The sequence below is a fragment of the Streptomyces sp. NPDC097129 genome, from assembly GCF_055668065.1.
Window position 1 is genome coordinate 563,587 of sequence record NZ_JBVOQE010000001.1, and the last position, 459,837, is coordinate 1,023,423.

Below are 459,837 nucleotides of genomic sequence, written 5' to 3' on the forward strand. Positions count from 1 at the left end.
CTCCTTCATCGCCGCGAACCACTTGGCGACCTCGCGGATCTCCTCGCCGTTCTGGTCGAGGGCCACGACCTGGGCGCCGCGCCGGTAACACTCGAAGGCGTGCCGGCCGGCCCCGCAGCCGAGGTCCAGGACACGGTCGCCCGGGGCGAGCGGGAACCGGGAGAAGTCGACGGTCAGCACGTGGCCCTGCTTTCGGAGTGACTTTCGGAGTGAACGGCTGCTGGTGCGGTCGCGGTACGGCCCGGCCGGTGGCCCGGGAAGGCGTCGATCGCCTCGCGGTAGCGGGCCACGGTCCCCTCGGCGGCCCGCGCCCAGGTGAAGTGGCGCAGCACGCGCTCGCGGCCGGCGCGCCCGAGGCGGGTGCGCAGCTCCGGGTCGCCCAGCAGCCGGCCGAGCGCTGCGGCCAGCGCCCCGGCGTCGCCGGGCGGCACCGCGAGGCAGGTCTCCCCGTCCCGGCCGGCGACCTCGGGGATCGCGCCGCCGGTGGTGGCGACCAGCGGGGTGCCGGTGGCCATGGCCTCGGCGGCCGGCAGCGAGAATCCCTCGTACAGCGACGGCACGCACGCGACCTCGGCCGAGCGGACCAGGTCGACGAGTTCGGCGTCGGAGATGCCCTTGACGAAGTCGACGGCGCCCTCGAGGCCGTAGCGCTCGATCGCCTGCGCGACGGGGCCCTCGGCGGGCCGCTTGCCGACGACGACGAGGTGGGCGTCGGCGTGCTCGGTGCGGACCTTGGCCAGCGCCTCGACGAGGAAGACCAGGCCCTTGAGCGGGACGTCGGCGCTGGAGGTGGTGACGATCCGGCCGGGCACCTTGGCCACGGACGCGTCGGGCGAGAACAGCCCGGTGTCCGCGCCGATGTGGACGACGTGAATACGGCCGGCGCGGACGCCGAGGTGGTCGGCGATCTCCTGGCGGGAGGTGCCGGAGACGGTGAGCACGGACGGCAGGCGGCGGGCGACGCGCTTCTGCATGCGGGTGAACGCGTACCAGCGGCGCACGGAGTAGCGGCGCTGCCAGGTCTCGGCGGCGTCCAGCTCCAACTGCCGGTCGACGGTGATGGGGTGGTGGATGGTCGTCACGAGCGGTGCGCCGAGGTCGCCCAACAGGCCGTATCCGAGCGTCTGGTTGTCGTGGACGACGTCGAACTCGCCGCGCCGGGCGCGCAGATGGCGGCGGGCGCGCAGGGAGAACGTCAGCGGCTCGGGGAAGCCGCCGGTCCACATGGTGCCGACCTCCAGGGCGTCGATCCAGTCCCGGTACTCGTCCTTCTTCGGGGTGCGGAAGGGGTCGGGCTGGCGGTAGAGGTCCAGGCTGGGCAGCTCGGTGAGGGTCAGCCGGCCGGCGAGGTCGTCGCCCTCGTCGAGGACGGGGTACGGCTGCGCGCCGATGACCTCCACGCGGTGGCCGAGGCGGGCCAGTTCGCGGGACAGGTGGCGGACGTAGACGCCCTGGCCGCCGCAGAACGGGTTCCCTTTGTAGGTCAGGAGCGCGATGTCGAGCGGTCGCCCGCCGTCCGCGGCGAGGTCCTCACGGGACCCCGTCCGACTGGCCTCAGCGGTCACTCCGGGCCCCTCTCTGCCTGCTCCGTCCCGCGAGATTACGCCGGGACGCTAATCTAGAACAAGTTTCAGACTTGATCGCTCAGGAGGCTCTGAATCTACCGGCAGGTAGCGACGCTGTGAGCAGTGGATCAGGTGATTCACACCACGGGCGCACGGCTGCCATGCTGTCCGAACGCACGCCCTCACCGACTGTCACGGACGGACCCATGCCCGCGCACGCCAGCACCTCGCGCCCCGACATCTCGCCCCTCACGGAGCGGCAGGAGGAACGGCGCCGCCGCATCCTGCGCGCGAGCGCGCAGCTGGCCGGCCGGGGCGGTTTCGACGCGGTGCAGATGCGGGAGGTCGCGGAGGCCTCACAGGTGGCGCTGGGCACGTTGTACCGCTACTTCCCGTCCAAGATCCATCTGCTGGTCGCCACCATGCAGGACCAGTTGGAGCACATGCACGGCACGCTGCGCAAGAGGCCGCCGGCCGGAGAGACGGCGTCACAGAGGGTGGCGGAGACCCTGATGCGCGCCTTCCGCGGCCTGCAGCGCGAGCCGCACCTGGCGGAGGCGATGGTCCGCGCCCTGACCTTCGCCGACCGCAGCGTCTCCCCCGAGGTCGACCAGGTCTCCCGCCAGACGACAGCGATCATCCTGGACGCGATCGGCACCGCCGACCCGAGCCCGGCCCAGCTGTCGGCGGTCCGCGTCATCGAACACACCTGGCACTCGGCCCTGATCACCTGGCTCTCCGGCCGCGCCTCCATCGCCCAGGTCAAGATCGACATCGAGACGGTGTGCCGGCTGATCGACCTGACGGAGGGCGAGTTCATCCCGGCGGAGGGCAGGGGGAGGCGGTGACCGGGGCTTTCCCGGCCCCGGGCGCACAGCCGCCCCTCGGTGCCTTTCCTACGGCCCGGTAAAGTGGCCGCGTCGTCATCACACCCGTACAGGGGGAAGCCGGTGCACATCCGGCGCTGATCCTTTCCCCGAGCTCTCGGCTGCGCTCGAGCAGGGGAGCCCCCTGTCCGTGAGCCGCCGTCGAGGCGGCGAGCCGGACGCCCGGTGCGGGCGTGAACGGCTCACGCACCGTCGAGGTCTACGGAGCCGAGCCCCCGGGTCCGCCCGGGCCGCCCGGCTCCTCCGTACAGGGAGAGGCAGCCGCCGATCATGAACATTCGTCGCAGCGCCGCGGTCGTGGCCGCCGTCACCGTGCTGGGCGGCGCCGCCGCGCCCGCCGTGGCCGCGTCGCCCGCCCCGTCCCCGTCGCAGGCGCTGCCCTCCGGCCTGTACGGCACCGCCGACCCGACGTACGACGGCGTGTGGCGGCAGTCGCTCGCCCTGCTCGCGCAGCACACGGCCGGCGTGAAGCCCGCGGACAAGGCCGTGGACTGGCTGAGCGGACAGCAGTGCGCGAGCGGCGCGTTCGCCCCGTTCCGCGCCGAGCCGGCCAAGCCGTGCGACGCGAAGACGATGATCGACACCAACCAGACCGCCGCCGCCGTGCAGGCCCTCACCGCGCTCGGCGGCCACGACGCCGTCGTCACCAAGGCGGTCGCCTGGCTGAAGTCCGTGCAGAACAAGGACGGCGGCTGGCCCTACGCCGTGGGCTGGCCCAGCGACGCCAACTCGACCTCCGTCGTCGTCGGCGCGCTCACCGCGGCCGGCGAGAAGGCCGGAAACGTCGTCAAGGACGGCAAGTCGCCCTATGACGCCCTGCTGAAGCTCACCCTGCCCTGCTCCGAGGGCGGCGCCTTCGCCTCCCAGCCCGACAAGTCCGGCAAGCTCACCGCCAACGCGGACGCGACCGCCGCCGGTGTCGTCGGGCTGCTGGGCAAGGGCCTGGTGACCGGCGCGGGCGCGCAGACCGACGCGGTGTGCAAGGACGAGCGCACCCCGGCGCAGGCCGCCGCCAACGGGGCCGCCTACCTGGCGAAGGCGATGGCCAAGGACGGCCACCTGACCTCGACCACCCCGGGCGCCGCCCCGCAGCCCGACTACGGCAACACCGCCGACGCCGTCGTCGCGCTCGCCGCGCAGGGCGGTGCCGCGCGGGCCGCGAAGCCGCTGGCGTGGCTGGAGAAGAACAGCGCCGGCTGGGCGAAGCAGAGCGGCCCCGCCGCCTACGCCCAGCTGATCTTCGCCGCGCACACCGCGGGCGCCGACCCGCGCCACTTCGGCGGCCAGGACCTGGTCGCCGGGCTGAACGCGACGGGTGCCGCCCCGCAAGCCGCCGAGAACAAGGACGAGAAGAAGGACGACGGCTCGCCCTTCGGCGTGTGGTGGTTCGTCGGCGTCTGCCTGGTCGCCGGTATCGGCGCCGGCTTCCTCATCAGCGGCCGCAAGGGCCGCACCAAGTGATCCGCCGCGCCGCCCTGCTGTGCCTGGCCCTGCTGCTGCCGCTGGTGGCGGCGGGCCAGGCGCGGGCCGTCGGCTACCGGTACTGGTCGTTCTGGGAGCGCGACGGCTCCGCGTGGACGTACGCCACGCAGGGACCGTCGACGGCCCGGCCGGCCGACGGCGCCGTGGAGGGCTTCCGGTTCGCGGTGAGCGCGGACTCCGCCGACGCCGAGAAGCCGCGCGGCAGCGCCGACTTCGCGGCGATCTGCGCACGCACCCCGCGCCAGGACGGCACCAAGCGGGTGGCGCTGGTCATCGACTTCGGTACGGCCGCCGACGCCCCCTCCGGCGAGAGGCCGCCCGCCGCCCGCACCGCGTGCGCCCGGGTGCCCGCGGACGCGACGACCGCCGAGGCCCTGGCGTCGGTGGCGAAACCGCTGCGGTACGACACCAACGCCCTGCTGTGCGCGATCGCCGGGTATCCGCAGCGGGGCTGCGGGGAGCAGGTCTCCGGCAAGGCCACGGGCACCGCGCAGGCGGCCCCGAAGGCGGCGAACGACGACGGCGGCCCGTCGGTGGGCCTGATCGCGGGCGGCGCGGCCGTCGTCGTCCTGGGCGCCGCGGCGGTGTGGCAGGCGCGGCGGCGGCGTGCGTAGTCATCACCGGGGCCCCGCCACCGTGCACCCCGGCGCGTGGTGGCTGTGGGCCCTCGGACTCGGCACCGCCGCCACCCGCACCACCAACCCGCTGCTGCTCGCGCTGCTCGTCGCGGTCTCCGCGTACGTCGTGTCGGCCTGCCGGCCGAGCGCGCCCTGGGCCCGCTCCTACTCCGCGTTCCTGAAGCTGGCCCTGGCCGTGCTCGTCGTCCGTCTCTTCTTCGCGGTCGTCCTCGGCTCCCCGATCCCCGGCACGCACGTCGTCGTCACCCTGCCCGAAGTGCCGCTGCCCCACTGGGCGCAGGGCATCCGGCTCGGCGGCCGGGTCACCGCCGAGGGCCTGCTGTTCGCGCTGTACGACGGGCTGCGGCTGGCGGCGCTGCTGGTCTGCGTCGGCGCGGCGAACGCGCTCGCCAACCCGCACCGGCTGCTGAAGTCCCTGCCGGGCGCGCTGTACGAGACGGGTGTCGCCGTCGTCGTCGCGCTGACCTTCGCCCCGCATCTGATCGCCGACGCGCAGCGGCTGCGGGCCGCCCGCCGGCTCCGCGGCCGCCCGGACCGGGGTCTGCGCGGGCTGCTCCAGGTGGCCCTGCCGGTGCTGGAGGGCGCGCTGGAGCGGTCGGTGGCGCTGGCCGCCGCGATGGACGCGCGCGGTTACGGCCGCAGCGCCGACGTGCCCGCGCCGGTGCGCCGTACGACGGCCGCGCTCACCCTCGGCGGGCTGCTCGGGGTGTGCGCCGGCACGTACGGGCTGCTCACCGCCGACGGCGACCGCTACGGGCTGCCGGTGCTGCTCGGCGGGCTCGCCGCCGCGCTGGCCGGCCTGTGGCTCGGCGGCCGCCGCACCCCGCGTACCCGCTACCGCCCCGATCCGTGGGACGCCCGTGCCCTGACGGTCGCCGCGAGCGGCGTCGCCGTGGCCGCGGTGCTCGTCCTCGCCGGCTCCCCCGCCCTGAACCCCGGCGTGGTCCCGCTCACCGCGCCGGCGCTGCCGCTGTGGCCGGCGGCGGCCGTACTGCTCGGCCTGGTGCCGGCGTTCGTGGCGCCCGCGCCGCGGGAACCGTCCCCCGAGCGAGCCGAGACGAAGCACGAGGAGCCGTCGTGATCCGCTTCGAGAACGTCTCCGTGACCTACGACGGTGCGGGCGAACCCACCGTCCGGGACGTCGACCTCACCGTGCCCGAAGGGGAACTGGTGCTGCTCGTCGGCCCCTCCGGCGTCGGCAAGTCCACGATCCTGGGTGCGGTCAGCGGGCTCGTCCCGCACTTCACGGGCGGCACCCTGCGCGGCCGCGTCACCGTCGCCGGCCGTGACACCCGCACCCACAAGCCGCGCGAACTCGCCGACGTCGTCGGCACGGTGGGCCAGGACCCGCTCGCCCACTTCGTCACCGACACCGTCGAGGACGAACTCGCCTACGGCATGGAGTCCCTGGGCCTGAGCCCTCAGGTCATGCGGCGCCGGGTGGAGGAGACGCTGGACCTGCTCGGCCTCGCCGACCTGCGCGACCGCCCGATCGCCACGCTCTCCGGCGGCCAGCGGCAGCGCGTCGCGATCGGCTCGGTCCTCACCGCGCACCCGCGGGTCCTCGTCCTCGACGAGCCGACCTCCGCACTCGACCCGGCCGCCGCCGAGGAGGTCCTCGCCGTCGTCCAGCGCCTGGTCCACGACCTCGGTACGACGGTGCTGATGGCGGAGCACCGGCTGGAACGCGTCGTCCAGTACGCCGACCGCGTCGCCCTGCTGCCGGGCCCGGGCGAGGCGCCCGTGGTCGGCACCCCGGCCGACGTCATGGCCGTGTCGCCGGTGTACCCGCCGGTCGTGGACCTGGGCCGGCTCGCGGGCTGGACGCCGCTGCCGCTGACGGTCCGCGACGCGCGGCGCCGGGCGGACGGCCTGCGGGACCGGCTGACGGACCGGGACACCGCCCCGGCAGCCGCGGCCCACGCACTCCCGGCCGCTCCGGCGCCCGCGCCCCCGGTCCCACGGCCCGTCCCTTCCCGCCTCGCCCGGCTGCTGCGCCGGTCCCCCGCCGACGCCCCCGGACCGCAGGCGTACGCCGCCGAGGTGCGCTCGCTCGCCGTGCGGCGGGGCCGCGTGCAGGCGCTGCACCGCGTCGACCTGACCGTCCGCCCCGGTGAGACGGTCGCCCTGATGGGGCGCAACGGCGCCGGGAAGTCGACGCTGCTGAACACGCTCGTCGGGCTGGTCCGGCCGGACTCCGGCACCGTGCTGACCGGTGGCGCCGCCCCGTACGGCGCACCGCCGCGCGAGCTGGTGCGCCGGGTCGGGCTGGTCCCGCAGGAGCCGCGCGACCTGCTGTACGCCGACACGGTCGCCGCCGAGTGCGCGGCCGCCGACGAGGACGCGGGCGCCGAGCCGGGCGCCTGCCGTGCCCTCGTGAGCGAGCTGCTGCCCGGGGTGACGGACGGCACCCATCCCCGGGATCTGTCCGAGGGCCAGCGCCTCGCGCTCGCCCTGGCCGTGGTGCTCACCGCCCGGCCGCCGCTGGTCCTGCTGGACGAGCCGACCCGCGGTCTGGACTACGCGGCGAAGTCCCGCCTGGTCGCGATCCTGCGCGAGCTGACGGCCGCGGGGCACGCGGTGGTGCTGGCCACGCACGACGTGGAGCTGGCCGCCGAGCTGGCTCACCGGGTGGTCCTGCTCGCCGAGGGCGAGGTGATCGCCGACGGGCCCACGGCGGACGTCGTGGTGTCCTCCCCGTCCTTCGCCCCGCAGGTGACGAAGATCCTCGCGCCGCAGCAGTGGCTGACGGTCGCGCAGGTGCGGAAGGCCCTCGCATGAGCCCCTCCCCCGGCGCCGACCGCCCCGCCCCGACACGCCCCGCCCGGAAACGCCCGGCCGGGACACGCCCCGCCCGGATACGCGCCGTCCGTCTCGGCCCCCGCTCGGTCGCCGCGCTCGTGCTGGTCGGCGCGGTCGGGGTGGCCGGGCTGCTGTGGCCGTTCCTCGCCCCGCCCGGCTCCCAGGTGCTCGCGCACGCCCAGGACGCCCCGTGGCTGTTCGCGGGACTGCTGGTGCTGCTGGTCGCGGTGGCCGCGGCGACGATCGCCGAGTCCGGGCTCGGCCCGAAGGCGGTCGCGATGCTGGGGGTGCTGGCGGCGACCGGCGCGGCGCTGCGGCCCGTCGGCGCGGGCACGGCCGGCATCGAGCCGATGTTCTTCCTGATGGTGCTCAGCGGGCGGGTCCTCGGCCCCGGTTTCGGGTTCGTGCTGGGCGGGGTGACGATGTTCGCGTCCGCGCTGCTGACGGGCGGGGTCGGCCCGTGGCTGCCGTTCCAGATGCTGTCGATGGGCTGGTTCACGATGGGCGCGGGCCTGCTGCCCGGCCCCGAGCGGCTGCGCGGCCGTGGCGAACTCGTCCTGCTCGCCGGGTACGGCTTCCTGGCGGCCTTCGCCTACGGCACGGTCATGAACCTCGCCGGCTGGCCCTTCATGGGCGGCAACGCCTCGAACATCGCCTTCGACCCGCACGCGGGCCCCGGCGCCAACCTGGCCCGCTTCGTCGCGTACTGCCTGGCCACGTCGCTCGGCTGGGACCTGGGCCGGGCGCTCGTCACGGTCGCCCTCACCCTCACCCTCGGCCCGGCGATCCTCAGGGCGCTGCGCCGGGCCACCCGGCGGGCGGCGTTCGAGACGCCGGTCACGTTCGATCCGGCCGGTGAGTGAGGGGCCGTACGCCGAGCGTGTGCGGGCGGGGCTCGCGGCGGTGAAGCACCCCACATGACCCAGGTCACCTACGAGGCGGGGCCGTAGATCCATTCGCCTGTCATGCCCGCGTCGCCATGGGGGCTGACCTGGGGTTTGAGAGCCACATCACATACTCGGGCTTTCTTCTCGATGCGACCACAACTAGTAAAAGGGGTCATTGCGGACGCCTGCCGGGCCTGCTTCTCTGGATGACGTCGCACGGCGCCGACGTGCCCTTCAGGGCCGCGGCGCCTCCGCATGCCACGGCCGCAGCAGGCGGCCTCGCGCATCTCGTGCTCAACGGCGTGCCGGCGACGCCACTGTCCCCGACGAAAGGCTTCCCGTGTCCGCCGTTTCCCTCTTCCGTCGCGTCTCCGCCCCCAAGAAGGCCCTCGCCGGCGCCGCCCTGGCCGCCGCCGCGTGCGGTTCCCTGATCGCCGCCGCGCCCGCCCAGGCCGCGACGACGCAGGCCTCCTCGGCCCAGGCGGTCGCGAAGAAGATGATCGGCAGCTCGGCGCAGTACCAGTGCTTCTCGAACATCGTCGAGCGCGAGAGCGGCTGGAACCCGAACGCCACCAACTCCTCCAGCGGCGCCTACGGCCTGGTCCAGGCCCTGCCCGGCTCCAAGATGTCCTCGGCCGGCTCCGACTGGAAGACCAACCCCGCGACCCAGATCAAGTGGGGCATGAACTACATGAACGAGCGCTACGGCAGCCCGTGCGGTGCCTGGAACTTCTGGCAGGCCCACAACTGGTACTGATGGCGCCGGTACGGACCCGTTTTTCCGTACCCCGGCAGACGCGAAGGCGGCGGCCCCCGATCCCCTGGGCCGCCGCCTTCGCCATGTCCGAGGGGACCCGCGATTCCTTCTCGCGCCACACCGGACCGGTCGACGCCACCGGACCGGTCGACGCCACCGGACCGGTACCGGATCAGCTCGCGGCGCGCTCCCTCTCCGGCTCCTTCGGCAGGCTGCCGACCCGCACGGCCGGGGCCGTGAGCACGGTGGTGCGGGGGCCCTGGAGCAGGTACGTCAGTGCGAACCCCGCCCCGACCACGGCCGCGCCGCCGACCGCGTCCAGCACCCAGTGGTTGCCGGTCGCGACGATCGCGGAGACCGTGAACAGCGGGTGCAGCAGGCCGAGCGCCTTCATCCACCACCTCCGCGCCAGGATCACGATCACCAGACCGCACCACAGCGCCCAGCCGAAGTGCAGTGAGGGCATCGCCGCGTACTGGTTGGTCAGCTCGGTGAGCGTGCCGTAGTCCGGCCTGGCGAAGTTCTGCGGGCCGTTGACGGTGTCGACGATGCCGAGGCCCGGCATCAGGCGCGGCGGGGCGAGCGGGTAGAGCCAGAAGCCGGCGAGGGCGAGCACGGTGGCGAAGCCGAGCGCGGAGCGGGCCCAGCGGTAGTCCACGGGGCGGCGCCAGTACAGGACGCCGAGGATCGCCAGCGGAATGCCGAAGTGGAACGACTCGTAGTAGAAGCTGAAGAACCTCGCCGGCCAGCCGGCGGAGACGACCGCGTGGTTGACCCAGTGCTCGACGTCGATGCGCAGAAGAGTCTCCAGGCCGTGGAGCTGGTGGCCGTGCCGCTCGGCCAGGGCCCGGCCGCCGCTGTTGGTGCCCCCGGTCGCGGCGAGCCGGACCTGCGCGTACGCCCAGTACGTGAGGCGCATCAGCAGCAGCTCGAACAGCAGGTTCGGGCGGCTGAGGACGCGGCGCAGGGCGGGCAGCCGCGGAAGGCGCCGCAATCGGGGTGCGGGGGCGGCGTACCGGGTGGGCAGGGGGCGGTCGAAGTACGCCGAGGAGCGGACCAGGAAGGGGACGGCGGTGGCCGCGGCGAGTGCGGCGAGCAGGACGAGGTTGTCCAGCAGCGGCTGGAACAGCGGCTTGTCCGGGAGCATCGTCCTGGCCGGCAGCGTCATCACCAGCACGACGGCGGCCGGCCACACATACCGGTCGGCGGTCCGCCTGCCGACCCTGCCGACGACGGCGAGCAGCACCCACAGCAGCTGGTGCTGCCAGGCGGTGGGCGCTACGGCGAGGGCGGCGCAGCCGGTGACGGCGACCGCGAGGAGCAGCTGCCCGTCGCGGGCGTAGCGCACCGCACGGCGTACGCCGAGGACGGCGACGACCGCACCGAGGGTGAGGAACAGGGCGATCTCCAGCGGGCCGCTGAGGCCGGAGCGGAGCAGGGCGCCGTGCAGGGACTGGTTGCCGAGGGCGTCGGCCCGCCCGCCGAGGCCCACGCCGGCCATGTGGTGCAGCCAGTAGACCGTCGAGTCGTGCGCCATCGCGGCCCAGGCCAGCGCGGTGCACGCGGCGAAGGCGACACCGGCGGACCGGGCGGCCCGGCGGCGGCCGGTGCACCACAGCAGCGGCGCGAACAGCAGCAGCGCCGGCTGCAGCGCGGCGGCCACACCGATCAGTACGCCGCTCGCCCGCTGCCCGCGTGCGACGAAGAAGCCGAGCAGGACCAGCAGCACCGGCAGGATGCTGCTCTGGCCGAGCCACAGGGTGCTGCGCACCGGCAGTGACAGCATGAGCAGGCTGATCGCGACGGGCGCCGCCGGCAGCGCGGTACGTCTGCCCGCCGAGCCGGCCCTCGGCTGCGGCAGGGCACGGGCGGCGACGACGCCCAGAGCTGCGACCAGCAACAGCGTGGACAAGGTCCAGCCCCAGCCGAGGGCCTGCTCGGCCGCCCCGGTGAGCGGCTTGAGGACGAGTCCCCCGAAAGGGGTACCGCTGAAGCGGGTGGAGTCGTACAGGGAGCCGTTGACGTGCAGCACGCCGTGCGGGCCGACCCAGGTCTCCAGGTCGGTCAGCCGCTCCCCGCGCGGGGTGGTCAGGACCGTGGCGACCTCGCGGGCGGCGAGAAGGGCCGCGAGCAGCCAGACGCCCAGCCCGAGGACGTGCGGGCGCGCCCGGGCCGCGCCTGCGGCCGTCGCTGCGCCGGCTGCCGCCGGTTGCCCGCTGTGCTCAGCATTCGCCACGCCTGGTCGGCCCTCCCGCCCGGACGTCCTGCCGCCCTTTTGTCCCGAAGACGATAGACCGCCCGAGTTGTCACTGCTTGCGTGTGGCGCGAGAAGGATCACACCGGGGCGGTGGATGTTCGCCGCGCGATCGGGCAGATGCCCCTGCACAACCGACGTTTAGCTGCATCATGCAACGAGGTGCGTACGGCCCGTAATGGGACCAACGGCGCCTATGGTCGGTTTTCGGTCCGCCGTCACCGCCGCCGCGTGGGCCCTTGTCCCTGTCCCCGTCGAAAGGCAGGCGAGCGAAACGTTGTCGGCTGCGACCGTCGCTGCTCATCCCGTCAGGCCCGTCACTCTGAAGAAGACCCAGGACGACGTCACCGTCACCGACCCGGCGCTCGTCAGGCGCGCGGTCAAGGCGGCGGCACTGGGCAACGCCATGGAGTGGTTCGACTTCGGTGTCTACAGCTACATCGCGGTCACCCTCGGCAAGGTCTTCTTCCCCTCGGGCAATCCGACCGCCCAGCTGCTGTCCACCTTCGGCGCCTTCGCCGCGGCCTTCCTGGTCCGGCCGCTCGGCGGCATGGTCTTCGGACCGCTCGGCGACCGCGTCGGCCGCCAGAAGGTGCTCGCGGTCACCATGATCATGATGGCGGCGGGCACGTTCGCGATCGGCCTGATCCCCTCGTACGCCTCGATCGGCGTCGGCGCGCCGCTGCTGCTGCTCGCCGCGCGGCTGGTGCAGGGCTTCTCCACCGGCGGCGAGTACGCCGGCGCGTCCACCTTCATCGCCGAGTACGCCCCCGACAAGCGGCGCGGTTTCCTCGGCAGCTGGCTGGAGTTCGGCACCCTGGCCGGTTACATCGGCGGCGCGGGGCTGGTCACGCTGATGACGGCGCTGCTGTCCACCGACGACCTGACCTCCTGGGGCTGGCGCATCCCGTTCCTGATCGCGGGCCCGATGGGCATCATCGGCCTGTACCTGCGGATGAAGCTGGAGGAGACCCCGGCGTTCGCGGCGGAGGTCGAGAAGGCGGAGTCGGCGCGGCGGAAGGTGCCGCTGCGGGAGATGATCACCGGGCAGTGGAAGGCGCTGCTGCTGTGCATGGGCCTGGTGCTCGTCTTCAACGTCACGGACTACATGCTGCTGTCCTACATGCCGAGCTACCTCACCAGTGAGCTGAAGTACGACGAGACGCACGGGCTGCTCGTGGTGCTCGGTGTGATGGCCGTGATGATGATCGTCCAGCCGTTCGCGGGTGCGCTGACCGACCGGGTCGGGCGTCGTCCGGTGATCGCGGCGGGGTGCGTGGGGTTCCTGCTGCTGTCCGTTCCGGCGCTGCTGCTGATCCGGCAGGGCAGCCTGGTCGCCGTCGCGCTCGGTATGGGCGCGCTGGGGCTGCTGCTGGTGTGCTTCACCGCCGCGATGCCCTCCGCGCTGCCGGCGCTGTTCCCGACGCGGGTGCGGTACGGGTCGCTGTCCGTCGGCTTCAACGTCTCCGTGTCGCTGTTCGGCGGTACGACGCCGCTGGTCGTCACGGCGCTGATCGGGGCGACGGGGAACATGATGATGCCCGCGTACTACATGATGGCCGCGGCGGTCGTGGGCGGCGTGGCCGTCTGGTACATGGCGGAGTCGGCGGGGCGGCCGCTGCCGGGCTCTGCGCCGGCGGTTTCACGGGCGGCGTAGCGGGGTCTTTGGGGCGCGGTCTTCGGGGCGGTCTTTGGCTGCGGGTGCGTGGTGGCTGGTCGCGCAGTTCCCCGCGCCCCTTGGATGCCTGCGGCGGCCCGTTGCGGTCCGGTGGGTGGTTGCTGTCGCGCGTGCGGTTCGTTGTGGGTCGGGGCCGGGGTGGGGGGTGTCCGTCCTCGGTCCGGCCGCCCGTTTCCGACGCGCTCGCTGTTGGTCGGTGCCGGCCGCTGCGGGCGGACACCCCCCACCCCGGCCCCTTCCCGCCGCGCGCGGGTGCCGGCCGTCATCTGGCAGAGCTGCGGGCAGTCGTGCCGCTGGGGCGGCACGGGTGAGCAGGGGGAACCATTGGGTCCGGGAGGTCGTCCATACGTGACGTGCGCACAACACCCCGGGTCCTCACCCTCGTCCTCACCCTGCTCGGCATCCAGCTCGCCTGGCTCGCCGCGCCGGCGTACGCCTGTGGCTGTGGTGCGATGATCCCCGGCGGGCACACGCAGGTCAGGGTCGACCGCGAGGTCTCCGTCGTGCGGTGGGACGGCCGGCAGGAGCAGATCGTGATGAGCCTGACCGTCGCCGGCACCGCCGACCACGCCGCCTGGATCATGCCCGTCCCGCACCGCGCCACCGTCCGCCTCGGCGACGGCCGCCTCTTCGAGCAGCTGCGGGAGCAGACCGCCCCCGAGCAGCGCACCCGGTACTACTTCTGGCCCCGCTCCGGCGACTGGCCGTTCGCCTCCGGGGACGGCGTCTCCGCGGCCGCCCCGCCGCCGGGCGGCGCGGGCGTCGGCGTCGTCGGCCGCGAGCGGCTCGGCCCGTTCGACGTGGCCCGCCTCACCGCCGACGACCCCGCCGCGCTCAGCGACTGGCTGCACCGCAACGGCTTCGCGCTTCCCACCCGCCTGGCGCAGGCCCTCCAGCCGTATGTCGACCGGCACTGGGAGTACGTGGCGATCCGGCTCGCCCCGCAGAGCGAGCACATCCCGCTGTACGGCGCCCTCGACCCGCTGCACCTCACCTTCGCCGCCGACGCCCCGGTCTACCCGATGCGGCTGTCCCGGCTGGCCGCCACCCCGCAGTCGCTCGGCCTGTACCTGCTCGCCGCGCACCGGATGGAGCCGCGCACGGCCATCGGCGGCGACCAGCCGAAGGTCACCTTCGCCGGACGCGTCCGGGACGCCTCGGGCCCGCTGGGCGAGCTCAGCCACGGCACGGACTACCTCACGGCCCTCGACCAGGAGTTCCCCGTGCCGTCCCGCATCTCCGGCGACCACGAGCTGCGGCGCGCCGCGACCGACGACCCGTATCGCGAGGTGGTCTACGACTACCGGCTGCGTGAGATCGCGGGCCTGCCGGCCTGGCTGGCGGCCATCGGCGGGGGCCTGGCGGTACTGGTGGCGGTGGTCGCCGTGTGCACCGTACGCGCCACACGCCGCCGCACCTCCCGGGCACCCGTGCCCAACCTCTGAAATGCTGTGCCCTGGGACGTGGGATTCGCATGGAAGGTACGGACGCATGAGCGGCTCGCAGCTCTGGGACGACGTCGACGACTACTTCTCCACCCACCTCGCGCCGGACGACGAGGCGCTGCTCGCCGCGCTCCGCGACAGCGAGGCCGCCCAGCTGCCGAGGATCAGCGTCACTCCGGCCCAGGGCAAGTTCCTCCAGTTGCTCGCCCAGGTCCACGGCGCCCGCACCGTCCTGGAGATCGGCACCCTGGCCGGCTACAGCACGATCTGGCTGGGCCGGGCGCTGCCCGCCGACGGGCGGCTGATCTCGCTGGAGTACAACCCGAAGCACGCCGAGATCGCCACCCGCAACATCGCCCGCGCGGGCCTGGACAAGCTGGTCGAGGTGCGCGTCGGCCCGGCCCTGGAGTCGCTGCCCCAGCTCGCCGACGAGAACCCGGCGCCCTTCGACCTGGTCTTCATCGACGCCGACAAGGCCAACAACGCCCACTACGTCGAGTGGGCGCTGCGGCTCACCAGCGCGGGCAGCCTGATCGTCGTCGACAACGTGGTCCGCGGCGGCCGGGTCGCCGACGCGGGCAGCGAGGACCCCGACGTGCGCGGCACCCGCGCCGCCATCGAACTGATCGGCTCCCACCCCCGGCTGAGCGGCACCGCGATCCAGACGGTCGGCAGCAAGGGCTACGACGGTTTCGCCCTCGCCCTCGTCCTCTGAGCCCGGGGCACGCCCGAGGGCTCAGAGTTCGTGGTAGAAGCCGACGTTCACGCTGCGCGGGCCGGTGCGGTCCTGGATGACGATCTCGCCGGAGCCGCCCCGCGGCAGCCCGACCGTGCCGCCGTACACGAGGGGCTGGGCGTACTCGCCGACGATCATCCGCACCTCGGAGGACGGGTCCGGCTGCGAGCCGCGCAGCCAGGTCAGCTGCCAGCCGCCGTCGGGGCCGCAGACGAACTCCAGGTGGACGCGCGAGACGAACAGCCAGTCCTCGGGCGTGACGAGCCGGCAGGTGGCGGCGTCGCGCCCGACCCTCAGCACCGCACCCGGTTCGCTGGGCGCGTCGGCCATGGCCATCCCGGCCGTGGCGCCCTCGTCTCCCCCGGAGACAGAGGCCATGGTGAGTTCGAGCACGTGCGCTCCCCTTTGCGACGTCGCGGTGCGGCGGCCTGGTTGGCCTGCCGCCGCCGCATGATAGATCGGCGGGCCCGGCCGCGTCCGGCACAATGGGTACATGACCGAGCGAAAGCCACCCGGGGTGCCGTTCGAGTCCTGGGTCGACAAACAGATCCGTGACGCGCAGGCCCGCGGTGACTTCGACCGGCTGACCGGCGCGGGGGAACCGCTGCCGCCCGAGGTCGAGTCGGCGTACGACGAACTGTGGTGGGTCAAACGCAAGTTGCACCGCGAGGGGCTGTCCGTGCTGCCGCCCGCGCTGGCGTTGCGCAAGGAGGCCGACGACGCGCTCACGGCGGCGTACGCGGCGCCGTCGGAGTCGCTGGTGCGGCGGATCATCACCGAGATCAACGTCAAGATCCGCGACATGATGTTCAAACCGCCGCCCGGCCCGCCGCTGGGCCGCAAGCCGTACGACGTCGAGGAGGTCGTACGGCAGTGGCGTGAGCGGCGGACCGCTGCGGGCGGCGGTCCGGTGAGCTGACCGGCCCCTCGGGGGGGCCGGTGCGCTGCGTCAGAGGTGCAGCAGGCGGCGGGACAGCTCGCGGTAGTCGCGCAGGGTCAGCCGCAGCTCCTCGGTGTCCGTGCCGGTGACGGGCTTTTCCTCGCCGGCCTCGCCGCCCTGCCAGGACATCCGCAGAGTACGGCGGCGCCGGGAGACGGCGTCATTGACGTGCGCGGCGATCTCCTGCAGCAGGCGGTCGGCCTCCTCCACCGCGTCACGCGGTGCGTCGACGAAGCCGGCCAGCGCGTGCGAGAGCCGCTGATGGAACTCGTCCACCTCCTCGTGCGGCATGAGGGAGCCGCCACTGGGGCTGTCGGCCGCGGTCGCCTCGGCGCCGGCCGGCGTGGTGCCGGTCATCGCCGTGCCGGTCGGCGTGGTCGCCTCGGCGCCGGTCGGCGTGGTGCCGGCCGTCGCCGTGCCGGTCGTTGCGGTCGTTCCTCCCGTCGTGGTCGTACCCCCTGTCGTGGTGGTGGCGCCCGTCGCGGTCGTGCCGGCGCCGTGGCTGGTGCCGGTGGCGGTTTCGCCGCGCGCGTCCGGGTCGGCGGGGAGGGGCGACCGGCCGGAACCGGGGCCGGGGCCGGTCACGGACCTCTCGCCCAGCCCGGGCACGGTGTGCCCCTGCCCCGCGGGCGTCACGGTGTGACCTCCGGCGTGCTCGGCGGGTGCCACCGGAGCGCGCTCCTCCGTTGTCGGGGCGTGGCGCATGCCTTGACGGCTGTCGTCGGTCATGGCGGTCAACTCCCCTTGGCGTCGCCGCGGGTCAGGCCCCACGGCAGGTGGGTGCGATGGGTGGGCCGGGGCGCGGCTAGCTGCTCGCGTTCGGCCTTCGCGGAGCGGTCCGCGCGGTGCCGCCCGCTGTCGTGGGACGTCGCGGCGATGAGCTCCGCGAACAGCCCGCGTGCCTCGACGAGTGCCTCGCGCAGCTCCTCCGTACCGAACCCGTCGCTGTCCGCGGCCAGCGGCGCATGGGCGACGCGGTGCATGTGGCGGTAGCCCTGCACGTGGTGGGCGTGGTGTACGGAGAGCGCTTCAAGATGCTCCTCGTACTGCCCGCCGTCGGGGTAGCCGCGGGCGGCCGCCACCTCGGCGAGCAGCCGGTCCGCCTCGACGACCGCCTCGTGCGGCGCGTCGACGAAGTGTTCCTGCAGGGCCGTCCAGCGCGCCTCGTACTCTTCGCGCCGGGCCGGTTCCAACGGCTGCTCGCGCAGCTCTCCGTGCTTTTCGACGCGCCGGGCGAGATCCCGCTCGGCGGCCTTGACGTCCCCGTCGTGCCGGGCGACGGCACGGTCGTACTCGGGTCCGAAGCGCCGCTTCAGACTCCGGCCGCCGCCCGAGCCGCGGGCACGCAGGATCAGGGCCGCCGCGACAAGGACGACGGCGGCCACGATGACTATCACAGCGATGAGCACGCCTGTGGACATGAATGCCTTCCGGGTGCCTTCCGATTCTGACCGGCCCGTCCGACCGGTTTCCCCTCATCGGGTTGCCCGCGCCCCGCCCGGCAAACGGTCCGTGCACGGGGGTGTGCGGACCGGGGTCGTTTATCGGGTTGCGGCGCGCCCGGGTCGCCTTCCCACAATGACGCCCATGACCTGGACTTTCGCCCCCGAGCCGTACGACTCCCCGAACGCCCGCGCCCTGTGGCGGGCGTACTACACGGAGGTCAGCGACCGCTGGTACCTGCTGCACGAGGGGCGCCGCACCGACCCGGACGAGCTGGAACGGGAGATCGCCGCGGCCGACGGCTCCGAACTGGCGCCGCCGCGCGGCCGGTTGCTGATGGCGAGGTACGGCGGTGAGCCGGCCGGAAGCGCGGGCGTACGGCTGCTGGACGCGGCGACGGCCGAGCTGACACGGGTGTTCCTGCTGCCCGGGATGCGCGGCCGGGGCGGAGCGGGGCCGCTGGTGGCGGCAGCCGAGGACGCCGCCCGGGACCTGGGCGCCGCCGAGCTGATCCTGGACACCCGCAGCGACCTGGTGGAGGCCCGCGCCCTGTACACCCGCCTCGGCTACACGGAAACCACCCGCCACAACGACGCCCCCTACGCCGACCACTGGTTCCGCAAGAAGCTCGCCTGAGCCGGGGCGGGCTGCGGCCGCGCTGCCTGCCGGGCCCCGGCGGGGCGAGGTGCCCGGCCCCGGGGGCCCGGAAGCTCGCCTGAGACGGGCGGGCTGCCGCCGCGCTCCTTGGCCGGGGCCTCGCCCCGGACCTCTTGCCCGAGGCGAGGGGCTCCGCCCGGGGCCCGGCCCTGGCCTCTCAGGCCCCGGCGAGACACCCGGTCCGGGCACTGGCCGGTTGGCCCCGGCAGGGCGAGTTACCCGGCCCGGGGCCCCGGAAGCTCGCCTGAGACGGGGCCGGCTGCCGCCGCGCTCCATGACCGGGGTGGCGCCCCAGGCCTCTCGCCCGAGGCGAGGGGCTCCGCCCGAGGCCCGGCCTGTCCCGGCCCCGGGCAGAACCCCTCTGACCTGGCCTCTCAGGCCGCAGCGAGACACCCGGTCCGAGGACGGACCGGTCGGCCCCAGCGGGGCGAATTGCCCGGCCCCAGGGCCCCGGAAGCTCGCCTGAGACGGGGCCGGCTGCCGCCGCGCTCCATGGCCCGGGTGGTGCCCCGGGCCCCTCTCGCCGAGGCGAGGGGCTCCGCCCGAGGCCCGGCCTGTCCTGGCCCCGGGCGGACCCACTCTGACCTGGCCTCTCAGGCCGCTGCGAGACACCCGGGCCGGGGACGGGCCGGTTGGCCCCGGCGGGCGAGGTGCCCAGCCCCGCGGGCCGCCGGGGGCGGCGGCAGGCCGGGGGTGTGATGCGTCCGGTGCCGGCCGGTCCCCTTTCCGCCTGGCGGCGCGAGACGGTTCGCTCCGGCCGCCGGTCAGCCGGGGGTCGCGGCTCGGCCCGGGGCGCCGGGCTGTTCGCGGGTGGAGCCGCAGAGCTCCTCGTTGAGGAGTTTGACCAGTTGCGTCAGGTCGGTGGGGCGGTCCGGCCCCCACCAGTCGCCGAGGAGGTGGGCCAGCGACTCCTCCCGGGCCTGCGCGAGCCGCGCGGCGACCGCGCTCCCTGCGTCCGTCAGCACCAGGTCGACCCCCTCCCGGCGGGCGAGCTGCCGCTCTTCGACCTGCCGGGCGGCCTCGAGGATCACCTGCAGCGGCACGGGGCTGCGCTCGGCCAGCGCACCCGGCTCCACCCGGCCGTACCGCTTGATCCGCAGCAGCAGCCAGCTCGCGGCCGGCAGCAGGTCGTAGCCGGCCCGTTCGGTGATCTTCCGGTAGACCTCGCGCCGCCCCTCCCGGGTACCGAGCGCGGACAGCGCCCGGCACACCTCGTCGTACGAGGAACGCTCGACGGGGTTGCTGGCGAGGGTCTCGGTGACGTCCGGCGCGGTGACGGAGGCCCGCAGCCGGTCCTCCTTCAGCAGCCACGCCAGCAGGAACCCCAGGAAGGCGACCGGCGCGGCGTACAGGAAGACGTCCGTGATGGAGGAGGCGTACGCGTGCAGCGCCGCCGGGCGCAGCGCGGGCGGCAGGGCGCCGATGCCACGCGGGTCGGCCTTCAGCGCGTCCGGGGACGCCCCGCCCGGCAGCCGTACGCCCCGGAAGGCGTCGGCGAGTTTGTCGCTGAGGCGGCTGGCGAAAACCGTGCCGAAGATGGCGACGCCGAAGGACGCGCCGATGGAGCGGAAGAACGTGGCGCCGGAGGTGGCGACGCCCAGATCCTCGTACGACACGGCGTTCTGCACGATGAGGACGAGGACCTGCATGACCAGGCCCAGTCCGAGGCCGAACACGAAGAAGTACACGCTCATCCGGGCCGTCGAACTGTGCTCGTCGAGCCGGTGGAGCAGCAGCAGGCCGATGGCGGTGACGCCCGTACCGGCGACGGGGAACACCTTCCAGCGGCCGGTACGGCTCACGATCTGCCCGGACAGCGTCGAGGACAGCAGCATGCCGAACACCATCGGCAGCATGTGCACCCCGGACAGCGTGGGGCTCACACCCTGCACGACCTGCAGGAACGTCGGCAGATAGGTCATCGCGCCGAACATCGCGAAGCCGACGATGAAGCTGATGACCGCGGAGAGGGTGAAGGTGCGGATGCGGAACAGTTTCAGCGGCAGGACGGGTTCGGCGGCCCGGCGCTCCACGGCGACGAACACACCGGCCAGCGCCACGCCGAGCACCGCCAGGCCGATGATCTGCGGCGACCCCCAGCCCCACGTCGTACCGCCGAGGGAGGCGACCAGGATCAGGCAGGTGGCGACGGACGCGACGAGGACGGTGCCGAGGTAGTCGATGACGTGCCGGGTCGAGCGGCGCGGGATGTGCAGCGCGGTCGCGATCACGGCGAGGGCGACGACGCCGACGGGGAGGTTGATGTAGAACACCCAGCGCCAGCTGAGGTGTTCGGTGAACAGTCCGCCCAGCAGCGGTCCGAGCACGCTCGTCGCGCCGAACACGGCCCCGAACAGCCCCTGGTAGCGGCCGCGTTCGCGGGGCGAGACGATGTCCCCGACGATCGCCATCGACAGCACCATCAGGCCGCCGCCGCCGAGCCCCTGCACGGCACGGTAGGCGATCAGCTGCGGCATGTTCTGCGCCATGCCGCACAGCGCGGAGCCGATGAGGAAGATGACGATCGCGGCCTGGAAGAGCTTCTTGCGCCCGTACTGGTCGCCGAGCTTGCCCCACAGCGGGGTCGCGGCGGTGGAGGCCAGCAGGTACGCGGTGACCACCCACGACAGGTGCTCGAGGCCACCGAGGTCGCTGACGATGGTGGGCAGCGCGGTCGACACGATGGTCTGATCGAGAGCCGCCAGCAGCATGCCGAGCAGCAGGGCGCCGATCGACACGAGCACGTTGCCGGACACATGCTCCTGCTGCGCACTTCCCGTCCTGGCGTGCGCGTCCACGGTCATGGAGACCTCCCCAGCTGTCGTGAGACATCCATCCTGTTCGGTGTGACCGGTTATGGCCTGTTGAGTCCTGTTGGAGCCCAGTATTCCGGGGGGAGCCGCCTTCGCCCGAGTGGAGGAACCGCATAATCTCCGGAGTTCCTATGGGGGTCCTATGGGGGAGGGCGAACACATGGACGAACGCGGGGGTGGGGCGGAGGCCGGGGCGGGGCCCGGGGCCGGGGCGGGGCCCGGGGCCGGGGCCTCGGCGCGGGTGCACCGCTGCCCGGAGTGCGGTGCGCCTCGGGCGGCCGACAACACTCCGTCGTGCGGCTGCACCCGACGGGCGTCCGACGCCCTGGCCGCCACGCGGTCCGCTGCGGCGGCCGCGGCGGAGGACTTCGATCCGTTGCGGATCCGGCCGTATGTGGAGCTGGAGCCGGAGGGGGCGGGGGCGGGGGGCGGCGCGGGGGGTGGTGCGGGGGGCGGTGCGGAGGGTGGCGCGGAGGGTGGCGCTGCTCTGGAGGAGACGGTGCCGTTGCGGGCGGTGTCTGCGGAGCGTGCGGATCTTTTGCCCTCGGCGCCCAGCGCGGCGGATCTGAGTCTGTTCGCGGCGGCGGAATCGACGCGCCTCGGTGACGGCGGCGCGGTGACACAGCCCGACGGCGGCCCTTCCGACGGGCAGCGGCGCAGGCGCCGGCGCACTGCCGCGCTGCTGGCCGGGGGCGTCGTGGGGGTGGTGGCGGCGGCCGGGCTGGCCAGCGGCCTGCTGTCGTACGACACGCCGACGCGGGACGGTGCCGCGCCCGAGGGACCCCGTGCGGCGGTGCCGGACGGGGTGACGGACGGGGTGACGGACTCGGTGACGACTACGGCCGAGCGGTCGGCGTCTCCTGGGTCGTCGCCCTCGCCGTCGCTGTCCTCGCCGGGGCCGAGCCCGTCGCGGACGAGCGCGAGCCCGTCCGCTACGTCGTCGCCCTCGGCGTCCACCTCCGCGCCGAGCCGCCCGACGCCGACGTCGTCGCCCACTGTGACGGCGACGGCGACGGCGTCCGCGGGGGGTGTCTCGTCCGCCCCGGCTGACGGTGACCAGGACGCCCGGGTGCTGCGGCGCGGTGACCGGGGGCCGGCGGTCACGGAACTCCAGCTGCGCCTTCGCCAGCTGAATCTGTACAACGGCGAGGCCAACGGCAACTTCAACAGCCAGGTCGAGGACGCGCTGCGCAACTACCAGTGGGCGAGAGGCGTCACGGACGACGGGCTGGGGGTGTACGGGGCGCAGACGCGGGCGATGCTGGAGTCGGAGACGGAGGCGCCGTGAGCCTGCGGCGCCGGGTCGCATGTCGGGTGCGGGTGCGTGGTGGCTGGTCGCGCAGTTCCCCGCGCCCCTTATATGCCTGCGGCGGCCCGTTGCGGTCGCGTTGTGGCTGGTGTAGCGCCTTCTGCGGGTGGGTGAGTCGGGGCCGGGGTGGGGGGTGTCCGTCCTCGGTCCGGCCGCCCGTCCCCGACGACGGCACCGTTGCCCGGTGCCGGCCGCTGCGGGCGGACACCCCCCACCCCGTCCCCTCCCCGCCGTACGCGGCTGCGGGCCGTCGTCGCTTCCACCGGGGGTGCGGACCGCCACCCGTGCGTCGCGGGGTGTGGACCGCCGCGCCGTCCGCGGGTGCGCGCCGCCTCCCGTGTGCTGCGGTTGTGACCCGCGGCGCGTGCGTGCGCAGCCGCGGACCGCCGTCCCGCGCATTTGCGGTCCGGCACGCCGGGGCGGCCGTCAAGCCGCCAAGCAGCGGGCGGCTGTGTCGCCATAGCTGGGGACCACCCCGCCCGCCGTAGCTGCGGACCACCCCGCCTAGCTACGGACCGCCGTCCCGCGTAGCTGCGGGCAGTCGTCCCGCGTAGCCACGGACCGCCGCGCGTCTCTAGCCAGGGACCGCCGCGCCGCCCGCGGGGGCGCACCGCCACCCCTGCGCCGCGGGTGTGAACCGCCGCGCGTGCCTGAGTAGCCGCGGACCGGCACGCCGGGGCGGCTGCCAAGCCGCCAAGCAGCGGGCGGCTGTGTCGCCGTGGCTACGGACCGCCGTCCCGCCTAGCTGCGGGCAGTCGTCCCGCGTAGCTGCGGGCAGTCGTCCCGCGTAGCTGCGGGCAGTCGTCCCGCGGAACTGCGGGCAGTCGTGCCGCCGGGGCGGCGCGGGTGGGCGCTGGGGGTACCCCCTGCTCGAAGAGCTTGGGGGAGGCACCCCGTCGCGCCGGGTTGCGCAACCCACCCCCGGCCAGCCACCACGCGGGTGCACTCGTTCAACGCGGGGTGCGCAACCCACCCCGGCCTACCCCACGCCGGGCGCAGCCCAGCCTGGTGGACGCAACGCCGGGCGCAGCCCACCCCGGCCACCGCAACGCCGGGCGCAGCCCCGTCGGGTTATCGCCCGGCGTGCAGGCGGAACAGTCCGGAGCCGGTGTTTTCGAGGCGCAGGGCCGTGAGGTCGGGGATCCATGCGTCAGGGCCGTGCGCGGCGGCGCGGGGGCCGATGCCCACCACCCTCATCCCCGCGGAGCGCCCCGCCGCTATCCCAGCGCCGGAGTCCTCGAAGACCACACATTCCTCGGCCGGCACCCCCAGCTCCGCCGCCCCCTTCAGGAAGCCCTCGGGGTCCGGCTTGCTCGCCCCCACGCTCTCCGCCGTGATCCGTACCGCCGGCAGCGCCAGCCCCGCCGCCGTCATCCGCGCGCTGGACAGCGCGACGTCCGCCGAGGTCACCAACGCGTGCGGCACCCCCAGGGCGGTCAGCGAGGCAAGGAACTCCGGCGCCCCCGGCACCGGCACCACGCCGTCCATGTCCGCCGTCTCCTCGGCGAGCATCCGCGCGTTGTCCGCGAGGTTGTGCTCCATGGGGCGGTCGGGCAGCAGGACCGCCTCGACGCGTGTCCCTGGCGGCCGTGGACGACTTTCATCACGTTGTCGCCGTCGAGCCCGTGCCGTTCGGCCCAGCGCCGCCAGACGCGTTCCACGACGGCGTCGGAGTTGACGAGTGTGCCGTCCATGTCGAGCAGCAGCGCACGGGCGGTGAAGACGGTGGCCGGCATCGGCGACTCCCGGGAAGTGAGCGAACATGCCCCCGCAGGGACAAGGTGGTCCCGCCCGCCGGTCAGGGAAAACGGGCGGGAACCACTTTGTTCCTCCACGGTACAAAATGAGGACGGCATCCCGCCACCACCCCCGCGACAGTTCACCGGGCGTTCAGCGGGGCGGCCGCGTCATCCGGCCACCGCCTCCCACAGACTCCACACCCCGAGCGCCAGCATCAGCAGCGCCGCGATCTTGGTGATGAGCGCCAGCGGCACCCGCTTCATCAGGGCCTTTCCGCCGACGATGCCGAGACCGGCGACCGCCCACAGGCCCAGCACCGCACCGAGACCGACGGACAACGGGTCGTCGTAGCGCGCCGCGAGGTTCGCCGTCATGATCTGCGTCAGGTCACCGAACTCGGCGACGAGGATGAGCATGAAGCCCGTACCGGCGACCTTCCAGAAGGTCTGGTCCTCGGGCCGGCGCACCTCCTCCTCTTCCTCACCCTGCTTCAGCAGCAGCACCGCGGCGCCGCCCAGGAAGAGCACACCGGTGAGCGCGTGCACGATCTGCTGCGGCAGCAGGGTCAGCACACTGCCGGCCGCGACGGCGAGCACGACGTGCAGGGTGAAGGCGGCGGCGACTCCGGCGAAGACGTACGAGGCTCGATAGCGCGTGCCGAGGACGAGGCCGGCGAGCGCGGTCTTGTCCGGCAGCTCGGCGAGGAAGATGACGCCGAAGACGAGCGCCGTCACGGTGATGCTGATCAAGGTTCCTCAATCGGTCGGGGCTGCCCCACCGAGAGTGCGGTACGTCCACGCGCAAGACACCTCGGCACGGCAGCACTCGGGCACCCGTGCCGTACGGCACGGGCAAGCACTGCGTTGCCGAAGGTCTCGCTGGCGCGACCACCACGGGTCCGCCTCCGGGCGCCGGCTCGGAATGACCGAGCAGTATGTCGACGACACCGGCGAAGAGCTACTCCCCTTCTGCGCCATCCATCGTACGGGAAGAGCGCGACCTCGTACGGCGCGGAAAGTTCGACCGTGAACCTTGTCGTGTCATGAGCACGTCACTAATCTCTCACCGCGCGCACATCTCCCCGCAACACGGCACCGCGAGCATTCTCGCGCCCGCGCTCCAACACCCCCACCCCTCAAGGGAGTTCGTATGCCCAGGTTCTACGCGCGTCGACGGACGAGCATACTCGCGGCGCTCACCGCACTGACAGCCTCCGTCGCGCTGTTCAACTCCCCCACCGCCTCCGCCGCCCTGCCCACCCCGGTCAGCGCCGCCACCGCCCGCAGCTACCTCTCCCAGCTCACCGTCGCCACCGAGAACCGCACCGGCTACAGCCGCGACCTCTTCCCGCACTGGATCACCATCAGCGGCGCCTGCAACACCCGCGAAACCGTCCTCAAGCGCGACGGCACGAACGTCGCCACCGACTCCTCCTGCGCCGCCACGAGCGGCAGCTGGTACTCCCCGTACGACGGTGCCACCTGGACCGCCGCCTCCGACCTCGACATCGACCACCTCGTGCCGCTCGCCGAGGCCTGGGACTCCGGCGCGAGCAAGTGGACCACCGCCCAGCGCCAGGCGTTCGCCAACGACCTCACCCGCCCGCAGCTGATCGCCGTGACGGACAACGTCAACCAGGCCAAGGGCGACCAGGACCCGGCCACCTGGATGCCCTCGCGCACCGACTACCGCTGCACCTACGTCCGCGCCTGGGTGCAGGTGAAGTACTACTACGACCTCTCCGTCGACACCGCCGAGAAGAACGCGCTCACGAACTACCTCGCGAGCTGCTGACGGCGACGTCCACAGCCCGGCCGGCCGGCGCCCCGCGACCACGTCGCGGGGCGCCGCGTCGTATGGGGGGCGGCGTCGCGTGGGGCGCGCGTCGCGCGGGGCGTCAGAATGTTGAACTTGCAAGCATTCATTAGGTCTGCCTAACCTGTGGCCCACCCGGTGCCGCCGTCCCCCACGACCGGTCCACCGGGGCCGTTCCGCTGACCCCGAAGGAGCCCCCACATGACCGCACGCCTGAACGGCACGCAGCCGTACGCGCTCGGACTGTTCCGCATCGTCGTCGGCCTGCTCTTCGCCTGCCACGGCGCCGCCTCGCTCTTCGGCGTCCTGGGCGGCGCGCCCGGCGGCAACGGCGGCACGATCGCGGCCGGCACCTGGCCCGGCTGGTACGCGGCCGTGATCCAGCTGGTCTGCGGCGGTCTGGTCCTGCTGGGGCTCGGCACCCGCGCGGCGGCCCTGGTGGCCTCCGGCTCGATGGCGTACGCCTACTTCGACGTGCACCAGGGCATGGCGCTGTGGCCGATCCAGAACGGCGGCGAGGCATCGGCGATGTTCTGCTGGGCGTTCCTGCTGCTGGTCTTCACCGGCTCCGGCGCGTTCGGCCTGGACCGGATGCTCCTCCGGCGCGGCGAGAGCGCGGACGACCGGCCGGCGCCGGAGCGGACGCCGGTGGCCGCCGCCTGACGGCCTCCCGTACGGCGGCCCGTGCGCAACTTCCGACACACGAGCCCCCGGCGAATCTCCCGTCCCACCTCAGGCGTACGCTGTATGGCTGTCATCGGCCGGTCACTGCCGCTCCCCGCTCTCGCGCGGCAAACGGTACGGCCCAGGGGGGAACACGGGGAGTAGCAGTGCTGGAGAGTGTCGGGTTGCTGACCGGCAGCCCATGGATCTACGCGGTCGTCGCGGCCTCCGTGCTGCTGGACGTGTTCCTGCCGATCCTGCCCAGTGGCGTCCTCGTCATCACGGCGGCGACCGCGGCCGCCGCGGGCACCGGAGCGGCCGGCGCCGCGGGCCCGGCCAAGGTCCCCGACCTGCTCTTCCTCATCCTCTCCGCGGCGACCGCCTCCGTCCTCGGCGACCTCGTCGCCTACCGGCTGGCCTGGCGCGGCGTGGCCCGTCTGGACAGCGCGATCGCCCGCTCCCGCCGCCTGACCCGCGCGCAGGAACGTCTCGGCGCCGCGCTCGCCCGGGGCGGCGGCCCCCTCGTCGTCCTCGCCCGCTTCGCCCCGGCCGGCCGCTCGGTCGTCTCCCTCGGCGCCGGCGCCGCCCACCACCGCGCCCGCGACTTCCTCCCCTGGTCCGCCCTGGCCGGCCTGTCCTGGGCCGGCTACAGCGCCGCCCTCGGCTACTACGGCGCCCACTGGCTCGGCGCGACCTGGCTGGCCACGGGCGTGTCGGTGGCGGCCCTCTTCGGCGCGGGCGCCGCAGCCGTGTACGTGATGCGACGCCGGCCGGCGGCGCAGGGGGCGGCCGTCCAGCAGTAGCCCCCACGGGCCGACGACGCCGGCCCGGCCCCGGTCCCGGTCCCGCCGGTGACCCATCGGGCGCTCACCGGGAGATGACGCCGATCCCCGGTCTCTGTCCTGCCGGTAGCTTCTCGGGCGGTGACGCCGATCCCCGTCCTGCGGGCAGCGCCTCGGGCGCGACGGCTCGGACCGCCGTCCGTGCCGGCAGCCCAACGGCGGTGACGGGGACCGCCGCCCGGCAGCCCACCGGCGGTGACGGGGACCATCGGCCCGGCAGCCCACCGGCGGTGACGCCGGGCCGCAGTCGGGCGACCCGTCGGTCGACGCCCGGTCGGCGGCGTCGGCCGTCCCGGCCGGGGGCCGGCCCTCCGGTCCTAGTCCGGCGGGGGCGGCAATCTCCTCCTCCCCTACCCCGCCCGCCGCGCCGGGGCGCCCCGGACCTCCAGTTCGCCGAGGAGGCGGGCCGTGGCCGTGGCGATCTCCTCCACCGCCCGGTCGAACACCTCCTGGTTGTGCGCGGCGGGCGCCCGGAACCCGGACACCTTCCGTACGTACTGCAGAGCGGCGGCCCGGATGTCGTCCTCGGTGGCCTCACCGGGGAGCACGGGCGGACGCAGGGTCTTGATACTCCGGCACATGCCTCAAGTCTGGCCCCGCGTACGGCCGATCCGCAGCAGCTGCGATGATCTGCGCCAGGCGGCCACCGTCCACGGGGCCGACCGACGAGAGGACACACCCGATGACCCTCACGACCCCCGGCAAGCTCACCGTGGCCGTCCTCGGCCCCGGCGGCGTCGGCGGCCTGCTCGCCGCGCTGCTGGCCCGGGCCGGCCACCGTGTGATCTGCCTGGCAGGCGACACCACCGCCGACACCCTGCGCATCACCGGCATCAGCGTCCGCAGCGGTGGGTTCGGCGACTTCACGGTCGCCGTGGAGGCGGACACCGAGCTGCGCGAGCCGGTCGACGTCTGCCTGGTCGCCGTCAAGCACACCGCGCTGGACGGCGCCCTCATCCGCGTCCCGCCCGCCGTGCTCGGCGACGGACTGCTGGTCCCGCTGCTCAACGGTGTCGACCACCCGGCGCACCTGCGCGAGCGCTACCGGCCCGACCGCGTCGCCCCGGCCGTCATCCGCGTCGAGTCGACCCGGACCGCACCCGGTGTGATCGAACACGGCACCGCCTTCGCCGAGGTCGACCTCACCGGCGACCCGGTCCCGCAGGACCGCCTGAGCGCACTCGCCCGGGCCCTGTCCGACGCCGGTGTCACCGCCCGTGTCCTGGCCGACGAGGCCGCCGCCCTGTGGGCGAAGATGGCGTTCCTCGCCCCCATGGCCCTGCTCACCACCCGCCACGGCGTGCCCATCGGCGAGCTGCGCACCCGCCACCGCGACGAGCTGACCGCCCTGGCGGAGGAGACGGCGGCCGTCAGCCAGGCCAGCGGCGGCCCCGGTGACGCGGCCGCCGCCCTCGCCCGTTACGGCACCTTCCCGGCCGCCACGAAGTCCTCCATGCAGCGCGACGCCGAAGCGGGCCGCGCGCTCGAACTCGACGCGATCGGCGGCGCGTTGCTGCGGGCGGCGGAACGGCACGGGGTGCCCGTCCCGGTGGCGGCACGGGTGGTGCGGGAGCTGCGGGAAGCGGGGTACTGAGCACGGCGGCCGGAGGGGAACGGCCGTACCAGCGCCTCGTGCACTCATTCGAGTGAAGCCACGGAAGCAGCTCGCTGCCTCAATTCGAACAGGCGTAGCATTGCCGCGTGGCTACGACCTATGAATTCCCCAGTGACCTCCTCGCCGGCCAGGAGGAGCTGCATCAGGTCCGGTCCGAACTGTCGGCCCTGCTCAAGCGGCTCCCCTGGTCGGTGGAGCCGCTGGACGGCTTCAGCGACGACAACGGCTGGCGCAAGCTGGAACGCCCCGCCTCGCCCGGCTGGACGGCCGACGAACAGGCCGAGGTGGAGAAGCTCCGGCGCCGCGAGCACGAGCTGGCGGTGTTCGTGACCACGCACCGCTTCTGGTCCGAGGTAGCGCCCGAGAGCCGGATGGAGGCCCGCTCGCGCCTCAAGCACGCGCACGAGACTCTCCCCAGCGAGACCGGCGGCCAGGCCGAGGGTTAGCCGAGCAGCCGCTTCATCTCCGCGATCTCGGGCATCCCGGACGCCCCCGAGTGCGACGAGTGGTTCTCCATCCCGGGCATGTCCGAGCCGCCGTCCTGGGGTACGTCCTCACCCCAGGCCGTCAGCCAGCCGCTCATGGTCCGGATCTCCGGGTCCTGCGCCTTCTCGATGCGCGCGGCAAGACTCTTGACCTGCGCGGACGAACCCCGCTGGGCGGCCAGCCGCGCCATCTGCAGCGCCTGGCGGTGGTGCGCGGGACCATGCCCTGCGCGAAGGCCACGTCCTGCGCGTTGTGCGCGCTCACGCCCGCCGAGGCGGAGGCAGAGGTGACGGAGGACGGGGCGGCGGCCCCGCCGTCCGCCGCTGCCGCCCCCGCAGGCGGCAAGAAGGAAGGCGGCACTCACCCCCGCCGCGACCAGAGCGGAACAGCGCGCGAGGGTACGGGTGGTGTGGCTCATGGCTGAACTCCTGCTCGAAGAGAGGGAATCTCGAGGACACGCGGACGCACCGCGCCGGTCGGAACGACCGACGGCACGGCACGGGCGGTGTCTAGATCCGCAGGAGCTGGAGTTCGGCCAGTGTGGGCGGCGCACAGGCCCCGTCGGGCGCGGCACCGACGTACGCGCAACCGGTCCGGGCCGGTACGACGACGGGCCCCGGGCCGGCGACCGGCACGGGCGCCTCGGGCCCGCCGCTCACCGCCGCGGAGGCACAGGTGGCGTCGGCATGCCGCGCATGCCCACCGCCGCAGTGCCCGTCCCCGTCCGCGCACCCGTCACCGGCGACCACGCCGACGGCGGCCGGGGCGCTCATGTGTCCATGCCGCTCCGGCACGACCCCACCGGGCGCCAGCGCATGCATGCCCAGCAACCCGGTCAGCAGTCCGAGCACGGCAACCACCCGCCACCACCGCACACGCGGCTGCGGGAGAATCCCCACCTCGAACCGACTCACGCGCCACATCGTGGGCAACCCGCCCCCCCGGACACGCGAAAGGACCCCCGGGTTTCCCCGAAGGCCCTCCACCGAGTGGGCGCGGACGGTTTCGAACCGCCGACATCCTGCTTGTAAGGCAGGCGCTCTACCACTGAGCTACGCACCCGGGACAAGCCGACAGCCTACATTGTCCCGGGCCGCGCCCTGCAAACCAGCAGAAGGTGAGCAGGCGTAGCCGTTTCCTGAGAGATCGAGCGGTTCTGCGTCCTACGGAGAGGGCGCAGGCTCGACCGCGTGCCCCGAGTGGTGTTGGGCACGCTGCTCCCCCGCTTTCGCACCGGCTCCGGCAGCACGGGGCGTGCCCGTGATCCTTGGGAGGCGGGGGCGGGGTTCCTCGTACCCCCGGCTCTCCGGCCCGGTCTGGACGGTCCGATGCCCCGCACGATCTCTCCGGTCGGGTGGGGGCGGTGCCGTCCGACGCCGGATCGGATGACCGAGGGCACGCCGTCCGATCGCCACGGCGGCGGCGTCATGGCGAGTGATCTCTCGTCGGGCAGTGGACAGTGGCTGCTGCCAGTACCGGGCACCCCACCGAGAGGTGTACGCCGGGTCGACCGCGACGATCACCAGGCCCTGCTCGGCGGCCATCGACACGAGCCGGTTCCTGAGCCGTGCCGTGGGAAAGCGGGAGACAAGTCGGCGGAAGCTCTTGCTCCGGCCATGCTGCTCGCGGCTTGTCCCGTCGGTGAAGTCCAGGTCCTCGATCGCCACCGCGCCGACTCCGCAGCGCCGGGCGTGGTGCAGCAACCGGGTCAGCGCGTGCCGGATCTGGGCGTCCCTGTGCGAGGCGCTGCCCGAGAGGTCGTAGAAGTACCGCCGGGGTGCACCGACCGGGTTGCCGTGCACACCGAGGCTCCAGGCGGCGAGATGGTCGTCATTCATGTCGACCGCGAGCACGCCTCGGGCCAGCGCCACGCGAAGCGGCAGCACCGGGGTGGCCCTGCGCTGCCAGGAGGCGGTCACGTACCAGCGGCCGCGTCCGACGTCGTGATGGATGCGGTACGCGACCGCCCGGTCCCCGGCGATGCGGTCCCGCCACTCCTCGGCCCGGTACCCGAACGCCACCGTCGCCTCGAGCACGTACCGGCCGTGCGGGGCGTTGGCCAGGTGCATCAAGGCCGCCGGCAGTCTGATCGAGAGTTCTCCGGTATCGCTGACACGGATGGTCTCATTGCCGTTGCGCTTCCCGGACTCGCCGTCGGCGGCCAGGAACCTCCGGGCGGCACGCCATCGCTCCCGCCGGGTCCGCCCGTCGAGTCCGGCGTCGTTCGGACGGTGGCACAGGCTTGCCGGCTTCTTGCCGCCACCGCGCACCACATGCACCCGGCCCGCTGCCCAGTCGGACTCCACGGCGGCCGACCGGTCCCGCAGGGCGTGCAGGCGGCGGGACTTGGCGTGCCACTCCGACCGGGTGGCGTAGCCGCGCGGGAGCCCGGCCCGCTTGTCGGCGTTGGCGCCCAGGGGGCGGGCCAGCCTCGCCTCGATCCGTGCCGTCTCGGCGCGCAGCCATGCCTTCTCGGCTGCCTGACCACGCCGGGCCGACGCCCACTGATCGTGGGTCGCCTAGGTGATGCTGCCGGCCCACCGCGCCGACGACGTAGCGGTCAGCGCCCGCTTGCGCGCCGCCCAGGAGGTGGCGTCGTGAGACGTCCCCTGCCGGGACCGCACGGCGAGATCCCGCGACGCGAGCGAGCCGAGGAAGGCACCGACCTCGGTCAGCACCGCCTCGTCCACCGGTGACAGCCGCAGCCGAGTCCTGACCGACACGCCCACGGGTCCGGGCACCACGAACGGCGCGGCCACCTGTCGCGATCCACCCATCCGCTGCCCCCCGTCGACGCCGAAGATCCTTTCGTCGTATGCAACGACCATCACCCGGGAAGGTCACCCGTTCGACCGTGGGACGCGGTCAGCACCGGGACCGGCCACCGGTCCGTGGACGTGCGGCTGAGTGCCGCAGCGAACCGGCTCCGGGCCGTCAGCCGGGACGGGTCCGTGACCCCGTGCCGTCGTCGGCGCGTCACAACGTCTCCGCCCTGTGTCCGTCCGTGGCGGTGGGGGGAAAATCACGTGTGTACGGCGAACTGACCGGCCCGTGTGTTCGTCTTCAACCGGTGGGAGAATGGCACCGGGCAGGGCCGAACGCAGCACGGGAGAGGGATGTGACGGCGACACCAGCGCAGCCGTACTCGTCGCCGTCGGTGTCGTACGCGCGCGCCCTACGGGACACGCTCACTTTGATGGGGCTGCCGCTCGTCGCGGTGCTGGCGGTGCCCGCGGCCTTCGCGGGCGGTGGCACGCGGCGGTGGTTCGGCGGGCGGGCGGAGAGTCAGCGGGCCGAGGCGCAGGCCGCGAAGGACGCTGCTGCCGCCGCCTTCTACGAACTGGACACCGCGCAGCGGGACCTGCGGATCTCCGTCGAGACGATCATGGCCGTGGACGACTCCCCGGCCGCCCGGCGCGCGGTCTCCGACTTCGAGGCGCTGGGGCGGCGCATCGACGAGGTCTCGCAGCAGTACATCGCGGCCGTGGACGCCCACGATCTGGACCGGGACGACCTGGAGGCGTCGGCCGCCGCGCGGGCGCGTACCGAGCTGAGCGGGGCCAAGGAGGAGCTGGAGCGGGTCAAACGGGAGCTGGAACGGTTCGGCGAGGGGCTCGGGCCGCTGCTCGGCAAGGCGGAGACGCAGCTGGCGCGGGTGGCGCCGGCCGTGGAGCGGGCCCGGCAGGCGCTGCTGGCGGCGACGGGCGCGCTGGACGCCGTACGACGGTCGGGGCTGAAGGCGGATGATCTCGCGGCGCGGCTCGCCGCGCTGTCGCCGGAGCTGACGAAGCTCAATCAGGGGGCCGGGCAGCACGGGGTGGCGCCGACGCTGGAGCGGGCCGAGCGGGTGGCGCGGGAGGCCGAGGCGGTCCGGGCGGAGGCCGAGCGGCTGCCGGAGCGGGCGGCCGAGATCGACCACCGGCTGGTGTCGCTGCGGACCCGCGCGCAGGCGCTGACGACCCGGGCCGGGCAGGTCGAGCCGGTGCTGAGCGAGCTGCGGCGGCGGTTCACGGCGGCCTGCTGGCAGGACTTGCAGCGGGTGCCGGAGCAGGCCGGGGAGAACGTGCGGCAGGCGGAAGGGAAGCTGCGGGAGGCGCAGGGCGCGCGGGACGGGCAGCGGTGGGCGGACGCGACGGCGCTGCTGTCGACGGTGCGGGCGCTGCTGAACGCGACGGACGAGGCCGTGTCGGCCGCCGGTGACCGGCTGCGGCGGCTGAACGCGGTGCAGAAGGATCCGCGGCAGGAGGTCGAGCGCACCCGGTTCGCGATCCGGGACGCGCAGCGGCTGGCCATGACGGGCCGTGCGACGCCGGATCCGCGGCACGCCCGGCCGCTGGACGACGCGGTGGCGCGGCTGGACCGGGCGGTCGCCGGTCTGGAGGGCCGGCATCCCGACTACTGGCGCTTTTTGTCCGAGACGGAGGCGGTGCGGCAGTCGGTGGCCGGGGTGGTGGCGCAGATCCGTGAGGAGCGGGGCCATCATGCCGGTTAGTCTTTCGGCATGCCTCGCTATGAGTTTCGGTGCCGTACCTGTGGTGACACCTTCGAGCTGAGCCGGCCTATGGCGGAGTCGTCCGCGCCGGCGGCGTGCCCTGCCGGGCATGACGACACGGTGAAGTTGTTGTCGACGGTGGCGGTGGGCGGTTCGGCCTCGGCGCCGGCGCCCGCCCCTCGCGCGGGGGGCGGGGGCGGTTGCTGCGGCGGAGGGTGCTGCGGCTGAGCGGGCGGTGCATGGCCGTCCGCGGCCGCGTGGGGGTTGATCGCGCAGCTCCGCGCTCCCCTCAGGGGCGCGTTGCCGTGCGCGTCGCCTTCAGGAACTCCCGCAGGATGCGCTCCCCCGCGAGTACCCCCCGCTCCGGCAGTGCCGTGATCTGCGGGGCCGTCCAGCCGTCGTCGGCCAGTTCGCCGTGGCCGGGGCGCCAGCCCCGGTCGGCGGCCAGCAGGAGGTCGGCGTCCAGCAGGGAGTCGCCGGCGGCCAGGGTGAGGTCGGCGCCGGTGCGGCGGGCGACCTCGCGTACCGCCGCGCTCTTGGTCAGCGGCCCCGGGACGGCGTAGATCTTGCGGCCCTGCAGGGACACCGTCCAGCCGCGGGGTTCGGCCCAGGCGGCGAGTTCCTTCACCCACTCCTCGGGCAGCAGCTCGCGCTCCACGACGAGGTAGGCGAAGAGGTCCTCGGCACTGCGGTGCTTGCGTACCCACACCGGGTCCGCGGTGCGCATCAGGTGGTCCTGGATCTCGGCGAGCGGCGCGCACTCGTCGGTGAGCCGTGCCTGCACGGCCGCGTGCCAGTCCGCGTCGCTCACGCCGTCGACCAGCAGATGGCCGCCGTTGGCGCAGATCGCGTAGGCCGGGGGCGGTCCGGGCAGGTTGATGCGCTGGTACTGCTTGCGGGTGCGGGTGGTCGTCGGGACGAAGACGGCCGTGTCGCCGAGTTCGGTCAGCATCCGGGCCGCCGTCTCCGTCAGGTACGACAGCGGCTTGCTCTCGTGCACCTCCACGCACAGCAGGCGGGGCGCCCGCGCGTCGGGCATGGTCAGGGCGAGGGCGGCCGCGGAGTAGATCAGCGTGCGGTCGAGGTCGCTCGCCACCAGGACCGGCATCACCGGGTCACCGCCTTGCCGTCGGCGCCGGTCGCGCCGCGCGTGTACTGGGGGTGGATCAGGCCGACGCAGGTGTAGGGGAGTTCGGCGGCCTCCTCGACGGGGACGCCGCGCTGCTGGGCGAGCAGCCGGACGTGGTCGAGGTCGGCGCCCGCTCCGGCGCGGGCGAGGATCTTCCACGGCACCCGGCGCAGCAGCACCCGGGTGGTCTCGCCGACGCCGGGCTTGACGAGGTTGACGTCGTGGATGCCGTACTCCTCACTGATGCGTTCGACGGCGGCCCACCCCGCCCAGGTGGGGGTGCGGTCGGCGGCGAGCAGTTCCTTGACGGCCGCGTCGACGGGGTCGGCGACTTCGGGGAAGCGGGCGGCGACGGCGTCGAGGAAGGCGTTCGAGAGGTCGACGCCGGCGAGTTCGCGGTAGAACTTCGCGCCGTGGAAGTCGTGCGGGCCGACCAGGTCGGCGCGCAGCACGGTGCGGGAGATCAGGCCGGAGACGGTGGAGTTGAGGCAGGCGGAGGGGATGAGGAAGTCCTCGCGGGTGCCGTAGGTGCGCACGCAGGAGCCGGGGTCGGCGAGGACGGCGATCTCCGGGTCGAAGCCGGTGGTTCCCTCCTGCTCCTCGAACTGGGCGACGGCCTGGGCGAGTTCGCGGGTGATGGCGCCCTTGCCGGTCCAGCCGTCGACGAAGACGACGTCGGCGGGGTCGTGGTGGGCGGCCAGCCAGCGCAGGGCGTTGGCGTCGATGCCGCGGCCGCGCACGATGGACACGGCGTAGTGCGGCAGGTCGAGGCCGTGCCGGTACTGGGCCCAGCGGCGCATGAGGATGCCGACGGGGGTGCCGGCGCGGGCGAGGGAGACCAGGACGGGGCGGGGGGACCGTTCGGCGATGACCGTTTCGGTGACGACGCCGGCGGCGTGCGCGATGCGGGCCGCGGAGACGTCGAGGGCCTGGTGGAAGAGGTCCTGGTACTGCTCGCTGGGCTGGTACTCCACCGGCAGCGACTCGGCGTAGTGGGCGCCGCCGCTCTGGATGGCCTCCTCGCGCTCCTCGGTGGGCGCCTCCAGCGTGACGTCCGAGAGGTCCTGCAGCAGCCAGCCGACCTCTTCGGGCGCATAGGAGGAGAAGGCGGGGCCACGGAGTGGCTCGGGCAGCATGGCGGGCCTTTCGGGGGCGGGCGCGGGCGCGGGGACGTACGACGGTACGGCCGTGAGGATCACGTGCGGGGTGTGCGCGGCGAGCCGGTCGAGCAGTCCGCCGGGGGCGTGCAGCGCGTCGGTGTCGCCGGCGGAGTCGACGACGGCGACGACGGCGTCGAAGCCGGCGCCGGCCACGTTGTAGGCGTAGCGCTCGCCGGGGCCGTCGGCGGGGTCGTCGTGGGCGGGGAAGACCAGGCGGGTGCGGATGGCGTAGCCGGGGTCGTCGACGGCGAGGACGGGTGAGCGGGTGGTGGTCGAGAAGCGGAGCTGCGCCGAGGGCAGCAGCTGTTCCAGTGCGCGGGCGAGCCTGAGCGGGGCGTACATCAGCTCTTCGGTGCCGAGGACGAGGACGCGGTGCGCATCGGGGGGCAGTGCTTCGGCCAGGCGGGCGGCCATCGCCGGCAGTGCGGCTTCCAGGCGGGCTCGGTGGGCGGGGGTGAAGCCGTGGCGGCCGCCGTCCGGGAGGCCCCGGGGCCAGTGCAGATCGACGCGGGTGGTTCGGTCGTCGTCAGGATGCGGGTGCGGGGTGGCTGGTCGCGCCCCCGCGGCGGAGCCGCATGGGTCACCGCCCCGCGCCCCCGGGGCGGCGTCCTCGTACGTCGCTACAAGGTCCCGTCCCTTTTCCAGCACGCCCTCCGGCAGCCTTACGGTGCCCGAGGCCGCCGCCACCAGGTCCACCCTCGCGTCGATCTCCCGCGCGAAGTCCTCCAGCCGCCCGGTGTCCTCCGGGGAGCGCATGTCCACCAGGGCGACGACGACGTATCGCCGTCTCGGGTAGCGCGCGTGGAGATCGCGGATCGTGTTCAGGACCGTGTTGCCCGTGGAGAACTCGTCGTCCACCAGGACCAGTGGGCCCTCGCCCGCGAGCAGGGCCGGGTTCTCGGGGAGCAGGAGGTGGGTGGTGGCGTGGGAGTGGGACTCCTCGAAGCCGCCGGCCGGGGCGACGCCGGGTACCGGGCGGCGGGTGGAGTGCAGATAGGGGGCGGTGCCGAGGCCGTCGGCGACGCAGTGGCCGAGTCCGGTGGCCGTCTCGGCGTAGCCGAGGACGGCCGCGCGGGCCGCCTCCTCGGCTCCGAGCAGTTCCCGGACCCTGCGGCCGAGCGCCAGGCCGTAGCCGTGGACGACGGACGGTGACTGCGGGACGTGCTTGCCGAGCACGTGGGACACGAGCAGGTGCGCGCGTTTGGGGTTGCGGCGCAGCGCGAGTCCCAGCAGCTCGGTGAGCTCGTCGTCGCCGGCGAGTTCGACGCCGAGCCGCTCGGCGACCCAGGTGCCGGTCCAGACCCCGTTGTTCACTGCGTTCCTCATCCGTCCGTGTGTCCTCAGCCGGGTATGCCGGCGGCGAGCAGTTCCACGAAGCTGACGCCCTCGTCGGCGACGCCGAAGACCTCGGCGCGCAGCAGGGTCCGCTCGGCCCAGGCGCGGTGCGGCTTCACTTCGTTCATCTTGTTGGTGTACGCCGACCTCAGGACGCCGCCGCCGCCGCGTTCGGGCTTCAGGATGTCCTGGGCGTCGCTGTACTCCTCGTGGCTGACGACGGACAGCGCGTGTACGGGCAGCACGTGGGAGGGGTGGATGCAGGTCTTGCCGAGCAGGCCGTTGGCCTGGTCCAGGGAGATCTCCCGCAGCAGTCCGTCCATGGCGTGCTCGATCAGTCTCTCGCGCAGTTCGACGGCCTGCCCCTCCAGGAAGGGGCTGGTGCGCAGCATCGGCTTGAACATGCGTTCGGAGACGCGGAAGTACTCCCAGACGGGGCCGGTGACGGTGAAGCCGGTGCCGTCGGCGCGGCCCAGCATGTTCACGACGTCGCCGATGACGGAGGCGACGATCTGGACGTCGTAGGCGGTCATGTCGGGGGCGCGGCGCAGGCCGTAGGAGGAGCAGAAGTCGGTGACGCCGAGGCGCACGGCGAGGACGCGGTCGCGGAACTTGTCGACGGCGCGGAAGATGCCCTCGAGGGTCTGGACGCGCGACTCGCGGTACAGCAGCTCGGGGGATTCCAGGACCGGCATGGCGAACAGGCGGCGGCCGCAGTCGGCCTCGGCGGTGGTGAGGGCCTCCAGGAAGGGGACGCCGCGTTCCTCGGTGAACTTGGGCAGCACGAATCCGGACAGCAGGCGCGCGGTTTCGCCGAGGCGGCGCACCAGGTCGGGGATCTGCCGGGGGGTGCGGACCCGGATGAACAGCAGGGGCCGGTCGGTGTGCGGGAGGGAGGCGAGGCCGGCGAACTGGCGGACGAGGTTGTCCTCGCCGTGGGCGACGTCCTCGTCGCCGATGGAGTCCTCCAGGCACAGCACCATCGACACGACTCCGCGCGCGGCCTGCTTGACGATGTCGTCGGCCAGGTGGGGGCGGGTCGCCGGGCTGTACAGGGTGGCGCCGAGGGCCACGGAGAGCAGCCGGGCCGGGGAGTCGGTGGTGAACTCGCAGGGCTGGCGGTGGAAGAGGCGCTCTCGCACCTGAGGGGCGATGTGCCCGAAATGACGCATGTATCTCCCCCGGGGCGCAAGGTCTGGCCTGTGGTTGCGGTAAAAGGTGGCCGGTAATAGTACGTACGGGCCCATGTCCGGGGTTCCCGCGGGGCATGAATTTCCGGTAACGCGCCCGAGGCAGCGCTGTGTCGGCGCGGGAGAGCCCCGCTGGGGCACGGGGTGCCCCCGCATTGTCGTGGACAGGACCCAGAAGGCAGGATGACGGCATGACGCACGCGATGCTGAAGGGGTCGAACGTCCCGGTCGAGGCCACGACGGTCCGTGCCGTGCTGCGCTGGTCGCCGGGGCAGGACGTGCCGGACGTGGACGCCTCGGCGCTGCTGCTGGGCTCCGGCGGCCGGGTGCGCTCGGACGAGGACTTCGTGTTCTACAACCAGCCCCGGCATCCGTCGGGGGCGGTGTGGCGGCTGGGCAAGAAGCGGCTGGCCGAGGGCCTGACGGACACGATCCAGACGGACCTCACGGGGGTGGAGGCGGCGGTTTCGCGCATCGTGCTGGTCGCCTCGGCGGACGGGGTCGCCTTCGACCGTGTGCGGGATCTGAGCATCCTGCTGTACGACGCCGCCGCGGCGGACGGCCAGGCGCTTGCGTCCTTCACGATCCGGCCGGAGACCGGTGAGGAGACGGCGCTGATCTGCGGGGAGCTGTACCGGCGGGGCGACGGCTGGAAGTTCCGCGCTCTCGGCGAGGGCTACTCCAACGGTCTGAAGGGCCTGGCGACGGACTTCGGCATCTCGGTGGACGAGTCGGAGGAGCCGGCCGGGGACCAGCCGGCGGCCACCGCGCCGTCCGCCCAGCCCCTGCCTCCGGAAACGCCGTCGGCGGTGCCGACCCAGCCGGGCTACGGCTATCCCCAGCAGATGCCGCCCACGGCCCCGCTGCAGCCGGCGTACGGCTTTCCGCACGCGGGGACCGGGCCGGCGTACGGCTATCCCCAGGCGGTGGACGGCTACGGCTACCCGCAGCCGGTGACCGCCGCCCCGGACCCGGACTTCCGTCTGCCGCCGATGGGCCCGCAGTTCATCGGGCGGTGACGTCGCCGGGCTACCGTTCGGCCTTGGCCTTGTAGCCCCTGCCCCACTGCAGCCCCCAGCCGTACAGCCGGTCGATCTCGCCCTGGAAGCCGTACACGAACTTCACCTCGCGCCGGACGACCAGCTCCCCCTTCACGTTCTCGATCATCACCACCGCGCAGGAGCGGGCCTGCGGGTGCCGTTCGTCGAGCCCGATCTCGATCCGCGGCCCGTTGCTGGGGTACAGCGTGACGATGGCGTGCGTACGGTCGAACGCCGGCGTCTGGTCGTAGATGTAGACGAAGACCAGCAGCCGTTTGATGTTCTCCCGGTGGTCGAGGTTGACGTACATCGTCTCCCCCGATCCGGACCCGAACCGGTCGTCGCCGCTGAGTTTGACGTACGGCGGTGCGTTGACGTCGCCGAGATAGCCGCCCAGCGGCTGCACGACCCCCTTCGTGCCGTCGGTCAGCTCGTACAGGCAGCCCAGGTCGAGGTCGACGTTGACCATGGACTGGCTGTGTTCGAGCACCTCCGGCGGCTTGAGCGCCCGGAAGGGATGGCGCAGCAGGCTTTCGCGCTGTGAGCCGCCGATGTCGGAGGTGCGCATCCGCCAGGCCAGGTTGATCCGCAGGTTGCCGGTGGCCGCGCCCTGCTTGGTGAGGGAGACCTGGCGGTGCCGTTTGGTCAGCTCGATGGAGTTGGTCGCGGCGTTGCCGGAGTCGAAGTCGGCGGCACGTCCGCCGAGCAGCCCGTCGAAGAGTCCCATTTCCCGCCCCCAGGTGTCACAGCACAGACCGGCGGGACGGCTGCGCGCAGGAGTCGTCCTGCGCAGCCGCCCCGCCGTGAAGCGTTCCCTCGCCGGGGAGGTGGTCACACCCCGGAGGGGACCTGCGTCTTGTCGTCGGAGCCCGCGTCTCCCCCGGCCGCCGCGAGCGCCTTGTTGCGGCGCACGGAGGACCAGAACGACCAGGCGATCAGGACGACGCCGACGAGACCGGTGATGACCTCGTTGATCTCGTACTGGATGGTGACCATGAGGATCACGGCGAGGGCGCCGATCGCGTAGTGGGCGCCGTGCTCCAGGTAGACGTAGTCGTCGAGGGTGCCCTGGCGGACCAGGTAGACGGTGAGCGAGCGGACGTACATCGCGCCGATGCCGAGACCGAGGGCCATCAGGACGATGTCGTTGGTGATGGCGAACGCGCCGATCACGCCGTCGAAGGAGAAGGACGCGTCCAGGACCTCGAGGTAGAGGAACATGAAGAACGCGGCCTGACCGGCCAGTTTCACCGCGTTGCGCGGCTTGCCGGTGCGTTCGGCCTCTTCCTCCTCCTCGTGCTCGCGTTCCTCGTCCGCTTCCAGTTTGTCCTCGAAGTAGCCGGACAGACCGCCGACGATCATGTAGGTGATCAGGCCGGCGATACCGGCGATCAGGACCGTCTGCCCCTTGTCGGCGTGGGCGCCGCCGTGCTGGTGGGCGTGGCTGGCGAAGGTGAAGGAGGTGATCAGCAGGACGATCAGGGAGATGCAGACCGACAGCATGTCGACCTTGCCGAGCTTGGCCAGCGGCCGCTCGATCCAGCGCAGCCACTGGATGTCCCGGTCCTCGAAGATGAAGTCGAGGAAGATCATCAGCAGGAACATGCCACCGAACGCGGCGATCGCCGGGTGGGCGTCGGTGACCAGCTGCTGGTAGCGGTCCTTGTTGTTGAGCGCGAGGTCGACCGCCTCGATCGGGCCCATCTTGGCGGTGATCGCGACGATCACGACCGGGAAGACCAGGCGCATGCCGAAGACCGCGATGAGGACGCCGACGGTGAGGAAGATCTTCTGCCAGAAGGCGGACATCTTCTTCAGGATGCCCGCGTTCACCACCGCGTTGTCGAAGGACAGCGAGATCTCCAGGACGGCCAGGATCGCCACGATGCCGAAGGCGGTCCACCCCCCGTAGAACGCCGCCGCGACCAGGCCGAGCGCGGTGACCGCGAACGACCAGCCGAAGGTTTTCAGAAGCACTGGCTACCCAATCCTGTGTCCGGGGGTCCCCCCGAGCGAGGCGAAGGGGGGAGCATCAGCTCCCCGCGCCGCACTCGGCTTTACGAAACGTTGACCCCGAAGTCTAGAGCGATGCCGCGCAGTCCCGACGCGTACCCCTGCCCCACGGCCCGGAACTTCCATTCGCCCTGGTAGCGATAGAGCTCGCCGAAGATCATGGCCGTCTCGGTGGAGGCGTCCTCGCTCAGGTCGTAGCGGGCGAGCTCCTGGCCGTCGGCCTGGTTGACGACGCGGATGAAGGCGTTGGCGACCTGGCCGAAGGTCTGGCCGCGCTCGTCGGCCATGTGGATGGAGACCGGGAAGACGATCTTCTCGCAGTGCGCCGGCACCTTCGACAGGTCGACCAGGACCGACTCGTCGTCGCCCTCGCCCTCACCGGTGAGGTTGTCGCCGGTGTGCTCCACCGAGCCGTCCGGGCTCTTGAGCTGGTTGTAGAAGACGAACCACTCGTCGCCCAGGACCCGGTTGCCGGCGCCGCACAGCAGGGCGCTGGCGTCGAGGTCGAACGGTGCGCCGGTGGTGGAGCGCGCGTCCCAGCCGAGCCCGACCATGATGTGGGTGAGGTTCGGTGCGGCCTTGGACAGGGAGACGTTGCCCCCCTTGGCGAGCGTGACGCCCATGATGCTGGTCCTCCCCTGGTGAAGCCTGTGTGGTTGTCCTGCGCGTCCGGCGCCGCGCGTCGCGCGGCGCCGGACGGTGACGTTCAGGCGGTGGGCCCGCGGCTCAGACGTTCACGCCGAAGTCCTGCGCGATGCCGCGCAGACCCGAGGCGTAGCCCTGGCCGATGGCACGGAACTTCCACTCCGCGCCGTGCCGGTAGAGCTCGCCGAAGACCATCGCCGTCTCGGTGGAGGCGTCCTCGCTCAGGTCGTAACGGGCGATCTCCTGCTCGCCCGCCTGGTTGACGACGCGGATGAAGGCGTTGCGGACCTGGCCGAAGGACTGCTGGCGGTTCTCGGCGTCGTAGATCGAGACCGGGAAGACGATCTTCTCGACGTCCGCCGGGACGGCGGCGAGGTTGATCTTGATCTGTTCGTCGTCACCCTCGCCCTCACCGGTGATGTTGTCGCCCGTGTGCTCCACGGAGCCGTCCGGGCTCTTGAGGTTGTTGAAGAAGACGAAGTGCTGGTCGCTGGCGACCTTGCCCGAGTTGTTCAGCAGCAGCGCGCTGGCGTCGAGGTCGAAGTCGGTGCCGGTGGTGGTGCGCACGTCCCAGCCCAGACCGACGATGACCGCGGTCAGGCCCGGGGCCTCCTTCGTCAGCGATACGTTGCCGCCCTTGCTGAGGCTGACTCCCACGAGTCCTCCATTGGTGTCCGGGGGCGGGGAGCCCCGTAGTGCTGTGTCATCGGATCAACGAACCGATCCTAGTAACGGGTTCCCGCACCCCGCAGGCCCTGGAGCGCAACAATCGCCGGGTGTCGGCCCGGATCAGAGGGTGTCGAGGGCCTTGACGTACTCGTTCAGGTCCCGGGCGTCGGGCAGGGCGTTGACGACGCTCCAGCGCACGACGCCCTCCTGGTCGATGACGAAGGTGCCGCGCACCGCGCAGCCCTTGTCCTCGGCGAAGACGCCGTAGGCGCGGGAGACCTCGCCGTGCGGCCAGAAGTCGCTGAGCAGCGGGTACTCCAGGCCTTCCTGCTCGGCGAAGACGCGCAGGGTGTGGATGGAGTCGTTGGAGACGGCGAGCACCTGGGTGTCGCGGCCGGAGAACTGCGGCAGATGGTCGCGGACCTCGCACAGCTCACCCGTGCACACGCCGGTGAAGGCGAACGGGTAGAAGATCAGGACGACGTTCTTGGTGCCGCGGAAGTCGGACAGCTTCACGGTCCGGCCGTGGTTGTCCTTCAGCTCGAAATCGGGGGCCTTGTCGCCGACCTGGATCGCCATCGTCGTTACGTCCCTTTCGGTGCGCTGTTCGGGTGAGAACGCTCGGTACCACCCTACGAGGCGATCACCGGGGGACGACGGCAGGCCTGCGGACGGCGGCAGGCCGACGGGCGGGCCGGCGTCGGCCGGCCCGCCCGGGCATCTGGGTCACCGCTTCGACTTGGCCGCCTTCGGCGTCGCCAGCCGGCTGCCGCTCCAGTCCTTGCCCACGCTGACGCTCTTGGACGCCGTCAGCCCCGCCGTGGTGGCGGCCTCCGAGATGTCGCTGGGTTCGACGTATCCCGAACGGCCGGTCTTCGGCGTGAGGAGCAGGATCGCCCCGCCCTCCTCGATGTACGTGGTGGCATCCACCAGCGCATCCGTCAGGTCGCCGTCGTCGTCACGGAACCACAGCACAACGGCGTCGGCCACGTCGTCGTAGTCCTCGTCCATCAGGTCGCCCTCGATGGCTTCCTCGATGGCCTCGCGGAGCTCCTGGTCGACATCGTCGTCGTAGCCGATCTCCTGGACCACCTGCCCGGGCTGGAACCCCAGCCTGCCGGCAGGGTTCGTCCGCTCCTCCGCGTGGTCCGCGGTCGCGCTCACGGGTTGCCTCCTGATCATGTCTTGGATGGGGTGCCCCCTGCTCCTCAAGAGCTCGGGGGATTCTCAGCCACGCGCGTGCGCGAAGCATTGGCCGTAGTCCACACGGGCGGGACGGATCGCGCAAGTACCCGGCGGTTCGGACCGCCGAAACGGTGACGTTCCTGGCCGTGTCGCCGCAACTTACGGCACAGGATCTCAGACCGGGGTGATGCACACCACACCTTTCTGCCCCCTTTGGGCGTTTGGGAACCACGTGTGGGTACGAGACTCGAATGAGTTTCCCACCCCGGCCGGCCTGTGGATTACCTCGCGGTAGTGACAGCGCCGGAGATGACGTGCGCCCCACCCGGGGTGGACGATGGGGTCGGCGGCAACACGGCCCTTTGGACAGGTCCTTTTCGACAGGTCCCCTCGACAGGTAAGGATCAGCGTGGCTTCCGGATCCGATCGCACCCCGATCATCATTGGCGGCCTTCCGAGTCAGGTCCCCGACTTCGACCCCGAAGAGACGCAGGAGTGGCTCGACTCGCTCGACGCCGCCATCGACGAGCGCGGCCGGGAGCGGGCGCGCTATCTGATGCTGCGGCTCATCGAGCGGGCCCGCGAGAAGCGCGTGTCCGTGCCCGAGATGCGCAGCACGGACTACGTCAACACGATCGCCACCAAGGACGAGCCGTTCTTCCCGGGCAACGAGGAGATCGAGCGCAAGGTCCTCAACGCCACCCGGTGGAACGCGGCCGTGATGGTCTCGCGCGCCCAGCGCCCGGGCATCGGCGTCGGCGGGCACATCGCCACGTTCGCCTCCTCCGCCTCGCTGTACGACGTGGGCTTCAACCACTTCTTCCGCGGCAAGGACGAGGGCGACGGCGGCGACCAGGTCTTCTTCCAGGGGCACGCCTCGCCGGGCATCTACGCGCGCGCCTACCTGCTCGACCGGCTCACCGCGGACCAGCTGGACGGCTTCCGCCAGGAGAAGTCGAAGTACCCGAACGCCCTGTCCAGCTACCCGCACCCGCGCTCGATGCCGGACTTCTGGGAGTTCCCGACGGTCTCCATGGGCCTCGGCCCGATCGGCGCGATCTACCAGGCGCGGATGAACCGCTACATGGAGGCGCGCGGCATCGCCGACACCTCCAAGTCGCACGTGTGGGCGTTCCTCGGCGACGGCGAGATGGACGAGCCGGAGTCGCTGGGCCAGCTGTCCATCGCCGCGCGTGAGGGCCTGGACAACCTGACCTTCGTGGTGAACTGCAACCTGCAGCGCCTGGACGGTCCCGTGCGCGGCAACGGCAAGATCATCCAGGAGCTGGAGTCGGTCTTCCGGGGCGCGGGCTGGAACGTGATCAAGCTGATCTGGGACCGCACCTGGGACCCGCTGCTCGCCCAGGACCGCGACGGCGTGCTGGTCAACCGGATGAACACGACCCCGGACGGGCAGTTCCAGACGTACGCCACCGAGTCGGGCGCGTACATCCGCGACCACTTCTTCGGTGACGACCACCGGCTGCGCGCCATGGTCGAGAACATGACCGACGACCAGATCCTGCACCTGGGCCGCGGCGGCCACGACCACCGCAAGATCTACGCGGCGTTCAAGGCGGCCAAGGAGCACAAGGGCCAGCCGACGGTCATCCTGGCCAAGACGGTCAAGGGCTGGACGCTGGGCCCGAACTTCGAGGGCCGCAACGCCACGCACCAGATGAAGAAGCTCACGGTCGACGACCTCAAGGGCTTCCGCGACCGGCTGCACCTGCCGATCTCCGACAAGGAACTGGAGAGCGGTCTCCCGCCGTACTACCACCCGGGGCGGGACACCGAGGAGATCCAGTACATGCACGACCGGCGCAAGTCGCTCGGCGGGTACGTCCCGACCCGGGTCGTACGCTCCGAGCCGCTCGCACTGCCGGACGACAAGACGTACGCGACCGTGAAGAAGGGTTCGGGTCAGCAGTCGATCGCCACGACCATGGCGTTCGTACGACTGCTCAAGGACCTCATGCGGGACAAGGAGCTCGGCAAGCGGTTCGTGCTGATCGCGCCGGACGAGTACCGCACGTTCGGCATGGACTCCTTCTTCCCGAGTGCGAAGATCTACAACCCGCTCGGCCAGCAGTACGAGTCGGTGGACCGCGAGCTGCTGCTCGCCTACAAGGAGTCGCCGACCGGCCAGATGCTGCACGACGGCATCTCGGAGGCGGGCTGCACGGCGTCGCTGATCGCGGCGGGCTCGGCGTACGCCACGCACGGCGAGCCGCTGATCCCGGTCTACGTCTTCTACTCGATGTTCGGTTTCCAGCGCACCGGCGACCAGTTCTGGCAGATGGCCGACCAGCTGGCGCGCGGTTTCGTCCTGGGCGCGACCGCGGGACGGACGACCCTCACCGGTGAGGGTCTGCAGCACGCGGACGGCCACTCCCAGCTGCTCGCCTCGACGAACCCGGCGTGCGTGGCGTACGACCCGGCCTTCGGGTTCGAGATCGCGCACATCGTCAAGGACGGGCTGCGCCGGATGTACGGCGCCTCCGAGGAGCACCCGCACGGCGAGGACGTCTTCTACTACCTCACCGTCTACAACGAGCCCATCCGGCATCCGGCCGAGCCGGAGAACGTGGACGCCGAGGGCATCGTCAAGGGCATCCACCGGTTCGCCGAGGGGACGGCCGGCTCGATCCCGGCGCAGATCATGGCCTCCGGTGTGGCGGTGCCGTGGGCGATCGAGGCGCAGAAGATCCTCGGCGAGCAGTGGGACGTCAAGGCCGACGTGTGGTCGGCTACCTCCTGGAACGAGCTGCGGCGTGAGGCGGTGGCCTGCGAGGAGCACAACCTGCTGCACCCGGAGGAGGAGCAGCGCGTGCCGTACGTGACGCGCAAGCTGTCCGGGGCGCAGGGTCCGTTCGTGGCCGTCTCCGACTGGATGCGGTCGGTGCCGGACCAGATCGCGCGGTGGGTGCCGGGCACCTACCAGTCGCTCGGCGCGGACGGGTTCGGCTTCGCGGACACCCGGGGCGCGGCCCGGCGGTTCTTCCACATCGACGCGCAGTCGATCGTGGTGGCCGTGCTGACCGAACTGGCGCGTGAGGGCAAGATCGACCGGTCGGTGCTCAAGCAAGCCGTCGACCGGTACCAGCTGCTCGACGTCACGGCGGCGGACCCGGGCGCGGCGGGCGGCGACGCGTAACCTCGCGGGCCCCAAGAGGGCCTGCCGGGTCCTGAGGACGGTTTCCGGGGCGGTGGAGCTCGAGTCTCCACCGCCCCGGTCCGTTCTTTACGATGCGGTGCATGGACGCACAATCGGCGCAGGTCCGCCGGGCCCGCCAGGCCCACTGGGAGCAGCGCACCCAGCGGCCGCTGCTGGCGCTCGCCGTGCTGTTCGCCGTCGCCTACGCCGTGCCCATCGTGGACAGTTCGGCCGAGCGGCCGGTGATCGTCGCCTGCACGGTGGCCGAGTGGGTGGTGTGGGGGGCGTTCGCCACGGACTATCTCGTCCGGCTGGCGCTCGCCCCGGCCCGGCTGCCGTTCGTGCGCAGGCACTGGCTGGATCTGTGCGCGGTGGTGGTGCCGGTGCTGCAGCCGCTGCGGCTGCTGCGGATCGTGGCGACGCTGCTGCTGGTGGGGCGGCGGGCGCGGATGGCGAACCAGATCCGGCTCACGACGTATGTCGTCGGGGCGGTCGTCGGGCTGCTGATGTTCGGGTCGCTTGCGGTGCTGTCGGTGGAGCGGTCGGCTCCGCACGGGAACATCCGGACGCTGGGTGACGCGCTGTGGTGGTCGTTCACGACGATGACGACCGTGGGGTACGGCGACCACGCGCCGACGACCGGGCTCGGCAGGCTGATCGCGGTCGGGCTGATGCTGTCCGGGATCGCGCTGCTGGGTGTGGTGACGGCGAACATCGCGGCGTGGTTCATCGCCCGGTTCGAGAAGGACGACGTGGAGGAGCGGCGCCAGACGGAGGCGATCGAGTCCCTGACCCGGGAGGTCCGCGCACTGCGGGCCGAGGTCGCGCAGCTGCGGGCGCCGTCGGGGCGGGGATGACCATGTGACCGTGGCCGTGCCCCGTGCCCGTGCGCGTGCGCGTGCGCGTGCGCGCAAGGGTGGGCCCCCGGCCGGCGCCAGGGGTCCTTCCCTGTTTACGACCGGTTTTCTTCCCGGTCTCCTCCCCGGACTTCCGCCCTGCTACAGCAGGCCGTTGCCGGGGGTCGCCGCTCCGGCCAGCCAGAGGACGGCCAGCAGCGTGTCGATGGCGCCCAGGACGAAGGCGACCAGGGCCGGCGTCCGGCGGGAGGCGCCCGACCAGGTGCGGCCCAGGGAGAGCCAGCCGCAGAGCATCGCCGCGGGACCGAGGACGATCCCCAGGGTGAAGAAACCGGCGACCGCGCAGATGGCTCCGATGATTCCGAGCGTCGCGCGGTCCGGCCCGGTCCGTGACCACATCCGGCCACGTGACCGGGGGTACCCGCGCGTTCCGTTGCCGAAGCCCGACATCATCAACTCCCAGAACCCCGGGGTCAGTTGAGGTGCGTCGGGGTTCTGTCGCTTCGGGTAACCCGGCTTGGCACGGTCATGCCGCCGGGAGTTGGGATTTCAAGAAAAAACCCGGGCGCCGGCGCGCTGTCCCCCTCCGGCAGCGCGGCGACGCCCGGGCCGCCTCCCGGCGCCGACGCACATGCCGGGCACAGATGCCCGGCGCATGTGCCGTACCGGAAGGCTTGACCCACTGTGACGTGTGCCCGGCGCCGCAGGGGCGGGATCCTTCGCACTGTCACCCTGATGAGCGAACTTTCCTGACGTTGCGTCAGATGTGTGCCGCTCCCGCGCCCGCGTCGGCGTTCTCACCGCGCTTGGTGAGGAAGGCGACGAAGACCGCGACCACGGCCACGCCGGCGGCGACCAGCGACGCCAGGCTCATGCCGGAGATGAAGGTGTCGTGCGCGACGCCGGCGATCTTCTCGCCGATCTGCGCAGGGGTACCCGGCGGGACCGGGGCCACGCCCACCTGGACGGCCTCGGAGGCCTGCCCGAGCTGCTGGTCGGTGAGCGGCGGCAGACCGGCGTCCGTCCAGTTGGCGGGCAGGTCGCTGTCGACCTTGGAGGCCATCACGGCGCCCAGCACGGCCGTGCCGAGGCTGCCGCCGATCTGCATCGCGGCCTGCTGGAGACCGCCGGCGACACCGGACAGCTCCATGGGCGCGTTGCCGACGATGACCTCGGTGGCGCCGACCATGACCGGCGCGAGGCCGAGGCCGAGCAGGGCGAACCACAGCGACATCAGACCGCTGCCGGTGTCCGCCTTCAGCGTCGACATGCCGTACATGGCGATCGCGGTGACGGCCATGCCGCCCGCGAGCGGGACGCGCGGGCCCAGCTTGGTGATCAGCGCGCCGGCCAGCGGCGAGCCGACGATCATCATGCCGGTGAGCGGCAGCAGGTGCAGGCCGGCGTCGATGGGGCTCATGCCGTGCACGTTCTGCAGATAGAAGGTGACGAAGAACAGGCCGCCCATGAAGGCGATGGCCATGAGGACCATCAGCACCACACCCGCGGACAGCGGCACCGAGCGGAACAGCTTCAGCGGGATCAGCGGTTCGGCGACCTTCGTCTCCCACAGGGCGAAGAGGGCGAAGCCGAGTGCGGACGCGCCGATGAACAGCCACGTCTTCCCGGCGCCCCAGCCCCACTCCGGGGCCTTGATCAGCGCCCAGACCAGGCAGAACATCGCGCCGGACAGCAGCGCGATGCCGAGCAGGTCGAAGGAGCGCGGGGCGTTCGCGGCGCGGTGGTCGAGCAGGATCAGCAGGCCGAGGAGCAGGGCGAGGGCACCGACCGGCACGTTGATGAAGAACACCGACTGCCAGCTGACGTGCTCGACCAGCACCCCGCCGAGGATCGGGCCGCCGGCGGTGGAGGCGCCGATGACCATGCCCCAGATGCCGATGGCCATGTTGAGCTTCTCGGCCGGGAAGGTCGCCCGCAGCAGGCCCAGCGCGGCCGGCATCAGCAGCGCGCCGAACAGGCCCTGCAGGACGCGGAAGGTCACGACGAGCGCGATGGAGTCGGACAGGCCGATCGCGCCCGAGGCGGCGGCGAAGCCGACGACACCGATCAGGAAGGTCTGCCGGTGACCGAAGCGGTCACCGAGCTTGCCCGCCGTGATCAGCGAGACGGCGAGGGCCAGGAAGTAGCCGTTGGTGATCCACTGCACCTGCTGGAAGGTGGCGCCGAGGTCCTTCTGGATCGCCGGGTTGGCGATGGCGACGATCGTGCCGTCGAGGGCCACCATCATGACGCCGACGGCGACGGTTATGAGGGTGAGCCACGGATGGCCGCGCAGGCCGCTGGCGCCCGGCGCCCGCCCCGACGAGTCCGACGGGCCGCCGCCCCCCGGTCCCGTCTTGTCGAGGGTGATCTGACTAGTCATGTGTTCGAGGCTAGTGACAGCCACTGACAATTGACAAACCAATTCACAAGTCGGTAACTGACACGACACTGACGGATAGCCTGAACTGGGGCAACCGTCGCGAAGGAGGAATGTGGACACGCTCGGGACCCCGCGCACACCACCACAGCCGGGGCTGCGCGAGATCAAGAAGCAGCGCACCCGGGACGCGCTGGTGCGGGCCGCCCTGGAGCTGTTCACCAGCCAGGGCTACGAACGGACGACGGTCGACGAGATCGCCGAGGCCGTCGACGTCTCGCAGCGCACCTTCTTCCGCTACTTCGCGAGCAAGGAGGACGCGGCCCTCGCCGTGCAGGCCATGACGGAGGCGTACTTCCTGGAGGCGGTGCGCGGCCGCCCGCCGCACGAGACGCCGATGCAGGCGTTGCGGCAGGCCGTCGTGGAGGGCTGGGACGGGATCGGCGAGGCCGTCGAGGCGGTCGTCCCGGTGGAGCTGTACCTGCGCATGTACCGGATGATCGAGTCGACGCCGGTGCTGCTCGCCGCGCATCTGCGCCGCTCCGCCGAGACGGAGGAGAAGATCGCACGGGTGCTGGCCGACCGCGAGGGCATCGACGTGGACGCCGATCCGCGGCCCCGGCTCGTGGTGGCCGTCTTCGGCGGGGTGATAAGGGTCACCGAGCGTCAGTGGAGCGTGGGCGAGGACGGCAGCGTGGAGGCGATGCGCGAGCTCACCGCCCGGTACCTCGATCAGGTGGGCCCGGCCATCAGGGGCAACTGGCGCACCACCTGAACCCCGCACCGGGTTTACGAAACGTGATCCCCGTCACTCGATTCACGCGAGACCCTCTCGTTCTCCTAGTGTGTCCTCCCAGTGACTTCCTTCGACACCTCCCCACACCTGAACGTCTCGCGCATGCTGCTCGCGCTGGCCGTCGTCTTCGTGATGCTGGCGACCACCGGCTGGACGGCACTGCGTCACGGCCCGGAGAGCACCGCGCTGCAGGCCTCGCTCTCGGACTGGGAGCACGGCCGGATGGGCGGCCACCGGCTGCCCGACCCGGCCGCCGGCCCCGCCCGCCTCACCCGGTTCTTCACCTCGCTGACCGCGCAGCAGCGGGCATCGCTCGCCCGCCGCTACCCGCTCGCCGTCGGCAACATGAACGGCGCCCCGGCCCAGCTGCGCTACCACGCCAACCGGGTCGCCCTCGCCCAGGCCGCGCACAGCGAGCGCGACCGCATGCACGACACCCGGCTCAGCCGGGCCGGGCAGCAGGCGGCGGGCAAGCGGATGCACCGCTACGAGTCGATGCTGAGCGGCAAGCGGCAGATCCTCGCCTTCGACCCGGACGGCTCCGGCCGCGTCGCCGAGGTCTTCGGCGACCTCGACAAGGCCGAGCGGATCTCGGTGATCGTCCCCGGCGTCGACACCGACCTGCTCACCTTCCAGCGCACCTACCGCAAGTACTCGGCGCCCGCCGGCATGGCCGATTCGCTGTACGCCGCCGAGCGGGCGGCGAGCCCCTCGACCCGTACGGCCGTCATCGCCTGGGCCGACTACACCGCGCCCGCCGGCCTCGGCATCGACTCGGCGACCGCCAGGCGCGCACAGGACGGCGCCGTACGCCTGAACGCGCTGGTGCGCGCGCTGCCCGGGCGCGCACCGGTCTCGCTGTTCTGCCACAGCTACGGCTCCGTGGTGTGCGGGGTCGCCGCGCACACGCTGCCCGGCCGGGTGTCCGACATCGCGGTGGCGGGCAGCCCCGGCATGCGGGTGACGAAGGCGGCGCACCTGGGCACCTCCGCCCGGGTGTGGGCGATGCGGGACGCCACCGACTGGATCCAGGACGTGCCGTATCTGGAGTTCGGCGGCTTTGGTCACGGCGCGGATCCGGTGTCGCCGGCGTTCGGCGCGCGGGTGCTGTCGGCGCGGAAGGCCGACGGGCACGCGGGCTACTTCGAGCCCGGCACGGACAGCGTGCGCAACTTCGCCGACATCGGCGTCGGCGCCTATGACGCGGTGAGCTGCGGTGACGACGACGGCGCCTGCCGGGTGGGTTTGTCCGGCGCCTCGATGGCCGGACGCGCGTAGAGACAGCAGGAAGTGCGGTCTGCGGGGGGATGGGCCGAAGAAGCGGAGCCGCTTACGATGAGCCGCATGGGTGACGTACTGGCCGGATTTCATGCCGCCTGGGAGTTCGAGTCCGACTCCGTGCTCATCCGTTACGAACGGGGGATTCGAACACCGAAGCTGTTCCAGGCGCTCGGTGAGCGGCGCGTCCCGCTCACGGCGCTGGAGTCGGTGACGCTCACGCCCGGCAAACGGGGCACGGTCGTGCTGCGCGCGGTGCCGCGGCCGGGGGCCGATCCGCTGCTGGAGGCGGCCGACGGCCAGCTGAAGGAGGCCTGCGACCCCTACCGGCTGGTGCTGCCGGCCGACAAGGAGACGCTCGCCGAGTTCTACGCCGACGAACTGCGGGGCCTGCTGACCGAGACCGGTCCCGCCGAACGGTTCCTGATCGGGGCGCCCGGCTCGCCTCGGTCGTTCAAGGCGTACGACGCGAAGGCGTCCTTCGACGGATCGGCGGTCCGTTTCCGCTGGTCGTGGACGGGTGCGTCGTCGGCGAAGTGGAAGGCCGGCGACCAGAACTTCCCGGTCGACGGCCTCAGCGGGGTGGAGTGGCGCTCCCCCGAGGTCTTCGAGGGGCATCTGCGGCTGATACCGCGCGACGCCGACTCCGCCGCGCCGGTCCAGCCGGACCAGGACCCGGCCGCGGTCGTCTTCGGGCTCGGGTACGGGCCGGTGCACGAGTCGCTGCCGTTCGCGGCGGCGGTGCTCGCCGCGGTGCGGCACTCCCGGCCGGCCGTGTCGGTGCCCGCCGCGCGGCGGGACCCCGCGGACATCGCCGAGCGGATCCGGCACCTGGGGGAGCTCCATCAGGCCGGGCTGGTGACGGACGAGGAGTTCTCCGTGAAGAAGGCGGAGCTGCTCTCCGAGCTGTAGCGGCTGCCGTCCGCTCGTCCGCCGGGTTCCCCCTTCGGCGGCGTTGCCGGGCCCGGCGTGGTCAGGGCCTGGCGGCCTCGGCGTAGAAACTGATCTTGCGGTCGAGCACGGCGAGGGTGTCGTGCAGTTCGGCGATCCTGGCCAGGACGTCCCGGCGGGTCGTCTCGAGCAGCTCCTGGCGCTCGGCGTACGTGCTGTCCCCCTCGCGCACGAGCTGTGCGTAGCGGACCATGTCGGCGACCGGCATGCCGGTCAGCCGCAGCTTGCCGACGAGGTCGAGCCAGTCCAGGTCGCGGTTGCTGTAGCGGCGCTGGCCGGTGTGCGAGCGGTCGATGTGGTCCATCAGCCCGATCCGCTCGTACCAGCGCAGGGTGTGGGCGGTCAGGCCGGTGAAGGCGACGACCTCGCTGATCGTGTAGCGGTCCTGTCCGTCGGGGCGGGGATGGCGCCGCGGCGGGGCGGAGCAGATGTCCCTTCGGGCGGCTGTGTCCTCGGTCCCCTGAAGGCGGGTCGTGGCCGTGGTCTGCATCACCGTCATGGTCCCCACGCTAAGACCTTGGAGTGCACTCCAAGCAAGCGGATTCCGGATCGACGCCGTGCGCTCCGGGCGGGCCGCCGACCGGCACGCCGAGTCGCTGCCCGGGCTGCGGGCGCGGCCGGCGGACCCGGACGGGGACTTCGCCGCGTTCGTCGGCCGGGTTCGTCTTCAGCGCGGCGACCGGCCCGGACATGAGCGCGGCGCCGGTTACGTGCATCTGACCGCGTCGGCCGAGGCGGAGCCGCTGTACGCGTCGATGGGCCTCGTCCGCAAGCCCGACCCCTTGATGGAGCTGACGCTGTGAGCGCATAGGCTCGTCGGCATGTCGCTGAACAGCCTCGCGTTGATCGAGAACTGGCCGGTCCCCACCGCCGCGGCGGGCGTCGTACGGGCCGACGGGACCGTGCTCGGCACCCAGGGGCCGGCCGACCGGCGCTTCCCGCTCGCCTCGGTGACCAAGCCGCTCGCGGCGTACGCCGTGCTCGTCGCCTACGAGGAGGGCGCGATCGAGCTGGACGAGCCGGCCGGGCCCGCCGGGTCGACGGTGCGGCATCTGCTGGCGCACACCTCCGGACTCGCCTTCGACGAGCACCGGGTGACGGCCGCGCCCGGGGAGCGGCGGCTGTACTCCAACGCCGGGTTCGAGCAGCTCGGCGACCATGTGGCCAAGGCGACGGACATCCCCTTCGCCGAGTACCTGCGGCAGGCGGTGCTCGAGCCGCTCGGCATGACGGCCACGTCGCTGGAGGGCTCCCCCGCCAAGGACGGCGTCTCGACGGTCGCGGACCTGCTGCGCTTCGCCGCCGAGGTGCAGGCGCCGCGGCTGCTGGACCCGCGCACGGTCGCCGAGGCGATGACCGTGCAGTACCCGGGCACCAAGGGCGTCCTGCCGGGCTACGGCCACCAGAACCCGAACGACTGGGGTCTCGGCTTCGAGATCCGCGACGGCAAGTCGCCGCACTGGACGGGCGCCTCCTCCTCGCCGCGCACCTTCGGGCACTTCGGCCAGTCGGGGACGTTCGTGTGGATCGACCCGGACGTGAACGCCGCGTGCGTGGCGCTGACGGACCGCGCCTTCGGACCGTGGGCGATCGAGGCCTGGCCGGCGTTCACGGACGCGGTACGGGCGGAGCTGCGCTAGCCATCTCGCCCGGCCCGGCCGCCATCCCCAGCCGGTCGCCATCCCCGGCCGGGCACCTCACGCTGGTGGTCGTCCGGCGCTGGTCACCCAGCGCCGGTCGTCTCACGCCGGTCATCTCACGCTGGTCATTTCCCACAGCAGCACCTCTGCGGCCGACTCGGCCGGCAGCTCCAGGTCCTTCGCGTCCGTGACACGTGCCGCGTCGCCCGGGCCCAGCCGCTCCTGCCCGAGCCGGATGTGCCCGCGCACCACGTGGACGTAGACGTGCGCCGCGTCCGGCACCGCGGTCCGGTCCCCCGCCGCGAGCCGCCGCACATGCAGCAGCGCGCCCGCCTCCGGTACGGCGTACGGGGTGGAGTCGGCGATGCCGCGCACGATCTCGTACGACGGCTCGCCGCCCGGCTCCAGCGGGGCCAGCCACATCTGCACGAAGGTCAGGGGCGCGGTGCCGTCGTTGCGCTCCACGTGCCGTACGCCCGCCGCGGAGCTGAGGCGCTGTACGTCGCCGGGGCGCACCCGGGTCTCGTGGCCGGTGGAGTCGCGGTGGGTCAGCTCGCCCTCGACGACCCACGTGACGATCTCGGTGTGGCTGTGCGGGTGCTCGTCGAAGCCGGCTCCGGGCGCGAGGCGCTCCTCGTTGCAGGCGATCAGCGCGCCGAAGCGGAGGTTGTCCGGGTCGTAGTGCGGCCCGAAGGAGAAGGAGTGCCAGGACTCGATCCCGGCCGCCGGTTCCCCACCGGGGTAGCGCGCGCCCGCGCGCCGTACGTCCACCATCACGGCCCCCACGGTAGCCCTGCCGGGCGACACCGGATCACACCCTGCGCGGCGCCGGCGGACGCGCGCGTGCCTGGAGGGGCGGTCGCGCGCCCCGGCCGGCGCAGGGCTCGCCGACGGACACCTGTGCCGGGGCCGGGGCTGATCAGACCCGGCGGCACATGCCGTCGGCCCGATAAGGCAGTCTTGTCCCCGTGCCCGAACCCGAATCCCGTCATCCCGGCCCCGTAGCGCACCCCGCCCATCCGCACACCGCGACGCTGAAGCGGCTGGAGAAGTCCTCCGGTTCGCTCGCCGCGCAGGCGATCGCGCGGATGGACGAGACGCTGCCCTGGTACCGGGCGATGCCCCCGGAGAACCGTTCCTGGATCGGGCTGGTCGCCCAGGCGGGCATCGCCGCCTTCACGGAGTGGTTCCGGCACCCCGACGCCCCGCAGGCGATCTCCACCGACGTCTTCGGCACCGCGCCGCGCGAGCTGACCCGGGCGATCACGCTGCGGCAGACCGTTGAGATGGTGCGCACCACCATCGAGGTCATGGAGTCGGCCATCGACGAGGTGGCCGCCCCGGGCGACGAGAGCGTGCTGCGCGAGGCGCTGCTGGTGTACGCCCGCGAGATCGCCTTCGCGACGGCCCAGGTGTACGCGCAGGCCGCGGAGGCACGCGGTGCCTGGGACGCCCGCCTGGAGTCGCTCGTCGTCAACGCCGTGCTGAGCGGGGAGGCCGACGAGGGCGCCGTCAGCCGGGCCGCCGCGCTCGGCTGGAACGCGCCGGAGCACGTGTGCGTGGTGCTGGGCACCGCCCCCGACGGGGACAGCGAGCTGACTGTGGAGGCGATCCGGCGGGCGGCCCGGCACGCCAAGCTGCAGGTGCTCACCGGGGTGCTGGGCAGCCGGCTGGTGGTCGTCGCGGGCGGCAGCGACAACCCGCTGGCGGTTGCCAGGTCGCTGATCGGCCCGTTCGCGGCGGGGCCGGTGGTGGCCGGCCCGATCGTGCCGGACCTGCTGGCGGCGACCCGGTCCGCGCAGGCCGCGGCGGCGGGCCTGAAGGCCTGCTCGGCCTGGCAGGACGCGCCGCGGCCGGTGCTGGCGGACGATCTGCTGCCGGAGCGCGCGATGGCCGGTGATCCGATGGCGCGCGAGCAGCTGGTGGAGGAGATCTACAGACCGCTGGAGGAGGCGGGCTCCGCGCTGCTGGAGACGCTCGCCGTCTACCTGGAACAGGCGAGCAGCCTGGAGGGCGCGGCCCGGATGCTGTTCGTTCACCCCAACACCGTGCGCTACCGGCTTCGACGTGTGACGGACGTCACCGGTTGGTCGCCTTCCGATGTACGCTCTGCGTTCACCTTGCGCATCGCACTGATTCTGGGGCGTCTGGCCGACGGTGATCCCCAGACCTAGTCTTTTGTCGGGGGCCCACAAAACCCCCTCGTGTTCTTCGTCCTTGTCCCCACGGGCGGCCACGGCCGTCCCCAAGAGAGAGTGTGAGAGTGCTCGTACTCGTCGCTCCCGGCCAGGGCGCTCAGACGCCCGGCTTCCTGACTCCCTGGCTCGACCTGCCCGGCGCGGCCGACCGCGTCGCGGCCTGGTCCGAGGCCATCGGACTGGACCTCGCCCACTACGGCACGAAGGCCGACGCGGAGGAGATCCGCGACACCGCGGTGGCCCAGCCGCTGCTGGTGGCGGCCGGCATCCTGTCCGCCGCGGCACTGGGCTCCCCGGCGTCAGCCGCTGACGCGGCGGGGACCCCCGGCGCGGTCGCCGGGCACAGCGTCGGTGAGATCACCGCGGCCGTCTTCGCGGGCGTCCTGGACGACACCGCCGCCCTGACCCTGGTGCGCACCCGGGGTCTCGCGATGGCCGAGGCCGCCACGATCGCCGAGACCGGCATGTCGGCGCTGCTCGGCGGCGACCCGGAGGTGTCCGTCGCGCACCTGAAGAAGCTGGGTCTGACCCCGGCGAACATCAACGGCGCCGGCCAGATCGTGGCCGCCGGCACGCTGGAGCAGCTCGCCGCGCTGAACGAGGACAAGCCCGAGGGTGTCCGCAAGGTCGTCCCGCTGAAGGTGGCCGGCGCCTTCCACACGCACCACATGGCCCCCGCGGTCGACAAGCTGGCCGAGGCCGCCAAGGCCCTCACGCCCGCCGACCCCACCGTGCCGTACGTCTCCAACAAGGACGGGCAGGCCGTCGCCACCGGCGCGGACGTGCTGGAGCGCCTGGTCGGCCAGGTAGCCAACCCGGTCCGCTGGGACCTGTGCATGGAGACGTTCCAGCAGCTCGGCGTCACCGCCCTGCTGGAGGTGTGCCCCGGTGGCACCCTGACCGGCCTGGCCAAGCGTGCCCTGCCGGGCGTGAAGACGCTGGCGCTCAAGACCCCCGACGACCTCGACGCGGCCCGCGAGCTCCTCGCCGAGCACGCCTGAGACGCCCAAGGAGCCGAATCGAACATGGCGAAGATCAAGGCCAGCAAGGGCGCCCCGTACGCGCGCATCGTCGGCGTGGGCGGCTACCGCCCGACCCGCGTGGTGCCCAACGAGGTCATCCTCGAGACGATCGACTCGTCCGACGAGTGGATCCGCTCGCGCTCCGGCATCCAGACCCGGCACTGGGCGAACGACGAGGAGACCGTCGCCGCGATGTCCGTCGAGGCGTCCGGCAAGGCGATCGCGGACGCCGGGATCTCCGCCGAGCAGATCGGCGCGGTGATCGTCTCCACCGTCTCGCACTTCAAGCAGACCCCGGCCGTGGCCACGGAGATCGCCGACAAGCTCGGCACGAACAAGGCCGCCGCCTTCGACATCTCCGCGGGCTGCGCCGGCTTCGGCTACGGCCTCACCCTCGCCAAGGGCATGATCGTCGAGGGTTCGGCCGAGTACGTCCTGGTCATCGGCGTGGAGCGGCTGAGCGACCTGACCGATCTGACGGACCGCGCGACGGCCTTCCTGTTCGGTGACGGCGCCGGCGCGGTCGTGGTGGGCCCCTCGCAGGAGCCGCACATCGGCCCGACGGTCTGGGGCTCGGAGGGCGACAAGTCCGAGACCATCAAGCAGACCGTGCCGTGGACGGACTACCGCGAGGGCACGGTCGAGAAGTTCCCGGCCATCACGCAGGAGGGCCAGGCGGTCTTCCGCTGGGCCGTGTTCGAGATGGCGAAGGTCGCCCAGCAGGCGCTGGACGCGGCCGGCATCACCGCCCACGAGCTGGACGTCTTCATCCCGCACCAGGCCAACGAGCGGATCATCGACTCGATGGTGAAGACCCTGAAGCTGCCGGAGACCGTCATGGTCGCCCGTGACGTGCGCACCACCGGCAACACCTCGGCCGCCTCGATCCCGCTCGCGATGGAGCGGCTCCTGGCGACCGGGGAGGCGAAGAGCGGCGACACCGCGCTCGTCATCGGATTCGGGGCGGGTCTCGTCTACGCCGCGACGGTCGTTACTCTCCCCTAGGCACTCCGTGCCGGATCATCGTCTCCGGCACGGCGCAGCACCACCCCGCCGCTCCCGCGGCGGGCGCCACACCCTGAAGAACACAGCAGAAGGAGCGCCATCATGGCCGCCACTCAGGAAGAGATCGTCGCCGGTCTCGCGGAGATCGTGAACGAGATCGCCGGGATCCCGGTTGAGGACGTCCAGCTGGACAAGTCCTTCACCGACGACCTGGACGTCGACTCGCTGTCCATGGTCGAGGTCGTCGTCGCCGCCGAAGAGCGTTTCGACGTGAAGATCCCGGACGACGACGTCAAGAACCTCAAGACGGTCGGCGACGCGACCGACTACATCCTCAAGCACCAGGCCTGAGTCCCGCTCGGGCCGGGGAGCCCCGGCCCCGCCACCCGGCGGTGGCGCCGAGACGAATCCTCGTTCGATCGTTGGAGAAAGAATTCCCGTGAGCTCGACCAATCGCACCGTGGTCGTCACCGGTATCGGCGCAACCACACCGCTGGGTGGCGACGCGGCCTCGACCTGGGAGGGTCTGGTCGCCGGACGTTCCGGCGTCAAGCCCCTGGAGCAGAACTGGGCGGCCGACCAGGCCGTCAAGATCGCGGCCTCGATCGCCGTGGAGCCCACCGAGGTCATCCCGCGGCCGCAGGCCCGCAAGCTGGACCGCTCGGCGCAGTTCGCGCTGATCGCGGCTCAGGAGGCGTGGAAGGACGCCGGCTTCGAGGCGAAGGCCGGCGAGGACCCGAACATCGACCCCGACCGGCTCGGCGCGGTCATCGCCTCCGGCATCGGCGGCGTGACGACCCTGCTGGACCAGTACGACGTGCTGAAGGAGAAGGGCGTCCGCCGCGTCTCCCCGCACACCGTGCCCATGCTGATGCCGAACAGCCCCTCGGCGAACGTGGGTCTGGCCGTGGGCGCCCGGGCGGGCGTGCACACGCCGGTCTCCGCGTGCGCCTCCGGCGCCGAGGCCATCGGCTACGCCATCGAGATGATCCGCACCGGCCGTGCCGACGTCGTCGTCGCCGGCGGTACGGAGGCGGCGATCCACCCGCTGCCGATCGCCGCGTTCGGCAACATGATGGCGATGTCCAAGAACAACGACGACCCGCAGGGCGCCTCGCGTCCCTACGACGTCGCCCGGGACGGTTTCGTCCTCGGCGAGGGCGCCGGTGTGCTGGTCCTGGAGTCCGCCGAGCACGCCGCCAAGCGCGGTGCGCGCGTGTACGCGGAGGCGGTCGGCCAGGGCATCTCCGCCGACAGCCACGACATCGTGCAGCCGGAGCCGGAGGGCCGCGGCATCGCGCACGCCCTGCAGAACCTGCTGGACCGCACCGACCTGGACCCCGCCGAGATCGTGCACGTCAACGCGCACGCGACCTCGACGCCGGCCGGTGACATCGCGGAGCTGAAGGCGCTGCGCAAGGTCTTCGGTGACGACGCGGACCACATGGCGGTCTCGGCGACCAAGTCGATGACCGGTCACCTGCTCGGCGGCGCCGGCGGTGTCGAGTCGGTCGCGTGCGTGCTCGCCCTGTACCACCGGGTGGCGCCGCCGACCATCAACGTCGACAACATCGACCCCGAGGCCGAGGCCAACGCGGACGTGGTCCGCGGGGAGGCGCGCAAGCTGCCCGTGGAGGGCCGTCTGGCCGCGCTGAACGACTCGTTCGGCTTCGGCGGTCACAACGTGGTGCTGGCGTTCCGGACGGTCTGACAGCCGCCCGTACGTGCGTGAGGGGCCCCCACCCGGTGAGGTGGGGGCCCCTCGTGCTGTACGCCGGGTTCAGACGACCTGGTGCAGCCAGCGGACCGGGGCTCCCTCTCCCGCGTAGCGGAAGGGCTCCAGTTCGTCGTCCCAGGGTTTGCCGAGGAGCCGGGCGATCTCGGCCTCGAGGTCGGTCTCGTCGCGCTGGGAGCGCAGCAGGGCGGCGCGCAGGCGGTCCTCGGGGATGAGGATGTCGCCGTGGATGCCGGTGACGGCGTGGAAGATGCCGAGGTCGGGGGTGCAGGAGTAGCGCTCGCCCTCGGTGCTGGCGCAGGGCTCGGCGGTCACCTCGAAGCGCAGCAGTTGCCAGCCGCGCAGGGCGGAGGCGAGTTTGGAGGCGGTGCCGGCCTCGCCCTGCCAGGAGAACTCCGAGCGCCAGGTGCCGGGCGCGGCGGGCTGCCGGATCCAGTCGAGGTTGACGCGCGTGCCGAGCACCCCGGCGACGGCCCACTCGACGTGCGGGCACAGCGCGCGCGGCGCGGAGTGCACGTACAGAACTCCACGTGTCGTCACCGGGACCTCCGGGCAGGCGGGTCGTCTTGCGGGCGGGGCGGCGGCCGTCAGGCCACGTTGATGGCGAGGCTACCGTGCGACGGCGCAAGGAGTGTGACGTACCGTCGGTCCCGGGGGCGTGAAACTTCCGCCATTCACCCGGCAGGACGCTTGGGGCGGCCCGTCGGACCGGCCGCCGGGCCGGCTCGCGCGGGCGTGCCGTGGCTGCGACGATGCCGGGACGGGTCCGAACGGCGGGTGTGAGCCGTTGCACGGCACGGTGGGGAACTCCCGCGCGTTGTCGTGGTGGGAGGAGTCCGCCGGACGAGGTGAGGGGATCTGCTGCGCATGCGCAAGCGAAGCCACCGGGCGCGGGCCGTCGCGGCGGCCGTGGCGGCCGTCGTGCTGGGCGCCGCGGGCTGTGACGCGGTCGGCGGGGACTCCTCGGCCGGTCAGGCGCGCCCGGCGCGTCCGTCGCCCACGCCGTCGTGGAACACCGGACCGGACTCGGTCGCGGCGGTGGGCGACTCCATCACGCGCGGTTTCGACGCCTGCTCGGTGCTGTCGGACTGCCCGGAGGTGTCCTGGGCGACCGGCAGCAGTCCGGACGTGGACTCGCTGGCGGTGCGGCTGCTCGGCCGCGAGCGGGCGGCCACGCACAGCTGGAACTTCGCGGTGACGGGGGCGCGGATGGCCGACCTGCCGGCCCAGATGGCGCAGGCGGCGGCGCACCGGCCCCAGTTGGTGACGGTGATGGCGGGCGCCAACGACGCCTGCCGGGACAGTACGGCGGCGATGACGTCCGTGACGGACTTCCGCGCCCGGTTCGAGGAGGCCCTGCGCACGCTGCGCGAGAGCCTGCCCAGGGCCCAGGTGTATGTGGCGAGCGTGCCCGATCTGAAGCGGCTGTGGTCGCAGGGGCGGACCAGCGCGCTCGGCAAGCAGATCTGGAAGCTCGGCATCTGCCCGTCGATGCTGGGGGACGCGGACTCCTTCAGCACGGCGGCGATCCTGCGCCGGGACGCCGTGCAGGACCGGGTGGAGTCGTACAACGCGGTGCTGAAGGACGTGTGCGCCAAGGACCGGTACTGCCGCTTCGACGGCAACGCGGTGCACGACTTCCGGTTCGGCACGGCGCAGCTGAGTCACTGGGACTGGTTCCACCCCAGCGCCGACGGCCAGGCCCGGCTGGCGGAGATCGCGTACCGCACGGTGACCGCGAAGGAGCCGGTGACCTAGGGTTTCCCACATGAGCGAACTTTTCGGCACACTTTCCGACGGTACGCCGGTGCACCGGTGGACCCTGGAGCGCGCGGGCGTGCGGGTGCGGGTGCTGTCGTACGGCGGGATCGTGCAGTCGCTGGAGGTGCCGGACCGTCACGGGCGGGCCGGGAACGTGGTGCTGGGGTTCGACGACCTGGAGGGCCATCTCGCCCACCCCGAGCCGTATCTCGGCGCGCTGGTCGGGCGGTACGCCAACCGGATAGCGGACGCCCGCTTCACCCTGGAGGGGCGGACGTACGCGCTCGCGGCGAACGGCGGCCGCCACTCGCTGCACGGCGGTGAGCGCGGCTTCGACAAGCGCGTGTGGGACGTCGAGCCGGTGGAGCACGGGCTGCGGCTGACCCGGGTCAGCCCGGACGGCGAGGAGGGCTTCCCGGGCCGTCTGCGGGTCACGGCGACGTACACGCTGGACGCCTCCGGGGCGCTGCGCCTGGCCTACGAGGCGGTCACGGACGCGCCGACCGTGGTGAACCTGACCAACCACAGCTACTTCGACCTGGCCGGCTCGGGTCACCCGGGCGGGCACGAACTGCGCCTCGCGGCCTCCCGCTACACCCCGGTCGACGCCGGTCTGATCCCGACGGGCGAGCTCGCGGACGTCACCGGCACCCGCTTCGACTTCCGCACGCCGCGCACGACGGGCTCCGGCTACGACCACAACTTCGTGCTGGACAAGGGCGTCACGCCGGCCCCCGTGGAGGTGGCCGAGCTGTACGACCCGGCGTCGGGGCGGGTGCTGACGGTGGCGACGACCGAGCCGGGCCTGCAGCTGTACACCGCCGACCACCTGGGCGAGCCGTTCGCCCCCGGGGGCGGCATCGCGCTGGAGACCCAGCACTTCCCGGACTCGCCGAACCGGCCGGAGTTCCCGAGCACGGTCCTCAGGCCGGGCGGGGTGTACCGCTCGGAGACGGTGTACGGCTTCTCCGCGCGCTGAACGGCGTGAGCCCCGGTCCAGGGGTCAGGTCCCGGACCGGGGCTGCTGGTGGGGGGCCGTCCCCGTCAGGTGGGGCGGCGTCCCGGATCAGACGGTAATCGTGGCGGCGATGCGACGGTCCGCGATCGAGCGTCCGGCCTGGATTTCGTACGAACCCTTCACAAACGACCATGAGTTGGTCGTCTCGTCCCAGATCTCGAAGGCGCGGCGCGGCAGCTCGACGACCGCCTCGGCGACCTCGCCCGGCCCGGCCTCGACGCCCGCGAAGCCGGCCAGCCACCGCGCCGGGCGGCCGGCGCCGGGCTCGAGGGGCGCGAGGTAGACCTGCACGACCTCGCGCCCGGCGCGGGCACCGGAGTTGCGTACACGCACGGTCACCGTCGTCCCGTCGGTCTCCACAGCCTCGTAGGTCCAGTCGGTGTAGCCGAGGCCGTGGCCGAAGGGGTAGGCCGGGGTGCGGCCCTCCTTCTCCCAGGCGCGGTAGCCGATGAACACGTCCTCGTCGTAGTCGAGGCGGCCGTCGGTGGGCACGACCCGGGTGACGGGCGCGTCCGCCAGTGAGCCCCAGGTGGTGGGCAGCCGGCCGCCCGGCTCGTACGCGCCGGTGAGCACGTCGGCCAGGGCGGCGCCGCCCTCCTGGCCGGGGAACCAGCTCAGCAGGACGGCGGCGACCTGCTCGCGCCAGGGCAGTTCCACCGGGGAGCCGGAGTTGACGATCACCACGGTGTCCGGGTTGGCGGCGGCGACCGCGCGCACCAGGTCGTCCTGGCGGCCGGGCAGCTTCAGGTCCCCCCGGTCGAAGCCCTCGGACTCCACGCGCTCGGTGGTGGCGACCACGACGACGGCGGTGTCGGCGGCGCGGGCGGCCTCGACGGCCTCGGCGATCAGCTCCTCGGGGTCGCGCTGCGGCGCCTGGTGGGCGAGCGCGAACAGAACGGCCTTGAGCGGCCGGTCCTCCGGCTGCTCGACGACATGGGTCAGGGAGACCTCGACGGGCTCCCCGGCGGCCAGTTCGGCCTGGGCGCGGGGCACCGGGGAGCCGAAGAAGGCCTCGAAGGGGTCGCTGTCGGCGGCCGGGGGCTGGACGTCGTCGAAGTACGTCGTGCCGTCGACGCGCAGCGTGAAGGTGCCGGTGCCGCGGATGCCGAAGGTGTGCGGGCCGCTCTCGCGCGGAGTGAAGGTGCCGGTCAGTTCGACGGAGTGCAGCGTGTCGTGGGTGACGCCTTCGGGCAGGTCGGCGCCGAGCCACTGGAGCTGGCCGTTCGGCGCGGACGCGGTGCCGATGACCTGGCCGTCGGCGTCGCGGCAGACGGCACGCAGGGTGAAGCCCCGGTCGGCGAGGGAGAGTTCGGTGGCCGGGTCGGCGCCGAGGGCGTAGCGGACGGCGCCCTCGGGCAGGGCGGCGGTGAGGCCGTCGAGCGGGGAGACGACGTGGGCCGGGAAGACGGTGGCGGAGCCGCCGCCGAGGACGCGGGCGTCGCGGGCGGCGGCGCCGATGAGGGCGACGGTGCGGCCGGGCTTCAGCGGCAGGGCGGCGCCCTCGTTGCGGACCAGGACGAAGGAGCGGCGGGCGATCTCGCGGGCCAGGGCGTCACCGTCGACGGTGTCCGCGGTCGCGGTGACGGCCGGTTCGGCGCCGGCGAGGACGCCGACGCGCGCGGCGAGCCGCAGGACACGGCGTACGGCCTCGTCGACGGCGCCCTCGGTGACCTCGCCGGCGCGCACGGCCCGGGCGAGGGCCTCGCCGTAGACGGTCTGCGGGCCGGGCATGGCCACGTCGAGGCCGCCGGTGAGGGCGCCGGTGGTGTCGCGGGCGGCGAACCAGTCGGAGACGTTGAAGCCGTCGAAGCCCCATTCGCCGCGCAGCACCTCGTTCACCAGGTGGTGGTGCTCGGTCATGGTGGTGCCGTTGACCGTGTTGTAGGCGGTCATGATGCCCCAGGGGCGGGCGTTCGCCACGATCGCCTCGAACGGCGCGAGGTACAGCTCGCGCAGGGCGCGCTCGGAGACGCGGTTGTCGACGGTGAAGCGGTCGGTCTCGGCGTCGTTGGCGACGAAGTGCTTGACGGTGGTGCCGACGCCGCCGGACTGCACGCCCTGGACGTAACCGGCGCCGATGCGGCCGGTGAGGTAGGGGTCCTCGCTGTAGGCCTCGAAGTGGCGGCCGCCGAGCGGGGAGCGGTGCAGGTTGACGGTGGGCGCGAGCAGGACGTGGACGCCCTTGCGGCGGGCCTCCTGGGCGAGCAGCACGCCGGCCCGGCGGGCGAGTCCCGGTTCCCAGGTCGCGGCGAGCGCGGTCGGGGAGGGCAGGGCGACGGAGGGGTCGTCGGCGCTCCAGCGCACGCCGCGCACACCGATCGGCCCGTCGGACATGACGAGGGACGCCAGACCGATCTCGGGCAGTGCGGGCAGGGACCACATGTCCTGGCCGGCCAGCAGCCGGGACTTGGCGTCCAGGTCGAGTTTGCCGAGTGCCGACTCGACGACCGCCTCGCGGGCCTCGTCGTCCGGGGTGCGCTGGGTTCCCGCCATCGCGGTGCCTCCTCGTTGCCTCCGTGCAGGTGGCTCCATCGTGCACCGGTTACCTGTAGAGCGGTAGGTTTCGTTATCTTCCCGTTATTCTCGACGCGGGTCATGCCGTACGGTGACGCCATGAACGCAAGGGTCAGGAGCGAGGAGCGGCGGGCGGAGATCGTGCGGGCGGCACTGGAGGTGATCGCCGAGCGCGGGTACCGGGGGGCGAGCCTGGGCGCGGTGGCGGAGCGGGTGGGGCTCACCCAGCAGGGGCTGCTGCACTACTTCCCGACCAAGGACGCGCTACTGGTCGCGGTGCTCAAGGAGCGGGACCAGTGGGACGCGGTGCCGGACAGCCAGTGGCGCCTGGACCTGCTCGCCTCGCTGGTCGAGTACAACGCGATGCGGCCCGGCATCATCCAGACCTTCTCGGCCCTGCTCGGCGAGAGCGTCACGGAGGATCACCCGGCGCGCGCCTACTTCACCGACCGCTACCGCCGGGTCCGCGAGAACATGGCGGCCGTCCTGCGCACCGAGTACGGCGACCGCCTGCCCAACGGCCTCTCCCCCGAGCGCACGGCCCCGCTCCTGGTCGCGGTGATGGACGGCCTCCAGTACCAGTGGCTGCTGGACCCGGAGACCGTGGACATGCCGGGGGCGTTCCGCGACTTCCTGCACCTGCTGGGCGAGCCGGCCGCCTGAGGGCGCCGCCGGGGGGCGCGGGCCGCTTGCAGAGTCGCCGCCCGAGACCGACGCTCCTTCGGAGACCGTGGTGTCCCCGGTGCGCTGGCGGGACTTCGTGCAGGGGGCGGTGGAGCGGGCGCTGCGGCCGTACCTGCCGCGGGTGGACCTGTTCACGACGGTGAGCCAGGGCCGCGTCGGGCGCTTCGCCCTGCGGCGAGATCGCCTACCGGGTGACGCTGCTGCGCGACCGGCTCGGAATGCACGGCACGCTGCCCGGCGGGCATGTGCACGCGCCGGTTTCAGTTCGGCGCCGACCCGGTGACGGGCGCGGTCACCGACCCGGAGTTCGTCCGCGACCGGCTGGACGTCATCGCCCAGGTGCGGGCGATCCTGTCGGTGGCTGCGGCAACGGTGCAGCGGCCTCGTCGCCGCCGTCGCGTCCGCCCTCCTCGATCTCCTCGCCCCGCAGGTCGCGCGCCAGCAGTGTGGCGCCCGCGACCGCGCCCGGCATCAGGAACACGGCGACGAAGGGGACGAGGAAGGCCAGGCCCAGGGGGGTGCCGAAGCCCCACACGAGGAACTTGCGCGAGCGCAGCAGGGCGAGACGCTCGCGCAGGGCGACACCGCGCCGCTCCAGGGCGACGGCGGCCAGTTCCTCGGTGAGGAAGAAGCCGGTGACGAAGAAGCCGATCACCGGGATCGCGGTCTGGCCGACGACCGGCACGAACCCCAGGGCGAAGAGCGCCACGCCCCAGACCGCGGCCCGGACCAGGATGCGCAGGCTGTCACGGGCGGAGACCCACAGCTCGCGCCACAGCGGCCGGCCGGACTCGGGAGCGGTGCCGTCGGGGGACACGTCGCGGTCGACCTTCTCGGAGAGGTTCTCGTAGAAGGGCTGGCCGAGCAGCAGGGTGACGGCGGTGAAGGACAGGACGGCGAGGAGCAGTCCCAGCGCGAAGAGCACGGCGGTGAGGAAGCCGCGGAACAGGCCCTGCCAGGGGCTGGACCAGTCGTCGGCGAAGGGGGTCGTCCACGCGACGAAGTCCTCGCCCCACAGCGCCAGGGCCACGAGCGCCGCGGCGTACAGCACGAGCGTCACCAGGCCGGGCAGCAGACCGAAGCCGTAACTCCTGCCGTGCCTGGCCACCCATCGCTGGCCTTTGAGCAGATAGCCGAAGCCCACCCCGAGATCACGCATGACAGCACTCTAGCGAGCACCGCTCGCGAGCCTCCCCGGCACCAGTACCAGTACCGGCACCGGCACCGGCCACGAGATCCCCCGCGTCAGTCCGTGAGCATCCTGCGCAGCAGGTCCCGCAGGGACTCGCGTTCCGCGTCGGACAGGGCGGCCAGGGGCTCGCGGGCGAAGCGCAGGCCGTCGCGCAGGTCGCCGGCGACCCGGCGGCCGTCGTCGGTGGCGGCCGCCAGCTTGACCCGGCGGTCGGCGGGGTCCGGGCGGCGCTCGACCAGGCCGCGCGCCTCCAGCCGGTCCACGATCCCGGTGACGTTGGACGGCTCGCACTTCAGCTTCTGCGCCAGCCTGCGCATCGGCAGCGGCTCCAGGGACAGCAGGCTGAGCAGGCGCGCCTGGGCGCCGGTCAGCGCGTGCTCGCCCGCCGCCTCCTCGTAGTCCGCGTAGAAGCGGGCCACGACGTCCCCGATGAGCTCGACGACCTCGAGGGTCAGCGGGTCGGGGCGGCGGGTGGTGTGTGGGGTGGACATGACTTCCAGGGTACCCGGTTACTTGACAACCTGAAATATCCAGGAGCATCGTTGTTTCAGGTACTGAAGTAAATCTCCCGCACCACAGCGAAAGGCCCAGTCATGATCAACCGCGAATGGCACCTGCTCAGCCGCCCCGTCGGCTGGCCGAAGCCCGAGGACTTCGCCCTGGTCGAGGCGGAGGTGCCGCAGCCGGGTGAGGGCCAGGTCCTGGTACGGAACAAGTACCTCTCCGTGGACCCGTACATGCGCGGCCGGATGAGTGCCGCCAAGTCCTACGCCGCCCCCTTCGAGCTGGGCAAGGCCATGCAGGGCGGCGCGGTCGGCGAGGTGATCACCTCCAACGCCGAGGGCATCGCGGCCGGCGACCACGTCCTGCACTTCTTCGGCTGGCGCGAGTACGCCGTCCTGGACGCCCGGCACGCGGTCAAGGTGGGCCCGACCGCCGTCCCGTCCGTCAAGGTCGACCCCGAGGGCGTGCCCCTGTCGGCCTACCTCGGCGTCCTCGGCATGACCGGCCTGACCGCCTACGCCGGCCTGCTGCGCACCGCGTCCTTCAAGGAGGGCGACGCCGTCTTCGTCTCCGGCGCGGCCGGCGCGGTCGGCAGCCAGGTCGGGCAGATCGCCAAGCTGAAGGGCGCCTCCCGGGTCATCGGCTCGGCCGGCTCCGACGAGAAGGTCAAGCTGCTGGTCGAGGAGTACGGCTTCGACGCCGCGTTCAACTACAAGAACGGCCCCGTGAGCGAGCAGCTGCGCGCCGCCGCCCCCGACGGTGTCGACGTGTACTTCGACAACGTCGGCGGGGACCACCTGGAGGCCGCGATCGGCTCCCTGAACGAGGGCGGCCGGATCGCGGTCTGCGGGATGATCTCGGTGTACAACAACACCGAGCCCGCCCCCGGCCCGCGCAACCTCGCCCGCCTCATCCAGACCCGCGGCCGCATCGAGGGTTTCCTGGTCGGCGACCACTACGACCTGCAGCCGCAGTTCGTCCAGGAGGTCGGCCCGTGGGTCGCCTCGGGCGCGCTGAAGTACCGCGAGACCGTGGTCGAGGGCATCGACAACACCCTGGAGGCGTTCCTCGGCGTCCTGCGCGGCGACAACATCGGAAAGATGGTCGTCAAGCTCTAGACCCGCAGCCCAGCAGACCAGCAGACCCGCGGACCCGCGGACCCGGGGACCCTCAGCCTTTCGGCGCTTTCCGGTATGCGGTAACTTCTTTCCGAAAATCCGTCGTCGATCGTGGGCGCGAGTCGCGGCGGACCGAGGAGGAGGAAGACAACCCCATGTCCATCCAGCAGTCCGACGTCCTGTACACCGCCGTCGCCACCGCCGAGAACGGCCGCGACGGCCGGGTCGCCACCGACGACGGCAAGCTCGACGTCGTCGTCAACCCGCCGGTCGAGATGGGCGGCAGCGGCGCCGGCACCAACCCGGAGCAGCTGTTCGCCGCCGGCTACAGCGCCTGCTTCCAGGGCGCGCTCGGCGTCGTCGCCCGTCAGGAGAGCGCCGACATCTCCGGCTCGACCGTCACCGCGAAGGTCGGCATCGGCAAGAACGAGGACGGCTTCGGCATCATCGTCGAGATCTCCGCGAACATCCCGAACGTGGACGCGGAGACGGCCGCCGGCCTGGTCAAGAAGGCGCACGAGGTCTGCCCGTACTCCAAGGCGACCCGCGGCAACATCACGGTGACGCTCGTCTGAGTCCGGGGTCCCGTCTGCCGGGTGCGGTCATCTGCCGGATGCGGGTCGTGGGGGCTGCTCGCGCAGTTCCCCGCGCCCCTTCCGGTGGGTCACCGCGCCCGGCATTGCCACGTCCGCGTCAGTTCGCCTCCAGCACCGCCCGGTGTACGGCCCTGATCAGGGGCTCGTTCTCCGGGGCCGCGCCTCCCGGGTACGCCATCCGGCGGCGGGTGTAGCCGTAGGCGAGGCCGCTGCGGGGGTCGGCGAAGGCCTGGGAGCCGGCCGCCCCGGAGTGACCGAAGGCGCCGGCGCCCAGGAACGGGTACCAGGGGTCCGAGCTCGCGTGGAAGCCGAGGCCGAAGGCCTTGTGGGTGCGGGACACCAGGTCGTAGCCCACGGAGTGGATCTGGCCGACCTCGGCGACCGTGTCCGGCTTCAGCAGCGGCGGCCGGTCGTCCACCTCGCTGATCGCGGCGGCGTACATCTTCGCCAGGCCGCGCGCGGAGGCCACCCCGCCCGCCGACGCCGGTCCCTTGGCGCGCACCAGCCGGGAGTTGGCGTGTTCCTCCAGGGTCACCGGCTCCGCCGCATGGGTGTTGAAGGCGATCGAGGCCAGTGTGTGCGGCCCGGACGGCTGGGCGTCCAGCAGCGCCTGCTGCTCCGGCGTCGGGGTCATCGGCTGCACGGACCGGAAGCGCGGCTCCTCGGACTCCGGCAGCCCCAGGTAGAAGTCCAGCCCGTACGGCGCGCGCACCCGCTCCTCGTACACCTCCTGCAGGGTGTGGCCCGTCGCCCGGCGGACCACCTCGCCGGCCAGGGCGCCGATGACGTAGGCGTGGTAGCCGAACGCGGTGCCGGGCCGCCAGTACGGCTTCTGGTCGGCGAGCCGTTCGGCGATCGCCCGGTCGTCGGCCAGCTCCTGCGCGGAGAACCCGGCGTCGATCCCGATGAGGCCGGCCCGGTGGGCGAGCAGGTCCCGCAGGGTCACCGCGCCCTTGCCCTCGGCGCCGAACTCGGGCCAGTAGTACGTCACCTTGCGGTCCAGTTCGAGGGTGCCGTCCTGGACCAGGAGCGCGGCCACGAGGTGGGCGGCGCCCTTGGTGGACGAGAACACGCCGTACAGGGAGTCGGCCGCGTTGCCCGTCCACAGGTCGACGACCCGGCGCCCGTGCACATACGCGCACACCTGGCCCTCGTAGTCGGGCCGTTCGCTGGCGACGAAGGCCGCGAACTCCTCGCGCACGGCCTCGAAGCCGTCCGCCACGGCGCCGTGAATCTCCTGACCCATCCGCTCTCCTCCCCTGGACTCCGCCTCCCATGGTGCCCGACGGAGATCATGCCGGTGGTGCTCCACGCCGGTGATGCGTCAACGGGTACGGCGCCGGCCGCCCGTTCGACTCAACGGCGGCCCTCGCTCAGGCGCACCACCACAGGAACCGGTTGCAGGTCTTCGACGGTTCGGGTTCCGGGGCGGGAGGCCGGGTGCTCGGCGCGGGCGGACGGGAGGTGGCCGGGGCCGGGCCTTGCGTCCGGGACGCCGAGGGGGCCGGGCGGGGGGTGCCGGAGGCGGCCGGGGCGCCGCTCGTCGCGCTCGCGTCGGGGCTCGGGGTGGGCGCGCTTGCGGACGGGGACGGCGAGGCGGACGCGGAGGAGTCCGGGGAGGGGGACGCGGAGCGGCTGTCCGAGGCCGGGACCTGGTGCGGGCGGGACGTCTCGTCCGCGCCGGGCTGCGCGTCACCGCCGGCCGAGCCGTCCGGCGACTGGTCACCGGCCGCCGCCGGGTCGGGGGCGGAGAAGCCCGGCGCGTCGGTGCCGAGTTCGGCGAGGCTCAGACCACCGGCGGCCAGGACGAACCCGGCGGCGATGAGCAGGGTGCGGCGGCGGCGCCTGCGGTGCGCGGCCGCCTTGCGGTCCCGGCGGCTCCCGCCGTCCCCGCCGCGTCGTGCGGCGCGCCCTCCGGCGGCGCGTTCCGCGGCCGAGGCGTTACGGAGCCGGCGGCCGGCGGGGGCGTCCAGCGGGGTGTCCGGCACGTCCTGGTCCGCCGGACCCGCCGCGCCCTGCTCGCCGTAGTCGTACGCCTCGTAGGCGTGCTGGTCCCCCGTGGGGTCCTCGGCGCGGGTGTGCAGCTGGTCCACCGGCACGCCGCAACCCGGGCAGGCGAGGGCGCCGTTGAGATGGCGGTGGCAGGAGTGGCAGAAGTCCATGACGCGGGAAGACTAGGTGCGGCCTGGGTAACGTTCCTAGGCACCACTGTGAATGTTGTGTGGGAAGGCAAGCGTCCGCTCACCGAAAGTCTCGAAACCGTTACCCGTCGGACCCCTTGACGCTGCCGCCACCCCGTCCTTACTGTCACGCCAGCATTTCGAACGTGTGACGAAATCTCGAACAGCGGAGGGCAACTGCCGTGCGCATCACCGGAATCAGCACGCACGTGGTCGGGACGCCGTGGCGCAACCTGACCTACGTCCAGGTGCACACCGACGAGGGGCTGACCGGAGTCGGAGAGACCCGGATGCTGGGCCACACCGACGCCCTCCTCGGCTATCTGAAGGAGGCCGAGGCCAACCACATCCTGGGCTCCGACCCGTTCGCCGTCGAGGACCTCGTCAAGCGGATGAAGTACGGCGACTACGGGCGGGCCGGCGAGATCGTGATGTCCGGCATCGCCGTCGTCGAGATGGCCTGCTGGGACATCAAGGGCAAGGCGCTCGGCGTGCCGGTGTGGCAGCTGCTGGGGGGCAAGGTCACCGACCGGGTCAAGGCGTACGCCAACGGCTGGTACACCACCGAGCGCACCCCGGAGGCGTACCACAAGGCCGCGCAGGGCGTCGTGGAGCGCGGCTACCAGGCGCTGAAGATCGACCCGTTCGGCACCGGGCACTTCGAGCTCGACCACGAGCAGACCCTGTACGCGGTCTCGCTGATCGAGGCGGTGCGGGACGCGATCGGCCCGGAGACCGAGCTGATGCTGGAGATGCACGGCCGCTTCTCCCCCGCCACCGCGGTCCGCCTCGCCCGGGAGATGGCGCCCTTCCAGCCGGCCTGGCTGGAGGAGCCGGTGCCGCCGGAGAACCTGAAGGCGCTGGAGAAGGTGGCCGCGAAGGTGGACATCCCGGTGGCCACGGGTGAGCGCATCCACGACCGGATCGAGTTCCGGGAGCTGTTCGACAGCCAGGCCGTGGACATCATCCAGCCGGACCTCGGGCACATCGGCGGCATCTGGGAGACGCGCAAGCTCGCCGCGACCGCCGAGACCCACTACATGCTCATCGCCCCGCACAACGTGGGCGGTTCGGTGCTCACCGCGGCCTCCCTCCAGGTCGGTTTCACCTCGCCGAACTTCAAGATCCTCGAGCACTTCAACGACTTCGCCGACGCGGAGATCAAGAAGGTGGTCAAGGGCGCGCCCGAGGTCGTCGACGGCTACTTCCACCTGTCCGACGCGCCGGGGCTCGGCGTCGAGCTGGACGTGGACGCGGCCGCCGAGTTCCCGCAGCAGCAGGCCCGGTTCGACCTGTGGGCCGAGGGCTGGGAGAAGCGGCAGCCGAAGGGCGCGCAGTGACCGTCCACGTCGTCATCGAGGCGCCCGGCGAGCACCGGCTCGCCGCGCACACCCCGCGCGCGCCGGAGGCCGGCGAGGCGCTGGTGCGGGTGCACTCGGTCGGCATCTGCGGCAGCGACCGCGAGGTGTACCAGGGCAACCGGCCCGAGGGGTACGTCCGTTACCCGCTGACGCCGGGCCACGAGTGGTCCGGGACCGTCGAGGCGGTGGGTCCGGGCGTCCCGGCGGGCCTGACCGGCCGCAAGGTGGTCGGCGAGGGCTTTCGCAACTGCCAGGTGTGCGACCGCTGTCACGCCGGTGAGACCACGCTGTGCACCGACGGCTACGAGGAGACCGGGTTCACCCAGCCCGGCGCGATGGCGCCGACGCTGACCCTGCCCGCCCGGCTGCTGCATGTGCTGCCCGACGACGCCGACCTGACGGCGGCCGCCCTGCTGGAGCCGGCCGCCTGCGTCGCGGCCGCCGCGCTGAAGGCGAACGCCCGGCCCGGTGAGCGGGTCGCGGTGGTCGGCACCGGCACGCTCGGCATGTTCGCGGTGCAGTTCCTGCGGGCCGCCTCCCCGGCCGAGCTGCTGGTCGTGGGCACCAGGAGGGACCGGGAGGAGCTGGCGCGGCAGTTCGGCGCCACGGACTTCCGGACCAGGGACGAGCGGGTGCCGGGCGACTTCGACGTCGTCATCGAGACCGCCGGGTCCGCCGAGGCGGCCCGCACGGCCGCCGCCCTGCTGCGGCGCGGCGGGCGGCTGGTGCTGACCGGCATCCCGGCGCCGGGCGCCGACGGGCTCGACCCGACCGATCTCGTCGTACGGCAGCTGGAGGTGCACACCGTCTTCGGGGCGCCGCCGGACGCCTGGTCGCACACCGTGCGGGTGTTCGCCGCCGGGCTGCTGGATCCGGTGCCGCTGGTGACGCACGAGCTGTCGCTCGCCGAGTTCCCGCGGGCCATGGAGCTGGTGGGGCCCGGCGATCCGAAGGTGGGCAAGGTTCTTCTGCACCCGTAGCCCACCGCCCCGCTGAAGACGTACGCCGGTACGGGGGCGACCTGACGGCCTCCGTACCGGCGTACCACCAGCCCCGCACGCCATGAGCCGCGAACCTTGTCCGACATATCGAACGTCCAGGTTACTGGACACCAGGACTTTAAGGACAACCTGTGACCGACCCTTCCGCCACGGCAGTCCGCCGCCCCGGTGAGCCCGCGCTCACCGCGCTCGGCCTGGGCGCGCCCGCCCCCGACCCCGCCGACGCCTCGCCGTACACCTTCCCCGGCGGCGGCCGCTGGCGCACCGAGATCCCCTCGTGCGAGGGTCCCGAGGCGCTCGCGGTGGTGCTGAAGGAGGCCTCGCGGCTGGACGTGCCGATCCACCGCATCAGCCAGGGCAGCGGCGTGTGGATGCTCAGCGACGCCGAGATCACCGAGATGGTGGAGGCCACCGCCGAACGCGACATCGAGCTGTGCCTGTTCACCGGGCCGCGCGGCACCTGGGACATCGGCGGCTCGACCCGTACCGACTCGCGCGGGGCGGGGCTGCGCGCCCGTGGCCACGACGCCGTCGCCGGCTGCGTCGAGGACGCGGTCCGCGCCACCGAACTGGGCGTCAGGTGCCTGCTGGTGGCCGACGAGGGCGTGCTGTGGACGCTGCACCGGGCGCGCGTGGAGGGCGTCGTCCCGGCCGACACGACCCTGAAGGTCTCGGCGCTCATCGGCCCCGTCAACCCGGCAGCGTACGCGGTATACGAGCGGCTGGGCGCCGACTCGGTCAATGTGCCGAGCGATCTGACGCTGGCGCATCTCACCGAGATCCGTCAGGCGTCGGCGGCGCCGATGGACATGTACATCGAGGCGCCGGACGACCTCGGCGGCTACATCCGGATGTACGAGGTGGCCGAGCTGATCCGGCGGGGGGCGCCCCTGTATCTGAAGTTCGGGCTGTCCAAGGCGCCCGGGATCTACCCCTACGGCCACCACCTGCGGGAGGTCACGCTGGCCACGGCGAAGGAGCGGGTGCGGCGCGGACGGCTGGCGCTGGACCTGCTCGCCCGGCACGGGGCCGGTGACGACATGGCTCCGCTGGGGTCCCGGCTGCCCGGTGAGCTCCAGCGGTTCGAAACACGTTCATAAATTTTCGCAACTCCCTCTTCACAGAAGGCGACGGAGCCGAACACAATCCCACACGTCTGTTCGTCTGTTCGCTGGTTCCCCCGCACCACCGTTCGCCGGTTCTCCCGTACCACCCCCTCCTGACAGCGTTGCCGCACAGCCGCAGTCGGCCGTGCTCGACATCAAGGAAGACGACATGCGCAACCGCAGAGCCGCACTGACCGCGATAGCCGCAGCCGCCTCGCTCTCCCTCACCCTGACCGCCTGCGGCCAGAGCGGTGAGGGCGGCAGCAAGGACAGCTCGGGGTCCGCCAAGGGAGGCACGGTCGGCATCGCGATGCCGACGAAGTCCTCCGAGCGGTGGATCGCCGACGGCAACAACGTCAAGAAGGACCTGGAGTCCAAGGGCTACCAGGCCAAGCTGGTCTACGGGGAGGACGACCCCGACCAGCAGGTCTCCCAGATCGAGAACCTGATCACGCAGGGCGTGAAGGCCCTCATCGTCGCCGCCATCGACAACAAGTCGCTGGGCAACGTGCTGCAGCAGGCCAAGGACGCCAACATCCCGGTCATCGCCTACGACCGGCTCATCCTCGGCACGCCCAACGTCGACTACTACGCCTCCTTCGACAACGAGAAGGTCGGCGAGCTCCAGGCGAACTACATCGCCGACAAGCTGGGCCTGAAGAGCGGCAAGGGCCCCTTCAACATCGAGCTGTTCGCCGGCTCCAACGACGACAACAACACCAAGTACTTCTTCAACGGCGCGATGAGCGTCCTGAAGCCGTACATCGACAGCAAGAAGCTCGTCGTGCGCTCCGGCCAGACCTCGCTCAACCAGGTCACCACCCTGCGCTGGGACGGTGCGACCGCCCAGCGGCGCATGGACGACATCCTGACCAAGTCCTACAAGAGCGCCCGCGTCGACGCCGTCCTGTCGCCCTACGACGGCATCTCCATCGGCATCCTGTCGGCGCTGAAGTCCGACGGCTACGGCTCCGCCGGCAAGCCGCTGCCGGTCCTGACCGGTCAGGACGCCGAGCTGGCCTCGGTGAAGTCCATCATCGCCGGGCAGCAGACGCAGACCGTCTACAAGGACACCCGCCAGCTGGCCAAGGTCGCCTCCGGCATGGTCGACGCCGTGCTGAACGGCAAGAAGCCCGAGGTCAACGACAGCAAGACCTACGACAACGGTGCCAAGGTCGTGCCCGCCTATCTGCTGCAGCCGGTGAGCGTCGACAAGAGCAACTACGACAAGGTCCTGATCGCGGGCGGCTACTACACCGCCGGCCAGCTCAAGTAACCGGGTACCGAGAAGGATTGGAAGGCACGACCATGGCGGGACCCGTCCTGGAAATGCGCTCGATCGTCAAGACCTTCCCCGGTGTCAAGGCGCTGTCCGACGTCACGCTGACCGTCCGCCAGGGCGAGGTCCACGCCATCTGCGGGGAGAACGGCGCCGGGAAGTCCACCCTGATGAAGGTGCTCTCCGGCGTGCATCCGTACGGCAGTTACGAGGGGGACGTCCTCTTCGAGGGGGAGGTCTGCCGGTTCAAGGACATCCGGGCGAGCGAGCAGCACGGCATCGTCATCATCCACCAGGAGCTGGCGCTGGTGCCGTATCTGTCCATCGCCGAGAACATCTTCCTCGGCAACGAGCACGCCCGGCGCGGCCTCATCAACTGGAACGACACCCTCAGGCACGCCACCGAGCTGCTGCGCCGGGTGGGTCTGGACGAGCACCCCGAGACGCGCGTCGCCGACATCGGCGTCGGCAAGCAGCAGCTGGTGGAGATCGCCAAGGCGCTGTCGAAGAAGGTGAAGCTGCTCATCCTGGACGAGCCGACGGCGGCGCTCAACGACGAGGACAGCGGCAAACTGCTGGACCTGATCCTGCAGTTGCGGGACCAGGGCATCACCTCGATCATCATCTCGCACAAGCTGAACGAGATCCGCACGGTCGCCGACTCGGTCACCATCATCCGCGACGGGCGCTCCATCGAGACCCTGGACGTGAAGGCCGCGGAGACGACCGAGGACCGGATCATCAGCGGCATGGTCGGCCGTGACCTCGACAACCGTTTCCCCGAGCGCACCCCGCACGAGCCGGAGGCCGGCGCGGCTCCCGCGCTGGAGATCCGCAACTGGAGCGTGCACCACCCGATCGACCAGCAGCGCAAGGTCGTCGACGACGTGTCGCTGACCGTGCGCCGCGGGGAGATCGTCGGGATCGCCGGACTGATGGGCGCGGGCCGCACCGAGCTGGCGATGAGCGTCTTCGGCCGCTCCTACGGCCGCTACGCCGGCGGCACGGTCCTCAAGGACGGCCGGGAGATCCGCACCAAGACCGTCGCGGAGGCGGTCGAGCACGGCATCGCGTACGTCACCGAGGACCGCAAGCACTACGGCCTGAACCTGATCGACACGATCAACCGCAACATCTCGCTGACCGCGCTGAAGAAGGTCGCCAGGCGGGGCGTGGTCGACGAGCACGAGGAGCGGCAGGTCGCCGAGGGCTTCCGCAAGTCCATGAACATCAAGGCGCCGACCGTGTTCGAACCGGTGGGCAAGCTGTCCGGCGGCAACCAGCAGAAGGTCGTCCTCAGCAAGTGGATCTTCGCGGGTCCGGACGTGCTGATCCTGGACGAGCCCACGCGCGGTATCGACGTGGGCGCCAAGTACGAGATCTACACGGTCATCGACCAGCTGGCGGCGCAGGGCAAGGCGGTCGTCTTCATCTCCTCCGAGCTGCCCGAGCTGCTCGGCATGTGCGACCGGATCTACACCATGGCCGCCGGACGGCTCACCGGCGAGGTCCCGCGGGCCGAGGCCACGCAGGAAGTGCTGATGCGCCGGATGACGAAGGACACGAAGGACGAAGAGGTGACGCGATGAGCACCGAAGTGACCAAGAGCCCGGTGGCCGCCCCGCCGGGCGGCCGCCCGGGCCGCGGCGCGGCGGGCGAGAACCTGCTGCAGCTGGTGGCGGGCGGCCTGCGCCGCAACATGCGGCAGTACGGCATGCTGCTCGCGCTCGGCCTGATCGTCGCCGTGTTCGCGGTGTGGACCGACGGCGACCTGCTGCTGCCGCGCAACGTCTCCAACCTGGTGCTGCAGAACAGCTATGTGCTGGTCCTCGCGATCGGCATGATGCTGGTGATCATCGCGGGTCACATCGACCTGTCGGTGGGTTCGGTCACCGCGTTCGTGGGCGCCTTCGCGGCCGTGCTGACGGTGGAACACCATGTGGCGTGGCCGGTCGCCGTGGTGCTGTGCCTGCTGGCGGGCGCGGTGGCCGGCGCGGTGCAGGGCTACTTCATCGCCTACCTCGGCATACCGTCGTTCATCGTCACCCTCGCGGGCATGCTGATCTTCCGCGGCTTCACGGAGATCCTGCTGCAGGGGCAGACCCTCGGCCCCTTCCCGAACGGCCTGCAGAAGATCGGCAACGGTTTCCTGCCGGAGGCCGGCCCGCACACGAACTACCACAACATCACGCTGCTGCTGGGCTTCGCGCTGATCGTCTTCTCGGTGGTCCAGGAGGTCCGGGACCGCAAGCGGCAGCGGGAGTTCTCGCTCGACGTGGTGCCGCGCAGCCTGTTCCTGCTGAAGCTGGTCGCCATCGTCGCCGCGATCCTCGTCGTCACGATGCTGCTCGCCAGCTACAAGGGCGCGCCGATCGTGCTGCTGATCCTGGGCGCCCTGGTCGTCGGCTACGGCTATGTGATGCGCAACTCGGTGTTCGGCCGGCACATCTACGCCATCGGCGGCAACCTGCCCGCGGCGAAGCTGTCCGGCGTGAAGGACAGGAAGGTCACCTTCTTCGTCTTCCTGAACATGGGCGCGCTCGCGGCCCTGGCGGGGCTGGCGATCGCAGCCCGGCTGAACGCGGCGTCCCCGAAGGCGGGCCTGAACTACGAACTCGAGGCGATCGCCTCGGCGTTCATCGGCGGCGCGTCCATGAGCGGCGGTGTGGGCACCGTCCTCGGCGCGATCATCGGCGGTCTCGTCCTCGGCGTGCTGAACAACGGCATGAACCTGCTCAGCGTCGGCACCGACTGGCAGCAGGTCATCAAGGGCTTCGCCCTGCTGGCGGCGGTCGGGTTCGACGTGTGGAACAAGCGCAAGTCCGGTTCGTGAGTCACCGGGGCCCCGCCGGCCGGGCGGGGCCCCTCCTTTGACGTCGTGTGAGGAGCCGTACCCATGGAACTGAACAGACGCACGGTCATCGCCTCGGCAGCGGCGGCGGGCATCGCCGCCACGGCCCTCGGCGGCACGGCCGAGGCCGCCCCGGGATCCGCCCCGGGTGGCCGCAGGCCGGTGAAGGAACACTTCGGCACGCTCGCCGACGGCACCAGGGTGTACCGCTGGACACTGGAGAACGGCGGCACCCGCCTGAAGGTCCTCTCCTACGGCGGTGTCGTCCAGTCGCTGGAGATACCCGACCGGCACGGCCGCTGGACCAACGTCTCCCTCGGCTTCGACAACCTCGACGACTACGTGGCGTCCAGCCCGTACTTCGGCGCCCTGATCGGCCGTTACGGCAACCGCATCGCCAAGGGCCGCTTCACCCTGGACGGCACGAGCCACCAGCTGTCGGTGAACGACGGCGAGAACAGCCTGCACGGCGGCGCCAAGGGCTTCGACAAGCGGGTGTGGGACGTGGAGCCCTTCTCCTCCGGCTCCGACGTCGGGCTGCGCCTGCACCGCACCAGTGACGACGGCGAGATGGGCTACCCGGGCACCCTGCGGGCGACCGTGACGTACACCCTCACCCGGGGCGGCGACTGGATCATCGACTACGCGGCCACCACCGACAAGGCCACCGTCGTCAACCTCACCAGCCACATGTACTGGAACCTGGCGGGCGAGGGCAGCGGCAGCATCGAGGACCACGAACTGCAGATCGCCGCCTCCCGCTTCACGCCCACCGACGCGGGCCTGATCCCCACCGGCGAACTGGCGAGGGTCGCCGGCACTCCCTTCGACTTCCGCCGCGCCAAGCCGGTCGGCCGGGACATCCGGGCCGGCCATCCGCAGCAGGTCCTCGCCAAGGGCTACGACCACAACTGGGTGCTGGACAAGGGGATCACCGCCGAGCCCGAGCACGTCGCGACGCTGCGCGACCCCGCCTCCGGCCGCACCCTGAGGATCGCCACCGACCAGCCGGGCCTGCAGTTCTACTCCGGCAACTTCCTCGACTCCACCCTCACCGGCACGTCCGGCCGCACCTACCGGCAGGGCGACGCGCTGTGCCTGGAGACACAGCACTTCCCGGACTCCCCCAACCACCCGGCGTTCCCGTCGACGGTGCTGCGCCCGGGCGAGACGTACCGCACGCGGACGGTCCACCGCTTCTCCGCGTGAAGTCGGTGACACGCCGGGCGTGTTGAACGGCGCCCCACCGGCCCGCGTACACAAGGGCGGCCCGTGCTCCTCCGGCACGGGCCGCCCTTGGACACGGAGGCCGCCTTGGCAGACAACGTCACCTCGCTGTTCCGTGAGCACGCCGCGCACACTCCCTCGATGGCGGCGCTGACGCGGGAGAGCGACGGGGCGGGACCACTGGACTTCTGCATCCCCTGCAACCCGTACTTCCCCACCCCCGCGATGTTCGAGGAGCTGGCGGCCCGGCTCCCCGAGATCCTCACGTACTACCCGAGCAGCGCGCAGACGGTCACCGCCGAGCTGTGCGAGCTGCTGCGCCTGCCGCCGAGTTGCGTGGCGATGGGCAACGGCTCCACGGAACTGATCACCTGGATCGACCATCTGCTGGTCCGCGAGTCGCTCGCCGTGCCCGTGCCCACCTTCGGCCGCTGGACCGACCAGCCGATGGAGACCGGCAAGAGGGTCGACATGTTCCCGCTGCAGGAGGCGAACGGCTTCGCCCTCGACCTGTCCCGGTACGCCGACTTCCTCCGCGCCCGCGGCAGCCGCGTGGCGGTCGTCTGCAACCCGAACAACCCCGACGGCGGCTACCGGCACAAACAGGCGCTGGTGGCGTTCCTGGACGCGATGGCGGACCTGGACCTGGTGATCGTGGACGAGTCGTTCCTGGAGTTCGCGGACGCGGAGGCGGACCCCTCCGTGGTCCAGGAGGCCGTGCTCCGCCCGAACGTGATCGTCCTGCGCAGCCTGGGCAAGAACTTCGGGCTGCACGGCGTCCGCTTCGGCTACCTGGTGGCCAACCCGGCCCTGGCCGGGCGGGTCAGGTCGATGCTGCCGAAGTGGAACCTCAACTCCTTCGCCGAGCACGTGGTGTTCATGCTGCGCGACCACGGCGCGGAGTACGCCCGCAGCGTCCAGCAGGTCCGCCGCGACCGCCTGGAGATGACGGCCGCGCTGTCGGCCCTGCCGGGCCTGACCGTCTATCCCTCGCAGGCCAACTTCCTCTTCGTGCGTCTGCCCGTGGGCGCCGAGGGCCCCGTGGTGCGCGACCGGCTGCTCACCGGGCACCGGATCCTGGTCCGCGAGTGCGGCAACAAGATCGGTTCCTCCAGCCGCTTCCTGCGGCTCGTGGTGCGCCCCCAGGGGGACGTGCGTCGCCTGGTGTCCGGCCTGGAAGCGGTCCTCTACGGGACGTCCAGGAGGGACGCCGCCGTGCCCGGGCCGGCCACCGGCACAAGCAACGGCTACAGCTCGGGCACGGCGGCGGTGGACCGGCTGGTCGGCCAGACCAACGGCACGGGGGTGCCGCTCCCACCGGCCCAGCCGTGGCCCCAGCCGCTGCCTCCGGCGGGGGCCCCGGCCCAGGGCGGCCTCACGGCGGCCCAGGTGCGGGGCACGACGGGCCTGCCGGACGGCCTGACGGCGGCCCCGGCGGCGGGCTGGCCGAACGCGGCGGGGATGGGCCGGGCGGGGTGAGCCGGGTGGGGTGAGCCGGGTGAGGTGAGCCGGGTGAGGTGAACCGGGGGCTGCGTCGTGGGCGCCTCAGTGGGCGACGGGCCAGCCGCTGCTCCAGTCCAGCAGGTTGATGCCGAGCTTCGGGGTGCCGTTGTCGTTGCCGTCGTAGTAGTGGTAGACGATCAGGTCCCCGTCGACGTCGTTCATGACGGACTGCCCGCCGGGCCCGATGACGCTGCCGTGCGACTCCAGCACCGGCGTCCCCCCGTTGTTCATGAGGGCGACCCCGTTCCTGTCGTAGTACGGCCCGGTGACGGAGGTGGCCCGGCCGGCCTTGACCTTGTAGGTGGAGCTGGTGCCGGCGCAGCAGGTGTCGTAGGAGGCGAAGAGGTAGTAGTACCCGTTGCGCTTGACGACGAAGGGCGCTTCGACGGCCTTGGTCCCGGTGGGCCGGGAGGCGAGGGAGTACCGGGTGGTGTCGCCGGCGTACTGCTTCCCGGTGGACGGATCGATGCGGATCATCTTGAGCCCCGTCCACCAGCTCCCGAACGACAGCCACCACTTCCCGTCGTCGTCGACGAAGAGGTTCGGGTCGATGGCGTTGTAGTCGCTGGAGGTGGTGGAGGTGTGGACGACGCCGTAGTCGCTCCAGGAGCCCGGCAGGCCGGTTGCCGAACCGGCCAGCCCGATGGCCGACTTGTTGGAGCCGAAGGTGGAGACGGCGTAGTACATGAGGTACCTGCCGCCGTGGTACGAGATGTCCGGCGCCCACGCCTCCGACGCGTACGACGACCACCAGCCGGGCTTGGTGGTGAAGGCGTCGGCCCCGGCCGTGAACGCGGTCCGGTCGGTGGAGGTGCGGTAGGCGAGCCCGCCGCCGGTGGCGTAGAGCAGATAGCGCCCGCCGGACGTGCGGACCATCGACGGGTCGTGCACGACGGTGCTGCCGGTGACGGTACCGGGGTTGGGGTAGGCGGAGGCGGTCTGCGGGACGAGGGCCAGCAGGATCGCGGCGGGGACGGCGAGGAGGGCGGCTCTCCGGGACGTGCGGCTCATGGGGACGCTCCTTCGGTGGGGTCCGCCGTTCGACATGGCGAACGACGATCGCGTCATCGGACGGGACCGTAGAGTCGAAGGCGTTGCGCGTCAATGGTTCACGCGGCAACGGAAGTTCGTCACCAGGACCGTCACGGAAGGCAGCGGCGCAAGCGAAGGGAGGCGCGGAGGCGTTCACCGAACTCCTCCGCGCCACCCGTGGTGCCTCAGGAGGCCGGGCACTCCTTCCACGCCAAGTGGTAGACCGTGCTGATGTCGCCGTCCGTGGAGTCCATCGTCATGAAGCTGACCTTGCCGGGCGCCGAGGTGCCGGCGGTCAGCCGCAGCTCGGTGTTGATGTTGAAGTTGCGCTGGACCCCGCAGGGCGCCCAGACCAGCTGGGCCCAGTCCGTGGCGTCGGTGGCCTGCCAGTTGTCGTCGTAGGGGCCGGCCAGCGGGTGGTTGCGGTACACGGTCTGCGGTGACCCCTGGAAGTAGTACGAGGCCCTCTGCGCCCCGCTCGCACCCTGCTGGAGGGAGGCGAAGCCGCGGTAGTCGGCGCTGGCGACGGCGTAGGTGAAGCCCTGGGGGACGTGCACGACGAGGTTCAGCTGGCAGTTCTTGCGGAACGCCGTCGGGTCGGAGTTGCCGCCCACCTGGGCCAGGTAGGCGCTGTAGGTCACGGTGAACGCCGTGTTGTCCTCGGAGACGGCGACCGCGGTGGTGCCCTGGGGGCAGCCGGAGCCGTTCACCGTGGCGACCTTGATGACGATCTTGTCCGGCGGCGGGTCGGTGAACCCGGAGGACGGGTGCTGTGCCGGTAGTGCGGCGCCGAGCAGAGCGGCGACGACGCCGCTCAGGAGGAGTCCACCAGCCATGGTCTGTCCGTCCGTTCGGTGGGGGGTGAGTGTGTCGCACCGACTGTCGGGGATGTGTGAGGGAGCCGTGAAGGCGGCCACCGGCCATTCGTGGCCCCCTCCTGTGACACGGCTGTGACCGGAGTTATGGCTTCCACCACAGCCGGGGCCCGCGGCGGCCTCCAAGATCAACGGATGCGCAGATCCCGCTCGTCCTCTTCCTCCGTGGCAGGTGTCCTCGTCGCCGCCCTGGCCGCCGCCGGGGTGGTCGGTGGGGTGCTCGTCGGGTGGGGCGGCGTCGACACCGTCAACGGGTGCGGGTATCCGGACAACCCCTATCCGTCCGAGACCGCGCGGGACTGGGTGACGTACGCCGACGTCGTGGTCGTCGGACAGGTCGTGGGCGAGCGGGAGAGCGGGCGGCGGGAGCTGGCCCTGGGCCCCTATCGGTACGCCGTCGAGCGGACGGTGCGGATACGCGCCGAGTCCGTGCCGTACGAGTCGCGGGCGCGGTCCCATCCGGCGGTCGGCGCGGCCCTCGACTACGTGGCGCCCGGCTGGAAGATCACCCGCGGCAGCCGGGACCGGGTCGACGTGCTGACCGGGGACGCGCCCCGCGTCGTGCCCGGCCACACCTACATCCTCGCCCTGCGCCACCGCGAGGGGCGGTGGGTGGCCCTCGGCGAGGGCGCCGTCGTGCCGTTCGACGGGCATGTGGCGGGGCGCGGGGAGTGGTGCGGGCAGGTCGTCGACACGGACGGGTTCGCGCACGGTGAGCGGCTCGACCGGGGCGACGACCACAGCCTGGAGAAGGCCCTGCTCGGGCAGGGGGATCAGGCGCTCGTCCGTGCCCTGCGGGACGCCCGGCGGGGCTAGCTCAGGGGCTCAGGTGCCCTGCGGGACGCCCCGGCGGGGCTGACTCAGGGGCTCAGGGGTTCTCACGTGTCCTGCGGGACGCCCGGCGGGGCCGGCTCACGGGTTCTCCCAGGCCGCCGGTTCCGCCGCCAGCTGCCGTACCGGTTCCGGGAGGGCGCCGGCCGCGATGTCGGCGAGGGTGACGCCCTCCAGGATCCTGCGGACGTTGGCGCGCAGGGCGATCCACAGCGGGAGCAGGGGCTCGGCGCTGCCGGTGTACGTCAGGCCCGTGGGGCGTTCGCCGCGTACCGAGACGATCGGGCCGTCCACGGCGCGGATCACGTCCGCCACCGTGACCGCGGACGCCTCCCGGGCCAGCCGGTAGCCGCCGCCCCCGCCGCGCCGGCTGTCCACGATGCCGGCGCGGCGCAGGTCGCCGAGGATCCCCTCCAGGAACTTGTGCGGGATGGCCTGGGCCGCGGCGATCGTCTCCGCCTTCAGCGGGTCGTCGCCCTGCTGCCGTACGGCCAGCTCCAGCACCGCCCGCACCGCGTAGTCCGCCCGCGCCGAGATCCTCATGGGTTCATTGTGCGGCTCAGGCCGCCGGCACCACCGCCCGGCCCAGGTGGCGGGTGAAGAAACGGACCGCGCTGTCGGTCTGGAAGCGGGGCAGCTCCTTGTGCCGGCCCGCGTTGGCGTACAGGGTCTTCTCCTGCGAGCCGAAGGCGTCGAACAGAGCGAGTCCGGCCTCGCGCGGGATGTGCTCGTCGTCCCACTGGAGCGCGAACTCGACCGGGACGGTGATCCGCTGCGCCGTCTCCGCCAGGGTGTCCGGCCAGAACAGGCCGAAGACCGCCGCGGTGATCCGGGGCTCGGCGGCCACCAGCGGTACGCCGATCGCCGTGCCCATGTTGAGGCCGTAGTAGCCGACGGGGCCCTCGGGACCGATCTCCGGCAGCCGCTGGAGCGCGTCGAGAGCCGCCTGCCACTCGGGTACGGCGCGCTCGGCCAGGTGGGCGTTGTAGCGGGTCACGACCGGGCCGACGGGCTCGCCCGCGGCCATCGCCCGCTGCATGACGGCGATCTCCCGCTCGTCGTGCGCGGTGCGCGGCCGGTCGCCGTGACCGGGCGCGTCGATGACGGCGACGTGGAAGCCGCCGTCGGTGACGAGGCGCCGGGCGCGGCCGAGCATCGCCGGCCACTTCTTGTGCGTGCCGCCGCCGTGACCCATCAGCACCAGCGGCGCACGGTCGGGGCCGGTCTGCGGCGACCAGAGGACGCCGGGGATGCCGCCTACGGTGAAGTCGCGTTCGAGCATGCCGTGCGACGAGGAACGGGCGGTGAAATCAAAGGAGTTCATGATGTGCTGCCTTCCGGGAGTGCCTTGGTGTCCAGGCGCTCCCGGTGACGGCTATGTCACTTGCCCGACCGTGTCGCAGAGGGGAGCACCCACATCGTTACCGCCGTCATGGGTCTCACCTCCTCGGTCCGTCTCACGGTCGACCGCAAGCTATCAGCGCCGGCGCGGGCCCGCACAACTCCTTTTCTACGCCAGCCTGATCACGTTCCACGACAGCGGCTCCAGCACGGCCGACAGCCGGCCGTCGGCGAGGGTCGTGCCGTCGACCTGGTGCAGGACGACGCGATCGGGCTCGGTGAGCGTGTTGCGGGCGTCCGGGTCGGCGTCGGCGAGGGCGCTGTGCTCGACGACCCGGGTGAGGTCCAGGCCGCTCAGGGCGACCTGGAGCGGCAGCGGCTCGGTGCGGCCGCGGTTGACCGCGAAGACGGTGACGGTCCCGTCCTCGGCGCGCACCGCGGTGGCGTGCAGCAGGTCGGTCTCGCCGTACTTCGCCGTCGCGTACGCCGGTGAGTCGACGCGGACGTCCAGCACCTGCCCGCGGCCGTACTTCGACGCCTGTGCGAAGGGGAAGTACGTCGTCTGCCGCCAGGCCGGGCCGCCCGGCTCGGTCATGATCGGGGCGATGACGTTGACCAGCTGGGCGAGGCAGGCGACGGTCACCCGGTCCGCGTGCCGCAGCAGGGCGATGAGCAGGGAGCCGAAGACGACGGCGTCGGTGACGCTGTAGTTGTCCTCCAGCAGGCGGGGGGCCTCCGGCCAGTCGTCCGGCGCGAAGGTCTTGGCCCGCTCTTCCCAGCGGGTCAGGTACCAGACGTTCCACTCGTCGAAGGACAGGTTGATCTTCTTCTTCGACTTGAGCTTGGCGCCGATGTGGTCGGCCGTCGCGACGACGTTCTCGATGAAGGACTCCATGTCGACCGCGGAGGCCAGGAAGGAGTCCACGTCGCCGTCGATGGGCTCGTAGTAGGCGTGCAGGGAGATGTGGTCGACCAGGTCGTACGTCTCCTCCAGCACCGTCGCCTCCCAGGCGGCGAAGGTGGGCATGGCCTGGCTGGAGGAGCCGCAGGCGACGAGTTCGACGGACGGGTCGATCTGGCGCATGGCGCGGGCGGTCTCGGCGGCGAGGCGGCCGTACTCGGCGGCGGTCTTGTGGCCGGTCTGCCAGGGGCCGTCCATCTCGTTGCCGAGGCACCACAGCTTGATGCCGTAGGGCTCCTTGTCGCCGTGGGCGGCACGCAGGTCGCTGAGCGCGGTGCCGGAGGGGTGGTTGGCGTACTCCTGGAGCTGCAGTGCCTCGGCGACGCCGCGGGTGCCGAGGTTGACGGCCATCATCGGCTCGGCCTGCGGGCCGATCTTCTTCAGGAAGGCGATGTACTCGGACAGGCCGAAGCGGTTCGACTCCGTCGAGTGCCAGGCGAGGTCGAGGCGGCGGGGGCGGTCCTCGACGGGGCCGACGGAGTCCTCCCAGCGGTAACCGGAGACGAAGTTGCCGCCGGGGTAGCGGATGGCGGTGACGCCGAGTTCGCGGACGAGGTCGAGGACGTCTTGGCGGAGGCCGGCCTCGTCGGCGGTGGGGTGGCCGGGTTCGTAGATACCGGTGTAGACGCAGCGGCCGAGGTGTTCGACGAAGGAGCCGAAGACACGGGGGTTGACTTCGCCGATGGTGAAGGCGGGGTCCAGGGTGAATCGGGCGGGGTGCAATGTTCGCCTTTCCAAGTGGGTGGTTGTGTCGCTCGGGCGACTACCGGTTCGTCGTGGCTGCTCGCGCCCACGCGGCGGAGCCGCATGTTCGAGGCAGCCCCGCGCCCCTTCAGGTCAGTTCAGGCCAGCCCGATTTCCAGCTGAGCTTGTTGAGGCCGAGCTTCGGGGTGCCGTTGTCCGTCGCGTCGTAGTAGTGGTAGGCCAGCCAGTCCTGGCCGCGGTCGTTGAAGACCGACTCGCCGCCCGTACCCACGTAGCGGCCGTGGCCGGCGAGGAGGAGATCGCCGCCGCCCTCCAGCAGGGGCGTGCCGGTGCTGTCGACGTACGGGCCGGTGACGGACGTGGAGCGGCCGACGCGGATCTTGTAGGTGGAGTTCACGCCGGCGCAGCAGGCGTCGTAGGAGGCGAAGAGGTAGTAGTAGCGGCCGTGGTGGACGATGTACGGGCCTTCGACGGCGTATGGGGCGTCGGGGCGGGTGGCGAGGTGGCGGACCTCGGCGCCGGGGATCGCCTTGCCGGTCTTCGGATCGAGCTGGACCATGCGGATGCCGGTCCAGTAGGAGCCGAAGGTCATCCACAGCTTGCCGTCGGCCTTGAGGACCGCGGGGTCGATGGCGTTCCAGGCGTCGGTCTTCTCGGAGCTGAAGACCTTGCCGTGGTCGGTCCAGGTGCCGGGCAGGCCGGTGGGTGAGGTGGCGACGCCGATCGCGGAGTGGTTGGTGCCCCAGGAGGAGACGGCGTAGTAGAGCCAGTAGCGGCCGTCGCGGAAGGAGATGTCGGGGGCCCAGGGGTCGCCGGTGTCGTTGTACTCGTACCACCAGCTCGGCGGGGTGGCGAAGGCGTTGCCCGCGTCGTCCCACTGTTTGCGGTCCTCGGAGACGCGGGCGCCGATGACGCCGCCGGTGGAGTAGGCGACGTAGCCGCCGGACTTCAGGCGGATGACGGTGGGGTCGTGGATGATCTGCTGACCTGTGACGGGCTGGGGGTCGGGGTAGGTGGTGTCCGCCTGCGCCGTGGCCGGGATCAGGGCGATGACGGCGGCGGCGACGGCCGTCGCGAGTCGCGTGCGCTTCAACTCAGGTGCTCCTCGGGAGTTCTCACTGTCCGGCGAGGCCGGTGTGCGCGACACCCGCCACGATCTGGCGCTGGAAGAAGACGAAGACGACGATGAGCGGCAGGCCGGCCATCAGGCCGCCGGCCATGAGCTGGGCCCACTGGATGCCGTAGGAGTTCATGACGGTGGCGATGCCGTTCGGCATGGTCATGAGGTCGGGGTTGTTGGTCACCATGTAGGGCCACAGGAAGTTGTTCCACGAGGCGATGAAGGTGAAGATGCCGACCGCGGCGAGCGAGGAGCGCGACAGGGGCAGGACGACGGTGAAGAAGACCCGCCAGCGGCCGGCGCCGTCGATGAAGGCGGCCTCTTCGAGTTCGCGCGGGATGCCCTGGAAGAACTTGTAGAGGATGTAGACCATCGCGGCGGGCGCGCACTGCGGCAGGATCATGCCCCAGTAGGTGTCGACCATCCCCATCTGCTGGACCGTGGTGAACAGGGGCACCCCGAGGACGGCCGGGGAGACCATCAGGCCCGCCATCACGACACCCATCAGGACGGCCTTGCCCTTGAACTCCGTGCGGGCGAAGCCGTATCCGGCGAGCGCGCTCACCAGAAGCACGATGGCGGTGACGCAGACGGAGACGACGAGCGAGTTCACCAGCCAGTCGGTGATGTTGCCGGTGTCGAAGAGGGCCTTCCAGGCCTGGCCGGTGACGTGCTTCGGCAGCCAGTGCGGCGGTATCTCGGCGGCTTCCGCCTCGGACTTCAGGGAGGTGAGCAGGGCCGCGACGATCGGTGCCACGAAGACGGCGGAGACGGCGACGCCGAGCAGGGTGAGGACGATCTGGCTGGGGGTCCAGCGCTTGCGGGGCCTGGTGCGTACGGTCGTCGTGGCGGTGGTCATCGGCCGCCCTCCTCACGGTTGCGCAGCAGCCACATCCGCGCCAGGGCGACGACTGCGATGATCACGAAGAAGATGATGGAGATCGCGGAGGCATAGCCCACGCGGTAGCTGGTGAAGCCCTGTTCGAGGGTGTACTGCACGAAGGAGCGGGTGCTGAGCTCCGGTCCGGGGCCGAAGTCCATCATCACGACGGCCTGGTCGAAGAGTTGCAGCGAGGCGAGGATCTGGAGCGCGACGACCAGGCCGGTGATGTGGCGCAGCATCGGCAGGGTGATGTGGACCATGCGGTGCCAGGCGTTCGCGCCGTCGAGCTTCGCGGCCTCGTAGAGGTGGGCGGGGATGCCCTGGAGCGCGGCGAGGTAGAGCAGGAAGGAGAAGCCGACCGTCCACCACAGGGTCTCGATGACGATGGCGAGCATGGCGTACGACTTGTCGGTGAGCCAGGGCGTGTCGATGCCGAGGGTCTGGTTGAACAGGCCGATGCCCTGGGTGAACAGCCACTGCCACATGTTTCCGGCGACGGTGGAGGGCAGCAGGAACGGGGCGAAGAAGCACATCCGCCACAGCCATTTCCCGCGTTCGATGTGGTGGGCGAGCATCGCCAGCCCGAAGGCGAGGACGGTGATGCAGGGGACGACGAGGAGGGTGAAGTACGCGCTGTGTCCGAGCGCGTCCCACATGGCCGCGTCGTTGAGGGCCTCGCGGTAGTTGCCGAGGCCGATGAAGTTCGCGCTCTCGCCGGAGACGTTGGCGTCCGTGAAGCTGAGGTAGATGCCGCGCAGCAGCGGCCAGATCACGAAGAGCGCGAAGAGCGCGAGGAACGGGGCGACGAACCAGGCCCCGTGCTGGAAGCCCTGCTTGCGGCGGGCGGTCGCGCCGGCGGTGGCGGTCTTCGTCCGCACCGGTGCGACGACGGTCTGAGCGCTGGTCGTCATGCGACCGCACCTCCCTGCGCGGCGGTGTGGCCGTCCATCGGGTTCTTCGAGGCGAGGAGCTTCACGAGTCCGGTCCTCATCCGCCGGGCGACCGTGTCCGGTTTGGCGGAGCCCATGGTGGAGGAGACGACCATCGGGCCGAGGTCCTGGGCGAGGATGCCGGTGGAGCCCGCGAACCACACCTTCGGCTCGGTGGCCTGGTGGTCCATGGCGCTGACGTACTCGTGCTGCGGGGTGAGCCTCTGGTACGCGGCCGTGGACAGCGTCGGCGTGTACGCGGGGATGTGGCCGCCGGCCGCCCATTGCAGGGCGTGCTTGACGACGTACGCGGCGAGCCGGTGGGCGCCCTCGTTGGTGGCGCCGCCGCGGCCGGACTGGTGGGGCAGCACGAAGGAGTGGGACTCGGCGTGGGTGGCCCGTCTGCCGAAGACGGGCGGCAGCGGGGTCGCCCCGTAGTCGAGTTTCGCGCCGGAGAACACCGGCACCGACCAGTTGCCCTCCCAGGTGAAGGGGGCGCCGTTGACGAACTGCTCGCCGGTGGGGGCGCCGGGGATGACGTAGCCGTCGGTGACGTGGCGGCGGAGGAACTCCAGGACCTCGGTGGCCTTGTCGGCGTCGAAGGTGACCTCGGTGTTCGCGGCGTTGAACCAGGTGCCGCCGAGCTGGGTGTAGAAGGCGACGAAGAACCACCACTGGAAGTTCTGGTCGTTGGTCCACAGGCCGATGGTCTGCAGGCCGCTCTTGGTGACCTTCTTCGCCTTCTTCAGGACGTCGAACCACTCGCCGGTGGACGTGACGGGGACGAGATGGCCGTCGTCGCCGATCAGGTCCGCCTTCTTCAGCACGTCCCTGCGGTAGAAGCAGAGCTGGACGTGGATGTCGAGCGGGAGGGCGTAGAGCTTGCCGTCGACGACGGCGCGCTTCCACAGGGCGGGGTTGAAGTCCTTCTCGTGGACCCCGTACTTGGCGAGCAGACCGACGTCCCAGGGGTCGAGCAGACGGCCCGGTGAGAAGCCGGGTACGCGGCCGAGGTGCATGACGCCGAGTTCCGGTGCGCGGTTGCCGGCGGCCGCCATGGCGAGCTTGGTGTAGAAGGGGTTGCCCCACTGGAGGGTGGAGTCCTTGACCGCGACGTCGGGGTTCTCCTCACGGAAGGCGTCCAGCATGGCGATCATGTTGGAGCCGTCGCCGCCGCTGAAGAGGTTCCAGTAGCGCACGCGGGTGCGCGCGCCGGCGGCGAGCGCGTCGGCGCCCGTGCCGAGGGCCGCGAAGCCGAAGCTTCCCGCGACGGCGAGGCCGCCCGCGGTGGCCAGAAGGTGCCTGCGATTCAGGCCAGGTCGTCCCATTGCCTGCCCTTACGTTTCGAGGGCTTCGTGCCCTTGTGCCCGCAGCGCCATCCCCATATGTTCGGTATTTCGAATGGCGCTCGTAACTTCGAACGGGAACGTAAGGTCGTCGCGCCGGGACGTCAATGGTTCGGACACGACTTCGACCCGGGTTGTCGAAACGTAATCAACCCGCCCCGCGCTCCCGGCCGGTGGTTCGCGTGACGCGGACACGCCCGGCCACGTAGGCTCGAACAACCCTGGAAGCGGCGGCGGAAGGAGGGCGGGATGGGCATCACGGCGCTGCCGGGACGCCTTCGGCACCGCTCGTCCATGCGCGCGCTCGCCGCCTCCCTCACCACCGCCGTACGCCGGTCCGGTGAACCCCCCGCCGATGTGCGGGAGCTGTGCCGTGCGCTGTGCGCGGCCATGGCGCGCCGGCGCGGGGGACGGCCCGTCGAGCTGCGCTTCGAGAAGTTCCCGGACGGCATCGGGGTGACCGGACTGTGGGTGGAGTTCGCGGACTTCGACCTCGTCATCGTCGAGGAACGCGCCGAGGAGGTGCAGCAACTGGTCGTCCTCGGGCACGAGTTGTGGCATCTGCACGCCGGGCACCGGCACCAGGTCGCCACCCCCGCCGCGGCCCGTGCGCTGGCCGGGCGGCCCGGCTGGCAGGGCCTCGCGCTCGGCGCCGCCGCCCGAGGTGGCTCCCGCTCCCGCGACGAGGCCGAGGCCGACGACTTCGGTCACCGGCTCGCCGCACTGTGCCGGGACCTCGTCACCGGCCCCGCCGGCGGGCGCCCGGCCGACCCGCTGCAGCGCTCCCTCGGCTACCACCGGCGCGGACGGGCCCCACGATGACGTTACGGCTGGCGCTCACCCCGTCGGCGTTCGTGACCGACTTCTACACCTCGTTCTGGTGGATCCCGACGCTGGTGCTCGCCTCCGCGCTGGCCGTCAAACTGCCCACCATCGTGCGGCTGTGGAAGGACCCGCTGCTGCGCGCGGTCGGCGGCCTGCTCCTGCTGGCCTGCTCGGTGTTCGTGTTCGTCGCGCCGTCCACCATCGCCTGGACCAACCGGGTCACCGGCGTGCCCAACATCGCCGCGCCGCTGGTCTACTCGCTGCTCACCGCGTTCTGCGGGTCCTGCCTGCTGCTGATCATCGCCTGGCGCAACGGCCTGCCCCAGCACTCGCCGACCACCCGCCGCGCCCGGCGCCTGGTCCTCACCTCCTACGGCGCGGTGATCGTCGCCCTGTGGGCGCTGTTCGCCCTCGCCGACGTGCCCGTGGAGCGGCTGCGCGACCTCGACACCTACTACGCCACCACGCCGTTCATGCGCGAGGAGATCCTGCTCTACCTCCTCGCGCACTGCGTGGCCGTCCTGATCACCTCGCGGCTGCTGTGGAACTGGGTGCGCGCCGACGGCCTCGACGGCTGGCTGCGCTGGGGGCTGGTCTTCCTCGGCGGCGGCTACGCCATGAACCTCGTCTTCGACGCCGCGAAGCTGACCGCCGTCGCCGCCCGCTGGACCGGGCACGACCTGGACCGGCTCTCCACCGAGGCGGCGCCGCCGGTCGCCGGTCTGTCCGCCGTGCTGATCGCCGTCGGCTTCATCCTGCCGCACATCGGGCAGTACCTGCAGGACCGCTGGCGGATGCGGCTCGCCCACCGCGAACTCGCCCCGCTGTACCAGCTGTTGCGGTCCCTGCACGGCGGTGGTGTGCCGCGCGTGCTGCGCGCCGCGCCCGAGCTGCGGCTCATCCGGCGCGAGACGTACATCCGCGACGTCCTGCTGCCGCTGGCCCGCCACCTCGACGAGGACCTGCGGCGCCGGGCCGAGGACGCCGCCGTCGCCCTCGGGCACCCGCCGGACGGGGCGCGGGCGCTCGCCGCCGCGGTGGCCCTGGTGGACGCCGTCGAGGCGGGGCGCGGCAGCCAGGGAGGCGAGGAGGCGGGGGCCGACGGTGTGGACACGGCGCGGCTGCTGAGGGAGATCGGCGCCGTCTCGCGGGCGCTGCGCCGCCGGGACGCGCTGGAGGAGGTGCGCGCCCGCGCCGCCGGCCTCGGCTCCGCGCAGGGCACGAGGTAGCTGAGGAGGCGCGGGGGTTGGCATAGTGCACGGCGGGGGCTTGCAAGGTGCACGACGACCGTACGAGCACACCGGGACGGTGCCGAGAACAGTGCGTATCTGGCGTACGAGCAAGGAGATGCGTCGGCTCGCCGACGCCCTCATCGACCCCATGCGGGTGCCCCTGCCCACGGACGCCGAGACGCTGTTCGCCGCACTCGTCGACTCCGTGAGCGCCTGGCGGGGCCGCGAGGTCACCGTCCACCGCGAGGTCTTCCCGCCGCACACGGCGAGCGGGCTGTGGCTGGAGCGGGAGGGGCAGGACATCGTGGTCGTCGACCGGCGGGCCGCGGTGTGGCACCAGATCGTGATCTTCTGCCACGAGGTGTGGCACATGAACCGGCGGGACGACGAGCCCGAGACGCTCGGCGCACTGCCCCGGCCGGTCGCCGCCCGCACCGACTTCAGCCTCGACGAGGAACAGGAGGCGGACCGTTTCGGCATGCTGATGGGCCGCCGGCTGCGGGCCTGGCTCGAGGCCTCCCCCGACTCGGTGTTCGCCGCCGGCAGCGCCGACACCGGCGGCCCCCAGGACCTCGCCGGCCGGATCGGGGCGGCGCTCAACTACCGCGGGACACGCAGATGAACGGCCTGACCAACTACCTCAGCTGCGGTGTCCTGTGGCTCGGACTCGCCCTGAAGGCGCCCGACCTGGTGCGGCACCGCCACGACCCCTATCTGCGGGCCATCTGCGCGGTGCTGGGCCTGGCCGGGCTGTGCTTCCTCCTCGGCGCGCCGCCCACCGTGGGCGCGGTCAACCGCCTCAGCGGCGTCGCCAACCTCGCCGCGCCGCTGACGTACGCGGCGATCACCGCGTACGGCGCCGCGTCCCAGGTGCTGATCGTGCGGTGGCGGGGCGGTCCCGGCGTACGCCGCACCGCGCGGCGCTGGATCACCGCGTACACCGGCGTGACCCTCGGCATCGGGCTGACGTTCGCGCTGGGCGACGCGCCCGTGGAGCGCCGCACCGACCTGGACACCTACTACGCGACGACGCCGTTCATCGCCGAGATGATCGTGCTGTACCTGGTGGCGCACCTCGTCGCCGCCACCGTCACCATGGTCTCGGCGCTCTCCTGGGCCCGGCGGGTGACCGGCTGGCTGCGCGCCGGGCTGCTCGTGCTGGGCGTGGGCACGCTGTCCGGGGCCGGCTACAGCGCCGCCAAGCTCGTGGCGGTGGGCGCCCGCTGGACGGGGCACGACTGGTCGCCGCTGGACACGGCCGTCTCGCCGGCCGCGGCGGGGCTCGGCGCCCTGCTCACCTCGGCCGGCATCCTGGTACCGCTGGCCGGCCCCCGGCTCGCTCAGTGGCGTCGCGCGCGGCGGGAGTACGCGCGGCTCGCCCCGCTGGAGCGGGAGCTGGACGGCGTCCTCACCCGCCGCGCCCTGCGCCTGCCCCGGCCGCGCTGGGCCACCCCGCCCACCCGCCTGATCTGGCGCCAGACCAGCATCCACAACGCCCTCGGCCACCTGGACAGCGCCTACGACCCCCTCCTGTACGCCCGCACCCACGAGGCCGCCCTCGCCGCCACCGGCGACCCCGCCCGGGCGAGCGCGACGGCCTGGGCGACGGTGATCGCGGCGGCCGCGGAACGGGACCGGGCGGCGGCCGCGTCGCCGGCGGACCCGCGGACGGCGGAGGTGACCGCGGGGGCCCCGGCGGCCGCGGTCCGCGTCGGCGGCGCGCTGTCCACCGCGACCGGGGCGCCCGGCACCGGGGCCGGCGGGCCGCTGATGGTCGCGGTGGCCGGTGACCGGACCGCCCTTCCGCCGGGCGGCCCCGTCGACCTGGCCCGCATCGCCGACGCGCTCGGCGCAGGGGTGCGGGGCGTGGACGGGGTGCGTGCGCGATGAGCCTCGTCGTGTATCTGGCGGCCTGTGTGTTCGGACTGTCCTCCGTGCTGCTCTTCCGCCGCCCCCGCACCGCCCTGCGCGACCCGCTGACCGTGTCCACCTGCGCGGCGATCGTCCTCGGCGCGCTCGTCTTCGTGTGCGCCGCCCCGCTGACGCTCGCCGCGGTCAACGACCTGACCGGCATCTCCAACTTCGGCGCCCCGCTCACCTACGGCATGCTCTCCGCGTACAGCTGCTCCCTGCTGATCCTGCTGATCAACTGGCGCGGCGGCTCCCGGGAGCGCGTGCGGCGGCTGGTGCTGCGCTGCGTCGCCGCGTACGGGGCGGTCGTCGTCGCCATCGTCGTGCTGTTCGCCGTCGCCGGCGCCCGCACCGAGCGGCTCACCGACCTGGACACCTACTACGCGACGACGCCCGGCCTGCGCGAGATGATCCTGCTGTACCTGCTGGGGCACAGCGCGGCCATGCTCGCCATGTGCGCGGTGTGCCTGAAGTGGGGCCGTGAGGTCACCGGCCTGCTGCGCGCCGGGCTGCGGCTGATCCTGGCCGGCGCGCTGCTGGACCTGCTGGGCTTCCAGGCCACCAAGTACGCCGCGGTTGCGGCCCGTTGGTGCGGCCGGGACCTGGACTTCCTGTCCACGACCGTCGCCCCGCCCATGGCGTCCCTCGCCGCGCTGATCTGCTCCGCCGGCTTCGTGCTGCCCAGGCTGCTGCCGGCGATCGTGGCGCAGTGGCGCGGTTACGGCGAGAACCGCACGCTGCGTCCGCTGTGGTCCGCGGTGCGCTTCGCCTCCACCGCGCCGAAGCCGGAGGCCTGCTGGTGGTGGCTGCCGCAGGAACGGCTGCGCTGGCGGGAGGTGTCCATCCACGACGCGCTGCTCGCGCTGGCCCCGTACTTCGACGAGCGGGTCCGCGTCCGCGCGCTGGACGAGGCGCTGCGGGCCGGCCGCTGCGCGCACCGGGCCCGCATCGAGGCGGAGGCCGCCATGCTGGCCGCCGCCACCCGCCGGGCCGCCGCGCAGGAGCCGCCGCTGGACGCGCCGAGCCCCTACCGGCTGCACGCCACGGAGGTCCCCGGCACCAGCGGCCTGGTGGAACTGGCGCGGGCGCTGTCCCGTTCCCCTCTCGACGCGGGCGGGCGCGCCGGTACGGTAAGGGCCGCCTCCCCCCGCTGAACTCCCGTCCGCCGAACCCTAGGAGCCCCATGCCGCACAGAGCTGTCGTCATCGGAGCCGGCCTCGCCGGGATGCTGGCCGCGGCGGCGTTGTCGGCCACCGTGGACGAGGTGGTCGTGGTGGAGCGGGACGACCTGCCCGAGGGCCCCGACCACCGCAAGGGGCTCCCGCAGGGCCGGCACGCCCATCTGCTCATGCCGGGCGGCCTGGCCGCGATGGAGGAGCTGATACCGCGGGCGAGTGTGCGTCAGGCGCTGCTCGCGGCCGGCGCGCACGAGGTGCCGCTCGGCTCCGGCATGCTGGCGCTCACCCCGGAGGGCTGGCTGCGGCGCTGGCGCGACGGCGGGCCCCGCATGATCACGTGCAGCCGGGCGCTGCTGGACTGGGTGGTGCGGGACCTGGTGCTGGCGCACACCGGTGTCCGCATCGAGCGCGGCCGGGCGCTGGAACTCACCGGCTCCCGCGGCCGGGTGAGCGGCGTACGGGTCGAAACGGCCGCCGGGCAGGAGGAGTTCACGGCGGACCTGGTGGTCGAGGCGGGCGGGCGCGGCTCCCGGGTCGTCGAGCGGCTGGAGCGGCTCGGGGTGTCCGGGATACGGGAGAAGACGGTGGACGCCGGGCTCGTCAACGCCACGCGCCTGTACCGCACGCCCGAGGGCGCCGAGGACTTCCCGCTGACCGTCGTCCAGGCCGACCCGTACGTGTCCCGGCCGGGCCGCAGCGGCATGGTGCTGCCCATCGAGGGCGGCCGCTGGATGGTCAGCCTCGCCGGCACCCGGGGCGGTGAGCCGCCGGCCGACCCGGAGGGCTTCCTGCGGTACACGCTCGACCTGCCGCACCCGATCGTCGGCCGGCTCATCTCCGGCGCCGAACCGCTGGGCGACGTGCACGTCAGCCGCAGTACGAAGAACTCCCGCCGCTATCTGGAGCGGTCGCGGGAGTGGCCGGAGGGCTTCGTGGTGCTCGGGGACGCGGTGGCGACGTTCAACCCGGCCTATGGGCAGGGCATGTCGGTGGCCGCGCTGGGCGCCGCGGGGCTGCGCCGGGAGCTGGAACGCGGCGGCCCCACCGCGCCCGGCCTGGCCCGCCGGGTGCAGCGCAGGGCGGCCCGCGCGGTGGAGGCGGCCTGGGCGTCGGCGGTCGGCCAGGACATCTGGTTCCCCGACGTGCGCGGCGGCCGGCCCGGCGTCGCCGACCGCCTCGTCACCCGCTACTCCCGCCGACTGACGGGCGCGGCGACCTCCTCCTACGGCGCGGCGCGCGCCCTGTGGGACGTGACGAGCCTGCGCACCGGGCCGACCCGCCTGCTGCGTCCCGACGCGGTCCTGGCCGCGGTGACGGGCCCCCTGCTCCCGGCCCTGTCGGGGCCGCCGCTGACCCCGGCGGAACGCAAGATCCTCACGGAACTGGACCGCAGGGGACGGGAGGAGCGGGGGCGCGGCCAGGAGACCGGCCGGCGGGTGGAAAACAGCCGGGGCGCGTGAGGGGACGGGGGGTGTAGAAGGGACCGGGGGCGTGGGAAGGGCGGCCTCGGGGTGTGCAGGGCGGCCCGGGCGCGACAGGGACCGGGGCGTGTGAGGACGGCCCGGCGTGTACAGGGCGGCCCGGGCGCGACAGGGACCGGCGCGTGTGAGGGCGGCCCCGGCGTGTGCAGGGACCCGGGCGCGTGCAGGGCGGTCCCGGCATGTACAGGGACCCGGGTGGGTGCAGGGGCCCGGCGGGTGCAGGGGCCCGGTGTCGTCCCGGTTTCAGCCCGCGAACGCCCGCTGCGGCAGGCCCTTGCCCGCGTTCGGGACGACCAGCAGGGAACCGGCCGCCGGATGCGGCGCGGTCAGGCCCACCCGGGCGGTCGTGACGTACAGGTCCGTCAGGTCCGGGCCGCCGAAGGCGCACGCCGTCACCCTCGGCGTGGGCAGCGGGATCACCCGGTCCAACCGGCCGCCGGGGGTGTAGCGGCGCACCGCCGCCCCGTCCCACAGCGCCACCCACACGCAGCCGTCGGCGTCGACCGTGAGGCCGTCCGGGAACCCGGCGCCCTCCTCGATCTGCGCGAACGGCCGCCGGTCCGCCACGCGCCCCCCGGCGTGGGAGAAGACGTCGACGCGGCGGGTCGGGGAGTCGACGTAGTACATCAGGCGGCCGTCCGGGCTCCAGCCGGTGCCGTTGCTGACCGCCACGTCGTCCAGGACCACTTCGGCCGCGCCGTCGCCGGTGATCCGGGACAGGGTGCCGCCGCCCGGCGCCTCGTCGTAGCGCATGGTGCCCGCCCACAGCGCGCCGTCGGGGGCCACGGCGGCGTCGTTGGCGCGGCGGCCCGGCACCGGCTCGTGGCGCAGCCAGCGGAACGCGCCGTCGGCGTCGAGGAGGCCGACGCCGTCGCGCAGGTTCAGCACCAGGCCGCCGCCGGCGCGGGGCTTGGCCGCGCCGACGTGCTGCCCGGTGGTGCGCACCGTGCGGCGGCCGGTGACGGGGTCGTAGGTGTGGACGCGGCAGCCGAGGATGTCCAGCCAGATCAGCCGGCCGGCGGCCGCGTCCCAGGTCGGTCCCTCACCGAGGGCCGCCTCGGCCCGAACCGCGACCTCGTACGCCGGTCCGCTCATGCCGCGCTCCGGTGGCCGAGGTTCTCCGACAGCTCGGCGGCGCCCTTGGCGGCGAGCTGCTCCAGCTCGGCCTGGCGCTCCTCGCTCCAGCGGATCATGGGCACGGAGATGGACAGCGCGGCCACGACCCGCCCGGTGCGGTCGCGGACCGGCGCGGCCACGCAGGACACGTCCGGGTTGGACTCGCGGGACTCCACCGCGATGCCGCGGGCGCGGATCCCCGCCAGGGCCTCGCGCAGGGCGGCCGGATCGGTGATGCTGTTCGGGGTCATCGCGACCAGCTCGGCGTCGTCGGGGACGCGGGCGGCGAGCTCGTGCTCGGGGAGGGAGGCCAGCAGCATCTTGCCCACCGAGGTGCAGTGCGCGGGCAGCCGGCGGCCGGCCGCGGAGACCATGCGCACCGCGTGGGTGGAGTCCACCTTGGCGATGTAGATGACGTCGGTGCCCTCCAGGATCGCCACATGCACGGTCTCGTCGCAGGTCTCGGCGACGGCGCGGGCCACCAGCTGTCCCTCGGCGGCGAGGTCGAGCTGCTCGGCGTAGCGGCTGCCGAGCTGGTACGGGCGCACGCCGAGCCGGTAGCGTCCGGGCTGGCCGGGGACGGTGACCAGGTACTGGCGCGCGGCGAGCGTGGTGACCAGCTCGTGCACGGTCGTGCGCGGCAGTTGCAGCTTGCGCACGATGTCGGGGGCGGAGAGCGTGCCGTCCCCGTCGAGGAAGAGCTCCAGAATGTCCAGAGCCCGGGTCACGGCAGGTACGAGGCGTCCCACGACCGGCCCCCTCCCTTGTGTCGGAAAGCCTGCGTTCGATATTTCAACAGGCGGTCGGCATGACGAACACAGGCTAGTCATATCCGGATCGCGCGGGCAATGGTGCGGACGCACGCGTGTGGACTGGGGAACGATGGAGGACGTGCCGCCCTCTTCCCAGCGCCCCTCGTCCCCGCGCCCCGCCGCACCCTTCACCCGCCGTGACTTCCAGCTGGTCCTGCTGCGCCGCATGGCCGACCACAACCCCGAGCTGGTGGACGACGCCCGCCGCACCCTGGGCGCCTCCCTGGCCGAGATGCGCGAGGCGAACAAGCGCTGGCAGGCGATGATCCGCTCCCCCCGAGCCCGAGCGGCGGCCTCCCGGTATCGATCGGTCCTCGGCCCGCCGCAGTACGAGGCGAAACGCACGATCGGCGACCTGGAGTGCCCCGCCTGGCAGTGGCCGCTCCCCCTCTGGCCCGACCTGCGCTTCGAGGTGCTCGTCGGCCCGCACGGCGCGGTCTGGAACGAGTGGCTGGTCCGCGCCCCGGACGCCCCCGCCACCGGCCTGCGCACCTTGGAGGACCTGACCCCCTGGTGCTGCACGGTCGACGAGGCGGCCCGCGCCTTCGCCCCGGCCCGCCCCCTGGAGGGCACGGCCCCCACCCGCTGGGGCCTGGCCTTCACGGCCCCGGACACACAGGGCGTACGCCACGAGGTGGTCGCGGAGTTCACCTGGGGCCTGCTCCAACGCACGGCGGTCACTTCACCGCGAAGGTGACGGCAGCCCCCTCAGGGGCGCGGGGCTGTATTCATCTGCGGCGTCGCCGCGTGGGCGCGACCAGCCACACGACCACCCGTACCCGCACGACGACCAAAACCCGGCAGACGAGACCGCGCCCTGGGGTAGGAAGGACGCCGAGCCCCCCGAGAAAAGGAGCCCCGTGCCCTCCCTCTTCCCCACCCTCACCGACAACCCCGGCGAGCAGGAAGCCCTCCGCTTCGGCGACCGTCGGCTGACGTACGCGGAACTCGCCGCCGCGGCCGGCGCCGTCGGGGACCGGGTGCGCGACCGCGGCCGGGTCGCCGTATGGGCAACCCCCGCACTGGAAACCGCCGTCGGCGTTCTCGGCACGCTCCTCGCCGGCGCGGCAGCCGTCCCCCTCAACCCGAAGTCGGGCGAGAAGGAACTGCGGCACATCCTCACCGACAGCGCGCCCGCCCTCGTCCTCGCCGCCCCCGGCGACGACCTCCCGGCGGCCCTGGACGGATACGAGCGCGTGGACGTCGACGTGCGCGCCGCCGGTCCCGTCCCCGACGACCGGGACGCCGACGCGGGCGACCCCGCACTGGTCGTCTACACGTCCGGGACCACGGGCCCGCCCAAGGGAGCCGTCATCCCGCGCCGGGCGATCGCCGCGACCCTGGACGCGCTCGCCGACGCCTGGCAGTGGACCGGCGCGGACGTGCTGGTGCACGGGCTGCCGCTGTTCCATGTGCACGGGCTGGTGCTGGGCGTCCTCGGCCCGCTGCGCCACGGCGGCTCGGTGCGCCACCTCGGCAGGTTCACGGCCGAGGGCGTGGCGAGGGAGCTGGGCGCGGGCGCCACCATGCTCTTCGGCGTGCCGACCATGTACCACCGCCTCGCCGAGGCCCTGCCCGACGACCCGGGGCTGGTGAAGGCGCTGGCCGGGGCGCGGCTGCTGGTGTCGGGCTCGGCCGCGCTGCCGGTGCACGACCACGAGCGGATCGCGGCGGCGACCGGGCGGCGGGTGATCGAGCGGTACGGCATGACGGAGACGCTGATGAACACCAGCGTCCGCGCCGACGGCGAGGCCCGCGCGGGCACGGTGGGCGTGCCGCTGCCGGGCGTGGAGCTGCGGCTCGTGCAGGAGGACGGCTCCCCGGTCGCCGCGTACGACGGGGAGACCATCGGCGAGATCCAGGTGCGCGGCCCGAACCTGTTCACCGCGTACCTGAACCGGCCCGACGCCACCGCCGCCGCGTTCACCGAGGACGGCTGGTTCCGCACCGGGGACGTGGCGGTGCGGGATCCGGACGGCTATGTGCGGATCGTCGGGCGCAAGGCCACCGACCTCATCAAGAGCGGCGGGTACAAGATCGGCGCCGGGGAGATCGAGAACGCGCTGCTGGAGCACCCGGGGGTGCGGGAGGCGGCCGTCACCGGGGAGCCGGATCCGGACCTGGGCGAGCGGGTGGTGGCGTGGATCGTCCCGGCGGACCCCGCGGCGCCGCCGTCCGCCGAGGACCTGGCCGCCCATGTCGCGGACCGGCTCGCCCCGCACAAGCGTCCCCGCGTGGTCCGCTGTCTCGACGCCCTTCCCCGCAACGACATGGGCAAGATCATGAAGCGGGCGCTGGCCCATGACTGACCGCCCGTCCGCCCGGGCGGCCCTCGCCCTGGTCACCGACGACTTCACCGAACTGCCCGCCCCCGAGCGGCGGTCCCGGCCCGACGGCCCGCTCGGCTGGCAGGGCTACGACGACGCCCGGGCCCGCGCCGCCGAACGCACCGGTGAGGAGGAGTCCGTCGTCTGCGGCACCGGCACCGTCGAGGGCACCCGGGCGGTGCTGATCTCCTTCGAGTTCGGCTTCCTCGGCGGCTCCCTGGGCGAGCGCACCGGCGACCGGCTGGAGCAGGCGTACACCCACGCCCGCGCCCACCGGCTGCCGGTCGTGCCGCTGGTCGCCACCGGCGGCAGCCGGATGCAGGAGGGCATGCTCGCGCTCACCCAGCTCCAGCGGGTGGCGCGGCAGTCGGCGCTGACCAGGGAGGCGGGGCTGGCGCAGATCGCGGTCCTGCGGGACCCGACGACCGGGGGCGGCTGGGCGACGCTCGGCGCGGGCGCCGACGTGATCCTCGCGCTGCCCGGCGCACAGGTCGGCTTCGCGGGCTCGCGGGTGCGGCCGCCGGACGCCGACCCGGCCGCGTACACGGCCGAGGCGCAGGTGGCGGCGGGGTCGGCGGACGCGGTGGTGGAGCCGGGTGAGCTGCGGGCGGTGCTGGGGCGGTGGCTGCGGCTGCTGACGCGCCCGTCCGGGGCGCCGGCGCCGGTCCCGGAGGCGCTCGGGGCGCGGGACATGCCGGCCTCGGGCTGGGAAGCCGTCCGGCGGGCCCGGGACCCGCGGCGTCCGCGCGCACAGGCCTACTTGGACGCCTGCTTCGGCGAGCGTGCGGCGATCTCCGGCGACCGCTGCGGCGGCACCGACCCCGGCGGCATGCTCTGCGGGTTCGGCGAGCACGAGGGGCGGACGGTCGCCTACGCCGCCCAGACCGGCACGGCGACCCGGCCGGCCGGCTACCGCACCGCGGCCCGGCTGATCCGGCTCGCGGACCGGCTCGGCATCCCCGTGCTGACGCTGGTGGACACGCCGGGCGCGGCCAACGACGCGGAGGCCGAGCGGCAGGGCGCGGGCCCGGCCATCGCGGAGGTGTTCGCGGCACTGGCGTCGGCGCGCACACCGGTGACGACGCTGGTGATCGGCGAAGGCGGTTCGGGCGGCGCGCTGGCGCTCGCGGCCCCCGGCAACACGTGGGCCACCGCGGACAGTTACTTCTCCGTCATCGCGCCGGAGCTCGCGGCGGCCATCCTCAAGCGCCCGCCGGAGGAGGTGGAGGCGACGGCCGACCAACTCCGCATCCGGCCGCAGGACTTGACGGAGCTGGGCGTGATCCGAACAGGCGATCAGTTGTTCCCTGGAACAGGTGATCGTCACTCGTGAGGGCGACTGCGGCGGGTGGGACCAGTGATACTTACGGTGTGCAAGCGACGGGCTGCAGACCGTAGTTGACGCACAGGTCCCACAACCATGCATGACCGCAAGGAGAAGCACCACCATGAACCTGCTCACCAACGTCCTCGCCGGCCTCGTCCACTTCATCGGCTGGCTGGTCTGAGGGCGAAGGCCCGAAGCAGCAACAGCGGCGCCGTCTCCCCGTCCCAGGGAGACGGCGCCGCCGTCCGTGTATCCGTACCGGGTTACCTCACACCCACCGCCCGCAGGATCTCCTGGCGCACCGAGCCGCCGCGGTCGTCACGGGCGAAGGCCCGCAGCGAGAGGGACGCAGGGCCGCGCGGCACGGTGAGCGTGCCGCGCCAGGACGCGCCGGAGCCGTCGAGGCGCACCTGACGCCAGGTCCTGCCGTCGTCGTACGACACCTCGAGCCGGCCGCCGCCGAGCGTGCCGGTGCCGGGCGCGCCCTCGACGTGGGAGGCGCTCAGCCCCACCGGGACGCGGCTGCCGCCCCGGACGCCGCCGGCGAGGTCGGTGCCGATGTCGTAGGAGAGGTTGATCAGCGGCAGGAAGGTCTGCCGGTCCCCGGGGGTCGCGGCCGAGCGGAAGGTCCACTCGGAGCGGCCCCGGGTGGCCCTGCCCCAGCGGGCGGCGTCGAGGGCCGTCTCGGTGACGACGGTGTACTCGTGCTCGTCGGCGGGCGCGTCCCACACGTACGCGGCGGAGCTGCGGCCCGTGTCGACCAGTGTCCCGTCGAGGTAGACGGAGGTGGTCTGGCTCATGCCGCTGTCCTCGCTCCACACGTCGCCGAAGCCGGTGTGGTCGGGCCCGGAGTCGCCCCAGCCGGGCGTGTTGAACTGGAGCTGGTTGCCGGTGCGCTGCTGTCCCCAGCCGAGCCCGGTGCCGAGCCAGGGGTGCCACACCGGCCGGAACCAGTTCAGCCCGGGCCGGGTGCCGCCCCGGTAGGCGACGAGCCCGCTGCGCTCCTCCAGCGCCCCGTCGGCGGCCGTCACCGACTCGTGCCAGAGCTGGCCGGGGCCGGTGGAGACGTAGTCGGTGCGCTCGGCCGGGAAGTCGGCGCGTTCCTGGAAGCCGATGCCGATGGGGAAGGTGCCGGTGATCGAGTACCGGAACTCTCCGCCGGAGACGGGCTTCGCCGCGTGGAACCTCACACCGACGGAGGCGAGTTGCCGGGTGCCGGGCGCGTAGGTGAGGTCACGGTCCGGGATCGCGCCCGGGTGCCCTTCGGACAGGTCGTACACATACGGCGTGTCGCGCGTGATCGTGAGGTCGGCGCGGCCCGTTCGGCGCAGCCGCCCGGCGTCGGCGGTGTTCAGCGTGGCGATCGGGAAGGGCCGGTCACTGCCGTCGTCGGCGCCCCACCAGGCGTTCAGGCGGCCGGGGGTGGAGTCCGTGACGAACAGCGCCTTCACGCCCGCGTCCTGCGCGGCCTGCGCGAGGGCGGCCGGGTCGGTGCCCTCGGTGAGCCGCACCAGGACGGCCTTGCCCGCGACGCCGGTCAGCGGGCCGTCGCCGGCGTCGACGAGCGGCAGCCGCAGCCGTCCGTCGGTGAGAGCCCCGCCGGGCTGCGCGACGGCCTCGCCGGCCCCGCGCACCTCCATGAGCGGCTTGCCGAGCCGCCACACGGTCCGGTACTCGAAGATGCCCCGCGCGACCTTCCGGGTGGGCGCCGCGAACACGCTGTCGTACGTCACCGGCACCTGGACCGCGCCGAACAGGTCGGAGCCGCCCGCGGCACGGTCGTACTCCATGAGCAGCTGCCGGGTCTCGGTGCGCCGCCCGGTCTCGGCCCGCACCTCACGCAGGGTGCGGCCGTCCAGGGTGACCTCACGGTCGCGGTCCAGGGCGATCTCGGGGGCGGCGAGGAAGCCCAGGCCGAGGGAGTCGGCGCCGTGGCTGCCGCGCACGTCGAGGAAGGAGGTCAGGCTGTACGTCCCCGGCTTCAGCCGCAGCGTCAGGGTGCCGGAGCCGCCGACCTGCGCGGGGAACGGGTCCACGCCGGCCGCGAGTTGCTGCACAGCGAGGTCCGCGGCCGCGGGCGCGCCGTCGCGGTCCTTGACGTGCACGGTGAGCGTGTACCGCTCCTCCTCCTTGACCAGCCCGAACGCGGTGTGCGCGACGGGCGTGCCGGCCGCGTCGGCGGCCACGACCTGCCCGCTGGTGGTACCGACGGGAGCCTTGGCGCCGTCGCCGGTGACGGTGGTGGAGGCGGTGCCGTGCGCGGGGACGGTCAGCGCGGTGTCGGCGAGGGCGGCGACACCGTCCGGCGCACCGGTGACGGAGAGCTTCAACTCGGTCGGTGCATCACCGGAGTTGGTGTAGGTGAGCGTGCGGGTCACCGGCTTGTCCGCGTCGTACGGCCAGCGGTAGAAGCCGAGTTCGGCGCTGCCGGTGGCGGTGACGGTCGCGCCGATCGCGTCCGGCACGCTGACCCGCCCGCTGCCCAGCTGGTAGGCGGACGCGTCCAGTTGCCTGGACGTGGACATCAGCGCGTCCTTGAGCCGGGCGCCGCTCCAGTCCGGGTGGAGCTGTGCGAGCAGCGCGGCGACACCGGCGACGTGCGGCGTCGCCATCGACGTCCCGCTCATCGAGGTGTACGGCCCGCTGCCCGCGGTGAGCTGGGAGCGGGCGGCGAGGATGTCCACGCCCGGCGCGGAGATGTCGGGCTTGAGCGCGTTGTCGCCGTACCGGGGTCCGGCGCTGGTGAAGTACGCGGCCCGGTCGGCGGAGTCGACGGCGCCGACGGTGAGCGCGGCGTCGGCGGCGCCGGGCGAGCCGATGGAGGAGGGCGCGCCGGTGTTGCCCGCGGCGATCACGAACAGGGCGCCGGTCTCGCGGGTGAGGGTGTTCACGGCCTGGGCCATGGGGTCGGTGCCGTCGCTGGGCTCGGTCGAGCCCAGACTCATCGAGACGACCTTGGCGTGGACGTCCTTCGCGGCCCACTCCATACCGGCGATGATCTGCGACTCGCTGCCCGAGCCCTGGTCGCTGAGCACCTTGCCGACCGCGAGCGTGGCGTCCGGCGCGACGCCCCTCTCCCGGCCGTCGGAAGCGGCGCCGCTGCCGCCGACGGTGGAGGTGACATGCGTGCCGTGGCCGTTGCGGTCGGCGACCTCCTCCCCCTCGATGAAGCTCTTCGACGCGGTGACCCGGCCCGCGAGGTCGGGGTGGGTGACGTCGACGCCGGTGTCGAGGACGGCGACGGTGACGCCCTTGCCGGTCAGCCCGGCCTCCCACGCCTGCGGCGTGCCGATCTGGCCGTTGCTTTCGGCCATGTCGGCCGTGACCCGCGCGTCGAGCCACACCTTCTCCACGCCGCCCTGCCGGGTGACCGCCTGCCAGAAGGCGCGCCCATTGGGCGCCCGCACGGCGTCCCCGCGCACGCTGGGCAGCGCCCGCACCCGCTCGGCGCCCCGCGGCAGCGCCGCGCGCACACCCGTGCCGTAGGTGACGATCAGCGGCAGCGCGCCGGCCTTGTCGTCGGTGAGCCCCTGCCCGATCAGCGCGCTGACGTCGAACAGCCGCCGGTCGAGCGTGCCCGCCCGCAGATACGGCAGCGCCTCGTCCGGTACGACGCTGATCTCGCCGTTCGCGCTCTGTGTGCGCACGGCGCCGCTCGCGCCCCGGGGCCGCTGCACGGTGACCGTCCGCTTGCCGCCGCCGAGGCCGGTGACGGTCACCCGGTCGCCGGTGACGAGGGTGACGGTACGGGCCGCGTCCGCGGTGCGGGCCGCGTCCGCGGTGCGGGCGGCGCTCACGGTGGGTGCGCCGGTGGCCGTGCCGCTGCCGGCCGCCGCGCCCGCACCCGCCGGCAGCAGGGCGATCACGAGCCCGGCCGACAGGAGACTCGCCCCGCGTCCGACTGGTCCTCTGCTCATCCACGCCTCATTTCGTCGTGTGTCCGACGAGTGTCACGGGGCTTGTGTGGCCCGGGAGTTGACGGTAGGCGGCGGGAAGCTGCCCTGGCGGGTTCCCGCCAGGCGCCCGGCCACCACGGGTGTAACCGGCTGCACCGCCCCGGCGCCGTCAGCGACAATGAGGACCGACAAGGTCACCACGCAACGGGGGAGTTGGCGCGCGATGGAGCAACTGGTGGAGTTCACGACCGCGGAGGGCGCCCACGTCGTCGTGGAGGGCGTCGACGACGAGGCCGGCGCCCGGCTCGTCTCCCGCGGCGGAACCGCGCAGGCCACCCGCACTTTCGAGGACTCCCTGGCGGGCGTGCGCACGGCGGCCGAGTCCGCGCTGCGGGTGCTGCGCGGCGGCGCGCTCAGACCGGACGCGGTGGAGCTGGAGTTCGGCGTGAAGATGAGCGCGGAGGCGGGAGCCGTCATCGCCAAGGGCGCGGCGGAGGCCCATCTGGTGGTCAAGCTGAGCTGGTCGCCGGGCGGCGCGGCGCCGGACCCGCAGACCCCCGCATGAGCGCCACCGCCTGGCACGCCCGCGTCGTCTGCGGCAACGAGGTGGGCGCCGGCTTCCTGGTCTCCGCACGCCATGTCCTCACCTGCGCGCACGTCGTGCGGCACGCCGGCACCGACCCCGTCGGCGTGAGCTTCCCCAACTCCCGTCAGCTGGGCGAGTTACCGGCCGCCGTGGCAGTGCGCGGCGGCTGGCAGGGCGGCGCCGCCGACCCCGGCGACCTCGCGGTGCTGGAGCTGCCCGAGGAGGTGCCCCTCGCCCCGGCCCGTTTCGCGCCGCCCGGCGCCGAGCGCGGCGGCCGGCAGCTGGTCGCCTACGGCTTCCCGCGCGGCTACGACGAGGGCATGCTCGCCTCCTACCGGGCGCTGCCCGGCCCGCGGATCTCCGACGAGTGGGTGCAGCTGGAGGCGCTGACCGGGCACGGGCAGCCGCTGGCGGCCGGGTTCAGCGGGGCCGCGGTGACGCTGGAGGACGGTGCGGTCGTCGGCATGGTCACGGCGGTCGCGGGCGGCCGGGACGTACGGGTGGGCCGGATGCTGCCCACCGAGGTCATGGCCCGGTACTGGCCGGGCCTGGGCGAGCTGGTGCCGACCGGTCACCGGCCCGAGGCGCTGCGCCGGCTGTACGCGCTGGTGCGGCGGGCCGAGGCGCAGGGCGGGGCGTGCGACGCGAACCGGCTGTACGGGGACGCGGTGGGCGCGTTCGGGCCGCCGCTGCCCCCGGGCGGCTTCACCTCGCTGTCCGCGGCGGCGGCGTACGTGCAGTGGGAGGTGCCCGAGGCGGAGGCCGCGTCCCGGCTGGCCGACCGGCTGGAGGAACTCCTGGACGGGGCGCCTCCCGTGCAGCCGGCCGCGGTCTGGTCGCCGGTCGTGGTGGAGATCGACCACAGCGGCGAAGGGCCCGACCAGGTCACCGTCGAGGTGTCCGCGTACCGCGACGGCCGGCGCCGGCCCGTCGGAACCCGCCGGCTGCCGAGGAACGCGGTGCGCGCCTACGTGCAGCAGCGCCTCGACGAGGCCGCGGACCAGCTCGCGCCGGACGCCGAGGAGCTGGTGACGTTCGTCCTGCCGCGCGAGTGGCTGAACGAGCCGGTGGCGCAGTGGGAGTGCAGCGAGTACGACAGCACGCCGCTGGGCTGCGCCTATCCGCTGGTGGTGACGGACCTGGCGCGGCACCGCAGCGGACGGCTGCGTCACCAGCTGCGCAAGAAGTGGCAGAAGCTGGACGCCTCGCCGGGCGCGGCCGTGCACCGCGTGGAGTGCGGCACCCGGGAACGCCCCGGCGGGCTGCGCAAGCGGCTGTGGGACGGCGACGCGCACCTCGCGGGCTTCGCCGCGCCGCCCACGGCCGCCGCCGAGCACTTCGCGGTCTCGCTCACCGTCCCGGTGCCGGTCCTGCTGTGGCGGCGCACAGGCTGCCCCGCCGCCGGGCACGACGGCCCGTGCTCGGGCACGGTGTTCCTGGACGAGCTGACGGCGTCCCTCACCGGCGTACCCCCCACCGAACTGCCCCGGTACGTGCAGAAGCTGCGGCTGACCGCGGACGCCGAGGACCCGGACGGGCACTGGGCGCGCGAACTGCAGCTGCTGTGGGACGACCCGCGCTGCTTCCCGGAGCCCGCCGCGAGCCTGCACACCCCGGTCGCCCGATAACCCCCTGGAGCAACGAACCCATGCCTCTGTGGCCCGTCTACACCGGCACCAGCGCGCCGCACGACGGCGTCGACCGGCTGCCGCCGCCCCCGCCCTGGCGGGACTTCGACGGCGGCCCGGTGCTGCCGGTGCCGGACGAGCGCGCCGACGCCGCCGCCGTCTCCCCCGACCGCGCCCACCGCGCCGCCACCTACCAGGCCACCGGGGACACCGTCCAGCTGGTCAACGCGGCGCTCTACCTGCGCCGCCCGCTGCTGGTCACCGGCCCGCCCGGCACCGGCAAGTCGTCGCTGGCGTACGCGGTGGCGCGGGAGCTGCGCCTCGGCCCGGTGCTGCGCTGGAACATCACCAGCCGCTCCACCCTGCACGACGGCCTGTACCAGTACGACCCGCTGTCGCGGCTGTACGCGGCCCGGCAGGGGCCGCAGACGGCGGACGCCGGGATCGAGCACCATCTGCGCCTCGGCCCGCTCGGCACCGCCCTGCTGCCCTACGCCCGTCCCCGCGCCCTGCTCATCGACGAGATCGACAAGAGCGACCTGGACCTGCCCAACGACCTGCTGAACGTGCTGGAGGAGGGCCAGTACGAGATTCCCGAACTGGTGCGCTCCGCCCGGCACTCGCCCGAGGGCCGCGCCCAGGTGATGATCGACGGCACCGACGAGCGGGTGCCGGTGGAGCGCGGCCGGGTGCGCTGCCGGGCGTTCCCGTTCGTGGTGCTGACCAGCAACGGCGAGCGCGAGTTCCCGCCCGCGTTCCTGCGCCGCTGTGTCACCCTGCGGCTGCGGCAGCCCGACGACGGGCATCTCGCCGAGATCGTGCGGGCGCACCTGGGCGAGCCGGACGAGCGGGCGCGGCGGCTGATCGACCGGTTCCTGTCCCGGGCGGGCGCCGGCGACCTGGCCACCGACCAGCTGCTGAACGCGATCTACCTGGCCCGCTCAGCCGACCTGGACGTCACGTCCCTGGACGAGCTGGCGGAGCGGCTGATGCCGTACCTGGGCCAGGGCGCGCAGACCGATGTCTTCTGACCGCCCGCCCGCCCCGCCGGCCCTGCCGGCCGCGCTGGGCCGACTGGCCGGTGTGCTGGCCGAGGCGGCGGGCGGTCCCCGGCCGACCGCGCTGCAGCTGGCGGAACTGCTGTGGCTGGCCCGGCAGATGGAGGACGACGGCGGGGAGCGGCCGCGGACGCAACAGCCGCCGGCGGCCGACGCGCCGCCGCTGCCGGAACCCGAGGTCCGGCCGCACCGGGCGCCCCCGCCCGCGGCCCCGGCGGAGCCCGCGCCCGCCCCGCCCCGCGCCCCGCTGCACCTGCCCGTCCCCGAACCGGCGCCCGGCGCCGCTGCCGCCCCGCACGCCTCGCTGCTGGCGCCCGCGCCGCCGATGCTGCCCCACCCGCTGGCCCTGCAGCGCGCCCTGCGCCCGCTGGGCCGCCGCGTCGACGCCCCCGCCGGGCACGAACTGGACGAGCGGGCGACCGCCGAGCGCATCGCCCGCCTGGGCGCCGGCCCGCAGTGGTGGCTGCCGGTGCTGCGCCCGGCACGCGAGCGCTGGCTGCGCCTGCACCTGGTGCACGACGCCGGGCCGACGATGCCGGTGTGGCGGCCCCTGGTGCGCGAACTGCACGCCACGCTGGCCCAGTCGGGGCTCTTCCGCACCGTCACCCTGTACCGCGCGGACCCGGAGGGCACGGTGCACGGCCCGGCCGCGCCCGCCGACGGCCGTACGGTCCTGCTGCTGGTCAGCGACTGCATGGGCCCGCAGTGGCGGGAGGGGCCGGCGGGCAGCCGCTGGTACGCCACCCTGCGCCGCTGGGCCGGCCGGATGCCGCTGGCGGTCGTCCAGCCGCTGCCGGAGCACCTGTGGCGGGACACGGCCCTGCCGGCGGTCCCGGGCCGTCTGTCGGCCCCCCACCCGGCGGCCCCGGCGGCCGCCCTGACCTTCACGCCGTACGAGCCGCCCGACCCGTACGAGGCGGACGCCTCACCCGTCCTGCCGGTGCTGGAGCCGGGGCCGCGCTGGCTGGCGAACTGGGCGGCGCTGCTGGCCGCGCCCGGCCGCACCGAGGTCCCGGCGGCCGGCGCCGCCCTGCGCGGGCCGCTGCCCGCCGACGCGGGCGAGCGCACCGACGTCTCCCGGCTGTCCGCCGAGGAGCTGGTGCTGCGTTTTCGCGCGACGGCGTCGCCGGAGGCGTTCCGGCTGGCCGGGCACCTCGCGGTCGGCCGGCCGGACCTGCCGGTGATGCGGCTGGTGCAGCGGGCCGTTGAGGCCGAGCCGCGGCCGCAGCACCTGGCCGAGGTCATCCTCAGCGGCATGCTCACCGCGCTGCCGGGCCCGGCGGGCTCGTACGCCTTCCGGCCCGGCGTACGGGAGCTGCTGCTGCGCGGCCTGCCCCGCTCGGCGCACGGCCGCACGACCGAACTGCTGGAGCAGGTCGGCGGCCTGATCGACACGGCGGCGGGCCGGACACCGGGCGAGTTCCGCGCCTCGACCCCGGCGCCTGCGGGCCGCCCGACGGGCGTGGACAGCGAACCGTTCGCCCAGGTGAGCCGGGACAGCGTACGGCGGCTGGCGGAGGGCGGCGGCGAGGAGGAGCTGTTCGCCGGGCGGTACCGGCTGCTGCGGCGGCTCGGCGTCGCGGGCGCGAGCTGGCTCGCCGAGGACACCCGGGACGGCGACGCGAGCGTCGTGGTGCGCCGGCACAGCGCGCTGATGTGGCCGGACGGCGGCTTCACCGACGTGGCCCGGCGGCTCGCGGCGGTCCGCCACCCGGGGATCGCGGCGGTCCGCGACTACGGCACGGCCGGCGGACTCACCTACCTGGTGCGCGAGCACGTCGACGGGCGGCCGCTGCCGGAGCTCCTGGAGCGCGGGGGGCCGGGCCTCTCCCCCGGCGAGCTGACCGAGGTGGTCCCGCCGCTCGTGGACGCGGTGAACGCCCTGCACGCGCACGGCCGCCCGCACGGCCGGCTGGACCCGTCGTACGTCCTGATCACTCCGACCGGACCGGTGCTGACCTGCCTGGACGGCCTCGCCGTCGGCACCGGGAGCCGGGCGGAGGACCTGCGGGCGCTGGGCGCCATCGTGTCCGCGCTGTACCGGGAGGACCAGTTGCCCCCGCGGCTGGCCGGGGACCTGGCCGAGGCGGTCGTGGACCTCCGCTCCCACCTCGCCGACGAGCAGGAGCGCGGCGCCGAACGGCTGTGCCACCTGACGCTGCCGCAGGAGCGGCTGCGCTACTCCCTGCTGGGTCCGGTGCGGGTCACGCGGGCCGGGCGGGAGGTCCCGGTCGGCGGGCCCTCGGCCGGGGCGGTGCTGTGCATGCTGCTGCTGAACGGCGGCGGCGTCACCCGCGCCGGACTGGCCGCCGGGCTGGGGACGGCCGCACACGTGGACCGGCGGATCAGGGACCTGCGGGCCGTGCTGCGGCCGGACGCGGAGATCACCGTCGAGGGTGACACCGTCCGCCTGCGTCCCTTCCCCGCGGAGGACGACGTCGACGCCCTGCTCGCCCGCGCTCTCGGCTCCGGGCTCGACGCCGACGACGATCCGGAGCGACGCCGAGAGCGGGCGCGGTCGGCGCTCGCCCTGTGGCGCGGCACTCCCCTGGACGGCATCCCCGGCCCGGCCGCCGGGGCCGCCCGCGCCGAACTCGACTCCCTGCACCGCACGCTCACCGCCGCGGCCGACCCGGCGTCGGCGTGGCCCGCGGTCACCTTCCTCACCGACGATCTCACCGGCAGCCCCGAGGCCCGCATCACCCTCGAAGCGGCCGTGCACGACATCCTGTCCCGGTCGCTGGCCCCGCAGCACTACGAGACGACCGTGCGGCGGGACGGCTACCTCGTGCGCGTGGACCCCGGCGCCTCCCTGCTACCCCTCCTGGTCGCGCTGGTGCGCACGTTCCCCGGCGTGCTCCCCGACCGGCCCCGCCTGCGGGTGACGTTCTCGCCGGCCGCCCTGCCCGAGGAGCCGGACACCGGCCGCGGTATCGCCGTACCGGCCGCCCTGTACGAGGAGTTCGCCGCCAGTTCGGCCGCCGCGTGGTCCCCGGGTTTCAGGCCGCTGTGGGGCGCCTCGCCCCACGATCCGCCCCGCGCCTGGTACTGCCCGCTGTCGCCGTCGGGGGGCGGGCGGGGGCCGCAGGGGCCGGACCTGGTGCGCGGGCCCTTCATCACCCACGATCTGCGCGGCCTGGGCATCCCCGCCCCCGGCCGCACCGCGATCGTCCACCTGCACGCCGACGGCCCGCTCACCCTCCTCGACCCCGCCCGCCCGTACCGCACCCCGCGGCCCGCGACGTACTACGAGGTCGACCTGACACCCCGGCAGGCCCGGCACGAGATGGCGCTGCCCAGCTCCGGCAGGGGGGACTTCACCGCCGTCGTCGAACTGTCCTGGCGGGTCGAGGACCCCGTCGCCTACGTGCACGCCCAGCCGGCGGACGTCGCCAAACTGCTGGCGGCACACGTCCAGGAGCGGGCGGCGCGGATCACCGGCCGGCACCCGCTGCGCCGGGCGGCCGGCGCCGAGCGGGCGGTGCACCACGAGCTGGGCCGCTGGCCGGTGCCGGGGCTGGCGGTGACGGGCCGGGTGCGGCTGGCCCCGGAGTGGGCGCCCGCGCCGCAGCCGCAGTCCCCGGCGGCCACGGACGCACCGCTGGCCCAGGTGCTGGCGGACGCGGGGACCGTGCTCGTCGGGTTCGAGGGGCCCGTGGCGCGTCTGTTCTCGTCGGCGACGGCCCGTGCCGCCGCGCTCGACCTGCTCGCGCTGGTCAGCGAGCACCGTGACCCCGAGGACGCGCTGACCGGCCGTCCGCTGGCCGTGGAGGCGGTGCGGGAGGCGTCGGTGCACCCGCTGGACGTGCTGCGCGCCTTCGCCCGCGACCGGCTCGGGCCGCCGCTGCGGGCACGCCTGGACGAACTGGAGCTGCGGGCGGTGCCGGACGCGCCGACGACCCACCACTGCGCCGCGCTGATCCGCGCCCTGCACGGCTCCGGACGCCGGGTCCATGTGGTCACGGACGTCTCGGAGCAGGCCGTCAACCGGTATCTGGAGCCGTACCGGCTGCCGCTGGACGGCGTCCACGGCCGCGGCGACGACCTCACCCGGCTGATGCCCGACCCGGACTGCCTGCTGCGGGCGCTGGGCAGCGCTCCCGGGTCGGCCGCGGTGCTGGTCGGGTCCTCGCCGGCGGAACTGGCGGCGGCGCGGCGACTGGGACTGCCGTTCGTGGGGCTGGCCCGCACCGCGACCCTTCAGCGGCAGCTGCGGGAGGCGGGCTGCGAGATCACCGTCGGGTCGCTGGACCCGCTGCTGGAGGCGGCGCGCGCCCTGCCGCCGCGCTGACGCTCCGTCTCCTCCCAGCGGGGGACGGCACTTGGGGCGGCCGTCGGGAAAACACCCGTTCAGCGGCACCCCGCCCGGCCCCCTTCAGCGAGCGGCGTCCGCCCCGCGCCCGCAGGATGCGAAGCAGGCCCGCCATTTACGGGAGGAACCGCCAGCCATGACCGCCAGTCTGGAGCAGCTGCGCCGCTGCCACTTCGCCGTCGACCTGGGGGCGGCCCGCACCCGCGTCTACGTCAAAGGCGCGGGGCTCGTCGTCGACCAGCCGTCCGCCGCCGCCGTCAACACCCGCACCGGCGCGCTGATCGCGGTCGGCGAGTTCGCCGAGAAGATGACGGGCCGCACCCCCCACTACATCCGGGTCGTGCGCCCGGTCTCGGGTGGCACGGTCGTCGACATCGAGATGGCGCAGCGGATGCTGCGGCACCTGCTGGGCGACAAGATCCGCCGCCAGCTGCGCCGCAAGCCGCGGCTGCGGGCCGCCGCCTGCACCCCGCACGACGCCGACCCGCTCGCGCAGCGCGCCGCGATCGAGACGCTGGTCGGGCTCGGCGCGCGGCGCGTGGAGCTGGTCGACACGCTCATCGCCGCCGCGGTCGGCTGCGGGCTGCCCGTGGAGCGGCCCGAGGCCACCATGATCATGGTGTGCGGGGCGGCGGCCACCCAGGTGGCGGTGCTCTCCCTCGGCTCCATCGTCACCGCCGAACGCATCCCGGTGGGCGGCGAGGCCGTGGACCACGCGATCGTGCAGCACCTGCGCCACGAGCACGAGCTGATGCTGCCGAGCCAGTCCGTACGGCCGCTGCAGCTCGCCCTGTCCGGCAACGGGCTCACCCCGCACGGCCCGGCATCCACCGAGATCCACGGCCGGGACGTGGCCACCGGGCTCGCCCGCAGCGTCCGCATCGACACCGCGGCCGTGCGGGACGCCATCCAGACGCCGCTGACCGCCGTGCTCGACGGCATCGGCAAGGTGCTGCGGGACTGCCCGCCCGACCTGGTCGCCGACCTCGCCGACCGGGGGATCATGATGGTCGGCGGCTCCGCCCTGCTCCCCGGCTTCGACCAGATGCTGCGTCAGGCCACGGGGATGCCGGTGCACATCGCCGACCGTCCCGACATCTGCGCCGCGCAGGGCCTGGGCGCCATGCTGGAGGGCCGCATCGAACCACTGCACCTGGACCCACTGGCCCCCTGAACCGCACGAGGACACACCCCAGGGCCACCGCCCTTGCGGCGGGGCCCTGCCTTTGTCCGCACGGCGGCGCATCCCGGGGCCGTCGCCCTTCCCCCGGGGCCCCGCCGTGAGCCGCACGGCGGCGTGCACCGGGGGCCCCTTCCCGCCGGGCCCTGCCCTGAGCCGCACGGCGGCGGCGCATCCCGAGGCCGTCGGTCCCTTGCCGCCCGGCCCTGCCCTGAGCCGCACGGCGGCGTGCACCGGGGGCCGTCGGTCCCTTGCCGCCGGGCCCTGCCATGAGCCGCACGGCGGCATGCACCGGGGGCCGCCGGTCCCTTGCCGCCGAGCCCTGCCGTGAGCAGCCGCACCCGGCGGGCGTCGTCGCCCAGCTCCGAGCGGATCAGGTTCGCACGGCGGCGCATGCCGGGGGCCGCCAGCCCCTTGCCGCCGCGCCCCGCCCTGAGCCGCACGGCGGCGTGCACCGGGGCCCGGCCGGTCTCTTCCGCCGGGCCCGGGGTCCGGGTCCGGCCTCGGCGCGCCGCCGGGCACGCCCGCGCGCAGCGCGGCACTCGGTACGGGAGTGACCCCCTCCCGGGACGCGCACGGCGACGGATGCCGAGGGCGCTCCGGCGCGGGGGGCCGGCCGGGCCCTAGCAGGCCAGGTAGGCGCGGACGGTGGTGCCGTCCTCCCCCGTGTGCAACCGCACCAGGTCGCTGACCAGGTTCACCAGCAGCAGTCCGCGGCCGCCGCGCTGGTCGCGCGGGACGGGCCGGCGGCCGGCCAGCGGGTCGGCGAGCCGCCCGGCGTCCCGCACCTCGCACACCACGTGCCCGTTGTCGGCCCACACCCGCAGGGCGCCGTTGCCGCCTCCGTGCACCACACTGTTCGTCGTCAACTCGGCCGCGACCAACGTGAGATCGTCCAGCCGCACGCCCTCCAGGCCGAGCCGGGCGCCCTCGCCGACCGCGTGATGCCGGGCCGCCGACAGCGTAGACCGGTCGAAGTCGAACGCCGTGACGTCGGGGGCGGGCGGCAGCGGCTCGTTGTAGCGGGCGACGACGTCGCCGGGGGCGTAGGCGTGGCTGAGGCGTTCGTCGACGGCCCCGGTCGGGATGACCGTGGGGTGCGTGGCGTAGGCGTCGGCGACCATCCGCTCCGGAAGCCGGACGACGTCGTACGGGCACAGGATCGTCACCTCGCGGCCCTGGAACGCCGCGTTGATGAGCGCCTCGTGCTGCACGCACGCCGGGTATTCGGTGGCGCTGCGCCCGGCCCAGATCGGCTCGCCGATGATCCGCACCCGGCGCCCGGCCGGCTGGGCGTCGGCGAAGGCGCGCAGCACGCCGGGGATGATGCGGCCGGGGTTGCGTCCGGCCTCTCGCATGTCGAGGAGCCGCACCCGGCGGGCGTCGTCGCCCAGCTCCGAGCGGATCAGGTTCAGGTTGTCGCCGGGGACGGCGACGGCGACCGGCTCACCGGCCTCGAGGCCCGCGCGGACGAAGGGCAGGGTGCCGTCGACGTACTCCTGTGCGTCGCGGTAGAACAGCGCCGGGTGGACGAACGGGTCGGCGGAGGTGAACGCCTCGCTCGTACTCATGACATCGACACCTCGATCGCCGGAATCCCGGGCCAGAACAACTCCAGCACCCTGCTCACCACGGGTGGCGGCTGGTGCAGCACAATACGCCGCCCCTCCGGCAGCCGCTGAGCCGCCGCCGCCAGCACCCCCACCCCGGCGACGTCGGCGAACGTCACCGCGGACAGCTCCAGGTAGTACACATCATCGTCCTCGCACAACACGACTTCCAAGGCGCGCTCCCAGTCCCCGCGCGTCCCCAGACTGATCTCCCCCGCCGCCCGCAGACCGGGCCGCCCGGACAGCGGGGCCAGCGTCAGCGCCGGCACCGCCCCGACGGACGCGGCCGGCACCCCCTCAGGGCTGTCCACACCCGCCACCTCCTCGACGATCACCATCTACCCGCCCGGCACCCGGCCATGCCCGTCCCGGACCGGGACGGGCACGTGTAGGAGACAGTACGCCGGGCAGGCGCACTTTGGCGACGAGAGGCACAGCGCCTCGAACGCACGCGGGAGACCGCGGACAGTACAGAGCACCGAAAGGCACAGGGGGCCAACGACGCCGTGAGGACCGTCGGGAACCACCGGGACGCAGACCGCAGCGCCCCGATCCGGACGCCGCTGGCCGGGCGGCTGGACACGCTGGTCGTCGAGGCCCGCGTGACCGACGGACGGGCGGAGCTGCGACCACGCGGGGAGCTCGTGCACGGCTGTGCCCGGACCCTGGCGGACACGCTGCGGGAACTGCCGGGCGGGGTGCGGGAGATCGTGCTGGACATGTCCGCAGTGCACTTCATGGACACGGCCGGGCTGGGCTTCCTGGACCTGCTCGACGACCACCGACACCGGCACGGGGTCACGGTGAGGACCGCGCACTGGCAGGGCCAGCCGCGCCGCGTCCTGGAGCTGGCCGGCCTGGACCCCGAGGAGCCGCTGCGCGGCGGCGCGCACGGCGGTGCGGGGCCGGCCGCCGCGCCGCCGCGCACCACCTCGGCGGTGGCACTGGAGCGGGCGGAGCGGCTGCGGACGCTGCAGGAGGAGATCGCGCAGCTGCGGCACGCGATCGCCTCCCGGCCGGTGATCGACCAGGCGCGCGGCATGCTGATGGCCACGCACGGCTGCACGACCCAGGAGGCGTGGACGATCCTGCGGGAGACCTCCCAGCTGTCCAACACCAAGCTGCGCGAGGTGGCCGCGTCGCTCACGGCGGGCGCCGGCCCCCGGGGCGCCCCTCTCCCGGAGCAGATCCGCACAGCCCTGCGCACGGCCCTGTCCCACCACCGGCCGTGACCCAGGGTGTACGGCCCCGACCAGGCCGTGAGCCCGTGCCGAGGTGTGTGGCCCGGTGATCCCCCGGGGTACTCGGGCCGGCGACCGACGGACCCGGGAGGAAGCCATGACCACCGAACCCACCCCGTCCCAGGCCGAGGGAGAGCCGGAGACCGCAGGCGACACCTCCGACCCGACCGACGAGCCGACCTCCGCGCAGACGACGCCGTCCCAGGCCGAGGGCGAACGCGACGACGACACCGAGGACACGGCGACGGCCGACACCCCCCAGTGACACCCGAACACCCGCCCGGCCGCCGTACCGGATCGCGGACGGCGGCCGGCGGCAGCCCGCGCGGCGGTGAGCGCGCTCTTCCGGCACAACGCGCACCGGGTCTTGGCGCCACCCGCGCGGCCGGCGGCCCCCACCACCCGGGCCCGGCCGACGTCAGCCGTCAGCCGGTCAGCCGGCCACGAGTACGCACCCGTGGCCGGTGATGCGGCCCGACTCGTCCTGTTGCTGCACGCGTCGGCAGGCCCCTGAGCGCGTCATACATCGCCCTTTCATGAGCGGCGGCTCCCTGGCTAGCGGTCGTCGCCGATTTCCTGGTGCATCTGGGGCTGGCGGTCCTGGTCGTGGGTGATGGCGTACTTGACGATCTCGTTGTAGCCCTTGGCGGCGACGCCGACGGCCTCGTCGTACGGGTTGACGCCCGTGGCCTTCTTGGCGGTGCCGCCGAGGAGGCCGCCGCCCAGCCCGCTGACGACCTTGTGTCCTTCCGCGACGGCCTTGGCGCCGAAGTCGATGGGGCTCTTGGGCAGACCGGCCATGTCGGCGTACCTGTCGCCGAGCCCGACCCGGGCCACCGCGAGGAAGGCGTCGCTGACCCCGGGCTTGAGCAGGTCCCGGTAGAACTTGACGGCCTGCTCGGTCAGGAAGACGCAGTCGTCGGTCCGCTTCCACTCCCTCTCCCGCTCGATGCGCCAGATCCGGTCGACGAGTTCGACGTCCTTGGGCATCAGCCACTTGTCCGGGGTGCCGAGGTAGTGGTTGACGTAGTGCCAGGCGCACATGAACCCGTGGGCGTCCTCCTTGGACACGGTGATGCCCAGGTTCCGCATCGCCTCCAGCACCTGGACGCTGAAGACGGCGATGGCGCCGCTGGTGTACTTCTGCGAGACCGGCTCGCCCCACGTGCCGTAGTCCCACTTCCCGCTCTTCTTGTGCAGCTGGCGGACCGAGGCGTGGACCAGGCGGACCTTGGTGACGTTGGCCGCGAGGGTGCCGTTGCTCAGGGCACGGCGATCGCCCATGTCGATGAACAGGCGGGAGGACTGCGACAGGCGCCGTCCGGGCCCCTCCACGTTGCCCAGGCGGCCGGTGGAGCGCAGCGTGAAGGCACCCGTGGGTGAGAGGTAGGTGCCGATCAGGCCGACGGTGCCCTGCAGCATCGACGCCACGCCGTGGTGGTGGTCGAAGAAGCCCTCGGCGGCCTTCACGTCCGCCTCGCTCCAGTCCGGCGGTTCGGGGGCGGCCTCGTGCAGGAACTCCGCCAGCCGCTCGGGCAGGGCCGAGAAGTCCATGCCCGGCTTGAGGGTTCCGATGGTCCGGAACAAGCCGTTGACCCCGTCGACCTCCTGGTTGTCGATGAGGTCGGAGACGAGCGCGTCGGCGGCCGGGTCGCCTTCCTGGCTCGCCGCTTCCATTTCCGCTTCCACTGTTTGCACGGTCAAAGGCACAGCGGCACTCCCTTTCTGCGGTGGGGCGCGCGAAGGCCGGCAGGGCCTGGCGCGGGGGCTCGGGAAGGGAGCGCCGACCGGACGAACCGTGTATCCGCGCTCCCACACCGACGATCCTGCCCGTTACCGTGCGTGATCGTGACCACCCGGAAGAGTGAGGGAGTCGTGCGCCCCGGGGCGAAAAGGGAGCGCACGGAGAGTGATCGTTCCTGCTCGGAGGGGTGGAACAGGCGCGGGTCGCGCGCTGTCACGGCCGGTGGACACGCCGGCCCAAGGCGCTTGTGCACTCTGGCCGCACTTCCCGCGCGGACGGCTTCCTCCGTCCCGGAGTGCGGAACGGGATTCCGTGCAAGGGCTCCCCGGAGCCTCCCCCTCAACTCCTGGAGGACTGATGTCCGTTCACTTCCCACGTCGAGCGACGGCCGCTGCCGCCGTCCTCGCCTCCGCGCTGTCCCTGGCGGCCGTGCTGCCCGCGCAAGCCACCCCCGCCGACTCCGGCCAGAAGGACCCCGTCGTGAAGAACGGCGACTTCGGCAACCCGCACGTCAATGGCGCCTGGAGGACCATCGGCAAGGGCGGGGACCTCGGGGGCTGGTCGGTGGAGTACGGCAACGTCGACCTGTTGAGCCAGTCGTACTCCGGCGCGCCGGGCGGCTCACAGGCCCTCAGCGTCATCGGCGGCGCGCCCGGCGCGATCAGCCAGACCCTGCGCACACAGAAGAACACCACCTACACCGTCACGTTCCTGTACGGCACCGACGTCTGGGGCGGATGCGACAGGAACGTGCCGGAGAAGCTGTCGGTGTCGGCCGGGGACGACCCGGGCCGGGTGTTCAACGCCGGTTATCCCGACGGCCGTTCAGCGCACTGGAAGGACGGGGAGTTCACCTTCACCGCCACCGGGACGACCACGCGGCTGACGTTCGAGTCCGTCAACACACCCGGACTGTGCGGCGCCCTCGTGACGGACGTCGCTCTCTCCGGCTCCACGCCGCCTCCCCCCGACCGCGACTTCCGCGCGACCGTCGAGGAACGCGGGCAGACCTGGGCCCGGCCCGGGGACCGGTGGGTGTACCCCTCGGCGCTGGTGACGAACACCGGCTGGGAGAACCTCGGCCGGCAGAAGCTGATCGTGACCGCTCCCGCCGGCCTGCGGTTCGAGGAGGACGCGGTGACCACCTGGCAGGAGCGCACGGACGAGGTCAGGCACCGCTGCTCCCGGTCCTCGGACCAGCGAACCCTCACCTGCAACGCCGTCGACTTCGGCCTCGCCACCGGGGAGAGCGCCGCGGTGTACCCGGCGATGGCCGTGTCGTCGTCGGCCGCCCCGGGCGGGAAGGAGGTCCGCTTCCGGGTCGGCGACCCGGAGTTCGCCTCCGGCAGCACCACGGTCCACGTCCGGTGAGTGGGCGCTGAGTGAGTGAGGGGTCCTGACGCGCCGAAGCGGGGCGGGCCCCCCACGCGCCCTCTGCTCCACCCGTCCACACCGACCTGTACTCCCCCGGTCAGCCATACGATCAGCTCACCCCCACCCCAATACGACCTGCTCGCCGCCACCCCCACGCGACCTGCTCGCCCCACCCCCACGCGACCTGCTCGCCCCACCCCCACGCGACCTGCCGCACCCAGCGCACGCGACCTGTCCCGCACAGGTCGCGTGCGGACGCGCGTGCAGGGCCGGACCGGCTCGGGTCACAGCCGTCGTCCGCCTCAGGCGTGCGGCCGGGGCCGGTCCGGGAGCTGGAGTGGCGCGCCCGGGGACGCGCCGCCGGGCCGGTTGGTCAGCAGCAGCAGTGCCAGTTCCGCCTGGAGCCGGTGCAGTGGCTGGTCGAGGTCGAGACCGGTGAGCGTGCGGATGCAGCGCAGCCGGTAGGTGAGCGTGTGCCGGTGGACGTACAGGCTGCGGGCGGCGGGCGCGGAGCGCAGCCCGTGCGCGAGGTAGGCGCGCAGCGTCTGCAGGAGGTGGCCGTACTGGTCGTCGGTGTACAGCGGCCCCAGGCATGCCGCCAGGAATTCCTCCTGGACCACGGGCCGTTGGTCGAGGACCGCGATGAGCGGGCGAATCTGCAGCGCGTCCACGAGCGGATGGCCGTAGTCCCGGGCCAGCTGGGCGCAGATGCCGGCGTAGCGGGCGGCCTGCGCCGGGGAGTTCTCCACGGCGGCGAGGCCGCTGGGCGGGAAGCCGTCCACCAGGGCGGGCCGGTCGTGGCTGTAGGCGACGAGTGTCCGGCCGAGGGCGGCGGCCAGGGCGCCGGGGTTCGCGGCCCGGAACCGCCGGCAGGCGTCCTCCGCCTGCGGCGCCGAGTCCCGGCGGGCCACCAGGCACCAGTGCAGGGGCGTACGGACCTGGGCCGGGAGCCGCACGGTGGCGCCGCCGTCGTCCTGGCCGGACAGCGCCCGTACGGCGTGGGCGACGGTGTCGGGACCGTCGGCGACCGGTGCGGCGCGGGCGCGCGTGCGTGCGGCGCGGTAGGCGGCGGCGATCGCGGTGATGGCCGGCCCCAGGGAGCGGTGCACCACCGCGTCGAAGGCGCGGACGGCGGCCGCCGCCTCCTGCGGCGGCCGCTCCTGGTGCGCCCGGTCCGCGACGGCCTGGCGCAGCACGGCCACACAGGTGTGCTGGAGCACGATGGCGTCCTCGGGAAGGGTGTCCCGGTGGGCGTGCTCCCGGCCCGCCGCGCCGAAGCGGCAACTCACGTCGCCGGCCGGGACGTTCCCGGCGAGGACGTCGAGCCACAGCAGGACGTCGGTCACGGCGGCGGAGGGCGGCAGTGCTCCACCGGGGGGCGCACCGCCGTACCGGGTGATCCGGTCGGCGAGGTCGGCGCACTGGCGTCCCAGGTCGACGGCGATCTGGCGGAGCAGCGCCGGGGCGGGGTCGGCGGCCGTGCGCTGGGACTGTGGAGGGATGGTCATACGAGTCCTTGTCCAGAGGTCGGCGACGAGTGCGGCGGACAGGGGCGTGCGGGTCGGCAGCCGAGCAGGCCGGTGACGCACCGGCAAACGCACGGGGACCCGCGGAAAAGCCACTTCCGTGACGATGGCACTTGCCACTGTAAAAACCCAGCAAATACCCGGTCAGGGCTATAAGGGTGAACCGGTTAAGTACGACGAGATGTCCGCCGCCTGAAATTCGGGCGGGCCCGCCCCAAGACTCCGTGATCTCCCGGGCTCTTCGCAATCGACGAGATGTCCAAGGTGAGGGAGGTGGATCAGGTCGCTGTGTCGACACGCCTCCAGGGCAGGGCGGCGTAACTTCCCTTTCTCACCTGCGGAAACGGCCCGCCGTAGGCACAAGTGGCCCAAATTCCAGGGAAGTCCGCGGCCACTTTGCATATGGGACGGCTGACCACGGCCGGTCAGTCTGGAATGGCGCCGCTCTTCCGGCGTCTCCCGACCCGACCGAAAAGGAAGCAATCATGCGCCGTTCACCGCTCACCCGTGCCCCGCATCGCCGCTCCGCCGGCCGCCGGCGTCCGCTCGTCGCCGGACTGCTCGCGCTCGTCGCCGCCGGATCCCTCGGCGCGGCGGTGGCGCCGGCCGCCACCGCGGCCGACGGCAAGGCCGCGAACATTCGCCAGGGCAAGCCGGTCGACGCCCAGCCGGGCCAGGACTACATCTACCCGGCCATGGTCATCAAGAACACCGGCACCCGTCCGCTCGGCGAGGAAAAGCTGGTCGTCACCGCCGACGCCAGGACCCACTTCCTCAGCGACGAGCTGGGCATCTCGCGGCGCGACGGGCAGGAGGAGCACCTGAAGTGCGACCTGGTCTCGGACGACCGGGTCCTGATCTGCGACCACCTCAGCCTCGGCCTCGACCCCCAGCGGTACCTGGTCGTGTACCCGGAGATGGGCGTGGACTCCGATGTCCAGGCGCCCGACACCGCGCAGGTGAAGTTCTCCCTGGGCTCGCCGGGGTTCGCCTCCGGCAAGGCGCGCGTGGACATCCACGACTGACCGGCCCGACCCGAGCGGCGGAGACGACCGGTCACCACCCGGGTGCGTGACCCCACCCACGCCGTCGTGCGGCGTGTCCATCGCCCCCCGTCGCCGCACGGCGGCAACCGCCGCTCCTCCTCCCGTGCGCCGGGCCGGCCGCCCACCGGCCCGGCGCGCTCCCGGACGCCAGCCGAGGGACGCCCCGTCGTCCATGCCCGAGAGGCCCCCTACGTGAGTACCGCACCCACCACCCGCTCCGGTCCGCGGCACGCCCTGCCGACGCGGACCGGCCCGGAGATCGTGGCGCTGATCCCCGCCCACGACGAACAGACGCGCATCGCGGCCGCGATCACCGCCCTGCGCCACCAGACCCGCCGCCCGGACACCGTCGTCGTCATCGCGGACAACTGCACCGACCGCACTGCCGAGATCGCCGCCGACGCCGGCGCCCTGGTCCTGCGCACCAGCGGCAACACCCAGAAGAAGGCCGGCGCCCTCAACCAGGGCCTGGACTTCCTCATGCCGGCCCTGCGCGATCAGGACCTCGTCCTCGTCCAGGACGCCGACACCGTCATCGAGGCCGCCTTCCTCGAACACGCCATCGCCGCGCTGAGCCCCGGAGTCGGCGCCGTGGGCGGCATCTTCTACGGCGACGAGGGCGGCGGACTGCTCGGCACCCTGCAACGCATCGAGTTCCACCGCTACGCCCGCGAAATCGCCCGCCGCGACTACCGGGCGGACGTCCTCACCGGCACCGCCACCCTCTTCCGTGTGGCGACGCTGCGCCGCCTTCGGCAGGCCCGCCGCGACGGCCGCCTGCCCGGCGGCACCTCCTACTACTCCCCCGCGTCCCTGACCGAGGACGACGAAATCACCAAAGCGGTACGGACGTTGGGCTACCGCACGGTCTCTCCGGCCGGCTGCGCGGTGACCACCGAGGTCATGCCCACCCTCCGCAAGCTCTGGCACCAGCGGGTGCGCTGGCAGCGCGGCGCTCTGGAGAACCTGCGTCACTACGGGCTGACGCCGATCACCCTGCCGTACTTCCTGCGTCAGGCCGCCATGGGCCTGTCCGTCCTCGCCCTGCTGCTGTATCTGCTGTTCACCGCCTGGATGCTGATCCGCGGCGTCTCCGCGATCTCCCCGCTGTGGATCGCCGTCGGCGCGCTGTTCGTCGCCGAGAAGACCGTCACCGCCCGCCGCGCGGGCCGGCGCTGCCAGGCGCTGGCCGCCGTCCTCGTCGTCGAGCTGGTCTACGACCTGTTCCAGCACGCCGTCTACCTGCGCTGTCTGTACGACTTCTCCCGCCGGCGCCGGGAGCGCTGGCCGCTCACGTGAGGCCGCCTGGCCTTCCACCGCTGTCCTCAAGGAACACCGACATGTACTCACCCCTGGCCGCCCCGCACGCCGCGGGCCTCGGCGGCGCCTCACTCATGGCGACGGGCTTCGACACCCTCGCCGCCGTCGTCGCCGCGACGACGCTCCTCATGGCCTTCGTCTCCGTGACGAAGCTGCTGCCCCGCACACCCCGTTGAGGAAAGGAACACCACCATGTCCGCACTACGCCCAGCACCCTGCCGCTCGATCGCGCCGGCCGTCGCCGTCCTGGCCGCACTCTCCGGCGCCGCCGTGTCCGCCCACCCCGCCACCGCCGCCGCGGCCGTGACGTCGGTGCGCGCCGACGTCCCCGACCCGGTGGACTGCCCGTCCGCCGGCTGCCGCCAGGTGAGGACGCACGCGGCGACGCCGAGCGACCCGGCCGGCCCGAAGCAGCCGTACAGCATCACCGACGACGGGCAGGGCCACCTCTACGTGGCCGACGGGCCCTCGGGCAGCCTCCTCGCGGTCGGCCTGGCCGACGGGGAGACGCACATCGTCACCAGCGGCCTCGGCCGCACGTACGGTGTGGCGCTCGACGGGCAGGGCAACGCCTACGTCACTTCCGGCGACCAGGGCAAGGTGTACCGGGTCGACCTCGACCGCGGCACCAGGACGGTCGTCTCCTCCGGCCTCGACCACCCGCACAGCATCGCCCTGGACGACCAGGGACACGCCTACGTCACCCTCTACTGGGCCGACCAGCTGGTCGAGCTGGACCTCGGCAACGGGGACACGGCCCACAACTCCTCCCTCGTCACCGCCGGCATGGACAACCCGCACGGCGTCGCCCTGGACGGCCGGGGACACGCCTACGTGGCCGCGTACAACGACGCCAAGCTCTACGAGGTCGACCTGAACCGGGGCACCAGGAAGGTCGTGGCGGACGGCCTGGCGCAGGCCAACGGCGTGACGCTCGACGGACACGGCCGGGCCTACACCGCCACCGAGGAAGGAAAGCTCTACGAGATCGGCCTGGAGGGAGAGGACCGGGGCGGCAAGCGCCTCGTCGCCCGGGCCGAGAGCATGCACGGCGTCACGCTTGACGCCGACGGCGGTGCCCATGTCGCCGCCGTGAACCAGGGCAAGCTCTGGCACGTACGCGACCTCGGCACCGGCGCCTCGAACGGACGTCTGCGCGCCGGCATCGAGCAGCGCCGGCGCGTGTCCGCGGCCCCCGGGGACCGGTGGGTCTACCCCTCCGTCCTCGTGGAGAACACCGGCGACCGCCGCATCGGCACGCAGAAGGTCACGGTCACCGCTCCCGCCGGGATGCGTTTCGAGGAGAACCGGCTGACGCTCTCCCGCGACGACGAGGAGGAGACCACCACCTGCTCCCGGTCCTCCGACCACCGCACCCTGACCTGCGCCACCGTCAGGGTCGGGATCGAGCCCGGCCAGGAGGTCGTCCTGTACCCGCGCATGAGCGTCGACGAGGACGCGCGCAGCGGCCCCGCGGACGTCCGCTTCGCCCTCGGCAGCCCGGCGTTCGCGACCGGCGACGCCACCGTCACGATCCGCCGCTGAACACCCCGCTGAAAAACCACGAAAGGACTCCGCCCAAATGAACACCACCCCCACCACCCCCCGTCACCGCCGCCTGCTCCTCGCCGCCGCCCTCGTCGCCGCGACAGCCGTCACCGGTGTCACGGCGGCCACCGCCACCGCCGCTCCGGCGAGCGTCCCCAGCGTGCGCAAGGCCGCCGTCGAGGACACCCTGAACTGCCCGTCCGCGGCCTGCCGGCGGGTCTCCCAGGACGTCGGTTATGCCAACAACGTGGCCCTGGACGGCCGGGGCAGCGCCTACGTCACCGACTACGACGGCGGCAAGCTGTGGAAGGTCGACCTGGCCACCGGCAGCTCGACCATGGTGGCCGACGGCATGGGTTACGTGGAGGGCGTGGCCGTCGCCGGCGACACCGTCTACGTCGCCGACCGCAACGCCCGCCTCATCTGGGCCGTGGAGCCCGGCGGCGCGAAGCACGAGGTCGCCACCGACATCGACGACACCCTCGCCGGCCTCGCCTTCGACGGCGACCACACCCTGTACGTCGCCTCCAAGAACAGCGGGACCCTGTGGGCGGTGGACATGCGCAACGGACGCAAGTCGGAGGTCGCCACGGGGCTCGGAGGCGCGGACGGGGTCGCCCTGAAGACGTCGACCGGAACGGCCTACGTCACCGACGACACCGACGACAGGCTGTGGGAGGTGAACCTGGACAACGGGGTGAAGCGCGAGGTGACCCGCGACCTGGGCGCGACGCAGAGCGTGGCGCTCGACGACGCCGGCGACGCCGCCTACGCCGTCGACTACGGCAGCGGCGAACTGATCCGGATCGACCTGTCCGACGGGGCGAAGTCGGTCGTCGCCACGGGACTGGGCAAGCCGGACGGCGTCGCGATCGACAGCGACGGCACCGCCTATGTCGCCGACTACAACGGCACCCTCTGGCGGGTGAACGAGGCCGGCCTGCCGCAGTCCCCCGGAACCCTCCAGGCGAGCGTGGAACAACGCAAGCGCGCCACCGGCAGCCCCGGGGACCAGTGGGTCTATCCCTCTGTCCTGGTGACGAACACCGGCCAGAAGCACATCGGCAGGCAGAAGGTGCGGATCACCGCTCCGGACGGCCTGCGCTTCGAGGACAGCACGCTCACCCAGTGGCACGACGGCGCGGAACGGCCGGTGAACTGCACCCGCTCGGCCAACCGGCGCGTCCTCACCTGCAACGGCGTCGGCCTGGACCTCGACGCCGGTGACAGCACCGTCCTCTACCCGCGCATGGGCATCGCCGCCGACGCCCGGCCCGGCGCCGACCACGCGGTGACCTTCGACATCGGCTCACCGGTCTTCGCCTCCGGCGACGCGCACGTCGTCGTCCGCGCCGGCTGAGGGACCGTGGTCCGCAACAGGGTGGGGGCGGGCGTCGCTCTCCTGGTGCTCGTCTCCGCCCTCTGCTGCCCCGCGCTCCCCACCGCCGCGGCCCCCGCCGGACAACGCCCGGCCGAGGCGCACCGCGTCACCCAGCAGGGCCGGCTCATCCAGCAGACCAACCGGCTCCGCCGCCGCGCCCACTGCCCGCCCCTGACCCCGGACGCACGGCTCGGCCGGGCCGCCGAGCAGCACGCCGCGTACATGGCGGAGCGGCACCTGCTCACCCACCGGGGCCACGGCGGCACGAGCGGCGCGGCACGCGTCCGCGGCCACGGATACGACTGGTCCCGGTTCGGCGAGAACATCGCCCGCGGGCAGCCCGACGCCCCGGCCGTACTGGCCGCGTGGCTGGCCAGCCCACCCCACCGGCGCAACCTCCTCACGTGCGCCTACCGGCACATCGGCGTCAGCGCCGTCGTCCGGGACGGCGAGACCTGGTGGGCCCTGGAGCTGGCGGCCCCGCAGCCGGGCCCCCACTGAGACCGCGGCCCGTCGCCGCACACACCTGCACCCCTCCACCGAAAGGACGCCCCTGATGGCACGCACCCCCGCCCCCCACCGCTCCCCCCTTCTGGCCGCCGCCCTGATCGCCGCGGCCTCGCTGACCGGCACGGCCGCGGCAGCCGCCGCTCCGGCAGCCGCCGCCCCCGCCCACACCGCCGCGGCGCCTGCCGCGAACGCCCCCGTCAACTGCCCCTCGGCAGGCTGTCGCAGGGTGACGACGGCCCTCACCAGCCCGCACAGCGTCGCCCTCGACGGCGAGGGCCACGTCTACGTCGCCGACGGATCCAGCGGGGTCCTGCGCGCGGTCGACCGCACCACGGGGAGGCCGTACGAGGTGGCCACCGGCCTGGACAACCCGCTGGGGGTCGCCCTCGACGGCCAGGGCCACGCCTATGTCACCGAGTTCTACAGCGGCCGCGTCACCAGGGTCGACCTGGCCACCGGCAGCACCAAGAAGATCACCGAGGGCCTGGGCCAAGCCCACAGCATCGCCCTGGACCCCGCCACGGGCATGGCGTACGTGACGGACAGCGAGCGGGACACCCTGTGGGCGGTGAACCTGAACACCGGTGACCACTGGGAGGTCGCCACCGGCGTGGGCGGGGCCCGGGGCGTCGCGCTCGACGGCAGCGGCAGCGCCTACGTCTCCGCCGTCGACCAGGGGAAGGTCTACGCCGTCGACCTGCGGACCGGCGCGAAGGCGACCGTGGCCGACGGCATCGGACGGCCGGAGGGCCTCGCCGTCGCCCCGTCCGGGACGCTGTACGTCAGCGGGGGCAGCGACGGGAAGCTGTGGGAGGTCGATCCGGCGCAGCACACCAAGCGGGAGGTGGCGTCGGGGATGTCGTACCCCGTCGGCGTCGCCCTCGACGAGAACGGCGGCGCCTACGTCGCCGACCGGGACAGCCACACCCTGTGGCGCGTCCCCGACGCCGCACAGGCCCACTCCGCCCTCCACGCCAGCGTCGAACAGCGCAAGCGGGCCAAGGGCGGTCCCGGTGACCTCTGGGTCTATCCCTCGGTCGTGGTCACCGACACCGGCGAGAAGTCCATCGGCCGGCAACAGGTCACGGTCACGGCCCCTGCGGGCCTGCGGTTCGAGGAGGACCGGCTCACCCTGTCCCGCGACGATCGCGAGGAGCGCTACCCCTGCGCCCGCTCCGCCGACCGTCGCCGGCTCACCTGCACCGGCGTGAACCTCGGCATCGCGCAGGACGAGAGCGTGGTCCTCTATCCGCGCATGAGCATCCGCGGCGACGCCCGCCCCGGCACCGACGCGGAGGTGACGTTCGCGGTGGGCTCCCCCGCCTTCGCCGCGGGTGACGCCACCGTGGAGATCGTCTGAGCACGTGAGCCGAACGAACGAAGGAGGGCCGTCACGCGCGCGTGGCGGCCCTCGTCCTTGCGTTCCCACAGATAGAAACGCTTCTGCACCGCTTGGATGGTGGGGCGGGTGGGACTCGAACCCACGGCCGACGGATTATGAGTCCGCTGCTCTAACCGGCTGAGCTACCGCCCCATCGCGGCGTGTCGCGTACATGTGTACGCGCCGTGTGCCGCAGCATAGCCGCTCATACGATCTCCTGCCCCGCAGGGCCGACCCTCGCATGCCCGCCTCGGCCACGTCACGACCATGAGGACCGCGCCGCCGTGCGCACGGTTCCCGCCCCAATGAAAAAGGACCCCATCGGGGTCCTCGTTCAGCATGCTCCCCCGACTGGACTCGAACCAGTAACCTGCCGGTTAACAGCCGGCTGCTCTGCCAATTGAGCTACGGAGGACCGAGCTCCCCCGACTGGACTCGAACCAGTAACCTGCCGGTTAACAGCCGGCTGCTCTGCCAATTGAGCTACGGAGGAATGCCTCGTTCGCATCGAACGGACCTCCTGGGGTATTCGCCAGGGGGCGCTCGCTCGCTGCGACACATACATTAGCGCAAGCAGGGGGGTGCTCCGCCAATCGGTTCCCCCCGGCGCCGACGCCGCACCGCAGGACCGTCACGAAGAAGGGTTGCCGCCATGCGCTACCGGCTCACGTTCGTCGCCGGACTCGCCCTGGGTTACGTGCTGGGCACGAAGGCCGGGCGCGAACGCTACGAGCAGCTGAAGAAGTCCGCTCGCCAGGTCGCACAGAACCCGGCGGTGCGCAACACCGCCGAGACGGCCGCCATGCAGGGCCGTCAGTTCGCGGGCAAGGCCTACCACGTCGTCAGCGACAAGGTCGGCGACCGCGTCCACGTCCCCGACTCGGTGGCCCACCGCGTCAAGGCCCTCCGCGAACGCAGCGCCCACAACGGAGGCGCGGCGGACGACTGGGGCACGAGCAACACATAAGGCGCCTTGTCAGCGCCGGCGGGGGCAGCGCCGCCAAGGGGCGCGGGGAACTGCGCGACCAGCCACCCACGACCCGCACCCGCCGGCCGACACGAGCACCCCACGACGAAACCGCGCCCCCCGCCCAAGCCGGCGCGGCCCTACGGCACAATCGGTCGCCATGGGGATAGTCGCCGGCTTGGACAGCTCACCGGACTTCACGCGCATCGTGGTGTGCGACACGGACACCGGTGCCGTACTACGCCAGGGTTATGCCCCGCATCCCCTGGAGGGACGTCCGAGCGACGTCGACCCGCAGGCCTGGCTGCTCTCCCTCGGGGAGGCGGCCGGCGGCGGGCTGCTGGAGGGCGTGCAGGCCATCGGCGTCTCCGCGCAGCAGAACGCGCTGATCCCGCTGGACGGGCAGGGCGCCACCGTGCGCCCCGCGCTGGCCGGCGGCGACAAGCGGGCGCAGGTCGCGGCGGCCGACCTCATCGACACGCTCGGCGGGCGGGAGGCGTGGGCGCAGGCCGTGGGGTGCGTGCCGCAGGCCGCGCAGCCGGTGACCAAGCTGCGCTGGCTGGCCCGCAGCGAACCCGACAACGCGCGGCGCACCGCGATGCTGATGCAGGCCCACGACTGGCTGGTGTGGCAGCTGCTGGGGCGTCCGGTGCGCCGGACCACCGACCGCGGCGGCGCCTCCGGCACCGGGTACTGGTCGGCGGCCACCGGCGCCTACCGGCCCGATCTGGTCGAGCTGGCGCTCGGCCACCAGGCGATGCTGCCGGAGGTCATCGGCCCCGCCGAGGCGGCCGGTACGACACCGGAGGGGCTGCTGATCTCGGCGGGGACCGGCGAGACGATGGCCGCCGCGTTCGGGCTCGGGATCGGGCTCGGGGACGCCGTCGTCTCGCTGGGCGCGTCGGGGTCGGTGATGGCCGTCCATCCCGAGGCGCTCGTCGACAGCACCGGGATGATCACCTCGCTGGCCGACGCGACCGGCATGCACCTGCCCGTCGTCACCACCCTCAACGCCGTACGGGCCCTGCGCGGCGCCGCCGAACTCCTCGGGGTGGCGGACCTGGAGGGCCTGTCGGAGCTGGCGATGAAGTCGACGCCGGGTGCGCACGGGCTGGTGCTGCTGCCGTATCTGGAAGGTGAGCGGACGCCTCATCTGCCGCACACCGCGGGCACGCTCGCCGGGCTGCGGCGGGAGTCGATGAAGCCGGAACACCTGGCGCGGGCCGCGTTCGAGGGGATGCTGTGCGGGCTCGCGGACGCGCTGGACGTGCTGCGCGGCCGGGGCGTGGAGGTGCGGCGGATCTTCCTGCTGGGCGCGGCGGCCGAGCTGCCGGCCGTGCAGGCGGCGGCTCCGGCGCTGTTCGGCGTGCAGGTCGTCGTACCGCAGCCCGCGGACTACGCGGCGATCGGCGCGGCGCGGCAGGCGGCGTGGGCGCTCGGCGTCTCGCAGGGCACCCTCGATCCGCGCGATCCCCCGGCCTGGCAGGGGGCGGCGGCGCAGGTGCTGGAGCCCGGTGAGGAGCTGGCGGTGGGCCAGGCCGTGCGCCAGCAGTACGTTTCGGTGCGCGAGCAGACCCATCCGGGGGCCATGCGTCCGTGAAGGACCGCCGGTTCGGATTAATCGGTTGGGGTAACGCGGGTGGAGTGTTCGACGATAGGGGCCACGGGCAACCGAACCGCCCCGTCGCCGACGACCGAGAGAACCCAGCGTGCTCATACGACTCCTGCGGACCTATCTCAGGCCCTACAAGAAACCGATCGCCCTGCTGGTGGGGCTGCAGTTCCTGCAGACCTGCGCCACCCTGTACCTGCCCACCCTCAACGCGGACATCATCGACAACGGTGTCGTCAACGGCGACACCGGTTACATCATCGGCCACGGCGGCCTGATGATCGCCATCTCGCTGGCACAGGTCGTGTGCAACATCGGCGCCGTGTACTTCGGCGCGCGCACCGCCTCCTCGCTCGGCCGGGACGTGCGGGGCGCCGTCTTCGACCGCGTGCAGTCCTTCTCCGCGCGTGAGGTCGGTCACTTCGGCGCGCCCTCGCTCATCACCCGTACGACGAACGACGTGCAGCAGGTCCAGATGCTGGCCCTGATGACGTTCACCCTGATGGTGTCGGCGCCCATCATGTGCGTGGGCGGCATCGTCCTGGCGCTCGGTCTGGACGTGCCGCTGTCCGGGGTGCTGGTCGCGGTGGTCCCGGTGCTGGCGATCTGCGTCACGCTGATCGTGCGCCGGCTGCGGCCGCTGTTCCGCGCCATGCAGGTGCGGCTGGACACGGTGAACCGGGTGCTGCGCGAGCAGATCACCGGCAACCGCGTCATCCGCGCCTTCGTGCGCGACGAGTACGAGCAGGAGCGCTTCCGCAAGGCGAACACGGACCTGACGCAGATGGCGCTGGGCACCGGCAACCTGCTCGCGCTGATGTTCCCGATGGTCATGACGGTGGTGAACCTGTCGTCCATCGCGGTGGTGTGGTTCGGCGCGCACCGCATCGACAGCGGTGAGATGCAGATCGGCGACCTGACGGCGTTCCTCGCCTATCTGATGCAGATCGTGATGTCCGTGATGATGGCCACCTTCATGTTCATGATGGTGCCGCGCGCGGAGGTGTGCGCCGAGCGCATCGAGGAGGTCCTGGACACCGAGTCGAGCGTGGTGCCGCCGTCCGCGCCGGTCAGCGAGCTGCGCCGGCACGGCCATCTGGAGATCCGCGCCGCCGGCTTCCGTTACCCGGGGGCCGAGGAGCCGGTGCTGAAGGCGATCGACCTGGTCGCCCGGCCCGGTGAGGTGACCGCCGTGATCGGCTCGACGGGCAGCGGCAAGTCGACGCTGCTCGGTCTGGTGCCGCGCCTGTTCGACGCCACGGACGGGGAGGTGCTCGTCGACGGCGTGGACGTCCGCGAGGTCGAGCCGCGGCTGCTGGCCCGCACGGTCGGCATGGTGCCGCAGAAGCCGTATCTGTTCGCCGGCACCGTCGCCTCCAACCTGCGGTACGGCAATCCGGACGCCACCGACGAGGAGCTGTGGCACGCGCTGGAGGTGGCGCAGGCCAAGGGCTTCGTCACCAAGCTGGAGGGCGGTCTTCAGGCTCCGATCGCGCAGGGCGGGACCAATGTCTCCGGCGGTCAGCGCCAGCGCCTGGCGATCGCGCGGACGCTGGTGCAGCGGCCGGAGATCTACCTCTTCGACGACTCCTTCTCCGCGCTCGACTACGCCACCGACGCCGCCCTGCGCGCCGCGCTGGGCCGGGAGACCGCGGAGGCGACCGTGGTGATCGTCGCCCAGCGGGTGGCGACCATCCGCGACGCCGACCGGATCATCGTCCTCGACGAGGGCCGGGTCGTCGGCAGCGGCACCCACCACGAACTGATGGCGGACAACGAGACCTACCGGGAGATCGTGCTCTCCCAGCTCACGGAAGCGGAGGCTGCCTGATGGCCGGGCCCATGGGGCGGATGATGGCCGGGGGCGGCCCCGACAGCCGTTCGCTGGACTTCAAGAACTCGGGCAAACGGCTCGTCTCCCACTTCCGGCCGGAGCGGGTCACCATCTACGCGCTGCTGGCGTGCGTGGTGGTCAGCGTCGGGCTGAACGTGGTCGGCCCGAAGATCCTCGGCAGGGCCACCGACCTGGTCTTCGCCGGGATCATCGGCCGGCGCATGCCGGCCGGGGCGACCAAGGAACAGGTCCTCGACTCCATGCGGGCACGGGGGCAGGGCGGAATCGCCGACATGCTGAGCGGCACCGACTTCACACCCGGCAAGGGCATCGACTTCGGCGCGGTCGGCGACGTCCTGCTGCTCGCGCTCGGCACGTTCCTGATCGCCGGTCTGCTGATGGCGGTGGCGACGCGCCTGGTCAACCGGGCCGTGAACCGCACCATGTTCCGGCTGCGCGAGGACGTGCAGACGAAGCTGTCGCGGCTTCCGCTGTCGTACTTCGACAAGCGGCAGCGCGGTGAGGTGCTGTCCCGGGCGACCAACGACATCGACAACATCGGGCAGACGCTCCAGCAGTCGATGGGCCAGCTCATCAACTCGCTGCTGACGATCATCGGCGTGCTGGCGATGATGTTCTACGTCTCCTGGATCCTGGCGCTGGTCGCGCTGGTGACCGTGCCGCTGTCGTTCGTGGTCGCCACCCGCGTCGGCAAGCGCTCGCAGCCGCACTTCGTGCAGCAGTGGCGCACCACGGGCAAGCTGAACGCGCACATCGAGGAGATGTACACCGGGCACACCCTGGTGAAGGTGTTCGGCCGGCAGCAGGAGTCGGCGCAGCAGTTCGCCGAGCAGAACGAGGCGCTGTACGAGGCCGGGTTCAAGGCGCAGTTCAACAGCGGGATCATGCAGCCGCTGATGATGTGCGTGTCGAACATGAACTATGTGCTGGTCGCCGTGGTCGGTGGTCTGCGGGTCGCCTCGGGTGCGCTGTCCATCGGTGATGTGCAGGCGTTCATCCAGTACTCCCGCCAGTTCTCCATGCCGCTGACGCAGGTCGCGTCGATGGCGAACCTGGTGCAGTCGGGCGTGGCCTCGGCGGAGCGGGTCTTCGAGCTGCTGGACGCGGAGGAACAGCAGAGCGACCCGGCACCGGCGGAGACCCCCGCCGAGCTGCGCGGGCGGGTGGAGCTGGAGCATGTGCAGTTCCGCTACGACCCCGACAAGCCGCTCATCGAGGACCTGTCGCTGAAGGTGGAGCCCGGCCAGACCGTCGCCATCGTCGGCCCGACCGGCGCCGGCAAGACCACGCTGGTCAACCTGCTGATGCGGTTCTACGAGGTGACCGGCGGGCGCATCTCCCTGGACGGCGTCGACATCGCGCGGATGTCGCGGGACGAGCTGCGCGCCGGGATCGGCATGGTGCTGCAGGACACGTGGCTGTTCGGCGGCACGATCGCGGAGAACATCGCCTACGGCGCGGCGCGCGAGGTCACCCGCGGGGAGATCGAGGAGGCGGCGCGGGCGGCGCACGCCGACCGGTTCGTGCGCACGCTGCCCGACGGCTACGACACCGTCATCGACGACGAGGGCACGGGCGTGAGCGCCGGTGAGAAGCAGCTGATCACCATCGCGCGGGCGTTCCTGTCCGACCCGGTGATCCTGGTCCTCGACGAGGCGACCAGCTCCGTCGACACCCGTACGGAGGTGCTGATCCAGAAGGCGATGGCCAAGCTCCAGCACGGCCGGACGTCGTTCGTGATCGCGCACCGGCTCTCCACGATCCGGGACGCGGACACGATCCTGGTGATGGAGAACGGCTCCATCGTCGAGCAGGGCTCGCACGGGGAGCTGCTCGCGGCCGGCGGGGCGTACGCGCGGCTGTACCAGGCGCAGTTCGCGCAGGCGGTCGCGGAGGTCGACTGACCGCCCGGCGGGTCGCCCGGCGCCGGGCGACCCGCCGCTCAGTCCAGGTAGCCCCTGAGCTGGTCGGCGAAGGCGTGGTCGCGGAGCTTGCCGAGGGTCTTGGACTCGATCTGCCGGATGCGCTCGCGGGTCACGCCGAAGAGGCGGCCGATCTCCTCCAGGGTGCGCGGGCGGCCGTCGATGAGCCCGTACCGCAGCTGGACGACCTTGCGCTCGCGCTCCCCCAGCGTCGACAGCACCACCTCCAGGTGCTCCCTGAGCAGCAGGAACGCGGCCGACTCCACGGGGGAGGCCGCGTCGCCGTCCTCGATGAGGTCGCCGAGGGCGACGTCCTCCTCCTCGCCCACCGGCGCGTGCAGGGACACCGGCTCCTGCGCGAGCCGCAGCACCTCGCCGACCCGCTCCGGCGCCAGCTCCAGCTCGGCGGCGACCTCCTCGGGGGTGGGCTCGTAGCCGCGTTCCTGGAGCATGCGGCGCTGCACCCGCACGACCCGGTTGATGAGTTCGACGACGTGGACGGGCACCCGGATGGTGCGGGCCTGGTCGGCGAGCGCCCGGGACATGGCCTGGCGGATCCACCAGGTGGCGTAGGTGGAGAACTTGTAGCCGCGCGCGTAGTCGAACTTCTCCACCGCGCGGATCAGCCCGAGGTTGCCCTCCTGTACGAGGTCGAGCATGGTCAGCCCGCGGCCGACGTAGCGTTTGGCGACGGACACGACGAGGCGCAGGTTGGCCTCGATGAGCCGCCGTTTGGCGAGGCGGCCGAGGACGACGAGCCGGTCCAGGTCGTAGGCCAGCCGGCTGTCCAGGTCGGGGGTGTTCGCGAGCTTCTCCTCGGCGAACAGGCCGGCCTCCACGCGCCGGGCGAGGTCGACCTCCTCGGCTGCGGTGAGCAGCGGGATGCGGCCGATCTCCCGCAGGTACTGGCGGAACAGGTCGGCGGAGGGCCCGGTGGTCTCGGCCCGGGCGGGCGCCACCGCCTCGACGGGCTCCACCGCGGTCTCGTACCCGGCTTCCGCTTCGGCTTCCGCTTCGGCCTTCGTTTCCGCCTCTGCCTCGGCTCCGGCTTCGTGTCCGGTGAGGGCCTCGGCCGGCGGTTCGACGGGCTCGGGCACGGCCTCGGGGTGGTGCGCGGCGGGGTTCTGCGGCCGCACGGCGGCCAGCAGGGCGGCCTCCGTGTCCGCTTCCGCGCCGTCGGTACTGTCGCTCTGTACGAGGGTCTGGGTCTGCACGGGGGCGACCTCCAGGGCTGATCGCTGCTGAGGTGAGCGGACCGCGCGGGTGTGGGACCCGTGGGGGACGGATCGGCCGCGCTCCGGGGACTCAGGCACCGGACCCAGTGTGGAGTACGACACATCGCGGAAACGAGGGGCGTGCGATGACTTTTTGCGTCCGCTCCGTGACCGCGTGGTGATCCCGGCGGCCGGTCCGGGTCAGAGCGCCGCTGCTCCCTGCGCGCGAAGTGCCTGGTCGTACTGCTGGAGGACCCACAGCTCGTTCTGTACGGCGGCCAGGGCGGCCGGGTCGCCGGCCGCGCCGAGGCGGGTCAGCTGGGACTGGATCTCGGTGATGCGGCGTTCCACGGCCCGGCGGCGGACGCTGACCAGGACCGTGCCGGCGTAGGTCTCGTCGACCGTGCGGCGCAGGATCGCCTCGACGGCGAGCTCGGTCACCATGGCGCGGACCCGGTCGTCGGGGGCGGCCTCACGCACCCGGACCACGTACTCCTGCCCGTCCGCGACGCCCTGTTCGGCGCCGCCCGCGTCCATGATCGCCTGGCGTACGGCGGCGTACGGCGGGGCGGTGAACTCGTCGATGCCGTAGGCGTCGAAGGCCGGGGAGACCAGTTCGGGGCGTTGCAGGGCGAGTTTGAGCAGTTCGCGTTCGGTGGCGTAGACGGGGTTGCGCAGGGTGAGGGCGGGGCCGGAGAACGCCGGGCCGGCGGTGGCCGCCCACGGCTGCGGGGAGGACTGCGTGGCGGACGGCGCGGGGCCCTTGCCACCGCGGTCGCGGGCCCAGCGGGCGAGCTGGGCGACCCGCTTGACGACGAACTGCGTGTCGAGGATGCCGAGCATCCCGGCGAACTGCACGGCGACCTCGTGCTGGGCGCCGCTGTTCTTGATGCGGGCGACGACCGGGGCCGCCTCGTCGAGGGCCGCGGCGCGGCCGGCCGGGGTGTCCAGGTCGTAGCGGGCGACCATCTGGCGCAGCGCGAACTCGAACAGCGGGGTGCGCGGTTCGACCAGGTCCGCGACCGCCTCGTCGCCCTTGGCCAGGCGCAGTTCGCACGGGTCCATGCCGTCGGGGGCGATCGCGATGTAGGTCTCGGCGGCGAACTTCTGGTCGTCCTCGAAGGCGCGCAGGGCCGCCTTCTGCCCGGCCGCGTCACCGTCGAAGGTGAAGATCACCCGCGCGCTGCCGTTGTCCATCAGCAGCCGGCGCAGGATCTTGATGTGGTCGGCGCCGAAGGCCGTGCCGCAGGTCGCGATGGCGGTGGGGACGCCGGCGAGATGGCAGGCCATGACGTCGGTGTAGCCCTCGACGACGACCGCGCGGGAGGACTTGGCGATCTCCTTCTTCGCCAGGTCGATGCCGTACAGCACCTGGCTCTTGCGGTAGATCGCCGTGTCGGGGGTGTTGAGGTACTTCGGGCCGTTGTCCGCCTCGTACAGCTTGCGGGCGCCGAAGCCGACGACGTCGCCGCCGATGTCGCGGATCGGCCACATCAGCCGGCCGCGGAAGCGGTCGATGGGGCCGCGGCGGCCCTCCTGGGCGAGGCCGGAGAGCAGCAGCTCCTTGTCGCTGAAGCCCTTGCCGCGCAAGTGGCGCACGAGGTGGTCCCAGCCCTGGGGGCTGTAACCCACGCCGAAGTGCAGGGCCGCGTTCTGGTCGAAGCCGCGCTCGGCGAGGAAGATCCGGCCGGTGTCGGCCTCGGGGCTGGTGGCGAGCTGCTCGGCGTACCACTCGGCGGCGGCCTTGTGCGCCTCGACCAGGCGGATGCGTTCGCCGCGCTGGTGGGCGGGGTTGTAGCCGCCCTCCTCGTAGCGCAGGGTGATGCCGGCCTGGCCGGCGAGGCGCTCGACGGCCTCGGAGAAGGTCAGATGGTCGACCTTCATCACGAAGGCGATGGTGTCGCCGCCCTCCTGGCAGCCGAAGCAGTGGAAGAGACCCTTGCTCGGGCTGACCTGGAAGGACGGCGACTTCTCGTCGTGGAAGGGGCACAGGCCCTTGAGGTTGCCGCCGCCCGCGTTGCGCAGCTGGAGGTACTCGGAGACGACGGCGTCGATCGGGACAGCGTCCCGAACAGCCTTCACGTCCTCGTCTCTGATCCGTCCTGCCACGTGGCGATTCTACGGGGCAGGACCGGCACTCCCGATGCTCAGGAAGCCAGGCTGTCCAGCGGGACGTGCGGGTCGGCCAGGGCCTCCGGGTCCACCGGCCTGCCGGAGCGGATCAGTTTCTGGATGGGCTCTGTGACATCCCACACGTTCACGTTCATCCCGGCCAGTACGCGGCCCTCCTTCACCCAGAACGCGATGAACTCCCGCTTCGACGCGTCCCCGCGGATCACCACCTCGTCGTACGTCCCCGGCGGCGCCCACCCGCTGTACTCCATGCCGAGGTCGTACTGGTCGGTGAAGAAGTAGGGCACCCGGTCGTAGACGAGTTCCTTGCCGAGCATCGCGCGCGCGGCCGCGGGGCCGCCGTTCAGGGCGTTCGCCCAGTGCTCCACCCGCAGCCGGGTGGAATACAGGGCGAGCGGGAAGGACGCCACGTCACCGGCCGCGTAGATGTCCGGGTCGGAGGTGCGCAGCCGCTCGTCCACCACGATCCCGCCGCCGTGCGCCCGGTCGGCGATCTCCAGTCCGGCCGCCTCCGCGAGGCTCGTCCGCGGCGCCGCCCCGATCGCCGCGAGCACGTCGTGCGCCGGGTGCTCCTCGCCGTCGTCGGTGCGGGCCGCGAGGACCACGCCGTCCTGGCCGACGATCTCGGTGAGCCGCACACCGAAGCGGAAGCGGACGCCGTGCTCACGGTGCAGCTGGGCGAAGACGTTGCCCAGTTCGGGCCCGAGGGCGCCGTACAGCGGGGTCTGCGACGGTTCGATCACGGTGACCTCGGCGCCGTACTCGCGGGCCGCCGCGGCGACCTCCAGGCCGATCCAGCCGGCGCCGGCGATCACGATGTGGCCGTTGTCCCGGCCGAGCGCGCTGAGCACGCCCTTGAGCCGCTCGGCGTGGGCGAGGCGGCGCAGGTGGTGCACGCCGGCCAGGTCGGTGCCGGGGATGTCCAGCCGGCGCGGCTCCGCGCCGGTCGCCAGCAGCAGCTTGTCGTAGTGGACGAGGGTGCCGTCGTCCCCGAAGCGGACCGTCTTCGCGGCGCGGTCGATCGCGTCGACGGTCTGCCCGAGGTGCAGCTCGATGTCGTTCTGCGCGTACCAGGCGGGTTCGTGCACGAAGACGCTGTCGCGCTCTTCCTTGCCGAGGAGGTAGCCCTTGGACAGGGGCGGGCGCTCGTAGGGGTGGTCGCGCTCGTCGCAGATCAGTATCACGCGCCCGTTGAAGCCCTCCGCCCGGAGCGTCTCGGCCGCCTTGGCGCCGGCCAGGCCGCCTCCGACGATGACGAATGTCTGGTCCGCGTCGACCACTTGATGCCTCCTCGTAAGGGTGCCGCCACAGGGGAGCGTCCCGCACGGAGCGTGATGGGGGAAGAGGGTGTGGCCCGATCAGGCCACGGAGGGTCACATCTGGTTGCGTCCGGAGGGGTGTCTACGGCACATGCGCCTCCAGTGTCACGCCTGTCTCGTCAGCCTGGCGTGAAGGGAACGCGCCGATGCGTCGGTGAGGGAGGCGATCTGGTCGACGATCACCCGTTTGCGTGACCGGTCGTCGCCGGCCTTGTCGAACAGGGCGCGGAACTGCGGGTCCAGTCCTTCGGGGACGCGGGCGGTGAGCGCGGCGGACAGTTCCAGGACGACGATGCGCTGGTCGGCGCGCAGCCGCTCCTGCTCGTCCCGCTGCATCACGTACCGGTCGGCGACCGCCTTCAGCACCGCACACTCCAGCCGGGTCTCCCACGGCACGACCAGCTCGGCGGCGTACCGGGTGAGCCGTCCGCCGCCGTACGCCTCCCGGGTGGCGGCCTCGGCGGCCAGGCAGAACCGGCCGATGAGCTGGCTGGTGGCGTCCTTGAGGCGGGCCTGCGCGACCGCCGAGCCGTCGTAGCCGTGCGGCCACCACTGAGCGTCCTGGAGCCGGTCGAGGGCGGCGGCCAGCTCCTCGGGGTCGGTGTCCTCGGGCACGTACCGGCCGATCGCGACCTGGAAGACGTCCTGCCGTTCGGGCTCGGCGTGCAGGCAGACGGGGTCGATGTGGCCGGCGTGCAGTCCGTCCTCCACGTCGTGCACCGAGTAGGCGACGTCGTCGGACCAGTCCATGACCTGCGCCTCGAAGCACGTGCGCGTGCCGGGGGCCTCCTTGCGGACCCAGTCGAAGACCGGGCGGTCGTCCTCGTACACGCCGAACTTCCCCGACGAGGGGTCGGTGGGGTGGGCGCCGCGCGGCCAGGGGTACTTGGTGGCGGCGTCCAGGGCGGCGCGGGTGAGGTTGAGGCCTACGGAGCCCTCCTCGGTGAAGCGCTTGGGTTCGATGCGGGTGAGCAGCCGCAGCGACTGGGCGTTGCCCTCGAATCCGCCGCAGTCCCGCGCGAACTCGTTCAGCGCCTGTTCGCCGTTGTGACCGAAGGGCGGGTGGCCGAGGTCGTGCGAGAGGCAGGCCGCCTCGACGAGGTCCGGGTCGCAGCCGAGGGCCGCGCCGAGTTCCCGGCCCACCTGTGCGCACTCCAGGGAGTGGGTGAGGCGGGTGCGGGGGCTGGCGTCCCACGCGGACGCGCTGCGCTCGCCGGGGGTGACGACCTGGGTCTTGCCGGCGAGCCGTCGCAGGGCCGCGCTGTGCAGGACGCGGGCCCGGTCGCGTTGGAATGCGGTGCGGCCGGGGCGTTTCTCGGGTTCCGTGACCCAGCGTTCGGTGTCCTGCGCGTCGTACGGCATGTCTCGACAGTAAGCGGGGGGTGTGACATTTGGGTGCGTACTCGTCTGCCGAGTTCCGTGGTCCCGCGGGTGGGGATCGACGAGAGCGGCTGCGGCCCGCCACCAGAGCGTGGGGCGGACCGCAGCCGGCGGTGACACAGCCGCCACCGTCGTGGCCTAGGCCTCCTCTTCTCCCGCCGAGCCCGCCGAGGGCAGCCGCTCGCGGATCTCGTCCATCACGGTGGAGTCCGTGAGCGTCGTGACGTCGCCGAGCGTGCGGTTCTCGGCCACGTCCCGCAGCAGGCGGCGCATGATCTTGCCGGAGCGGGTCTTGGGGAGTTCGGCGACGACCATGATCTGCCGGGGCCGGGCGATCGGGCCGATCTCCTTGGCGACGTGGGCGCGCAGTTCCGTGGCCACCTCTTCCGCACCGGCCGTCCCGCCGGCTCCCGGCTCCTGCGCGTCGCCGCGCAGGATGACGAAGGCCACGACGCCCTGCCCGGTCGTCGGGTCGGTCGCGCCGACCACGGCGGCCTCCGCGACCATCGGGTGCGAGACGAGGGCGGATTCGACCTCCGTGGTGGAGATGCGGTGGCCGGCGACGTTCATGACGTCGTCGACCCGGCCGAGCAGCCAGATGTCGCCGTCCTCGTCCTTCTTGGCGCCGTCTCCCGCGAAGTACATGCCGGGAAAGCGCGACCAGTACGTGTCGAGGTAGCGCTGCTCGTCGCCCCAGATGGTGCGCAGCATCCCGGGCCACGGCTCGGTCAGGACGAGGTAGCCGCCGGAGCCGTCGGGCACGGGCTTGCCGGTGTCGTCGACGACGTCGGCCGCGACGCCGGGCAGGGGGCGAAGGGCCGAGCCCGGCTTGCAGACGCTCACCCCGGGCAGCGGGCTGATCATCTGGGCGCCGGTCTCCGTCTGCCACCAGGTGTCGACGACCGGGCAGCGGTCGGAGCCGATGTGCTTGCGGTACCAGATCCATGCCTCCGGGTTGATCGGCTCACCGACCGAACCCAGCAGGCGCAGCGACGACAGGTCGAACTCGGCCGGGATGCCGCCGCCCCACTTCATGAAGGTGCGGATCGCGGTCGGGGCGCAGTAGAGGATCGTCACCCGGTACTTCTCGACGATCTCCCACCAGCGTCCCTTGTGCGGGGTGTCGGGTGTGCCCTCGTACATCACGGACGTGACGCCGTTGGCCAGCGGGCCGTAGACGATGTACGAGTGGCCGGTGACCCAGCCGATGTCCGCCGCCGTCCAGAACACGTCCCGTTCCGGCTTGACGTCGAACACCGCCCAGTGCGACCAGGCGACCTGGGTGAGATAGCCGCCGGTGGTGTGCAGGATGCCCTTGGGGCGGGCCGTCGTACCGGAGGTGTACATGATGTACAGCGGGTGTTCGCTGTCGAACGCCTCGGCCTCGTGCTCCGAGGGCTGGGCGTCCACCAGGTCGTGCCACCACACGTCCCGGCCGTCGCTCCAGTCGACCTCCTGTCCGGTGCGCCGCACGACGAGCACGCTGCGGACGTCGGGGCACTCGCGCACCGCCTCGTCGACCGCGGGTTTCAGCGCCGAGGGCTTGCCCCTGCGGTAGCCGCCGTCGGCGGTGATCACCACGCGCGCGTCGCAGTCGAGGATCCGGCCGCGCAGCGCCTCGGCGGAGAAGCCGCCGAAGACCACGGTGTGCGGTGCGCCGATGCGGGCGCAGGCCAGCATGGCCACCACCGTCTCCGGGATCATCGGCATGTAGATCGCGACCCGGTCGCCGGTCCGCACGCCGAGCGACGTGAGGGCGTTGGCGGCCCGGCAGACCTCGGCCGTCAGGTCGGCGTAGGTGATCGTGCGGGTGTCGCCGGGCTCGCCCTCCCAGTGGAAGGCGACCCGCTCCCCGAGGCCGGCCGCGACGTGCCGGTCCAGGCAGTTGTACGCCGCGTTCAGGCGCCCGCCGGTGAACCAGCGGGCGAACGGGGCACGGCTCCAGTCCAGGACCTGGTCCCAGGGCCGTGCCCAGTCCAGCCGGCCGGCCGCTTCGGCCCAGAAGGCGAGGCGGTCGGTGCCGGCGCGTTCGTAGTCCGCCGCGGTGGCGTTCGCCGCGTCGGCCAGCTCCGGGGGTGGCGGGAACCGCCGTTCCTCGTGCAGCAGGTTGGAGAGTGTCTCGCCACCGGAGGCGGTCATGCGTGGGCTCCGAAGGGACCGCGATGGTGCGTACGGTGCGGCCGCAGGTGCTCACCGAGGTTCGGGAAGACCGGCAGGACGGCGCGCTTGTACGTGGAGTTGGTGACGCCGGCGAAGGACGCGTACCAGGCGCACACGGCGGTGACCAGGCCCAGCCAGCCGCCGGCCTTGGCGGTGTTCGGGGACTGCGCGAATTCGGCGATGCACAGGACGATGAACGTCGCGGACAGCGTCACGAACACGGCGAGGATCGCCCCCGTCGTGCGGGTCGCGGCGACGGTCATGTAGACCGTGAAGACCGCCCACACCAGCAGGAACAGCCCGGTGGCCTGGTGCGCGGTGGACACGGGCAGGCCGGGTGCGACGAACTTCGCGTAGGCGGCGTACGACAGCCAGAAGGCGCCGAAGGAGCCGAACGCGGTGGCGCCGAAGGTGTTGCCCTTGCGGAACTCCCACATGCTCGCCAGGAGTTGGGCGAGGCCGCCGTAGAACAGTGCCAGCGGCAGGACGACGGCGACCAGCGTCTTGTCGGTGATGAGGTTCGCGTTGAAGGTGCTGAGGACGAAGGTCGTCGCGGCGAAGGCGGCGAGGCCGAGCGGGCCGGGGTCCGCGATGGTTCCTTGTTCGGTGGTCGGGGTGCTCATCTGCGCCTCCTCCTGTGATCCAGATCACAAGAATCTGAGATCCATTGTAGGCGCCACCGATGCGGATCGACGCCCCGCGCGCAGCCTGCGCGGGTTCCCGGGAGTGGATCTCAGGCGGCTGTCGCCGCCGGCGTCCGCAGCGCCTGGTCGTACCTCTGCAGCACCAGCCGCGCCATCGCCGGGTGGGCGCCCAGGGGCCGGGTCGCCATCCAGGGGGCCCGCGCCGCGCACTGGGCCGCGAAACGCCCCGGGGCCGTGAAGCAGGAGGCCACCGCGATCCGGTGCCGGCCCCGCGCCGTGAGCGCCCGGATCGCCGCCTCCACCGTGGGGGTCGCCGCCGAGGCGTACGCCGGGACGACCGGGACGCCCAGGCGGTCGGCGAGGAGGTGGGCCGTGCGGCGGGTGCCGGCCGCGGAGTCCGGGTCACGGGAGCCGGCGGCGGCCAGGACCACGGCGCTCGCGCGGCGCTCGGCCTCCGTCATCCGCACGGGCCAGCCGGCCTCCGTAAGGCGGGCGTACAGGGTCTCCACGAGGAGCGGGTGCGGGCCGAGGGGTGCGGCCACGCGCGCGCGTACCGGGGAGGCGGCCGCCAGGTCGGGGATGTCCCGCTTGACGTGGTAGCCGCGGGTGAGCAGCAGCGGGACCAGCACCGCCTCGGTGTCGCCCAGGGCGGTGAGGGTGTCGGAGAGCAGGGGGGCGTTGAGCTCGATGTGGCCGAGGTGCACGGGCAGCGCGGGGCGCAGTTCGCGGACGCGCTCGAGGAGGGTGCGGACGGTGCTCAGGGCGCGCGGGTCGCGGCTGCCGTGGGCGACGACGACGAGGGCGGCGGGGGCGGGGCGGCGCCGGCCGTCCGGGCGCACCAGGCGGAGCCGGCCGGTCAGCTCGGTGCTGATCGCGGTCAGCAGGTGCGCGGTGCTGTCGAGGGGGGCTGCGGTGCTGTCGAGGGGGGCTTCGCCACGGGGAGGGTTCGACGCCGTCATGGAAGGATCCTGGCCGCGCCAGGTTGCGCCTTGGTTGCGCGACCGTGACGGCTGTCTTTTCCTGCCGCTCACCGCGGGCCCGTGCGCGGTGTGAGCGAACCGGATCGGCCGCCGGCGCGTCCTGAGGGATCGGGACCGAACAGGCGGGACCGATCAGGAGGGGGCCGAGGAAACGATGCGCCGCTGGAGACTGCCCCGCACGCGTACCGGACAGCGCCGGCTGGTGCAGGCGGTGATGGCCGTGTGCGTGCTGGCGCTGTCCCCCGCGACCTGGATGTACGCCGTCACGGGCGACCGGCTGCGCGGCACGGACGACGTGCCGCACACCGAGGTCGCCGTCGTCTTCGGCGCGGGCCTGTGGGACGGGGAGCCGTCGCCGTACCTGGCGCACCGGCTGGACGCGGCGGCCGCGCTGTACCGGGCGGGGCGCATCGAGGCCGTGCTGGTGACCGGGGACAACAGCCGCGTGGACTACGACGAGCCGGACGCCATGCGGACGTATCTGCGCAAGCACGGCGTGCCGACGGAGCGGATCGTCAGCGACTACGCGGGCTTCGACACCTGGGACTCCTGTGTGCGGGCCAGGAAGATCTTCGGGGTGGACCGGGCCGTGCTGATCAGCCAGGGCTTCCACATCCGGCGGGCGGTGGCGCTGTGCGAGGCGGCGGGGGTGACGTCGTACGGCGTCGGCGTGGACGAGCGGCACGACGTGACCTGGTACTACGGCGGGACCCGGGAGGTCTTCGCGGCCGGCAAGGCGGCGCTGGACGCCCTCTTCCGGCCCGATCCGCGCTTCCTCGGCCCCAAGGAGCCGGGCGTGGCGCGGGCACTGGCGAGCAGGCGCTGACCGCCGCCTCACCGTGCCCGGCCGGCCGCGGGGAGGTCGCCGTCCCGGCCGTGTAACACCACGTCGTGGGGGCCGTAACACGGCCGGCGCAGGCTGAGGGGCATGCAGAACACCGCGACGCCCACGCACTGCCCGTACTGCGCGTTGCAGTGCGGGATGAATCTGACGCCCGCCCCGCAGGGGACGGTGGAGGTGACGGAGCGCGCGGACTTCCCGGTGAACCGGGGCGCGCTGTGCGGCAAGGGCCGCACCGCGCCGGCCGTGCTGTCCTCCCGGGTGCGCCTGACCTCGCCGCTGGTGCGCTCCGCCGCGGGGACGCTGGAGCCCGCGTCGTGGACCGAGGCGCTGGACCGGATCGCCGGGGCGCTGCGCCACGCGCGCGTGGAGAGCGGTCCGGACGCGGTGGGCGTGTTCGGCGGGGGCGGCCTGACGAACGAGAAGGCGTACTCGCTCGGCAAGTTCGCGCGGGTGGTGCTCGGCACGTCCCAGATCGACTACAACGGTCGTTTTTGCATGTCGTCGGCCGCGGCGGCGGGCACGAAGGCGTTCGGTGTGGACCGGGGGCTGCCGTTCCCGCTGGAGGACGTGCCCCGGACCGGCTGTGTGATCCTCGTCGGCTCCAACCTCGCCGAGACCATGCCGCCGGCGCTGCGCTACTTCCAGGAGCTGCGGGAGAACGGCGGGAAGCTGATCGTCGTCGACCCGCGGCGGACGCGGACGGCGGAGCAGGCCGACCTGCATCTGGCGCCCCGGCCGGGCACCGACCTGGCGCTGGCGCTGGGCCTGCTGCACCTGGTCGTCGCCGAGGGCCGCGTCGACGAGGACTACGTGCGGGAGCGCACCTCCGGCTGGGAGGAGGCGCGGGCGGCGGCGATGGCGCACTGGCCGGAGTACGTGGAGCGGATCACGGGCGTGTCCGTGCCCGAACTGCGTGAGACAGTGCGGATGTTCTGCGAGCCGGAGGCGGCGATGGTGCTCACCGCGCGCGGTCCGGAGCAGCAGTCCAAGGGCACCGACACGGTGGGCGCGTGGATCAACCTGTGCCTGGCGACCGGGCGGGCGGGGCGGCCGCTGTCCGGGTACGGCTGCCTGACCGGGCAGGGCAACGGGCAGGGCGGGCGCGAACACGGGCAGAAAGCCGACCAGTTGCCGGGCTACCGCAAGCTGGACGATCCGGCGGCGCGACGGCACGTGGCCGGAGTGTGGGGCGTGGACCCCGATGCGCTGCCGGGGCCGGGGCGCAGCGCCTACGAGCTGCTGGACGCGCTCGGCTCCGACATCCGCGCCCTGCTGCTGATGGGCTCCAACCCGGTGGTGTCGGCGCCGCGTGCCGCACACATCGAGGAGCGGCTGCGGTCCCTGGACTTCCTCGCCGTGTGCGACGTCGTGCTGTCGGAGACGGCGGCCCTCGCGGACGTCGTGCTGCCGGTGACGCAGTGGGCGGAGGAGACGGGCACGACCACCAACCTGGAGGGCAGGGTGCTGCTGCGCAGGCAGGCGCTCACCGCGCCCGAGGGGGTGCGCAGCGACCTGGACGTGCTGCACGGACTCGCCGCGCGCTTCGGGGTGGAGAAGGGGTTCCCGACCGACCCGGAGGAGGTCTTCGAGGAGCTGCGCCGGGCGAGCGCGGGCGGGCCCGCCGACTACTCCGGGATCACCTACGCGCGACTGGCCGAGGGCGACGGCGTGTTCTGGCCGTGCCCGGCGCCGGACGGGAGCGGAGCGGACCCGCAGGAGGGTGAGGACGCCGTCCTGGACGCGCCGGTGGCGGACGACGACCCGGCGCGTGAGGCGCCCGGTCCGCACCCGGGCACGCCCCGGCTGTTCCTCGACCGGTTCGCGACGCCGGACGGCCGGGCCCGGTTCGTGCCGGTGTCGCACCGGCCGGCGGCGGAGGAGCCGGACGCCGAGTACCCGGTGCTGCTGACCACGGGCCGGGTGGTCTCCCAGTACCAGTCGGGCGCGCAGACCCGGCGCGTGGAGGAGCTGAACCGGGCGGCGCCGGGGCCGTTCGTGGAGCTGCATCCGCGTCTGGCGGCCCGGCTGGGCGCGGCGGAGGGCGACCTGCTGGCCGTGGTCTCGCGGCGCGGGCGGGCGGTGGCACCGGCCCGGATCACGACCGCGATCCGCTCGGACACGGTGTTCATGCCGTTCCACTGGCCGGGCGAGGGCCGCGCCAACACGCTGACCAACCCGGCCCTCGACCCGACGTCGCGGATGCCGGAGTTCAAGGTGTGCGCGGTACGGCTGGAGGCCGTCGCCTCCGCGTAGGTCACCGCCGGGCGGGCCAGTCCCCGCCCTCGATCGGCGTTCCCCGCGCCCGCAGTCGTGCCGCGACGGCGGGCGCGGCCACGTACACCCACGCCCGGACCGGCGTGCCGTCGCCGTCCCGGACGGCCTCGCGGGCCACGCGGTCGTACAGGCTGCGCGGGTCGCCGGGGACGCACTCCTCCAACCGGTCGAGGACGACGAGCAGTTCGCCGTACGCCTCCGGCCGCGCCGTCACCAGTTCGCCGCTCACCACTTCCCCGGGCTCCTCGACGGCGTAGGGGTAGCCGGGTCCGGCGTACAGCTTCAGGCCGGGCATCCGGGCCGGTTCCTCGCTCGCCGTGCGGCCGCGCAGGAACAGGTCGTGGTTGGGCCGGCCGGGGCGCAGGGTGCCGTAGACGAAGAACGGGAGGTGCGGCGGGGGCGGGAGGGTCACAGAAACGATTCTGACCCCACACACACCTCCTCGTACGCGCTATGGACATGACATGTCATGGCCTCTTAAATCTGGGTCAGCATCTGCGCCGCCCCCACGCGCCCCGAGGCGCCTTTCCGAGGAGAACGATGAGTCGGATACGGCAGCACGACCCGGAGTCCCGCACCCACCGCAGCTCCCGCAGATCCCGTCTCGCCACCGCCGGCGTGGCCGCCACCACCGCGGCCCTGCTGGCCGCCGCCCTCTCCCCCGCCGCGCAGGCGGCCGACCGGCCGAGCCGGGCCACCGCGATCGCCCACGCCACGGACGTGCTGCGCTCCCACGCCACCGCGCTGGGTCTGACCGGCGACGTCAGGACCACGGTCCGCGACGTGATCGTGGACAAGGACGGCACCCAGCACGTGCGGTACGACCGCACCTACCACGGACTGCCCGTGCTGGGCGGGGACTTCGTGGTCCACCTGGCCCCCGACGGCAGCTACCGCAGCGCCTCCCGGGCGACGAGGTCCACGCTCTCCTTGCCGAGCGTCACCCCGAAGGTCGCCGGGGACAGGGCCGCCGGCCTGGCCGCGAACGCGCTGCGCGCGGTCAACCTCGGCCAGACCCTGCGCCGGCTGACCGCCAAGCCCGAGCTGGTCGTCGACGCCCTGCACGGCGCGCCCAAGCTGGCCTGGCGCACCAACGCCGTCGCCCAGGACGCCCAGGGCAACCCGGTGGCCCGCACGGTCCTGACCGACGCCGCCAGCGGCGCCCAGATCGACGCCTGGGACAGCCTGGAGCACGTGAGCGGCGACGGAAAGTCGCTCTACAGCGGCACGGTCGCGCTGGAGACGACGCAGTCGGGCTCGTCGTACCAGCTCAAGGACCCCACCCGCGGCAACACCTACACCGGTGACGCGGCGAACAAGACCGACGTGTGCTTCCTGAACATCTGCTTCAGCCGCGCCCCCGCGACCCTCTTCACGGACGCCGACAACCACTGGGGCACCGGCGCCACCACCGACCGCGCCTCGGCCGCCGTCGACGCCCAGTACGGCACCGACGAGACCTGGGACTACTACAAGAACGTGCTCGGCCGCAACGGCATCGGCGGCGACGGCAAGGGCTCCTACAACCGCGTCCACTACGGCAACGCCTACAACAACGCCTTCTGGGACGACAGCTGCTTCTGCATGACGTACGGCGACGGCGACGGGACCACTTTCGGCCCGCTGGTCGCCCTGGACGTCGCCGGGCACGAGATGACCCACGGCGTCACCTCCAAGACGGCCGCGCTGACCTACTCCGGCGAGTCCGGCGGGCTCAACGAGGCCACCTCCGACATCCTCGGCACGATGGTGGAGTGGTACGCGAACAACCCCACGGACACCGGTGACTACCTCATCGGCGAGAAGATCGTGAAGCCCGGCTTCGGCAAGGCCGCCCTCAGGTTCATGGACAAGCCGTCCAAGGACGGCAACTCCGCGGACTACTGGAGCAGCACGGTCGGCAACCTCGACGTGCACTACTCCTCCGGCGTCGCCAACCACTTCGCGTACCTGCTCGCCGAGGGCAGCGGCGCGAAGACCATCAACGGCGTCAGCTACGACTCGCCGACGTCCAACGGCTCGACGGTCACCGGGATCGGGCGGGACAAGGTCGGCAAGATCTGGTACCGCGCGCTGACGGTCTACATGACCTCCTCGACGAACTACGCGGGCGCGCGCACGGCGACCCTGAACGCCGCGAAGGACCTCTACGGCGCGGGCAGCACGGAGTACAACGCGGTGGCGGCGGCGTGGAGCGCCGTCAACGTGAACTGACAAAGGAACGGACGGCGCCGTACCGGCGGGGAGACCTCTCCTCACCGGTACGGCGTTCGCGTGCCGTCTCCGGCTCAGGACACGGTCGTCGCGCAGGAGCTGAGCAGGTCGAAGTTCTGGCAGCTTCGCCATGCTCATGACTGTGAGGTGAAGCGACGGGCCCGCCTGGCCAGGGGGTGAGGCCGGCGGCGCCGGGAGCGGACCTGTCCCAGCCGGGCCGGAGCGCGGGCGCCGGCCCGTTCACACCGGTGGGTCACGCCCATCCGGTGCACTTCGCCCCTGCGTCCCCTCGGTACCTCTGACCTGCTGAAACGGCCTCGGGAAGGCGCCGTTTCGCCCGCCCGGGGCACCCGTTCGCCGCACTTTTGACGCACCCTCAGGAAGCGGCCGCGGCGTGCGGGCCCTTACCTCGGAAGAGCAGGGGCAACCGACCGCTCGAAGGAGCACCGATGCGACGCACCGTCCGCGTGCTGACCGCTGCCGCGCTCGCCGCCACCGCTCTGGGCGCACTCGCCGCGCCCGGGTACGCGGCGGACGCCGGCGGCCTCGAGGTGTACCCGGCCACCGTGTCACCCGGCGCCGACGTCACCGTGAACACCGCGGCGTGCGGCGACGGCGGCGCGGCGACCGGCGACGCCGGCGCGGTCGGCGCCGGCCGGTTCACCCTGGCGCCGAGCACGCACGAGGGCGACGCGATCGGGCAGTTCCGGGTGCCGCCGAGCGCGCAGCCCGGGACGTACGAGATCGTCGCCACGTGTGCGGAGGGCGGCCGCGTGGTCCGCGGCGACCTGGTGGTGGCGCTGACCGCCGAGCGCGGGCAGCTGCAACCGCACGGAAGTGTGAAGACGGGGGTCGGCGGAGCCCTGGGCCCCGACCCCGTGCAGACCGCGGCAGGCGTGGCGGCTCTCGCCGTCGCCGCCGCGGGCGGTACCTGGCTCCTGCATCGCCGGGCGAGAGGCGACGGGATCTGACGGACACCCTCCGCTGTCCGTCCGCCGGTACCGCAGGTCCCCTCCCCCTCCGGGTCCGACGCCCCTCGCGGCCCGGAGGGGGCACGGGGCGACGGCCCCTCGGGGAGCCCCGGCTTCTCCGGGGAGGCCGTGACCTGACCCGCCGCAGTCCACGGGTCGTCGTTTGCCGGTTCGCTCCACGGCCGTCGATCGTCGCGAGGCCGTACCGTCGAGAGGGGTTCCCATGCGCCGGGTCGGCAACACCGCGATAGCGGCGGTCACCGCCGCCGCCCTGTGCACCGGCGCCTGGCTTTTGCACAGCGGCACCGCCGGACACGCCCCGCCGCAGCCGTCGGCCGCCGAGGCGTCGGCCGGCCCGGGCGCCGGCGGCTCGGCCGCACCCGCGCTGCCGCCGTCCCCGCCCGACCGGATCCGCATACCGTCGATCCGCGTGAACGCCCCGCTGATGGGCCTGTCACTGACCCCGGCCGGCAGCCTGGACGTCCCGCCCGCCGGCCGCAAGAACCTCGCCGGCTGGTACGAGGCCGGCACCAGCCCCGGCGAGCGCGGCACCGCGATCGTCGCCGGGCACGTCGACAACGCCGACGGCCCCGCCGTCTTCTACGACCTCGGCGCGCTGAAGAAGGGCGCCGCCATCGAGGTGGACCGGCGCGACGGCAGCACCGCCGTGTTCACCGTGGACGCCGTCGAGGTCTACCGCGCCGAGGACTTCCCCGACCAGAAGGTCTACGGCGCCGCCCACCGCCCCGAGCTACGGGTGATCACCTGCGGCGGCGGCTACTCCCGCGCGACCGGCTACCAGGGCAACGTGGTCGTCTTCGCCCACCTGAGCGGCAGCCGGCGCTGAGCCCGGCGCGTGTCCGGGGCGGGATCAGCCGGACGGGCTGCTGGATGCGGTGCGTCCAGCCTCCCGCCCGGAGGCGTCCCGCACGAGGGTGCTGCCACGGAAGCGGGGGGTCCGGGGTTCACCCCACTCCCTCGCTCACGCAGGATCGCGGGCCGTGGGTCAGCGGGCGCGGACCTCGTACGCCGTCACCCGGACCGTCTCGTCGTCCAGGCACTCCCCCGTCGCCAGGTCGAAGCGCTGCTTGAGCAGCGGGGAGGCGACGAACGGGCGGCCCTGGTGGGTGCCGGTCAGGCCCCGGGAGAGGACCGCCGCGCCGGTGAACGGGTCGCGGTTGTCGACGGCGTACAGCGTGCCGGAGCGGTCCTGGAAGACGGCCACCTGCCGGCCGTCCGGCAGCAGCGCCGCCACCCCGCGGCCGGGGCTCAGGACGCTCAGATCGCACACCGTGAACCAGTCGTCGGCGAGCTGGAGCTGGACCTTCAGGTCGGTGGTCTCGAGTGCCAGGGTCATCGCTGGGCGCTTCCTTCCAGGACGTCTGCCGGGTCTGCGGTGGGCCGCATGCCGAGGGTCAGCAGCGGCAGGTCGGGCTTGATCTGGTCGCGTTCGGGGACGAAGGCGACCACCGGGTCGGGGGTGTCGGGGGCGTTCACGAAGGACACGAACCGGGCGAGCTTCTCCGGGTCGTTGACCGTCTCGGCCCACTCGTCGCGGTAGTGGGCGACGTGCGCCCGCATCAGCGCCTCCAGCTCGTCGCAGATGCCGAGCGAGTCGTGCACGACCACGTCCCGTACGTGGTCGAGGCCGCCCGGGATCCGCTCCAGCCAGGTGCTCGTGCGCTCCAGGCGGTCGGCGGTGCGGATGTAGAACATCAGGAACCGGTCGATCAGACGCACCAGTTCGGCGTCGGACAGGTCCTGCGCGAGCAGGTCGGCGTGGCGCGGGGTGGCGCCGCCGTTGCCGCCGACGTACAGGTTCCAGCCGCCCGCGGTGGCGATGACGCCGAAGTCCTTCGACTGGGCCTCGGCGCACTCGCGCTGGCAGCCGGAGACCGCCGACTTCAGCTTGTGCGGGGAGCGCAGGCCCCGGTAGCGCAGCTCCAGGTCGATCGCCATGCGCACCGAGTCCTGCACGCCGTAGCGGCACCAGGTCGAGCCGACGCAGGACTTCACCGTACGCAGCGCCTTGCCGTAGGCGTGCCCGGACTCGAAGCCGGCGTCCACCAGCCGGGTCCAGATCAGCGGGAGTTGCTCGACGCGGGCGCCGAACATGTCGATCCGCTGCCCGCCGGTGATCTTCGTGTAGAGCCCGAAGTCCCGGGCGATCTCCCCGATCACGATGAGCTTCTCCGGGGTGATCTCCCCGCCGGGGATGCGGGGGACGACGGAGTAGGAGCCGTTCTTCTGGAGGTTGGCGAGGAAGTGGTCGTTGCTGTCCTGCAGCGCGGCCTGTTCGCCGTCGAGGACGTATCCGCTGGCGCCGATCGCCGGGGCGAGGGAGGCGATGATCGAGCCGACGGCGGGCTTGCAGACCTCGCAGCCGTCGCCGCCGCGGGCGCCGTCGCGGCCGTACCGGTCGAGCAGGTCCTGGTAGGAGGCGATGCGCAGGGCGCGGACGATCTCGTACAGCTCCTCGCGGGTCTGGGAGAAGCAGCCGCACAGTCCCTTGTCGACCTCGACGCCGGACGCCTCCAGTTCGGCGGTGACCAGCTGGCCGAGCACCTTGACGCAACTGCCGCAGCCGGTACCGGCCTTGGTGCACTTCTTCACCTCGGGCACGGTGGTGCACCGGTGCTCGGTGACCGCGCCGCGGATGACGCCCTTGGTCACGTTGTGGCAGGAGCAGATGATCGCGTCGTCGGGCAGGGCGGAGGGCCCGAGCTGGGCGCCCGAGTCGGCGCCGGCGGGCAGGACGAGGGACTCCGGAGCGATGGGCGGGACGGAGCCGGTCAGGGCCCGCAGGGTGCCGTAGGCCTCCGCGTCGCCGACCAGGATGCCGCCGCGCAGGGTGCCGTCGCGGCCGATGACCAGCTTCTTGTACAGGCCGGCGCGGGAGTCGGAGTAGACGACGTCCAGGCAGTCGCCGGCGGCGCCGTGCGCGTCGCCGAAGGAGGCCACGTCGACGCCGAGCAGCTTGAGCTTGGTGGACAGGTCGGCGCCGGTGAAGGCGGCCTCGTCGTCGGCGATCGTGGCGGCCGCGGTCGCGGCCTGCTCGTACCCCGGCGCGACCAGCCCGTACACCCGCCCGTCCACCGCCTGCGCGCACTCGCCGATGGCGAAGACGAACGGGTCGGTGACGGTACGGCACTGCGCGTCGACGGTGATGCCGCCGCGCTCCCCGACGGCCAGACCGCAGTCGCGGGCGAGCTGGTCGCGGGGGCGGACACCGGCGGAGAAGATCACCATGTCGGTGGCGATCTCGGAGCCGTCGGACAGCTTCATGCCGGTGACCGCGCCGTCGTCGCCGGCGAGGATCTCCTGCGTGCCCACGCCGGTGTGCACGGACAGCCCCATGTCCTCGATGGTGCGCAGCAGGGCCGCGCCGCCGCCCTCGTCCACCTGCACGGGCATCAGCCGCGGCGCGAACTCCACGATGTGCGTGTCGACGCCGAGCCCCTTGAGCGCACCGGCGGCCTCGAGCCCGAGCAGCCCGCCACCGACGACGGCGCCCGTGGACGCCTTCTGGCCCGCGTACTCCTCGATGGCGAGGAGGTCCTCGATGGTGCGGTAGACGAAACAGCCGGTGGCGTCCTTGCCGGGGACCGGCGGGACGAAGGGGTAGGAGCCGGTGGCGAGGACGAGGGTGTCGTAGGGGAAGACCTGCCCGGACTTCGCCGTGACCTTCTTGGCCGTGCGGTCGACGCTCTCGGCGGGGTCCCCGATGTGCAGCTCGATCCCGTGGTCCTTGATGAACTCCATGTCCGTCATGGACAGGTCCTCGGGCGTCCTGCCCGAGAAGTACGAGGTGAGGGCGACGCGGTCGTAGGCGGGGCGCGGCTCCTCGCACAGCACGACCACACGGTGCGTGGCGGTCAGCCCGCGCTCGGCGAGCGCTTCGAGGAAGCGCTGACCGACCATGCCGTGGCCGACGAGCACGATCGTGGGGGTGCCCGTGGCGGTGTCCGCGGGGACGGCCGTGGGGGTGCCCGTGGCGGTGTCCGCGGGGACGGCCGTGGGGGTGTCCGGGGTGGTGTCCGGGGACATCAGGAGCCTCCGTCATGGGTGAGCAGGTGGAGCAGGGGGCCGCCGTTCGTCGGGAGCGGCTCTGCTCCCTCCCAGGCGCGGGCGAGCGCGCCGACGGTGCCGAGTTCGCCGACGAGGACCCCGCCGACCAGGCGGTCGTCGCGGACGACGACCTTGCGATAGGTGCCGCGGGTGGCGTCGGTGAGCTGCACGACGTCGTCGCCGGGCAGCGCGACGGTCTCGCCGAACGCGGCGAGATCGAGACCGGCGAGATCGAGTCCGGCGAGGGTGAGCCGGGTGAGGGAACGGGTGCCGGTGTACCGGAGGCCTCCGCCTCCCTCTCTCCCCCCTTCTCTCTTCCCGGCGATCAACTCGGCGAGGAGGTCGGCCTGTTCGAGGGCGGGCGCGGCGAGGCCGTAGACGATGTCGTCGTGCTGCGCGCAGTCCCCGATGGCGTGGATGCGGGGATCGGACGTGGTGAGCCGGTCGTCGACGAGGACGCCCTTGTCCACGGCGAGTCCGGCGTCCTTGGCGAGCCCGGCGCGCGGGTGCACCCCGCAGGCGAGGACGACGAGTTCGGCGTCGAGGGCGAATCCGTCGGCCATCTCCACACAGCGCACCGCGCCGCCGACGCAGCGCACGTCGCGCACCCGGCACTCGGTGTGCACCTCGACGCCGAGTCCGGTCAGGTGCCGGTGGACCAGCGCGGACGCGTTGGGGTCGAGCTGGCGCTCCATGAGCCGTTCGGCCTGCTGGGCGAGGACGACCTGGGCGCCGCGGACGGCGAGCGCGCGGGCGGCGGACACGCCGAGGAGGCCGCCCCCGATGACGACGGCCTTGACGCCGGGCCGTACGGCCTTGGACAGCCCGAGGCAGTCGTCCAGCGTACGGAAGGCGTGGACGCCGTAGGGGAGTTCGCGATCCGGCGTGAACAGCCCGCGCAGGGGCGGCAGTACGGAGTTGGAGCCGGTGGCCAGCACCAGCGTGTCGTAGGCGATCCCGGTGCCGTCGGCGCAGCGCACGGTGCGCTCGGCGCGGTCGATGCCGGTGACGCGGGCACGGACAAGGCCGGCGGGCGCCGGGAGCGCGATCACGTCCGGGCTGTAGCGCCCGGCCAGCACCTCGGCGAGCAGCACCCGGTTGTACGGCTGGTGCTCCTCCTCGCCGACCAGCGTGACGGCCACGCCCAGCTCACCGAGCCGCCGGGCGAGTCGTACGCCCGCGAGCCCGGCGCCGATCACCACCACACGCGTTTTCGAGGTCATGCCGTCGAGCGTGCGGGCCGGGTGTTTCCCGGTGGGTTCACCTCTGTTTCCCGGGAGGAACGCTGCGCTCAGCGGGGGCGGGGGGTGGGTGTGAGGGAACCGAGGGGCTCTGCGGGGGCGGTGTGAGGGCGCCCCGGACGCCACCCCCGCCCCCACGCCCCGCCCCCCTCGCACACCTCCACCCCACCCCCCTCTCATCACAAAACGGCCACAACGCCTTCACACGCGGCGGTGCGGCCATAGTTTCGTCAAACGATCAACTGCCACCTCGGAGAGCACCCGCATGACGAACCCGTACACCGCTCCCTCCTCGTCCCGCCCCCGTTGGGCGCGCAAGCGCTACGCCGTCCCGGCCCTGCTGCTGGCTCTCTTCGTCGGCGTGGGAATCGGCGCGAGCGACGAGCAGGGCGGCACGGCGCAGGACGCGAAACCCGCGGCGGCGAGCCCCACCCCCACGGCCACGGTGACCGCCACTTCGACAGTGACGGCGACGGCGACGCCCGCGGCGAAGCCCGAGCCGGCGGTGACGGTCACGGAGACGGTGAAGGTGACGACGACGAAAACGGTCACGGCGGAACCGGCGGACGACCCGTACGCGGACGACGGCTCGGGCGGGGGCTCGGGCGGAGGCAGCGTCTACTACGCCAACTGCAGCGAGGCCCGAGCAGCCGGCGCGGCCCCACTGCACACGGGCGACCCCGGCTACGACTCCCACCTCGACCGGGACGGGGACGGGGTGGCGTGCGAGTGACTCGGGTACCGGGGTCTCAGTCCCGCCGGATCAACTCGGGGTCGATCCTCCGCCCGATGAGCGGCAACGACCCGAGCGCGGCGACGACCACGGCCCCGAGGGCGGACCCGATCAGCAACGGCACCCCGTCCCCGTCCCAGAAGACGTCCCCGCCCCCGGTGACGAGATAGCTCGACTCGGCGGCCTTCCCGGCGACGACGGCCAGCACCAGCCCGACAGCCAACGGCACGACGACCTGCGCCACCTGCACACCCCGCAGGGTCCAGGGCCTCGCCCCGAGCAGCGCCAAGGCAGTAACCTGAGAACGCCGCTCAACGGCCCGGTCGGCGGAGGCGACGAGGTAGGCGGATACGCCGATGACGAGGCCTAGGACCATGCCTACGGCTAGGAGGGTTTTGACGATGGCGATCTGCTGGAGGGCGGTGACGTTGATACCGAAAGGGTCCACCTCGATCGTCGGATCGACGCCGCCGACGTTGTCCAGTACCTTCCGCACCGTTGTGGGATCCGAGTCACTGAGCAGCGTCAGTGACCCGCTCACCGGGCGATAGCCGGCTGGAAGGAGCGAGGGCGGTACCAGAACGTCGGCGTCAACCGCGCCGATTTCCGGCCAGTCGCTGTACCGGATGGCGACCTCGGGCACCTTCACCTGCACATACCGTTTCTCGGCTTGCTTGCGGACCTCGAACGAATAGGTCTCCCCGGGCTTGCCGAAGCTCTCGTCGACGCCGGCGTATTCCTCCCGCAGGCGAACGACACGGTTGTCCTCGCAAGGACTGATCTTCGGCACAAGGGCGCGTAGCTGACCGCACGTCGCCACCAGCGCGCTGATGCGGCTGTCATTCCCCCCACCGATGGAATCCGCGGACATCATCTGGACGGCGTGCGTACGCACCCCCGCCACCCTCTCCAACCCTTCCTGATCGTCGAGGGGCAGGCGGTCCAGCATGACGCCGTAAATCTGCACGGGAGAGTTGTGCTTGGATACCTGGTCCAGCTCGATCAAAACCCCTTGCACGAGCGAAGCGGCATACACGAGGAGAACCAGCCCCGTGGCCACGCGCAGGGCGCCGCCCGGTTCCACCTCGTTGCGGCGCATGGCGATGCCGAGGGGCAAAGAGTTACTGAAACGGGCCATCCGACGGGCCAAGAGGCGCGAGAGATGCGGCAATGCCAATACCAGGCCGACACCGACGAGTACGACGGCAATCGGCATGAGAAGCGAGGACAAGGCGGTGTCGCGGGGAGCGTGACCCGTGGCACCCGCAACGCAGTATCCGGCGACGATACCCAGTCCAGGCACCAGCGGGAGCAGTCCCCACTTGCCCGGTGGCTTCTCCACCGCGCTGCGTCGCACGGCCAGCGGGTTCGCGGCTGCCTTGCGGGCGCCGGCCCGGCCCACGAACCAGGCAAGGGCCGGACAGCCGATCAGGCAGACGAGTGCTGTCAGCAGGCTGAGGCTTCCGTCGGACGGATACCAGGTGAAGCCGGGGAGTCCGACTCGGCTGATCAGTTGATTGAGGAGCCAGTAGGCACAGAGGCCGATGACTGCTCCGAGCAGGGCGGCAGCAACCGTTTCGGCGGCGTTGACCCGCTGCACCCCCTTCTTACTCATCCCGAGCAGCCGCAGCGCCGCCAGCCGGCGTGACCGTGCGGCGGCAGAGAGCCTGGCACACACGGACAGGAAGACGGCCAGGGGCAGCAGGACGACCCCGGCCAGAGTGAAGCGCACGATGTCGAGCGTTGAGGACTCGACCGTGGGGTCGGGCGAGTAGGACATACCGAAGCGGGTGATCGGGCCCCCGTCCCGAAGCTGGTCACGACCCACGCCGACGTAGGCGATGAGCTCGTCCGGGCGGGCCAGCCCTTGTGCGCCCACCAACCCGCTCTCCCGCCCGGGAAGGAGCTGAGCGAGTTGACGGTGTGCGTGCAACGCGTCGTGCAGACGGGGCGACAGAAAGACCTCACCCGCCTCCGGGAACTTCCGCAACCCCGGCGGTGGTTCGATGCGGCGAGTACCCGGCGCGAGAAAAACACGGGTCATCGGGCGGGCGCCGAGCGCGTCCGTCCTGGTCAGCTCCAGAGGTGCACCGTCGCCATGGATGCATCGAGCCTGCATGTCCAGGTCACAGGTGGGCTGGCGCTGCGCGACACGCGCATCCTGGGCCGCGAGGACGCCGGGAATGGCCAGGACAGCCGCAAGGCAGCACACTCCGACCGCGCTCCCGAAGCTCATGAGGAAGAAACGCACACGATTGCCCCGGCCACTGCCCAGCAGCAGGCGGAGGCCCAGGAGGAGTTCGGTCATGTTGCCTCCTTCGTCCGAGCCGTCAGCACTCCGTCGCGCATGGTGTACTGCCGGTCCGCGCGTTCGGCCACCTGCGGGTCATGCGTGACAAGCACCACTGCCGCGCCCTGTGACCGAGCGAGAGTGAGGAACTCGTCCAGAACGGACTTCGCGTTGGCGCTGTCCAGCGAGCCGGTCGGCTCGTCAGCGAAAACCACGGCGGGCTGGTGAACCAACGCCCGGGCCACCGCGACACGTTGACTCTGTCCACCCGAGACCTGCGAAGGCCGCCGCTTGCGCAGATCCCCCAGACCGAGCCGGTCGAGGACCTCCCCCGCGGCGACGAGCGCCTCGCGCTTGCGTTGTCCTGCCAGCCGAAGCGGCAGAGCCGCGTTCTCCTCGATGGTCAATTCGGGCAGCAACTCGCCGTACTGGAAGACGAAACCGAAGCGCTCGCGGCGCAGCGTGCCGAGATCCTCATCATCCAGCTCACCGAGGGCACGCCCTTCGAAGCGCACCTCACCCCGGGCCACAGGCAGTACACCGGCGAGGCAGTACAGCAGCGATGACTTACCCGAGCCGCTCTGCCCTGTGATCGCCGCGACCTCCCCGCGGCTCAGCGCGATATCCGCGCCCCGCACGGCTGCCGTAGCGCCGTAGCGCAGCTCGATTCCCGTGGCAGCCAGGACTTCTGACGTATTGATGGTGTTCCCCTCTGCCGAGCCGTGAGCCCAGACGGCGTGCGTCTGGGCTCGGTTGGCCGATCAGGACCTAGCGCGCCTTCTTGTTCAGGAAGTCGACGGTCTTCGAACAGTTGTCGGGGCGCAGGCTGCCCCGGTCACGGCAAGCTCGCAGGTGAGCGTGGTGGGTGTAGAGCTGGGCGCCGTCCCAGTTGGACTTGTGCAGCTTGACCATGGAGTTCTGCTTGCCGTTGTAACGGACCCAGCCGTGCCCTTCGACACGCGCTTGCATGTAGACGTTGTGGCCGTCCTCATCGCTCGTGTCGTCGAGCAACCCCTGCCATTCGAAGGCGCCATGGTTGGTGTGCGCGGGATTGAACTTGTACCGCCCCTCGGTGAATTCGACGCCGCCGGACTTGAGCTTCTCGATCGGCGCGCCCCAACTGTCAGCGAAGGCGGCGCCCGCAGTCGTCAGGAACAGTCCGGCGACCGCCCAACCCACCAACAGCTTCTTCATCTCGCACACTCCGTCGTCACCGGCGGCCCGGACAGCCACCTCGTGATCACGGACTGTAATGCCATGGAAACGCAAAGAAACGATCTGCCTAGCCCATGACCACCACATCAGGTGATTCAGCCCTCCGCGTCAACGACGCCCCCGCGCCGGTCGTCCCCCCTTGGCCACCGCCGCGGCTCCGCGCTCCGGCTAACGCCCGACGGCGAGCGACCAGACGATGATGGACGGCGCGGTCACGGAACCCGTTGCGCGGGCGGGCGCCTCGCTGAGCCGCAGTTCGTTGTACGCGGTGCTGACTTCCCTCGACACGCACCTGATTGGGAAGCTGAGACCCCTGGGCTCCACCTTGACGGTCAGCGTGCCCTCGCCCTGGCAGTTCACCGTCACCACCAGGGGACCCGCCGCGATCCTTCCGAGTTCGATCTGACGATTCCCTCGGGCGGAGGCAACTTGGGCCAGTGGCGTGCCGGAGGGCAGCTTCGGCGCGGCGGTGACCGTCTCACCCTCGATGTGCTCAGCCCGCTGCCCCGTCGGCACGCCCGCGACAGGCGGCCTTCCCGGCGTGCTGCTCGCGGCGGGCGCGGAGGGACGGCCGGCTTCGCCGGATCCCGTGCAGGCGGTCAGTCCCAGGCAGGACAGCGCGGCGACTACCGCGACGGCGGCGTAGCCGGAACGGCTGCTCACAGGTGGCACCCCCGCGTCGGAACCGCCCCCCGTAGGCGGTTCGAACACGGGCAGGCTATGCGCCCGGCGGTGCCTTCCTGGAGCGAAGAGGGGATCTCTGAGCAGCAATTGAGGTCTCGCCCGCCGGAGTTTCCGGCCTCCGGCGGGAGAAGCGTTCTCGCGACCCTGACCCTGCGGTCGCCGTGGGGGTGCCGTCGTTGGAGGGTCCACGCCGGCACCGGAGCGAGGACTGGAGCGGCGGTGGCCGTCGCGTGAGCGAGCAGTGCCAACGCCGTTGTCAGAGCCTGGCAGTTCTCATCGGTCGGCTCCGCCGAGGCTCTCGTACTGGTCGCAGAGCAGACGGAGGACCCGGGCCAGGCGTCGGGCGTGGCCTGCTGTGCCGCCGTATCGGGGGGTGGGCTTCGAGGCGAGTCTGCTGCGCGCCTCCCATGCGCAGGACAGCGCGCTGTAGCCGGCGACGCTCTCCTCGCCGACGTGAGCGGCCGCCCGCGCCACCTCCGGGATCAGCAACTCCAGGTGTCCGCGCAGCATTCGGGTGAGGGTGTCCAGTTCTTCGGCTGAGGGGGGCAGTACGCCGGGCGCTCCGTCCGGTTCGAGCAGCAGGCTCGCCGTCTCGCGCATCGTTGCGATGTCCAGAGGTGGTTCCTGGTCGTCGCGGACGCTGACGGTGCCGCGATCTTCGACGACCGTGCCGTGGCGGTTCACCGTGTAGATCCGGATGGTCATCTTCACCCCGGGAGGGCGCTTCCGGGCCGGGGTTGTAGCGTTCGTCATGTCGACGCTCCTTCGTAGCGTGGACCGCGCCCCGGGGCCGTCGCGAGCGGTCGCCGGGGTCTGTTGGTGGTCTGAGGAGCAGATCAGGCAGTGGGGTCCTTCGCGCGGCAACCGCATGTGGCGATCTGCCACACGCGCGTGGTGCCGCGAAGCACTACGTGACCGACTGCACACAAAGGCTTGTTGACCGCGCCGCAGTCGAAGCAGGCCTCGCCGTGCAATCGGACGATGCTCACGCGCCCGTCGATCACCAAAGGCGCGAGCAGGCGCATGTCAGGCAACCTGTCCTCCCCACTGCTGCTTCCTGCGCGTGCATCAGATGGTGGCGGCAGGATCGGGCCACAACTACCCCGGCGAGGGGTAGTCGCGTGCTCAGATCGCCGAGCACCACTCCGCGAAATTGGACAGCATTTCGGAATCCGTCCGCTTCAAGCGGCGCAAGGTCGCGGCGTCCTCACGCACCCAGGGGTGTTCGCGTGTGTGCTGCGGGGCGATGCGCCGGGCGACCTTGAGTGACTCGAACGCATCATCGGCCATGCCTGACCAGAGCTGAGCGCGGGCCAGTTCGATGTAGAAACCGGACCGCCGCTCGCCGGGGAGGTCGGCGGGCGGTTTCCATTCTCCGGCAAGGCTCAGAGCCCGGCCGACGTGCTCGTTCCCGAGGCTGACCGCGACGGAGACCTCATGAATACGGACGGAGTCCGGACCGAAAGCGGTGCCGTAATACACGCCTTCCGGCATCTGGTCGGCCAGCGCGCGGGCCTCGTCCAGGTGGGTGGTCGCACGTTCCGCATCGCGTGCCCGGCCTGCGATGACCGCCGCCCGCATGTGCAGGGATCCACGAACGGCAGCCTGCGGCACCGAAGTCGGAGCAGGAGCGGCATCCAGGGCATGTTCGAGGGCACGCAGTCCGGCGCCGTGAGCATGCGCCGCGAAGAACGTCTCCGTCCGCACATAGGCGACGGATGCGGTCAGGAGCGGATCGTCCGCCTCCGGCACGGCCCATCTCATGAGCTCGATGAGACGCGCGGACAGGTCTCGGGCGCCGAACTTGTATGCCACCGCATCTGCGGAGCGGTAGGCGCCCACCAGCAGAGCCGCCAGTGCGGCTCGTTGCCGATGCGTGGCAGCGTGGTAAGCGCGGGCCAGTTCGGCAAGCAACTCGGGTAACTGGCGGGCGATGCGCGTGTATTGGGCGGACAAGCGCCAAGAGGCCGCATCGCGTACGTCGGTGCGTAGTTCTGGCAGGGGCCGGACAGGTCCGTCTTCCGGGACGTCGTACGCGGCGATCGCTGCCGAGAGGGCGGGGAGCGCCTCATGGACAGGTGTCTGGGCCGGGCTTCTGTCAGTGCGCAGTTGCATCGGGTCCAGCCAGAGAGCAGCAGCGATCGCTTCCAGGGTGGACTCGCCTACGCCTCGTTCTCCACGTTCGATCTTACGAACCGTCCCCAGCGCCACCCCCGCGGCCCGGGCCAGCTGTTCCTGCGTCATACACCTCAGCCTGCGGTGGTAGGCAACCCGGGGCCCGACTCCACCGTGGTCAGGTTGAGGCATCACGGCTCCAGTTCACTCCACCCACTCCGCGTCGTGTTCACTCGGAGACGTTGTGTGAGCAGCGTAGGAGATGGGGATGTCCATCTGGGACGCTTCGGTTGGTTCAGCGGCCGGCCAGCTCGACCAGCTCAGCCAGGCCGTCGATCCGCCAGTCCGCCACTGCCTCGACCATAGGGTCGTCTGCCCACAGATGGCCCCAAGGCCCTCGGCGCAGATGGGCCGTGCGAAGGCCAACCGCCTTCGCCGGGAAGATGTCGTTCGCCGGGTGATCGCCTACGTACAGCGTCGCCTCCGGCCTGGCCTGCGCCACTTCGAGTACGCGGTGGAAGAACTGCGGCTGTGGCTTCGCGATACCCCACTCGCCGGACGTCACGACCAGATCCGCCGGCAGTCCCAAGTCCCGCAGAAGCTCGCCTGCCCGCGACGTCTGGTTGCCTGCGATGATCACGCGTGCTCCGGTCTGGCGGAGTGCGGTCAGCGCCGGGCGGACGTCGTTGTAGAGATCTCTGTCGTCGATCTGCTCGCCACGGCCGGCAGCCTCCCGGGCCCGGTACTCAGCTGCTACATCGATACCGGGCCGGGCGAGCCGCAGCGCTTCCGCATTGTCGAGCCCCTGCGCCACCACCGCGCCGACCAGGGCGGAGAGGGTGTGTCGAGGAATGCCCAGCCAATCCGCCCACGAGCCCCAGTAACGGTCGTCCCGGGTGATGGTTTCGCCGACGTCGAAAACGAAGGTCTCAATCACGCGTGGAGCCTACGGGGCGGCGGGGCGGCGCCGTCGATGCGGGCCTTGCGATGCGGTGGCCGTCGGCCCCTCGCTTCTTGGCAGCGTCGTGCTTCCGCGGCCCGCCTCAAGAGCGGGTGCCCACGGCGAATCCACTTCCGTCGGCTGGACCCGGCGCCCGTTGGGGGGCGCAACTGCCGGGGCGATGCGCGGCACGCGATCCGTGGTGTGCGGCGGCAGCCTGCGGGACGCCGACGCTGTGCGGTGGCCCCTGTCGGTGGACACCGGCAGCCCGCCCCACGCCGGGACGGTACGGCGGCTCGCGGGAACACCCAACGCCCCGTAGGCCGAAAGGGCGGCACCCCCGCACAAGGGTGCCGCCCTCTCTCCGTGGTCCGGAGCCGTCGCCGATCGGTGAGGGTCGGGTGACAAGCGACGGCTCCGGGGCTTGCGCGGCCTTCGTGGACCGGGGTTCAGGGCCGCCCCGGTCCTCACAGTCCGGGGTTCAGGGCCGCCCCGGTCCTCACAGTCCGGGGGGCCCGGGGCGCCCCGGCCTCTGCAGCCGGGGGCTCCGGGGTGGCGCGTGGGCCCCGCATGGACCGCGCGCCGCCCCGGAGGGGTCAGCGGTGGTCGCTGCCCTCGGACTGGGTTGCCGCGCGGCCGGCCTCCAGGCGGGCCACCGGGATGCGGAACGGGGAGCAGGAGACGTAGTCCAGGCCGACCTCGTGGAAGAAGTGGACCGACTCCGGGTCACCGCCGTGCTCGCCGCAGACGCCGAGCTTCAGGTCGGGGCGGGTGCGCCGGCCCGCTTCGGCGGCCAGCTTCACCAGGGAGCCGACGCCGTCCTTGTCGATCGTCTCGAACGGGCTGACGCCGAAGATGCCCTTCTCCAGGTACGCCGTGAAGAAGCTCGCCTCCACGTCGTCACGGCTGAAGCCCCACACCGTCTGGGTCAGGTCGTTCGTGCCGAAGGAGAAGAACTCCGCCGCCTCCGCGATCTGGGCCGCCGTGAGCGCGGCGCGCGGCAGCTCGATCATCGTGCCGATCGCCAGGTTCAGGTCCGTGCCCGTCGCCGCCTGCACCTCCGCGATGACCCGGTCGGCCTCCTCGCGGACGATCTCCAGTTCCTGGACCGTGCCCACGAGCGGGATCATGATCTCGGCGCGCGGGTCGCCCTTGGCGTTCTTGCGCTCCGCCGCCGCCTCCGCGATCGCGCGGACCTGCATCGTGAACAGGCCGGGGATCACCAGGCCGAGGCGTACGCCGCGCAGGCCCAGCATCGGGTTCTGCTCGTGCAGGCGGTGTACGGCCTGCAACAGGCGCAGGTCGTTCTCGTGCGGCTCCTGGCGGGACTCGGCCAGCGCCACGCGGACCGACAGCTCCGTGATGTCGGGCAGGAACTCGTGCAGCGGCGGGTCCAGCAGGCGGACCGTGACCGGGAGGCCGTCCATCGCCTCGAAGAGTTCGACGAAGTCCTTCTTCTGGAGGGGGAGGAGGGCCTTCAGCGACGCCTCGCGCTCCTCCTCCGTGTCCGCCAGGATCAGGCGCTCGACCAGCTCGCGGCGGTCGCCGAGGAACATGTGCTCGGTGCGGCACAGGCCGATGCCCTGGGCGCCGAAGCGGCGGGCGCGCAGCGCGTCTTCCGCGTTGTCGGCGTTGGCGCGCACCCGCAGGCGGCGCTTGCGGTCGGCGAACGCCATGATGCGGTGGACGGCCTCGACCAGCTCGTCGGCGTCGTCGGCGCCCGCGTGCATGCGGCCCTCGAAGTACTCGACCACGGGCGAGGGGACGACCGGGACCTCGCCCAGGTACACCTTGCCGCTGGAGCCGTCGATGGAGATCAGGTCGCCTTCCTCCACGACCTGGCCGCCGGGCACCGTCATCCGGCGGCGCTTGGTGTCGACCTCCAGCTCCTCCGCACCGCAGACACAGGTCTTGCCCATGCCGCGGGCGACGACAGCGGCGTGGGAGGTCTTGCCGCCGCGCGAGGTGAGGATGCCCTCGGCGGCGATCATGCCGTCCAGGTCGTCGGGGTTGGTCTCGCGGCGGACGAGGATGACCTTCTCACCGGAGCGGGACCACTTCACCGCGGTGTACGAGTCGAAGACGGCCTTGCCGACGGCCGCGCCCGGCGAGGCCGCGATGCCGCGTCCGACCTGCTGGACCTTCGCCTTCTCGTCGAAGCGCGGGAACATCAGCTGCGCGAGCTGGGCGCCGGTGACGCGCTGCAGCGCCTCCGCCTCGTCGATCAGGCCCTGGTCGACGAGCTGCGTGGCGATGCGGAAGGCCGCGGCCGCGGTGCGCTTGCCGACGCGGGTCTGCAGCATCCACAGCTTGCCGCGCTCGATGGTGAACTCGATGTCGCAGAGATCCCTGTAGTGGTTCTCCAGGGTCTCCATGATCTGCATCAGCTCGTCGTACGACTTCTTGTCGAGCTTCTCCAGGTCGGCGAGCAGCACCGTGTTGCGGATGCCGGCGACGACGTCCTCGCCCTGCGCGTTCTGGAGGTAGTCGCCGTAGACGCCCTGGTGGCCGGAGGCGGGGTCGCGGGTGAAGGCGACGCCGGTGCCGGAGTCGGGGCCGAGGTTGCCGAAGACCATCGAGCAGACGTTGACCGCGGTGCCCAGGTCGCCGGGGATGCGCTCCTGGCGGCGGTAGAGCTTGGCGCGGTCGCCGTTCCAGGAGTCGAAGACGGCGCGGATGGCGAGGTCCATCTGCTCGCGCGGGTCCTGCGGGAAGTCCCGGCCGGTCTCCTTCTTCACGATCTTCTTGAAGGTGGTGACCAGCTTCTTCAGGTCGGCGGCCTCGAGCTCGGTGTCGACCGCGACCTTCTTGGCCTCCTTGGCCTTCTCCAGCGCGTCCTCGAAGAGCTCGCCGTCGACGCCGAGGACGGTCTTGCCGAACATCTGGATCAGGCGCCGGTAGGAGTCCCACGCGAAGCGCTCGTCGCCGGCCTGGTCGGCGAGGCCCTTCACGGACTTGTCCGAGAGGCCGATGTTGAGGACGGTGTCCATCATGCCCGGCATGGAGAACTTCGCCCCGGAGCGTACGGAGACCAGGAGCGGGTTGTCGGCCTGGCCGAGCTTCTTGCCCATGCGGCTCTCCAGCGCGTCGAGGTGTGCGCTCACCTCGTCACGCAGTGCCGCCGGCTCCTCGCCGCTGTCCAGGTAGACCTTGCAGGCCTCCGTGGTGATGGTGAAGCCGGGCGGGACCGGAAGGCCCAGGTTCGTCATCTCGGCGAGGTTCGCTCCCTTGCCGCCGAGGAGGTCCTTGAGGTCCTTGTTGCCCTCGGTGAAGTCGTAGACGAACTTCACGCCCTCAACGCTGTTGCCCGACACGGGTCGCTGCTGATCTTTGTTTTCCGACACGGGTCTCGACTCCTCGAGGACGCGGTGGCTGCCCTGACGTCGAGGAACATACCCAGATCGAAGGCACCTGGGTACGTCCACTTGCACGTCATGCGCCTGTAACCAGTCGTCCGCCAGCGGATCGAAAGTCAAGGCTTGGCAAGCAACCGAGGGGTTTTGTTTTCACTTCTTGAACGCATCAACGCCCGTAGACCGCCGTCGTCGCTCTTATGAGCGGCTTTCGGCACGTTTGATTTTCTCCGATGAACGATCAAGTGATGGCACTCAGTGCCACCCTTTGATGAAGTGCAGTCGCTCTTGATTCGCTCATCTGAGCGCAACCCTTATCAGGGGTGGCGAGAATCACGCTCCCACAGGGGGCGAGATTTCACCATGCGGACGGGTATCCGGCCGGCCGGGGCTTCACACGCCCAGCGCCCGCAACCGCTCCTCCACCCGCTCCGGCGCGTACAGGTGCTCCACCACCAGCGCCCCCGCGCCCACCAGTGCCGCCCGCTCCCCCAGCCGCGAGGTCACCACCTCCAGGCGAGCCGTGGAACGCGGCAGCGCCCGCTGGTACAGCAGTTCCCGTACGCCGGTGACGAACGGCGTGCCCGCCAGGTCGCCCGCGATCATCAGTACGCCCGGGTTGAGCAGCGTCACCACCGTCGCCAGCACCTCGCCGACCCGGCGCCCCGCCTCCCGCGCCAGCCCCACCGCCTGCGGATGCCCGGCCGCCAGCAGCTCGCGCACATCCGAGCCGGACGCCGCCGCCACCCCCGCCTCCGCCAGCCGCCGCGCCACGGCGCCGCCGCTCGCGACGGCCGCGAGGCAGCCGTAGGAACCGCACCGGCACAGCGCCCGCTCGCCGTCCGGCACCCTGATGTGCCCGATGTCGCCGGCGCCCCCGTCGACGCCCCGGTAGACCGAGCCGTCCACCACCACGCCCGCACCGATGCCCGTGGACACCTTGACTAGCGCGAACGCGGAGCAGTCGGGGTACGACGTGCGCTGTTCGCCGTACGCCATGAGGTTCGCGTCGTTGTCGACCAGGACGGGGACCGGGGGCAGGCCGGTGTGGTCGGTGAAGGCTCTGGCGAGGCGGCCTGTTATGTCGTAGCCGTCCCAGCCCGGCATGATCGGCGGCTGCACCACCCGGCCCGACTCGCTGTCCACCGGACCCGGGACGGCCAGCCCGATGCCGCACACCTGAGCGGCCGGCCGTCCCGCCGCGGCCGGCAGGCCGGCGAACCAGCGGCCCAGTTCGCCGAGCACCGCCTCGGGTCCGTCCTCGACGACCAGGGTGCCGGTGCGCTCGGCGAGGATCTCGCCGCCCAGGGTCAGCAGGGCCGCCCGGGCGTGCCGGGTGTCCAGGTCGGCCGCGAGCACGACGGCGTGCTCGTCGTCGAACTCCAGGGTGATGGAGGGGCGGCCGCCCAGCGGCGAGTCGACGGGGCCGCCGGCGCCCTCGCGCAGCCAGCCCGCCCGGAACAGCCGGTCCAGGCGCTGGCCGACGGTCGCCCGGGACAGGCCCGTCGCCTGCTGCAGCGCCCCGCGGGTCGTCGCGCGGCCGCTGCGCACCAGGCCGAGGAGATCCCCGACGCCGGTGCCGCTCGCGCCGCGGCCGGCCCCGGTCCCGCCGGCCCCGCGCCCGGCCCCGCGGCCGCCCGACGTGCCGGGCCGCACGGTCCCTCCCGCCTCCTCCGCCTGCCCGGTCCGCACAGCCTCCCCCGCCCGCCCGGTCCGCACAGCCTCACCGGCCTGCCCGGTCCGCACAGCCTCCCCCGCCTGCCCGGTCCGCACAGCCTCACCGGCCTGCCCGGTCCCAACGGCCTCCCCGGCCTGCCCGGGCCGCACGGCCTCTCCGGGCTGCGCCGTCCGTCCGGCCTCCCCGGTTCGTCCGGTCATGCCCGCACCCCCTTGCGTTTCCCCATCCTGCATTACACAGTGGGTTTTGCGTGTTAAATAGACGTAACCTGTTGCAACCCTATGGTGGTCCCGGCCGGTCCGCTCGGCCGCATGTCTTTCGGGGAGTCCCGAGTGGATCGCACGGCTCAGCTCACCGCCCACCGCACCGAGCGGGACACCGCCCACGATCCGCCCTCCACCCGCGCCGAGCTGCACGGCAGAGCCGCAGCCGTGCTGGACGCCAACTGGACCGGCACCTCCACCGTGCCCTCCCGCACCCTGTATCCGCACCAGTGGTCGTGGGACTCGGCGTTCATCGCGATCGGGCTGAGGCACCTCGCGCCGTTACGGGCCCAGACGGAGCTGGAGACGCTGCTGGCCGCCCAGTGGGGCGACGGGCGCGTGCCGCACATCGTCTTCAACCCCGCCGTCCCGCTCGACGCCTACTTCCCCAGCCCCGACTTCTGGCGCTCCTCCGGCGCCGGCCGCGCCGCCGGCGCTCCCCGCACCGTACAGACCTCGGGCATCGTGCAGCCGCCGGTGCACGCGCTGGCCGCCTGGCTGGTGCACCGGGCCGACCCGGAGCTGTCGCGGGCGCGCGGCTTCCTCGCCCGGTTGTATCCCAAGCTGGCCGCCTGGCACCGGTATCTGCTGCACCGCCGCGACCTGGGCGGCGGCGGCCTGGTGTCCGTGGTGCACCCCTGGGAGCAGGGCATGGACAACAGCCCCTGCTGGGACGCCCCGCTGGCCCGCGTCCCCGCCGCCCCGGCCCGCTCCTTCCGCCGCGCCGACCTCGACCACGGCGCCCCCGAGGACCGGCCCACCGACCTGGACTACGGGCGGTACGTGCGGCTGGCCGGCGACTACCGGGATCGCGGATACGCCGACGGCACGAGCGACTTCGCCGTCGAGGACCCCGCCTTCAACGCCCTGCTCATCGCCTCCGAGCACGCCCTCGCACGGATCGCGCACGAGCTGGGCGCGCCCGGCACGGCCCGGCACGCGCGCGCCGGGCGGCTCACCGGGGCGCTCGTGGAGCGGCTGTGGGACCCCGCGCGGTCCATGTTCTTCTGCCGGGACGTCGTCGGCGGCGAGCTGATCGCCGAGCGCGGGGTGTCCGGGCTGATCCCGCTGCTGCTGCCGGAGCTGCCCGGCGAGCAGGCCGACGCGCTGGTCCGCACGCTCGGCGGACCGCACTTCGGGCTGGGCGACACCACCCGTCTGGTGCCCAGCTACGACCTGCTCGGCGACTCCTTCGACCCGCACCGCTACTGGCGCGGGCCTGCCTGGTTCAACACCGGCTGGCTGATCGAGCGGGGGCTGCGGACCCACGGCGAGCGGAAGCGGGCCGACGCGCTCGCGCGGTCGCTGCTGACCTGCGCGGACACCTCCGGTTTCGCCGAGTACGTCGACCCGTACACCGGTGAGCCGTGCGGCACCCGGGACTTCGGCTGGACGGCGGCGCTGACGCTCGACCTGTTGCACGGCACGGCCGGACGGGACGCGGGCGTGTCCCCGGGGGCCGGCGGGACGTTCGGACAGAGCAGCGACAGGAACTGCGGGAACTCGAAGGGGGACCGGGGATGACCGACCGGCATCATCTGCTCGTGTACGCGGGGACGTTCGCCGCCGTGGGCGACGGCGGCGACATCACCGGGGCGCGCGGCGGGCATGTGCCCGACGGGCTCTTCGTCCGGGACGGGCGGCACCTGAGCCGCTGGCAGCTGACCGTCGACGGCGCGGTGCCCGAGACGCTGACGCCGGTCGCGGGCGGGGACACCGCGCGGTGTGTGCTGGTGCCGCGCGGCGGCCGCGACGAGCCGCCCGCGTACACGCTGTTCCGGGAGCAGGCCGTCGGGGACGGTTCGTTCGTGGAGGTGCTGCGGGTCGTCGGCAACCGCCCGGCGCCGGTCACGGTCCGGCTGGCGCTGACCGTCGACGCCGACTTCGCCGACCAGTTCGAGCTGCGCTCCGACCACCGCACCTACGCCAAGCTGGGCGTCGTACGCTCCCGCCGGGTCCTGGACGACGGGGTGGAGTTCACCTACCGGCGCAGCGAGTGGCGCTCGTGCACCACGGTCAGCGCGGACCCCGCCCCGGACGCCGTCGAGGAGACCGGCACGGGCGCGCGGCGGATGGTGTGGACCCTGGACCTGCCGGCGCACGGCACGGCCGAGCTGACGCTGCGGGTGATGGCCCGCCCGCACGGCGAGAAGCGGGCGCTGCGGGTGCCGCGCTCCCCGCGGTCGGTCGCCGACCGGCTGCGGGCCGAGGAGGACCGGTTCGCCGAAGGGGTGGCCTTCCCCACGGGCTGGCCGGAGCTGGCCGCGGCCTGCGCGCGCGGCCTCGCCGACCTCGCCGCGCTCCAGGTGCCGGCGCGCGGACCGGACGGCGAGGAGCTGCGGGTGCCCGCGGCGGGCGCGCCCTGGTACCTGACGCTGCTCGGCCGGGACGCCCTGCTCACCTCGCTGTTCACGCTCCCCTACCGGCCGCGGCCCGCCGCCGACACGCTCCTCGCGCTCGCCGCGACCCAGGCCGGCGAGGACGCGGCGGCCCCGGTCGCCCAGCCCGGCAAGATCGTGCACGAGGTGCGCCACGGCGAGCTGGCGCACTTCGGGCAGGTGCCGTACGGGCGGTACTACGGCTCGGTCGACGCCACCCCGCTCTTCCTCGTCCTGCTCGGGACGTACGTCGAGCAGACCGGCGACACCGGACTGGGCGGCCGGCTCCAGCCGCACGCCCGCGCCGCCGTCGGCTGGATGCTGGACCACGGCGGGCTCACCTCGCGCGGCTACCTCGTCTACCGTGCCGACCGCGGCGGCCTCGCCAACCAGAACTGGAAGGACTCCCCCGGCGCGATCTGCTCCGCCGACGGCACCCGTCCCGGCGGCCCGGTGATGGCGGCGGGCGCCCAGGGCTACGCCTACGACGCGCTGCGCCGCACGGCGTGGCTGGCGCGCACCGTGTGGCGCGACGAGGGGTACGCGGCGCTGCTGGAGCAGGCCGCCACCGGTCTGCGCGACCGTTTCCAGCGGGACTTCTGGATGCCGGAGCACTCCTTCCCGGCGCTGGCGCTGGACGGCTCGGGCCGCCGGGTCGACGCGCTGGCCTCGGACGCCGGGCATCTGCTGTGGTCGGGGCTGCTGGACAAGGAGTACGGCGAGCAGGTGGGCCGGCGCCTGCTGGAGCCGGACTTCTTCTCGGGCTGGGGCGTGCGCACGCTGGCGGCCGGGCAGCCGGCGTACCACCCGCTGTCGTACCACCGGGGTTCGGTGTGGCCGCACGACAACGCGGTCATCGCGCTCGGGCTGGCGCGGTACGGGCTGCACGACGAGGCGCGGATGATCGCGCGCGGGCTGGTCGACGCGGCGGCGGTGAGCGGGCACCGGCTGCCGGAGGTACTGGCGGGGTACGGGCGGGGGGCTCATGCGGAGCCGGTGCCGTATCCCCATGCGTGCGAGCGGGAATCCAGGTCTGCGGCGGCACCGCTCGCCCTTCTGACAGCTGTGGGCGGCGTATAGGGGCCGGGAAGCGCCGTGGGGGGGTCTGTTCTCTGCGGGGGTGCGGGTGGTGCGTGGCCGGTCGCGCCCACGCGGCGGAGCCGCATATCGAACACAGCCCCGCGCCCCTGACCGGCATTGCCGTGCCCGGCATTTCCCAGAACCGTTTGCCGGGTGTTTGCCCACGCTCGTGAACAGGGGTCCGCGGGCCGCCGTATCGGAGGGTGTCGTCGGCCTGCCGTTGGAAGGATCCCGGGTTGTCTCAGGACACCAGTACTCGCGAGCGGGAAGAGAGCGGCGCGGCGCCAGCCGCCGCCCGCCGCTTGCTGCGCGCACCGCGTCCGCGCGCCCGGCTCGCCCGGTGGCGTGCCCGGCATCCGTCCGCCGCCCGGTGGGTGTCCCTCACCGTCACCGTGCTCGCCGCTCTCCTCGTCCAGGTCGCCCTGGAGATGCCGGACACGCAGGCCGGGCTGCGGCCCTCCGCGTTCGTGCGGCTGCCGGCCGAGGCGATCGTCGGGGCGGTCGTGCTGCTGTATCTGCCGCGGCGGCCGCGGATCGTCGCGGCGGCGCTCGCCGGGGCGCTGGTGGGCTGGCTGGCCGTGCTGGACATGCTGGACATCGGCTTCACGGAGTACCTGGGCCGGCCGTTCAACATGATCCTGGACTGGGGGCTGTTCGACGACGCCCGCTCCTACGTCGCGGACTCGCTCGGCTCCACGGCGGCGCTCGGTCTCACGGTGGGCGCCCTCGCTCTCGTCGTGGCTCTGGTCGTCCTCGTCGCGCTGGCCGCCGTGCGCCTCGGCTCGGTGCTCGCCCGGCACCGGGCGCGCGCGGCCCGGGGTGCGCTGATCGCCGGGACGGTGTGGATCACCTGCACGGCGTTCGGGGTGCAGTTCGCCGGCGGCCCGCTGGCCTCGCGGCACGCGGCGACCGTCGCGGAGGCGCAGGCGCGCACCGTGCGGGACACGGTGCGCGACGAGGCCGCGTTCGGCAAGGAGGCCCGGGTCGACGCCTTCGGGAACACCCCGCCGGCCCAGCTCGTGCCGGATCTGCGGGGCAAGGACGTGATCTTCACGTTCATCGAGAGCTACGGCCGCAGCGCCGTGGAGGACCCGGTCATGGCGCCGGGCGTGGACCACACCCTCACCGCGAGCACCGCGGCGCTGGCGAAGGCGGGCTTCCACGCGAAGAGCGGCTGGCTGACGTCGGCGACGTACGGCGGCGGGAGCTGGCTCGGCCACTCCACCTTCATGTCCGGCCTGTGGATCAGCAACCAGCAGCGCTACCGCACGGTCATGGCCAGCGACCACCTGAGTCTGACCAAGGCGTTCGCCAAGACCGGCGCTTGGGACACCGTCGGGGTGATGCCGGGTGTGCAGAAGGCGTGGCCGGAGCAGAGGTACTACGGCCTGGACAAGGTGTACAACGCCTTCCAGCTCGGCTACCGCGGCCCGAAGTTCAGCTGGTCGACGATGCCCGACCAGTTCGCGCTGCAGCAGTTCCAGCAGCGCGAGCACGGCCGCAAGCGGGAAAGGCCGCTGATGTCGGAGATCATCCTGACCTCCAGTCACCAGCCCTGGGCGCCGCTCCCGCAGATGGTCGGCTGGGACCGGCTCGGCGACGGCACGGTCTACGGCGCGATCGAGAAGGCGGGCAAGAAGTCCGCGGACGTCATCGCCGACTCCACCGCCTCCCGCGAGGAGTACGGCAAGTCGATCCAGTACTCGGTGACCGCGCTCACCCAGTGGCTTCAGCGTTACGGCACCGACGACACCGTGCTGGTGTTCCTCGGCGACCACCAGCCGATCGCCCGGGTCAGCGGCAACCACGCCAGCCGGGACGTCCCGGTGTCGATCGTCGCCAAGGACCCGAAGGTGCTGCAGAAGATCGCCGGGTGGGGCTGGACGGACGGGCTGCGGCCCGCGCACACCGCGCCGGTGTGGAAGATGAGCGCCTTCCGCGACCGCTTCCTGACGGCGTACGGGTCCGTCCCCCACCCGTCCGGGAGCTGACCGGGCCTCACCCCTACCGCCCTTCACCCCTACCGGGCCTCCCCCTCCCGAGGCTGACCGGCTGCCGCCGCCCGGCGGCGTTCAGCCGCCGGAGGTGTCCAGCTCGGCGTCCTCGGTGACGCCCGCGCAGTCGTAGGGGTCCTTCAGCCAGCCGTCGGGCAGCACCACGCGGTTGTTGCCGGAGGTGCGGCCGCGCGGGCCGTCGGCGCCGGCCGGCCAGGGCTGGCCGAGGTCCAGCTCGTCCAGCCCGGAGCGCAGGTCCTCCAAGGTGGAGGTGATCGCGAGGCGCTTGCGCATCTCGGAGCCGACGGCGAAGCCCTTGAGGTACCAGGCGACGTGCTTGCGGAAGTCGATCACGCCCCGCGACTCGTCGCCGAGCCACTCGCCGAGCAGGGTAGCGTGCCGGACCATGACGTCGGCGACCTCGCGCAGGGTCGGCCGTACGAAGTCGTCCCGTCCCTCGAAGGCCGCGACCAGGTCGGCGAACAGCCACGGCCGGCCCAGGCAGCCGCGGCCGACGACGACGCCGTCACAGCCGGTCTCGCGGACCATGCGCAGCGCGTCCTCGGCGCACCAGATGTCGCCGTTGCCGAGGACGGGGATCTCCGGCACGTGCTCCTTGAGCCGGGCGATGGCGTCCCAGTCGGCGGTGCCGCCGTAGTGCTGGGCGGTGGTGCGGCCGTGCAGCGCGATGGCGGTGACGCCCTCCTCGACGGCGATGCGGCCGGCGTCGAGGTAGGTGAGGTGGTCGTCGTCGATGCCCTTGCGCATCTTCATCGTCACCGGCAGATCCCCGGCGCCGCTGACGGCCTCGCGCAGGATGGCCCGCAGCAGGTGGCGCTTGTACGGCAGCGCGGAGCCGCCGCCCTTGCGGGTGACCTTCGGGACCGGGCAGCCGAAGTTGAGGTCGATGTGGTCGGCGAGGTTCTCCTCGACGATCATGCGGACGGCCTTGCCGACGGTGGCCGGGTCGACGCCGTACAGCTGGATGGAGCGGGGGCGCTCGCTGTCGTCGAAGCGGATCAGCTGCATGGTCTTGTCGTTGCGCTCGACCAGCGCCCGCGTGGTGATCATCTCGCTGACGAACAGGCCCTTGCCGCCGCTGAACTCCCTGCACAGGGTGCGGAAGGGCGCGTTCGTGATACCCGCCATGGGAGCGAGCACCACCGGCGGCGCGACGGGGTGCGGACCGATTCGCAGCGTGGAGTTCACAGCAGTCGTGGGCGTGCGCATGGCCCCATTGTCGCGTACGCCCGCCACCACCGACCAAAGTAATTAGTTAGGCACACTAGCGATGAGGGGTATTCTGGTCCCATGCCTGAGCTGAGCCCTCGCCGCAGACTGCTCGTGCTCGCGATCTGCTGTATGAGCCTGCTGATCGTGAGCCTCGACGTCACGGCCCTGAACGTGGCCCTGCCCGCCATGCAGCGTGATCTGCACGCGTCGACATCGGGGCTGCAGTGGACGATCGACGCCTACACGCTGGTCCTGGCCTCCCTGCTGATGCTGTCCGGCTCCACCGCCGACCGCGTCGGCCGCAAGCGGGTCTTCATGGCGGGCCTGGTGGTGTTCACGGCCGGATCCGCGCTGTGCTCGCTCGCGCCGAACCTCGACGCCCTGGTGGCCTTCCGCATGGTGCAGGCGGTCGGCGGGTCGATGCTCAACCCGGTCGCGATGTCGATCATCACCAACACCTTCACCGACCCGCGCGAGCGGGCCCGCGCCATCGGCGTGTGGGGCGCGGTCGTCGGCATCTCCATGGCCGCCGGCCCGATGGTCGCCGGAGTGCTGGTGGAGGCGGTCGGCTGGCGGTCGATCTTCTGGCTGAACCTGCCGGTCGGCCTCGCCGCCCTGCTGCTCACCCTGCGCTACGTCCCCGAGTCCCGCGCCCCCAAGGCGCGCCGCCCCGACCCGGTCGGCCAGCTGCTGATCATCGCCCTGTTCGGCGCCCTGACGTACGCGATCATCGAGGCCCCGACCTCCGGCGCCGCCTCCGTGCTGCCCTTCGCGGCGATCGCGCTCACCGCCCTGACCGGCCTGCTCTGGTACGAGCCGCGACGCGACGAACCCCTCATCGACCTGCGCTTCTTCCACTCGGCGCCGTTCAGCGGGGCCACCGTGATAGCGATCAGCGCGTTCGCGGCGCTCGGCGGCTTCCTGTTCCTGTCCACGCTGTACCTGCAGAACGTGCGCGGCCTGAGCGCCCTGCACGCCGGTCTGTGGATGCTGCCGATGGCCGTGCCGACGTTCCTGTGCGCCCCGCTGTCCGGGCGGCTGGTCGGCTCCCGCGGCCCGCGGCTGCCCCTGCTGATCGCGGGCGTGGCCATGACCGCGAGCGCGGTGCTGTTCGCCGCGTTCGAGGCGGAGACGTCCAATGTGACGCTGTTCGTCGGGTACGTGCTCTTCGGCATCGGCTTCGGCTTCGTGAACGCGCCGATCACCAACACCGCGGTGTCGGGCATGCCGCGCGCCCAGGCCGGAGTGGCCGCCGCGGTCGCCTCCACGAGCCGGCAGCTGGGGCAGACGCTCGGCGTGGCGGTGGTCGGTGCGCTCCTTGCCTCCGGCGTGGCGGGGTCGTCGTACCGGGAGGCGTTCGTCTCCGCGGCGAAACCGGGCTGGTGGGTGCTGGTCTTTTGCGGAGTGGCGGTGCTGGTGCTCGGGATTGTGAGCAGTGGGCGTTGGGCGCGTGGGACTGCGTCGCGTACGGCTGAGAGGCTTGAGTCGGACGAGGTGCGGCAGGTTGTGGGGGCTTCTGAGCGCGCCTAACTGCGGGTGGTCTGTGGCTGGTCGCGCCCACGCGGCGGAGCCGCACAATGTCAGGCCCCGCGCCCCTTTACGGTCATGCCCCGCGCCCCTTCACGGCGTATTCGTGCAGTTGCTCGAGACGTGCCCGCGTTTCTTCGTCCGCCGGGACGTACGTGACCATGCGCGCCCCTATCTCGGGGTTGAGCCACAGGTCCGTGTGGTCCAGGACCAGGCGGCCCACGTACTTGTTGAGGAACTCCTTGCGCTTGGTGCGGTGGGCGACGACCTCGTGGCGGTCCCAGGCCTCGCGGAAGTCCGGGGACTGGTCGCGCAGCCGCTTGAGGAGCATCTTCCAGGCGGGTTCGCCGAGGTGGCCGGCCATCGCGGCGCGGAAGCGGGCCGCCATCAGCCGCTGGGCCTCCTGGAGGTGCACGATCGAGGACTGCCAGTCCGGGTGGGTGTACGACAGGATCAGGCAGTTGCGGTCCTCGGGCGGTACCGCGTCCAGGTCGCACATCAGCAGGCCGTAGGTGCGGTTGTAGCCGACGATGTCGTACCGCTCGTTCTGGATGGCCGCCGGGACCGGTTCGAGCTGCTCCAGCAGGGCCCGCACCGCGGGGGTCACCGACGGGCAGCTCTGTGCCGGGCTCGGGTCGACGGCGCCGGCCAGCTGGAAGAGGTGGGCGCGTTCGGTGCCGTCGAGCTGGAGGGTCCGGGCGAGGGAGTCCAGCACCTGCACGGAGACCTGGATGTCGCGGGCCTGCTCCAGCCACGTGTACCAGGTGACGCCGACCGCGGAGAGCTGGGCGACCTCCTCGCGGCGCAGCCCGGGGGTGCGGCGCCGGCGGCCCCGGGGCAGGCCGACCTGCTCGGGGGTGAGGCGCTCACGGCGGCTGCGCAGGAAGGCGGCCAGCTCGTGGCGGCGGATATCGGTGCCGTGCGGGGCGGCGGCGGGCTGCGTCTCCTGGGCCAGCATGGTCATGGTCCCAGCATGCCGCCTCACGGGACCTGTTTCCAGGTAGTGCTGGTACCAGGATAAGGACACTCTGGTACCAGCCTCCGGCCGGGCGCAGGCTCGGTGGCGTGACCGAGACCCTCACTTCACGCCCTGTCCGATCCGACCCTGCCACACCGCCCGCGCTGAGCGGGCCCGGATTGTTCGCGGTGCTGCTCGCGGCGGCACTGCCGCTGATCGACTTCTTCATCGTCAACGTCGCCCTGCCCACCATCGGCCGGGATCTGCGGGCCGGTGAGTCCGTGCTGGAGCTGGTCGTCGCCGGGTACGGCGTCGCGTACGCGGTGCTGCTCGTCCTCGGCGGGCGGCTCGGCGACCTGTTCGGCCGGCGGCGGCTCTTCCTCGCCGGGATGGCCGCGTTCGGCGTGACCTCGCTGGCGTGCGGGCTCGCCCCGGACGCCTGGACCCTGGTCGCCGCCCGCGTGGCGCAGGGCGCCGCGTCGGCGGCGATGCTGCCGCAGGTGCTGGCCACCATCCAGTCGGCCACCTCCGGCGCGCGCCGGGCCCGGGCGATGGGCCTGTACGGCGCGACGGCCGGCCTGGCCATGGTGGCGGGGCAGATCCTCGGCGGTCTGCTGGTCGCCGCCGACCTGTGGGGCACCGGCTGGCGCTCGGTGTTCCTGGTCAACGTGCCGGTCGTGGCGGTGGGTCTGCTGCTGGCCGCGCGGACGGTGCCGGAGACCCGTTCGCAGCGTCCGGAGCCGGTGGACGGCCCCGGCACGGTGCTGCTGGCCGTCGCGCTGCTGACGCTGCTGGCTCCGCTCACCGAGGGCCGGGCGGCGGGCTGGCCGCTGTGGACGTGGCTGTCGCTGGCCGCGTTCCCCTTCGCGGCGGCCGCCTTCTTCGTGGTGGAACGCCGGGCGGACCGGGCCGGCCGTACGCCGCTGGTGCCGCCCAGCCTGTTCGCGCTGACGTCACTGCGCCGGGGGCTGGTGCTGATCCTGCCGTTCTCGATCGGCTTCAGCGGTTTCATGTTCGTCGTCGCCGTCGCCCTCCAGCAGGGCGCGGGGCTGGGCCCGGTGCCGGCCGGACTGGCGCTGGCGCCGCTGGCCGTGACGTTCTTCTTCACCTCCCTGGCCGGTCCGCGCCTGGTGGCCCGGTACGGCACGCGGGTCGTCACCGCGGGCGCGGCGCTCCAGGGCGTCGGGCTGGCGCTGATCGCGCTGGCGGCCTGGTGGTCCTGGCCGCACCTGGGCGTCGTGGAACTCCTGCCGGGCGGGGCGGTCGCCGGTGTCGGCCAGGCCCTGCAACTGCCCGTGATCTACCGGGTGGTCCTCTCCGAGGTGCCGCCCGCGCGGGCCGGTGTCGGCAGCGGCGTGATGTCGACGACGCAGCAGGCGTCCCTGGCGCTGGGTGTGGCCACGCTCGGCACCCTCTTCCTGTCGCTGACCCCCGGGACCGGCATGCGCGACGCCCTGATCACGGTGCTGCTGGTCCAGCTGGCCGGGGTGGCGCTGACGGGCCTGCTGAGCCTGCGGCTGCCGCGGACGGTGGGCTGAGCGATGAGTCCGGGCGCCGTCGCCGGTCGTATCCCCCGTATCGACGCGCCCGCACCGGCGGAAGGCCGAAGGATGACCAGCACGAGCAGCACGCTGTACGGCACCCTGCGCCGACGGGTCGACGACGGGACCGTTCCCGGGGCGGTCGCCCTCGTCGCGCGGGGCGGTGACGTCGAGGTGGCCGCCGTCGGCTCGGCGGACGCCGGCGGCACCGTCCCGATGAGCCGGGAGTCGATCTTCCGGATCGCCTCGGTCACCAAGCCCATCATGGCGGCGGCGGTGCTGACGCTGGTCGAGGAGGGCCGCGTCGCGCTGGGCGACCCGATCGCCGAGTGGCTGCCGGAGCTGGCGAAACCGTGCGTGGTCCGCACGCCGGAGGGCCCTGTCGACGACGTGGTGCCGGCGGGCCGCCCGATCACCGTGGAGGACCTGCTGACCTCCCGCCCCGGCTGGGGCCTGCCCTCGGACTTCTCGCTGCCGGCTGCCCAGGCTCTGTTCGCGGTGCAGGACCACAGCCGGCCCCTGCAGAGCTGGCCCGGCCCGGACGTCTGGCTGGCCCGGCTCGCCGAGGTGCCGCTGCTGCACCAGCCGGGCGAGGCCTGGCTGTACGGCACGGCGTCCGCCCTGCAGGGGCTGCTGGCCTCCCGGGTGACCGGCATGGCGCTGCCGGAGTTCCTGGCGGAGCGGATCTTCGAGCCGCTGGGGATGAAGGACACCGCGTTCGACGTCCCGGCGGCGAAACGGGACCGGTTCACCTGGGCCTACCGCCCTTCGGAGAACGGCGGCCTGGAGCTCGCGGACACCCCCGACGGCCAGTTCAGCAGCGTTCCGCGCTTCCCTTCGGGGGGCGGCGGGCTGGTCTCGACCGCCGACGACTGGCTGGCCTTCGCCCGCATGCTCCTGTCCGGGGGCGGTGACCTGCTGTCCCCCGCCTCGGTGAGCCGGATGACCGGCAACCACCTCACCGCGGCGCAGCGCGAGAACGCCACGCTCTTCCTGGAGGGACAGGGCTGGGGCTACGGCGGCTCGGTCGACGTGGCCCCGCTCGACCCGTGGAACGTGCCCGGCCGCTACGGCTGGATCGGCGCCACCGGCACGACGGCCCACGTGATCCCGGCGACGGACACGGTCACGATCCTGCTGACCCAGGCGGCCATGACCGGCCCGGCCCCGACCCCGCTGATGCGGGAGTTCTGGCGGGCGTGCGCCTGAGCCTCCGGCCCGTTCGGACGGTTCGGACGGTTCGGACGGTTCGGACGGCGGGGGGTCAGCGGGCCGCCGTCAGTCCCCGCAGGACCAGATCCACGACCGCCGTGAAGTCCGCCTCGATGGCCGGGTCCTTCCACTCGGCCGCGTGGCACGGGTCGTGGAAGCGGCCGGTGGCGTGGAAGACGGCGCGGGCCGCGGCGGCGGGGTCGGCGGCGGTGAAGTCACCCGCGCTGACGCCGTCCTCGATGATCCGGGTCAGCTGGGCGGTGAGGTCGGCGATGTGCTCGCCGACGGCTGTGCCGTTCTCCCCGGTCAGCACCGTGTAGGTGGCGAACAGCTCGGGGTCGTCGCCCGCCTTGTGCCGCTTGGCCTCGAACAGGGCGGCGAGCCACTCCCGCAGCCGTTCCCCGGGGGGCGTGTCCGCTTCCGTGATGCCGGCGAGCCGCGCCGAGGTGCGGTCCAGCCACCGCTTGGTCACCGCCTCCCGCAGCGCGGCCTTCGTCCGGAAGTGCCGGTAGACACTGCCGTGGCTGACCCCGAGCGCGCGGGCCACGTCCACCACGGTCGCCTTGGCCGGTCCGTGGCGGCGCAGCACCTCCTCCGTCGCTGCGAGGATGCGCTCGGCGGTCAGGGTCTCGGTGGGCGGTGCCATGCCTAGACCGTACCCGGCGCCGGAATCACTTCTCGCTGTCGAGGTGTGCCATCTGCGCCTGCGGGTAGCGCTCGCCGGCCGCCGCGTCCGCCGGCACGGCCTTCTCGATCGCCGCGAGGTCGGCGTCGTCCAGCGTCAGGTCCAGCGCGCCGAGCGACTCGGTGAGCCGCTCGCGGGTGCGGGCGCCGATGAGCGGGACGATGTCCTCCCCGCGCGAGAGCACCCAGGCGATGGCGGTCTGCGCGACGCCGGCGCCCTTCTGCCCGGCGATCTCGCGCAGGGCGTCGACGAGGTTCAGGTTGTGCTCGAGGTTCGCGCCCTGGAAGCGGGGCGAGTGGGCGCGGAAGTCGCCGGCGGCGAGCTGCCGGTCGCGGGAGAAGTGGCCGGAGATCAGTCCGCGGGAGAGCACCCCGTACGCGGTGACGCCGATGCCCAGCTCGCGCACGGTGGGGAGGATCTCCTCCTCGATCCCGCGGGAGATGAGCGAGTACTCGATCTGGAGGTCGCTGATCGGGGCGGTGGCGGCGGCCTTGCGGACGGTGTCGGCGCCGACCTCGCTCAGGCCGATGTGCCGTACGTACCCCTTGTCGACCAGGTCGGCGATCGCGCCGACGGTCTCCTCGATCGGCACGTCCGGGTCGATCCGGGCGATGCGGTAGACGTCGATGTGGTCGACGCCGAGGCGCTGCAGGGAGTAGGCGGCGAAGTTCTTCACGGCGGCGGGCCGGCCGTCGTAGCCGCTCCAGCTGCCGTCGGGGTCGCGCAGGGCGCCGAACTTCACGCTGACCAGGGCCTGTTCGCGGCGTGCGGGGGGCGCGGTGCGCAGGGCCTCGCCGATGAGCATCTCGTTGTGGCCCATGCCGTAGAAGTCGCCGGTGTCGAGCAGGGTGACGCCCGCTTCGAGGGCGGCGTGGAGGGTGGCGATCGACTCCGCGCGGTCCGCGTCGCCGTACAGGGCGGACATGCCCATGCAGCCGAGGCCGAGGGCGGAGACCTGGGGGCCGGTGGTGCCGAGGTTTCGGGTACGCATCGTCGTCATGCGTCCAGAGTGGCATGACAGGTGACAGATTTCAATATCTGTCACTCCAATCTTGTCAGCATGTTGGCGTTTCACTGCCGCGCCACGTTGAGAATCCGGGTAAGAGATCCCCCCGCCGACACCCGTCCCCACCTGCGGGTTTCAGAAGGCGCAGGGGGTTTCTCACCGCACGCTCACCCCGGTGCGTTCGCCGGGGGCGGGTCGCGGGCGAAGGCTGGTGGGGAAGCGTCCTGCATCCCCAAGGAGCCGAAGATGAAGACCACGTTCCGTGGACGCTGCGGCCGCGTGCTCACGGTCGGCGCCGTGTCCGCCGCGCTGATGGCGGGCGGGACGGCGGGGGCCCTCGCCGCCACTTCACCGAGCCCGTACCCGCACCACACCACGCACAGCGGCAGCAGCCACTCCACGGCCGCCTCGATCACCGTCAAGGCCGACCACACGACCGTGAAGACGGGCCAGAAGGTGATGTTCACCGGCCGCACCAAGGGCCTGAAGGTGGGCACCACGCTGGTGCTGCAGAGCCAGCACAACGGCAAGTGGACGTCCCTGAAGGAGCACACCACCGTCAAGAAGGGAAGCAGCTACCGGCTCACCGCCGGCTTCAACACCAAGGGCACCGAGCATCTGCGGGTCGCCGCGGGCATGGTGCACTCCCCGACGGTGACGGTCAAGGTCACCTGAGGAGCCCGCGAGCCCGCACGGGCACGCACCGCCCAGGCATGCGCGAAGGCCCACCCCTGGATGCAGGGGTGGGCCTTCGCGTGTGCCGGCGGGCGGCCTCAGCAGCCGATCAGGCGGGAGGCGAGGTAGCCCTCGATCTGGTCCAGGGAGACGCGCTCCTGCTTCATCGAGTCGCGCTCACGGACGGTCACCGCGTTGTCGTCCAGCGTGTCGAAGTCGACCGTCACGCAGTACGGCGTACCGATCTCGTCCTGGCGGCGGTAGCGGCGGCCGATGGCGCCGGCGTCGTCGAACTCGATGTTCCAGTGCTGACGCAGCGCCTGGGCGAGACCCTTGGCCTTCGGGGACAGCTCGGGGTTGCGGGACAGCGGCAGCACCGCGGCCTTCACCGGCGCGAGGCGGTGGTCCAGGCGCAGCACGGTCCGCTTCTCCATCTTGCCCTTGGCGTTCGGCGCCTCGTCCTCGACGTAGGCGTCGAGGAGGAAGGCCAGCATGGCGCGGCCGACACCGGCCGCGGGCTCGATGACGAACGGCGTCCAGCGCTCGCCGGCCTCCTGGTCGTAGAAGGCCAGGTCCTGGCCGGAGGCCTTGGAGTGGGCGCTCAGGTCGTAGTCGGTGCGGTTGGCGACGCCCTCCAGCTCGCCCCACTCGCTGCCGCCGAACTGGAAGCGGTACTCGATGTCGGCGGTGCGCTTGGAGTAGTGGGAGAGCTTCTCCTTCGGGTGCTCGAACCAGCGCATGTTCTCCGTACGCAGGCCGAGGCCCGTGTACCAGTTCCAGCGCTGCTCCATCCAGTACTCCTGCCACTGCTCGTCCTCGCCGGGCTTGACGAAGAACTCCATCTCCATCTGCTCGAACTCGCGGGTGCGGAAGATGAAGTTGCCCGGCGTGATCTCGTTGCGGAACGACTTGCCCATCTGGGCGATGCCGAACGGCGGCTTGCGGCGCGAAGTGGTCTGCACCTGGGCGAAGTTGGTGAAGATGCCCTGAGCGGTCTCGGGACGCAGGTAGGCGACGGAGCCGGAGTCCTGGGTCGGGCCGAGGTGCGTCGACAGCAGACCGGAGAACTGCTTGGGCTCGGTGAACTGGCCCTTGTTGCCGCAGTTCGGGCAGTTGATGTCGGCGAGGCCGTTCTCGGGGGCGCGGCCCTTCTTCTCCTCGTAGGCCTCCTCCAGGTGGTCCGCGCGGAACCGCTTGTGGCAGGAGGTGCACTCGGTGAGCGGGTCGGTGAAGGTGGCGACGTGGCCGGAGGCGACCCAGACCTCGGGGGCCAGGATCACGGACGAGTCGATACCGACCACGTCCTCGCGCGACGTCACCATGTAGCGCCACCACTGGCGCTTGATGTTCTCCTTGAGCTCGACACCCAGCGGTCCGTAGTCCCAGGCGGCACGCTGTCCGCCGTAGATCTCACTGCACGGGAAAACGAAGCCACGGCGCTTGCTCAGGCTGACGATGGTGTCGATCTTGTCGGCGGCCACGGTGCTCTCTTCATTACGACGACGGGCGACGAAGCGAGATGCTTCCAGCGAATGCTTCAGCGTACCGGCGCGGGCTCCCCCTCAACCAAATCGGGGGCCCGGCCGGACGGGCAAAACGGGGCCGGTCCGGCGCTCTCAGCAGGCTTGTTGACAACGGTTTCCATATTTGTTGAAAATGACTGTCATGAACGTACGACGACGCCTCATATCCGCGGTCGCGGCCACCGCCGTCACCGCTGCCGGGATCGGCACCCTGACCGCCTGCGGCGGTGACAGCACGGCCGCCGGCAACACGGACAAGTTCGACGTCGTCGCGTCCTTCTACCCGATGGCCTATCTCGCCGAGCAGATCGGCGGCGGCCATGTGCACGTCACCAGCCTCACCGCGCCCGGCCAGGAACCGCACGACCTGGAGATCAGCGCCCGGCAGCGGGGCCGGCTGGAGCAGTCCGACGCGGTGCTCTACCTCAAGGGCCTGCAGCCGGCCGTCGACGAGGCCGTCGGCCAGTCCGAGGCCCGCACCAAGATCGACGCCGCCTCCCTGACCACCCTGGAGAAGCACGGCAACGAGGTCGGCGGACACGCCGCCGAGCACGACCACGAGCACGGCGAGGAGAGCGGCGGCAACGACCCGCACATCTGGCTGGACCCGGTGCGCTACGCCGAGGTCGCCCGGGGCGTCGGCGCCGCCTTCGCCAAGGCCGACCCCGCCCACGCCGCGGACTACCGCAAGAACACCGGCGCGCTGGTCGGCAAGCTCGACGCCCTGAACGCCGAGTTCGCCGCCGGGCTGAAGAACACCAGGACCAAGGTCTTCCTCACCACCCACGCCGCCTTCGGCTACCTCGCCGAGCGCTACGGCCTGACCGAGGAGGCCATCAACGGTCTCGACCCGGAGTCGGAGCCGAGCGCCGCCCGCGTGAAGGAGCTGGAGCAGATGGCGAAGGCCGACCACGTCTCCACCGTCTTCTACGAGACCCTCGTCAGCGACAAGACCGCCAGGACCGTCGCGAAGGACGCGGGCCTGCGCACCGACGTCCTCGACCCGATCGAGGGCATCACGGACAAGTCCCGCGGCCAGGACTACCTCCAGGTCATGCGGGCCAACCTCAAGGCCCTGCAGACCGCTCTGGGGACCAAGTGACCGACCGACCGGAGGGCGCCATGACCGAGCCCGTCATATCCCTGCGCGGTGTGCGCGCCGAGCTGGGCGCACGGCCCGTACTGCGCGGCATCGACCTGACCGTGCACCGCGGCGAGGTCGTCGCCCTGCTCGGCGCCAACGGCTCCGGCAAGTCCACAGCCGTGCGCACCGTCATCGGCCAGGTGCCGGTCAGCGCCGGCGAGATCGAACTGTTCGGCACCCCGCGCCGCCGCTTCCGGCAGTGGTCACGGGTCGGATACGTCCCACAGCGCACCACCGCCGCGGGCGGCGTCCCGGCGACCGTGACGGAGATCGTCTCCTCGGGCCGGCTCTCCCGCACCCGCTTCGGCGTCTTCCGCAAGACCGACCGGGAGGCCGTACGGCACGCCCTGGAGCTGGTCGGGATGGCGGACCGCGCGGGGGACTCGGTGAACGCCCTGTCCGGCGGGCAGCACCAGCGGGTGCTGATCGCGCGGGCGCTGGCCGCCGCACCCGAACTGCTGATCATGGACGAGCCCATGGCGGGCGTCGACCTGGCCAGCCAGGAGGTGCTCGCACGCACCCTCAAGGGCCAGGTGGAGGCCGGTGCGACGGTCCTGCTGGTGCTGCACGAACTCGGGCCCCTGGAGCCCCTCATCGACCGCGCGGTGGTGCTGCGCGACGGCTGCGTGCTGCACGACGGCCCGCCGCCCAAGGCCGTCGGCCAGCACGCCCTGCCCGGCCACGACCACGTCCACCCGCACGCACCGGCGGGCACCGAACCTCTTCGCACGGGACTGCTGAGCTGATGGAACTCCTCGACTACGCCTTCATGCAGCGGGCGCTGCTCGCCGCCGTCCTGGTCGGCATCACCGCGCCCGCGGTCGGCATCTACCTCGTGCAGCGCCGCCAGGCCCTGATGGGCGACGGCATCGGCCACGTGGCGATGACGGGCGTCGGCCTGGGCTTCCTGCTGTCGGCGTCCCCGGTGTGGATGGCCACCCTGACGTCCGTGCTGGGCGCGGTGCTGATGGAGCTGATCCGCTGGTACGGCAGGACCCGCGGCGACATCGCCCTCGCGATGCTCTTCTACGGCGGCATGGCCGGCGGCGTGATGTTCATCAACCTCGCCCCGACCGGCTCCAACGCGAACCTCACGTCGTACCTCTTCGGCTCCCTGTCGACGGTGTCGCAGTCGGACGTCGTCGCGATCTGCCTGCTCGCCGCGTTCGTGGTGCTGGTCACGCTGGGCCTGCGCCGGCAGCTGTTCGCCGTCAGCCAGGACGAGGAGTTCGCCCGGGTCACCGGGCTGCCGGTGCGGGCGCTGAACCTGCTCACCGCCGTGACCGCCGCGGTGACCGTGACGGTGGCGATGCGCGTGGTCGGGCTGCTGCTCGTGAGCGCGCTCATGGTGGTGCCGGTCGCCGCCGCCCAGCAGCTCACCCGCAGCTTCGCGGCCACGTTCGCGATCGCCGTCGCGATCGGCGTGAGCGTGACCATCGGCGGCACGGTCACCTCGTACTACCAGGACGTGCCGCCCGGCGCGACGATCGTGCTGCTGACCATCGCCGCGTTCATCGCGCTCACCGCGGTGGCCGCCCCGCTGGCCCGGCGCCGCGCCCGGGCCCTGTCCGCCGCGCAGCCCGCCGGCGATCCGGCGGAGTGCACCATCCCGGCCGGCCGGGAAGCGCCGGACGAGATCGGCGTCTGACCGGGGCTTCCCGGCCGGGCTGGCACAATGGCCCGGCAGGGGCAGACGCCGTCGAAGGAGGCAACCGGTGACGACCGCTGGACCGCCCGTGAAGGGCCGCGCCACCCGGCAGCGCGCCGCCGTGGCGGCGGCGCTCGACGAGGTGGACGAGTTCCGCAGCGCGCAGGAACTCCACGACATGCTCAAGCACAAGGGCGACTCCGTCGGGCTCACCACGGTCTACCGCACCCTGCAGTCCCTCGCCGACGCCGGTGAGGTCGACGTCCTGCGCACGTCCGACGGCGAGTCCGTCTACCGCCGCTGCTCCTCCGGCGAGCACCACCACCATCTGGTCTGCCGCTCCTGCGGCAAGGCCGTCGAGGTGGAGGGGCCGGCGGTGGAGAAGTGGGCGGAGGCCATCGCCTCCGAGCACGGGTTCGTGAACGTGGCGCACACGGTGGAGATCTTCGGGACGTGTTCGGACTGCGCGGGGCGCTCCGCGGGTTGAGCCGGTTCGCCTGATCGCCGTTGTCCCTCGGTTCACACGCGCCGTAGGTGTGCGTCCAGGATCTCGCGGAGGCGGTCCACGTCCTCGGGGGTCCGGGCGCCGCGTTTGGCGAGGATGTTGGCGCAGCGGCCCGCTCGGTCGGGGCTGCGGAGGATGAAGACGTGGTCCGACTCGGCGTAGCTGCCGTAGTTGGCCCAGCCGGTGCGGACCTCCGCGTGCGGGCTGACCAGGCGTACGCCCGCAGCCCCGACGGTCACCCGGACCTGGCCGTGGTGCTCGTGCGCCTTGCGCAGCTGGGCGGCCGACAGACGCGGAAGGCAGAGCATCAGCCCGCCCCACACGATCAGCCCGATGCCGATCCCGAGGTTGTCCACGCGGCCGACGACGAGCAGTGCCACTCCGAGCAGGGCGGCCGTCGCCGCCAGCGCCGGGTGGTACAGCAGCCCGAACACCCCTTTTCGCTTGCGCATCAGCAGCCGGACCGCGTCCGTCATGTCCCGCTGCTCGTGGGTGTACTCCAGCTCGACAGCGTCGTCCTGAACGACGTCCCGCCCCATGTCCATGACCATGAGGCGGGATCGTACGGCAACGGCGGTCAGCTCTCCTGGCGGCCCTCCATCGCCAGCAGCTCCTCGTTCGGGATGGCGCCGCCGAAGCGGCGGTCGCGGGAGGCGTACTCCAGGCAGGCCCGCCACAGGTCGCGGCGGTCGAAGTCGGGCCACAGCACGTCCTGGAACACCATCTCGGCATAGGCGGACTGCCAGAGCAGGTAGTTGGAGGTGCGCTGCTCGCCGCTGGGCCGCAGGAACAGGTCGACGTCCGGCATGTCCGGGTAGTACAGGTACTTCGCCAGGGTCTTCTCGTTGACCTTGGACGGGTCGAGACGGCCCGCCCTCACGTCCTCGGCGAGGGCCTGCGCGGCGTCGGCGATCTCCGCGCGGCCGCCGTAGTTCATGCAGAAGTACAGGGTGAGGCGGTCGTTGTCCTTGGTCTGCTCCTGGGCGATCTGGAGCTCCTTGGCGACGGACTTCCACAGCTTGGGCATCCGGCCGACCCAGCGCACCCGCACGCCCAGTTCGTCGAGGGTGTCGCGGGTCTTGCGGATGAAGTCGCGGTTGAAGTTCATCAGGAAGCGGACCTCGTCGGGCGAGCGCTTCCAGTTCTCGGTGGAGAAGGCGTACAGCGAGATGCTGCCCACGCCCATCTCGATGGCGCCCTGGAGGACGTCCAGGACGCGCTCGGCGCCGACCTTGTGGCCCTCGGTGCGGGGCAGCCCGCGCTCCTTGGCCCAGCGGCCGTTGCCGTCCATGACGATCGCCACGTGGCCGGGGACCAGCTCGCCGAGGGTCGGGGGCCGCGCGCCGGACGGGTGCGGCTCCGGCGTCCTGTACTCACGGCGCTGGCGCCCCAGGAACCCGCGTACGGCCATGTGCTTCTCGTCTCCTTCGGCTGTTTCTACTGTTCGACGTACCGGAGGGAACGCAGGCCGCGCTCCAGATGCCAGTGCAGGTAGGCGGAGACCAGTCCGTTGCCCTCCCGGACGTGCCGCGGCTCGCAGGCGTCCGCGGTCTCCCAGTCTCCCGTAAGCAGCGCGCCGAGCAGCGCCAGGGTCTGCGGGGAGGGCACCACACAGCCGGGCACCCGGCAGTCGACGCACAGGGAGCCGCCGGAGGCGACGGAGAAGAACCGGTTGGGGCCGGGCATGCCGCACTTGGCGCAGTCGGTGAAGCTCGGCGCGTAGCCGTTGACGGCGAGCGAGCGCAGCAGGAAGGCGTCGAGGATCAGGTGCGGCGCGTGCTCGCCGCGGGCGAGCGTGCGCAGCGCGCCCACCAGCAGCAGGTACTGCTGGACGGCCGGTTCGCCCTCGTGGTCGGTGAAGCGCTCGGCGGTCTCCAGCATGGCCGTCCCGGCGGTGTACCGGGCGTAGTCGGTGACGATCCCGCCGCCGTACGGGGCGATGGTCTCACTCTGCGTGCACAGCGGCAGGCCCCGGCCCACCAGCTCACTGCCCCGCGCGAAGAACTGCACGTCGACGTGGGAGAAGGGCTCCAGCCGGGCCCCGAACTTCGACTTGGTCCGCCGTACCCCCCGGGCCACGGCCCGCACCCGCCCGTGCCCGCGCGTCAGCAACGTGATGATGCGGTCCGCCTCACCAAGCTTCTGGGTGCGCAGCACGATGCCGTCGTCGCGGAACAGGCTCATGGACCCATTGTGCCCTCAGGAGGAGACCGGACAGGACCGGTCACGGAGTGTGCACGATCGTTCACCTCTGCCTTCGGCGGTTCCGGGCCTTGCGGGTGCCGCCGCGCCCTGCCGGGGGTAAACCCCCGTACGGACAAGGCAGTTGGCCGGATGGGGCGGTGGGCTGCGATCGGCGAGGCTCCTCGGCATGATCTCGATGAAGCGCCACGGAGCGCTCGCCGCCGCCTCCGCCGTCCTGCTGTCCCTCGCCGCGCCGCTCACGGCGACCGCCGCGCCCGCCGGGCGGCCGGCCCTCGTCTGGGGGTCGTGTCCCGGCGCCGCCCCCGGCTCGCCGCAGGAGTGCGCCACCCTCGCCGTCCCGCTGGACCACAGCCGTCCGGGCGGGCCGGTGATCGACCTCGTCCTCTCGCGGGTGCGCAGCGAGAACCCCGGGGCGCGGCGCGGTGTGCTGCTGATGATTCCCGGCGGGCCGGGCGGCTCCAGCCTGGACGATCCCTCGGGCAAGGGGCAGAAGCTGCCGAAGGAGGTCCGCGACGCCTACGACCTGGTCGGGTTCGCGCCGCGCGGCATGGCCCCCTCGACGGCCGTCGACTGCGGCCTCGACCACGCCGACCTGGCCACCTCCCGGCTGCGGCCCTGGCCGGACGCGGACGGCTCGGTCGCCGGGAACCTGGCCACCGCCCGCCGCACGGCCGACGCCTGCGCGCGCAACGGCGGTGAGCTGCTGCGGCACCTGAGCACCGTCGACGTGGCCCGCGACATCGACCGCATCCGGGCCGCGCTGGGCGAGCGGCGCATCTCGGCGTGGGGCGTGTCGTACGGGACGTATGCCGGGGCCGTCTACGGCCAGCTGTTCCCGCAGCGCACGGACCGGATCGTGCTGGACAGCAACGACGACCCCGATCCCGCCCGGGTCTCGCGGGCCTGGCTGGCCGGGCACGAGCAGGGCGTGGAGGACGTGTTCCCCGAGTTCGCGAAGCGGGTGTCGGCGCCCGGTCACCCCTACCGGGTCGCGGACACACCTGAAGGCGTCCGCGAGGAGTTCCTGCGGCTGGCCGCCGAGCTGGACCGCCGGCCGATCCCCTGGCCCGGCGCCAACCCCCCGGAGCTGAACGGCAACGTGCTGCGCCAGACCATGCTGGACAGCCTGTACGACCCCGACCAGTTCGACGGTCTGGCGAAGCTGATGGTGGACGCCCGCAAGGGCACGCTGCCGCCGGCGCCGGCCGGCCCGCCGGAGCCGGTGCTGCAGAACGTGGCCGCGGTGGGCGCCGCGACGCTGTGCAACGACGTGGCGTGGCCGACGGACGCGGCGGTCTACCAGAAGGACGTCGACGTGAGCCGCAAGGCGTACCCGCTGACCGCGGGCATGCCGCGCAATGCGATGCTGTGCGCCGCGTGGCCGTACCCGCCGCGGCAGGCGCCGGTGCGGATCACCGGCCGGGGGCCGTCGAACATCCTGCTCGTGCAGAACGAACGGGACGTGGCCACCCCGCTCGCCGGGGCCCGCAGGCTCCGCGAGGCGCTGGGCCGGCGCGCGGTCATGGTCACCGTGAACTCCACGGGCCACGACGCCTATCTCGCCAACGGCAACGCGTGCGGCGACGACACGGTCTCCCGCTTCCTGGCCACGGGTGAGCGGCCGGACGGTGACACGTACTGCCGTTGACCATCTTCCGGCCCCGGGCAACCGAATCCGTCCGATCGGTGGTCTGGAGGGCGAGGAGGGTGCTTGATGCAGGCCGAACTGGAGGACCGGTTCCATGAGTTCGTCTCGGCCAGGTGGTCACACCTGGTGCGGACCGCGTATCTGCTCACCGGCGACGCACACCACGCCGAGGATCTGACGCAGACGGCGCTGGCGAAGGCGTACCGGTCGTGGCGGCGCGTGGTGCGCAGCGACAACCCGGAGGCGTACGTCCGCCGGATGCTCGTCAGCTGCAACAGCGACCGCTTCCGCAAACGGCGGGTGAGCGAGTCGCTGACGTCGGCGCCGCCCGAGCGGGCGGGCCGGGACGACGTGGCGTGGTCCGACGAGCGGGGTGCGCTGATGACGGCGCTGGCCGGACTGCCGCCCCGGCAGCGGGCGGTGGTCGTCATGCGGTACTGGGAGGACCTGTCGGAGGCGGAGGTCGCCGAGGTGCTCGGCTGCTCGCCGGGCACGGTCAAGAGCCAGGCGTCCAAGGGACTGGCGAAGTTGCGTACGTATCCGGGGCTGATGGAGTTCGCCGACGGGGCCGGCGGGCGAGGAGGCGGCAGGTGAGCGGGGAACGGCACGGGCAGGACGGCGACTTCGAGGAGCGGCTGCGGCGGCTCCTCGCGCAGGACGCCTTTGAGGTGCGGCCGGCGCCGGCGCCGTATCCGCAGATCCGGCGGCAGGGCGCGCTGGAGCGGCGGCGGCGGGTGGCGGCGGCCGGGGCGGCGCTGGTGGTGCTGACGGCGCTGCCGGTGGGCGCGTACGCGCTGGGCGGCGACGGCCCGGGGAAGGCGGACACGGCGGCGACGCGTCCCTCGGCCTCGGCGCCGGTGAGCCCGGCGCCGGCCCGGTCGCCGAAGCCGTCGGGTCCGGCGGAGCCCGCCGATGCCGGGCGGCAGCTGCTCGACGGGATCACCTTCGCGCAGGCGGCGCACGGGCTGGACCAGTGCCTCGCCTACGACCGGGAGAACAACAGGACGCTGCGGGGTCCGGCACGCGGCCCCGGGCTGGGGAAGGCCGCCGACTACCGGATCATCCTGGCAATGGACTCCACGGGCGACTCCAACGCTCCGGGCGACGGCATGTTCGTCGTCGCCGTGAAGGATGGGGCCCAGCCGACGCGGGTGATCTGCAACATCAGGGACGGCAGGGCGCAGGGCCTGAACGTCAGCGGCGGCGGCGTCGGCGCGGACGGCTCCGCTCCCGTCTCGGCCGACATCAACGGCGGCAAGCTGTACCAGCAGTCCTTCCTCGACAAGGGCCACTGGAAGCTGCCGTTCCGCTGGGGCTTCATCGGCACGGTCAAACCGTCGGTGGCCCGGGTGACGGTATCGTACGGCGGCGGCAGCAGTGAGGCCGTGCTGGACCACGGCTGGCTCGTGGCCTCGGGCACGCTGCACCGCCAGGTCACCGAGGCCCCGCACCTCCAGGGCTACGACGCCGCCGGGAAGCTCGTCTACGACTCGGACCGCGACCCGGCGTACGAGAAGACGCTGCCGTAGTCCGCCCCGGTACGGTCGGGCGGGAGGGACGAGGGCGCGGGCCGCGGCCTCGTCCGCCGCAGCGTCCCAGAGAGCCGCAGATGACCGTGCCCGCCCCGCTGACCGGTGTCGTTCCGCCCGTGTGCACGCCACTGACCGAGGAGCGGGAGGTGGACGTGGACTCGCTGCTGCGGCTGGTCGACCACCTGGTGTCGGGCGGGGTGCACGCCCTGTTCGTGCTCGGCTCGACCTCGGAGGCCGCGTATCTGACGGACCGGCAGCGGCGGCTGGTCGTGGAGAGCGTCGTGCGGCACGTGGGCGGTGAGCTGCCGGTGCTGGCCGGGGCGATCGACATGACGACGGCGAGGGTGCTGGACCAGGTGGCCGCGGTGGTGGCGGCGGGCGCGGACGCGGTCGTGGTCACCGCGCCGTTCTACGCCCGTACCCACCCGGCCGAGATCGAGCGCCACTACCGGGCCGTCGCCGCGGGCAGCCCGGTCCCGGTCCTGGCGTACGACATCCCGGTGTCCGTCCCGGCCAGGCCGCCCGCCGACGTCGTCCTGCGGCTGGCCGCCGACGGGGTGCTGGCCGGGGTGAAGGACTCCAGCGGCGACCTGGCCGGCTTCCGGGAGATCGTCATCGGCGCCCGCGCCCACCCCGGTTTCAGCGTGCTCACCGGCTCCGAGCTGATCGTCGACGCCGCGCTGGCCGTCGGCGCGCACGGCGCGGTCCCGGGTCTGGCCAACGTCGACCCGCACGGCTACGTCCGCCTGGACCGGCTGTGCCGGGCCGGTGAGCGGGAGCGGGCCCGGCTGGAACAGGAGCGGCTCGCGGCCCTGTTCGGCCTGGTCCGCGCCGGCGACCCGGCCCGCATGGGCGCCGGCTCCTCGGCCCTGGGCGCCTTCAAGGCGGCCCTGCACCTGCGCGGCGTGATCGCCTGCCCGGCGACGGCACAGCCGCAGATCCCGCTGTCGCCGCAGGAGGTGCGGACGGTGGAACGGCACCTGGTGGCGGCGGGGCTGCTCTGAGCCACCGCGCCACTGCTGCGTCAGGACGGCGTGCGCGCCGCCTCCAGCAGGCGGGTGACGTCCTGCGCGCACAGGGTCAGCGCGGCGCCCACGGTGGCGAGGGTGTCGCGCTCGGCCGGGATGTAGGGGCCGTCGGCCAGCGCGATGCGGGCGCCGGTGAGCAGGATCGATTCGCGGCCGACGCAGGCCAGGTGCGCAGCGAGCGGGTCGAGGGCCTCGTGCAGCTCTATGCCGAGCCCGGGGCCGCAGGTGCGGTCCGGGTGGAGCCGGCCGGTGTCCTCCTCGATCGCCTCGACGAGCGCGGCGAGCTGTTCCTCGGTGCAGTCCGGGAAGCCGGCGGCGCGCACGGCCGTGGCGGCGGTCTCCAGGGCCGTACGGGAGGAGGTGCCGCCCGCGCAGAGCACGGCGACGGCGACGGTGTGGACGGCGTCGCGCAGCATCGCGGAGAAACGGGTGGTGGTGGGGTGGTCGAGGACGTCCGTGCCGAAGTGGCGGTGGCAGGCGGCGCACTCGACGACCGGCCCGGACGCGCCGCGCGGCAGGACGGGCAGGCCGAGCAGGGTGAGCCGGCGCCGGCCGGTCAGACGCTGGTAGTTGCGGTCGCCGCCACAGCCGGGGCAGAAGAACTCGCCGTCGCCGACGGGCGTCCAGGCGATGCGGGTGCCCAGGATGCGCACGAACGCGCCGTCATGGCCGTTGTGTCCCCGAACTGGCAGCACGTCGCACCTCCGTAACCCCACGGCAACATCGCCGAGCGCTTGCGTGATGTTAGCCACATCCATGAGGCTGAGTCAGCACCCCGGACGAGACCTTCCCGTGACCTGTGGGCGAGTTGGCGCGAAAACGACGGGGCCCCGGCCGCCGTTCCCGGCGGTCGGGGCCCGAAAACTCCCTGTCAGGAGGATCAGCGCGCGGCGCGGTTGACGGCGGAGACGACCGCCTTCAGCGACGCACGCGTCGTGTTCGCGTCGATGCCGATCCCCCACAGGACCTTGTCACCGATCGCGCATTCGATGTAGGAGGCGGCCTGCGCGGAGGCGCCCTCGCTCATCGTGTGCTCCTGGTAGTCCAGCAGGCGTACGTCCAGGCCCAGGCCTTCCAGAGCGTTGAAGAAGGCCGAGATCGGACCGTTGCCGGAGCCGGTCAGCACGGTGTCGGCGCCGTCGACCGTCGCCTCGACGGTGAGCGTGTCCACGCCGTCGGTGTCGGTCGTCGACTGGCCGGTCCTGACCTGGATGCGGCCCCAGGGGTTCTCCGGGTTCGGCAGGTACTCGTCCTGGAAGACCGCCCAGATCTCCTTCGGCGTGATCTCGCCGCCCTCGGCGTCCGTCTTCGCCTGGATGATCTTCGAGAACTCGATCTGCATCCGGCGCGGCAGGTCCAGCTTGTGGTCGTTCTTCAGGACGTAGGAGATACCGCCCTTGCCGGACTGCGAGTTGACGCGGATGACCGCCTCGTAGGAACGGCCGACATCCTTGGGGTCGATGGGCAGGTACGGCACCGCCCACTCGATGTCGTCGACGGTGACGCCCTTGGCCTTGGCGTCGGCCTCCATGGCGTCGAAGCCCTTCTTGATGGCGTCCTGGTGGGAGCCGGAGAAGGACGTGTAGACCAGGTCGCCCACGTACGGGTGGCGCGGGTGGACCTCCATCTGGTTGCAGTACTCCCACGTGCGACGGATCTCGTCGATGTCGGAGAAGTCGATCTGCGGGTCGACGCCCTGCGAGAACAGGTTCATGCCCAGAGTGACCAGGTCGACGTTGCCGGTGCGCTCGCCCTGCCCGAACAGGCAGCCCTCGACGCGGTCGGCGCCGGCCATGACCGCCAGCTCGGCCGCCGCCACGGCCGTGCCGCGGTCGTTGTGCGGGTGCACGGACAGGCAGACGTACTCGCGGCGGGACAGGTTGCGGTGCATCCACTCGAACCGGTCCGCGTGCGTGGACGGCGTCGAACGCTCCACGGTGGCGGGCAGGTTGAGGATGATCTCGCGGCCCGGGCCCGGCTGGTAGACGTCCATGACCGCCTCGCAGACCTCGAGGGCGAAGTCCAGCTCGGTGTCGGTGAAGATCTCCGGGCTGTACTGGTAGCCGAACTCGGTCTCGGGGCCCAGCAGTTTCTCGGCGTACTCCATCACCAGGCGGGTGCCGTCGACGGCGATCTGCTTGATGTCGTCCTTGGAGCCGCGGAAGACGACCCGGCGGAAGACCGGGGCGGTGGCGTTGTACAGGTGGACGGTGGCGCGCCTGGCGCCCTTCAGCGACTCCACGGTCCGCTCGATCAGGTCCTCGCGGGCCTGGGTCAGTACGGAGATCGTGACGTCGTCGGGGATCGCGCCCTCTTCCTCGATGATCGAGCGCACGAAGTCGAAGTCGGTCTGGCCGGAGGCGGGGAAGCCGACCTCGATCTCCTTGTAGCCCATCTTGACCAGCTGGTCGAACATCCGGCGCTTGCGCTCGGGCGTCATCGGGTCGATCAGGGACTGGTTGCCGTCCCGCAGGTCGGTGGACAGCCACCTGGGGGCCGCGGTGATCCGCTGCTGAGGCCAGGTGCGGTCGGCGATGTCGACCTGCTCGTAACCGCGGTACTTGTGGATCGGCATCGGGCTGGGCTGCTGGCGGTTCGCCATGACGCGTGGGCTCCTCGAGTGTGCGGGAAAGTCCCGGTGTCCGGAAGGACGGCCGACGACGCAACACCAAGCTCCGCGGGGAGGGAGTCGGCCTCGACTACAGGCCCTCGCCGCGGCAGCTAAGAAGGAGCAGCCCGAAACGCATGATGCTCCGCATGCTAGCCCGAGCCGCCCCCGGGATGAGGGCCTGTCCCAGTATGCGGGACCGGCACCACAAATAGGACAAAAAGTGCGCTGCACCACACCGCCCGCACGGCCGGCCGCGCAGCCGTAGCACAGCGTGACATCGAACCGTGCCCGCTGTCCCGGTATTTCACCAATCATGGTGGCAGCTAGTGACACCGTCATCACTCAGTGCAAAGGTGCGGTGCATGACGACACACGGGGGCCGTCGGCCCGTCTTCTGCACGATCGTCCCGCCCCACGTCCTCGACCGGCTCGCCCGCAACGAGGACCCCGCGCTCTCCGGACCGGCCCGCCGCTCCCTGGAGCACGACGCCCTGCAGCGCACCAGGCGGCGCCTGACGACGGTGATCGGCGCACCGGCCGTCGCCGCGCCGGCCGGCGCACCGGCCGACCAGCCGCACCGCACGATCTACGACGCCGGGCACACCCAGGACCTGCCCGGCACCAAGGTCCGCGAGGAAGGCGCCGAGCCCGGCTCCGACGCCACCGTCAACCGCGCCTACGCGGGCCTCGGCGCCACCTTCGAGCTGTACCTGAAGGCGTACGGCCGGCACTCCATCGACGACCACGGGCTGCCGCTGGACGCCACCGTGCACTTCGGCGAGGGCTACGACAACGCCTTCTGGAACGGCGAACAGATGGTCTTCGGCGACGGCGACAACGAGGTCTTCCTCGACTTCACCATCCCGGTCGACGTCATCGGCCACGAGCTCACCCACGGCGTCACACAGCACACCGCGAACCTGGAGTACTTCGGGCAGTCCGGCGCGCTGAACGAGTCGCTGTCCGACGTGTTCGGCTCGCTGATCAAGCAGTACTCGCTCGGCCAGACCGCCGCCGAGGCCGACTGGCTGATCGGCGCCGGCCTGCTGGCCCCGCGCGTCACGGGCATGGCCCTGCGCTCGATGAAGGCCCCGGGCACGGCGTACGACGACGACGCCCTCGGCAAGGACCCGCAGCCGGGCACGATGGACGGCTATGTGCGCACCGGCCGCGACAACGGCGGCGTGCACATCAACTCCGGCATCCCCAACCACGCCTTCTACCTCGCCGCCACGGCCCTCGGCGGCCACGCCTGGGAGAAGGCGGGCCAGGTCTGGTACGACGTGCTGACCGGCGGCGAGCTGAAGGAGGACGCCCTGTTCGCCGACTTCGCCACGCTCACCGTGAAGGCGGCCCGGGAGCGCTACGGCGCCGGGGACGAACTCCAGGCCGTGCAGAAGGCGTGGGAACAGGTCGGGGTGCGCACGCTGTAGACCGGCCGGGGTGCGCACGCCGTGGTCCGGCCGGGAATCGGGCCCTGCGGCCGGGCCGGGGTGCGCACGCCGTCGTTCCGTACTAGACAGTCCCCCATGCGTATTCAAGTGCGGCGCACGGGCGGTTTCGCGGGCATCGAGCGGCACGGCGAGGTGGACACCGCGGGCCGCCCCGACGCGGCCGAGTGGCACACCCTGGCCGAACGGGCACTGGCCGCGGGCGGGGCCGCCCCGCCCGCCGGGGTGCCCGACGGCTTCCGCTACCGCATCACCGTGGAGGGCACGACGGTGTACGCCGCCGACCCCCACCTCACCGAGGAACAGCGCACGCTGATCTCACGGGTACTGAAGGAGGGGGCCTAGGACTCCTCCGGCACGGCGTGGAAGTGGCGGAAGAAGAGTTCCGAGTTGTCCGCCCGGACGCCCACGCCGCCGGGGGACGCGAGGGGGCCCGGGGTGCGGTCGTCGGCGGTCAGCACGGTGCGGTCGTCGATCCGCAGCTCCAGCCGGACGCCGCCGAGGTGGTTCACAGCGCTCGCGGTGACCTTGTGCCAGCCGTCGTAGGCGAAGGCGTGGCGGCCCTCGGCCACGGTCGCGTAGTCGCCGCCGTCGACGGACCGGGCGTCGTGGGCGGGCACCTTCCTCTTGATCACCACGGAGCCGTCGCGGCGCCGGAAGCTGAGCGCGTACAGCTCCTCCGGGCCGTGGTACCGCAGCCAGAGATGGCCGCCGTCCCAGTCCCGGGCGGGCGTGCGCGGCGTCGTGACGGGCCGGCGCAGACGCACCCAGGTGGTGACGGACACCGATCCGAAGTCCCGGCGCCGGCTGACGAGGCGGAAAACGGCGGAATCGGTGGTGTGCGCGGAGTCCGGCCCGGTGTCTCCCGCGTCCGGCGTCCCGGTCCAGCCGTCCCCGCCCGAGGCGAAGAGCGAGCCGCTGGTGACCACCCAGTCCCCGGAGACGCGCACGTCGGCGGCGCGCGGATGCCGGAAGGCGTACTCGTTCGTCACCAGCCCGTCGGCGCCCAGGACCGGAGCGAACGGGGCCGGCGCGTGCCCGAGCGCGCGGTCCAGGAGAACCGCGCCGGTCACCGTGACGCAAGCCGAGACCGCGAGACCGCCCCCGAGCAGGGCCCGACGGGAGACCCGCAAGCCACCGGCCGCCCGCGGACTCCCGGCCGGTGTGCCGGTCACGGGCTCACCTGTGGGGTGACCCGCAGGTCGCCGACGGTGGGCCAGGAGTGCCGGGTCATGTCCCGGTACGCGGAGTAGGCCACGCCGCCGGTCTCCGACCGGGCCATGAGCGTCATGCGCACGGAGCCGTCCACGGCGATGCGCGTCGCGTTCCCGGTCACGGTGACGGACACCCGGTGGCTGTCCCCGGGGGTGAGCGAACGGGTGCCGACGAGTTGCTGGTTGTCCGCGTCGCCGGACAGGACGTTCAGCCGGTCCGGGCCGACCTGAACGCAGATGGCCAGCGCACTGCCCACCCTGACCCAGACCGCTCCGCTGACGCCCGGGCCGGACAGCCGCCGTACCGTGCCGGTCACGGTGTAACCGGTCCATCCGCGGGCGCGCTCCGGCTGGTAGGCGCCGTATGCGGAGAGCGTACGGCCGGTGGGTTCGATCACGGTGCGTGAGACGCGGAACGGGGCGGGCACGCCGGGCGCGCTGAGCCACTGCGCCGCGGGATCCATCAGGTCGGAGCCCGACACGCTCTGCCGGGGGCCCGAGCCCGCGAGGGCACCGGTGAGCTGACGGACGGTGAGGGCGGTGAACCGGGGCCAGTCGGCGCCCGGCCGGTTGATGCCCACCCTGATGCCGATGCCGCCGGTGATGTCGGCCGCGGCCAGGCGGGACGTGCGGCGCAGGGTGACGGTGCCGTCGACCCGCACGGTGGTTGTCTGTCCCTGCACGGTGATGCGCAGGTGGTGGGTGCGCGCCGCGGGGAGTCTGGCTTCACCGACGTGCTCGCCGTCGACGGAGAGCAGCAGGGTCCCCTGGCTCACGCTGACCGTGACCGGTTCCCGGCTGCCGCCGCGGACCTGCACGGCGCCCTGGTTGGTGCCGTCGCCCAGGCCGCCGAGGGCGGCGTCCACCTGGTAGCCGGTCCAGTCGACGCTGCTCATGGCCCGGTAGTCGGCGGCGGCGTACCGGGCCGCGCCGGCGGGCGGGGGGCCGTCCCCGGTCAGCGCACCGATGCCGGACTGGCCGGTCCCGTCGTCGCGGCCCCACAGTTCCGGGTGGGAGAGCGGAGCCGGCTCCGAGGGGGCGACCTGGGTCCACTGCGCGATCTGGGTCATCAACGACGTCAGCCGGGTGCTGCGCACCACCTCCAGACGCTGCACCTGCCGGGCCGCGGCGGCACGGCGGCTAGCCGTGAGCGGCCGGGAGGAGTCGTTGGTCAGCGTGGCGGTGAAGTACTGCTCCATCAGGGCCTGCAGGGTGGGACCGGGGCTCGGGACGTTGACCTTCTCGGTCGCCTCCGAGAAGGGGTAGGCGAAGACCTGGGGCTTCGGCAGCCGGTGCTCGGCGAAGTCGGCGATCGACTGCTCGATGTCCTGCGTGACCCGGTGCTCGTACTCCTTGCGGGTCTCCAGCCGGAGCTGCTCCGCGAGCCACAGACGGTTGGCCAGCATGGAGGCCGTGTGTCCCGCGGCGTCCACGGCGGCCCGCAGATGCAGGTCGTGCGTGTGGTCCTGGAAGTCCCAGCGCCCCGAGGCGGCCATGCGCTGGATCTCGTTCCAGGACAGGTAGTAGGGACGCCGGTCGACGCGGCCGGTGATGAGGAAGACGCTGCCGTGCATGTGGTGCCGGGCCAGAATCCGGTCACCGTACACCCACAGGCCGTTGGGGCCGTCGTCGAAGGTGATGTACACCGAACGGGGCGGCGCGGGGCCGCCCTTGAGGTAGTCCACGAACTCGTCCGTGGTCAGACTGCGGTAGCCGGCCTGCTCCAGCGCGGCCATCTGGGCTTCGAAGTCCTGCGGAGTGACCACGTAGGAACTGTTGTTGTGACCGATGTCGTGGTAGGCGAGCACGACCGGGGCCGAGGTGGCGGGCAGGCTCTTCACCGTCGCCGACCACGCGGCGGTGTCGGCGGACGACAGGTCCACCGCGGCGGTGTCCACCTGGGTGCTCATGTACTTCTGGTACAGGTAGAACTCGGTCGCGGCGTAGAACGGCAGGGCGAGCACGGCCAGGGCGAGGAGCACCAGGCCGGCCCTCGCGGCGTAGTGCCCCGGCCCCCGGCGCGGGCGGCGCCGCGTGGTGGACGGCGCCGTGAAGGACTCGTGGCGCGTCACGGCAGGATGCTTCCTCTCGTCAGCACGATCAGGTAGGCGCCGCACACCACGGCGGAGGTCAGCAGCGCGGCGAGCAGCCGCAGCAGCAGGCGGAAACCGGTCATCAGTTGTCCCCCCGGGCCCAGACGCCGCGCCGGATGGTGGCGAAGGAGTACGGCAGCAGCCAGGCCAGGACGAGCGCGGAGAGCAGGCTCATCAGGGGGCGGTAGCGCCAGCGGCCGTCACCCGGATTGTCGATCTTGAAGGCCAGCCCCCAGACGCAGCCCTTGAGGATCACTCCGCACAGGTACAGCAGGGTGAGGAAGGCAGCGCCGTGCAGCGGGGCCCACAGCAGGTGCCGGAACGCCATCACGGGCGCGGCGACGACCCACAGGGCGTGCCCGTAGTAGAGCGCGGCCGGGCCGAGGCCGCGGCGCCACATGAACGAGCCGGTGAAGAACAGGTTCCGGATGAAGCTCTTCTTCCAGCGGATCTGCTGCTTCATGAAGGGCTTGAAGCGGGCCGGGACGTTCGTCCACACCTTCGCGGACTGCACGTACCCGATCCTCCAGGCACGCTCCGGGTAGTCCTGGGCGGTGATGAACGGGGAGTCGGCGTAGCGCCGCTTGAGTGCGCCGCCCTTCCAGCGCTGGCCCAGGACGTAGCCGGTCAGCTGCCGGTCGGTGGCGAAGCGGAAGGGCGCGCCGAGGAAGCGGTCACCGGCCCAGGCGGGCAGGTAGTTGTAGATCGCGTCGCGCCGGAAGACGGCCAGCGGACCGGACACGCACGTCACCGAGCCGAAGGTGGACTCGGCGGCCTTCGCGACCCGGAACTGGCCCTCGTACCAGACGTCCTGCGCCTTGGTGAAGAAGGTGTGCGCCGCGTTCAGCGCCCTGGCGTGACCGCTGGCCGCGCCCAGTTCCGGGTGGGTGACCAGCGCGCGGACGCAGCGGGCCAGCGCGTCCGGGGCGAGGATGCAGTCGGAGTCGGTGAAGGCGATGACGTCACCGTCGGCGATCTCGCAGGCGCGCACGAGGGCGTGCTTCTTGCCGACGTTCTTCTCCAGGTAGACGACCGTGATGCCGAGCTCGGCCTCGAGACGGCGCAGAACGTCCCGGGTGCCGTCCTCGGAGAGGTCGTCGACCACGATGACCTGCAGGTCCGGGTAGTCGCTGCCGGCCATGGAGCGCACGCAGTCCTCGATGCACTCCTCCTCGTCCTTGACCGCCAGCAGGAAGGAGACGCGGGGCACGGAGGGCAGGGAGGGGAAGGAGGCGAGGTCCTTCGGCCGCGGGCGGCGCCTGAGCAGCCGCTCCGACGGGTCGTCGTAGCGGCTGTAGGCGATGTAGAGCATGGCGATGGTGCCGATGAGGACCGTGAAGCCGTAGCCCAGCACCAGCGGGCTCTGCGCGAGCCGCGGCGCTTCCCGGCCGAGGATCAGCAGCATGGGCAGCAGGCACACCAGCGTCAGGACCCGCCGGGCGGCGTGCCGGATCGCAGGGTCCTGCCGGTCCAGGGCGCGCCGCAGGAAGCCGGGCCGGTGCCGCCGGGCCGAACGCAGCCGGGGCAACGGCACCGGCGCGGCGGTGGGACGGGACGGGCCGGGGTGCGACGGGGTGAGCACGGCCACCGGTCCGTCCAGGGCCGCCCCGCCGGTCCCGGCATCGCCGTACGGCGGGACGCGGCCCGGGGTGTACGACGCGTGGGGGCCGGAGGGGTACGGCGCCTGGGGGCCGGAGGGGTACGGCGTCTGGGGGGCGCGTTCGGCGGTCCGGTCCCCGAACGCCTGGTCGACGTAGGCCAGGGCGTCACCGTTCTCGGCCCAGCCGGGACCGTATGCCTGATGGGGGATCACGCCCGGAGTCATGCCCGGAGTCATGCCCGGGACCATCCCCGGGGCCGTGTCCTCATACGACCGCTCGCCACCCGGCGGGCGGTGGTAGCCGCTGCTCACACAACCGCCTTGCTGGGTATGGAGTCGAGTCGGTAGGTGGCGTCCAGCACCAGCGGCTGACCGGCGAGCCAGCCGAGGTCCACCCCGGGGTGCACGGTGTGCACCAGCACGAGGTCCCACTCCTCGGCGCCGGGCTCGACGACACCGGTGTGCACGGCCGGGCCCAGTCGCAGCGAGGGCACCAGCGGGTCGGAGAACGCCATCTTCGCGCCGTCGGCGGCGAGTTCCTCCATGATCTCCAGCGCCGGGGACTCCCGCAGGTCGGCGACGCCGGGCTTGTAGGCGATGCCGACGACGAGGATGCGGGCGCCCGAGACGGACCTGCCGCGGTCGGCCAGGATCTCCCGGACCCGCTGTACGACGCGCCGCGGGCGGCCGGCGATGGCGGTCATGGCGGCGTCGATCAGGGGCGAGGACACCCGGCGCGCCCGCAGCTGCCACAGCAGGTAGTGCGGGTCGCAGGGTATGCAGTGCCCGCCGACGCCGGGACCGGGGTAGAACGGCATGAAGCCGTACGGCTTGGTGGCGGCCGCCTCGATGATCGGCAGCGGCTCCAGGCCCAGCACCCGGCAGTCCTCGGCGAACTCGTTGGCCAGCGCGATGTTGACCGCGCGGAAGGTGTTCTCCCACAGCTTGGTCATCTCGGCCTGTTCGGCGGACGGCATGAGGTGGACGGAGGGCGCCGTGCGCTCCAGGACGGCCATGGCGAGCCGGTTGGTCAGCTCGTTCGTACCGCCGACCACCCGCGGCGTGCGGTCCTGCGCGTGGTGGGCGTTGCCCGGGTCGATGCGCTCGGGCGAGAAGGCCACGTACACGTCGGCGCCCACCCGGAACCCGCGGGCGGTCAGCGGCTCGACCAGCAGCTCGCGGGTGGTGCCCACGTAGGTGGTGGAGGTCAGCATGATCAGCTGACCCGGCACGGCGTGCGCCACCACGGAGGCGCAGGCGGCGGACAGCGCCGTCAGATCGGGCACCAGGTGGCGGTCGACGGGGGTCGGCACGCAGATGACCACGGTGCGGGCCCGCTGGAGGGCCGCGGGGTCCGCGGTCAGGGTGAAGCGGGGGTCCTCGACGCGGGCGGTGAGGCGGTCGTGGTCGCTCGGCAGGAGGTCGACCGCCCGGTCACGAATGGCGTCCAGCCGCGCCTCGCTGACGTCGACGCCGATCACCTCGTTGCCCGCGGCGAGCAGGGCGAGAGCGGTGGGGAGACCTACGTATCCCAGACCCACGACGGCGACGGGAGCGGCAGCGAGCTCGGCAGGGGTCGGCGGGCGGGTCTCCGGTGCCGAGCGCGCGGGCAAGAGAAGTTCCATGACTCTCCGTGAACAAGAAGGGGACGGCAGACGGCTCTGTCGCACAGCGCCACCGGTGCGCAGGTGATGCGCACCCAGCGGGTAAGGGAGGGAGCCGTGTCCGCGGCAGACAGATGGAGGGGTTCGTGACCTCGTCCGGGCGATTCCCGCGGCAGGACGTTGAAGCGGAAACTACGCCGCCGTCTGTCTTTCATCAAACGTCAGACAGAGACCAACTTGGCCGTTTTTAAAGGGAAATGCGGAGGCAAGTCGGCTGCAAGATGCCGCGCTTGCCACAGAAGGCCCCATTTCCCCATGGGGAGATCATTAACATCCTGCGATCATCACGTGATGGGTGTGAAGGATTTGTGGACCTGGTTACCGAGGGACACAGCACGAAAGCCGGCAGGACCTGTCACCGCGGGGCCGGTGAAGGCCCGGCAGGCGGAGGGGAGTTCCTGGCCCGGAGCGCGGGGGGAGGTCACTGCCCGGGGCGCGGGCCGCTGGGGGAAGGTCACTCGGGACGAGGACAGGAACACATCGCTGCGAGCGGGGCGCGGATGCGGGGCATTCCACTGGGGAAGCGCGGGGGTTGGAGCGACCGCGAGGGTGCCGGGGTGGAACCTCTGACGGGGGTCCGGGACAGGCCCCGGGGCGAGGCCCGATGACAAAACCCGCCGGAACCCCGGAGCGAGGCCCGATGACAAAACCCGCCGGGACCGCGGGAGAAGCCCCGTTGCGGAATCCCGCGGGGGTTCGGTGCGCAGTCCCGTGCCGTGGCCTCCTGGCCGGCTGACGCGGTGGGTGGGCGGGAAGCACCCCGGAGTCCGGGGCGGAGCCCCGCGGCGGGGGCTCCCTGGCCAGCAGGCAGCCCCCGAGGTCCATGGCGCCGCGGCTCAGGGCCGGTGGCCCGGAGCCGTACGACGAGCGGAGCCGGGCGTCAGAAGCCCAGTTTGCGCAGCTGCTTCGGGTCGCGCTGCCAGTCCTTCGCGACCTTCACGTGCAGGTCGAGGTAGACCGGCGTGCCCAGCAGCGCCTCGATCTGGCGCCGGGACTTGATGCCGACCTCCTTCAGCCGCTTGCCCTTGGGGCCGATGATGATCCCCTTCTGGCTGGGCCGTTCGATGTAGACGTTGGCGTGGATGTCCAGCAGGGGCCGGTCCGCGGGGCGGTCCTCGCGCGGGAGCATCTCCTCCACGACCACGGCGATGGAGTGCGGCAGTTCGTCGCGGACGCCTTCCAGGGCCGCCTCGCGGATCAGCTCCGCCACCATCACCTGCTCGGGCTCGTCCGTCAGGTCGCCCTCGGGGTAGAGCGCCGGCCCCTCCGGCAGCAGGGGGATCAGCAGATCCGCCAGCAGATCCACCTGCCGGCCGGCGGTCGCGGACACCGGCACGATCTCCGCCCACTCGATGCCCAGCTCCTTGCCGAGCTGGTCGATCGCGATCAGCTGTTCGGCCAGGGCCTTGGAGTCGACCAGGTCGGTCTTGGTGACGATCGCGACCTTCGGGGACTTCTTGATCCCGGCCAGCTCCTTGGCGATGAACCGGTCACCGGGCCCGATCTTCTCGTTCGCCGGCAGACAGAAGCCGATCACGTCGACCTCGGCCCACGTCGTGCGGACGACGTCGTTGAGCCGCTCGCCGAGCAGCGTGCGCGGTTTGTGCAGCCCCGGGGTGTCCACGAGGATCAGCTGGGCGTCCGGCCGGTGCACGATGCCCCGTACCGTGTGCCGCGTCGTCTGGGGCTGGTCCGCGGTGATCGCCACCTTCTGCCCGACCAGAGCGTTCGTGAGGGTGGACTTGCCCGCGTTGGGGCGGCCCACGAAGCAGGCGAAGCCGGCGCGGTGGACGGTCTCGCCCGGCTGCTCGGATGACTGGGTGCGAACGCTCATGGCGTTCATTGTCCCTGATCCACGAACCCCCGCCGTACCGGTCCACGCCCCCCGCCCCCACGGTGAGCTTCCGGTAACGCTCCGGCAATGAAACGTCACGGAAACACACCCGTACACGACCGGAAACGCATCCGGGTCACCCTCTGACGCAGCCCCCACCCCCGTTGGAGACCCCGTGACCCTCGCCGCCGCCCACGTGAACACCGGCGACACCGCGTGGCTGCTCGCCGCGACCGCCCTCGTCCTGCTGATGACCCCGGGCCTGGCCCTGTTCTACGGCGGCATGGTCCGCGCGAAGAGCGTCCTCAACATGCTGATGATGAGCTTCGTGTCGATCGCCCTGGTCACGGTGGTCTGGCTGGCGGCCGGCTACTCGCTGGCCTTCGGCGACGACGCCTTCGGGGGCCTCATCGGCGGCCTCGGGCAGGCCGGGATGCGCGGCCTCGGCCCGGACAGCGTCCATGGCACCGTCCCCACCGTCCTCTTCGCCACCTTCCAGCTCACCTTCGCGATCATCACGGCCGCGCTGATCAGCGGCGCGGTCGCGGACCGGGCGAAGTTCGGCGCCTGGCTGGTCTTCGTGCCCCTGTGGGCGCTGCTCGTATACGTTCCCGTCACCCACTGGGTGTGGGGCCCGGGCGGCTGGATAGCGAACGGACTCGGCGCCCTCGACTTCGCCGGCGGCCTCCCCGTGGAGATCACCTCCGGTGCCTCCGGCCTCGCCCTGTGCCTGGTCCTGGGCCCGCGCCTCGGCTTCAAGAAGGACGCCATGCGGCCGCACAACCTGCCCATGGTGGTGCTCGGCGCCGGGCTGCTGTGGTTCGGCTGGTTCGGATTCAACGCCGGCTCCGCGCTCGGCGCGAACGGCCTCGCCGCCGCCGCGTTCCTCAACACCCTCGCCGCCGGCTGCACCGGCCTGCTCGGCTGGCTCTTCGTCGAGCAGAAGAGGGACGGGCACCCCACCACCCTCGGCGCCGCCTCCGGCGCGGTCGCCGGCCTCGTCGCGATCACCCCGTCCTGCGGCACGGTCTCGCTGCTCGGCGCGCTCGTCGTCGGCCTCGCCGCCGGTGTGGTCTGCAGTTACGCGGTGAGCTGGAAGTTCAAGCTGAACTACGACGACTCCCTGGACGTCGTCGGCGTCCACCTGGTCGGGGGGATCATCGGCACACTGCTGATCGGCCTGTTCGCCGAGAAGGCGATGACCGGAGGCGCCGAGGGCCTCCTCTACGGCGGCGGACTCGCCCCGCTCGGCAAGCAGCTCGTCGCCGTGGCCGTCGTGGCGGGATACGCGTTCGCGGTGACGTACGGCCTGGGCAAGGCGATCGACAAGGTCGTGGGCCTGCGGGCGAGCGAGGAGCAGGAGCACACCGGCCTGGACCTTACGGTGCACGCGGAGACGGCATACGATCACGGCGTCCTGGGCCACGGCGCCCCGGTCGCCCACTCGCTCGTCCCCACCGCCCAGAAGGTCACCCCCCAGGCATGAAGCTCATCACCGCGATCGTCAAGCCCTACCGCCTCGACGAGGTCAAGACCGCGCTCCAGGAGCTGGGCATCCAGGGCCTGACCGTGAGCGAGGCCAGCGGCTACGGCCGCCAGCGCGGGCACACGGAGGTGTACCGGGGCGCCGAGTACCAGATCGACCTGGTGCCCAAGGTCCGTATCGAGGTCGTCGTCGAGGACACGCTGGCCGAGGACGTCATCGACGCGATCGTGCGCGCCGCGCAGACCGGCAAGATCGGCGACGGCAAGGTGTGGGCGCTGCCCGTCGACACGGTCGTCCGGGTCCGCACGGGCGAGCGCGGACCCGACGCCCTGTAGGACTGCCTCAGCCCGCGGAGCCTGTCCCGGCCCGTCTCAGCCCGCGGAGACGGTCTGACGCACCTCGCCGTCCGGGCCGGCCAGCAGCACCGGCGTCCCGGCCCCGCCGAGGTCGCGTACGGCGGCGAGGTCCTCCGCGTTCGCGGACTCCGCCTCCGTCACCACCGCCGCCGCCTCCAGCGACTTCGCGCCGGACGCCACCGCCATGGCGACGGCCGTGCGCAGCGCGCTCAGCTTCAGCGAGTCCAGCGCCACGGTCCCGGCGACATACGTGCGGCCGGTGTCGTCGCGGACGGCGGCCCCCTCCGGCACGCCGTTGCGGGCGCGGGCCGAACGGGCCAGGGTGACGATCTTGCGGTCCTCGGCGTCGAGCGCGTTGCTGTCGGTCATGACCCGAGCATACGAACAACCCCGCCCGTCATCCGGCCACGGGGTACACCGTCCCGCGCCGGCCCTCCGGGGAGGCCGACCATTCCACGGCCCTAGGCGCGGTCCAGACGCAGTCGTTCCGCTTTCGGGAGGCCGGCGACCACCAGATCGTAGGAGTGCTCGACGAGTTCACGGATCAGAGGGTCCGGGAGGTCGCCGTCCACCGTGACCGTGTTCCAGTGGCGTTTGTTCATGTGCCAGCCGGGCACGATCAGCCCCTCGTGCTCGCGGCGCAGCCGGATCGCGTCCTCCGGGTCGCACTTGAGGTTGATCGTCAGGGGCCGCGCGTCCAGCTGGGTCAGCGCGAACATCTTGCCCAGCACCTTGAACACCGAGACGTCGGGGCGGAACGGGAAGTCCTCCACGACGGCGTTGAACGACAGGCACAGCGCGCGCAGTTCCTCGGGGGTCACTCCGGCTCCTCCTCGCCGTCGGGCTCGCCGGCCGGGGTGACCGGCTCGACCAGCACCGTGACGATCTTGTTGCGCCGTCCGGCGGCGGACTCGGCCGTCAGCCGCAGCTTGCGTCCGTCGGGCAGCTCGACCACCGCGGAGGCGCCGGCGATGGGCACCCGGCCGAGGGCCTTGGCGAGCAGCCCGCCGACGGTCTCCACGTCCTCGTCGTCGAAGGCCTCCAGGCCGTACAGCTCGCCCAGGTCGCCGATGTCGAGGCGCGCGGTGACCCGGAACCGGTCCGCGCCCAGCTCCTCCACGGGCGGCAGTTCCCGGTCGTACTCGTCGGTGATCTCGCCGACGATCTCCTCGAGGATGTCCTCGATGGTGACGATGCCGGCCGTGCCGCCGTACTCGTCGATGACGACGGCGACGTGGTTGCGTTCCTTCTGCATCTCCCGCAGCAGGTCGCCCGCGTTCTTGGTGTCCGGGACGAACACCGCCGGGCGCATCGCCGTGGAGACCAGCTCGCTCTCGGCGTCCCGGTTGATGTGCGTCTTGCGGGTCAGGTCCTTGAGGTACACGATCCCGACGATGTCGTCCTCGCTCTCGCCGGTGACCGGGATGCGGGAGAACCCGGAGCGCAGGGCGAGGGTGAGGGCCTGCCGGATCGTCTTGTACCGCTCGATGGTGACCAGGTCGGTGCGCGGCACCATGACCTCGCGCACGAGCGTGTCGCCCAGCTCGAACACCGAGTGCACCATGCGCCGTTCGTCGGCCTCGATCAGCGACTCGGCCTCGGCGAGGTCGACCAGCGCGCGCAGCTCCGCCTCCGAGGCGAACGGGCCGCGGCGGAAGCCCCGGCCGGGGGTGAGCGCGTTGCCGATGAGGATCAGCAGCGACGGGATCGGGCCCATGATCCGGGCCAGCGGCAGCAGCACGTACGCCGCCGCCGTCGCGGTGTTCAGCGGGTGCTGACGGCCGATGGTGCGCGGGGAGACCCCGACGGCGACGTACGACACCAGCACCATCACGGCGATGGCGACGAGCAGCGCGGCGGCGGTGCTCGTGAACTCCTGGAGGCAGGCGTAGGTGACCAGCGCGGCGGCGGCCATCTCACAGGTGACGCGGACCAGCAGCGCCACATTGAGGTAGCGGGTGGGGTCGGCGGCGATCTGGGCGAGCTTGGCGCTGCCGCGGCGGCCGGACTTGACGGCTTCCTCGGCGCGGAAGCTGGAGACCCGCGCCAGGCCCGCCTCCGCGCAGGCGGCGAGCCAGGCGACGACGACCAGGGCGATCGCGCCGAGCACGAGTTGCGGACTCATGGGACTACGACACAGTGGGCGCCGGGGACGGCCCGGTCAGGCCCCGCTCGGCCCGCCAGCCGTCCACGATCGCCGCCTGCAGGCCGAACATCTCGGCCTTCTCGTCGGGTTCCTCGTGGTCGTAGCCCAGCAGGTGCAGCACCCCGTGGACGGTGAGCAGCTGGAGCTCCTCGTCCATGGAGTGCCGCGTCGGCGCGTCGGCGCCCTGCTGGGCGGCGACCTCCGGGCACAGCACGATGTCGCCGAGCAGGCCCTGCGGGGGCTCGTCGTCGTCCTTGGACGGCGGCCGCAGCTCGTCCATCGGGAAGGACATGACATCGGTGGGCCCGGGCAGGTCCATCCACTGCACATGGAGCTGCTCCATGGCGTCGGCGTCCACGACGATCACCGAGAGCTCGGAGAGCGGGTGGATGCGCATCCGTGCGAGCGCGTAGCGGGCGATGTCGAGGATCGCCTGCTCGTCGACCTCGGTTCCGGATTCGTTGTTGACGTCGATCGACATGGTGCTGTGTGTGTCTACTTCCCCTTGTGCCCGGACTTGCCCCGGCCGGCCTTGGGCCCGCCGTTCTCGGTGCCGTGCTGGCTGTCGTACTGCTCGTACGCGTCGACGATACGGCCGACCAGCTTGTGCCGGACGACATCCTGCGACGAGAGGCGGGAGAAGTGGACGTCCTCGACGCCCTCCAGGATCTCCTGGACCTGACGCAGACCGGACTTCTGCCCGTTGGGCAGGTCGACCTGGGTCACGTCACCCGTGATCACGATCTTCGAATCGAAGCCGAGGCGGGTGAGGAACATCTTCATCTGCTCGGGCGAGGTGTTCTGCGCCTCGTCGAGAATGATGAAGGCGTCATTCAGGGTCCTTCCCCGCATGTACGCCAGCGGGGCGACCTCGATCGTGCCGGCGGCCATCAGCCGGGGGATGGAGTCGGGGTCGAGCATGTCGTGCAGCGCGTCGTACAGCGGGCGCAGGTAGGGGTCGATCTTCTCGTAGAGCGTGCCCGGCAGGAAGCCGAGCCGCTCACCGGCCTCGACGGCGGGGCGGGTGAGGATGATCCGGTTGACCTGCTTGGACTGCAGGGCCTGCACGGCCTTGGCCATGGCGAGGTACGTCTTGCCCGTGCCGGCGGGGCCGATGCCGAAGACGATCGTGTGCTTGTCGATCGCGTCGACGTACCGCTTCTGGTTGAGGGTCTTGGGGCGGATGGTGCGGCCGCGGGAGGACAGGATGTTCTGCGTGAGGACCTGGGCCGGGGTCTCCGGGCCGTCGCTCGTGCCGTTGTCGCTGGCCTTGAGCATGGCGATCGAGCGTTCCACGGCGTCCTCCGTCATCGGCTGCCCGGTGCGCAGCACCAGCAACATCTCTTCCAGCACACGCGAGATGAGGGCGACGTCGACGGGGTCGCCGGCCGCGCTGATCTCGTTTCCCCGGACGTGGATGTCGGCCGCCGGGAAGGCCTTCTCGATCACACGCAGCAGGGAGTCGCCGGAGCCCAGAACGGTCACCATGGGGTGCTGGGCGGGGACGGTGAACTGTGCCTTCGCCTGCCCCTGCGCGGGGGTGTGAGCTGTGGGTGTCTCAGTCATGGGCCGGCGCGGAGCGCCTCGCGGTTCCTCCTCGTCACGGCCGCATGGCTTCGAGCGGCCTCGCGATTCCAAGGGTACGACGCGGGGGTGACATCACCGAAAGGCTTTTCGCCTGCGGCGAGGGGAGCGCATGGGTCTGCGGGTGAGTGGGGGTGGGGGTGAGGGGGGTTGCGGGTGAGTGGGGGTGGGGGTGAGGGGGGCTGCGGGTGAGGGGGGGCCGGCCGCGGCCACGCGGCGGAGCCGCACGGCGAGCACAGCCCCGCGCCCCTGGGTGGGCTGCGGTCCCGTCGGCGTCACGCCGGGTGGCGGAAGCCGAGCGTCGGGACGGCTCGGCGCAGGGGCCAGCACGCGGTCTGTTCGTCGGGGACCAGGCCCTCGAGGAAGGCGTAGCGGCGCAGGGCCGTCGGGTTCTGGCCGTCGAGCGAGCGGATCGCGCGCCACCAGGCGCCGATCTCGGCCCAGCCGGGCGCCGAGAGGGAGCCGCCGAACTCCTGCACGGACAGCGCGGCGGTGAGCCCCGCGAAGGCGAGGCGGTCGGCCAGCGGCCACCCGGCGAGCGTGCCGGTGACGAAGCCCGCGACGAAGACGTCGCCCGCGCCGGTCGGGTCCAGGGCCTCCACGGCGATGGCCGGGACCTCCGCGCACTCCCCCGTGCGCCGGTCCACCGCGTACGCCCCCTCCGCGCCGAGCGTGACGACCGCGACCGGCACATGGCGGGTGAGCGCGTGGGCCGCCGCCCGCGGGCAGTCGGCGCCGGTGTAGCGCATCGCCTCGTCCGCGTTCGGCAGGAAGGCCTCGCAGTGCTCCAGGTCGGCGAGGCCGGCGAGGTCCCACGCCCCGGTGTCGTCCCAGCCGACGTCGGCGAAGACGCGGGTGCCGCGGCTCGCGGCCGTGGCGATCCAGGGGGCGCGCCGGCCGGGCGTCAGGGAGGCGACGGCGGCGCGGGCGTGCGGCGGATGGTCCGGGGCGGGTTCCTCCGGGGGCGGTTCGTGCCCGTGGGAGACCATCGTGCGCTCCCCCTCGTACGCCATCGACACGGTGACCGGGGAGTGCCAGCCGGGCACGGTCCGCGACGGGGTGAGGTCGATGTTCTCGCCCTGCTCCAGCGCGTCCCAGCAGTACTCGCCGTAGTGGTCGTCGCCGAAGGCGGCGGCCAGCGACGTGCGCAGCCCGAGCCGGGCGAGCGCGGTGGCCATGTTGGCGACGCCGCCGGGGCTGGAGCCCATCCCCCGGGCCCAGGATTCCGTCCCGCGGACGGGGGCGGAGTCGAGGCCGGTGAAGATGATGTCGAGGAAGACGGTGCCCGTCAGGAACACGTCCCAGGGCGGATCGCCTGCCGTGCGCAGGGCGGCGAGCGGGTCGATCTGGGGCCGGCGGTTGCGGTCCTCTCCCAGGGATCCCATCGATCCCATGGCTCCGGTGGACGCGGTCACGGTGCGCTCCCTGACGTGGTGCGGGTCTGGCCAGTTTGCACCACGCCACCGACAACGCGCCGCTTCCGCCCGGCACCCCGCCACCGACAACGCGCCGCTTCCGCCCGGCGCCGTAACACCGCCGCCCGCCCCCTGACCGGCGTCCGGCCGCCGCGGCCCCCGCTGCCGCCCCACCGCACCGCCACCGGTCCCCCACCTGCGATGGCGGCCTCTTTTACCCCTCCTCGTGCACGCCAAACCGGAGCGTGCGCCAGATCACACCCCCCGCCCTTCTTCCGGCCCGTCGCGCTTGATACAAATTCTGCGCGCGTTCCTGTCCGTCGACGGTCGTCGCCCATCCCCCTTTCCGTGCCGCTCCTTTCGCATGCCCTGGGAACGCCCGTGTCCGCCCCTCGCACCACGCCCTGGCCCCTCGTCGCCCTCTTCACGGCCGGGTACCTCGCCCCCTATCTGCTGCCGACCACCGTCGGCCGCCTCGACTCCGGCCTGCCGCTGACGGCCACTCAGGCCGGCGCGGCCGGCAGCGCCCTGCTGCTCGGCTCGGCCGGCGCCGGCTTCCTCCTGGCCTCCCGGGTGGATCGGATCGGCGCCCGCCTGCTGGCCCGCATCGGCCTCACGCTCGCGCTGCTCGGTTACGGCGGCGCCGCGCTCACCACCGCCGTACCGGCCGTCGTGGCGGGCGCGGTGATCGGCGGGTTCGGCTCCGGGACCATCACCGCGGTCGCCGCGACCGGCATCGCCGCCCAGAAGGACCCGCACCGCACGACCACCGTGGGCCTCCTCGGCGTCTCCGCGCTGGCGGCCGCCCTGTGCCTGACGATCCCGCACCTGGGCCCGGGCCACGCCCAGCCGCTGGCGGCGATCGCTCTCACCGCACTCGCGGTCTGGCCCCTGACGGGCCGCCTCCCGGTCCGCGGCGCCGCCGCCCCGCACACCCGTCGCGCCCCGGCCACCCGCCTGCCCCATCTGCGGGCCGGCCTGCTCCTGGCCGCCGCGATGCCGTGCTGGTCCCTCGCGCAGAACGCGCTGTGGGGGGTGAGCGGCCGCATCGGCCTCACGCAGGCGCACCTGTCGGAGTCGGCGGTCGGCGCCGTGTTCGCCGTGGCGCTGGTCGCGGGCCTGCTGGGGGTGACGGGTGCGGGTGCGCTCGGCCCGCGCTTCGGCCGCACCGCGCCCATCGGCGCCGGCACGGTCGTGATCGCGCTCTGCATCGCGCTGAGCGCGTCCGCGACGGGCCTGACGTCGTTCGCGGCCGGCGAGATCGCCTGGAACGCGTTCTACCCGATCGTGCTGTCGTACCTGATCGGCCTGGCCGCTTCCCTGGACCCGCAGGGCCGCTGGGCGGTGCTGGTCGGGTCGGCCTCGTCCCTCGGCACGGCGGCGGGGCCGCTCACCGGCAGTGTGCTGGCCGCGCAGGCCGGGTTCCCGGTGATGGGCGCGGTCCTGGCGGCCGGCCTGCTGGTCATCGCCGTACCGATGACGGTGGTCGCCCGCTCGGCGGGCCGGCGCCCGCTCCCGGTGGTCGAGTTCCCCCTGGAGAGCCCGACCGTGGCCGAGATCCCCGTGGAGAGCCCGACCGTGGTCGAGATCCCCGTGGAGAGCCCGGCCCCACTGGCGCGCGATACGACCCCGGCCGCCTGACCGGCGTACGTCGTCAGAAGACGTACGCCTCCACCTCGGCGAGATACCGGGCCCGCCGCTCCTCGTCGTCGTCCAGGAAGGAGGCGAGGAAGGAGTTGCGGGCCAGCTCGCGCAGCCGGTCCTCGCCGAGGTGCAGGTCGCGCTGTACGGCGTCGAAGTTGTCGCCGGCGTAGCCGCCGAAGTAGGCGGGGTCGTCGGAGTTGACCGTGCACAGCAGCCCCGCGTCGAGCATCGCGGGCAGCGGGTGCTCGGCGAGGACGTCCACGGCCCGCAGCCGCACGTTGGACAGCGGGCACAGCGTCAGCGGCACCCGCTCGCGCACCAGCCGCTCGACCAGCGCGGGATCCTCCATGCAGCGCAGCCCGTGGTCGACGCGCTCGACGCCGAGGACGTCCAGGGCCTCGGTGATGTACTCCGGCGGCCCCTCCTCCCCCGCGTGCGCGACCCGGCGCAGCCCGAGCGCGGCGGCGGCCTCGTACACCTCGCGGAACTTCACCGGCGGGTGCCCGACCTCGGCGGAGTCGAGCCCGATGCCCGTGATCCGGTCCAGGTAGGGCTTGGCCGCGTCCAGAGTCTCCATGGCCGACTCGCCGGACTCGTCGCGCAGGAAGCACATGATCAGCCGGGTGGAGACGCCGTGCCGGGCCTCGCTGTTCCCGAGCGCCCGCCACAGCCCCTCGACGACCGTGCCCATCGGCACGCCCCGCGCGAGGTGGGCCTGCGGGTCGAAGAAGATCTCCGCGTGCCGCACGCCCTGGGCTGCGGCGCGGGCGAGATAGGCGTCGGCGAGATCCTCGAAGTCCCGCTCGGTGAGCAGCACGGCCATCAGGGCGTAGTACAGGTCGAGGAAGGACTGCAGATCCTCGAACCGGTACGCCTCGCGCAGGGCGTCCTCGTCGGCGTAGGGCAGCTGGACCCCGTTGCGCCGGGCCAGCGCGAAGGCCAGCTCGGGCTCCAGGGTGCCTTCGATGTGAAGGTGCAGTTCGGCTTTGGGCAGCGGCATCACCACATGTTACGGCGCTGTCACCTCCGCTTCGGAACCGGCACCCGGAGCAGGTCATGGGCCACGGTCAGCTCGCCCTCGAACCCGGCGGCCCGCGCCTGCCGCTCGAACTCCTCCGGCTCCGAGTAGCGCTGGCTGAAGTGGGTGAGCACCAGGTGCCGCACCCCGGCGTCCCGGGCCACCCGGGCGGCCTGACCGGCCGTCAGATGCCCGTGGTCGGCGGCGAGCCGGGCGTCCTCGTCGAGGAAGGTCGACTCGATGACGAGCAGATCGCACCCCTCGGCCAGGGCGTGCACACCGTCGCACAGGCGGGTGTCCATGACGAAGGCGAACCGCTGACCGCGCCGCACCTCGCTGACGTCCTCCAGCCGCACCCCGCCGAGCACGCCCTCCCGCTGGATGCGCCCGACGTCGGGCCCCTTGATGCCGTGCGCGGCGAGCTTCCCGGGCAGGATGCGCCGACCGTCGGGCTCGACGATCCGGTACCCGAAGGACTCCACGGGGTGGGACAGCCGGCGCGCCTCGAGCGTGTATCGCCCGGTCCGCGCGATCACCCCGTCCCCGCCGACCGGCGCCTCGGTGATCGGCACGGTCTCCCGGTAGGCCGTGGCGTACCGCAGCCGGTCGAAGAAGCGCTGCCCGGAGCGCGGGTAGTGGGCGGTGACGTCGTGCGGGACCTGGTCGAGGTTGATCCGCTGGATCACTCCGGCCAGGCCCAGCGAGTGGTCGCCGTGGAAGTGCGTGACGCACAGCCGGTTCAGGTCGTGGGCGGCGACCCCGGCCCGCAGCATCTGCCGCTGTGTGCCCTCACCGGGATCGAAGAGGAACCCCTCGCCGTCCCAGCGCAGCAGATACCCGTTGTGGTTGCGGTGCCGGGTCGGGACCTGGCTGGCGGTGCCGAGGACGACCAGTTCGCGTACGGACACGGCGTCTACCCGGGCGGCCAGTTCAGCCCGCGCCCGCCGAGCACATGGGCGTGCGCGTGCCAGACGGTCTGTCCGGCGCCGCTGCCGGTGTTGAACACGGTCCGGTAGCTCTCCAGGCCCTCCTGGTCGGCCACCGCCTGCGCCTCGCGGAGCACGTCGGCGGCCAGCTCGGGCGCCTCGGCGGCCAGCGCGGCGGCATCCCTGTGGTGGGCCTTGGGGATCACCAGGACGTGGGTGGGCGCCTGGGGGTTGATGTCACGGAAGGCGGTGGTCGTCTCCGTCTCGCGCACGATCGTCGCCGGGACGCTGCCCGCGACGATCTTGCAGAACAAGCAGTCGTCCTGCGGTTCCCCTGCCATGCGTGTGCCTCCTGACGCCGGGATGATCGCGTACGGAGGCATCGTAGCGAGTGGCTACGACAGCGCAGGCGCCGTCACTTGCCCTGTACGGGCCAGCAGGTCGGATCGCCCTGGCACCAGATGGTCCGCGTGACGGTCACGGTGACGGTCGGCCGCGCCGGCCCGGGCCCGTTCCCCGGCGGCCTGACGGGGGACGGGGTGGCGTTGCAGTCGCCGAGGCCGTTCACATGGAACACCTGCTTCCCGCCGACCGTGGCCGTCAGGTCCCCGCGCACACAGGCCCCGTCGACGGCGCGGGTCACCTTCCCGGTGACGGTGATGTCCCTGCCGTCCTTGGTCTGGCCCCGGCAGTCGACGGTGGCGACGGTGTCCGCGGAGGCGGAGGCGGAAGCGGAGGCCGTGGCCCCCTTGTCGCCGTAACCGGCCGTGCAGGTCATCCACCGCACGTCGACGTGGTGCCGTTCCAGTTCCCTGGTCGCGGTCCGGTCGGTGGTGTAGGCGACGGCAGCCGAACCGATCCCGCCGGGATCACAGGCCACGACTCCGCCGACGACCACGACGAGAAGGCCGACAGCGGAGGAAACACGCCTCAAACCGCCCATGCCCAGCAGCGTCCCACCACCGCACGCCGGACGGTAGACCGCATACGGCCACCGGGCGGGTCAACCGCGCAGCAGCAGCCACTCCTGAAGTTCCACCAGATTGCCCTCGGGGTCCTTCAGATGGGCGACCCGCATCCGGTCGGTCATCGCCTCGGGCCCGTGCAGCAGCTCGGCCCCGCGTGCGGTGATCTCCTCGCAGTACGCGTCCAGGTCGTCCACCCGCAGCACCACCAGCGACCGGTGCCCCGCCGCCGTCTCCCCCAACTCCCCCAGCACGGACGCCATCATCGCCCGGTCCTGCAACGCGATCCCCGCGGACCCCACAGCGGGGCTGAACTTCTCGTACGGCCCCGAAGCCGCCCCCGACTGCGGCTTCAGCCCCAGCACGTCGGCGTAGAAGCGGTAGCACGCGGCGAAGTCGGTGACCAGCAGCCGCACTTGAGCCAGTTCCACGAGGCAGCAACCCCCCGGTTCAGGACCACCGTCCGGTGCGGCCGAGGAGCAGTGCCGCGGCCGCCGTCCCGGCGGTCGACGTACGCAACACCGTAGGCCCAAGCACGTACGGCGCGGCACCCGCCTGACGAAACAGCTCCAACTCGTCACCGGCCACGCCCCCTTCGGGACCGACGACCAGCACGATCTCCCCCGATGCCGGCAACTCGGCCGTCGCCAGCGGAGCACTGGCGACATCGAAGTCCGAGTGCAGGACCCCGGCGAAGTCCGCCGTGGCCAAAAGTGCCGCAACCTGCTTGGTCGTGGCCGCGTCCGCGACCTGGGGGAACCGCACCCGCCGGGACTGCTTGCCCGCCTCCCGGGCGGTGTTGCGCCACTTGCCGAGCGCCTTCAGTCCCCGTTCGCCCTTCCACTGCGTGATGCAGCGTGCCGCCTGCCAAGGCACGATCGCGTCCACGCCGACCTCGGTCATGGTCTCCACGGCCAGCTCGCCCCGGTCCCCCTTGGGCAGGGCCTGCACCACGGTGATCCGCGGCGCCGGCGCGGGCTCCTCCTCGACCGACGGCACGTCGACGATCAGCCGGTCCTTGCCCTCGACCCCGGTCACCTGGCACAGCGCGTACCGCCCGGCGCCGTCCGTGAGGACGACCTCCTCGCCCACCTGGAGCCGCTTGACCGAGACCGCGTGCCGCCCCTCGGGCCCGTCCAGGACGAACCGGCCCCGGCCCGTCCCGAACGACTCGACGACGAAGACGGGCGCCGTCACCGCACCTCACCCCCGTGGATCCCGGCCGACAACGCTGTCCGCGCCGCCTCGGTCTCGGCGGCCAGCAGCTCCACCAGCCGTCCCGCCGGCACGGCCCGCGCCAGCCGGTGCCCCTGCCCCGCCCACAGCGCCATGCCCTGTGCATCGTTCGCCTTCGCGGCGGCCTTGCGCAGCGGCGCGGTCAGATGGTGGATCTCCGGGTACGCGGCCGGTGCGTACGGCCCGTGCTCGCGCAGGAACCGGTTGACCAGCCCCCGCGCCGGACGCCCGGAGAACGCCCGGGTCAGCTCGGTCCGCACGAACAGCGGGTTGGTCAGCGCGTCCTTGTGCACGGCGTGCGCGCCGGACTCCTGCGTCGCGAGGAACGCCGTTCCGAGCTGTGCGGCGCTCGCCCCCGCCGCGAGCACCGCGGCGATCTGGCTGCCCCGCATCAGCCCGCCCGCGGCGACCACCGGGATCGACACGGCCTCCCGTACCTGGGCCAGCAGCGACAGCAGTCCGATCCCCGCGCCGTCGTTCTCCGGCACGTCCCGGTGCGTGCCCTGGTGGCCTCCGGCTTCCACGCCCTGCGCGATCACCGCGTCGGCACCGGACTGCTGCACGGCGACGGCCTCGTCCGCGGTGGTGGCGGTGACCATCACATACGTCCCGACGCGGTGCAGGGAGTCGACGACCTCACGGCTCGGGACGCCGAAGTGGAAGGAGACCACCGGCACCGGGTCGTCCCGCAGCACCGCGAGCTTGGCGTCGTAGCCGTCGTCCCGGCCGCCGTCGGGGTCGCCCAGCTCGGTCTCGTACCAGGTGGCCTCCCCGGCCAGCTGGTGCGCGTAGACCTCTACGGCCCCGGACGGGGGCGCGGCGTTGGCCGCTCCGGTGGAGCCGGTGCTCGCACCGGGATATTCCAGCTGAGGCATGAAGACGTTGACCCCGAAGGGGCGGCTCGTCAGGCCGCGCAGCTGCTTGATCTCCTGGTACATCCCGTCGGCGGTCTTGTACCCGGCGGCCAGGAACCCCAGCCCGCCCGCCTCGCAGACGGCGGCGGCGAGCGGCGGGACGGAGACGCCGCCCGCCATGGGAGCCTGCACGATCGGACGGGGGAAGAGATCGGTCAGGGAGGACATGACGGCATGGTGTCACGTCCCCCGGACGGGACCGAATCCACCGTCCCTGTTGGCATAAGCCACAGGAACGGGCCGGTGACCGGGCGGTCGGCCGCCCGGTCCCGTAGCCATGGTCACCGCCCGTTGAACGCGTCCTTCAACCGGGAGAACAGACCCTGCTGCCCCGGCTGGAACTGGCCCGTGGGCCGTTCCTCGCCGCGGAGCTTGGCCAGCTCGCGCAGCACGCGCTCCTGCTCGGGGTCGAGCTTGGTCGGCGTCTGCACCTCGACGTGCACGATCAGGTCGCCCCGGCCGCCGCCGCGCAGATGCGTGACGCCCCGGTTGTGCAGCGGGATCGACTGGCCGGACTGGGTGCCGGGCCGGATGTCGACCTCCTCCATGCCGTCCAGCGTCTCCAGCGGCACCTTGGTGCCGAGCGCCGCCGCGGTCATCGGGATCGTGACCGTGCAGTGCAGATCGTCGCCGCGCCGCTGGAACATCGCGTGCGGCAGCTCGTGGATCTCGACGTAGAGGTCACCGGCGGGACCGCCACCGGGCCCGACCTCGCCCTCACCGGCGAGCTGGATGCGGGTGCCGTTGTCGACACCGGCCGGGATCTTCACGGTCAGCGTCCGCCGCGAGCGCACGCGGCCGTCACCGGCGCACTCCGGGCACGGGTTCGGCACGATCGTGCCGAAGCCCTGGCACTGCGGGCACGGCCGCGAGGTCATGACCTGGCCCAGGAAGGACCGGGTGACCTGCGAGACCTCACCACGGCCGCGGCACATGTCACAGGTCTGCGCGGAGGTGCCCGGCGCGGCGCCCTCACCCGAGCAGGTGGAACAGACGATCGCCGTCTCCACCTGGATGTCCTTGGTGGTGCCGAAGGCCGCCTCGTCCAGCTCGACCTCGACCCGGATCATCGCGTCCTGGCCGCGGCGGGTGCGCGAGCGCGGCCCGCGCTGCGACGCCGTACCGAAGAACGCGTCCATGATGTCGGAGAAGTTCCCGAAGCCACCCGCGCCGAAGCCGCCCGCGCCGGCGCCGCCGGACTGCGAGAGGGGGTCGCCGCCGAGGTCGTAGACCTGCTTCTTCTGCGGGTCCGACAACACCTCGTAGGCGGCGTTGATCTCCTTGAACCGCTCCTGCGTCTTCGGATCGGGATTGACGTCCGGGTGCAGCTCGCGTGCGAGCCGCCTGAACGCCTTCTTGATCTCATCCTGCGACGCGTCGCGGCGCACGCCGAGTACGGCGTAGTAGTCCGTGGCCACCTACGACTCCGCCAGGATCTGTCCGACGTACCGTGCCACTGCGCGTACCGCTCCCATCGTTCCCGGGTAGTCCATGCGGGTCGGTCCGACCACGCCGAGCTTGGCGACAGCCTCGCCGCCCGAACCGTAGCCGACCGACACGACGGACGTGGAGTTGAGTCCTACGTGGGCGTTCTCATGACCGATACGGACGGTCACGCCCGGATCCTTCGCCTCGCCGAGCAGCTTCAGGAGGACGACCTGCTCCTCCAGGGCCTCCAGCACCGGCCGGATCGTGAGGGGGAAGTCGTGCGGGAACCGCGTCAGATTGGCGGTGCCGCCGATCATCAGCCGTTCCTCGTTCTCCTCGACGAGCGTCTCCAGCAGCGTGGACAGCACCGTCGAGACCGTGCCGCGGTCCTCCGGTTCGAAGGCCTCCGGCAGATCCTCCACCAGCTTCGGCACATCCGTGAACCGGCGGCCCGCGACCCGGCTGTTCAGCCGGGCCCTGAGGTCCGCCAGCGCGGTCTCGCCGAACGGCGCCGGGCAGTCCACCATCCGCTGCTCCACCCGGCCGGTGTCGGTGATCAGCACCAGCATCACCCGCGCGGGCGCGAGCGACAGCAGCTCCACGTGCCGCACGGTCGAGCGGGTCAGCGACGGATACTGCACCACGGCGACCTGCCGGGTGAGCTGTGCCAGCAGCCGCACCGTCCGCGCCACCACGTCGTCGAGGTCGACGGCGCCCTCGAGGAAGTTCTGGATCGCGCGCCGCTCCGGGCCGGTCATCGGCTTCACACCGGCCAGCTTGTCGACGAACAGCCGGTAGCCCTTGTCGGTGGGGATGCGCCCCGCACTGGTGTGCGGCTGCGCGATGAACCCCTCGTCCTCCAGGGCCGCCATGTCGTTGCGGACCGTCGCCGGGGAGACACCGAGGTTGTGCCGCTCCGTGAGCGCCTTGGAACCGACCGGCTCCTCGGTGCCCACGTAGTCCTGGACGATGGCGCGCAGCACCTGAAGCCGTCGTTCACTCAGCATCGCGCACACCTCCAGAAGTCTTCCTCGTCTCGCCCCTGGCACTCTGCTCGTGCGAGTGCCAGACGTCCCCGGCCCAGTGTACGGCGGTGGGGTACGCCCCCGGCAAGGCTGGTCATACCGCGTGGCCGGTAAGGGCTAGCGTCGCGGGTATGACGGTGACTTGGGAAGAGCTGGGGTGGGAACGGCTGGCGGCCGGGGTCGGGCGGTGCCGGCTGCCGGGCTGGGACTGCACGACGGGGCTGATCGTCGGCGCGGACACGGCACTGATGGTCGACGCCGGGTCGAGCCTCGCGGAGGGGGCCCGGCTGCGCGCCGAGGCCGAACGGCTCACCGGGCACGGTGTGACCCATCTCGCGTTCACCCACCCCCACTTCGACCACGTTCTCGGTGCCTCCTCGATCCGGGCCGCGGAGGTCTTCGGCGCGGTCGGCATCGATTCGGCGTTCACCCCGCGCGGCCGGGAGGAGCTGCGGGTGGACGCGGTGGCGGCCGGCCTGGACCCGGAGGTCGCCGAGGAGGCCGCGGGGGCGCCGGTGCCGGTCGGCCACCTGGTCAGCGGCGAGTGGACCCTCGACCTCGGCGGCGGCCGCCAGGTGCTGCTCGCCAACGTGGGTCCCGGGCACACCGCCCACGATCTCGTGGTCCTGGTCCCGGGCGAGCGGGAGGTGGTGTTCTGCGGTGACCTCGTCGAGGAGTCCGGCGAGCCGCAGGCGGGCCCCGACGCCGTACCGTCGCAGTGGCCGGACGCGCTGGACCGGCTGCTGGCGCTCGGCGGCGAGGACGCGCTGTACGTGCCCGGTCACGGAGCGGTGGTGGACGCGGCGTTCGTGCGGGCGCAACGGGACGCGCTGGCGGCCCGCTTCGGCGTGTCGCGGTGATCCGCGCCCGGTGACGCCCGGGATTCTCCTATCGTCATCCGAATGCGGCAGTACTCCCCCGACCTGACCCCGCCCTGGAAGAAGAAGCCCGCGCCGGCGCCCGAGGTGGCGGCCGAGCCCGGCCTGGTGGTGGAGGAGCCCGGCAGCGGCTTCTGCGGTGCGGTGATCCGCTGCGAGGCGGGCACGGTCACGCTGGAGGACCGCTTCGGCAAGCACCGGGTCTTCCCCATGGAGCCGCGCGGCTTCCTGCTGGAGGGCCGGGTGGTGACGCTGGTCAGGCCCGCCTCGGCGGCTCCGGTACGGCCCAGTCGTACCGCGTCCGGATCTCTCGCCGTGCCCGGCGCCCGCGCGCGGGTGGCCCGGGCCGGCCGGATCTACGTCGAGGGGCGGCACGACGCCGAGCTGGTGGAGAAGGTGTGGGGCGACGATCTGCGCATCGAGGGCGTGGTCGTGGAGTACCTGGAGGGCGTCGACGACCTGCCGTCGATCGTGGAGTCCTTCGCCCCGGGTCCGGACGCCCGCCTCGGCGTGCTGGTGGACCATCTGGTGCCGGGCACCAAGGAGTGGCGGATCGCCGAGGCCGTGACGAGTGAGCACGCGCTGGTCGTGGGCCACCCGTACATCGACGTCTGGCAGGCGGTGAAGCCGTCGGCGCTCGGGATCGAGGCGTGGCCGGTGATCCCGCGCGGCCAGGACTGGAAGACGGGCGTGTGCCGGGCCCTGGGCTGGCCGGAGAACACGGGCGCGGCCTGGCAGGCGATCCTCGGCCGGGTGCGGTCGTACAGGGACCTGGAGCCGGAGCTGCTGGGCAAGGTGGAGCAGCTGATCGACTTCGTCACCGAACCCGTGGACTGACGCCTCAGTCCACTCAGTCCACCAGGTCCCGCACCACCGCGTCCGCGAGCAGCCTGCCCCGCAGGGTGAGCACCGCGCGGCCCCCGGCGTACGGCTCCGGCTGGAGGAGGCCGTCGGTCAGGGCCCGGTCCGCGGCCCGGCGGCCGTCCGCCTTCAGCAGGTCCAGGGGTACGCCCTCGCGCAGCCGCAGCTCCAGCAGGATGCGCTCGACCCGGCGGTCCTCCTCGCTCAGGACCTCCCGCCCGGCGCCCGGGGAGCGGCCCGCGGCCAGCGCCGCCGCGTAGGCGCCCGGGTGCTTGACGTTCCACCAGCGCACGCCGCCGACGTGGCTGTGGGCGCCCGGGCCGGCGCCCCACCAGTCGGCGCCGCGCCAGTACAGCTCGTTGTGCAGGCAGCGGCCCGCCTCGGAGGTGGCCCAGTTGGACACCTCGTACCAGTCGAAGCCGGCCGCGGACAGGGTCTCCTCGGCGATGAGGTACCGGTCGGCGTGCACGTCGTCGTCGGTCATCGGGACCTCGCCGCGCCGGATGCGCCGGGCGAGCTGCGTGCCCTCCTCGACGATGAGGGCGTACGCGCTGACGTGGTCGGGTCCGGCGCCGATCGCAGCGTCCAGGGAGGCCCGCCAGTCGTCGTCGGACTCTCCGGGCGTGCCGTAGATCAGGTCGAGGTTGACGTGGTCGAAGCCCGCCGCGCGCGCCTCGGCCACGCACGCCTCGGGGCGGCCGGGGGTGTGGGTGCGGTCGAGGATCTTCAGCACGTGCTGCCGGGCGCTCTGCATGCCGAAGGAGATCCGGTTGAAGCCGCCTTCGCGCAGGGTGGCGAGGTAGGCCGGGTCGACGGACTCCGGGTTCGCCTCCGTGGTGATCTCGGCGTCCGGCGCGAGGCCGAACTCGTCGCGGATCGCCGCCAGCATCCGTACCAGGTCGCCGGCGGCCAGCAGGGTGGGCGTGCCGCCGCCGACGAACACCGTGCGCACCGGGCGCGGGTCGTCGCCGAGCACCTTGCGGGCGAGGCGGACCTCGTCGGTCAGGGTGTCGGCGTAGTTGTCGCGGGAGGCCAGCACTCCGCCGGTGCCGTGCAGCTCGGTCGCCGTGTAGGTGTTGAAGTCGCAGTAGCCGCAGCGGGTCGCGCAGTAGGGCACGTGCAGATAGAACCCGAGGGGCCGCTCGGTCGCGCCGGCGAGCGCGGACGCGGGCAGCGCGCCGTCGTCGGGGACGGGCTCGCCGTCGGGGAGTGCGGAAGGCATGTCTCCCATTGTCCAGGACGGCGCGGGGTTACTCCGCCTGGAGGACGAGCAGCGCCAGGTCGTCCTCGGGCGGCTGCCCGCCGAAGCCGTGGACCAGCCGGCTGATCCGCTCGGCGACGAGGTCCGCGTCCAGGCCGGCGCACCCGGCGAGCGCGCGGGCCAGCCCGTCGCCGTCGTCGAACTGGTCGGGGCCGTTGCGCCGCTCGGTGACCCCGTCGGTGACGCACAGCAGGGTGTCGCCGGGCCGCAGCTCGATCGTCTCGCTGGCGTAGGTCTCGTCCTCGACGACCCCGAGCAGGGTCTGCGGGCGCGCGGCGGTGCGTACGTCGCCGCCGGGCCCGAGGACCAGCGGCAGCGGGTGCCCGGCGGAGGCGAGGGTGCAGCGGACGCCGCCCGCGTGGGGGACCAGCTCGCCGTAGAGCAGGGACAGGAAGCGGGTCTGCGGGCCGTCGCCGGGGGCGAGGGGACCGGCGAAGGCGCGGGCGGCGGCGTCGGCGGCCTCGGTGGCGTCGTCCAGGAGGAGCTGGTTGAGGCGGTCGAGGACGTCGGCGACGCCGTAGCCCTCGCGGGCCAGCAGCCGCAGCCAGGGGCGGGCGAGTCCGATGACGACGGCGGCCTCGGGGCCCTTGCCCTGGACATCGCCGACGGCGAAGCACCAGCGGCCCTCTCCGGCCGGGAAGACGTCGTAGAAGTCGCCGCTGGGGCCGCCCTTGTCGCAGGGTTCGTAGACGAGCGCGGTGCGCACGCCGGGGATCTCGGCGACGGCGCCGGGCAGCAGGCCGCGCTGGAGGACCGCGCTGATGGTGGCCTGCCGGGCGTACTGGCGGGCGGCGCCGATGGCGAGCGCGACGCGCCTGCTGAGGTCCTCGACGAGCCCGGTGACCTCGTCGGGGAAGCGGAGCAGTCCGGTGCGGCCGATGACGAGGGTGCCGAGCGGGCGGCCGCCGGCGACGAGACGGTAGGCGAGCGCGGCGCCGTGCGGGCCGAGGGCGGCCACCGGCCAGGGGTGGGGCAGCGGGCCCGGGGAGGCGGCGTCGGGCGGGCGGGGCGGTTCCTTCTCCAGGGCCTGGCGCAGCTCCTCGACGAGGTGCTCGCTGCTGTGCCACACGCGGGCGGGCCGGTCGCCCGGTCCGCCGCCGTCGGCCCAGCCGCGCCCGGTGACCTCGTCCTCCAGCCACACCGCGCACCAGTCGGCGAGGCGGGGCACGACGAGCTGGCCGGTCAGCGACGCGACGAGGTCCTCGTCGAGCTGTCCGGCGAGCAGGTCGGAGGCCTCGGCGAGGAAGGACAGGGCGCCGCGGCCGAGCCAGTCCCCGTCGCTGTCGGCGCCGCGCGGCCCGGGGGCGAGGATCCCGGCGAGCCGGAGGGCCTCGCCGAGGGCGCGGTCGCCGGGGTCGGTGAGGTGGGGGCGGTCGTCGTGGTGGGCGCGGTCCTCGCTGTCCGGGGTGAGCCGGGCCCACACCGTCTTGGCGGTACGGCGGTAGGTGACGCCCCAGGACTCGGCGAGCGCGGCGACCAGGTGCAGGCCGCGGCCGTACTCCGGTTCCGGTGTCCCGGGGTCGGCCCCGCTGTCGCGGGGGGCGCGGGCGGGGTGCCGGTCGGTGACCTCGACGACGACGGCGCCGGCCGGCTCCAGCCGGCAGTGCAGGTCGACGTCGGTGCCCGCGTGCACGACCGCGTTGGTGACCAGTTCGCTGACGAGGAGGGCGGTGTCCTGGGCGAGCCGCTCGGTGAGCCGGTCGGCGCCGGGCAGGGCGAGGCCGGTCCACTCGGCCAGCGCGGCGCGGACCAAGCCGCGGGCGGTGCCGGGCGCGAGTTCGCTGCCGGGCAGGAGGGCGTGCGCCCGCGCACGGCTGTCGGCGTGCGCGGGCGCGGCACCGGTCAGGATCTCGGTCTCGCGCTGCGTCGGTACGACCCCCATCGACAACTCCCCGAGCGGTTCGGCTGGACATCTGTCGGGCGTTGGCGACAGGGTGACAGACCGGACCGGCGCATAAGCGTGGAGTTACCGAACTGGGTCGCGATGAGTGAGAAGAGGGGCGCGCGGATGCCCGGATCCGGACAGAAAGAGTTCGGATCCGGGCATCTGGCGTTCATCATGCGTGCGCCGCTGGACTATGCCAGACACGTCCCCGGCATCCGGGACCTACGCCTCGCGCGTCCCGGCGTACATCTCGTCCAGCAGGTGCCGGTACTCGCGCTCCACGACCGGACGCTTCAGCTTCAGGCTCGGGGTGATCTCGCCGTGCTCGACGTCGAGGTCGCGGGGCAGGAGGCGGAACTTCTTGATGGTCTGCCAGCGCTGCAGGCCCTCGTTGAGCTCCTTGACGTAGCCGTCGATCAGCTCGACCGTCTGCGGCGCGGCGACCACCTCGGCGTACGCCTTGCCGGCCAGGCCGTTGTCCTTGGCCCAGTCGAGGATGGCCGGCTCGTCGAGGGCGATGAGGGCGGTGCAGAAGTTCCGGTCGGCGCCGTGGACGAGGATGTTGGAGACGTAGGGGCAGATCCCCTTGAACTGGCCCTCGACCTCGGCCGGCGCGACGTACTTGCCGCCGGAGGTCTTGATCAGGTCCTTCTTGCGGTCGGTGATGCGCAGGTAGCCGTCGGGCGACAGCTCGCCGATGTCGCCGGTGTGGAACCAGCCGTCGCTCTCCAGCACCTCGGCGGTCTTCTCGGGCAGCTTGTGGTAGCCCTGCATGATGCCGGGGCCGCGCAGCAGGATCTCGCCGTCGTCGGCGATGCGGACCTCGGTGCCGGGCAGCGGCTTGCCGACGGTGCCGGTGCGGTAGGCCTCGCCGGGGTTGACGAAGGACGCGGCCGAGGACTCGGTGAGGCCGTAGCCCTCCAGGACGTGGATGCCGGCGCCGGCGAAGAAGTAGCCGATCTCCGGGGCGAGCGCGGCGGAGCCGGAGACGCAGGCGCGCAGCCGGCCGCCGAACGCCTCGCGGATCTTGCTGTAGACGAGCGTGTCGGCGACCTTGTGCTTGGCGGCGAGCCCGACGGGCGCGGAGCGGTTGCCGGTGCGCTTGAAGTTGTCCTGGGTGACCTTGGCGTACTCGCGGGCGACCTCGGAGGCCCACTGGAAGATCTTGTACTTGGCGGCGCCGCCAGCCTTCGCCTTGGCGGCCACGCCGTTGTAGACCTTCTCGAAGATGCGCGGGACGGCGGCCATGTACGTCGGCTGCACGATCGGCAGATTGTCGATGATCTTGTCCACGCGGCCGTCGACGGCGGTGACGTGGCCGACCTCGATCTGGCCGGAGGTGAGCACCTTGCCGAAGACGTGCGCGAGCGGCAGCCACAGGTACTGCACGTCGTCCGGGCCGACCAGTCCGGTCGCGGCGATCGCCTTGGCCATGTACGACCAGTTGTCGTGCGGCAGGCGGACGCCCTTGGGGCGGCCGGTGGTGCCGGAGGTGTAGATGAGGGTGGCGAGCTGGTCGCGGGTGATCTTGCCGACCCGCTCCCTGATCAGCTCCGGCTCCTGCGCGAGGCGGACGGCGCCGCGCTGCTCCAGCTCGGCGAGGGTGAGCACCCAGTCGCCGCTGTCGACGCCGGCCGGGTCGATCACCACGACGTGGGTGAGCTCGGGCAGCTCGGCGCGCTTGTCCAGCGCCTTGGCGAGCTGGGCGGCGTTCTCCGCGATGAGGACCTTGCTGCCGGAGTCGGAGAGGATGAACGCCGACTCCTCGGCGTTGGTCTGCGGGTAGATCGTGGTGGTGGCCGCACCCGCGCACATGATGCCGAGGTCGGCCAGGATCCACTCGATACGGGTGGAGGCGGCGAGGGCGACGCGCTGCTCCGGCTGGACGCCCAGCTCGATCAGCCCGGCCGCGATCGCGTGCACCCGCTCGGCCGCCTGGCCCCAGCTCAGCGACTTCCAGTCGTCCGGGCCCTCACCGGACGCGGCGGGCACCGGATACCGGTAGGCCTCGGCGTCCGGCGTGGCGGCCACGCGCTCCAGGAAGAGGCCCGCCACGGACGGCGGACGGTTCTCGATCAGGCTAGTTGCGTCGCTCACGACATCCTCCGGGGCCCGCGACAGTGCGGCTGGCGCGACAGTGCGGCTGGTTCCTACCCACGAGACGTTGTTTAACTCGCGAGTAACTATCGGGCAGGGACAGAGTAGAGCCCGACCGCCGCCCGCGTAAGAGCTGATGCCCGGTCGTTTCCCCGCGGTGGGTCACACCGACACACACAGGGGCCCGGCGCACTTTCGTACGACGGACCCCTGTGTGACCGGATTTGCCGGGGTGGCGAGGTGTAACCGCTGGTTACTTCTTGCCCTTGGCCGATGCCCCGCTGTCATCGCTGGACAGGACGGCGATGAAGGCCTCCTGCGGAACCTCCACAGAACCGACCATCTTCATCCGCTTCTTGCCTTCCTTCTGCTTCTCCAGCAGCTTGCGCTTACGGGAGATGTCACCGCCGTAGCACTTGGCGAGGACGTCCTTGCGGATGGCGCGGATGGTCTCGCGGGCGATCACCCGGGAGCCGATGGCGGCCTGGATCGGCACCTCGAAGGCCTGCCGCGGGATGAGCTCGCGCAGCTTGGCGACGAGCCGCACCCCGTACGCGTACGCGGCGTCCTTGTGGGTGATCGCGGAGAACGCGTCGACCTTGTCGCCGTGCAGCAGGATGTCGACCTTGACCAGGGAACTGGTCTGCTCGCCGGTGGGCTCGTAGTCGAGGGAGGCGTAGCCGCGGGTCTTGGACTTCAGCTGGTCGAAGAAGTCGAAGACGATCTCCGCGAGCGGCAGCGTGTAGCGGATCTCGACGCGGTCCTCCGAGAGGTAGTCCATGCCGAGCAGGGTGCCGCGCCGGGTCTGGCACAGCTCCATGATCGAGCCGATGAACTCGGTGGGCGCGAGGATGGTGGCCCGCACGACCGGCTCGTAGACCTCGCTGATCTTGCCTTCGGGGAACTCGCTCGGGTTGGTGACCGTGTGCTCGCTGCCGTCCTCCATCACCACGCGGTAGACCACGTTGGGCGCGGTGGCGATCAGGTCCAGGCCGAACTCGCGCTCGAGGCGCTCGCGGATCACGTCCAGGTGCAGCAGGCCGAGGAAGCCGACGCGGAAGCCGAAGCCGAGCGCGGCGGAGGTCTCCGGCTCGTAGACCAGCGCGGCGTCGTTGAGCTGCAGCTTGTCCAGGGCCTCGCGCAGCTCGGGGTAGTCCGAGCCGTCCAGCGGATACAGGCCCGAGAACACCATGGGCTTGGGGTCCTTGTAGCCGCCGAGCGCCTCGGTGGCGCCCTTGGACTGGCTGGTGACGGTGTCACCGACCTTGGACTGGCGGACGTCCTTCACACCGGTGATCAGGTAGCCCACCTCGCCGACGCCGAGGCCGTCGGCCGGGAGCATCTCGGGCGAGTTGGTGCCGATCTCCAGCAGCTCGTGGGTGGCGCCCGTCGACATCATCTTGATGCGCTCGCGCTTGTTGAGCTGGCCGTCGATGACACGGACGTACGTCACGACACCGCGGTAGGAGTCGTAGACCGAGTCGAAGATCATGGCGCGCGCGGGGGCGTCCTTGACGCCGACCGGGGCCGGGATCTCGGCGACGACCTTGTCCAGCAGCGCATCCACGCCGAGGCCGGTCTTGGCCGAGACCTTCAGCACATCGCCCGGCTCGCAGCCGACGAGGTTCGCGAGCTCCTCGGCGAACTTCTCGGGCTGCGCGGCCGGCAGGTCGATCTTGTTCAGCACCGGGATGATCGTGAGGTCGTTCTCCATCGCCAGGTACAGGTTGGCGAGAGTCTGCGCCTCGATCCCCTGGGCGGCGTCGACGAGGAGGACGGTCCCCTCACAGGCGGCCAGCGACCGCGAGACCTCGTACGTGAAGTCGACGTGCCCCGGGGTGTCGATCATGTTGAGGATGTGCGTGTTGCTCTTGTCGTGGGTGGGGGCCCACGGCAGCCGCACCGCCTGGGATTTGATCGTGATGCCGCGCTCGCGCTCGATGTCCATCCGGTCGAGGTACTGAGCACGCATCTGCCGCTGCTCGACGACGCCGGTCAGCTGGAGCATCCGGTCGGCGAGCGTGGACTTGCCGTGGTCGATGTGCGCGATGATGCAGAAATTGCGGATCAGAGCCGGGTCGGTACGGCTCGGCTCGGGCACATGGGAAGGGGTCGCGGGCACGCAGGGTCCTGTCTCTTGAGGCGCCTTATGCCTCGGGTCGGATCGATACGTAGCTTCCATGGTCCCACGGGTGCGGCGCGGCGACCGGTTTGGGCCACTCGGAGGGCCGCTGGTAGTGTAGGCGGCTGTGTCTCATGCCCTCTCAGCGCGAGGCACACTCCAAGAAATCACCTGGTACGGGATCCGGGCTTTCCGTTGTGGAATCCTCTGACCCCGTGCCTGAACCTGAAAAGGCTCATTCGTGGCGAACATCAAGTCCCAGATCAAGCGGATCAAGACCAACGAGAAGGCGCGGCTGCGCAACAAGGCCGTCAAGTCCTCCCTGAAGACCGCGATCCGCAAGGCCCGCGAGGCCGCTGCCGCGGGTGACGTCGAGAAGGCCGCCGAGCTGCAGCGCGTCGCCGCGCGTGCGCTGGACAAGGCCGTCTCGAAGGGCGTCATCCACAAGAACCAGGCCGCCAACAAGAAGTCGGCGCTTGCTTCCAAGGTCGCGTCCCTCCAGGGCTGAGCACCTCCTTTGATCTGACCGCCGGAGGGACCCAGAGCGGGCCCTCTCTCATCCGCTCCCGTCCGGCACTCCGAGCCTGTTCGCGGCCTGCGTTCGCCACGCGGGAACGGGCTCACCCGCTTCATCGACGGCCCCGCCGCCACGCCCTTCCCCGGGCGGGCGACGGGGCCGTTCGGCATGCTCCTTCTGCGCTTCACGGCGTCCGTGCGTCACGACCAGAAGTCGTTGTCCTTGTCGAGGTCGGCGGAGCACTGGTCGAGATCGGTGATCTTGTCGCCGACCACGCGGAAGACGATGGTCCCGTCCTCGTCCAGGCGCTTGCCGTTACGGTCGGCGGTGATGTGCTGCAGGGCGACGGCGTGTCCCCGCCCGTCGACGAAGATCTGGCGCAGCTCGACGTTCAGCGAACCGCCGGTCTCCTCGAAGAGCCGGCCGTACATCTGGATGACCGCGTCCTGCCCCTTGAAGTCGCCGGCCATCGAATGACTGCCCGGCACATGGTGGGTGCAGTCCGACGTCATGATCTCGCGCAGGGTGTCCATGTCCCCCCGGGTGAACGCCTCGTACCCTCTGCGAACCAGCGCTGCGTGCGGATGCTCAGCCATGTCGATCGCCACCTTTCCGTAGCTCGGCGATGTACGGCTGACGCGTCCGATTCTCCTCCGCCGTGCGGCTATCGGCCCCTGGAGCGCGCGGCCCGCGCGATGGTCACCACGGCCTTCTCCAGGGCGTACTCGGGGTCGTCGCCGCCGCCCTTCACGCCCGCGTCCGCCTCGGCCACCGCCCGCAGCGCGACGGCCACGCCGTCCGGCGTCCAGCCGCGCATCTGCTGGCGCACCCGGTCGATCTTCCACGGCGGCATCCCCAGCTCACGGGCCAGGTCGGCGGGGCGCCCGCCGCGCGCGGAGGACAGCTTGCCGATCGCCCGCACCCCCTGCGCCAACGCGCTGGTGATCAACACCGGCGCGACGCCCGTGGCCAGCGACCACCGCAGCGCCTCCAGCGCCTCGGCCGCCCGCCCCTCCACCGCCCGGTCGGCGACCGTGAAGCTGGAGGCCTCCGCCCGGCCCGTGTAGTACCGGCCGACGACGGCCTCGTCGATCGTCCCCTCCACGTCGGCCACCAGCTGCGAGACTGCGGACGCCAGCTCCCTCAGGTCGCTGCCGATCGCGTCGACGAGCGCCTGGCACGCCTCGGGCGTGGCCGAGCGCCCCACGGCCCGGAACTCCTGCCGCACGAAGGCCAGCCGGTCGGCCGGCTTGGTCATCTTCGGGCAGGCGACCTCCCGCGCGCCCACCTTGCGCGCGGCGTCCAGCAGCCCCTTGCCCTTGGCGCCGCCGGCATGCAGCAGCACCAGCGTGATCTCCTCGGCGGGCGCCGAGAGGTACCCCTTGACGTCCTTGACGGTGTCGGCCGACAGATCCTGCGCGTTGCGTACGACCACGACCTTGCGCTCGGCGAAGAGCGAGGGACTGGTCAGCTCGGCGAGCGTGCCCGGCTGCAACTGGTCCGGGGACAGATCCCGCACGTCCGTGTCGGCGTCGGCGGCCTTAGCGGCGGCCACCACCTCCTGCACGGCACGGTCGAGCAGGAGGTCCTCCTGGCCCACGGCGAGCGTCACCGGGGCGAGAGGGTCGTCATTCGCAGTCTTCCTGGCCATCGGGACAAGCATGGCACGGGCCACTGACAACGGGACTCACGGCCGTTCCACGACGACGGCGACGATCGGTCACGGGTGCCTGACCATCCGTCCGGGGTACCTGGCGACAGTCCCGGGTGTCTGACGGCTCAGGGCTCCTCGCGCCACCCGTCCCACTCCCCCGCGAACGCGTCCAGCTCCCCGGGGTCGAGCCGCTCGGCCTCGTCGCGCAGCACCACCAGCCACTGCGCGTCCTCCGCGTCGTCCTCCCCCGCCAGCGCGTCCCGCACGATCCGCGGCTCCTCGTCGATCCGGAACCGCTCCCCGAGCACCTGAGCAGCCTCCTCCGCCGCGTCACGGTCGGGCAGCACCAGCACATGTCTCACATCACTCACGTGCCTATTTTCCGGCACCTGAGGGGAAGGCGGACGGCGGGGCGGCCGGAGGCGGCGCATGATCGGCAGCCGGACGGCGGGTTCGCGGCGAGCGGCGGAGCCTTCAGTGCGGCGCCTCGGGCGCGTCGGGCACTTCGGCCAAGTCGATCCCGAACAGCTCTCGGTACGCCCCCAGTACCTCAGCGTCCCCCTCCAGCTCCCGCTCACGGCGCGCTCCGTCGGCCGCGGTCGTGGTCAGCCGCCGCCCGCTGAGCGTCACGCGGCCGCCGTCGTCCGTGAGCCGGGAGCACACCAGCGACTGCACGAAGTGCGACCGCGGCGAGGTGCTGTGCCACCAGGCCCCGGTGACGAAGTCGCCGAGCACCCGTGGCCGCGCCTCCAGCCGGTACTGCGGGTGGCCGTCCCGCAGCACGTCCAGGTCGGCCGCCCCGCCCGGACCCTCGGCGCCCCCGCGCACCCCGGCCGCGTCGGGCCCCGCCTCCGCGATCCGGAACACCCCGCCGGGGTCCGTCTGCTCGCCCCGCTCACCGAACCGCAGCGGCAGGTGACTGTGCGCCCCGAACCCGACGTCGGCCAGCCAGTCGCCCCCGTCCGCCGTGCGCACCCGCAACGCGAGGTGGTCGTAGGGGATGCCGGTCCGCTCGCCGTCCCCGTACACCCGCGCCGCGAGCAGCGTCACCTCGAAGCCGAGCGCCGTCAGCAACGCCCCGAAAGCGCCGTTGAGTTCGTAGCAGAAGCCTCCCCGCTTCGCCTCCACGATCTTGTCCACCAGCCGCTTCTCCTCCAGCACGATCTCCTGCGCGAGGTGGATCGAGAGGTTCTCGAAGGGCACGGTGCGCAGATGCCGCAGGTGCAGTTCGCTCAGGGCGTCGTCGGTGGGCCGGTCCGGGCGCCGGGCGCCCAGCCGACGGAGGTAGGCATCGGCCTGTGCGGAGTCCATACCCTCAGTCTCGCGCCACCCGCAGCCCCCCGTCCGCCCCCGGCCCACCCGGCCCCGCCGACCCGAGCACGGCCAGGGATCCGTCCCGGTCGGTCCGCAGCACCGTCGCTCCCTGGTCCCGCAGCGCGTGGACGGTCACCGGGGCGGGATGCCCATACGGGTTGTCCGCGCCGACGGACACCAGCGCCAGCCGTGGGGCGGCCATCCGTATCAGGTCCGGGTCCTGGTAGGCGGAGCCGTGATGGGCGACCTTCAGCACGTCCACACCCCGCAGCGACGCGGCGGCCGGCGATCTCGCCAGCGCCTGCTGGGCCGGCGGTTCGAGGTCCCCCAGCATCAGCACCCGCAGTCCCGCCGTCCGCACGAGCAGGGTGACGCTGGCGTCGTTCGGACCGTCCATCGCGGGTGCTGCGCCGGGCTGCGGCCACAGCACCCGCCAGGACAGCCCACCGACCCGTCGCTCCTCCCCCGCGGCGGCCCGGGTGAGCGGGATGTGCCGCGCGGACGCCTCCCTCCTGACGAACCGCACCTGGTCCGCGGGCTGTTCCAGACCGGTCGTCTCGATCGCCCCCACCGCCCGGCCCCGCAACACCCCGGGCAGCCCGGCGACGTGGTCGGCGTGGAAGTGCGTGAGCACGACGAGCGGGATCCGGGTGATGCCGAGGGCGCGCAGGCACCGGTCCACGCTGCGTGGCTCGGGTCCGGCGTCCACGATCACGGCGCGGCCCTCCCCCGCCGCGAACACCGTCGCGTCGCCCTGCCCGACGTCGCACATCACCAGCCGCCAGCCGGGCGGCGGCCAGCCCGTGATCACCCGGGTCAGCGGCGCAGGCCGCACCATGAACAGCAGGAGCAGCACCGCGCACGCCCCGCACAGCCAGGGGTGACGCAGCAGCCTCCGGCCGGCGACCACCACGAGCGCCGTGGCGAGTGCGAGCAGCAGCGCTCCGGTCCAGCTGCCCGGCCAGTCCACTCCCCCGCCGGGCAGCGCCGCCCCTGTCCGCGCGACCCCGGCGATCCACGCGGCCGGCCAACTCGCGCACCACGCCAGCGCCTTGGCCACCGGCATGGCGAGCGGCGCCGTCGCCAGTGCGGCGAAACCGAGCACGGTCGCCGGTGCCACCGCGATCTCCGCGAGGAGGTTGCACGGCACCCCGACCAGACTCACCCGCGCCGACAGCACCGCCACGACCGGCGCGCACAGCGCCTGGGCCGCGCCCGCCGTCGCCAGCGCCTCGGCCACCCTCGGCGGTACCCCGCGCCGCCGCAGCGCCGCACTCCACCGGGGCGCGATCGTGAGCAGGGCTGCGGTGGCCAGCACGGAGAGCAGGAATCCGTAACTACGGGCGAGCCACGGGTCGTACAGGACGAGCAGCAGCACCGCCGTCGCCAGCGCCGGGATCAGCGTTCTGCGGCGTCCGGTCGCCAGCGCGAGCAGTGCGACGGAGCCGCACGCCGCCGCGCGCAGCACGCTCGGGTCGGGCCGGCACACCACCACGAAGGCGAGGGTCGCTGCCGCCCCCAGCAGGGCCGTCGCCCGCAGGGGCAGCCCCAGGCGGGGCGCCAGGCCCCGGCGTTCGGCCCGCTGGGCCAGGCCGGGCGGGCCGAGGAGCAATGCGAGGAGGATGGTGAAGTTCGCGCCGGACACGGCGAGGGTGTGGGTGAGGTCGGTCTCCTTGAACGCCTCGTCGAGTTCCGGTGTGATCCGGGAGGTGTCCCCGACGACCAGCCCGGGCAGCAGGGCCCGCGCGTCCGCCGGCAGACCGTCGGTCGCCTCGCGCAGCCCGGCCCGCAACCGCCCCGCCAGCCGCTGCGGCCCCGACGGTTCCCCCACCACCCGCGGTGGTCCGGGGCCCCTCACCCGCAGGACGGCCGCGACCCGGTCCCCGCCGAGGACGGACGGGGCGAGCCGGCCGTTCACCCTGAGCGTGGTGGTCGGCAGCAGTTCCAGCCACGGGGAGGGGGAGAGGGTCCTTCCTTGTCCGTGCCCCGCGTCCACGATCAGCAGCACGGGCGTCCGCGTCACCACCCGCCGCCCGCCGCTCCCGTCCACCGACCGCACCGGCCGCCCGCCGCTGCCCTCCACCGCCCGCACCTCCGCTTCGATCACCACGGACGGCGAGGTGACGTGGTCGCCCCGCACCCGGGGCCGGGTGAGGCGCGCGTCGGAGGTGATCTCCACGTCGGCGGACACGGTGGCGTACTGCCGGGCCAGTGCCGGAACGGGCCCTCTGCGCAGGTCCGCGCCATGCAGACCGGCGGAGGTGGCAGCGGCCGCGGCGCACAGGAGGACGGCGGCGAGGCTCGTGCCCATTCCCGCGCGCGACATGGGCCAGAGCTCCGGCCGCCACTGCCGCGGGGCGTTCGGCGCACCGGCCGTGCGTCGCCCGGCGACCAGCAGGGCGACGCCCACGGTGAGGCAGACCGCCGTCCCGCCGACGACCGCCCACGGCTCTGCGTTCAGCGTCAGGGCGGCCGTCGCCCATGCCGCCAGCGCCGGTGGCACCAGGCGGAGGTCCACCGGGCCCTCCTGCCGGGGGTGGGCGGCCCCGAGCCGGTTCCCGGACGCGACGTGCACCGGGTTGCGCAGGGCGCGGGCGGGATGCTCGCCCGCCCCGGAGCGGCCGATGGACGAGGAGGGGGCCCCGGGCTCCTGGCCGGGCCGGACGCCCGGGCCGACGCTCATGGCCGCACCCGTTCCCGCAGGTCGGCGAAGCGGCGGTCGCCGATGCCGTTGACCTCGCGCAGTTCGTCCACCGAGCGGAAACCGCCGTGCTGGGTGCGGTAGTCGATGATGTGCTGCGCCAGGACGGGACCCACGCCCGGCAGGGCGTCCAGTTGGTCCACCGTGGCCGTGCTGAGCGAGACGGGAGCGGCGGGTGCCGCCCCGGCCGCGCCTCCCGCCGACACACCGCCCCCGGCGCCGGCGGTGCCCGTGCCGCTCGTGCCGGGCCCCGCAGCGGGCGGGGGTCCGCCGACGACGACCTGTTCCCCGTCGATGAGGAAGCGGGCGCGGTTGAGGCCCTGGGTGTCGGTGCCGGGTCGCACCCCGCCGGCCGCGCGGAGCGCGTCGACGACCCGGGAACCGGCGGGCAGGCGGTGGATGCCGGGCTTGCGGACCTTGCCGCTGACGTCCACGACGATCTCCGGTGCGGCGGTCGCCGCGGGAGGGGGCGGGTCCGCGCGCACGTGCGACACGGCCGGTTCCGCCGACTGGGGGGCCGCCGCGCGCACCACTTCGGGCGCGCTCACGGTCTGAGTCCGGCCCGTCCAGAAGTGCTGCGCCGCGAGGACGGCCGCTACGACGAGCAGGACGCCGAGCGCGAGGACGCTGCGGCGTTCCAGACCGCACCGCGTCTGCCACCACACCGGCATCCGCTCGCGCAGCGCCGGCCCGATCCGGGTCCACCGACGGCCGCCCCGCTGCTGCGGCGCCCTCGGCTCGTCCTGAGCGCGTTGTGCGTCCGGTGCCCTCGCCACACCGGGTGTGGGGGGCGCGGTGCCCGACTCCGGCCCGGCAGCGCTGTGTTGGGCGAAGACGATCTGTGCGCGCCGGCGCAGTTCCTCCGCGGACGCGTGCCGCTTGTGGTGGCGGACGCGGCCGGCCGGGCGCCGGTCACGCAGGCGGCCGTCGGAGGCCGGCCCGCGGCCGGGCCCACTGGTCGCACGGGCTGGGCGTGTGCGTTCTCGAAGTGCCATGCGACGAGCATCGGGCAGGACGCCGATTCGCGATGATCTTGCGCGAATTCCGTGGACGAGCGCCGAGTTGTGGATATCTCAGCCACTCACACGGGTGATTCACCGGGGCGAGACCACGACCCCCAGCAGGCCCGGCCCCGTGTGTGCGCCGATGACCGCGCCCACTTCGCTCACATGCAGGTCGGCCAGTCCCGGTACCCGCCCCCGCAGCCGCTCCGCCAGCGCCGACGCCCGGTCGGCGGCGGCGAGATGGTGGACGGCGACATCGACGGGCGCGCTGCCCGCCCGCTCGGCGACGATCTCCTCCAGGCGTGCGATCGCCTTGGACGCCGTGCGCACCTTCTCCAGCGGCTCGATCCGGCCGCCTTCCAGTTGCAGCAGCGGTTTCACCGCGAGCGCGGAACCCAGCAGGGCCTGCGCGGTCCCGATCCGCCCGCCCCGGCGCAGATAGTCGAGGGTGTCGACGTAGAAGTAGGCGGCCGTGCCCGCGGCGCGTTTCTCCGCGGCCGTGACGGCCTCGTCGACGGTGCCGCCGCTCTCCGCGGTCTCGGCGGCGGTCAGCGCGCAGAAGCCGAGCGCCATCGCGACCATGCCGGTGTCCACGACCCGCACCGGCACCGGGGCCTCGCGGGCGGCGCGGACGGCGGCGTCGTAGGTTCCGGACAGTTCGCCGGACAGGTGGAGGGAGACGATGCCGGTGGCGCCCGAAGCGGCGACCTCGCGGTAGGTCTCGGCGAACAGCTGAGGGCTGGGGCGCGAGGTGGTGACGGGCCGTCGCTTCTGCAGCGCCTGGACGAGCGAGCGGGTCGAGATCTCGGTGCCCTCGTCGAGGGCCTCACCGGCGAGCACCACGGTCAGCGGCACCGTGGTGATGCCGTGCCGCTCCTTCATCCGGGGCGGCAGGTAGGCCGTGGAATCGGTGACGATCGCGACATGGCGGGACATGAGCTGGAGGTTACCTGCCGTAGCGCGCGGGCGGCAGTCCGGGCCCTTGCACCTGGGAATGCCTTGACCGAATCAGGTCGTGCTCTCCGGGCGCGGCCTCTTCTGCCAGGGGTAGGCCGGGCGCGCGGTCGGCGGGGTGATGGCGGGCCGCGCCGGCTCCTCGGAGGTGGGGGCCGTGGCGTCCTCGGGCCAGGTCTGCCCGCTGTCCGCTCCGGCCGCGGGGGTCCTCGGCCAGGAGGCGGGCGGCGCGGTGGCCGGCTCCGTCGTCGTCCAGTGCCGCAGGGCGCCCGTCTCCACGTCGATCTGCGCGCTGAGCGCGTCGAGGTCGTCGTCGGCGAGGTGGCCGGCGCGGTCGCGGACCGCCCAGCGCAGGGAGTCCGCGGAGTGCACGATGCGCTCGGTGCGCTCGCGCAGCCGGGGCAGCCGCTCGGCGAGGGTGGCCCGGTCCGGCTCGGACTCCAGGCGCCTGAGGTCGTCGTCCAGCTCGTGCCCGTGCGCGCTGAGCCGCTCGAACAGGCCCAGGGACTCCTTCAGCGACTCGTCCTCGGCCACGCCCGCGTGCAGCGCGTCCTGCGTGGCACGCATCGAGGTGCGCAGCTTCAGCCTGAGCTGGGCGATCTCCCCTGCGGGGCCCGGCCGGCCGAAGGACTTGGCCCGCAGGGTGTGGTCCTCGACCGTGCGGCGGGCCTCGGTGATCGTGCGGTCCACGCCGCGCTTGGCGGCGCCGATCGCCTTCGTGGCGGCATACGCGCCGAGGACCACGAAGAGCACGAAAAGCAGGGCGAAGACTGCGATCACTGCTTCCACGACGCTCCTCCTCCAGCCCGCTGCGGCACGCTGCGCGCCGCTCTTCCACGGTAAACGCACCGGGCAGGCCCGGAGTTCCGGAAGAACCCCGAACCTGCCCGCAGACAACCCCAGCCGTACCCGTAGGGGACTACCCCGAGTGCGTCACGCCGGGACGATGTTCACCAGCTTCGGCGCGCGCACGATCACCTTGCGGATGCCGGCGCCTTCCAGCGCGGCGACGACCTTCTCGTCGGCCAGCGCCACCTTCTCCAGCTCCTCCTCGGAGATGGCCGGCGGCACCTCCAGACGGGCCTTGACCTTGCCCTTGATCTGGACGACGCAGGTCACGGTCTCGTCCACGACGTACGCCGGGTCGGCGACCGGGAAGTCCCGGTGGACGACGGAGTCGGTGTGGCCCAGCCGGCGCCACAGCTCCTCGGCGATGTGCGGGGCCAGCGGCGCGACCAGCAGCACCAGCGGCTCGGCGACGCTGCGCGGCACCGGCTTGGCCGCCTTGGTCAGGTGGTTGTTCAGCTCGGTGACCTTGGCGATGGCGGTGTTGAACCGCATGCCCTCGAAGTCCTGGCGGACGCCGTCGACCGCCTTGTGCAGGGCGCGCAGCGTCTCCTCGTCGGGCTCGGCGTCGACGACGGTGACCTCGCCGGTGCTCTCGTCGACGATGTTGCGCCACAACCGCTGCAGCAGCCGGAACTGGCCGACCACCGCGCGCGTGTCCCACGGCCGGGAGACGTCCAGCGGGCCCATCGCCATCTCGTACAGGCGCAGCGTGTCCGCGCCGTACTCGGCGCAGATCTCGTCCGGCGTCACCGCGTTCTTCAGGGACTTGCCCATCTTGCCCAGCAGGCGGCTGACCTTCTCGCCCTGGTAGTAGTAGGCGCCGTCGCGCTCCTCCACCTCGGCGGCGGGCACCGCGATGCCGCGGCTGTCGCGGTAGACGTAGGCCTGGATCATGCCCTGGTTGAACAGCTTGTGGAACGGCTCGCGCGAGGAGACGTGGCCCAGGTCGTACAGCACCTTCGACCAGAAGCGGGCGTACAGCAGGTGCAGCACCGCGTGCTCGGCGCCGCCGACGTACAGGTCGACGCCACCGTGCGGCTTGCCCTCGCGCGGGCCCATCCAGTAGCGCTCGATCTCCGGGTCGACCAGCTGCTCGCTGTTGTGCGGGTCCAGGTAGCGCAGCTCGTACCAGCAGGAACCGGCCCAGTTGGGCATGGTGTTGGTCTCGCGGCGGTACTTCTTCGGTCCGTCGCCCAGGTCCAGGGTGACGTTGACCCAGTCCTCGTTGCGCGACAGCGGCGTCTCGGGCTGGGTGTCGGCGTCATCCGGGTCGAAGGTGCGCGGGCTGTAGTCCTCGACCTCGGGCAGCTCCAGCGGCAGCATCGACTCGGGCAGCGCGTGGGCGATGCCGTCCTCGTCGTAGACGATCGGGAAGGGCTCGCCCCAGTAGCGCTGGCGGCTGAACAGCCAGTCGCGCAGGCGGAAGTTGACGGTGCCCTCGCCGATGCCGCGGGACTCCAGCCAGGCGGTGATGCGCGCCTTGGCCTCGGCGACGCCCAGGCCGTCCAGCGTCACGCCCTCGCCGGCGGAGTTGACGATCCGCGCGTCGTACGACACGAACGCGTCGTCCCAGGCGGCGGTGTCCTCGCCGCGGCCGTCGGTCGGCGCGACGACGCAGCGGATCGGCAGTTCGAAGGCGCGCGCGAAGGCGAAGTCGCGGCTGTCGTGCGCCGGGACGGCCATGATGGCGCCGGTGCCGTAGCCCATCAGGACGTAGTCGGCGATGAAGACGGGGACCTGCTCGCCGTTGACCGGGTTGGTCGCGTAGGCGCCGATGAAGACGCCGGTCTTGTCCTTGGCCTCGGCCTGCCGCTCGACGTCGGACTTGCCGGCGGCCTGCGCGCGGTAGGCGGCGACGGCCTCGGCGGGCGTGGCGTGGCCGCCGGTCCACACGTCGTGGGTGCCCTCGGGCCAGGCGTCCGGGGTGAACTTCTCCACCAGCGGGTGCTCGGGCGCCAGCACCATGTACGTGGCGCCGAACAGGGTGTCGGGGCGGGTGGTGAAGACGGTGATCTTCTCGCCGTCGATCGGGAACTCGACGCGGGCGCCCTCGGAGCGGCCGATCCAGTTGCGCTGCTGCAGCTTGATGGCCTCGGGCCAGTCCAGCGCGTCCAGGTCCTCCAGCAGCCGGTCGGCGTAGGCGGTGATGCGCATGTTCCACTGGCGCAGCTTGGCCTTGAAGACGGGGAAGTTGCCGCGCTCGGAGCGGCCCTCGGCGGTGACTTCCTCGTTGGCCAGGACGGTGCCCAGGCCGGGACACCAGTTGACCGGCGCGTCGGAGGCGTAGGCCAGCCGGTACTCGCCCAGCACGTCGGCCTTCTCGGCGGCGCTCAGCTCGCTCCACGCGCGCGTGTGGCCCGGGACGGGGCGCTCACCGGACTCGAAGAGGGCGACCAGCTCGGCGATCGGGCGGGCCTTCTTCGCCTCGTCGTCGTACCAGGAGTTGAAGATCTGCAGGAAGATCCACTGGGTCCACTTGTAGTAGTCCGGGTCGATCGTGGCGAACGAGCGGCGCTTGTCGTGGCCCAGACCCAGCCGGCGCAGCTGGACCTTCATGTTCTCCATGTTGGCCTCGGTGGACACGCGCGGGTGCGTGCCGGTCTGCACGGCGTACTGCTCCGCGGGCAGGCCGAAGGCGTCGAAGCCCAGGGTGTGCAGGACGTTGTGGCCGGTCATCCGCTGGAAGCGGGCGAAGACGTCGGTGGCGATGTAGCCCAGCGGGTGGCCGACGTGCAGGCCCGCACCGGAGGGGTACGGGAACATGTCCATGATGAACTTCTCGGGCCGGGCGGCGGTCTGCGGGTCGCCCGCCAGGTCGCCCTTGGGGTTGGCCGCGGCGTACGTGCCGTCCGCGTCCCAGAAGTCCTGCCAGCGTGCCTCGATCTCGGCGGCCATCGCGGCCGTGTAGCGGTGCGGCGCGGCCGCCTCCGAAGAGGCGGCGGGGTTCGTCTCGCTCATGATCCTCAAAGCTCCATCGATCGTCTCTGCCAGCGGCTTCCTCATCCGGAAACGAAAAATCCCCTCGCACAGGAGGGGACGCCGCGCCGATTCCGACCACGTTCTCTCATCGGCGGTCGGGACTGATCAGCGCGGCTCGCTAAGCAGAAGGCGTACGGCACGCATGGCGCCAGGGTACCGCACCCCTTGAGCAAGCTGCGACGCGCTTCCGTACGACTGGGCGAAGCACGACACGCACAGATCGAAGGCCATGGATTACCCGGCGTAACAGCCACTAAGGGACATCACAACAAGCGCATTGTCATTTGATAACAGCCCAATAACTCAAACCTCGTACTCGCCGGTATGGCGCCACCTAGAGTGCGGCAACGGGACCGCTTTCCCGAACTGCTCGGAGTTGCCCCCATGAACCGTCGTCGTAGTACCCCCTCGCTCCCCCGGCCGGGCCGCTCGGCCTACGGGGTGGCGTCGGCCGTCGCTCTGCTCCTGATACCCGTGATCGTGCTGGTGGGAGGTGACCGGGTCCGCGACTTCCTCAACTTCGGCGCGGGCGTGCTCTCGCTCGTCTCGCTCAGCTGCTCGGTGATCTGGGGCCTGGTCGCCCAGGACCGGATCCTGCTGGGCACCCGCCAGCGGATCGTCGGACAGGCCGTGCACCGCACGACCGCGGTCGCCTCGATCGCGTTCCTGCTGCTGCACATCACCACCAAGCTCGCCCTCGACCACACGGTGCTGATCGCCGCGGTGATCCCGTTCTCACTGGGCGTCACCGGCAGCGCCGGCCTGATCGGGCTCGGCTCGGCGGCCGGGCTGCTGATGGTCTTCGTGGGCGTCACCGGAGCGCTGCGCAGCAGGTTCGCCTCGCCCGCCCCCGTCGCCGCGCGCTGGCGGGCCATGCACATGCTGGCCTACCCGGCCTGGTGCGCCGCCCTGGTGCACGGCCTCTACGCGGGTCGATCCGCCAAGCCGCTCTTCGTCTTCCTCTACGGACTGGCCCTGCTCGGCGTCATCGCCGCCCTGGCCCTGCGCGCGGCGCCGCGACCGGTCAAGCGCCGGGTCGCCGCCACCGTCGCCGCCCTGCTCGGCACGGAGGAGCGCACGGGCCGCGAGGAGCCGGCGCCGGGCCGGACCGGGGCGGCGGAGCGGACGGGCCGCACCGAGGCCGCCGAGAGGCCGGGCCGCGCCGCGGCGGCGCGGGACACCTCCGCGCTGCCGGGCTACGGCATCCCGCGGCAGCGCACCGGCACACCGGCCGCCCCAGCCGACGACGCCCCGAGGCCCGAGCCGGCCGGCGGCTTCGCCGCGGCCTACCGCGCCGTCTCCGCACGCGCGCGTGCGACGCGGCCGTTCACCGGCGACCAGCCCTTCGCGAGCGGCGGGAACCCCACAGCAGACGAGCTCTACGCGACCGACCGGAACCTCACCGCCGACCAGCCCTACGCGAGCGACCGGATTCCCACCGCGGACCAGCCCTACGCTGCCGGCCGGAACCTCACCGCGGACCAGCTCTACGCAACCGACTGGAATCCCACTGCGGACCAGCTCTACGCAACCGGCCAGGGCCTCCGCGCCGACCACTCCTTTGCCGCCGAACAGACCTTCGCCACCGGGGCGTCCTACGCCGGCGACCGGACCGCGCGGACGGACGTCCCCCCGTACGCGCGCGTGGACCTGCCGCTGGACACACAGCCCACCCAGGCGATGCCCCGCGTCGACGGCGGCACGGGTCCCGCCGGCGGCTGGCCGATCCCGTCCCCGCCGCCGGTCGGCGAGGCGCCCCCGTCCGCGTACGACCCGCTGCGCGACACCGGCTACACCGTCCCGGCCTACGGCGGCGCGGACAGCGCCGGCTACGGCGGACGTGACCTGTACGACACCGGTGAGACGAACCCCTGGTCCGGCGCGTACCCCTCGAACGACACGTACACCAGCGGTCCCGCCACGGAAACCCTGCCCGGCGCCTCCTTCGACGCACCGGGTTCCGGCGAGCCCTGGAACACGCCTTCCGGAGGCTACAGGTGAACGAGGCCCTGCCCGACGTCCCCGAGGTCCGCGTGGTCGGACTTCCGCAACTCACGTCGGGTTTCGACCTTGTCGAGCGACTCGATCTGCCGATGCATCTGAAGGTGCACGGGCCGCTCGAACCGATGGGCGGCGAGCAGCTCGCCCAGCTCGCCGAGCGCATCAACCTCAGGGGCCGCGGCGGCGCGGGCTTCCCCTTCCACAAGAAGCTGCGCTCGGTCGCCGAGTCGGCGATCCGCCGCGGGGTGCGGCCGGTCGTCGTCGTCAACGGCAGCGAGGACGAACCGGCCTGCCGCAAGGACACGGTCCTGATCAACCGCGCCCCGCACCTCATCCTCGACGGCGCTCTGCTGTGCGCGGAGGCCCTCGGCGCCCGCACGCTCGTGGTGGGGGTCACCCGGGAGTCCACCCAGCGCTCCATGGAGGCCGCGCTCGCCGAACGCGGCCTGAGCAACGGCCGTAGATCCGCGCTCCGCGCGCGCGTGCAGCGCAACCCGGTGCGCATGGTCACCGGCGCGGCCGCCTCGCTGATCCGCTCGATCGACGGCGGCCCGGCGATCCCGCCCGGCCGCAAGATCAGCGCCTCGCTGAGCGGCGTGGGCGGCGCACCGACCCTGCTGTCCAACGCCGAGACGTTCGCGCAGATCGCGATCGCCGCCCGCATCGGCCCGGAGCGTTACGCCAACACCGGCCTGTACGACGAGCCGGGCACCGTCATGCTGACCGTCTCCGGCGCGGTCGCCCGCCCCATGGTGATCGAGGTCCCCACGGGCGTGCCGCTGCGCTACGTGCTGCAGCTGGCGGGCGCCCCGCCGATGCCGCAGGGCGTGCTGACCGGCGGCTACCACGGCAAGTGGATCGACGCGGCGACCGTGGACGAGGCGATCGTCTCGCGCAACTCCCTGGACTCGGTGGGCGGTTCGCTGGGCGCCGGGGCGATCCTGCCGATCAGTCAGGAGACCTGCCCGCTGGGCGAGTCGCTGCGGGTGGCGCAGTGGCTGGCCGAGGAGAGCGCCGGTCAGTGCGGCCCCTGCTACCTCGGCCTGCCGGCCGCCGCGCGCGGCCTGGCGGACATCCTGAACGGGGGCGGTCCGGCCGCCCTGGAGGCGCTGAAGCAGGTCGCCAGGAACGTCAAGCGGCGCGGGGCGTGTTCGCACCCGGACGGCTCGGCGATGTTCCTCGAGTCGACCATCAAGGCGTTCACCGACGACCTCGCCGCGCATGTCCTGGGCAACGGCTGCGGGCGGCCCGTACAGGGCGTGCTGCCGCTCTTCGAGGGGGGCCGGGGACCGGCGGGCCTCCCGGGCGGCGCGGCGGCCGAGGACAGCGGGCCGAGCCGGCAGAAGATCTACGTCGACTGGACGCTGTGCCGGGGCCACGGCCTGTGCGCGGACATCCTGCCGGAGGTGTTCGAGCTCGGCGCCGACGGCTTTCCGACGGTCGCGCAGGCGTCGGTGCCGCGCTACGCGGAGGCGAAGGCGCTGCGCGCGGTGCGGCGTTGCCCGGCGCTGGCGCTGCGCATCGAGGAGGACACGCGCGTGGAGCCCGCCCCCCGCGGCAATCTGCCGGTGCTGTCACAGGGGCGGGGCCGGCGGGCGCTCGGCCGCTGACAGCCGGCGGGAGGCGCGCCCCCGGGGCCGCCTCCCGCCGGCTCTCCCCACGCGGGTGCGGCACCCCCGACGCGTCGAGGGCGGGCCATCCTTTCGGATGACCCGCCCTCGATTGCTGTGGAGCTAAGGAGAATTGAACTCCTGACCTCCTGCATGCCATGCAGGCGCTCTACCAACTGAGCTATAGCCCCTTGTTCTGCTTCGCCGCCCGGTTTCCCTCTCGGTTCCCCCGGCGACGACGTAAACATTACAGGGCCTTGCGGTGCAGCACCAAATCCATTCCGCCCGCACCCCACTTAGGGGCAGATGTCCGCTTTGTCAGGCTGTGACGAACGAGTAGAACCGCTTGAGCGTGCAGTGCTCCTCCAGCAGCCGGCCGTAGATCGGCTCGCCCTCCAGCTCCCGGTACGTCTCGATGGGGTCGCCTTTTATGATCAGCGCCCGCGCGCATTCCTCGCACCAGTACTGGTAGTCCGGGTTGACCGGTTCCATGTCGCGGACGATCGGCGTACCGCTGCCGCACCAGTCGCACTTCCGCCTGTGGGCACCCATGGGTCAGCTCCAGCTGTGGCCGCAGGCCGTACACACGTACGAGACTCCGCCGTTGTCGCCGAGGACTTGGGCCACATGCGCGGAACCGCAGGAAGGGCAGCTGAGCCGGGTCGCCGTACCCCGCGCACAGCCGGTGTCGAAGAGGTGACCGACCTCTTCGAGGATGCTCGCAGGCATCACCACTCCCTCCCGTCGGGCCGCGCTCCCTTCCGGCCGTTTGATTCTGCCACGACCGGGCCAATACGGTCAGCGACGCCGTCGTACCGGTCCGGACACCGCACCCACCAGGGCCGACGCGGCGAGCGCGCACACGTGCCGGACGCGCTTCGCGGAGCTATACGTCCCGGAGCGCCGAGTGACTCAAGCCGGCCGGGAGGAGAGCGGTCCCGGCCCCGCCGGGGCAGCCCGGGCATGAAAAATCCCGCCCCCTGGGGGACGGGATCATCAACTACCGATCTTTGACACCTCGAAGAGTGCCGATCAGTGGAGCTAAGGAGAATTGAACTCCTGACCTCCTGCATGCCATGCAGGCGCTCTACCAACTGAGCTATAGCCCCGGGCTTTGTTCTTCCCGCTCGGCGGGGCGAACAAGAAGAACTTTAGCCTGCGACCTGCCGGAAAGTGAAATCCGGGTCCCGGGCGCCGCCGGTGGCGCCCGATCCGGCGGTCAGTCGTCGTCGCCGAGGACCGGTTCGGGCAGGGTGCCGGCATTGTGCTCCAGCAGCCGCCAGCCACGGGCGCCCTCGCCGAGCACGGACCAGCAGCAGTTGGACAGCCCGCCCAGGCTCTCCCAGTGCTCGGCCTCCAGGCCGAGCAGACGGCCGATGGTGGTGCGGATGGTGCCGCCGTGGCTGACGACGACGAGCGTGCCGTCGTCGGGCAGCTTCTCCGCGTGCCGCAGCACGACCGGGGCGGCGCGGTCGGCGACCTCGCTCTCCAGCTCGCCGCCGCCGCGGCGGACCGGCTCGCCGCGCTTCCACGCGGCGTACTCCTCACCGTGGCGGTCGACGATCTCGTCGTGCGTCAGGCCCTGCCACACCCCGGCGTAGGTCTCGCGCAGACCCTCGTCGTGCGTGACCTCGAGACCGGTGAGCGCGGCCAGCTCGGCAGCCGTGCGCGCGGCCCGCTGGAGGTCGGAGGCGACGATCGCGTCGGGCCTGAGGGAGGCCAGCAGCCGGGCGGCGCGGCGGGCCTGGCCCACGCCGGTCTCGGTGAGGGGGACGTCCGTGGAGCCCTGGAAGCGGCGCTCCACGTTCCAGGACGTCTGCCCGTGCCGCCACAGGATGACGCGGCGGCCCCGGCCCGGCTCGCGGCCGCCCCGGGAGCCGGTTCCGGCAGCGGGTGCGGTCATCGCCAGTCACCGTCCGGTTCGACGGCCTCCTCGGCGGCCTGCTGCTTGGCGTGCTCCTCGGCCTTGCCGCGGGTGGCCCGGGCGTCCTCGGGCAGGGCGAGCTCGGGGCAGTCCTTCCACAGCCGCTCCAGCGCGTAGAAGACACGCTCCTCGCTGTGCTGCACGTGGACGACGATGTCGACGTAGTCGAGCAGGACCCAGCGGGCCTCGCGGTCGCCCTCGCGGCGCACCGGCTTGGCGCCGAGCTCCTTGTGAAGGCGCTCCTCGATCTCGTCGACGATCGCCTTGACCTGGCGGTCGTTGGGTGCGGAGGCCAGCAGGAAGGCGTCCGTGATGGACAGGACGTCGCTCACGTCGTAGGCGATGACGTCGTGGGCGAGCTTGTCCGCGGCCGCCTGGGCGGCGGTGTTGATCAGTTGGACAGAGCGGTCGGTTGCGGTCACTACAGAGCTTTCCCTCGGCGGTCGGTTTGCCTTCAAGGGTCTCACGACCGCAGACGGCGCCCCGGGTGATTAAAGGATCACCCGGGGCGCGGCCCCCGCGCGGCTAGGAAGAGGACGGCTTGTAGTCGCGGCCGAGGACCACGGTGACGTCCGCGTTGCCCGACACCGTGCCCTTCGTCACGGAGCCGGTCGGCAGGCCGAGGGTCTTGGCGACCTCGGCGGCGTCGTCCTTGTGCGCGGCGTCGGCGTACACGACCTGCGAGGTCTCGCTGGAGGAGGCGGTGCCGCCCTCCAGGAAGGTGAAGCCGCCGTTGAGGAGGACCACGCGCGCCTTGCCGGTGTTGTCCTTCTCGCCGCTGGCGTTCTGCACGGAGACCCGGAGCGCGGAGCCCTGCTCGGGGCTCTTGGCGGCGCCGCCGAGGATGTCCTTGACCACGCTGTTCGCCGCGCGGGCGCTCAGGGTGCCGTCGCCCTGCACCGGCAGCAGCGCGGTCTTGTAGTCGCCGCCCTTGGCCAGGTCGGCGAGCTTGGCCAGGAAAGTGCCGAGGTCGTTGTCGGTCAGGGAGGGGTCGAGGATCTGCTGGAGCGTCTGCACGGTGACCGTGGCGGCCTGCGGGTCGGAGGACAGCTTGCGCAGCACGCCCTGCAAGACCTGGCCGAACCGCTGCAACTGGGCGTTCGGCGCCTCGCCCGGGGCGCGGTAGGTGGCGTAGGCGACGGCCATCTTGCCGCTGAGGGTCTGGGCGGTGCCCTGGTGGACGAGCGGCGGGCCGCCCTTCTTCTTGGCGTCGGGGTCGGGGACGTCGGCGTCGGTGTCGATCTCGACGGCGCCGACGACGTCGACGAGGTTCTGCAGGTAGGGGGTGTCCAGGCGCCAGGTGCCCTCGATGTCGGTGCCGAGCACGGTGTCGAGGGCGTCGCGGGTGCCGGAGGAGCCGTCGGCGTCGACGGACTTGGCGAGGGTGGTGGCGGTGCCGTCGTCGTCGGTCAGGGCGAGGTTGTTGGGCAGCAGGACGGTGGTGCCCTGCTTGGTGGTGGTGTTGTCGACGAGCAGCGCCGTGGCGGTGCCGCCCTTCTTGGTGTCGTGCAGGTGGACGACGATCACGTCGCGTTTCTGCGCGGCCGCGGCGGTGGCCGGGGCGCCGGACTTGGTGCCCGAGGAGGACAGGCCGGGCAGCTTCCCCGCGTACCAGAGCCAGCCGACGCCGCCGGCGGCGACCAGGGCGAGGACGACGGCGACGGCGATGAGGCGGCTGCGGGCGCGGCGGCGGGCCTCCTCGCGGCGCTCGGTGCGGTTCTCGGTGAACTTCAGCCAGTCGATGACGTCCTCGGAGTCGCCGTCCGGCTCCTCGACGAAGGCGAACTGCTCGGTGCGGTAGTCCCCCGGCTCCCGCTGACCCGGCTCCCGCTGCCCCGGCTCCTGCCGCCCCGGTTCCTGCCTCCCGGCTTCCGGCTGCCCGGCGTCCCGTTGTTCCCTCTGCCAGGCGTCGGTGTCGTGATCGGCGGGCCCGGCCTGCTGCGGGATGTGCGCGGTCTGCTCGGCGACCCGCGGCTGCTGCCCGCTGGTCGCGGCGCGCCCATAGGGGTCGTAGGCCGAAGGGTCGTAGCCCGAAGGGTCGTAGGCCGGTGGGTTGTACGTCGGAGGGTCGTACGCCGGGGCGTGCGCGCCGGTGGCGTACGTCCCGTAGGGGTCGGCGGGCGGGACCGGGGGCTGGTTGCCGGTGTCGTAGGCGGGGGCGGCGTACTGCTGGTGACCGTAGGGGTCGTGGGCGGGCGCCTGGGGCTGCTGCCCGGTCGCGTACGGGTCGTAGCCGTAGCCTTGCGCTGCGTAAGGGTCGTAGGGCGTCTGCGGGGGCTGCTGCGCCTGGGTCTGCCGGTAGACCGGCCTGCCGTACTCGTCGTAGCCGACGATTTCGTACGGGTCGCCGTCCTGGCTGCCGTGTCCCGCGTCGTATCGGTCGTTCACCGGTGCCCCTCTCGGTTCACTCGCCGCGGTACAGCTCGCGCTTGTCGATGTAGCGCACGACCCCGTCCGGCACCAGATACCAGATGGGCTCGCCCTTGGCGACTCTCGCCCGGCAGTCGGTGGAGGAGATGGCGAGCGCGGGGACCTCCACGAAGGAGACGCCGCCCTCGGGCAGCCCGGGGTCGCCCAGGTGGTGTCCGGGCCGGGTGACACCGATGAAGTGCGCGAGGGAGAACAGTTCCTCGATGTTGCGCCAGGTGAGGATCGCGGAGAGGGCGTCGGCGCCGGTGATGAAGAACAGGTCGGTGTCGGGGTTGAGCGCCCGCAGGTCGCGCAGGGTGTCGACGGTGTAGGTGGGCCCGCCGCGGTCGATGTCGATGCGGCTGACGGAGAACTGCGGGTTCTCGGCGGTCGCGATGACCGTCATCAGATAGCGGTCCTCGGCCGGGGAGACCCTGCGCTCGCTCTTCTGCCACGGCTCACCGGTCGGGACGAAGACGACCTCGTCCAGGTGGAACTGCGCGGCGACCTCGCTGGCGGCCACCAGGTGGCCGTGGTGGATCGGGTCGAAGGTGCCGCCCATGACACCCAGGCGGCGCTTGCCCGGGTCGGCCGGGCCGCGGCCCGGGGTGCTCAGGTGCGCGAATGGCGGCCTCTCGCCGTGCGTGCCGTGCGGGCCGCCGGCCGTGCCGTGCGCCGGACCGGTAGGCATGTCCTGCTCTCCCATGCGTGCAGACCCTACCGGCCCGGCCTGAGGACTTCGGCCGCCAGTTCCCCTGAGGGCAACGGCGGGGCCCAGGTCAGCGGTCGCGGTTGAAGCGGGTGGTGATCCAGAGCAGGAGCAGCAGGATCCCCAGGGCGCAGCCGCCGGTGATCGCCGGGTTGAGACTGTTGTGGTTACCGCCGTGCTCCTCGCCCTCGGCGGCAAGGGTGACCAAGTGGGCGGCGGCGAGATGGATGCTCATCTTCGGCAGTACCTATCGCGTGTGGGCGGGATAAAGACGTCGGCTCATCGTAAGCGGGCGCCTTCCCGGCGATCACGCCGACTCCGCCGTTGGGGAACCTTCGCAGGTCCTCAGTCGTCCTTCCGCTTGTAGCCCCGCAGCAGGAACCATCCCGTCAGCGCGCACCCCACGATCATCACGATCAGTACGACCCGGAGCAGATTCCCCGCCCCCTGGTGCTGGGCGGCGCTCGCGGCCTCGGTGAGCCAGACGGCTGGGGGGGTGTGCTCCATGGCGTGGAACTCCTTCGCTGTAGTGCCCGTCCACGGTAACTCCGCCTAGGCTGGGCTCTGCTTCGGGGGCGCAAGGGCCGCGGCGCGGCCACACAGACGCACATGGGGGATCACATGTCCGACGACGGCCACGAGCAGATTGGGCACGGGGGCGTGCCGAGCAGGCAGCGCAGGCGCTTCCCGGGGATCTCCTCACGGGCGTACGAGCATCCGGCCGACCGCTCCGCCCTGGTGGCGCTGCGCAAGCTGAGCGGCTTCGACACGGTGTTCAAGGCGCTCAGTGGGCTGCTGCCCGAGCGGAGCCTGAGGCTGCTGTTCCTGTCCGACTCGGTGCGGGTGTCGGACCAGCAGTTCGCGCACCTCAACGTCATGCTGCTCGACGCCTGCTACATCCTGGACCTGGAGAAGGTCCCGCCGATGTACGTGAACCAGGACCCGCAGCCCAACGCGATGTGCATCGGCCTGGACGAGCCGGTCATCGTGGTCACCACCGGTCTCGTCGAGCTGCTCGACGAGGAGGAGATGCGGGCGGTCGTCGGCCACGAGGTGGGGCACGCGCTGTCCGGGCACGCGGTGTACCGCACGATATTGCTCTTCCTGACCAGCCTGGCGGTCCGGGTCGCCTGGATCCCGCTGGGCAACCTCGCGATCATGGCGATCGTGACGGCGCTGCGCGAGTGGTTCCGCAAGTCGGAGCTGTCCGCGGACCGGGCGGGGCTGCTGGTCGGGCAGGACCCGCAGGCCTCGATGCGCGGCCTGATGAAGATCGCCGGCGGCAACCATCTGCACGAGATGAACGTGGACGCGTTCCTCCAGCAGGCCGAGGAGTACGAGTCCGCGGGCGACCTGCGCGACTCGGTGCTGAAGATCCTGAACGTGCTGCCGCGCTCGCACCCGTTCACCACCGTGCGGGCGGCCGAGCTGAAGAAGTGGTCGCAGTCCCGGGACTTCCAGCGGCTCATGGACGGCCACTACCCGCGGCGCAGCGAGGACAAGGACACCTCGGTGTCGGACTCCTTCCGGGAGTCGGCGTCCCACTACGCCAACCATGTGAAGACGTCGAAGGACCCGCTGATGAAGCTGGTCAGCGACCTGGCGGACGGTGCGGGCGACCTGGGCAGCCGGGTGCGGCGCGGCTTCAGCGGGTTCGCGGGCCCGCCGCCGTCCGAGGGCGGCGCCGCGAAGGACACCGGCTCCGCGAAGGACACCCCGCCGCCGTCGGAGGGCGGCTCACCGAAGGACACCCCGCCGCGCGACGAGGAGTGACCGCTCACACCTGCGGCTCACACCCTCGGCTGGGCGCTCGTGGCCAGGGTGCCGCACAGGGCCGTCGCGCTGCCGGTCGCGTAGGGGTCGGTGCCGGCCGGGCCGCCGGACTTCGCGCTCTGGCCGGCCAGCAGCGGGTGCAGGTGGTCGGTGGCGTCGTCGGCGCAGGCCAGCGGGCCCGCCTGGACGTAGGAGGCGACCAGCTGCGCCTGGTGCAGCCGCAGGTCGTCGCGGTTGAAGCGGAACTGCAGCTCGCGTCGGACGGTGAACAGCGACGCCGTGGCGTGCGCTCCGGAGCCGGCCGCGCGCAGGGCGTAGACGAAGGTGTGGTCGGCGGTGACCTCGAGGGTCGAGGCGTCGGTCTCGGCGGCGGCGAGGGTGCCCTGGACGCGGATCTTGTCGTCGGCCAGCTCGGCCTGGGAGGCGTCGAAGCGGACCATCCAGCCGGTGGGGGCGTGCCGCCCGTCGGCGGAGGGCCGGCGGAAGCTCTGGTCGAACTGGTCGAGCTGGTCCGCGTCGAGCAGGACGCGCACGGGCCGCACCTGCTGCCCGGTGACCACCTCCGGGTAGAGCGAGGAGCGCACGATGTAGTCCTTGGCGGTGGTGAGGGCGGCCACCACCTGGCTGTCGGAGAAGTGCGCGGTGCCCTGCGAGGCGGGCAGCGGGACGCCCTCGGCTCCGATCCGGTACTGCGCGGCGGGGCTGTGCGCGTACAGGTACTCCGCGTCGGCCGTGCCGGGCACCTTGCCCTGCGGGGCGAGCGGGATGACGGTCATCCGCGCCGGGTCGGCCGGCCGGCGGGCCAGCGCTGAGCTGTAGGGGTGGCGTACCCCCATGTAGACGGCGGTGGCGAAGGCGACCGCGATGAGCAGGAGAAGGATCAGCGCCTGCCGGGACAGGCCCCGGTGCAGGGGCGGCCGGCGGCGCACGGCGGGGGTGTGCTCGGCCATGCGCTCCTCGGCGGAGTACTCCTGGAGGCGGGCAGCGCGGACGAACGACTCGTCGAACACGACGGATCTGTATTCGTCCTCTCCTCCACCGGGGGCGCCTTGGGGTGTCCCCTCAGGTGGCTCTCCAGGCCCGGCCATATATTCAGAGTATGTCTCCGGGGGGCCCGGTAAACGCCCTGGTACACCACAACTTCTGACAGCGGCTCACCTGCGGCGGGCGGCCGTTTCGGGGCCGTTCGGCCTGTCGGTCAGGGCGTACGCGGGTCGGCCGGGACGGCGGCGCGGGAGGAGCCGGCGGAGGCCGCCGGAGCCGGCGGAGGGCTCTGTTCCAGGCCGGTGGACGCGGGTGGCGGGGCCTGTTCGCGGTTGCCGCCGGAGCCGCCGCGGTAGACCGCGGCGAAGGCCAGCGCGACCATGCCGACGCCCATCACGAGGGCGAGCATCCAGGCGACGGGGCGGTGCCAGCGCACCTGTTTGGCGTACCGCCCCAGGGCGCCGCGGCGGCCGTCGAAGAGGTACGGGTCGTCCAGGTCGTCGAGGTCGTGGTCGTGACCGTCGTGCTCGCCCGGGCCGTAGTCGTCGTAGCTGTCGCGCCGGTGGTGGCCGCGGCGGGCGGCCTCGGCCTCGGAGGCTTCGGCGCGGGCCTGGGCGGCGGCCAGGAGGCGTTCGACGGCGGTCGGCTCGTGGACCGTGGCCGCCCGGACGAAGGCCTCGTCGAAGACCACGGAGGCGAACTCTTCGTCCGACACCCCGCGGTCGTGGTCGTCGTCGGGCTCCCAGCCGTCAGGGAACGGCGAACCCCCCACGTCCTCCGGCACACGTCCAGAGTAGACCTGGGGGGTCAATTTGGGCAGACGGTACGGAAATTCGTGCTGGGGGCGGGACGCCTTTCACGCCATCCGGCGAAAGGGCGGTAGGCATACGCCAGTCGCATATGCCCGCCCGTCTCCCGGCCGGAGCGGCCGGTGTCTCAGCGCCGCACGTGCCCGTCGCCGGTGACGATGTACTTGGTGCTGGTCAGCTCCGGCAGGCCCATCGGGCCGCGCGCGTGCAGCTTCTGCGTGGAGATGCCGATCTCGGCGCCGAAGCCGAACTGGCCGCCGTCGGTGAACCGGGTGGAGGCGTTCACCGCGACCGTGGTGGAGTCCACCAACTGGGTGAAACGGCGGGCCGCCTGCTGGGAGGAGGTCACGATCGCCTCGGTGTGACCGGACGTCCACAGCCGGATGTGCTCCACGGCCTTGTCGAGCGAGTCCACGACGGCCGCGGCGATGTCGTACGACAGGTACTCGGTCTCCCAGTCCTCCGCGGTGGCCGGCACCACGGCCGCCCGGGACTCCTTGGCGTACGCCTGCACCCGCTCGTCGGCGTGCACGGTCACCCCGGCGTCGGCGAGGGCGTCCAGGGCGCGGGGCAGGAACTCGGCGGCGATGTCCTGGTGGACCAGCAGGGTCTCGGCGGCGTTGCAGACGCCGACCCGGTGCGTCTTGGAGTTGATGAGGATCTCCACGGCCATGTCGAGGTCGGCCCGGGCGTCGACGTAGACGTGGCAGTTGCCGGTGCCGGTCTCGATCACCGGGACGGTGGACTCCTGCACCACGGTGTTGATCAGCGAGGCGCCGCCGCGCGGGATGAGCACGTCGACCAGGCCGCGGGCGCGCATCAGCTCGCGCACGCTGTCCCGGCTCTCCCCCGGCACCAGCTGGACGGCGTCGGCGGGCAGCCCGGCACCGCCGACGGCGTCACGCACCACCCGCACCAGGGCGGTGTTCGACCGGTACGCCGAGGAGGAGCCGCGCAGCAGGACCGCGTTGCCGGACTTCAGGCACAGGGCGGCGGCGTCCACGGTGACGTTCGGGCGGCCCTCGTAGATGATCCCGACGACGCCGAGCGGGACGCGGACCTGGCGCAGGTCGATGCCGTTGGGCAGGGTCGACCCGCGCACGACCTCGCCGACCGGGTCGGGCAGCGCGGCCACGTCGCGCACGTCGGCGGCAATCGCGCGCACCCGCTCGGGGGTGAGCGTCAGCCGGTCGATCATGCCCTCGCTCGTGCCGTTCTCGCGGGCCTTGGCCACGTCCAGGGCGTTGGCCTCGACGATCTCGCTCGCGCGGACCTCCAGCGCGTCCGCGATGGCGAGCAGCGCGTCGTCCTTCTCGGCCCGCGGCAGCGGAGCGAGTGTGGCGGTGGCGGCCTTGGCGCGGTAGGCGGCCTGGGTGACCGGGGACATCGAGTCGTACGGCGAGAGCGTGGTCATGAGGGAAGCGTAGTGCGGCCCGGCGGCGCCATCGTCGCCCGTTCCACACCCCGAGACGGCATCAAACGTGCTCAGACACCCTCAGAGGCCCTCAGGCCCCACCAGACGCCATCAGACGCCCCGAGAGGGCATCAAGGAGCAAAGGTCCTCAAAAAGGCTGCACGCCCACTCGTGAGGCGGGCGGCGGGCCGTAGCCCTCGGCGACACGCTGGTGGTAGGTCTCGCGGTCGATGACCTCCAGGCCGACGATCTCCCAGGCCGGCAACCCGGCGGTGCGGCGGTGCTCGCCCCACAGGCGCAGGGCGACGGCGGCCGCGTCGTGCAGATCGCGGGCCTCCTCCCAGTACCGGATCTCGGCGTGATCGGGGGCGTATCTGCTGGTCAGGAGGAAAGGGTGGTCGTGGGCGAGCTGTTCGAGGGCGCGGCGCAGCTCCGGCAGCGGGGCCGGGTCGCCGGACACGCTGAGGGTGACGTGCCACAGCCGGGGCAGGTCCTTGGGTTCCGTCTCCTGCCGTTCGCCGGCCGCGACGGACGTCAGGGCGCGCTCCTCACCTGCCGCCCGGGGTCCGCGGCTGCCCGCGGCACCGCCGCCCGCGCCGCCACGGGATGCCGCCGCCCCGGGGCGCACTCGTCTCACGACGGCCACGACGGCCTCCTTCGCCCAGTGTTCGTGCGGATGTGTCCCTGAGACAGGAATGGTGTGCCTCGGACAAAGTCCAGCAGGCCGCACGGCTTCGCGGGGTGGTTTTGCGGAACGTCGCCCGCGGAAGTGGACGTTTCGACCCCGGTTCCGGGCACGTTCGACCCCGTTCAGGGGTGCAGCAGGACCAGATCGTCCCTGTGTACGACCTCGCGCTCATAGGCCGGGCCCAGCTCGCGGGCCAGTTCCCGGGTGGAGCGGCCGATCAGCCGGGGGATCTCCTTGGCGTCGAAGTTGACCAGGCCGCGGGCGACGGCGTGACCCTGCCGGTCGCGCAGTTCGACCGGGTCGCCGGCGCTGAAGTCGCCCTCGACGGCCGCGATGCCCGCCGGCAGCAGCGACGTACGCCGCTCCACGACCGCGCGCACCGCGCCGTCGTCCAGCATCAGGGCGCCCTGCGGGGTGGAGGCGTGCTGCAGCCACAGCAGCCGGTCGGCGGAACGGCGGCCGGTGGGGTGGAAGTAGGTGCCGGTGTCGCCGCCGGCGAGGGCCTCCGCGGCGTGCACGGCGCTGGTCAGCACCACCGGGATGCCGGCGGCGGCGGCGATCCGGGCGGCCTCGACCTTGGTGACCATGCCGCCGGTGCCGACGCCGGCCTTGCCCGCGCTGCCGATCTCGACGTGCGCGAGGTCCTGCGGGCCCTTCACCTCCGCTATCCGGGAGGTGCCGGGCTTGCTGGGGTCGCCGTCGTAGACGCCGTCGACGTCGGACAGCAGGACCAGCAGGTCGGCGTGGACGAGGTGGGCGACGAGGGCGGCGAGGCGGTCGTTGTCGCCGAAGCGGATCTCGTCCGTGGCGACGGTGTCGTTCTCGTTGACGATCGGGAAGGCGCCCATCGCCAGCAGCTTGTCCAGGGTGCGCGAGGCGTTGCGGTGGTGGGTGCGGCGGCTCATGTCGTCGCTGGTCAGCAGGACCTGGCCGACGCGGACGGCGTAGCGGGCGAAGGAGGCGGTGTAGCGGGCGACGAGCAGGCCCTGGCCGACGCTGGCGGCGGCCTGCTGACGGGCCAGGTCCTTGGGGCGGCGGCGCAGGCCCAGCGGGGACAGGCCGGCGGCGATGGCGCCGGAGGAGACCAGGACGATCTCCTTCTCGCCCCCGCTGCGGTGCTTGGCCAGCACGTCAACGAGCGCGTCGACGCGGTCGGCGTCCAGGCCTCCGGCGGCGGTGGTCAGCGAGGAGGAGCCCACCTTGACGACGATCCTGCGGGCGTCTCCCACGTCCTGCCTTGCCACTGCCACCTGCGCCGTCCTCACTCGGTCCCTCGCACCGCGCACCGGATGGCCGCGGTCTGCCCGGGAAGGAAAATCTACGGGAGCGGACCCGGTCCCCGCGCGCCCGTTTCGCACCGTGGACCGGCCTGACGGGCGACGCGGAACGGCATGGCGGCGCAACCCGGTCGACCCGCCCCGCCCGGCCCCGCGACGCCGGGATGATCCGGACGACAGGGCCTAGCCCCGCGCAGCGCGCCGCGCCTCCCAGGCCGACGCGATCATCGCGTGGACGTCGTGGCGGGCCTTCCAGCCCAGGTCCGTCGCGAGGCGGTCGGCGGAGGCGACCACCTTCGCGGGGTCGCCGGGGCGGCGGTCGGCGACCTCGGGGGCGACGTCGTGGCCGGTGATCTCGGCGATGAGGCGGACCATCTCCCGCACCGAGACGCCCTCGCCCCGCCCGATGTTGTAGACGAGGTCGGCGGTCCCCCGGCCGGTGGCGAGCCGGCGGGCGACGGCGAGGTGGGCGTCGGCGATGTCGGCGACGTGGATGTAGTCGCGCACGCACGTGCCGTCGGGCGTCGGATAGTCGTCGCCGAAGATCAGCGGGGGCAGCCCGGCGTCGAGCCGCTCGAAGACCATCGGGACGAGATTGAACACACCGGTGTCGGCGAGGGCCGGCTCGGCGGTGCCCGCCACGTTGAAGTAGCGCAGGCACGCGGTGGCCATGCCGTGCGCGCGGCCGGTGGCGCGGACCATCCACTCGCCGGCGGTCTTGGTCTCGCCGTACGGGCTGAGCGGCGCGAGCGGGGTGTCCTCGGTGACGACGTCGGTGGGGGGCGTGCCGTAGACGGAGGCGGAGGAGGAGAACAGGAAGCTGCTCACGCCCGCCGACACGGCGGCGTCCAGCAGGATCTGAAGCCCCGTCACGTTCTCGCGGTAGTAGAGGAGGGGCTTCTCGACGGACTCGCCCACGGCCTTCTTCGCGGCGAGGTGGACGATCCCCTCGACCGCGTACTCGCGCAGCACACGGTCGAGGAAGGACCGGTCGAGGACGGTGCCGCGCTCCAGCGGGACCTGCGCCGGCAGCCGGCGCGCGTCGCCGCTGGAGAGGTCGTCCACGACGACCACCGGCTCACCCGCCCCGGCCATGCTCTTGACGACGTGCGAACCGATGTAGCCGGCACCGCCGGTGATCAGCCAGGTCATCCGCGCAGCCTAACAGCCGGGTATATGCACGCTGTAAGCGTTCAGTCGCGCTGCGCGAGCGACGCGCGGAACGCCAGGCACTCCTCGTACACCGGCAGGATGCCCGCCTCGCGCGCCTGCTGAAGCGTCGGGCCCTGGGCGTCCTTCGCGGACAGCTCTGGCTCGCCGTCGACCGGCCACTCGACACCGATCGCCGCGTCGAGCGGGTGGACGGTGCGCTCGCGCTGCGGGGCGTACCCCTCGGAGCAGAGATAGGTGACGGTCGCGTCGTCGGTGAGCGCGCAGAAGCCGTGGCCGAGGCCCTCGGAGAGGTAGACGGCCTTGCGGTCCTGGTCGTCGAGGCGGACGCCCTCCCACTGCCCGAACGTGGGCGAGCCGACCCGCACGTCGACGATCACGTCGAGCACCGCACCGCGCACACAGGTGACGTACTTGGCCTGGCCGGGCGGCACGTCGGCGAAGTGGATGCCGCGCACCACCCCGGCGGCGGACACGGAGAGGTTGCCCTGCTTCAGGTCGAGCGGGTGACCGACGGCCTCGGCCATGCGCTCGGCCTTGTACCACTCCAGGAACAGGCCGCGGGCGTCACCGTGCTGCTGCGGGACGAACTCCCACGCGCCTTCGATGCCAAGGGGGTTGACCTTCATGAAAACAGCCGCTTCCTCTCTCAGGCCTGCGCGGACTCGTGAGCCAGCAGGTCCAGCAGGTAGTCGCCGTAACCGCTCTTGGTCAGCGGTTCGGCGAGCTCGCGCAGCCGGGCGTCGTCGATGAACCCGGCGCGCCAGGCGGCCTCCTCCAGGCAGCCGATCTTCATGCCCTGCCGCTCCTCGACCACGCGCACGTACTCGGACGCCTGGACGAGGGACTGGAAGGTGCCGGTGTCCAGCCAGACCGTGCCGCGGTCCAGCACCGACACCTGCAGTTCGCCGCGCTCCAGGTAGTACCCGTTGACGTCGGTGATCTCCAGCTCGCCGCGGGCGCTGGGCTTCAGGTTGCGGGCGATCTCGACGACCCGGCTGTCGTAGAAGTACAGACCCGGCACCGCGTAGCGGGACTTGGGGTTCTGCGGCTTCTCCTCGATGGAGCGGGCGCGGCCGTCCTCGTCGAAGTCGACGACGCCGTAGGCGGTCGGGTCGGAGACGGCGTGCGCGAAGACGACGCCGCCCTCGGGGTCGCGGTACTTGGCGAGCTGCCGGCCGAGGCCGACGCCGTGGAAGATGTTGTCGCCGAGGATCAGCGCGACGGGCTCGTCGCCGATGAAGTCCTCGCCGATGACGAAGGCCTCGGCGATGCCGTTGGGCTTGTCCTGCGTGGCGAACTCGATGTTCAGGCCCCAGTCGGAGCCGTCGCCGAGCAGCCGCTCGAACTGGGGGCGCTCGTCGGGTCCGGTGATGACCAGGATGTCCCGCAGCCCGGCCATGACCAGGGTGGACAGCGGGTAGTAGATCATCGGCTTGTCGAAGACCGGCATCAGCTGCTTCGACACCGCACGGGTGATCGGCCACAGACGGGAGCCGGTACCACCGGCGAGCACAATTCCACGCATGGGCACGCAGCCTACGGCAGGCGGATGACCGCCCCGGCCATCCACTGGGTGAGACGGGGGTGAGAACTGCCACGGAAACGGCGGCCGAACCGGGACCCAACCGGCACCGAACGGGGGCCCACACGGCTGCGCCTAGGATAGTGGGCCTTATGAAGATTCTCGTCACCGGCGGCGCCGGATTCATCGGTTCACAGTTCGTGCGCGCCCTGCTTCTCGGAGAGCTGCCCTCCGGCGAGGGTGCCCAGGTCACCGTGGTGGACAACCTGACCTACTCCGGGAACGAGGCGAATCTCGCCCCGGTGGCCGACAAGCCCGGTTACACGTTCGTGCACGGCGACATCCGCGACTACGCGGCCGTCGACGACGCGATGCGCGGCCAGGACGCGGTGGTGCACTTCGCCGCCGAGTCCCACGTGGACCGCTCGATCATGGACTCCTCACCGTTCGTCACCACGAACGTGCTGGGCACCCAGGTGCTGCTGGACGCCGCGAAGCGCCACGGCGTGGGCCGGTTCGTGCACGTGTCCACGGACGAGGTGTACGGCTCGATCAGCGAGGGCTCGTGGACCGAGGACTGGCCGCTGGCGCCGAACTCCCCGTACTCGGCCTCCAAGGCCGGCTCGGACCTGCTGGCGCTGTCGTACCACCGCACGCACGGCATGGACGTGGTCGTCACCCGCTGCTCCAACAACTACGGGCAGTACCACTTCCCTGAGAAGATGATCCCGCTGTTCACCACGAACCTGCTGGACGGCAAGAAGGTCCCGCTGTACGGCGAGGGCCTGAACGTGCGCGACTGGCTGCACGTGTCCGACCACTGCCGGGGCATCGAGATGGTGCTGCGCGGCGGCCGCGCCGGTGAGGTCTACCACATCGGCGGCGGCACCGAGGTGACCAACAAGGAGCTGACCGGCATGCTCCTTCAGGCCTGCGGCGCCGGCTGGGACATGGTCGAGCACGTCGAGGACCGCAAGGGCCACGACCTGCGCTACTCCCTGTCGATCGCCAAGATCCAGGAGGAGCTCGGCTACAAGCCGCTCGTCACCTTCGAGCAGGGCCTCGCCGACACCGTCCAGTGGTACCGCGACAACCGCGCCTGGTGGGAGCCGCTCAAGGCGAAGGCGGCGCTGACGGCATGACGCGGGTACTGATCACCGGCGCGGCCGGCATGCTCGGCCGCGACCTGGCCGAGGTCCTCGGCGGGCGCGGCCTGTACGTGAACGCGGTGACCCGCCACGGGCTGGACATCACCGACGCCGCAGCGGTGCGCGCGGCCGTCGACGGTCACGACGTGGTGGTCAACGCCGCCGCGTGGACCGACGTGGACGGCGCCGAGGCCGAGGAGGCCGCGGCGACCCGGATCAACGGCGAGGGCCCGCGGGTGCTCGCCGAGGCGTGCGCCGGGAGCGGCGCCGTACTCATCCAGGTCTCCACCGACTACGTCTTCCCCGGCGACGCCGACGAGCCGTACCGGCACGACGCCCCGACCGCGCCGATCAACGCCTACGGCCGCAGCAAGCTGGCCGGTGAGCAGGCGGTGACCGCCCTGCTGCCCGAGCGCGGCTATGTGGTGCGCACGGCGTGGCTGTACGGCGTGCACGGGCGCAACTTCGTGGCGACCATGCTGAACCTGGCGGCGCAGCGGGACACCGTGGACGTGGTCGACGACCAGCGCGGCCAGCCCACCTGGACCGTCGCGCTCGCCCGGCAGATCGCGGACCTGGCCGAGGCGGCCCTCGCCGGGCGGGCCCCGGCGGGCGTCTACCACGGCACCGCCTCCGGCACCGGCACCTGGTTCGACCTGGCCCGGGCCGCTTTCGAACTGAGCGGTCTGGACCCGGAGCGGGTGCGCCCGACGACGTCGGAGAAGTTCGTCCGGCCCGCCCGCCGCCCCTCCTACAGCGTGCTCGCGCACGAGCGCTGGGCCGAGGCGGGCGTGGCGGTGCAGCCGCACTGGCGCGACCAGCTGGCCGAGGCGCTGAAGGTGATGGCCGGCGAGGAGCGGACGCGCGCGTGAGCCTCCTCGACCGCATCACGACGGCACTGCCGCAGGGCACCGCGTTCGTCGGCGCCGGCACCGCGGTGCTCGGCGTGGCCAGTTACGTCCATCTCGCGGCGGCGGGCCACACGCTCGCCGTCGACGACATGGCGAGCTTCTCGGTGCTGTGGACGGTGGTGTTCTCCATCGGCCTCGGGCTGTTCTTCCCGGTCGAGCAGGAGATCACCCGGATCGTCGCCGCCCGCGTGGTGCACGGCGACGGGGTGCTGCCGGTGCTGCGGCGCGGCGCGGTGCTCTCCGCGAGCCTGCTGGCGCTGGTGCTGGTGCCGCTCGTGGCGTTCGCCGGGTGGATCGCCGACCTGTTCTTCCACGGCGACACGAGCCTCGTGTACTCGCTCGCCGGCGCCTTCGCGGCGCTGGCCGTGGCGTATGTGACGCGTGGCGTCCTCGCCGGTCTCGGCCGCTTCCGGGCGTACGGCATGCAGCTGGGCCTGGACGGCGTGCTGCGGATCGTGCTGTCGGGCGCGCTGGCGGTGACCGGTGTGACGTCGCCGTTCGCGTTCGCGGCCGTACTGACGGTGGCCCCGCTGCTGGCCGTACTGGCCACGATCAAGCCGGTGTTCCAGGGCGCTCGGCCCGGAACGCAGGCGCACTGGCGGGAGCTGATCGAGCACCTCGGGCTGCTGGTCGGCTCGACGCTGCTCGCGCAGCTCCTCGTCAACATCGCGGTGATCAGCACCAAGTTGATCTCCACCAACGACGACGCGCTGGTCGCGGCGCTGCTGTCGGCGCTGGTGCTGGCCCGGGTGCCGCTGTTCGTCTTCGGCGCCTTCCAGGTGTCGCTGCTCGCGGGACTGTCGTCGGCGGCGGCCGTGGGGGACACGCAGGGTTACCGCCGGCTGCTGCTGCGGGCCGCGTCCATCACGGGCGGGCTGGGCGTCGCGGGCGGACTGGGCGCGGTGGCGCTCGGACCCGCGATCCTGCCGACCGTGTTCGGCGCACCGGACGTGCTCGGCGCCGCGGACTTCGCCTGGCTGTCGGCCGGCACGACCCTGTACATGCTGGCCATGGTGCTGGGTCAGGCACTGCTCACCAGTAACGGTGCGCGACTTCAGCTGTTGTCCTGGGTGGTGGGCACGTTGGTGCTGATCGCGGTCACGCTGAGCCCGCTGGACCTGCGCACGAGGGTCGAAGTGGCCTACACAGCAGGGTCACTGACCGTGGCCACCTGTATGTCACTCGCCATTCGCGCTCGTGTAAGCTACCGCCCGGTGCGCTCATAGGGTGACCGCCATTCCATCACTCTTCGTAATCGTCCCCCCGCGTGAGCCGGGGTCCGGTCGGGTGGGTCCCTCAGCAGCCGCTCCCCCTGGCCCACACCCCTGGAAGAGTAGACAGGCCCTTTCCATGAGTCGTCCGATACACCGGAGTGCGGTATGCAGTTGTGGATGCTGACTTCGGTCACCGGAGTCGTCCTCGTCGCGTGCATCGTCGAGCTCCTGCGTCGTCGCAAGCTCAAGGAGAAGTACGCCTTCCTCTGGGTGATCACCGGTCTGGTGATCATCCCGCTCGGGTTCTTCCCGCGGGGCGTGGACACGGTGGCCGAGGTCCTCGGTGTGCGGTCCGGCGTCAGCCTCGTGCTGTTCATGGGCGTCGCCTTCCTCTTCGTCGTCTCGCTCCAGCTCAGCTGGGAAGTCGGGCATCTGGAGGAGGAGGGCCGCACCCTCTCCGAAGAGGTGGCGCTGCTCCGTATCGACGTCCAGGACCTGCGGGCCCGGCTCGGTGAGCTGGAGACCCCCGCCGCATCCGCAGAACAGGGGGACGGGAAGTGATCGACGGCAAGCGTGTGCTGATCATCATGCCGGCGTGGAACGAGGCGGACGGCGTCGCCGACGTCATCAAGGAGGTCCACGCCACCCTGCCGGGGGCCGACGTCCTCGTGGTGGACGACGGCTCCGCCGACGCGACCGCCGCGGTCGCCCGCGCGGCCGGCGCGACGGTGATGAAGCTGCCGTACAACCTGGGCGTGGGCGGCGCGATGCGCGCCGGGTACAAGTACGCCCACGACCGTGACTACGACATCGCCATCCAGGTCGACGCCGACGGGCAGCACGACCCGCGCAACGTGCCGGAGCTGCTCGCCCGTCTGGAGAGCGGCGCCGACCTCGTCATGGGCGCCCGGTTCGCCGGCACCGGCGAGTACGAGGCCCGCGGCCCGCGCCGGTGGGCGATGCTGGTGCTCGCGTTCTGGCTCTCGCGCATGGCGCGCACCAGGCTCACCGACGTCACCTCCGGCTTCCGGGCCTGCGACCGCGACCTCATCGACGTGTTCGCCCGCTGGTACCCCGTGGAGTACCTCGGCGACACCGTGGAGTCCACGATCGCCGTGATCCGGGCCGGTTACCGCGTCGAGCAGGTCCCTGTCGCGATGCGCCCGCGCACGACCGGCACGCCCAGCCAGTCCCCCCTGAAGGCCACCCTGTACCTCGGCCGCATCGGCATGATCCTGCTGCTCGCGTTCAGCCGCCGCTCGGTGCTGCGGCCCGCCCGGAACGGGAAGTGAGGCGCGTGCAGACCCTGGACATCATGCTGCCGCACTACGGCGACACCGCCCTGATGCAGGCAGCCGTGCAGAGCGTGCTGGACCAGACCGACAAGGACTGGCGGCTCACCGTCGTCGACGACGGCCGCGAGCCGGGCGTGCCCGAGTGGTTCGCCTCCCTCGGCGACGAGCGGGTGCGCTACCAGCGCAACGAGCAGAACCTCGGCATCACCCGCAACTTCCGCAAGTGCGTGGAGCTGGTGGAGTCGACGCACTTCACCATGCTCGGCAGCGACGACCTGCTGCTCCCGACGTACGTCGAGACGCTGCGGGCCGCCGTCGAGGCCGTCCCGGACGCGGCGATCTACCAGCCCGGCGTCGAGGTCATCGACGAGCACGGCAACCCCTCCACCTCGCTCGGCGACGAGGTCAAGCGGCGCCTGTACGCCCCGAAGCACAACGGCCGGCGCCTGGTGCTGTCCGGTGAGCCGCTGGCCGCCAACCTGCTCGGCGGGAACTGGCTGTACTTCCCGTCGATCTGCTGGCGCGCCGACGCCGTCAAGGCGGTCAACTTCCGCGAGGACCTCTCCGTCATCCAGGACCTGGCTCTGATCATCGAGCTGATCCGGCGCGGCGAGAAGCTGGTCGTGGAGCCGGCCCCGGCCTTCCGCTACCGGCGCCACTCCGGCAGCCTGTCCTCGGCGGAGGCCCTCACCGGCGCCCGGTTCGGGGAGGCCGTGCGGTTCTTCCACGAGGTCGCCGACGACCTGGACCGCCACGGCTGGCCCAAGGCCGCCCGGTCCGCGCGGCGGCACCTGTCGATGCGGCTGCACGCCCTGACCCTGCTGCCCGGCGCCCTGCGCCACCGCCAGTCCGACGCCACGCGCAAGCTGCTCAGGTACGCCCTGACCAGATCCGAGTGACGTCACGCCCGGGGCGGGCGAGCTCGACTGCCCCCACCCCCGCCCCGCGGAACCGCGCCCCGCTTCCCCCCTCCGAAAGCGCAAAGTCCACATGATTCCCACGCAAGCCCAAGAGGGCGCCCCGCCCCGGTTCAGCATCGTCGTCCCGGCGTACGGGGTCGAGGCGTATCTGCGCGACTGTCTCGACTCGGTGCTCGGCCAGTCGTTCACGGACTTCGAGGTCATCGCCGTCAACGACGCCTCACCCGACGCGTGCGGCGAGATCATGGACGAGTACGCGGGTCTCGACCCGCGCGTGGTGGCGGTGCAGCTCGAGCAGAACGTGGGGCTCGGCCGGGCGCGCAACGTGGGCATGGCCCGCGCGCGGGGCAGCTACCTGATCTTCCTGGACAGCGACGACACGCTGCTGCCGGGCTCCCTGCAGGCCATCGCGCGCCGGCTGGAGGAGACCGGCGACCCCGAGCTGCTGGTCTTCGACTACGAACGCACCTACTGGGACGGCCGCGTCTCCCCCAACGCCAAGCGGCCGGTCCTGACCGACGGCCCGCGCGGCGCGTTCCGCCTGGACGACCACCCCGACCTGCTCGACCTGCTGCAGGTCGCCTGGAACAAGGCCTACCGCCGCGACTTCGTGGAGCGCTGGGGCTTCGAGTACCCCACGGGCTACTACGAGGACACCCCGTGGACCTACCCGGTGCTGGTGGCGGCCGAGACCATCGCCCTGCTGGACCGGGTCTGCGTGCACTACCGCCAGCGGCGCCAGGGCTCCATCCTGTCCTCCTCCAGCCGTAAGCACTTCGACGTCTTCGACCAGTACGACCTGGTGTTCTCCTTCCTGGACGACAACCCGCAGTTCGACCGCTGGCGCGGACCGCTGTACGAGCGCATGGCCTTCCACCTGGGCGTCATCGAGCGGATGCCGGGCCGGCTGCCCGCCGACGCGCGCGCCGAGTTCCGTGCCCGCCGGCTCCAGGCCGAGCAGGCCCGCCGCCCGGCCGGCCACCGTTCGCCGAAGGCCGCCTCCGGCAAGCCGGCCAGGCGCCGCGTCGCCGAGCGGCTCCCGGTCCGGCTGCGCCCCGTCGCGCGCCGCGCCTACCGGGCCGCGCGCCGGCTGAAGAAGCCGGTGCGCTCGGTGGTGCTGCGGGCGTACTACCGGGGCCAGCGGATGCTGCCGGTGCGCAAGGACACCGCGGTGTTCGCCGCGTACTGGAACGCCGACTACGCCTGCAACCCGGCCGCCATCCACCAGAAGCTGCTGGAGCTGGCCCCGCAGGTGAAGACGACCTGGGTGCTCAAGCCGGGCGCGCGCACCATGCCGCCGGCCGGCACCACCGTGGTGCGTCCGGGCTCGTGGGGCTTCTGGAAGGCCATGGCCCGCAGCAAATATTTGGTCAACAACGTCAATTTTCCGACGCTGGTGGTCAAGCGCCCGGGTCAGGTCTTCGTGCAGACCCACCACGGCACGCCGCTCAAGCGGATGGGCGTCGATCTCGTCGAGTACCCGATCGGCCAGGCCGACCTCGACATGGAGACGCTGGTGCGGCGGATAGACCGCTGGGACTACAGCGTCTCCTCCAACAGCTTCACCACCGCGATCTGGAACCGCGCCTACCCGGCCGGCTACACCTCCCTCGACTACGGCTACCCGCGCAACGACGTGCTGGTCAACGCCACCGACGAGGACCGGGCGAGGGCCCGCGAGAAGCTCGGTCTCGCCCCGGACAAGAAGGTCGTGCTGTACGCGCCGACCCACCGGGACTACCAGGCGGTGCCCCGGCCGCTGCTCGATCTGGAGCACTTCGCCGAGCGGCTCGGAGACGGCTTCACGGTCCTCTCGCGCGCCCACTACTTCAACCTCGGCACGGGGCCGGGCGCCACGGACGGCTCCCCGATCGTCGACGTGAGCGGGCACCCGTCGGTGGAGGAGCTGTACCTGGCGGCGGACTGTCTGCTCACCGACTACTCGTCGTTGATGTTCGACTACGCGCTGCTGGACCGGCCGATCGTCGTCTTTGCCAACGATTGGGAGGTGTACCGGGCCACCCGGGGCACCTACTTCGACATTCACGTAGAGTCGCCCGGCCACGTGGTGGAAACCGAAGGGGACCTCCTGGACGTCTTCCTCTCGGGGCGCTGGTGCGACGACACCTCCGCGAAGGCACGCACGGAGTTCCGCAGGCGGTTCTGCGAGTTCGACGACGGCCGGGCGGCGGAGCGTGTGGTACGCAGGGTCTTCCTGAACCAGGAGGATGTGCCGCCGGTGACACTTCCGGCGGAGCGTCCGAGCCGTCTCACGCGGGGCTAGAGCTACCGTGTCCGGCGGGTCCGGTCGCCGCCGGACACATACGTAACCTGAGAAAGGCGCAGTACCGCAGATGCCTCCCCGTCTGTCACTAGTCGTTCCCGTGTACAACGTGGAACTCTTCCTCGACGAGTGCCTGCAGTCGATCGCGGACCAGACGTTCACCGACTGGGAGGCAATCGTCGTCGACGACGGCTCCACGGACGGCAGTCTCGCGATCGCCGAGAGGTGGGCGGCCAAGGACGACCGGATCCGGGTCGTCGCCCAGGAGAACCAGGGACTCGGCCCCGCCCGCAACACCGGTGTGGCCCACCTCACCGAGGGCACCGAGTTCCTCGCGTTCGTCGACAGCGACGACATCGTGCTGCCCGACGCCTACGAGCGGTGCGTCGCCAGTCTGGAGGCGTCCGGCTCGGACTTCGTCAGCGGCAACGTCAACCTGCTCAAGGCCGGCGAGATCCTCCTCTCCCCGCTGCACGAGAAGCGGCTGCGCACCGACCGCACGCGGACCCACATCAGCCGCGACAAGAACCTCGTCTACGACCGCACGGCGTGGAACAAGGTCTTCCGCCGCTCGTTCTGGGACAAGCACGCCTTCGAGTTCCCCGGCATCCTCTACGAGGACGCCCCGGTCACGCTGCCCGCGCACTTCCTGGCCTCGGCCGTCGACGTGCTCGGCGAGCCGATCTACCTGTGGCGCCAGCGCACCGGCGGCGCCCCCTCCATCACCCAGCGCCGCACCGAGCCGGTCAACGTCCGCGACCGCATCCGCTCGTGCGACCGGGTGAGCCGGTTCCTCGCCTCCCAGCCAGGCGAGGAGTACGTCGCCCACAAGCGCTGGTACGACGAGATCTTCATCACCGACGAGCTGCCGCTGTTCATGGGCGTGCTCGACGAGGCCGGCGACGAGTTCCGCGAGCTGTTCATGAGCGGCTCCGCCGACTTCCTCAGCCGCGTCGACGAGGCGGTCATGCCCCGCCTGCCGGTCGCGCTGCGGCTGAAGTGCCATCTGATCCGTGAGGGCCGCCTGACCGAGCTGATGGAGCTGCTCGCCTACGAGCGGGAGACCGGGCGGGCCGTCCCCGTGGTCCGGCAGGGCCTGCGGCACTTCGCCGACTACCCGGTGCTCGACCAGGGCCGGCAGGCCGTGCCCCGCTCGGTACTGCGCGTCGACAACGACTTCTCCGCCCGCGCCCGCGCCGAGGCGCTGGTGTGGCGCGGCGGCCGGCTGCACCTCGAAGGCCACGCCTACATCCGCAACCTGGCCGCCGAGCGGCCGCAGCGCACCGCGCTGCGCGTGCTGATGCTGCGCGAGGTCGGCAGCCGCCGCACCGTGCTGGTGCGGCCGAACCCGGCGCGCGCGCTGCGCGCCACGCAGACCTCCGGCCAGTCGCTGCACAACTACGACTGGTCCGGCTTCACCGCCGACCTGAACCCGGCCAAGCTCAAGGCGCGCGGCGGCTGGCGCGACGGCGTGTGGCGGCTCACCGTCACCACCGTCCAGCAGGGCATCGTGCGCCGCACCCGGCTGAAGGCCGGCGAGACCGGCAGCGCGCAGAGCCCGTCCCCGTTCTGGGTCGACAAGGACGTGCGGGTCGTTCCGTACGTCGCCGACGAGCATCTGTACCTGCGCGTCGAGCGGGTGCGGGCGCGGCTGACCGGGCACCGGGCCGAGGACGGTGTGCTGGAGCTGACCGGCACGCTCGGCCACGACGCCGCCACCGGTGACGCGCCGCTCACCCTGCGCCTGACCCACGGCTCCTCCGAGTCCGTGCTCGACCTGCCGGTGGAGCGCGGAACCGGCGGCACGTTCTCGGTGCGGGTGCCGCTCGCCGGCCTGGACGTCGAGGGCCGTGACAGCACCAACCTGCACGTCTCCGACAAGTGGACGGCCGAGCTGGGCGTCGGCGGCAAGCGCCGCTTCCCCGTCGCCGTGGACGCCGCCGAGGGCGACCTCGGCCGGCAGACCTCCGTGGACGGCCGTCCCACCGCCGCCTGGGGCAGCCGTGTGATCGCCGTCACCAGCGACGGCTCCGGCCGCCTGGTGCTGCGCACCCAGCCCGTGCAGCCCATGACGGGCGAGCTGTCGGTGAGCGCCGAGGGCCGTATCGCCCTCACGGCCGCGCTGCCCGCGCACGTCGAGGAGCCGGTCGAGATCGTCGTACGGCACAGCCGGCACGCCGAGGAGCACGCCTACCCGGCGACCGTGGCCGACGGTGTGCTCACCGCCGACTTCCTGCCGGTGCCGGACAGCATCGCCAAGGTGCCGCTGCGCCAGGGCCGCTGGTACCTGTTCGCCCGCACCACCGGCTCCCGGGTCGAGGTGCCGGTGCGTGCCGTGCCGTCCGCGCTGGACGCCCTGCCCGTCGACTTCACCGTGCGCGGCCGGGACTACACGCTCACCCACCGCTTCTTCGACCGGCTGCTGATCGAGGCCGCACCGGACCTCGGCCCGGCCGAGGTCGGCTGGTACCGCCAGCGCGAGCTGCGCACCAAGGTGTACGCGCAGGCCCGTACCGCCCCGCTGCGGGACACCGTCCTGTACGCCTCGTTCTCCGGCCGCCAGTTCTCCGACTCGCCGCGTGCCGTCTACGAGCAGCTGGTGGCCCGGGGCGCCGAGCTGGAGCACGTGTGGGTGGTGGAGGACCGCCGCGCCGAGATCCCCGAGGGCGTCAAGGTCATCCGGCGGTGGAGCCGCGAGTGGTACGAGGCGCTCGGCCGCAGCCGGTACATCGTCACCAACACGCACCTGCCGCACTGGATCCGCCGCCGCGAGGGCCAGGTCATCGTGCAGACCTGGCACGGCACGCCGCTCAAGCGGATCGGCCACGACATCGACAGCGTCCAGTTCGCCGACCGCAAGTACCTGCAGAAGGTCGCCGAGGAGGCGCCGAGCTGGTCCTTCCTCATCTCCCCGAACCGCTTCTCCACGCCGATCATGCGGCGGGCCTTCCAGTTCGAGGGCGAGATCCTTGAGTCCGGCTACCCGCGCAACGACGTGCTGCTCTCCGAGGACACTCAGGAGCTGGCGAAGAGCGTGCGCGAGCGGATCGGCCTGCCGGCCGGCAAGAAGGTCGTGCTGTACGCGCCGACCTGGCGCGACGACCAGTTCTACCGGGCCGGCAACTACAAGTTCGACATGCGGCTGGATGTGAAGAAGGCCGCCGAGCGCCTCGGTGACGACCATGTCCTGCTGGTGCGCAAGCACTCGAACATCGTCGACGCGGTGCCCGGCGCCGGTGACGGTTTCGTCTTCGACGTCTCCAGCTACCCGGACATCGCCGAGCTGTTCCTGATCACCGACGTGCTGGTCACGGACTACTCGTCGCTCATGTTCGACTTCGCGAACACGGGCCGTCCGATGCTGTTCTTCACGTACGACCTCGAGTACTACCGCGACCAGCTGCGGGGCTTCTACTTCGACTTCGAGGACAAGGCCCCCGGTCCGCTGCTGCAGACCTCGGACGAACTGATCGACGCGCTCGCCGACATCGACCGGATCAGCGCCTCCTACACGGAGGCCTACCGGGAGTTCAAGGACGTCTTCTGCGACCTCGACGACGGCCACGCCGGCGAGCGAGTGATCAACCGGATGCTGGAACTCGCGCACCCCGACCAGTCCCACGAGCCCGCGGAGCGTTGAGCGTGCCCACGATCCCCAGTGCCGTCAGGCAACGCCTGGAACGCATCCCGGCCCGGCGCCGGATGCCCCTGGCCGTCTATGCCGTCACCCAGGTCGTCTTCCTGCTGTGGTGGGCGGCCTTCTACCCCGGCGGGATGAGCTACGACTCCATCGCCTACGTCTGGCACGTCACCACCGGCCACTGGATGTCCAACCACTCGGTGGCCTACGACGGGCTGGTCTGGCTCTCGCTCAACATCACCGGTGACCTGTCGGTCCTGACGCTCCTCCAGAGCGTCGCCATGGCGGCGTCGCTCGCCTACGTGGCGACGACGCTGCGCCAGTTCGGGGTGCCGGGCAAGTGGAGCGCGACGGCCGCGATCATGGTGGCGGTGGTGCCGTCGATCGGCTCGTTCACCATCTTCGTGTGGAAGGACGTGCCGTTCGTCATCGGCTCGGTCGTGGCCTTCGGCGCGGCCGGACGGCTCGTGGTGCGCCGGATGCGCGGCCGGCAGGCGGTGCGTGACAAGGCGTTCCGCAACGACGTCGCGCTGCTGTTCACCGGCTTCCTGGCGATGGGCCTGTTCCGCAACAACGGTCTGCTGGTCGCCGTCCTCGCCGCGCCGGTGCTGCTGTTCGTCCTGCCGAAGATGCGCCGGGCGATGCTGGTCGCGACGGTGATCCCGGCGGTGATCGCGGGCGCGCTGCAGCTGTGGATCTACCCCGCGCTGGGCGTGATCACGCCGACCAAGGACCAGGTGTACGCGATGAACTACGCGGACATCGCGGTCGTCTACGGCAAGGCCCCGTGGACCTTCACCCAGGCCGACAAGGACCTGATGGCGAAGGTGGCGCCGCTGTCCCACTGGGGCGGCCGGGCGGCCAACTGCTACAACGCCGACTGGGCGATGCGTCCGCCGATGAACCGCCCGAAGGCCGCCGAGTACAACACCGAGCTGATGGACCTGTGGATGCGGGTCCTGCAGCGCACCCCGGACCAGATGATCGGGGCACGGCTGTGCCGCTCGCAGATCGCCTGGTCGCCGTTCCCGGGGCCCGCGGACAAGATGGGCCAGACGCTGATCAGCCCGCCGTCGGTGCCGAAGAACCTGTTCGGCTGGGCCGACTGGAACCAGGACATCAAGCACAGCGAGTACCGTCCGATCCTGAAGATCCGCCCGCTCAGCGACACGCTGCACAAGCTGGCGTTCTTCATCTGGAAGGCCAGCAAGACCCCGCAGCTTCAGTGGCTGCTGTGGCGGGGCGCGACCTGGTGCTACGTCGCGTACGCGATCTTCCTGGCGTTCGCCCGCCGGCAGAAGTCCTGGGCGCCGCTGGCCATGATGTCGGTCCCGCTGGCGCTGCAGCTGACGGTGGTGGCGGCCAACCCGGCGCCGCTGGCCCGGTACATGTTCGCGCCGCTGTTCCTCGGCATCCTGACGCTGCCGCTGCTCGCCGCCAAGCCGCGCTTCGGCCGGCAGGGCGGGGAGAGCCCGGGGTCCTCGGGGCCGACCGAGGAGGCGGAGGAGCCGTCGCCGGCGGACCGGGATCCGGAGCCGGTGGCCTGAGCCGCTGACACGTCGGATGGGCCCGCCCGCGTCTCCCTCACGGGAGTGCGGGCGGGCCCTTCCGGTGTCCCGTACAACCGATCGCGCCGGCCGGAGGTCTCACGCAGGTACGCGGGAGTCGACGGAAGGACGCGGATGAGGGCTCATCGTGCCGCCCTGGGCATGGCCGCCGCCACGGCGCTGCTGGCCATGACGGCCCCCGTGAGCGTGGCGGCGGACGGTCCCGGCTACGGAGTCGCGGTGGAGGAGGACTACGCCACCGCCGAGGTGGGCGGGACCGTCACGGTGCACCCCGAGGTGCGCGACGCACGGTCCGCCCTGCCCGAGGGGGCGCACCTCGCGAAGGGCGCGACGCTGCAGTACTTCTTCCCCGCGCACACCACCCTGGTGGGCCTCGGCGACGGCTGCCGGAGGGTGGGGACGAGGCGGGTCCTGTCCTGCACGACGGTGCGGCCGCTCAGGCTGCGGCTCGACACGGCGCTCGTCGACGAGGACGTCACGGTGGCCGTCTTCCCGAACGACCCGTCGAACGCGCTGAGCCACGAGGACCACTTCACGGTCACGGCCCCGGTCCCGCAGGAGGAGGGAGAGACCCGGGGCAGCCGGGAGGGCCGGCAGACGGCCGGTGCCGTCCTGCTCGGCGTGGCCGGCGGTTTCGCGCTGCTGGCGTTGATCCTGGGCCGTACGCGGGGCCGCCGGGCGGTGTGGGTGTCGTGCACCGTGCTGGCCCTGCTGTGCGCCGGCCCGGGGCTGTGGAGCATGACGCGGGGGCCGCTGGCCGGGGCCACGCGCTACACGCGGTATCCGTCGGGCCCGCCCGAGCTCAAGATGCCCGAGACGATCTGGGACTCCGCCTGGATCCGGGCACAGAGCCGGCCGGACGGCATCCCGCCGATCGCGACAGCACCCGATCCGGGCCATGAGGACGTGAGGGAAGTGTCCGGCCTCTACCTGCCGGACGCGACGGAGTCCGTCAGCCAGTGGCTCGCCGTCGACGGCGCCCACGGCCGGATCGAGGACCCCCGGCGGGCCCGCGACCACATGCTGCGCACGGCCGCCGGGGCGCCCGGCGTGACGGTGACGGAGAAGCCCCGGCTGTTCCTCCTCAAGCGCGAAGAAGGCCTCGACAAGAGCCCCGTGCTGTTCAAGTGCCAGGGGCTCGTCATACGGGAACAGCACGTCGCCCAGTGCGCCTGGGCGGACAACGGGGTTCGCGCCCTGTACTCCGCCCCTGGCAGCGAGCTGCTCGGCACGGCCCACCGCGCGCTGAGCGTGCGGGAGTACGTGCAGATGGGCGGCGGCTTCTGACCGCCGCCCAGCTCGCGGCCTAGAACGGGTCGAAGTCGTCGAACTCCCGCTCGGACTCGTCCCGTTCGGCCTGCTTGTCCCGGCGGCGCTGGGCCGCGGGCCGCGGGGCCTCGAAGCGGTGGTCCTCGCCACGCCGGCCGAGCATCTCGGCGCCCGCCATCACCGTCGGCTCCCAGTCGAAGACGACCGCGTTCTCCTCGGGGCCGATGGCGACGCCGTCGCCGGAGCGGGCGCCCGCCTTCATCAACTCCTCTTCCACACCGAGGCGGTTGAGCCGGTCGGCGAGATAGCCGACGGCCTCGTCGTTGTTGAAGTCGGTCTGCCGCACCCAGCGTTCGGGCTTCTCGCCACGCACCCGGAACAGCGGCTCGCCGTCGGCGTCCTCACGCACCACCGTGAACCCGCTGTCGTCGACGGCCTTGGGCCGGATGACGATACGGGTCGCCTCCTCCTTGGGCTTGGCGGCCCGCGCCTTCGCCACCAGGTCGGCCAGCGCGAACGACAGCTCCTTCAGGCCCGTGTGGGCGACCGCAGACACCGCGAAGACACGGTAGCCGCGCGCCTCCAGGTCCGGGCGGACCATCTCGGCGAGGTCCTTGCCGTCGGGCACGTCGATCTTGTTCAGGACGACGATGCGCGGACGGTTGTCGAGGCCGCCGTACTGACGCAGCTCCTCCTCGATGATGTCGAGGTCGGAGACGGGGTCCCGGTCGGACTCCAGCGTCGCGGTGTCCAGCACGTGCACGAGCACGCTGCACCGCTCGACGTGGCGCAGGAACTCCAGGCCAAGGCCCTTGCCCTGGCTGGCGCCGGGGATGAGGCCGGGCACGTCGGCGATGGTGTAGACGGTCGAACCGGCGGTGACGACACCGAGGTTCGGCACGAGGGTGGTGAACGGGTAGTCCGCGATCTTCGGCTTGGCCGCCGACAGCACCGAGATCAGCGAGGACTTGCCGGCGCTCGGGTAGCCGACCAGCGCCACGTCGGCGACGGTCTTCAGCTCCAGCACGATCTCGCGCAGGTCGCCGGGCACGCCCAGCAGCGCGAAGCCGGGCGCCTTGCGGCGGGCGGAGGCCAGCGCCGCGTTGCCGAGGCCGCCGCGGCCGCCCTGGGCGGCGACGAAGGAGGTGCCGTGGCCGACGAGGTCGGCGAGGACGTTGCCGGCCTTGTCCAGCACGACGGTGCCGTCCGGGACCGGCAGGATCAGGTCCTGGCCGTCCTTGCCGGAGCGGTTGCCGCCCTCACCGGGCTTGCCGTTGGTGGCCGAGCGGTGCGGGGAGTGGTGGTAGTCCAGCAGCGTGGTCACGGACTGGTCGACGGTGAGGATGACGTCGCCGCCACGCCCTCCGTTTCCGCCGTCCGGACCGCCGAGCGGCTTGAACTTCTCGCGGTGGACGGAGGCACAGCCGTGACCTCCGTTACCCGCGGCGACATGCAGTTCGACGCGGTCCACGAAGGTGGTCATGGTGGGTGCCTCCAGAGACGTACGAGAGATTCTCTTGGTACGAGATGTCTTCGGTGTAACACGCGAAAGGCGGACCCGCCTTCCCGACCGGGAAGTGAGGTCCGCCTCGCGAAAGCTTCCGATCAGCCGACTCAGGCGACCGGAACGATGTTCACGACCTTGCGGCCGCGGAAGGTGCCGAACTGCACCGAGCCGGCCTGCAGCGCGAACAGCGTGTCGTCGCCGCCACGGCCGACGCCCGCACCCGGGTGGAAGTGGGTGCCGCGCTGGCGGACCAGGATCTCACCCGCGTTGACGACCTGACCGCCGAAGCGCTTCACGCCGAGCCGCTGGGCATTGGAGTCGCGACCGTTCCGAGTGGACGATGCGCCCTTCTTGTGTGCCATTTCTCCTCAGTCCCTTACTTCGCGGCCGTGGGGATCGACGTGACCTTGATCGCCGTGTACTGCTGGCGGTGGCCCTGACGACGGCGGTAGCCGGTCTTGTTCTTGTAGCGCAGAATGTCGATCTTCTGGCCCTTGTGGTGGTCCACGACCTCGGCCTGGACCTTGATGCCGGCCAGCACCCACGGGTCGCTGGTCACGGCGTCGCCGTCGACAACGAGCAGGGTCGAGAGCTCGACCGTGTCGCCAACCTTGGCAGTGGAAATCTTGTCAACCTCAACGATGTCGCCGACAGCAACCTTGTGCTGGCGACCACCGCTGCGCACGATGGCGTACACGCGGGTCTCACTCTCTCGCTCGGGGAACGGCACCCCCGCAGGCCAGCCGCCCGGCATACGCGGACGACCTCTCCCGGTCAGCCGTGTGCCCGGGAGGAAGAGGTTTACGGGGATGTGGCATGCGCATTGGACACGCCGACGGCCTAGGTTACGGGGCCCGGCCCGGAAGGGTCAAACCGGGCCCCGTGCGACCTGATCGGTCAGGACTCGTCGGCGGAGGCCGAGACGGAGGGGCCCGTCTGCTCCGCCGCCGAGGTCTTCTTGGCGGCCGTCTTCTTCGCGGCCGCCTTCTTCGTCGTCGTCTTCTTGGCGGCCGTCTTCTTCGCGGCCGTCTTCTTGGCCGTCGTCGTCTTGGTGGCGGCCTTCTTCGCCGTGGCCTTCTTGGCCGCCTTGCGGGCGGTCTTCTTGGCCGGGGCCACCTCTTCGCCCTCGACGGCCTCGGACGCGTCAGCGGCCTCGGTCGCCTCAACGGGGACCTGCGGCTCGGCGGCCGGCAGGACCACGACGGCCGTCTCCGCCGGTGCGGTCGGCGCGGTGGCCTTCCGCACGGCCCGGCGCCGCGGACGGGCCGGAGGGGCGGGCTCGGCGGGAGCCTCGGCTGTCTCGGCGGCCGGGACCTGCGCCGCGGCGGGAGCCTCAGCCTGCGGGGCCTCGGCGGGCGCGGTCTCCGGGACCGTCACCACGGCCGCCTCCGCCCCGGCGGGCGAACCGGCCGGCGCGGACACCCGGCGGGTGGCCCGGCGGCGGGTACGGCCCTGAGGCGCGGCCGGCTCGGCGGCCGGGACCTCGGGCGCCGCGACGACGGCGTCCTCGACGGCCGCGGGCTCGGCCAGCACCTCGGCGGCCGGCTCCGGCCGCACGGGCCGCTCGGCCTCCTCCTCGGCGGTCACCGTCTGCGCGGTGGGCGCCAGGGACTCGGCGAAGGCCTCGGCCCGCGCGGCCCTGCGGCCCCGGCCCTTCGGCTGCTCCGTCTTCGTCGCCTCGGCCTGCACCGGCTCGGCCGTGGGGGCCTCCGCCTGCGCGGACTCCGCCTTCGGCGCGCCCGCCGGGGCGGACGCCCGCCGGCTCGCCCGGCGCCGGCCGCGGCCACCACGGGACGCGGCCGCCTCGGCCTCGGCGATGCTGCTGTACAGCTCCTCGTCAGGGGCGAAGGCCGGCTCGGGCAGCGCGAACGGCTCGGCGGCCTCGGCCGCCACCTCGTCCTCGCTCTCGGCCTCCTGCTCGGCGGTCGGCGCGCTCTGCACCGCCGCCTCGGCGACGGCCTCGTACTCGTGCTCGTGCGGCTGGTCGGCGGCGCCGGCCCGCGCGCGCTTCTTGCGCTTGCCGCCGCCACCGGTGGAGCCGGGCTGGTCGAGGTGAACGATGACACCGCGGCCGTTGCAGTGCACGCAGGTCTCGGAGAACGACTCCAGCAGACCCTGGCCGACCCGCTTACGGGTCATCTGCACCAGGCCCAGCGAGGTCACCTCGGCCACCTGGTGCTTGGTGCGGTCACGGCCCAGGCACTCCAGCAGGCGCCGCAGCACCAGGTCCCGGTTCTGCTCCAGCACCATGTCGATGAAGTCGATGACGATGATGCCGCCGAGGTCGCGCAGCCGCAGCTGGCGCACGATCTCCTCGGCCGCCTCCAGGTTGTTCCTGGTGACCGTCTCCTCCAGGTTGCCGCCCTGACCGGTGAACTTGCCGGTGTTGACGTCGACGACGACCATCGCCTCGGTCCGGTCGATCACCAGCGAACCGCCGCTGGGCAGCCAGACCTTGCGGTCCAGCGCCTTGGCGAGCTGCTCGTCGATCCGGTACGTGGCGAAGACGTCGACCTCGCTGGTCCACCGCTGCAGCCGGTCGGCGAGGTCCGGCGCGACGTGCGCGACGTACCCGTGGATGGTCTGCCACGCCTCGTCACCGCTGACGATGACCTTGGAGAAGTCCTCGTTGAAGATGTCGCGCACGACCCGGACGGTCATGTCCGGCTCGCCGTACAGCAGCGTCGGGGCGTTGCCGCCGTTCTTGGACTTCTTCTGGATGTCCTCCCACTGCGCCTGCAGCCGCTCGACGTCGCGGCGCAGCTCGTCCTCGCTCGCGCCCTCGGCGGCGGTGCGCACGATGACGCCCGCGTCCTCGGGGACGATCTTCTTGAGGATCGTCTTCAGCCGGGCCCGCTCGGTGTCGGGCAGCTTGCGGCTGATGCCGGTCATCGAGCCCTCGGGCACGTACACGAGGTAGCGGCCGGGGAGGGAGACCTGGCTGGTCAGGCGGGCGCCCTTGTGGCCGATGGGGTCCTTGGTGACCTGGACGAGCACCGACTGGCCGGACTTCAGCGCGGACTCGATACGGCGCGGCCCGTTGGCCATGCCGAGCGCCTCGAAGTTGACCTCACCGGCGTACAGCACGGCGTTGCGGCCCTTGCCGATGTCGATGAAGGCGGCCTCCATCGACGGCAGGACGTTCTGCACCTTGCCGAGGTAGACGTTCCCGACGTACGAGACCGCCTGCTCCTTGTTGACGTAGTGCTCGACGAGCACGCCGTCCTCCAGGACGCCGATCTGCGTACGGTCGCCGTACTGGCGGACGACCATGACGCGCTCGACGGCCTCGCGGCGGGCCAGGAACTCCGCCTCGGTGATGATCGGCACGCGGCGGCGGCCCTGCTCACGGCCCTCGCGGCGGCGCTGCTTCTTGGCCTCCAGACGCGTGGAGCCCTTGATGGACTGCACCTCGTCGGACGGCTCGGCGCCCTTCTCGCGCGCCGGGCGCGGCTCGCGGACCTTGACGACGGTGCGCTCCGGGTCGTCGGCGGACGGCTCGGGTTCGGCGGACGCGTCACCCGCACGGCGGCGACGGCGACGACGACGGCGGCTGCCGGCGGTGGACCCGCCGGCCTGGTCGTCGGCGTCGTCCTCGGCCGCGGACGACGCGTCCTCGGCCTCGTCGTCGTCTTCCTCGACCTGCTCGGCGGTGTCCTCGGCGTCCTGCGCGGCCTGCTCGGCGGCGAGCTCGTCGCTGTCGGCCTCGGCGCCGTCCGCGTCACCGGACTCACCGCGGCGACGGCGACGGCCACCGCGACGGCGGCGACGGCGGGACCCCGTGTCCTCGCTCTCGTCACCCTCAGCGGCGTCCTCGGCCTCCTCGTCGGCCTCCTCCGCCTCCTCGTCGGCGGGGGTCTCCACCACGGCGGTCTTCTCGGCGAGCCGCTCCGGCTCCTCCGCGGCGCCCCGGCGACGACGGCGGCTGCGGCGCGACGCGGTCTGCTCCTCCGCCGGCTCCTCGGCCTCCACGGCCTGCTCCGGGGCGGGGACAGGGTGGCCTTCGGCGGCCGCCGCCGCGGCGGCGCGCTCCGGGGTCTGGAACCTCGGCTCGGTGAACACGGGCGCCTGGAAGACGGCGACCGCGGGGCGCGCGGGCCGGCGCGCCGACCCGGACTCGTCGCCGGCCGGCTGCGCGGCCGCGGCGAACCCGCTCGCCGCACGCCGCTCCACGCGGCGGCGGCCACGGCGCGGGGCGCCGTCCTCGGGCTGCTCGGCGGGGGCCTGCTCAGCGGGAGTCTTCTCGACAGCCTGCTCCTGCGCCTCGGCGGCGGGCTCACCCGCGCCGGCCACGGCGGTGGTCTCGGTGTCGACACCGGCGGCGGGGGGCTCGGCGGTCACGGGCGTCTCGGCGGCGGCCGGTGCCCCGGCGGGCGCGGAGGCGCGACGGGCGACCCGGCGGCGGCCACGGCCCTTGGGCGCGGCCTCCTCGGCGGGGGCCTCGGCGGCGAGCGGCTCGGCGGGCGTTTCGGCGGCCTGGACCTCGGGAGCCTGCACCTCGGCGGCACCAGAAGCCACAAGCGGCTCAGTGGACTCGGCGGACGCGGGGGCTCCGGTGGGCGCGGTGGCACGGCGAGTCACGCGGCGCCGCGTACGGCGCTCGGACGCGGCCTCCTCCGCGACGTCCTCGGCGGCGGGCGCCTCGGCGGTCCCGGTCTCGGCGATCGCGGCGTCGCCGGCAGCGGGCACGACGGTCTCAGCGGCCTCGGCGGCGGCCGGTGCTCCGGCGGGCGCGGAGGCACGGCGCGTGGCGCGACGGCGGCGGCCCTTGGGCGCGGGCTCCTCGGCAGACGCCTCGACGGCCTCGGCGGGGGCCTTCGCCCCTTCGGCCCCGGCAGCCTCACCGGCACCGGCGGGCACGACCGTCTCAGCGGCCTCCGCGGACGCGGGGGCTCCGGCGGGCGCGGAGGCGCGGCGGGTGGCACGGCGCCGCGTACGGCGCTCGGGCGCGGCCTCTTCGGCGCCCTGGGCCTGAAGGGCCGGCGCCTCGGCGACGGCGGCCTCCTCCTCGGCCTCGGCGTTCACCGCGGCCGCGACGGCCTCGGTGTCCTGCCCGTCCGCCTCGGGGCCGGCGGTCGCGGCGGCCGGTATGGCCGGCTCGACCGTCTCGGCGGGGACGTCGGAGGTGGTGTGGGCCGGCGGACCGGCCGGGCGGGAAGCGGCACGGCGCCGACGACGCGGCGGCAGGGTGTCGCTGGGAGTGTTCTGTTCTTCGGAACCCTGGGTGGGTTCGGTCGGCTCGAGCATGCGGGCGTATCTCCCGTCAGGCTCCCGGGCGCCGCGCCTGGTCCGGGGCCGATCTCGAGGATCGGCCACCGTTGACGTCCGCGGCTCGCGCGATGCGCGGTGCCGCCGTCCGGGGCGCGGGCGCCACACGGGAGCTTTCTGTGTCCTGTCTCACCGGTTCCGTACACCTTGTCGCGTACGGCCTGGCGAAAGTCTTGTGGTCGGTGCGCTGCCCGACCCAGGTGGCTCCCGAGTACCAGGGCGGCGCTTACGACGTCCGTCCCTACGCGGAACCTTCCGGCGCCGGCACCGTCGCGGCGGCAGCCGTAGCGGCCGTTTCGAGGGCCACCGCTGCCTCGCGGTCGGGCGCGAGCGGGTCGGTCACCGTGCCGGTCTCTTCATCGAACAGCCCCTGCGCCAGCCTGGTCACCGCTGCGGGGACCGGCGGCGCCAGGTCGGCCACGGCGCGGAGACCGGACAGGACGTCGTCGGGTCGTACGGCAGGCGTCACGTGCCGAACAACCAGCCGCAGTATCGCACAGGGCTGGTCACTCGGCCTATCAGCCGGCGAACTGTGCGTTTCAGTTGTCTCCAGGCTCACGACGGCCGGACGGGCGTCGAAGGTGCGCATGCCGTTCTTGGTCAGGCGCTGCACCTCCACCGCCTCGGCCGCGTTGAAGGCCTCCACCGCGCGCCGCGCGTCGGCCGGGTCGACGCCGTCCAGCCGCAGCTCCCAGACGGAAGCGGTGAGCCGGTCGGCGAGCCCGGACGTGTGCGCCTCGACCGCCTCGATCACGTCGAGCCCGGCGGGCAGCGACTCGTCGAGGAGGACGCGCAGCTGCTCCGGGTCACGCGCCGCGGTGAGCGCGATCTCCAGGTACTCCGCCTCACTGCCCGTGCCGGTGGGTGCGGCATTGGCGTACGACACCTTCGGGTGCGGCGTGAACCCCGCCGAGTACGCCATGGGTACGTCGGCGCGGCGCAGCGCGCGCTCGAAGGCGCGCTGGAAATCGCGGTGGCTGGTGAACCTCAGGCGGCCGCGCTTGGTGTAGCGCAGTCGGATGCGCTGCACCGCGGGTGCGGGCGGCGGGCCTTCGGGCTGTCGCTTGCCCAGTGTCCTAGTCCTTTGTGAGAGCGGTCGTACCTCTCTCAAGAGTACGTGTCTCGCGGCCGTCAGGTTCCCGCCGGGCCACCGCCTCCCTCTCAGGGGGCTCCCCGAACAGCATCCGCCGGAAGTCCGCCCGCGCCTGCCGCGCCGACTCCCGGGCCGAGACGAGCGCCTGCCGCACGGCCCGCCCGACCGCGCGTGCGGCCCGGGCGGCGGGCCTGAGGACGGCGTCGCGCACGAGGTGCCCGACCGGGGTGAGCACGCCGCGGTAGACCCAGCGCAGCGGCTCGACGACGACCCACCGCAGGACGGTGCCGAGGAAGCGCCCCACCGCGAGGGAGATCCGCCCGGCGATCCGCCAGGCGTGCCCGAGCGCGGCCCCCACCTCCCGGGCGATCACGGCGAGAGCCCGTCCGACGGGCACGAGCACCCACCGCCACACGGCGAGCGCGGGCAGCACGAACAGCACCCGGCTGGCCCAGTACAGGGCGAGACCGAGGCCGGTGACGGCCATGCCGAGTGCCCACGCCACGCCCCGGGCACACCAGGCGACGGCCCGCCCGGCCGGCGCGAGCACCCAGGTCCACAGCCAGGCGGCCGGTACGACGACCAGGTAGCGCACGAGCCATGCGAGGACCGCGTACGCCCCGGCGCCGAGCGCACCGAGGACGAACCCGACGCCGCGCAGCACCCACAGCAGCCCCCGGCCGACCGGCGTCAGCACGCGCGCGTACAGCCACCCGAGGCCCGCGCCGATGCCGAGCGCCAGCCAGGCGACCGCCGCGCCGATCCCCCGCGCCGCCCACGCCAGCGCGTGCCCGACGGGGGTCAGCACCCACCGGTACAGCCAGAGCGCCGGCACCACGAGCAGGACCCGGGTGAGCCAGGCGAGCGCCCGGCCGAGGGGGACGAGGACGTACCGCCACAGCGCCACGAACGGCCACACGAACAGGGCCCGCCCGAGCCACAGCAGCGCCCGCCCGAGGGGCCGCAGCACCGTGTCCCGCAGCACCCGCCCGGCGACGACCCCCGCGTCCCACAGCATCCGCACCGGCACGACGAGGACCAGGACGACGATCCGCACGGGCAGGCGAACGGCGACGACGAGGCAGCCTTCCGGCTGCCGGGGCCGGGGCGGAGGCATCTGCGGTTCCATGTCCGACAGGACGCAGCGGCCGCCGCCGCGGATTCACCCGGGGGGTTGCGATGCCGTCACGGCCGCGCACGGCCCGTCCGGCCGGCCGCTTCCCGCTGCGGAGGCGAGCGGCCCCCGCGGCCCGGGCGACGAGGCACGCCGCCACCGCCACGGCGGCGCCGAGGTACAGCAGCCCCCGGTAGTCGAGGGCGTGCACGACGGATCTCCCGGCCGGGAGCGGACAGCGACGAGCCCCCTCCCCCGGGGGCTGCCCGGGGGAGGGGGCTCGGCGGGCCGTCCGTCAGTGCGTGTGACCGCTCGCGGCCGGCGCCGGAGCGGCGTTCTTGACCGTCAGCGGCAGCAGCTTCTTACCGGTCGGGCCGATCTGGATGTGGGTGTCCATCGCCGGGCAGACGCCGCAGTCGAAGCACGGGGTCCAGCGGCAGTCCTCGACCTCGGTCTCGTCGAGGGCGTCCTGCCAGTCCTCCCACAGCCAGTCCTTGTCGAGGCCCGAGTCCAGGTGGTCCCAGGGCAGGACCTCCTCGTAGGTCTTCTCGCGGGTGGTGTACCAGTCGACGTCGACGCCGAAGGGGGCCAGCGCCTTGTCCGCGCAGGCCATCCAGCGGTCGTAGGAGAAGTGCTCGCGCCAGCCGTCGAAGCGGCCGCCGTCCTCGTAGACCGCGCGGATGACGGCGCCAATACGGCGGTCGCCGCGCGAGAGCAGGCCCTCGACGATGCCGGGCTTGCCGTCGTGGTAGCGGAAGCCGATAGAACGGCCGTACTTCTTGTCACCGCGGATCTTGTCCCGCAGCTTCTCCAGGCGGGCGTCGGTCTCCTCGGCGGAGAGCTGCGGCGCCCACTGGAAGGGGGTGTGGGGCTTGGGGACGAAGCCGCCGATGGACACCGTGCAGCGGATGTCGTTGGAGCGCGACACCTCGCGGCCCTTGGCGATGACGCGCGTCGCCATGTCGGCGATCTGCAGCACGTCCTCGTCGGTCTCCGTGGGCAGGCCGCACATGAAGTACAGCTTCACCTGGCGCCAGCCGTTGCCGTAGGCGGTGGCGACCGTGCGGATCAGGTCCTCCTCCGAGACCATCTTGTTGATGACCTTGCGGATGCGCTCGGAGCCGCCCTCGGGGGCGAAGGTCAGACCGGAGCGGCGGCCGTTGCGGGTCAGCTCGTTCGCCAGGTCGATGTTGAAGGCGTCGACGCGGGTGGACGGCAGCGACAGGCCGATCTTGTCGTCCTCGTAGCGGTCCGCGAGGCCCTTGGCGACCTCGCCGATCTCGCTGTGGTCGGCGGAGGACAGCGACAGCAGGCCGACCTCCTCGAAGCCGGTCGCCTTCAGGCCCTTCTCGACCATGTCGCCGATGCCGGTGATGGAGCGCTCGCGCACCGGGCGGGTGATCATGCCGGCCTGGCAGAAGCGGCAGCCGCGGGTGCAGCCGCGGAAGATCTCCACGGACATCCGCTCGTGGACCGTCTCGGCGAGCGGCACCAGCGGCTGCTTCGGGTACGGCCACTCGTCCAGGTCCATGACGGTGTGCTTGGAGACCCGCCACGGCACGCCGGAGCGGTTCGGGACGACGCGGGCGATACGGCCGTCGGGCAGGTACTCGACGTCGTAGAACTGCGGGATGTACACCCCGCCCGTCTTCGCCAGGCGCAGCAGCAGTTCCTCGCGGCCGCCGGGGCGGCCCTCGGCCTTCCACTCCTTCACGATCTTCGTGATGTCGAGGACGGCCTGCTCGCCGTCGCCGATCACGGCCGCGTCGATGAAGTCGGCGATCGGCTCCGGGTTGAACGCGGCGTGTCCGCCGGCCACGACGACCGGGTCGTCCAGGCCGCGGTCCTTCGCCTCCAGCGGGATGCCGGCGAGGTCCAGGGCGGTGAGCATGTTGGTGTAGCCCAGCTCCGTGGAGAAGCTGAGGCCGAACACGTCGAACGCCTTCACCGGGCGGTGGCTGTCCACCGTGAACTGCGGGACGCCGCGCTCGCGCATCAGCGCCTCCAGGTCCGGCCAGACGCTGTACGTGCGCTCGGCGAGGACGCCCTCCTGCTCGTTGAGGACCTCGTAGAGGATCATGACGCCCTGGTTGGGCAGACCGACCTCGTACGCGTCCGGGTACATCAGCGCCCAGCGGACATCACAGCTGTCCCAGGGCTTGACGGTGGAGTTCAGTTCGCCGCCCACGTACTGGATCGGCTTCTGCACATGCGGCAGCAGGGCTTCGAGCTGCGGGAACACCGACTCGACAGACATCCGGGGGAACCTTCGTGAGCTGACAGGGGTGACCCTTCAGCGTAACCCGGTCGGCGGGTACCCCCGTACGCTCACAGGCTCGTCCCTTCCTCGATCTGCTTCCACAGCCGGGGCAGCTCCCGCTCCGCGGCGGCGGCGCGCCCCTCTTCCCTGCCGTACAGCAGCCCGTAGGTGAAGGTGCTCTCCCCCGCCGCGTGGGCGACGGCGGCCAGCTCGCGCAGGGTGTGGCGGGCCATGACGCTGTCCTGGTGGTCGCCGAGCAGGCTGGTGAGGGACTTCATCGACTTGGCCAGCGAGCGGGCGGGGCGGCCGAGGGCGGGGGCGGCGGCCTCGGCGGCGTACCGGGCGCGCTTGGCCTTCTTGCGGGCCTCGTGCAGGGCCAGGTCGCGGTCGTGGCCCGGCGGCAGGCCGAGCGCCTGGGCGATCAGCCGGGAGACTTTGGCGAGGTCCTTGTGCACGGCGGCGGTGAGCACCGCGTCCGGTTTCTTCGCGGCCTTCTTGCGCAGCGGCGGGTCGGCGAGCACGGCGTCGAGGGTGTCGAGCAGGGCGAGCGCGCGGGCGGAGTCCAGTACGGCGACGAGGTGGCCGCGGGTGTGGCGGTGCCGGGCGCCCGCCCAGGTGGTGAACCGCTCGTGGAGAGGGCCGTGGACCAGGTCGGGCGGGATGTCGTCGAGGGCGGTCGTAAGGCGTTCGGCGAGGACTTCCTGGTCGCGGTCGGCGCCCAGCTCGCCGGCCAGCCACTTCAGTTCGGCGGCGACCGGATCGGTGACGGCCCGGTCCAGGACGCTGCCGAAGGTGCGGAAGGTGCTGCGCATGCGGCGGGTCGCCACCCGCATCGTGTGGACGGCGTCCGGGACGTCCCGGCGGACGGCCGGGTCGCCCGCCACGATCGCGTCACGCTGGGCGCGCAGGTAGGCGAGGAGGTGGTCGCCGGCCGTGACGGGCTCGGCGCGTGCGGCCGTCCGGGTCCGGGTGCCGCCGGTCTCCTCCAGGGCCCGGGCCAGCTTGGAGGGGGACGCCGACGGCCGGACGCCCGCCTTGCGCAGGTGCTTGTCGACCTTGCCGAGGAAGGCGGGGTCGCCGCCGTCCGCCAGCTCCACCTCGATCTCGGTCCACCGGGCGGTGCCGCCCGCCCGGTTGAGCCGTTCGGCACGCACGTCGTCCGAGCTCGCCTCGGCCAGCAGCGCGCCGTCGGCGTCGACCAGGTGCCGCACGTCCCGGGAGCTGCGCAGCCGGACCACGGGGACCAGCTCGGCGTGCCGGATCCGGGAGCGGACCAGCGCGGCGATCTCGTCGGGCACGGTGTCGGACAGCGGTGCGCGGATCTCGTCGCGCACGCCGGGCTCGACGGGGAGCTTGAGATGCCAGCCGGCGTCCGACCCGCCGGTGCGGCGGCGCAGGGTGACCGCGGACGCGGCGAGGCGTTCGTCGGCGGTGTCGTAGTACGTGGCGTCCAGTTCGGTGACGCCCTGTTCGAGGACGGCCGCGACTCCGGCGACGCCGGTCAGGTCGGGCAGCTCGCCGTCGTCGGATTCGTACTTGCGCTCGATCTCGCGTTTCGTCTCCGCCATGACCCGAATCTAGTGGCTGGGACGCCGGGCCGGCAGGGCGTCGGCCGCGACATGGCCGCGCCCGGCTGGATCACACCCGGGGGCCGAAGAAGACCTGCACCTGCCGGATGAGCCCGTCCCGCACGGTGATCGCCTCCATGTTGCGGTACCGCTCGCCGCCGGTCAGCTGGTACTCGTACAGCACGAGGACCAGTTCCTCGCCGGCGGGCGTGACGTGCAGCAGCCGCTGTTCGGCGAAGCGGCCGGCGGTCGGGAAGCAGCGCTCGAAGAAGGCCGCCTTGCCGAGTCCGTCGTCCTGCGGACTGGTGAAGGTGAAGTCCTCGGCGTACAGCGGACGGGCGGCGTCCGCGTCCTGGGCCCGGTAGAGCCGGAACACCTCGCGCACGATCTCGACCGGGTCGCGGTTCATCGGGCCTCCTCTCTCACGCGGACAGCGGTCTCTGCACCTTGATCGATTGCAGGAGCCCGATCGCCACCCACACCGCGAACATCGACGAGCCGCCGTAGGAGACGAACGGCAGGGGCAGGCCGGTGACCGGCATGATGCCGAGGGTCATGCCGATGTTCTCGAACGCCTGGAAGGCGAACCAGGCGACGATCCCGGCGGCGACGATCGTGCTGTACAGCTCCGTGGTCTCGCGGGCGATGCGGCAGGCCCGCCACAGCACCACGCCGAGCAGGACGATGATGAGCCCGGCGCCGACGAAGCCCAGTTCCTCGCCGGCGACGGTGAAGACGAAGTCCGTCTGCTGCTCGGGCACGAACTGCCCGGTGGTCTGCGAGCCGTGGAACAGCCCGGCCCCGGTCAGGCCGCCGGAGCCGATCGCGATGCGCGCCTGGTTGGTGTTGTAACCGACGCCCGCGGGGTCCAGGTCCGGGTTGGCGAACGCGGCGAACCGGTTGATCTGGTACTCGTCCAAGATGTGCAGCTGCCAGATGGCGACGCAGCCGATCGCTCCGGCGACGAGCAGGCCGAAGACCCAGCGGTTGGAGGCGCCGGAGGCGAGCAGCACGCCGAGGATGATCGCCACCATGGCCAGCACGGAGCCGAGGTCGGGCATGAGCAGCAGGATCAGGCACGGCACGGCCGCCAGACCCAGGGACTGGGCCACGGTGCGGTGGTCGGGGTGGAGCTTGTCGCCCGCGTCCACCCGCGCGGCCAGCAGCATGGCCATGCCCAGGATGATCGTGACCTTGAGGAACTCGGCGGGCTGGATCGAGAAGCCGCCGACGACGAGCCAGTTGCGCTGCCCGTTGATCGTCGCGCCGAGCGGCGTGAGGACCACCAGGGCCAGCAGCACGGACAGGCCGTAGAGGACCGGCACGATGTTGCGCAGGGCGCGGTGGCCGAGCCACACCGTGGCGATCATCAGGGCGAGGCCGATGCCGAGGTTCATCAGGTGCCGCAGCAGGAAGAAGTACGGGTCGCCCTGGTTCAGCTCGGTGCGGTTGCGGGTCGCCGAGTACACCAGCAGCGAGCCCATCAGGGACAGCGCCAGGGCGGCGAGCAGGATCGGCCAGTCGAGCCTTCGGGTGAGCGAGTCACGGGCGAAGAGCCTGGTCCACCCGGCCCGCTCGGGGCCGTACCCGGAGACGGAGAAGCTGTTCACACCGGTCATCGGGGCATCCTCCGGCTTCCCCGCCTGCGCGGCCTTCTGCGGGTGGTGCGGTTGCCGCCGGTGGTCGGGGACGCCGTGGCGGCGGGCTGCTGGCCGTCGCCGTTGGTCGGGTTGCCCTTCTGGGAGGCCTCGGCGTCCTTCCCCGGGTCGCCGGTGATCTTCGGGGCGGCGACGGTGCCGTCCGGGCGGACCTTGGGCAGGCCCTTCTGCGGCTGGGGCAGCAGTGCCTTCTTGTTGTCGATCGAGCCGTCGGACTGCACGCCGTACAGGGCGCTGTAGATGTTGCGCACGGCCTCGCCGGAGGCTCCGGAACCCGTACCGGCCTGGGCGATCGTCATGATCACCGTGTAGTCCTTGGAGTAGGTGGCCAGCCAGGACGTGGTCTGCTTGCCGTAGACCTCCGCGGTGCCGGTCTTGCCGTGCAGCGCGATCTTGTCCTGCGGCCAGCCGCCGAACTTCCAGGCGGCCGTACCCCGGGTGATGACGCCCGCGAAGGCGTCGTCCATGCCCTTGAGGGTGGCCTGGCTGACCGGCAGGCGGCCGCGCACCGTCGGCTTGATCTCCCGCACGCTCTTGCCGTCCGGGCTGACGATCGCCTTGCCGATGGTCGGCTGGTACATGGTGCCGCCGTTGGCGACGGCGCCGTAGATCACGGCCTCCTGGATCGGCGTGACGAGGGTGTCGCCCTGGCCGATGGAGTAGTTGATCTCGTCACCCTCGCGCATCTTGTTGCCTTCGAGGCAGTTCTCGTAGGCGATCTTCTCGACGTAGTCGCCGTCCTTCTTGCCGGTCCTGCACCAGGCGTCCTTGTTGGCCTTCCAGTAGTCCAGCTTCCACTGGCGGTCCGGGACGCGGCCGGTGACCTCGTTGGGGAGGTCGATGCCGGTCTCCTTGCCGAGGCCGAACTGGTGGGCGGTCTTGAAGAACCAGTCCTTCGGCTCCCCCTTCTTGGGGTTGATGCCGCCGTCCTTCTTCCACTCCCGGTCCGCGAGGCCGTAGAAGACGGTGTCGCAGGAGACCTCCAGGGCGCGGCCGAGGGAGATGGGGCCGAAGCTCTCGCCCTCGAAGTTCTTGAAGACCTGGCCGCCCACCGAGTACGCGCTGGTGCAGGGGTAGCCGCCGTCCCACTCGTAACCGGCCTGCACGGCGGCCGCGGTGGAGACGACCTTGAACGTCGAGCCGGGCGCCGCCTGACCCTGTATGGCGCGGTTCAGCAGCGGGTAGTCGGAGTTCTTGCCGGTGAGCGCGGTGTAGTCCTTGGACGAGATGCCGCCGACCCAGACGTTGGGGTCGTAGGTCGGGTTGGACGCCATCGCGACGATGCGGCCCGTCTTGGCCTCCATCACCACGACCGCGCCGGAGTCGGCCTTGTAGTTGGTGCCGGTGATCTTGTCGAACTGTCCGCGGGCGGCCTTCATGGCCTCGTTCAGCTCGTACTCGGCGACCCGCTGGACGCGGGCGTCGATGCTGGTCACGAGGTTGGCGCCGGGCTCGGCGGCGTCGGACTGGGCCTTGCCGATGACCCGGCCGAGGTTGTCCACCTCGTAGCGGGTGACGCCGGCCTTGCCGCGCAGCGCCTTGTCGTACTGCCGCTCCAGGCCGGAGCGGCCGACCTGGTCGGAGCGCAGGAAGGGCGAGTCGGTGTCCTTGGCCTTCTGGATCTCGTCGTCGGTGACCGGGGAGAGGTAGCCGAGCACCTGCGCGGTGTTGGCCTTGCCGGGGGCCGGGTAGCGGCGCATGGCCTCGGGTTCGGCGGAGATGCCGGGGAAGTCCTCGGCGCGCTCGCGGATCTGCAGGGCCTGCCTGGGGGTGGCCTCGTCGGTGATCGGGATCGGCTGGTACGGCGAGCCGTTCCAGCACGGCTGGGGTGTCTTGGCGTCGCACAGCCGGACCTTCAGCAGGACCTCCTTGGGGTCCATGCCGAGGACACCGGCGAGCTTGGTGAGCACCGCCTTGCCGTCGTCCTTCTGCTTCAGCAGGTCGGTGCGGGAGGCGGAGACGACCAGCCGCGTCTCGTTGTCGGCGAGGGGCACGCCGCGCGCGTCCAGGATCGAGCCGCGCACGGCGGGCTGGACGACCTGCTGGACGTGGTTGCCGGACGCCTGCTTCTGGTACTGCGCGCCCTCGCGGATCTGCAGGTACCACAGGCGGCCGCCGAGGGTGCCGAGGAGGGAGAGGACGAGGATCTGGATGACGACGAGCCGGATCTGGACGCGGGGCGTCCGGCCGGTCTCCGGGATGTTGGTCACTGCGGCTGTCTCCCCCTCTCAGGACGCGGACGACTGGGCGTGTACGGACGGTGGCCGGGTGCGTACGAGTGGTGAACGAACGGCCCCCGAACGCCGGTTCCGGCGCCGTTCACCCGTACCGGTGAACTTGAACTCCCCGTCGCTCACAGCCGCTTGACCCCCTTGATGCGTCCCGCGCGGGCCACCCGGGCCCGCGCCGCCTTCACCCGCAGCCCGCCGCGCTGCCCGCCGATCTTCAGTCCGGTGCCGCCCGCGACCCAGCCGGAGGAGATGTCGGCGGCCTTCGCGGCCGAGCCGGTCTCGGCGAGCGGGTCGTTGTCCGTGCGGCGGGCCAGCGCCATGATCCCGGGGACCACGAACGGCGCCAGCAGCAGGTCGTACAGGGCTGCCGTGAACAGCAGGCTCGGCAGGCCCACGTGGCGGGCGGCGGTGTCGCCGACGAGGGCGCCCACCCCGGCGTACAGCAGGGTCGAGCCGATCGCGGCCGCGACCACCGTGACCATCGGGCCGGTCGCCGACTTCAGCCGGCCGTTGTCCGGCTTCATCAGCCCGGCGGCGTAGCCGGTCACGCACAGCACCAGGGCGTAGCGGCCGGCCGCGTGGTCGGCGGGCGGGGCGAGGTCGGCGAGCAGGCCGGCGCCGAAGCCGATGAGGGCGCCGCCGACATGGCCGTAGACCAGGGCGAGACCCAGGACGGTCAGCAGCAGCAGGTCGGGGACGGCGCCCGGCAGATGCAGGCGGGCGAGGACGCTCACCTGGACGACCAGGGCGACGACGATCAGCGCCGTGGAGAGCAGGATCCGGTTGACGCGCATGGAATGTCAGCTCCTACTGCAGCTCTTGCTGGCCGTCTTGGGTCTGCCCGCCGCCCGTTGGTGGTCCGGTCCGGACGTCGGTGGCCGGCTGCTCGCTCGACTGCGGCTGCCCGGACTGCTGCCCCTGCTGCCCGGCGCCCGGCGCGGTCGCGCCCGGGGTGACCGTGACGGTGACCGTCGGCGTGGGGGCCGGCTTCGGCTTGGCCGGCAGCACGGTGTCGCGCGGGTCCTTCTTCGGCGCCTCGACGACCACGCCGACGATGTCGAGCTTGGTGAAGCCGACGAACGGCGTGACGTACAGCGTCCGGGTCAGCCCGCCGCCGGAGGGGTCGACGCGGGAGACCACGCCGACCGGCACGCCCGGCACGAACGGCTTGTCGGCCTGCGAGCCGAAGGTGACCAGCCGGTCGCCCTTCTTCACCTCGGCCTTGCCGTTGAGCAGCTCCACGCGCAGCGGCCGGTCGCCCTGGCCGGAGGCGAAGCCCAGCTCGTCGCTGCCCTCCATCCGGGTGCCGACGGTGAAGTCGGGGTCGTTGGCGAGCAGCACGGTGGAGGTGTTCGGGCCGACGGTGGTGACCCGGCCGACCAGTCCCTCGCCGTTGAGGACGGTCATGTCGCGCCGGATGCCGTCGTTGGCGCCGACGTCGATGGTGATGGTCCAGGAGAAGCCCTGCGCCGCCCCTATGGCGATGACCTCGGCGCCCTTGATGCCGTACTGGCCGGCGCCGGCGACCTTCAGCATCTTGTCGAGCTGCGCCAGCCGGCTGCGGTTGCGGTCGTCGCTGCCCAGCTTGGCCTTGAGGGCCGCGTTCTCCTTCTCCAGCGCGGCGAGCCGGTCGTGCCGCCCTCCGGAGTCGCGGACCGCCTCGACCGCGTTGCCGACCGGGTTCACCGCCGACGCCACGCCGTTCTCGATCGGACCGAAGGCCGCGGCCGCGGCCTGCCGGGCACCGTCGACCGGGGAGTCCTCACCGCCGCGGATGTCCACCGTGATCAGCGCGAACGCGATGGCGATCAGCAGCACCAGGAGAAGCCGGCTCTCTCGTGTGTCCCTCACGTGCGGCGGCCGTGCCCTTCCTCATTGGAATGTGTGCAGGGGTCGGAAGCGGGTGTTCAGCTGTGCGGAGGCGTATGGCGGAGCTTATGCCTCGATATCAACGATCCGCCGCACGAGAGGAGATCATCTCGTACGGCGGAATCGAAGCGTTACGTCATCGGCGCGGCGCGGCGTCCAGGACCTGCTGGAGCGCCTCGAACTCCTCGACGCACTTGCCGGAGCCCAGCGCCACGCTGTCCAGCGGGTCCTCGGCGATGTGGATCGGCATGCCGGTCTCCCGGCGCAGCCGCTCGTCCAGGCCGCGCAGCAGGGCGCCGCCACCGGTCAGGACGATGCCGCGGTCCATGATGTCGCCGCTCAGCTCCGGCGGGCACTTGTCCAGGGTCGTCTTGACCGCGTCGACGATCGCGTTGACCGGCTCCTCGATCGCCTTGCGCACTTCGGCGGCGGAGATGACGACGGTCTTGGGCAGCCCGGAGACGAGGTCCCGGCCGCGGATTTCGGTGTGCTCGTCGGTGTCGAGGTCGTACGCCGAACCGATCGTGATCTTGATCTGTTCGGCCGTCCGCTCACCCAGCAGAAGGCTGTACTCCTTCTTCACGTGCTGGATGATCGCGTTGTCCAGCTCGTCGCCCGCGACGCGGATGGACTGCGCGGTGACGATGCCGCCGAGCGAGATGACCGCGACCTCCGTGGTGCCGCCGCCGATGTCCACCACCATGTTGCCCGTGGCCTCGTGGACCGGCAGGCCGGAGCCGATGGCCGCGGCCATGGGCTCCTCGATGATGTGCACCTGGCGGGCGCCGGCCTGGGTCGACGCCTCGATGACCGCGCGGCGCTCGACGCCGGTGATGCCCGAGGGCACACAGACGACGACCCGCGGCCGAGCCAGATACCGCCGCTTGTGGATCTTCAGGATGAAGTAGCGGAGCATCCGCTCGGTGATCTCGAAGTCGGCGATCACGCCGTCCTTGAGCGGACGGACGGCAACGATGTTGCCGGGCGTGCGCCCGATCATCTTCTTCGCTTCGGCGCCGACCGCGAGGATGCCACCGGTGTTGGTGTTGATCGCGACGACGGACGGCTCGTTGAGTACGATCCCACGACCCCTGACGTACACCAGCGTGTTGGCGGTCCCGAGGTCGACAGCCATGTCACGGCCGATGAACGACATTGAGTTCCCCATGAGGATTCGTCTGGCCTTCCCACGAGCTTGTGAGGGCTTTTCAGGTAGGCGAGGTGGGTGCTGTGACGTGAAGGCTTCCATCGTAAACGCGCCTGCACGAACACGGCGTGAGGGTCTTCGCCATTGTCATCAGAAGCGGCGGCGCCCCGCTTGGTGAGACGTGCCATCGGGGGCATCCGTTCCCCCGATCGGCACGGCATATGCCAAAGGACGGCCGAAATCGTCCGGCCGTCCCAGGTCAGCTACGGGGAGTGAGCTGACGGTGTGTCAGAAAAATCCCCGGAACATCCTCGCGGACCTCCTCGCGTGCGTCTCAGGCACGGCCCGGGAAGAAGATCTTCACCTCGCGCTCGGCGGACTCCTCCGAGTCGGACGCGTGAATCAGGTTCTCCCGGACGATCACCCCGAAGTCACCCCGGACGGAGCCCGGCGCGGCCGCGATCGGGTCGGTCGGACCCGCCAGCTGGCGCACGCCCTCGATCACCCGCTCACCCTCGACGATCATCGCCACGACCGGACCGGACGACATGAACTGGACCAGCGGCTCGTAGAACGGCTTGCCCTTGTGCTCGCCGTAGTGCTGCTCCAGCGTGTCGGTGTCCAGGGTGCGCAGCTCCAGCGCGGTGATCTGCCAGCCGGCCTTGCGCTCGATACGGCTGATGATCTCGCCGGTCAAGCCACGACGGACGGCGTCGGGCTTGAGGAGGACGAGGGTGCGCTGGGTCACGGGGGGACTCCTTCTTCCTGCCAGGTGTGCGGTGGGACGAGATTACAGGGCGTGTCGTGGCGCCCGTCACGCAGCGTCAGGTGTGGAGGAGCCGCCCTGCGCGCCCTGCGCCGCGAATCTCGCCTTCGCCTCGTCGACCTTGCGCCCGAAGTGCACCGACGCCCACCACAGCGCCGCGAACACCGCGCCCATGAAGAACATCAGCGGCACCACGAAACCGGCCGCGACCAGCGCGATCTGCAGCGCCCACCCGAGGGCGACGCCGCCGGGCCGGGTCACCATGCCGCACAGCAGCACGCACAGCAGCATCGCGATGCCGCACACCGTCCACACCGTGCCCGTGGTGAGGTCCGGGTCCTTCATCGCGACCAGACCGGCGAACCCGATGATGAAGAACTCACCGATCAGCGTCGAGGAACACAGCGTCCGCATGGCTCACGCACTCTTCCCGAGAAGCAGCCGGGCCTCGCCGACCGTGATGACGGAACCGGTCACGAGCACGCCGCCGCCCGCGAACTCGCCCTCCTCCTCCGCGAGCGTGATCGCGGCCTCCAGCGCGTCCGGCAGCCGCGGCTCGACCTGCACCCGCTCCTCGCCGAACACCTCCACCGCGATGCCCGCCAGCTCGTCGGCGTCCATCGCCCGGTGGCTGGAGTTCTGCGTGACCACGACCTCCGCGAAGACCGGCTCGAACGCCTCCAGCAGCCCCCGCACGTTCTTGTCGGCGCTCGCGCCGACGACCCCGATCAGCCGGCTGAACTGGAACGCCTCCCCGACCGCCTCCGCCGTCACCCGCGCGCCCGCCGGGTTGTGCGCGGCGTCCAGCACCACGGTCGGCGAGCGGCGTACGACCTCCAGGCGGCCCGGCGAGGCCACGGCCGCGAACGCCTTGCGCACCGTGTCCACGTCCAGCGGCTCCCGGCGCTGAGCGCCCACGCCGAAGAACGCCTCCACGGCGGCCAGCGCCACCGCGGCGTTGTGCGCCTGGTGCGCGCCGTGCAGCGGGATGTAGAGGTCGGTGTACTCGCCGCCCAGGCCGCGCAGCGTCATCAGCTGCCCGCCGACGGCGACCTGCCGGGCGACGACCCCGAACTCCAGGCCCTCACGGGCCACGGTCGCGTCCGCCTCCACGGCCTTCTTCAGCAGCACCTGCGCCGCGTCCACCGGCTGCTGCGCCAGGATCACGGTCGCGCCCTGCTTGATGATCCCGGACTTCTCGCCCGCGATCTCGCCCGGCGTCTCGCCGAGCCGGTCGGTGTGGTCCAGGTCGATCGGGGTGACGACGGCGACGTCACCGTCGATCACGTTCGTCGCGTCCCAGGAGCCGCCCATGCCGACCTCGACGACCGCCACGTCCACGGGCGCGTCGGCGAAGGCGGCGTACGCCATGCCGGTGAGCACCTCGAAGAACGACAGCCGGTACTCCTGCTGTCCGTCGACCATCTCGACGTACGGCTTGATGTCCTGGTACGTCTCGACGAACCGCTCGGCGGAGATCGGCGCGCCGTCCAGGCTGATCCGCTCGGTGACCGACTGCACGTGCGGGCTCGTGTAGCGGCCGGTGCGCAGCTCGAAGGCGCCGAGCAGGGCCTCGATCATGCGGGCGGTGGAGGTCTTGCCGTTGGTGCCCGTGATGTGGATCGAGGGGTACGAGCGCTGGGGTTCGCCCAGGACGTCCATCAGGGCGGAGATCCGGGCGACCGAGGGCTCCAGCTTGGTCTCGCCCCAGCGGGTGGCCAGCTCGGCCTCGACCTCGCGCAGCGCCTTGTCGACCTCGGGATCCTCCGGGCGGGCCGGGATGTCGGCCTCCGGCGGGCCTCCCTGGGTGCGCAGGGTGCGGCTGCCGGCCTCGATCACGGCGAGATCCGGGTCGCGGGTCGTTTCGGCCTCGATGATCTCGTCGAAGTCGTCGAGGGGGTCGGGCTGGTCGTTGCCGGGGATTTCGCTCACGGGGTCAGTTTACGGAGCGGTGGTGACAAAGCGTGCGGGGGCTTGAGCGCCTCTTGGGTGGGGTGGCGCGTGTCGTCGTGCGGGTGCGAGTGCGCTGTGGTCCCCGCGCCCCTTCCAGGTCGCTCAAGGCCCCCGGCACTCGACAGCACCGGGGGCCTTGACCTGCGTAAGAACAGCTACGCCTGCGGCAGCCTCTCCAGCTGCGCGGCGATGCGGGTGATGTCCTCCTCCGCCTTGGCCAGGCGGGTGCGGATCTTGTCCACCACGTTGTCCGGGGCCTTGGCCAGGAAGGCTTCGTTGCCGAGCTTGGCGGTGGCCTGGGCCTTCTCCTTCTCCGCGGCGGCGAGGTCCTTCGCCAGGCGCTTGCGCTCAGCCGCCACGTCGATCGTGCCGGAGAGGTCGAGGGCGACCTCGGCGCCCGCGACCGGCAGGGTGGCCGTGGCCGCGAAGGAGTCGCCCTCCGGCTGCAGACGCAGCAGCTGGCGGATGGCGGGCTCGTGCGGCGCGAGGGCCGTACCGTCCAGGGTCAGGCGGGCCGGGACGCGCTGGCCGGGCTGGAGGCCCTGGTCGGCGCGGAAGCGGCGGACCTCGGTGATGACCTGCTGGAGGGTCTCGATCTCCCGCTCGGCGCCGGCGTCGCGGAAGCCGCTGTCGGTCGGCCAGTCGGCGATGACGACGGACTCGCCGCCGGTCAGCGTCGTCCACAGGGTCTCCGTGACGAACGGGACCACCGGGTGCAGCAGCTTCAGGGTGACGTCGAGGACCTCGCCCAGGACGCGCTTGCTGACCTCGGCCGCCTCGCCGCCGGCCTGGAACGTCGTCTTGGACAGCTCGACGTACCAGTCGAAGACCTCGTCCCACGCGAAGTGGAAGAGGGTGTCGGACAGCTTGGCGAACTGGTAGTCGTCGTAGTAGGCGTCCACCTCGGCGACGACCGAGTTCAGGCGGGAGAGGATCCAGCGGTCGGTCGGGGACATCCTCGACGCGTCCGGCAGCGGCCCGTCCACCGTCGCGCCGTTCATCAGCGCGAAGCGGGTGGCATTCCAGATCTTGTTGGCGAAGTTGCGCGAGCCCTGGACCCAGTCCTCGCCGATCGGGACGTCGACGCCCGGGTTGGCGCCGCGCGCGAGGGTGAAGCGCAGGGCGTCGGAGCCGTACTTGTCCATCCAGTCCAGTGGGTTGACCGCGTTGCCGAAGGACTTCGACATCTTCTTGCCGAACTGGTCGCGGACCATGCCGTGCAGGGCGATGGTGTGGAACGGCGGGGTGCCGTCCATGGCGTACAGGCCGAACATCATCATCCGGGCGACCCAGAAGAAGAGGATGTCGTAGCCGGTGACCAGGACGGAGTTCGGGTAGAACTTCGCGAGCGACTCGGTCTGCTCCGGCCAGCCGAGCGTGGAGAACGGCCACAGGCCGGAGGAGAACCAGGTGTCGAGGACGTCGGTCTCCTGGTGCCAGCCCTCGCCGGACGGCGGCTGCTCGTCGGGGCCGACGCAGACGACCTCGCCGTCGGGGCCGTACCAGACCGGGATGCGGTGGCCCCACCACAGCTGGCGCGAGATGCACCAGTCGTGGAGGTTGTCGACCCAGTCGAAGTACCGCTTCTCCATCTCCTGCGGGTGGATGGCGACCTTGCCCTCGCGGACCGCGTCACCGGCGGCCTTGGCGAGCGGGCCGACCTTGACCCACCACTGCATGGACAGGCGCGGCTCGATGGTGGTCTTGCAGCGCGAGCAGTGGCCGACGGAGTGGACGTAGGGGCGCTTCTCGGCGACGATCCGGCCCTCGGCGCGCAGCGCGGCGACGATGGCGGAGCGGGCCTCCAGGCGGTCCTGGCCCTGGAAGGGGCCGTGGGCGGTGATCACGGCGTGCTCGTCCATGATCGCGATCGCCGGGAGGCCGTGGCGCTGGCCGATCTCGAAGTCGTTCGGGTCGTGCGCCGGGGTGACCTTGACGGCGCCGGTGCCGAACTCCGGGTCGACGTGCTCGTCGGCGACGACCGGGATGGAGCGGTCGGTGAGCGGCAGCTTGACCAGCGTGCCGACCAGGTGCCGGTAGCGCTCGTCGTCGGGGTGGACGGCGACGGCGGTGTCACCGAGCATCGTCTCGGCGCGGGTGGTGGCGACGACGAGGGAGTTCTCGCCCTCGCCGTAGCGGATGGAGACCAGCTCGCCGTCGTCGTCCTGGTACTCGACCTCGATGTCGGAGATCGCGGTCAGGCAGCGCGGGCACCAGTTGATGATGCGCTCGGCGCGGTAGATCAGCTCGTCGTCGTAGAGCTTCTTGAAGATCGTCTGGACGGCCTGGGAGAGGCCCTCGTCCATGGTGAAGCGCTCACGGGACCAGGCGACGCCGTCGCCGAGGCGGCGCATCTGGCCGCTGATCTGGCCGCCGGACTCGCCCTTCCACTGCCAGACGCGCTCGACGAAGGCCTCCCGGCCGAGGTCGTGGCGGGACTTGCCCTCCTTGGCGAGTTCGCGCTCGACGACGTTCTGCGTGGCGATGCCGGCGTGGTCCATGCCGGGCTGCCACAGCGTCTCGTAGCCCTGCATGCGCTTGCGGCGGGTGAGGGCGTCGATGAGCGTGTGCTCGAAGGCGTGGCCCAGGTGCAGGCTGCCGGTGACGTTCGGCGGCGGGATGACGATCGTGTACGGCGGCTTGTCGCTCGCCGCGTCCGCCTCGAAGTAACCGCGCTCCACCCAGCGCTCGTACAGCGGGCCCTCTACATCGGCCGGCGCGTACTGGGTCGGCAGTTCGGTGGTGGGCGCTGGTGGCTGCTGCTGAGCGTTGTCGGTCACGGCGCTCAGTTTAGAGGCGTCACCGGCCTGTCCCGAAACGCGATTCTTCTGTAACGGTCCGTACCCCGGTGCCCTGCGGGGAAGGGGCCTCGGCCAGGATGTCGGAAACGCATGAGCATCCGGAGGGGAACCCCGTCATGAGCTACAACCAGCCGGGCCCGTACGGCGGGCAGCCGCAGCAGCCCGGGCCGTACGGTCAGCCGGGTCCCTACGGCCAGCAGCCGCAGGCTCCGCAGCCCGGCTACGGCTACCCCCAGCAGCCGCCGGCACCGCAGCCGGGCTACGGCTACCCGCAGCAGCCGCCGGCACCCCAGCCGGGCTACGGCCACCCGCAGCCGGGGGTGCCGCCCCAGCCGGCGCCGTACGGCCAGCCCAACCCCTACGGCCAGCAGGCGCCTTACGGCCAGCAGCCGTACGGCACCGTGCCGCAGCCTCCGGCGGCCGGCGGCGGCAAGAAGAAGACGGGCCTGATCATCGGCGCGGTCGCGGTCGTCGCGGCACTCGCGGTCGGCGGCTACTTCGTCCTCGGGGGCGGCGGGGGCGGCGGCCTGGCGGACGACGGCCCGCACAAGCTGGTCACACCGGCGACGGTGCTCGGCGACTACAAGCGCATCGGGGAGAACCAGCAGCCCGAGGACGCCTCGTCCAGCGACGCCAAAGACCTGGCCAAGAGCGGTGTCACCGACGCGAAAGCCGTCCACGCGCTGTTCTCGACGATCGACATCTCCAACCCCGACACCCTGAAGGACCCGACCGCCATCGCCACGTCCAAGGCGGTGACGTTCGTCGGCCTCTACGGCAAGGTGAAGGACCCGGAGAACGCGATCGACACCGGCTTCGCCGGCATGAAGAACGACCCCGACAGCAAGGTCACGTTCGTCGGTGCCACCCAGTCCGTGACACCCGACGGGCTCGACGGCGCCGTCATGAAGTGCCAGCAGGCCCAGGGCAAGAACGAGGCCACCGGCGCCACCGACACCCAGTACATCTGCATGTGGGCCGACTACAGCACGATCGGCATGGCCGTGCCCGCCGCCGGCGGCAAGGGCGTCGACCTCGCCACCTCGGCCCAGGTGGCCGCCGACCTGCGCAAGGACGTCCGGGTGAAGGCCTGACGGCTCACCGCGCGCAACGCCGAAGGGGCCCCGGTCGGTTGACCGGGGCCCCTTCGGCTGGTGCCTACGCCGACTTCTGTTCGCCCGGGCCGCGGCCGCGGGCGTCCCTGGGGATGAGGGTCGGGTTGACGTTGGAGTGGACGACGTCGGCGGTGATGACGACACGGGCCACGTCCTTGCGGGACGGGACCTCGTACATCACCGACATCAGGACCTCCTCCATGATGGCGCGCAGGCCGCGCGCGCCGGTCTGGCGGAGGATGGCCTGGTCGGCGATGGCCTCCAGGGCCTCGCGCTCGAATTCCAGTTCCACACCGTCGAGTTCGAAGAGCCGCTCGTACTGCTTGACCAGCGCGTTGCGCGGCTCGACGAGGATCTTCAGGAGCGCTTCGCGGTCGAGGTTGTGGACGCTGGTGATCACCGGCAGACGGCCGATGAACTCCGGGATCATGCCGAACTTGACCAGGTCCTCCGGCATGACGTCCTCGAACTGGTCCTTGGACTCCAGCTCCCGCTTGGAGCGGATCGTCGCGCCGAAGCCGATGCCCTTGGCGCCGGCCCGGGACTCGATGATCTTCTCCAGGCCCGAGAAGGCGCCGCCCACGATGAACAGGACGTTCGTCGTGTCGATCTGGATGAACTCCTGGTGCGGGTGCTTGCGGCCGCCCTGCGGCGGGACCGAGGCCGTGGTGCCTTCGAGGATCTTGAGCAGGGCCTGCTGCACGCCCTCGCCGCTCACGTCACGCGTGATCGACGGGTTTTCACTCTTCCTCGCGACCTTGTCGATCTCGTCGATGTAGATGATCCCGGTCTCGGCCTTCTTGACGTCGTAGTCGGCCGCCTGGATCAGCTTGAGCAGGATGTTCTCGACGTCCTCGCCGACATACCCGGCCTCCGTCAGCGCGGTCGCGTCGGCGATCGCGAACGGGACGTTCAGCATGCGGGCCAGGGTCTGCGCGAGCAGCGTCTTGCCGGAGCCCGTGGGGCCCAGCAGCAGGATGTTGGACTTGGCCAGCTCGATGGCGTCCTCGCGGCTGCTGCCGCCGCCGTTCTCGCCGGCCTGGACCCGCTTGTAGTGGTTGTACACCGCGACGGAGAGCGCCTTCTTCGCCGGCTCCTGGCCGACCACGTACCCCTCGAGGAACTCATAGATCTCGCGGGGCTTGGGGAGCTCCTCCCAGCGCACCTCGCTGGTCTCGGCGAGCTCCTCCTCGATGATCTCGTTGCAGAGATCGATGCACTCGTCGCAGATGTACACACCGGGGCCTGCGATGAGCTTCTTGACCTGCTTCTGGCTCTTGCCGCAGAACGAGCACTTGAGCAGATCGCCGCCGTCACCGATGCGTGCCACGGTGTGCTTCCCCTTCGCCTGGGAGTCGCCTGGACGTCAACGTCCAGTGGCTCCTGGTGCTGCCTTATGTCCGACGGTACCTTGCCGGGCCCCCCGTTCGGGCCCCCCTTGGCACGGTTCACTTCCACGGGAACCGTGCGCGCTCCGTGCCAAGGGGCGGCAGACGATACAGGTCCCGTGACCCATGAGGGTCAGCGGACCTCCGCGTTGTTCATCTTCCGGGTGGAGATGATCTGGTCGACCAGGCCGTACTGGAGCGCGTCCTCGGCCGTGAGGATCTTGTCGCGCTCGATGTCCTCGCGGATCTTCTCGATCGGCGTGGTGGAGTGCTTGGCCAGCATCTCCTCCAGCTGCGAACGCATCCGCAGGATCTCGTTCGCGGCGATCTCCAGGTCGGAGACCTGACCGCGGCCGGTCTCGCTGTAGGGCTGGTGGATCAGCACGCGCGCGTTCGGCAGGGCCATGCGCTTGCCCGGCGTACCGGCGGCCAGCAGGACGGCGGCGGCGGAGGCCGCCTGACCCATGCAGACCGTCTGGATGTCGGGCTTCACGAACTGCATCGTGTCGTAGATCGCCGTCAGCGCCGTGAAGGAACCGCCGGGGCTGTTGATGTAGACCGAGATGTCCCGGTCGGGGTCCATCGACTCCAGGCACAGCAGCTGCGCCATGACGTCGTTGGCGGAGGCGTCGTCGATCTGGACGCCCAGGAAGATCACGCGCTCCTCGAAGAGCTTCGCGTACGGGTCGTACTCGCGGATGCCCTGGGAGGTGCGCTCGACGAAGCGCGGGATGACGTAGCGGGACTCGGCCGTGGGGCCGGTGTACTCGGCGCGCGCACCGGCGTGGATGCCGCTGCCGGGGAAGTCGTTCACGGTGTCTCCTGAAAAGGGCTGGGGCGGTGGCTGAGGCGGACGTGGGGGCCGGCGGGCCCTCGGGGGCCACCCGGCGCCGTACGGGCGTTGTACGGGCCTGTGGGGCCCGTTACGCCGCCCCGGTACCGCCGCCGCCCGGCATGCCGGCGGCCGTGGGGATCACGTCGTCGATGAGGCCGTACTCCTTGGCCTCGTAGGCGTCGAACCAGCGGTCACGGTCCGAGTCGCGGGTGATCTGCTCGACCGACTGGCCGGTGTGCAGCGAGGTGAGCTCGGCCATGCGCTTCTTGGTGTGCAGCAGCCGCTCGGCGTGGATCTTGATGTCCGACGCGGAGCCGGCCAGGCCGGCCGAGGGCTGGTGGATCAGGATCTCGGCGTTCGGCAGCGCGAAGCGCTTGCGGGGCGTGCCGGCGCTGAGCAGGAACTGGCCCATCGAGGCCGCGAGGCCCATGGCGATGGTCACCACGTCGTTCTTGATGAACTGCATGGTGTCGTAGATCGCCATGCCGGCCGTGATCGAACCGCCGGGGCTGTTGATGTACAGGTAGATGTCCTTGTCCGGGTCGGCGGCAAGGAGCAGCAGCTGTGCGGTGATCTTGTTCGCGATGTCGTCGTCGACCGGCTGGCCGAGGAAGATGATCCGCTCGTTGAGCAGCCGGTTGTAGACCTGGTCGCCAAGGCCACCACCGATGGAAGGCTCGCCGGCGGCTGAGGGCATCAGATTCGTCACGTATCCACCTGCTCGTCTTACGACGGCGCCGGGCCGTCTCACGTTTCCCTGCGGGGCTTGGAGCCGTTCGGGGACTCCACTGCCCTCGTATTCATGGACCCTAACGCGCGGGTCCCTTCGGGGAATCCCGGGATCGGGGGTGTTCGCCGGGGGCGTAGCGCCGTGGGTGCTTTCGCTCGTCGGCGGCTGCGGGCCGTCCGTGGCTGGTCGCGCGGTTCCCCGCGCCCCCGAGGTAGGCGAACGGGCCCCGGGTCACGAGTGACCCGGGGCCCGTCCTGGGAGCTGCGAAGTACCGTGGGCTCAGCCCTCGGTCTTCTCCTCGGCGGCGTCGGTTGCCTCGGACTCGGTGGCCTCGGCCTCAGTGGCCTCGTCCTCCTCGTCGTCCAGGTCGATGACCTCGCCGTTGGTGTCCTTCACCGTGGCGGCCTCGACGACCAGGGCCAGGGCCTTGCCGCGGGCGACCTCGCCGACCAGGAGCGGAACCTGGCCGCCCTCGACGACGGCCTGGGCGAACTGGTCGGGGGACATGCCGGAGGAGGCGGCACGGCGCATGAGGTGCTCGGTGAGCTCCTCCTGGTTGACGTTGAGCTTCTCGCGCTTGGTGAGCTCGTCGAGCACGAACTGGGTCTTGATGCCCTTGACCGCGGCCTCGCGGGTCTCGGTCTCGAACTCCTCGGCGGTCTTGCCCTGGATCTCCAGGTACTTGTCGAGGGTCAGGCCCATCTGGCCGAGCTGGTGGTGCTCGAGGTTGTGCTTACGGGTGTTGACCTCGTCCTCGAGGAGCTTCTCGGGGACCGGCACCTCGACGAGCTCCAGCAGCTTGTCCAGGACGCGCTCCTGGGCCTGCGTGGCCTGGTCGAACTGCTTCATGTCGGCGAGGCGCTTGCGGCTGTCGGCCTTCAGCTCCTCCAGGGTGTCGAACTCCGAGGCGAGCTGCGCGAAGTCGTCGTCCAGCTCGGGCAGTTCGCGCTTGGCGACCTGGGTGACCTTGACGGTGACCTCGGCCTCCTTGCCGGCCGCGGAGCCGCCCTTCAGCTCGGAGGTGAAGGTGGCCTCCTCGCCCGCGGACAGGCCCTTGACGGCGTCGTCGATGCCCTCGAGCAGCTCGCCGGAGCCGATGGTGTAGGACACGCCGTCGGCGACGCCGTCCTCGAGCACCTCGCCCTCGACCTTGGCCACCAGGTCGACGGTCACGACGTCGCCGTCCTCGGCGGCGCGCTCCACCGGCGTGGTGGACGCGAAGCGCTCACGCAGCTGCTCCACGGACTTCTCGATGTCCTCGTCGGTCACCTCGACGGCGTCGACCTCGACCTCGATGGAGGAGAAGTCCTCGGGGAGCTCCAGGGCGGGACGGATGTCGACCTCCGCGGTGAAGTTCAGCGTCTCGCCGTCCTTCAGCTCGGTGATGTCGACCTCGGGCTGGCCCAGCACGGAGAGCTCGGCCTCGTTGACCGCCTCCGTGTAGAACTTCGGAAGCGCGTCGTTGACGGCCTCCTCGAGCACGGCGCCGCGACCGAACCGCTGGTCGATGACCCGGGCCGGGATCTTGCCCTTACGGAAGCCCTTCACCGTGACCTGCTGGTTGATCTTCTTGTACGCCGCGTCGAGGCTGTCCTTGAGCTCCTCGAAGGGCACCTCGACAGTGAGCCGAACCCGAGTCGGGTTCAGGGTCTCCACGGCGCTCTTCACGGTTCGGTCTCCTTGTGGCTGACTTCTCGGTTTCTGCCGGGGCCAGAACGGCTCCGGCGGATGTTCGCCGCCCGGGAGGACTGGGTGAGAGACACACGGGCGCGCAGCTTGCATAGTAACCGCAGCCGCTGAACGGCCCAAAAGGCGATCACCCGCGTCGTCCCCCGGATGATCGGCAGGTTCCCGGGCGGCCGATCGGAACGAATGATCGTCCCGGGGTCCTGCTGGTGGTCGGGGTGGCGGGATTTGAACCCACGGCCTTCCGCTCCCAAAGCGGACGCGCTACCAAGCTGCGCCACACCCCGTCTGGTGCGACACGTAGGGTACATGCCCGCAGGCGGTACGGCCGCCGCTGCGAGGGGGCGTGCGGGAGCGTGCGCCGCGCCGGGAGGTCGCACACGTCGCAGGGGGTGTGCGGCGACGGGGGCCGACCCGCTACGATGCCTTGCAGTGCCGCGGCCCTCATCGGCCTGCGGCGCACTGTGTGCGGGCGTAGCTCAATGGTAGAGCCCCAGTCTTCCAAACTGGCTACGCGGGTTCGATTCCCGTCGCCCGCTCTGTACGGCTCAGGCCCAGGTGAGGCGGGTTTTCCCGGCTCGGCTGGGCCTGAGGCCGTCTGCGGGGGCGGTCAGTCCTCGAAGCCGCGCTCGGCGAGGATCTTGTCGATGCGGGTGCGGTGGGCCTCCTGCCAGGCGTCCAGGGACTGCCCGGCCTCCTCGGCCAGCCGGGCGCGGGCGGCCCGCAGCACCTCCTCCCGGCGTGCGCCGGGGACCACCACGACCCCCTCCTCGTCGGCGACCACGATGTCGCCGGGGTGCACCTCGACGCCGCCGCAGCGCACCGGCACGTTCAGCGGCTCGACGGCCTTCTTGGTGCCGGGGATCGGGATGACACCGCGGGCGAGGACCGGGAAGCCGAGCTGCCGCGCCTCGGCGACGTCGCGGATCACGCCGTCGAGGACGAAGCCGGCGATGCCGCGGCGCCGGGCGACCGCGCAGATGTTGCCGCCGGCCAGGGCGTGGTCGAGGTCGCCGGACTCGACGACGACGACCGATCCCGGCGCGGCGCGGTGGATCGCGGCGTGCAGCATGAGGTTGTCGCCGGGGCGGCACCGTACGGTGAACGCCGGGCCGGCCAGCCGCGGCATCGGCGACCACAGGGGCCGTATGCCGATGTCCATGACCTGTTCCCGTCCGACGAGGTCGGCGAGGGTGGCCGGGGGGATGTCCGGGAAGCCGGTGGCGGTGTCGGTCATGACGTCAGCCTGCCCAGGCAGGTATCTCGACGTCAAGACACTTTCCGGCGGTCCGGCGCACCGCACCCCGTCAGAAGCTGATCGAGTTGATCGTTTCCGCTATCGAGTTCAGGAAGCGGTTGATGGACGGCGCCATCCCCGTCGAGGCGAGGAAGAAGCCGAAGAGGATGGCGACGATCGCGGGCCCGGCCTTGATCGAGCCGCCCCGGACCAGCACCACCAGGATCACCGCCAACAACAGCACCACAGACAGTGAAATGGCCACAACAGATCACACCCTCGGTCAGTCCGCTCTCCCGGCCCGGGGGTGCTACCCCGTACACCCCCGCCGGGAACCATCGTGCCACCAACCGTGCCGTCCGGTGCGGTCCGTGACACTCCGTCGGCCGGACCGGCGCGTGCGCGAACGACCGTACATCACCTGCCCATATAGGGAAGTTTGAGAGTAATTATCCAGGACATTTCGGGCTGTTGATGCGGCGCGGCACCCGCGCTTAGGGTGCCTCGAATGGTCAAGCAGCGCGACGCCTTCTTCGACAACGCCAAATACCTGGCCATCGTGCTCGTCGCGATCGGGCACACCTGGGCCCAGATGATGGACGGCAGCCGCGCGGTGGAGAGCGCGTACCGGGTCGTGTACACGTTCCACATGCCGGCGTTCGTCGTCATCTCCGGCTACTTCTCCCGGAGTTTCGACACGCGCCCCGACCGGCTGCGGCGTCTGGTCACCGGGGTCCTCGTGCCGTACGTCGTCTTCGAGACCGCCTACGAGCTGTTCAAGGACGTCGCCGACCGCCCGGACCCGGAGATCAGCCTGCTCGACCCCAGCTATCTGATGTGGTTCCTCGCCGCCCTGTTCATCTGGCGGCTCACCACGCCGCTGTGGAAGGTGGTGCGCCGGCCGCTGCTGCCGGCCGTCGCCGTCGCCATGCTGGCGAGCGTCAGCCCCAGCATCGGCACGGACTTCGACCTCCAGCGCGTCCTGCAGTTCCTGCCGTACTTCGTGCTGGGGCTGTGTCTGCGGCCCGAGCACTTCCGGATGGTGCGCCGGCGCTCGGTGCGGATCGCGGCGGTGCCGGTCGGCGTCGCGGCGCTCGCGGTCGCCTGGTGGTCGGTGCCGCGGATGAACGGCGGCTGGTTCTACCGCCAGTCGGCCGCGCAGGACCTCGGCGCGCCCTGGTGGTGCGGGCCGGTGATGACGCTGGCGTCGATCGGCTGCGCGCTGGTGCTGACGGCCTGCTTCTTCGCCTGGGTGCCGGGCCGCCGCCTGTGGTGCACGGCCCTCGGCGCGGGCACCATCACGGGCTATCTGCTGCACGGCTTCCTGGTGAAGTTCGCCGAGTACCGCGGCTGGTTCGACGCGCCGTGGGTGCACAGCCCGTTCGGCGCGGTCGCGGTGACCGTGCTCGCGGCCGCCGCCGTCACCCTGCTGTGCACCCCGCCGGTGCGGCGGGCCCTGCGGTGCGTGACGGAGCCGAGGATGACGTGGGCGTTCCGGACGGACCCGGCCGCCGAGGCCCGGGCCCGCGAGCAGGCGCCGGCGGCGCGGGAGCACATGCCGGCGGCCCACGAGCCGGTGAACGGCTAGTCCGGCTCCGGCAGTCCGAGCAGGGCGCGCATGCGGGCGTACTTCTCCGTCAGGCGGGCGCCGGTCGCCGGGTCCAGGACGGCGAGGCGGGCCGGGTCGGCGTTGTGCGCCAGGTCGGCCTCCTTCACCAGCAGCGCGCCGTCCGTGGCGAGGATGCGCCCGGCGTACTCCTGCGGGGACTCCCCCGGCCGTCTGGTCAGCGCCCGCACGACGTCCTTCGTGCGGTCGCTCAGCGCGGCCCCGGACAGCCACTGCTCGCTGAGGGCGTCGTCCTCGACGGCGTCGTGCAGCCAGGCCGCCGCGATCTGCTCCTCGTCGCCGCCGCGGGCCCGCACCCCCTCGGCGACGGCGTGCAGGTGCTCGGCGTAGGGCCGGCCCGCCTTGTCGGTCTGTCCGGCGTGGGCGGCGCGGGCGAGGGCTTCGACTTCCGGCAGGCTCAGCATGGGTCCCTCCGTGCGGTGGGTGACGTCAGGGCGCGGTGGGCATCGACGACGCCGTCGGGCCCTCGCGGCAGATCAGCAGCAGGGCCCGGTCGTCGTTGACGTCCTTGGCGACCGCCTCGATCAGATGCCAGGCGGCGCCCTGGAAGCCGGCGGCGACATAGCGGTCGGCCTCGCCGGTGAGCCGGTCGATGCCTTCGACGATGTCCCGGTCGGAGGTCTCCACCAGGCCGTCGGTGAACAGCATCAGCACGTCACCGGGGCGCAGCGAGCCCTTCACCGGGTCGAACTGGGCGCCGTCGTACACGCCCAGCAGCGGGCCCTCGGCGGCCTTCTCCTCCCAGCGGCCGCTGCCCGCGCTGAGCTGGAGACCCGGCGGGTGGCCCGCGGAGTACAGCTCGTAGTCACCGGAGTCCAGGTCGAGGACCAGGTGGATGGAGGTGGCGAAGCCCTCGTCCCAGTCCTGGCGCAGCAGATAGCCGTTGGCGGCCGGCAGGAAGGCGTGCGGGGGCAGCGAGCCCAGCAGTCCGCCGAAGGCGCCCGACAGCAGCAGGGCGCGTGAGCCGGCGTCCATGCCCTTGCCGGAGACGTCGGTGAGGACGACCTCCAGGGTGCGGCCGCCGCCGGTGCGGGCCGCGACCACGAAGTCGCCGGAGAAGGACTGCCCGCCCGCGGGGCGCAGCGCCATCTCCTGGTGCCAGCCGCGCGGCAGCGGCGGCAGCGTGCTCTGCACCCGGATGCGTTCCCGCAGGTCGAACAGCATGGTGCCGCCGCGCCGCCAGGGCACGCCGACGCGGCTGCGGAACTGGGCGATCAGCAGTCCGACGAACCCGCACGCGGCGACCACCAGCACCACACCGGGGGTGACCCGGCTCGGGCCCTCGGTGTACGGGCCGAGCCACACGGACTCCACGATCAGCGCGGTGGCCGCGGCCGCGTACAGGCCGAGCAGGCTCGCCGGGCGCAGCAGCAGGCCGCCCGCGACGATCGGCAGGACCAGCGCGGCCGGCGTGAACCAGACGGAGTTGGCCAGGGTCAGCGCGGCGATGAGCGGGATGGTGAGGAAGAGGCCGGCCAGGGCGATCCAGTCCGAGCCGTCGCCGCGGAAGTAGTCGACGGCGGCCCGGCGCACGCCGACGCGGACCCGGTGCCACTGCATCTTCCACCGGGCCGTGAACGTCTCGGCCGCCGTGCGCCGCCCTCGTCGTACTGCCATTGGTTGGGGACCCTATCCATCGGGCCGGGCCCTTGGCACGGGAGGTCCCACTTGTCCCCCGTCCGAGGCCCCCTTTCTCAGCGGGTTCTCAGTGAACGGCACGCGGCCCGCGCGTGCGGCCCGGAGGGAGAAATTCCCTCGCCGGTCCCTGGGGGTCCTGATAGGCATGGTTCATGGCGACTGTGGCGAGCGAGACGACGGGCCCGGCGAGCGAGCTGCGGGTGCTGCGGCCCGGCGACTGGGAGCAGTGGTACGGCACCCTGCTGCGCGCTTTCGGCGGGGTGGAGGAGGCGGAGGAGGAGCGCGCGCTGTGGCGGGACCTCACCGAGTACGACCGCTCCCTCGCCGTCTGGGACGGGGACGCGGTGGTGGGGACGGCGGCGGCGTTCTCCCTCCGGATGACCGTGCCCGGCGGGACGCCGGTGCCCGCGGCGGGCGTCACCATGGTGAGCGTGGCCGCCACGCACCGGCGGCGCGGGGTGCTGACGAGGATGATGCGGCGGCTGCTGGAGGACGTGCGGCACCGCGGTGAGCCGCTGGCGGTGCTGCTGGCGTCCGAGCCGGCGATCTACGGCCGGTTCGGGTACGGCGCGGCGAGCTTCTCGCTCGGCGCGCGGATCGACACCGCGAGGGTGTCGCTGTCGGTGCCGGACGGCACCGATGACGTACGGCTGCGGTACGCGGAGCCGGGCGAGGTGGTGGGCGAGTGCGAGGCGGTGTACGCGCGGCTGGTGCCCGCGCGGCCGGGGATGCTGGCGCGGCACCGGCCGGGCTGGGAGCGGCTCGGGCTGCTGGATCCGCGCAGCGGGCGGGACGGGGCGTCGCCGGTGCAGTGCGTGCTCGCCGAACGCGGCGGCGAGGTCGTGGGGTTCGCCCGTTTCCGGGTGAAGCCGGGCTGGGGGCCGGCCGGACCCGAGGGCGAGGTGCGGCTGGCGGAGCTGCACGGCCTGGACCCGGCGGCGCAGGCCGCGCTGTGGCGGTTCCTGTACGCCATCGACCTGACGTCGACGCTGGTGGTGCGGGCGCGTCCGGTGGACGAGGCGTGGCGGTACCAGGTGTCGGACATCCGGCGCTGTCTGCTGCAGGAGCGGGACCAGGGGTACGTGCGGCTCGTGGACGTCGGGGCGGCGCTCGCGGCGCGGGCCTGTCAGGCGCCGGTGGACGTGGTGCTGGACGTGTCGGACGCCTTCTGCCCGTGGAACGAGGGGCGTTGGCGCCTGAGCGGCGACACGAAGGGCGCCTCCTGCGAACGGACCACGGACGCGGCCGATCTGGCTCTGTCGGTGCGTGAGTTGGGGGCCGCGTATCTCGGTGGTGTGCCGCTCACGGCGCTGGCGGCGGCCGGGCTTGTGGGGGAGCTGCGGCGCGGGGCGCTGGCGGAGGCGTCACTGGCGCTGGGGTCGGCGGTGGCGCCGTGGCTGCCGCACGGGTTCTGAGCCGGGCCTCAGGGTTTCTGGCAGCTGGGGCACCAGAAGAGGTTGCGGGCGGCGAGGCCGGCGGTGCGGATCTCGGTGCCGCAGAGGTGGCAGGGCTGCGTCGCGCGGCGGTAGACGTAGACCTCGCCGCCGTGGTCGTCCACGCGGGGCGGGCGGCCCATCGCCTCGGGCGTGTGCTCGGGGCGGACCGTGTCGATGCGGTTGTGGCGGACGCCCTCGCGCATCAGCGCGACGAGGTCCGTCCAGATCGCCTGCCACTGGGCGGGGGTGATGTCCCGGCCCGGGCGGTAGGGGTCGATGCCGTGCCGGAAGAGGACCTCGGCGCGGTAGACGTTGCCGACGCCGGCGATGACCTTCTGGTCCATGAGCAGCGCGGCGACGGTGGTGCGGCTGCGGGAGATCTTCCGGTACGCGGCGCCGGGGTCGGCGTCGTCGCGCAGCGGGTCGGGGCCGAGGCGGGCGTGCACGGCCCTCTTCTCGGCGTCCGTGATCAGGGCGCAGGTCGTGGGGCCGCGCAGGTCGACGTAGGCGGTGTCGTTCGCCAGGCGCAGGCGGACGGTGTCGGTGGGCGGGGGCGCGGGGGCGTCGCCGAAGGTCACCTTGCCGAAGAGGCCGAGGTGGATGTGGACGTGGTCGCTGTCGCGGAAGCTCAGGAAGAGGTGCTTGCCGTGGGCTTCGGTGGCCGTGAGGACGGAGCCGGTGAGGAGGTCGGCGGCGTCGGAGAACTTGCCCTGGGGGCTGGTGACGCGGGGCGCCGTGCCCGAGAAGCGGGCGGCGTAGTCCTGCGCCAGCCGGTGGATCGTGTGCCCCTCTGGCACGGTGGCCGTCTCCTCTCGTGACCGCCGTCGGGGCTCCGCCCGGACCCGCGCCGGGTCCGGGCAGAGCCCTCGGCTCGGCTACTGCTGCGGGTGGTGGGCCGGAATCGCCGGCAGGTCGCCAGTCGTCTCGTAGGCCGACAGCATGTCGATGCGGCGGATGTGGCGCTGGTCGCCCGAGAACGGGGTGTTCAGGAAGACCTCGACGAACTTCGTCGCCTCCTCCTGCGTGTGCATGCGGGCGCCGACCGCGACGACGTTGGCGTTGTTGTGCTGGCGGCCGAGCGCTGCCGTCTCCTCGCTCCAGGCGAGGGCCGCACGCACGCCCTTGACCTTGTTCGCGGCGATCTGCTCGCCGTTGCCGGAGCCGCCGATCACGATGCCGAGGGAGCCGGACTCCGCCGCGGCGCGCTCGGCGGCGCGCAGGCAGAAGGGCGGGTAGTCGTCCTGGGCGTCGTAGATGTGCGGGCCACAGTCGACGGGGTCGTGACCCGCCGCCTTCAGCCATTCGACGAGGTGGTTCTTGAGTTCGAAGCCGGCATGGTCCGAGCCGAGATACACGCGCATGGGACGAGTGTGACATGCGCTCCGGCGGGCGGCAGGACGGGGTGGAGACGCACGGCGACCCTCCGGGAAGCGCCGTCAAGGATACAGAACCTCAGGAAAACCTCAAATAACGATCCGGATTCAAAGGTTCCCCAATTCCGTCGCCTCGGATTCACTGGTCCGACTCGTACACCCTCCGTACGGAGATGGTCAGAAACAGACCGACAAGATCACAACGGATCACACGCGGCGCAAAGGAATTCCGTCCCCATGACGCAGCCGTCCCTGACGCAGGCCGGACACGGCCAGAAAAGCCCCGGCGACCCCGGCGACCCCGGAACCGGGCTCCAGGCAGGACTCAAGAACCGTCATCTCTCTATGATCGCCATCGGCGGTGTCATCGGCGCCGGGCTCTTCGTGGGCTCCAGCACCGGTATCGCCACCGCCGGGCCCGGCATCCTCCTCTCCTACGCGCTCGTCGGCACGCTCGTGGTGCTGGTGATGCGCATGCTGGGTGAGATGTCGGCCGCCAACCCGACCTCCGGGTCGTTCTCCGCCCACGCCGACCGCGCGCTCGGCCCCTGGGCCGGGTTCTCCATCGGCTGGCTCTACTGGTTCTTCTGGGTCGTGGTGCTCGCGGTCGAGGCGACCGCCGGCGCCAAGATCCTCGAAGGCTGGATCCCGGCCGTGCCCCAGTGGGGCTGGGCCCTGATCGTGATGCTGGTGCTCACCGCCACCAACCTCGTCTCCGTCGGCTCCTACGGCGAGTTCGAGTTCTGGTTCGCCGGCATCAAGGTCGTCGCGATCGGCGCGTTCATCATCGTCGGCGGACTCGCCGTCTTCGGTGTCCTGCCGGGCGCCCACAGCGACCAGGCGGGCGTGTCCAACCTGACCGCGCACGGCGGCTTCCTGCCCCACGGGCCCGGCGCCATCCTCACCGGCGTACTCCTCGTCGTCTTCTCCTTCATGGGCAGCGAGATCGCCACCCTCGCGGCCGGTGAGTCGGAGGACCCGCAGCGGGCCGTGACCAAGTCGACGAACAGCATCATCTGGCGCATCGGCGTCTTCTACCTCGGGTCGATCCTCGTCGTCGTCTGCCTGCTGCCCTGGAACAGCAAGGCGATCACCGACAAGGGCTCCTACGTCGCCGCCCTGGACTCCCTCGGCATCGCGCACGCCGGTCAGATCATGAACTTCATCGTGCTGACCTCGGTGCTGTCCTGTCTCAACTCCGGCCTGTACACCGCCTCCCGCATGGCCTTCTCGCTCGGCCAGCGCGGCGACGCGCCGAAGGGCTTCGCGCGCACCACCCGGCGGGGCGTGCCGCAGACCGCGATCCTGGTGTCGGTGGCGTTCGGGTTCGTGGCGGTGTTCTTCAACTACAAGTACCCGGACACCGTCTTCCTCTTCCTGCTCAACTCCTCCGGTGCGGTCGCCCTGTTCGTGTGGCTCGCCATCTGCTTCTCGCAGCTGCGCATGCGGAAGATCATCCAGGCGGAGGCGCCGGAGAAGCTCGTCGTGAAGATGTGGCTGTACCCGTACCTGACCTGGGCGTCGGCCGCGCTGATCGTCTTCGTGCTGGGCTACATGCTCACCGACACCGAGCACGACGGGCGCGAGACCGTACTGCTGTCGCTGGGCGTCGCGGCGGTCGTCCTCGTCATCGCCTTCGTCAAGCAGAAGGTCACCGGCGGCCGGCGGGCCGCCGAGGCCCTGTCCGGAGCGCGCGCCGAGGTTCCGTCCGACACGCACGGATAACCCGACGGCGGCTGTCACGTCATGCGGCCGGCATCGGCCGTACGGACTTCACGGACCTCGGCGCCGATCCGGCGCAGCTGCCCTTCCTCAGGCCCGGCGACCCCGCCCATGACGCGGAGGTCGCCGGGTTCCAGACCGGATCCGCCAACGGCCGGACCTGGTCGTCGCCGCCTCGGGCGCCGACGACGTGGTCGCGGCCGTTCGGCATGCCCGTGCGCACCCTGTACGGCGGCGCGCTCGCCTTCGACGGGCGCCAGATGGGCCCGGCGGCGGCGCTGCGGGCGTACGAGGCGTGGACGCGGACCGTGCCGGACGCGCTGACCTCGTCCTTTTGGCCGCCGTGCCGTATCCGGATCTGCCGGCGCTGCCGCCGTCCTTGCGCGGGCGGTACGTGGTGTCGGTGCGGGTGGCGTACACCGGCGACGACGGGGACCGGCTCGTCGCGCCGCTGCGGGAGATCGGGCCGGCGCTGTCCGACTCGCTGCGGGTGACGCCGTACGCCGACAGCCGCACCATCCACAGCGACCCGGACTTTCCGCACGCCTGCTACGGGGACAGCGCGGTGCGGCGCGAGCTGGACGTGGCGGCGGCCGCGGAGGTGCTGGCGCGTACCGGTCCGGACGCCGGCGGGTCCATGTGCGTCGTACAGGTCAACCACCTCGGCGGCGCGCTCGCCGCGCCCGCGCCGAACGCCGTCCCGTGGCGTGAAGGGCGCTTCCTGGTACGGCTGTTGTCCGTCGGCGACCGTGAGGCGGCCCGCGCCGTGCTCGACCCGGCCTTCGCCGTGCTCGCCCCGCACACCCTCGGCCGCTCGGCGAGCTTCGCCTTCGGCGCCGGGGACCGCACCCGGGGGCTGCACGACGCCGGGACGACGAAGAGGCTCGCCGTGCTGCGGTCGGCGTACGACCCGGCGAGCCTCTTGCGCAACTGATAAGCGGGGGCGGTCAGTCCCGGTGGGCGAACTTCCAGGCGGTGGGCAGGACGCCCATCGCCAGGGCCGCCTTCAGGGCGTCGCCGAGCAGGAACGGCGTGAGGCCCGCCGCGATCGCCTGGGAGAGGGACAGGTGGGCGGCCAGGGCCAGGTACGGCACGCCGACGGCGTAGATGACCGCTTCGCCCAGGATCATCGTGCCGGCCGTGCGCCACATGCTCCGGTCGGCGCCGCGGCGGGCCAGCGCGCCCACGACGGTGGAGGCGAGCAGCATGCCGAGGACGTACCCGAAGGACGGCATGCTCGCGCCCGAGGCGCCCTCGGCGAACCACGGCATGCCCGCCATGCCGGCCAGCGCGTACAGCGCGAGGGCGAGGAAGCCGCGGCCGGCGCCGAGGGCGGTGCCGACGAGCAGCGCGGCGAAGGTCTGGCCGGTCACCGGGACCGGGGAGCCGGGCACCGGGAGGGAGATCTGGGCCGCGAGGCCGGTGAGCGCGGCGCCGCCGAGCACGAGGGCCGCGTCGCGGACGCGGGAGGCCGGCAGCAGGTCGGCGAGGACCTGCCCGGTACGGGCGGGGGTGGCGGCGGCGGTGCTCATGGGGACTCCGCGGGTCGGGACGGCTGGGGACATCGTGACGCTATCCCAGCGCGCTCGAGCCGATCACCATCAGCGCTCGACAAAGGCGGGGACGGCGACTTGGTGGGCTTCGCACAACACGCGGCGACAACACCCCGGTTGACGTGACACCGGTCACGCAGGCAGTGCCGTCTTCCTCACCTCGCCCCGGCCGGACGGACTGTGGGGTCCCACCAAAGGCGGACGACGGGTCGGCCGGAGCGCGGTGATGCGCCCCGCCGGTGTCGAGGGCGAGGAGAGCCGGTCCGTCACGGGTGACGCCGCGCGCCGCGCTCCCGTGACCGCGTGACCGGAGCCTTACCCTGCGTATTGTGCGTGTCCGGATACTGGGCAGTCCCTTCGTGTGAGCGGACGGGCCGCCCACACTGGCGGGGTTTTTGCCCGCCCCTTGCCTCGTGGAGAGCCGCGCCCATGCCCAGCCGCACGACCACGGACACACCGCCGCAGCAACAGGACGACGGCTCCCTCTCCCATGGCCTCAAACAGCGCCATCTATCGATGATCGCCCTCGGCGGCGTCATCGGCGCCGGGCTGTTCGTCGGGTCCGGTGCGGGCATCGCCGCCGCCGGCCCGTCGATCGTGATCGCCTACACGATCTCCGGCCTGCTGGTGATGCTGGTGATGCGGATGCTCGGTGAGATGTCCGCCGCCTACCCGTCGTCGGGCTCCTTCTCCGCGCACGCCGAGCGGGCGATCGGCCCCTGGGCCGGCTTCACCGCCGGCTGGTCGTTCTGGGTGCTGCTGTGCACGGCGGTCGGCCTGGAGGGCATGGGCGCCGCGAGCATCGCCCAGGGCTGGTTCCCCGGCACCCCGCAGTGGATGTGGGTCGCCCTGTTCATGGTGGTCTTCTGCGGCGCGAACCTGGCCGCCGTGCGGAACTTCGGCGAGTTCGAGTTCTGGTTCGCCCTGCTGAAAGTCGTGGCGATCAGCCTCTTCCTGATCCTCGGCGTCCTGGCCATCGCGGGCGTGCTGCCGGACGTCGACGCGCCGGGCACGTCCCACCTGACGGACTTCATGCCGCACGGCAGCGAGGGTCTGCTCGTCGGCCTGCTCGCCTCGGTGTTCGCCTACGGCGGTCTGGAGACGGTCACCATCGCGGCGGCCGAGTCCCAGGACCCGGTCCGCGGTGTCGCGTCCGCCGTCCGCACGGCGATGTGGCGCATCGCCGTCTTCTACATCGGCTCCATGGCGGTCGCGGTCACCCTGGTCCCGTGGGACTCCAAGGAGGTCGTCGAGAAGGGCCCGTACGTCGCCACACTCGACCACCTGGGCATCCCCCACGCAGGCCAGCTCATGAACGTGGTCATCTTCGTGGCCCTGCTGTCCGCGATGAACGCCAACATCTACGGCTCCTCGCGCATCGCCTACTCGCTGGTCCAGCGCGGCCAGGGCCCGAAGGCGCTGGCAAAGCTGTCCGGCGGGGTGCCGCGGATCGCGGTCCTCACCTCGTGCGTCATCGGCTTCGTCTGCGTGCTGCTCAACTACTGGCGCCCGGACGACATCTTCAAGTGGCTGCTGAACATGATCGGCGCGGTCATCCTGGTCGTCTGGATCTTCATCGCGGTCTCCCAGCTGCTGCTGCGCCGCCGGATCGAGCGCGAGGCGCCTGAGAAGCTGGTCGTGCGCATGTGGGCCTTCCCCTGGCTGACCTGGATCGCGCTGGCCGGCATGGCCGCGATCTTCGTGCTGATGGCCCGTGACCCGGCCAACCGCGTGCAGCTGTACTCGACCGGCGCGATGACGCTGGTCCTGGCGGCCGTCGGATACGCCCGGCAGAAGGCGCGGGCCTCCCGCGCCTGACGGCCACCCCGGGCCGCGCCCGGCCGCGCCCCTCGCGCGGACAGCCCCCGTGTGATCCACACGGGGGCTTTTTGCTGCTAACTTGTTGTTGCGACTTGTTTGCAATAAGGGGTCGGAGGTTACCTACGCATGCCCGTCTACACGCTGCCTGACCTGCCGTACGACTATTCCGCGCTCGCTCCCGTGATCAGCCCGGAGATCATCGAGCTGCACCACGACAAGCACCACGCGGCCTATGTGAAGGGCGCCAACGACACGCTGGAGCAGCTGGCCGAGGCGCGCGACAACGAGACCTGGGGCTCGGTCAACGGCCTGCAGAAGAACCTGGCCTTCCACCTCTCCGGGCACATCCTGCACTCGATCTACTGGCAGAACATGACCGGCCCGAAGGAGGGCGGCGGCGAGCCGCTGGCCGCCGACGGGGTGGGCGAGCTGGCGGAGGCGATCAAGGAGTCGTTCGGTTCCTTCGCCGGCTTCAAGGCGCAGCTGTCCAAGGCCGCCGCGACCACCCAGGGCTCCGGCTGGGGCGTCCTGGCGTACGAGCCGCTCAGCGGCCGGCTGATCGTCGAGCAGGTCTACGACCACCAGGGCAACGTCGGCCAGGGCGCGACGCCGATCCTGGTCTTCGACGCCTGGGAGCACGCCTTCTACCTGCAGTATCGCAACCAGAAGGTGGACTTCATCGAGGCGATGTGGCAGGTCGTGAACTGGCAGGACGTGGGTCGCCGGTACGCCGCCGCCAAGGCCCGCACGGACGTGCTGCTGCTCGCGCCGTGACGTGAGCCCGGGAGCTCCTGCCTCGTGATCGTCTTCTCACCCTTCACGTGGCAGGCGGAAGAAGGGAGGCCCTTGCGAGGACAGGACTCGCAAGGGCCTCCTTCATGCCCGCCGCAGGGCCGTGAGCCGCGCCCGCCCCGGTGGGTCGTGTGCGCATGGTGCTGCGGATGTGGTGGGGACAGGGCACATTGGGAGACTGCGGCGGACGGGTCCGCCTGTCTTGAGGAGACGCTCATGGCGCATGTGCGATGTCCCAGCCCCACCTGCAAGGACCGGATCCAGCACTTCCGCGACCTGCGCGGGGAGGAGGTCGCGGCGGCCGGGTCGGCACTCGCCCCGGAGCTGGACGGGGAGACATTCGTCGCCCGGGCCTTCCACCGCTGCACGGCCGCCGGATGCCGGCGGGTGCAGCAAAAGACGCGGTGGCGGGTGGGCGGCTATCTGCCGGAGGAGTTCCAGCACCCCTCCGGCAGCAGCACGGCCGGGGCTACAGGTTGCTGAAGTCCGGGCCCTTGGTCCGGGTGCGCTTGATCTCGTAGAAACCGGGGACAGAGGCGACGGCGAGGGTGCCGTCCCACAGCTTGGCGGCCTCCTCGCCCTTCGGGGCGGGGGTGACGACGGGGCCGAAGAAGGCGATCTGCTCGCCGTCGGCGCCCGGCACGGCGATCACCGGGGTGCCGACCTCCTGGCCGACCTTGTCGATGCCCTCCTTGTGGGAGGCGCGCAGCTCGGCGTCGAACTCGAAGTCCTCCTGCTCGGCGTACTCGATCAGGTCGGCGGGCAGCCCGGCGTCGGCCAGCGCGCCGGCGATCGCCTCGAGGGTCGCGCCCTCACCCTTGTTGTGGAAGCGCGTGCCGAGCGCGGTGTACAGCGGGCCGAGGACCTGCTCCCCGTGGATCTGCCAGGCGGCGGTCACCACCCGCACCGGCTGCCACGCCTTGGTGGCGAGCATGTCCCGGTACTCCTCGGGCAGCTCGTCCAGCTTGTCCTCGTTGAGGACGGCGAGGCTCATCACATGCCAGCGGACCTCGATGTCCCGGAGCTTCTCCACCTCCAGCACCCAGCGCGAGGTCATCCACGCCCAGGGGCACAGCGGGTCGAACCAGAAGTCGACGGGAGTCTTCTGCGACATGTCTCTCCTCAAGCGGACGTCTTTCCCGCGACAACGCCGTCGCGCGCCCCGGCCATTCCCGCGCGCCCCGGCCATTCCCGGCGGCGCCGCGTCAGGGGCGCATGGCAGGATCGCTCCTGTCCGGCCGTAGTCACGACACACAAGGGAGTGCCGCCCGTGCCCGGTGAGAATCTGTCCCGCGACGAGGCCCGGGAGCGGGCCGCGCTGCTGTCCGTCGACGGGTACGAGGTGTCCCTCGACGTCCGCTCCGCGGTCGGTGAGCAGCAGGGGGAGGGTGCGCGCACCTTCCGCTCGATCACCACGATCCGCTTCCGCTGCAACGAGCCCGGCGCCGCCAGCTTCGCGGACCTGATCGCGCCGAGCGTGACGGCTCTCTCGCTCAACGGCCGCGACCTGGACCCGAGCGAGGTCTTCGACGGCTCCCGCATCCTGCTGGAGGACCTGGCGGAGGAGAACGAGCTGGTCGTGGACGCGCAGTGCGCCTACTCCCGCACGGGTGAGGGCCTGCACCGCTTCGTCGACCCCGAGGACGGCGAGGTCTACCTCTACACCCAGTACGAACCGGCCGACTCCCGCCGCGTCTTCGCGAACTTCGAGCAGCCCGACCTCAAGGCGCCGTTCCGCTTCGAGGTGCGCGCGCCCGAGGGGTGGACGGTGTGGAGCAACGGCGCCGGTGAGCGGACCGAAGGGGTGTGGCGGTTCGCGGAGACCAAGCCGATCTCGACGTACATCACCTGTGTCGTCGCCGGCCCGTACCACTACGTCACCGACTCCTACGAGCGCACCCTCGCCGACGGCAGCACGCTGCGCATCCCGCTGGGCGCGCTGTGCCGCAAGGGGCTGGCCAGGCACTTCGACGCCGACGACGTGTTCCTCGTGACCAAGCAGGGCCTGGACTTCTTCCACGAGCACTTCGACTACCCGTACCCGTTCGGCAAGTACGACCAGGCGTTCGTGCCGGAGTACAACCTCGGCGCCATGGAGAACCCGGGACTCGTGACCTTCCGCGAGGAGTACATCTTCCGCGGCAAGGTGACGCAGGCGTCCTACGAGGCGCGGGCCAACGTCATCCTGCACGAGATGGCGCACATGTGGTTCGGCGACCTGGTCACCATGGTGTGGTGGGACGACCTGTGGCTGAAGGAGTCCTTCGCCGACTTCATGGGCACCTTCGCGAACGTGGGCGCGACCCGGTTCAAGAACGCCTGGATCACCTTCGCCAACCGCCGCAAGGCGTGGGCCTACCGCGCGGACCAGCTGCCCTCCACGCACCCGATCACCGCGGACATCCGCGACCTGCAGGACGCCAAGCTCAACTTCGACGGCATCACCTACGCCAAGGGCGCCTCGGTGCTCAAGCAGCTGGTGGCGTACGCCGGCCAGGACGCGTTCCTGGAGGGCTCCCGGCGCTACTTCAAGCGGCACGCCTACGGCAACACCCGCCTCGGTGACCTGCTGTCGGTGCTGGAGGAGACCTCCGGCCGGGACATGGCCGCGTGGGCGCGCTCCTGGCTGCAGACGGCCGGGGTGAACGCGCTGACCCCGCAGGTGCTGCTGGACGCCGAGGGGCGCGTCCAGGAGCTCGCCGTGCTCCAGGAGGCGCCCGAGTCGCACCCCGAGCTGCGGCCGCACCGGGTCGCGGTCGGCCTGTACCGGCGTGAGGGCGACGCCCTCGTGCGCTACGCCCGCACCGAGACGGACGTCGAGGGCGCGCGCACGGTCGTCGCGGAGCTGGCCGGGGCCGAGGCGCCGGAGCTGGTGCTGGTCAACGACGACGACCTGACGTACTGCAAGATCCGCTTCGACGCGACGTCGCTGGAGACCCTCAAGAGCCACCTCGGCGCGATCAGCGACCCCCTCGCGCGCGCCCTGTGCTGGTCGGCGCTGTGGAACATGACCCGGGACGCGCTGCTGCCGGCGCGGGAGTTCACGGACCTGGTGCTGCGGTTCGCGGGCCGCGAGTCGGAGATCGGCGTGCTGCAGATGCTGCACGCGTGGGCCGGTTCGGCGCTGGTCCACTACGCGGCGCCGGCCTGGCGGGAGACCGGGGCCGCGCTGCTCGCCGAGGGCGCGCTGCGTGAGCTGCGGGCGGCCGGGCCGGGCAGCGAGCACCAGCTGGCGTGGGCGCGTTTCTTCGCGACGGTCGCCTCCCAGGACGCCGACCTCCAGCTGCTGAAGGGGCTGCTGGACGGCACCGAGAAGATCGACGGCCTGGACGTGGACCAGGAGCTGCGCTGGGCGTTCCTGGAGCCGCTGGCCGCGCACGGGGTGGCGGACGAGGACGTGCTGGCCGCCGAGCTGGCACGGGACGACACCGCCTCCGGCAAGCGGCACCAGGTGCGCTGCCTTGCCGCGCGTCCCTCGGCCGCGGTCAAGGCGCAGGCCTGGGCGCAGGTCGTGGAGTCGGACGCGCTGTCCAACGCGCTCACCGAGGCGACCATCGCGGGCTTCGGCCGGCCGTCGCAGCGGGAGCTGCTCGCGCCGTACGCGGAGAAGTACTTCGCGTCGATCGAGCGGGTGTGGGCCGAGCGGTCGATCCAGATCGGGATGGACGTGGTGTCGGGCCTGTTCCCGATGCTCCAGGACTCGCAGGACACGCTGGCCGCGGCCGACGCGTGGCTCACCGCCCACGACCGGGCCGCACCGGCACTGCGCCGCCTGGTCCTGGAGTCCCGCGACGACCTGGCCCGTTCCCTGCGAGCCCAGGCCTGCGACGCGGCCACCCAGAGCTGAGAGGGGCATCGCGCCCGGCGTTCCCCACGCCGGGCGCGATGCGCAGGGCCGCCGGCCCGCAGCTCTGGCGGTCGAAGGCGCCCGCCACGGCGTTGGCGCACCCGCGTACGGCGGGAAGGGGACGGGGTGGGGGGTGTCCGCCCGCAGCGGCCGGCACCGGCGAACCCACCCAACCTTTGGCCAGCACTCAGCGCCCCGTAGCCGTTACGGAATTCGGGCAATCGGAACCGTAACCCCCGCCCCCCACCCGTTCGGACCAGGGGTTTCCCGTCCCTACTCGGCACCCGAACACCCGTCCTTTAGTGCGGGGTTGTCCTGATGTGTCGACGGGCGTGTAACAGCGGTTAAGGGACGGATCGGGCGCGGGAATCTCCGGGACATGAACCACAACACCCCGCTCCCCCCGGCCACCCCCCACCCCCTGCGTCACCTGCGTCACCTGCCCGACGCCCACCGCCGGGTGCTGACGGTCGCCCAGCTGCGCGCCCAGGGCGTGACCACCGCCGACCTGAACGAGCAGTGCCGCTCCGGCGGTACGTGGCAGCAGCTGCTGCCCGGCGTGGTCCTGCTGCACCCCGGCCCGCCGACCACCGACGAGCGGCTGCACGCGGTGCTGATGTACGCGGCCCGGGAGTCGGGGCCGGCCGCCCCGGGCGTACCGGCGCAGCCCGCCTCCGGCGACGCGCACCGGCCGCCCGCCTACCGGGAGGCGATGGTCACGGGGCTCGCGGCCCTCACCCTGCACGGTTTCGCGGCCACTCCCCCGCTGCAGTCCCTGGACACGATCGACGTCCTGGTCCCGCGGCTGCGCCGGCTGCGCTCCACCGGCTGCGCCCGGATCGTCCGCACCGCCGTCCTGCCCGACCCGGAGGTGGTCACCGGGATTCCGGTCGCCCCGGTGCCGCGCGCCCTGGCCGACGCGGTGGCGGGGCTGTCGGACGCGGGCGTGGTGCGCCGGCTGCTCACCGAGGCGGTGCGCGCCGGGCACTGCGACCCGGCCTCGCTGGTGCGCGAGCTGCACGAGGCGCGGCTGCTGACCCGGCCGCACGTGGTGGACGCCGTCGACCTGCTGCTGGCCGAGGGCCGCGCGATCGCCGAGGACCGCCTCTACACGATGGTCCGCGAGCACGGCCTGCCCGACCCGGTGTGGAACGTCGACCTGCGGCTGCCGGGCGGCCCGCACCTCGGCGGCGTCGACGCCTACTGGCCCGAGCAGGCGGTGGCGGTGCAGCTGGACACCCGGGCGCCCCGCCAGGAGGACGACGCGCTGTGGTCGGAGTACGTCCGCACGCGGGAGACGCTGGAGCGGCTCGGCATCACGGTCGTCCATGTGACGCCGAAGAAGCTGCGGGAGTCGCCGGCGCAGCAGGCCACCGTGGTCCGTACGGCGCTGATGGCGGCCGCGGACCGCGATCCGGCCGCCTATGTCGTGGTGCTGCCCCGGTAGCCGGGGAACCGGGGCGGGGCATCAGGAGGGGACGGGAGGGGCCGCCGGCGGGGAGCCGGCGGCCCCTCCCGCTGGTGGGTCAGCCACAGAACTCGGCCCCGACCGCCGTCCCCTGCCGCCGGTGGGTCATCCGCAGAACTCGGCCTCGACCACCGCGTCCGTGTCGCCGGTCCAGTCGCTGTTGAGGTTCAACGCCAGGGAGTGGCGGCCGTCGGCGGTGGTGACGGCCTCCGAGGCGGAGCCGTGGATGCCGCCGCCGTGGCCCCAGACGTGGACGCCGCAGCTCAGCTTGCGGTCGATGAGGCCGAGGCCGTATTCCGCGCCGGGGATGTCCACGGCCTTCACCGTCGTCTTCATCTCCGTCAGCTGCCGCGGCGGGAGCAGGGCGCCGCCGAGCAGGGCCCGGTAGAAGCGGTTCAGGTCGGCGGAGTCGGAGACCATCTCGCCCGAGCCGTAGGCCAGCGCCGGGTTCAGTTCGGTGACGTCGTACGTCGGGCCGGTGGTCTCCTGGGCGAGCTTGCCGTAGGCGCGGCTGCTGGGCTGCGGCAGGGTGGGGCGGGTGCCGGGCACCGAGGTGCCGGTCAGGTGCAGCGGGGCGATCACGCGGCGGCGGATCTCCTCGCCGTAGGGGCGGCCGGTGACCTTCTCGACGATCTGGGCGGCCAGCAGGTAGTTGGTGTTCGAGTAGTGCCAGGAGGTGCCCGGCGCGAAGTACGGCTTGTGGGGCAGGGCGATCGCCAGCAGCTGCCGCGGTGTCATGGGATCGAAACGGTGGGCGAAGAAGCCGTCCTTGGTGAAGTACTTCGCGGCGGCGGAGGCGTCCTCGGTGTAGTTGAACACGCCGCTGGTGTGGTTGAGCAGCATCCGCACGGTGATCTTCGAACCGTCGTAGCCGTTGGTGTCGAGCACGCCCGGCAGCCATGTCTCGACGCTGTCGTCGAGCGACAGGCGGCCCTCCGCCTCCAGTTGCAGCAGCACGGTGGCGACGAACGTCTTGGTGATGCTGCCGACCCGGTAGCGGTCGGCCGTCGAGCGCGGCGCGCCGGTGCGCAGGTCGCCGACGCCCGCCGTGGCCTTCCAGGTGTGCCGCCCGTCCTGGGCCGTGACGGTGACGCCCGGAACGCCGGCCGCGACCTGGGCCCGCACGGCCGCGCGGGTGGCGTCGTGCCGGTGGTCGCCGCCCGTGGGCGCCGCCATCGCGGGCGCGGCGAGCGCCAGGGACAGCAGGGCGGCCGCGGTACCCGCCAGCGCGGAACGTGCTCTCATGTCTTCCCCCTCGGTGGTGGCCGTGTCACCGCCGTGATGACCCGGTCGGGGGGAGGGACCGGCCGCCGGGGCACAGGGTTGAGCGGCCACCGACGGTTGACCGTTTTCCAGCCGTTGTCCGGTACGGGCGCGAACTCCCGTCCCGTGACGGGTCGTTCTTCTCCGGACCCGGGGCAGGCCGGGCGGCGGGCCGCGACCCTCGATTTCCGTCGCCCCCTGCGTCCTCCATAGCGGGTTTTCCCCATACATCCATTTCGATTCGGTCAACTCTCCCCAAACAATCGGACCTTGCGTAAAGCTGTCCGCTCATCCGGTATCGCACTCCGGACGACCTTCGACCTGGACCGATCGGTCCCGGTCGGTCCTCGCACGCTCCTTTACCGACAAGGGATGCCGATGACCCTCATCCCCCAGCGCGACCCGATACCGGGCACCAGACGCGTGGCGCGCATCGCCGTGGCCGCGGGTGTGGTGGCCGCGCTCTGCGCCGCCGGACCGATACCCCTGGCGCTCGCCGCGGACGGCCCCTCCACCACCGTCCCCGCCGCCGACCCGGGCGTGAAGTCCGCCCACGACAAGCTCGGCGCCGACGACGCCGACCGGCTCGCCGAGGCCAAGGCCGACGGCGACAAGACGGTCACCATGATGATCGCGACCGCGCCGGGCCAGACCGAGCAGGTCGCCGAGAAGCTGGACGACCAGGGCGGTCTCGTCGGCCGCACCTACGACAAGCTGGGCTACGTCCGCGCCACCGTCCCGACCGGCAAGGCGGACGCGGCCATCGCCGCCGCCGCGAAGCTGTCGTCGGTGCACGCGATCGACCTCAAGCAGGAGATCCCGCTCGACGACCCCGCGCCGAACGCGCAGGCCGCCAAGTTCTCCGCGAGCAAGGCGAAGTACCCGGGACCCGGCAAGGACACCCCCGCCGAGAACCCGTACAACCCCTCCTTCGAGACGGGTGCCGTCGACTTCGTCAAGGAGCACCCGAAGGCGGACGGCCGCGGCGTCACCATCGGCATCCTCGACTCCGGCGTGGACCTCGGGCACCCGGCGCTGCAGAAGACCACCACCGGCGAACGCAAGATCGTCGACTGGGTCACCGCGACCGACCCGGTCGTGGACGGCGACGCCACCTGGCGGCGGATGAGCACCAAGGTCGACGGCCCCACCTTCACGGCGGCCGGCCAGACCTGGACCGCGCCCGCCGGGAACTACGCCTTCAACCTGTTCAGCGAGGCAGCGACCGCCGGCGGCGACGCCAAGGGCGACGCGAACCGCGACGGCGACACCACCGACACGTGGGGTCTGCTGTACGACGCGGCGGCCGGCACGGTCCGCGTCGACCTGAACAACAACCACGACTTCACCGACGACACCCCGATGAAGCCGTACAAGGACGGCTTCCAGATCGGGTACTTCGGCACCGACAACCCGGCGACGGACGTCGTCGAGCGGCAGCCGTTCGTCGTCGAGATCCGCAAGGACGTCACCTACAACGCCTCCGGCGCCAAGGCCGACTACGTCAACATCGGCGTGATCGAGTCCGAGCACGGCACGCACGTGGCCGGCATCACCGCCGCCAACGGCCTGTTCGGCGGGAAGATGAACGGCGCCGCGCCCGGCGCCAAGATCGTCTCCTCGCGCGCCTGCACCTGGAGCGGCGGCTGCACCAACGTCGCGCTCACCGAGGGCATGATCGACCTCGTCGCCAACCGCGGCGTCGACATCGTCAACATGTCCATCGGCGGCCTGCCCGCGCTCAACGACGGCAACAACGCGCGCTCCGAGCTGTACACGCGGCTCATCGACACCTACGGCGTGCAGCTGGTGATCTCCGCGGGCAACTCCGGCCCCGGCGCGAACACCATCGGCGACCCGGGCCTGGCCGACAAGGTCATCTCGGTCGGCGCGGCCATCTCCAAGGAGACCTGGGCCGCCAACTACGGCTCGGCCGTGGAGAAGAAGTACGCGATGATGCCGTTCTCCTCGCGCGGCCCGCGTGAGGACGGCGGGTTCACGCCGACCCTGACCGCGCCCGGCGCGGCCATCAACTCCACCCAGACCTGGCTGCCGGGCTCCCCGGTCGCCGAGGCGGGCTACTCGCTGCCGGCCGGCTACTCCATGCTGCAGGGCACCTCGATGGCCTCCCCGCAGGCCACGGGCGCCAGCGCGCTGCTGCTGAGCGCCGCCAAGGAGAAGGGCATCGCCCTCACCCCGGCGAACCTGCGCACGGCGCTCACCTCGACCGCCGACCACATCAAGGGCGCGCAGGCCTACGAGGAGGGCGCGGGCCTGATCAACATCGTGGACGCCTGGGACGCCGTCAAGGACGGCGCCACCGCCCACGACTACACCGTCAAGGCCCCGGTCGACACCGCGCTGGACTCCGCGCTGAAGACCCCGGGCTTCGGCACCGGCCTGTACGACCGCGAGGGCGGCCTGAAGGCCGGCCAGAAGAAGACGTACGACATCACCATCACCCGTACGTCCGGCCCGGACAAGGCCGTCCGGCACGAGCTGCACTTCGAGAACAACGCCGACCACACCTTCCGGATCGTGGGCGACGACGAGGTGAAGCTGCCGCTGAACCAGCCGGTGACCGTGAAGGTCGAGGCCGCGCCGAGGTCGGCGGGCATCAAGAGCGCGATCCTGGAGGTCGACGACCCGAAGACGGAGGGCATCGACAAGCAGGTGCTGTCGACGGTCGTCGTCTCGACGCCGGTCGCCTACACCGTCACCAAGTCCGCCTCGGTGCAGCGCAACAGCACCCAGTCGTACTTCGTGACCGTGCCCGAGGGCGCCAAGTCGCTGGAGGTGGCGATCGGCGGGCTGAAGGACAAGAGCCAGACCCGGTTCATCGCCATCCACCCCTACGGCACGCCGGTGGACAACACCTCCACGCCGTACTGCTACAACAACTACCTGGACGGCAACGGCTGCAAGCCGGACGTGCGGGCCTACGCCGACCCGCAGCCGGGCGTGTGGGAGATCGAGGTCGAGGCGCGCCGCACCTCGCCGCTGCTCGACAACCCCTACACCCTGGACGTCGCCGTCCTCGGCGCCGCGTTCGACCCGGAGACGGTCACGGTTGCCGAGGCCAAGGTCGGCACGCCGGTCGCCGCGTCCTGGAAGGTGACCAACAAGTTCGCCGCGCTCCAGGGCTCGCTGGTCGGCGGTCCGCTGGGCTCCGCGAAGAGCGCCCGCCCGTCGATCAAGCAGGGCGAGACGCAGACGTCCACGGTCGTGGTGCCGGAGGGCGCGAAGTCCCTGGACGTCGCCATCGGCTCGGTCTCCGACGCGTCGGCCGACCTGGACCTGACGGTCAAGGACGCCTCCGGCAAGGTCGTCGGCCAGTCCGCCGACGGCGACTCGGAGGAGGCGGTCTCCATCCCGTCGCCGGCCGCCGGGACGTACACGATCGAGGTCGCGGGCTACTCGGTGCCGGCCGGCACCACCGCCTACGACTACCGTGACGTGTTCTTCGCCGACTCCCTCGGCACCGTCTCCGTGGACGGCGCGGCGCCGGTGAAGCTCGGCACGGGCGAGAGCGCGTCGGTGTCCGCCACGGTCACCGCAGCGGCGGCCGCGCCGGAGGGCCGCGAGTTCTTCGGCCAGGTCCAGCTCGTCGACGCGCGCGGCACGGCCGCGGGCACCGGCAGCGTGAAGATCGAGAAGGTCACGCCGTAGTCGTTACGCCGTAGTCGTTACTTCGTACTCGTTACGCCGTACTCGTTTACTACGGCAGTGGGGCGGGTGTCCGGGAACGGGCGCCCGCCCTTTCGCGTGCGGTCACGGGGCGGGCGAGGCGTACGTCACACTCCGTGTGGGCGAGGGTGCGATGGGCAGGCGAGCTTGCGGTGCGGGACGCCCGCGGAGTGAATTTCTCCAGCTCAGACGGGGTGGAAACCGGATGTCCGGAACCCCTCGCGGGTCCGGGGCGTCCCATTCCGCGGGCACACCGCGCAAAGAATTGGACAGGCGGACCGGGGTCGGCCGCATGATGGAAAGGCCTCGGCCACGTGAGCCTCGGCCAGTGTGAGAGACAGGGAGTCGCCGTGAGGGTCGGAATCGTCGGAGCCACCGGACAGGTGGGCACGGTCATGCGCAGGATCCTCAAGGACCGGAAGTTCCCGCTGGACGAGCTGCGCCTGTTCGCCTCGGCCCGCTCGGCCGGCTCGGTCGTCGACGGCATCACCGTCGAGGACGCCTCCACCGCCGACTACACCGGCCTGGACATCGTCCTGTTCTCGGCGGGCGGCGCGACCTCCAAGGCGCTGGCCGAGAAGGTCGCCGCCCAGGGCGCCGTCGTGATCGACAACTCCTCCGCCTGGCGCAAGGACCCCGAGGTCCCGCTGGTCGTGTCCGAGGTGAACCCGCACGCGATCGCGAACCGCCCCAAGGGCATCATCGCCAACCCGAACTGCACCACCATGGCCGCCATGCCCGTGCTGCGTCCGCTGCACGCGGAGGCCGGCCTGGAGGCGCTGGTCGTCGCCACCTACCAGGCGGTGTCCGGTTCCGGCCTCGCCGGCGTCGCCGAGCTGCACGGCCAGGCGCAGAAGGTGATCGCCGACGCGGACAAGCTCACCCACGACGGCGAGGCCGTCGACTTCCCCGAGCCGGGCGTCTACAAGCGCCCCATCGCCTTCAACGTGCTGCCCTTCGCCGGCAACCTCGTCGACGACGGTCTGAACGAGACCGACGAGGAGCAGAAGCTGCGCAACGAGTCCCGCAAGATCCTGGAGATCCCCGAGCTGAAGGTCTCCGGCACCTGCGTGCGCGTCCCCGTCTTCTCCGGCCACTCCCTCCAGGTCAACGCCCGCTTCGCCCGTCCCCTCAGCCCCGAGCGCGCGCTCGAGCTGCTCAAGGACGCCCCCGGCGTGGAGCTGTCCGACATCCCCACCCCGCTGCAGGCGGCCGGCAAGGACGCGTCGTACGTGGGCCGCGTCCGCAAGGACGAGACCGTCGACAACGGCCTCGCCCTGTTCATCTCCAACGACAACCTGCGCAAGGGCGCCGCGCTGAACGCGGTGCAGATCGCGGAGCTGGTGGCGGAGGAACTGCGCGGCCAGGCGTAAAACCCGCAAAGCTAGGGCCTGCGGACCTCGTAGAAGAAGCAGCCGTACTCGACGGCCCGGACGTGGACCAGTGCCACGGACGGGTCGTCGAACGCTTTCTCGAGGTCCTGCTCGCCGAAGCCCTCCTCGACCAGCTCTCCGCCAAGGATGCGGCCGTCGGCGGAGTAGCGGCGCAGGACGCGGTGGGCGTTCGTGAAGGCCAGGCCGTCGCCCCGCGGGCCCGGGCACTCCTCGGCGTGGATGAAGACGGGACCCTGCTCGTCGTACGGCCCCGGCTCGGCGCCGGTCGTGGCCGCCCAGCGGCGCAGCGGCGCGTACGCGACCAGCGCGATCCTCTCTCCCGGCTCGCTGTGGCGCAGGCAGCAGCGCAGCGGGGCGCCGCCCTCCTCGTCGGTGATCGCGGCCACGGGGCGGCCCGCGTCGTCGGTGGTGCGCAGGTCCTTCAGGGCCTCGGATGCGATGGCTCGTGCGGTGTACGTGGTCATGCCCTCACCCTCGCTCGCGCGGGCGCGCGGCACCGGCGGAATTCGGACCTCGTGCTGCCCGTCCCGGATCATCGCCGAAGACGGAGCTGACGTGGAAGGATGGCGCAACCGACACATCACGAGGAGATGACCGCGTGCCTGGCACAAACCTGACTCGCGAAGAGGCGCAGCAGCGGGCGAAGCTGCTCACCGTTGACTCGTACGAGATCGATCTCGACCTCTCCGGCGCGCAGGAGGGCGGCACCTACCGGTCCGTGACCACGGTGCGCTTCGACGTCGCGGCGAGCGGCGCGGAACACGGCGCCACGTCCTTCATCGACCTGGTGGCGCCCACCGTCCACGAGGTGACCCTCAACGGGGACGCGCTGGACCCGGCGGAGGTCTTCGAGGACTCCCGGATCGCGCTGCCCGGGCTGCTTCAGGGCCGCAACGTCCTGCGCGTCGTCGCCGACTGCGCCTACACCAACACTGGTGAGGGCCTGCACCGGTTCGTCGACCCGGTCGACCAGCAGGCCTACCTGTACACGCAGTTCGAGGTGCCGGACGCGCGGCGCGTGTTCGCCTCCTTCGAGCAGCCGGACCTGAAGGCGACCTTCCAGTTCACCGTGAAGGCGCCCGAGGGCTGGACCGTCGTCTCGAACTCGCCGACGCCGGAGCCCAAGGACAACGTCTGGGTCTTCGAGCCGACCCCGCGTATCTCCAGCTACATCACCGCGCTGATCGTCGGCCCGTACCACGCGGTGCACAGCGTGTACGAGAAGGACGGGCAGTCCGTGCCGCTCGGCATCTACTGCCGGCCCTCGCTCGCCGAGTACCTCGACGCGGACGCGATCTTCGAGGTCACCCGGCAGGGCTTCGACTGGTTCCAGGAGAAGTTCGACTACGCCTACCCGTTCGCCAAGTACGACCAGCTCTTCGTGCCCGAGTTCAACGCGGGCGCGATGGAGAACGCCGGCGCGGTCACCATCCGCGACCAGTACGTCTTCCGGTCCAAGGTGACCGACGCGGCGTACGAGGTGCGCGCGGAGACGATCCTGCACGAGCTGGCCCACATGTGGTTCGGCGACCTGGTCACCATGGAGTGGTGGAACGACCTGTGGCTGAACGAGTCGTTCGCCACGTTCACGTCGATCGCCTGCCAGGCGGCCGCGCCGGGCTCGCGGTGGCCGCACTCGTGGACCACGTTCGCCAACTCCATGAAGACCTGGGCGTACCGGCAGGACCAGCTGCCGTCCACGCACCCGATCATGGCGGACATCCGCGACCTGGACGACGTGCTCGTCAACTTCGACGGCATCACCTACGCCAAGGGCGCGTCCGTGCTGAAGCAGCTCGTCGCGTACGTCGGTGAGGACGAGTTCTTCCGGGGCGTGCAGGCGTACTTCAAGCGGCACGCGTTCGGCAACACGCGGCTGTCGGACCTGCTGGGCGCGCTGGAGGAGACCTCCGGGCGGGACCTGAGCACCTGGTCGGAGAAGTGGCTGCAGACGGCGGGCATCAACGTGCTGCGGCCCGAGATCGACACGGACGGCGAGGGTGTGGTGACCTCCTTCTCCATCCGGCAGGAGGCGCCCGCGCTGCCCGCCGGCGCCAAGGGCGAGCCCGTGCTGCGGCCGCACCGGATCGCGGTCGGGTTCTACGACCTCGACGACGCGGGCAAGCTGGTGCGGGTGGAGCGCGTCGAGCTGGACGTCGACGGCGAGCTGACCGCCGTGCCGCAGCTGGTCGGCAAGCGCCGTCCGGCGGTCGTGCTGCTCAACGACGACGACCTGTCGTACGCGAAGGTCCGGCTGGACGAGCAGTCGCTGGCGTTCGTCACCGAGCACCTCGGGGACTTCACGGAGTCGCTGCCGCGTGCGCTGTGCTGGGCGTCGGCGTGGGACATGACACGGGACGCGGAGCTGGCGACCCGGGACTATCTGTCGCTGGTGCTGTCCGGCATCGGCAAGGAGTCCGACATCGGTGTGGTGCAGTCGCTGCAGCGGCAGGTGAAGCTGGCGATCGACCTGTACGCCGACCCGGCCACGCGGGACACGCTGCTGAGCCGGTGGACCGACGCGACGCTGGCGCACCTGCGGTCCGCCGCGCCGGGCAGCGACCACCAGCTGGCCTGGGCGCGGGCGTTCGCGGCGACCGCGCGCACGCCGGAGCAGCTGGATCTGCTGGAGGGGCTGCTGGACGGCGCCCAGGGGATCGACGGGCTCGTCGTGGACACCGAGCTGCGGTGGGCGTTCGTGGAGCGGCTCGCGGCGGTGGGGCGCTTCGACGAGGCGGAGATCGCGGGCGAGTACGAGCGGGACAAGACCGCGGCCGGTGAGCGGCACGCGGCGACCGCGCGGGCGGCGCGGCCCACTCCGGAGGCGAAGGCCGAGGCGTGGGCGTCGGTCGTCGAGTCCGACAAGCTGCCGAACGCCGTGCAGGAGGCGGTGATCGCGGGGTTCGTGCAGACCGATCAGCGGGAGCTGCTCGCGCCGTACACCGAGAAGTACTTCGCTGCGGTCAAGGGTGTGTGGGACTCTCGCTCGCACGAGATGGCGCAGCAGATCGCGGTGGGGCTGTATCCGTCAGTGCAGGTGTCGGAGGAGACGCTGCGGGCCACGGACGAGTGGCTGTCCTCCGCCGCGCCGAGCGCGGCGCTTCGGCGGTTGGTGTCGGAGTCGCGGTCGGGGGTTGAGCGGGCACTTCGGGCGCGGGTCGCTGACGCGGTCTGAGCGGTCTCGGGCCGTCGTTTGGGTGCGGGTGCGTGGGGGCTGGTCGCGCCCACGCGGCGGAGCCGCATATCGACACAGCCCCGCGCCCCTTATGTGCCTGCGGCGGCCCCTTGCTGTCCGGTGGGTGGCTGGTGTCGCGCCTGCCGTTGTCTGTGAGTCGGGGCCGGGGTGGGGGGTGTCCGTCCTCGGTCCGGCCGCCCGTCCCCGACGAGCGGCGCCGTTGCCCGGTGCCGGCCGCTGCGGGCGGGCACCCCCCACCCCGTCCCCTGCCCGCCGTACGCGGGTGCACCGCCGTCGTGGCTCGCGCGGCTGCGGTCCGCCGTTCAGCGGGCGGCCTCGCGTAGGGCTTGCAGTACTCGGGATACCGCCGGTGCTTCCGTTGTTCCTCGGCGGGTCGCTGCCAGGACGTGGCGGACCGGGCGGTCCTCGGAGAGGTGTCGCATGGCGACGCCGGCTCGTGGGACCGCCGCCATGCGCGGGACCAGGGCCACTCCCATGCCCGCTTCCACCATCGCCAGGATCGCCGTCCAGCCGGACGCCGCGTGGCCCTGGGCGGGGCTGAAGCCGGCCGCCTCGCAGGCGGCGCGGGTGATATCGGACCAGGGGCCGCTGCCGCCGAAGATCCACGGCTCGGCCGCCAGGTCGGCCAGGCGCAGGGTCGGGGAGGCGGCGAGGGGGTGGTCCTCGGGGAGGGCCACGTCGAGTGGGTCGGCCAGGAGCGGCACCAGGTGGAAGCGGGTGTCGCGGGCGGTCGGTGCGTGGGCCGCCAGGGAGAGGGCCAGGTCGACCTCGCCGGCCGCGAGGAGGTCGTACGCCTCCGCCGCCTCGGCCTCGCGCACGCGGACGGTCACTCCCGGCGCCGACGCCTTCAGGCTGCGGACGGCCGGGACGACCAGCGCCGGTACGGCCGTGGAGAACGCGCCGACCCTCACCTCGCCGGCCTCCCCCTGGACGTAGGCCGTCAGTTCCGTCTCGGCCCGCCGGAGTTGGGCGAAGACGGCCTCCGTGTGGTGCAGTACCAGCCGTGCCGCCGCCGTAAGCCGCACCCGGCGTCCGTGGGCCTCCAGCAGGGGCACGCCGAGTTGCCGGGCGAGGTTGGTCAGCTGCTGGGAGACGGCCGACGGGGTCATCCGCAGGGCCTCGGCGGTCGCGGTGACCGTGCCCTCCTCCCGCAGCGTGCGCAGGATCTGCAGTTTCCGGAGGTCCCACTCGATCATGAGCGGCAACCTATCCGGCCACCGGGTTGACCGTGCTCCAGTCCTCCTTGCCGCGGCCGTCCGCGAGTGCCGCGGAGAACAGGGACAGCACGCCGTCGAGGAGGGGGTGTTCGACCTCGTCCGCCATGCGGGAGGCGTAGGTGAGGTCCTTGTGGGCCCAGTCGGCGGAGAAGTTGGCCTGCTGCGGCGGGGTCAGGTAGTTGTCCCAGGCCATCTGGGTGACCACGCCGCCGGGGCGGTCCAGCAGGGCGGTGCCCACCTGGTGAGGGTCGAGGCCGGCGGCCTGTGCGAGGCGCAGCGCCTCGCCGAAACCGGCCAGGTGGATCGCCTGGAGCGCGTTGAGGACCAGCTTGAAGCGGGTGCCGGCGCCGGCCGGGCCGAAGTGGCGGACCTCGCGGGCTATCGCGTCGGTCACCGGGCTCAGCGCGGGCAGCCGCTCGGGGTCGCCGCCGGCCAGCAGGACCAGCCGGCCCTCGCGGGCACCGGCCGCGCCTCCGGTGAGCGGCATGTCGTAGAAGGGCGCCTTGTGTTCTGCGCACAGGGCGGCCAGTTCCTCGACCCAGGCCACGGAGAGGGTCGCGGAGGCGATGAGGGCCGTTTCGGGGCGGGCGCCGGCGAGGATGCCGTCGGGGCCCTGCCAGACCGCGCGGGAGGAGGTGTCGTCGGCGGTCACCTCGAAGACGACGTCCGCCTGCGCGGCGGCCTGCGCGGGAGTGGCGGCGACCTGGGCGCCGGAGGCGGAGAGCGCGGCGGCGGGTTCGGGGCTGCGGTTCCAGACGGTCACCGTGTGCCCGTGCCGCAGCAGGTTCTCCGCCATGCCCCGGCCCATGATTCCCAGTCCCACCACGGCGACGTGCGTCATTGTCGGTTTCCCTCCGCTTGTCTGTGACGCGTGCAGTCTGCCTGGTCGTGCGGGCGGCCCGCGGTCGAGGTCAAGGTATGGGCGGCTGCGGGGGCCCGGTCAGCTACGGGACGCCGCCGCGCCCAGCATGACGCCGCCGAGGATCAGCACCATGCACAGCACCTGCCAGGGGCCGATCGCCTCGCCGAGCAGCGCCCAGGACAGCAGGGCCACGCACACCGGCTGGAGGTAGTAGACGACGCCGGCCCGGCTCGGGCCGACCAGGGACACCGCCTTGTTCCAGGCGAAGAAGGCGACGGCGGAGGACGCCACACCGACGTAGAGGAGGGGCAGGACGGTGCCGGGGGTCGGGCTGAAGCCGCCCTGCACGGCCACGCTCGCCGCCTGTGCGGGGAGCAGCATCACCGTGCCGAGGAGGAAGGTGGTGAACAGGAAGGCGGTGCCGTCGAGGCCGGCGGGGCGGCGGCGCAGCAGGGCGCTGTAGGAGCCGAAGCAGCAGGCGGCGGCGATCATCCACAGATCGCCGGTGGAGAAGGAGGCCGTGCCGCCCTGGCCGACGAGCAGCAGGACGCCCGCGCAGGCCAGGAGCAGCCCGGCGACGCGGCGCCCTCCGAGGCGTACGCCGCCCGCCCTTTCGTAGACCGCCATCAGGACCGGTGAGGCGGCCATGATCATGCCCATGTTGGCGGCCGGGGTGGTCACGCCCGCCTGGTTGACCAGAGTGTTGTAGACGGTGACGCCGAGGAGCGAGGCGAGCGTCACGTAGCCGAGGTGACGGCGGATCAGGAGCCGTTGCCGCCAGGCCCCGCGGGCGCCGAAGGGGGCGACCGCCACGAGGGCGATGACCCAGCGCCAGAACGCGTGCTGCACGGGCGGCACGGTCGCGCCCAGGGCGCGTGAGGCGACGAAGCTGCCGGACCAGACGACGGTGGCGACGGCGGCGAGCGCGATCCCCAGGGTGGCGGCCCTGGGGATCGTGGCGGTGGTGGTGCGGGGTGAGTCGGTGCGGGCGGCAGTGACGGTCACGAAGCTCCCTTCCTGAGGTGTGCCTCTACCGTCGCAGGGGTTCGACCGTCAGGTCCATCGAAAGTTTCTGAGCGTTTTGTTCAGCTGAACTGAACGGTTGGGCCGGGGCGCGGTGTCCCAGCTGGCCCGCGATCGTCGCGGTGAACGCCAGGGCCATGCCCGCCACTTGCAACGGCGCCAGGCTCTGACCGAGCGCGGCCCAGCCGACGATCGCGGCAGTCAGCGGGGACAGCGGGCCGAGGAAGGTGACCTGGGTGGCGCTGAGGCGGCCGATGCCGCGGAACCACAGCCAGTAGCCGACGGCCGTGTTGGCGAGCGCCAGGTAGAGGTAGCCGCCGACCGCCGGGGCGTCCAGGGCGGGCGGTGCGCCCTCGACGAGGAGGGCGATCGGGGCGATCAGCAGGCCGCCGGCCGTCAGCTGCCAGCCGGTCAGCGCCAGCGGGCCCACGCCCTCGGGGCGGCCCCACTTCTTCGTCAGGACGGTGCCCGCCGACATCGACGCGGTCGAGGCGAGCGCGGCGAGCACGCCGACGGTGTCGAGCGCGCCGGCCGCCTTCAGAACGACCAGGCTCACCCCGAACGCGGCGGCGATCCCGGTGAGGACGGACCGGGCCGTCGGCCGCTGTCCGAGCAGCAGCGCGGACAGGCCGACCACGAAGAGCGGGCCGATCGAGCCGACGACCGCGGCCATGCCGCCGGGCAGGCGGTAGGCGGACAGGAACAGCAGCGGGAAGAAGGCGCCGATGTTCAGCGCGCCGAGCACGGCCGCCTTGCCCCACCAGGCGCCGCGCGGCAGCACCCGGGTGAGGGCGAGCAGCAGCAGACCGGCGGGCAGGGCCCGCATCAGGCCGGTGAACAGCGGGCGGTCGGGTGGCAGGAACTCGCTGGTGACGGCGTAGGTGGTGCCCCAGGAGACCGGGGCGAGGGCGGTGAGCAGGACGGTGGTGGTTGCGGTGGCGGTGGCGGTGGCGGTGCGGGACATCGCTGTGTCTCCCTCGGGGTTACGCCGCGACCGGCGCGGTGGCGGGGGTGGCGCCCTGGGCGACGGCGGCCGGACGGGGTCGTACGGCCTCGGCGGGCAGGTGGCGCTCCACGCGGATCAGCAGGGCTGCGGCCACGGTCGAGGTGGCGATCAGGACCACCCAGGGCAGCCGGCCGTCCGCCGCGAACAGGGTCGTGAACAGGGAGGGCGCCACGGCCTTCGCCAGCGACCAGGAGACCTGGTAGGCGGCCATGTAGCGGCCGCGCGCCTCCTCGGGCGCCGCCGACACGGCGAGCACCTCGGCGGCGGGGCTGTGGATCAGCTCGCCGAGCGTGTAGACGACGATCACGGCGGTGAGGGCGGTGCCGAGCACCGGGCCGGAGGTGGGGCGCACGGTGCCGAGGACGATCTGCGCGGCGAACGCGGCCGAGAAGAGGGTGCCGCCGAGGGCCGCGGCCCGGGTGCGCCGCGCGCCGGCCCGCCGTACGCGGCTGCCGACGTACACCCCGGCCAGCGCGCACAGCACGGTGTTGATCGTGAACGCGGAGCCGGTGAGCGCGCCGGGCGCGTGCAGCCACTCCAGCAGGAACAGCGGGAAGAGGACGGACAGGGCCGAGTAGCTGAGCGCGTTGAGGAAGTTGGCGCCGGTGACGACGAGGAAGGGCCGGTCGGCGAGGACCAGCCGGTAGCCGGCGCGGCGCCGGGCGGTGGCGTACCGCAGCGGCTTGAGCGGGCGCAGCAGCAGCGCGGCCAGCGCGAAGGACAGGGCGTTGCCCCAGGCCGCGTAGGTGTAGCCGGTGGGGCCGGCGAAGGCGATGACCAGCGAGGCGAGGAGCGCGCCGGCGCCGTTGCCGCCGTTCTGCAGGGCACGGGTGGCCGCCTGCAGCCGGTCGCGCTCCGCGCCGTCGGCCACCTCGCCGACCAGGGACTGCTGTACGGCGGGGAAGGCGCGGTCGGCCGCCGCGGTGACCAGGGCGACCGCGGCGAAGGCGGGCAGGGCGTGCGCGAAGGGGTACAGCGCGAACCCGGCGACCCGCACGCCGTACAGCACGTACTGCACGCGCTTGGCGCCGTACCGGTCGACGGCCGCCCCGGCGAGGGGCAGCGCCGTCAGCCCCGCCAGTCCGGTGGCGGTGAGGACGGCGCCGACGACCGTGAAGGACAGCCCCGTGACGTAGTGGAAGAACACCAGCGTGAACGGCACGTACATGCCGGTGCCGACGCCGTTGACCGCGGCGGCGACGGGGAGGGCCCACAGGCCCGGTTGGCGATCCGTCTTCTTCACGGCGACTTCCCCCTCGGAGGTTTACTTGAGGATAAGTAGCTTAGCTCTAAGCTACTTACTGTCAAGTGGCTTAGTTCGGACCGACTTGCTTGCGACCCATCGACTCGGTGCGGATACTCGGCCCATGAGCCCGAACGCCGCCCAGCCGCACCCCCAGCCCCCGGACCCGCAGTCCCCGGACTCGCCGTCCCCGGCCCCCCGGGACCCGGTGGACACGATCGTCGAGCAGTGGGCGACCGTGCGCCCCGACCTCGACACCCGCGCGATGGAGGTCTTCGGCCGCGTCTACCGGCTCGCGCGCACCATGGGCGACCGCATGGAGAAGGCGTACGCCCGCTTCGGGATCTCCCGCGGCGAGTTCGACGTGCTGGCGACGCTGCGCCGCGCGGGCGAGCCGTACACCCTCTCGCCGCGCCAGCTCTCGGCGACGCTGATGCTCACCACCGGCGGCATGACCGGCCGCCTCGACAAACTGGAGCGCGCCGGCCTTCTGCGCCGCTCCCCCGACCCGCACGACCGCCGCGGCCTCAAGGTCACGCTGACCGACAAGGGCCTGCACCTGATCGACGAGGCCGTCGGCGCGGGCCTCGCCGTCCAGACGGAGGCCGTGACCAGCGCCCTCGACGACGAACAGGCCGGCCAATTGGCCGACCTGCTGCGGGAGCTGCTGGCGGGGACCACGCGCTCGGGGAGCTGACGGGGGGGCGGGGGGATGCGGGGGGCGGTCGGTGCGGCGGCCATGCCGGGGGCGGCGGGTCGCTCGGGGAGCTGGCCGGGGGGCGGTGCGGTGCCGGGGGCGGCAGGCCTGTCGGGGAGCTGAACGGGGGGCGGCGCAACGCTGGGGGCGGCGGGCCTGTCGGGGAGCTGAACGGGGCGCGGCGCCATGCCGAGCGCGGCGGCCCTCTCGGGGAGCTGACCGGGACCCGGCGCCTGCCGAGCGCGGCGGCCCGCCCGGGGAGCTGACCGGGGGGCTGCGCGATGCCGGATGCGGCTGCTGACTGGGGCGCGGCGCGATGCCGGGTACGGCTGGCGCGATGCCGGGTGCGGCGGCTGACCGGGGAGCTGACCAGCGCGCAGCGCCATGCCGGGGGCGGCGGCCCGCCCGGGCAGCTGACCGGGACCCGACGCCACGCCCGGTGCGGCGGCTGACCGGGGGGCGGCGCCATGCCGGGCACGGCGGCCCGACCAGGGAGCCGACCAGGGTGCGGCGCAGTGCCGGACGTGGCAGCCCGCTCGGTGACGCGCCGCGTGGGATCAGCCCAGGTGCGTCGCGAGGGCGGCTTCGACTGCCGTTGGGGTCGCCTCGTCCGCGGCCCAGGCCGCATAGCCGTCGGGGCGGACGAGGAGGGTGGTGCGGCGGGTGCTTGCCCAGCGGGCGGTCGTCAGGCGGTCCTTGCGGGCGCCGGGGTCGTACGCGTCCGGGGTGATCAGGACGAAGCGGCCGTCGCGCAGGGCTTCGTAGAGGCGGCCGCTGTCGGCGAGGGCGAGGTCGGGGACGCGGGTGCCGGTCAGGGGGTGGGCGCCGCGCGGTGCCGGGTAGCGGTAGCCGATGCCGGTGATCTGGCCGACGGCGCGGCGGCGGGCGGGCGCGGCGTGGTCGAGGACGGTGGTCAGCGCGGCGCGCAGGGCGAGCGTCCAGGGGCGCTTGGCCATCGCCAGGCGGACGATGCCGCCGCTGCTGCGCAGCACGGACCTGCCGACCGGGTGGCGTTCGGCCTGGTAGGTGTCGAGCAGGGCGTCCGGGGCGTGGCCGCGCAGCACCTGGGCGAGCTTCCAGCCGAGGTTGGCCGCGTCCTGGAGGCCGGTGTTCATGCCCTGGCCGCCCGCCGGAGAGTGGACGTGCGCGGCGTCACCGGCGAGGAACACCCGGCCCACGCGGTAGGCCGGCGCCTGGCGTTCGTCGCTGTGGAAGCGGGACATCCAGCGGGCGTCGTGCATGCCGTAGTCCCGGCCGAGCGCGAGGCGGGTGATCTCCTTGACCTCCGCCAGATCGAGGGGCGTGTCGTCGGGGACGTCGCGGCCGCGGTGCCAGCCGATCACCCGGTAGTAGCCGTCGCCGAAGGGCGCGAGGAAGGCGAAGGCGTCACCGACGGCGTTGACCGTCAGCAGGTCCGCCGGCTCCTCCGCGAGCCGCACGTCCGCCAGCACGACCGAGCGGATCACACTGCGGCCGGGAAAGGGCAGACCCAGGGCGGTACGGACGGCACTGCGCATGCCGTCGGCGCCGACGACGTACTCGGCCCGCAGTTCCTCGGTGGCGCCGCCCGCGGTGCGCACCCGCGCCGTGACGCCGTCCGCGTCCTGGGTGAGGCCGGTCAGCTCCGTGTCGTACCGGAAGTCGACGCCCGCCTCCGCGGCCCGCTTCTCCAGCGCCTTCTCCACTTCGTACTGGGGGATGACGAGGACGTGGTGGAAGCGGGAGGGGAGGGTGGCGAGGTCGACGGTGAGGCGGCCGAAGAGGCGCAGGCGGTCCAGCGGGCGGCCGACGTCCTCTAGATCGTCGGCGAGTCCGCGGGCGTCGAGTTGCTCCAGGGTGCGGGCGTGCAGGACGAAGGCGCGGGAGAGGTTGCTGATCTTGCGCGGGCGCTTCTCGACGAGGGTGACGGGGACTCCGGCGGCGGCCAGGTCGCCGGCCAGGAGCAGACCGGTGGGGCCGGAACCGATGACGAGGGTCTTTCCCGTGGTGCCGTTCATGGGTGCCTCCCGGGGCGCCGACGCTCACTCACCAACGAGCGTTTGCCAACGGTCGTTGACCAACGCTCGTTGACAACGGTAGGGGCGGCACCTCGCCGCCGTCAACGCCTGTTGGCCAACAGTTGTTGGCCTACACTCGTTGGCCTACGCTCGTTGTCATGCAAGCAAGCACGCCCGGCACCGCCGGCTCCGGCGTCTCCGGCTCCGGCATCTCCGGCTCTGGCGCATCCGGCTCCGCCACCCCGCGCTCCGAGGCCACCCGGGCCGCCATCCTCGCCGCCGCCCGCGAGCGTTTCGCCGCCGACGGATACGAGCGGGCCACCATCCGGGCCATCGCCAGGGACGCCCGCATCGACCCGTCGATGGTGATGCGCTACTACGGCAGCAAGGAGGGCCTGTTCGCGGCCGCCGTGGCCATCGATCTACGGCTGCCCGACCTGACCGGCGTGCCCCGCGGCGAGGTCGGGCGGGCCCTGGTGCGCCACTTCCTCCGCCTGTGGGAGGAGAACGAGGAGCTGACCGCCGTGCTACGGGTCGGCGTCACCAACCCGGCCGGCGCCGAGCGGATGCGGGGCATCTTCCGCGACCAACTGCTCCCCGTCGCCCGCCAGGCCTGCCCCGACCCCGAGCAGACCCCGGCCCGCGCCGCACTGGTCGCCACGCAGCTGCTCGGCCTCGCGCTCACCCGTTACGTCCTGCGCCTGGAGCCGGCCGTCGCGCTCGCCCGCGAGGAGGTCGTGGCCTGGCTGGCGCCAACCGTGCAGCGGTACCTCACGGCTCCGCACCCGTGATCCACCGCGGAGCGGCATCCGCGCCCCGTCACGGAACGTGATCCGCTCCAACCTCCACGGGACGTGATTCGCCATGTCGCCGCAGCAGTGACCCCCATGACACCGAGGACGTGACCCGCCCCACACGAACGTACGACCCGTGCGGTGCCGACAAGGACAGCAGTGCCCCGTATGCCCGAGTCTGTGGCGTATACATAGGCGGGGAACCCGCCGAGATCGGCGTCCTTCGACGAGGGGACGTCTGCCGTCGCGCCCGCTGGGTAGGGCTGCGGTAACCCGTTCACGCGCCGCACTCGGCACACGCGACAAGGAGGCCCCCGTGGCCGCATCGGCACACCTTCTGCTCTCGGCCCTGTCCAAACCCGGGCCGCAGGCCGTTCTGCCCCGCCCCGCTCCGGCCCCGGACATCGAGTACGACACCGCTCTGGCCTGCGTCTTCAGCGCCGAGAGCGCCTGCGTCGAGGCCCCGCTCACCAGTGAGCCGCCGCTGCCCGACGCCGAGCCCCTGACCAGCGAGCCGCCCCTGTCCGACGCGTCCCCGCTCACCAGCGAGTGCGACGCGTCCCTGGACTCCGGCACCACGAGGCCGTAGATGACCGCACCCGCGCCGCACGCCGTCACCCCGGACCCCGACCTCGCGCGCCTCGCCGAACTGCACGGCGTCGCGCCCTCCTACCAGCCCTCCCCGGACCTCACGGTGGCCGCGTCGCCGGCCGCTCTGGTCCGCGTGCTCGGCGCCCTCGGTGTGGACGCGGGCAGTCCCGCAGCGGTGACCGCCGCGCTCGCGGCGCGGGAGCGGGAACTGGCCGAACGGCTGCTGCCGCCGACCCTCGTGAGCTGGGACGGCGCCGTGCCCGAGGCGCTGGCCGCGCTGCCGCCGGGCACCCGGCTGGAGCTCGTCACCGAGCAGGGCGAGACGCGCCCCGACCTGACGGTGCTCCCGCACGGCGTGCACCGGCTGACCGCCACCGCGCCCGACGGCCGCCGCGCCCAGGCGCACCTGGTCGTGGCCCCGCCGCGGCTGCCCACGCCCGGCGGCCGCTCCTACGGCCTGCTGGTGCAGCTGTACTCGCTGCTGTCCCGGCGGTCGTGGGGCATGGGCGACCTCGGCGACCTCGGCGAGCTGGCGGCCTGGGCCGGGCGGGCGCTGGGCGCCGGGTTCGTGCAGGTCAACCCGTTGCACGCGGCCGTACCGGGCGCGCCGACCGATCCCTCGCCGTACCGGCCGTCCTCCCGCCGCTTCCCCGACCCGGTGCATCTGCGGGTGGAGGAGGTCCCGGAGTACGCCTACGCCGACGACCGCGACGCCCTGCACGGTTTGCTGGAGCGGGCGGCGGGGCTGCGCGAGGCGGTGCTGGACAAGGGCGCGCTGATCGACCGGGACGCGGTGTGGGAGCTGAAGCGCACGGCCCTGGAGACGGTGCGGCGGGTGCCGCTCGGTCCGGGCCGGCGGGCCGCCTACGCCGGTTTCCTCGCCGAGCAGGGGCAGGCCCTCGAGGACCACGCGACGTGGTGCGCGCTGGCGGAGGTGCACGGCTCGGACTGGAGCCGCTGGCCCGAGGGGCTGCGGGATCCCCGGTCGGCCGAGACGGCACACGCGCGTGCGGAGCTGCGGGACCGGGTGGACTTCCACATCCACCTCGCCTGGCTGACCGACGCCCAGCTGCGGGCCGCGCAGCGGGCGGCGCGGGACGCCGGGATGGACGTGGGCGTGGTGCACGACCTGGCGGTCGGGGTGCATCCGCAGGGCGCGGACGCCTGGGCGCAGCAGGAGTTCTTCGCCACCGGGATGTCGGTGGGGGCGCCGCCGGACGCGTTCAACGCGCGCGGGCAGGACTGGGGGCTGCCGCCGTGGCGGCCGGACCGGCTGGCCGTGTCGGGGTACGCGCCGTACCGGGAGCTGCTGCGGTCGCTGTTCCGGTACGCGGGGGCGCTGCGCATCGACCATGTGATGGGGCTGTTCCGGCTGTGGTGGGTGCCGCAGGGCGAGGCGCCGACCGAGGGCGCGTATGTCCGCTACGACGCGGAGGCGATGCTGGCGGTGCTGGTGCTGGAGGCGTCCCGGGCCGGCGCGGTGGTGGTCGGCGAGGACCTCGGCACGGTGGAGCCGGGGGTGCGGGAGGCGCTGCGCGAGCGCGGGGTGCTGGGCACGTCGGTGCTGTGGTTCGAACGGGACTGGACGGGCGACGGGCGTCCGCTGGCGCCGGAGCGCTGGCGCGCGGACTGTCTGGCGACGGCGACGACGCACGATCTGCCGCCGACCGCGGCCCGGCTCACGGGTGAGCACGTGGACCTGCGTGAGCGGCTGGGGCTGCTGACGCGTCCGCTGGAGGTGGAGCGGGAGGAGGCGTCGGCGGACACCGGCGAGTGGCTGGCGCTGCTGGCCCGGCTGGGGATGCTGCGCGGGGCGGACGGTTCGGACGGGGTCTCGGGCGGACCCTCGGAGGAGGCGCAGATCGAGGCGGTGCACCGGTTCCTGCGGCGCACGCCGGCCCGGCTGGTGGGGGTGTGGCTGCCGGACGGCGTCGGGGACCGGCGGCCGCAGAACCTGCCGGGGACCTGGGACCAGTACCCCAACTGGCGGCTGCCGATCGCCGACGCGACGGGCCGTCCGGTGACACTGGAGGAGCTGGCGGCCTCACCGCGGCTGCACGCGCTGATCGAGGCGGTGCGGGCCGAGCCGTGAGCCCCGTACGGCACCCCGGGCGCGCGGCCCTCGGAAGCGTTCGCTACGTTGGCACCGTGGACAAGAAGAACGCCCTGCGCGCCGGCGCCCTGGCCGCCGGTACGACGCTGATGATGCTGCTCATGTCGTCCCCCGCGCTCGCGCTCACGCGCGACGACGGTGACGACCCCGGCAAGGGCCTCAGCGTCGGCGAGACGCTGGGCCTGTACGTGTTCGCCCCGCTGGTGATCTTCGCGGTGATCACGGGTCTGGTGATGGTCCTGGACCGCTCCAAGATCCGCACGACGAAGCCGAAGGCCCGCGCCTGACGAACGCCTCGCACCCAGACCCGGCCGCACCCGCGGCCGGGTCTTTGCTGTCCCTGGTGCGGGTGTCCGGTGTGTTTCTCGCGGGGGGCGCGGAAGCGGTGTGGCTGAGCAGGGCCGCGGCGCGCCGCAGGGCCGGCCGCCCCGGGGCCAGGGGGGCTCCCGGGGTGGCCGGCCCTGTGACGGCGTCAGGCGGTGGGCCTGCGTGGGCCCGGGCCGGCGTCAGGCGGTGGGCCTGCGTGGGCCCGGGTCGGCGTCGGGCCCGGGTCGGTGTCAGGCGGAGATGCCGTCGATCCGGGCCAGGGCGTCGTCCGCGCCGAACGGCTGCAGATAGGGCAGCCAGCGCGGATCCCTGTGGCCCGTGCCGATGATGCGCCAGGCCAGTCCGGTCGGCGGCGCCGGTTTGTGGCGCAGGCGCCAGCCCAGTTCGATCAGGTGGCGGTCCGCCTTGATGTGGTTGCAGCGGCGGCAGGAGGCCACCACGTTCTCCCAGGCGTGCTTGCCCCCGCGCGAGCGCGGGATGACGTGGTCGACGCTGGTTGCGACGCCACCGCAGTACATGCACCGGCCCCCGTCCCGCGCGAACAGCGCCCGGCGGGTCAGAGGAACGGGCCCCCGGTAGGGAACCCGCACGAATCGCTTGAGCCGGACCACGCTGGGTGCGGGGACGGTGACGGTTGCGCTGTGCAGAAAGGCGCCGGACTCCTCGAGGCAGACTGCCTTGTTCTCGAGGACGAGGACGAGCGCGCGGCGGAGCGGTACGACGCCGAGCGGCTCGTACGACGCGTTGAGGACCAGGACATGCGGCACGGATGCCTCCTTGTACGCCGGCGGCGCGTGGCTCGCGCCGGGACGATCCGTAGTCAGTCTCCCCTCATGCCTGGTGGCGGCGCCACCATGTCCCGGTAACGGGCTGGGAGTGTTTTCGACCACATCTGAATCATCCCCAGGGTGGTGACCGGTTCAAGCCCAGGTGAGCACGGTCTCTCCTTGGGCCGTCCGGCGGATGCACACACCGTGCCCCGTTAGTGTGGTGCTCCTGCCCTCCGGTGACCTTTCCGTGACCTTGACGACCGGGACCGCCCTCCCGGTGCCGGGGGCAGACCGCTGCGCCTGGAGGTTTCCACCGTGTCCTTGTCGTCCGTCCTGCGGGCCGTCGGCCCCTCGCCGTCGCCCTCCGGTTCCGAGGCGCCGTCGGTGACCGTACCCACGCTCCAGGACGCGCAGCAGAGCGCGACGAACGCGGCGAGCTGGATCGAGCAGAACTGGTCGACCTGGCTGGCGATCGGTCTGCGCGTGCTGCTGATCCTGGTGATCGCGACGGTACTGCGGGTGGCGGTGCGGCGGGCGATCACCAAGCTGATAGACCGGATGACCCGTACGGTCCAGGCGGTGGACGGCACCGCGCTCGGCGGCCTGCTGGTGAACGCCGAGCGCCGCCGTCAGCGCTCGCAGGCGATCGGCTCGGTACTGAGGTCGGTGGCGTCGTTCCTGATCCTCGGCACCGCCGCGCTGATGGTGCTGGCCACGTTCGACATCAACCTCGCCCCGCTGCTGGCCTCCGCCGGTGTCGCGGGCGTCGCGATCGGTTTCGGCGCGCGCAACCTGGTCACCGACTTCCTGTCCGGCGTGTTCATGATCCTGGAGGACCAGTACGGCGTCGGCGACACGATCGACGCGGGTGTCGCGTCGGGCGAGGTGATCGAGGTCGGGCTGCGCGTGACGAAGCTGCGCGGCGACAGCGGCGAGATCTGGTACGTCCGCAACGGCGAGGTCAAGCGCATCGGCAACCTCTCGCAGGGCTGGGCGACGGCCGGGGTGGACGTCACCGTGAAGACGTCGGAGGACCTGGACCGGGTGAAGGCCACGCTCGACGAGGTCGCCGAGACGATGGGCAAGGAGGAGCCCTGGAACGAGCTCCTGTGGAGCCCGGTGCAGGTGCTCGGCCTGGACAGCGTGCTGATCGACTCCATGGTCGTCCGGCTCTCGGCCCGGACCATGCCCGGCAAGTCCCTCGCGGTGGAGCGCGAGCTGCGCTGGCGCGTCAAGCGCGCGTTCGACGCCGCCGACATCCGCATCGTCGGCGGTGCCACGGCTCCCGCGCAGGACGATGTCGCGGACCCGGCGGCGTCGGTCGCCGCCCCGTCCGCGTTCGCCAATTCCACTTCCGCGCAGGCGCAGGCGACCACGCCGCTGGTCCCGCCGCCGACCACGACGAAGTAACCGGCCGCAGGTCTCTTCCAGCGGCCCGGCACCTTCTCTCCGACGCCCTCGCAGGTAACGACTCCGTTGCCGCGGGGGCGTCGTGTCTTGACGGCCCCTCTGTGGCGGGCCTACGTTCCTGCGCAGCGATAGGAAACTTTCCTAACAGTGCTGGAGGCGGGGTGGACAGCCCTCCCCGCGCACTGGAAGGCTGTCCCGCTGGAAAGGCAGGTGTCGCACCCCATGGCAGGAACCGCCGGTACGCCGGGCACCCCTCGCGTGCTGCGCGCCATGAACGACCGTGCCGCACTGGACCTGCTGCTGGAGCACGGCCCGCTCTCCCGCACCCGCATCGGCAAGCTCACCGGCCTGTCCAAGCCCACCGCCTCGCAACTGCTGGCCCGCCTGGAGGCGGACGGGCTGGTGCTCGCCACCGGCAGGGCCGAGGGCCGCCCGGGGCCCAACGCCCAGCTGTACGAGGTCAACCCCCGCGCGGCCCACGCCGCCGGTCTCGACGTCGCCCCCGGCCGCATCCGCGCCGCCGTCGCCGACATCACCGGCCGCACCGTCGGGCGCCACGAGCTGCCCACGCCCGGCCGGCGCCCCGCGCAGCCGGTCGCCCAGCAGGTCACCGACGCCCTCGACGGCGCCGTCAAGGCCGCCGGGCTGGCCCGTGACGACGTCCACCGGCTCGTCATCGGCACCCCCGGCGCCTTCGACCCGGGCACCGGCCGGCTGCGCTACGCCTCCCACCTGCCCGGCTGGCACTCCCCCACCCTGCTCGACGAACTCGCCGCCGCGCTGCCGATGCCGGTGGAGTACGAGAACGACGTCAACCTCGTCGCGCTCGCCGAGCAGCGCCTGGGCGCCGCCCGCGGGCACGAGGACTTCGTGCTGCTGTGGAACCAGGAGGGCCTGGGCGCCGCGCTGGTCCTCGGCGGCCGGCTGCACCGGGGCTTCACCGGTGGCGCAGGAGAGGTGGGTTTCCTTCCGGTCCCCGGCACCCCGCTGGTGCGCGGGGTGAGGAAAGCCAACAGTGGCGGCTACCAGGAGCTGGCCGGCTCCCAGGCCGTCCCCCAGCTCGCCCGCGAGCTCGGCATGAGCGACGTCCCGTCGGGGCCGCACGACGAGGTCGCGGCGGCGCTGGTGGCGCGGGCCGCCGCCGAGGAGACCGTGCTGGGCGGGCTGCTGCTGCGGACGTACGCTACCCGGCTCGCCACCGGTCTCGCCTCGCTCGTCTCCGTCCTCGACCCCGAACTGGTCGTGCTCTCCGGCGCGTCGCTGACCAGCGGCGGGGAGGTGCTGCGCGCCCTGATCGAGGACGAGCTGCAGGAGCTGGCCGCCTCCCGGCCCCGGCTCGTCGTCGGCGAGGTCACCGAGCATCCCGTCCTGCGCGGCGCGTTGGAGCGCGCGCTGACCGTCACCCGCGACGAGGTCTTCGACACCTCGCGCTAGCCCTGCCAGAGCGCCTGCCCCGGTCCCGACCCCGCCACCCAGCCCCCTCCGAGCACCTCCTCCTTTCCCGAACCTGCTCCCCTCCGAGCACCTCCTCCTTCCCGAACCCGCTCCCCTCAGAGCACCTCCTCGTTTCCCGATCCCGCCCCTGGGAGGCCTCGCCATGCCCGAAGCCATACCGTCACTCGCCCGAAAAACGGCCTTTGCCCTGACCGCGTCGCTGGCCCTGCTCGTGACCGCCTGCACCGGCCAGTCCGGCGCCGGGGCGAGCGACGATCCGTCGCAGAAGACGACGATCACCTTCTGGCACGCCTGGAGCGCGCCGAACGAGGTCAAGGGCGTCAAGGAGCTGGTCGCCGGCTTCGAGAAGGCGCACCCGAACATCCACGTCGACATCGTCGGCAACATGACCGACGACAAGATCAACCAGGCGCTGCGCGCGGGCGGCGCCAAGGCGCCGGACGTGATCTCGTCGTTCACCACGAACAACGTGGGCAAGTTCTGCTCCTCGGGCGCGCTGGTGGATCTGAACCCCTTCTTCAAGAAGGCGGGGATCGACCCGGAGCGGACCTTCCCGAAGGCGATGAACGAGTACACGCAGTTCCAGGGCAACCGCTGCACGGCCCCGCTGCTCGGCGACGCCTACGGCCTGTACTACAACAAGACGGCGTTCGCGAAGGCCGGCATCGCCGGCCCGCCGAGGACCTGGTCCGAGTTCGAGGCCGACGCCAGGAAGCTGACCGTCCCGCAGGGCGACTCCTTCCGGCAGCTCGGCTTCATGCCGGACTACCACGGCTGGGAGACCACCACCGAGCACTACCTCGGCCAGTTCTCCCCGACGTACTTCGACGGGGCCGGCAAGTCGAACCTCGCCGGGGACCCGGCGTTCGAGAAGGGCCTCACTCTGCAGAAGCGTCTGGTCGACGAGCTCGGCGGCTTCCGCGAACTGGAGCGCTACCGGGCGAAGCTGGGCGACGAGTGGGGGCCCAAGCACCCCTTCCACACCGGTCAGGTCGCCATGCAGCTCGACGGCGAGTGGCGGCTCGGCATGGCCCTGGACGCGAAACCCGGCTTCGACGTCGGCGTGGCCCCGCTGCCCGTCCCCGACGACCAGGCCGGCCAGTACGGCAAGGGCTACGTCACCGGAACCATCGCCGGGATCGCCGCCACCAGCACGAAACAGAACGCCGCGTGGGAACTGGTGAAGTACATGACCACCGACACCGACGCGGTGGTGGCCTTCTCCAACGCGATCCACAACGTTCCTTCCACCCTGGCCGCCCTGAGGTCGCCGAAGCTCCACTACGACCCGCGCTTCAAGACGTTCCTCGACATCGCGGCGAACCCGCACTCCACGACCACGCCGGCGTCCGTCAACGGCGGCCAGTACCTGGTGACGATCCAGCAGCTCGGCTACGACTACGAGAGCGGCAAGGTCACCGACCTCAGGGCGGCGCTGAAGCAGGCGGCCGCGCAGATCGACACGGACATCGCGCAGGCGAAGTAGCGATGAGCGCGATCACCCTGGCGTCCAAGCGCCGCCGCGCGGCGCTGCGCACCCTCGCCTTCCTGTCGCCCTGGCTGATCGGGTTCGCGGTGTTCTTCGCCTACCCGCTCCTGTCCACGGTCTACTTCTCGTTCATGCACTACGACGGCTTCCGGCCGCCGACGTGGAGCGGGACGAAGAACTGGTCCTACGTCTTCACGCACTACCCGCTGTTCTGGCCCGCCCTGCGCAACACGCTGTGGCTGGTCCTCGTCATGGTGACGCTGCGGGTGGTCTTCGGACTGGGCGTCGGCCTGCTCATCACAAAGATCAAGACGGGCACGGGCGTCTTCCGCACACTCTTCTACCTCCCTTACCTCGCGCCGCCCGTGGCAGCCACGATGGCCTTCGCGTTCCTGCTCAACCCCGGTACGGGCCCGGTGAACTCGGTCCTGGAGAAGGCGGGCGTCGCGGCGCCCGGCTGGTTCAACGACCCCGCCTGGTCCAAGCCGGCGCTCACCCTGCTCGCGCTGTGGGGCATCGGCGACCTGATGGTGATCTTCATGGCGGCGCTGCTCGATGTGCCCACCGAGCAGTACGAGGCGGCGGAGCTGGACGGGGCGTCGGCCTGGCAGCGGTTCCGGTTCGTCACGCTGCCGAACATCTCCCCCATCGTGATGTTCGCCGTGGTCACCGGCGTGATCCAGACGATGCAGTACTACACACAGCCGCTGATCGCCGGGAAGGTCGCCTCCGGTGTGATCCAGGGCGCGGGCACCCAGTTCGAGCCCGGCTACCCGGACAAGTCCACGCTCACCCTCCCGCAGCTCGTCTACAACCTCGGTTTCCAGCGCTTCGACTACGGCTCCGCCTGTGTCGTCGCCCTGGTGCTGTTCGCCCTGTCGATGGTGTTCACCGCGTTCCTGATGCGGCGCCGCGGCGGTCTGATCCAGGCAGGTGACTGACCCATGACCCAAGTGCTGGACCAGCCCGTGCAGGTCGCCGTGCGTCCCGCGGCCGAGCGCACCGCCCGCCGCCGGGCCCTGCTGGAGTGGATCGCGGTGCACGCCCTCGGCGTCGCGGCCGCGCTGTTCTTCGTCCTGCCGTTCGTGTTCGTGTTCCTCACCTCCCTGATGAGCGACAGCCAGGCGCTGAGCCGCGACCTGGTCCCGCACACCTGGGAGTGGGGCAACTACCGGAAGGTCTTCGACACCCCCGGCTTCCTCACCTGGTGGCGGAACACGCTGTTCTACGCGGGACTGGGAACAATCCTTACCGTCGTCTCCTCGATCCCCGTCGCGTACGCGCTCGCCAAGTTCCGCTTCCGCGGCCGCAATCTGGCGCTGATGCTGGTGATCTCGATGATGATGCTGCCGCCGCAGGTCGTCGTCATCCCGATGTACCTGTTCTGGGCCAAGCAGCTCGACCTGTCCGGCTCCCTGTGGCCGCTGATCGCCCCCATGGCGTTCGGTGACGCGTTCTCCATCTTCCTGCTGCGGCAGTTCCTGACGACCATCCCGAACGAGTACCTGGACGCGGCGAGAGTCGACGGCTGCGGCGATGTGCGCACGCTCGTGCGGGTCGTGCTGCCGATGGCGAGGCCCGGCATCGCCGCCGTCGCGCTCTTCCAGTTCTTCTACGCCTGGAACGACTACTTCGGCCCGCAGATCTACGCCTCCGAGAACCCCGGCGCGTGGACGCTGAGTTACGGGCTGGAGTCCTTCAAGGGCGCGCACCACACCGACTGGAACCTCACCATGGCCGCCACCGTGCTGGTCATGGCCCCCGTGATCCTCGTGTTCTTCTTCGCCCAGAAGGCGTTCGTCGAGGGCGTCACGCTCACCGGAGTGAAGGGTTAACCGCATATGAAACTCACCGTGGTAGGGGGCGGCTCGACCTACACCCCCGAACTCGTCGACGGCTTCGCACGCCTGCGGGACACCCTCCCCGTCGAGGAACTGGTCCTCGTCGACCCGGCCGCCGAACGGCTGGAACTGGTCGGCGGCCTGGCCCGCCGTATCCTCGCCAGGCAGGGCCACCCGGGCCGGGTCGTCACCACCGCCGATCTGGACGCCGGTGTGGACGGCGCGGACGCGGTGCTGCTGCAACTACGGGTGGGCGGCCAGGCGGCCCGCGAACAGGACGAGACATGGCCGCTGGAGTGCGGCTGCGTCGGCCAGGAGACCACCGGCGCGGGCGGCCTCGCCAAGGCGCTGCGCACCGTGCCCGTCGTGCTCGACATCGCCGAGCGGGTCCGCCGCGCCAACCCGCACGCCTGGATCATCGACTTCACCAACCCGGTCGGCATCGTCACCCGTGCCCTGCTCCAGGCCGGCCACAAGGCGGTCGGGCTGTGCAACGTGGCGATCGGGCTGCAGCGCAAGTTCGCCGCCCACCTCGGCGTCTCCCCCGCCGAGGTGCACCTGGACCACGTCGGTCTGAACCACCTCACCTGGGAGACCGGGGTGCGCCTGGGCGGCCCCGAGGGCGAGGACGTGCTGCCCCGGCTGCTCGCCGAGCACGGCGAGGCCATCGCCGCCGACCTGCGCCTGCCCCGCCCGCTGCTGGACCGCCTCGGCGTCGTCCCGTCGTACTACCTGCGCTACTACTACGCCCACGACGAGGTCGTCGGCGAACTGCGCACCAAGCCGTCCCGGGCGGCCGAGGTCGCCGCGATGGAGCGGCGACTGCTGGAGATGTACGGCGATCCCGCGCTGGAGGAGAAGCCGGAGCTGCTGGCCAAACGGGGCGGCGCCTACTACTCGGAGGCCGCCGTCGACCTCGCCGCGGCGCTGCTGGGCGGTGCGGGCAGTCCGTACCAGGTGGTGAACACCCTCAACAACGGCACACTGCCCTTCCTGCCCGACGACGCGGTGATCGAGGTGCAGGCCGCGGTCGGCGGCAAGGGCGCCACACCGCTGCCCGTGCCCGGCCTGGACCCGCTGTACGCGGGCCTGATCGCGAACGTCACCGCGTACGAGGAGCTGGCCCTGCGGGCGGCCCTGGAGGGAGGTCGCGACCGTGTCGTGCGCGCGCTGCTCGCCCATCCGCTGATCGGGCAGTACGCCTACGCCGACGCCCTCGCCGACCGGCTGATCGCGCACAACCGGGAGCATCTTTCGTGGGCCTGACCGGGAGTGTCCTCGCCATCGACGCCGGCAACAGCAAGAGCGACGTGGCGGTCGTGGCCGCGGACGGCGCCGTCCTCGCCACGGCCCGCGGCGGCGGGTTCCGGCCGCCCGCGGTCGGCGTCCGGGCGGCGGTGGACACCCTCGCCGAGGCCGTGCGGGAGGCGTACGCGCGTGCCAGTGTGAGCGCCGTCGGGCATGTCGCCGCCTGCCTGGCCAACGCCGACCTCCCGGTGGAGGAGGAGCAGTTGGCGGCGGCTCTGCACGCGCGCGCGTGGGGGTCGTCCGTCGAGGTGCGCAACGACACCTTCGCCATCCTGCGGGCCGGCGTCGCCGAGCCGCGCGGGGTGGCCGTGGTGTGCGGGGCCGGGATCAACTGCGTCGGCATGCGCCCCGACGGCCGCACCGCCCGCTTCCCGGCGATCGGCCGCATCTCCGGCGACTGGGGCGGGGGTTGGTTCCTGGCCGAGGAGGCGCTGTGGCACGCGGCGCGCGCCGAGGACGGGCGCGGCGGCCCCACCGAGCTGGCCCGCACCCTGCCCGCGCACTTCGGCCTGGACTCCATGTACGCGCTGATCGAGGCCCTGCACCTGGGGCGTGTGGAGCACACCCGGCGGCACGAGCTGACGCCGGTGCTGTTCGCCACCGCGACCGCCGGCGACCCGGTGGCCCGCCGGATCGTCGACCGGCTCGCCGAGGAGATCACCACGATGGCGGTGGTCGCGCTGACCCGCCTGGACCTGCTGGCGGAGGAGACCCCGGTGCTGCTCGGCGGCGGGGTCCTCGCCGCCGGGCACACCCGGCTCGACGACGGCGTACGGCAGTTGCTGGCCGAGCGCGCGCCCAAGGCCGTACCGCGCGTGGTGCGTCAGCGGCCGGTGCTGGGGGCGGCGCTGCTGGGTCTGGACCGGCTGGGGGCGCCGGCCGGGGCGCAGGAGCGGCTGCGGGCGCACTTCGCGCCCGGCGCGAGCTGAGCGGCGCCGCGACATTCCGCGGTGCGGGTGACCGTCCGTCACCCGTACGTGACGTCGGGGGAACCGATCCGGTTCCCCCGACGTATTCATGGGCAGGGGCAGTTTCAGGACGGGCAGGGGCGGGTCATCCGGCGCCGGTCCGCACACCACACTGCGATCCGATCAAGATCGGGTGACGGCCGGTGCGGATACGGGCCCCGGCAGCGATACTTGCGGCGACGGATGACCATGGGGGAGGTCGGCAGTGACACAACCGCAGCACAGCGGCGCGGCGCCACCGACGGGCCCCGGCGCGCCCACGATGCCGGTGATCCCCCCGCAGTCCGGCGTCCGCCCCGCCGCGCCCGCGGCCGTCACGGGCCCCGGCTCCCCCGCACCGGTCCGCCCGCGGCGTACGGCGTTCGCCGAGGGGGTGGAGCGGCTGCGCGCGGCCGCCGTCACGGAACCGGGCCGGCTGCGCACCATCGGCGCCGTCCTCGCGCTGCTCGTGGTCGTGTTCGGCGCGGTCACCGCCTGGCAGGTCACCGGGCGGGCGGCCGCCGCCGACGACGTCCTGCACAAGAGCCGGCCGCTGAGCGCGGCCGCCGCCGACATCTACCGCTCGCTCGCCGACGCCAACACCGCCGCCTCCAGCGGCTTCCTGGCCGGCGGCGAGGAGACCAAGGCCTCCCGCGACCGCTACGAGCAGGACATCCGCACGGCCGCCACCGGTCTGGTCACCGCCGCCGGCAGCTCCGACCCCGGCTCCCCGGCCGCCGCCACGATCACCAGGCTGAACCGGCTGCTGCCCGAGTACAAGGGCCTGGTGGAGCGTGCCCGCACCTACAACCGGCAGGGCTTCCCGGTGGGCGGCGCCTACCTCAGGTACGCCAACGAGAAGATGCAGCAGCAGATGCTCCCGGCGGCCGAGGACCTGTACACCAAGGAGAACGAGCGGCTGAACGCCGACTACGCGAGCGCCACGCCCTACCCCTGGGCGGGGATCGCGCTCGGCGTGCTGGCGCTGGCCGCGCTGGGCTGGGCCCAGCACCGGCACTACCGGCGCACCCACCGCGTCCTCAACCAGGGTCTGGTCGCCGCCACCACGGCGGCCGCGGTGGTGCTGCTGTGGCTGGTCGTCGGCCACAGCGTCGCCCGCGCGGACCTGAACGCCTCCCGCGAGAAAGGGGTGCGCTCCCTCAACGTCCTGCAGGACGCGCGGATCGCCTCCCTGAAGGCCCGCAGCAACGAGAACCTCACGCTGGTGGCGCGCGGCGCGGAGACGACCAAGGACGGCAAGGACCTGTACGACACCTCCTTCCGGACGGACATGGCCGCCCTGGACAAGAGCCTGACCGAGGCGCGCCGGCTCGCCGACGACACCGCCGGCGCGCAGCCGGTCACCGCGGCCGTCGGCAACATGGCGGAGTGGAACCGGCGCCATGACGCGGCCCGCGGCGAGGACGAGTCCGGCGAGTACGAGAAGGCGCTGGACGGCGTGATCGGCGCCAAGGGCGCCACCGGCGAGTGCTTCGACAGCGTCGACGCCAACCTGGCCGTCGCGCTGGCGCACGAGGAGAAGGAGTTCCGGCAGGCGGCCGGCGACGGCCTGGACGCGATGGGCGGCCTCGCGTGGGGCGCCGCCGTCCTCGCCGTGCTGGGCGCGGCCGGCGCGGTCCTCGGCATCGGCCGCAGGCTGTCGGAGTACCGATGAGGGGCGCACGGGCGGAAGGGGGCGTGACGATGAGGCTGCGACACCTGCGGGCGAGGCTCAGGGGCTGGGGCGGGGTCGGCGCGATGGCGGTCGTGTGCGCCCTGGCGCTGGCGTGCGCGCTGCTGCTGCCCCTGACCCAGCGCGGCGGTGGCGCGGGGGGCGCTCCGGCCGCGGACGGCGCCCCCCGGGTCGCCGTCGGCACCCAGGCGCGCGCCGAGACGTGCACGGCCCCCGAGAAGCAGACGCTGGCGCCCTCGGCGGCGGACGGGCCGACCATCGCCCGGATCAAGGCCAAGGGGAAGCTGGTCGTCGGCGTCGACCAGAACAGCTACCGCTGGGGCTACCGCGACCCGAACAAGAAGGGCGCGCAGCTGGAGGGCTTCGACATCGACCTGGTGCACGCCATCGCCCAGGACCTGCTCGGCGACCCGAACGCGGTGCAGTTCAAGGCCATCCCCACCAACCAGCGCATCCAGGCGATCCAGGGCGGCGGCGTCGACATGGTCGTGCGCACGATGACGATCACCTGCAAGCGCCTCGAGGACGTCGCCTTCTCCGCCCCGTACTTCAGGACCGGCCAGCAGGTCCTCGCCCCCAAGGACTCGCCGATCACGGGCTACGACGGCTCGCTCGCCGGCAAGAAGATCTGCACGGCGGCCGGTTCGACGGCGTACACGACGCTCGCGGACGACCGGAAGGCGGGCCGGCTGCCCGCCTCCGCGGACATCTCCACCACCGTGCCCAACCAGTTGGACTGCCTGGTCCGCCTCCAGCTCGGCGAGGTCGACGCGGTGGTCACCGACGGCGCCCTCGCCGCGAGCCAGGCCGCCCAGGACCCGACGGTCGAACTGAAGGGCAGCGCCTTCACCACCGAGTACTACGGCGTGGCGATGAAGAAGGACGCGGCCGATCTGGTACGCCGGGTCAATCGCATCCTGGTCGCCTACAGCGCGAACGGCTGGCAGACGTCGTACGGCACCTGGCTGTCGGCGACACTGGGGAGGGACGCGGCGACGTCCAGACCGCCCGCGCCGCAGTATCTGCGCACGAGTTGACAGAAGCGGCCGGCACGAGCACGGCAACGAGCCACACAGCAGCGAGAGGTGATCGATGGGCGTCACGGACCCCGCCGGGCCGGTCATGGACCGGGACGAGGTGGACCGTGCGCTGGCGCGGCTCGGCCAGGAGCACGAGGCGATCGAGACGTCGCTGCTGGCCCTGCAGGACCACGCGGGCCGCAGGCTCCTGGAGGGCGCCGAGCTGACCGGCGTCACCCGTGAGCGCTGGATCGCCACGGAGGCGTCGATCACGCTGCTGTGGACGTACTTCGACGCGTACACGGCCACCCTGCGCACCGCCCGGGAGATCCGCTCGCGGCGCCGCTGGTCCAGCCGCGAGGACCTGGTGGAGCTGACCGAGCTGCTGCGCGGCGACTGCGTGACCGTCGCCGACGCCCCCGCAGGGCAGGGCGGTTCGGGCAAACTCAGCGAGCGCTACTCGCTGGCGGAGCTGGTCGACCGGATGAACGAGCTGTACGCCGCCGGCCTGGACATGGTCGTCGCCGCCGACGCGGTGTGGTCGGCGCTGCCCGCCCGTATCGATTTACTCGCCGCCGAACTCCAGCGCACCCGGCAACTCGCCCACTCCGTCGGGGTGCGCCCCGGCGAGCACCCGGCCGGCGACGACCTGGAGCGCATCACCCGCACGCTGACGAAGCTGCGGGAACAGGTCATCTCCGATCCGCTCGCCTACTGGCTCCCCGCGCAGGGCAGTTCGGCGCCCGGCGGCGGCCGCCCGGACACCGCGGTCTACGACCGTGAGGCGCGCGCCCTGGACGAGGTGCGCCGGGAGATCGAGGCCGTGCTGACCGTCCGGCAGGACGCCGAGAAGCGGCTGGTGCGGCTGCGGGACGTGCTCTCCCGCGCGGACCGCACCCTCGCCGAGGCCCGCACCGCGCGCGGCGAGGTGCTGGCGAAGATCGCGGCGACCGAGGTGCCGGTGGTCAGCGGCCCGCCGACCGCGCTGCACGAGCAACTGGCCACCGCCGCCGAGTACCGCCGGCAGGCCCAGTGGCACCGCCTGTCGCCGCTGCTGGAGTCGCTGGAGCAGCGGGCGGAGGACGAACTGCTGCGCGCCCGCGAGTCGTTGAGCGCGGTCACCGCGCCGCTCGCGGTGCGCGCCGAGCTGCGCGGCCGCCTGGACGCCTACAAGGCGAAGGTGGCCCGGCACGGGCTGGCGGAGGACCCGATGCTGGTCGAGCGGTACGAGAAGGCGCGCCGCATGCTGTGGAGCGCGCCCTGTGATCTGCGCGTCGCCGAACAGGCCGTGCTGCGCTACCAGCAGGCGGCCGCCGAGGCGTTCGCGGCGCCGCGGGTGCCGGAGCAGCAGAGCAGGTCGCAGGACGTCAGAGGGGAGTCGTCATGAGCCGCGCGGGGCAGAGCTGTCAGCGGCCGGGCTGCGACGGGTCGTACGAGGACGTCGGCGGCGGCGAACTGTACTGCGACACCTGCGGTCTTGCGCCGGTCGTCTCCCCGACCGGCATGGTGGGGTCGGCGCCGACCGGGATCACCGCGGGCGGCCGGGGCTCGCGGGGCTCCTCCAGCAGCCGCAGCGCGCGCAGCTCCCGTACGTCGTCGCAGTCGTCGAAGTCGCGGCGCTCGGTGTCGGGGCGGCTGTCGCGCTCGCTGTCGGGGAAGTCGACGGGCCGTTCGGTGTCGGTGCGCAGTTCGGGCTCGGGCGCGGCCTCCTCGGCCCGTTCCCGGCTCGGGGCGGGCCTGGTGCAGGTGCCGCCGATCCCGCGGCCCGACCCGCGCGCGATGGTGCTGGACAACCCGGAGGTGCCCGAGCGCAAGCGGTTCTGCTCCCGCTCGGACTGCGGGGCGCCGGTCGGCCGGGCGCGCGGCGACCGGCCGGGCCGCACCGAGGGGTTCTGCACCAAGTGCGGGCACCCGTACTCGTTCGTGCCGAAGCTGAAGCCCGGGGACGTGGTGCGCGGCCAGTACGAGGTCGTGGGCTGCCTGGCGCACGGCGGCCTCGGCTGGATCTACCTCGCCGTGGACCGGGCCGTCGCGGACCGGTGGGTGGTGCTCAAGGGCCTGCTGGACACCGGCGACCAGGACGCGATGGCCGCCGCGATCTCCGAGCGGCGCTTCCTCGCGGAGATCGAGCACGCCAACATCGTGCGGATCTACAACTTTGTCGAGCACCTCGACCAGCGCACGGGCTCCCTCGACGGCTACATCGTCATGGAGTACGTCGGCGGCAAGTCCCTCAAGGAGATCGCCAACGCCCGCCGCACCCCCGACGGCCGCCGCGACCCACTGCCGGTGGAGCAGGCGTGCGCGTACGGCATCGAGGCCCTGGAAGCGCTCGGTCATCTGCACAGCCGCAACCTGCTGTACTGCGACTTCAAGGTCGACAACGCCATCCAGACCGAGGACGAGCTGAAACTGATCGACATGGGCGCCGTGCGCCGCGTGGACGACGACGAGTCCGCGATCTACGGCACCGTCGGCTACCAGGCGCCCGAGGTCGCCGAGGTCGGCCCGTCGGTGGCGAGCGACCTGTACACGGTCGGCCGGACGCTGGCCGTCCTCACCTTCGACTTCCAGGGGTACACCACCGTCTACGCCGACTCGCTGCCCGACCCCGACACCATCGAGGTCTTCCGCCAGTACGAGTCCTTCTACCGGCTGCTGGTGCGTGCCACCGACCCGGACCCGGCCCGCCGGTTCGCCTCCGCGCAGGAGATGGCCGAGCAGCTCACCGGGGTGCTGCGCGAGGTGGTGTCGCTGCAGACGGGGCGGCCGCGCCCGGCGCTGTCGACGCTGTTCGGTCCCGAAGTGAAGGTCACGGACACGGAGTTGTTCCCGCGGCTCGCGGTGGAGGTGTCCCGGCTGGGGGCGCGGGCGGTGCGCCGGCGGCGGAGAGCGGTGGCGGGGGCGGCGGGTCTCGGGGCCGCCGGTGCCGGTGCGGTCGTTGCCGCCGGGGCCGGTACGGCTGTCGCCCCCGGGGCCGGTACGGCTGTTGTCCCCGGGGCCGGTGTTGCCGCTGCTGCCGGTGGGGCCGGTGTTCCCGCGGCGCTGGTGCGGCCGGTGGACATCCGTGCGGCCGCGCTCGCCCTGCCCGTGCCGCACGTCGACCCGGGCGACCCCAACGCCGGTTTCCTCGCAGGCCTGATGACCTCCGCGCCGGCCGAGCTGCTCAACGCGCTCGCCGCCGCGCCGGCGGCCTCGGTGGAGACCCGGCTGCGGCAGGCGCGCGCCTGGCTGGAGAACGGCGACTTCGACGCGGCGCGGATGGCGCTGGCCAAGCTGGACGACGAACGTGCGGACGACTGGCGGGTGGTCTGGTACCGGGGCGTGGCCGCGCTGGTGACGGGCGACCACGAGAACGCCGCGCTCGCCTTCGACGCGGTCTACGACGCCTTCCCCGGCGAGATCGCGCCCAAGCTCGCGCTCGGCCTGTGCGCGGAGGTGCTGGGCCAGCTGGACAACGCCGCCGAGTACTACCGGCTGGTGTGGGCGACCGACCCGAGCCATGTCAGCGCCGCGTTCGGCCTGGCCCGGGTGCGGCTCGCCGCGGGTGACCGCGCGGGTGCCGTGCACACGCTGGAGTCGGTGCCGGAGGCGTCCATCCACTACACGGCCGCCCGCGTGGCGGCGGTCCGGGCCCGTCTGCGGCAGCGCGCGGCGACCGCCGCGGACAGTGCGTTTCTGGACGACCTGACGGCCGCCGCGGCGCAGGTCGAGGCGCTGCAGGCGTACGGCCTGGACCCGGGGCGGCGCGAGCAGTTGGCCACCGAAGTGCTCGGGTGCGCCCTGGACTGGATACTCTCCGGGGGCCAGGGCGGCACGCCGGCCGCCCGGCGAGTGCTGCTCGGCAGCGAACTGGACGAACGCGGGCTGCGCTTCGGTCTGGAGCGCTCGTACCGCACGCTGGCCCGGCTCGCGCCCGGCGGCGAGGAGAGGATCGACCTGGTGGAACGTGCCAACCGTTACCGCCCCCGGACGTGGGTGTAGTTGATGTCGCAGATGCCCCAGCAGGCAGCCCTGTCGAACTGCCCGAGCTGCGCGGAGCCGCTCGAGTCGGGTGACCGTTTCTGCGGCGCGTGCGGATACGACCTGTCCGCCGTGCCGGCGCCTCCGCGCGAGCACCCGGCGATCCAGGTGAACGGCACGGCAGCGCAGCCGGCCCCCGGCACGGCAGCGCAGCCGGCCCCCGGCACGGCGACCGGTCCCGGCCCCGGCACGGCGGAACCGTGGCCGCACGCGGCCGAGCCGGGCAGCGCGGACACCCCGCCCGCGGTGCATCTGCCGACGGACCTGCCGAGCACGGACTCGGGCGGCGGCGTACTCCCGGGCCCGGCGCCGCAGACGCCGCCCGCGGTCCCTTCGCCGTCCCCCGCGCCGGCCCCGGCGGCGGCGCCCCCGGTGGTGCCCGCGCAGGCGCCCGCCACGGGCGTCCGCTTCGACCGGCCGGACGAGCCCGACGAGTACGCGTTGCAGGCGCCCGACCCGCGCGCGGCCGAGGCGCCCGCCGCGACCGCGCCGGACGCCCCGGTGTGCGTGGCCTGCCGGGCGGGCCGGGTGGACAGCGACGGTTACTGCGAGAACTGCGGGCACGCCCAGCCCCGCGAACGCGACCACATGGAACAGGAGTCCGGTCCGGTGGCCGCCGTCAGCGACCGCGGACTGCGCCACCACCGCAACGAGGACGCGTTCGCCCTCGCCACCACCGCGCTGCCCGACGGCTCGCCCGCGGCCGTGGCGATCGTCTGCGACGGCGTGTCCTCGGCGACCCGCCCCGACGACGCCTCCCTGGCCGCGTCCCGCGCGGCCGGCGACGCGCTGCTGACCGCCCTGCCGCGCGGCACGCACCCGCAGCAGGCGATGCACGACGCGATCGTCGCCGCCTCGCAGGCCGTCAACGCCCTGGCCGACGAGCCGGAGACGGCCCGCGAGCACGCCCCGCACCAGAACGCGCCCGCGTGCACCCTGGTCGGCGCGGTCGTGACGGACGGCCTGCTGGTCGTCGGCTGGGTCGGCGACAGCCGCGTCTACTGGGTGCCGGCCGACCGCAGCGCACCCCCGGCCCGGCTCACCGAGGACGACTCCTGGGCCGCGCAGATGGTCGCCGCCGGGCTGATGAGCGAGGCGGAGGCGTACGCCGACGAGCGCGCCCACGCGATCACCGGCTGGCTCGGCGCGGACGCCTACGAACTGGAGCCGCACACCGCCAGTTACAAGCCGGACCGGCCGGGCGTGGTCGTCGTCTGCACGGACGGGCTGTGGAACTACGCCGAGGCGGCGGAGGAGATGGCCGAGGTCGTCCCGCTCGACGCCGCCGTGCGCCCGCTGCACAGCGCGCGGGTCCTCGTCGGGCACGCCCTGGACGGCGGCGGCCACGACAACGTAACAGTGGCCGTCGTACCGTTCCCCGCGCCGCCTCAGGGGGCAGGATCGGCCTGAGGCCCGCGCACCGGACCACCCGGGGGGCCTCGCACGGGGAAGACAGCGGGCCGGAGGGGACCGGTCCGCGTCCGGTCCACACCCATGCGGGTGTTGAGGGGGATGCGAACAGGCATGGCCAATTTCTCGAAGTCCACGGCGCCGCGGTTCTCGGTGGACGTGTACCAGAACGAGTACCTGCCCGACGGCGGCCGCGAGGTCAACGCCGTCGTCACGGTCACCGCGACCGGCGGCGGCACGGTCGGCAGCGCGGTGAGCGCACCGCACCAGTTCACCGCGGGGCACGGTCCGTCCGCGGCGGTGGCGCTCATGGTGGACTGCTCGGGGTCGATGGACTACCCGCCGACCAAGATGCGCAACGCCCGGGACGCGACGGCCGCCGCGATCGACACGCTGCGGGACGGGGTGCACTTCGCGGTGGTCGGCGGCACCCATGTCGCCACCGAGGTCTACCCGGGCGGCGGGCGGCTCGCGGTCGCCGACCCCACCACCCGCGAGCAGGCCAAGCAGGCGCTGCGCCGGCTGAGCGCGGGCGGTGGCACGGCGATCGGCACCTGGCTGCGGCTCGCCGAGACGCTGCTGTCGTCGGCGGACGTCGCCATCCGCCACGGCATCCTGCTCACCGACGGCCGCAACGAGCACGAGTCGCCCGCCGATCTGAAGGCGGCCCTCGACCACTGCGCGGGACGGTTCACCTGTGACGCGCGGGGCGTGGGCACCGACTGGGAAGTGAAAGAAGTCACAGGGATCGCCTCCGCCCTGCTCGGCACGGCCGACATCGTCGCCGATCCGGCGGGCCTGGCCGCCGACTTCACGCGGATGATGGAGACGGCGATGGGCAAGGAGGTCGCCGACGTCGCCCTGCGGGTGTGGACGCCGGTGGGCACGACCATCAAGTTCGTCAAGCAAGTCGCGCCGACGGTCGAGGAGTTGACCGGTCGCCGTACCGAGGCCGGACCGCGCGCCGGGGACTACCCGACCGGCTCCTGGGGCGACGAGTCCCGCGACTACCACCTGTGCGTCGAGGTCCCGGCCGCGCACCTCGGCCAGGAGATGCTGGCCGCCCGGGTCTCGCTGGTGATCCCGCAACCGGACGGCGGTGCGCAGAACCTGGGCGCGCAGGGTCTGGTGCGGGCCGTGTGGACCGACGACCTGGTCGCCTCCACCTCCCTCAACCCGCAGGTCGCCCACTACACCGGGCAGGCCGAACTGGCCCAGGCCATCCAGCAAGGGCTTGATCTTCGCAAAGCGGGCGATATGGATGGAGCAACGGCCAAACTGGGTCGCGCCGTTCAGCTCGCGAGTGCCTCCGGGAACGCGGATACTGCGAAACTGCTTGCGAAGGTGGTGGACGTGGTCGACGCGGCGAACGGTACTGTGCGACTGAAGGCGAAGGTCGCGGAGGCCGACGAGATGACGCTCGAAACCCGGTCGACAAAGACTGTTCGTGTAAAGAAGTGACGCGCTGAAGACCACTGAAGCCCACTGACGACCACTGAAGACGTGACCCAGCAGGAACGAAGGGACGCACCGACATGCCGACCTGCCCGAACGGACACCAGTCGGGTTCCGACGACTGGTGCGAGGTCTGCGGTCACCGCATGGCCGGTGCCGTACCTCCGCCTCCTCCGCCGCCGCCCGCCGGCGGCTACGGCTTCCCGCCGCCCCCGCCGGGCGGACAGCCCGGCGGTCAGCCGGGTGGTCACCCGGGCGGCCAGCAGGGTGGTCACCCCGGCGGCCAGCAGGGCGGACGGCACCTGTCCTCCGTGCCGGAGCCGGAGCCGGAGCTGTGCCCGCAGTGCCGTACGCCGCGCGAGGGCGGGGCGCCGTTCTGCGAGGAGTGCCGGTGGAACTTCCTGACCAACACGGCGACCACGTACACGCCGGCCGCGCCGCCGCGCCCGTCGGCGCCGAGCGCGCCGCGCTTCCCGCAGGGTCCCGGGCCGTCCTTCGGCGGCGGTGACTCCTTCGACTACCAGAGCTCACGCCCGTCGCAGATGAACCGTCCTGCCGAGCCGATCCCCCCGAACCCGTTCGGCGGCGAGCCGTCGGGGCGGGGCGGCCCCTTCGGCGCGGGCGGTCCGGGCGGTCCCGGTGGTCCCGGTGGCCAGGGCGGTCCCTTCGGCGCGGGTGGTCCGGGCGGCAACGGTGGCCCTTCGGGTCCCGGTGGCCAGGGCGGTCCCGGCGGTCCGGGTGCGCCCGGTGGCCCGTTCGGTGCGGGTGCCCCCGGTGCTCCGGCAGGACAGCCCGGTGGCGGCCCGGTGACGCACGGCGGCCCCGGGAGTCCGAACGGTCCCGGCGGTCCCGGCGGTCCCGGCGCGCCCGGTGGCCCGAACGGCTCCGGCGCCCCCTTCCCCTTCGGCAGTGACCCGTCGCGCCCCGTGCCCCCGCCTCCCGGCCCGACCCCGCCGGCCGGCCCCGGCGCGGCTCCGGGCGGTCCCGGTGGTCCCGGTGGCCCCGGCGCCCCGCAGGGTTTCCAGCCGCCCGCGTTCCGGCAGGGCCCCGGCCCGTCGGCTCCCCCGGCCCCGTCCGGGCCGTCGTTCGGCAGCGGCGGCGACGACTGGGTGATCTCCCCGCCGTCGGGCCCCGCCAACGGCCCCGGCGGTCCCGGAGGCCCCGCGCAGCCCGGCCCGAACGGTCCGGGCGGTTACGGCTACCCGCAGGGCGGTGCCACCCAGGCCCCGCCCGCGCCGGCCGGCCCGAACGGCCCCGGCAGGCCCGGTGACCCCGGCGGCTACGGCTACCCGCAGCCCGGCGCCGCCCAGGCCCCGCCCTCGCCCGGGTTCCCGCAGCAGCCGCAGGGACCGGTCACGTGGACGGCGACCATCGGCCCGGACCGCGAGTACTTCATGGCGATGATGCAGCGTTCCGGCCCGGAGGCTGCGGGGCTCAACCTGCCCGCGTACTCGCCGGAGCAGCAGCGCACCCTCACCGGCAACCAGATCACCATCGGCCGTCGCCGCCATTCCACCGGCGAGACGCCCGACGTCGACCTGTCGGTGCCGCCGGAGGACCCGGGCGTCTCGCATCAGCACGCGATGCTGGTGCAGCAGCCCGACGGCAGCTGGGCCGTCGTCGACCAGAACTCGACGAACGGCACGACGGTCAACGGCTCGGAGGAGCCGATCCAGCCGTTCGTGCCGGTCCCGCTCCAGGACGGCGACCGGGTGCACGTGGGCGCCTGGACGACCATCACGATCCGCCGCGGCTGAGCGGACTCCCGGAGGGGCCACACATACGGCCCCTCCGGATCGTCCAGCCACCTCCACTGGCGCTCGCCACCGCCCGTGAGGCCGTAGCGCTCACGGGCCGGCATGGACTGATCCGGCCGCCGGGGCGGCACTGGCCGAGCCAAGCGCGCGGGATCACCGGCGGACCCCTCCCCATCCCAGCCAGCCCGGTCCTAGGTCTTCCGGCCTCGGTCCTCGCGTCTGAGAGCATGGGAGGCGTGACAGAGATTCGGCGCGGCACGCTTCAGGAGCAGACGTTCTACGAGCAGGTCGGCGGGGAGGACACCTTCCGCCGGCTGGTGCACCGTTTCTACCAGGGGGTGGCGGAGGATCCGCTGCTGCGGCCGATGTACCCGGAGGAGGACCTCGGTCCGGCCGAGGAGCGGCTGGCGCTGTTCCTCATGCAGTACTGGGGCGGTCCCACCACGTACAGCGAGAACCGCGGCCATCCGCGGCTGCGGATGCGGCACGTGCCGTTCACCGTGGACCAGGCCGCCCACGACGCGTGGCTGAAGCACATGCGGGTCGCCGTCGAGGAGCTCGGCCTGCCCGAGGAGCACGAGCGCACGCTGTGGAACTACCTCACCTACGCCGCCGCCTCGATGATCAACACCCCTGGCTGAGCCGACCCGTCGGGCGATCGCACACCGAGCCGACCCGGCCCTTCCCGGCCCGGTGAGCCCCGCATTCCGGTCGTAGCACGCCGAATTCCGGTCACGATCCGGTCAAGCTGCGTCAACAACCGCTTTCCCGCGTCTGCCCCCTCTGACAACATCGCCGACAGGTCTGGACAACAACGGCGGGGGGCCGGGGGTGGCGGGGTTCGGGGGGCTCGCGGGGTTCGTGCTGCTGCGCGCCCGTGCGCACCGTCTGCTGCTCGCCGCCGCGACTCTCACCGTCCTGCTCACCACCTCCGTCCTGACCGGCCTGACCGCCTACGCCGGTGCGATCGGCGACGCCGCCCTGCGCCACGCGCTGGCCCAGCCCGCCCACGCCGCCGACGCCGCCCTGGTCGTCAAGGCCGACGTGCCCGCCGGCGGCCGCGGCGCCGCCGACACCGCCGTACGCCGGGCGGCGCGCACCGCGTTCGACGGGCTGCCGGTGACCGTGCGGACGCTGGTGCGGTCCGGCCCGTACGCGCTGCCCCGCTCCGTGCAGCCGCCGGCCGAGCGCTCCGGCGACCCGGATCTGACGTACTTCGCCGCGCTGGACCCGTCCCAGGTGCGGCTCACCGAGGGCCGCGCGCCCCGCGCGGGCACCGGGGGCGGCGAGGCGGCGCTGCCGCAGGCGGCCGCGCGGCGCCTGGGCCTGAAGCCCGGCGCGCGGCTCACCCTCGCCGACCGCTTCGGCGGCAAGGCGGTGAGCGTGCGGATCACCGGCGTGTATCGGCCCGCCGACGCCGCCGCGCCGTACTGGCGGCTGGACGACGTGGGCGGGCGCGGCGTGAAGAAGACCGACTTCACCACCTACGGCCCGCTGCTCGCCGACCCGCACGTGCTGACCGGCGCCGCGGTGAGCGCCGGCCCGTCGGCGTGGGTGGTGACCGCCGACTTCTCCACGCTGACGACCGGCCGTCTCGACGCGCTGCGCTCCTCGGCGGCCCGCGCCGGCGCCGCCGTGCGCTCCGCCCCGGCCCTCGCCGGGGCGACGACCGCGGTCACCTCCCTGCCGGCAGTCCTGGACGGCATCGAGCGCTCGCTGCTGGTCTCCCGCTCCACCCTGCTGATCGTCGCGCTCCTGCTCGCCCTGCTCGCCGCCTGCGCGCTGCTGCTGGTGGCCCGGCTGCTGAGCGCCGAACGCGCCGCGGAGACCCGGCTGCTGCTGGCCCGCGGCGCCTCCCGCGCCCGCCTCGCCTCGCTGGCCGCGCTGGAGGCGCTGCTGCCGGCCGTCCCGGCGGCGCTGTGCGGGCCGCTGCTCGCCGGACCGCTGACCCGGCTGCTGGCCGGGCGGGGGCCGCTGGCCCGGATCGGGCTGCGCCTGGACGTGCCCGCCGCCGGCCGGCCGCAGGTGTGGCTGGTGGCCGCGGGCGTCGCCCTCGGCTGCGCGCTCGCCGTGACGGTGCCCGCGCTGTCCGCGAGCGGTGAGCGCGCCGGCCGTGCGCGGGCGCTGCCCGGCGCGTTGCGAGCCGGCGCCGACCTGGGTCTGCTGGCGATCGCCGCTCTCGCGTACTGGCAGCTGGCCACCCGCGCCGCGGTCGGCACGGACCGCACCGGCGCCCTCGGCATCGACCCGCTGCTGGTCGCCGCGCCCGCGCTGGCCCTGCTCGCCGGGACCGTGCTCACCCTGCGGCTGCTGCCGCCGCTGGCCCGGCTCGCCGAGCGCCGGGCGACCGGCGGGCGCGGGCTCGCGACCGCGCTGGCGGGCTGGCAGTTCAGCCGCCGCCCCATGCGCGGCGCCGGGCCGATGCTGCTGCTGGTGCTCGCCGTCGCGCTCGGCATGCTGGCCATCGGCCAGGGCGCCTCCTGGAACCGCTCGCAGCAGGACCAGGCCGACTTCCGGGCCGGCGCGCCGGTGCGCGTGACGGCCGCCGGGGACGCCGGCCCGGCCCGCACCGAGCAGCTCGCCGCGCTGCCGGACGTCACCTCGGCCACTCCCGCCGTACGCACCGCGCTGCCGCTGTCGGACAACCGCACCGCGACCGTCCTCGCCCTGGACACCGCGCACGCCGCCGACACCCTGCTGCTGCGCCACGACCTGGCCGACCGGCCGGTGCGGCCGCTGCTCGCCGGGCTCGCCCCGGCCGGGCCGTCGACCGGCGTGGCCGTTCCCGCCGGCACCGCCCGGCTGCGGCTGACCGCGACCCTGCACAGCTCCGACCCCGAAGGCGGCGCCGACGTGACGCTCACCCTGGAGGACCGGTGGGGCGTGCCGTACCAGCTGCCGTCCGGGCGGCTGCCCGCCGACGGCCGCCCGCACCCGCTCACCCCGGACCTCGGCGGCGCGCGCGGCCCGCTCGCCCTGACCGGCGTGCAGCTCGTCATCGCCCAGCCCAGCGGCCGTGCCGAGCAGCACCGGCTGACGCTGGACGCGCTGACCGCCACGGCCGCCGACGGCACCGGCCGCCGGCTGGAGCTGCCCACCGCGTGGACCGCCGTGTCCCGCGCCGACGGCACCGTCGCCGGCCCCGACGACGGCTCCCTCCCGTCCCGGCCGCGCCTGGCGTCCACCGCCCCGCCCACCCTCACCTACTCCACCGGCTACCTGCCGGCCGGCGACCGCTGGCTGTCCGCCGCGGTCACGGTCCGCATGCGGGTCGCGCAGCCGCCGGCGCCCGAGGTCACGGGCGTGGCCACCGACCGTTTCCTCGCCGCCACCGGTGCCGGCGTCGGGCAGCGGGTGGACGCCGTCCTCGGCGGCCAGAGCGTGCCGGTGCGGATCGTGCGCACGGTGCGGGAGCTGCCGGCGACCGGCGACGCCGAGGGCGGCGGCGCCCTGCTCGTCGACCTGCGCGCCGTCGACCAGGCGCTCCAGGCCCGCTACGGCGCGAGCGTCACGCCCACCGAGTGGTGGCTGGACACGGGCGCCCCGGCCGAGGTGGCCGCCGCCGTCCGGGCCTGGCCCGACCTCGACCCCTCGCAGGTCGTGGTGCGCGCGGAGATCGCCGGGGAACTGCGCGACGACCCGTTCGGCGCCGGGCCCGAGGCCGCGTTCGCCGCGGCGGCCGTGGTCGCCGCCGCTCTGGCCGCGGTCGGCTTCGCGGTCAGCGCGGCCGGGGCGCTCAGGGAGCGGGACGCGGAGTTCGCGGTGCTGCGCGCGCTGGGCGCCCCGCGCCGCCGCCTGGCCCGCATGATCGCCGCCGAGCACGGGGTGCTGGTGGTGCTGGCCCTGGCCGTCGGCGCGGCGCTGGGCGCGGTGCTGACGCGCGCGGTGATCCCGCTGATCGTGCTCACCGCCGAGGCCGCCCGGCCGCTCCCGGAGGTCCTGGTGCAGCTGCCGGCCGGGCAGGTCGCCGTCCTGCTCGCGGCCGTCGCCGTCGTCCCGCTGGCCGTCTCCGTGGTCCTGTCGCTGCGCCGCGCGGACCCCGCGTCGGCGCTGCGGGAACAGGGAGGTGAGTGAGATGCCGGCGCTGGGTTCGACGCGCCGCGTGGCCGCCGTACCGGCGCCCTGGGTCCGCACCCGGCTGCGGGCCGCACCGGCGGCCGCGTGCGCGCTGGCGTTGCTGGTGGCGGTGACGGCCGCGCTGGCCGCCGCCTTCCCGCGCGCCGTCGACCGCTACGAGGACGGCGGTCTCGCCCACGCCGTCGAACGGGCCACCCCCGGCCGCACCACCCTGTGGGTGGCCGCCCCGGCGCCCGACGGCGCGTCCTCCGTGCAGGAACTCGAACAGTCCCTGCGTCCGGCCGCGTTGGGCGCCCAGAACCGCACGATCCTGGCCTCGGTCCGCGCGCCCCTGTCCGTCGACCCCGCCCAGTCGACGTACGGGGTGCGCACGTTCGAGGAGCTTCAGGTGCCGGACGCGTGGCTGCCGCGCCCCTACGGCCTGCCCGCGCGCGTGTTCCTCGCCGCCCAGGCCGGCCTCGGCGACCACAGCCGGTTGCACGCCGGCCGGCTGCCCCGCGCCACCGGCCGGGTGACCGCCACGACCGCCGCGGTGGAGGGCGCCGTCACCACCGAGACGGCGAAGGCCCTGCACGTGCGGGTGGGCGACGTCCTTCATGTGCCCGCCGTCGGACGCCCCCCGCTCACCGTCCGCATCACCGGAATCGTCGCGCCGCGCACCCCCGACGGCGCCTACTGGTCGGCCGACAGCCTGCTGCGCAGCCCCACCCTCAAACCCGTGCCCGGCGGCGGCACGGACCCGCTGCGCTACTGGCTCGGCACCGTCCTGCTCCCGCCCGAGGCGGCCCCCGCCCTACTCGGCACCGGCGGCTCCCCGCAGCGCTACTGGCGGTTCGCACCCGACGCCGCCGCCCTGCACGGCCGGGACGTCGCCGCGCTGAAGTCCGCGGTCGCCGCCCTGGAGTCCGGGCCCGCCCTGCGCGAGGTGCGCTCCGCCGTCGACCCGAACGCCGACGCAGACACCGACCTCGACACCGTCCTGACCTCCTACGACGGCCTGCGCTCCGGGGTCTCCCCGCTCGTCGCGGTCGCCGCGTTCGGCACCGGCACGGTCGCCGCCGTCATCCTGGCCATGGCCGGGGGTCTCGCCGCGGACCGCCGCCGCACCGAACTGGCCCTGCTGCGTGCCCGCGGCGCCTCTCTGCCCGGGATGGCGGGACGCCTGCTCGCCGAGACGGCGGTCGTGGCCCTGCCGGCCGGAGCGCTCGGCCTGCTCGCCGCCGTCCTCGCCGTGCCCGGCGGCCGTCCGCTGCCCGCGCTGATGGCGGCGCTCGCCGTCACGCTCGTCGCCTGCGCCGCGCTGCCGGTGCGTGCGGTGGCCGCGCACCGCGTGGTCCGCGTCCACACCGGCCGCCAGGACGTGACGGCGCAGCGCCCCTCCCGGCGGCGTACCGTCGCCGAACTCACCGTGCTCGCGGGCGCGGCCGCCGCCGTGGAGACCCTGCGCCGGCAGGGCGGCGACGGCGGGCAGCTGGTGGCCGCGGCGCCCGTGCTGGTCGGGGTGATCGCGGCGCTGGTGCTGATACGGCTGTATCCGTGGCCGCTGCGCGGCCTGGCCCGTCCCGCCGGACGGCTACGTGGCGTGGTCGGGCCGCTGTCCCTGGCCCGCGCCGGCCGCTCCTCCGCCTCGGCCGTGCTGCCCCTGCTGGCGCTGCTCACCGCCCTGACCACGGCCGCGTTCGGCGGCTCGGTGCTGGCCGGCGTGCGTGAGACGCGCGACCACGCGGCCCTGCTCGCCGTCGGCGCCGACGCCCGCGTGGAGGCGCAGACCACCACCGTGCTGCCGGCCGGCCTGGCCGACCGGGTGCGCCACGTGCCCGGGGTGCGGTCGCTGGCCGAGGTCAGCATCTCCTACCAGGCGACGGCCGCCGACAGCCCGGCCTCGGTGCCGGTCGCGGGCGTGGGCCCGGCCGACTACGCCGCGCTGACCGCCCGTACCGGCCTCGGCGCCCTCCCCGCGAGCGCCCTGCGCGCCCCCGCGGCCTCCGGCGCCGTCCTGCCCGCCCTCGCCTCCCCCGCCGTCGCCCGCACCTACGGCACCCGGCCCTTCCCGGTGCGCCTGGACGACGGCAGCACCGTCACCGTGCGCATCGCGCTCGTCCGGGAGCGCACCCCGGCCGTGCCCGGCGACCGCTTCCTGGTCGTGGACCGGGGCGCGCTCACCCCCGAGGCGGCCCGCCCGGCGGCGCTGCTCCTCACCGGCGACCACATCGACGCCACGGCCCTGCGCCGGACGGCGGGCGGCACGGCGGCCGTCCAGCTGCGCTCGGCGGTGCGCGCCGGGTACGTCGACTCCCCACTGCAGTCCGGCGCGGAACACGTCTATACGGCGGCGGTCCTGGCCGGCGCCGGATACGCCGTGCTCGCGCTGCTGCTGTCCCTGCTGCGCGCCGCGCCGGAACGCACGGCGCTGCTCGCCCGGTTGCGCACGATGGGCCTCAGCCGGGCCCAGTCCCGCCGGCTGCTGATCCTGGAGTCCCTGCCGCAGGCCGTCCTCGCCACGGCGGGCGGCGCCCTGACGGCCTGGGCGGCCGTCCGCCTGCTCGCCCCCGGCATCGACCTCACGTCGATCGCCCTGGCCGCGAACCCGTCCGCGGGCCCGCCCGCCGCCCTGCACCCGGACGCCCTGTCCTTGGCGGTACCGGCGCTGGCGGTGCCTGCGGTGGCGGTCGGCGTCGCGGCGGCCCAGGCGTGGTGGACGGGCCGCCGGGGTGCGGTACGGGAGCTGAGGGTGGGGGACGCGCGGTGAGGAACCGTGTCCGCGACCGAGGCCGCGCTGGAAACCGTGTCCGTGTCCGTGGCCGAGTTCGCGCCGAAAACCGTGTGGTGGACCGAAGCCGCACCGGAAACCGTGTGGTGAACCGAAGCCGCGCCGGAAACCGTGTGGGTGAACCCATGCCGCACCGGAAACCGTGTGGTGGTCCAAGGCCGCCGTACGCCGAAGAACGTCATGCGCGGGAGGCCATGATGACGAACGTCCCGTGCCGGAGGTCCTGATGACAACCAACCCCACCCTCGCCGACCTGGCGACGAAGGCGGCGGCCGCCCGCGACACCCCCGCCTACGGCCACGACGCCCTGATCACCTGCGACCGGCTGGTGCGGATCTTCACCGCCGACGGCGTCGAGGTGCAGGCCCTGCAGGGCCTCGACCTCCTCGTCCGCAAGGGCGAGCTGATGGCGCTCGTCGGCGCGTCCGGCAGCGGCAAGTCCACCCTCATGAACATCCTCGCCGGCCTGGACGCCCCCACCGCCGGCGCCGCCCGCGTCGCCGGCCACGACCTGCTGGCCTTGACCGCCAAGGACCGCCTGGCCTACCGCCGAGAGGTCGTCGGCTTCGTCTGGCAGCAGACATCCCGCAACCTGCTGCCGTATCTGACGGCGGCGCAGAACGTCGCCCTCCCCCTCCAGCTGAGCGGCAACCGCACGTACGGCCGCCGACGCGCCCGCGCCCAACGCGCCGGGGACCTGCTGGAGTTGCTCGGTGTCGCCGACTGCCGCGACCGGCACCCGCACCAGATGTCGGGCGGGCAGCAGCAGCGCGTCGCCATCGCCGTGGCGCTGGCGGGCGATCCGGCGGTGCTGCTCGCCGACGAACCCACCGGCGAGCTGGACTCGCACACCGGGGAGCAGATCTTCGCCGCGTTCCGCACGGCGAACGAGCACCTGGGCACGACCATCGTGATCGTCACCCACGACCAGACGGTCGCGAGCGAGGTGCGCCGCACGGTCGCCATCCGGGACGGCCGCACGTCGACGGAGGTGCTGCGCCGCAGCGAGGTCGACGCGACGACCGGCCACGAGACGGTGGTGGCCCGCGAGTACGCCATGCTGGACCGCGCCGGACGCCTTCAGCTCCCCGCGGAGTACACCCGCACACTCGGCATGCGCGACCGGGTGGCGCTGGAACTGGAGAGCGACCACATCAGCGTGTGGCCGGACAGGGAGGAAAACTGAAGGCGAGCCTCAGCGCCCGCCCCAGCGCACGCCTCAATGCACTCTTCAGCGCCCGCCTCAGCGCACGCTGACGCCGAGCCCGCCCAGCGCCCCGGCCCCCGCCGTGCGCACCGCGACCGACCCGTAGGACGTGCGCAGCCGCAGCCACGCGCCCGACGAGAAGAGCGTGGGCTCCTCCGCGCTCTGACCGGGGCGCAGAAAGCCCAGTGACTGCGCGGCGTGCACGACCCGCACCGGCAGCCGGGTCTCCCCCACGGTCCGGGACCAGATGTCCCGCCCGATGAGGTCGAGTTCGGCCCGTGTGCGCCGGTCGGCGGGCAGTTCCTCGGTGCGGGTGCGGAACTCGGCGACGACCGCGCCGACCAGACCGCGCAGCTCGCTCGCGGACGGCAGCCCGGGCTCGCGCCGCCAGCCGCCGCGCGGGGGCAGGACGCCCGCCCACGGCGGGCCGGTCACCGCGGCCGGGACGGCGGCCGTGGCGCCCGCCTCGTCGACGGACTCCAGCAGCTCACCGGCGGAGACGGTGACGTCCAGGGTGACGTCGAGCCCCTTCTCGTATGGCTTGGCCAGCCGCACCGCGCGGATGGCGAGCACCTCGAACGACGGCGGCCGCCCGAACACGGCCAGCGCGGTGCCCGCCGCCTGCAGACGCACCGCGGCCGACCGGTCGTAGTGCAGCAGCCGGGAGAGGAAGGCGGCGAGGTCCGCCGCCTCCGTCTCGTCGGCGAGGTGCAGCACGGTCATACGGCGAAGGCTCCCTGGTCGGACGCGTCGTCCAGGTACTCCTTGAGGAACGCGCGCTCCCCGTCGGTGATCCGGCGCGGCCGCTGCGCCTCGAAGTCGAACGGGACGATCACGGTGCAGGCCCGTACGTACACCGTGTCCGCGTCCTTCACCTCGTAGGCGACGGTGAAGGACGCGGCCTTGATCTCCTTGACCCACAGCTCGACGTCCACGGGCGTGGGCCGGTGGACGAGCTGCCGCTTGTAGTCGATCTCGTGGCGCGCCACCACCGACCCGTCCCGTGACTCCGCGTCCCGGCGGGACAGGAAGTCGATGCGGGCCTCCTCCAGGTAGCGGAGGAAGACGGCGTTGTTGACATGGCCGTAGGCGTCCATGTCGGACCAGCGCAGCGGGCAGGGGTAGATGTGCCGCAAGAGATCAGCCCCGGGTCAGCTTCTTGTAGGTGGCGCGGTGCGGACGCGCGGCGTCCGGTCCGAGCCGCTCGATCTTGTTCTTCTCGTACGACTCGAAGTTGCCCTCGAACCAGAACCACTTGGAGTCGCCCTCGTAGGCGAGGATGTGCGTGGCGACGCGGTCCAGGAACCACCGGTCGTGGGAGACGACGACGGCGCAGCCGGGGAACTCGAGCAGCGCGTTCTCCAGGCTGGACAGGGTCTCGACGTCGAGGTCGTTGGTGGGCTCGTCGAGGAGCAGCAGGTTGCCGCCCTGCTTGAGGGTGAGCGCGAGGTTCAGGCGGTTGCGCTCACCGCCGGAGAGCACACCGGCCGGCTTCTGCTGGTCCGGGCCCTTGAAGCCGAACGCGGAGACGTACGCGCGGCTCGGCATCTCGACCTGGCCGACGTTGATGTAGTCCAGGCCGTCGGAGACGACCTCCCACAGCGTCTTCTTCGGGTCGATGTTCTCGCGGCTCTGGTCGACGTACGAGATCTGCACGGTCTCGCCGACCTTGATGGAACCGGTGTCCGGCTCCTCCAGGCCCTGGATCATCTTGAACAGCGTGGTCTTGCCGGCGCCGTTCGGCCCGATCACGCCGACGATGCCGTTGCGCGGCAGCGTGAACGACAGGTTGTCGACGAGGACCTTCTCACCGAAGGCCTTGTTGAGCTGGTCGACCTCGACCACGACACTGCCCAGACGCGGGCCCGGCGGGATCTGGATCTCCTCGAAGTCCAGCTTCCGCATCTTCTCCGCCTCGGCGGCCATCTCCTCGTACCGGGCGAGACGGGCCTTGGACTTGGCCTGCCGTCCCTTGGCGTTGGAGCGGACCCACTCGAGCTCTTCCTTGAGCCGCTTCTGCCGCTTGGCGTCCTTCTGGCCCTCGACCTTGAGGCGGGTGGCCTTGGTCTCCAGGTACTTGGAGTAGTTGCCCTCGTAGCCGTGCAGACGGCCGCGGTCGACCTCGCAGATCCAGCCGGCGACGTTGTCCAGGAAGTACCGGTCGTGGGTCACGGCGACGACGGTGCCCGGGTACTTGGCGAGGTGCTGCTCCAGCCAGTTCACGGACTCGGCGTCGAGGTGGTTGGTGGGCTCGTCGAGCAGCAGCAGGTCGGGCTGCTGCAGCAGCAGCTTGCACAGGGCGACACGGCGGCGCTCACCACCGGAGAGGTTGGTCACGGGCCAGTCGCCGGGCGGGCAGCCCAGGGCGTCCATGGCCTGCTCGAGCTGGGCGTCCAGGTCCCAGGCCTCGGCGTGGTCCAGTTCCTCCTGGAGCTTGCCCATCTCCTCCAGCAGCGCGTCCGAGTAGTCGGTCGCCATCAGCTCGGCGATCTCGTTGAACCGGTCGAGCTTGCCCTTGATCTCGGCGACACCCTCCTGGACGTTCTCCAGGACGGTCTTGTCCTCGGTCAGCGGCGGCTCCTGCAGCAGGATGCCGACGTCGTAGCCGGGCGCGAGGAAGGCGTCGCCGTTCGACGGCTGCTCCAGCCCCGCCATGATCTTCAGGATCGTCGACTTACCGGCGCCGTTCGGGCCGACAACACCGATCTTTGCGCCAGGCAGGAAGTTCAGGGAGACGTCGTCAAGGATCACCTTGTCGCCGTGCGCCTTGCGCGCCTTGCGCATGGTGTAGATGTACTCAGCCAAGAGAAACCGTCCGGCAGCTTGAATCTGGCAGTGGGCAGATACACCCCATCTTGCCTGACCGCCACCCCTCGGGGGAAACGCGTCCGCTCGGGGGGCTGTGACCTGGGGGTTCTCCAGCGGCCCCAGCGACGCCCGCGCGCACCTGCCGCGGCCGGCCGCCGCGGGTGCGGCCCACGGACGGCCCAGCGGTCCTGCTCACGCCGGCCGACAGCCGGCACGGAGGTCGGCTCCCGCCGTCCCCGTGCTCTCACTCCGCGTCGACGAAGCCCATTCTGCGGCTCATGGCGATGGCTGTGGTGTCCTCGGGGTGGTGGACCGTGCGGACCCGGGTGGCCCCGCACCGCCTGGCGAAGTAGTTCAGCTCGTACAGCGCCCGGCGGTGCTGCGGGGTGTCGCCCAGGTCGGCGAGCGTGGTCAGGCGGATGCCCTGCGCGGCGCAGCGGTCGAGGTACGGCTCGAAACGAGGGGCGTCGAACGCGGTGGCGTCCAGTTCCAGCGTCACCCACTGATCAGCCACGCTCGGCCTCCCGGCGTCGCAGCAGCACCAGTACGCCGCCGCCGATCACGACCAGGCCGATGGCGGAGCCCGCGATCAGCGGGGTGAGGGCGCCGCCGCCGGTGTCGGCGAGGTTGGTGGGCACGGTGGCTCCGGTGGAACCGCCGACCGTGGCCGGGCTGGGTTCCGCGACGGTCTGGGTCGTCAGGGCCGGGGCGTTGCCGCGGGTTCTGCAATCCAGGACGCCGGTGAAGCGCCGGCTGAGGTCCGCGGGCCCGGTGATGGTGACGTCGTAGGGCTGGTCCTCCTGCAGCGGCATCGTCACCGTGCGCGGCGCCCCGGCCGGGACGGTGTACGTGGCGCCCATCAGCTCGAAGGTGAACGGCTGGTCGCCATGGTTGACGGCGGTGATGTCCACGCCGCCCTTGACGCAGTCCTCCTTGGCCGACAGCGCCGGTATCGGCCCCTGCGCGGCCCAGGTGGCGCTCGCGGTGGCCGAGACGGTGGACTCGCTGGACCCGGCGAGGATCTGCGTCTGGCTGCGGCTGTCGGAGGTGAAGGCCCTGCCCACCGGCACGGTGGTGGAGGCCTGCACGGTCAGCTCGGCGGTGCCGGGCGCCGTGTCCTGCGGCACCGAGAAGAAGAGCTTCGTGCCGTCGGACGCGGCCGTCACCGGCTTGCCGTCCCTGCCGACGATCCGCACTCCGCTCAGCGCCGCGTCGGCCGGCGGTGACACGGCCACGCCGGCCGCGTCGGTGTGCACGGTCACCGGGCCGAGCAGCGCACCGGGGTGACCGGAGACCGCCGGCGGATCCAGGGTCAGCGAGGGCGCCGGCTCGGGCAGGGAGCGGGCGCTCTTGAAGAGGTGGTCGGCGAGCTGCTCGGCCTGCGGGTCGACCGCGTCGACGCGCGCGCCGTCGGAGTAACGCCAGATGGCCACCTGGGTGCCGGCCGCCGCGTCCTGCTCGGTGAGACCGCCGCGGATGCCGGCCTTCTCGGCCAGCGCCGCCAGGTCGTTCACCTGCGGGTAGGAGTGCTGCAGGATCCAGCGGACCCGGCCCGCGTTCTTGTTCGCGCCGAGGGAGGTGCCGCTCCACGACGTCTCGTGGTACTTGGCGTCCCGCTGCGTGGGGTTGTACAGGTCGACGCAGTACGTCTGCAGGGTGCCGCCGCCGTCGACGGACATCTCGAACAGGCCCGCCGACACCTGCTGGTTCTGGCCGCCGTCGTGGACGACCGCGGCGCCGAAGGTCTTCAGGCCGCCCATGGTCGCGCTCGCGCCGGCCGGGCTCTGCGGGGTCTCGGTGGCCGAGGCCGGCGCGGCCCCGGTCAGCGCGCCCGCGGCGATGAGACCGGACACCAGTGCGGCGGCGGCGAGCCGGCTCGTTCCTCGCCCGCGCACGGACCGCGCCGTGAGCGCGGCGAACGAACAAAACACGACAATTCCCCTTCGCGCAGGACCCGTTGGAGTGGGGGGTATGCGGTCCCACCAGCAGAATCGGGAGCCCCGAGAGCTCTCCCGCATCCTAGGGAGGCGGCCACACCGGCAATCGCCGTCATCTTGTCGGACCGGTGATCCGACTCGTAATCGTTATCGCGGACACCGCCCCCGAGCTGGGCTTATCGACAAATCCACCGAATGCTTCGGCATGCATGTGCCGATAAGCCGCAGTCGTACCGCCCGGGGCGCTTCCCGACATCACCCACCTGACGTCACGTCACGGCAGCGGTCGCAGCGTGCCGTTGGGCGTCGTCCTGGCGCGGCGTCTCCCACTCGGGCTCGGGCTCGGGCCCGGGCCGGCCGGGCTGCGCGGTGGCGCCATCCGGCCGGCTCGTCCGCTTGAACGCCGTGGTGCCCCGCGCCAGATCGTGGCCGATCGCCACCGCGTCGACATCGGCGGAGGTCCAGCCGGGCTGGCCTTCCCGCACCTCCGAGCGCACCTTCAGCCGGCCCTGCACGACGACCGGATCGCCCACGTTCAGCGACGCCGCCACGTTCACGGCGAGCTGCCGGTTGGCCCACACCGTGAAGAAGTTGGTGTGGCCGTCGGTCCAGGTGTTCTTCTCCCGGTCCAGATAGCGGGCGGTCACCGCCAGCCGGAAGCGCGCCGACGCCCCCGACGCCAGCTCCCGGAACACCGGCTGCGTCGCCACGTTGCCCACCGCGCAGATCATCGTCTCGTTCATCTCGGTAACCCCTCCCGGATACGCCGACGGGCCCGTCCCGACGGCGGCGTCTGACCACGGCGGCAGGGGTCACCCCTCTACCGCCGCCGGCACGGCAACCGCGTCCTTCACGGTCGCCGCCGGCACGGCAACCGCGTTCTTCACGGTCGCCGCCGCCGCGACCGCGTCCGCCGCGATCGCCGCACGGCCAGACTGCCTCCCTCGGGCCGGGCCCGCAGAGCCCTGTGGATCAGCCTCGTGCTGTGGAAAACTCCGCCACCCGCACGGGTGAACCGCCGTCCCGCAAGACCTCACCCACCCCCTTCACCGCGTCACCGACTCGCCCCTCATCGACCCCCCGCCCCCACCCCCGTGACCCGGGCGTACTGCTCCCGCACCTCCCGGTACCGCAGCAGCTCGGCGGCGAGCGGATCGAGGACCCGGGCCCGGCCGCACGCACCGGCCGCCTCCCTGAGCCGCCGTTCCGCCTCCTGCCCGTACCGCCGCGCCGGGCCGCGCGCCGCCATACGGCAGCCCCACTCGATGAAGGGGCCGCCGACGATCCCGCACACCATCAGCAGCACCGGCACGCCCAGGTTCGGTGCCATCACGCCGACGATCTGCCCCAGCAGCCACAGACCGCCGACGATCTGAAGCAGCGTCATCGACGCCTGCGCCAGCACCGCCACCGGCCACCAGCCCGGCCGCGGCGGCCGCCCAGGAGGCAGCCCGGCCCGCGTCAACAGCTCGTCCAGCGCCTCCGGAAGCCCCTGCGCGCCGCGCACCGCCGCCTCCCGTACCGCCTGCGCCCAGGGCGTGGGCAGGCCGGCCGAGGCGCGGTCGGCCACCGTGCGCACCGCGTGCTCGACGCGCTGCCGCGCCGTGGCCTCCTCATCGGGCTGGGCCCGCAGCGGCAGCCGGCCCGTCGGGGGTTCGCGGCGGTCCTGGTACCAGCGCCACAGCCGCAGCCACGGCGTCCCGCAGGCCCGGTTCGCGTTGCGCAGCCAGGCCCGCTCGGCCGCCTCCCCGGCCGCCGTGGCCCCGACCGCGTCCGCGAGCCGCGCGGAGAACTCCTCGCGCGCCTCCTCGGTCAGCCCGGGCCGCCGTCGCGTGGCGTACACGGGCCGCAGTCCGGCCGCGGTGGCATCGACGTCGGCGGCGATACGGCGTGCCGCGGCGCCCCGCTCGGCCACGAACTGCCCGAGCGCCTCCCGCAGATCGCCGACGCCGTCACCGGTCAGCGCGGACAACGCCAGCACCGTCGCGCCGGGTTCGCCGAACTCGCCGAGCGCGATGCCGTCCTCGTCGAGCAGCCGCCGCAGATCGTCCAAGACCAGATCGGTGGCCTCGCCCGGCAGCCGGTCGATCTGGTTGAGCACGACGAACATCACCTCCGCGTGTCCCGCCATGGGCCGCAGATAGCGCTCGTGCAGCATCGCGTCGGCGTACTTCTCCGGGTCGACCACCCAGATGACGGCGTCGACCAGCTTCAGGATGCGGTCCACCTGCTCGCGGTGCTGCACCGCCGCCGAGTCGTGGTCGGGCAGGTCGACCAGGATGAGCCCGCGCAACTGCTGCTCGGAGTCGGCGTGCTGCAGTGGGCGGCGGCGCAGCCGGGGCGGGATGCCGAGCCGTTCGATCAGGCCGACGGCGCCGTCGCTCCAGCTGCACGCGATGGGCGCGGCGGTGGTGGGCCGCCGTACACCGGTCTCCGAGATGGGCACTCCGGCGAGCGCGTTGAACAACTGCGACTTGCCGCTGCCGGTGGCGCCCGCGAGCGCGACGACGGTGTGCTGCCCGGAGAGCCGGCGCCGCGCGGACGCCTCGTCCAGGACGCGGCCGGCCTCGGCGAGAGTGCGGTTGTCCAGGCGGGCGCGGGAGAGCCCGACGAGCTCGCGCAGCGCGTCCAGCCGGGACCGCAAGGGCCCGTCGTACGCCAGCGGCGCGACGCTCAGCGGCCCCGGCGCCCGCGGCTCCAACGGCGCCTGGTCGGCGGCGGTGGCCTCGGTCACCCGCCGAGCGATGAGCCCGTCGTCCCATACCCCGGCGGCATCGTCATCGGCAGCGGCGCCGGCCTGGGCACGGTCATCGGGGGCGGCCTCGCCCTTCGCACGGCCGTCGGGGGCGGGCTCGCCCTTCGCACGGCCGTCGGGGGCGGCCTCACCCTTCGCACGGCCGTCGGCGGACCGCTCGGCCTCAAGACGGGCCTCGGCGTACCGGCCGCCCTTCGCACGTCCACCCTTCGCACGGTCCCCTGCGGACCGCTCGGCCGTCGTACGGTCGTCTGCCGACTGCTCGGCCGTCGTACGGTCACCGGCGGGCGGTTCGGCCTTCGTACGGACGTCGGCTGGCTGCTCGACCTTCGTACGGTCGTCGGCGGACCGCTCGGTCTTCGCGTGGGCGTCGGCGGACCGCTCGGCCTTCGCGTGGGCGTCGGGGCCGCGGTCCGCTCTCGGACGGTCGCCCGGCGTGCCGTCGAGCTCCGTACGCACCCCGGGCACGCGCGCGTGGCCACCGGCGGTACCGGAGGAGGGCTGAGCGTCGGAACGGCCGGGTTCACAGGAGGGGGCGTCTTCGCCATCGTCCCGCGTCACCTCGCCACCAGCGGCCTCTGCCTCGGCTTCCTCCGACGAGGCGGCCTGCGTTTCCTGATCCCCCGCGGAGTCCGGCACGGCATCCGTGACGGCCGCCCCCTCCTCCCCCCGGCGTTCGTCGTCGTCCACGGCGCTCTCCACTGAGTGATCCGGGTGATCCTTCTGATGCACCTGGTCCAGATCGTCGACCTGATCGACGTCACCTCTGTGATCGACGTGATCGACGTGATCGACGTGATCCACGTGATCCATGTGGTCGGAGTGTTCGTCGTCTGTGGGACGGCGACCGAGGTGATCGGTGTGCTCGGTGTGGTCCTGGTCAGTGACGGCGGTCACCGGTCACCTCTCCTTCTGCAGTACGGACAACGCGGCGATGAGTTCGGCCTGCGGCTCGGCGTGGACGTCGAGTTCGTCCAGGGGCGCGAGCCGGCGTTCGCGTTCGGCGTGCAGCACCCGGTCCACGTGTTCGGTGAGCAGCCGCCCGCCCCGGTCGCGCAGCCGCAGCGCGCCGTGGGCGCCGATCCGTTCGGCCAGGCCCTCGCCGGCGGAGCGCGCCCGGCGGCCGCCGAGCAGTGCGGTGGCGACGAGTGCGGCGACCGCTTCGGGGTCGGGCGGATTGCCGCGTTCGAGCTCGCGCACCTCCTCCTCGGCGTATTCCTCCAGTTCGCGCCGCCAGCGGCGTACCGCGAGCCCGATGCGGTGCTCGGCGCTCTCCAGACCGGAGTCGCGGTCGGCGAGGCCGGGGGCGTCCGCGCCCGGTTCCCGGCGCCAGGCCTCGTCGATGCGCTCGTCGGCGGCGGTCACGGCGCACAGCAGCAGGGTGGCGAGGCTCTCCACGAGGGCGTCGAGCAGCTCGCCGGCGGTGCAGTCGAGCGGGAAGGCGCGCCAGCGCTTGAGGGCGTCGCCGGCGAGGACGGCCCCGGCCTGCAGGCGGCCCCCTACGCGCGCGTGCTCGCTGTCGTAGGCCCCGTCGACGGCGGCGGTCAGCCGTAGCGCGGCGGCGTACTGCTGGGCGGCGGCGCCGGCGAGTTCGGGCATGCGGGACTTCAGGGAGTCGAGGACGCCGTGGACGGTGCGGGCCATGGCGTGCCGGCGGGCGGCGGGGTCCTGGGTCTGGTGCACCAGCCAGGTGCGCAGGGATGCGACAGCGCTGGCCGGGAGCAGCCCCGCGCCCCAGGCGGACTCGGGGAGTTCGGGCACGGTGAAGCGGGGTACGTCGCCGAGGCCCGCCTTGGTGAGGAGGGCGCCGTACTGCCGGGAGACCTCGGAGACGACCTGGTGCGGCACCCGGTCGAGAACGGTCACCATGGTGGCGTCGTACTCCTTGGCGGTGCGCAGCAGATGCCAGGGCACGGCGTCGGCGTAACGGGCGGCGGTGGTGACCATGACCCAGATGTCGGCGGCGCAGATCAGCTCGGCGGCCAGGACACGGTTGTCGGCGATGAGGGAGTCGATGTCGGGGGCGTCGAGGAGGGCGAGACCCGGCGGCAGGGTGTCGGCGGTCTCGATGCGCAGCACGCGCGTGGGACTGTCCCCGGGCGGGAACAGTTCGTCGTCGCCGGGCTCCTGATGGGGCACCCACACCCGGGTGAGGGCGGGCAGGATCCGTGTCCCGCTGAACCAATGATGGTCCTCCGGGTGACAGACCAGCACCGGGGTCCGGGTCGTCGGCCGCAGTACGCCCGCCTCACTGACGCGTCTGCCCACCAGGGAGTTGACGAGCGTCGATTTGCCCGCGCCGGTGGATCCGCCCACGACGGCCAGCAGCGGGGCGTCCGGCTGCCGCAGGCGGGGCATCAGGTAGTCGTCGAGCTGCGCGAGCAGTTCGTCGCGGTTGGCACGCGCGCGTGGGGCTCCCGCCAGAGGCAGCGGAAAGCGTGCGGCGGCGACACGGTCGCGCAGGGCGGAGAGTGCGTCGAGCAGCTGAGGCCGTACGTCCAAGGTCACCACATGCGAAGAATGCCCAATTTTGAGGGAATTCTGAAGCATATAGGCATGTCTGCGCGCCGATAGAACACAAGGGACGGAAGGGATGACCGGGACATGGGCACAGCCCAGGCATAACGAGTGCACAACACCCGGCCCGCGAGGCGCCAAAACCGCTGCACGATTCGCACCTGCCTGCGATTATCGGGACCGCTTCACCGAACCTCCACACCGAGCCACGGAGGCGAAGCGACAGGGGCAAGGAACCGGGAGCCCTATCCTTGTCCCCGGCACGTCAGGGTGCGGCCCGCCCGCCCCCACGACCGAGGCCACACCAGGCCCCCGTAGCTCAGTGGATAGAGCAGGCGCCTTCTAAGCGCTTGGCCGCAGGTTCGAGTCCTGCCGGGGGCGCACGTCTCCGCCCTCCCGCTTGGGAGGGCTTTTTGCTGGTCAGAGTGGGTGCGGGACGGAATGGCGAAGCCCCGGACGCCCCCTTGATGATCAAGGGCGGGATCCGGGGCTGTACGGCTGTCACCGGGTTTTCGCGGGTGGCTGTGTCGAATACGTGTCGAAGTTTGGGCCGGGGATCAGCTGGCGCCGGGTACCTCAGGGAGATGTCGTACACGGGGCGCCCGGTGGGCGACTCGTAGACGTGCGGGGGCAGTACGGCCTTGCGTGCGCTACGCCACGCCCGACGGATGACGGATGACGGATGACGGATGACGGATGACGGATGACGGATGACGGATGACGGATCCGGCGAGGATGCTCGTGGATCTCCCCGGTGTCGGTCCACTACTTCCCGACCTCAGGGGTCGCCGTGTGGATCAGCAGCTCGCACCACTGGTCGTCGGCGTCGGGCTCGGGCAGCGTCACGTCCTCGACACGCATGGCCACGGCTTCCTCGGGCTGAGGCCCGCAGTAGTACAGGGTGGCGAAGAAGGCGTGGAGCCGTTTACCACCGCGCGGCCGGCGCCGTATCCAGTCGAGGATGGCCGCCGCCTGCTCGGGATTCAGCAGGGAACGCTTACGAGGTCTGAGGTCGAGCCCGGTCTTGGCGATGTAGGTCTCGTCATGGTTCGCCCCGCTGACGGTATCCGGAGCCGGCGCTACATCGTCAGGCACGAGGCTTGCCCCGTTCGGCTCAGGCCGACGCGCGTGCGGCTCGCCACGATGGTCGACTGGGCCGGACTCTGCACCATCTGAAAGGGAGCTCAGCATGCCAATCGTCGCGGTCTTTGATATGCCGGGGATGACCCAGGCCCAATACGAACAGAGCGTGGAGAGGGTGTCCGGTCGGCCTGGCCCGGTAAAGAGCCCCGCCGACTGGCCGGTGCCCGGCCTCATTTCGCACACTGCCGCCCCCACCCCCAACGGCTGGCTCGTAGTCGATGTATGGGAGTCCGAGGAGGCATTCCAGCAGTTCGGTGAAACCATCGTGCCGATCCTGCAAGAGCTCGGCTTCCCGGAGGCGCGGCCGAAGATCTATCCAGTGTTCAACGTGGTCACCCACTAGAGATCTGAACGGCTGGGGTTACTCGGCGTCGAGTCCGGTCTTGGTGATGAAGTCGTCGATGAGGCCGGGCCGGTACTGCATCCGCGCCCGTAACCCCCGCCGTTAAAGACCTCTAGTAGGCCGCCGATCAGGAGCAGAAGCAACGTCCGTACTCCTCGGGCCCGACGGTGAAGTCGTTCGGACGATCACGCCGTAGTTCCTCATACCGTGCCGCGAACACGTCGATGGCATCACGAATCGTGCAGCCCAGCGTTTCGCGTATCGCCTTGACCGCAAAGACGTCCGGTGATCGAGGATCTCGCGGTCGACGGTCGCCGGCAGTGCGGTCACGGGTCCTCCAAAGTCGCTGCGCACGCGCTGCTGTGGCTCGGCGACGTACGTCCCCGACCCTGCGCGGCCCTCCAGCACACCCTGGGAGATCAGCAACTCCTGAGCCCGGCGGACGACGTTCTCGCCCACCCCGCACTCCTGATTTGTGCTCTGTGGCGTTGCTGTACTCCGCTGCTGTGCTGGCACACTCGTCGTCCTCCCAGAGGGAGGGCCGCACGCCGGAGCGGGGGTCGTCAACCGCATGGCCGCCATCGGCATCACCGTCAGCCATGCCGTGGAACAGCCTGAGCCTCGGCAGGCGACCGCCGAGGAAGCATCGCTTCTGGGCATTCAGAAGTCCGCCCTCGTCACGCACATCCGGCGGACGTACTACAGCGATGAGGGGCGACCGTGGAGACAGCGGACATCGTGGTGTCCGCCGCTCACTGCGAGATCGTCTACGAGATCCCGATTAACCGTTAGCCGAGGTCGGGCGGGCACCGTCTCGCATCCACGACTGACATCACCATGGCCGGACGGCAGGTCCCCAGCGCTCACGACCCATACGTGAGGCAACTGCCGCCACTGGCCTCGATCAGCCAAGACAGCGAACCGCTGCCGAAGGGCCAACCGGTGGTGGCCACCTCGACCCAGCCGTTGCCTGGCCCGTCCGACCCCGCGTCCCACCACCACCAGCTGCGGTCGTCGCCCATACCCTCCCCGGTGGGGTCGAAGTAGTAGAGCCAGCCGGACAGCGTCCAGGGACCTCGACTGTTGTCCGCCTTCTCCTCAGGGGTCATGGCCCGCCACTTCTGGAGCCATGCCCGGGCGTTGAATGACAGGCTAGTCCCGGACTCCGCGCACTCCGGCGCACAGCGCCGCACGAACCACGTCGGCAGCAGCTCCGGCCAGCGCTCGAAGGCGGGCCAGTCATCCGTCCGCTCGACGACACACGTCAGCACGGTACGGGCATCCGCGATGACCTGTACCGGATCTTCAGCGGTGAACCGGGCCCGCACAAGGAACGGCCTCTGCTGACTGTCATCAGCTGCAAGACCGCACCGGAGACGCCGCAGCTCGCCCTTGACGATGTCCACAGCGGAGAAGTGTGCCTTGCCGCCAACTTGGCCGCATGCGATAAGCCAGTCGAATACGTGTCGACGCCCAGACGATGACGCGTGCGACGAGGTAAGAGCAGCAGGGCACCGCTTGGTGATCAAGGGCCGCCCTGAGCTGGCTTGGGCGCGCCTCGCGCTGGACCTGTATCGCGTCTCAGGTGAGGCCGTTGAAGGTCTTCAGGGTGGGGAGCGTGGGCTGTGGGTGCTGATTGGGTCGGGTTGGGGACCGCCGTGGTGGGCGTGGCGGGGACGCTCGGGGCGGCGCTCTTGACGCAGAACCGTGCTGACCGCACCAAGCGTCTGGAATTACAGGCTGCCGCGGAGCAGCGACGAGAGGAACGTCAGCACGCCGAGGCACTGTTGCAGGCGGAACAGGCTCAAGCCCGCCGGCGTGAGGGTCTCGAACTCAGGCGCAAGTGTTACATCGACCTGAACACGGCCTCCCGTCAGTATCTGACGTCGATGACCAACTACCTGCACGCACTGCGGCAAGACGTCGACGTCGACGCGTGCCTGGGGCAGCTGGAGGCCAGCCGGTCGGCGTATCGGGACCGTTATTCGGAAGCCCAGATGATCGCCCCACGCGCGGTGTTGGACGTATCCAGCGTTGCCAAGTCCCGGTTGAACACCGCGTACGGGGAGATCAAGAAGCTCGGGCCCTCCCTGTCCGGACGTGCGGACGAGCTGCAGGCACTGGAAGACGACCTGCATCGGGAAGTCTGGCCGTACGTGGGCGCGCAGAAGGGCGCCATGCGTGCCGACTTGGGCATCGAAGCCGTCGATTAGCGCAGACGCGCACGGATGGGCGTCCCTCACTCCGTTGGCGCGGACGCGCGCGTGGGCGGCCCTCGCTCCGTCGCCGTGAGTTGCTGAAGCGGCAAACTTGCTCGCCTCCTCGTCCATGTCCACCGGATGATCGGTGGTGTAGCAGCCCGCCCGCGTCCGGTGCCGGTGCCGGTGCCGGTGCCGGTGCCGGTGCCGGTGCCGGTGCCGGTGCCGGTGACAGCAACGGCCGGCCCCACGCCAGCGCCCCCGGAGGAGCCCATGCCCCACCACCCCGCGCACCCCGCAGGCCCCGCAAGCCTCACCCACCTCACACACCCCACGCACCCCGCAGCCCTCACCCACCGCACCGTCCCCTCCCCCGCCGGCCGGATTCATCTCGTCGAGCAGGGGGTGGGGCCACTCGTGCTGCTCGTGCATGGGTTTCCGGAGTCCTGGTACTCGTGGCGGCGGCAGTTGCCCGTGCTCGCTGCGGCCGGGTTCCGGGCCGTCGCCGTCGACGTGCGTGGGTACGGGCGGTCGTCCAAGCCGGGTGACACGCGCGCGTACCGGATGGTCGAGCTCGTCGAGGACAACGTCGCCGTGGTGCGTGCCCTGGGTGAGGAGTCCGCCGTGGTCGTCGGCCACGACTGGGGCGCCACCATCGCCGCGCACTCCGCGCTGCTGCGGCCGGAGGTGTTCCGCGCGGTGGGCATGCTCAGCGTGCCCTACACCCCGCCCGGCGGCCCGCGCCCCCGTGACGTCTTCGCCGCGATGGGCGGGGACGAGGAGTTCTACGTCTCCTACTTCCAGCAGCCCGGCCGCGCCGAGGCCGAGATCGAACCCGACGTACGCGGCTGGCTCGCCGGTTTCTACGCCGCCCTGTCCGCCGACACCATGCCCGCCGCCGGCGCCCCGGACCCGCACTTCATCGGCAAGGGCGGCACCCTGCGCGACCGTTTCCCCGCCGGTCGGCTGCCCGGCTGGCTGGACGAGCGGGATCTCGACTTCTACGCCGCCGAGTTCGAACGCACCGGTCTCACCGGCGCCCTCAACCGCTACCGAAACATGGACCGCGACTGGGAGGACCTCGCCGCGCTCCACGGCGCCGCCCTCACCCAGCCCTCGCTCTTCGCCGGCGGCACCCTGGACGCCTCCACCACCTGGCTCGCCGACGCGATCGACGCCTATCCGGTCACGCTGCCCGGACTGGTCTCCTCCCATCTCCTCGACGGCTGCGGTCACTGGATCCAGCAGGAACGGCCCGAGGAGATCAACGAGATCCTCGTCGGCTGGCTTTCCTCCCTGCCCCAGCCCGTCCGGGACCTCTGACCGGCCCCCCCTCACTAGCATGAGCATGACGTGACGCATGACGTGACGCCGACCGCCGAGACCCCGGCACCCCGAGATCCCGACACCCTGATCGGACACCACCGTGCCCCTGCGCTGCGCCGTGCTCGACGACTTCCAGAACGTGGCCACCGACCTCGCCGACTGGTCACCGGTCGCCGACCGGGTCGAGGTCGTCTCCTTCGACACGCACTTCACCGACGAGGACGCTCTCGCCGCCGCCCTGGCCGACTTCGACATCGTCGTCACCCTGCGCGAACGCGTCCCCTTCCCGGCCTCCGTCCTCACCCGCCTGCCCAGGCTCCGGCTGCTGATCGCCTCCGGCATGCGCAACAGCGTCATCGACTACGCCGCGGCCACCGCGCAGGGCGTCACCGTGTGCGGCACCACCAGCTCCTCCACCCCGCCCGTCGAACTGACCTGGGCGCTGCTCCTCGGCCTCGCCCGAGGCATCGTCGAGGAGAACGGCGCCCTGCGCTCCGGCGGGCCCTGGCAGTCCACCGTCGGCGCCGACCTGCACGGCAGCCGGCTCGGCCTGCTCGGGCTCGGCAAGATCGGCAGCCGTGTCGCCCAGGTCGGGCTGGCGTTCGGCATGCGGGTCAGCGCCTGGAGCCACAACCTCACCCAGGAGCGCGCCGACGAGGTCGGCGTCGAACGCGCCGCCTCCAAGGAGGAGCTGCTCACCGGCAGCGACTTCGTCTCCGTCCACCTCGCGCTGAGCGAGCGCACCCGCGGCCTGCTCGGCGCCGCCGAACTCGCCCTGCTCAAGCCGACCGCCTACCTGATCAACACCTCCCGCTCGGCCCTCGTCGACCAGGACGCGCTGCTCGCCGCCCTGCGTGAGGGCCGTATCGCCGGCGTCGGCGTCGATGTCTTCGATGTCGAGCCGCTGCCGCCCGGCCACCCGATGCGCACGGCTCCCCGCCTGCTCGCCACGCCCCACCTGGGCTATGTCTCGCGGGCCAACTACCGCACGTACTACGGCCAGGCGGTGGAGAACATCGAGGCCTACCTGGCCGGCTCGCCCGTACGTCTTCTGCCGTGACCGCGCGCCTTCCCCCGCCGGTCATCCCCGCCCGTGACCCCCAGGTCCTCGTCCGTCCGCCGGAACTCCCTGTTCAAAAAGGGTGACGGAGGCGGAAACGCCGTGACTCCCCGTCAGCGGCCGCGTTGAACGGACAGTGCGGCGGGCGATCCGCCGCCGTGCTCACCGATTCAGAAGGAGATGTGATGTCTCGCATCGCGAAGGCGGCCGCCGCCACGCTCGGTACGGGTGCCATGGTGCTCAGCGGAGCCGGTCTGGCCATGGCGGACGCGGGCGCGGGTGCCGCCGCGGTCGACTCGCCGGGTGTCATCTCGGGCAACGTCGTCCAGGTCCCGATCCACGTCCCGATCAACGTGTGCGGGAACACCGTCAACGTGATCGCCCTGCTCAACCCGGCGTTCGGCAACACCTGCGCCAACGTCAGCGACCACGGCGGCCACGACGACGACGGCAAGGGCGGCAGCAACGGCTACGGCAACTGACGTCGCCTCACCTCGCTTCCCCGAGAGTCATTCCGAGAGCCCCGGCACCTCGAGCGCCGGGGCTCTCCCCGCGTCCGGCACGCAACACGTCGTATGCCAAACGACGTCTGCCACACGACGTATGCCACACGACGGGTGCCACAAGACGTACGCCTCAGCCGTACCGGTAAATGCGGCTGACGTCCCGCAGCGAGTCCGGCGTCACGTCCCACGGCGGCAGCTTCTCGTACCGTGCCACCACCCTGCCGTGCTGCGGGGTGCCCCGGGCCGGCGGACGTTCCGGCTGGTAGGCCGCGCCCGGGTGCCGCTGCTGCCAGCGCGTCCACTGCAGGTCGATGAAGGCGTGATGCAGCCAGAAGACCGGGTCGTTGACGGACGCGCCGCCCAGCATCACGCCGCCCACCCAGCGGTGCACCCGGTTGTGGGTGTGCCACGAGGCGCTGCCCCGGCCGGTGCCCCACCCTTCCAGCTTGTTGCGGAAGCCGCGGGTGACCGTGGAGTCCCACGGCGAGACGTCGTACACCGGGTCGTTCAGCGCCGCCTCCAGCTCGGTGCGCGTCGGCAGCTCCAGGGGGTCGCGGGCCCGGCCCAGGTCGCGGGTGAGGAACCGGCCGTCGGTGACGTTCTCCTTGATCGTCCAGTTGCCCTCGCGGTAGGCGAACGGCCCGGTCGTCACCTGCTGGTCATAGCTGCGCCCGTTGCCGCCGAGCAGGTCGTCGCTCCACGGCACGGACCGGGTGCTGCGGTCGCGCGTCCAGTCCCAGTACGGCACGGTCACCGAGTCGTCGATCCGGCGCAGCGCCCGCTCCAGTTCCAGCACGAACTTGCGGTGCCAGGGCAGGAACGACGGCGCCATGTGTGCGGTACGCAGGCCGTCCTCGCCGTCGGACGTGTAGTACTCGATGTGCATCCGCACGAAGTCGTCGTACTCGCCGCGCCGTTTGAGCTCCAGCAGCGCGCGCACGAACCGCCGCTTCTCGGCGGCGGTCAGCGTGCTGACGTCCTTACGCGTGTACGCCATGGTCTCCCCCCATGTCGTCATGCCCGCCGTGCTCGCCGGGCTCCCCGGGTCCGGCCGAGCCGACCTGACCGTCCTGACCACCGTCCGGGCCACCGCCGTGGCCCCCGTGGCTCAGGGGGGTCGCGCGCAGGTGCTGGCCGGGGCCGAGGGCGTCGACCGCGGCGCGGGTCGCCTCCAGCGGTGTGGGATACGACCGGTAGTGGTCGACCATGCTCAGCCAGGTGCCGTCGGCCCGGCGCATCAGGTGCAGCGGGCGCCCGTCGACGGTGACCTGCCACTGGCCGGTGTCGAGGGTGCGCGCACCGGTGACCTTCACACCCTGGATGCGCCGGCCGCGGTAGGTCTCGTCGAACCCGGTGTCCTCGCCGCCGTCCGCCGCGTGCCGCGGCCACGCGGCCAGTGCCGGGGTGAACGCCAGCGCGATCCCCGGCACGAGCAGTCCGCGCAGCATCTCCCGCCGCGTGCCGTGCACGGGCCCCGGTCTGGCCGGTGCCGCCGCCCCCTCGCCGTTCACCGTCACCGGGCCGACGCTCACGACCATGCTGTGCTCCTCGTCCGCTGCGGGCTGCCGTCGACTCCGCGTCCCGGGCGGCCGCAGCTCCGCTCCGCTGTGTCGACACCGCTAACCGCCCGGCACCCGCCCGGGTCACCACGCAGCGCCCATCCGGCTCATACGACACGCGTACGGCACGGCGCCGGGCCCCGGGGAACGCCTCGTGCGGCAGGGGGCCGGGGCCGCCGCGCCCCGGGCCTGCCCCGCGCGCTACAGGCCGGGGCCCAGCCCCAGCCCCGCCCGCGGCACCGTCTGCAGCACCGGAGTGATCACGCCGACCTCCGGAAGCTTCGGCTCCGGGAGGCCGAACCGGCCGGGGCGCGGCGCGGTGAGCGGGGCGTCCAGGTTCAGACCCGGGCCGAGCGTGCGCAGGTCGGAGGCGGGCGCGTCGAGGCCGAGGTGGTCGAAGTCGTCACCGAGGAGGTGCGGCAGCGGCGCGCGCAGGCCGGCGCCGGGCAGTCCGGCCCCGAGCGGAAGCTGCGGGAGCATCCGCTCGGGCAGCAGGCGGCCCTCGACGTAGCGCGGGCCCTCGGGCGAGCCGGGCTTCGGCAGCGGCAGTTCGCCGCCCACCTCGGGCAGCTCCATGTGCAGGGCCTTCTCCGCGCCCTTCAGCGGCACGGGGACGGGGATCGCGTCCACCGCGGCGGCGGGGGCGGCGCCGGCCGCGGCGGCCACGCAGGTGAGCACGGCGGCGAGGGTTCCTCGGGTGGTCGACTTCATTTCGGGTGGGGGCCCTTTCACGAGTTCGGGGGCTGAGCGTGCGTACCTCTCAACGAGCCGGAATTCGCGACCAGCGCACAATTCGCCCGGCTGCCGCAGTAGTAGGACCGGGTAAGGGTCAGCCCGCTCGCATGTCCCGCGCCCGTGTCAGCGGCGCACGCTGCGTGCCGGAAGGACGATGTGCGCGGCGGCCTGGAGGGTCTCCTCGGCACCGGCGAACTCCGCGAGGGCCTCCGGTTCGACGGCCTTGCCGGGCTCGGCCTCGGGCCACGCGCGCGTGGTGAACACCAGGTAGGCGTAGCCGCGCTCGGCGGCCGCGGCGAGCCACTCGGGCGGCGGGGCGCACTGCGCGACGAGTGGGTGCAGGGTGACGACGGCGGCGCCGGACTCGACGAGCAGGGTGACCGGCAGGCTGGGCCGGGCGTTGCCGTCGACCAGGTCGCCGCCGACGGGCAGGCCGTTGTCGCGGAGCAGCCGCTCCACCGCGGCGGCCGTCCCCTCGGGGCCGTCGGCGGTGTCGCCGAGGGAGTAGACGAGGAGGTAGGGCATGTCGGCGCCGTCGGGCGCCTCACCGCTCCAGGGCATCATCACGAGAGTGCCCAGGTCTGCTGCGCGGAACGGGGCTTCGCTTGAGGTTGAGGTCACCGCGCGACCATATCGGCGGGCGCCGGCCCCGCCCGGCCCGCGCTCACTCGACCGGACGACGGGCGGCGGGCGCTCCACACGATCGAGGGAACCGCCTCGAACAGCACCTCGCGGACATGACCGAGGGCCGGTTCCCCGTGCGGGCGGGTGCGCTCGCACCCGGCCCGCCGGAACCGGCCCTCGACGACGGGCTGTGCTCAGCCGCCCAGCGGCAGGCCGCCGAGCAGGCCGCTCTTGTTCACGGTGGCGGTGGCGCCCTTCACCGTGTTGAGCACGGAGTCCTTCTTCTCGGTGTCCAGCGCGTCCGACTGGTGCTTGAGCGGCATGAGGTCGCTGGTTTCGATGGGACCCTTGGTGAGGGAGTTCACCGCGCCGTTGAGGCTGGTCGGCGTGAGGTCCGAGGTGGTGTGGGCGAACGCGGGCGCGGCGGCACCCGCGAGGACCATCGAACCGGCAACGACCGCTGCGGCCTTCAGGGACTTCATCGTGTTCCTTTCCTCGGCAACGAAGATCGCCTCAGGGAATTGTGTCGCCCTGCCTAACGATTCGTGCCGGACGCGGAAACCAGGTGCGCAGAAACTTCTGCAGCGCACCCGGAATCCCACCCGGAAGGAGGGTGTGTCTCATCGGCGTTTCTCAACGTCGTATGAGATCTCTGGAATTTCGCCGACCGGTCGGTCACTCACGACGCCGACGGCGCGGGCGTCAGCGGCAGGGGCGCCGGAAGCGTGGAGGCCGTCGCAGCGGCCGGCACGTCGGTCAGCCCGCTCACGCCGGACGTGGACACGCCGTTGTCCTTCAGCGTGGCGTTGACGAGGTTGACGACGCCGGTCACGAGGCCGTTCGTGGCGGGGCCCATCTGGGAACTGTCGGTGGAGCTGGTGGCCTTGACCAGGGCGTCGACGGCCTTCTGCAGGTCGGCGAGAGCGGCGTCCGTGTTCCCGGAGGCGGTCGTCGCGGGGGCGGCCGGGGTGGTGGCCGTACTCGGCGTGGTGGCCGTGCCCGGCGTGGTGGTGACCGTGGCGGTCGATGCCGACGGCAGGTTCGCCTGGACGTTTGCGAGTGCGTCCTGGACGGAGTCGGTGAGGTCGGCCGCGTCGTCGGCGCCGAGCTGGCCGGCGCCGGTGCCGAGGAGGTTGCCGAGCAGGTCGGTGACCGGCTTGAGCAGCGCGCCGAGGTCGCCCAGGCCCGCCACCTGGTCGAGCACGCTGTCCGCGTCGGGGGCGGGCGCCCGGGACGCCGCACGGTGGTCCCCGTGGGCGGCGTCGGCCGCCAGGGCGGAGGGGGCGGCGATGCCGAGGGCGAGGGTGGCGCAGAGCGCGGTGGACGCGACACGCCGGACGGACAGACCACGCATGGGGGTTCCTTTCGATGTGCGAAGGGCCTTGAGCCCACCGTGCGAGCGCCCGTCACATCGCGCAACCGATCGAATCCGCGCGGTGATCGCACGTTCTCCGCAGCACCGCCGTCCGCCCTGGTGAGACGGCCCGGACGGCCGGGCCGAGCCCCGGCACGCACGGCACCACCGCATCCCCCGTTCGGGTCACACACGCGGACCGGCCGCCCTTCCTCTAAGGAAGGGCGGCCGGTCAGATGCGTACGACGTCAGTCGTTGACGCAGGTGTTGCCGAAAGCCGGGTTCAGCAGACCGATGATGTCGACGGTGTTGCCGCAGACGTTGACCGGGATGTGGATCGGAACCTGGACGACGTTGCCCGAGATGACGCCGGGCGAACCGTGAGCGGCGGCACCCGCGCCGGCGTCGGCGGCGGCCACGCCGGCACCACCGGCGACGGCCGCGACGGCGGCGGAGGTCAGGACCAGGCCCTTCGCGATACGCGACATGGAGAGGTGCTCCTTGGGTTGAAACAAAACACTCGGGCGATTGCCCGGCGTTGTGTCAACGCGTGGCGCCGCCGGGAGTTGTGCCGCCAATGGGGTGATGCGGCCGCCTCCCGGCTTCACCATTCCGACACACTTGCCGGGTTTCGCCGGATTAGTCCGGTTGGCAACTAGAGTTGCGGACCTCCGGGGCACCGGAAGAGGCGCCGGCCAAGGGGCCGGCCACGGGCCGGCCGAGGACCGGTCGGGGCCGCGAAGGGACACCTCGGACAGGGGAGTCCTCCGACCACCTGTGCGAACAGGACCGCCCATGCGTTCGATCTGGCCAAGGGGTTGCGGCGCGGTGGTGACCAGCCGGCCTCCCGGCTCGTTTCCCAGCGGGACGCGGCGTGGGCCGACGCGCTCCTCGCCGCCGTCGACGACCGGCAGCAGACGCGTTCCCGCCCGTGACGAGGACCATCCGTGAGCGAGGAAACCGCGCCATGCACCAGCAAGCCACCGCCCCTCAGGTCCGGGTCCTGCATGTCACCCAGCCCGTGGACGGCGGGGTCGCCCGGGTCGTGACCGACCTGGCCCGCGCCCAGCTCGGCGCCGGCCTCGACGTGGCGGTCGCCTGTCCCGACGGCCCCCTCACCGCCGTACTGCGCACTCTCGGCGCGCAGGTGCGGCCCTGGTCCGCCACCCGCTCGCCCGGTCCCGGTCTCACCGCGGAAGTACGGCGTCTCGCGCGGCTGGTGGCGGACGTACGCCCCGACCTGGTGCATCTGCACAGCGCGAAGGCGGGGCTCGCCGGGCGGCTGGCCGTGCGGGGGCGCGTCCCGACCGTGTTCCAGCCGCACGCCTGGTCGTTCGAGGCGGTCGGCGGGCCGGTTGGCGCGCTGTCGCTGGCCTGGGAGCGGTGGGGGGCGCGCTGGGCGCCCGCGGTGGTGTGCGTGAGCGAGGCGGAGCGCGCGCGGGGTGAGCGCGCCGGAGTGCGCGGGCGCTGGTCCGTGGTGCCCAACGGCATCGACCCCGGCCGCTTCCGGCCGGGCGACGCGGCCCGCGCGCGGGCCGAGCTGCTGCCGGGCGCGGAGGCGGCGGGGCCGCTCGTGGTGTGTGTGGGACGGCTGTGCCGGCAGAAGGGCCAGGACGTCCTGCTCGACGCGTGGGACACCGTGGCCCGTCAAGTCCCGCACGCCCGGCTGGCGTTGGTCGGGGACGGGCCCGAGCGTGATTCCTTACGCGCCCATGCCCCGCGGTCCGTGCTGTTCCCGGGCGCGGTCCGCGACCCCGCGCCCTGGTACCGGGCCGCCGACCTGGTGGTGCTGCCCTCGCGCTGGGAGGGCATGGCGCTGGCCCCGCTGGAGGCGATGGCCTGCGCACGGCCCGTGGTGGTCACCGACGTGGACGGCGCCCGCGAGAGCCTGCCGCCCGCGCTCGCCGGACCCGGCCTGGTGCCCCCCGCGGACCCGGCGGCGCTGGCCGGCGCCGTCACCGGGCTGCTGCGCGACGCGTCGCTGCGCGTGTCGCTCGGCCGGCTGGGACGCCGTCACGTCCTGTCCACGCACGACGTGCGGCACACCGCCGAGGCGCTCGCGGACGTCTACCGCGCGCTGCTCGACGGCCCGCCCGCATCCCGCGTCGTGCCCTCCGAGTGCAGGGAGTCCATCCACTCGTGACCGCGGAAAGCACCGTTCCCCCGCCCGGCGCGCCGCCCTACGCGCCCGTCGCGGTCAGGCCGCGACCTGCCGACGGCTTCCGGATCCCGCCGCGCCGGCCGCCCGCGCGGCCGCCCTCGCCGCTGCCGCTGCTCGCCGCCGACGCGCTCGCCGCACCCGCCGGCGCGCTCGCCCTCACCGGGGCACACCAGCACCTGCTTCTGACCGCCGCCCTGGTCGCCGCGACGCTGCTGCTGCGTCCGCGCGCCCCGCGGCCGGTGACCGGGGTGCTGGACGAACTGCCCGCCGTGTGCGGCCGGATCGCGGTGGGCTGGCTGGTGCTCGCCGCCGCCGTCGCCGCGTACCGCCCCGAGCACGCGCTGTCCGCCCACGCCCTGCTGCTCGGTGTGGCGGTGCAGTCGGCGGCCGCCTGCGCCACCCGCGGCACGGTGCACTGGCGGCGCCGGACCGCGCTGCTGCGCCGCCCCCGCCCGGCCCTCGTCGTCGGCGCCGCGCCGGCCGCGCAGCGGGTGGCCGCCGCCGTGCTGCGCCACCCGCGCTGCGGGGTGCGCCCGGTGGGCGTGGTCGCCGAACACCCCGAGGGCGCCGACGGCCTGCCCGTGCTCACCACCGGCGAGGAGGTGCAGCGGGCGCTCATCCAGAACGGGGTGCGGGACGTCCTCGCCGTCCACCCGGCGCTGCGCTCACCCCAGGGTCCGCTGCTGCGGGCCCTCGCCGAGTCGGGCTGCACGGTGTGGGAACTCGACGCGGACTCTCCGTCGTACGCCTCGCGGGACCAGCTCGCCGGGTTCGCCTGCCGGCGGCTCCGGTCGGGCGCCCCCAGGACGAGCCCGGGCAAGCGGCTGCTGGACGTCGTCGTCGCCGGGGCGCTGCTGGTGCCGGCCGGCCCGGTGCTGCTGGTGTGCGCGGCCGTGCTGCGGATCACCGGCGGGCCCGGTGTGCTGTTCCGGCAGGAGCGGATCGGCAAGGACGGGCGGCCCTTCACGCTGCTGAAGTTCCGCACCCACCGCCCCGCCGACGCGCACGAGTCCGCCACCCGCTGGAGCGTGGCCGGCGACGGGCAGATGCGCCCGTTCTGCCGGTTCCTGCGCCGCACCTCCCTCGACGAGCTGCCGCAGTTGTGGAACGTCTTCCGCGGCGACATGAGCCTGGTCGGGCCGCGTCCCGAACGCCCCTACTTCGTGGCCCGGTTCAGCCAGACCCACCCCGGCTACGCGGCCCGTCACCGCATGCCGGCCGGTCTGACCGGACTCGCCCAGATCAGCGGGTTGCGCGGCGACACCTCCATCGAGGACCGGGCCCGCTTCGACAACGCCTACATCGACAACTGGTCGCTGTGGCAGGACGTGTGCATCCTGCTGCGCACCGCGGCCGCGCTGCTGCGCCCGAGCGGGAGCTGACACCCCATGAGCCTCGCCCTGCCGCAGCCGCTGCGCCCGCCGAAGTCACCGGTGTGGGCGGTGGTGGCCGTGCTCGCCCTGCTCGCCCTGCCCCAGAACCCGGACGCCGAGGGCGGCGCGGGCCCCGCCGACGCGGTGTCGGCGCTGGTGGTCCTGGTGTGCGTCGTACGGCTGCTGCGGCAGCGCCGCCGCCCCCTTTCCCGTACCGCCGCCGTGGTCCTCGCGCTGCCGGTGGCCGGGGTGGCGCTGGCGGCGCTGCACGCGGCGTCGCCCGGCGCCGGGATCACTGGGCTCGGCCGCTACCTGCAGATCTTCGTCCTGGTCCCGGCCGCGGTCCTGCTGCTGATCCGCGACCGGCGCGACGCGCGGCTGCTCGCCTGGGCGCTGGTCGGGCTCGCCCTGTGGCAGGGGGCGGTGGGGGTGCAGCAGTACGTCACCGCGACCGGCGCCTCCTACCAGGGCGAGGACGTCCGCGCGGTCGGCACGTTCGGCCCGCAGGACGTGATGGGCATGGCCACGGTGGTCTCCCTCGGCCTGGTGACCGCCGTCGGCCTCGCGCTCGGCCACGCGGACGTACGGCGCCGGACGGCCGCCGCCGTGTGCGCCGTGGCCCTGCTGCTGCCGCTCGCGGTGTCCTTCAGCCGGGGCGCCTGGATCGCGACCGCCGTGACCTGCGCCGTACAGCTGGTGCTGGCCGGGGTGCGGCGGGCGCTGAAGGTGACGGCGGCCGTGGTGGCCGCGGGCGTGGTCCTGGTGGGCGGGCTCGGTGTCGGTTCGGCGATGCTGCAGGAGCGGATCAGCAGCATCACCCGGGTCACGGACGCGCCGGACCAGTCGGTGACCGACCGGTACACCCTGTGGGCGGCCGCCGTGGACATGTGGCGCGAACAGCCGCTGACCGGCGTCGGGTTGAAGGGCTTCCCGGAACACCGCGACGCGCACGCCTCCCTCGCGCTGTCCTCCGGCAGCGACACCGAGGGCGCGGGCGCGGCCTTCCGCCGGCAGCCGCTGCTGTCGCCGCACAACATGTACCTGCTGGTGCTGAGCGAACAGGGCCTGATCGGTCTGCTCGCCCTGGCCGGCGGCTGGCTGGCGCTGCTGGTGCGCGCCCTGCTCGGACTGGTGCGCACCCGGCGGCACGCGGGCCCGGCCCTCGACTGCGCGCTGATCGCCTGCGGGCTGCTGCTGTGGCAGCTCGTCGACTTCGTGTACGCCGACATCGGCGGCCCCTCGACGGTCCTGACCGCGGTGTGCCTGGGTCTTACGGCGTGGTGGGCGCTGGCGGAGACCACCGGTCGCGGGGAGATCCCCCTTCGCGGGGAGATCACCGGTCGCGGGGAGACCACAGGTCGCGGGGAGATCCCCTTTCGCGGGGAGATCGCCGGTCGCGGGGAGACCTCACGATGACGGTGACCCCTCCCGGTGCCCCCCGCACCGATCCGCCGGCCCCGGCAGGCGACGCCCGCCCGCCGGCGTCCCCGGCGCCCGCCGTTCCCCTGCCCGCGCCCGCGTCGGCTCCCCCCAACCCGGCCGCCGACCACCTCGCCCCCGTCTCCGCCCGTTTCCTCGCCCGCGCCGCGCTCGTCACCGCGGCCCTGTCCATCGCCGGGGCGCTGCTCGGGCTGGTGCGGGACCAGGCGCTGGCGCGGCTGTTCGGCGCGGGCAGCGGCACGGACGCGTTCCTCGTCGCCTGGACCGTGCCGGAGTTCGCGGCGACGCTGCTCATCGAGGACGGGCTGGCGTTCGCGCTGGTGCCGGCGTTCAGCGTGGCGCTGGCGCGGCGGGCGCGGGGTGCGCCCGGCGACCCGGTGCGCGCGCTGCTCGCCGCCACGCTGCCCCGGCTCGCGCTCGCCTTCGCGGCGGTCGGCGCGCTGCTGATCGTCACCGCGCCCCAGGTCGTCGAGGCCCTCGCGCCCGGCCTGCCCGACCCGGCGCTCGCCGCGGACTGCACCCGGCTGACGGCGACCTGTGTACTCAGCTTCGGGCTCGCCGGGTACTGCAGCGCCCTGCTGCGGGCGCACCGCCGCTTCACCGCTCCGGCGGCGATCTACGTGGCCTACAACGCCGGCATCATCACCGTGATGCCGCTGCTCGGCGGCCGGCTCGGGGTGCGGGCGGCCGCGCTCGGCGTCGCGGTCGGCGGCTGCCTCATGGTCGTCGTACAACTGCCGTCGTTGGTACGTCAGTTGCGGCGGTACGGTGTTCCGCAGGTGCCCGGCGGTCAGGTGGCCGCGGCGCAGCCGATGGCACTGGCGCTGCTCGGCAGCGTGCTGCTGTTCGCGCTGTGCCGGCAGTCGCAGGTGCTCGTCGAGCGGTATCTCGGCTCCACGCTCCCGGCCGGGGCGATCTCGCACCTCAACTACGCGCAGAAGGTCGCGCAGATCCCGATGACGCTGTCGGTGATGCTGTGCACGGTCACCTTCCCGGTGGTGGCCCGCGCGCTGGCCGACGGCGACACCGAGCGGGCCCGCGGCCGGGTGGAACGGGACCTGGCGACGGCCACCTGCCTGGTGCTGGCCGGCACCGCGGCCGTCTGGGCGTGCGCCCCGCAGCTGGTCGAACTCCTCTTCCAGCGCGGCGCGTTCACCGCGCACGACACGGCGGCGACGGCCGGTGTGATGCGGGTGTACGCGCTCGGGCTGCTCGGCCAGACCCTGGTCGGCGTGCTGGTGCGCGCCTACTTCTCGGCGGGCCGCGCCACCTGGTACCCCCTCGCCGCGATGGCCGCCGGGATCACCGTGACCTGCTGGCTGGGCGCGGCAACCGTGGGCCCCTGGGGGGTGCGCGGCATCGCCGCGGCGAACGCCTGCGGCATCACCGTGACCGCGGCGCTGCTGCTCGCGCGGGCCGGCGCCCGCGGTGTCCCGGTCCGCGTGCCGCGCGTGCTGCGGGAGCTGACCCGGCCGCTCACGGCGGCGGTGGCCGCGACGGCGGCCGGGGCGTTCGCGGCGAGCCGCCCGGGGTCGGCGGTGGCCGGCCTGGCGGCGGGCGGCGCGACCGTCGCCGGTGTCTTCTTCCTGCTCTGTCTGGCCCTGGGCGCCGAGGGCTGCGCTCCCGCACTCCGCTCCGTACGAACCGTCACACGGAGGATCACGCATGGCCGCACCCGTTGAGCACTCCCCCCGGGTCGCCCGCGTCGGACCGGGCCCGTTCCCCTGGGTCGCGATGTACCACTCGGTGCACGAGAGCCGGGACGACCCCTACCGCATCACGGTCACCCCCGACCGGCTCGCCGCGCAGTTCCGCTGGCTGCGCCGGCACGGGCTGCGCGGGGTGTCCCTGGCCGACCTGCTCGCCGCCCGCGCCCGCGGCGCCGGCCGCGGCCTGGTCGGGCTCACCTTCGACGACGGCTACGCAGACTTCGTCGACCACGCCCTGCCGCTGCTGCGCCGCTTCGGCTTCGGCGCCACGCTGTTCGTGCTGCCCGGCCGGCTCGGCGGCGACAACGACTGGGACCCGCTCGGCCCGCGCAAGCCGCTGCTGACCGCCGACGGGGTGCGGCGCGCGGCGGCCGCCGGCGTGGAGATCGGCTCGCACGGCCTGACCCACGTCGACCTCACCCGCGCCGACGAGGTGACGCTGCGCGCCGAGACCACCGCGAGCCGTGCCCTGCTCACCGAGGTCACCGGCCGGGAGGTGCGCGGCTTCTGCTACCCCTACGGCGCCGTCGACGACCGCGCGGTGGCCGCCGTACGGGACGCCGGATACGCCTACGCCTGCGCCATCGACCCGGGGGCGCTGACCGGCCCGCACGCCCTGCCCCGCGTCCACGTCGACCAGCGCGACACCGCCGTGCGGCTCTTCCTCAAACACCGGCTGCACCGCCTGCGCCGCCGCCCGCTCGCGCAGGGCGCGCAGAGTGCGCCGGGTGCGAAGGGCGCGCCGGGTGCGAAGGGCGCGCCGGGTGCGCCAGGTGCGAAGGGTGCGCCGGCCCCGCGCCGGGAAGGAGCACGATGAAAGCCCTGCACATCATCACCGGCCTCGGCGTCGGCGGCGCCGAGCAGCAACTGCGGCTGCTGCTGCGGCACCTGCCCGTCGACTGCGACGTCGTCACCCTCACCAACCCCGGCCCGGTCGCCGCGGGACTGGTCGCCGACGGGGTACGCGTCATCGACCTCGCCATGGCCGGCAACCGCGACCTGGCCGCGCTGCCCCGCCTGGTGAAGGTGATCCGCGCGGGCGGCTACGACCTCGTCCACACCCACCTGTACCGGGCCTGCCTGTACGGCCGGCTCGCCGCGCGCCTCGCCGGGGTGCGGGCGGTCGTCGCCACCGAGCACTCCCTCGGCGACACGCAGATCGAGGGCCGCCCGCTGTCCTCCGGGGTGCGCGCGCTGTACCTGGCCGGCGAGCGCCTCGGCGCGGCGACCGTCGCCGTCTCCGCGACGGTCGCCGCCCGGCTCGGCCGCTGGGGCGTGCCCGCCTCCCGGGTCACGGTCGTCCCCAACGGCATCGACGTGGACCGCTTCCGTTTCGACCCGCTGCGGCGCCTGGACACCCGCCGGTACCTGGGCCTGCCGGAGGACGCCTACGTCGTCGGCGGCATCGGGCGGCTCGCCCCCGGCAAACGCTTCGACGTCCTGATCCGCGCGCTCGCCCGCCTGCCCGGAGACTGCCGGCTGCTGCTGGTCGGCGGCGGCCCGCAGGAGCCGTCGCTGCGCCGCGCCGCGCGGGAGGCCGGCGTCGCCGACCGGGTGCTGTTCACCGGTGAGCGGCCCGCCCTGCCCGACGGCGGCCCGGGCCCCGACCTGCCGTCGCTGGCCTGCGCGATGGACGTACTGGTCTCCCCGTCCGCGGAGGAGGCGTTCGGCCTGGCCGTCGTCGAGGGCCTCGCCTCGGGGCTGCCCGTGCTGTACGCCTCCTGCCCGGCCCTGGAGGACCTGCCCCCGCACACCGCGGCCGGCGCCCGCCGGGTCACGGGCGGCTCCCAGGAGTTCGCCGCGGCCATCGCCGAGGTCCGCGCTCTCGGACCGGCGCCGCGCACCGTCCCGGAGGCCGCCCGCCACTACGCCATCGGCCGCAGCGCCGCCCGGCTCATGGACGTGTACACGGCCGCCCTCACCGCCCCGTTCGCCCCGTCACCCACCCCACCCGCGCAGAAAGCCGGCATGTCATGACCGACACCCCCGCCCGCGCCCACCGCCGCCCCCTCCTCGCCCGGACCCGGGCGCTGCCGCCGTGGGCGCTGCTCGCGGCCGGCGCGCTGACCGGCGCCCTGGCCGGCGGGGCGTACGGCGTGCTGACGCCCGCCCAGTACACGGCCACCGCGTACGTCGTCGCCGTCCCCACCGACAAGGCCGACCCGGCGTCCGCGCTCGGTTTCGCGCAGGCCTACGGCCGGGTCGCCACCCAGCTCGCGGTGCTCGGCGACGCCCAGGTGGCGGCCGGGGTGCCCGTGACGGAGCTGCAGGACAGCGTGCGCACGGCGACCTCCCCGGACGCCCCCATGGTCTCCGTCACCGCCACCTCCTCCCGGCCCGCCCTGGCCGCCGACATGGCCAACGCCGTCGCCCGCGCCCTGACCCGGCACGCCGAGGTCACCAAGGGCACCACCCATGTCGAACTCCAGCAGTTCGCCCGCGCGCCGAAGCCGACCGAGCCGTCCTCCGCCTCCGCCGCGCTCACCACGCTGGTGGGGGCGAGCGCGGGCGGGCTGCTCGGCGGGCTGGCGCTGCTGGTCCGCCCGCGCCGCGAGGGCGAGGACGCCGGCGGTACGCGCCCCGCGTCCGTGCCGAGCCCGGCCCTGGCCGCCGACGCGCAGGGAACGCTGTGACGCTGGCCCCCACACAGGCGCCGCCGGCGTACGCCGCCGAGGTCGTCACCGACGAGGCCGCCTTCGCCGCCCTCGGCCCGGCCTGGACGCGGCTGCACCGGCGCTGCTCCACCGCGACCCCGTTCCAGACCCACCCCTGGCTGCACTCCTGGTGGCTGTCCTACGGCCGTCCCGGCCGGCTGCGGCTGCTGCTGGTGCGGCACGGCGCCGACCTGGTCGCCGCGGCCCCGCTGACCTGCGTGCACCGGCCGCTGCCCGCGCTGGTGCCGCTGGGCGGGGCGGTCTCCGACTACGGCGACGTGCTCGTGGACGACGCACACGCCGACGCCGCGCTCACCGCCCTCACCGACCTGCTCGCGAAGGCCGCCCGCACGGCGCTGATCGACCTGCGTGAGGTACGGCCCGGCGGCGCGGCGCAGGCAATCCACGACCGCTGGCCCGGCCCCCGCCGCCGGGTCGCGGACTCCCTGTGCCTGGAGCTGCCGGCCGTCCCGCTCGCCGACCTGGTGGCGCGGCTGCCCTCGGCGAAGGCGCGGCAGCGGGTGCGGGCGAAGCTGCGCAGGCTCGACGCGCTCGGTGTGCGGCGCCGGACCGTGGAGGCGGAGCAGGTGCCCGAGGCGATGGGGCGCCTGCTGCGGCTGCACGAGCTGCAGTGGCAGGGCCGCGGCGTGACCGGCGAGCACCTGAGGCCGCGGTTCCGCGACCACCTGGAGCGCGCGGCCGGGGCGATGGTGCGCTCCGGGGACGCGGTGGTCACCGAGTTCCTGCTGGACGGCGAGGTGGTCGCCGTCGACCTGACCCTGCGCTCACCCCGGCTGACCGGCGGCTATCTGTACGGCGCCCACCCCGGCCTGCGCGAACGCAAGGCCGATGTCGCGGTCATGCTGCTGGACGCCTGCGCCGAGCACACCGGCGGGCAGGGCACGCTGAGCCTGCTGCGCGGCGACGAGCCGTACAAGCGGCACTGGCGGCCCGAACCGGTCGTGAACCAGCGGCTGTTGCTGGCCCGTCGGCGCACCGCGCCGCTGCTGGCGGCGGCGCTCGCCGAGGTGACCGCGCGGCGCCGCGCCAGGGAGCTGCTGCGGCGCCGCGGGTGAGCCCTATCGGGTACGGGACCACCAGTCGACCTTGATGCACAGCTTCCCGCCGAGCCAGTACTCCACCCAGTCGCCCAGGTCCAGCGGCGAACAGCTCTTGGACGGCTTCGGCGTCGTCGACGGCTTCGGCGTGACCGGCGTGGTGGGCACGGTGGGCGTGGTGGGCACGGTGGGCGTGGTGGGGGTGGTGGGCTTGGTCGGCTGCGGGGTGGCGGGGTGGCCCTGGCCGGACAGCACGGAACGGTAGACCTGGGCGGCGCGCGGGTTGCCGGAGCACTGCCAGACGCCGTGCGGGCAGTAGTCGGTCAGCGTGTTGTACACCGGCTTGTGCTCGGCCATCCAGGCGAGCATGCCGCGCATGTACTCCGGGTTGTCGCCGTTGCGGAACAGGCCCCACTCCGGGAACGAGATCGCCTTGTGGTGGGCCTTGGCGAAGTCCGCGTGCGCCTGCAGACCGTAGGGTTCGCGCACCTGCTCGGCGAAGGGCATCCCGGACGGCTGGTCGTAGGCGTCCATGCCGATGATGTCGACCGTGTCGTCACCGGGGTAGCACTCGGTCCACGGCACGGCGTCCCGGCCGCGGCTCGGGGTGAAGTCGAAGCGGAACCGCTGCCCCGGCACCGAGCGCATGGCGGTGACGATCCGCTGCCAGTACGCCTTCCACGCCTGCGGGTCGGGGCCGCAGCGGTGGGTGTACGTGGTGCCGTTCATCTCCCAGCCGAGCACGATCACGGTGTCCGGCACCTTCAGCTGCACCAGCCGCTCGGCGAGCCGGCGGAAGTGGTGGTCGTACTGCCCGGCGGCGCCCTGCCGCAGCATCCGGCGGACCTCCGCGTCGGGGACGCCCTCCTCGTTGCGCTCCAGCATGGGCACGTTGAGGACGAGCATCCGGTCGGCCTTCTGCCGCCGCCAGTCCGCCCAGACGTCGAGGAAGCCGGGCGGCCCCTCGATGTTCCGCCAGCGGTCGCCGGGCAGATAGGTGTGGCCGACGCGGATCTCCGCACCGCCGAGCCACTGGCTCAGCGCGGCCATCCGCGCCACGCCGAGCGGCCCGTAGTCGAGGTAGGCGCCGAACGCGGGGACGACCGCTTCGGGGCTCTTCGGCGCGCCGGGCAAGGCGGGGGTGGGTGCGGCCGGGGTGGTGGTCGTCGTGCCGTGCGGGGTCGCCGAGGACGGCGTCGGCGCGGTCGCGGCCGGGGCCGGGGGCGCGGGGGTGATGGGAGCGGGAGCCGGCGGGTCGCCGGCGCGGGTCGGACCGGCGGCGAAGCCGGGGACCGGGGCCAGGGCCGCCGACGCGGCGACCACGGCCGCGATGACCGCCGTCCGCCGGCACCGTGCGCGTGGCTTGGGTGGCGCCATGTCTGCTCCTCTCTCCACTCCCGCGCCGCCGGCCGGGGCCGGCTGACACGCCGTGAGTTACTGACACTCAGTCATACGAGAGGACGATCTGCCACCGTGCGACCGCGTCCGGGTGAGCCGTTCCGCCGCACAGGTGACGGGCCACCGACCGGGGCGTGCGAAAGCCCCGCATCCGGGGCGGATGCGGGGCCGGGCCCGAAGGCGTCATCGGTGGGACGCGGAGCGGCCCCGTCGGTAAAGGATCACGCCGCTCGCGATCAGTGCGGCGCTGACCCCGGAGGCGGCCAGCATGGCGGCGCTACCGGTGTTGGGCAGACTCGGGTGGTGATGCCCGTGGTGCTCGTGCCCACCGTGCTCCCCGCCGGGCGGGGTGCTGTAGGACGGCGGGGTCGTGTACGGCGGAGGCGACGTGTGCGGGGGCCTCGTGTGCGGCGGAGGCGACGTGTGCGGGGGCCTCGTGTGCGGCGGAGGCGACGTGTGCGGGGGCTTCGTCGTGGGAGGAGGCGACGTGTGCGGCGGCCTCGTGGTGGGAGGAGGCGACGTGTGCGGCGGCTTCGTGGTGGGAGGAGGCGACGTCACCGGCGGGGAGGAGTGCGGAGGCGGGGACGTGTAGGGAGGCGGGGAGGTGTACGGGGGCGGCGACGTGTGCGGGGGCGGCGAGGTGTGCGGCGGGGACGAGTGGTCCCCGTACCCGCCACCGGGGGTGTCGCCGTAGCCCCCGCCCGGGGTGTCACCGTGCCCCCCGCCCGGGGTGTCGCCGTACCCGCCACCGGGGGTGTCGCCGTAACCCCCGCCGGGTGTGTCGCCGTACCCGCCGCCGGACGAGGTGCCGTGCCCATGGCCCGCGCCCGGGACGTCCGGGATGTGGACGCCGCCCGGCACGTCCGGGACGTGGACGCCACCGGGGACGTGCCCGGCGCCGGCACCGGGGAAGTCGTCGCCGTAGCCGTTGTCGTCGGACGACCTGGTGTGGGCGCGCGAGGCGTGGGAGTGACCGGCGTTCGCGCAAGAGTTGCCGAACGCGGGGTCGAGGGCGGCGATGACGTCGATGGAGTTGCCGCAGGCGTTCAGCGGCACCTCGACCGGGATCTGGACGCTGTTGCCGGACAGTGCGCCCGGCGAGTTGTGGGCTGCCCCGGCCGCGTGTCCGTCGGCGAGGGCGGGACTTCCGTACAGGGACAGAATGCTCGTCGCGGCGGCGGCAGCGACCATTCCCCTGCTCAGGCTCTGTCGCAATCTCGTGGTCTTCCTGCTGGGAGAGGTGGAAAAAAGGCCGGCCTTGGCGCAGTGAAGCGGTGGGCCAAGGCCGGCCTTGTCACAGCCGAGCGGCTGAGGTGTCCGGTCGTCAGTCGTTGACGCAGACGTTGCCGAATGCCGGGTTGAGCAGGCCGATCACGTTGATGCTGTTGCCGCAGACGTTGGCCTGCAGGTTGATCGGAACCTGAACGACGTTGCCGGACAGGAAGCCCGGGGAGTTGACGGCGGCACCCTCGGCCTGCGCGCCGCCGTCGGCGAACGCGGGGGCGGCAGCGCCGAGAGCCAGGACCAGGCCGGCGACGACAGCGGCACACTTCTTCATGGAATTTCCCTTCTCTGCGGTCATGCACCGTGTCGGCCGGCCCTTTCGGGCAAAACCGAGCGAGCGCAGTCGGAACGGCTCGCACCATGACCTGCAGGCTGCAGAACGAGAGATAGACATCCACTGAGCCGACGGAACCCGTGCCCCCGGGTAGTTCACTCGAACGCCGTTGTCGCATAAACACATGGGTGTATCGCGCCAACTCGTTCGCACGACAGCGCCCCGGCCGCCCGCATCAGGAATGCGGGCGGCCGGGGCGCGTCGGCTACGGCCTGGATCAGCCGTTCGCGGCGAGGACCGAGATGTCGTCCAGGATGTGCGACGCCGGGTCGTCACCCTTGGCCTGGGTGGAGTTCTCGGCGCACTCCTGGAACTGCGGCGCGGACAGGACCGGGATGTCCTGGACGCCCACGTTGACCAGGGCGACGATGTTCTGCACGTCCGCCTTGGCGGGCAGGCCGACGCAGAGCTTGTTGAGGGAGCCCTGGACCAGCGTGCCCTGCGGGCTCATCTTGCCCTTGGTGACCGAGTTGCCGAACGACTCGTGGGCGCCGTTGCCGCTCGCGGACCACGTGGAGTTGCCGTCGCCGGTGGCAAGCGCCTGGGGGGCTGCCGCAGCCGTGACACCGGCGACCGACGCGGCGACCGCCACCGCGGCCATTGCCTTCTTCAGCATTTCGCTTTTCCTTTCCTGGCACCTGGCCAAGACGCGTGTTCCTGCTTCCGCATCAACCCGGTGCGGTCGGAATGGTTGCGGGTCTTCACCCGATCGGCGCGTTCGGCTGCACGGAATTCACGGGAAAGCGCGCGGCGCGGGACGCCGGGCCGGTTCCGCGCTGTGGGCCATCGGAGTGAATGGCAGGAACCAAGACCGCCGGGCGGAGTTGACCAGGGCGCTCCGGTGGACGGGGTTTCTTCAGAAGGGACAAGCAAGTGATCAAGAAGGTACTGGCTTCCGCCGCGGTCGCCGCCTCCGTCGTCGGCGCCTCCGCTGCCGTCGCTCCGCAGGCGTTCGCCCACGGCGACGGCAACGGCACCTGGTCCGCCAGCGGCAACGGTGCTCAGCAGTCGTTCGGCAACTCGGCCACGTACGGCAACATGAGCCCGCAGCTGGCGCTGATCCAGGGCTCCTTCAACAAGCCCTGCATCGGCCTGCCGGCCAAGGCCGACGTCCAGAACATCCTCGCCCTGGTCAACGTCGGCGTTCAGGACATCCCGATCCTGTCCTCGCCGCAGTACCAGCAGTGCACCGAGAACTCCACGCAGGCCAAGGGTGACGACTCGCTGTCGCACGTTCTCGACGACCTCGCGGTCCTCGCCTCGAACGGCTGACGGGTCCCTCCCGGGCATCGGGCTCGCCCGCCGAGCCCCCGGCCGGTCCCACCGGCCCCGCAAGCGAGCCGCCGCTCCCCCGGCGGCTCGCTTCGTCGTCCCAGGGGGGAGCGCCACCGGGTCCTCGGGTGCGGCGTGCGCACGGCACCGTCAGTGCGCTACTCCAATCGGGGCACAAGCCGCAACCCGGGCGGCTGTCCGGACGTTGACGATCATGCAGCTCCTCCCCGGAGTCCGCTTTTTCGAAGGGAAAAGAACATGAAGAAGCTGTGGGCCACCGCGGCTCTCACCGCGACGCTCGCCGGTGTGACGGCGGCGACCGCCCCCCAGGCCCTCGCCCACGGTGACGGCGACGGAACCTGGTCCGCCAGCGGCAACGGCGCGAAGTCGGAGTTCGGCAACTCGGCCACGTTCGGCGAGCAGAGCCCGCAGCTCTCGCTGGTCCAGGGCTCGCTGAACAAGCCCTGCATCGGCCTGCCGGCCAAGGCCGACGTCCAGAACATCCTCGCCCTGGTCAACGTCGGCGTTCAGGACATCCCGGTCCTGTCCTCGCCGCAGTACCAGCAGTGCGCCGAGAACTCCACGCAGGCCAAGGGCGACGACGCTCTGTCGCACGTGCTCGACGACATCTCCGTGCTCGCCGAGAACGGCTGATCCGGCACATCGCCTCCGCCGGACGGCGGGTCACCGGGTTTCCGGTGACCCGCCGTTCGTCCTGTCCGGGGCCGGGCGAGAGACCGGGGGCCGGGGCGGGTCAGCTGACGATGTCCTTGCGGGCGAAGCCCCGGTAGGCCAGCGCGAACAGCACCAGCGCGTACGTGACCGACACGGCGCTGCCCTGGATCATGCCGGACCACTCCGGGCGGGGCTGGACCGCGTCGGCCCAGGCGAACTGCCAGTGCGCCGGCAGGAAGTCGCGCCAGTGGCCGAGGGCGGTGACGGCGTCGAGGACGTTGCCGACGATGGTCAGCCCGACCGCGCCGCCGACCGCGCCGAGCGGGGCGTCGGTCTTCGTCGACAGCCAGAACGCGAGGGCCGCGGTGACCAGCTGGGAGACGAAGACGTAGGCCACGACCACCGCGAGGCGCTGCGCCGCCGTCCCGGCGTCGAGGGCGCCGCCGGTGGGGATCTGCAGCGGCCCCCAGCCGTAGGCGGCGGTGCCCACGGCGAGCGCGACGAGCGGCAGCAGCACCATCGCGGCCAGGCTGAGGCCGAGCCCGACCAGCAGCTTCGACGTCAGCAGCCGGGCGCGGGGCACGGGCGCGGCCAGCAGATACCGCAGCGAGGACCAGCTCGCCTCCGAGGCCACGGTGTCCCCGCAGAACAGGGCGACCGGGACGACCAGCAGGAAGCCCGCGGAGACGAAGAGGCTGACGGCGGCGAAGTTGGCGCCGGACGCGGTGGCCGTGTCCATGAGCGTGATCCGGCCGTTGCGTCCGCCCGGGTCGCCGCCGATGGCGAAGGCGATGACCAGCACGAAGGGCAGCAGGGCGAGGATCGCGCCCATGACGAGCGTGCGGCGCCGCCGCAGCTGGCGGACCAGCTCCACCCGCAGCGGCAGGGTGCGGCCGGGACGGTAGCCGGAGGCCGTGGCGCCCCGCTCGGTCAGCGTGCTCATGCGGAACCTCCGATCAGGGTGAGGAAGGCGTCCTCCAGACGGCGGTGCGGGCCGACGGACGTCACCGGCACGTCGAGCCGGACCAGCTCGGCGACGAGGGCCTGCGCGGTGCCGTCCGCGCCGAGGCTCACCAGGAGCCCGGCGTCGGCGCGGACCGCGGAGGCGACGCCGGGCAGCGCGACGACCTTCTCCACCAGCACGTCCGGCACGGGTACGGCGGTGCCGACGAGGAGGGTGTCGCCGGAGCCGGTGATCTCGGCGACCTCACCGGCCTGCACGAGCCGGCCGCGGTCCATGACGACCAGGTGGGTGCAGGTCTGCTCGACCTCCGCCAGCAGATGGCTGGAGACGATCACCGTGCGGCCGGCGGCCGCGTAGCGGATCATCACCTCGCGCATCTCGCGGATCTGGGGCGGGTCGAGGCCGTTGGTCGGTTCGTCGAGGATGAGCAGGTCCGGCAGGCCGAGCATGGCCTGCGCGATGGCCAGGCGCTGGCGCATGCCCTGCGAGTAGGTGCGCACGGCTCGGTCCAGGGCGCTGCCCAGGCCGGCGATCCTCAGGGCCTCGTCGAGGTGGGCGTCCTCGCAGGGGCGGCCGGTGGCCCGCCAGTACAGCTCGAGGTTCTCCCGCCCCGACAGGTGCGGCAGGAAGCCGGCGCCTTCCACGAACGCGCCGACCCGGGACAGCACGGGCGCGCCGGGGCGGATCGCGTGCCCGAAGACGCGGATCTCCCCGGCGTCGGGCCGGATCAGGCCCATCAGCATGCGCAGGGTGGTGGTCTTCCCGGCGCCGTTGGGTCCGAGCAGGCCGAGCACCTGGCCCGTGTCCACCCGGAAGGACAGCTCGCGCACGCTGTAGCTCTGGCCCCGCGCGTACTTCTTGCTCAGGCCGGTGATCTGCAGCGGCACGTCGGCCAGGGCGGGGTCGGGCGCCGGCCCGGAGGTGCGGCGCCGGGCGGTGAGCAGCAGGGCCAGGGCGGTGACGGCGCCCGCGAGGGGCAGCCACCACACCCAGGACGGCAGCGGTGCGGCGGCGGTCCTCACGCCGGGCGCCGTGGGCACGCTCAGGTCGCCCTTGAGGGAGACGGTGTAGGTCGCCGGGGCGGTCGGGGAGGCGTAGCCGAGGTCGGTGGAGGCGAGGACCAGGCGCAGCCGGTGGCCGCGCTGCACCTCGTGGTCGATCGCCGGGAGGGTGAGCGTGACGTCCTTGCCCCGCCGGGCGCCCTCAACGCGGACGGGGGCGACGAGCTGGGCGGGCAGCACGGGGCGGGCGGTGCCGGGCCCGACGTCGTAGACCTTGCCGAACAGCACGGTGTCGTCGCTGGTGGAGGTGGCGTGCACGGTGGCTGTCGGGGAGCCGGTGATCGTGAGGTCGCGGGTCAGCGGGGCGGACTCGAAGGCGGCGTACTGGCCGGGGAAGTCGAGGGAGACGCCGAGGCCGAGGGAGGACAGCTGGGCGAGTCCGGTGCCGCCGCCGAGGCCGGGCAGGGCGGAGACGGCGGGCGGGGAGGCCCCGGCCGGGTTGTCGACGCGCTGGGTGCCCCCGGTCAGCGGGATCGCGCGCGTGCCGGCGTGCAGGCCCGGGTAGCCGGCGCCGCTCGCGCCGCGCAGCTGGGCGGTGCCGTCGGTGGAGTCGACGCCTCCGGTGCGGGTGACGCGGAAGTCGGGCCCGGTGTCCGTGCCCTTGTCGCCCTTCAGGTACCGGTCGAACCAGGCGGTCACCCGGCCCTGGACGCGGCCGCTCTCCAGGTTGCCGCCGTCGTGGCCGCCCGCGATCCAGTCGACGTCGACGGGGGCGCCGTTCGCCCGGATGGCGCGCGCGGCGGCGTCGGCCTGGCCGAGCGGGAAGAGGGAGTCGCTCTGGCCCTGCACCAGCAGCGTGGGCACCTTGATGCGGCCGCCGACGGCGGACGGGGAGCGCTCCTCGAGCAGCCGCCGCGCCTCGGCGTCCGGCTGCCCCTTCTCGGCGACCCGCTGGTACATCCGGCACAGCGCGGGCTCGAACTTCGCGCAGCCGCCGCCGGTGGAGAAGAAGACACCCGTCCACAGCTTCTTGAACACGCCGCCCGGGAACAAGGCGTCGGCGAGGTTCCAGTAGGTGATCGCCGGGGCGATGGCGTCGACCCGCCGGTCGTACCCGGCGGCGAGCAGGGCGGTCGCGCCGCCGTAGGAAGCGCCGGCGACGCCCACGCGCGGGTCGCCGGGCCTGTCGAGCCGCACCTGCGGCTGCCGGGCCAGCCAGTCGATCAGCGCCCGGACGTCGGTGATCTCGCCGCGCGGGTCGTTCAGCCCGATCTTTCCGGTGGACCTGCCGAAGCCGCGCGCCGACCACGTCAGCACCGCGTACCCGTCCCGGGCGAGGTCCTCGGCCTGCTGCCGTACGTCGTCCTTGCTGCCGCCGAAGCCGTGTCCCAGCAGGACGGCCGGGCGGCGGCCGGACGCCCCGGCGGTGAAGTACGAGGTGTCCAGGCGCACGCCGTCGACGGCCAGCACCCGGTCGGCGCGGTGCACGGGGGCCGGGCCGTCGGAGGCGACGGCCGTCCAGGTCCCGGCCCCGGCGAGCACCACGAGGGCCGCCCCGGCGGCCAGTAGCCGGCGGGGGCCGTGCAGCAGCCCTCGCACACCCTTCGGGATGCGCCCGCGAAGATCCATGCGTCCACGGTACGGGCCGCCGCTGACAACGGCGGCAGCCCGGGGGCCGAGGGCGCTGCCCTCCCCCGGGAGTACGCGAGGCGGCGGCGTACCGCAGTCGTGGTACGCCGCCGCCTCGCGCTGCTGTGTCCGGGTCGGGTCAGGCCGCCGCGTTCGCGGTCGCCGCGTCGGCCGCGTCTGCAGCGTCTTCTGTGTCCTCCGGGATCGACACCAGCCAGCGGGTGTCGCGGCGCGGGCGCAGGTACAGGGCCCAGTAGAGGGTGGCGACGGCGGTGATGCCGCCGGTCCACATCAGGTACGACGGCTCCTGCTCGACCAGGATGTACAGCAGGACGGCGATGAGCAGGACCGGCATGGCCGGCCACAGCCGCATCCGCCAGGCGGACCGGGTGCCGTGAGCGCCACGGCGGGAGAGCAGCGAGGCGATGGCGACCAGCAGGTACAGGCCGGTGACGGCGACGCCGGTGACGCCGTAGAGCGTGTCCAGGTTGACGAAGCAGAGGACGGCGCCGGGGACGCCGACGACGAGGGTGGCGACCCAGGGGGAACCGAACCGGCCGAGCTTGGACAGGGCGTTGTTGACGGGCGACGGCCACGCCTTGTCGCGGGCGGAGGCGAACAGCACGCGGGAGTTCTGGATGACCATGACGATGCCCGCGTTGATGATGGCGAGGGCGACACACAGGCTGACGAAGGTGCCGACGGCGGAGTTGCTCCAGGCGATGACCATGCTGCTGATGTCGCCGCCGCTGAGGGTGTTCAGGTCACCGGCGCCCAGGGTGATCGCCACGACCGGCACCAGGATGACCACGCTGGAGATGGCCAGCGTCGCGAGGACCGTGCGGGCGACGTTGCGGCGCGGGTTCTCCAGCTCCTCGGAGAGGTAGATGGCGGTGGAGAAGCCCTGGGTGGCGAAGAGCGCGATGGCGAGCCCGGAGAGCACCATCATGCCCGTGACCGCGCTGACGTGCGTGTGTTCGCCGGCCACCTGGAACGAGCTCACGAGGCTGCCCGCGCCGCGGTGGGAGTGGGTGAAGCCGAGGAGGGCGACGACTCCGGCGGCGACGACCTCCAGCACCAGGAAGATTCCGGTGATCCAGGCGTTGGCACGCAGGTCCAGCAGGCCGGCCAGGGTGGCCGCGATCATGACGCCCGCGCCCGTCATGGACGGGTCGAGGTGGACGATCGGGGCGAGGTAGTCGGCGGTGCCCATCGCGATGACCGGAGGGACGATCATCACGACGAGGAGCGACATCACGAAGGCCAGCCAGCCGGCGAGACGTCCGGCCAGGGTGGAGACGATGGCGTACTCGCCGCCGGCGCTGGGGACGAGGGTGCCGAGCTCGGAGTAGCAGAAGGCGATCGGGATGCACAGCAGTGCGCCGATGGCGATGCACAGCGCCGTCGCGGTGCCCAGGCTGGAGAACAGGTCGGGCACGATCACGAAGAGCGTGGACGCGGGCGTGACACAGGACAACGTCAGCAGCGTGCCGCCGACCACTCCGATCGAGCGCTTGAGCTTCTGGGGTGCCTCTGAGACGGCCTCTACGACGGCTGTCTCGGCGGAGCGGAGCGTGTCGGTCATGCGGCGGTTCCGATCGACTCGTGTGACTGCGGTGGGGGCGGGAGCGCTATCGCCTCCGGCGGATCGTCGTACGTCTCTTTCGTCCACTCCCGACGCTGAATGGAACCCCGACGAAAACCGTCACGTCAATGGCCGATTACCTTCGGATTCCGCAGTTGCGGAACCGGCTGCTCGACATCAGTTTCCCAGGCTGTGACGTCTTGTTGGTGGTACCAACAAGACCTTTCACGATGTGACCTTGGTTTCCAAGGTCATCCAACGTCAGACCCTTCGCCATCCGTTTCGTCCTAGGTAAACGGGAACCGCAGCCAACGTGTCAAAAAAATGTCAGGCCGTCCGGTATCCGGACGGCCTGACGGGGCTACGGGGCGTGCTCAGTGGTTGCGCGGGAAGCCCAGGTCCACGCCCGCCGGGGCGTCGGACGGGTCGGGCCAGCGGGTCGTGACGACCTTGCCGCGGGTGTAGAAGTGCGTGCCGTCGTTGCCGTAGATGTGGTGGTCGCCGAAGAGGGAGTCCTTCCAGCCACCGAACGAGTGGTAGCCCACCGGCACCGGGATCGGCACGTTCACGCCGACCATGCCGGCCTCGATCTCCAGCTGGAAGCGGCGGGCGGCGCCGCCGTCCCGGGTGAAGATCGCGGTGCCGTTGCCGAACGGCGAGGCGTTGATCAGCGCCACGCCCTCGTCGTAGGTGTCCGCGCGCAGCACGCACAGCACCGGGCCGAAGATCTCGTCCTGGTACGCCTTGGCGCTGGTCGGCACCTTGTCGAGCAGGGACAGGCCGATCCAGTGACCGTCCTCGAAGCCCTCGACGGTGTGCCCGGTGCCGTCCAGGACCACCTCGCAGCCCTCGGCGGCGGCGCCCTCGACGTAGGAGGCGACCTTGTCGCGGTGGGCCTTGGTGATCAGCGGGCCCATCTCGGACGCCGGGTCGTTGCCCGGGCCGATCTTGATCTTCTCGGCGCGCTCGCGGATCTTCTCCACCAGCGTGTCGCCGATCGCGCCCACCGCGACGACCGCGGAGATCGCCATGCAGCGCTCACCGGCGCTGCCGTAGGCCGCGGAGACGGCCGCGTCGGCGGCGGCGTCCAGGTCGGCGTCGGGCAGGACCAGCATGTGGTTCTTGGCGCCGCCCAGGGCCTGGACCCGCTTGCCGTGCGCGGCGGCCGTGGTGTGGATGTAGCGGGCGATCGGGGTGGAGCCGACGAAGGACACCGCCTTGACGTCCGGGTGTTCCAGCAGCCGGTCGACGGCCACCTTGTCGCCGTGCACGACGTTGAACACGCCGTCCGGCAGCCCGGCCTCGGCCAGCAGCTCGGCGATGCGCATCGACGCCGACGGGTCCTTCTCGCTCGGCTTGAGCACGAAGGTGTTGCCGCAGGCGATGGCGAGCGGGAACATCCACATCGGCACCATCGCCGGGAAGTTGAACGGCGTGATGCCCGCGACCACGCCCAGCGGCTGCCGGATCGAGGAGACGTCGACGCGGGTGGCGACCTGCGTGGACAGCTCGCCCTTGAGCTGGACGTTGATCCCGCACGCCAGGTCGACGATCTCCAGGCCGCGGGCCACCTCACCGAGCGCGTCGGAGTGCACCTTGCCGTGCTCGGCGGTGATCAGCTCGGCGATCTCGTCGCGGTGCGCGTCCAGCAGCGCCCGGAAGCGGAACAGGATGGTGGTGCGCTGGGCCAGCGAGGACTGCCCCCAGGCCAGGTAGGCGTCCTTGGCCGCCGCGACGGCCGCGTCCACCTCGTCCACCGACGCGAAGGCGACCTTGGTGGTGACCTCGCCGGTCGCCGGGTCGGTGACCGGACCGTAGGTGCCCGACGTGCCCTCGGCGGTCTTGCCGCCGATCCAGTGGTTGACGATCTTCGTCATGCCCAGTTACTCCTTCGCAGATGGCGGCGTCGGGTCGAGACGTGCCGTGGGTAGTGCTCGTGTGCCGGGACCGCCGACGGTCGGGTCGCGATCGCGTCACGTGTCCATCCCAGCAGGCCGGGGCGGGCAGCGCGCCCGACACTCTGTCTGCCGTTTGGGCGTCGGCATAGACATCGGGGCGCAAGCGGACGGATCGGGAGGGAGAGGGAGCGGCCGCCGGGGACCTCCGGCGAGAGAGAGCGGCCGGCGGGGACCTCCGGCGCGGGGCCGTGGCGGGCGGGGAGTCGTCGCTCGCACTTCGCTCCTGCCAGGGCGAAGCGGCTTCCCGCGCCGGAGGCGTTCGGTGGGATTCCCTCGCCCGTGGTGCCGGGCGCTGACTGCACCGTACAAGCAGCGCGGGGCGCGGGGGAGGGAATCGTCGGCACAGCAGCCGTCCCGGCGGTCATCGCTGCGGCCCCGGCAGCAGGGTGACGGCCGCGTCGACGGCGGCGGCCACATCGTCGTCCGGCGGGTACAGCAGGGAGCGGCCGACCATCAGGCCGCGCACGGTGGGCAGCCGCAGCGCGCCGCGCCACTTCTCGAACGCGGCGGCCCGGTCGTCCTCGCCGTCGCCGACGTCGCCGCCGAGCAGTACGGCGGGCAGCGTGGAGGCGGCCATCACCGCGGGCATGTCGTCGGGGTCGTCGGTGACCGGCACCTTCAGCCAGGTGTACGCCGAGCTGCCGCCGAGCCCCGAGGCGATCGCGATCGAACGGATCACGGCCTCGGCGGACAGGTCGTTGCGCAGCCGGCCGCCGGCGTCGCGGCGGCTGATGAACGGCTCGACGAAGACCGGCAGCCGGCGCGCGGCCATCGCGTCGACGGCACGGGCGGCGGCCTCCAGCGTGGCGAGCGAGCCGGGGTCGTCGTAGTCGATGCGCAGCAGCAGCTTGCCCGCGTCGAAGCCGAGCCGCTCGATGTCCTCGGGCCGGTGCCCGGTGAAGCGGTCGTCGAGCTCGAAGCGGGCGCCGGCCAGACCCCCGCGGTTCATCGAGCCCATGACGACCTTGCCGTCCAGGGCGCCGAGCAGCAGCAGGTCCTCCAGGATGTCGGCGGTGGCGAGGACGCCGTCGACGCCGGGCCGGGCGAGCGCGACGCACAGCCGGCGCAGCAGGTCGGCCCGGTCGGCCATCGCCATCTGCCGGCCGGCGACGCCGAGGGCGCCACGGGCCGGGTGGTCCGCGGCGACGATCATCAGCCGCCCGGCCTCGGCGAGCAGCGGGCGGCGCGCACGACGGGCGGCCGCCTCGGCGATCGCCTCGGGGTGGTGACTGCGGACGCGGACGAGTTCGGCGACGTCGATCTCGACGGTGGGTCCGCCGCGGGCCGCGCGCCCTGACCCGCCGCCGTCCTCGTACGGCACCTCGTGATCGGCCCCGCCGACGCGTCCCGCCCTCACCGGACCGCCCCCGCTTCCAGGGCGGCCTCCACCTCGGCGGACGTCGGCATCGCGGAGGAGCACTCCAGGCGGGAGGCGACGATGGCGCCGGCGGCGTTGGCATGGCGCATGGTGGTCTCCAGGTCCCAGCCGGCGAGCAGCCCGTGACACAGGGAGCCGCCGAAGGCGTCGCCCGCGCCGAGGCCGTTCAGCACGTTCACCGGCAGCGGCGGGACCTCGGCGCTGTCGCCGTCGCGGTGGACGGCGAGGACGCCCTTGGGTCCCTGTTTGACGACGGCCAGCTCCACCCCGGCCGCCAGCAGCGCGCGGGCGGCGGCATGCGGATCGCGGTGGCCGGTGGCGACCTCCACCTCGTCGAGGTTGCCGACGGCGACGGTGGCGTGGCGCAGGGCCTCGGCGTAGAAGGGGCGGGCGGCGTCGGGGTCGGCCCAGAACATCGGGCGCCAGTCCAGGTCGAAGACGGTGGGCCCGGCCTTGGCGCGGTGGGCGAGGGCGGTGAGGGTGGCGGTGCGGCTGGGCTCCTCGCTCAGGCCGGTACCGGTGACCCAGAAGACGTGTGCCGCGCGGATCGCGTCCAGGTCGAGCTGGTGGGGGTCGATCTCCAGGTCCGGGGCTTTGGGCCGGCGGTAGAAGTAGAGCGGGAAGTCGTCCGGCGGGAAGACCTCGCAGAAGGTGACCGGTGTGGGCAGTCCGGGGACAGGCGTCACCCAGCGGTCGTCCACGCCGAAGCCGCGCAGCGCCTCGTGCAGATACGTGCCGAACGGGTCGTCGCCGGTGCGGGTGATCACGGCCGTGCGGCGGCCGAGGCGGGCGGCGGCGACGGCGACGTTGGTGGCGGAACCGCCGAGGAACTTCCCGAAGGTGGTCACCTCGGCCAGTGGGACGCCGGTCTGCAGCGGGTACAGGTCCACGCCGATCCGCCCCATGGTGATCAGGTCGTACGCCATCGGCTTCCCTTCGTCACCCGGGAGGTCCCGGCGCGCTGCCGTCCCTCCCGCCGTCGCGTCTCTCCCCGGTTTTCTAGTCCCGCACGCGAAGCCCTGTCAATGTTTTGTCCGGACATTCGGACGAGTTTCTGCGTGGCCGGGCCTGACGCGGCAGGCCCGGCCACTGCCCCATGGGTCAGGGGTACGGAGGGAGACGGGCGGGGCGCGCGTCAGTCCGGCCGACGGCCCCGGTTGCGCGGACGGGAGGCCACCCAGGCCCGGACGGTGTCGGCGTACCAGTAGGGCTTGCCGCCCTCCACCTGGTCGGGCGGCGGCAGCAGTCCGTGCTTGCGGTAGGAACGGACGGTGTCCGGCTGCACCTTGATGTGCGCCGCGATCTCCTTGTACGACCAGAGCCTGCGGTCGGTCATGTCGTGCACCTCCCTGCGCGCGCCGCGGCGGCGGCCGTCGGGCGGCCGTCGGGGGAGCCGGGCGCTGCGCTGGCGATCACCAAGCGTCTGCTCGGTGAACGACGCGGACGGCCGGCGGGCAGGGGCTGTCGAGCGGGTGTGACGCAACGTCCGCGTAGGCGCGACATGTGTGACAGGAGCGGGGCGTTTGTGACACGAGTGCAGCAAAGTCGTACACCGGGGCAAGCGCGCGGCGGGTTGCGCTCGGCGCCACCGGGACGGCGGGACCGGGACGGCGGGACCGGCCAAGGTCAGGGCCCGAAGACCCTCATGGCTCGAAGACCGTCACGGCCGGATGAGCGTCACGGCCGGATGACCGTCACGGCTCGATGACCGTCACGCCCGCGCCCGCCGCCGTGCCCATCGCCGCCAGCGCGGCCGGGGCGGCCGTCAGCGGGATCGTGGAGGTGACCAGCAGGTCGGGGCGCAGGGCGCCGGCGCGGACCAGTTCCAGCATCGCCGGGTAGGTGTGCGCGGCCATGCCGTGGCTGCCGAGGAGTTCCAGTTCCAGGGCGACGGCGCGGGCCATGGGCACGGGTGTGGTGCCGTCAGCCGAGGGCAGCAGGCCGACCTGGACGTGCCGGCCGCGGCGGCGCAGGGAGTTCACGGAGGCCGCGCAGGTGACGGGCGAGCCGAGGGCGTCCAGGGAGAGGTGGGCGCCGCCGCCGGTGAGGTCGCGCACGGCCGCCGCCGTATCCGGGACGCGCCCCGCGTCCACGCACTGCGCCGCACCGAAGGCGCGGGCCAGCTCCAGAGCCCGGGGCGACACGTCGACCGCGACGACGCGGGCGCCCGAGGCCGCCGCGATCATCACCGCGGACAGGCCGACGCCCCCGCAGCCGTGGACCGCGACCCACTCCCCCGCCGCGACCCGGCCCTGCCGCACGACCGCGCGGAACGCCGTGGCGAACCGGCAGCCCAGCGAGGCGGCCGTGGCCCAGGACATCTCCCCGGGTACGGCGACGAGGTTGACGTCCGCGTGGTCGAGCGCCACGTACTGGGCGAACGACCCCCAGTGGGTGAAGCCGGGCTGGGTCTGCCGCTCGCACACCTGCTGGTCGCCGGCCGCGCAGGCGGCGCAGGTGCCGCAGGCGCAGACGAAGGGCACCGTGACCCGGTCGCCGGGCCGCCAGCCGGTCACGCGGGCGCCGACGGCCTCCACCACCCCGGCCAGTTCGTGCCCGGGGACGTGCGGGAGGGTGATGCCGGGGTCGTGGCCCTGCCAGCCGTGCCAGTCGCTGCGGCACAGCCCGGTGGCCGCCACCCGCACCACGACGCCGTGCTCGGCGGGCGCCGGGTCCGGCACCTGCCGCACTTCGGCCGGCTCGCCGAACCGCTCGAACACCACAGCGCGCATACGCCCCTCCCTCGCCCCCGTCCGTCCCGCCCCGCACGGTATCCGGCGGCCGCCGACGCGCCGACGGCTGCCCCATGATGGCGTTCATACCCCCTAGGGGTATACTCTGAGAGAAGTGGCGGCCCGCGCGGCCCCCACCGACCCACACGCCTCGACGAGGAGTAACGACATGACCGCCCACACCGACACCCCCGGTTCCGTCACCACCGTCTACAAGGTGAGCGGCATGAGCTGCGGACACTGCGAGGGCTCCGTCTCCGCCGAGATCTCCGAGATCCCCGGCGTCACCTCGGTGAAGGCCGTCGCCGCCGCCGGCGAGGTCACCGTCGTCTCCGCCGCCCCGCTGGACGAGGAGGCCGTGCGCGCCGCCGTCGACGAGGCCGGCTACGAGCTGGTCGGCAAGGCCTGAGCCGCGCCGCCGCGCACCCGCCGCAGTACACCCGCGGCCGCGCCTCCTCGCGCAACCGTCCCGACCGGGCCGTACCGACCAGCTGATACTGGATCCGTACGGCCCGGCCCGTTCCCAGGAGTACGTGCAATGCCCAGCACCGCACCGGCACCCATCACCGCTTCCGCCGACACCTGCGAAGTAGAGCTGCTCATCGGCGGGATGACCTGTGCGTCCTGCGCCGCGCGCGTGGAGAAGAAGCTCAACCGGATGGACGGCGTCACCGCCACGGTGAACTTCGCGACCGAGAAGGCGAAGGTCGTCTACCCCGCCGGCCTCGACGTCGCCGACCTGATCGCCACGGTGGTGAAGACGGGGTACACCGCCGAGGAGCCGGCGCCGCCGCCCGAGGAGTCGCAGGAGACCGCGGCACAGCAGGACCCCGAACTGACGGCGCTGCGTCAGCGGCTGGTCGTCTCCGCCGTGCTCGCCGCGCCCGTCGTGCTGCTGGCGATGGTGCCGGGCCTGCAGTTCGACAACTGGCAGTGGCTGTCGCTGACGCTCGCCGCACCCGTCGTCGTCTGGGGCGCGTGGCCCTTCCACCAGGCCGCCTGGACCAATCTGCGGCACGGCGCGGCCACCATGGACACCCTCGTCTCGGTCGGAACGGCGGCCGCGTTCGGCTGGTCGCTGTGGGCCCTGTTCCTCGGCGACGCGGGCATGCCCGGCATGCGCCACGGCTTCGACTTCACGCCCGTGCGCGGTAACGCCTCCTCCACGCTGTATCTGGAGGTCGCCGCGGGCGTCACCGCCTTCATCCTGCTCGGCCGCTATCTGGAGGCCCGTTCCAAGCGCCGCGCCGGTGCCGCGCTGCGGGCGCTGATGGAGCTGGGCGCGAAGGACGTGGCCGTGCTGCGCGGCGGCCGCGAGCTGCGGATCCCGGTGTCCCGGCTCGCCGTCGGCGACCGGTTCGTGGTCCGGCCGGGCGAGAAGATCGCCACGGACGGCACGGTCGCCGAGGGCGTCTCCGCCGTCGACGCGTCCATGCTGACCGGCGAGTCGGTGCCGGTCGACGTCGGCGTGGGGGACGCGGTGACCGGGGCGACCGTCAACGCCGGGGGCCGGCTGGTCGTCGAGGCCACCCGGGTCGGCGCGGACACACAGCTCGCCCGCATGGCCAGGCTGGTCGAGGACGCGCAGAGCGGCAAGGCGGAGGTGCAGCGGCTCGCCGACCGCATCTCCGGGATCTTCGTGCCCGTGGTGCTCCTGATCGCGGCCGTCACCTGCGGCGGCTGGCTGGGCGCGACCGGGGACGCGACGGCCGCGTTCACGGCCGCGGTGGCCGTGCTGATCATCGCCTGCCCGTGCGCGCTGGGGCTGGCCACGCCGACCGCGCTGATGGTGGGCACCGGGCGCGGCGCGCAGCTCGGCATCCTCATCAAGGGCCCCGAGGTGCTGGAGTCGACCCGCCGTGTCGACACCGTCGTCCTGGACAAGACCGGCACGGTCACCACCGGCCGGATGACCCTCCAGGAGGTGTACGTCGCCGACGGCGCCGACGAGAAGGAGGTGCTGCGGCTCGCGGGCGCCCTGGAGCACGCCTCCGAGCACCCCGTGGCCCGGGCGATCGCCGCCGGCGCCGAGGAGCGGGCCGGTGCGCTGCCGGACGTCGAGGACTTCGTGAACGTGCCCGGGCGGGGCGTCCGCGGGCGCGTGGACGGGCGGGAGGTGGCCGTGGGGCGGCTCTTCGACGCGCTGCCGCCGGAGCTGGCCCGGGTGCGGGAGGAGGCCGAGCGGGGCGGTCGTACGGCTGTCGTGGTCGGCTGGGACGGCGCGGCGCGCGGGGTGCTCGCGGTGGCGGACGCGGTGAAGGAGACCAGCGCCGAGGCCGTCGCGCGGCTGCGCGGGCTCGGGCTGACGCCGGTGCTGCTGACCGGGGACAACCGGACGGTGGCCGAGGCGGTGGCGCACCAGGTGGGCATCGACCAGGTGATCGCCGAGGTGCTGCCCGAGGACAAGGTGGACGTCGTACGGCGGCTGCAGGGCGAGGGACGGACGGTCGCGATGGTCGGCGACGGCGTCAACGACGCGGCGGCGCTCGCCACGGCCGATCTGGGGCTGGCGATGGGCACGGGCACGGACGCGGCGATCGAGGCGAGCGATCTGACGCTGGTGCGCGGGGATCTGCGGGTGGCCGCGGACGCGATCCGGCTGTCCCGGCGGACGCTGGCCACGATCAAGGGCAATCTGCTGTGGGCCTTCGGCTACAACGTGGCCGCGTTGCCGCTGGCCGCGGCCGGGCTGCTGAACCCGATGATCGCGGGGGCGGCGATGGCGTTCTCGTCGGTGTTCGTGGTGACCAACAGCCTGCGGCTGCGGACGTTTCGATGAACTGTCCGTGATCTGTTCGTCACAGCCCAAGCAGCGGACCCCCCTGGAGTCCGGCGCGCACCTCACATAAGCTCTTCACAAGCCTCGCGCATCTTCCTTACGCGGGGGCTCCGATCGTCATACCGGGGCTCTTGCGCATCTAAAGGACATATGCAAGAGACGCAGATCACAGTGATGTGAACGTAACCATCGAAGGGGTTCGAAGGTCTAAGTTGGCGATGTCGGGAAGCGTCTTGGGGGGCGCGGAACGACATCTGGAGTCGTCTTGGGGGACTTCTCCAGAGCTGCGTTGCCGGGACGTGTACACCGGGAAGCTTTGAGCGGCCCTCCCAGCGTGTGCCGTCCCGGCACACATCACTGGAGTACGGCGGTTCGCTCGCCGTGCTCATCACAGCGATTCAGGCGCTGTTCTCACAAGCGCCCGGCCGGATCCCGTGGGGGGAATCCGCACCGGGACACGGGAAGGCGCCCTGGTGGTCGGCCCGTGGGGGGACTGACGCACCGGGGCGCCTTCTGTTTGCCTTCAGCCGCACGGGCAGATACGGCTGTACCCCGCACCCGGCACGCCGGATACGGGGTACAGCGGACGCCGGGTGCGGCTCAGCGCTCCTCGACCGGGACGAAGTCGCGCTCGACCACGCCCGTGTAGATCTGGCGGGGGCGGCCGATGCGGGAGCCGGGCTCCTTGATCATCTCGTGCCACTGGGCGATCCAGCCCGGAAGGCGGCCGAGGGCGAACAGGACCGTGAACATCTCGGTCGGGAAGCCCATGGCCCGGTAGATCAGGCCGGTGTAGAAGTCGACGTTCGGGTAGAGCTTGCGCTCGGTGAAGTAGTCGTCGGAGAGCGCGTGCTCCTCGAGCTTGAGCGCGATGTCCAGCAGCTCGTCGGACTTGCCGAGCGCGGAGAGCACGTCGTGCGCGGCTGCCTTGATGATCTTCGCGCGCGGGTCGAAGTTCTTGTAGACCCGGTGGCCGAAGCCCATCAGGCGGACGCCGTCCTCCTTGTTCTTCACCTTGCGGATGAAGGTGTCGACGTCGCCGCCGGAGTCGCGGATGCCCTCGAGCATCTCCAGCACCGACTGGTTGGCGCCGCCGTGCAGCGGGCCCCACAGGGCGTTGATGCCGGCGGAGATCGAGGCGAACATGTTCGCCTGCGAGGAGCCCACCAGGCGGACCGTGGACGTCGAACAGTTCTGCTCGTGGTCCGCGTGCAGGATCAGCAGCTTGTCGAGCGCGGACACCACGACCGGGTCCAGCTCGTACTCCTGCGCCGGCACCGAGAAGGTCATGCGCAGGAAGTTCTCGACGTACCCGAGGTCGTTGCGCGGGTAGACGAAGGGGTGGCCGATCGACTTCTTGTAGGCGTAGGCCGCGATCGTCGGCAGCTTCGCGAGCAGGCGGATGGTGGAGAGGTCGCGCTGCTTCTCGTCGAACGGGTTGTGGCTGTCCTGGTAGAACGTGGACAGCGCGGAGACGACCGACGACAGCATGGCCATCGGGTGGGCGTCGCGCGGGAAGCCCTTGTAGAAGTTCTTGACGTCCTCGTGCAGCAGGGTGTGCCGAGTGATCTCGTCCTGGAACGCGGTGAGCTGGTCGACGGTCGGCAGCTCGCCGTTGATCAGCAGGTAGGCGACCTCCAGGAAGGTGGAGCGCTCGGCCAGCTGCTCGATGGGGTAGCCGCGGTACCGGAGGATGCCCGCCTCACCGTCGAGGTAGGTGACGGCCGATTTATAGGCGGCGGTGTTGCCGTACCCGCTGTCCAGGGTCACCAGACCGGTCTGGGCGCGCAGCTTCCCGATGTCGAAGCCCTTGTCGCCGACGGTGCTGTCGACCACCGGGTAGGTGTACTCGTTGCCGTCGTACCGCAGTACTACAGAGTTGTCGCTCACGTCTTCCCTCACCGACGTTGTGCCTCATCTTCGAGGTTGCCCTGACTGTCTCTACCATCCCCCATTTGGCTCAGGAGAGTGCACTCGGGGTCGACCATTGGGCTTATCGGCGGCACTCAGTGCCGCCAACTTGCACATCCTGCCCCCTTCCCTGCCCATCTGGAAGTGCTCTGTGACCTTCACGACTCGTTTGATCGATCATTTTTTACGGTGGCGCCCCTGAGCCGGAAGTCCAGCGCCGTGCACCGCCGACCCGCCGACACCGTCCGCACCGCCTGACCGATCGCCTTGCGTGAACCGACGAGGACGACCAGCCGCTTGGCCCGGGTCACGGCGGTGTACAGCAGGTTCCGCTGGAGCATCATCCACGCGCCGGTGGTGACGGGGATCACCACGGCCGGATACTCGCTGCCCTGGGAGCGGTGGATGGTCACCGCGTAGGCGTGCGCCAGCTCGTCCAGCTCGTCGAAGTCGTACGGCACCTCCTCGTCCTCGTCGGTCAGCACCGTCAGGCGCTGGTCGACCGGGTCGAGCGAGGTGACCACGCCCACGGTGCCGTTGAAGACACCGTTCTCCCCCTTGTCGTAATTGTTGCGGATCTGGGTGACCTTGTCGCCGACGCGGAACACCCGCCCGCCGAACCGCTTCTCCGCGAGGTCGGGCCGGCCGGGGGTGATGGCCTGCTGGAGCAGCCCGTTGAGCGCGCCCGCGCCCGCGGGCCCCCGGTGCATTGGCGCGAGCACCTGCACGTCCCGCCGCGGGTCGAGGCCGAACTTGGCCGGAATCCGCCGGGCCGCCACGTCGACCGTGAGCCGTCCGGCCTCCTCGGTGTCGTCCTCGACGAAGAGGAAGAAGTCCTTCAGCCCGTCGGTGAGCGGGTGCTGCCCCGCGTTGATCCGGTGCGCGTTAGTGACGACGCCGGACTGCTGGGCCTGGCGGAAGACCCGGGTGAGACGGACGGCCGGGACCGGGCTGCCGTCGGCGAGCAGATCCCGCAGCACCTCCCCCGCGCCGACGCTCGGCAACTGGTCGACGTCCCCGACGAAGAGCACGTGGGCGCCCGGCGGGACGGCCTTGACCAGCTTGTTGGCGAGGAGGAGGTCGAGCATGGAGGCCTCGTCGACGACCACCAGGTCGGCGTCCAGGGGCCGGTCCCGGTCGTAGGCGGCGTCCCCGCCGGGCTTCAGCTCCAGCAGCCGGTGCACGGTGGAGGCCTCGGCGCCGGTCAGCTCGGCCAGCCGTTTGGCGGCCCGCCCGGTGGGCGCGGCGAGCAGCACCTTGGCCCGCTTGGCGCGGGCCAGCTCCACGATCGAGCGGACCGTGAAGGACTTGCCGCAGCCGGGGCCGCCGGTGAGAACGGCGACCTTCTCGGTCAGCGCCAGTCTGACGGCGGCCTCCTGCTCGGGCGCCAGCTCGGCACCGGTGCGGGTTTTCAGCCAGGCGAGCGCCTTGTCCCACTCGACGCTGCGGAAGGCGGGCATCCGGTCCTCGTCGGTGCGCAGGAGGCGCAGCAGCTGGGAGGAGAGGGAGAGTTCCGCGCGGTGGAAGGGGACGAGGTAGACGGCGGTGACGGGCTCGTCGGTGTCCGCCCCCGGCACCTTCTCCCGGACGACCCCGGGCTCCTCGCCGTCCTCGCCCGGCTCGGCCAGCTCGGCCAGGCACTCGATGACGAGCCCGGTGTCGACGCCGAGCAGCTTGACGGCGTCGGAGATGAGCTTCTCCTCCGGCAGGTAGCAGTGCCCCTGGTCGGCGGACTGCGACAGCGCGTACTGCAGGCCCGCCTTCACCCTCTCCGGGCTGTCGTGCGGGATGCCCACGGACTGGGCGATCTTGTCGGCGGTGAGGAAGCCGATGCCCCAGACGTCGGCGGCGAGCCGGTAGGGCTGTTCCTTGACCACCTGGATCGACGCGTCCCCGTACTTCTTGTAGATGCGCACGGCGATGGAGGTGGACACCTCGACGGTCTGCAGGAAGAGCATGACCTCCTTGATCGCCTTCTGCTCCTCCCAGGCGTCGGCGATCTTCCTGGTCCGCTTCGGCCCGAGCCCGGGCACCTCGATCAGCCGCTTCGGCTCCTCCTCGATGACCCGGAGGGTGTCCACCCCGAAATGCTGCGTGATGCGGTCGGCGAAGACCGGCCCGATGCCCTTGACCAGCCCGGACCCCAGATAACGCCGGATGCCCTGGACCGTGGCCGGCAGCACGGTCGTGTAGTTCTCGACGTGGAACTGCTTGCCGTACTGCGGATGCGACCCCCAGCGGCCCTCCATCCGCAGGGACTCCCCCACCTGGGCGCCGAGCAGCGCGCCGACGACCGTGAGCAGATCGCCGGCGCCTCTGCCGGTGTCCACCCGGGCCACGGTGTAGCCGTTGTCCTCGTTGGCATACGTGATCCGCTCCAGCACGCCTTCGAGCGTGGCGAGCCGCCGCGCCTCCCCGCCGCCGGACGGGGTCCCCTCCTGCTGAGCCATGATCCGACGGTACCGGCGGGGTGTGACAGCGGGCAGCCGCGAGGGGTGGCTCTCAGTAGTCTGGGGACATGGACTACGCGAGGATGCGCGCCATCGCCGCGGAACTCGGCGCTTACGCCGAGCGGCTCGAAGGGGCTTGGAGCGTCGAGATCGGGCCGTCCGGTCCGGTACTGGCCATGATGTGCCCGTCCAAGCGGCACGAGGGCACGATCCGCCGCATTCGCAATCAGCTCAACGCGCAGCTCCCGGCAAGCCATCCGGGCTATGTCTGCGAGAACGGCCCCGAGATCGAGCACCCGGCGATGGGCCGCATGCGTCGCCCCGACGCCGTCGTCATCCCCGAGGCCGTGCTCGACGAAGAGGGCCTCGCCGTCGACGCGACGCAGGTTCTGGCAAGGGGCGCTACAGCCGCAAGGAGCCGTACATCTTCGGCGACTCGGTGCCGTTCGGCCCGTGGACGGTGGAGACGTCCGACTTCCGCCGCTACGGCAAGGACGACGCCGGCTGAGGCAGGCGATTTCGCGTCGAAGTCCAGCCTTTGACGCGCAGTTGCAGCCCCTGATGCGCGCGTGACATGGCAAACGCATACCAGGGGCATGCTGCCGTGCGGTGGCGACCGACTGTGGCCTGACGGTGTCTCAGCGGCCGAGATGTCACGGTGCGTTGCCAAGGAATTGCTTGACGTTGCAGCAGCGGGTCTGCGAGAGTCCTTGTCGTCCGACCCAGAGTCGGAGAGTGTGCGACGGTATGTGAAGCTCCCGCCGCCGGCCCAGCTGATGCGGCCCGCGGGATGCGTTCCACATCCGGGGGGAACCGTCGATTGACCACGGCGAGAGTTTCACTACTGACGCGCGCAACAGGCGTCCGGCCACCGCGACCACGGGCCCGGGCGCAGCAACGCGGAAGAGGGGAACGCCCGTGACCGTTTTCGACACCACCGAGCAAGCCGACCGAGTCTTCGGCCAGTTGTTCCGCATCCTGCTCAAGGACTCGACGTTCACCGACCGCATGCGGGAGGCGAACATCACGCTTCATCTGATCCAGACCAAGCCCGACGTCGAGCTGTACGTCACCCCCGACGGAGTGGAACACGGGGCTCCCACCGGGCCCGTCGCGATCCGCATCAAGATGTCGTCGGACACCGCTCACGCCCTGTGGCTGGGGAAGCTGCTGATGCCCGTCGCGCTGGCGACCGGTCGCGTCCGGATCAAGGGGAACGTGGCGAAGGTGCTGGAGTTCGTGCCGCTGCTGCAGCCGGCGTTCGACCAGTACCCGCAGATCGCCCGCAGCGAGGGCCTCCCGGTCTGAAGACCGCTCCGCACCCGAACAGCTTCTTCGCGCAAAGGACTCTTGTCGTGACCGACTTTGCCACCAGCCCTCTCGACCTGTTCGCCGAACCCGCGCACATCGCCAAGCACCGTGCGCACGTGCGGGCCTTCGTCGACGAGCACGTCCGGCCCCGCGTCGCCGCCAACGACCTCGCCGCGCACGACGATTTCGACTGGGACCTCGTGGCCAGGGGCCACGAGGCCGGACTGCTGCGCATGGTCATCCCCGCCGAATACGGCGGCGGTGGCCTGGGTGTCCTCGGTGTCGCCGTCGCTTTGGAGGAGATAGCCGCGGCCTGCGCGGGAACCGCGCTGATATTCGGCGCAACGCTGCTCGGCCAGGCCCCGGTGCTGCTGTCGGCCGATCCGGCGCTCCAGTCCCGCTTCCTGCCGCTCTTCTCCGGCGACGCACCGGTACTCGCCTGCAACGGCATCACCGAGGACCAGGCGGGGTGCGACTTGCTGATCCCCGGCAACGCGGAGCACGCCCGTGACGTGATGACCGCGCGCCGCGACGGCGACTCCTATGTCCTGACGGGCCGCAAGCGGTTCATCACCAACGCCAGGGTGGCTGCGTTCGGCTCCGTCTATGCCAACGTCGAAGGGTACGAGGGCGCCACGGGCCTGACGGCGTTCATCGTGCCCCTGGACTCCGAGGGCATCACCCGTGGCCCGGTCGCGGACAAGATGGCCTACCGCGCCTGCCTGGGCAGCGAACTGGAGTTCGATCACGTACGGGTCTCCGCCGAGAACGTGGTCGGCGGTGAAGGCAACGGCATGCTGATCAACATCCAGCAGATGAACATGGCCCGCGCCACCATCGCCGGACTCTCCACCGGTATCGCCCGCGGCGCGTTCGAGCTCGCCAAGCAGTTCGCGCAGGAACGCGTCCAGGGTGGCACCGAGCTGTACCGGCACCAGTTCACCGCGCGGAAGCTGGCCGAGATGTCCACGAAGATCGCGGCCTCCCGGCAGCTCTACCTCGCCGCGGCACAGGCCGCGGACACGGAAGTGCCCTGCCCGGTACTGCTCCCGGCCCAGGCCAAGCTGTTCGCCGACCAGGTCTCCATGGAAGTCGCCGCCGAGGCGATGAGTGTCATGGGGGCGCGCGGTTTCCTGCGCGAAACCGGCATGGAGAAGTTCGTCCGCGAATCGTTCGGGGCGCGGATCTACGAGGGCACCCCGGAAGTCCTGGCCCTGGCCATCACCGAAGCCCTCTACGAGGAGGAGGACGACGACTTCTGACGCACCGGTGCCGTCGCTGCTCGGCGCGCACCGCACCAGCAACACCAAGGGGGAAGAATGAACCATCAGCAGCGCACATACGGGGGCGCCTCATCGACGCTGAGGCCGTGGACCGTCCCAGCGGGAATCGACGACACCTCGCGCGACGACCGGGCCGTCACGGCCGCGCAGCACCGCTACGTGCAGGACATCCTGCGCATGCACTCCGATCTGGCCTACGGGACGCTGTTCTCCGGCCTGGCCGAGCGTGACGGCATCCTCTACAGCGCCGACCACGGAAACGGTCTCCTGACCGTCGCGGCGCCCACCCGCGCCCTCGATCGCCGTCATCTGCTGGCGATCTCCGGGTTCAGGCTGGCGGAGTACCTGCGCGTCGGGTTCGCCAGCGAACGACTGGTCTTCGAGCGTGCTCTGTTCTGCGAACCGGTACGCGAGATGCATCCCGACGACGTGCACGTCGTCACCGTCTCCCGCGCCACCGGGAAGATAGCCGGGTACGTGGCGCTGGCCCACACCCGTGAGTCGCGGCCGGTGACGATGCGCAGGCCCGACCGGGCGCTGTTCCCGTGCGAGGACGCCCATCGCCTGCGTCTGGAAACCGTCGCGTCCGGCCTTGCCCGAATACCCGCGGCCCGGGTGTGGGAGGTCAAGCGTCTGGTGCATTCGGGCTCCCTCCAGGGGCAGGGGGACAGGCTGCGCGTCACGCTGCAGCTGCTGGCGGGGATCGCATGCTCGATCGCCCGCATGCACCCCAGGCCGAAGGCGCTGGTCGGCGACGTCGAGCAGCACGTCGCCCTGCGGCACCTGGTGCTCCTCGGCCTGGACGTCGTCCTCTTAGAGGGCACCACGCCCCGTCTGCCGGCCAGCAACGTCATGCACCCGATGTATCTCGCACGCGACGACGTCCTGCCGTTCTACGCCAGGATCCCGGACGATGAGGAAGTCGAACGCCGCGTGGCGATGGTGCAGCAGGCCGCGGCCTGCCCCAACCCGCTGCGCTCGGTACGGGCCTTGCTGGCCACCCTCGCCGGCTCCGTCACCCGTCTGCAGGAGGCGGCGTGAGCACCGTCGAGGCGCCCGAGGAGTTCTACGCCACGTTCACCGAACGCAATGCCGGGTTCATCGACCCGCAGGCGCAGCGGGCCCTCGCCAACGCCACCGTGCTGATCGCCGGATGCGGGTCGACGGGCGGGGCGGCCGTGGAACCGCTGGCCCGCGTCGGTGTGCAGTCGTTCCTTCTCGCCGACACCGGCCGGTTCGAACTGAACAACCTGAACCGGCAGCACGCCGAGTACGCGGACATCGGCGCGCACAAGGCCGAGGTCGCCGAGCGCAGGGTCCGCGCCATCAACCCACTGGCGCGCACCTCGGTGTACGCCGACGGCATCACCGAGGACAACGCGATGCTCCTGGCGGAGCGCGCCGACGTCGTGGTGGACGGAGTCGACGTCACCGAACGCTCCGGCTGGCGTGCCAAGTACCTGCTCCACCAGGCCGCGCACGCGTGCCGGACTCCGGTGATCACCGGCTACGACATGGCCGGCACCCAGTACGTGCGGTTCTACGACTACCGGCGGACCACAGAACCGTTCGACGGCAAGATCACATATGCGATGGTGCAGGACAAACCCATCTGGGAGCTGCTCTTCCGCGCCATCCCGGCCCGGCACATCCCCGTGGAGACGATCCGCAACGCCCTCGATCACGTGGATGACCCCGAGTACAGCGTGCCCCAGCTCGTCTACGCCTCGCTGCTGTTCGGCGCCCTGACGGCCCGCATGGTGACCGCCCTGCTGGCCGGAGAGCCGATCCGCCCGCACATCGTCCTCGACGCGCACCATGCCACCCGCACCGGCCGCGACCGGCTGCGGGCAGCCGTGGCGCATCCTGCCGCGCTCGTGGCGGCGGTGCGCACACTCGCCGGCCTGCGCCGCACGCACCAACGGAAGAAGGAATCATGACGGACACTCTCGCCGAGCCGATCACGCGGCAGACCAAGAAGGCCCGGCAGCTTCTCACGTCGTCCACCCGCCACTCCTACGATCCCCGGCTGGACGTGGACTGGGACGCTCCGCTGGAAGACGGCAAGTGGTTCCTGCCCGAGGAGCGCTGCACGCTGTACGGCACGCCGCTGTGGGGCGACCTGTCGACCGAGCAGAAGATCATTTCCTCGCGTGAGGAAATGGCCTCTTCCATCGCGCTCGGGGTGTGGACGGAGCACATGCTGCTGCACATGGTCTCCCGCTACGTCTACGACCGGAACGTGGCCAGCCCGCAGGTGCAGTTCGCCCTCACGGAGGTCGCCGACGAGGTCCGCCACATGATCATGTTCGCCAAGGTGGTGGAGCGCATGGGCAGCGAGGTGTATCCGACGCCCTGGCGTATCCGCGAGTCCGGCCGGATGCTGAAGGTGACCTTCCCCGTAGCCGCGCTGTGGGCGCTGATCCTGCTGACGGAGGAGATCTTCGACCAGGGGCAGCGCGAAGTCGCCGCCGATGAGCGGGTGCAGCCGCTGGTCCGCTCGATGTCCCGGATCCACGTGGTCGAGGAGGCCCGGCACATCAGCTTCGCCCGCAGCGAGCTGGAGACGTTCGTGCCCACCCTGAACAAGGCGCAGCGCTCGGCGTTGCGAACGGTTCTGGCGATGTCGATCCGCACGTTCGCCGGGGAGTTCTTCAACCCGAGGATGTACCAGCGTGCCGGGCTGCCGGCCGAGGCGCGCACACAGGCGATGGCCAACCCGCACGTGCGGGAGACGTTCTCCTGGGCGGCCAAGCGGATCACCGGCTACTACAAGGAGATAGGCCTGATCGGCGGGGCGAGCGAGCGGATCTGGCGCACGGCCGGATTCCTGGGGACGGGCTCGTGAGCGACGTCCACGAGCACGAACAGGTCGACTACGACGGCGAGGCGGTGCTGCTGGTCGGCGACGAGGAGATCACCACCCAGGTGAGGCTGGCGGGCTTCTTCCAGCCGGTCGACGGCCGCTACCACTGGTACGGCAGGATGGCGGCGGACGAGAGGATCACCGCCGCTGCGGGGGGCCGGGGCAAGACGCCGTGCGCGCTGGCCACCACTCAGGGCGCCGCTCTGGGGCTGCTCGTCGACCCTGACCACTGGGGCCGCTACCGGATCGAGGGCACGGGCACACCGCCGTTCCCGGTCGAGGCGGAGGCCGGCGCGCCGTACGCCTGAGGTGACCCGCTGACCTGGTCCCCGCCGCCTTGCGCCCCCGGAAGGCGGCGGGGACCCCTTCTTTTCAGCTGCTTCTTTTCAGCTGCTTCTTTTCAGGTGTGCCGGGTCGTCGTGAGGCCGGCGAGCATGTGTTCCACCACGCGCGCCGCATCGGCTGCCGCCTCCTCGTAGTCGCCGGACAGGATGACGGACGTGGCCGCTTCGCACAGGGTGCCGAAGATGATGGTGGCCGCGGTCCCGGTGGAGACGTCGTGCAGTTCGCCGCGTGCTCTGAGCTCGTCGAGCAGCCCGGTGATCATCGGCAGGGCGATCTCGTTGTCGATCTCCCGGCAGCGGTGCACGCCGAGGACCTCCGAGGACTGACGCAGCAGGGAGCGCTTCTTCGCGTCGCCGACGTAGGAGGCCAGGAACTCCTTGACGGCGAGGGAGATCAGCTCGCTGGTGGGCGGCGGGGTGTCGCTCTGCAGCACCCCGATCAGGGTGGAGCCGAGCTCCCCCAGCAGCTCGGTCTGCGCCGCGCAGAACACCTCGTCGAACAGGGCTTTCTTGTCCGCGAAATGGTGGTAGACGGCGCCCTTGCTGACGCGGGCGGCCTGGGCGATGTCGTCGATGGACGTCGAGTCGAATCCGTCGTCCGCGAACAGTTCGCCCGCTGATTCCAGCACCGCGGCACGGGTGAGGGCCGCGTACTCGACGCGGCGACTTGGCTTGACGGTCATGAGGGCTCCTGGGAATACTTACCGACTCCAAGTCATATACAGACTCTGAGTCGGTACTCGACTCAACGTTCGTCATTATTCAACGTCCTGAGCCCGCTGACCACAGGAGGGACCGCGATGAACGCCCCACCCCCCGCCCAGCCCCCCGCGCCGCCGACCGGATTCGCCTACCGCACCGCGCACCGCATCGGCCGCTACCGCTACTGGATCGTCGCCTTATGGATCGCGGCTCTCGCCGCCGCCGGAATCGGCGCCGCCGGGCTCGCCGGCGTCCTCTCCGGTGGCGGCTGGTACGTCAAGGGATCCGACTCCTACGCCGCCGCGGTCCACCTGCGCCACGGTTTCACCGGACGCGGAGCGACCACCGCGACCCTTGTCGTGCGGGACAACCGCTACACCGCGTCAAGCCCCGCCTTCGCCACCCGTGTCGCCGACGTCGCCGAGTACGTGAAGGCCGACCGCACGCTCAACGTGGGGTCCATCACCGGCTACACCTCCGTGACCAGCCCGGCCGCGAAGGCCGAGTACACGGGGCGCGACGGCCGTACGATCACGGACTCGATCGCGATCAACGTCGATGACGGCACGGCCCGACGGGAGCTGCCCGCGATCGAGAAAACGCTGCGCGACCGCTACCGGCCCCAGGGCCTGGACGTCTCCCTCGTCGCGCCGGCGTCGTTCTGGGGAGAGGTCAACACCCTTTCGCAGACCGACCTCATGCAGGCCGAGATGATCACCGCACCGCTGATCATCCTCATTCTGCTTCTGCTGTTCCGCTCGCTGGCGTCCGTCGCGGCGGCGCTGGCCTCCGGCATCACCGGCATCCTGCTCACCCTGGGCGCCCTGTCCCTGATCGCCCATCAGATGCAGCTGTCCCTGTTCGTCGAGAACGCGGCAACGATGATCGGGCTGGGCGTCGGTATCGACTACGCCCTCTTCCTCATCTCCCGCTTCAAACGGCAACTCGCCGCCGGTGACGACAGCACCACGGCCCTTGCCGTCACCTTGCGCACCGCCGGACACACCGTCATCGCGTCCGGATCCACGATCGTCGTCGCGATGTGCACGCTGTTCGTGATCCAGCTCAACGTGATCTTCTCTCTCACCCTCGGCGCCGTCCTCGTCGTCGCCTTCTCGGTGCTGTCCGCCAGCCTCTTCCTGCCCGTCCTGCTCCACCTGATGGGCCACAAGATCAACGCAGGCCGCATCGGACGCCGCACCCGCTCCACGCGCCCCGAGGACGCATCGCGCTGGTACCGCATCTCCCAGGGCGTGATGCGCCGCCCGGTCGCCGTCCTCGCCGTCACCGTGATTCCGCTGGCCGCGCTCGCCCTGCCCGCGCTCGGCATGAAGACGTACACACCCGACGCCCGCATCCTCCCGGCCTCCTCGAGCGTCCGCGGCGGCTACGAAGACCTCCAGGAAGCGTTCGGACCTGGCGCGCCCTCCCCCATGCAGGTCGTCGTCACGTCCACCCGGCCGATCGGCACCCGCGACACCGACCAGGCGCTCCTGGCGCTGCAACAGCGCCTGTCCCGCCTCCCCGGGGCCGCGTCGACCGCATCCGCGGCCGACACCCTGAAAACCCTGAGCCCGGCGGACCCGTACGCCGTCTACGGCACCGCCGCCTTCCGAGCGCTGCCGCACGACGCCGTCCAGATCGCGGGCCACTACGTCGATGCCGCCGGCCGTCGCGCCGTCATCGAGGTCACCCCCGCCCAGCCGTCCTCCACGTCCGCCACCCGTAACCTGCTCAGCGCGGTACGCGACCAGGCCCGCGGCCTTCCCACCGGGCTGCACGCCGTCGTCGGCGGCCAGACCGCCGAGGACACCGACGCCAACCAGCCGATCTTCGACGGCCTGCCGTTCGTCGTCGTGCTGATGATCGCGGCCGTCTACCTGCTGCTGCTGGGAACGTTCCGCTCGCTGCTGCTGCCGCTGAAGGCCATCGTCATGAACCTTTTGTCGATCGCCGCCACCTACGGCATCCTCGTCGCAGTCTTCCAGCACGGCATCGGCACCGGCCTGCTGCACTTCAACCACACCGGGTACCTGCAGAACTTCGTGCCGGTCATGCTGCTGGCCCTGCTGTTCTCCCTGTCCACGGACTATGAGGTCTTCCTCCTGGACCGGGTCCGCGAGGAGTACGTCGCGACCGGCGACAACACCCTCTCCGTCGCACGCGGCCTCACCCGCACGGCGCCCCTGATCTCCGGCGCCGCGCTTTTGATGGTCGCCGTCTTCGGGGCCTTCGGCTTCACCGGGCTCGTCCCCATCCAGCAACTCGGCTTCGGCCTCGCGCTGGCCGTCCTCATCGACGCCACCGTCATCCGTCTCCTCGTCGTCCCGGCCGCCATGCGCCTGATGGGACGCCTCAACTGGTGGATGCCCGGCCGTCCCGACCCCTCCCACGTGAACGCCGCGCCACCACAGCCGCAGCCTGCCGCCGAAGGCCGGCAGGAAGTCACCCATGGCTGAGGTGTACGCACTGCTGTTCTTCGGCCTGGTCACCGGGGCCGTGGGGCACATGCAGGTGGCTGCCTCCGTCCTCGCGACCACCGGCGTCCTCGCCGCCCTCGCACTGTTCTGGATCCGCGAGCGCCGCATCGGCGAATGCGACGAGGGGGCCGCCCGATGACCGCATACGCCACCCGGGCCACCGAGCCCGGCACCCGGCCGAAACCCCGGCGCACCCCTCACTACAACCCGGCCGACACCTACGCCGTCACCGGATTCGTCTTCTCCGTCCTCGGCCTGGCCATCGGCAACCTCATCCTCGGGCCCCTCACCATCGCGCTGGCGATCGCCGCCGCGGCGGGACGCACCCGCCGCCGACTACTCGCCGCCACGACGGCCCTGCTCGGCATCACCGACGTCCTGATCCTGCTGCTCCTCGCACACCGCGACGGCACGATCTTCTGGCACTGACCGCGCCCGGGGTCCAGCCCCGGGTGCGGTCCGGCAGGACCCGGCTTGCCCGAGGAGGGTCACGGGGCATCCGGCCGGCGGCGCGCGAGCAGGATTCCGCCGAGGGTGCTCTCGGCCGAGGTGAGGGTCTTGCGCGTCTCGACGGCGAAGCCGGCGTCGTGGAGCCAGGAGGTCAAACGGTCGTGTCGGCGACGGTGGACGTACACCTTCATCGGGTGGCCGCCGTAGCCCTGCGTCTTCAAGGTCGACTCGTCCCCGACGTGAAAGCCGAGGAGCAACGGCGCCCCTGGGCGCAGCACCCGGCGGAACTGTCCGAACACCGAGGCGATCTCGTCGTCGGGGACGTGGATCAGCGAGTACCAGGCGACCACGCCGGCCATGGAACCGTCGTCGAGGTCCAGGTCCGTCATGGAGCCGAGTTCGAACCGGAGACCGGGATGGTCTCGCCGGGCCACCTCGAGCATCCCCGGCGAAAGGTCGATCCCGAACGCGTCTGCGCCGAGGCCCCGCAGATAGGCCGTGATCCGACCCGGTCCGCATCCCACATCCGCGACCGGGCCACCGCCGCGGGTGCGCACCAGGTCCGCGAACAGCGTCAGGACGGCACGTTCCTCGGGCGTTTCCTCAAGGAGGTTGCGCACCTGGTCGGCATAGCTGACGGCGACGGTGTCATAGGACGTCCGCGTGTCTTCCAGCCACTCGCCGGTGTCCGGCCGGTCTCCCATATCCGCACGCTACCGTCGGGAGGCCCGCTTCAGGGCTTCGACGAAGGTGGAGAAGGCGGCGGCCCGGAAGGTGAGCGTGGCGCGGGCCGGGTCCTTGGAGTCGCGGACGGCGGCGTGGGTGGGGGTGGTGGATATCTCGACGCATGAGTCGCCGTCACCAGGACCGGAGTAGGACGACTTCCGCCAGTTGGTGTCCATGGATCGCCTCACAGCTCTTTCGCCAGCCCGTGGATGAAGTCGCGCGAGTGCTCGGGGTCGAGCGACGCGGCCTCCACCTTACGGAAGAGCGTTCGAAATGCGGCGAGCTGGGCTTCGGAGTCGATGAAGGCCGCTCCATGCGGGCCGTCGCGCACGACCGTGTCCAGCTTTGGAACGGCGCCGCCCGCGTGGGTCATGGCGCTCGCAGCGCCCGCGAAGCCTTCCAGGCGGAAGGGGATGACCCGCACGGTGACGTGCGTCGCCTCCGATCGCTCCAGCAGGTGCGCCAGCTGTGTTCGCGCGGCGGCGCGGTCACTGACCATGATCCGCAGCGCGGCCTCATGGATGATCGCATCGTACGGGGTACCGGCGACCGCTTCCTTTCGCTGCATCCGGTGATGCACGCGCAACTCGAGTTCGTCGGACGGTAGTTCCGGGACGCGGTAGGCGAAGACGGCACGCGCGTAGTCCTCGGTCTGCAACACGCCGGGGATGAAGAGGAACTGGACCTCTCGCAAGGAGGTGGCGTGATGTTCCAGCTCCGCGAGATCGAGGAACGGGGTGGGCAGACGTTCCCGGTACTCCTCCCACCAGCCTCGCGTGCGGTCCGTTGCCATCGTCACCAAGGCTTCGATCAGCTCCGTGTCGGAGCACGAGTAATTGGCCGCGAGGCGTCGCACCCGCTTCTCACTCACCCCGGCGAGACCCGACTCGATCTGGCTGATGTGTGGAGGACTCACGCCGAGCAGAGCGGCCGCCTCCCGTGCGGTGAGACCCGCTGCGTCACGAAGCCTGCGTAGCTCGGCAGCAAGGCGCAACTGACGTGCCGTTGGCTCGGTCCGCATGGGCATGAACTGTTCCTCTCAACGCACCGGCGCACACCACCCGTTGGACGGCAGATTACGCGATCAGCTTGCGGCACATTAACAATTACCCCTACCGTCAGTGACACAGCGCACACGCAGCGGAAGTGCACCGCGCCGTCCTGCCATGACGGCTGCGACGAAGCCACTCTGCGTGAAATCCCCTTTCACTGAACGGAGTCGATGCTCCATGCCCGAAAACGAGACCTGGGACTACACGCTCTGCATCCCCAACGACGTCAGAGCCGTCACCGTATGCCGCCGCACCCTGCGCCTGATCCTGACCCTGCACGGGCTCATCGGCCTCGTCGACACCGCGGAGCTGCTCGCGGCCGAGCTGGTGTCGAACGCGGTCCGGCACACCAAGGGGCCGGCCGCGCTCAGGGTCCGCCGTACCCCGCACGGCGTGGTGTGGATCGGGGCCTGGGACACGGACCCCGCACCACCCGAGCCGCCACGGCCGTGGGAGCAGGTCACGGAGTCGGAGGAGGGCCGGGGTCTCGGACTGATCGTGGCCTGCGCGGACGTGTGGGGCTGGCAGCCGTCGGCCCGGTTCGGGGCCCGGGGGAAGTACGTCTGGTGCGAACTTGCCGCGGCCTAGCGGAGCAGCGCCACGGCGAAGTGGGCGTCGCAGCCGATCCGGTTCGGCTTCCCGGGCTGGAACTCGTTGATCGTACGGCCGATGGTGCTCGGCCCGGACAACGTTCCGGTGATCGCCGACGAGCGGCAGGCCGAGAGGGACGTACCCCTTGCGGTGCTCTCGGCGATGACACACGGGCGTGGGCCGCAGGCCCCGGCCATACTGGAATCCCTGGCAGCCGCCCTGCGGACCATCGACCCGGACAGTGCCGCGGTCTTCGTGCAGTTCGTCGACTCATGCCTGGCCGACCCCCAGGCGAAGCAGATGTGGAGGGACCTGATGACGGCGATCCAGTACTTCTGGCGACACCCGCTGGCGGAGCAGGTGCGTGAGGAGGGGCGGATTCAGGATCGACAGGAGATGACCCTCAGCATCCTTGAATGGCGGGGCATCGAGGTGCCCGACTCCGTCCGGGAGCGCGTGAGCGCCTGTACCGATCTCGATCAGCTGGAGGTCTGGGCCCAGCGTGCCGTGCATGCCACGGAGGCGGAGGAGTTGTTCGCCGGAGAGTGAGCCGAGGGGTGGCGCCTGCCGGGGACGGGCGGGCGCCGGCACCGCTCACAGCAGCGCCGTCAGCCGTGTCACGCTGCGGGCGCCCTCCCTGCGTACCCCCGCCGGGATCAGGGCCGCGCGGGTCGGTACGCGGACGCCGCCGGTGAAGGCGACCCTCGTGCCCGGGCCTTCCGGCGTCGCCGCCACGCCGATCAGCAGGAAGCGGCTCTGCAGCCAGCACCATCCGGGGCGGTGCACCCCGCGCAGACGGGCCCGCGGGCCGAACCTGCTGCGGGCCAGCGCCTCGACGCGCTCGCCCTGCCGGTGGACGACGCGCAACCGTTCCATGTCGGTCACCACCTGTCCGAACCCGCCCTCCAGGTCCCCGAGCAGGGACCACACCCGCTCGAAGGGCGCGTCCACGTACGCCTCGGTCACGTGCGCGCCGCGCACGCCGGCGGCCAGGGCGTTCAGGCGGCGCACGGGGTCGACATCGGTGGTGGGCCAGAACTCGTTCATGACGTCCACGCCTTCCGGAAGGTGTCGCGCGCCCGGTGGAGCCGCGATTTGACGGTGCCCGTGCGCACGCCGAGCAGTGCGGCGGCGGTGCGCTCGTCCAGGCCCTCCACGTCGCGCAGCATCAGCACCGCGCGGTGTTCGGGGGAGAGCCGGTCCAGTACGTCCCTGATGTCGGCGGAGAGCTGCGGGTCGCCCCGGGCCGGGAGCGTGCTCAGATCGGCCGGTACGGCGCGGGCGGCGCGTTGCGCGGTGCGGACCGCCTCGCGCACCGCGATGGCCCGGACCCAGCCGTGCAGGGCGGCCGGGTCCTTCAGCGTGCGCAGCGACCTGAAGACGGCGACCAGGGCCTCCTGCGCCGCGTCCGCCCTCTGGTCCAGGGCGATGGGCGCGCAGACGCGGCCCACGTACGGGGCGAGGAGGTCCAGGAGTTCCGCCATGGCGAGGGTGTCGCCGCGCTGGGCCGCGCGCACCAGCCGTACCGTCCGGTCACCGGGTTGCTCAGCCGACACGGGCCTCATCCTTCCACCAGGCCACGCGCAGGGCGGCGACGGCCAGGAGGGCGCACAGCGGGGTGTAGAGCGCGAGGTTGAGCCAGTAGAACGCGGTGCCGGTCTCCTTGGCGAACAGCCAGTAGATCCCGGCGAGCGTGCGCAGCGACAGACCCGCCGCCACGGCGAGGGCGGCGAGCCGCAGGATCAGGTGGCGGGGGCTGCGGGCGTGGGCGAGGACGCAGGCGGCGCCGGTCAGGAGGACGGCTACGAGAGGCAGCAGGACCGGCGGTGTGAAGGGTACGTCCGTGCCGAGGACCGCCTCGGACAGGCTGCTGTCGTCGGCCGCCGGCCAGGTGGCGCCGGTCGTCCAGTACAGGTGGAGCAGGGCGTCCGCGGTGAGCACCGACGCGACAAGCACGGCGGCGCGGGCGGGGGCGGTGGTGCCGGTCCGGTACGGCATGGGTCCTCCTGGGGCGGCTTCGGTAATCCGTCGCCCACCAGAGGAGCCGTTCACGCGAAACGTTCCCTCGAACACGGAAGTTGTCGGGACCTCGGCAGCCCCGATGCCCTCGCCGGCGGTCCGGGGCTGGCACGCTGTAGGCGTTCACGGCGCAGCGGCCGGCCCGGCCGGCGGTTCGCCGGGGCGAGATGACAGTGCCGGTGGAGGTCGTCGCGCAGGACGACGGGACCGGCTTCGGTGGCTGACGGTTGGGAGTCAACTGATGTACGACTACGACCTGCTGGTCGTCGGCTCGGCCAACGCCGATCTGGTGATCGGCGTGGAGCGGCGCCCGGCGGCCGGGGAGACGGTCCTCGGCTCCGACCTGGTCGTCCACCCGGGCGGCAAGGGCGCCAACCAGGCGGTCGCCGCGGCCCGGCTCGGGGCGCGTACGGCGCTGCTGGCGCGGGTCGGTGACGACGCGTACGGCCGGCTGCTGCTGGACTCGCAGCGGGCGGCCGGGGTGGACACGGTGGGGGTGCTGGTCGGCGGGGCGCCGACGGGCGTCGCGCTGATCACGGTCGATCCGTCCGGGGACAACAGCATCGTGGTGTCGCCGGGCGCCAACGGCCGGCTCACCCCGGCGGACGTGCGGGCCGCGGCCAGCGTGTTCCAGGCGTCCAGGGTGGTGTCGGCGCAGCTGGAGATCCCGCTGGAGTCGGTCGTGGAGGCCGTGCGGTCGCTGGCGGAGGGCAGCCGGTTCGTGCTGAACCCGTCGCCGCCGCGGCCGTTGCCGCGGGAGGTGCTGGACGCCTGCGATCCGCTGATCGTCAACGAGCACGAGGCGAAGGTGATCCTCGGGGACGCGGCGGTCGGCGACGCGCCGGAGGACTGGGCGCGGGTCCTGCTGGCGAAGGGCCCGCGCTCGGTGGTGATCACCCTGGGCGGCGAGGGGGCGCTGGTGGCTTCCTCGGCCGGCATCACCCGGGTGCCGTCGGTGAAGGTGGACGCCGTGGACACCACCGGCGCCGGTGACGCGTTCACGGCGGCGCTGGCGTGGAAGCTCGGCACGGGCGCGGCTCTGGCCGACGCGGCGGCGTACGCGGCACGCGTCGGGGCGGCGGCGGTGACCCGGCGGGGCGCGCAGGAGTCGTATCCGACCGCCGACGAGGTGGCCGCGCTGTGAGCCATGGCCGCCACACGTCTGCTTGAACGTCTTCGAGGGGCCCGGTCCGTCGACCGGGCCCCTCGGCTCTCCCCCCGTCGGAGCCCCTTGAATCCCCCCCGGGTTCCCTCCCCCAGAAGCTCCGACGCCCGGTACGACCGGCGAGGTCCGGAAACGGTTGTACCGCTTCCGCAATTATTTTTCCGGCCCCGTCAACCGATCACGTGGGTGAGGAACCGTTCCGCGGTCTCCGCGAGCACGTCCTGTCCGTCCCGCGCCCACAACTCCTCGTTGAACAGCTCGACTTCGATCGGTCCCGTGTACCCGGCCGCCTCCACGTACGCCGTCCACTCGCGCAGGTCCACCGCGCCGTCGCCGATCTGGCCCCGGCCGTTGAGGACGCCCTCGGGGAGCGGGGTGGTCCAGTCGGCGAGCTGGAAGGTGTGGAGACGGCCGCCCGCTCCGGCCCGGGCGATCTGCGCGGGCGCCTGGTCGTCCCACCAGATGTGGTACGTGTCCACGGTCACGCCCACCTGGTGGGCGGGGAAGCGCTCGGCGAGGTCCAGGGCCTGGGCGAGCGTGGAGACCACGCAGCGGTCGGAGGCGAACATCGGGTGCAGCGGCTCGATCGCCAGCTTCACGCCGTGCTCGTCGGCGCAGGGGGCCAGTTCGGCGAGCGCGTCGGCGATGCGTTCGCGGGCGCCGCGCAGGTCCTTGGAGCCGGCCGGGAGGCCGCCGGAGACCAGGACCAGGACGTCCGTGCCGAGGGTGGCCGCCTCGTCGACCGCGCGCCGGTTGTCGTCGAGGGCGCGGGCGCGCTCGGCCGGGTCGGTCGCCGTCAGGAAGCCGCCGCGGCACAGGGTGGTGACGCTGAGGCCGGCGTCGCGGACCAGCTTGGCGGTCGCCTCCAGGCCGTACGCCTGGACCGGTTCCCGCCACAGACCCACGTTGCCGACGCCGAGCCGGCCGCAGGCGGTGGTGAGTTCCGGCAGGGACAGCTGCTTGACGGTCATCTGATTGATGGAGAAGCGGGACAGGTCGCCGGTCACTGGTTCACTCCGTACAGGCTCAGCAGGGTCTTCATCCGCTCCTCGGCCGACTTGGGGTCGGGGAACAGGCCGAGGCCGTCGGCGAGTTCGTAGGCGCGGGCGAAGTGCGGCAGGGAGCGGGCCGACTGCAGGCCGCCGACCATCGTGAAGTGCGTCTGGTGGCCGGCCAGCCAGGCGAGGAAGACCACGCCGGTCTTGTAGTAGCGGGTCGGCGCCTGGAAGAGGTGGCGGGAGAGTTCCACCGTCGGGTCGAGCAGGGCGCGGAAGCCGGCCGGGTCACCGGTGTCCAGGACGCGGACGGCCTCGGCAGCGAGCGGGCCCAGCGGGTCGAAGACGCCGAGCAGGGCGTGGCTGAAGCCGTGGGCGTCGCCCGCGATCAGCTCCGGGTAGTTGAAGTCGTCGCCGGTGTAGCAGCGCACGCCCTGCGGCAGGCGGCGGCGCAGGCCGATCTCGCGCCGGGCGTCCAGCAGCGACACCTTGACGCCGTCGACCTTGTCCGGGTACGCGGCGATGACGTCCAGGAACACGTCCGTGGCCGCGTCCAGGTCCGCCGATCCCCAGTAGCCCTCCAGCGCCGGGTCGAACATCGGGCCCAGCCAGTGCAGGATCACCGGCTCGGCGGACTGGCGCAGGAGGTGGCCGTACACCTCCAGGTAGTCCTCGGGGCCCTTCGCCGTCGCGGCGAGCGCGCGGGAGGCCATCACGACGGCCTGCGCGCCCGCCTCCTCGACGACGGCGAGCTGCTCCTCGTAGGCGGCGCGGATCTCGGCGAGGGTGCCCCCGGTGATCTGGTCGGTGCCGGCCCCGCAGGCGATACGGCCGCCCACGGCGCGCGCCTCGGCGGCGGAGCGGCGGATCAGTTCGGCCGCGCCCGCCCAGTCGAGGCCCATGCCGCGCTGGGCGGTGTCCATGGCTTCGGCCACACCGAGCCCGTGCGACCACAGATGGCGGCGGAAGGCGAGGGTGGCGTCCCAGTCGACGGCGGCCGGGGAGCCGGGGCCGACGTCGGCGAACGGGTCGGCGACGACGTGCGCCGCCGAGAAGACCGTGCGGGAGGTGAGGGGGGCGCCGGGGGTGAGGGCGAGCGGCTCGCTGCGCGGCTCGTACACCCGCAGGCCGCCCCGGGCGTCGGGAAGGCGGACGGTCACAGCACGATCTCCGGAACCTCGATACGGCGGCCCTCGGCCGAGGACTTCAGGCCCAGCTCGGCGAGCTGCACGCCGCGGGCGCCGGCGAGCAGGTCCCAGTGGTAGTCGGCACCGGCGTGGACGTGCTTGAGGAACAGCTCCCACTGGGCCTTGAAACCGTTGTCGAACTCCTGGTTGTCCGGGACCTCCTGCCACTGGTCGCGGAAGACCTCGGTGGCGGGGACGTCGGGGTTCCACACCGGCTTGGGCGTGGCCGAACGGTGCTGGACGCGGCAGTCGCGCAGGCCCGCGACGGCGGAGCCCTCGGTGCCGTCGACCTGGAACTCAACCAGTTCGTCGCGGTGGACGCGGACCGCCCAGGAGGAGTTGATCTGGGCGATCGCGCCGCCGTCGAGTTCGAAGATGCCGTAGGCGGCGTCGTCGGCGGTGGCGTCGTAGGGCTTGCCGTTCTCGTCCCAGCGCTGCGGGATGTGGGTGGCGGTGAGGGCCTGGACGGACCGCACGCGGCCGAACAGCTCGTGCAGGACGTACTCCCAGTGCGGGAACATGTCGACGACGATGCCGCCGCCGTCCTCGGCGCGGTAGTTCCACGACGGGCGCTGGGCGTCCTGCCAGTCGCCCTCGAAGACCCAGTAGCCGAACTCGCCGCGCACGGACAGGATCCGGCCGAAGAAGCCGCCGTCGATCAGCCGCTTCAGCTTCAGCAGGCCCGGCAGGAAGATCTTGTCCTGGACGACGCCGTGCTTGATCCCCTTCTCCCGGGCGAGGCGGGCGAGTTCCAGGGCGCCGTCCAGGCCGGTCGCGGTCGGCTTCTCGGTGTAGACGTGCTTGCCGGCCGCGATGGCCTTTCTGATGGCCTCCTCGCGGGCGGAGGTGACCTGGGCGTCGAAGTAGATGTCCACGCTCTCGTCGGCGAGGACCGCGTCGACGTCGGTCGAGTAGTGCTCCAGACCGTGCCGGCCGGCAAGCGCCTTCAGGGCGTGTTCGCGGCGGCCGAGCAGGATCGGTTCGGGCCACAGCACGGTGCCGTCGCCGAGGTCGAGCCCGCCCTGGTCGCGGAGGGCCAGGATCGAGCGGACCAGGTGCTGGCGGTAACCCATGCGCCCGGTCACGCCGTTCATGGCGATGCGCACCGTCTTGCGTGTCACGTCAGTCCCTTCGTGGGCGCGGGGGGCGCCCGGTGGATCAGGCCGGTTCAGGCCGGTTCGGTTTGGTTCGGTGTGGTCCAGGCCGGTTCGGGTGGGGGCGTTCGGTTCGGGCCGGGTGGCCGGATCAGGGTGGGGCGGCCGGGCCGGGCCCGTCCATGAGGCGTGGGGCCACCTCATTCAGCAAGCGCTTTCTATCCTGGAAAGCTAGCTTCTGAGCAGTGGTCTGTACAAGGCTGCGGACCGGATGAGTTGTTCGAGGGGGCGAACACCCACGCCGGGTGGCCTTAAGGTCTGCTCGGAACCGTGGCCGAGGGCCGGGGTGTGTACGAGGGCGTACGACGAGATGCGCGACCGGAGGACGAGATGACGGTGACCCTGGCGGACGTGGCGGCCCGCGCGCAGGTCTCCCCCGCGACGGTGTCGCGCGTGCTGAACGGCAACTACCCGGTGGCGGCCTCCACCCGGGAGCGGGTGCTCAAGGCCGTGGACGAGCTGGACTACGTCCTGAACGGTCCCGCGAGCTCGCTGGCCGCGGCCACCTCCGACCTGGTCGGCATCCTGGTGAACGACATCGCCGACCCGTTCTTCGGGATCATGGCGAGCGCCATCCAGGGCGAGATCGGCGGGCCGGGCGGCCGCGCGGGCGGCGAGAGACTCGCGGTCGTGTGCAACACCGGCGGCTCACCGGAGCGCGAGCTGACCTACCTGACGCTGCTGCAACGGCAGCGGGCGGCGGCCGTCGTGCTGACCGGCGGGGCCATCGAGGACGCGGCGCACCAGGCGGCCATGGCGGCGAAGCTGCGCAAGCTGAGCGAGGCCGGTACGCGGGTGGTGCTGTGCGGGCGGCCGCCGGCGCCGGGCACCGGGGTGATCGCGCTGACCTTCGACAACCGCGGCGGCGCCCGGCGGCTCACCGAGCACCTCATCGGCCTCGGCCACCGGCGGCTCGGCTACATCGCCGGACCCGAGGAGCGCACCACCACCCGGCACCGGCTGGAAGGGCACCGGGAGGCGCTGGCCGCGGCCGGCATCGAGGAGCGGCCCGGCTGGACCGTGCACGGGCGCTACGACCGGCAGTCCGGCTACGACGCCACGCTGGAGCTGCTGCGGCGGGACCCCTCGCTGACGGCCGTCGTCGCCGCGAACGACTCCGTCGCGCTCGGGGCGTGTGCCGCGCTGCGGGAATCGGGGCTGCGCATCCCGGACGACGTGACCGTCGCCGGGTTCGACGACCTGCCGTTCAGCATCGACGCGGTGCCGTCGCTGACGACGGTGCGGTTGCCGCTGGCGGAGGCGGGGGCGCGGGCCGGGCGCATCGCGATGGGACGCGAGGAGGCTCCGCCGGGGGGGATTGCGACGGTGCGGGGGGAGTTGATGGTGCGGGGGTCCAGTGGGGGGCCGCGGGTGGGGTGACGTTGCCTCTGGCGGCGGGTCGTGTGTCGCGTGCGGGTTGCCTGCGGCGCTGGGTCGTGTGTCGGGTGCGGGTTGCCTGCGGCGCTGGGTCGTGTGTCGGGTGCGGGTTGCGTTGTGGCTGGTCGCGCCGTTCCCCGCGCCCCTTTGATGCCTGCGGCGGCCCGTTGCGGTCTCGTCGTGGCTGGTCTAGCGCCTACGGCCGGTTTCTGAGTCGGGGCCGGGGTGGGGGGTGTCCGTCCTCGGTCCGGCCGCCCGTTTCCGACTACGGCGCCGTTGCCCGGTGCCGGACGCTGCGGGCGGACACCCCCCACCCCGTCCCCTTCCCGCCGCACGCGGGTGCGGCGACGTCGTGGCGGGTGCGTCGGTGCAGGGCAGGCTTGTACATACCAGTGGGTACAGGGCGTGGGTTTCGTGTTGTGTCGGCGGCTTGGGTGGTACCGGTGTTTTGAAGCGCGCAAATGGGCCACCTGCGGGCATAGCGCCCCGATACTGGGCGGCGGGCACCGCACCGAGGCAGGAATGAGTCCCATGCGTACCGTGGCCAGCGAGTTCATCAGTCTCGACGGTGTCGTGCAGGCGCCCGGGGAGCCGGAGGACACCGACGACGACTTCGCGCACGGTGGCTGGTCGCTGCCGTACGTCGATCCGGAGGTCGTCGGCGGCGCGTTCGAGGGGGCGCTCGCCAAAGCGGGCGCGCTGCTGTGCGGGGAGCGGACCTGGCAGACCATGGCCACGCTGTGGCCGGAGCGGGCCGGGGAGATCTTCGCCGACCGGATGAACACGGTCCGTACCTATCTCGTCTCCGGCAGCCTGGACGAGTCCGACCTGCCCTGGGACAACATGAGGCTGATCCGGGCCGGTGAGGTGATGGACCGGATCGAGGACCTGCGGGCCACGCCGGGGGGCGACCTGCTGATCGCGGGCAGCCCGCGCCTGGTGCGGTCGCTGCTGGCCGAGGGGATGCTCGACGAGCTGATGCTGATGCGGATGCCGGTGCTGCTCGGCGGCGGCATGTCGCTCTTCCCGGCGGACGGGGTGCGGCGGCCGTTCCAGCTGGTCTCGACGGTGGCCGCGAAGACGGGGGCCGAGGTGTGCGTCTACCGGGCCGTGGCCCAGGAGTAGCCGCGGTGCGCACGTTTGAAGCGGCGGGCTGCGAGTAGGGTCCAGAGCATGAAGCTGGCGTTCTCCACTCTCGGCGTTCCCGGTCTGCCCCTCTCCGACGTGCTGAGCCTGGCCGGCGCGCACGGCTATCACGGCGTGGAGCTGCGTGCCCATCCCGAGGAGCCGGTGCATCCGGGACTCTCCCCGGCGGGACGGGCCGATGCGGCCGCCGCGTTCAAGTCGGCCGGTGTGGAGCTGCTCGGCGTCGCCGGGTACGCGCGCGTGGCCGCGCCGGGCGACGACGGGCCGGTCCTGGACGAGATCCGCGCCCTGCTGGAGCTGGCCCGCGACCTCGGCGCGCCCTTTGTCCGCGTCTTCCCCGGCGGCGGTGACGCGCGCTCGCGCGAGGAGGCCGACGCGACGGCCGCGCGGCGGCTCGGTACGGCCGCGGAGGACGCCGCCGCGCTGGGCGTACGGATCCTGCTGGAGACCCACGACTCGCACCCCACCGGCGCCGACGCGATCCGGGTCCTCGGGCCCGTCGGGCACGGCAGCGTGGGCGCGCTGTGGGACGTGATGCACACCTGGCGAGGCGGCGAGCAGCCGGCGGAGACCTACGCCGCGCTCGCCCCGCACCTCGGCTACGTCCAGGTCAAGGACATCGCCTCCGCCGACGACCCAACGCCGCTGGCGCTGGGCGCGGGGGTGCTGCCGCTGTCCGATGTGGTGGAGGTGCTCTCCCGCAACGGCTGGGACGGCTGGCTGTGCTGGGAGTACGAGAAGCGCTGGTACGAGTCGGCGGCGCCGCTGGCGGGGCTGCTGGACGCGGGGCGGGAGCATGTGAGCCGGCTGCTGAACGAGTCGGCCTGACGGGGGCCTCCGGGACGTGTCCCCGCTCACCTCACCGATGCCGGGCGCGCCTGCGCATACCGTGCCACCCGCTCCTCCAGCCGCCGGCGGCACTGCGGCCACTCCGGGGCCGTGATCGAGAAGACCGCCGTGTCGCGCAACCGGTCGTCCTCGCCCGGGGCCCAGGAGCGGGACCAGTTGCGCAGGACGCCCTCGAAGCGGGCGCCGACGGATTCGATGGCCGCGCGGGAGCGGGCGTTGCGGGCGTCGGTCTTCAGGTCGACGCGGGAGACGCCCCACTCCTCGAAGGCGTGCCGGAACAGCAGCAGCTTGGCCTCGGCGTTGACGCCCGTGCCCTGCGCCGAGGCCGCGAGCCAGGTGAAGCCGATCTCGATCGCGTCGAGCCGGTCCTCGGACCGCCAGCTGCGCGGGTCCCAGTACGACGTGGTGCCGACGACCCGTCCCGTCGCGCGGGACACCTGTGCGTAGGGGGCCTGTTGGCCGGCCGCCGCCCGGGCCAGGTGACCGTCGATGTACGCCCCCATCTCCTGCGGTCCGGGCACCGGGGTGAAGCCGTAGGTGTCCCGGTTCTCCTGCGCCGCCGCCGCGAGAGCGGCGGCGTGCCGGTGCTGAAGCGGCTCCAGACGCACCAGCGCGCCCTCCAGAACCGGTCCTTGCAGCGTGAAGCTCACCCGTCGTCACCTTTCCTGGCCCTGCGACGCTTTCGACGAGCGCAGAGTCTTCCTCAGCAAACACCTGCCGTCGACCGGGATTCCGCGCGGATCCGTGCTCTGCGCACTGTCTTGACTGGCAGAAACTTCCCGGATATTGGTGGCCTCTCGGAAGTTTCCTTCAGCGGTTCCCCCCTCCGGAAGGAGCGCACGTGCACCACGCCAGCACGGACAGCACGGGAAACACCGCACGACCTGCCAGACGCACCGTCCTCGCCGCTACGGCCGGCCTGACCGCCGCCCTTGCCGTCGGGCCCGTCGCCACCGCCTCCGCCGCTCCGCGCGACGAGCGGTCACTGCGCGACCTCATCTCCCGGATGTCCCTGGAGGAGAAGGTCGGTCAGCTCTTCGTCATGCGGGTCTACGGCCACTCGGCCACCGCCCCCGACCAGGCCGACATCGACGCCAACCTCGCCGAGATCGGGGTCCGCACGGCCGCCGAGCTGATCGAGAAGTACCGCGTCGGCGGCATCATCTACTTCGTGTGGGCGCACAACACCCGTGACCCGCAGCAGATCGCCGGCCTGTCCAACGGCATCCAGCAGGCGTCGCTGCGACTGCCGCGCGGGCTGCCGCTGCTCATCTCCACCGACCAGGAGCACGGCATCGTCTGCCGCGTCGGCAAGCCCGCCACGCTCTTCCCCGGCGCGATGGCGATCGGCGCCGGCGGCTCCCGTTCCGACGCGCGTACCCTCGGCCGGATCTCGGGTGAGGAGCTGCGCGCCATCGGCATCCGCCAGGACTACTCCCCCGTCTCCGACGTGAACGTCAACCCGGCCAACCCGGTCATCGGCGTGCGCTCCTTCGGCGCCGACGCGGACGCGGTCGCGGGGCTGGTCGCCGCCGAGGTCGCCGGGTACCAGCACGCGGGGGTCGCGGCGACCGCCAAGCACTTCCCCGGGCACGGCGACACCGCCGTCGACAGCCACTACGGCTTCCCCGTCATCACGCACAGCCGCGAGCAGTGGGAGACCCTGGACGCGGTGCCGTTCCGGGCGGCCGTACGCGCCGGCATCGACTCGATCATGACCGCGCACATCCAGTTCCCGGCGCTGGACCCCTCCGGCGACCCGGCGACCCTCTCCCGGCCCATCCTCACCGGCATCCTGCGCGAGGAGCTGGGCTACGACGGGGTCGTGGTCACCGACTCGCTCGGCATGGAGGGCGTGCGCAGCAAGTACGGCGACGACCGGGTGCCGGTGCTGGCGCTGAAGGCGGGCGTGGACCAGCTCCTCAACCCGCCGGACCTGGACGTGGCGTGGAACGCCGTCCTCACCGCCGTCCGCACCGGGGAACTCACCGAGGAACGGCTCGACCGGTCGATCCTGCGCATCCTGCGGCTCAAGGCGCGCCTCGGGCTGTTCGGCGAGCCGTACGTCAGCCACGCCGGCGTGGAGCGCACCGTCGGCACGCGGCAACACCTGGCGGCGGCCGGCCGGATGGCGGAGCGGACGACGACGCTGCTGGTCAACGAGGGCGCGCTGCTTCCGCTGAACCGCCGCGAGCACAAGAAGCTGCTCGTGGTCGGCGCCGACCCGGCGTCCCCGTCGGGCACCACCGGCCCGCCCACCGGCGTTCTCGCCGCCGCCCTGACCGAGCTGGGCTTCACCGCGACCGCCCTGTCCACCGGTACGGCGCCCTCCGCGGCGACCGTCGACCGGGCCGTCGCCGCCGCGGCG

The 459,837-nt window shown here is 72.5% G+C and carries 393 protein-coding genes, 9 tRNA genes and 7 pseudogenes (2 of these 409 cut by a window edge); 191 read left to right on the plus strand and 218 right to left on the minus strand.

Annotation, left to right across the window (positions count from 1 at the left end; genetic code table 11):
• Positions 1-180: the 5' end (the start) of a class I SAM-dependent methyltransferase gene (locus AC0B9F_RS02545; protein WP_471998372.1), read on the minus strand. It extends 567 nt beyond the left edge of the window; only the first 180 of its 747 coding nucleotides appear in the window; the start codon lies at positions 178-180; its stop codon lies beyond the left edge, outside the window.
• Positions 174-1,565: a glycosyltransferase family 4 protein gene (locus AC0B9F_RS02550; RefSeq protein ID WP_471998373.1), complete on the minus strand. Its 1,392-nt coding sequence runs from the start codon at positions 1,563-1,565 to the stop codon at positions 174-176. The genes AC0B9F_RS02545 and AC0B9F_RS02550 overlap by 7 nt, the downstream gene beginning before the upstream one ends.
• A gap of 206 nt (positions 1,566-1,771) precedes the next feature.
• On the opposite strand from AC0B9F_RS02550, the gene AC0B9F_RS02555 reads away from it, so the two are divergent.
• The 7 genes from AC0B9F_RS02555 (at position 1,772) to AC0B9F_RS02585 (ending at position 9,018) form a co-directional block, all read left to right on the plus strand.
• Positions 1,772-2,413: a TetR family transcriptional regulator gene (locus tag AC0B9F_RS02555; protein ID WP_471998374.1), complete on the plus strand. Its 642-nt coding sequence runs from the start codon at positions 1,772-1,774 to the stop codon at positions 2,411-2,413.
• Positions 2,414-2,722: 309 nt separating this feature from the next.
• Positions 2,723-3,913 carry a prenyltransferase/squalene oxidase repeat-containing protein gene (locus AC0B9F_RS02560; RefSeq protein WP_471998375.1) on the plus strand — a complete coding sequence of 397 codons (1,191 nt, stop codon included), beginning with the start codon at positions 2,723-2,725 and terminating at the stop codon, positions 3,911-3,913.
• Positions 3,910-4,548 (plus strand): SCO2322 family protein, encoded by a 639-nt coding sequence (locus tag AC0B9F_RS02565; RefSeq protein ID WP_471998376.1) that lies wholly within the window; start codon positions 3,910-3,912, stop codon positions 4,546-4,548. The genes AC0B9F_RS02560 and AC0B9F_RS02565 overlap by 4 nt, the downstream gene beginning before the upstream one ends.
• Entirely contained in the window at positions 4,541-5,653 is a 1,113-nt protein-coding gene (locus tag AC0B9F_RS02570) for an energy-coupling factor transporter transmembrane component T (RefSeq protein WP_471998377.1), read from the plus strand. The genes AC0B9F_RS02565 and AC0B9F_RS02570 overlap by 8 nt, the downstream gene beginning before the upstream one ends.
• On the plus strand, positions 5,650-7,353 hold the full coding sequence (locus AC0B9F_RS02575) for an ABC transporter ATP-binding protein (RefSeq protein WP_471998378.1): 1,704 nt from the start codon (positions 5,650-5,652) through the stop codon (positions 7,351-7,353). The genes AC0B9F_RS02570 and AC0B9F_RS02575 overlap by 4 nt, the downstream gene beginning before the upstream one ends.
• Positions 7,350-8,237 carry an ECF transporter S component gene (locus tag AC0B9F_RS02580; protein WP_471998379.1) on the plus strand — a complete coding sequence of 296 codons (888 nt, stop codon included), beginning with the start codon at positions 7,350-7,352 and terminating at the stop codon, positions 8,235-8,237. Before AC0B9F_RS02575 ends, AC0B9F_RS02580 begins: the two co-directional genes overlap by 4 nt.
• Positions 8,238-8,601: 364 nt before the next feature.
• Positions 8,602-9,018 (plus strand): aggregation-promoting factor C-terminal-like domain-containing protein, encoded by a 417-nt coding sequence (locus AC0B9F_RS02585; RefSeq protein WP_471998380.1) that lies wholly within the window; start codon positions 8,602-8,604, stop codon positions 9,016-9,018.
• A gap of 172 nt (positions 9,019-9,190) precedes the next feature.
• On the opposite strand, the gene AC0B9F_RS02590 is transcribed toward AC0B9F_RS02585, so the two are convergent.
• On the minus strand, positions 9,191-11,254 hold the full coding sequence (locus AC0B9F_RS02590; RefSeq protein ID WP_471998381.1) for a bifunctional glycosyltransferase 87/phosphatase PAP2 family protein: 2,064 nt from the start codon (positions 11,252-11,254) through the stop codon (positions 9,191-9,193).
• Between the two features lie 295 nt (positions 11,255-11,549).
• On the opposite strand from AC0B9F_RS02590, the gene proP reads away from it, so the two are divergent.
• The 3 genes from proP to AC0B9F_RS02605 all read left to right on the plus strand — a co-directional run bounded on the left by proP (position 11,550) and on the right by AC0B9F_RS02605 (position 15,110).
• The gene (gene proP / locus AC0B9F_RS02595; protein ID WP_471998382.1) at positions 11,550-12,929 is read left to right on the plus strand and encodes a glycine betaine/L-proline transporter ProP; all 1,380 of its coding nucleotides are present in this window, start codon (positions 11,550-11,552) and stop codon (positions 12,927-12,929) included.
• Positions 12,930-13,303: 374 nt separating this feature from the next.
• Complete coding sequence (locus AC0B9F_RS02600) at positions 13,304-14,395, plus strand: DUF2330 domain-containing protein (protein WP_471998383.1); 1,092 nt, start codon at positions 13,304-13,306, stop codon at positions 14,393-14,395.
• Between the two features lie 46 nt (positions 14,396-14,441).
• Positions 14,442-15,110, plus strand: a complete 669-nt coding sequence (locus AC0B9F_RS02605; protein WP_471998384.1) for an O-methyltransferase — start codon at positions 14,442-14,444, stop codon at positions 15,108-15,110.
• Between the two features lie 21 nt (positions 15,111-15,131).
• On the opposite strand, the gene AC0B9F_RS02610 is transcribed toward AC0B9F_RS02605, so the two are convergent.
• Positions 15,132-15,524, minus strand: coding sequence for a hypothetical protein (locus AC0B9F_RS02610; protein ID WP_471998385.1), 393 nt, complete (start codon positions 15,522-15,524; stop codon positions 15,132-15,134).
• A gap of 100 nt (positions 15,525-15,624) precedes the next feature.
• On the opposite strand from AC0B9F_RS02610, the gene AC0B9F_RS02615 reads away from it, so the two are divergent.
• Positions 15,625-16,050: a DnaJ family domain-containing protein gene (locus AC0B9F_RS02615; protein ID WP_471998386.1), complete on the plus strand. Its 426-nt coding sequence runs from the start codon at positions 15,625-15,627 to the stop codon at positions 16,048-16,050.
• Positions 16,051-16,080: 30 nt separating this feature from the next.
• Here AC0B9F_RS02615 and AC0B9F_RS02620 read toward each other — a convergent pair whose 3' ends face one another.
• Both AC0B9F_RS02620 and AC0B9F_RS02625 read right to left on the minus strand, forming a co-directional pair.
• Positions 16,081-16,800, minus strand: coding sequence for a hypothetical protein (locus tag AC0B9F_RS02620; RefSeq protein WP_471998387.1), 720 nt, complete (start codon positions 16,798-16,800; stop codon positions 16,081-16,083).
• A gap of 5 nt (positions 16,801-16,805) precedes the next feature.
• Positions 16,806-17,492, minus strand: a complete 687-nt coding sequence (locus tag AC0B9F_RS02625; protein ID WP_471998388.1) for a hypothetical protein — start codon at positions 17,490-17,492, stop codon at positions 16,806-16,808.
• 166 nt (positions 17,493-17,658) lie between these two features.
• Between AC0B9F_RS02625 and AC0B9F_RS02630 the strand changes: the two genes are divergently transcribed.
• Complete coding sequence (locus tag AC0B9F_RS02630; RefSeq protein ID WP_471998389.1) at positions 17,659-18,150, plus strand: GNAT family N-acetyltransferase; 492 nt, start codon at positions 17,659-17,661, stop codon at positions 18,148-18,150.
• A 785-nt stretch (positions 18,151-18,935) separates the two neighbouring features.
• On the opposite strand, the gene AC0B9F_RS02635 is transcribed toward AC0B9F_RS02630, so the two are convergent.
• Entirely contained in the window at positions 18,936-20,975 is a 2,040-nt protein-coding gene (locus tag AC0B9F_RS02635) for an MDR family MFS transporter (RefSeq protein ID WP_471998390.1), read from the minus strand.
• 625 nt (positions 20,976-21,600) lie between these two features.
• Here AC0B9F_RS02635 and AC0B9F_RS02640 point away from each other — a divergent pair.
• Complete coding sequence (locus AC0B9F_RS02640) at positions 21,601-22,272, plus strand: peptidoglycan-binding domain-containing protein (RefSeq protein ID WP_471998391.1); 672 nt, start codon at positions 21,601-21,603, stop codon at positions 22,270-22,272.
• Positions 22,273-23,364: 1,092 nt separating this feature from the next.
• On the opposite strand, the pseudogene AC0B9F_RS02645 reads toward AC0B9F_RS02640, so the two are convergent.
• Together AC0B9F_RS02645 and AC0B9F_RS02650 are read right to left on the minus strand one after the other, a co-directional pair.
• Positions 23,365-24,029: pseudogene (locus tag AC0B9F_RS02645) on the minus strand (HAD family hydrolase).
• 171 nt (positions 24,030-24,200) lie between these two features.
• Positions 24,201-24,782 carry a TMEM165/GDT1 family protein gene (locus AC0B9F_RS02650; RefSeq protein WP_471998392.1) on the minus strand — a complete coding sequence of 194 codons (582 nt, stop codon included), beginning with the start codon at positions 24,780-24,782 and terminating at the stop codon, positions 24,201-24,203.
• A gap of 400 nt (positions 24,783-25,182) precedes the next feature.
• Between AC0B9F_RS02650 and AC0B9F_RS02655 the strand changes: the two genes are divergently transcribed.
• The 3 genes from AC0B9F_RS02655 to AC0B9F_RS02665 all read left to right on the plus strand — a co-directional run bounded on the left by AC0B9F_RS02655 (position 25,183) and on the right by AC0B9F_RS02665 (position 27,314).
• Complete coding sequence (locus AC0B9F_RS02655; RefSeq protein ID WP_471998393.1) at positions 25,183-25,827, plus strand: HNH endonuclease family protein; 645 nt, start codon at positions 25,183-25,185, stop codon at positions 25,825-25,827.
• Between the two features lie 222 nt (positions 25,828-26,049).
• Entirely contained in the window at positions 26,050-26,511 is a 462-nt protein-coding gene (locus AC0B9F_RS02660; RefSeq protein WP_471998394.1) for a DoxX family protein, read from the plus strand.
• Between the two features lie 167 nt (positions 26,512-26,678).
• A complete protein-coding gene (locus tag AC0B9F_RS02665; RefSeq protein WP_471998395.1) occupies positions 26,679-27,314 on the plus strand; it encodes a DedA family protein in 636 nt (211 codons plus the stop codon).
• 389 nt (positions 27,315-27,703) lie between these two features.
• Here AC0B9F_RS02665 and AC0B9F_RS02670 read toward each other — a convergent pair whose 3' ends face one another.
• On the minus strand, positions 27,704-27,934 hold the full coding sequence (locus AC0B9F_RS02670; RefSeq protein ID WP_471998396.1) for a DUF2277 domain-containing protein: 231 nt from the start codon (positions 27,932-27,934) through the stop codon (positions 27,704-27,706).
• A gap of 101 nt (positions 27,935-28,035) precedes the next feature.
• Between AC0B9F_RS02670 and AC0B9F_RS02675 the strand changes: the two genes are divergently transcribed.
• Both AC0B9F_RS02675 and AC0B9F_RS02680 read left to right on the plus strand, forming a co-directional pair.
• A complete protein-coding gene (locus tag AC0B9F_RS02675; RefSeq protein WP_471998397.1) occupies positions 28,036-28,947 on the plus strand; it encodes a ketopantoate reductase family protein in 912 nt (303 codons plus the stop codon).
• Positions 28,948-29,054: 107 nt separating this feature from the next.
• Positions 29,055-29,414, plus strand: coding sequence for a hypothetical protein (locus AC0B9F_RS02680; protein WP_471998398.1), 360 nt, complete (start codon positions 29,055-29,057; stop codon positions 29,412-29,414).
• A gap of 5 nt (positions 29,415-29,419) precedes the next feature.
• Here AC0B9F_RS02680 and AC0B9F_RS02685 read toward each other — a convergent pair.
• The 5 genes and pseudogenes from AC0B9F_RS02685 to AC0B9F_RS02705 form a co-directional block, all read right to left on the minus strand.
• Positions 29,420-29,872 (minus strand): annotated as a pseudogene (locus AC0B9F_RS02685) (DUF305 domain-containing protein); the annotation flags it as partial.
• Between the two features lie 91 nt (positions 29,873-29,963).
• A complete protein-coding gene (locus tag AC0B9F_RS02690) occupies positions 29,964-30,368 on the minus strand; it encodes a DUF6153 family protein (protein WP_471998399.1) in 405 nt (134 codons plus the stop codon).
• A 76-nt stretch (positions 30,369-30,444) separates the two neighbouring features.
• A tRNA-Val gene (locus tag AC0B9F_RS02695) sits at positions 30,445-30,516 on the minus strand.
• A 101-nt stretch (positions 30,517-30,617) separates the two neighbouring features.
• Positions 30,618-31,760 (minus strand): nuclease/transposase family protein, encoded by a 1,143-nt coding sequence (locus tag AC0B9F_RS02700; protein WP_471998400.1) that lies wholly within the window; start codon positions 31,758-31,760, stop codon positions 30,618-30,620.
• A gap of 213 nt (positions 31,761-31,973) precedes the next feature.
• Positions 31,974-32,231 (minus strand): hypothetical protein, encoded by a 258-nt coding sequence (locus AC0B9F_RS02705; protein ID WP_471998401.1) that lies wholly within the window; start codon positions 32,229-32,231, stop codon positions 31,974-31,976.
• Between the two features lie 341 nt (positions 32,232-32,572).
• Between AC0B9F_RS02705 and AC0B9F_RS02710 the strand changes: the two genes are divergently transcribed.
• Positions 32,573-33,946: a hypothetical protein gene (locus AC0B9F_RS02710; RefSeq protein WP_471998402.1), complete on the plus strand. Its 1,374-nt coding sequence runs from the start codon at positions 32,573-32,575 to the stop codon at positions 33,944-33,946.
• 9 nt (positions 33,947-33,955) lie between these two features.
• Entirely contained in the window at positions 33,956-34,174 is a 219-nt protein-coding gene (locus AC0B9F_RS02715; protein ID WP_471998403.1) for an FmdB family zinc ribbon protein, read from the plus strand.
• Between the two features lie 61 nt (positions 34,175-34,235).
• Here the strand turns inward: AC0B9F_RS02715 and AC0B9F_RS02720 are convergent, their stop codons facing one another.
• The 3 genes from AC0B9F_RS02720 to AC0B9F_RS02730 are packed head-to-tail and all read right to left on the minus strand — an operon-like array spanning position 34,236 to position 38,742.
• Positions 34,236-35,054: an HAD family hydrolase gene (locus tag AC0B9F_RS02720; RefSeq protein WP_471998404.1), complete on the minus strand. Its 819-nt coding sequence runs from the start codon at positions 35,052-35,054 to the stop codon at positions 34,236-34,238.
• Positions 35,054-37,561 (minus strand): phosphoribosyltransferase, encoded by a 2,508-nt coding sequence (locus tag AC0B9F_RS02725; RefSeq protein ID WP_471998405.1) that lies wholly within the window; start codon positions 37,559-37,561, stop codon positions 35,054-35,056. The genes AC0B9F_RS02720 and AC0B9F_RS02725 overlap by 1 nt, the downstream gene beginning before the upstream one ends.
• 14 nt (positions 37,562-37,575) lie before the next feature.
• Entirely contained in the window at positions 37,576-38,742 is a 1,167-nt protein-coding gene (locus AC0B9F_RS02730; RefSeq protein ID WP_471998406.1) for an HpcH/HpaI aldolase/citrate lyase family protein, read from the minus strand.
• A gap of 209 nt (positions 38,743-38,951) precedes the next feature.
• Here AC0B9F_RS02730 and AC0B9F_RS02735 point away from each other — a divergent pair, with 209 nt between their 5' ends.
• Complete coding sequence (locus AC0B9F_RS02735) at positions 38,952-39,779, plus strand: TerD family protein (RefSeq protein WP_471998407.1); 828 nt, start codon at positions 38,952-38,954, stop codon at positions 39,777-39,779.
• Positions 39,780-39,789: 10 nt separating this feature from the next.
• Here AC0B9F_RS02735 and AC0B9F_RS02740 read toward each other — a convergent pair whose 3' ends face one another.
• From AC0B9F_RS02740 to AC0B9F_RS02765, 6 genes are all read right to left on the minus strand, one after another.
• Positions 39,790-40,527 carry a TerD family protein gene (locus AC0B9F_RS02740; protein WP_471998988.1) on the minus strand — a complete coding sequence of 246 codons (738 nt, stop codon included), beginning with the start codon at positions 40,525-40,527 and terminating at the stop codon, positions 39,790-39,792.
• Positions 40,528-40,631: 104 nt separating this feature from the next.
• Positions 40,632-41,777 carry a DUF475 domain-containing protein gene (locus AC0B9F_RS02745; protein WP_471998408.1) on the minus strand — a complete coding sequence of 382 codons (1,146 nt, stop codon included), beginning with the start codon at positions 41,775-41,777 and terminating at the stop codon, positions 40,632-40,634.
• 80 nt (positions 41,778-41,857) lie between these two features.
• Positions 41,858-42,436 carry a TerD family protein gene (locus AC0B9F_RS02750; protein ID WP_471998409.1) on the minus strand — a complete coding sequence of 193 codons (579 nt, stop codon included), beginning with the start codon at positions 42,434-42,436 and terminating at the stop codon, positions 41,858-41,860.
• Between the two features lie 103 nt (positions 42,437-42,539).
• Positions 42,540-43,115, minus strand: coding sequence for a calcium homeostasis/redox stress adaptation protein (locus tag AC0B9F_RS02755; RefSeq protein ID WP_471998410.1), 576 nt, complete (start codon positions 43,113-43,115; stop codon positions 42,540-42,542).
• A gap of 132 nt (positions 43,116-43,247) precedes the next feature.
• Entirely contained in the window at positions 43,248-43,706 is a 459-nt protein-coding gene (locus AC0B9F_RS02760) for a peroxiredoxin (protein WP_471998411.1), read from the minus strand.
• Positions 43,707-43,853: 147 nt separating this feature from the next.
• Positions 43,854-44,291: a DUF3052 domain-containing protein gene (locus tag AC0B9F_RS02765; protein WP_361631961.1), complete on the minus strand. Its 438-nt coding sequence runs from the start codon at positions 44,289-44,291 to the stop codon at positions 43,854-43,856.
• Positions 44,292-44,721: 430 nt separating this feature from the next.
• Here AC0B9F_RS02765 and aceE point away from each other — a divergent pair, with 430 nt between their 5' ends.
• Together aceE and AC0B9F_RS02775 are read left to right on the plus strand one after the other, a co-directional pair.
• Positions 44,722-47,469 (plus strand): pyruvate dehydrogenase (acetyl-transferring), homodimeric type, encoded by a 2,748-nt coding sequence (gene aceE / locus AC0B9F_RS02770; protein WP_471998412.1) that lies wholly within the window; start codon positions 44,722-44,724, stop codon positions 47,467-47,469.
• Between the two features lie 101 nt (positions 47,470-47,570).
• Positions 47,571-48,326 (plus strand): potassium channel family protein, encoded by a 756-nt coding sequence (locus AC0B9F_RS02775; RefSeq protein ID WP_471998413.1) that lies wholly within the window; start codon positions 47,571-47,573, stop codon positions 48,324-48,326.
• A 141-nt stretch (positions 48,327-48,467) separates the two neighbouring features.
• On the opposite strand, the gene AC0B9F_RS02780 is transcribed toward AC0B9F_RS02775, so the two are convergent.
• Entirely contained in the window at positions 48,468-48,779 is a 312-nt protein-coding gene (locus AC0B9F_RS02780) for a small hydrophobic protein (RefSeq protein WP_471998414.1), read from the minus strand.
• Positions 48,780-49,086: 307 nt separating this feature from the next.
• On the minus strand, positions 49,087-50,709 hold the full coding sequence (locus tag AC0B9F_RS02785) for an MFS transporter (RefSeq protein ID WP_471998415.1): 1,623 nt from the start codon (positions 50,707-50,709) through the stop codon (positions 49,087-49,089).
• A 112-nt stretch (positions 50,710-50,821) separates the two neighbouring features.
• On the opposite strand from AC0B9F_RS02785, the gene AC0B9F_RS02790 reads away from it, so the two are divergent.
• The 3 genes from AC0B9F_RS02790 to AC0B9F_RS02800 all read left to right on the plus strand — a co-directional run bounded on the left by AC0B9F_RS02790 (position 50,822) and on the right by AC0B9F_RS02800 (position 53,692).
• On the plus strand, positions 50,822-51,481 hold the full coding sequence (locus AC0B9F_RS02790) for a TetR family transcriptional regulator (RefSeq protein WP_471998416.1): 660 nt from the start codon (positions 50,822-50,824) through the stop codon (positions 51,479-51,481).
• A gap of 81 nt (positions 51,482-51,562) precedes the next feature.
• Positions 51,563-52,780 carry an alpha/beta hydrolase gene (locus AC0B9F_RS02795; RefSeq protein WP_471998417.1) on the plus strand — a complete coding sequence of 406 codons (1,218 nt, stop codon included), beginning with the start codon at positions 51,563-51,565 and terminating at the stop codon, positions 52,778-52,780.
• A gap of 57 nt (positions 52,781-52,837) precedes the next feature.
• A complete protein-coding gene (locus AC0B9F_RS02800) occupies positions 52,838-53,692 on the plus strand; it encodes a DUF4429 domain-containing protein (RefSeq protein ID WP_471998418.1) in 855 nt (284 codons plus the stop codon).
• A gap of 61 nt (positions 53,693-53,753) precedes the next feature.
• Here the strand turns inward: AC0B9F_RS02800 and AC0B9F_RS02805 are convergent, their stop codons facing one another.
• Entirely contained in the window at positions 53,754-54,230 is a 477-nt protein-coding gene (locus AC0B9F_RS02805) for a MerR family transcriptional regulator (RefSeq protein ID WP_471998419.1), read from the minus strand.
• On the opposite strand from AC0B9F_RS02805, the gene AC0B9F_RS02810 reads away from it, so the two are divergent.
• Both AC0B9F_RS02810 and AC0B9F_RS02815 read left to right on the plus strand, forming a co-directional pair.
• Positions 54,229-54,534 carry a hypothetical protein gene (locus AC0B9F_RS02810; RefSeq protein WP_471998420.1) on the plus strand — a complete coding sequence of 102 codons (306 nt, stop codon included), beginning with the start codon at positions 54,229-54,231 and terminating at the stop codon, positions 54,532-54,534. The two genes, AC0B9F_RS02805 and AC0B9F_RS02810, sit on opposite strands and share 2 nt — an antisense overlap.
• An 18-nt stretch (positions 54,535-54,552) precedes the next feature.
• Entirely contained in the window at positions 54,553-55,371 is an 819-nt protein-coding gene (locus AC0B9F_RS02815; protein ID WP_471998421.1) for a serine hydrolase domain-containing protein, read from the plus strand.
• Positions 55,372-55,482: 111 nt separating this feature from the next.
• On the opposite strand, the gene AC0B9F_RS02820 is transcribed toward AC0B9F_RS02815, so the two are convergent.
• Positions 55,483-56,145 carry a pirin family protein gene (locus AC0B9F_RS02820; protein ID WP_471998989.1) on the minus strand — a complete coding sequence of 221 codons (663 nt, stop codon included), beginning with the start codon at positions 56,143-56,145 and terminating at the stop codon, positions 55,483-55,485.
• A gap of 194 nt (positions 56,146-56,339) precedes the next feature.
• Here AC0B9F_RS02820 and fasR point away from each other — a divergent pair, with 194 nt between their 5' ends.
• The 5 genes from fasR to fabF all read left to right on the plus strand — a co-directional run bounded on the left by fasR (position 56,340) and on the right by fabF (position 61,307).
• On the plus strand, positions 56,340-57,545 hold the full coding sequence (gene fasR / locus AC0B9F_RS02825) for a fatty acid biosynthesis transcriptional regulator FasR (RefSeq protein ID WP_471998422.1): 1,206 nt from the start codon (positions 56,340-56,342) through the stop codon (positions 57,543-57,545).
• Positions 57,546-57,634: 89 nt separating this feature from the next.
• The gene (locus AC0B9F_RS02830) at positions 57,635-58,570 is read left to right on the plus strand and encodes an ACP S-malonyltransferase (RefSeq protein WP_471998423.1); all 936 of its coding nucleotides are present in this window, start codon (positions 57,635-57,637) and stop codon (positions 58,568-58,570) included.
• Positions 58,571-58,594: 24 nt separating this feature from the next.
• A complete protein-coding gene (locus AC0B9F_RS02835; RefSeq protein WP_471998424.1) occupies positions 58,595-59,596 on the plus strand; it encodes a beta-ketoacyl-ACP synthase 3 in 1,002 nt (333 codons plus the stop codon).
• A gap of 102 nt (positions 59,597-59,698) precedes the next feature.
• Complete coding sequence (locus tag AC0B9F_RS02840; protein ID WP_004931691.1) at positions 59,699-59,947, plus strand: acyl carrier protein; 249 nt, start codon at positions 59,699-59,701, stop codon at positions 59,945-59,947.
• An 88-nt stretch (positions 59,948-60,035) separates the two neighbouring features.
• Complete coding sequence (gene fabF / locus AC0B9F_RS02845; RefSeq protein WP_471998425.1) at positions 60,036-61,307, plus strand: beta-ketoacyl-ACP synthase II; 1,272 nt, start codon at positions 60,036-60,038, stop codon at positions 61,305-61,307.
• A 69-nt stretch (positions 61,308-61,376) separates the two neighbouring features.
• Here the strand turns inward: fabF and AC0B9F_RS02850 are convergent, their stop codons facing one another.
• Positions 61,377-61,871: a DUF3145 domain-containing protein gene (locus AC0B9F_RS02850; RefSeq protein WP_471998426.1), complete on the minus strand. Its 495-nt coding sequence runs from the start codon at positions 61,869-61,871 to the stop codon at positions 61,377-61,379.
• 327 nt (positions 61,872-62,198) lie between these two features.
• On the opposite strand from AC0B9F_RS02850, the gene AC0B9F_RS02855 reads away from it, so the two are divergent.
• Both AC0B9F_RS02855 and AC0B9F_RS02860 read left to right on the plus strand, forming a co-directional pair.
• Entirely contained in the window at positions 62,199-63,089 is an 891-nt protein-coding gene (locus tag AC0B9F_RS02855; RefSeq protein ID WP_471998427.1) for an SGNH/GDSL hydrolase family protein, read from the plus strand.
• A 10-nt stretch (positions 63,090-63,099) separates the two neighbouring features.
• Entirely contained in the window at positions 63,100-64,071 is a 972-nt protein-coding gene (locus AC0B9F_RS02860; protein WP_471998428.1) for an aldose epimerase family protein, read from the plus strand.
• A gap of 87 nt (positions 64,072-64,158) precedes the next feature.
• On the opposite strand, the gene AC0B9F_RS02865 is transcribed toward AC0B9F_RS02860, so the two are convergent.
• Complete coding sequence (locus tag AC0B9F_RS02865) at positions 64,159-66,603, minus strand: beta-glucosidase H (RefSeq protein WP_471998429.1); 2,445 nt, start codon at positions 66,601-66,603, stop codon at positions 64,159-64,161.
• A gap of 102 nt (positions 66,604-66,705) precedes the next feature.
• On the opposite strand from AC0B9F_RS02865, the gene AC0B9F_RS02870 reads away from it, so the two are divergent.
• Together AC0B9F_RS02870 and AC0B9F_RS02875 are read left to right on the plus strand one after the other, a co-directional pair.
• Positions 66,706-67,287 carry a TetR/AcrR family transcriptional regulator gene (locus tag AC0B9F_RS02870; protein WP_471998430.1) on the plus strand — a complete coding sequence of 194 codons (582 nt, stop codon included), beginning with the start codon at positions 66,706-66,708 and terminating at the stop codon, positions 67,285-67,287.
• 49 nt (positions 67,288-67,336) lie between these two features.
• Positions 67,337-67,674 (plus strand): annotated as a pseudogene (locus tag AC0B9F_RS02875) (hypothetical protein); the annotation flags it as partial.
• On the opposite strand, the gene AC0B9F_RS02880 reads toward AC0B9F_RS02875, so the two are convergent.
• Together AC0B9F_RS02880 and AC0B9F_RS02885 are read right to left on the minus strand one after the other, a co-directional pair.
• Complete coding sequence (locus AC0B9F_RS02880; RefSeq protein WP_471998431.1) at positions 67,637-68,467, minus strand: EI24 domain-containing protein; 831 nt, start codon at positions 68,465-68,467, stop codon at positions 67,637-67,639. The pseudogene AC0B9F_RS02875 and the gene AC0B9F_RS02880 overlap by 38 nt on opposite strands.
• Positions 68,468-68,553: 86 nt before the next feature.
• On the minus strand, positions 68,554-68,991 hold the full coding sequence (locus tag AC0B9F_RS02885; RefSeq protein WP_471998432.1) for a MarR family winged helix-turn-helix transcriptional regulator: 438 nt from the start codon (positions 68,989-68,991) through the stop codon (positions 68,554-68,556).
• A 102-nt stretch (positions 68,992-69,093) separates the two neighbouring features.
• On the opposite strand from AC0B9F_RS02885, the gene AC0B9F_RS02890 reads away from it, so the two are divergent.
• Together AC0B9F_RS02890 and AC0B9F_RS02895 are read left to right on the plus strand one after the other, a co-directional pair.
• Positions 69,094-70,122, plus strand: coding sequence for an NADP-dependent oxidoreductase (locus tag AC0B9F_RS02890; protein WP_471998433.1), 1,029 nt, complete (start codon positions 69,094-69,096; stop codon positions 70,120-70,122).
• Between the two features lie 155 nt (positions 70,123-70,277).
• Positions 70,278-70,697, plus strand: a complete 420-nt coding sequence (locus tag AC0B9F_RS02895; RefSeq protein WP_471998434.1) for an organic hydroperoxide resistance protein — start codon at positions 70,278-70,280, stop codon at positions 70,695-70,697.
• Positions 70,698-70,815: 118 nt separating this feature from the next.
• Here the strand turns inward: AC0B9F_RS02895 and AC0B9F_RS02900 are convergent, their stop codons facing one another.
• Positions 70,816-71,964 (minus strand): serine hydrolase domain-containing protein, encoded by a 1,149-nt coding sequence (locus AC0B9F_RS02900; protein ID WP_471998435.1) that lies wholly within the window; start codon positions 71,962-71,964, stop codon positions 70,816-70,818.
• Between the two features lie 127 nt (positions 71,965-72,091).
• A complete protein-coding gene (locus AC0B9F_RS02905; protein ID WP_471998436.1) occupies positions 72,092-72,880 on the minus strand; it encodes an SCO2400 family protein in 789 nt (262 codons plus the stop codon).
• A 200-nt stretch (positions 72,881-73,080) separates the two neighbouring features.
• Here AC0B9F_RS02905 and AC0B9F_RS02910 point away from each other — a divergent pair, with 200 nt between their 5' ends.
• The 8 genes from AC0B9F_RS02910 to AC0B9F_RS02945 all read left to right on the plus strand — a co-directional run bounded on the left by AC0B9F_RS02910 (position 73,081) and on the right by AC0B9F_RS02945 (position 83,202).
• A complete protein-coding gene (locus tag AC0B9F_RS02910; protein WP_471998437.1) occupies positions 73,081-74,238 on the plus strand; it encodes a mandelate racemase/muconate lactonizing enzyme family protein in 1,158 nt (385 codons plus the stop codon).
• Positions 74,235-75,239: a zinc-dependent alcohol dehydrogenase gene (locus AC0B9F_RS02915; protein ID WP_471998438.1), complete on the plus strand. Its 1,005-nt coding sequence runs from the start codon at positions 74,235-74,237 to the stop codon at positions 75,237-75,239. The genes AC0B9F_RS02910 and AC0B9F_RS02915 overlap by 4 nt, the downstream gene beginning before the upstream one ends.
• Positions 75,240-75,391: 152 nt before the next feature.
• Positions 75,392-76,360, plus strand: a complete 969-nt coding sequence (locus AC0B9F_RS02920) for a glycosyltransferase family protein (RefSeq protein WP_471998439.1) — start codon at positions 75,392-75,394, stop codon at positions 76,358-76,360.
• A gap of 175 nt (positions 76,361-76,535) precedes the next feature.
• Positions 76,536-77,642, plus strand: a complete 1,107-nt coding sequence (chvE, locus tag AC0B9F_RS02925; protein ID WP_471998440.1) for a multiple monosaccharide ABC transporter substrate-binding protein — start codon at positions 76,536-76,538, stop codon at positions 77,640-77,642.
• A gap of 32 nt (positions 77,643-77,674) precedes the next feature.
• A complete protein-coding gene (gene mmsA, locus AC0B9F_RS02930; RefSeq protein ID WP_471998441.1) occupies positions 77,675-79,234 on the plus strand; it encodes a multiple monosaccharide ABC transporter ATP-binding protein in 1,560 nt (519 codons plus the stop codon).
• Entirely contained in the window at positions 79,231-80,478 is a 1,248-nt protein-coding gene (gene mmsB, locus AC0B9F_RS02935; RefSeq protein ID WP_471998442.1) for a multiple monosaccharide ABC transporter permease, read from the plus strand. Before mmsA (AC0B9F_RS02930) ends, mmsB begins: the two co-directional genes overlap by 4 nt.
• A gap of 63 nt (positions 80,479-80,541) precedes the next feature.
• Positions 80,542-81,705 carry an aldose epimerase family protein gene (locus AC0B9F_RS02940; protein WP_471998443.1) on the plus strand — a complete coding sequence of 388 codons (1,164 nt, stop codon included), beginning with the start codon at positions 80,542-80,544 and terminating at the stop codon, positions 81,703-81,705.
• A 105-nt stretch (positions 81,706-81,810) separates the two neighbouring features.
• Entirely contained in the window at positions 81,811-83,202 is a 1,392-nt protein-coding gene (locus AC0B9F_RS02945) for a pyridoxal phosphate-dependent aminotransferase (protein WP_471998444.1), read from the plus strand.
• A 66-nt stretch (positions 83,203-83,268) separates the two neighbouring features.
• Here the strand turns inward: AC0B9F_RS02945 and AC0B9F_RS02950 are convergent, their stop codons facing one another.
• A complete protein-coding gene (locus AC0B9F_RS02950; RefSeq protein ID WP_471998445.1) occupies positions 83,269-84,237 on the minus strand; it encodes an arabinan endo-1,5-alpha-L-arabinosidase in 969 nt (322 codons plus the stop codon).
• 206 nt (positions 84,238-84,443) lie between these two features.
• Positions 84,444-85,094, minus strand: coding sequence for a DUF4360 domain-containing protein (locus AC0B9F_RS02955; RefSeq protein ID WP_471998446.1), 651 nt, complete (start codon positions 85,092-85,094; stop codon positions 84,444-84,446).
• Positions 85,095-85,298: 204 nt separating this feature from the next.
• On the opposite strand from AC0B9F_RS02955, the gene AC0B9F_RS02960 reads away from it, so the two are divergent.
• A complete protein-coding gene (locus AC0B9F_RS02960) occupies positions 85,299-85,949 on the plus strand; it encodes a hypothetical protein (protein ID WP_471998447.1) in 651 nt (216 codons plus the stop codon).
• Positions 85,950-86,045: 96 nt separating this feature from the next.
• On the opposite strand, the gene AC0B9F_RS02965 is transcribed toward AC0B9F_RS02960, so the two are convergent.
• The 7 genes from AC0B9F_RS02965 to AC0B9F_RS02995 all read right to left on the minus strand — a co-directional run bounded on the left by AC0B9F_RS02965 (position 86,046) and on the right by AC0B9F_RS02995 (position 93,231).
• The gene (locus AC0B9F_RS02965) at positions 86,046-86,507 is read right to left on the minus strand and encodes an RrF2 family transcriptional regulator (RefSeq protein WP_471998448.1); all 462 of its coding nucleotides are present in this window, start codon (positions 86,505-86,507) and stop codon (positions 86,046-86,048) included.
• Between the two features lie 16 nt (positions 86,508-86,523).
• Positions 86,524-87,288: an alpha/beta hydrolase gene (locus AC0B9F_RS02970; RefSeq protein WP_471998449.1), complete on the minus strand. Its 765-nt coding sequence runs from the start codon at positions 87,286-87,288 to the stop codon at positions 86,524-86,526.
• 186 nt (positions 87,289-87,474) lie between these two features.
• The gene (gene arfA / locus AC0B9F_RS02975; protein WP_471998450.1) at positions 87,475-88,989 is read right to left on the minus strand and encodes an arabinosylfuranosidase ArfA; all 1,515 of its coding nucleotides are present in this window, start codon (positions 88,987-88,989) and stop codon (positions 87,475-87,477) included.
• A 109-nt stretch (positions 88,990-89,098) separates the two neighbouring features.
• Positions 89,099-90,064, minus strand: a complete 966-nt coding sequence (locus AC0B9F_RS02980) for an arabinan endo-1,5-alpha-L-arabinosidase (protein ID WP_471998451.1) — start codon at positions 90,062-90,064, stop codon at positions 89,099-89,101.
• Positions 90,065-90,086: 22 nt separating this feature from the next.
• Positions 90,087-90,950 carry a carbohydrate ABC transporter permease gene (locus AC0B9F_RS02985; protein ID WP_471998452.1) on the minus strand — a complete coding sequence of 288 codons (864 nt, stop codon included), beginning with the start codon at positions 90,948-90,950 and terminating at the stop codon, positions 90,087-90,089.
• A complete protein-coding gene (locus tag AC0B9F_RS02990; protein WP_471998453.1) occupies positions 90,947-91,885 on the minus strand; it encodes a carbohydrate ABC transporter permease in 939 nt (312 codons plus the stop codon). Before AC0B9F_RS02990 ends, AC0B9F_RS02985 begins: the two co-directional genes overlap by 4 nt.
• Positions 91,882-93,231 carry an extracellular solute-binding protein gene (locus AC0B9F_RS02995; protein WP_471998454.1) on the minus strand — a complete coding sequence of 450 codons (1,350 nt, stop codon included), beginning with the start codon at positions 93,229-93,231 and terminating at the stop codon, positions 91,882-91,884. The genes AC0B9F_RS02990 and AC0B9F_RS02995 overlap by 4 nt, the downstream gene beginning before the upstream one ends.
• Positions 93,232-93,498: 267 nt before the next feature.
• On the opposite strand from AC0B9F_RS02995, the gene AC0B9F_RS03000 reads away from it, so the two are divergent.
• From AC0B9F_RS03000 to AC0B9F_RS03025, 6 genes are all read left to right on the plus strand, one after another.
• Positions 93,499-94,071 (plus strand): toxin-antitoxin system, toxin component family protein, encoded by a 573-nt coding sequence (locus tag AC0B9F_RS03000; RefSeq protein WP_471998455.1) that lies wholly within the window; start codon positions 93,499-93,501, stop codon positions 94,069-94,071.
• On the plus strand, positions 94,068-95,303 hold the full coding sequence (locus tag AC0B9F_RS03005) for an MAB_1171c family putative transporter (RefSeq protein WP_471998456.1): 1,236 nt from the start codon (positions 94,068-94,070) through the stop codon (positions 95,301-95,303). Before AC0B9F_RS03000 ends, AC0B9F_RS03005 begins: the two co-directional genes overlap by 4 nt.
• 118 nt (positions 95,304-95,421) lie before the next feature.
• Positions 95,422-95,928: a toxin gene (locus AC0B9F_RS03010; protein WP_471998990.1), complete on the plus strand. Its 507-nt coding sequence runs from the start codon at positions 95,422-95,424 to the stop codon at positions 95,926-95,928.
• Positions 95,925-97,196 (plus strand): MAB_1171c family putative transporter, encoded by a 1,272-nt coding sequence (locus AC0B9F_RS03015; RefSeq protein ID WP_471998457.1) that lies wholly within the window; start codon positions 95,925-95,927, stop codon positions 97,194-97,196. Before AC0B9F_RS03010 ends, AC0B9F_RS03015 begins: the two co-directional genes overlap by 4 nt.
• On the plus strand, positions 97,193-98,371 hold the full coding sequence (locus tag AC0B9F_RS03020) for an MAB_1171c family putative transporter (RefSeq protein WP_471998458.1): 1,179 nt from the start codon (positions 97,193-97,195) through the stop codon (positions 98,369-98,371). The genes AC0B9F_RS03015 and AC0B9F_RS03020 overlap by 4 nt, the downstream gene beginning before the upstream one ends.
• Positions 98,372-98,400: 29 nt before the next feature.
• A complete protein-coding gene (locus AC0B9F_RS03025; RefSeq protein ID WP_471998459.1) occupies positions 98,401-99,855 on the plus strand; it encodes an NAD(P)/FAD-dependent oxidoreductase in 1,455 nt (484 codons plus the stop codon).
• A 264-nt stretch (positions 99,856-100,119) separates the two neighbouring features.
• Here AC0B9F_RS03025 and AC0B9F_RS03030 read toward each other — a convergent pair whose 3' ends face one another.
• Both AC0B9F_RS03030 and AC0B9F_RS03035 read right to left on the minus strand, forming a co-directional pair.
• Positions 100,120-100,971: an SMP-30/gluconolactonase/LRE family protein gene (locus tag AC0B9F_RS03030; RefSeq protein ID WP_471998460.1), complete on the minus strand. Its 852-nt coding sequence runs from the start codon at positions 100,969-100,971 to the stop codon at positions 100,120-100,122.
• Positions 100,968-101,741 (minus strand): IclR family transcriptional regulator, encoded by a 774-nt coding sequence (locus AC0B9F_RS03035; protein WP_471998461.1) that lies wholly within the window; start codon positions 101,739-101,741, stop codon positions 100,968-100,970. Before AC0B9F_RS03035 ends, AC0B9F_RS03030 begins: the two co-directional genes overlap by 4 nt.
• A gap of 133 nt (positions 101,742-101,874) precedes the next feature.
• On the opposite strand from AC0B9F_RS03035, the gene AC0B9F_RS03040 reads away from it, so the two are divergent.
• The 3 genes from AC0B9F_RS03040 to AC0B9F_RS03050 all read left to right on the plus strand — a co-directional run bounded on the left by AC0B9F_RS03040 (position 101,875) and on the right by AC0B9F_RS03050 (position 105,464).
• Complete coding sequence (locus AC0B9F_RS03040) at positions 101,875-102,501, plus strand: hypothetical protein (protein WP_471998991.1); 627 nt, start codon at positions 101,875-101,877, stop codon at positions 102,499-102,501.
• Between the two features lie 163 nt (positions 102,502-102,664).
• Positions 102,665-104,113, plus strand: coding sequence for an acyl-CoA synthetase (locus AC0B9F_RS03045; RefSeq protein ID WP_471998462.1), 1,449 nt, complete (start codon positions 102,665-102,667; stop codon positions 104,111-104,113).
• Complete coding sequence (locus AC0B9F_RS03050) at positions 104,106-105,464, plus strand: carboxyl transferase domain-containing protein (protein WP_471998463.1); 1,359 nt, start codon at positions 104,106-104,108, stop codon at positions 105,462-105,464. Before AC0B9F_RS03045 ends, AC0B9F_RS03050 begins: the two co-directional genes overlap by 8 nt.
• Positions 105,465-105,721: 257 nt before the next feature.
• Here AC0B9F_RS03050 and AC0B9F_RS03055 read toward each other — a convergent pair whose 3' ends face one another.
• Positions 105,722-109,375 (minus strand): S8 family serine peptidase, encoded by a 3,654-nt coding sequence (locus AC0B9F_RS03055; protein WP_471998464.1) that lies wholly within the window; start codon positions 109,373-109,375, stop codon positions 105,722-105,724.
• Positions 109,376-109,577: 202 nt separating this feature from the next.
• Between AC0B9F_RS03055 and AC0B9F_RS03060 the strand changes: the two genes are divergently transcribed.
• The 5 genes from AC0B9F_RS03060 (at position 109,578) to AC0B9F_RS03080 (ending at position 118,112) form a co-directional block, all read left to right on the plus strand.
• Positions 109,578-109,919, plus strand: a complete 342-nt coding sequence (locus AC0B9F_RS03060) for a CU044_2847 family protein (RefSeq protein ID WP_471998465.1) — start codon at positions 109,578-109,580, stop codon at positions 109,917-109,919.
• Positions 109,916-111,568 (plus strand): VMAP-C domain-containing protein, encoded by a 1,653-nt coding sequence (locus AC0B9F_RS03065; RefSeq protein WP_471998466.1) that lies wholly within the window; start codon positions 109,916-109,918, stop codon positions 111,566-111,568. The genes AC0B9F_RS03060 and AC0B9F_RS03065 overlap by 4 nt, the downstream gene beginning before the upstream one ends.
• Positions 111,569-111,588: 20 nt before the next feature.
• Positions 111,589-112,599, plus strand: a complete 1,011-nt coding sequence (locus tag AC0B9F_RS03070; protein WP_471998467.1) for an AAA family ATPase — start codon at positions 111,589-111,591, stop codon at positions 112,597-112,599.
• A complete protein-coding gene (locus AC0B9F_RS03075; RefSeq protein WP_471998468.1) occupies positions 112,589-116,917 on the plus strand; it encodes an SAV_2336 N-terminal domain-related protein in 4,329 nt (1,442 codons plus the stop codon). Before AC0B9F_RS03070 ends, AC0B9F_RS03075 begins: the two co-directional genes overlap by 11 nt.
• A 157-nt stretch (positions 116,918-117,074) precedes the next feature.
• Positions 117,075-118,112, plus strand: a complete 1,038-nt coding sequence (locus AC0B9F_RS03080) for a rod shape-determining protein (protein ID WP_471998469.1) — start codon at positions 117,075-117,077, stop codon at positions 118,110-118,112.
• A gap of 629 nt (positions 118,113-118,741) precedes the next feature.
• On the opposite strand, the gene AC0B9F_RS03085 is transcribed toward AC0B9F_RS03080, so the two are convergent.
• Positions 118,742-119,689 (minus strand): anti-sigma factor RsbA family regulatory protein, encoded by a 948-nt coding sequence (locus AC0B9F_RS03085; RefSeq protein WP_471998470.1) that lies wholly within the window; start codon positions 119,687-119,689, stop codon positions 118,742-118,744.
• Positions 119,686-120,066: an STAS domain-containing protein gene (locus AC0B9F_RS03090; protein ID WP_471998471.1), complete on the minus strand. Its 381-nt coding sequence runs from the start codon at positions 120,064-120,066 to the stop codon at positions 119,686-119,688. Before AC0B9F_RS03090 ends, AC0B9F_RS03085 begins: the two co-directional genes overlap by 4 nt.
• A gap of 168 nt (positions 120,067-120,234) precedes the next feature.
• Here AC0B9F_RS03090 and AC0B9F_RS03095 point away from each other — a divergent pair, with 168 nt between their 5' ends.
• Together AC0B9F_RS03095 and AC0B9F_RS03100 are read left to right on the plus strand one after the other, a co-directional pair.
• Positions 120,235-120,960, plus strand: coding sequence for an ANTAR domain-containing protein (locus AC0B9F_RS03095; RefSeq protein WP_471998472.1), 726 nt, complete (start codon positions 120,235-120,237; stop codon positions 120,958-120,960).
• 106 nt (positions 120,961-121,066) lie between these two features.
• On the plus strand, positions 121,067-121,234 hold the full coding sequence (locus AC0B9F_RS03100; RefSeq protein WP_471998473.1) for a hypothetical protein: 168 nt from the start codon (positions 121,067-121,069) through the stop codon (positions 121,232-121,234).
• Between the two features lie 290 nt (positions 121,235-121,524).
• On the opposite strand, the gene AC0B9F_RS03105 is transcribed toward AC0B9F_RS03100, so the two are convergent.
• The gene (locus AC0B9F_RS03105; RefSeq protein WP_471998474.1) at positions 121,525-122,646 is read right to left on the minus strand and encodes an oxygenase MpaB family protein; all 1,122 of its coding nucleotides are present in this window, start codon (positions 122,644-122,646) and stop codon (positions 121,525-121,527) included.
• Positions 122,647-123,070: 424 nt separating this feature from the next.
• Here AC0B9F_RS03105 and AC0B9F_RS03110 point away from each other — a divergent pair, with 424 nt between their 5' ends.
• Positions 123,071-124,084, plus strand: coding sequence for a DUF642 domain-containing protein (locus tag AC0B9F_RS03110; protein ID WP_471998475.1), 1,014 nt, complete (start codon positions 123,071-123,073; stop codon positions 124,082-124,084).
• A gap of 305 nt (positions 124,085-124,389) precedes the next feature.
• Here the strand turns inward: AC0B9F_RS03110 and AC0B9F_RS03115 are convergent, their stop codons facing one another.
• Positions 124,390-125,595: a helix-turn-helix domain-containing protein gene (locus AC0B9F_RS03115; protein ID WP_471998476.1), complete on the minus strand. Its 1,206-nt coding sequence runs from the start codon at positions 125,593-125,595 to the stop codon at positions 124,390-124,392.
• 503 nt (positions 125,596-126,098) lie between these two features.
• Between AC0B9F_RS03115 and AC0B9F_RS03120 the strand changes: the two genes are divergently transcribed.
• The 7 genes from AC0B9F_RS03120 (at position 126,099) to AC0B9F_RS03150 (ending at position 132,778) form a co-directional block, all read left to right on the plus strand.
• Positions 126,099-126,638: a hypothetical protein gene (locus tag AC0B9F_RS03120; RefSeq protein ID WP_471998477.1), complete on the plus strand. Its 540-nt coding sequence runs from the start codon at positions 126,099-126,101 to the stop codon at positions 126,636-126,638.
• A gap of 213 nt (positions 126,639-126,851) precedes the next feature.
• Positions 126,852-127,958 carry a glycosyltransferase family 2 protein gene (locus AC0B9F_RS03125; RefSeq protein ID WP_471998478.1) on the plus strand — a complete coding sequence of 369 codons (1,107 nt, stop codon included), beginning with the start codon at positions 126,852-126,854 and terminating at the stop codon, positions 127,956-127,958.
• Between the two features lie 41 nt (positions 127,959-127,999).
• Positions 128,000-128,155, plus strand: a complete 156-nt coding sequence (locus AC0B9F_RS03130) for a hypothetical protein (protein WP_471998479.1) — start codon at positions 128,000-128,002, stop codon at positions 128,153-128,155.
• Positions 128,156-128,171: 16 nt separating this feature from the next.
• A complete protein-coding gene (locus tag AC0B9F_RS03135) occupies positions 128,172-129,524 on the plus strand; it encodes a Vgb family protein (protein ID WP_471998480.1) in 1,353 nt (450 codons plus the stop codon).
• A 37-nt stretch (positions 129,525-129,561) separates the two neighbouring features.
• On the plus strand, positions 129,562-130,887 hold the full coding sequence (locus tag AC0B9F_RS03140) for a Vgb family protein (protein ID WP_471998481.1): 1,326 nt from the start codon (positions 129,562-129,564) through the stop codon (positions 130,885-130,887).
• Positions 130,888-130,893: 6 nt separating this feature from the next.
• Positions 130,894-131,409, plus strand: coding sequence for a CAP domain-containing protein (locus AC0B9F_RS03145; RefSeq protein WP_471998482.1), 516 nt, complete (start codon positions 130,894-130,896; stop codon positions 131,407-131,409).
• A gap of 55 nt (positions 131,410-131,464) precedes the next feature.
• Positions 131,465-132,778 (plus strand): Vgb family protein, encoded by a 1,314-nt coding sequence (locus tag AC0B9F_RS03150; protein WP_471998483.1) that lies wholly within the window; start codon positions 131,465-131,467, stop codon positions 132,776-132,778.
• A 97-nt stretch (positions 132,779-132,875) separates the two neighbouring features.
• Here AC0B9F_RS03150 and AC0B9F_RS03155 read toward each other — a convergent pair.
• From AC0B9F_RS03155 to AC0B9F_RS03165, 3 genes are all read right to left on the minus strand, one after another.
• Positions 132,876-132,952 (minus strand) — tRNA-Ile (locus tag AC0B9F_RS03155).
• A 189-nt stretch (positions 132,953-133,141) separates the two neighbouring features.
• Positions 133,142-133,214 (minus strand) — tRNA-Asn (locus AC0B9F_RS03160).
• Positions 133,215-133,219: 5 nt separating this feature from the next.
• A tRNA-Asn gene (locus tag AC0B9F_RS03165) sits at positions 133,220-133,292 on the minus strand.
• 159 nt (positions 133,293-133,451) lie between these two features.
• Between AC0B9F_RS03165 and AC0B9F_RS03170 the strand changes: the two genes are divergently transcribed.
• The 4 genes from AC0B9F_RS03170 (at position 133,452) to AC0B9F_RS03185 (ending at position 139,137) form a co-directional block, all read left to right on the plus strand.
• A complete protein-coding gene (locus AC0B9F_RS03170; protein ID WP_471998484.1) occupies positions 133,452-133,766 on the plus strand; it encodes a YtxH domain-containing protein in 315 nt (104 codons plus the stop codon).
• 160 nt (positions 133,767-133,926) lie between these two features.
• Complete coding sequence (locus AC0B9F_RS03175; RefSeq protein WP_471998485.1) at positions 133,927-135,366, plus strand: FGGY family carbohydrate kinase; 1,440 nt, start codon at positions 133,927-133,929, stop codon at positions 135,364-135,366.
• A 109-nt stretch (positions 135,367-135,475) separates the two neighbouring features.
• Positions 135,476-137,209, plus strand: a complete 1,734-nt coding sequence (locus AC0B9F_RS03180; protein ID WP_471998486.1) for an ABC transporter ATP-binding protein — start codon at positions 135,476-135,478, stop codon at positions 137,207-137,209.
• Positions 137,209-139,137, plus strand: a complete 1,929-nt coding sequence (locus AC0B9F_RS03185) for an ABC transporter ATP-binding protein (protein WP_471998487.1) — start codon at positions 137,209-137,211, stop codon at positions 139,135-139,137. Before AC0B9F_RS03180 ends, AC0B9F_RS03185 begins: the two co-directional genes overlap by 1 nt.
• Positions 139,138-139,175: 38 nt before the next feature.
• On the opposite strand, the gene AC0B9F_RS03190 is transcribed toward AC0B9F_RS03185, so the two are convergent.
• From AC0B9F_RS03190 to AC0B9F_RS03220, 7 genes are all read right to left on the minus strand, one after another.
• Positions 139,176-140,492: an RNA polymerase sigma factor gene (locus AC0B9F_RS03190; RefSeq protein ID WP_471998488.1), complete on the minus strand. Its 1,317-nt coding sequence runs from the start codon at positions 140,490-140,492 to the stop codon at positions 139,176-139,178.
• A gap of 78 nt (positions 140,493-140,570) precedes the next feature.
• Entirely contained in the window at positions 140,571-142,478 is a 1,908-nt protein-coding gene (dnaG, locus tag AC0B9F_RS03195; protein ID WP_471998489.1) for a DNA primase, read from the minus strand.
• Positions 142,479-142,516: 38 nt separating this feature from the next.
• Positions 142,517-143,782 (minus strand): NAD(P)/FAD-dependent oxidoreductase, encoded by a 1,266-nt coding sequence (locus tag AC0B9F_RS03200; RefSeq protein ID WP_471998490.1) that lies wholly within the window; start codon positions 143,780-143,782, stop codon positions 142,517-142,519.
• Positions 143,783-143,926: 144 nt separating this feature from the next.
• On the minus strand, positions 143,927-145,183 hold the full coding sequence (locus tag AC0B9F_RS03205; RefSeq protein WP_471998491.1) for a deoxyguanosinetriphosphate triphosphohydrolase: 1,257 nt from the start codon (positions 145,181-145,183) through the stop codon (positions 143,927-143,929).
• Between the two features lie 156 nt (positions 145,184-145,339).
• Positions 145,340-147,340, minus strand: coding sequence for an acetate--CoA ligase (gene acs / locus AC0B9F_RS03210; RefSeq protein ID WP_471998492.1), 2,001 nt, complete (start codon positions 147,338-147,340; stop codon positions 145,340-145,342).
• Positions 147,337-147,984, minus strand: coding sequence for an acetate uptake transporter (locus AC0B9F_RS03215; protein ID WP_471998493.1), 648 nt, complete (start codon positions 147,982-147,984; stop codon positions 147,337-147,339). Before AC0B9F_RS03215 ends, acs begins: the two co-directional genes overlap by 4 nt.
• Before the next feature lie 110 nt (positions 147,985-148,094).
• Positions 148,095-148,964, minus strand: coding sequence for a sirohydrochlorin chelatase (locus AC0B9F_RS03220; protein WP_471998494.1), 870 nt, complete (start codon positions 148,962-148,964; stop codon positions 148,095-148,097).
• 175 nt (positions 148,965-149,139) lie between these two features.
• Here AC0B9F_RS03220 and AC0B9F_RS03225 point away from each other — a divergent pair, with 175 nt between their 5' ends.
• Complete coding sequence (locus AC0B9F_RS03225; protein ID WP_471998495.1) at positions 149,140-149,811, plus strand: SanA/YdcF family protein; 672 nt, start codon at positions 149,140-149,142, stop codon at positions 149,809-149,811.
• Positions 149,812-149,913: 102 nt separating this feature from the next.
• On the plus strand, positions 149,914-152,082 hold the full coding sequence (locus tag AC0B9F_RS03230) for a molybdopterin oxidoreductase family protein (protein ID WP_471998496.1): 2,169 nt from the start codon (positions 149,914-149,916) through the stop codon (positions 152,080-152,082).
• 1 nt (position 152,083) lies between these two features.
• Here the strand turns inward: AC0B9F_RS03230 and AC0B9F_RS03235 are convergent, their stop codons facing one another.
• A complete protein-coding gene (locus AC0B9F_RS03235; protein ID WP_471998497.1) occupies positions 152,084-152,515 on the minus strand; it encodes a gamma-glutamylcyclotransferase family protein in 432 nt (143 codons plus the stop codon).
• 128 nt (positions 152,516-152,643) lie between these two features.
• Here AC0B9F_RS03235 and AC0B9F_RS03240 point away from each other — a divergent pair, with 128 nt between their 5' ends.
• The 3 genes from AC0B9F_RS03240 to AC0B9F_RS03250 all read left to right on the plus strand — a co-directional run bounded on the left by AC0B9F_RS03240 (position 152,644) and on the right by AC0B9F_RS03250 (position 156,135).
• The gene (locus AC0B9F_RS03240; RefSeq protein ID WP_471998498.1) at positions 152,644-154,317 is read left to right on the plus strand and encodes a M4 family metallopeptidase; all 1,674 of its coding nucleotides are present in this window, start codon (positions 152,644-152,646) and stop codon (positions 154,315-154,317) included.
• A gap of 449 nt (positions 154,318-154,766) precedes the next feature.
• Positions 154,767-155,288, plus strand: coding sequence for a hypothetical protein (locus AC0B9F_RS03245; protein ID WP_471998499.1), 522 nt, complete (start codon positions 154,767-154,769; stop codon positions 155,286-155,288).
• A 223-nt stretch (positions 155,289-155,511) separates the two neighbouring features.
• Positions 155,512-156,135 (plus strand): class F sortase, encoded by a 624-nt coding sequence (locus tag AC0B9F_RS03250; protein ID WP_471998500.1) that lies wholly within the window; start codon positions 155,512-155,514, stop codon positions 156,133-156,135.
• A gap of 159 nt (positions 156,136-156,294) precedes the next feature.
• Here the strand turns inward: AC0B9F_RS03250 and nirD are convergent, their stop codons facing one another.
• The 3 genes from nirD to AC0B9F_RS03265 all read right to left on the minus strand — a co-directional run bounded on the left by nirD (position 156,295) and on the right by AC0B9F_RS03265 (position 160,579).
• A complete protein-coding gene (gene nirD, locus AC0B9F_RS03255; protein ID WP_471998501.1) occupies positions 156,295-156,645 on the minus strand; it encodes a nitrite reductase small subunit NirD in 351 nt (116 codons plus the stop codon).
• On the minus strand, positions 156,642-159,209 hold the full coding sequence (gene nirB, locus AC0B9F_RS03260) for a nitrite reductase large subunit NirB (RefSeq protein WP_471998992.1): 2,568 nt from the start codon (positions 159,207-159,209) through the stop codon (positions 156,642-156,644). Before nirB ends, nirD begins: the two co-directional genes overlap by 4 nt.
• Positions 159,210-159,334: 125 nt before the next feature.
• Positions 159,335-160,579 (minus strand): NAD(P)/FAD-dependent oxidoreductase, encoded by a 1,245-nt coding sequence (locus AC0B9F_RS03265; protein ID WP_471998502.1) that lies wholly within the window; start codon positions 160,577-160,579, stop codon positions 159,335-159,337.
• Between the two features lie 283 nt (positions 160,580-160,862).
• Here AC0B9F_RS03265 and AC0B9F_RS03270 point away from each other — a divergent pair, with 283 nt between their 5' ends.
• A complete protein-coding gene (locus tag AC0B9F_RS03270; RefSeq protein WP_471998503.1) occupies positions 160,863-161,330 on the plus strand; it encodes an excalibur calcium-binding domain-containing protein in 468 nt (155 codons plus the stop codon).
• 16 nt (positions 161,331-161,346) lie between these two features.
• On the opposite strand, the gene AC0B9F_RS03275 is transcribed toward AC0B9F_RS03270, so the two are convergent.
• The 10 genes from AC0B9F_RS03275 to AC0B9F_RS03320 form a co-directional block, all read right to left on the minus strand.
• Positions 161,347-163,638 carry an FtsX-like permease family protein gene (locus tag AC0B9F_RS03275; RefSeq protein ID WP_471998504.1) on the minus strand — a complete coding sequence of 764 codons (2,292 nt, stop codon included), beginning with the start codon at positions 163,636-163,638 and terminating at the stop codon, positions 161,347-161,349.
• Positions 163,635-164,258, minus strand: a complete 624-nt coding sequence (locus AC0B9F_RS03280; RefSeq protein WP_471998505.1) for an ABC transporter ATP-binding protein — start codon at positions 164,256-164,258, stop codon at positions 163,635-163,637. Before AC0B9F_RS03280 ends, AC0B9F_RS03275 begins: the two co-directional genes overlap by 4 nt.
• 130 nt (positions 164,259-164,388) lie before the next feature.
• On the minus strand, positions 164,389-164,814 hold the full coding sequence (locus tag AC0B9F_RS03285) for a hypothetical protein (protein WP_471998506.1): 426 nt from the start codon (positions 164,812-164,814) through the stop codon (positions 164,389-164,391).
• 189 nt (positions 164,815-165,003) lie between these two features.
• Positions 165,004-165,498, minus strand: a complete 495-nt coding sequence (locus AC0B9F_RS03290) for a hypothetical protein (RefSeq protein WP_471998507.1) — start codon at positions 165,496-165,498, stop codon at positions 165,004-165,006.
• 294 nt (positions 165,499-165,792) lie between these two features.
• Positions 165,793-166,272 (minus strand): DUF6415 family natural product biosynthesis protein, encoded by a 480-nt coding sequence (locus AC0B9F_RS03295; RefSeq protein WP_471998508.1) that lies wholly within the window; start codon positions 166,270-166,272, stop codon positions 165,793-165,795.
• Between the two features lie 83 nt (positions 166,273-166,355).
• Positions 166,356-166,544 carry a hypothetical protein gene (locus AC0B9F_RS03300; RefSeq protein WP_471998509.1) on the minus strand — a complete coding sequence of 63 codons (189 nt, stop codon included), beginning with the start codon at positions 166,542-166,544 and terminating at the stop codon, positions 166,356-166,358.
• Between the two features lie 100 nt (positions 166,545-166,644).
• The gene (locus AC0B9F_RS03305) at positions 166,645-167,826 is read right to left on the minus strand and encodes a helix-turn-helix domain-containing protein (RefSeq protein WP_471998510.1); all 1,182 of its coding nucleotides are present in this window, start codon (positions 167,824-167,826) and stop codon (positions 166,645-166,647) included.
• A 103-nt stretch (positions 167,827-167,929) separates the two neighbouring features.
• Entirely contained in the window at positions 167,930-168,571 is a 642-nt protein-coding gene (locus AC0B9F_RS03310; RefSeq protein ID WP_471998511.1) for an HAD family hydrolase, read from the minus strand.
• Between the two features lie 599 nt (positions 168,572-169,170).
• Entirely contained in the window at positions 169,171-171,918 is a 2,748-nt protein-coding gene (gene ppdK, locus AC0B9F_RS03315) for a pyruvate, phosphate dikinase (protein ID WP_471998512.1), read from the minus strand.
• A gap of 402 nt (positions 171,919-172,320) precedes the next feature.
• A complete protein-coding gene (locus AC0B9F_RS03320; protein ID WP_471998513.1) occupies positions 172,321-173,805 on the minus strand; it encodes an ROK family protein in 1,485 nt (494 codons plus the stop codon).
• Between the two features lie 132 nt (positions 173,806-173,937).
• On the opposite strand from AC0B9F_RS03320, the gene AC0B9F_RS03325 reads away from it, so the two are divergent.
• The 3 genes from AC0B9F_RS03325 (at position 173,938) to AC0B9F_RS03335 (ending at position 179,317) form a co-directional block, all read left to right on the plus strand.
• Positions 173,938-175,392, plus strand: coding sequence for an MGH1-like glycoside hydrolase domain-containing protein (locus tag AC0B9F_RS03325; RefSeq protein ID WP_471998514.1), 1,455 nt, complete (start codon positions 173,938-173,940; stop codon positions 175,390-175,392).
• Positions 175,389-177,326, plus strand: coding sequence for an amylo-alpha-1,6-glucosidase (locus AC0B9F_RS03330; RefSeq protein WP_471998515.1), 1,938 nt, complete (start codon positions 175,389-175,391; stop codon positions 177,324-177,326). The genes AC0B9F_RS03325 and AC0B9F_RS03330 overlap by 4 nt, the downstream gene beginning before the upstream one ends.
• 236 nt (positions 177,327-177,562) lie before the next feature.
• On the plus strand, positions 177,563-179,317 hold the full coding sequence (locus AC0B9F_RS03335) for an alkaline phosphatase family protein (protein ID WP_471998516.1): 1,755 nt from the start codon (positions 177,563-177,565) through the stop codon (positions 179,315-179,317).
• A gap of 81 nt (positions 179,318-179,398) precedes the next feature.
• Here the strand turns inward: AC0B9F_RS03335 and dusB are convergent, their stop codons facing one another.
• Positions 179,399-180,550 carry a tRNA dihydrouridine synthase DusB gene (dusB, locus tag AC0B9F_RS03340; protein ID WP_471998517.1) on the minus strand — a complete coding sequence of 384 codons (1,152 nt, stop codon included), beginning with the start codon at positions 180,548-180,550 and terminating at the stop codon, positions 179,399-179,401.
• An 81-nt stretch (positions 180,551-180,631) separates the two neighbouring features.
• Here dusB and AC0B9F_RS03345 point away from each other — a divergent pair, with 81 nt between their 5' ends.
• Complete coding sequence (locus AC0B9F_RS03345; protein ID WP_471998518.1) at positions 180,632-182,083, plus strand: MFS transporter; 1,452 nt, start codon at positions 180,632-180,634, stop codon at positions 182,081-182,083.
• Between the two features lie 73 nt (positions 182,084-182,156).
• On the opposite strand, the gene AC0B9F_RS03350 is transcribed toward AC0B9F_RS03345, so the two are convergent.
• Positions 182,157-183,044 (minus strand): helix-turn-helix transcriptional regulator, encoded by an 888-nt coding sequence (locus AC0B9F_RS03350; protein ID WP_471998519.1) that lies wholly within the window; start codon positions 183,042-183,044, stop codon positions 182,157-182,159.
• A 101-nt stretch (positions 183,045-183,145) separates the two neighbouring features.
• Here AC0B9F_RS03350 and AC0B9F_RS03355 point away from each other — a divergent pair, with 101 nt between their 5' ends.
• Together AC0B9F_RS03355 and AC0B9F_RS03360 are read left to right on the plus strand one after the other, a co-directional pair.
• Positions 183,146-184,576 (plus strand): MFS transporter, encoded by a 1,431-nt coding sequence (locus tag AC0B9F_RS03355; RefSeq protein ID WP_471998520.1) that lies wholly within the window; start codon positions 183,146-183,148, stop codon positions 184,574-184,576.
• A gap of 72 nt (positions 184,577-184,648) precedes the next feature.
• Positions 184,649-185,788, plus strand: coding sequence for a serine hydrolase domain-containing protein (locus tag AC0B9F_RS03360; protein WP_471998521.1), 1,140 nt, complete (start codon positions 184,649-184,651; stop codon positions 185,786-185,788).
• Between the two features lie 55 nt (positions 185,789-185,843).
• On the opposite strand, the gene AC0B9F_RS03365 is transcribed toward AC0B9F_RS03360, so the two are convergent.
• Both AC0B9F_RS03365 and AC0B9F_RS03370 read right to left on the minus strand, forming a co-directional pair.
• On the minus strand, positions 185,844-186,437 hold the full coding sequence (locus tag AC0B9F_RS03365; RefSeq protein WP_471998522.1) for a TetR/AcrR family transcriptional regulator: 594 nt from the start codon (positions 186,435-186,437) through the stop codon (positions 185,844-185,846).
• A 25-nt stretch (positions 186,438-186,462) separates the two neighbouring features.
• Positions 186,463-187,467 carry an aldo/keto reductase gene (locus AC0B9F_RS03370; protein WP_471998993.1) on the minus strand — a complete coding sequence of 335 codons (1,005 nt, stop codon included), beginning with the start codon at positions 187,465-187,467 and terminating at the stop codon, positions 186,463-186,465.
• 261 nt (positions 187,468-187,728) lie between these two features.
• Between AC0B9F_RS03370 and AC0B9F_RS03375 the strand changes: the two genes are divergently transcribed.
• Positions 187,729-188,157, plus strand: coding sequence for a hypothetical protein (locus tag AC0B9F_RS03375; protein WP_471998523.1), 429 nt, complete (start codon positions 187,729-187,731; stop codon positions 188,155-188,157).
• Between the two features lie 98 nt (positions 188,158-188,255).
• Here AC0B9F_RS03375 and AC0B9F_RS03380 read toward each other — a convergent pair whose 3' ends face one another.
• On the minus strand, positions 188,256-189,638 hold the full coding sequence (locus tag AC0B9F_RS03380; RefSeq protein ID WP_471998524.1) for a glycine--tRNA ligase: 1,383 nt from the start codon (positions 189,636-189,638) through the stop codon (positions 188,256-188,258).
• 184 nt (positions 189,639-189,822) lie between these two features.
• On the opposite strand from AC0B9F_RS03380, the gene AC0B9F_RS03385 reads away from it, so the two are divergent.
• The 4 genes from AC0B9F_RS03385 to AC0B9F_RS03400 all read left to right on the plus strand — a co-directional run bounded on the left by AC0B9F_RS03385 (position 189,823) and on the right by AC0B9F_RS03400 (position 192,959).
• The gene (locus AC0B9F_RS03385) at positions 189,823-190,782 is read left to right on the plus strand and encodes a metal ABC transporter substrate-binding protein (RefSeq protein ID WP_471998525.1); all 960 of its coding nucleotides are present in this window, start codon (positions 189,823-189,825) and stop codon (positions 190,780-190,782) included.
• A 20-nt stretch (positions 190,783-190,802) separates the two neighbouring features.
• Complete coding sequence (locus AC0B9F_RS03390; protein ID WP_471998526.1) at positions 190,803-191,570, plus strand: metal ABC transporter ATP-binding protein; 768 nt, start codon at positions 190,803-190,805, stop codon at positions 191,568-191,570.
• On the plus strand, positions 191,570-192,472 hold the full coding sequence (locus AC0B9F_RS03395; RefSeq protein WP_471998527.1) for a metal ABC transporter permease: 903 nt from the start codon (positions 191,570-191,572) through the stop codon (positions 192,470-192,472). Before AC0B9F_RS03390 ends, AC0B9F_RS03395 begins: the two co-directional genes overlap by 1 nt.
• Positions 192,473-192,539: 67 nt before the next feature.
• A complete protein-coding gene (locus tag AC0B9F_RS03400; protein WP_471998528.1) occupies positions 192,540-192,959 on the plus strand; it encodes a Fur family transcriptional regulator in 420 nt (139 codons plus the stop codon).
• 32 nt (positions 192,960-192,991) lie between these two features.
• Here the strand turns inward: AC0B9F_RS03400 and AC0B9F_RS03405 are convergent, their stop codons facing one another.
• From AC0B9F_RS03405 to recO, 3 genes are read right to left on the minus strand one after another with little or no spacing between them, the layout of a single operon-like run.
• Entirely contained in the window at positions 192,992-193,528 is a 537-nt protein-coding gene (locus tag AC0B9F_RS03405; protein ID WP_471998529.1) for a hypothetical protein, read from the minus strand.
• A gap of 26 nt (positions 193,529-193,554) precedes the next feature.
• Positions 193,555-194,388, minus strand: coding sequence for an isoprenyl transferase (locus AC0B9F_RS03410; RefSeq protein WP_471998530.1), 834 nt, complete (start codon positions 194,386-194,388; stop codon positions 193,555-193,557).
• A gap of 26 nt (positions 194,389-194,414) precedes the next feature.
• Positions 194,415-195,161, minus strand: coding sequence for a DNA repair protein RecO (recO, locus tag AC0B9F_RS03415; RefSeq protein ID WP_471998531.1), 747 nt, complete (start codon positions 195,159-195,161; stop codon positions 194,415-194,417).
• Between the two features lie 187 nt (positions 195,162-195,348).
• Between recO and AC0B9F_RS03420 the strand changes: the two genes are divergently transcribed.
• The 4 genes from AC0B9F_RS03420 (at position 195,349) to AC0B9F_RS03435 (ending at position 199,366) form a co-directional block, all read left to right on the plus strand.
• The gene (locus AC0B9F_RS03420) at positions 195,349-196,830 is read left to right on the plus strand and encodes an alpha/beta hydrolase (RefSeq protein WP_471998532.1); all 1,482 of its coding nucleotides are present in this window, start codon (positions 195,349-195,351) and stop codon (positions 196,828-196,830) included.
• Positions 196,831-196,896: 66 nt separating this feature from the next.
• Complete coding sequence (locus tag AC0B9F_RS03425; RefSeq protein ID WP_471998533.1) at positions 196,897-197,424, plus strand: SigE family RNA polymerase sigma factor; 528 nt, start codon at positions 196,897-196,899, stop codon at positions 197,422-197,424.
• A complete protein-coding gene (locus AC0B9F_RS03430; protein ID WP_471998534.1) occupies positions 197,421-198,359 on the plus strand; it encodes a hypothetical protein in 939 nt (312 codons plus the stop codon). The genes AC0B9F_RS03425 and AC0B9F_RS03430 overlap by 4 nt, the downstream gene beginning before the upstream one ends.
• Before the next feature lie 80 nt (positions 198,360-198,439).
• Positions 198,440-199,366, plus strand: coding sequence for a dihydrodipicolinate synthase family protein (locus AC0B9F_RS03435; protein WP_471998535.1), 927 nt, complete (start codon positions 198,440-198,442; stop codon positions 199,364-199,366).
• Between the two features lie 20 nt (positions 199,367-199,386).
• On the opposite strand, the gene AC0B9F_RS03440 is transcribed toward AC0B9F_RS03435, so the two are convergent.
• Together AC0B9F_RS03440 and leuA are read right to left on the minus strand one after the other, a co-directional pair.
• A complete protein-coding gene (locus AC0B9F_RS03440; protein WP_471998536.1) occupies positions 199,387-200,085 on the minus strand; it encodes a TerB family tellurite resistance protein in 699 nt (232 codons plus the stop codon).
• Positions 200,086-200,270: 185 nt separating this feature from the next.
• On the minus strand, positions 200,271-201,992 hold the full coding sequence (leuA, locus tag AC0B9F_RS03445; RefSeq protein WP_471998537.1) for a 2-isopropylmalate synthase: 1,722 nt from the start codon (positions 201,990-201,992) through the stop codon (positions 200,271-200,273).
• Between the two features lie 371 nt (positions 201,993-202,363).
• Between leuA and AC0B9F_RS03450 the strand changes: the two genes are divergently transcribed.
• Both AC0B9F_RS03450 and AC0B9F_RS03455 read left to right on the plus strand, forming a co-directional pair.
• The gene (locus AC0B9F_RS03450) at positions 202,364-203,434 is read left to right on the plus strand and encodes a M4 family metallopeptidase (protein WP_471998538.1); all 1,071 of its coding nucleotides are present in this window, start codon (positions 202,364-202,366) and stop codon (positions 203,432-203,434) included.
• Positions 203,435-203,530: 96 nt separating this feature from the next.
• Positions 203,531-203,797 carry a protealysin inhibitor emfourin gene (locus AC0B9F_RS03455; RefSeq protein ID WP_471998539.1) on the plus strand — a complete coding sequence of 89 codons (267 nt, stop codon included), beginning with the start codon at positions 203,531-203,533 and terminating at the stop codon, positions 203,795-203,797.
• Here AC0B9F_RS03455 and AC0B9F_RS03460 read toward each other — a convergent pair.
• The 5 genes from AC0B9F_RS03460 to era form a co-directional block, all read right to left on the minus strand.
• The gene (locus AC0B9F_RS03460) at positions 203,794-204,627 is read right to left on the minus strand and encodes a hypothetical protein (protein ID WP_471998540.1); all 834 of its coding nucleotides are present in this window, start codon (positions 204,625-204,627) and stop codon (positions 203,794-203,796) included. The two genes, AC0B9F_RS03455 and AC0B9F_RS03460, sit on opposite strands and share 4 nt — an antisense overlap.
• Positions 204,624-206,738 (minus strand): polysaccharide deacetylase family protein, encoded by a 2,115-nt coding sequence (locus tag AC0B9F_RS03465; protein ID WP_471998541.1) that lies wholly within the window; start codon positions 206,736-206,738, stop codon positions 204,624-204,626. Before AC0B9F_RS03465 ends, AC0B9F_RS03460 begins: the two co-directional genes overlap by 4 nt.
• A gap of 103 nt (positions 206,739-206,841) precedes the next feature.
• Complete coding sequence (locus AC0B9F_RS03470) at positions 206,842-208,596, minus strand: glycosyltransferase family 2 protein (protein ID WP_471998542.1); 1,755 nt, start codon at positions 208,594-208,596, stop codon at positions 206,842-206,844.
• A 71-nt stretch (positions 208,597-208,667) separates the two neighbouring features.
• Positions 208,668-209,984: a nucleotide sugar dehydrogenase gene (locus AC0B9F_RS03475; protein WP_471998543.1), complete on the minus strand. Its 1,317-nt coding sequence runs from the start codon at positions 209,982-209,984 to the stop codon at positions 208,668-208,670.
• A gap of 919 nt (positions 209,985-210,903) precedes the next feature.
• The gene (gene era / locus AC0B9F_RS03480; protein ID WP_471998544.1) at positions 210,904-211,857 is read right to left on the minus strand and encodes a GTPase Era; all 954 of its coding nucleotides are present in this window, start codon (positions 211,855-211,857) and stop codon (positions 210,904-210,906) included.
• 175 nt (positions 211,858-212,032) lie between these two features.
• Here era and AC0B9F_RS03485 point away from each other — a divergent pair, with 175 nt between their 5' ends.
• Both AC0B9F_RS03485 and AC0B9F_RS03490 read left to right on the plus strand, forming a co-directional pair.
• Entirely contained in the window at positions 212,033-213,343 is a 1,311-nt protein-coding gene (locus AC0B9F_RS03485; protein WP_471998545.1) for an ammonium transporter, read from the plus strand.
• Positions 213,340-213,678 carry a P-II family nitrogen regulator gene (locus tag AC0B9F_RS03490; RefSeq protein WP_471998546.1) on the plus strand — a complete coding sequence of 113 codons (339 nt, stop codon included), beginning with the start codon at positions 213,340-213,342 and terminating at the stop codon, positions 213,676-213,678. The genes AC0B9F_RS03485 and AC0B9F_RS03490 overlap by 4 nt, the downstream gene beginning before the upstream one ends.
• Before the next feature lie 36 nt (positions 213,679-213,714).
• Here the strand turns inward: AC0B9F_RS03490 and AC0B9F_RS03495 are convergent, their stop codons facing one another.
• The 6 genes from AC0B9F_RS03495 to AC0B9F_RS03520 form a co-directional block, all read right to left on the minus strand.
• Complete coding sequence (locus AC0B9F_RS03495) at positions 213,715-214,068, minus strand: cytidine deaminase (protein WP_471998547.1); 354 nt, start codon at positions 214,066-214,068, stop codon at positions 213,715-213,717.
• A gap of 92 nt (positions 214,069-214,160) precedes the next feature.
• Positions 214,161-214,520: an MmcQ/YjbR family DNA-binding protein gene (locus AC0B9F_RS03500; protein WP_471998548.1), complete on the minus strand. Its 360-nt coding sequence runs from the start codon at positions 214,518-214,520 to the stop codon at positions 214,161-214,163.
• Complete coding sequence (locus AC0B9F_RS03505) at positions 214,517-215,824, minus strand: hemolysin family protein (protein ID WP_471998549.1); 1,308 nt, start codon at positions 215,822-215,824, stop codon at positions 214,517-214,519. The genes AC0B9F_RS03500 and AC0B9F_RS03505 overlap by 4 nt, the downstream gene beginning before the upstream one ends.
• Before the next feature lie 4 nt (positions 215,825-215,828).
• On the minus strand, positions 215,829-216,326 hold the full coding sequence (gene ybeY, locus AC0B9F_RS03510; protein WP_471998550.1) for an rRNA maturation RNase YbeY: 498 nt from the start codon (positions 216,324-216,326) through the stop codon (positions 215,829-215,831).
• 14 nt (positions 216,327-216,340) lie between these two features.
• Positions 216,341-217,411 carry a PhoH family protein gene (locus tag AC0B9F_RS03515; protein WP_471998551.1) on the minus strand — a complete coding sequence of 357 codons (1,071 nt, stop codon included), beginning with the start codon at positions 217,409-217,411 and terminating at the stop codon, positions 216,341-216,343.
• A 293-nt stretch (positions 217,412-217,704) separates the two neighbouring features.
• Positions 217,705-218,823, minus strand: coding sequence for a carbohydrate kinase family protein (locus tag AC0B9F_RS03520; protein ID WP_471998994.1), 1,119 nt, complete (start codon positions 218,821-218,823; stop codon positions 217,705-217,707).
• Between the two features lie 402 nt (positions 218,824-219,225).
• Between AC0B9F_RS03520 and AC0B9F_RS03525 the strand changes: the two genes are divergently transcribed.
• Entirely contained in the window at positions 219,226-220,485 is a 1,260-nt protein-coding gene (locus AC0B9F_RS03525; protein WP_471998552.1) for an MFS transporter, read from the plus strand.
• A gap of 13 nt (positions 220,486-220,498) precedes the next feature.
• On the opposite strand, the gene AC0B9F_RS03530 is transcribed toward AC0B9F_RS03525, so the two are convergent.
• The 9 genes from AC0B9F_RS03530 to hrcA all read right to left on the minus strand — a co-directional run bounded on the left by AC0B9F_RS03530 (position 220,499) and on the right by hrcA (position 227,982).
• Entirely contained in the window at positions 220,499-221,488 is a 990-nt protein-coding gene (locus tag AC0B9F_RS03530) for an adenosine deaminase (RefSeq protein WP_471998553.1), read from the minus strand.
• A gap of 20 nt (positions 221,489-221,508) precedes the next feature.
• Positions 221,509-222,414 (minus strand): ribonuclease Z, encoded by a 906-nt coding sequence (locus AC0B9F_RS03535; RefSeq protein ID WP_471998554.1) that lies wholly within the window; start codon positions 222,412-222,414, stop codon positions 221,509-221,511.
• A gap of 5 nt (positions 222,415-222,419) precedes the next feature.
• On the minus strand, positions 222,420-222,773 hold the full coding sequence (locus AC0B9F_RS03540) for a histidine triad nucleotide-binding protein (protein ID WP_471998555.1): 354 nt from the start codon (positions 222,771-222,773) through the stop codon (positions 222,420-222,422).
• 74 nt (positions 222,774-222,847) lie between these two features.
• Positions 222,848-223,375 (minus strand): hypothetical protein, encoded by a 528-nt coding sequence (locus tag AC0B9F_RS03545; protein WP_471998556.1) that lies wholly within the window; start codon positions 223,373-223,375, stop codon positions 222,848-222,850.
• A 60-nt stretch (positions 223,376-223,435) separates the two neighbouring features.
• Positions 223,436-223,828, minus strand: coding sequence for a VOC family protein (locus tag AC0B9F_RS03550; protein WP_471998557.1), 393 nt, complete (start codon positions 223,826-223,828; stop codon positions 223,436-223,438).
• Between the two features lie 19 nt (positions 223,829-223,847).
• The gene (locus AC0B9F_RS03555; RefSeq protein ID WP_471998558.1) at positions 223,848-224,594 is read right to left on the minus strand and encodes a 16S rRNA (uracil(1498)-N(3))-methyltransferase; all 747 of its coding nucleotides are present in this window, start codon (positions 224,592-224,594) and stop codon (positions 223,848-223,850) included.
• On the minus strand, positions 224,591-225,715 hold the full coding sequence (locus AC0B9F_RS03560) for a nitronate monooxygenase (RefSeq protein ID WP_471998559.1): 1,125 nt from the start codon (positions 225,713-225,715) through the stop codon (positions 224,591-224,593). Before AC0B9F_RS03560 ends, AC0B9F_RS03555 begins: the two co-directional genes overlap by 4 nt.
• A gap of 113 nt (positions 225,716-225,828) precedes the next feature.
• Positions 225,829-226,965, minus strand: coding sequence for a molecular chaperone DnaJ (dnaJ, locus tag AC0B9F_RS03565; protein WP_471998560.1), 1,137 nt, complete (start codon positions 226,963-226,965; stop codon positions 225,829-225,831).
• Positions 226,966-227,982 carry a heat-inducible transcriptional repressor HrcA gene (hrcA, locus tag AC0B9F_RS03570; protein WP_471998561.1) on the minus strand — a complete coding sequence of 339 codons (1,017 nt, stop codon included), beginning with the start codon at positions 227,980-227,982 and terminating at the stop codon, positions 226,966-226,968. It lies immediately after the preceding gene.
• Positions 227,983-228,131: 149 nt separating this feature from the next.
• Here hrcA and AC0B9F_RS03575 point away from each other — a divergent pair, with 149 nt between their 5' ends.
• Together AC0B9F_RS03575 and AC0B9F_RS03580 are read left to right on the plus strand one after the other, a co-directional pair.
• On the plus strand, positions 228,132-228,860 hold the full coding sequence (locus tag AC0B9F_RS03575) for an MBL fold metallo-hydrolase (protein ID WP_471998562.1): 729 nt from the start codon (positions 228,132-228,134) through the stop codon (positions 228,858-228,860).
• 42 nt (positions 228,861-228,902) lie between these two features.
• Complete coding sequence (locus tag AC0B9F_RS03580; RefSeq protein ID WP_471998563.1) at positions 228,903-229,715, plus strand: DUF3097 domain-containing protein; 813 nt, start codon at positions 228,903-228,905, stop codon at positions 229,713-229,715.
• Positions 229,716-229,728: 13 nt separating this feature from the next.
• Here AC0B9F_RS03580 and hemW read toward each other — a convergent pair whose 3' ends face one another.
• From hemW to lepA, 4 genes are all read right to left on the minus strand, one after another.
• Complete coding sequence (hemW, locus tag AC0B9F_RS03585) at positions 229,729-230,961, minus strand: radical SAM family heme chaperone HemW (RefSeq protein WP_471998564.1); 1,233 nt, start codon at positions 230,959-230,961, stop codon at positions 229,729-229,731.
• A 28-nt stretch (positions 230,962-230,989) separates the two neighbouring features.
• Positions 230,990-232,882 carry a SpoIIE family protein phosphatase gene (locus AC0B9F_RS03590; protein WP_471998565.1) on the minus strand — a complete coding sequence of 631 codons (1,893 nt, stop codon included), beginning with the start codon at positions 232,880-232,882 and terminating at the stop codon, positions 230,990-230,992.
• Between the two features lie 225 nt (positions 232,883-233,107).
• Positions 233,108-234,982 carry an AMP-dependent synthetase/ligase gene (locus tag AC0B9F_RS03595; protein WP_471998566.1) on the minus strand — a complete coding sequence of 625 codons (1,875 nt, stop codon included), beginning with the start codon at positions 234,980-234,982 and terminating at the stop codon, positions 233,108-233,110.
• Between the two features lie 253 nt (positions 234,983-235,235).
• Complete coding sequence (gene lepA, locus AC0B9F_RS03600; protein WP_471998567.1) at positions 235,236-237,104, minus strand: translation elongation factor 4; 1,869 nt, start codon at positions 237,102-237,104, stop codon at positions 235,236-235,238.
• A gap of 241 nt (positions 237,105-237,345) precedes the next feature.
• Here lepA and rpsT point away from each other — a divergent pair, with 241 nt between their 5' ends.
• Positions 237,346-237,612: a 30S ribosomal protein S20 gene (gene rpsT, locus AC0B9F_RS03605; protein ID WP_471998568.1), complete on the plus strand. Its 267-nt coding sequence runs from the start codon at positions 237,346-237,348 to the stop codon at positions 237,610-237,612.
• 209 nt (positions 237,613-237,821) lie between these two features.
• Here rpsT and AC0B9F_RS03610 read toward each other — a convergent pair whose 3' ends face one another.
• From AC0B9F_RS03610 to leuS, 9 genes are all read right to left on the minus strand, one after another.
• Positions 237,822-238,217: a nuclear transport factor 2 family protein gene (locus AC0B9F_RS03610; RefSeq protein ID WP_471998569.1), complete on the minus strand. Its 396-nt coding sequence runs from the start codon at positions 238,215-238,217 to the stop codon at positions 237,822-237,824.
• A gap of 68 nt (positions 238,218-238,285) precedes the next feature.
• Positions 238,286-239,272, minus strand: a complete 987-nt coding sequence (holA, locus tag AC0B9F_RS03615; RefSeq protein WP_471998570.1) for a DNA polymerase III subunit delta — start codon at positions 239,270-239,272, stop codon at positions 238,286-238,288.
• Between the two features lie 128 nt (positions 239,273-239,400).
• Positions 239,401-239,646: a hypothetical protein gene (locus AC0B9F_RS03620; RefSeq protein WP_471998571.1), complete on the minus strand. Its 246-nt coding sequence runs from the start codon at positions 239,644-239,646 to the stop codon at positions 239,401-239,403.
• A gap of 103 nt (positions 239,647-239,749) precedes the next feature.
• Positions 239,750-240,586, minus strand: a complete 837-nt coding sequence (locus AC0B9F_RS03625) for an arylamine N-acetyltransferase family protein (RefSeq protein WP_471998572.1) — start codon at positions 240,584-240,586, stop codon at positions 239,750-239,752.
• A gap of 4 nt (positions 240,587-240,590) precedes the next feature.
• Positions 240,591-243,272, minus strand: a complete 2,682-nt coding sequence (locus AC0B9F_RS03630) for a ComEC/Rec2 family competence protein (RefSeq protein ID WP_471998573.1) — start codon at positions 243,270-243,272, stop codon at positions 240,591-240,593.
• Positions 243,269-244,285, minus strand: coding sequence for a ComEA family DNA-binding protein (locus AC0B9F_RS03635; protein ID WP_471998574.1), 1,017 nt, complete (start codon positions 244,283-244,285; stop codon positions 243,269-243,271). The genes AC0B9F_RS03630 and AC0B9F_RS03635 overlap by 4 nt, the downstream gene beginning before the upstream one ends.
• 99 nt (positions 244,286-244,384) lie before the next feature.
• On the minus strand, positions 244,385-245,230 hold the full coding sequence (locus tag AC0B9F_RS03640) for a DegV family protein (RefSeq protein ID WP_471998575.1): 846 nt from the start codon (positions 245,228-245,230) through the stop codon (positions 244,385-244,387).
• A 72-nt stretch (positions 245,231-245,302) separates the two neighbouring features.
• Positions 245,303-246,037 carry a hypothetical protein gene (locus AC0B9F_RS03645; RefSeq protein WP_471998576.1) on the minus strand — a complete coding sequence of 245 codons (735 nt, stop codon included), beginning with the start codon at positions 246,035-246,037 and terminating at the stop codon, positions 245,303-245,305.
• Positions 246,038-246,181: 144 nt separating this feature from the next.
• Complete coding sequence (leuS, locus tag AC0B9F_RS03650; protein ID WP_471998577.1) at positions 246,182-249,055, minus strand: leucine--tRNA ligase; 2,874 nt, start codon at positions 249,053-249,055, stop codon at positions 246,182-246,184.
• Between the two features lie 405 nt (positions 249,056-249,460).
• Here leuS and AC0B9F_RS03655 point away from each other — a divergent pair, with 405 nt between their 5' ends.
• Positions 249,461-251,077 carry a cytochrome b/b6 domain-containing protein gene (locus AC0B9F_RS03655; protein WP_471998578.1) on the plus strand — a complete coding sequence of 539 codons (1,617 nt, stop codon included), beginning with the start codon at positions 249,461-249,463 and terminating at the stop codon, positions 251,075-251,077.
• On the plus strand, positions 251,074-252,687 hold the full coding sequence (locus AC0B9F_RS03660) for an NADH-ubiquinone oxidoreductase-F iron-sulfur binding region domain-containing protein (RefSeq protein WP_471998579.1): 1,614 nt from the start codon (positions 251,074-251,076) through the stop codon (positions 252,685-252,687). The genes AC0B9F_RS03655 and AC0B9F_RS03660 overlap by 4 nt, the downstream gene beginning before the upstream one ends.
• Positions 252,688-252,805: 118 nt before the next feature.
• On the opposite strand, the gene AC0B9F_RS03665 is transcribed toward AC0B9F_RS03660, so the two are convergent.
• The 10 genes from AC0B9F_RS03665 to AC0B9F_RS03710 form a co-directional block, all read right to left on the minus strand.
• A tRNA-Ala gene (locus AC0B9F_RS03665) sits at positions 252,806-252,878 on the minus strand.
• A gap of 127 nt (positions 252,879-253,005) precedes the next feature.
• Complete coding sequence (locus AC0B9F_RS03670) at positions 253,006-253,239, minus strand: hypothetical protein (protein WP_003976229.1); 234 nt, start codon at positions 253,237-253,239, stop codon at positions 253,006-253,008.
• A 3-nt stretch (positions 253,240-253,242) separates the two neighbouring features.
• Complete coding sequence (locus AC0B9F_RS03675; protein WP_471998580.1) at positions 253,243-253,416, minus strand: hypothetical protein; 174 nt, start codon at positions 253,414-253,416, stop codon at positions 253,243-253,245.
• Positions 253,417-253,723: 307 nt separating this feature from the next.
• A tRNA-Ala gene (locus AC0B9F_RS03680) sits at positions 253,724-253,796 on the minus strand.
• A gap of 110 nt (positions 253,797-253,906) precedes the next feature.
• The gene (locus AC0B9F_RS03685) at positions 253,907-254,590 is read right to left on the minus strand and encodes a histidine phosphatase family protein (RefSeq protein WP_471998581.1); all 684 of its coding nucleotides are present in this window, start codon (positions 254,588-254,590) and stop codon (positions 253,907-253,909) included.
• A complete protein-coding gene (rsfS, locus tag AC0B9F_RS03690) occupies positions 254,587-255,033 on the minus strand; it encodes a ribosome silencing factor (protein WP_471998582.1) in 447 nt (148 codons plus the stop codon). The genes AC0B9F_RS03685 and rsfS overlap by 4 nt, the downstream gene beginning before the upstream one ends.
• Before the next feature lie 103 nt (positions 255,034-255,136).
• Positions 255,137-256,999, minus strand: coding sequence for an LCP family protein (locus tag AC0B9F_RS03695; RefSeq protein WP_471998583.1), 1,863 nt, complete (start codon positions 256,997-256,999; stop codon positions 255,137-255,139).
• Positions 257,000-257,015: 16 nt separating this feature from the next.
• Complete coding sequence (nadD, locus tag AC0B9F_RS03700; RefSeq protein WP_471998584.1) at positions 257,016-257,726, minus strand: nicotinate-nucleotide adenylyltransferase; 711 nt, start codon at positions 257,724-257,726, stop codon at positions 257,016-257,018.
• Between the two features lie 73 nt (positions 257,727-257,799).
• The gene (locus AC0B9F_RS03705; protein ID WP_361638440.1) at positions 257,800-257,964 is read right to left on the minus strand and encodes a hypothetical protein; all 165 of its coding nucleotides are present in this window, start codon (positions 257,962-257,964) and stop codon (positions 257,800-257,802) included.
• Between the two features lie 110 nt (positions 257,965-258,074).
• Positions 258,075-258,236 (minus strand): hypothetical protein, encoded by a 162-nt coding sequence (locus tag AC0B9F_RS03710; RefSeq protein ID WP_471998585.1) that lies wholly within the window; start codon positions 258,234-258,236, stop codon positions 258,075-258,077.
• A gap of 114 nt (positions 258,237-258,350) precedes the next feature.
• Between AC0B9F_RS03710 and AC0B9F_RS03715 the strand changes: the two genes are divergently transcribed.
• Positions 258,351-259,502, plus strand: a complete 1,152-nt coding sequence (locus AC0B9F_RS03715; RefSeq protein ID WP_471998995.1) for a M48 family metallopeptidase — start codon at positions 258,351-258,353, stop codon at positions 259,500-259,502.
• Between the two features lie 17 nt (positions 259,503-259,519).
• On the opposite strand, the gene AC0B9F_RS03720 is transcribed toward AC0B9F_RS03715, so the two are convergent.
• From AC0B9F_RS03720 to rfbA, 8 genes are all read right to left on the minus strand, one after another.
• Positions 259,520-260,590, minus strand: coding sequence for an SCO2583 family membrane protein (locus AC0B9F_RS03720; protein ID WP_471998586.1), 1,071 nt, complete (start codon positions 260,588-260,590; stop codon positions 259,520-259,522).
• 110 nt (positions 260,591-260,700) lie between these two features.
• Positions 260,701-261,270, minus strand: coding sequence for an SCO2584 family spore wall biosynthesis protein (locus AC0B9F_RS03725; protein WP_471998587.1), 570 nt, complete (start codon positions 261,268-261,270; stop codon positions 260,701-260,703).
• Between the two features lie 152 nt (positions 261,271-261,422).
• Positions 261,423-262,709: a glutamate-5-semialdehyde dehydrogenase gene (locus AC0B9F_RS03730; protein WP_471998588.1), complete on the minus strand. Its 1,287-nt coding sequence runs from the start codon at positions 262,707-262,709 to the stop codon at positions 261,423-261,425.
• 148 nt (positions 262,710-262,857) lie between these two features.
• Positions 262,858-263,346, minus strand: coding sequence for a hypothetical protein (locus AC0B9F_RS03735; protein WP_471998996.1), 489 nt, complete (start codon positions 263,344-263,346; stop codon positions 262,858-262,860).
• Between the two features lie 173 nt (positions 263,347-263,519).
• The gene (gene proB, locus AC0B9F_RS03740) at positions 263,520-264,626 is read right to left on the minus strand and encodes a glutamate 5-kinase (protein WP_471998997.1); all 1,107 of its coding nucleotides are present in this window, start codon (positions 264,624-264,626) and stop codon (positions 263,520-263,522) included.
• A gap of 231 nt (positions 264,627-264,857) precedes the next feature.
• The gene (gene galE / locus AC0B9F_RS03745; RefSeq protein ID WP_471998589.1) at positions 264,858-265,826 is read right to left on the minus strand and encodes a UDP-glucose 4-epimerase GalE; all 969 of its coding nucleotides are present in this window, start codon (positions 265,824-265,826) and stop codon (positions 264,858-264,860) included.
• Between the two features lie 41 nt (positions 265,827-265,867).
• Entirely contained in the window at positions 265,868-266,473 is a 606-nt protein-coding gene (rfbC, locus tag AC0B9F_RS03750) for a dTDP-4-dehydrorhamnose 3,5-epimerase (protein ID WP_471998590.1), read from the minus strand.
• A gap of 20 nt (positions 266,474-266,493) precedes the next feature.
• Positions 266,494-267,372, minus strand: coding sequence for a glucose-1-phosphate thymidylyltransferase RfbA (gene rfbA / locus AC0B9F_RS03755; protein ID WP_471998591.1), 879 nt, complete (start codon positions 267,370-267,372; stop codon positions 266,494-266,496).
• 149 nt (positions 267,373-267,521) lie between these two features.
• Here rfbA and rfbB point away from each other — a divergent pair, with 149 nt between their 5' ends.
• The 10 genes from rfbB (at position 267,522) to AC0B9F_RS03805 (ending at position 281,636) form a co-directional block, all read left to right on the plus strand.
• Complete coding sequence (rfbB, locus tag AC0B9F_RS03760; RefSeq protein WP_471998592.1) at positions 267,522-268,511, plus strand: dTDP-glucose 4,6-dehydratase; 990 nt, start codon at positions 267,522-267,524, stop codon at positions 268,509-268,511.
• The gene (gene rfbD, locus AC0B9F_RS03765) at positions 268,508-269,389 is read left to right on the plus strand and encodes a dTDP-4-dehydrorhamnose reductase (protein WP_471998593.1); all 882 of its coding nucleotides are present in this window, start codon (positions 268,508-268,510) and stop codon (positions 269,387-269,389) included. The genes rfbB and rfbD overlap by 4 nt, the downstream gene beginning before the upstream one ends.
• Complete coding sequence (locus tag AC0B9F_RS03770; RefSeq protein ID WP_471998594.1) at positions 269,386-270,654, plus strand: polysaccharide biosynthesis protein; 1,269 nt, start codon at positions 269,386-269,388, stop codon at positions 270,652-270,654. The genes rfbD and AC0B9F_RS03770 overlap by 4 nt, the downstream gene beginning before the upstream one ends.
• Positions 270,655-270,819: 165 nt before the next feature.
• Complete coding sequence (locus tag AC0B9F_RS03775; RefSeq protein ID WP_471998595.1) at positions 270,820-271,203, plus strand: DUF2304 domain-containing protein; 384 nt, start codon at positions 270,820-270,822, stop codon at positions 271,201-271,203.
• A complete protein-coding gene (locus tag AC0B9F_RS03780; protein ID WP_471998596.1) occupies positions 271,200-271,934 on the plus strand; it encodes a glycosyltransferase family 2 protein in 735 nt (244 codons plus the stop codon). The genes AC0B9F_RS03775 and AC0B9F_RS03780 overlap by 4 nt, the downstream gene beginning before the upstream one ends.
• A 5-nt stretch (positions 271,935-271,939) precedes the next feature.
• The gene (locus AC0B9F_RS03785) at positions 271,940-272,836 is read left to right on the plus strand and encodes a glycosyltransferase family 2 protein (protein WP_471998597.1); all 897 of its coding nucleotides are present in this window, start codon (positions 271,940-271,942) and stop codon (positions 272,834-272,836) included.
• A 91-nt stretch (positions 272,837-272,927) separates the two neighbouring features.
• Positions 272,928-275,141, plus strand: a complete 2,214-nt coding sequence (locus tag AC0B9F_RS03790; protein WP_471998598.1) for a bifunctional glycosyltransferase/CDP-glycerol:glycerophosphate glycerophosphotransferase — start codon at positions 272,928-272,930, stop codon at positions 275,139-275,141.
• 70 nt (positions 275,142-275,211) lie between these two features.
• Positions 275,212-278,781 carry a bifunctional glycosyltransferase/CDP-glycerol:glycerophosphate glycerophosphotransferase gene (locus tag AC0B9F_RS03795; protein WP_471998599.1) on the plus strand — a complete coding sequence of 1,190 codons (3,570 nt, stop codon included), beginning with the start codon at positions 275,212-275,214 and terminating at the stop codon, positions 278,779-278,781.
• Positions 278,782-278,783: 2 nt separating this feature from the next.
• A complete protein-coding gene (locus AC0B9F_RS03800) occupies positions 278,784-280,328 on the plus strand; it encodes a DUF6020 family protein (RefSeq protein WP_471998600.1) in 1,545 nt (514 codons plus the stop codon).
• 135 nt (positions 280,329-280,463) lie between these two features.
• A complete protein-coding gene (locus AC0B9F_RS03805; protein WP_471998601.1) occupies positions 280,464-281,636 on the plus strand; it encodes a hypothetical protein in 1,173 nt (390 codons plus the stop codon).
• Positions 281,637-281,655: 19 nt separating this feature from the next.
• Here AC0B9F_RS03805 and obgE read toward each other — a convergent pair whose 3' ends face one another.
• The 18 genes from obgE to AC0B9F_RS03895 all read right to left on the minus strand — a co-directional run bounded on the left by obgE (position 281,656) and on the right by AC0B9F_RS03895 (position 306,832).
• The gene (gene obgE, locus AC0B9F_RS03810) at positions 281,656-283,101 is read right to left on the minus strand and encodes a GTPase ObgE (protein WP_471998602.1); all 1,446 of its coding nucleotides are present in this window, start codon (positions 283,099-283,101) and stop codon (positions 281,656-281,658) included.
• A 131-nt stretch (positions 283,102-283,232) separates the two neighbouring features.
• Positions 283,233-283,487 (minus strand): 50S ribosomal protein L27, encoded by a 255-nt coding sequence (gene rpmA / locus AC0B9F_RS03815; protein WP_010476314.1) that lies wholly within the window; start codon positions 283,485-283,487, stop codon positions 283,233-283,235.
• 14 nt (positions 283,488-283,501) lie between these two features.
• The gene (rplU, locus tag AC0B9F_RS03820; protein ID WP_009188585.1) at positions 283,502-283,822 is read right to left on the minus strand and encodes a 50S ribosomal protein L21; all 321 of its coding nucleotides are present in this window, start codon (positions 283,820-283,822) and stop codon (positions 283,502-283,504) included.
• A 200-nt stretch (positions 283,823-284,022) separates the two neighbouring features.
• The gene (locus AC0B9F_RS03825; RefSeq protein WP_471998603.1) at positions 284,023-288,372 is read right to left on the minus strand and encodes an Rne/Rng family ribonuclease; all 4,350 of its coding nucleotides are present in this window, start codon (positions 288,370-288,372) and stop codon (positions 284,023-284,025) included.
• A 262-nt stretch (positions 288,373-288,634) separates the two neighbouring features.
• Positions 288,635-289,423, minus strand: coding sequence for a TIGR03936 family radical SAM-associated protein (locus AC0B9F_RS03830; protein WP_471998604.1), 789 nt, complete (start codon positions 289,421-289,423; stop codon positions 288,635-288,637).
• 46 nt (positions 289,424-289,469) lie between these two features.
• Positions 289,470-290,615 (minus strand): hypothetical protein, encoded by a 1,146-nt coding sequence (locus AC0B9F_RS03835; RefSeq protein WP_471998605.1) that lies wholly within the window; start codon positions 290,613-290,615, stop codon positions 289,470-289,472.
• A 280-nt stretch (positions 290,616-290,895) separates the two neighbouring features.
• Positions 290,896-292,857 carry a TIGR03960 family B12-binding radical SAM protein gene (locus AC0B9F_RS03840; RefSeq protein WP_471998606.1) on the minus strand — a complete coding sequence of 654 codons (1,962 nt, stop codon included), beginning with the start codon at positions 292,855-292,857 and terminating at the stop codon, positions 290,896-290,898.
• Positions 292,858-292,928: 71 nt separating this feature from the next.
• Positions 292,929-294,428 (minus strand): CYTH and CHAD domain-containing protein, encoded by a 1,500-nt coding sequence (locus AC0B9F_RS03845; RefSeq protein WP_471998607.1) that lies wholly within the window; start codon positions 294,426-294,428, stop codon positions 292,929-292,931.
• 70 nt (positions 294,429-294,498) lie between these two features.
• Positions 294,499-294,837, minus strand: a complete 339-nt coding sequence (locus AC0B9F_RS03850; protein ID WP_471998608.1) for a nuclear transport factor 2 family protein — start codon at positions 294,835-294,837, stop codon at positions 294,499-294,501.
• Between the two features lie 13 nt (positions 294,838-294,850).
• Positions 294,851-296,047, minus strand: coding sequence for a rod shape-determining protein RodA (rodA, locus tag AC0B9F_RS03855; RefSeq protein WP_471998609.1), 1,197 nt, complete (start codon positions 296,045-296,047; stop codon positions 294,851-294,853).
• Positions 296,044-298,296 carry a penicillin-binding protein 2 gene (mrdA, locus tag AC0B9F_RS03860; RefSeq protein WP_471998610.1) on the minus strand — a complete coding sequence of 751 codons (2,253 nt, stop codon included), beginning with the start codon at positions 298,294-298,296 and terminating at the stop codon, positions 296,044-296,046. Before mrdA ends, rodA begins: the two co-directional genes overlap by 4 nt.
• 143 nt (positions 298,297-298,439) lie before the next feature.
• Positions 298,440-299,111, minus strand: coding sequence for a rod shape-determining protein MreD (gene mreD, locus AC0B9F_RS03865; protein ID WP_471998611.1), 672 nt, complete (start codon positions 299,109-299,111; stop codon positions 298,440-298,442).
• 13 nt (positions 299,112-299,124) lie between these two features.
• On the minus strand, positions 299,125-300,168 hold the full coding sequence (gene mreC, locus AC0B9F_RS03870) for a rod shape-determining protein MreC (RefSeq protein WP_471998612.1): 1,044 nt from the start codon (positions 300,166-300,168) through the stop codon (positions 299,125-299,127).
• 154 nt (positions 300,169-300,322) lie between these two features.
• The gene (locus AC0B9F_RS03875; protein WP_103782377.1) at positions 300,323-301,342 is read right to left on the minus strand and encodes a rod shape-determining protein; all 1,020 of its coding nucleotides are present in this window, start codon (positions 301,340-301,342) and stop codon (positions 300,323-300,325) included.
• Positions 301,343-301,667: 325 nt separating this feature from the next.
• Positions 301,668-302,081, minus strand: coding sequence for a nucleoside-diphosphate kinase (gene ndk, locus AC0B9F_RS03880; protein ID WP_471998613.1), 414 nt, complete (start codon positions 302,079-302,081; stop codon positions 301,668-301,670).
• Between the two features lie 66 nt (positions 302,082-302,147).
• Entirely contained in the window at positions 302,148-302,513 is a 366-nt protein-coding gene (locus AC0B9F_RS03885; RefSeq protein ID WP_471998614.1) for a DUF4233 domain-containing protein, read from the minus strand.
• A 3-nt stretch (positions 302,514-302,516) separates the two neighbouring features.
• Positions 302,517-304,031 carry a bifunctional tetrahydrofolate synthase/dihydrofolate synthase gene (gene folC, locus AC0B9F_RS03890; RefSeq protein WP_471998615.1) on the minus strand — a complete coding sequence of 505 codons (1,515 nt, stop codon included), beginning with the start codon at positions 304,029-304,031 and terminating at the stop codon, positions 302,517-302,519.
• A gap of 176 nt (positions 304,032-304,207) precedes the next feature.
• On the minus strand, positions 304,208-306,832 hold the full coding sequence (locus tag AC0B9F_RS03895; RefSeq protein WP_471998616.1) for a valine--tRNA ligase: 2,625 nt from the start codon (positions 306,830-306,832) through the stop codon (positions 304,208-304,210).
• A 137-nt stretch (positions 306,833-306,969) separates the two neighbouring features.
• Between AC0B9F_RS03895 and AC0B9F_RS03900 the strand changes: the two genes are divergently transcribed.
• Positions 306,970-307,947 carry a hypothetical protein gene (locus tag AC0B9F_RS03900; RefSeq protein ID WP_471998617.1) on the plus strand — a complete coding sequence of 326 codons (978 nt, stop codon included), beginning with the start codon at positions 306,970-306,972 and terminating at the stop codon, positions 307,945-307,947.
• 64 nt (positions 307,948-308,011) lie between these two features.
• On the opposite strand, the gene clpX is transcribed toward AC0B9F_RS03900, so the two are convergent.
• From clpX to AC0B9F_RS03925, 5 genes are all read right to left on the minus strand, one after another.
• Entirely contained in the window at positions 308,012-309,298 is a 1,287-nt protein-coding gene (clpX, locus tag AC0B9F_RS03905; protein ID WP_471998618.1) for an ATP-dependent Clp protease ATP-binding subunit ClpX, read from the minus strand.
• Between the two features lie 191 nt (positions 309,299-309,489).
• Complete coding sequence (locus AC0B9F_RS03910; protein WP_471998619.1) at positions 309,490-310,170, minus strand: ATP-dependent Clp protease proteolytic subunit; 681 nt, start codon at positions 310,168-310,170, stop codon at positions 309,490-309,492.
• A 109-nt stretch (positions 310,171-310,279) separates the two neighbouring features.
• Entirely contained in the window at positions 310,280-310,888 is a 609-nt protein-coding gene (locus tag AC0B9F_RS03915) for an ATP-dependent Clp protease proteolytic subunit (RefSeq protein WP_471998998.1), read from the minus strand.
• Positions 310,889-311,200: 312 nt separating this feature from the next.
• Complete coding sequence (tig, locus tag AC0B9F_RS03920) at positions 311,201-312,589, minus strand: trigger factor (protein ID WP_471998620.1); 1,389 nt, start codon at positions 312,587-312,589, stop codon at positions 311,201-311,203.
• A gap of 228 nt (positions 312,590-312,817) precedes the next feature.
• Positions 312,818-312,894: transfer RNA gene (locus tag AC0B9F_RS03925), tRNA-Pro, on the minus strand.
• A 181-nt stretch (positions 312,895-313,075) separates the two neighbouring features.
• On the opposite strand from AC0B9F_RS03925, the gene AC0B9F_RS03930 reads away from it, so the two are divergent.
• Positions 313,076-313,146 (plus strand) — tRNA-Gly (locus AC0B9F_RS03930).
• 71 nt (positions 313,147-313,217) lie between these two features.
• Here the strand turns inward: AC0B9F_RS03930 and AC0B9F_RS03935 are convergent.
• Together AC0B9F_RS03935 and AC0B9F_RS03940 are read right to left on the minus strand one after the other, a co-directional pair.
• Positions 313,218-313,844 (minus strand): RraA family protein, encoded by a 627-nt coding sequence (locus AC0B9F_RS03935; RefSeq protein WP_471998621.1) that lies wholly within the window; start codon positions 313,842-313,844, stop codon positions 313,218-313,220.
• 70 nt (positions 313,845-313,914) lie between these two features.
• Positions 313,915-314,109, minus strand: coding sequence for a hypothetical protein (locus AC0B9F_RS03940; RefSeq protein WP_361623325.1), 195 nt, complete (start codon positions 314,107-314,109; stop codon positions 313,915-313,917).
• A 243-nt stretch (positions 314,110-314,352) separates the two neighbouring features.
• Between AC0B9F_RS03940 and AC0B9F_RS03945 the strand changes: the two genes are divergently transcribed.
• Complete coding sequence (locus AC0B9F_RS03945; protein ID WP_471998622.1) at positions 314,353-315,432, plus strand: acyltransferase family protein; 1,080 nt, start codon at positions 314,353-314,355, stop codon at positions 315,430-315,432.
• On the opposite strand, the gene AC0B9F_RS03950 is transcribed toward AC0B9F_RS03945, so the two are convergent.
• Together AC0B9F_RS03950 and AC0B9F_RS03955 are read right to left on the minus strand one after the other, a co-directional pair.
• Positions 315,429-315,875 (minus strand): HD domain-containing protein, encoded by a 447-nt coding sequence (locus tag AC0B9F_RS03950; protein ID WP_471998623.1) that lies wholly within the window; start codon positions 315,873-315,875, stop codon positions 315,429-315,431. The genes AC0B9F_RS03945 and AC0B9F_RS03950 overlap by 4 nt on opposite strands.
• Positions 315,876-315,900: 25 nt before the next feature.
• A complete protein-coding gene (locus tag AC0B9F_RS03955; RefSeq protein ID WP_471998624.1) occupies positions 315,901-317,088 on the minus strand; it encodes a SpoIIE family protein phosphatase in 1,188 nt (395 codons plus the stop codon).
• A gap of 173 nt (positions 317,089-317,261) precedes the next feature.
• Here AC0B9F_RS03955 and AC0B9F_RS03960 point away from each other — a divergent pair, with 173 nt between their 5' ends.
• On the plus strand, positions 317,262-318,524 hold the full coding sequence (locus AC0B9F_RS03960; RefSeq protein ID WP_471998625.1) for a GNAT family N-acetyltransferase: 1,263 nt from the start codon (positions 317,262-317,264) through the stop codon (positions 318,522-318,524).
• Between the two features lie 8 nt (positions 318,525-318,532).
• On the opposite strand, the gene AC0B9F_RS03965 is transcribed toward AC0B9F_RS03960, so the two are convergent.
• Together AC0B9F_RS03965 and AC0B9F_RS03970 are read right to left on the minus strand one after the other, a co-directional pair.
• Entirely contained in the window at positions 318,533-319,342 is an 810-nt protein-coding gene (locus tag AC0B9F_RS03965; RefSeq protein WP_471998626.1) for an Fpg/Nei family DNA glycosylase, read from the minus strand.
• Between the two features lie 78 nt (positions 319,343-319,420).
• Positions 319,421-319,906 carry a ribose-5-phosphate isomerase gene (locus tag AC0B9F_RS03970; protein ID WP_471998627.1) on the minus strand — a complete coding sequence of 162 codons (486 nt, stop codon included), beginning with the start codon at positions 319,904-319,906 and terminating at the stop codon, positions 319,421-319,423.
• Between the two features lie 249 nt (positions 319,907-320,155).
• On the opposite strand from AC0B9F_RS03970, the gene AC0B9F_RS03975 reads away from it, so the two are divergent.
• Complete coding sequence (locus AC0B9F_RS03975; protein ID WP_471998628.1) at positions 320,156-321,643, plus strand: amino acid permease; 1,488 nt, start codon at positions 320,156-320,158, stop codon at positions 321,641-321,643.
• Between the two features lie 206 nt (positions 321,644-321,849).
• Positions 321,850-322,574, plus strand: a pseudogene (locus tag AC0B9F_RS03980) (FAD-binding protein); the annotation flags it as partial.
• Positions 322,575-322,587: 13 nt separating this feature from the next.
• Here AC0B9F_RS03980 and AC0B9F_RS03985 read toward each other — a convergent pair.
• Positions 322,588-323,172 (minus strand): biotin transporter BioY, encoded by a 585-nt coding sequence (locus AC0B9F_RS03985; protein ID WP_471998629.1) that lies wholly within the window; start codon positions 323,170-323,172, stop codon positions 322,588-322,590.
• 450 nt (positions 323,173-323,622) lie between these two features.
• Between AC0B9F_RS03985 and AC0B9F_RS03990 the strand changes: the two genes are divergently transcribed.
• The 3 genes from AC0B9F_RS03990 to AC0B9F_RS04000 all read left to right on the plus strand — a co-directional run bounded on the left by AC0B9F_RS03990 (position 323,623) and on the right by AC0B9F_RS04000 (position 326,289).
• On the plus strand, positions 323,623-325,011 hold the full coding sequence (locus tag AC0B9F_RS03990; RefSeq protein WP_471998630.1) for an amino acid permease: 1,389 nt from the start codon (positions 323,623-323,625) through the stop codon (positions 325,009-325,011).
• 129 nt (positions 325,012-325,140) lie between these two features.
• Positions 325,141-325,788 (plus strand): superoxide dismutase, encoded by a 648-nt coding sequence (locus AC0B9F_RS03995; protein ID WP_471998631.1) that lies wholly within the window; start codon positions 325,141-325,143, stop codon positions 325,786-325,788.
• Between the two features lie 234 nt (positions 325,789-326,022).
• Positions 326,023-326,289, plus strand: a complete 267-nt coding sequence (locus AC0B9F_RS04000) for a hypothetical protein (protein WP_471998632.1) — start codon at positions 326,023-326,025, stop codon at positions 326,287-326,289.
• Here AC0B9F_RS04000 and AC0B9F_RS04005 read toward each other — a convergent pair.
• Positions 326,276-326,920, minus strand: a complete 645-nt coding sequence (locus tag AC0B9F_RS04005; protein ID WP_471998633.1) for a mycothiol-dependent nitroreductase Rv2466c family protein — start codon at positions 326,918-326,920, stop codon at positions 326,276-326,278. The two genes, AC0B9F_RS04000 and AC0B9F_RS04005, sit on opposite strands and share 14 nt — an antisense overlap.
• 156 nt (positions 326,921-327,076) lie before the next feature.
• Between AC0B9F_RS04005 and pepN (AC0B9F_RS04010) the strand changes: the two genes are divergently transcribed.
• Positions 327,077-329,653: an aminopeptidase N gene (gene pepN, locus AC0B9F_RS04010; RefSeq protein ID WP_471998634.1), complete on the plus strand. Its 2,577-nt coding sequence runs from the start codon at positions 327,077-327,079 to the stop codon at positions 329,651-329,653.
• A 379-nt stretch (positions 329,654-330,032) separates the two neighbouring features.
• Complete coding sequence (locus tag AC0B9F_RS04015) at positions 330,033-331,100, plus strand: hypothetical protein (RefSeq protein WP_471998635.1); 1,068 nt, start codon at positions 330,033-330,035, stop codon at positions 331,098-331,100.
• Between the two features lie 126 nt (positions 331,101-331,226).
• Here the strand turns inward: AC0B9F_RS04015 and AC0B9F_RS04020 are convergent, their stop codons facing one another.
• Complete coding sequence (locus AC0B9F_RS04020; protein WP_471998636.1) at positions 331,227-332,366, minus strand: serine hydrolase domain-containing protein; 1,140 nt, start codon at positions 332,364-332,366, stop codon at positions 331,227-331,229.
• Positions 332,367-332,762: 396 nt separating this feature from the next.
• On the opposite strand from AC0B9F_RS04020, the gene AC0B9F_RS04025 reads away from it, so the two are divergent.
• Positions 332,763-336,053 (plus strand): S8 family serine peptidase, encoded by a 3,291-nt coding sequence (locus AC0B9F_RS04025; protein WP_471998637.1) that lies wholly within the window; start codon positions 332,763-332,765, stop codon positions 336,051-336,053.
• Between the two features lie 368 nt (positions 336,054-336,421).
• A complete protein-coding gene (locus AC0B9F_RS04030) occupies positions 336,422-337,444 on the plus strand; it encodes an aspartate-semialdehyde dehydrogenase (protein WP_471998638.1) in 1,023 nt (340 codons plus the stop codon).
• 11 nt (positions 337,445-337,455) lie between these two features.
• On the opposite strand, the gene AC0B9F_RS04035 is transcribed toward AC0B9F_RS04030, so the two are convergent.
• Positions 337,456-337,929 carry a DUF1203 domain-containing protein gene (locus tag AC0B9F_RS04035; RefSeq protein ID WP_471998639.1) on the minus strand — a complete coding sequence of 158 codons (474 nt, stop codon included), beginning with the start codon at positions 337,927-337,929 and terminating at the stop codon, positions 337,456-337,458.
• Between the two features lie 134 nt (positions 337,930-338,063).
• Between AC0B9F_RS04035 and pepN (AC0B9F_RS04040) the strand changes: the two genes are divergently transcribed.
• On the plus strand, positions 338,064-340,640 hold the full coding sequence (gene pepN, locus AC0B9F_RS04040; RefSeq protein ID WP_471998640.1) for an aminopeptidase N: 2,577 nt from the start codon (positions 338,064-338,066) through the stop codon (positions 340,638-340,640).
• 323 nt (positions 340,641-340,963) lie between these two features.
• Here the strand turns inward: pepN (AC0B9F_RS04040) and AC0B9F_RS04045 are convergent, their stop codons facing one another.
• The 5 genes from AC0B9F_RS04045 to AC0B9F_RS04065 form a co-directional block, all read right to left on the minus strand.
• Positions 340,964-341,857, minus strand: a complete 894-nt coding sequence (locus tag AC0B9F_RS04045) for a LysR family transcriptional regulator (protein ID WP_471998641.1) — start codon at positions 341,855-341,857, stop codon at positions 340,964-340,966.
• A gap of 10 nt (positions 341,858-341,867) precedes the next feature.
• Positions 341,868-342,719, minus strand: a complete 852-nt coding sequence (locus tag AC0B9F_RS04050) for an NAD(P)-dependent oxidoreductase (protein ID WP_471998642.1) — start codon at positions 342,717-342,719, stop codon at positions 341,868-341,870.
• A 99-nt stretch (positions 342,720-342,818) separates the two neighbouring features.
• Positions 342,819-343,745 (minus strand): DMT family transporter, encoded by a 927-nt coding sequence (locus AC0B9F_RS04055; RefSeq protein ID WP_471998643.1) that lies wholly within the window; start codon positions 343,743-343,745, stop codon positions 342,819-342,821.
• Positions 343,746-343,770: 25 nt separating this feature from the next.
• A complete protein-coding gene (locus AC0B9F_RS04060; protein WP_471998644.1) occupies positions 343,771-344,727 on the minus strand; it encodes an EamA family transporter in 957 nt (318 codons plus the stop codon).
• Positions 344,728-344,746: 19 nt separating this feature from the next.
• Entirely contained in the window at positions 344,747-346,012 is a 1,266-nt protein-coding gene (locus tag AC0B9F_RS04065) for an MFS transporter (RefSeq protein ID WP_471998645.1), read from the minus strand.
• 124 nt (positions 346,013-346,136) lie between these two features.
• On the opposite strand from AC0B9F_RS04065, the gene AC0B9F_RS04070 reads away from it, so the two are divergent.
• Positions 346,137-346,709 carry a MarR family winged helix-turn-helix transcriptional regulator gene (locus AC0B9F_RS04070; RefSeq protein ID WP_471998646.1) on the plus strand — a complete coding sequence of 191 codons (573 nt, stop codon included), beginning with the start codon at positions 346,137-346,139 and terminating at the stop codon, positions 346,707-346,709.
• Positions 346,710-347,266: 557 nt separating this feature from the next.
• Here the strand turns inward: AC0B9F_RS04070 and AC0B9F_RS04075 are convergent.
• Complete coding sequence (locus AC0B9F_RS04075; protein WP_471998647.1) at positions 347,267-348,706, minus strand: FAD-dependent monooxygenase; 1,440 nt, start codon at positions 348,704-348,706, stop codon at positions 347,267-347,269.
• Positions 348,707-348,864: 158 nt separating this feature from the next.
• On the opposite strand from AC0B9F_RS04075, the gene AC0B9F_RS04080 reads away from it, so the two are divergent.
• The 4 genes from AC0B9F_RS04080 to AC0B9F_RS04095 all read left to right on the plus strand — a co-directional run bounded on the left by AC0B9F_RS04080 (position 348,865) and on the right by AC0B9F_RS04095 (position 352,491).
• The gene (locus AC0B9F_RS04080) at positions 348,865-349,497 is read left to right on the plus strand and encodes a TetR/AcrR family transcriptional regulator (protein ID WP_471998648.1); all 633 of its coding nucleotides are present in this window, start codon (positions 348,865-348,867) and stop codon (positions 349,495-349,497) included.
• A 319-nt stretch (positions 349,498-349,816) separates the two neighbouring features.
• Entirely contained in the window at positions 349,817-350,089 is a 273-nt protein-coding gene (locus AC0B9F_RS04085; protein WP_471998649.1) for a hypothetical protein, read from the plus strand.
• Positions 350,090-352,183 (plus strand): 4-alpha-glucanotransferase, encoded by a 2,094-nt coding sequence (gene malQ / locus AC0B9F_RS04090; protein WP_471998650.1) that lies wholly within the window; start codon positions 350,090-350,092, stop codon positions 352,181-352,183.
• 56 nt (positions 352,184-352,239) lie between these two features.
• Positions 352,240-352,491 (plus strand): hypothetical protein, encoded by a 252-nt coding sequence (locus AC0B9F_RS04095; RefSeq protein WP_471998651.1) that lies wholly within the window; start codon positions 352,240-352,242, stop codon positions 352,489-352,491.
• A 270-nt stretch (positions 352,492-352,761) separates the two neighbouring features.
• Here AC0B9F_RS04095 and AC0B9F_RS04100 read toward each other — a convergent pair whose 3' ends face one another.
• On the minus strand, positions 352,762-353,298 hold the full coding sequence (locus AC0B9F_RS04100; RefSeq protein WP_471998652.1) for an HNH endonuclease: 537 nt from the start codon (positions 353,296-353,298) through the stop codon (positions 352,762-352,764).
• 318 nt (positions 353,299-353,616) lie between these two features.
• Here AC0B9F_RS04100 and AC0B9F_RS04105 point away from each other — a divergent pair, with 318 nt between their 5' ends.
• The 14 genes from AC0B9F_RS04105 to AC0B9F_RS04170 all read left to right on the plus strand — a co-directional run bounded on the left by AC0B9F_RS04105 (position 353,617) and on the right by AC0B9F_RS04170 (position 373,108).
• Positions 353,617-354,711, plus strand: coding sequence for a mechanosensitive ion channel family protein (locus AC0B9F_RS04105; protein WP_471998653.1), 1,095 nt, complete (start codon positions 353,617-353,619; stop codon positions 354,709-354,711).
• 222 nt (positions 354,712-354,933) lie between these two features.
• Positions 354,934-356,145 (plus strand): ROK family transcriptional regulator, encoded by a 1,212-nt coding sequence (locus tag AC0B9F_RS04110; RefSeq protein WP_471998654.1) that lies wholly within the window; start codon positions 354,934-354,936, stop codon positions 356,143-356,145.
• 163 nt (positions 356,146-356,308) lie between these two features.
• A complete protein-coding gene (locus AC0B9F_RS04115; protein ID WP_471998655.1) occupies positions 356,309-357,652 on the plus strand; it encodes an ABC transporter substrate-binding protein in 1,344 nt (447 codons plus the stop codon).
• Positions 357,653-357,654: 2 nt separating this feature from the next.
• The gene (locus tag AC0B9F_RS04120) at positions 357,655-358,596 is read left to right on the plus strand and encodes a carbohydrate ABC transporter permease (protein WP_471998656.1); all 942 of its coding nucleotides are present in this window, start codon (positions 357,655-357,657) and stop codon (positions 358,594-358,596) included.
• Positions 358,597-358,599: 3 nt separating this feature from the next.
• Entirely contained in the window at positions 358,600-359,490 is an 891-nt protein-coding gene (locus tag AC0B9F_RS04125) for a carbohydrate ABC transporter permease (protein WP_471998657.1), read from the plus strand.
• Between the two features lie 6 nt (positions 359,491-359,496).
• The gene (locus AC0B9F_RS04130; RefSeq protein ID WP_471998658.1) at positions 359,497-360,762 is read left to right on the plus strand and encodes a 6-phospho-beta-glucosidase; all 1,266 of its coding nucleotides are present in this window, start codon (positions 359,497-359,499) and stop codon (positions 360,760-360,762) included.
• Positions 360,753-361,733, plus strand: coding sequence for an N-acetylglucosamine kinase (locus AC0B9F_RS04135; protein ID WP_471998659.1), 981 nt, complete (start codon positions 360,753-360,755; stop codon positions 361,731-361,733). The genes AC0B9F_RS04130 and AC0B9F_RS04135 overlap by 10 nt, the downstream gene beginning before the upstream one ends.
• Positions 361,734-362,034: 301 nt before the next feature.
• Complete coding sequence (locus AC0B9F_RS04140) at positions 362,035-363,426, plus strand: hypothetical protein (protein WP_471998999.1); 1,392 nt, start codon at positions 362,035-362,037, stop codon at positions 363,424-363,426.
• 29 nt (positions 363,427-363,455) lie between these two features.
• Entirely contained in the window at positions 363,456-364,481 is a 1,026-nt protein-coding gene (locus AC0B9F_RS04145; RefSeq protein ID WP_471998660.1) for a glutamate ABC transporter substrate-binding protein, read from the plus strand.
• Positions 364,482-364,536: 55 nt separating this feature from the next.
• A complete protein-coding gene (locus tag AC0B9F_RS04150; protein WP_471998661.1) occupies positions 364,537-365,850 on the plus strand; it encodes a hypothetical protein in 1,314 nt (437 codons plus the stop codon).
• Entirely contained in the window at positions 365,847-368,447 is a 2,601-nt protein-coding gene (locus AC0B9F_RS04155) for a serine/threonine-protein kinase (protein WP_471998662.1), read from the plus strand. The genes AC0B9F_RS04150 and AC0B9F_RS04155 overlap by 4 nt, the downstream gene beginning before the upstream one ends.
• A 3-nt stretch (positions 368,448-368,450) precedes the next feature.
• A complete protein-coding gene (locus tag AC0B9F_RS04160; protein WP_471998663.1) occupies positions 368,451-369,896 on the plus strand; it encodes a PP2C family serine/threonine-protein phosphatase in 1,446 nt (481 codons plus the stop codon).
• A 114-nt stretch (positions 369,897-370,010) separates the two neighbouring features.
• Positions 370,011-371,357, plus strand: coding sequence for a vWA domain-containing protein (locus AC0B9F_RS04165; protein ID WP_471999000.1), 1,347 nt, complete (start codon positions 370,011-370,013; stop codon positions 371,355-371,357).
• A gap of 74 nt (positions 371,358-371,431) precedes the next feature.
• Positions 371,432-373,108: an FHA domain-containing protein gene (locus AC0B9F_RS04170; RefSeq protein WP_471998664.1), complete on the plus strand. Its 1,677-nt coding sequence runs from the start codon at positions 371,432-371,434 to the stop codon at positions 373,106-373,108.
• An 11-nt stretch (positions 373,109-373,119) separates the two neighbouring features.
• Here the strand turns inward: AC0B9F_RS04170 and AC0B9F_RS04175 are convergent.
• A pseudogene (locus AC0B9F_RS04175) lies at positions 373,120-373,218 on the minus strand (methyltransferase domain-containing protein); the annotation flags it as partial.
• A 117-nt stretch (positions 373,219-373,335) separates the two neighbouring features.
• On the opposite strand from AC0B9F_RS04175, the gene AC0B9F_RS04180 reads away from it, so the two are divergent.
• From AC0B9F_RS04180 to AC0B9F_RS04195, 4 genes are all read left to right on the plus strand, one after another.
• Entirely contained in the window at positions 373,336-373,749 is a 414-nt protein-coding gene (locus AC0B9F_RS04180; protein WP_471998665.1) for a globin, read from the plus strand.
• Positions 373,750-373,939: 190 nt separating this feature from the next.
• Positions 373,940-377,182 carry an FtsX-like permease family protein gene (locus tag AC0B9F_RS04185; protein WP_471998666.1) on the plus strand — a complete coding sequence of 1,081 codons (3,243 nt, stop codon included), beginning with the start codon at positions 373,940-373,942 and terminating at the stop codon, positions 377,180-377,182.
• Position 377,183: 1 nt separating this feature from the next.
• The gene (locus AC0B9F_RS04190) at positions 377,184-379,934 is read left to right on the plus strand and encodes an ABC transporter permease (protein ID WP_471999001.1); all 2,751 of its coding nucleotides are present in this window, start codon (positions 377,184-377,186) and stop codon (positions 379,932-379,934) included.
• 247 nt (positions 379,935-380,181) lie between these two features.
• Positions 380,182-381,141 (plus strand): ABC transporter ATP-binding protein, encoded by a 960-nt coding sequence (locus AC0B9F_RS04195; protein WP_471998667.1) that lies wholly within the window; start codon positions 380,182-380,184, stop codon positions 381,139-381,141.
• A 57-nt stretch (positions 381,142-381,198) separates the two neighbouring features.
• On the opposite strand, the gene AC0B9F_RS04200 is transcribed toward AC0B9F_RS04195, so the two are convergent.
• From AC0B9F_RS04200 to AC0B9F_RS04235, 8 genes are all read right to left on the minus strand, one after another.
• The gene (locus AC0B9F_RS04200; protein ID WP_471998668.1) at positions 381,199-381,885 is read right to left on the minus strand and encodes a DUF8010 domain-containing protein; all 687 of its coding nucleotides are present in this window, start codon (positions 381,883-381,885) and stop codon (positions 381,199-381,201) included.
• Positions 381,882-382,298 (minus strand): acyl-CoA thioesterase, encoded by a 417-nt coding sequence (locus AC0B9F_RS04205; RefSeq protein WP_471998669.1) that lies wholly within the window; start codon positions 382,296-382,298, stop codon positions 381,882-381,884. The genes AC0B9F_RS04200 and AC0B9F_RS04205 overlap by 4 nt, the downstream gene beginning before the upstream one ends.
• Positions 382,299-382,302: 4 nt before the next feature.
• Entirely contained in the window at positions 382,303-383,967 is a 1,665-nt protein-coding gene (gene ettA, locus AC0B9F_RS04210; RefSeq protein WP_471998670.1) for an energy-dependent translational throttle protein EttA, read from the minus strand.
• 247 nt (positions 383,968-384,214) lie between these two features.
• Complete coding sequence (locus AC0B9F_RS04215) at positions 384,215-384,484, minus strand: hypothetical protein (protein WP_471998671.1); 270 nt, start codon at positions 384,482-384,484, stop codon at positions 384,215-384,217.
• On the minus strand, positions 384,477-385,901 hold the full coding sequence (locus AC0B9F_RS04220) for a Cys-Gln thioester bond-forming surface protein (protein ID WP_471998672.1): 1,425 nt from the start codon (positions 385,899-385,901) through the stop codon (positions 384,477-384,479). The genes AC0B9F_RS04215 and AC0B9F_RS04220 overlap by 8 nt, the downstream gene beginning before the upstream one ends.
• Before the next feature lie 275 nt (positions 385,902-386,176).
• On the minus strand, positions 386,177-386,650 hold the full coding sequence (locus AC0B9F_RS04225) for a single-stranded DNA-binding protein (protein ID WP_471998673.1): 474 nt from the start codon (positions 386,648-386,650) through the stop codon (positions 386,177-386,179).
• 326 nt (positions 386,651-386,976) lie between these two features.
• Positions 386,977-389,223, minus strand: coding sequence for a YfjP family GTPase (locus AC0B9F_RS04230; protein WP_471999002.1), 2,247 nt, complete (start codon positions 389,221-389,223; stop codon positions 386,977-386,979).
• 339 nt (positions 389,224-389,562) lie between these two features.
• Positions 389,563-391,173: a dynamin family protein gene (locus AC0B9F_RS04235; protein WP_471998674.1), complete on the minus strand. Its 1,611-nt coding sequence runs from the start codon at positions 391,171-391,173 to the stop codon at positions 389,563-389,565.
• Positions 391,174-391,487: 314 nt separating this feature from the next.
• Between AC0B9F_RS04235 and AC0B9F_RS04240 the strand changes: the two genes are divergently transcribed.
• Positions 391,488-391,560, plus strand: a tRNA-Arg gene (locus AC0B9F_RS04240).
• A gap of 384 nt (positions 391,561-391,944) precedes the next feature.
• Here AC0B9F_RS04240 and AC0B9F_RS04245 read toward each other — a convergent pair.
• On the minus strand, positions 391,945-392,274 hold the full coding sequence (locus AC0B9F_RS04245) for a hypothetical protein (protein WP_471998675.1): 330 nt from the start codon (positions 392,272-392,274) through the stop codon (positions 391,945-391,947).
• 94 nt (positions 392,275-392,368) lie between these two features.
• Here AC0B9F_RS04245 and AC0B9F_RS04250 point away from each other — a divergent pair, with 94 nt between their 5' ends.
• Entirely contained in the window at positions 392,369-392,665 is a 297-nt protein-coding gene (locus tag AC0B9F_RS04250; RefSeq protein ID WP_471998676.1) for an antibiotic biosynthesis monooxygenase family protein, read from the plus strand.
• Between the two features lie 508 nt (positions 392,666-393,173).
• Positions 393,174-393,457 (plus strand): annotated as a pseudogene (locus tag AC0B9F_RS04255) (UTRA domain-containing protein); the annotation flags it as partial.
• A gap of 71 nt (positions 393,458-393,528) precedes the next feature.
• Here the strand turns inward: AC0B9F_RS04255 and AC0B9F_RS04260 are convergent.
• Positions 393,529-394,071, minus strand: coding sequence for a hypothetical protein (locus AC0B9F_RS04260; protein ID WP_471998677.1), 543 nt, complete (start codon positions 394,069-394,071; stop codon positions 393,529-393,531).
• Positions 394,072-394,290: 219 nt separating this feature from the next.
• On the opposite strand from AC0B9F_RS04260, the gene AC0B9F_RS04265 reads away from it, so the two are divergent.
• The 4 genes from AC0B9F_RS04265 to AC0B9F_RS04280 all read left to right on the plus strand — a co-directional run bounded on the left by AC0B9F_RS04265 (position 394,291) and on the right by AC0B9F_RS04280 (position 397,731).
• The gene (locus AC0B9F_RS04265) at positions 394,291-394,878 is read left to right on the plus strand and encodes a hypothetical protein (protein ID WP_471998678.1); all 588 of its coding nucleotides are present in this window, start codon (positions 394,291-394,293) and stop codon (positions 394,876-394,878) included.
• Between the two features lie 258 nt (positions 394,879-395,136).
• Positions 395,137-396,186, plus strand: coding sequence for an alpha/beta fold hydrolase (locus AC0B9F_RS04270; RefSeq protein WP_471998679.1), 1,050 nt, complete (start codon positions 395,137-395,139; stop codon positions 396,184-396,186).
• A 103-nt stretch (positions 396,187-396,289) separates the two neighbouring features.
• Positions 396,290-397,249 (plus strand): D-2-hydroxyacid dehydrogenase family protein, encoded by a 960-nt coding sequence (locus AC0B9F_RS04275; protein WP_471998680.1) that lies wholly within the window; start codon positions 396,290-396,292, stop codon positions 397,247-397,249.
• Positions 397,250-397,434: 185 nt separating this feature from the next.
• Positions 397,435-397,731 carry a chaplin gene (locus tag AC0B9F_RS04280; RefSeq protein ID WP_471998681.1) on the plus strand — a complete coding sequence of 99 codons (297 nt, stop codon included), beginning with the start codon at positions 397,435-397,437 and terminating at the stop codon, positions 397,729-397,731.
• A gap of 154 nt (positions 397,732-397,885) precedes the next feature.
• Here AC0B9F_RS04280 and AC0B9F_RS04285 read toward each other — a convergent pair whose 3' ends face one another.
• From AC0B9F_RS04285 to AC0B9F_RS04315, 7 genes are all read right to left on the minus strand, one after another.
• On the minus strand, positions 397,886-398,752 hold the full coding sequence (locus AC0B9F_RS04285; protein ID WP_471998682.1) for a tyrosinase family protein: 867 nt from the start codon (positions 398,750-398,752) through the stop codon (positions 397,886-397,888).
• Positions 398,736-399,293 carry a tyrosinase cofactor gene (locus AC0B9F_RS04290; protein ID WP_471998683.1) on the minus strand — a complete coding sequence of 186 codons (558 nt, stop codon included), beginning with the start codon at positions 399,291-399,293 and terminating at the stop codon, positions 398,736-398,738. Before AC0B9F_RS04290 ends, AC0B9F_RS04285 begins: the two co-directional genes overlap by 17 nt.
• 222 nt (positions 399,294-399,515) lie before the next feature.
• The gene (locus tag AC0B9F_RS04295) at positions 399,516-400,025 is read right to left on the minus strand and encodes a hypothetical protein (RefSeq protein WP_471998684.1); all 510 of its coding nucleotides are present in this window, start codon (positions 400,023-400,025) and stop codon (positions 399,516-399,518) included.
• Positions 400,026-400,172: 147 nt separating this feature from the next.
• Positions 400,173-400,670, minus strand: a complete 498-nt coding sequence (locus tag AC0B9F_RS04300) for a DUF5949 family protein (protein WP_471998685.1) — start codon at positions 400,668-400,670, stop codon at positions 400,173-400,175.
• Positions 400,671-400,867: 197 nt separating this feature from the next.
• On the minus strand, positions 400,868-401,155 hold the full coding sequence (locus AC0B9F_RS04305) for a hypothetical protein (protein WP_471998686.1): 288 nt from the start codon (positions 401,153-401,155) through the stop codon (positions 400,868-400,870).
• Positions 401,156-401,352: 197 nt separating this feature from the next.
• Positions 401,353-402,027, minus strand: coding sequence for a hypothetical protein (locus AC0B9F_RS04310; protein ID WP_471998687.1), 675 nt, complete (start codon positions 402,025-402,027; stop codon positions 401,353-401,355).
• Between the two features lie 248 nt (positions 402,028-402,275).
• Complete coding sequence (locus AC0B9F_RS04315) at positions 402,276-402,515, minus strand: chaplin (RefSeq protein WP_361623094.1); 240 nt, start codon at positions 402,513-402,515, stop codon at positions 402,276-402,278.
• A gap of 479 nt (positions 402,516-402,994) precedes the next feature.
• On the opposite strand from AC0B9F_RS04315, the gene AC0B9F_RS04320 reads away from it, so the two are divergent.
• From AC0B9F_RS04320 to AC0B9F_RS04355, 8 genes are read left to right on the plus strand one after another with little or no spacing between them, the layout of a single operon-like run.
• Positions 402,995-404,170: a glycosyltransferase gene (locus AC0B9F_RS04320; protein WP_471998688.1), complete on the plus strand. Its 1,176-nt coding sequence runs from the start codon at positions 402,995-402,997 to the stop codon at positions 404,168-404,170.
• Entirely contained in the window at positions 404,167-405,570 is a 1,404-nt protein-coding gene (locus tag AC0B9F_RS04325) for a sugar transferase (protein ID WP_471998689.1), read from the plus strand. Before AC0B9F_RS04320 ends, AC0B9F_RS04325 begins: the two co-directional genes overlap by 4 nt.
• A gap of 6 nt (positions 405,571-405,576) precedes the next feature.
• Positions 405,577-406,977 carry an O-antigen ligase family protein gene (locus tag AC0B9F_RS04330; RefSeq protein ID WP_471998690.1) on the plus strand — a complete coding sequence of 467 codons (1,401 nt, stop codon included), beginning with the start codon at positions 405,577-405,579 and terminating at the stop codon, positions 406,975-406,977.
• Positions 406,974-408,683 carry a lipid II flippase MurJ gene (locus tag AC0B9F_RS04335; protein WP_471998691.1) on the plus strand — a complete coding sequence of 570 codons (1,710 nt, stop codon included), beginning with the start codon at positions 406,974-406,976 and terminating at the stop codon, positions 408,681-408,683. Before AC0B9F_RS04330 ends, AC0B9F_RS04335 begins: the two co-directional genes overlap by 4 nt.
• Positions 408,667-409,527 (plus strand): polysaccharide deacetylase family protein, encoded by an 861-nt coding sequence (locus AC0B9F_RS04340; RefSeq protein WP_471998692.1) that lies wholly within the window; start codon positions 408,667-408,669, stop codon positions 409,525-409,527. The genes AC0B9F_RS04335 and AC0B9F_RS04340 overlap by 17 nt, the downstream gene beginning before the upstream one ends.
• On the plus strand, positions 409,524-410,687 hold the full coding sequence (locus AC0B9F_RS04345) for a glycosyltransferase (RefSeq protein WP_471998693.1): 1,164 nt from the start codon (positions 409,524-409,526) through the stop codon (positions 410,685-410,687). The genes AC0B9F_RS04340 and AC0B9F_RS04345 overlap by 4 nt, the downstream gene beginning before the upstream one ends.
• Positions 410,684-411,343 carry a YveK family protein gene (locus AC0B9F_RS04350; RefSeq protein ID WP_471998694.1) on the plus strand — a complete coding sequence of 220 codons (660 nt, stop codon included), beginning with the start codon at positions 410,684-410,686 and terminating at the stop codon, positions 411,341-411,343. The genes AC0B9F_RS04345 and AC0B9F_RS04350 overlap by 4 nt, the downstream gene beginning before the upstream one ends.
• The gene (locus tag AC0B9F_RS04355) at positions 411,340-412,440 is read left to right on the plus strand and encodes a GNAT family N-acetyltransferase (protein WP_471998695.1); all 1,101 of its coding nucleotides are present in this window, start codon (positions 411,340-411,342) and stop codon (positions 412,438-412,440) included. Before AC0B9F_RS04350 ends, AC0B9F_RS04355 begins: the two co-directional genes overlap by 4 nt.
• A 3-nt stretch (positions 412,441-412,443) precedes the next feature.
• Here the strand turns inward: AC0B9F_RS04355 and AC0B9F_RS04360 are convergent, their stop codons facing one another.
• From AC0B9F_RS04360 to AC0B9F_RS04375, 4 genes are all read right to left on the minus strand, one after another.
• The gene (locus tag AC0B9F_RS04360) at positions 412,444-413,799 is read right to left on the minus strand and encodes a glycoside hydrolase family 26 protein (protein ID WP_471998696.1); all 1,356 of its coding nucleotides are present in this window, start codon (positions 413,797-413,799) and stop codon (positions 412,444-412,446) included.
• Between the two features lie 204 nt (positions 413,800-414,003).
• Entirely contained in the window at positions 414,004-415,011 is a 1,008-nt protein-coding gene (locus tag AC0B9F_RS04365; protein WP_471998697.1) for a chaplin, read from the minus strand.
• Between the two features lie 133 nt (positions 415,012-415,144).
• Positions 415,145-415,378 carry a chaplin gene (locus AC0B9F_RS04370; protein ID WP_471998698.1) on the minus strand — a complete coding sequence of 78 codons (234 nt, stop codon included), beginning with the start codon at positions 415,376-415,378 and terminating at the stop codon, positions 415,145-415,147.
• 277 nt (positions 415,379-415,655) lie between these two features.
• The gene (locus AC0B9F_RS04375) at positions 415,656-416,054 is read right to left on the minus strand and encodes a rodlin (protein WP_471998699.1); all 399 of its coding nucleotides are present in this window, start codon (positions 416,052-416,054) and stop codon (positions 415,656-415,658) included.
• A 257-nt stretch (positions 416,055-416,311) separates the two neighbouring features.
• Between AC0B9F_RS04375 and AC0B9F_RS04380 the strand changes: the two genes are divergently transcribed.
• The gene (locus AC0B9F_RS04380; RefSeq protein WP_471998700.1) at positions 416,312-416,710 is read left to right on the plus strand and encodes a rodlin; all 399 of its coding nucleotides are present in this window, start codon (positions 416,312-416,314) and stop codon (positions 416,708-416,710) included.
• Between the two features lie 258 nt (positions 416,711-416,968).
• Positions 416,969-417,364, plus strand: a complete 396-nt coding sequence (locus tag AC0B9F_RS04385) for a rodlin (RefSeq protein ID WP_471998701.1) — start codon at positions 416,969-416,971, stop codon at positions 417,362-417,364.
• A gap of 100 nt (positions 417,365-417,464) precedes the next feature.
• On the opposite strand, the gene AC0B9F_RS04390 is transcribed toward AC0B9F_RS04385, so the two are convergent.
• The 8 genes from AC0B9F_RS04390 to AC0B9F_RS04425 form a co-directional block, all read right to left on the minus strand.
• Positions 417,465-418,328, minus strand: a complete 864-nt coding sequence (locus AC0B9F_RS04390; RefSeq protein ID WP_471998702.1) for an ABC transporter permease — start codon at positions 418,326-418,328, stop codon at positions 417,465-417,467.
• Positions 418,325-420,979, minus strand: a complete 2,655-nt coding sequence (locus tag AC0B9F_RS04395) for a CocE/NonD family hydrolase (RefSeq protein WP_471998703.1) — start codon at positions 420,977-420,979, stop codon at positions 418,325-418,327. Before AC0B9F_RS04395 ends, AC0B9F_RS04390 begins: the two co-directional genes overlap by 4 nt.
• Positions 420,980-421,118: 139 nt before the next feature.
• Complete coding sequence (locus tag AC0B9F_RS04400; RefSeq protein ID WP_471998704.1) at positions 421,119-422,564, minus strand: APC family permease; 1,446 nt, start codon at positions 422,562-422,564, stop codon at positions 421,119-421,121.
• Positions 422,565-422,938: 374 nt separating this feature from the next.
• Positions 422,939-424,441 carry a CoA-acylating methylmalonate-semialdehyde dehydrogenase gene (mmsA, locus tag AC0B9F_RS04405; RefSeq protein ID WP_471998705.1) on the minus strand — a complete coding sequence of 501 codons (1,503 nt, stop codon included), beginning with the start codon at positions 424,439-424,441 and terminating at the stop codon, positions 422,939-422,941.
• A 442-nt stretch (positions 424,442-424,883) separates the two neighbouring features.
• Positions 424,884-425,783 (minus strand): Cgl0159 family (beta/alpha)8-fold protein, encoded by a 900-nt coding sequence (locus tag AC0B9F_RS04410; protein WP_471999003.1) that lies wholly within the window; start codon positions 425,781-425,783, stop codon positions 424,884-424,886.
• Between the two features lie 92 nt (positions 425,784-425,875).
• Positions 425,876-426,826: a 5-dehydro-2-deoxygluconokinase gene (gene iolC / locus AC0B9F_RS04415; RefSeq protein WP_471998706.1), complete on the minus strand. Its 951-nt coding sequence runs from the start codon at positions 426,824-426,826 to the stop codon at positions 425,876-425,878.
• Positions 426,827-427,035: 209 nt separating this feature from the next.
• On the minus strand, positions 427,036-427,236 hold the full coding sequence (locus AC0B9F_RS04420) for a helix-turn-helix transcriptional regulator (protein WP_471998707.1): 201 nt from the start codon (positions 427,234-427,236) through the stop codon (positions 427,036-427,038).
• A 358-nt stretch (positions 427,237-427,594) separates the two neighbouring features.
• A complete protein-coding gene (locus AC0B9F_RS04425) occupies positions 427,595-428,632 on the minus strand; it encodes a zinc-dependent alcohol dehydrogenase family protein (protein WP_471998708.1) in 1,038 nt (345 codons plus the stop codon).
• A 169-nt stretch (positions 428,633-428,801) separates the two neighbouring features.
• Between AC0B9F_RS04425 and AC0B9F_RS04430 the strand changes: the two genes are divergently transcribed.
• On the plus strand, positions 428,802-429,041 hold the full coding sequence (locus tag AC0B9F_RS04430; protein WP_471182826.1) for a heavy-metal-associated domain-containing protein: 240 nt from the start codon (positions 428,802-428,804) through the stop codon (positions 429,039-429,041).
• Positions 429,042-429,170: 129 nt separating this feature from the next.
• Positions 429,171-431,411, plus strand: a complete 2,241-nt coding sequence (locus AC0B9F_RS04435; protein ID WP_471998709.1) for a heavy metal translocating P-type ATPase — start codon at positions 429,171-429,173, stop codon at positions 431,409-431,411.
• 600 nt (positions 431,412-432,011) lie between these two features.
• On the opposite strand, the gene AC0B9F_RS04440 is transcribed toward AC0B9F_RS04435, so the two are convergent.
• Positions 432,012-433,301, minus strand: coding sequence for a citrate synthase (locus AC0B9F_RS04440; RefSeq protein ID WP_471998710.1), 1,290 nt, complete (start codon positions 433,299-433,301; stop codon positions 432,012-432,014).
• Positions 433,302-433,480: 179 nt separating this feature from the next.
• Positions 433,481-435,772, minus strand: a complete 2,292-nt coding sequence (gene recD2 / locus AC0B9F_RS04445) for an SF1B family DNA helicase RecD2 (protein ID WP_471998711.1) — start codon at positions 435,770-435,772, stop codon at positions 433,481-433,483.
• 68 nt (positions 435,773-435,840) lie between these two features.
• Between recD2 and AC0B9F_RS04450 the strand changes: the two genes are divergently transcribed.
• The 7 genes from AC0B9F_RS04450 to AC0B9F_RS04480 all read left to right on the plus strand — a co-directional run bounded on the left by AC0B9F_RS04450 (position 435,841) and on the right by AC0B9F_RS04480 (position 441,540).
• A complete protein-coding gene (locus tag AC0B9F_RS04450) occupies positions 435,841-436,314 on the plus strand; it encodes a hypothetical protein (RefSeq protein WP_471998712.1) in 474 nt (157 codons plus the stop codon).
• 376 nt (positions 436,315-436,690) lie between these two features.
• Positions 436,691-437,080, plus strand: coding sequence for an SCP2 sterol-binding domain-containing protein (locus AC0B9F_RS04455; RefSeq protein ID WP_471998713.1), 390 nt, complete (start codon positions 436,691-436,693; stop codon positions 437,078-437,080).
• Between the two features lie 47 nt (positions 437,081-437,127).
• Positions 437,128-438,345 carry an acyl-CoA dehydrogenase family protein gene (locus tag AC0B9F_RS04460; protein WP_471998714.1) on the plus strand — a complete coding sequence of 406 codons (1,218 nt, stop codon included), beginning with the start codon at positions 437,128-437,130 and terminating at the stop codon, positions 438,343-438,345.
• 57 nt (positions 438,346-438,402) lie between these two features.
• Positions 438,403-439,407, plus strand: a complete 1,005-nt coding sequence (locus AC0B9F_RS04465) for a hypothetical protein (protein ID WP_471998715.1) — start codon at positions 438,403-438,405, stop codon at positions 439,405-439,407.
• Positions 439,404-440,306, plus strand: a complete 903-nt coding sequence (locus AC0B9F_RS04470) for a HesA/MoeB/ThiF family protein (protein WP_471998716.1) — start codon at positions 439,404-439,406, stop codon at positions 440,304-440,306. Before AC0B9F_RS04465 ends, AC0B9F_RS04470 begins: the two co-directional genes overlap by 4 nt.
• The gene (locus AC0B9F_RS04475; RefSeq protein ID WP_471998717.1) at positions 440,303-441,214 is read left to right on the plus strand and encodes an AurF N-oxygenase family protein; all 912 of its coding nucleotides are present in this window, start codon (positions 440,303-440,305) and stop codon (positions 441,212-441,214) included. The genes AC0B9F_RS04470 and AC0B9F_RS04475 overlap by 4 nt, the downstream gene beginning before the upstream one ends.
• Entirely contained in the window at positions 441,211-441,540 is a 330-nt protein-coding gene (locus AC0B9F_RS04480; protein ID WP_471998718.1) for a DUF4873 domain-containing protein, read from the plus strand. Before AC0B9F_RS04475 ends, AC0B9F_RS04480 begins: the two co-directional genes overlap by 4 nt.
• 92 nt (positions 441,541-441,632) lie before the next feature.
• Here the strand turns inward: AC0B9F_RS04480 and AC0B9F_RS04485 are convergent, their stop codons facing one another.
• Positions 441,633-442,259 carry a TetR/AcrR family transcriptional regulator gene (locus AC0B9F_RS04485; RefSeq protein WP_471998719.1) on the minus strand — a complete coding sequence of 209 codons (627 nt, stop codon included), beginning with the start codon at positions 442,257-442,259 and terminating at the stop codon, positions 441,633-441,635.
• Positions 442,260-442,376: 117 nt separating this feature from the next.
• Here AC0B9F_RS04485 and AC0B9F_RS04490 point away from each other — a divergent pair, with 117 nt between their 5' ends.
• From AC0B9F_RS04490 to AC0B9F_RS04500, 3 genes are read left to right on the plus strand one after another with little or no spacing between them, the layout of a single operon-like run.
• Positions 442,377-444,737, plus strand: coding sequence for an MMPL family transporter (locus AC0B9F_RS04490; RefSeq protein ID WP_471998720.1), 2,361 nt, complete (start codon positions 442,377-442,379; stop codon positions 444,735-444,737).
• Entirely contained in the window at positions 444,730-444,897 is a 168-nt protein-coding gene (locus tag AC0B9F_RS04495; protein ID WP_471998721.1) for a hypothetical protein, read from the plus strand. Before AC0B9F_RS04490 ends, AC0B9F_RS04495 begins: the two co-directional genes overlap by 8 nt.
• A complete protein-coding gene (locus AC0B9F_RS04500; RefSeq protein ID WP_471998722.1) occupies positions 444,894-445,187 on the plus strand; it encodes a DUF4190 domain-containing protein in 294 nt (97 codons plus the stop codon). Before AC0B9F_RS04495 ends, AC0B9F_RS04500 begins: the two co-directional genes overlap by 4 nt.
• 59 nt (positions 445,188-445,246) lie before the next feature.
• Here AC0B9F_RS04500 and AC0B9F_RS04505 read toward each other — a convergent pair whose 3' ends face one another.
• The 3 genes from AC0B9F_RS04505 to AC0B9F_RS04515 are packed head-to-tail and all read right to left on the minus strand — an operon-like array spanning position 445,247 to position 446,961.
• A complete protein-coding gene (locus AC0B9F_RS04505) occupies positions 445,247-445,912 on the minus strand; it encodes a class I SAM-dependent methyltransferase (RefSeq protein WP_471998723.1) in 666 nt (221 codons plus the stop codon).
• 9 nt (positions 445,913-445,921) lie between these two features.
• The gene (locus tag AC0B9F_RS04510; protein ID WP_471998724.1) at positions 445,922-446,110 is read right to left on the minus strand and encodes a DUF397 domain-containing protein; all 189 of its coding nucleotides are present in this window, start codon (positions 446,108-446,110) and stop codon (positions 445,922-445,924) included.
• An 8-nt stretch (positions 446,111-446,118) separates the two neighbouring features.
• Positions 446,119-446,961, minus strand: coding sequence for a helix-turn-helix domain-containing protein (locus tag AC0B9F_RS04515; RefSeq protein WP_471998725.1), 843 nt, complete (start codon positions 446,959-446,961; stop codon positions 446,119-446,121).
• Positions 446,962-447,163: 202 nt separating this feature from the next.
• On the opposite strand from AC0B9F_RS04515, the gene AC0B9F_RS04520 reads away from it, so the two are divergent.
• Complete coding sequence (locus AC0B9F_RS04520; RefSeq protein ID WP_471998726.1) at positions 447,164-447,574, plus strand: ATP-binding protein; 411 nt, start codon at positions 447,164-447,166, stop codon at positions 447,572-447,574.
• Positions 447,575-448,126, plus strand: a pseudogene (locus tag AC0B9F_RS04525) (hypothetical protein); the annotation flags it as partial.
• A 45-nt stretch (positions 448,127-448,171) separates the two neighbouring features.
• Here AC0B9F_RS04525 and AC0B9F_RS04530 read toward each other — a convergent pair.
• From AC0B9F_RS04530 to AC0B9F_RS04540, 3 genes are read right to left on the minus strand one after another with little or no spacing between them, the layout of a single operon-like run.
• Positions 448,172-448,624, minus strand: coding sequence for a hypothetical protein (locus tag AC0B9F_RS04530; RefSeq protein ID WP_471998727.1), 453 nt, complete (start codon positions 448,622-448,624; stop codon positions 448,172-448,174).
• Positions 448,621-449,142 (minus strand): RNA polymerase sigma factor, encoded by a 522-nt coding sequence (locus tag AC0B9F_RS04535; protein WP_471998728.1) that lies wholly within the window; start codon positions 449,140-449,142, stop codon positions 448,621-448,623. Before AC0B9F_RS04535 ends, AC0B9F_RS04530 begins: the two co-directional genes overlap by 4 nt.
• Positions 449,123-449,575 (minus strand): DUF3995 domain-containing protein, encoded by a 453-nt coding sequence (locus AC0B9F_RS04540; protein ID WP_471998729.1) that lies wholly within the window; start codon positions 449,573-449,575, stop codon positions 449,123-449,125. Before AC0B9F_RS04540 ends, AC0B9F_RS04535 begins: the two co-directional genes overlap by 20 nt.
• 262 nt (positions 449,576-449,837) lie before the next feature.
• Here AC0B9F_RS04540 and AC0B9F_RS04545 point away from each other — a divergent pair, with 262 nt between their 5' ends.
• Positions 449,838-450,740 carry a ribokinase gene (locus AC0B9F_RS04545; RefSeq protein WP_471998730.1) on the plus strand — a complete coding sequence of 301 codons (903 nt, stop codon included), beginning with the start codon at positions 449,838-449,840 and terminating at the stop codon, positions 450,738-450,740.
• 191 nt (positions 450,741-450,931) lie between these two features.
• Here AC0B9F_RS04545 and AC0B9F_RS04550 read toward each other — a convergent pair whose 3' ends face one another.
• From AC0B9F_RS04550 to AC0B9F_RS04560, 3 genes are read right to left on the minus strand one after another with little or no spacing between them, the layout of a single operon-like run.
• Entirely contained in the window at positions 450,932-451,732 is an 801-nt protein-coding gene (locus AC0B9F_RS04550; RefSeq protein ID WP_471999004.1) for a sugar phosphate isomerase/epimerase family protein, read from the minus strand.
• 32 nt (positions 451,733-451,764) lie between these two features.
• The gene (locus AC0B9F_RS04555) at positions 451,765-452,916 is read right to left on the minus strand and encodes a dihydrodipicolinate synthase family protein (protein ID WP_471998731.1); all 1,152 of its coding nucleotides are present in this window, start codon (positions 452,914-452,916) and stop codon (positions 451,765-451,767) included.
• Complete coding sequence (locus AC0B9F_RS04560) at positions 452,913-454,064, minus strand: Gfo/Idh/MocA family protein (protein ID WP_471998732.1); 1,152 nt, start codon at positions 454,062-454,064, stop codon at positions 452,913-452,915. Before AC0B9F_RS04560 ends, AC0B9F_RS04555 begins: the two co-directional genes overlap by 4 nt.
• A gap of 363 nt (positions 454,065-454,427) precedes the next feature.
• Here AC0B9F_RS04560 and AC0B9F_RS04565 point away from each other — a divergent pair, with 363 nt between their 5' ends.
• The 3 genes from AC0B9F_RS04565 to AC0B9F_RS04575 all read left to right on the plus strand — a co-directional run bounded on the left by AC0B9F_RS04565 (position 454,428) and on the right by AC0B9F_RS04575 (position 457,448).
• The gene (locus AC0B9F_RS04565; RefSeq protein WP_471998733.1) at positions 454,428-455,477 is read left to right on the plus strand and encodes a LacI family DNA-binding transcriptional regulator; all 1,050 of its coding nucleotides are present in this window, start codon (positions 454,428-454,430) and stop codon (positions 455,475-455,477) included.
• A gap of 528 nt (positions 455,478-456,005) precedes the next feature.
• On the plus strand, positions 456,006-456,599 hold the full coding sequence (locus tag AC0B9F_RS04570; protein ID WP_471998734.1) for a dihydrofolate reductase family protein: 594 nt from the start codon (positions 456,006-456,008) through the stop codon (positions 456,597-456,599).
• 48 nt (positions 456,600-456,647) lie between these two features.
• Positions 456,648-457,448, plus strand: coding sequence for a sugar phosphate isomerase/epimerase family protein (locus tag AC0B9F_RS04575; protein WP_471998735.1), 801 nt, complete (start codon positions 456,648-456,650; stop codon positions 457,446-457,448).
• Positions 457,449-457,474: 26 nt separating this feature from the next.
• Here the strand turns inward: AC0B9F_RS04575 and AC0B9F_RS04580 are convergent, their stop codons facing one another.
• On the minus strand, positions 457,475-458,119 hold the full coding sequence (locus AC0B9F_RS04580; protein ID WP_471998736.1) for a GNAT family N-acetyltransferase: 645 nt from the start codon (positions 458,117-458,119) through the stop codon (positions 457,475-457,477).
• A gap of 191 nt (positions 458,120-458,310) precedes the next feature.
• On the opposite strand from AC0B9F_RS04580, the gene AC0B9F_RS04585 reads away from it, so the two are divergent.
• Positions 458,311-459,837, plus strand: partial view of a glycoside hydrolase family 3 protein gene (locus AC0B9F_RS04585; RefSeq protein ID WP_471998737.1) — the 5' portion only. It continues 312 nt past the right edge of the window; the window shows 1,527 of its 1,839 coding nt (coding positions 1-1,527); its start codon is at positions 458,311-458,313; its stop codon lies beyond the right edge, outside the window.

Coding starts and splice junctions, on each gene's coding strand:
- AC0B9F_RS02555 (WP_471998374.1), top strand. CDS start 1,772: ATGCCCGCGCACGCCAGCACCTCGCGCCCCGACATCTCGCCCCTCACG.
- AC0B9F_RS02560 (WP_471998375.1), top strand. CDS start 2,723: ATGAACATTCGTCGCAGCGCCGCGGTCGTGGCCGCCGTCACCGTGCTG.
- AC0B9F_RS02580 (WP_471998379.1), top strand. CDS start 7,350: ATGAGCCCCTCCCCCGGCGCCGACCGCCCCGCCCCGACACGCCCCGCC.
- AC0B9F_RS02605 (WP_471998384.1), top strand. CDS start 14,442: ATGAGCGGCTCGCAGCTCTGGGACGACGTCGACGACTACTTCTCCACC.
- AC0B9F_RS02615 (WP_471998386.1), top strand. CDS start 15,625: ATGACCGAGCGAAAGCCACCCGGGGTGCCGTTCGAGTCCTGGGTCGAC.
- AC0B9F_RS02620 (WP_471998387.1), bottom strand. CDS start 16,800: ATGACCGACGACAGCCGTCAAGGCATGCGCCACGCCCCGACAACGGAG.
- AC0B9F_RS02625 (WP_471998388.1), bottom strand. CDS start 17,492: ATGTCCACAGGCGTGCTCATCGCTGTGATAGTCATCGTGGCCGCCGTC.
- AC0B9F_RS02630 (WP_471998389.1), top strand. CDS start 17,659: ATGACCTGGACTTTCGCCCCCGAGCCGTACGACTCCCCGAACGCCCGC.
- AC0B9F_RS02635 (WP_471998390.1), bottom strand. CDS start 20,975: ATGACCGTGGACGCGCACGCCAGGACGGGAAGTGCGCAGCAGGAGCAT.
- AC0B9F_RS02655 (WP_471998393.1), top strand. CDS start 25,183: ATGCCCAGGTTCTACGCGCGTCGACGGACGAGCATACTCGCGGCGCTC.
- AC0B9F_RS02660 (WP_471998394.1), top strand. CDS start 26,050: ATGACCGCACGCCTGAACGGCACGCAGCCGTACGCGCTCGGACTGTTC.
- AC0B9F_RS02670 (WP_471998396.1), bottom strand. CDS start 27,934: ATGTGCCGGAGTATCAAGACCCTGCGTCCGCCCGTGCTCCCCGGTGAG.
- AC0B9F_RS02675 (WP_471998397.1), top strand. CDS start 28,036: ATGACCCTCACGACCCCCGGCAAGCTCACCGTGGCCGTCCTCGGCCCC.
- AC0B9F_RS02705 (WP_471998401.1), bottom strand. CDS start 32,231: ATGGGTGGATCGCGACAGGTGGCCGCGCCGTTCGTGGTGCCCGGACCC.
- AC0B9F_RS02715 (WP_471998403.1), top strand. CDS start 33,956: ATGCCTCGCTATGAGTTTCGGTGCCGTACCTGTGGTGACACCTTCGAG.
- AC0B9F_RS02720 (WP_471998404.1), bottom strand. CDS start 35,054: ATGCCGGTCCTGGTGGCGAGCGACCTCGACCGCACGCTGATCTACTCC.
- AC0B9F_RS02725 (WP_471998405.1), bottom strand. CDS start 37,561: ATGAGGAACGCAGTGAACAACGGGGTCTGGACCGGCACCTGGGTCGCC.
- AC0B9F_RS02730 (WP_471998406.1), bottom strand. CDS start 38,742: ATGCGTCATTTCGGGCACATCGCCCCTCAGGTGCGAGAGCGCCTCTTC.
- AC0B9F_RS02735 (WP_471998407.1), top strand. CDS start 38,952: ATGACGCACGCGATGCTGAAGGGGTCGAACGTCCCGGTCGAGGCCACG.
- AC0B9F_RS02740 (WP_471998988.1), bottom strand. CDS start 40,527: ATGGGACTCTTCGACGGGCTGCTCGGCGGACGTGCCGCCGACTTCGAC.
- AC0B9F_RS02750 (WP_471998409.1), bottom strand. CDS start 42,436: ATGGGCGTCACGCTCGCCAAGGGGGGCAACGTCTCCCTGTCCAAGGCC.
- AC0B9F_RS02760 (WP_471998411.1), bottom strand. CDS start 43,706: ATGGCGATCCAGGTCGGCGACAAGGCCCCCGATTTCGAGCTGAAGGAC.
- AC0B9F_RS02775 (WP_471998413.1), top strand. CDS start 47,571: ATGGACGCACAATCGGCGCAGGTCCGCCGGGCCCGCCAGGCCCACTGG.
- AC0B9F_RS02780 (WP_471998414.1), bottom strand. CDS start 48,779: ATGATGTCGGGCTTCGGCAACGGAACGCGCGGGTACCCCCGGTCACGT.
- AC0B9F_RS02785 (WP_471998415.1), bottom strand. CDS start 50,709: ATGACTAGTCAGATCACCCTCGACAAGACGGGACCGGGGGGCGGCGGC.
- AC0B9F_RS02800 (WP_471998418.1), top strand. CDS start 52,838: ATGAGCCGCATGGGTGACGTACTGGCCGGATTTCATGCCGCCTGGGAG.
- AC0B9F_RS02810 (WP_471998420.1), top strand. CDS start 54,229: ATGGTCCCCACGCTAAGACCTTGGAGTGCACTCCAAGCAAGCGGATTC.
- AC0B9F_RS02805 (WP_471998419.1), bottom strand. CDS start 54,230: ATGACGGTGATGCAGACCACGGCCACGACCCGCCTTCAGGGGACCGAG.
- AC0B9F_RS02815 (WP_471998421.1), top strand. CDS start 54,553: ATGTCGCTGAACAGCCTCGCGTTGATCGAGAACTGGCCGGTCCCCACC.
- AC0B9F_RS02820 (WP_471998989.1), bottom strand. CDS start 56,145: ATGGTGGACGTACGGCGCGCGGGCGCGCGCTACCCCGGTGGGGAACCG.
- AC0B9F_RS02835 (WP_471998424.1), top strand. CDS start 58,595: ATGGCGAAGATCAAGGCCAGCAAGGGCGCCCCGTACGCGCGCATCGTC.
- AC0B9F_RS02840 (WP_004931691.1), top strand. CDS start 59,699: ATGGCCGCCACTCAGGAAGAGATCGTCGCCGGTCTCGCGGAGATCGTG.
- AC0B9F_RS02855 (WP_471998427.1), top strand. CDS start 62,199: ATGCGCAAGCGAAGCCACCGGGCGCGGGCCGTCGCGGCGGCCGTGGCG.
- AC0B9F_RS02860 (WP_471998428.1), top strand. CDS start 63,100: ATGAGCGAACTTTTCGGCACACTTTCCGACGGTACGCCGGTGCACCGG.
- AC0B9F_RS02865 (WP_471998429.1), bottom strand. CDS start 66,603: ATGGCGGGAACCCAGCGCACCCCGGACGACGAGGCCCGCGAGGCGGTC.
- AC0B9F_RS02870 (WP_471998430.1), top strand. CDS start 66,706: ATGCCGTACGGTGACGCCATGAACGCAAGGGTCAGGAGCGAGGAGCGG.
- AC0B9F_RS02880 (WP_471998431.1), bottom strand. CDS start 68,467: ATGCGTGATCTCGGGGTGGGCTTCGGCTATCTGCTCAAAGGCCAGCGA.
- AC0B9F_RS02885 (WP_471998432.1), bottom strand. CDS start 68,991: ATGTCCACCCCACACACCACCCGCCGCCCCGACCCGCTGACCCTCGAG.
- AC0B9F_RS02890 (WP_471998433.1), top strand. CDS start 69,094: ATGATCAACCGCGAATGGCACCTGCTCAGCCGCCCCGTCGGCTGGCCG.
- AC0B9F_RS02895 (WP_471998434.1), top strand. CDS start 70,278: ATGTCCATCCAGCAGTCCGACGTCCTGTACACCGCCGTCGCCACCGCC.
- AC0B9F_RS02900 (WP_471998435.1), bottom strand. CDS start 71,964: ATGGGTCAGGAGATTCACGGCGCCGTGGCGGACGGCTTCGAGGCCGTG.
- AC0B9F_RS02905 (WP_471998436.1), bottom strand. CDS start 72,880: ATGGACTTCTGCCACTCCTGCCACCGCCATCTCAACGGCGCCCTCGCC.
- chvE (WP_471998440.1), top strand. CDS start 76,536: ATGCGCAACCGCAGAGCCGCACTGACCGCGATAGCCGCAGCCGCCTCG.
- mmsA (WP_471998441.1), top strand. CDS start 77,675: ATGGCGGGACCCGTCCTGGAAATGCGCTCGATCGTCAAGACCTTCCCC.
- mmsB (WP_471998442.1), top strand. CDS start 79,231: ATGAGCACCGAAGTGACCAAGAGCCCGGTGGCCGCCCCGCCGGGCGGC.
- AC0B9F_RS02940 (WP_471998443.1), top strand. CDS start 80,542: ATGGAACTGAACAGACGCACGGTCATCGCCTCGGCAGCGGCGGCGGGC.
- AC0B9F_RS02950 (WP_471998445.1), bottom strand. CDS start 84,237: ATGAGCCGCACGTCCCGGAGAGCCGCCCTCCTCGCCGTCCCCGCCGCG.
- AC0B9F_RS02955 (WP_471998446.1), bottom strand. CDS start 85,094: ATGGCTGGTGGACTCCTCCTGAGCGGCGTCGTCGCCGCTCTGCTCGGC.
- AC0B9F_RS02965 (WP_471998448.1), bottom strand. CDS start 86,507: ATGAGGATCTCGGCGCGGGCGGACTACGCGGTGCGGGCGGTGCTGGAG.
- AC0B9F_RS02970 (WP_471998449.1), bottom strand. CDS start 87,288: ATGAACTCCTTTGATTTCACCGCCCGTTCCTCGTCGCACGGCATGCTC.
- AC0B9F_RS02985 (WP_471998452.1), bottom strand. CDS start 90,950: ATGACCACCGCCACGACGACCGTACGCACCAGGCCCCGCAAGCGCTGG.
- AC0B9F_RS02990 (WP_471998453.1), bottom strand. CDS start 91,885: ATGACGACCAGCGCTCAGACCGTCGTCGCACCGGTGCGGACGAAGACC.
- AC0B9F_RS02995 (WP_471998454.1), bottom strand. CDS start 93,231: ATGGGACGACCTGGCCTGAATCGCAGGCACCTTCTGGCCACCGCGGGC.
- AC0B9F_RS03000 (WP_471998455.1), top strand. CDS start 93,499: ATGGGCATCACGGCGCTGCCGGGACGCCTTCGGCACCGCTCGTCCATG.
- AC0B9F_RS03005 (WP_471998456.1), top strand. CDS start 94,068: ATGACGTTACGGCTGGCGCTCACCCCGTCGGCGTTCGTGACCGACTTC.
- AC0B9F_RS03010 (WP_471998990.1), top strand. CDS start 95,422: ATGCGTCGGCTCGCCGACGCCCTCATCGACCCCATGCGGGTGCCCCTG.
- AC0B9F_RS03015 (WP_471998457.1), top strand. CDS start 95,925: ATGAACGGCCTGACCAACTACCTCAGCTGCGGTGTCCTGTGGCTCGGA.
- AC0B9F_RS03020 (WP_471998458.1), top strand. CDS start 97,193: ATGAGCCTCGTCGTGTATCTGGCGGCCTGTGTGTTCGGACTGTCCTCC.
- AC0B9F_RS03025 (WP_471998459.1), top strand. CDS start 98,401: ATGCCGCACAGAGCTGTCGTCATCGGAGCCGGCCTCGCCGGGATGCTG.
- AC0B9F_RS03030 (WP_471998460.1), bottom strand. CDS start 100,971: ATGAGCGGACCGGCGTACGAGGTCGCGGTTCGGGCCGAGGCGGCCCTC.
- AC0B9F_RS03040 (WP_471998991.1), top strand. CDS start 101,875: ATGGAGGACGTGCCGCCCTCTTCCCAGCGCCCCTCGTCCCCGCGCCCC.
- AC0B9F_RS03050 (WP_471998463.1), top strand. CDS start 104,106: ATGACTGACCGCCCGTCCGCCCGGGCGGCCCTCGCCCTGGTCACCGAC.
- AC0B9F_RS03055 (WP_471998464.1), bottom strand. CDS start 109,375: ATGAGCAGAGGACCAGTCGGACGCGGGGCGAGTCTCCTGTCGGCCGGG.
- AC0B9F_RS03060 (WP_471998465.1), top strand. CDS start 109,578: ATGGAGCAACTGGTGGAGTTCACGACCGCGGAGGGCGCCCACGTCGTC.
- AC0B9F_RS03065 (WP_471998466.1), top strand. CDS start 109,916: ATGAGCGCCACCGCCTGGCACGCCCGCGTCGTCTGCGGCAACGAGGTG.
- AC0B9F_RS03070 (WP_471998467.1), top strand. CDS start 111,589: ATGCCTCTGTGGCCCGTCTACACCGGCACCAGCGCGCCGCACGACGGC.
- AC0B9F_RS03075 (WP_471998468.1), top strand. CDS start 112,589: ATGTCTTCTGACCGCCCGCCCGCCCCGCCGGCCCTGCCGGCCGCGCTG.
- AC0B9F_RS03080 (WP_471998469.1), top strand. CDS start 117,075: ATGACCGCCAGTCTGGAGCAGCTGCGCCGCTGCCACTTCGCCGTCGAC.
- AC0B9F_RS03085 (WP_471998470.1), bottom strand. CDS start 119,689: ATGAGTACGAGCGAGGCGTTCACCTCCGCCGACCCGTTCGTCCACCCG.
- AC0B9F_RS03090 (WP_471998471.1), bottom strand. CDS start 120,066: ATGGTGATCGTCGAGGAGGTGGCGGGTGTGGACAGCCCTGAGGGGGTG.
- AC0B9F_RS03100 (WP_471998473.1), top strand. CDS start 121,067: ATGACCACCGAACCCACCCCGTCCCAGGCCGAGGGAGAGCCGGAGACC.
- AC0B9F_RS03105 (WP_471998474.1), bottom strand. CDS start 122,646: ATGGAAGCGGCGAGCCAGGAAGGCGACCCGGCCGCCGACGCGCTCGTC.
- AC0B9F_RS03110 (WP_471998475.1), top strand. CDS start 123,071: ATGTCCGTTCACTTCCCACGTCGAGCGACGGCCGCTGCCGCCGTCCTC.
- AC0B9F_RS03115 (WP_471998476.1), bottom strand. CDS start 125,595: ATGACCATCCCTCCACAGTCCCAGCGCACGGCCGCCGACCCCGCCCCG.
- AC0B9F_RS03120 (WP_471998477.1), top strand. CDS start 126,099: ATGCGCCGTTCACCGCTCACCCGTGCCCCGCATCGCCGCTCCGCCGGC.
- AC0B9F_RS03130 (WP_471998479.1), top strand. CDS start 128,000: ATGTACTCACCCCTGGCCGCCCCGCACGCCGCGGGCCTCGGCGGCGCC.
- AC0B9F_RS03135 (WP_471998480.1), top strand. CDS start 128,172: ATGTCCGCACTACGCCCAGCACCCTGCCGCTCGATCGCGCCGGCCGTC.
- AC0B9F_RS03140 (WP_471998481.1), top strand. CDS start 129,562: ATGAACACCACCCCCACCACCCCCCGTCACCGCCGCCTGCTCCTCGCC.
- AC0B9F_RS03150 (WP_471998483.1), top strand. CDS start 131,465: ATGGCACGCACCCCCGCCCCCCACCGCTCCCCCCTTCTGGCCGCCGCC.
- AC0B9F_RS03170 (WP_471998484.1), top strand. CDS start 133,452: ATGCGCTACCGGCTCACGTTCGTCGCCGGACTCGCCCTGGGTTACGTG.
- AC0B9F_RS03175 (WP_471998485.1), top strand. CDS start 133,927: ATGGGGATAGTCGCCGGCTTGGACAGCTCACCGGACTTCACGCGCATC.
- AC0B9F_RS03185 (WP_471998487.1), top strand. CDS start 137,209: ATGGCCGGGCCCATGGGGCGGATGATGGCCGGGGGCGGCCCCGACAGC.
- AC0B9F_RS03205 (WP_471998491.1), bottom strand. CDS start 145,183: ATGCCGTACGACGCGCAGGACACCGAACGCTGGGTCACGGAACCCGAG.
- acs (WP_471998492.1), bottom strand. CDS start 147,340: ATGACCGCCTCCGGTGGCGAGACACTCTCCAACCTGCTGCACGAGGAA.
- AC0B9F_RS03215 (WP_471998493.1), bottom strand. CDS start 147,984: ATGAGCACCCCGACCACCGAACAAGGAACCATCGCGGACCCCGGCCCG.
- AC0B9F_RS03220 (WP_471998494.1), bottom strand. CDS start 148,964: ATGACGGCGTCGAACCCTCCCCGTGGCGAAGCCCCCCTCGACAGCACC.
- AC0B9F_RS03225 (WP_471998495.1), top strand. CDS start 149,140: ATGCGCCGCTGGAGACTGCCCCGCACGCGTACCGGACAGCGCCGGCTG.
- AC0B9F_RS03230 (WP_471998496.1), top strand. CDS start 149,914: ATGCAGAACACCGCGACGCCCACGCACTGCCCGTACTGCGCGTTGCAG.
- AC0B9F_RS03240 (WP_471998498.1), top strand. CDS start 152,644: ATGAGTCGGATACGGCAGCACGACCCGGAGTCCCGCACCCACCGCAGC.
- AC0B9F_RS03245 (WP_471998499.1), top strand. CDS start 154,767: ATGCGACGCACCGTCCGCGTGCTGACCGCTGCCGCGCTCGCCGCCACC.
- AC0B9F_RS03250 (WP_471998500.1), top strand. CDS start 155,512: ATGCGCCGGGTCGGCAACACCGCGATAGCGGCGGTCACCGCCGCCGCC.
- nirD (WP_471998501.1), bottom strand. CDS start 156,645: ATGACCCTGGCACTCGAGACCACCGACCTGAAGGTCCAGCTCCAGCTC.
- nirB (WP_471998992.1), bottom strand. CDS start 159,209: ATGGTCGGTCAGCGCTTCCTCGAAGCGCTCGCCGAGCGCGGGCTGACC.
- AC0B9F_RS03265 (WP_471998502.1), bottom strand. CDS start 160,579: ATGACCTCGAAAACGCGTGTGGTGGTGATCGGCGCCGGGCTCGCGGGC.
- AC0B9F_RS03270 (WP_471998503.1), top strand. CDS start 160,863: ATGACGAACCCGTACACCGCTCCCTCCTCGTCCCGCCCCCGTTGGGCG.
- AC0B9F_RS03275 (WP_471998504.1), bottom strand. CDS start 163,638: ATGACCGAACTCCTCCTGGGCCTCCGCCTGCTGCTGGGCAGTGGCCGG.
- AC0B9F_RS03285 (WP_471998506.1), bottom strand. CDS start 164,814: ATGAAGAAGCTGTTGGTGGGTTGGGCGGTCGCCGGACTGTTCCTGACG.
- AC0B9F_RS03295 (WP_471998508.1), bottom strand. CDS start 166,272: ATGACGAACGCTACAACCCCGGCCCGGAAGCGCCCTCCCGGGGTGAAG.
- AC0B9F_RS03300 (WP_471998509.1), bottom strand. CDS start 166,544: ATGCGCCTGCTCGCGCCTTTGGTGATCGACGGGCGCGTGAGCATCGTC.
- AC0B9F_RS03305 (WP_471998510.1), bottom strand. CDS start 167,826: ATGCCTCAACCTGACCACGGTGGAGTCGGGCCCCGGGTTGCCTACCAC.
- AC0B9F_RS03320 (WP_471998513.1), bottom strand. CDS start 173,805: ATGACCGGACGAACCGGGGAGGCCGGACGGACGGCGCAGCCCGGAGAG.
- AC0B9F_RS03330 (WP_471998515.1), top strand. CDS start 175,389: ATGACCGACCGGCATCATCTGCTCGTGTACGCGGGGACGTTCGCCGCC.
- dusB (WP_471998517.1), bottom strand. CDS start 180,550: ATGCGCACGCCCACGACTGCTGTGAACTCCACGCTGCGAATCGGTCCG.
- AC0B9F_RS03345 (WP_471998518.1), top strand. CDS start 180,632: ATGCCTGAGCTGAGCCCTCGCCGCAGACTGCTCGTGCTCGCGATCTGC.
- AC0B9F_RS03350 (WP_471998519.1), bottom strand. CDS start 183,044: ATGACCATGCTGGCCCAGGAGACGCAGCCCGCCGCCGCCCCGCACGGC.
- AC0B9F_RS03360 (WP_471998521.1), top strand. CDS start 184,649: ATGACCAGCACGAGCAGCACGCTGTACGGCACCCTGCGCCGACGGGTC.
- AC0B9F_RS03365 (WP_471998522.1), bottom strand. CDS start 186,437: ATGGCACCGCCCACCGAGACCCTGACCGCCGAGCGCATCCTCGCAGCG.
- AC0B9F_RS03370 (WP_471998993.1), bottom strand. CDS start 187,467: ATGCGTACCCGAAACCTCGGCACCACCGGCCCCCAGGTCTCCGCCCTC.
- AC0B9F_RS03375 (WP_471998523.1), top strand. CDS start 187,729: ATGAAGACCACGTTCCGTGGACGCTGCGGCCGCGTGCTCACGGTCGGC.
- AC0B9F_RS03385 (WP_471998525.1), top strand. CDS start 189,823: ATGAACGTACGACGACGCCTCATATCCGCGGTCGCGGCCACCGCCGTC.
- AC0B9F_RS03390 (WP_471998526.1), top strand. CDS start 190,803: ATGACCGAGCCCGTCATATCCCTGCGCGGTGTGCGCGCCGAGCTGGGC.
- AC0B9F_RS03395 (WP_471998527.1), top strand. CDS start 191,570: ATGGAACTCCTCGACTACGCCTTCATGCAGCGGGCGCTGCTCGCCGCC.
- AC0B9F_RS03405 (WP_471998529.1), bottom strand. CDS start 193,528: ATGGTCATGGACATGGGGCGGGACGTCGTTCAGGACGACGCTGTCGAG.
- AC0B9F_RS03410 (WP_471998530.1), bottom strand. CDS start 194,388: ATGGCCGTACGCGGGTTCCTGGGGCGCCAGCGCCGTGAGTACAGGACG.
- recO (WP_471998531.1), bottom strand. CDS start 195,161: ATGAGCCTGTTCCGCGACGACGGCATCGTGCTGCGCACCCAGAAGCTT.
- AC0B9F_RS03420 (WP_471998532.1), top strand. CDS start 195,349: ATGATCTCGATGAAGCGCCACGGAGCGCTCGCCGCCGCCTCCGCCGTC.
- AC0B9F_RS03425 (WP_471998533.1), top strand. CDS start 196,897: ATGCAGGCCGAACTGGAGGACCGGTTCCATGAGTTCGTCTCGGCCAGG.
- AC0B9F_RS03435 (WP_471998535.1), top strand. CDS start 198,440: ATGACCGTGCCCGCCCCGCTGACCGGTGTCGTTCCGCCCGTGTGCACG.
- leuA (WP_471998537.1), bottom strand. CDS start 201,992: ATGGCGAACCGCCAGCAGCCCAGCCCGATGCCGATCCACAAGTACCGC.
- AC0B9F_RS03450 (WP_471998538.1), top strand. CDS start 202,364: ATGACGACACACGGGGGCCGTCGGCCCGTCTTCTGCACGATCGTCCCG.
- AC0B9F_RS03455 (WP_471998539.1), top strand. CDS start 203,531: ATGCGTATTCAAGTGCGGCGCACGGGCGGTTTCGCGGGCATCGAGCGG.
- AC0B9F_RS03470 (WP_471998542.1), bottom strand. CDS start 208,596: ATGACTCCGGGCATGACTCCGGGCGTGATCCCCCATCAGGCATACGGT.
- AC0B9F_RS03475 (WP_471998543.1), bottom strand. CDS start 209,984: ATGGAACTTCTCTTGCCCGCGCGCTCGGCACCGGAGACCCGCCCGCCG.
- era (WP_471998544.1), bottom strand. CDS start 211,857: ATGAGCGTTCGCACCCAGTCATCCGAGCAGCCGGGCGAGACCGTCCAC.
- AC0B9F_RS03490 (WP_471998546.1), top strand. CDS start 213,340: ATGAAGCTCATCACCGCGATCGTCAAGCCCTACCGCCTCGACGAGGTC.
- AC0B9F_RS03495 (WP_471998547.1), bottom strand. CDS start 214,068: ATGACCGACAGCAACGCGCTCGACGCCGAGGACCGCAAGATCGTCACC.
- AC0B9F_RS03505 (WP_471998549.1), bottom strand. CDS start 215,824: ATGAGTCCGCAACTCGTGCTCGGCGCGATCGCCCTGGTCGTCGTCGCC.
- ybeY (WP_471998550.1), bottom strand. CDS start 216,326: ATGTCGATCGACGTCAACAACGAATCCGGAACCGAGGTCGACGAGCAG.
- AC0B9F_RS03515 (WP_471998551.1), bottom strand. CDS start 217,411: ATGACTGAGACACCCACAGCTCACACCCCCGCGCAGGGGCAGGCGAAG.
- AC0B9F_RS03520 (WP_471998994.1), bottom strand. CDS start 218,823: ATGGGATCGATGGGATCCCTGGGAGAGGACCGCAACCGCCGGCCCCAG.
- AC0B9F_RS03530 (WP_471998553.1), bottom strand. CDS start 221,488: ATGCCGCTGCCCAAAGCCGAACTGCACCTTCACATCGAAGGCACCCTG.
- AC0B9F_RS03540 (WP_471998555.1), bottom strand. CDS start 222,773: ATGGCAGGGGAACCGCAGGACGACTGCTTGTTCTGCAAGATCGTCGCG.
- AC0B9F_RS03545 (WP_471998556.1), bottom strand. CDS start 223,375: ATGGGCGGTTTGAGGCGTGTTTCCTCCGCTGTCGGCCTTCTCGTCGTG.
- AC0B9F_RS03560 (WP_471998559.1), bottom strand. CDS start 225,715: ATGTCCTCCCTGACCGATCTCTTCCCCCGTCCGATCGTGCAGGCTCCC.
- hrcA (WP_471998561.1), bottom strand. CDS start 227,982: ATGCTGAGTGAACGACGGCTTCAGGTGCTGCGCGCCATCGTCCAGGAC.
- AC0B9F_RS03575 (WP_471998562.1), top strand. CDS start 228,132: ATGACGGTGACTTGGGAAGAGCTGGGGTGGGAACGGCTGGCGGCCGGG.
- AC0B9F_RS03580 (WP_471998563.1), top strand. CDS start 228,903: ATGCGGCAGTACTCCCCCGACCTGACCCCGCCCTGGAAGAAGAAGCCC.
- hemW (WP_471998564.1), bottom strand. CDS start 230,961: ATGCCTTCCGCACTCCCCGACGGCGAGCCCGTCCCCGACGACGGCGCG.
- AC0B9F_RS03590 (WP_471998565.1), bottom strand. CDS start 232,882: ATGGGGGTCGTACCGACGCAGCGCGAGACCGAGATCCTGACCGGTGCC.
- AC0B9F_RS03610 (WP_471998569.1), bottom strand. CDS start 238,217: ATGGCTGAGCATCCGCACGCAGCGCTGGTTCGCAGAGGGTACGAGGCG.
- holA (WP_471998570.1), bottom strand. CDS start 239,272: ATGGCCAGGAAGACTGCGAATGACGACCCTCTCGCCCCGGTGACGCTC.
- AC0B9F_RS03625 (WP_471998572.1), bottom strand. CDS start 240,586: ATGGACTCCGCACAGGCCGATGCCTACCTCCGTCGGCTGGGCGCCCGG.
- AC0B9F_RS03630 (WP_471998573.1), bottom strand. CDS start 243,272: ATGAGCGTCGGCCCGGGCGTCCGGCCCGGCCAGGAGCCCGGGGCCCCC.
- AC0B9F_RS03635 (WP_471998574.1), bottom strand. CDS start 244,285: ATGGCACTTCGAGAACGCACACGCCCAGCCCGTGCGACCAGTGGGCCC.
- AC0B9F_RS03640 (WP_471998575.1), bottom strand. CDS start 245,230: ATGTCCCGCCATGTCGCGATCGTCACCGATTCCACGGCCTACCTGCCG.
- leuS (WP_471998577.1), bottom strand. CDS start 249,055: ATGAGCGAGACGAACCCCGCCGCCTCTTCGGAGGCGGCCGCGCCGCAC.
- AC0B9F_RS03655 (WP_471998578.1), top strand. CDS start 249,461: ATGAACCGTCGTCGTAGTACCCCCTCGCTCCCCCGGCCGGGCCGCTCG.
- AC0B9F_RS03670 (WP_003976229.1), bottom strand. CDS start 253,239: ATGGGTGCCCACAGGCGGAAGTGCGACTGGTGCGGCAGCGGTACGCCG.
- AC0B9F_RS03675 (WP_471998580.1), bottom strand. CDS start 253,416: ATGCCTGCGAGCATCCTCGAAGAGGTCGGTCACCTCTTCGACACCGGC.
- AC0B9F_RS03685 (WP_471998581.1), bottom strand. CDS start 254,590: ATGACCGCACCCGCTGCCGGAACCGGCTCCCGGGGCGGCCGCGAGCCG.
- nadD (WP_471998584.1), bottom strand. CDS start 257,726: ATGGGAGAGCAGGACATGCCTACCGGTCCGGCGCACGGCACGGCCGGC.
- AC0B9F_RS03705 (WP_361638440.1), bottom strand. CDS start 257,964: ATGAGCATCCATCTCGCCGCCGCCCACTTGGTCACCCTTGCCGCCGAG.
- AC0B9F_RS03710 (WP_471998585.1), bottom strand. CDS start 258,236: ATGGAGCACACCCCCCCAGCCGTCTGGCTCACCGAGGCCGCGAGCGCC.
- AC0B9F_RS03715 (WP_471998995.1), top strand. CDS start 258,351: ATGTCCGACGACGGCCACGAGCAGATTGGGCACGGGGGCGTGCCGAGC.
- AC0B9F_RS03720 (WP_471998586.1), bottom strand. CDS start 260,590: ATGGCCGGGCCTGGAGAGCCACCTGAGGGGACACCCCAAGGCGCCCCC.
- AC0B9F_RS03730 (WP_471998588.1), bottom strand. CDS start 262,709: ATGACCACGCTCTCGCCGTACGACTCGATGTCCCCGGTCACCCAGGCC.
- galE (WP_471998589.1), bottom strand. CDS start 265,826: ATGACCTGGCTGATCACCGGCGGTGCCGGCTACATCGGTTCGCACGTC.
- rfbC (WP_471998590.1), bottom strand. CDS start 266,473: ATGAAGGTCAACCCCCTTGGCATCGAAGGCGCGTGGGAGTTCGTCCCG.
- rfbA (WP_471998591.1), bottom strand. CDS start 267,372: ATGCGTGGAATTGTGCTCGCCGGTGGTACCGGCTCCCGTCTGTGGCCG.
- rfbB (WP_471998592.1), top strand. CDS start 267,522: ATGAAGATTCTCGTCACCGGCGGCGCCGGATTCATCGGTTCACAGTTC.
- rfbD (WP_471998593.1), top strand. CDS start 268,508: ATGACGCGGGTACTGATCACCGGCGCGGCCGGCATGCTCGGCCGCGAC.
- AC0B9F_RS03775 (WP_471998595.1), top strand. CDS start 270,820: ATGCTGACTTCGGTCACCGGAGTCGTCCTCGTCGCGTGCATCGTCGAG.
- AC0B9F_RS03790 (WP_471998598.1), top strand. CDS start 272,928: ATGATTCCCACGCAAGCCCAAGAGGGCGCCCCGCCCCGGTTCAGCATC.
- AC0B9F_RS03795 (WP_471998599.1), top strand. CDS start 275,212: ATGCCTCCCCGTCTGTCACTAGTCGTTCCCGTGTACAACGTGGAACTC.
- AC0B9F_RS03805 (WP_471998601.1), top strand. CDS start 280,464: ATGAGGGCTCATCGTGCCGCCCTGGGCATGGCCGCCGCCACGGCGCTG.
- obgE (WP_471998602.1), bottom strand. CDS start 283,101: ATGACCACCTTCGTGGACCGCGTCGAACTGCATGTCGCCGCGGGTAAC.
- rpmA (WP_010476314.1), bottom strand. CDS start 283,487: ATGGCACACAAGAAGGGCGCATCGTCCACTCGGAACGGTCGCGACTCC.
- AC0B9F_RS03825 (WP_471998603.1), bottom strand. CDS start 288,372: ATGCTCGAGCCGACCGAACCCACCCAGGGTTCCGAAGAACAGAACACT.
- AC0B9F_RS03835 (WP_471998605.1), bottom strand. CDS start 290,615: ATGGAACCGCAGATGCCTCCGCCCCGGCCCCGGCAGCCGGAAGGCTGC.
- AC0B9F_RS03840 (WP_471998606.1), bottom strand. CDS start 292,857: ATGTCTGTCGAGTCGGTGTTCCCGCAGCTCGAAGCCCTGCTGCCGCAT.
- AC0B9F_RS03845 (WP_471998607.1), bottom strand. CDS start 294,428: ATGGCGGAGACGAAACGCGAGATCGAGCGCAAGTACGAATCCGACGAC.
- AC0B9F_RS03850 (WP_471998608.1), bottom strand. CDS start 294,837: ATGAACCGCGACCCGGTCGAGATCGTGCGCGAGGTGTTCCGGCTCTAC.
- rodA (WP_471998609.1), bottom strand. CDS start 296,047: ATGACCGGTGTGAACAGCTTCTCCGTCTCCGGGTACGGCCCCGAGCGG.
- mreD (WP_471998611.1), bottom strand. CDS start 299,111: ATGCGCGTCAACCGGATCCTGCTCTCCACGGCGCTGATCGTCGTCGCC.
- AC0B9F_RS03875 (WP_103782377.1), bottom strand. CDS start 301,342: ATGTCGTTCATCGGCCGTGACATGGCTGTCGACCTCGGGACCGCCAAC.
- AC0B9F_RS03885 (WP_471998614.1), bottom strand. CDS start 302,513: ATGCGGACGCTGTGTTCCTCGACGCTGATCGGTGAGTTCTTCATCATC.
- AC0B9F_RS03900 (WP_471998617.1), top strand. CDS start 306,970: ATGAGCTACAACCAGCCGGGCCCGTACGGCGGGCAGCCGCAGCAGCCC.
- AC0B9F_RS03915 (WP_471998998.1), bottom strand. CDS start 310,888: ATGCCCTCAGCCGCCGGCGAGCCTTCCATCGGTGGTGGCCTTGGCGAC.
- AC0B9F_RS03935 (WP_471998621.1), bottom strand. CDS start 313,844: ATGACCGACACCGCCACCGGCTTCCCGGACATCCCCCCGGCCACCCTC.
- AC0B9F_RS03945 (WP_471998622.1), top strand. CDS start 314,353: ATGGTCAAGCAGCGCGACGCCTTCTTCGACAACGCCAAATACCTGGCC.
- AC0B9F_RS03950 (WP_471998623.1), bottom strand. CDS start 315,875: ATGCTGAGCCTGCCGGAAGTCGAAGCCCTCGCCCGCGCCGCCCACGCC.
- AC0B9F_RS03955 (WP_471998624.1), bottom strand. CDS start 317,088: ATGGCAGTACGACGAGGGCGGCGCACGGCGGCCGAGACGTTCACGGCC.
- AC0B9F_RS03960 (WP_471998625.1), top strand. CDS start 317,262: ATGGCGACTGTGGCGAGCGAGACGACGGGCCCGGCGAGCGAGCTGCGG.
- AC0B9F_RS03970 (WP_471998627.1), bottom strand. CDS start 319,906: ATGCGCGTGTATCTCGGCTCGGACCATGCCGGCTTCGAACTCAAGAAC.
- AC0B9F_RS03975 (WP_471998628.1), top strand. CDS start 320,156: ATGACGCAGCCGTCCCTGACGCAGGCCGGACACGGCCAGAAAAGCCCC.
- AC0B9F_RS03985 (WP_471998629.1), bottom strand. CDS start 323,172: ATGAGCACCGCCGCCGCCACCCCCGCCCGTACCGGGCAGGTCCTCGCC.
- AC0B9F_RS03990 (WP_471998630.1), top strand. CDS start 323,623: ATGCCCAGCCGCACGACCACGGACACACCGCCGCAGCAACAGGACGAC.
- AC0B9F_RS03995 (WP_471998631.1), top strand. CDS start 325,141: ATGCCCGTCTACACGCTGCCTGACCTGCCGTACGACTATTCCGCGCTC.
- AC0B9F_RS04000 (WP_471998632.1), top strand. CDS start 326,023: ATGGCGCATGTGCGATGTCCCAGCCCCACCTGCAAGGACCGGATCCAG.
- AC0B9F_RS04005 (WP_471998633.1), bottom strand. CDS start 326,920: ATGTCGCAGAAGACTCCCGTCGACTTCTGGTTCGACCCGCTGTGCCCC.
- AC0B9F_RS04015 (WP_471998635.1), top strand. CDS start 330,033: ATGAACCACAACACCCCGCTCCCCCCGGCCACCCCCCACCCCCTGCGT.
- AC0B9F_RS04020 (WP_471998636.1), bottom strand. CDS start 332,366: ATGAGAGCACGTTCCGCGCTGGCGGGTACCGCGGCCGCCCTGCTGTCC.
- AC0B9F_RS04025 (WP_471998637.1), top strand. CDS start 332,763: ATGACCCTCATCCCCCAGCGCGACCCGATACCGGGCACCAGACGCGTG.
- AC0B9F_RS04035 (WP_471998639.1), bottom strand. CDS start 337,929: ATGACCACGTACACCGCACGAGCCATCGCATCCGAGGCCCTGAAGGAC.
- AC0B9F_RS04045 (WP_471998641.1), bottom strand. CDS start 341,857: ATGATCGAGTGGGACCTCCGGAAACTGCAGATCCTGCGCACGCTGCGG.
- AC0B9F_RS04050 (WP_471998642.1), bottom strand. CDS start 342,719: ATGACGCACGTCGCCGTGGTGGGACTGGGAATCATGGGCCGGGGCATG.
- AC0B9F_RS04060 (WP_471998644.1), bottom strand. CDS start 344,727: ATGTCCCGCACCGCCACCGCCACCGCCACCGCAACCACCACCGTCCTG.
- AC0B9F_RS04070 (WP_471998646.1), top strand. CDS start 346,137: ATGAGCCCGAACGCCGCCCAGCCGCACCCCCAGCCCCCGGACCCGCAG.
- AC0B9F_RS04075 (WP_471998647.1), bottom strand. CDS start 348,706: ATGAACGGCACCACGGGAAAGACCCTCGTCATCGGTTCCGGCCCCACC.
- AC0B9F_RS04080 (WP_471998648.1), top strand. CDS start 348,865: ATGCAAGCAAGCACGCCCGGCACCGCCGGCTCCGGCGTCTCCGGCTCC.
- malQ (WP_471998650.1), top strand. CDS start 350,090: ATGACCGCACCCGCGCCGCACGCCGTCACCCCGGACCCCGACCTCGCG.
- AC0B9F_RS04110 (WP_471998654.1), top strand. CDS start 354,934: ATGGCAGGAACCGCCGGTACGCCGGGCACCCCTCGCGTGCTGCGCGCC.
- AC0B9F_RS04115 (WP_471998655.1), top strand. CDS start 356,309: ATGCCCGAAGCCATACCGTCACTCGCCCGAAAAACGGCCTTTGCCCTG.
- AC0B9F_RS04120 (WP_471998656.1), top strand. CDS start 357,655: ATGAGCGCGATCACCCTGGCGTCCAAGCGCCGCCGCGCGGCGCTGCGC.
- AC0B9F_RS04125 (WP_471998657.1), top strand. CDS start 358,600: ATGACCCAAGTGCTGGACCAGCCCGTGCAGGTCGCCGTGCGTCCCGCG.
- AC0B9F_RS04130 (WP_471998658.1), top strand. CDS start 359,497: ATGAAACTCACCGTGGTAGGGGGCGGCTCGACCTACACCCCCGAACTC.
- AC0B9F_RS04140 (WP_471998999.1), top strand. CDS start 362,035: ATGCCGGTGATCCCCCCGCAGTCCGGCGTCCGCCCCGCCGCGCCCGCG.
- AC0B9F_RS04145 (WP_471998660.1), top strand. CDS start 363,456: ATGAGGCTGCGACACCTGCGGGCGAGGCTCAGGGGCTGGGGCGGGGTC.
- AC0B9F_RS04150 (WP_471998661.1), top strand. CDS start 364,537: ATGGGCGTCACGGACCCCGCCGGGCCGGTCATGGACCGGGACGAGGTG.
- AC0B9F_RS04155 (WP_471998662.1), top strand. CDS start 365,847: ATGAGCCGCGCGGGGCAGAGCTGTCAGCGGCCGGGCTGCGACGGGTCG.
- AC0B9F_RS04160 (WP_471998663.1), top strand. CDS start 368,451: ATGTCGCAGATGCCCCAGCAGGCAGCCCTGTCGAACTGCCCGAGCTGC.
- AC0B9F_RS04165 (WP_471999000.1), top strand. CDS start 370,011: ATGGCCAATTTCTCGAAGTCCACGGCGCCGCGGTTCTCGGTGGACGTG.
- AC0B9F_RS04170 (WP_471998664.1), top strand. CDS start 371,432: ATGCCGACCTGCCCGAACGGACACCAGTCGGGTTCCGACGACTGGTGC.
- AC0B9F_RS04180 (WP_471998665.1), top strand. CDS start 373,336: ATGGGAGGCGTGACAGAGATTCGGCGCGGCACGCTTCAGGAGCAGACG.
- AC0B9F_RS04190 (WP_471999001.1), top strand. CDS start 377,184: ATGCCGGCGCTGGGTTCGACGCGCCGCGTGGCCGCCGTACCGGCGCCC.
- AC0B9F_RS04195 (WP_471998667.1), top strand. CDS start 380,182: ATGACAACCAACCCCACCCTCGCCGACCTGGCGACGAAGGCGGCGGCC.
- AC0B9F_RS04200 (WP_471998668.1), bottom strand. CDS start 381,885: ATGACCGTGCTGCACCTCGCCGACGAGACGGAGGCGGCGGACCTCGCC.
- AC0B9F_RS04225 (WP_471998673.1), bottom strand. CDS start 386,650: ATGAACGAGACGATGATCTGCGCGGTGGGCAACGTGGCGACGCAGCCG.
- AC0B9F_RS04250 (WP_471998676.1), top strand. CDS start 392,369: ATGCCAATCGTCGCGGTCTTTGATATGCCGGGGATGACCCAGGCCCAA.
- AC0B9F_RS04270 (WP_471998679.1), top strand. CDS start 395,137: ATGCCCCACCACCCCGCGCACCCCGCAGGCCCCGCAAGCCTCACCCAC.
- AC0B9F_RS04280 (WP_471998681.1), top strand. CDS start 397,435: ATGTCTCGCATCGCGAAGGCGGCCGCCGCCACGCTCGGTACGGGTGCC.
- AC0B9F_RS04285 (WP_471998682.1), bottom strand. CDS start 398,752: ATGGCGTACACGCGTAAGGACGTCAGCACGCTGACCGCCGCCGAGAAG.
- AC0B9F_RS04290 (WP_471998683.1), bottom strand. CDS start 399,293: ATGGTCGTGAGCGTCGGCCCGGTGACGGTGAACGGCGAGGGGGCGGCG.
- AC0B9F_RS04295 (WP_471998684.1), bottom strand. CDS start 400,025: ATGAAGTCGACCACCCGAGGAACCCTCGCCGCCGTGCTCACCTGCGTG.
- AC0B9F_RS04305 (WP_471998686.1), bottom strand. CDS start 401,155: ATGAAGTCCCTGAAGGCCGCAGCGGTCGTTGCCGGTTCGATGGTCCTC.
- AC0B9F_RS04310 (WP_471998687.1), bottom strand. CDS start 402,027: ATGCGTGGTCTGTCCGTCCGGCGTGTCGCGTCCACCGCGCTCTGCGCC.
- AC0B9F_RS04315 (WP_361623094.1), bottom strand. CDS start 402,515: ATGTCGCGTATCGCGAAGGGCCTGGTCCTGACCTCCGCCGCCGTCGCG.
- AC0B9F_RS04320 (WP_471998688.1), top strand. CDS start 402,995: ATGCACCAGCAAGCCACCGCCCCTCAGGTCCGGGTCCTGCATGTCACC.
- AC0B9F_RS04330 (WP_471998690.1), top strand. CDS start 405,577: ATGAGCCTCGCCCTGCCGCAGCCGCTGCGCCCGCCGAAGTCACCGGTG.
- AC0B9F_RS04335 (WP_471998691.1), top strand. CDS start 406,974: ATGACGGTGACCCCTCCCGGTGCCCCCCGCACCGATCCGCCGGCCCCG.
- AC0B9F_RS04340 (WP_471998692.1), top strand. CDS start 408,667: ATGGCCGCACCCGTTGAGCACTCCCCCCGGGTCGCCCGCGTCGGACCG.
- AC0B9F_RS04345 (WP_471998693.1), top strand. CDS start 409,524: ATGAAAGCCCTGCACATCATCACCGGCCTCGGCGTCGGCGGCGCCGAG.
- AC0B9F_RS04350 (WP_471998694.1), top strand. CDS start 410,684: ATGACCGACACCCCCGCCCGCGCCCACCGCCGCCCCCTCCTCGCCCGG.
- AC0B9F_RS04360 (WP_471998696.1), bottom strand. CDS start 413,799: ATGGCGCCACCCAAGCCACGCGCACGGTGCCGGCGGACGGCGGTCATC.
- AC0B9F_RS04365 (WP_471998697.1), bottom strand. CDS start 415,011: ATGGTCGCTGCCGCCGCCGCGACGAGCATTCTGTCCCTGTACGGAAGT.
- AC0B9F_RS04370 (WP_471998698.1), bottom strand. CDS start 415,378: ATGAAGAAGTGTGCCGCTGTCGTCGCCGGCCTGGTCCTGGCTCTCGGC.
- AC0B9F_RS04375 (WP_471998699.1), bottom strand. CDS start 416,054: ATGCTGAAGAAGGCAATGGCCGCGGTGGCGGTCGCCGCGTCGGTCGCC.
- AC0B9F_RS04385 (WP_471998701.1), top strand. CDS start 416,969: ATGAAGAAGCTGTGGGCCACCGCGGCTCTCACCGCGACGCTCGCCGGT.
- AC0B9F_RS04390 (WP_471998702.1), bottom strand. CDS start 418,328: ATGAGCACGCTGACCGAGCGGGGCGCCACGGCCTCCGGCTACCGTCCC.
- AC0B9F_RS04395 (WP_471998703.1), bottom strand. CDS start 420,979: ATGGATCTTCGCGGGCGCATCCCGAAGGGTGTGCGAGGGCTGCTGCAC.
- AC0B9F_RS04400 (WP_471998704.1), bottom strand. CDS start 422,564: ATGACCGACACGCTCCGCTCCGCCGAGACAGCCGTCGTAGAGGCCGTC.
- mmsA (WP_471998705.1), bottom strand. CDS start 424,441: ATGACGAAGATCGTCAACCACTGGATCGGCGGCAAGACCGCCGAGGGC.
- iolC (WP_471998706.1), bottom strand. CDS start 426,826: ATGGCGTACGACCTGATCACCATGGGGCGGATCGGCGTGGACCTGTAC.
- AC0B9F_RS04420 (WP_471998707.1), bottom strand. CDS start 427,236: ATGACCGACCGCAGGCTCTGGTCGTACAAGGAGATCGCGGCGCACATC.
- AC0B9F_RS04425 (WP_471998708.1), bottom strand. CDS start 428,632: ATGCGCGCTGTGGTGTTCGAGCGGTTCGGCGAGCCGGCCGAAGTGCGG.
- AC0B9F_RS04430 (WP_471182826.1), top strand. CDS start 428,802: ATGACCGCCCACACCGACACCCCCGGTTCCGTCACCACCGTCTACAAG.
- AC0B9F_RS04435 (WP_471998709.1), top strand. CDS start 429,171: ATGCCCAGCACCGCACCGGCACCCATCACCGCTTCCGCCGACACCTGC.
- recD2 (WP_471998711.1), bottom strand. CDS start 435,772: ATGGCTCAGCAGGAGGGGACCCCGTCCGGCGGCGGGGAGGCGCGGCGG.
- AC0B9F_RS04450 (WP_471998712.1), top strand. CDS start 435,841: ATGGACTACGCGAGGATGCGCGCCATCGCCGCGGAACTCGGCGCTTAC.
- AC0B9F_RS04465 (WP_471998715.1), top strand. CDS start 438,403: ATGAACCATCAGCAGCGCACATACGGGGGCGCCTCATCGACGCTGAGG.
- AC0B9F_RS04475 (WP_471998717.1), top strand. CDS start 440,303: ATGACGGACACTCTCGCCGAGCCGATCACGCGGCAGACCAAGAAGGCC.
- AC0B9F_RS04485 (WP_471998719.1), bottom strand. CDS start 442,259: ATGACCGTCAAGCCAAGTCGCCGCGTCGAGTACGCGGCCCTCACCCGT.
- AC0B9F_RS04490 (WP_471998720.1), top strand. CDS start 442,377: ATGAACGCCCCACCCCCCGCCCAGCCCCCCGCGCCGCCGACCGGATTC.
- AC0B9F_RS04495 (WP_471998721.1), top strand. CDS start 444,730: ATGGCTGAGGTGTACGCACTGCTGTTCTTCGGCCTGGTCACCGGGGCC.
- AC0B9F_RS04500 (WP_471998722.1), top strand. CDS start 444,894: ATGACCGCATACGCCACCCGGGCCACCGAGCCCGGCACCCGGCCGAAA.
- AC0B9F_RS04505 (WP_471998723.1), bottom strand. CDS start 445,912: ATGGGAGACCGGCCGGACACCGGCGAGTGGCTGGAAGACACGCGGACG.
- AC0B9F_RS04510 (WP_471998724.1), bottom strand. CDS start 446,110: ATGGACACCAACTGGCGGAAGTCGTCCTACTCCGGTCCTGGTGACGGC.
- AC0B9F_RS04515 (WP_471998725.1), bottom strand. CDS start 446,961: ATGCCCATGCGGACCGAGCCAACGGCACGTCAGTTGCGCCTTGCTGCC.
- AC0B9F_RS04520 (WP_471998726.1), top strand. CDS start 447,164: ATGCCCGAAAACGAGACCTGGGACTACACGCTCTGCATCCCCAACGAC.
- AC0B9F_RS04530 (WP_471998727.1), bottom strand. CDS start 448,624: ATGAACGAGTTCTGGCCCACCACCGATGTCGACCCCGTGCGCCGCCTG.
- AC0B9F_RS04535 (WP_471998728.1), bottom strand. CDS start 449,142: ATGAGGCCCGTGTCGGCTGAGCAACCCGGTGACCGGACGGTACGGCTG.
- AC0B9F_RS04540 (WP_471998729.1), bottom strand. CDS start 449,575: ATGCCGTACCGGACCGGCACCACCGCCCCCGCCCGCGCCGCCGTGCTT.
- AC0B9F_RS04545 (WP_471998730.1), top strand. CDS start 449,838: ATGTACGACTACGACCTGCTGGTCGTCGGCTCGGCCAACGCCGATCTG.
- AC0B9F_RS04550 (WP_471999004.1), bottom strand. CDS start 451,732: ATGACCGTCAAGCAGCTGTCCCTGCCGGAACTCACCACCGCCTGCGGC.
- AC0B9F_RS04565 (WP_471998733.1), top strand. CDS start 454,428: ATGACGGTGACCCTGGCGGACGTGGCGGCCCGCGCGCAGGTCTCCCCC.
- AC0B9F_RS04570 (WP_471998734.1), top strand. CDS start 456,006: ATGCGTACCGTGGCCAGCGAGTTCATCAGTCTCGACGGTGTCGTGCAG.
- AC0B9F_RS04575 (WP_471998735.1), top strand. CDS start 456,648: ATGAAGCTGGCGTTCTCCACTCTCGGCGTTCCCGGTCTGCCCCTCTCC.